The sequence below is a fragment of the Streptomyces sp. WG7 genome (assembly GCF_049975785.1).
Classification (GTDB): domain Bacteria; phylum Actinomycetota; class Actinomycetes; order Streptomycetales; family Streptomycetaceae; genus Streptomyces.
On record NZ_JBNGGE010000001.1, the window covers coordinates 1 to 455,108 of the forward strand.

The 455,108-nt window shown below is 72.0% G+C and carries 399 protein-coding genes, 4 tRNA genes, 8 pseudogenes and 2 riboswitches (1 of these 413 running past the window's edge); of the genes and pseudogenes, 201 read left to right on the top strand and 210 right to left on the bottom strand.

Translation table 11 applies throughout. The annotated features are described in order from the left end of the window. Window positions 1–402: 402 nt before the first annotated feature. Entirely contained in the window at window positions 403–1,410 is a 1,008-nt protein-coding gene (locus ACP4J0_RS00005; protein ID WP_426596497.1) for a stage II sporulation protein M, read from the bottom strand. A 126-nt stretch (window positions 1,411–1,536) separates the two neighbouring features. Here ACP4J0_RS00005 and ACP4J0_RS00010 point away from each other — a divergent pair, with 126 nt between their 5' ends. Then, a complete protein-coding gene (locus ACP4J0_RS00010; protein WP_426596498.1) occupies window positions 1,537–2,499 on the top strand; it encodes an RDD family protein in 963 nt (320 codons plus the stop codon). A 27-nt stretch (window positions 2,500–2,526) separates the two neighbouring features. On the opposite strand, the gene ACP4J0_RS00015 is transcribed toward ACP4J0_RS00010, so the two are convergent. The 8 genes from ACP4J0_RS00015 to ACP4J0_RS00050 all read right to left on the bottom strand — a co-directional run bounded on the left by ACP4J0_RS00015 (window position 2,527) and on the right by ACP4J0_RS00050 (window position 11,262). Then, the gene (locus tag ACP4J0_RS00015) at window positions 2,527–3,141 is read right to left on the bottom strand and encodes a hypothetical protein (RefSeq protein WP_426596499.1); all 615 of its coding nucleotides are present in this window, start codon (window positions 3,139–3,141) and stop codon (window positions 2,527–2,529) included. Between the two features lie 159 nt (window positions 3,142–3,300). Then, complete coding sequence (ahcY, locus tag ACP4J0_RS00020; RefSeq protein ID WP_426596500.1) at window positions 3,301–4,758, bottom strand: adenosylhomocysteinase; 1,458 nt, start codon at window positions 4,756–4,758, stop codon at window positions 3,301–3,303. A gap of 339 nt (window positions 4,759–5,097) precedes the next feature. Continuing rightward, window positions 5,098–6,078 carry a cation diffusion facilitator family transporter gene (locus tag ACP4J0_RS00025; RefSeq protein WP_426596501.1) on the bottom strand — a complete coding sequence of 327 codons (981 nt, stop codon included), beginning with the start codon at window positions 6,076–6,078 and terminating at the stop codon, window positions 5,098–5,100. A 177-nt stretch (window positions 6,079–6,255) separates the two neighbouring features. Then, entirely contained in the window at window positions 6,256–7,407 is a 1,152-nt protein-coding gene (manA, locus tag ACP4J0_RS00030; protein WP_426596502.1) for a mannose-6-phosphate isomerase, class I, read from the bottom strand. 116 nt (window positions 7,408–7,523) lie between these two features. After that, complete coding sequence (locus ACP4J0_RS00035) at window positions 7,524–8,651, bottom strand: SIS domain-containing protein (protein WP_426596503.1); 1,128 nt, start codon at window positions 8,649–8,651, stop codon at window positions 7,524–7,526. A gap of 122 nt (window positions 8,652–8,773) precedes the next feature. Further along, the gene (locus ACP4J0_RS00040; RefSeq protein WP_007450268.1) at window positions 8,774–8,944 is read right to left on the bottom strand and encodes a Trm112 family protein; all 171 of its coding nucleotides are present in this window, start codon (window positions 8,942–8,944) and stop codon (window positions 8,774–8,776) included. Window positions 8,945–9,118: 174 nt separating this feature from the next. Beyond that, window positions 9,119–10,483 carry a phosphomannomutase/phosphoglucomutase gene (locus tag ACP4J0_RS00045; protein WP_426596504.1) on the bottom strand — a complete coding sequence of 455 codons (1,365 nt, stop codon included), beginning with the start codon at window positions 10,481–10,483 and terminating at the stop codon, window positions 9,119–9,121. Window positions 10,484–10,839: 356 nt separating this feature from the next. Then, window positions 10,840–11,262 carry a DUF3499 domain-containing protein gene (locus ACP4J0_RS00050; RefSeq protein ID WP_426521416.1) on the bottom strand — a complete coding sequence of 141 codons (423 nt, stop codon included), beginning with the start codon at window positions 11,260–11,262 and terminating at the stop codon, window positions 10,840–10,842. Between the two features lie 294 nt (window positions 11,263–11,556). On the opposite strand from ACP4J0_RS00050, the gene ACP4J0_RS00055 reads away from it, so the two are divergent. Continuing rightward, window positions 11,557–12,018: a metallopeptidase family protein gene (locus ACP4J0_RS00055; protein WP_426596896.1), complete on the top strand. Its 462-nt coding sequence runs from the start codon at window positions 11,557–11,559 to the stop codon at window positions 12,016–12,018. Between the two features lie 241 nt (window positions 12,019–12,259). Here the strand turns inward: ACP4J0_RS00055 and ACP4J0_RS00060 are convergent, their stop codons facing one another. The 3 genes from ACP4J0_RS00060 to ACP4J0_RS00070 all read right to left on the bottom strand — a co-directional run bounded on the left by ACP4J0_RS00060 (window position 12,260) and on the right by ACP4J0_RS00070 (window position 17,937). Beyond that, a complete protein-coding gene (locus ACP4J0_RS00060) occupies window positions 12,260–13,729 on the bottom strand; it encodes a DUF5719 family protein (RefSeq protein WP_426596505.1) in 1,470 nt (489 codons plus the stop codon). After that, on the bottom strand, window positions 13,726–17,493 hold the full coding sequence (locus ACP4J0_RS00065) for a glycosyltransferase (protein ID WP_426596506.1): 3,768 nt from the start codon (window positions 17,491–17,493) through the stop codon (window positions 13,726–13,728). Before ACP4J0_RS00065 ends, ACP4J0_RS00060 begins: the two co-directional genes overlap by 4 nt. Before the next feature lie 180 nt (window positions 17,494–17,673). After that, window positions 17,674–17,937, bottom strand: a complete 264-nt coding sequence (locus ACP4J0_RS00070; RefSeq protein ID WP_006134669.1) for a WhiB family transcriptional regulator — start codon at window positions 17,935–17,937, stop codon at window positions 17,674–17,676. Window positions 17,938–18,631: 694 nt separating this feature from the next. Between ACP4J0_RS00070 and ACP4J0_RS00075 the strand changes: the two genes are divergently transcribed. The 4 genes from ACP4J0_RS00075 (at window position 18,632) to ACP4J0_RS00090 (ending at window position 22,656) form a co-directional block, all read left to right on the top strand. Then, window positions 18,632–19,189 carry a cysteine dioxygenase gene (locus ACP4J0_RS00075; RefSeq protein ID WP_426596507.1) on the top strand — a complete coding sequence of 186 codons (558 nt, stop codon included), beginning with the start codon at window positions 18,632–18,634 and terminating at the stop codon, window positions 19,187–19,189. 33 nt (window positions 19,190–19,222) lie between these two features. Then, window positions 19,223–20,206 carry a 2-phospho-L-lactate transferase gene (gene cofD / locus ACP4J0_RS00080; protein WP_426596508.1) on the top strand — a complete coding sequence of 328 codons (984 nt, stop codon included), beginning with the start codon at window positions 19,223–19,225 and terminating at the stop codon, window positions 20,204–20,206. After that, window positions 20,203–21,534: a coenzyme F420-0:L-glutamate ligase gene (locus ACP4J0_RS00085; protein WP_426596509.1), complete on the top strand. Its 1,332-nt coding sequence runs from the start codon at window positions 20,203–20,205 to the stop codon at window positions 21,532–21,534. The genes cofD and ACP4J0_RS00085 overlap by 4 nt, the downstream gene beginning before the upstream one ends. Window positions 21,535–21,651: 117 nt before the next feature. Then, window positions 21,652–22,656: a DNA-3-methyladenine glycosylase family protein gene (locus ACP4J0_RS00090; RefSeq protein ID WP_426596510.1), complete on the top strand. Its 1,005-nt coding sequence runs from the start codon at window positions 21,652–21,654 to the stop codon at window positions 22,654–22,656. Between the two features lie 262 nt (window positions 22,657–22,918). On the opposite strand, the gene ACP4J0_RS00095 is transcribed toward ACP4J0_RS00090, so the two are convergent. Together ACP4J0_RS00095 and ACP4J0_RS00100 are read right to left on the bottom strand one after the other, a co-directional pair. Further along, on the bottom strand, window positions 22,919–24,001 hold the full coding sequence (locus ACP4J0_RS00095; protein ID WP_426596511.1) for a sugar phosphate nucleotidyltransferase: 1,083 nt from the start codon (window positions 23,999–24,001) through the stop codon (window positions 22,919–22,921). A gap of 104 nt (window positions 24,002–24,105) precedes the next feature. Beyond that, entirely contained in the window at window positions 24,106–25,530 is a 1,425-nt protein-coding gene (locus ACP4J0_RS00100; RefSeq protein WP_426596512.1) for a peptidoglycan recognition protein family protein, read from the bottom strand. A 139-nt stretch (window positions 25,531–25,669) separates the two neighbouring features. Between ACP4J0_RS00100 and ACP4J0_RS00105 the strand changes: the two genes are divergently transcribed. The 6 genes from ACP4J0_RS00105 (at window position 25,670) to ACP4J0_RS00130 (ending at window position 35,764) form a co-directional block, all read left to right on the top strand. Further along, complete coding sequence (locus ACP4J0_RS00105; protein WP_426596513.1) at window positions 25,670–26,434, top strand: TIGR03089 family protein; 765 nt, start codon at window positions 25,670–25,672, stop codon at window positions 26,432–26,434. Window positions 26,435–26,766: 332 nt separating this feature from the next. Then, window positions 26,767–28,002, top strand: a complete 1,236-nt coding sequence (locus tag ACP4J0_RS00110) for an LCP family protein (protein WP_426596514.1) — start codon at window positions 26,767–26,769, stop codon at window positions 28,000–28,002. Between the two features lie 269 nt (window positions 28,003–28,271). After that, complete coding sequence (locus ACP4J0_RS00115) at window positions 28,272–30,107, top strand: LCP family protein (protein WP_426596515.1); 1,836 nt, start codon at window positions 28,272–28,274, stop codon at window positions 30,105–30,107. A gap of 242 nt (window positions 30,108–30,349) precedes the next feature. Beyond that, on the top strand, window positions 30,350–32,104 hold the full coding sequence (locus ACP4J0_RS00120) for an LCP family protein (RefSeq protein ID WP_426596516.1): 1,755 nt from the start codon (window positions 30,350–30,352) through the stop codon (window positions 32,102–32,104). Between the two features lie 205 nt (window positions 32,105–32,309). Beyond that, on the top strand, window positions 32,310–34,061 hold the full coding sequence (locus ACP4J0_RS00125; RefSeq protein WP_426596517.1) for an LCP family protein: 1,752 nt from the start codon (window positions 32,310–32,312) through the stop codon (window positions 34,059–34,061). A 77-nt stretch (window positions 34,062–34,138) separates the two neighbouring features. After that, a complete protein-coding gene (locus tag ACP4J0_RS00130) occupies window positions 34,139–35,764 on the top strand; it encodes an LCP family protein (RefSeq protein WP_426596518.1) in 1,626 nt (541 codons plus the stop codon). A gap of 29 nt (window positions 35,765–35,793) precedes the next feature. Here ACP4J0_RS00130 and ACP4J0_RS00135 read toward each other — a convergent pair whose 3' ends face one another. Further along, a complete protein-coding gene (locus ACP4J0_RS00135; RefSeq protein ID WP_426596519.1) occupies window positions 35,794–36,840 on the bottom strand; it encodes a glycosyltransferase family 2 protein in 1,047 nt (348 codons plus the stop codon). A gap of 144 nt (window positions 36,841–36,984) precedes the next feature. On the opposite strand from ACP4J0_RS00135, the gene ACP4J0_RS00140 reads away from it, so the two are divergent. Continuing rightward, a complete protein-coding gene (locus ACP4J0_RS00140; protein ID WP_426596520.1) occupies window positions 36,985–38,490 on the top strand; it encodes an LCP family protein in 1,506 nt (501 codons plus the stop codon). Window positions 38,491–38,503: 13 nt separating this feature from the next. On the opposite strand, the gene ACP4J0_RS00145 is transcribed toward ACP4J0_RS00140, so the two are convergent. Beyond that, a complete protein-coding gene (locus ACP4J0_RS00145; protein WP_426596521.1) occupies window positions 38,504–39,796 on the bottom strand; it encodes an LCP family protein in 1,293 nt (430 codons plus the stop codon). 117 nt (window positions 39,797–39,913) lie between these two features. Here ACP4J0_RS00145 and ACP4J0_RS00150 point away from each other — a divergent pair, with 117 nt between their 5' ends. Further along, window positions 39,914–40,480: an acyl-CoA thioesterase gene (locus tag ACP4J0_RS00150; RefSeq protein ID WP_426596522.1), complete on the top strand. Its 567-nt coding sequence runs from the start codon at window positions 39,914–39,916 to the stop codon at window positions 40,478–40,480. A 25-nt stretch (window positions 40,481–40,505) separates the two neighbouring features. Here the strand turns inward: ACP4J0_RS00150 and ACP4J0_RS00155 are convergent, their stop codons facing one another. Next, window positions 40,506–40,964, bottom strand: a complete 459-nt coding sequence (locus ACP4J0_RS00155) for an ATP-binding protein (protein WP_426596523.1) — start codon at window positions 40,962–40,964, stop codon at window positions 40,506–40,508. A 224-nt stretch (window positions 40,965–41,188) separates the two neighbouring features. Here ACP4J0_RS00155 and ACP4J0_RS00160 point away from each other — a divergent pair, with 224 nt between their 5' ends. Both ACP4J0_RS00160 and ACP4J0_RS00165 read left to right on the top strand, forming a co-directional pair. After that, the gene (locus ACP4J0_RS00160) at window positions 41,189–42,043 is read left to right on the top strand and encodes a helix-turn-helix domain-containing protein (protein WP_426596524.1); all 855 of its coding nucleotides are present in this window, start codon (window positions 41,189–41,191) and stop codon (window positions 42,041–42,043) included. Window positions 42,044–42,054: 11 nt separating this feature from the next. After that, window positions 42,055–42,258: a DUF397 domain-containing protein gene (locus tag ACP4J0_RS00165; RefSeq protein ID WP_426596525.1), complete on the top strand. Its 204-nt coding sequence runs from the start codon at window positions 42,055–42,057 to the stop codon at window positions 42,256–42,258. 286 nt (window positions 42,259–42,544) lie between these two features. Here the strand turns inward: ACP4J0_RS00165 and ACP4J0_RS00170 are convergent, their stop codons facing one another. Next, window positions 42,545–43,702, bottom strand: a complete 1,158-nt coding sequence (locus tag ACP4J0_RS00170; protein WP_426521386.1) for an acyl-CoA dehydrogenase — start codon at window positions 43,700–43,702, stop codon at window positions 42,545–42,547. Window positions 43,703–43,890: 188 nt separating this feature from the next. Between ACP4J0_RS00170 and ACP4J0_RS00175 the strand changes: the two genes are divergently transcribed. Further along, on the top strand, window positions 43,891–45,234 hold the full coding sequence (locus ACP4J0_RS00175; RefSeq protein WP_426596526.1) for a UDP-glucose dehydrogenase family protein: 1,344 nt from the start codon (window positions 43,891–43,893) through the stop codon (window positions 45,232–45,234). Between the two features lie 112 nt (window positions 45,235–45,346). Here the strand turns inward: ACP4J0_RS00175 and ACP4J0_RS00180 are convergent, their stop codons facing one another. Continuing rightward, window positions 45,347–45,853: a CGNR zinc finger domain-containing protein gene (locus ACP4J0_RS00180; protein WP_426596527.1), complete on the bottom strand. Its 507-nt coding sequence runs from the start codon at window positions 45,851–45,853 to the stop codon at window positions 45,347–45,349. Window positions 45,854–45,950: 97 nt separating this feature from the next. Here ACP4J0_RS00180 and ACP4J0_RS00185 point away from each other — a divergent pair, with 97 nt between their 5' ends. Together ACP4J0_RS00185 and ACP4J0_RS00190 are read left to right on the top strand one after the other, a co-directional pair. Then, entirely contained in the window at window positions 45,951–46,322 is a 372-nt protein-coding gene (locus ACP4J0_RS00185; protein ID WP_426596528.1) for a VOC family protein, read from the top strand. Between the two features lie 35 nt (window positions 46,323–46,357). Next, the gene (locus ACP4J0_RS00190) at window positions 46,358–46,750 is read left to right on the top strand and encodes a VOC family protein (RefSeq protein ID WP_426556119.1); all 393 of its coding nucleotides are present in this window, start codon (window positions 46,358–46,360) and stop codon (window positions 46,748–46,750) included. A gap of 87 nt (window positions 46,751–46,837) precedes the next feature. Here ACP4J0_RS00190 and ACP4J0_RS00195 read toward each other — a convergent pair whose 3' ends face one another. The 5 genes and pseudogenes from ACP4J0_RS00195 to ACP4J0_RS00215 all read right to left on the bottom strand — a co-directional run bounded on the left by ACP4J0_RS00195 (window position 46,838) and on the right by ACP4J0_RS00215 (window position 51,196). Then, entirely contained in the window at window positions 46,838–47,968 is a 1,131-nt protein-coding gene (locus tag ACP4J0_RS00195; protein WP_426596529.1) for a dipeptidase, read from the bottom strand. A 90-nt stretch (window positions 47,969–48,058) separates the two neighbouring features. Beyond that, window positions 48,059–48,193, bottom strand: a pseudogene (locus tag ACP4J0_RS00200) (MerR family transcriptional regulator); the annotation flags it as partial. 106 nt (window positions 48,194–48,299) lie between these two features. Beyond that, window positions 48,300–49,514, bottom strand: a complete 1,215-nt coding sequence (locus tag ACP4J0_RS00205; RefSeq protein WP_426596530.1) for a dipeptidase — start codon at window positions 49,512–49,514, stop codon at window positions 48,300–48,302. Between the two features lie 6 nt (window positions 49,515–49,520). Beyond that, the gene (gene purE / locus ACP4J0_RS00210) at window positions 49,521–50,060 is read right to left on the bottom strand and encodes a 5-(carboxyamino)imidazole ribonucleotide mutase (RefSeq protein WP_426521372.1); all 540 of its coding nucleotides are present in this window, start codon (window positions 50,058–50,060) and stop codon (window positions 49,521–49,523) included. After that, window positions 50,057–51,196, bottom strand: a complete 1,140-nt coding sequence (locus ACP4J0_RS00215) for a 5-(carboxyamino)imidazole ribonucleotide synthase (RefSeq protein WP_426596531.1) — start codon at window positions 51,194–51,196, stop codon at window positions 50,057–50,059. The genes purE and ACP4J0_RS00215 overlap by 4 nt, the downstream gene beginning before the upstream one ends. 166 nt (window positions 51,197–51,362) lie before the next feature. On the opposite strand from ACP4J0_RS00215, the gene ACP4J0_RS00220 reads away from it, so the two are divergent. Beyond that, entirely contained in the window at window positions 51,363–51,935 is a 573-nt protein-coding gene (locus ACP4J0_RS00220; RefSeq protein ID WP_426596532.1) for a GtrA family protein, read from the top strand. A 41-nt stretch (window positions 51,936–51,976) separates the two neighbouring features. Here ACP4J0_RS00220 and draK read toward each other — a convergent pair whose 3' ends face one another. Both draK and ACP4J0_RS00230 read right to left on the bottom strand, forming a co-directional pair. Continuing rightward, window positions 51,977–53,251 carry a two-component system sensor histidine kinase DraK gene (draK, locus tag ACP4J0_RS00225; RefSeq protein WP_426596533.1) on the bottom strand — a complete coding sequence of 425 codons (1,275 nt, stop codon included), beginning with the start codon at window positions 53,249–53,251 and terminating at the stop codon, window positions 51,977–51,979. Between the two features lie 190 nt (window positions 53,252–53,441). Continuing rightward, window positions 53,442–54,119 (bottom strand): response regulator transcription factor, encoded by a 678-nt coding sequence (locus tag ACP4J0_RS00230; protein WP_345596614.1) that lies wholly within the window; start codon window positions 54,117–54,119, stop codon window positions 53,442–53,444. Between the two features lie 530 nt (window positions 54,120–54,649). Between ACP4J0_RS00230 and ACP4J0_RS00235 the strand changes: the two genes are divergently transcribed. Continuing rightward, window positions 54,650–56,146: an MFS transporter gene (locus tag ACP4J0_RS00235; protein ID WP_426596534.1), complete on the top strand. Its 1,497-nt coding sequence runs from the start codon at window positions 54,650–54,652 to the stop codon at window positions 56,144–56,146. A gap of 462 nt (window positions 56,147–56,608) precedes the next feature. On the opposite strand, the gene ACP4J0_RS00240 is transcribed toward ACP4J0_RS00235, so the two are convergent. Next, a complete protein-coding gene (locus ACP4J0_RS00240) occupies window positions 56,609–57,235 on the bottom strand; it encodes an ATP-binding protein (RefSeq protein WP_426596535.1) in 627 nt (208 codons plus the stop codon). Window positions 57,236–57,417: 182 nt separating this feature from the next. Then, window positions 57,418–57,795 carry an STAS domain-containing protein gene (locus tag ACP4J0_RS00245; protein ID WP_426596536.1) on the bottom strand — a complete coding sequence of 126 codons (378 nt, stop codon included), beginning with the start codon at window positions 57,793–57,795 and terminating at the stop codon, window positions 57,418–57,420. Between the two features lie 239 nt (window positions 57,796–58,034). On the opposite strand from ACP4J0_RS00245, the gene ACP4J0_RS00250 reads away from it, so the two are divergent. Continuing rightward, window positions 58,035–58,961: an RNA polymerase sigma factor SigF gene (locus ACP4J0_RS00250; RefSeq protein WP_426596537.1), complete on the top strand. Its 927-nt coding sequence runs from the start codon at window positions 58,035–58,037 to the stop codon at window positions 58,959–58,961. 115 nt (window positions 58,962–59,076) lie between these two features. Here the strand turns inward: ACP4J0_RS00250 and ACP4J0_RS00255 are convergent, their stop codons facing one another. The 5 genes from ACP4J0_RS00255 to hutU are packed head-to-tail and all read right to left on the bottom strand — an operon-like array spanning window position 59,077 to window position 64,887. Further along, window positions 59,077–59,400 (bottom strand): hypothetical protein, encoded by a 324-nt coding sequence (locus ACP4J0_RS00255; RefSeq protein WP_426596538.1) that lies wholly within the window; start codon window positions 59,398–59,400, stop codon window positions 59,077–59,079. A gap of 30 nt (window positions 59,401–59,430) precedes the next feature. After that, window positions 59,431–60,606: an imidazolonepropionase gene (gene hutI, locus ACP4J0_RS00260; RefSeq protein ID WP_426596539.1), complete on the bottom strand. Its 1,176-nt coding sequence runs from the start codon at window positions 60,604–60,606 to the stop codon at window positions 59,431–59,433. 38 nt (window positions 60,607–60,644) lie between these two features. Beyond that, on the bottom strand, window positions 60,645–61,994 hold the full coding sequence (locus ACP4J0_RS00265) for a formimidoylglutamate deiminase (RefSeq protein WP_426596540.1): 1,350 nt from the start codon (window positions 61,992–61,994) through the stop codon (window positions 60,645–60,647). Continuing rightward, on the bottom strand, window positions 61,991–63,208 hold the full coding sequence (locus ACP4J0_RS00270) for an allantoate amidohydrolase (protein WP_426596541.1): 1,218 nt from the start codon (window positions 63,206–63,208) through the stop codon (window positions 61,991–61,993). Before ACP4J0_RS00270 ends, ACP4J0_RS00265 begins: the two co-directional genes overlap by 4 nt. Next, window positions 63,205–64,887 (bottom strand): urocanate hydratase, encoded by a 1,683-nt coding sequence (hutU, locus tag ACP4J0_RS00275; RefSeq protein ID WP_426596542.1) that lies wholly within the window; start codon window positions 64,885–64,887, stop codon window positions 63,205–63,207. Before hutU ends, ACP4J0_RS00270 begins: the two co-directional genes overlap by 4 nt. Window positions 64,888–65,210: 323 nt before the next feature. On the opposite strand from hutU, the gene ACP4J0_RS00280 reads away from it, so the two are divergent. Next, window positions 65,211–66,560 carry a diaminopimelate decarboxylase gene (locus ACP4J0_RS00280; protein ID WP_426596897.1) on the top strand — a complete coding sequence of 450 codons (1,350 nt, stop codon included), beginning with the start codon at window positions 65,211–65,213 and terminating at the stop codon, window positions 66,558–66,560. A gap of 268 nt (window positions 66,561–66,828) precedes the next feature. On the opposite strand, the gene ACP4J0_RS00285 is transcribed toward ACP4J0_RS00280, so the two are convergent. Continuing rightward, window positions 66,829–67,413, bottom strand: coding sequence for a hypothetical protein (locus tag ACP4J0_RS00285; RefSeq protein ID WP_426596543.1), 585 nt, complete (start codon window positions 67,411–67,413; stop codon window positions 66,829–66,831). A gap of 120 nt (window positions 67,414–67,533) precedes the next feature. Then, window positions 67,534–68,385 carry a MurR/RpiR family transcriptional regulator gene (locus ACP4J0_RS00290; RefSeq protein WP_426596544.1) on the bottom strand — a complete coding sequence of 284 codons (852 nt, stop codon included), beginning with the start codon at window positions 68,383–68,385 and terminating at the stop codon, window positions 67,534–67,536. A gap of 164 nt (window positions 68,386–68,549) precedes the next feature. Here ACP4J0_RS00290 and ACP4J0_RS00295 point away from each other — a divergent pair, with 164 nt between their 5' ends. Continuing rightward, window positions 68,550–68,981 carry a hypothetical protein gene (locus tag ACP4J0_RS00295; RefSeq protein WP_426596545.1) on the top strand — a complete coding sequence of 144 codons (432 nt, stop codon included), beginning with the start codon at window positions 68,550–68,552 and terminating at the stop codon, window positions 68,979–68,981. Between the two features lie 577 nt (window positions 68,982–69,558). Here the strand turns inward: ACP4J0_RS00295 and ACP4J0_RS00300 are convergent. Then, window positions 69,559–70,938 (bottom strand): cystathionine beta-synthase, encoded by a 1,380-nt coding sequence (locus tag ACP4J0_RS00300; RefSeq protein ID WP_426596546.1) that lies wholly within the window; start codon window positions 70,936–70,938, stop codon window positions 69,559–69,561. Between the two features lie 168 nt (window positions 70,939–71,106). On the opposite strand from ACP4J0_RS00300, the gene ACP4J0_RS00305 reads away from it, so the two are divergent. The 3 genes from ACP4J0_RS00305 (at window position 71,107) to ACP4J0_RS00315 (ending at window position 74,710) form a co-directional block, all read left to right on the top strand. Next, window positions 71,107–72,129 (top strand): SGNH/GDSL hydrolase family protein, encoded by a 1,023-nt coding sequence (locus ACP4J0_RS00305; protein ID WP_426596547.1) that lies wholly within the window; start codon window positions 71,107–71,109, stop codon window positions 72,127–72,129. 250 nt (window positions 72,130–72,379) lie between these two features. Further along, window positions 72,380–73,600 carry an acetyl-CoA C-acetyltransferase gene (locus ACP4J0_RS00310; RefSeq protein WP_426596548.1) on the top strand — a complete coding sequence of 407 codons (1,221 nt, stop codon included), beginning with the start codon at window positions 72,380–72,382 and terminating at the stop codon, window positions 73,598–73,600. Between the two features lie 309 nt (window positions 73,601–73,909). Beyond that, the gene (locus tag ACP4J0_RS00315) at window positions 73,910–74,710 is read left to right on the top strand and encodes a hypothetical protein (RefSeq protein WP_426596549.1); all 801 of its coding nucleotides are present in this window, start codon (window positions 73,910–73,912) and stop codon (window positions 74,708–74,710) included. A 27-nt stretch (window positions 74,711–74,737) separates the two neighbouring features. Here the strand turns inward: ACP4J0_RS00315 and ACP4J0_RS00320 are convergent, their stop codons facing one another. Next, entirely contained in the window at window positions 74,738–75,049 is a 312-nt protein-coding gene (locus tag ACP4J0_RS00320) for a hypothetical protein (RefSeq protein ID WP_426596550.1), read from the bottom strand. Between the two features lie 103 nt (window positions 75,050–75,152). On the opposite strand from ACP4J0_RS00320, the gene ACP4J0_RS00325 reads away from it, so the two are divergent. Beyond that, window positions 75,153–75,383: a DUF4287 domain-containing protein gene (locus ACP4J0_RS00325; protein ID WP_426596551.1), complete on the top strand. Its 231-nt coding sequence runs from the start codon at window positions 75,153–75,155 to the stop codon at window positions 75,381–75,383. Between the two features lie 103 nt (window positions 75,384–75,486). On the opposite strand, the gene ACP4J0_RS00330 is transcribed toward ACP4J0_RS00325, so the two are convergent. From ACP4J0_RS00330 to ACP4J0_RS00380, 11 genes are all read right to left on the bottom strand, one after another. Then, complete coding sequence (locus ACP4J0_RS00330; protein WP_426596552.1) at window positions 75,487–76,398, bottom strand: Bax inhibitor-1/YccA family protein; 912 nt, start codon at window positions 76,396–76,398, stop codon at window positions 75,487–75,489. 168 nt (window positions 76,399–76,566) lie between these two features. After that, window positions 76,567–77,742: a 4-hydroxybenzoate 3-monooxygenase gene (locus ACP4J0_RS00335; protein WP_426596553.1), complete on the bottom strand. Its 1,176-nt coding sequence runs from the start codon at window positions 77,740–77,742 to the stop codon at window positions 76,567–76,569. A 432-nt stretch (window positions 77,743–78,174) separates the two neighbouring features. Further along, window positions 78,175–79,521: an ammonium transporter gene (locus ACP4J0_RS00340; protein WP_426596898.1), complete on the bottom strand. Its 1,347-nt coding sequence runs from the start codon at window positions 79,519–79,521 to the stop codon at window positions 78,175–78,177. A 122-nt stretch (window positions 79,522–79,643) separates the two neighbouring features. Further along, window positions 79,644–80,585, bottom strand: coding sequence for an urease accessory protein UreD (locus ACP4J0_RS00345; RefSeq protein ID WP_426596554.1), 942 nt, complete (start codon window positions 80,583–80,585; stop codon window positions 79,644–79,646). A gap of 1 nt (window position 80,586) precedes the next feature. Next, entirely contained in the window at window positions 80,587–81,207 is a 621-nt protein-coding gene (gene ureG / locus ACP4J0_RS00350) for an urease accessory protein UreG (protein WP_426596555.1), read from the bottom strand. 52 nt (window positions 81,208–81,259) lie between these two features. Beyond that, a complete protein-coding gene (locus ACP4J0_RS00355) occupies window positions 81,260–82,051 on the bottom strand; it encodes an urease accessory protein UreF (protein ID WP_426596556.1) in 792 nt (263 codons plus the stop codon). A 7-nt stretch (window positions 82,052–82,058) separates the two neighbouring features. After that, window positions 82,059–83,783 (bottom strand): urease subunit alpha, encoded by a 1,725-nt coding sequence (ureC, locus tag ACP4J0_RS00360; protein WP_426596557.1) that lies wholly within the window; start codon window positions 83,781–83,783, stop codon window positions 82,059–82,061. 1 nt (window position 83,784) lies between these two features. Then, window positions 83,785–84,264, bottom strand: a complete 480-nt coding sequence (locus ACP4J0_RS00365) for an urease subunit beta (RefSeq protein ID WP_426596558.1) — start codon at window positions 84,262–84,264, stop codon at window positions 83,785–83,787. Further along, window positions 84,261–85,253, bottom strand: a complete 993-nt coding sequence (locus ACP4J0_RS00370; protein ID WP_426596559.1) for a sirohydrochlorin chelatase — start codon at window positions 85,251–85,253, stop codon at window positions 84,261–84,263. Before ACP4J0_RS00370 ends, ACP4J0_RS00365 begins: the two co-directional genes overlap by 4 nt. 93 nt (window positions 85,254–85,346) lie before the next feature. Further along, window positions 85,347–85,652: an urease subunit gamma gene (locus tag ACP4J0_RS00375; RefSeq protein ID WP_426596560.1), complete on the bottom strand. Its 306-nt coding sequence runs from the start codon at window positions 85,650–85,652 to the stop codon at window positions 85,347–85,349. Window positions 85,653–85,713: 61 nt separating this feature from the next. Next, on the bottom strand, window positions 85,714–86,688 hold the full coding sequence (locus ACP4J0_RS00380; protein ID WP_426596561.1) for an urea transporter: 975 nt from the start codon (window positions 86,686–86,688) through the stop codon (window positions 85,714–85,716). A gap of 122 nt (window positions 86,689–86,810) precedes the next feature. On the opposite strand from ACP4J0_RS00380, the gene crcB reads away from it, so the two are divergent. From crcB to ACP4J0_RS00395, 3 genes are all read left to right on the top strand, one after another. Beyond that, on the top strand, window positions 86,811–87,302 hold the full coding sequence (gene crcB, locus ACP4J0_RS00385) for a fluoride efflux transporter CrcB (RefSeq protein ID WP_426596562.1): 492 nt from the start codon (window positions 86,811–86,813) through the stop codon (window positions 87,300–87,302). Next, window positions 87,302–87,676: a fluoride efflux transporter FluC gene (locus tag ACP4J0_RS00390; RefSeq protein WP_426596563.1), complete on the top strand. Its 375-nt coding sequence runs from the start codon at window positions 87,302–87,304 to the stop codon at window positions 87,674–87,676. Before crcB ends, ACP4J0_RS00390 begins: the two co-directional genes overlap by 1 nt. Window positions 87,677–87,753: 77 nt before the next feature. Then, window positions 87,754–89,766, top strand: a complete 2,013-nt coding sequence (locus tag ACP4J0_RS00395) for an FUSC family protein (RefSeq protein ID WP_426596564.1) — start codon at window positions 87,754–87,756, stop codon at window positions 89,764–89,766. 125 nt (window positions 89,767–89,891) lie between these two features. On the opposite strand, the gene ACP4J0_RS00400 is transcribed toward ACP4J0_RS00395, so the two are convergent. After that, a tRNA-Leu gene (locus ACP4J0_RS00400) sits at window positions 89,892–89,975 on the bottom strand. 509 nt (window positions 89,976–90,484) lie between these two features. Here ACP4J0_RS00400 and ACP4J0_RS00405 point away from each other — a divergent pair. Next, window positions 90,485–91,282 (top strand): ABC transporter ATP-binding protein, encoded by a 798-nt coding sequence (locus ACP4J0_RS00405; protein WP_426596565.1) that lies wholly within the window; start codon window positions 90,485–90,487, stop codon window positions 91,280–91,282. Between the two features lie 132 nt (window positions 91,283–91,414). Next, window positions 91,415–93,943, top strand: a complete 2,529-nt coding sequence (locus ACP4J0_RS00410; protein WP_426596566.1) for an ABC transporter permease — start codon at window positions 91,415–91,417, stop codon at window positions 93,941–93,943. Window positions 93,944–94,012: 69 nt separating this feature from the next. On the opposite strand, the gene ACP4J0_RS00415 is transcribed toward ACP4J0_RS00410, so the two are convergent. From ACP4J0_RS00415 to ACP4J0_RS00480, 14 genes are all read right to left on the bottom strand, one after another. Further along, a complete protein-coding gene (locus ACP4J0_RS00415; protein WP_426596567.1) occupies window positions 94,013–95,314 on the bottom strand; it encodes a class I SAM-dependent methyltransferase in 1,302 nt (433 codons plus the stop codon). A 302-nt stretch (window positions 95,315–95,616) separates the two neighbouring features. After that, on the bottom strand, window positions 95,617–97,035 hold the full coding sequence (locus tag ACP4J0_RS00420; protein WP_426596568.1) for an NAD(P)/FAD-dependent oxidoreductase: 1,419 nt from the start codon (window positions 97,033–97,035) through the stop codon (window positions 95,617–95,619). A gap of 419 nt (window positions 97,036–97,454) precedes the next feature. Further along, window positions 97,455–98,396 (bottom strand): exopolyphosphatase, encoded by a 942-nt coding sequence (locus tag ACP4J0_RS00425; protein ID WP_426596569.1) that lies wholly within the window; start codon window positions 98,394–98,396, stop codon window positions 97,455–97,457. Further along, the gene (locus ACP4J0_RS00430; protein WP_426596570.1) at window positions 98,393–98,935 is read right to left on the bottom strand and encodes a DUF501 domain-containing protein; all 543 of its coding nucleotides are present in this window, start codon (window positions 98,933–98,935) and stop codon (window positions 98,393–98,395) included. The genes ACP4J0_RS00425 and ACP4J0_RS00430 overlap by 4 nt, the downstream gene beginning before the upstream one ends. 49 nt (window positions 98,936–98,984) lie before the next feature. Continuing rightward, complete coding sequence (locus ACP4J0_RS00435; RefSeq protein WP_426596571.1) at window positions 98,985–99,467, bottom strand: FtsB family cell division protein; 483 nt, start codon at window positions 99,465–99,467, stop codon at window positions 98,985–98,987. A 97-nt stretch (window positions 99,468–99,564) separates the two neighbouring features. After that, window positions 99,565–100,845, bottom strand: coding sequence for a phosphopyruvate hydratase (gene eno, locus ACP4J0_RS00440; RefSeq protein WP_426521279.1), 1,281 nt, complete (start codon window positions 100,843–100,845; stop codon window positions 99,565–99,567). A 376-nt stretch (window positions 100,846–101,221) separates the two neighbouring features. Further along, complete coding sequence (locus ACP4J0_RS00445) at window positions 101,222–101,965, bottom strand: transglycosylase family protein (RefSeq protein ID WP_426596572.1); 744 nt, start codon at window positions 101,963–101,965, stop codon at window positions 101,222–101,224. A 3-nt stretch (window positions 101,966–101,968) separates the two neighbouring features. After that, window positions 101,969–102,135, bottom strand: a riboswitch (cyclic di-AMP (ydaO/yuaA leader). 183 nt (window positions 102,136–102,318) lie between these two features. Further along, complete coding sequence (locus ACP4J0_RS00450; protein WP_426596573.1) at window positions 102,319–103,392, bottom strand: transglycosylase family protein; 1,074 nt, start codon at window positions 103,390–103,392, stop codon at window positions 102,319–102,321. Window positions 103,393–103,537: 145 nt separating this feature from the next. Beyond that, on the bottom strand, window positions 103,538–104,938 hold the full coding sequence (locus ACP4J0_RS00455; RefSeq protein WP_426596574.1) for a cytochrome P450 family protein: 1,401 nt from the start codon (window positions 104,936–104,938) through the stop codon (window positions 103,538–103,540). Between the two features lie 83 nt (window positions 104,939–105,021). Next, window positions 105,022–106,017: a nucleoside triphosphate pyrophosphohydrolase gene (locus tag ACP4J0_RS00460; protein WP_426596575.1), complete on the bottom strand. Its 996-nt coding sequence runs from the start codon at window positions 106,015–106,017 to the stop codon at window positions 105,022–105,024. A gap of 140 nt (window positions 106,018–106,157) precedes the next feature. Further along, the gene (locus ACP4J0_RS00465) at window positions 106,158–106,805 is read right to left on the bottom strand and encodes a SurA N-terminal domain-containing protein (RefSeq protein WP_426596576.1); all 648 of its coding nucleotides are present in this window, start codon (window positions 106,803–106,805) and stop codon (window positions 106,158–106,160) included. A gap of 198 nt (window positions 106,806–107,003) precedes the next feature. Next, entirely contained in the window at window positions 107,004–108,494 is a 1,491-nt protein-coding gene (pkaE, locus tag ACP4J0_RS00470) for a serine/threonine protein kinase PkaE (protein ID WP_426596899.1), read from the bottom strand. A 38-nt stretch (window positions 108,495–108,532) separates the two neighbouring features. Further along, window positions 108,533–109,261, bottom strand: a complete 729-nt coding sequence (locus ACP4J0_RS00475) for a hypothetical protein (protein WP_426596577.1) — start codon at window positions 109,259–109,261, stop codon at window positions 108,533–108,535. A gap of 135 nt (window positions 109,262–109,396) precedes the next feature. Beyond that, window positions 109,397–111,832 carry an N-6 DNA methylase gene (locus tag ACP4J0_RS00480; protein WP_426596578.1) on the bottom strand — a complete coding sequence of 812 codons (2,436 nt, stop codon included), beginning with the start codon at window positions 111,830–111,832 and terminating at the stop codon, window positions 109,397–109,399. 191 nt (window positions 111,833–112,023) lie between these two features. On the opposite strand from ACP4J0_RS00480, the gene ACP4J0_RS00485 reads away from it, so the two are divergent. Further along, entirely contained in the window at window positions 112,024–112,524 is a 501-nt protein-coding gene (locus ACP4J0_RS00485; RefSeq protein ID WP_426596579.1) for a hypothetical protein, read from the top strand. A gap of 250 nt (window positions 112,525–112,774) precedes the next feature. On the opposite strand, the gene ACP4J0_RS00490 is transcribed toward ACP4J0_RS00485, so the two are convergent. Further along, window positions 112,775–113,518 (bottom strand): N-acetyltransferase, encoded by a 744-nt coding sequence (locus ACP4J0_RS00490; RefSeq protein WP_426596580.1) that lies wholly within the window; start codon window positions 113,516–113,518, stop codon window positions 112,775–112,777. Window positions 113,519–113,694: 176 nt separating this feature from the next. On the opposite strand from ACP4J0_RS00490, the pseudogene ACP4J0_RS00495 reads away from it, so the two are divergent. Further along, window positions 113,695–114,326: pseudogene (locus tag ACP4J0_RS00495) on the top strand (GNAT family N-acetyltransferase). Here the strand turns inward: ACP4J0_RS00495 and ACP4J0_RS00500 are convergent. Then, window positions 114,280–115,062 (bottom strand): HNH endonuclease family protein, encoded by a 783-nt coding sequence (locus ACP4J0_RS00500; protein WP_426596581.1) that lies wholly within the window; start codon window positions 115,060–115,062, stop codon window positions 114,280–114,282. The pseudogene ACP4J0_RS00495 and the gene ACP4J0_RS00500 overlap by 47 nt on opposite strands. Window positions 115,063–115,196: 134 nt before the next feature. On the opposite strand from ACP4J0_RS00500, the gene ACP4J0_RS00505 reads away from it, so the two are divergent. Continuing rightward, a complete protein-coding gene (locus ACP4J0_RS00505) occupies window positions 115,197–115,394 on the top strand; it encodes an antitoxin (protein WP_426596582.1) in 198 nt (65 codons plus the stop codon). A gap of 93 nt (window positions 115,395–115,487) precedes the next feature. Here ACP4J0_RS00505 and mfd read toward each other — a convergent pair whose 3' ends face one another. The 6 genes from mfd to ACP4J0_RS00535 all read right to left on the bottom strand — a co-directional run bounded on the left by mfd (window position 115,488) and on the right by ACP4J0_RS00535 (window position 128,315). Beyond that, the gene (mfd, locus tag ACP4J0_RS00510) at window positions 115,488–119,021 is read right to left on the bottom strand and encodes a transcription-repair coupling factor (RefSeq protein ID WP_426596583.1); all 3,534 of its coding nucleotides are present in this window, start codon (window positions 119,019–119,021) and stop codon (window positions 115,488–115,490) included. A gap of 457 nt (window positions 119,022–119,478) precedes the next feature. After that, window positions 119,479–122,046: an ABC transporter permease gene (locus ACP4J0_RS00515; protein ID WP_426596584.1), complete on the bottom strand. Its 2,568-nt coding sequence runs from the start codon at window positions 122,044–122,046 to the stop codon at window positions 119,479–119,481. After that, entirely contained in the window at window positions 122,043–122,831 is a 789-nt protein-coding gene (locus ACP4J0_RS00520; RefSeq protein WP_426596585.1) for an ABC transporter ATP-binding protein, read from the bottom strand. The genes ACP4J0_RS00515 and ACP4J0_RS00520 overlap by 4 nt, the downstream gene beginning before the upstream one ends. A 658-nt stretch (window positions 122,832–123,489) precedes the next feature. Further along, complete coding sequence (locus ACP4J0_RS00525) at window positions 123,490–124,380, bottom strand: cellulose-binding protein (RefSeq protein ID WP_426596586.1); 891 nt, start codon at window positions 124,378–124,380, stop codon at window positions 123,490–123,492. Window positions 124,381–124,546: 166 nt separating this feature from the next. Further along, window positions 124,547–127,282, bottom strand: coding sequence for an SUKH-4 family immunity protein (locus ACP4J0_RS00530; protein WP_426596587.1), 2,736 nt, complete (start codon window positions 127,280–127,282; stop codon window positions 124,547–124,549). A gap of 7 nt (window positions 127,283–127,289) precedes the next feature. Beyond that, entirely contained in the window at window positions 127,290–128,315 is a 1,026-nt protein-coding gene (locus ACP4J0_RS00535) for an SMI1/KNR4 family protein (protein ID WP_426596900.1), read from the bottom strand. A gap of 309 nt (window positions 128,316–128,624) precedes the next feature. Between ACP4J0_RS00535 and ACP4J0_RS00540 the strand changes: the two genes are divergently transcribed. Both ACP4J0_RS00540 and ACP4J0_RS00545 read left to right on the top strand, forming a co-directional pair. Next, window positions 128,625–129,170, top strand: coding sequence for a YwqJ-related putative deaminase (locus tag ACP4J0_RS00540; protein ID WP_426596588.1), 546 nt, complete (start codon window positions 128,625–128,627; stop codon window positions 129,168–129,170). A 178-nt stretch (window positions 129,171–129,348) separates the two neighbouring features. Then, the gene (locus ACP4J0_RS00545) at window positions 129,349–129,843 is read left to right on the top strand and encodes an SUKH-3 domain-containing protein (protein ID WP_426596589.1); all 495 of its coding nucleotides are present in this window, start codon (window positions 129,349–129,351) and stop codon (window positions 129,841–129,843) included. A gap of 18 nt (window positions 129,844–129,861) precedes the next feature. Here ACP4J0_RS00545 and ACP4J0_RS00550 read toward each other — a convergent pair whose 3' ends face one another. Beyond that, window positions 129,862–131,187, bottom strand: a complete 1,326-nt coding sequence (locus ACP4J0_RS00550; protein WP_426596590.1) for a histidine kinase — start codon at window positions 131,185–131,187, stop codon at window positions 129,862–129,864. Window positions 131,188–131,322: 135 nt separating this feature from the next. Between ACP4J0_RS00550 and ACP4J0_RS00555 the strand changes: the two genes are divergently transcribed. From ACP4J0_RS00555 to ACP4J0_RS00585, 7 genes are all read left to right on the top strand, one after another. Beyond that, on the top strand, window positions 131,323–132,186 hold the full coding sequence (locus ACP4J0_RS00555; protein ID WP_426596591.1) for a hypothetical protein: 864 nt from the start codon (window positions 131,323–131,325) through the stop codon (window positions 132,184–132,186). 14 nt (window positions 132,187–132,200) lie between these two features. Next, window positions 132,201–132,275: transfer RNA gene (locus ACP4J0_RS00560), tRNA-Gln, on the top strand. A 110-nt stretch (window positions 132,276–132,385) separates the two neighbouring features. Then, a complete protein-coding gene (gene glmU, locus ACP4J0_RS00565) occupies window positions 132,386–133,834 on the top strand; it encodes a bifunctional UDP-N-acetylglucosamine diphosphorylase/glucosamine-1-phosphate N-acetyltransferase GlmU (protein ID WP_426596592.1) in 1,449 nt (482 codons plus the stop codon). Window positions 133,835–133,966: 132 nt separating this feature from the next. Further along, a complete protein-coding gene (locus ACP4J0_RS00570; RefSeq protein ID WP_426521235.1) occupies window positions 133,967–134,941 on the top strand; it encodes a ribose-phosphate diphosphokinase in 975 nt (324 codons plus the stop codon). A gap of 207 nt (window positions 134,942–135,148) precedes the next feature. Next, a complete protein-coding gene (locus ACP4J0_RS00575) occupies window positions 135,149–135,736 on the top strand; it encodes a 50S ribosomal protein L25/general stress protein Ctc (protein WP_426596593.1) in 588 nt (195 codons plus the stop codon). 100 nt (window positions 135,737–135,836) lie between these two features. Then, a complete protein-coding gene (pth, locus tag ACP4J0_RS00580) occupies window positions 135,837–136,433 on the top strand; it encodes an aminoacyl-tRNA hydrolase (RefSeq protein WP_426596594.1) in 597 nt (198 codons plus the stop codon). 95 nt (window positions 136,434–136,528) lie between these two features. Next, window positions 136,529–137,059 (top strand): hypothetical protein, encoded by a 531-nt coding sequence (locus ACP4J0_RS00585; protein ID WP_426596595.1) that lies wholly within the window; start codon window positions 136,529–136,531, stop codon window positions 137,057–137,059. A gap of 82 nt (window positions 137,060–137,141) precedes the next feature. Here ACP4J0_RS00585 and ppc read toward each other — a convergent pair whose 3' ends face one another. Then, the gene (gene ppc / locus ACP4J0_RS00590; protein WP_426596596.1) at window positions 137,142–139,877 is read right to left on the bottom strand and encodes a phosphoenolpyruvate carboxylase; all 2,736 of its coding nucleotides are present in this window, start codon (window positions 139,875–139,877) and stop codon (window positions 137,142–137,144) included. A 312-nt stretch (window positions 139,878–140,189) separates the two neighbouring features. On the opposite strand from ppc, the gene ACP4J0_RS00595 reads away from it, so the two are divergent. Genes ACP4J0_RS00595 through ACP4J0_RS00605 form a run of 3 tightly spaced genes read left to right on the top strand, consistent with a single transcriptional unit; the run spans window position 140,190 to window position 143,107 of the window. Further along, window positions 140,190–141,203 carry an acyl-CoA desaturase gene (locus ACP4J0_RS00595; protein ID WP_426596597.1) on the top strand — a complete coding sequence of 338 codons (1,014 nt, stop codon included), beginning with the start codon at window positions 140,190–140,192 and terminating at the stop codon, window positions 141,201–141,203. After that, entirely contained in the window at window positions 141,200–141,877 is a 678-nt protein-coding gene (locus ACP4J0_RS00600) for a TetR/AcrR family transcriptional regulator (RefSeq protein ID WP_310872965.1), read from the top strand. The genes ACP4J0_RS00595 and ACP4J0_RS00600 overlap by 4 nt, the downstream gene beginning before the upstream one ends. A 54-nt stretch (window positions 141,878–141,931) precedes the next feature. Then, window positions 141,932–143,107 carry a CaiB/BaiF CoA transferase family protein gene (locus tag ACP4J0_RS00605; RefSeq protein ID WP_426596598.1) on the top strand — a complete coding sequence of 392 codons (1,176 nt, stop codon included), beginning with the start codon at window positions 141,932–141,934 and terminating at the stop codon, window positions 143,105–143,107. 54 nt (window positions 143,108–143,161) lie between these two features. Here the strand turns inward: ACP4J0_RS00605 and ACP4J0_RS00610 are convergent, their stop codons facing one another. Then, window positions 143,162–143,983 carry a trans-aconitate 2-methyltransferase gene (locus tag ACP4J0_RS00610; protein ID WP_426596599.1) on the bottom strand — a complete coding sequence of 274 codons (822 nt, stop codon included), beginning with the start codon at window positions 143,981–143,983 and terminating at the stop codon, window positions 143,162–143,164. 119 nt (window positions 143,984–144,102) lie between these two features. Between ACP4J0_RS00610 and tamR the strand changes: the two genes are divergently transcribed. Next, a complete protein-coding gene (tamR, locus tag ACP4J0_RS00615; RefSeq protein ID WP_426596600.1) occupies window positions 144,103–144,600 on the top strand; it encodes a MarR family transcriptional regulator TamR in 498 nt (165 codons plus the stop codon). 141 nt (window positions 144,601–144,741) lie between these two features. Here tamR and ACP4J0_RS00620 read toward each other — a convergent pair whose 3' ends face one another. Next, window positions 144,742–145,515: a LuxR C-terminal-related transcriptional regulator gene (locus ACP4J0_RS00620; protein ID WP_426596601.1), complete on the bottom strand. Its 774-nt coding sequence runs from the start codon at window positions 145,513–145,515 to the stop codon at window positions 144,742–144,744. 304 nt (window positions 145,516–145,819) lie between these two features. On the opposite strand from ACP4J0_RS00620, the gene ACP4J0_RS00625 reads away from it, so the two are divergent. Both ACP4J0_RS00625 and ACP4J0_RS00630 read left to right on the top strand, forming a co-directional pair. Then, window positions 145,820–146,275, top strand: coding sequence for a GNAT family N-acetyltransferase (locus ACP4J0_RS00625; RefSeq protein WP_426596602.1), 456 nt, complete (start codon window positions 145,820–145,822; stop codon window positions 146,273–146,275). Between the two features lie 259 nt (window positions 146,276–146,534). Beyond that, window positions 146,535–147,062: a DinB family protein gene (locus ACP4J0_RS00630; RefSeq protein ID WP_426596603.1), complete on the top strand. Its 528-nt coding sequence runs from the start codon at window positions 146,535–146,537 to the stop codon at window positions 147,060–147,062. An 87-nt stretch (window positions 147,063–147,149) separates the two neighbouring features. Here the strand turns inward: ACP4J0_RS00630 and galK are convergent, their stop codons facing one another. From galK to galT, 3 genes are read right to left on the bottom strand one after another with little or no spacing between them, the layout of a single operon-like run. Beyond that, complete coding sequence (galK, locus tag ACP4J0_RS00635) at window positions 147,150–148,325, bottom strand: galactokinase (RefSeq protein ID WP_426596604.1); 1,176 nt, start codon at window positions 148,323–148,325, stop codon at window positions 147,150–147,152. Window positions 148,326–148,358: 33 nt separating this feature from the next. Continuing rightward, entirely contained in the window at window positions 148,359–149,321 is a 963-nt protein-coding gene (gene galE / locus ACP4J0_RS00640; protein WP_426596605.1) for a UDP-glucose 4-epimerase GalE, read from the bottom strand. Continuing rightward, window positions 149,318–150,379 carry a galactose-1-phosphate uridylyltransferase gene (gene galT, locus ACP4J0_RS00645; protein WP_426596606.1) on the bottom strand — a complete coding sequence of 354 codons (1,062 nt, stop codon included), beginning with the start codon at window positions 150,377–150,379 and terminating at the stop codon, window positions 149,318–149,320. The genes galE and galT overlap by 4 nt, the downstream gene beginning before the upstream one ends. A gap of 184 nt (window positions 150,380–150,563) precedes the next feature. Between galT and ACP4J0_RS00650 the strand changes: the two genes are divergently transcribed. Then, on the top strand, window positions 150,564–152,243 hold the full coding sequence (locus tag ACP4J0_RS00650; protein WP_426596607.1) for a sodium:solute symporter family protein: 1,680 nt from the start codon (window positions 150,564–150,566) through the stop codon (window positions 152,241–152,243). Window positions 152,244–152,264: 21 nt separating this feature from the next. Then, the gene (locus ACP4J0_RS00655) at window positions 152,265–152,573 is read left to right on the top strand and encodes a hypothetical protein (protein WP_426596608.1); all 309 of its coding nucleotides are present in this window, start codon (window positions 152,265–152,267) and stop codon (window positions 152,571–152,573) included. A 378-nt stretch (window positions 152,574–152,951) separates the two neighbouring features. On the opposite strand, the gene ACP4J0_RS00660 is transcribed toward ACP4J0_RS00655, so the two are convergent. The 4 genes from ACP4J0_RS00660 to ACP4J0_RS00675 all read right to left on the bottom strand — a co-directional run bounded on the left by ACP4J0_RS00660 (window position 152,952) and on the right by ACP4J0_RS00675 (window position 159,816). Next, window positions 152,952–153,626 carry a helix-turn-helix transcriptional regulator gene (locus ACP4J0_RS00660; protein ID WP_426596609.1) on the bottom strand — a complete coding sequence of 225 codons (675 nt, stop codon included), beginning with the start codon at window positions 153,624–153,626 and terminating at the stop codon, window positions 152,952–152,954. Between the two features lie 251 nt (window positions 153,627–153,877). Continuing rightward, a complete protein-coding gene (locus ACP4J0_RS00665; protein ID WP_426596610.1) occupies window positions 153,878–155,803 on the bottom strand; it encodes a PQQ-binding-like beta-propeller repeat protein in 1,926 nt (641 codons plus the stop codon). Window positions 155,804–155,927: 124 nt separating this feature from the next. Next, entirely contained in the window at window positions 155,928–157,733 is a 1,806-nt protein-coding gene (locus ACP4J0_RS00670; protein ID WP_426596611.1) for a PQQ-binding-like beta-propeller repeat protein, read from the bottom strand. A gap of 268 nt (window positions 157,734–158,001) precedes the next feature. Continuing rightward, window positions 158,002–159,816, bottom strand: coding sequence for an ABC-F family ATP-binding cassette domain-containing protein (locus ACP4J0_RS00675; protein WP_426596612.1), 1,815 nt, complete (start codon window positions 159,814–159,816; stop codon window positions 158,002–158,004). Between the two features lie 155 nt (window positions 159,817–159,971). Here ACP4J0_RS00675 and ACP4J0_RS00680 point away from each other — a divergent pair, with 155 nt between their 5' ends. After that, window positions 159,972–160,568 (top strand): Uma2 family endonuclease, encoded by a 597-nt coding sequence (locus ACP4J0_RS00680; RefSeq protein WP_426596901.1) that lies wholly within the window; start codon window positions 159,972–159,974, stop codon window positions 160,566–160,568. 10 nt (window positions 160,569–160,578) lie between these two features. On the opposite strand, the gene ACP4J0_RS00685 is transcribed toward ACP4J0_RS00680, so the two are convergent. The 6 genes from ACP4J0_RS00685 to rsmI form a co-directional block, all read right to left on the bottom strand. After that, the gene (locus ACP4J0_RS00685) at window positions 160,579–161,475 is read right to left on the bottom strand and encodes a 4-(cytidine 5'-diphospho)-2-C-methyl-D-erythritol kinase (protein ID WP_426596613.1); all 897 of its coding nucleotides are present in this window, start codon (window positions 161,473–161,475) and stop codon (window positions 160,579–160,581) included. A 7-nt stretch (window positions 161,476–161,482) separates the two neighbouring features. Next, a complete protein-coding gene (gene rsmA / locus ACP4J0_RS00690) occupies window positions 161,483–162,358 on the bottom strand; it encodes a 16S rRNA (adenine(1518)-N(6)/adenine(1519)-N(6))-dimethyltransferase RsmA (RefSeq protein WP_426596614.1) in 876 nt (291 codons plus the stop codon). A 290-nt stretch (window positions 162,359–162,648) separates the two neighbouring features. Further along, window positions 162,649–163,995, bottom strand: coding sequence for a ubiquitin-like domain-containing protein (locus ACP4J0_RS00695; RefSeq protein WP_426596615.1), 1,347 nt, complete (start codon window positions 163,993–163,995; stop codon window positions 162,649–162,651). A gap of 98 nt (window positions 163,996–164,093) precedes the next feature. After that, window positions 164,094–165,017 carry a TatD family hydrolase gene (locus tag ACP4J0_RS00700; protein ID WP_426596616.1) on the bottom strand — a complete coding sequence of 308 codons (924 nt, stop codon included), beginning with the start codon at window positions 165,015–165,017 and terminating at the stop codon, window positions 164,094–164,096. 40 nt (window positions 165,018–165,057) lie between these two features. Next, window positions 165,058–165,507: a hypothetical protein gene (locus tag ACP4J0_RS00705; protein ID WP_426596902.1), complete on the bottom strand. Its 450-nt coding sequence runs from the start codon at window positions 165,505–165,507 to the stop codon at window positions 165,058–165,060. A 285-nt stretch (window positions 165,508–165,792) separates the two neighbouring features. Beyond that, window positions 165,793–166,641 (bottom strand): 16S rRNA (cytidine(1402)-2'-O)-methyltransferase, encoded by an 849-nt coding sequence (rsmI, locus tag ACP4J0_RS00710; RefSeq protein ID WP_426596617.1) that lies wholly within the window; start codon window positions 166,639–166,641, stop codon window positions 165,793–165,795. A gap of 161 nt (window positions 166,642–166,802) precedes the next feature. Here rsmI and ACP4J0_RS00715 point away from each other — a divergent pair, with 161 nt between their 5' ends. Further along, window positions 166,803–168,548: a dolichyl-phosphate-mannose--protein mannosyltransferase gene (locus ACP4J0_RS00715; protein WP_426596618.1), complete on the top strand. Its 1,746-nt coding sequence runs from the start codon at window positions 166,803–166,805 to the stop codon at window positions 168,546–168,548. Window positions 168,549–168,683: 135 nt separating this feature from the next. On the opposite strand, the gene ACP4J0_RS00720 is transcribed toward ACP4J0_RS00715, so the two are convergent. Next, window positions 168,684–169,025 (bottom strand): hypothetical protein, encoded by a 342-nt coding sequence (locus ACP4J0_RS00720; RefSeq protein ID WP_426596619.1) that lies wholly within the window; start codon window positions 169,023–169,025, stop codon window positions 168,684–168,686. Between the two features lie 329 nt (window positions 169,026–169,354). Here ACP4J0_RS00720 and ACP4J0_RS00725 point away from each other — a divergent pair, with 329 nt between their 5' ends. Together ACP4J0_RS00725 and ACP4J0_RS00730 are read left to right on the top strand one after the other, a co-directional pair. Then, window positions 169,355–170,974, top strand: coding sequence for a penicillin-binding transpeptidase domain-containing protein (locus tag ACP4J0_RS00725; RefSeq protein WP_426596620.1), 1,620 nt, complete (start codon window positions 169,355–169,357; stop codon window positions 170,972–170,974). Window positions 170,975–171,094: 120 nt separating this feature from the next. After that, window positions 171,095–172,765 carry a penicillin-binding transpeptidase domain-containing protein gene (locus ACP4J0_RS00730; protein ID WP_426596621.1) on the top strand — a complete coding sequence of 557 codons (1,671 nt, stop codon included), beginning with the start codon at window positions 171,095–171,097 and terminating at the stop codon, window positions 172,763–172,765. A gap of 30 nt (window positions 172,766–172,795) precedes the next feature. On the opposite strand, the gene ACP4J0_RS00735 is transcribed toward ACP4J0_RS00730, so the two are convergent. Beyond that, on the bottom strand, window positions 172,796–173,173 hold the full coding sequence (locus ACP4J0_RS00735; RefSeq protein WP_426596622.1) for an SsgA family sporulation/cell division regulator: 378 nt from the start codon (window positions 173,171–173,173) through the stop codon (window positions 172,796–172,798). A 252-nt stretch (window positions 173,174–173,425) separates the two neighbouring features. Between ACP4J0_RS00735 and ACP4J0_RS00740 the strand changes: the two genes are divergently transcribed. Beyond that, the gene (locus tag ACP4J0_RS00740; protein ID WP_426596903.1) at window positions 173,426–174,616 is read left to right on the top strand and encodes a serine hydrolase domain-containing protein; all 1,191 of its coding nucleotides are present in this window, start codon (window positions 173,426–173,428) and stop codon (window positions 174,614–174,616) included. A gap of 201 nt (window positions 174,617–174,817) precedes the next feature. Here the strand turns inward: ACP4J0_RS00740 and ACP4J0_RS00745 are convergent, their stop codons facing one another. From ACP4J0_RS00745 to ACP4J0_RS00765, 5 genes and pseudogenes are all read right to left on the bottom strand, one after another. Next, window positions 174,818–175,093 carry a DUF1876 domain-containing protein gene (locus ACP4J0_RS00745; RefSeq protein WP_426596623.1) on the bottom strand — a complete coding sequence of 92 codons (276 nt, stop codon included), beginning with the start codon at window positions 175,091–175,093 and terminating at the stop codon, window positions 174,818–174,820. A 610-nt stretch (window positions 175,094–175,703) separates the two neighbouring features. Further along, window positions 175,704–175,805: pseudogene (locus ACP4J0_RS00750) on the bottom strand (EamA family transporter); the annotation flags it as partial. Window positions 175,806–175,809: 4 nt separating this feature from the next. Continuing rightward, window positions 175,810–176,322 (bottom strand): YbaK/EbsC family protein, encoded by a 513-nt coding sequence (locus ACP4J0_RS00755; RefSeq protein ID WP_426596624.1) that lies wholly within the window; start codon window positions 176,320–176,322, stop codon window positions 175,810–175,812. A 137-nt stretch (window positions 176,323–176,459) separates the two neighbouring features. Beyond that, window positions 176,460–178,712: an MMPL family transporter gene (locus tag ACP4J0_RS00760; RefSeq protein ID WP_426596625.1), complete on the bottom strand. Its 2,253-nt coding sequence runs from the start codon at window positions 178,710–178,712 to the stop codon at window positions 176,460–176,462. Window positions 178,713–178,836: 124 nt separating this feature from the next. Continuing rightward, complete coding sequence (locus ACP4J0_RS00765; protein ID WP_426596626.1) at window positions 178,837–179,448, bottom strand: TetR/AcrR family transcriptional regulator; 612 nt, start codon at window positions 179,446–179,448, stop codon at window positions 178,837–178,839. A gap of 166 nt (window positions 179,449–179,614) precedes the next feature. Here ACP4J0_RS00765 and ACP4J0_RS00770 point away from each other — a divergent pair, with 166 nt between their 5' ends. Continuing rightward, window positions 179,615–183,055: a S41 family peptidase gene (locus ACP4J0_RS00770; protein WP_426596627.1), complete on the top strand. Its 3,441-nt coding sequence runs from the start codon at window positions 179,615–179,617 to the stop codon at window positions 183,053–183,055. 51 nt (window positions 183,056–183,106) lie between these two features. Here the strand turns inward: ACP4J0_RS00770 and ACP4J0_RS00775 are convergent, their stop codons facing one another. The 3 genes from ACP4J0_RS00775 to ACP4J0_RS00785 all read right to left on the bottom strand — a co-directional run bounded on the left by ACP4J0_RS00775 (window position 183,107) and on the right by ACP4J0_RS00785 (window position 185,930). Next, window positions 183,107–183,322: a hypothetical protein gene (locus tag ACP4J0_RS00775; protein WP_426596628.1), complete on the bottom strand. Its 216-nt coding sequence runs from the start codon at window positions 183,320–183,322 to the stop codon at window positions 183,107–183,109. A gap of 86 nt (window positions 183,323–183,408) precedes the next feature. Continuing rightward, window positions 183,409–184,350 carry an SDR family oxidoreductase gene (locus tag ACP4J0_RS00780; protein WP_426596629.1) on the bottom strand — a complete coding sequence of 314 codons (942 nt, stop codon included), beginning with the start codon at window positions 184,348–184,350 and terminating at the stop codon, window positions 183,409–183,411. Continuing rightward, entirely contained in the window at window positions 184,347–185,930 is a 1,584-nt protein-coding gene (locus ACP4J0_RS00785) for a flavin-containing monooxygenase (RefSeq protein WP_426596630.1), read from the bottom strand. The genes ACP4J0_RS00780 and ACP4J0_RS00785 overlap by 4 nt, the downstream gene beginning before the upstream one ends. A gap of 133 nt (window positions 185,931–186,063) precedes the next feature. Between ACP4J0_RS00785 and ACP4J0_RS00790 the strand changes: the two genes are divergently transcribed. Continuing rightward, window positions 186,064–186,741, top strand: a complete 678-nt coding sequence (locus ACP4J0_RS00790; RefSeq protein WP_426596631.1) for a MerR family transcriptional regulator — start codon at window positions 186,064–186,066, stop codon at window positions 186,739–186,741. On the opposite strand, the gene ACP4J0_RS00795 is transcribed toward ACP4J0_RS00790, so the two are convergent. Continuing rightward, window positions 186,729–187,532, bottom strand: a complete 804-nt coding sequence (locus tag ACP4J0_RS00795) for an exodeoxyribonuclease III (RefSeq protein WP_426596632.1) — start codon at window positions 187,530–187,532, stop codon at window positions 186,729–186,731. The genes ACP4J0_RS00790 and ACP4J0_RS00795 overlap by 13 nt on opposite strands. Window positions 187,533–187,583: 51 nt before the next feature. After that, entirely contained in the window at window positions 187,584–187,868 is a 285-nt protein-coding gene (locus ACP4J0_RS00800; RefSeq protein ID WP_426596633.1) for a GntR family transcriptional regulator, read from the bottom strand. A 158-nt stretch (window positions 187,869–188,026) separates the two neighbouring features. Here ACP4J0_RS00800 and ACP4J0_RS00805 point away from each other — a divergent pair, with 158 nt between their 5' ends. The 5 genes from ACP4J0_RS00805 (at window position 188,027) to ACP4J0_RS00825 (ending at window position 189,989) form a co-directional block, all read left to right on the top strand. Beyond that, on the top strand, window positions 188,027–188,353 hold the full coding sequence (locus ACP4J0_RS00805) for a hypothetical protein (protein ID WP_426596634.1): 327 nt from the start codon (window positions 188,027–188,029) through the stop codon (window positions 188,351–188,353). Continuing rightward, complete coding sequence (locus tag ACP4J0_RS00810; protein WP_426596635.1) at window positions 188,353–188,550, top strand: hypothetical protein; 198 nt, start codon at window positions 188,353–188,355, stop codon at window positions 188,548–188,550. The genes ACP4J0_RS00805 and ACP4J0_RS00810 overlap by 1 nt, the downstream gene beginning before the upstream one ends. Continuing rightward, window positions 188,547–188,735, top strand: a complete 189-nt coding sequence (locus ACP4J0_RS00815; RefSeq protein WP_426596636.1) for a hypothetical protein — start codon at window positions 188,547–188,549, stop codon at window positions 188,733–188,735. The genes ACP4J0_RS00810 and ACP4J0_RS00815 overlap by 4 nt, the downstream gene beginning before the upstream one ends. A 71-nt stretch (window positions 188,736–188,806) precedes the next feature. Then, window positions 188,807–189,292, top strand: coding sequence for a GNAT family N-acetyltransferase (locus ACP4J0_RS00820; RefSeq protein WP_426596637.1), 486 nt, complete (start codon window positions 188,807–188,809; stop codon window positions 189,290–189,292). A 91-nt stretch (window positions 189,293–189,383) separates the two neighbouring features. Continuing rightward, the gene (locus tag ACP4J0_RS00825; RefSeq protein ID WP_426596638.1) at window positions 189,384–189,989 is read left to right on the top strand and encodes a DUF6461 domain-containing protein; all 606 of its coding nucleotides are present in this window, start codon (window positions 189,384–189,386) and stop codon (window positions 189,987–189,989) included. Between the two features lie 100 nt (window positions 189,990–190,089). Here the strand turns inward: ACP4J0_RS00825 and ACP4J0_RS00830 are convergent, their stop codons facing one another. After that, window positions 190,090–190,338, bottom strand: coding sequence for a hypothetical protein (locus tag ACP4J0_RS00830; RefSeq protein WP_426596639.1), 249 nt, complete (start codon window positions 190,336–190,338; stop codon window positions 190,090–190,092). Window positions 190,339–190,364: 26 nt separating this feature from the next. Continuing rightward, a complete protein-coding gene (locus tag ACP4J0_RS00835) occupies window positions 190,365–191,540 on the bottom strand; it encodes an FAD-dependent oxidoreductase (protein WP_426596640.1) in 1,176 nt (391 codons plus the stop codon). Window positions 191,541–191,632: 92 nt separating this feature from the next. Between ACP4J0_RS00835 and ACP4J0_RS00840 the strand changes: the two genes are divergently transcribed. Beyond that, complete coding sequence (locus ACP4J0_RS00840) at window positions 191,633–192,271, top strand: TetR/AcrR family transcriptional regulator (RefSeq protein WP_426596641.1); 639 nt, start codon at window positions 191,633–191,635, stop codon at window positions 192,269–192,271. A gap of 171 nt (window positions 192,272–192,442) precedes the next feature. Further along, window positions 192,443–192,667 carry a hypothetical protein gene (locus tag ACP4J0_RS00845; RefSeq protein ID WP_426596642.1) on the top strand — a complete coding sequence of 75 codons (225 nt, stop codon included), beginning with the start codon at window positions 192,443–192,445 and terminating at the stop codon, window positions 192,665–192,667. Window positions 192,668–192,774: 107 nt separating this feature from the next. On the opposite strand, the gene ACP4J0_RS00850 is transcribed toward ACP4J0_RS00845, so the two are convergent. From ACP4J0_RS00850 to galU, 7 genes are all read right to left on the bottom strand, one after another. Then, window positions 192,775–192,848: transfer RNA gene (locus ACP4J0_RS00850), tRNA-Ala, on the bottom strand. A 95-nt stretch (window positions 192,849–192,943) separates the two neighbouring features. After that, window positions 192,944–194,263, bottom strand: a complete 1,320-nt coding sequence (glpR, locus tag ACP4J0_RS00855; protein WP_426596643.1) for a gephyrin-like molybdotransferase receptor GlpR — start codon at window positions 194,261–194,263, stop codon at window positions 192,944–192,946. A gap of 170 nt (window positions 194,264–194,433) precedes the next feature. After that, entirely contained in the window at window positions 194,434–195,039 is a 606-nt protein-coding gene (locus tag ACP4J0_RS00860; RefSeq protein ID WP_426521144.1) for a GNAT family N-acetyltransferase, read from the bottom strand. 26 nt (window positions 195,040–195,065) lie between these two features. Beyond that, the gene (locus tag ACP4J0_RS00865; RefSeq protein ID WP_426596904.1) at window positions 195,066–195,554 is read right to left on the bottom strand and encodes a MogA/MoaB family molybdenum cofactor biosynthesis protein; all 489 of its coding nucleotides are present in this window, start codon (window positions 195,552–195,554) and stop codon (window positions 195,066–195,068) included. Window positions 195,555–195,646: 92 nt separating this feature from the next. Continuing rightward, entirely contained in the window at window positions 195,647–196,168 is a 522-nt protein-coding gene (moaC, locus tag ACP4J0_RS00870) for a cyclic pyranopterin monophosphate synthase MoaC (protein WP_426596644.1), read from the bottom strand. Between the two features lie 85 nt (window positions 196,169–196,253). Continuing rightward, window positions 196,254–197,603, bottom strand: coding sequence for a gephyrin-like molybdotransferase Glp (glp, locus tag ACP4J0_RS00875; RefSeq protein WP_426596645.1), 1,350 nt, complete (start codon window positions 197,601–197,603; stop codon window positions 196,254–196,256). A gap of 5 nt (window positions 197,604–197,608) precedes the next feature. After that, window positions 197,609–198,511: a UTP--glucose-1-phosphate uridylyltransferase GalU gene (galU, locus tag ACP4J0_RS00880; protein ID WP_398133575.1), complete on the bottom strand. Its 903-nt coding sequence runs from the start codon at window positions 198,509–198,511 to the stop codon at window positions 197,609–197,611. A gap of 93 nt (window positions 198,512–198,604) precedes the next feature. Between galU and ACP4J0_RS00885 the strand changes: the two genes are divergently transcribed. After that, entirely contained in the window at window positions 198,605–199,219 is a 615-nt protein-coding gene (locus ACP4J0_RS00885; protein WP_426596646.1) for a 5-formyltetrahydrofolate cyclo-ligase, read from the top strand. 117 nt (window positions 199,220–199,336) lie between these two features. Here ACP4J0_RS00885 and ACP4J0_RS00890 read toward each other — a convergent pair whose 3' ends face one another. Next, window positions 199,337–202,147, bottom strand: a complete 2,811-nt coding sequence (locus ACP4J0_RS00890) for a penicillin acylase family protein (RefSeq protein ID WP_426596647.1) — start codon at window positions 202,145–202,147, stop codon at window positions 199,337–199,339. A 288-nt stretch (window positions 202,148–202,435) separates the two neighbouring features. Between ACP4J0_RS00890 and ACP4J0_RS00895 the strand changes: the two genes are divergently transcribed. The 6 genes from ACP4J0_RS00895 (at window position 202,436) to mscL (ending at window position 208,337) form a co-directional block, all read left to right on the top strand. After that, on the top strand, window positions 202,436–203,989 hold the full coding sequence (locus ACP4J0_RS00895; RefSeq protein WP_426596905.1) for a potassium/proton antiporter: 1,554 nt from the start codon (window positions 202,436–202,438) through the stop codon (window positions 203,987–203,989). Between the two features lie 276 nt (window positions 203,990–204,265). Beyond that, window positions 204,266–205,582, top strand: coding sequence for an MFS transporter (locus tag ACP4J0_RS00900; protein ID WP_426596648.1), 1,317 nt, complete (start codon window positions 204,266–204,268; stop codon window positions 205,580–205,582). 67 nt (window positions 205,583–205,649) lie between these two features. After that, window positions 205,650–205,988 (top strand): FmdB family zinc ribbon protein, encoded by a 339-nt coding sequence (locus ACP4J0_RS00905; RefSeq protein ID WP_426596649.1) that lies wholly within the window; start codon window positions 205,650–205,652, stop codon window positions 205,986–205,988. A 115-nt stretch (window positions 205,989–206,103) separates the two neighbouring features. Continuing rightward, window positions 206,104–206,946 carry an S-methyl-5'-thioadenosine phosphorylase gene (locus ACP4J0_RS00910; protein WP_426596650.1) on the top strand — a complete coding sequence of 281 codons (843 nt, stop codon included), beginning with the start codon at window positions 206,104–206,106 and terminating at the stop codon, window positions 206,944–206,946. 224 nt (window positions 206,947–207,170) lie between these two features. Beyond that, window positions 207,171–207,719, top strand: a complete 549-nt coding sequence (locus tag ACP4J0_RS00915) for a hypothetical protein (protein WP_426596651.1) — start codon at window positions 207,171–207,173, stop codon at window positions 207,717–207,719. A 147-nt stretch (window positions 207,720–207,866) separates the two neighbouring features. Next, entirely contained in the window at window positions 207,867–208,337 is a 471-nt protein-coding gene (mscL, locus tag ACP4J0_RS00920) for a large conductance mechanosensitive channel protein MscL (protein WP_426596652.1), read from the top strand. 88 nt (window positions 208,338–208,425) lie between these two features. Here the strand turns inward: mscL and ACP4J0_RS00925 are convergent, their stop codons facing one another. Next, the gene (locus ACP4J0_RS00925; RefSeq protein ID WP_426596653.1) at window positions 208,426–208,602 is read right to left on the bottom strand and encodes a hypothetical protein; all 177 of its coding nucleotides are present in this window, start codon (window positions 208,600–208,602) and stop codon (window positions 208,426–208,428) included. 273 nt (window positions 208,603–208,875) lie between these two features. Between ACP4J0_RS00925 and ACP4J0_RS00930 the strand changes: the two genes are divergently transcribed. From ACP4J0_RS00930 to ACP4J0_RS00940, 3 genes are all read left to right on the top strand, one after another. After that, entirely contained in the window at window positions 208,876–209,919 is a 1,044-nt protein-coding gene (locus ACP4J0_RS00930) for a P1 family peptidase (protein ID WP_426596654.1), read from the top strand. 264 nt (window positions 209,920–210,183) lie between these two features. After that, window positions 210,184–211,410 carry a L,D-transpeptidase gene (locus tag ACP4J0_RS00935; protein ID WP_426596655.1) on the top strand — a complete coding sequence of 409 codons (1,227 nt, stop codon included), beginning with the start codon at window positions 210,184–210,186 and terminating at the stop codon, window positions 211,408–211,410. Between the two features lie 177 nt (window positions 211,411–211,587). After that, window positions 211,588–212,334 carry a DUF6227 family protein gene (locus ACP4J0_RS00940; protein ID WP_426596656.1) on the top strand — a complete coding sequence of 249 codons (747 nt, stop codon included), beginning with the start codon at window positions 211,588–211,590 and terminating at the stop codon, window positions 212,332–212,334. Window positions 212,335–212,429: 95 nt separating this feature from the next. Here the strand turns inward: ACP4J0_RS00940 and ACP4J0_RS00945 are convergent, their stop codons facing one another. The 4 genes from ACP4J0_RS00945 to ACP4J0_RS00960 form a co-directional block, all read right to left on the bottom strand. Further along, window positions 212,430–214,604 carry a PTS fructose transporter subunit IIABC gene (locus tag ACP4J0_RS00945; protein ID WP_426596657.1) on the bottom strand — a complete coding sequence of 725 codons (2,175 nt, stop codon included), beginning with the start codon at window positions 214,602–214,604 and terminating at the stop codon, window positions 212,430–212,432. A gap of 271 nt (window positions 214,605–214,875) precedes the next feature. Further along, window positions 214,876–215,823: a 1-phosphofructokinase gene (gene pfkB, locus ACP4J0_RS00950; RefSeq protein ID WP_426596658.1), complete on the bottom strand. Its 948-nt coding sequence runs from the start codon at window positions 215,821–215,823 to the stop codon at window positions 214,876–214,878. Continuing rightward, complete coding sequence (locus ACP4J0_RS00955; RefSeq protein ID WP_426596659.1) at window positions 215,820–216,581, bottom strand: DeoR/GlpR family DNA-binding transcription regulator; 762 nt, start codon at window positions 216,579–216,581, stop codon at window positions 215,820–215,822. The genes pfkB and ACP4J0_RS00955 overlap by 4 nt, the downstream gene beginning before the upstream one ends. A gap of 385 nt (window positions 216,582–216,966) precedes the next feature. Beyond that, a complete protein-coding gene (locus ACP4J0_RS00960; RefSeq protein ID WP_426596660.1) occupies window positions 216,967–218,484 on the bottom strand; it encodes an MFS transporter in 1,518 nt (505 codons plus the stop codon). Window positions 218,485–218,546: 62 nt separating this feature from the next. On the opposite strand from ACP4J0_RS00960, the gene ACP4J0_RS00965 reads away from it, so the two are divergent. Continuing rightward, complete coding sequence (locus tag ACP4J0_RS00965) at window positions 218,547–219,527, top strand: helix-turn-helix transcriptional regulator (protein ID WP_426596661.1); 981 nt, start codon at window positions 218,547–218,549, stop codon at window positions 219,525–219,527. Window positions 219,528–219,740: 213 nt separating this feature from the next. Here ACP4J0_RS00965 and ACP4J0_RS00970 read toward each other — a convergent pair whose 3' ends face one another. Continuing rightward, complete coding sequence (locus tag ACP4J0_RS00970; protein ID WP_426596662.1) at window positions 219,741–220,421, bottom strand: TetR/AcrR family transcriptional regulator; 681 nt, start codon at window positions 220,419–220,421, stop codon at window positions 219,741–219,743. A gap of 489 nt (window positions 220,422–220,910) precedes the next feature. Next, window positions 220,911–221,909, bottom strand: a complete 999-nt coding sequence (locus ACP4J0_RS00975; protein ID WP_426525766.1) for a sigma-70 family RNA polymerase sigma factor — start codon at window positions 221,907–221,909, stop codon at window positions 220,911–220,913. Between the two features lie 235 nt (window positions 221,910–222,144). Here ACP4J0_RS00975 and ACP4J0_RS00980 point away from each other — a divergent pair. Then, window positions 222,145–222,701, top strand: a pseudogene (locus ACP4J0_RS00980) (N-acetyltransferase family protein); the annotation flags it as partial. Window positions 222,702–222,884: 183 nt separating this feature from the next. Here the strand turns inward: ACP4J0_RS00980 and ACP4J0_RS00985 are convergent. Next, window positions 222,885–223,670, bottom strand: a complete 786-nt coding sequence (locus ACP4J0_RS00985; RefSeq protein WP_426596663.1) for a dioxygenase — start codon at window positions 223,668–223,670, stop codon at window positions 222,885–222,887. A 98-nt stretch (window positions 223,671–223,768) separates the two neighbouring features. Here ACP4J0_RS00985 and ACP4J0_RS00990 point away from each other — a divergent pair, with 98 nt between their 5' ends. Next, complete coding sequence (locus tag ACP4J0_RS00990) at window positions 223,769–224,284, top strand: MarR family winged helix-turn-helix transcriptional regulator (RefSeq protein ID WP_426596664.1); 516 nt, start codon at window positions 223,769–223,771, stop codon at window positions 224,282–224,284. A 133-nt stretch (window positions 224,285–224,417) separates the two neighbouring features. On the opposite strand, the gene ACP4J0_RS00995 is transcribed toward ACP4J0_RS00990, so the two are convergent. Together ACP4J0_RS00995 and ACP4J0_RS01000 are read right to left on the bottom strand one after the other, a co-directional pair. After that, window positions 224,418–225,977: an MFS transporter gene (locus ACP4J0_RS00995; RefSeq protein WP_426596665.1), complete on the bottom strand. Its 1,560-nt coding sequence runs from the start codon at window positions 225,975–225,977 to the stop codon at window positions 224,418–224,420. Window positions 225,978–226,243: 266 nt separating this feature from the next. Next, complete coding sequence (locus ACP4J0_RS01000) at window positions 226,244–226,897, bottom strand: TetR/AcrR family transcriptional regulator (protein ID WP_426596666.1); 654 nt, start codon at window positions 226,895–226,897, stop codon at window positions 226,244–226,246. Window positions 226,898–227,190: 293 nt separating this feature from the next. On the opposite strand from ACP4J0_RS01000, the gene ACP4J0_RS01005 reads away from it, so the two are divergent. Both ACP4J0_RS01005 and ACP4J0_RS01010 read left to right on the top strand, forming a co-directional pair. Next, window positions 227,191–228,489 (top strand): M6 family metalloprotease domain-containing protein, encoded by a 1,299-nt coding sequence (locus ACP4J0_RS01005; protein WP_426596667.1) that lies wholly within the window; start codon window positions 227,191–227,193, stop codon window positions 228,487–228,489. Between the two features lie 264 nt (window positions 228,490–228,753). Then, entirely contained in the window at window positions 228,754–230,346 is a 1,593-nt protein-coding gene (locus ACP4J0_RS01010) for an IclR family transcriptional regulator domain-containing protein (protein ID WP_426596668.1), read from the top strand. A gap of 95 nt (window positions 230,347–230,441) precedes the next feature. On the opposite strand, the gene ACP4J0_RS01015 is transcribed toward ACP4J0_RS01010, so the two are convergent. After that, on the bottom strand, window positions 230,442–231,920 hold the full coding sequence (locus ACP4J0_RS01015; RefSeq protein WP_426596669.1) for an esterase/lipase family protein: 1,479 nt from the start codon (window positions 231,918–231,920) through the stop codon (window positions 230,442–230,444). A gap of 20 nt (window positions 231,921–231,940) precedes the next feature. On the opposite strand from ACP4J0_RS01015, the gene ACP4J0_RS01020 reads away from it, so the two are divergent. From ACP4J0_RS01020 to ACP4J0_RS01045, 6 genes are all read left to right on the top strand, one after another. Beyond that, entirely contained in the window at window positions 231,941–234,100 is a 2,160-nt protein-coding gene (locus ACP4J0_RS01020) for a hypothetical protein (RefSeq protein ID WP_426596670.1), read from the top strand. Beyond that, window positions 234,087–236,447, top strand: a complete 2,361-nt coding sequence (locus ACP4J0_RS01025) for a hypothetical protein (RefSeq protein WP_426596671.1) — start codon at window positions 234,087–234,089, stop codon at window positions 236,445–236,447. Before ACP4J0_RS01020 ends, ACP4J0_RS01025 begins: the two co-directional genes overlap by 14 nt. Window positions 236,448–236,736: 289 nt before the next feature. Next, complete coding sequence (locus tag ACP4J0_RS01030) at window positions 236,737–237,423, top strand: RES family NAD+ phosphorylase (protein ID WP_426596672.1); 687 nt, start codon at window positions 236,737–236,739, stop codon at window positions 237,421–237,423. A gap of 261 nt (window positions 237,424–237,684) precedes the next feature. Next, window positions 237,685–237,876, top strand: coding sequence for a hypothetical protein (locus ACP4J0_RS01035; RefSeq protein WP_426596673.1), 192 nt, complete (start codon window positions 237,685–237,687; stop codon window positions 237,874–237,876). Window positions 237,877–238,098: 222 nt separating this feature from the next. Further along, the gene (locus ACP4J0_RS01040; RefSeq protein WP_426596674.1) at window positions 238,099–238,500 is read left to right on the top strand and encodes an XRE family transcriptional regulator; all 402 of its coding nucleotides are present in this window, start codon (window positions 238,099–238,101) and stop codon (window positions 238,498–238,500) included. Between the two features lie 553 nt (window positions 238,501–239,053). Beyond that, a tRNA-Arg gene (locus tag ACP4J0_RS01045) sits at window positions 239,054–239,126 on the top strand. A gap of 47 nt (window positions 239,127–239,173) precedes the next feature. Here the strand turns inward: ACP4J0_RS01045 and ACP4J0_RS01050 are convergent. Both ACP4J0_RS01050 and ACP4J0_RS01055 read right to left on the bottom strand, forming a co-directional pair. Further along, a complete protein-coding gene (locus ACP4J0_RS01050; RefSeq protein WP_426596675.1) occupies window positions 239,174–240,790 on the bottom strand; it encodes a site-specific integrase in 1,617 nt (538 codons plus the stop codon). Continuing rightward, window positions 240,787–241,473: a helix-turn-helix domain-containing protein gene (locus tag ACP4J0_RS01055; RefSeq protein ID WP_426596676.1), complete on the bottom strand. Its 687-nt coding sequence runs from the start codon at window positions 241,471–241,473 to the stop codon at window positions 240,787–240,789. Before ACP4J0_RS01055 ends, ACP4J0_RS01050 begins: the two co-directional genes overlap by 4 nt. A 96-nt stretch (window positions 241,474–241,569) precedes the next feature. Here ACP4J0_RS01055 and ACP4J0_RS01060 point away from each other — a divergent pair, with 96 nt between their 5' ends. The 5 genes from ACP4J0_RS01060 (at window position 241,570) to ACP4J0_RS01080 (ending at window position 246,926) form a co-directional block, all read left to right on the top strand. Next, window positions 241,570–241,809, top strand: a complete 240-nt coding sequence (locus ACP4J0_RS01060; protein WP_386905781.1) for a hypothetical protein — start codon at window positions 241,570–241,572, stop codon at window positions 241,807–241,809. Between the two features lie 422 nt (window positions 241,810–242,231). After that, a complete protein-coding gene (locus ACP4J0_RS01065; protein ID WP_426596677.1) occupies window positions 242,232–243,374 on the top strand; it encodes a DUF3631 domain-containing protein in 1,143 nt (380 codons plus the stop codon). Between the two features lie 191 nt (window positions 243,375–243,565). Further along, window positions 243,566–244,450 (top strand): DUF2637 domain-containing protein, encoded by an 885-nt coding sequence (locus ACP4J0_RS01070; protein WP_426596678.1) that lies wholly within the window; start codon window positions 243,566–243,568, stop codon window positions 244,448–244,450. A 131-nt stretch (window positions 244,451–244,581) separates the two neighbouring features. Further along, window positions 244,582–245,226, top strand: a complete 645-nt coding sequence (gene mobC / locus ACP4J0_RS01075) for a plasmid mobilization relaxosome protein MobC (protein ID WP_426596679.1) — start codon at window positions 244,582–244,584, stop codon at window positions 245,224–245,226. Continuing rightward, window positions 245,223–246,926 carry a relaxase/mobilization nuclease domain-containing protein gene (locus ACP4J0_RS01080; RefSeq protein ID WP_426596680.1) on the top strand — a complete coding sequence of 568 codons (1,704 nt, stop codon included), beginning with the start codon at window positions 245,223–245,225 and terminating at the stop codon, window positions 246,924–246,926. The genes mobC and ACP4J0_RS01080 overlap by 4 nt, the downstream gene beginning before the upstream one ends. A 32-nt stretch (window positions 246,927–246,958) precedes the next feature. On the opposite strand, the gene ACP4J0_RS01085 is transcribed toward ACP4J0_RS01080, so the two are convergent. Together ACP4J0_RS01085 and ACP4J0_RS01090 are read right to left on the bottom strand one after the other, a co-directional pair. Continuing rightward, window positions 246,959–247,504 carry a flavoprotein gene (locus ACP4J0_RS01085; RefSeq protein ID WP_386905791.1) on the bottom strand — a complete coding sequence of 182 codons (546 nt, stop codon included), beginning with the start codon at window positions 247,502–247,504 and terminating at the stop codon, window positions 246,959–246,961. Further along, window positions 247,501–248,772: a helix-turn-helix domain-containing protein gene (locus ACP4J0_RS01090; protein WP_426596681.1), complete on the bottom strand. Its 1,272-nt coding sequence runs from the start codon at window positions 248,770–248,772 to the stop codon at window positions 247,501–247,503. The genes ACP4J0_RS01085 and ACP4J0_RS01090 overlap by 4 nt, the downstream gene beginning before the upstream one ends. A 175-nt stretch (window positions 248,773–248,947) precedes the next feature. On the opposite strand from ACP4J0_RS01090, the gene ACP4J0_RS01095 reads away from it, so the two are divergent. The 11 genes from ACP4J0_RS01095 to ACP4J0_RS01145 all read left to right on the top strand — a co-directional run bounded on the left by ACP4J0_RS01095 (window position 248,948) and on the right by ACP4J0_RS01145 (window position 261,131). Beyond that, the gene (locus tag ACP4J0_RS01095) at window positions 248,948–249,385 is read left to right on the top strand and encodes an ATP-binding protein (protein WP_426596682.1); all 438 of its coding nucleotides are present in this window, start codon (window positions 248,948–248,950) and stop codon (window positions 249,383–249,385) included. 2 nt (window positions 249,386–249,387) lie between these two features. Further along, a complete protein-coding gene (locus ACP4J0_RS01100) occupies window positions 249,388–250,707 on the top strand; it encodes a UDP-N-acetylglucosamine 1-carboxyvinyltransferase (protein ID WP_426596683.1) in 1,320 nt (439 codons plus the stop codon). Further along, a complete protein-coding gene (locus tag ACP4J0_RS01105) occupies window positions 250,704–251,942 on the top strand; it encodes a metallophosphoesterase (RefSeq protein ID WP_426596684.1) in 1,239 nt (412 codons plus the stop codon). The genes ACP4J0_RS01100 and ACP4J0_RS01105 overlap by 4 nt, the downstream gene beginning before the upstream one ends. Then, window positions 251,939–252,478: a dCTP deaminase gene (gene dcd, locus ACP4J0_RS01110; RefSeq protein ID WP_426596685.1), complete on the top strand. Its 540-nt coding sequence runs from the start codon at window positions 251,939–251,941 to the stop codon at window positions 252,476–252,478. The genes ACP4J0_RS01105 and dcd overlap by 4 nt, the downstream gene beginning before the upstream one ends. Continuing rightward, entirely contained in the window at window positions 252,475–253,011 is a 537-nt protein-coding gene (locus ACP4J0_RS01115) for a dCTP deaminase (RefSeq protein WP_426596686.1), read from the top strand. Before dcd ends, ACP4J0_RS01115 begins: the two co-directional genes overlap by 4 nt. Window positions 253,012–253,034: 23 nt before the next feature. Continuing rightward, window positions 253,035–254,123, top strand: coding sequence for a glycosyltransferase family 4 protein (locus ACP4J0_RS01120; protein ID WP_426596906.1), 1,089 nt, complete (start codon window positions 253,035–253,037; stop codon window positions 254,121–254,123). Between the two features lie 94 nt (window positions 254,124–254,217). Continuing rightward, window positions 254,218–255,261 carry a serine hydrolase domain-containing protein gene (locus ACP4J0_RS01125; protein WP_426596687.1) on the top strand — a complete coding sequence of 348 codons (1,044 nt, stop codon included), beginning with the start codon at window positions 254,218–254,220 and terminating at the stop codon, window positions 255,259–255,261. 311 nt (window positions 255,262–255,572) lie between these two features. Then, complete coding sequence (locus tag ACP4J0_RS01130) at window positions 255,573–257,795, top strand: ATP-binding protein (RefSeq protein WP_426596688.1); 2,223 nt, start codon at window positions 255,573–255,575, stop codon at window positions 257,793–257,795. Between the two features lie 76 nt (window positions 257,796–257,871). After that, complete coding sequence (locus tag ACP4J0_RS01135; RefSeq protein WP_426596689.1) at window positions 257,872–258,522, top strand: response regulator; 651 nt, start codon at window positions 257,872–257,874, stop codon at window positions 258,520–258,522. Then, window positions 258,519–259,634, top strand: coding sequence for a ComEC/Rec2 family competence protein (locus tag ACP4J0_RS01140; RefSeq protein WP_426596690.1), 1,116 nt, complete (start codon window positions 258,519–258,521; stop codon window positions 259,632–259,634). Before ACP4J0_RS01135 ends, ACP4J0_RS01140 begins: the two co-directional genes overlap by 4 nt. A gap of 153 nt (window positions 259,635–259,787) precedes the next feature. Beyond that, on the top strand, window positions 259,788–261,131 hold the full coding sequence (locus ACP4J0_RS01145; RefSeq protein WP_426596691.1) for a hypothetical protein: 1,344 nt from the start codon (window positions 259,788–259,790) through the stop codon (window positions 261,129–261,131). 87 nt (window positions 261,132–261,218) lie between these two features. Here ACP4J0_RS01145 and ACP4J0_RS01150 read toward each other — a convergent pair. Then, window positions 261,219–261,326 (bottom strand): annotated as a pseudogene (locus tag ACP4J0_RS01150) (IS5/IS1182 family transposase); the annotation flags it as partial. A gap of 272 nt (window positions 261,327–261,598) precedes the next feature. On the opposite strand from ACP4J0_RS01150, the gene ACP4J0_RS01155 reads away from it, so the two are divergent. The 4 genes from ACP4J0_RS01155 to ACP4J0_RS01170 all read left to right on the top strand — a co-directional run bounded on the left by ACP4J0_RS01155 (window position 261,599) and on the right by ACP4J0_RS01170 (window position 269,510). Further along, a complete protein-coding gene (locus ACP4J0_RS01155) occupies window positions 261,599–265,240 on the top strand; it encodes an AAA domain-containing protein (RefSeq protein ID WP_426596692.1) in 3,642 nt (1,213 codons plus the stop codon). Continuing rightward, window positions 265,237–266,892: a hypothetical protein gene (locus tag ACP4J0_RS01160; RefSeq protein WP_426596693.1), complete on the top strand. Its 1,656-nt coding sequence runs from the start codon at window positions 265,237–265,239 to the stop codon at window positions 266,890–266,892. The genes ACP4J0_RS01155 and ACP4J0_RS01160 overlap by 4 nt, the downstream gene beginning before the upstream one ends. Before the next feature lie 800 nt (window positions 266,893–267,692). Further along, window positions 267,693–268,763: a Gfo/Idh/MocA family protein gene (locus ACP4J0_RS01165; protein WP_426596694.1), complete on the top strand. Its 1,071-nt coding sequence runs from the start codon at window positions 267,693–267,695 to the stop codon at window positions 268,761–268,763. A gap of 186 nt (window positions 268,764–268,949) precedes the next feature. After that, a complete protein-coding gene (locus ACP4J0_RS01170) occupies window positions 268,950–269,510 on the top strand; it encodes a hypothetical protein (RefSeq protein ID WP_426596695.1) in 561 nt (186 codons plus the stop codon). On the opposite strand, the gene ACP4J0_RS01175 is transcribed toward ACP4J0_RS01170, so the two are convergent. The 3 genes and pseudogenes from ACP4J0_RS01175 to ACP4J0_RS01185 form a co-directional block, all read right to left on the bottom strand. After that, entirely contained in the window at window positions 269,464–270,786 is a 1,323-nt protein-coding gene (locus ACP4J0_RS01175) for an MFS transporter (RefSeq protein WP_426596696.1), read from the bottom strand. The genes ACP4J0_RS01170 and ACP4J0_RS01175 overlap by 47 nt on opposite strands. Window positions 270,787–270,895: 109 nt before the next feature. Then, a complete protein-coding gene (locus ACP4J0_RS01180; protein WP_426596697.1) occupies window positions 270,896–271,993 on the bottom strand; it encodes an LLM class flavin-dependent oxidoreductase in 1,098 nt (365 codons plus the stop codon). A 103-nt stretch (window positions 271,994–272,096) separates the two neighbouring features. Continuing rightward, window positions 272,097–272,865, bottom strand: a pseudogene (locus ACP4J0_RS01185) (MBL fold metallo-hydrolase). 86 nt (window positions 272,866–272,951) lie between these two features. On the opposite strand from ACP4J0_RS01185, the gene ACP4J0_RS01190 reads away from it, so the two are divergent. The 8 genes from ACP4J0_RS01190 to ACP4J0_RS01225 all read left to right on the top strand — a co-directional run bounded on the left by ACP4J0_RS01190 (window position 272,952) and on the right by ACP4J0_RS01225 (window position 281,046). After that, complete coding sequence (locus tag ACP4J0_RS01190; protein ID WP_426596698.1) at window positions 272,952–273,566, top strand: CGNR zinc finger domain-containing protein; 615 nt, start codon at window positions 272,952–272,954, stop codon at window positions 273,564–273,566. 143 nt (window positions 273,567–273,709) lie between these two features. Next, entirely contained in the window at window positions 273,710–274,315 is a 606-nt protein-coding gene (locus tag ACP4J0_RS01195; RefSeq protein ID WP_383287527.1) for an MBL fold metallo-hydrolase, read from the top strand. Window positions 274,316–274,794: 479 nt separating this feature from the next. Next, on the top strand, window positions 274,795–275,403 hold the full coding sequence (locus ACP4J0_RS01200; protein ID WP_426596699.1) for a hypothetical protein: 609 nt from the start codon (window positions 274,795–274,797) through the stop codon (window positions 275,401–275,403). Between the two features lie 677 nt (window positions 275,404–276,080). Beyond that, window positions 276,081–276,743, top strand: coding sequence for an urease subunit gamma (locus tag ACP4J0_RS01205; protein ID WP_426596700.1), 663 nt, complete (start codon window positions 276,081–276,083; stop codon window positions 276,741–276,743). After that, window positions 276,727–278,565 carry an urease subunit alpha gene (locus ACP4J0_RS01210; protein ID WP_426596701.1) on the top strand — a complete coding sequence of 613 codons (1,839 nt, stop codon included), beginning with the start codon at window positions 276,727–276,729 and terminating at the stop codon, window positions 278,563–278,565. The genes ACP4J0_RS01205 and ACP4J0_RS01210 overlap by 17 nt, the downstream gene beginning before the upstream one ends. Window positions 278,566–278,641: 76 nt before the next feature. Then, window positions 278,642–279,316, top strand: a complete 675-nt coding sequence (locus ACP4J0_RS01215) for an urease accessory protein UreF (protein ID WP_426596702.1) — start codon at window positions 278,642–278,644, stop codon at window positions 279,314–279,316. Window positions 279,317–279,439: 123 nt separating this feature from the next. Next, complete coding sequence (ureG, locus tag ACP4J0_RS01220) at window positions 279,440–280,141, top strand: urease accessory protein UreG (protein ID WP_426596703.1); 702 nt, start codon at window positions 279,440–279,442, stop codon at window positions 280,139–280,141. Then, window positions 280,138–281,046 carry an urease accessory protein UreD gene (locus ACP4J0_RS01225; RefSeq protein WP_426596704.1) on the top strand — a complete coding sequence of 303 codons (909 nt, stop codon included), beginning with the start codon at window positions 280,138–280,140 and terminating at the stop codon, window positions 281,044–281,046. Before ureG (ACP4J0_RS01220) ends, ACP4J0_RS01225 begins: the two co-directional genes overlap by 4 nt. Before the next feature lie 69 nt (window positions 281,047–281,115). Here the strand turns inward: ACP4J0_RS01225 and ACP4J0_RS01230 are convergent, their stop codons facing one another. Both ACP4J0_RS01230 and ACP4J0_RS01235 read right to left on the bottom strand, forming a co-directional pair. After that, the gene (locus tag ACP4J0_RS01230) at window positions 281,116–281,664 is read right to left on the bottom strand and encodes a GIY-YIG nuclease family protein (protein ID WP_426596705.1); all 549 of its coding nucleotides are present in this window, start codon (window positions 281,662–281,664) and stop codon (window positions 281,116–281,118) included. Between the two features lie 228 nt (window positions 281,665–281,892). Then, complete coding sequence (locus tag ACP4J0_RS01235; RefSeq protein WP_426596706.1) at window positions 281,893–282,759, bottom strand: AraC family transcriptional regulator; 867 nt, start codon at window positions 282,757–282,759, stop codon at window positions 281,893–281,895. A 514-nt stretch (window positions 282,760–283,273) separates the two neighbouring features. On the opposite strand from ACP4J0_RS01235, the gene ACP4J0_RS01240 reads away from it, so the two are divergent. Both ACP4J0_RS01240 and ACP4J0_RS01245 read left to right on the top strand, forming a co-directional pair. Next, window positions 283,274–283,477, top strand: a complete 204-nt coding sequence (locus tag ACP4J0_RS01240; RefSeq protein WP_030039020.1) for a cold-shock protein — start codon at window positions 283,274–283,276, stop codon at window positions 283,475–283,477. 478 nt (window positions 283,478–283,955) lie between these two features. Then, window positions 283,956–284,360: a CBS domain-containing protein gene (locus ACP4J0_RS01245; RefSeq protein WP_426596707.1), complete on the top strand. Its 405-nt coding sequence runs from the start codon at window positions 283,956–283,958 to the stop codon at window positions 284,358–284,360. A 55-nt stretch (window positions 284,361–284,415) separates the two neighbouring features. Here the strand turns inward: ACP4J0_RS01245 and ACP4J0_RS01250 are convergent, their stop codons facing one another. The 4 genes from ACP4J0_RS01250 to ACP4J0_RS01265 form a co-directional block, all read right to left on the bottom strand. Further along, window positions 284,416–284,775, bottom strand: a complete 360-nt coding sequence (locus tag ACP4J0_RS01250; protein ID WP_426520353.1) for a hypothetical protein — start codon at window positions 284,773–284,775, stop codon at window positions 284,416–284,418. Between the two features lie 122 nt (window positions 284,776–284,897). Beyond that, window positions 284,898–285,236 (bottom strand): MerR family transcriptional regulator, encoded by a 339-nt coding sequence (locus ACP4J0_RS01255; RefSeq protein ID WP_426596708.1) that lies wholly within the window; start codon window positions 285,234–285,236, stop codon window positions 284,898–284,900. A 569-nt stretch (window positions 285,237–285,805) separates the two neighbouring features. Next, on the bottom strand, window positions 285,806–286,354 hold the full coding sequence (locus ACP4J0_RS01260) for a YceI family protein (RefSeq protein WP_426596709.1): 549 nt from the start codon (window positions 286,352–286,354) through the stop codon (window positions 285,806–285,808). Between the two features lie 59 nt (window positions 286,355–286,413). Continuing rightward, window positions 286,414–286,887 carry a carboxymuconolactone decarboxylase family protein gene (locus ACP4J0_RS01265; RefSeq protein ID WP_426596710.1) on the bottom strand — a complete coding sequence of 158 codons (474 nt, stop codon included), beginning with the start codon at window positions 286,885–286,887 and terminating at the stop codon, window positions 286,414–286,416. A 185-nt stretch (window positions 286,888–287,072) separates the two neighbouring features. Here ACP4J0_RS01265 and sigJ point away from each other — a divergent pair, with 185 nt between their 5' ends. Beyond that, the gene (sigJ, locus tag ACP4J0_RS01270) at window positions 287,073–288,017 is read left to right on the top strand and encodes an RNA polymerase sigma factor SigJ (protein WP_426596711.1); all 945 of its coding nucleotides are present in this window, start codon (window positions 287,073–287,075) and stop codon (window positions 288,015–288,017) included. 4 nt (window positions 288,018–288,021) lie between these two features. Here the strand turns inward: sigJ and ACP4J0_RS01275 are convergent, their stop codons facing one another. Next, window positions 288,022–288,666 (bottom strand): TetR family transcriptional regulator, encoded by a 645-nt coding sequence (locus tag ACP4J0_RS01275; protein WP_426596712.1) that lies wholly within the window; start codon window positions 288,664–288,666, stop codon window positions 288,022–288,024. A 69-nt stretch (window positions 288,667–288,735) separates the two neighbouring features. Here ACP4J0_RS01275 and ACP4J0_RS01280 point away from each other — a divergent pair. The 4 genes and pseudogenes from ACP4J0_RS01280 to ACP4J0_RS01295 form a co-directional block, all read left to right on the top strand. After that, window positions 288,736–289,368, top strand: a pseudogene (locus ACP4J0_RS01280) (alpha/beta hydrolase); the annotation flags it as partial. Window positions 289,369–289,506: 138 nt separating this feature from the next. Continuing rightward, a pseudogene (locus ACP4J0_RS01285) lies at window positions 289,507–290,424 on the top strand (virginiamycin B lyase family protein); the annotation flags it as partial. Next, a complete protein-coding gene (locus ACP4J0_RS01290; RefSeq protein ID WP_426596713.1) occupies window positions 290,421–291,083 on the top strand; it encodes a CatB-related O-acetyltransferase in 663 nt (220 codons plus the stop codon). The pseudogene ACP4J0_RS01285 and the gene ACP4J0_RS01290, both read left to right, overlap by 4 nt. After that, a complete protein-coding gene (locus ACP4J0_RS01295) occupies window positions 291,080–291,820 on the top strand; it encodes a DUF5701 family protein (protein ID WP_426596714.1) in 741 nt (246 codons plus the stop codon). Before ACP4J0_RS01290 ends, ACP4J0_RS01295 begins: the two co-directional genes overlap by 4 nt. 29 nt (window positions 291,821–291,849) lie before the next feature. Here the strand turns inward: ACP4J0_RS01295 and ACP4J0_RS01300 are convergent, their stop codons facing one another. Both ACP4J0_RS01300 and ACP4J0_RS01305 read right to left on the bottom strand, forming a co-directional pair. Beyond that, window positions 291,850–292,935, bottom strand: a complete 1,086-nt coding sequence (locus ACP4J0_RS01300; protein WP_426596715.1) for a PP2C family protein-serine/threonine phosphatase — start codon at window positions 292,933–292,935, stop codon at window positions 291,850–291,852. 209 nt (window positions 292,936–293,144) lie between these two features. Beyond that, window positions 293,145–294,368: an MFS transporter gene (locus ACP4J0_RS01305; protein WP_426596716.1), complete on the bottom strand. Its 1,224-nt coding sequence runs from the start codon at window positions 294,366–294,368 to the stop codon at window positions 293,145–293,147. 90 nt (window positions 294,369–294,458) lie between these two features. Between ACP4J0_RS01305 and ACP4J0_RS01310 the strand changes: the two genes are divergently transcribed. From ACP4J0_RS01310 to ACP4J0_RS01320, 3 genes are all read left to right on the top strand, one after another. After that, entirely contained in the window at window positions 294,459–295,430 is a 972-nt protein-coding gene (locus ACP4J0_RS01310; RefSeq protein WP_426596717.1) for an ArsR family transcriptional regulator, read from the top strand. A 258-nt stretch (window positions 295,431–295,688) separates the two neighbouring features. Beyond that, window positions 295,689–296,213, top strand: coding sequence for a glutathione peroxidase (locus tag ACP4J0_RS01315; RefSeq protein ID WP_426596718.1), 525 nt, complete (start codon window positions 295,689–295,691; stop codon window positions 296,211–296,213). Window positions 296,214–296,313: 100 nt separating this feature from the next. Further along, window positions 296,314–297,174: a MerR family transcriptional regulator gene (locus tag ACP4J0_RS01320; protein ID WP_426596719.1), complete on the top strand. Its 861-nt coding sequence runs from the start codon at window positions 296,314–296,316 to the stop codon at window positions 297,172–297,174. 116 nt (window positions 297,175–297,290) lie between these two features. Here the strand turns inward: ACP4J0_RS01320 and ACP4J0_RS01325 are convergent, their stop codons facing one another. From ACP4J0_RS01325 to ACP4J0_RS01335, 3 genes are all read right to left on the bottom strand, one after another. Beyond that, window positions 297,291–297,482 carry a DUF397 domain-containing protein gene (locus ACP4J0_RS01325; protein ID WP_398133892.1) on the bottom strand — a complete coding sequence of 64 codons (192 nt, stop codon included), beginning with the start codon at window positions 297,480–297,482 and terminating at the stop codon, window positions 297,291–297,293. Window positions 297,483–297,692: 210 nt separating this feature from the next. Then, on the bottom strand, window positions 297,693–298,550 hold the full coding sequence (locus ACP4J0_RS01330) for a helix-turn-helix domain-containing protein (protein WP_426596720.1): 858 nt from the start codon (window positions 298,548–298,550) through the stop codon (window positions 297,693–297,695). A gap of 291 nt (window positions 298,551–298,841) precedes the next feature. Further along, window positions 298,842–299,600, bottom strand: a complete 759-nt coding sequence (locus ACP4J0_RS01335; RefSeq protein ID WP_426596721.1) for a GOLPH3/VPS74 family protein — start codon at window positions 299,598–299,600, stop codon at window positions 298,842–298,844. A gap of 194 nt (window positions 299,601–299,794) precedes the next feature. Here ACP4J0_RS01335 and ACP4J0_RS01340 point away from each other — a divergent pair, with 194 nt between their 5' ends. The 3 genes from ACP4J0_RS01340 (at window position 299,795) to ACP4J0_RS01350 (ending at window position 306,194) form a co-directional block, all read left to right on the top strand. Further along, window positions 299,795–302,221, top strand: a complete 2,427-nt coding sequence (locus ACP4J0_RS01340) for a D-alanyl-D-alanine carboxypeptidase (RefSeq protein ID WP_426596722.1) — start codon at window positions 299,795–299,797, stop codon at window positions 302,219–302,221. 240 nt (window positions 302,222–302,461) lie between these two features. Then, a complete protein-coding gene (locus tag ACP4J0_RS01345; protein WP_426596723.1) occupies window positions 302,462–304,393 on the top strand; it encodes an MFS transporter in 1,932 nt (643 codons plus the stop codon). A gap of 217 nt (window positions 304,394–304,610) precedes the next feature. Beyond that, complete coding sequence (locus ACP4J0_RS01350) at window positions 304,611–306,194, top strand: sodium:solute symporter family protein (RefSeq protein ID WP_426596724.1); 1,584 nt, start codon at window positions 304,611–304,613, stop codon at window positions 306,192–306,194. 131 nt (window positions 306,195–306,325) lie between these two features. On the opposite strand, the gene ACP4J0_RS01355 is transcribed toward ACP4J0_RS01350, so the two are convergent. From ACP4J0_RS01355 to ACP4J0_RS01365, 3 genes are all read right to left on the bottom strand, one after another. Further along, window positions 306,326–306,736: a VOC family protein gene (locus tag ACP4J0_RS01355; protein WP_426596725.1), complete on the bottom strand. Its 411-nt coding sequence runs from the start codon at window positions 306,734–306,736 to the stop codon at window positions 306,326–306,328. Between the two features lie 647 nt (window positions 306,737–307,383). After that, window positions 307,384–308,499: an ADP-ribosylglycohydrolase family protein gene (locus ACP4J0_RS01360; RefSeq protein ID WP_426596726.1), complete on the bottom strand. Its 1,116-nt coding sequence runs from the start codon at window positions 308,497–308,499 to the stop codon at window positions 307,384–307,386. Between the two features lie 93 nt (window positions 308,500–308,592). Beyond that, window positions 308,593–309,489: a LysR family transcriptional regulator gene (locus ACP4J0_RS01365; protein WP_426596727.1), complete on the bottom strand. Its 897-nt coding sequence runs from the start codon at window positions 309,487–309,489 to the stop codon at window positions 308,593–308,595. A 119-nt stretch (window positions 309,490–309,608) separates the two neighbouring features. On the opposite strand from ACP4J0_RS01365, the gene ACP4J0_RS01370 reads away from it, so the two are divergent. Together ACP4J0_RS01370 and ACP4J0_RS01375 are read left to right on the top strand one after the other, a co-directional pair. Further along, window positions 309,609–309,977: a DoxX family protein gene (locus ACP4J0_RS01370; RefSeq protein WP_426596728.1), complete on the top strand. Its 369-nt coding sequence runs from the start codon at window positions 309,609–309,611 to the stop codon at window positions 309,975–309,977. Between the two features lie 484 nt (window positions 309,978–310,461). Next, entirely contained in the window at window positions 310,462–310,695 is a 234-nt protein-coding gene (locus ACP4J0_RS01375; RefSeq protein WP_426596729.1) for a DUF397 domain-containing protein, read from the top strand. Here ACP4J0_RS01375 and ACP4J0_RS01380 read toward each other — a convergent pair. Next, window positions 310,658–311,683: a hypothetical protein gene (locus ACP4J0_RS01380; protein WP_426596730.1), complete on the bottom strand. Its 1,026-nt coding sequence runs from the start codon at window positions 311,681–311,683 to the stop codon at window positions 310,658–310,660. The genes ACP4J0_RS01375 and ACP4J0_RS01380 overlap by 38 nt on opposite strands. Before the next feature lie 160 nt (window positions 311,684–311,843). Between ACP4J0_RS01380 and ACP4J0_RS01385 the strand changes: the two genes are divergently transcribed. Further along, a complete protein-coding gene (locus tag ACP4J0_RS01385) occupies window positions 311,844–312,350 on the top strand; it encodes a DUF2165 domain-containing protein (protein WP_426596731.1) in 507 nt (168 codons plus the stop codon). Here ACP4J0_RS01385 and ACP4J0_RS01390 read toward each other — a convergent pair. Both ACP4J0_RS01390 and ACP4J0_RS01395 read right to left on the bottom strand, forming a co-directional pair. Then, on the bottom strand, window positions 312,334–312,897 hold the full coding sequence (locus ACP4J0_RS01390; RefSeq protein ID WP_426596732.1) for a hypothetical protein: 564 nt from the start codon (window positions 312,895–312,897) through the stop codon (window positions 312,334–312,336). The two genes, ACP4J0_RS01385 and ACP4J0_RS01390, sit on opposite strands and share 17 nt — an antisense overlap. Window positions 312,898–312,990: 93 nt before the next feature. Then, window positions 312,991–315,639 (bottom strand): bifunctional FO biosynthesis protein CofGH, encoded by a 2,649-nt coding sequence (locus ACP4J0_RS01395; protein WP_426596733.1) that lies wholly within the window; start codon window positions 315,637–315,639, stop codon window positions 312,991–312,993. A gap of 239 nt (window positions 315,640–315,878) precedes the next feature. Between ACP4J0_RS01395 and ACP4J0_RS01400 the strand changes: the two genes are divergently transcribed. After that, a complete protein-coding gene (locus tag ACP4J0_RS01400) occupies window positions 315,879–317,402 on the top strand; it encodes a CehA/McbA family metallohydrolase (protein ID WP_426596907.1) in 1,524 nt (507 codons plus the stop codon). On the opposite strand, the gene ACP4J0_RS01405 is transcribed toward ACP4J0_RS01400, so the two are convergent. Continuing rightward, a complete protein-coding gene (locus ACP4J0_RS01405) occupies window positions 317,374–318,204 on the bottom strand; it encodes an endonuclease/exonuclease/phosphatase family protein (RefSeq protein WP_426596734.1) in 831 nt (276 codons plus the stop codon). The two genes, ACP4J0_RS01400 and ACP4J0_RS01405, sit on opposite strands and share 29 nt — an antisense overlap. A 99-nt stretch (window positions 318,205–318,303) precedes the next feature. Between ACP4J0_RS01405 and ACP4J0_RS01410 the strand changes: the two genes are divergently transcribed. The 3 genes from ACP4J0_RS01410 to ACP4J0_RS01420 all read left to right on the top strand — a co-directional run bounded on the left by ACP4J0_RS01410 (window position 318,304) and on the right by ACP4J0_RS01420 (window position 322,356). Then, on the top strand, window positions 318,304–318,720 hold the full coding sequence (locus ACP4J0_RS01410) for a nitroreductase/quinone reductase family protein (RefSeq protein WP_426596735.1): 417 nt from the start codon (window positions 318,304–318,306) through the stop codon (window positions 318,718–318,720). A 102-nt stretch (window positions 318,721–318,822) separates the two neighbouring features. Then, window positions 318,823–321,795, top strand: a complete 2,973-nt coding sequence (locus ACP4J0_RS01415) for an AfsR/SARP family transcriptional regulator (RefSeq protein WP_426596736.1) — start codon at window positions 318,823–318,825, stop codon at window positions 321,793–321,795. A 336-nt stretch (window positions 321,796–322,131) separates the two neighbouring features. Beyond that, entirely contained in the window at window positions 322,132–322,356 is a 225-nt protein-coding gene (locus ACP4J0_RS01420) for a hypothetical protein (RefSeq protein ID WP_426596737.1), read from the top strand. A 158-nt stretch (window positions 322,357–322,514) separates the two neighbouring features. On the opposite strand, the gene ACP4J0_RS01425 is transcribed toward ACP4J0_RS01420, so the two are convergent. Both ACP4J0_RS01425 and ACP4J0_RS01430 read right to left on the bottom strand, forming a co-directional pair. Then, entirely contained in the window at window positions 322,515–324,974 is a 2,460-nt protein-coding gene (locus tag ACP4J0_RS01425) for a PQQ-binding-like beta-propeller repeat protein (protein ID WP_426596738.1), read from the bottom strand. Between the two features lie 242 nt (window positions 324,975–325,216). Continuing rightward, entirely contained in the window at window positions 325,217–326,068 is an 852-nt protein-coding gene (locus ACP4J0_RS01430; protein ID WP_426596739.1) for a VOC family protein, read from the bottom strand. A 134-nt stretch (window positions 326,069–326,202) separates the two neighbouring features. On the opposite strand from ACP4J0_RS01430, the gene ACP4J0_RS01435 reads away from it, so the two are divergent. Next, window positions 326,203–326,838 (top strand): TetR family transcriptional regulator, encoded by a 636-nt coding sequence (locus ACP4J0_RS01435; RefSeq protein ID WP_426596908.1) that lies wholly within the window; start codon window positions 326,203–326,205, stop codon window positions 326,836–326,838. Between the two features lie 114 nt (window positions 326,839–326,952). Here ACP4J0_RS01435 and ACP4J0_RS01440 read toward each other — a convergent pair whose 3' ends face one another. Then, window positions 326,953–327,180: a hypothetical protein gene (locus ACP4J0_RS01440; protein ID WP_426596740.1), complete on the bottom strand. Its 228-nt coding sequence runs from the start codon at window positions 327,178–327,180 to the stop codon at window positions 326,953–326,955. Between the two features lie 283 nt (window positions 327,181–327,463). Here ACP4J0_RS01440 and ACP4J0_RS01445 point away from each other — a divergent pair, with 283 nt between their 5' ends. Next, on the top strand, window positions 327,464–327,889 hold the full coding sequence (locus ACP4J0_RS01445; RefSeq protein ID WP_426596741.1) for a pyridoxamine 5'-phosphate oxidase family protein: 426 nt from the start codon (window positions 327,464–327,466) through the stop codon (window positions 327,887–327,889). 115 nt (window positions 327,890–328,004) lie between these two features. Continuing rightward, window positions 328,005–328,673 (top strand): pyridoxine/pyridoxamine 5'-phosphate oxidase, encoded by a 669-nt coding sequence (locus tag ACP4J0_RS01450; protein WP_426596742.1) that lies wholly within the window; start codon window positions 328,005–328,007, stop codon window positions 328,671–328,673. A 7-nt stretch (window positions 328,674–328,680) separates the two neighbouring features. Here the strand turns inward: ACP4J0_RS01450 and ACP4J0_RS01455 are convergent, their stop codons facing one another. The 3 genes from ACP4J0_RS01455 to ACP4J0_RS01465 all read right to left on the bottom strand — a co-directional run bounded on the left by ACP4J0_RS01455 (window position 328,681) and on the right by ACP4J0_RS01465 (window position 331,587). Continuing rightward, a complete protein-coding gene (locus tag ACP4J0_RS01455; protein WP_426596743.1) occupies window positions 328,681–329,295 on the bottom strand; it encodes a GNAT family N-acetyltransferase in 615 nt (204 codons plus the stop codon). Between the two features lie 69 nt (window positions 329,296–329,364). Further along, window positions 329,365–330,249 carry a hypothetical protein gene (locus tag ACP4J0_RS01460; RefSeq protein ID WP_426596744.1) on the bottom strand — a complete coding sequence of 295 codons (885 nt, stop codon included), beginning with the start codon at window positions 330,247–330,249 and terminating at the stop codon, window positions 329,365–329,367. 21 nt (window positions 330,250–330,270) lie between these two features. Further along, window positions 330,271–331,587 carry an MFS transporter gene (locus ACP4J0_RS01465; protein WP_426596745.1) on the bottom strand — a complete coding sequence of 439 codons (1,317 nt, stop codon included), beginning with the start codon at window positions 331,585–331,587 and terminating at the stop codon, window positions 330,271–330,273. Between the two features lie 71 nt (window positions 331,588–331,658). On the opposite strand from ACP4J0_RS01465, the gene ACP4J0_RS01470 reads away from it, so the two are divergent. Then, a complete protein-coding gene (locus ACP4J0_RS01470) occupies window positions 331,659–332,738 on the top strand; it encodes a GlxA family transcriptional regulator (RefSeq protein ID WP_426596746.1) in 1,080 nt (359 codons plus the stop codon). Between the two features lie 371 nt (window positions 332,739–333,109). On the opposite strand, the gene ACP4J0_RS01475 is transcribed toward ACP4J0_RS01470, so the two are convergent. The 3 genes from ACP4J0_RS01475 to ACP4J0_RS01485 form a co-directional block, all read right to left on the bottom strand. Further along, window positions 333,110–333,586, bottom strand: coding sequence for an ATP-binding protein (locus ACP4J0_RS01475; RefSeq protein ID WP_426596909.1), 477 nt, complete (start codon window positions 333,584–333,586; stop codon window positions 333,110–333,112). A gap of 518 nt (window positions 333,587–334,104) precedes the next feature. Next, window positions 334,105–334,617, bottom strand: a complete 513-nt coding sequence (locus tag ACP4J0_RS01480; RefSeq protein ID WP_426596747.1) for an EF-hand domain-containing protein — start codon at window positions 334,615–334,617, stop codon at window positions 334,105–334,107. 86 nt (window positions 334,618–334,703) lie between these two features. Then, a complete protein-coding gene (locus tag ACP4J0_RS01485; RefSeq protein ID WP_426596910.1) occupies window positions 334,704–335,084 on the bottom strand; it encodes an STAS domain-containing protein in 381 nt (126 codons plus the stop codon). Window positions 335,085–335,482: 398 nt separating this feature from the next. On the opposite strand from ACP4J0_RS01485, the gene ACP4J0_RS01490 reads away from it, so the two are divergent. Then, complete coding sequence (locus tag ACP4J0_RS01490) at window positions 335,483–336,073, top strand: sigma-70 family RNA polymerase sigma factor (protein ID WP_426596748.1); 591 nt, start codon at window positions 335,483–335,485, stop codon at window positions 336,071–336,073. Window positions 336,074–336,192: 119 nt separating this feature from the next. Then, the gene (locus ACP4J0_RS01495) at window positions 336,193–337,731 is read left to right on the top strand and encodes a maleylpyruvate isomerase N-terminal domain-containing protein (protein WP_426596911.1); all 1,539 of its coding nucleotides are present in this window, start codon (window positions 336,193–336,195) and stop codon (window positions 337,729–337,731) included. Between the two features lie 222 nt (window positions 337,732–337,953). Here the strand turns inward: ACP4J0_RS01495 and purU are convergent, their stop codons facing one another. Together purU and ACP4J0_RS01505 are read right to left on the bottom strand one after the other, a co-directional pair. After that, window positions 337,954–338,847 carry a formyltetrahydrofolate deformylase gene (purU, locus tag ACP4J0_RS01500; protein WP_426596749.1) on the bottom strand — a complete coding sequence of 298 codons (894 nt, stop codon included), beginning with the start codon at window positions 338,845–338,847 and terminating at the stop codon, window positions 337,954–337,956. A 95-nt stretch (window positions 338,848–338,942) separates the two neighbouring features. Then, on the bottom strand, window positions 338,943–339,443 hold the full coding sequence (locus tag ACP4J0_RS01505) for an SCO4402 family protein (protein ID WP_426596750.1): 501 nt from the start codon (window positions 339,441–339,443) through the stop codon (window positions 338,943–338,945). A 117-nt stretch (window positions 339,444–339,560) separates the two neighbouring features. Between ACP4J0_RS01505 and ACP4J0_RS01510 the strand changes: the two genes are divergently transcribed. Beyond that, window positions 339,561–340,880, top strand: a complete 1,320-nt coding sequence (locus tag ACP4J0_RS01510; RefSeq protein WP_426596751.1) for an ABC transporter substrate-binding protein — start codon at window positions 339,561–339,563, stop codon at window positions 340,878–340,880. 92 nt (window positions 340,881–340,972) lie between these two features. Here ACP4J0_RS01510 and ACP4J0_RS01515 read toward each other — a convergent pair whose 3' ends face one another. Both ACP4J0_RS01515 and ACP4J0_RS01520 read right to left on the bottom strand, forming a co-directional pair. Continuing rightward, on the bottom strand, window positions 340,973–342,778 hold the full coding sequence (locus tag ACP4J0_RS01515) for a hypothetical protein (RefSeq protein WP_426596752.1): 1,806 nt from the start codon (window positions 342,776–342,778) through the stop codon (window positions 340,973–340,975). A gap of 201 nt (window positions 342,779–342,979) precedes the next feature. After that, the gene (locus ACP4J0_RS01520) at window positions 342,980–344,365 is read right to left on the bottom strand and encodes a transcriptional regulator (RefSeq protein ID WP_426596753.1); all 1,386 of its coding nucleotides are present in this window, start codon (window positions 344,363–344,365) and stop codon (window positions 342,980–342,982) included. 290 nt (window positions 344,366–344,655) lie between these two features. Between ACP4J0_RS01520 and ACP4J0_RS01525 the strand changes: the two genes are divergently transcribed. From ACP4J0_RS01525 to ACP4J0_RS01535, 3 genes are all read left to right on the top strand, one after another. Then, the gene (locus tag ACP4J0_RS01525; RefSeq protein WP_426596754.1) at window positions 344,656–345,309 is read left to right on the top strand and encodes a bifunctional DNA primase/polymerase; all 654 of its coding nucleotides are present in this window, start codon (window positions 344,656–344,658) and stop codon (window positions 345,307–345,309) included. Between the two features lie 219 nt (window positions 345,310–345,528). Further along, entirely contained in the window at window positions 345,529–346,305 is a 777-nt protein-coding gene (locus ACP4J0_RS01530; protein ID WP_426596755.1) for an ABC transporter ATP-binding protein, read from the top strand. Beyond that, a complete protein-coding gene (locus ACP4J0_RS01535; RefSeq protein ID WP_426596756.1) occupies window positions 346,302–347,972 on the top strand; it encodes a transporter in 1,671 nt (556 codons plus the stop codon). The genes ACP4J0_RS01530 and ACP4J0_RS01535 overlap by 4 nt, the downstream gene beginning before the upstream one ends. A 327-nt stretch (window positions 347,973–348,299) precedes the next feature. On the opposite strand, the gene ACP4J0_RS01540 is transcribed toward ACP4J0_RS01535, so the two are convergent. Both ACP4J0_RS01540 and ACP4J0_RS01545 read right to left on the bottom strand, forming a co-directional pair. Next, window positions 348,300–349,196 carry an alpha/beta fold hydrolase gene (locus tag ACP4J0_RS01540; RefSeq protein WP_426596757.1) on the bottom strand — a complete coding sequence of 299 codons (897 nt, stop codon included), beginning with the start codon at window positions 349,194–349,196 and terminating at the stop codon, window positions 348,300–348,302. A gap of 592 nt (window positions 349,197–349,788) precedes the next feature. After that, on the bottom strand, window positions 349,789–350,481 hold the full coding sequence (locus ACP4J0_RS01545; RefSeq protein ID WP_279565498.1) for a metal-dependent transcriptional regulator: 693 nt from the start codon (window positions 350,479–350,481) through the stop codon (window positions 349,789–349,791). 209 nt (window positions 350,482–350,690) lie between these two features. On the opposite strand from ACP4J0_RS01545, the gene ACP4J0_RS01550 reads away from it, so the two are divergent. Next, window positions 350,691–351,446: an SIS domain-containing protein gene (locus ACP4J0_RS01550; protein ID WP_426596758.1), complete on the top strand. Its 756-nt coding sequence runs from the start codon at window positions 350,691–350,693 to the stop codon at window positions 351,444–351,446. Window positions 351,447–351,559: 113 nt separating this feature from the next. Here ACP4J0_RS01550 and ACP4J0_RS01555 read toward each other — a convergent pair whose 3' ends face one another. Continuing rightward, entirely contained in the window at window positions 351,560–352,963 is a 1,404-nt protein-coding gene (locus ACP4J0_RS01555; protein WP_426596759.1) for a PAS domain-containing protein, read from the bottom strand. Between the two features lie 524 nt (window positions 352,964–353,487). Beyond that, window positions 353,488–354,588: a citrate synthase 2 gene (locus ACP4J0_RS01560; RefSeq protein ID WP_426596760.1), complete on the bottom strand. Its 1,101-nt coding sequence runs from the start codon at window positions 354,586–354,588 to the stop codon at window positions 353,488–353,490. A gap of 253 nt (window positions 354,589–354,841) precedes the next feature. Here ACP4J0_RS01560 and pdxH point away from each other — a divergent pair, with 253 nt between their 5' ends. Then, window positions 354,842–355,519, top strand: coding sequence for a pyridoxamine 5'-phosphate oxidase (gene pdxH / locus ACP4J0_RS01565; RefSeq protein ID WP_426596761.1), 678 nt, complete (start codon window positions 354,842–354,844; stop codon window positions 355,517–355,519). Between the two features lie 91 nt (window positions 355,520–355,610). Here pdxH and ACP4J0_RS01570 read toward each other — a convergent pair whose 3' ends face one another. Beyond that, window positions 355,611–356,594, bottom strand: a complete 984-nt coding sequence (locus ACP4J0_RS01570; protein ID WP_426596762.1) for an EamA family transporter — start codon at window positions 356,592–356,594, stop codon at window positions 355,611–355,613. Window positions 356,595–356,969: 375 nt separating this feature from the next. On the opposite strand from ACP4J0_RS01570, the gene ACP4J0_RS01575 reads away from it, so the two are divergent. Together ACP4J0_RS01575 and ACP4J0_RS01580 are read left to right on the top strand one after the other, a co-directional pair. After that, window positions 356,970–357,422 (top strand): NUDIX hydrolase, encoded by a 453-nt coding sequence (locus tag ACP4J0_RS01575; RefSeq protein WP_426596763.1) that lies wholly within the window; start codon window positions 356,970–356,972, stop codon window positions 357,420–357,422. 89 nt (window positions 357,423–357,511) lie between these two features. Then, on the top strand, window positions 357,512–358,126 hold the full coding sequence (locus tag ACP4J0_RS01580) for a dihydrofolate reductase family protein (RefSeq protein WP_426596764.1): 615 nt from the start codon (window positions 357,512–357,514) through the stop codon (window positions 358,124–358,126). Window positions 358,127–358,201: 75 nt separating this feature from the next. On the opposite strand, the gene ACP4J0_RS01585 is transcribed toward ACP4J0_RS01580, so the two are convergent. From ACP4J0_RS01585 to ACP4J0_RS01595, 3 genes are all read right to left on the bottom strand, one after another. Beyond that, entirely contained in the window at window positions 358,202–358,681 is a 480-nt protein-coding gene (locus ACP4J0_RS01585) for a DinB family protein (RefSeq protein WP_426596912.1), read from the bottom strand. A 182-nt stretch (window positions 358,682–358,863) separates the two neighbouring features. Then, on the bottom strand, window positions 358,864–359,298 hold the full coding sequence (locus ACP4J0_RS01590) for a hypothetical protein (RefSeq protein ID WP_426596765.1): 435 nt from the start codon (window positions 359,296–359,298) through the stop codon (window positions 358,864–358,866). A 38-nt stretch (window positions 359,299–359,336) separates the two neighbouring features. After that, complete coding sequence (locus ACP4J0_RS01595; RefSeq protein WP_426596766.1) at window positions 359,337–359,603, bottom strand: GntR family transcriptional regulator; 267 nt, start codon at window positions 359,601–359,603, stop codon at window positions 359,337–359,339. 156 nt (window positions 359,604–359,759) lie between these two features. Between ACP4J0_RS01595 and ACP4J0_RS01600 the strand changes: the two genes are divergently transcribed. Both ACP4J0_RS01600 and ACP4J0_RS01605 read left to right on the top strand, forming a co-directional pair. Further along, window positions 359,760–360,008: a hypothetical protein gene (locus tag ACP4J0_RS01600; RefSeq protein ID WP_426596767.1), complete on the top strand. Its 249-nt coding sequence runs from the start codon at window positions 359,760–359,762 to the stop codon at window positions 360,006–360,008. Further along, complete coding sequence (locus tag ACP4J0_RS01605; RefSeq protein WP_426596768.1) at window positions 360,005–360,289, top strand: hypothetical protein; 285 nt, start codon at window positions 360,005–360,007, stop codon at window positions 360,287–360,289. Before ACP4J0_RS01600 ends, ACP4J0_RS01605 begins: the two co-directional genes overlap by 4 nt. A 122-nt stretch (window positions 360,290–360,411) precedes the next feature. On the opposite strand, the gene ACP4J0_RS01610 is transcribed toward ACP4J0_RS01605, so the two are convergent. From ACP4J0_RS01610 to ACP4J0_RS01620, 3 genes are all read right to left on the bottom strand, one after another. Next, window positions 360,412–362,013, bottom strand: coding sequence for a carboxylesterase/lipase family protein (locus ACP4J0_RS01610; protein ID WP_426596769.1), 1,602 nt, complete (start codon window positions 362,011–362,013; stop codon window positions 360,412–360,414). A gap of 95 nt (window positions 362,014–362,108) precedes the next feature. Next, window positions 362,109–362,249: a hypothetical protein gene (locus tag ACP4J0_RS01615; protein WP_426596770.1), complete on the bottom strand. Its 141-nt coding sequence runs from the start codon at window positions 362,247–362,249 to the stop codon at window positions 362,109–362,111. A gap of 56 nt (window positions 362,250–362,305) precedes the next feature. After that, entirely contained in the window at window positions 362,306–363,121 is an 816-nt protein-coding gene (locus tag ACP4J0_RS01620; RefSeq protein ID WP_426596771.1) for a class I SAM-dependent methyltransferase, read from the bottom strand. Between the two features lie 55 nt (window positions 363,122–363,176). Between ACP4J0_RS01620 and ACP4J0_RS01625 the strand changes: the two genes are divergently transcribed. The 3 genes from ACP4J0_RS01625 to ACP4J0_RS01635 all read left to right on the top strand — a co-directional run bounded on the left by ACP4J0_RS01625 (window position 363,177) and on the right by ACP4J0_RS01635 (window position 364,627). Next, window positions 363,177–363,896: a GntR family transcriptional regulator gene (locus tag ACP4J0_RS01625; protein ID WP_426596772.1), complete on the top strand. Its 720-nt coding sequence runs from the start codon at window positions 363,177–363,179 to the stop codon at window positions 363,894–363,896. Between the two features lie 189 nt (window positions 363,897–364,085). Next, window positions 364,086–364,337 carry a hypothetical protein gene (locus tag ACP4J0_RS01630; RefSeq protein ID WP_426596773.1) on the top strand — a complete coding sequence of 84 codons (252 nt, stop codon included), beginning with the start codon at window positions 364,086–364,088 and terminating at the stop codon, window positions 364,335–364,337. Then, on the top strand, window positions 364,334–364,627 hold the full coding sequence (locus ACP4J0_RS01635) for a hypothetical protein (protein WP_426596774.1): 294 nt from the start codon (window positions 364,334–364,336) through the stop codon (window positions 364,625–364,627). The genes ACP4J0_RS01630 and ACP4J0_RS01635 overlap by 4 nt, the downstream gene beginning before the upstream one ends. A 183-nt stretch (window positions 364,628–364,810) precedes the next feature. On the opposite strand, the gene ACP4J0_RS01640 is transcribed toward ACP4J0_RS01635, so the two are convergent. Then, window positions 364,811–367,702 carry an FAD-linked oxidase C-terminal domain-containing protein gene (locus tag ACP4J0_RS01640; RefSeq protein WP_426596775.1) on the bottom strand — a complete coding sequence of 964 codons (2,892 nt, stop codon included), beginning with the start codon at window positions 367,700–367,702 and terminating at the stop codon, window positions 364,811–364,813. A gap of 111 nt (window positions 367,703–367,813) precedes the next feature. Here ACP4J0_RS01640 and serC point away from each other — a divergent pair, with 111 nt between their 5' ends. Next, complete coding sequence (serC, locus tag ACP4J0_RS01645) at window positions 367,814–368,932, top strand: phosphoserine transaminase (RefSeq protein WP_426596776.1); 1,119 nt, start codon at window positions 367,814–367,816, stop codon at window positions 368,930–368,932. A 148-nt stretch (window positions 368,933–369,080) separates the two neighbouring features. Here serC and ACP4J0_RS01650 read toward each other — a convergent pair whose 3' ends face one another. Together ACP4J0_RS01650 and ACP4J0_RS01655 are read right to left on the bottom strand one after the other, a co-directional pair. Then, entirely contained in the window at window positions 369,081–369,908 is an 828-nt protein-coding gene (locus ACP4J0_RS01650; RefSeq protein ID WP_426596777.1) for an ABC transporter permease, read from the bottom strand. Continuing rightward, window positions 369,905–370,876, bottom strand: coding sequence for an ATP-binding cassette domain-containing protein (locus tag ACP4J0_RS01655; RefSeq protein WP_426596778.1), 972 nt, complete (start codon window positions 370,874–370,876; stop codon window positions 369,905–369,907). Before ACP4J0_RS01655 ends, ACP4J0_RS01650 begins: the two co-directional genes overlap by 4 nt. A gap of 113 nt (window positions 370,877–370,989) precedes the next feature. Here ACP4J0_RS01655 and ACP4J0_RS01660 point away from each other — a divergent pair, with 113 nt between their 5' ends. Further along, window positions 370,990–371,787: a TetR/AcrR family transcriptional regulator gene (locus ACP4J0_RS01660; protein ID WP_426596779.1), complete on the top strand. Its 798-nt coding sequence runs from the start codon at window positions 370,990–370,992 to the stop codon at window positions 371,785–371,787. On the opposite strand, the gene ACP4J0_RS01665 is transcribed toward ACP4J0_RS01660, so the two are convergent. Further along, the gene (locus tag ACP4J0_RS01665) at window positions 371,761–372,753 is read right to left on the bottom strand and encodes a WD40 repeat domain-containing protein (RefSeq protein WP_426596780.1); all 993 of its coding nucleotides are present in this window, start codon (window positions 372,751–372,753) and stop codon (window positions 371,761–371,763) included. The two genes, ACP4J0_RS01660 and ACP4J0_RS01665, sit on opposite strands and share 27 nt — an antisense overlap. Window positions 372,754–372,853: 100 nt before the next feature. Here ACP4J0_RS01665 and ACP4J0_RS01670 point away from each other — a divergent pair, with 100 nt between their 5' ends. Together ACP4J0_RS01670 and ACP4J0_RS01675 are read left to right on the top strand one after the other, a co-directional pair. Then, window positions 372,854–373,534 carry a GDSL-type esterase/lipase family protein gene (locus ACP4J0_RS01670; RefSeq protein WP_426596781.1) on the top strand — a complete coding sequence of 227 codons (681 nt, stop codon included), beginning with the start codon at window positions 372,854–372,856 and terminating at the stop codon, window positions 373,532–373,534. A 260-nt stretch (window positions 373,535–373,794) separates the two neighbouring features. Further along, a complete protein-coding gene (locus ACP4J0_RS01675) occupies window positions 373,795–374,787 on the top strand; it encodes an aldo/keto reductase (RefSeq protein ID WP_426596782.1) in 993 nt (330 codons plus the stop codon). A 132-nt stretch (window positions 374,788–374,919) separates the two neighbouring features. Here ACP4J0_RS01675 and thpR read toward each other — a convergent pair whose 3' ends face one another. Then, the gene (thpR, locus tag ACP4J0_RS01680) at window positions 374,920–375,516 is read right to left on the bottom strand and encodes an RNA 2',3'-cyclic phosphodiesterase (protein ID WP_426596783.1); all 597 of its coding nucleotides are present in this window, start codon (window positions 375,514–375,516) and stop codon (window positions 374,920–374,922) included. A 115-nt stretch (window positions 375,517–375,631) separates the two neighbouring features. Here thpR and ACP4J0_RS01685 point away from each other — a divergent pair, with 115 nt between their 5' ends. Then, window positions 375,632–376,219 carry a Uma2 family endonuclease gene (locus ACP4J0_RS01685; protein ID WP_426596784.1) on the top strand — a complete coding sequence of 196 codons (588 nt, stop codon included), beginning with the start codon at window positions 375,632–375,634 and terminating at the stop codon, window positions 376,217–376,219. Between the two features lie 12 nt (window positions 376,220–376,231). Here ACP4J0_RS01685 and ACP4J0_RS01690 read toward each other — a convergent pair whose 3' ends face one another. Both ACP4J0_RS01690 and ACP4J0_RS01695 read right to left on the bottom strand, forming a co-directional pair. After that, window positions 376,232–377,602, bottom strand: a complete 1,371-nt coding sequence (locus ACP4J0_RS01690) for an MFS transporter (protein ID WP_426596785.1) — start codon at window positions 377,600–377,602, stop codon at window positions 376,232–376,234. Between the two features lie 27 nt (window positions 377,603–377,629). Further along, the gene (locus tag ACP4J0_RS01695; RefSeq protein WP_381386255.1) at window positions 377,630–378,067 is read right to left on the bottom strand and encodes a MarR family winged helix-turn-helix transcriptional regulator; all 438 of its coding nucleotides are present in this window, start codon (window positions 378,065–378,067) and stop codon (window positions 377,630–377,632) included. A gap of 150 nt (window positions 378,068–378,217) precedes the next feature. On the opposite strand from ACP4J0_RS01695, the gene ACP4J0_RS01700 reads away from it, so the two are divergent. Beyond that, on the top strand, window positions 378,218–378,406 hold the full coding sequence (locus ACP4J0_RS01700) for a ribbon-helix-helix protein, CopG family (protein ID WP_426596913.1): 189 nt from the start codon (window positions 378,218–378,220) through the stop codon (window positions 378,404–378,406). A gap of 30 nt (window positions 378,407–378,436) precedes the next feature. Here the strand turns inward: ACP4J0_RS01700 and ACP4J0_RS01705 are convergent, their stop codons facing one another. Further along, complete coding sequence (locus ACP4J0_RS01705) at window positions 378,437–379,894, bottom strand: NCS2 family permease (RefSeq protein ID WP_426596786.1); 1,458 nt, start codon at window positions 379,892–379,894, stop codon at window positions 378,437–378,439. Window positions 379,895–380,073: 179 nt separating this feature from the next. On the opposite strand from ACP4J0_RS01705, the gene ACP4J0_RS01710 reads away from it, so the two are divergent. From ACP4J0_RS01710 to ACP4J0_RS01720, 3 genes are all read left to right on the top strand, one after another. Beyond that, the gene (locus ACP4J0_RS01710; protein WP_426596787.1) at window positions 380,074–380,331 is read left to right on the top strand and encodes a DUF2530 domain-containing protein; all 258 of its coding nucleotides are present in this window, start codon (window positions 380,074–380,076) and stop codon (window positions 380,329–380,331) included. 134 nt (window positions 380,332–380,465) lie between these two features. Beyond that, window positions 380,466–380,987 carry a GNAT family N-acetyltransferase gene (locus ACP4J0_RS01715; protein WP_426596914.1) on the top strand — a complete coding sequence of 174 codons (522 nt, stop codon included), beginning with the start codon at window positions 380,466–380,468 and terminating at the stop codon, window positions 380,985–380,987. 99 nt (window positions 380,988–381,086) lie between these two features. Next, window positions 381,087–383,480 (top strand): HAD-IC family P-type ATPase, encoded by a 2,394-nt coding sequence (locus ACP4J0_RS01720; protein WP_426596788.1) that lies wholly within the window; start codon window positions 381,087–381,089, stop codon window positions 383,478–383,480. Window positions 383,481–383,724: 244 nt separating this feature from the next. On the opposite strand, the gene ACP4J0_RS01725 is transcribed toward ACP4J0_RS01720, so the two are convergent. The 3 genes from ACP4J0_RS01725 to ACP4J0_RS01735 form a co-directional block, all read right to left on the bottom strand. Next, window positions 383,725–384,060, bottom strand: a complete 336-nt coding sequence (locus tag ACP4J0_RS01725) for a CPCC family cysteine-rich protein (protein WP_426596789.1) — start codon at window positions 384,058–384,060, stop codon at window positions 383,725–383,727. Between the two features lie 48 nt (window positions 384,061–384,108). Continuing rightward, complete coding sequence (locus tag ACP4J0_RS01730) at window positions 384,109–387,228, bottom strand: sacsin N-terminal ATP-binding-like domain-containing protein (RefSeq protein WP_426596790.1); 3,120 nt, start codon at window positions 387,226–387,228, stop codon at window positions 384,109–384,111. Window positions 387,229–387,435: 207 nt separating this feature from the next. Beyond that, window positions 387,436–388,362: a DUF3027 domain-containing protein gene (locus ACP4J0_RS01735; RefSeq protein WP_426596791.1), complete on the bottom strand. Its 927-nt coding sequence runs from the start codon at window positions 388,360–388,362 to the stop codon at window positions 387,436–387,438. A 333-nt stretch (window positions 388,363–388,695) separates the two neighbouring features. Here ACP4J0_RS01735 and ACP4J0_RS01740 point away from each other — a divergent pair, with 333 nt between their 5' ends. The 4 genes from ACP4J0_RS01740 (at window position 388,696) to ACP4J0_RS01755 (ending at window position 392,626) form a co-directional block, all read left to right on the top strand. After that, window positions 388,696–390,099 carry an MFS transporter gene (locus ACP4J0_RS01740; protein ID WP_426596792.1) on the top strand — a complete coding sequence of 468 codons (1,404 nt, stop codon included), beginning with the start codon at window positions 388,696–388,698 and terminating at the stop codon, window positions 390,097–390,099. 466 nt (window positions 390,100–390,565) lie between these two features. Beyond that, window positions 390,566–391,054 carry a DUF2771 domain-containing protein gene (locus ACP4J0_RS01745; RefSeq protein WP_426596793.1) on the top strand — a complete coding sequence of 163 codons (489 nt, stop codon included), beginning with the start codon at window positions 390,566–390,568 and terminating at the stop codon, window positions 391,052–391,054. 11 nt (window positions 391,055–391,065) lie between these two features. Beyond that, the gene (locus tag ACP4J0_RS01750; RefSeq protein ID WP_426596794.1) at window positions 391,066–391,773 is read left to right on the top strand and encodes a futalosine hydrolase; all 708 of its coding nucleotides are present in this window, start codon (window positions 391,066–391,068) and stop codon (window positions 391,771–391,773) included. Further along, the gene (locus ACP4J0_RS01755; RefSeq protein WP_426596795.1) at window positions 391,763–392,626 is read left to right on the top strand and encodes a 1,4-dihydroxy-6-naphthoate synthase; all 864 of its coding nucleotides are present in this window, start codon (window positions 391,763–391,765) and stop codon (window positions 392,624–392,626) included. The genes ACP4J0_RS01750 and ACP4J0_RS01755 overlap by 11 nt, the downstream gene beginning before the upstream one ends. A 16-nt stretch (window positions 392,627–392,642) precedes the next feature. On the opposite strand, the gene ACP4J0_RS01760 is transcribed toward ACP4J0_RS01755, so the two are convergent. Then, window positions 392,643–393,026: a cold-shock protein gene (locus ACP4J0_RS01760; protein ID WP_426596796.1), complete on the bottom strand. Its 384-nt coding sequence runs from the start codon at window positions 393,024–393,026 to the stop codon at window positions 392,643–392,645. A gap of 162 nt (window positions 393,027–393,188) precedes the next feature. On the opposite strand from ACP4J0_RS01760, the gene ACP4J0_RS01765 reads away from it, so the two are divergent. Then, window positions 393,189–393,473 carry a hypothetical protein gene (locus tag ACP4J0_RS01765; RefSeq protein WP_426596797.1) on the top strand — a complete coding sequence of 95 codons (285 nt, stop codon included), beginning with the start codon at window positions 393,189–393,191 and terminating at the stop codon, window positions 393,471–393,473. Here ACP4J0_RS01765 and ACP4J0_RS01770 read toward each other — a convergent pair. Both ACP4J0_RS01770 and ACP4J0_RS01775 read right to left on the bottom strand, forming a co-directional pair. Then, the gene (locus ACP4J0_RS01770) at window positions 393,416–394,084 is read right to left on the bottom strand and encodes an HAD family hydrolase (protein ID WP_426596798.1); all 669 of its coding nucleotides are present in this window, start codon (window positions 394,082–394,084) and stop codon (window positions 393,416–393,418) included. The two genes, ACP4J0_RS01765 and ACP4J0_RS01770, sit on opposite strands and share 58 nt — an antisense overlap. Before the next feature lie 165 nt (window positions 394,085–394,249). Further along, the gene (locus ACP4J0_RS01775) at window positions 394,250–395,389 is read right to left on the bottom strand and encodes a hypothetical protein (RefSeq protein WP_426596799.1); all 1,140 of its coding nucleotides are present in this window, start codon (window positions 395,387–395,389) and stop codon (window positions 394,250–394,252) included. A 131-nt stretch (window positions 395,390–395,520) separates the two neighbouring features. Between ACP4J0_RS01775 and ACP4J0_RS01780 the strand changes: the two genes are divergently transcribed. The 3 genes from ACP4J0_RS01780 to ACP4J0_RS01790 all read left to right on the top strand — a co-directional run bounded on the left by ACP4J0_RS01780 (window position 395,521) and on the right by ACP4J0_RS01790 (window position 400,767). Beyond that, on the top strand, window positions 395,521–398,184 hold the full coding sequence (locus ACP4J0_RS01780; protein WP_426596800.1) for a helicase C-terminal domain-containing protein: 2,664 nt from the start codon (window positions 395,521–395,523) through the stop codon (window positions 398,182–398,184). Between the two features lie 612 nt (window positions 398,185–398,796). Further along, window positions 398,797–399,030 (top strand): hypothetical protein, encoded by a 234-nt coding sequence (locus ACP4J0_RS01785; protein WP_426596801.1) that lies wholly within the window; start codon window positions 398,797–398,799, stop codon window positions 399,028–399,030. A gap of 93 nt (window positions 399,031–399,123) precedes the next feature. Continuing rightward, window positions 399,124–400,767, top strand: a complete 1,644-nt coding sequence (locus ACP4J0_RS01790) for a DNA repair helicase XPB (RefSeq protein ID WP_426596802.1) — start codon at window positions 399,124–399,126, stop codon at window positions 400,765–400,767. 44 nt (window positions 400,768–400,811) lie between these two features. Here ACP4J0_RS01790 and ACP4J0_RS01795 read toward each other — a convergent pair whose 3' ends face one another. Both ACP4J0_RS01795 and ACP4J0_RS01800 read right to left on the bottom strand, forming a co-directional pair. After that, a complete protein-coding gene (locus ACP4J0_RS01795) occupies window positions 400,812–401,201 on the bottom strand; it encodes a hypothetical protein (RefSeq protein WP_426596803.1) in 390 nt (129 codons plus the stop codon). Window positions 401,202–401,362: 161 nt separating this feature from the next. Beyond that, window positions 401,363–401,548: a hypothetical protein gene (locus tag ACP4J0_RS01800; RefSeq protein WP_426596804.1), complete on the bottom strand. Its 186-nt coding sequence runs from the start codon at window positions 401,546–401,548 to the stop codon at window positions 401,363–401,365. A 277-nt stretch (window positions 401,549–401,825) separates the two neighbouring features. Between ACP4J0_RS01800 and ACP4J0_RS01805 the strand changes: the two genes are divergently transcribed. Next, the gene (locus ACP4J0_RS01805) at window positions 401,826–403,982 is read left to right on the top strand and encodes a HelD family protein (protein WP_426596805.1); all 2,157 of its coding nucleotides are present in this window, start codon (window positions 401,826–401,828) and stop codon (window positions 403,980–403,982) included. A gap of 205 nt (window positions 403,983–404,187) precedes the next feature. Here the strand turns inward: ACP4J0_RS01805 and ACP4J0_RS01810 are convergent, their stop codons facing one another. Both ACP4J0_RS01810 and ACP4J0_RS01815 read right to left on the bottom strand, forming a co-directional pair. Further along, complete coding sequence (locus tag ACP4J0_RS01810) at window positions 404,188–404,877, bottom strand: copper homeostasis protein CutC (RefSeq protein WP_426596806.1); 690 nt, start codon at window positions 404,875–404,877, stop codon at window positions 404,188–404,190. A gap of 94 nt (window positions 404,878–404,971) precedes the next feature. Further along, window positions 404,972–405,655: a maleylpyruvate isomerase family mycothiol-dependent enzyme gene (locus ACP4J0_RS01815; protein WP_426596807.1), complete on the bottom strand. Its 684-nt coding sequence runs from the start codon at window positions 405,653–405,655 to the stop codon at window positions 404,972–404,974. A 216-nt stretch (window positions 405,656–405,871) separates the two neighbouring features. Between ACP4J0_RS01815 and ACP4J0_RS01820 the strand changes: the two genes are divergently transcribed. Together ACP4J0_RS01820 and ACP4J0_RS01825 are read left to right on the top strand one after the other, a co-directional pair. Then, on the top strand, window positions 405,872–406,534 hold the full coding sequence (locus ACP4J0_RS01820) for an HD domain-containing protein (RefSeq protein WP_426596808.1): 663 nt from the start codon (window positions 405,872–405,874) through the stop codon (window positions 406,532–406,534). A 10-nt stretch (window positions 406,535–406,544) separates the two neighbouring features. After that, complete coding sequence (locus ACP4J0_RS01825) at window positions 406,545–407,621, top strand: GNAT family N-acetyltransferase (RefSeq protein WP_426596809.1); 1,077 nt, start codon at window positions 406,545–406,547, stop codon at window positions 407,619–407,621. Window positions 407,622–407,803: 182 nt separating this feature from the next. Here ACP4J0_RS01825 and ACP4J0_RS01830 read toward each other — a convergent pair whose 3' ends face one another. Both ACP4J0_RS01830 and ACP4J0_RS01835 read right to left on the bottom strand, forming a co-directional pair. Next, a complete protein-coding gene (locus ACP4J0_RS01830; RefSeq protein WP_426596810.1) occupies window positions 407,804–408,076 on the bottom strand; it encodes a DUF4031 domain-containing protein in 273 nt (90 codons plus the stop codon). A gap of 10 nt (window positions 408,077–408,086) precedes the next feature. Then, window positions 408,087–408,470 carry a hypothetical protein gene (locus ACP4J0_RS01835; protein WP_426596811.1) on the bottom strand — a complete coding sequence of 128 codons (384 nt, stop codon included), beginning with the start codon at window positions 408,468–408,470 and terminating at the stop codon, window positions 408,087–408,089. A 55-nt stretch (window positions 408,471–408,525) separates the two neighbouring features. On the opposite strand from ACP4J0_RS01835, the gene ACP4J0_RS01840 reads away from it, so the two are divergent. The 4 genes from ACP4J0_RS01840 to ACP4J0_RS01855 are packed head-to-tail and all read left to right on the top strand — an operon-like array spanning window position 408,526 to window position 412,616. Next, on the top strand, window positions 408,526–409,440 hold the full coding sequence (locus tag ACP4J0_RS01840) for a MurR/RpiR family transcriptional regulator (protein ID WP_426596812.1): 915 nt from the start codon (window positions 408,526–408,528) through the stop codon (window positions 409,438–409,440). A 52-nt stretch (window positions 409,441–409,492) separates the two neighbouring features. Then, complete coding sequence (gene murQ, locus ACP4J0_RS01845) at window positions 409,493–410,428, top strand: N-acetylmuramic acid 6-phosphate etherase (RefSeq protein WP_426596813.1); 936 nt, start codon at window positions 409,493–409,495, stop codon at window positions 410,426–410,428. A 15-nt stretch (window positions 410,429–410,443) separates the two neighbouring features. Further along, the gene (locus tag ACP4J0_RS01850; protein WP_426596814.1) at window positions 410,444–412,096 is read left to right on the top strand and encodes a PTS transporter subunit EIIC; all 1,653 of its coding nucleotides are present in this window, start codon (window positions 410,444–410,446) and stop codon (window positions 412,094–412,096) included. Next, window positions 412,044–412,616, top strand: a complete 573-nt coding sequence (locus ACP4J0_RS01855) for a hypothetical protein (RefSeq protein WP_426596815.1) — start codon at window positions 412,044–412,046, stop codon at window positions 412,614–412,616. The genes ACP4J0_RS01850 and ACP4J0_RS01855 overlap by 53 nt, the downstream gene beginning before the upstream one ends. 19 nt (window positions 412,617–412,635) lie before the next feature. Here ACP4J0_RS01855 and ACP4J0_RS01860 read toward each other — a convergent pair whose 3' ends face one another. Further along, window positions 412,636–413,229, bottom strand: coding sequence for a dihydrofolate reductase family protein (locus ACP4J0_RS01860; RefSeq protein ID WP_426596816.1), 594 nt, complete (start codon window positions 413,227–413,229; stop codon window positions 412,636–412,638). A gap of 82 nt (window positions 413,230–413,311) precedes the next feature. On the opposite strand from ACP4J0_RS01860, the gene ACP4J0_RS01865 reads away from it, so the two are divergent. After that, complete coding sequence (locus ACP4J0_RS01865) at window positions 413,312–413,896, top strand: TetR/AcrR family transcriptional regulator (protein ID WP_426596817.1); 585 nt, start codon at window positions 413,312–413,314, stop codon at window positions 413,894–413,896. A 12-nt stretch (window positions 413,897–413,908) separates the two neighbouring features. Here ACP4J0_RS01865 and ACP4J0_RS01870 read toward each other — a convergent pair whose 3' ends face one another. Further along, window positions 413,909–414,658, bottom strand: coding sequence for an SDR family NAD(P)-dependent oxidoreductase (locus ACP4J0_RS01870; RefSeq protein WP_426596818.1), 750 nt, complete (start codon window positions 414,656–414,658; stop codon window positions 413,909–413,911). A gap of 96 nt (window positions 414,659–414,754) precedes the next feature. Here ACP4J0_RS01870 and ACP4J0_RS01875 point away from each other — a divergent pair, with 96 nt between their 5' ends. Then, window positions 414,755–415,363, top strand: a complete 609-nt coding sequence (locus ACP4J0_RS01875; RefSeq protein WP_426596819.1) for a TetR/AcrR family transcriptional regulator — start codon at window positions 414,755–414,757, stop codon at window positions 415,361–415,363. A gap of 20 nt (window positions 415,364–415,383) precedes the next feature. Here ACP4J0_RS01875 and ACP4J0_RS01880 read toward each other — a convergent pair whose 3' ends face one another. Beyond that, window positions 415,384–415,773 carry a hypothetical protein gene (locus ACP4J0_RS01880; protein WP_426596820.1) on the bottom strand — a complete coding sequence of 130 codons (390 nt, stop codon included), beginning with the start codon at window positions 415,771–415,773 and terminating at the stop codon, window positions 415,384–415,386. Window positions 415,774–415,890: 117 nt separating this feature from the next. Between ACP4J0_RS01880 and ACP4J0_RS01885 the strand changes: the two genes are divergently transcribed. The 5 genes from ACP4J0_RS01885 to ACP4J0_RS01905 all read left to right on the top strand — a co-directional run bounded on the left by ACP4J0_RS01885 (window position 415,891) and on the right by ACP4J0_RS01905 (window position 419,428). Beyond that, window positions 415,891–416,730 carry a helix-turn-helix domain-containing protein gene (locus tag ACP4J0_RS01885; protein ID WP_426596821.1) on the top strand — a complete coding sequence of 280 codons (840 nt, stop codon included), beginning with the start codon at window positions 415,891–415,893 and terminating at the stop codon, window positions 416,728–416,730. Next, window positions 416,714–416,989: a DUF397 domain-containing protein gene (locus ACP4J0_RS01890; RefSeq protein ID WP_426596822.1), complete on the top strand. Its 276-nt coding sequence runs from the start codon at window positions 416,714–416,716 to the stop codon at window positions 416,987–416,989. The genes ACP4J0_RS01885 and ACP4J0_RS01890 overlap by 17 nt, the downstream gene beginning before the upstream one ends. 207 nt (window positions 416,990–417,196) lie before the next feature. Beyond that, complete coding sequence (locus ACP4J0_RS01895) at window positions 417,197–417,886, top strand: hypothetical protein (RefSeq protein ID WP_426596823.1); 690 nt, start codon at window positions 417,197–417,199, stop codon at window positions 417,884–417,886. 91 nt (window positions 417,887–417,977) lie between these two features. Then, window positions 417,978–418,511 (top strand): SigE family RNA polymerase sigma factor, encoded by a 534-nt coding sequence (locus ACP4J0_RS01900; protein WP_426596824.1) that lies wholly within the window; start codon window positions 417,978–417,980, stop codon window positions 418,509–418,511. Next, window positions 418,508–419,428, top strand: a complete 921-nt coding sequence (locus ACP4J0_RS01905) for a hypothetical protein (RefSeq protein ID WP_426596825.1) — start codon at window positions 418,508–418,510, stop codon at window positions 419,426–419,428. The genes ACP4J0_RS01900 and ACP4J0_RS01905 overlap by 4 nt, the downstream gene beginning before the upstream one ends. A gap of 73 nt (window positions 419,429–419,501) precedes the next feature. Here ACP4J0_RS01905 and ACP4J0_RS01910 read toward each other — a convergent pair whose 3' ends face one another. The 5 genes from ACP4J0_RS01910 to thrC all read right to left on the bottom strand — a co-directional run bounded on the left by ACP4J0_RS01910 (window position 419,502) and on the right by thrC (window position 425,161). Further along, entirely contained in the window at window positions 419,502–420,632 is a 1,131-nt protein-coding gene (locus ACP4J0_RS01910; protein WP_426596826.1) for an NADH:flavin oxidoreductase, read from the bottom strand. Window positions 420,633–420,978: 346 nt separating this feature from the next. After that, window positions 420,979–422,604, bottom strand: coding sequence for a chaperonin GroEL (gene groL / locus ACP4J0_RS01915; protein WP_356359560.1), 1,626 nt, complete (start codon window positions 422,602–422,604; stop codon window positions 420,979–420,981). A gap of 370 nt (window positions 422,605–422,974) precedes the next feature. Next, the gene (locus ACP4J0_RS01920) at window positions 422,975–423,178 is read right to left on the bottom strand and encodes a cold-shock protein (RefSeq protein ID WP_004929928.1); all 204 of its coding nucleotides are present in this window, start codon (window positions 423,176–423,178) and stop codon (window positions 422,975–422,977) included. A gap of 406 nt (window positions 423,179–423,584) precedes the next feature. Further along, window positions 423,585–423,860 (bottom strand): MoaD/ThiS family protein, encoded by a 276-nt coding sequence (locus tag ACP4J0_RS01925; protein ID WP_426596827.1) that lies wholly within the window; start codon window positions 423,858–423,860, stop codon window positions 423,585–423,587. Next, a complete protein-coding gene (thrC, locus tag ACP4J0_RS01930) occupies window positions 423,857–425,161 on the bottom strand; it encodes a threonine synthase (protein WP_426596828.1) in 1,305 nt (434 codons plus the stop codon). Before thrC ends, ACP4J0_RS01925 begins: the two co-directional genes overlap by 4 nt. Before the next feature lie 17 nt (window positions 425,162–425,178). Next, a riboswitch (SAM riboswitch) is annotated at window positions 425,179–425,326 on the bottom strand. A gap of 171 nt (window positions 425,327–425,497) precedes the next feature. Between thrC and ACP4J0_RS01935 the strand changes: the two genes are divergently transcribed. After that, window positions 425,498–426,442 carry a glucosyl-3-phosphoglycerate synthase gene (locus ACP4J0_RS01935; protein ID WP_426596829.1) on the top strand — a complete coding sequence of 315 codons (945 nt, stop codon included), beginning with the start codon at window positions 425,498–425,500 and terminating at the stop codon, window positions 426,440–426,442. A gap of 77 nt (window positions 426,443–426,519) precedes the next feature. On the opposite strand, the gene ACP4J0_RS01940 is transcribed toward ACP4J0_RS01935, so the two are convergent. Further along, window positions 426,520–427,212 carry a hypothetical protein gene (locus ACP4J0_RS01940; protein WP_426596830.1) on the bottom strand — a complete coding sequence of 231 codons (693 nt, stop codon included), beginning with the start codon at window positions 427,210–427,212 and terminating at the stop codon, window positions 426,520–426,522. Between the two features lie 144 nt (window positions 427,213–427,356). Between ACP4J0_RS01940 and ACP4J0_RS01945 the strand changes: the two genes are divergently transcribed. Further along, a complete protein-coding gene (locus ACP4J0_RS01945; RefSeq protein WP_426596831.1) occupies window positions 427,357–428,760 on the top strand; it encodes an alpha,alpha-trehalose-phosphate synthase (UDP-forming) in 1,404 nt (467 codons plus the stop codon). Between the two features lie 123 nt (window positions 428,761–428,883). Here ACP4J0_RS01945 and otsB read toward each other — a convergent pair whose 3' ends face one another. The 3 genes from otsB to ACP4J0_RS01960 all read right to left on the bottom strand — a co-directional run bounded on the left by otsB (window position 428,884) and on the right by ACP4J0_RS01960 (window position 431,539). Then, window positions 428,884–429,750: a trehalose-phosphatase gene (otsB, locus tag ACP4J0_RS01950; RefSeq protein WP_426596832.1), complete on the bottom strand. Its 867-nt coding sequence runs from the start codon at window positions 429,748–429,750 to the stop codon at window positions 428,884–428,886. 256 nt (window positions 429,751–430,006) lie between these two features. Beyond that, window positions 430,007–430,231 (bottom strand): DUF3263 domain-containing protein, encoded by a 225-nt coding sequence (locus tag ACP4J0_RS01955; protein WP_426520588.1) that lies wholly within the window; start codon window positions 430,229–430,231, stop codon window positions 430,007–430,009. A 90-nt stretch (window positions 430,232–430,321) separates the two neighbouring features. Then, the gene (locus tag ACP4J0_RS01960) at window positions 430,322–431,539 is read right to left on the bottom strand and encodes an ABC transporter substrate-binding protein (RefSeq protein ID WP_426596915.1); all 1,218 of its coding nucleotides are present in this window, start codon (window positions 431,537–431,539) and stop codon (window positions 430,322–430,324) included. A gap of 233 nt (window positions 431,540–431,772) precedes the next feature. Here ACP4J0_RS01960 and ACP4J0_RS01965 point away from each other — a divergent pair, with 233 nt between their 5' ends. The 3 genes from ACP4J0_RS01965 (at window position 431,773) to ACP4J0_RS01975 (ending at window position 435,101) form a co-directional block, all read left to right on the top strand. Continuing rightward, the gene (locus ACP4J0_RS01965) at window positions 431,773–432,825 is read left to right on the top strand and encodes an ROK family protein (protein WP_426596916.1); all 1,053 of its coding nucleotides are present in this window, start codon (window positions 431,773–431,775) and stop codon (window positions 432,823–432,825) included. After that, a complete protein-coding gene (gene nagA, locus ACP4J0_RS01970) occupies window positions 432,825–433,970 on the top strand; it encodes an N-acetylglucosamine-6-phosphate deacetylase (protein WP_426596833.1) in 1,146 nt (381 codons plus the stop codon). Before ACP4J0_RS01965 ends, nagA begins: the two co-directional genes overlap by 1 nt. Before the next feature lie 198 nt (window positions 433,971–434,168). Further along, entirely contained in the window at window positions 434,169–435,101 is a 933-nt protein-coding gene (locus ACP4J0_RS01975) for a 1-phosphofructokinase family hexose kinase (protein WP_426596917.1), read from the top strand. A gap of 25 nt (window positions 435,102–435,126) precedes the next feature. Here the strand turns inward: ACP4J0_RS01975 and ACP4J0_RS01980 are convergent, their stop codons facing one another. Beyond that, a complete protein-coding gene (locus ACP4J0_RS01980) occupies window positions 435,127–436,107 on the bottom strand; it encodes a carbohydrate-binding protein (protein WP_426596834.1) in 981 nt (326 codons plus the stop codon). Window positions 436,108–436,225: 118 nt separating this feature from the next. Next, window positions 436,226–437,890 carry a diguanylate cyclase CdgB gene (gene cdgB / locus ACP4J0_RS01985; protein WP_426596835.1) on the bottom strand — a complete coding sequence of 555 codons (1,665 nt, stop codon included), beginning with the start codon at window positions 437,888–437,890 and terminating at the stop codon, window positions 436,226–436,228. A 325-nt stretch (window positions 437,891–438,215) separates the two neighbouring features. On the opposite strand from cdgB, the gene ACP4J0_RS01990 reads away from it, so the two are divergent. After that, complete coding sequence (locus ACP4J0_RS01990; RefSeq protein ID WP_426596836.1) at window positions 438,216–438,806, top strand: flavin reductase family protein; 591 nt, start codon at window positions 438,216–438,218, stop codon at window positions 438,804–438,806. A gap of 48 nt (window positions 438,807–438,854) precedes the next feature. Then, window positions 438,855–439,325 (top strand): GNAT family N-acetyltransferase, encoded by a 471-nt coding sequence (locus ACP4J0_RS01995; protein WP_426596837.1) that lies wholly within the window; start codon window positions 438,855–438,857, stop codon window positions 439,323–439,325. Between the two features lie 322 nt (window positions 439,326–439,647). Here the strand turns inward: ACP4J0_RS01995 and arfB are convergent, their stop codons facing one another. Continuing rightward, a complete protein-coding gene (gene arfB / locus ACP4J0_RS02000; protein WP_426520600.1) occupies window positions 439,648–440,085 on the bottom strand; it encodes an alternative ribosome rescue aminoacyl-tRNA hydrolase ArfB in 438 nt (145 codons plus the stop codon). Window positions 440,086–440,243: 158 nt separating this feature from the next. On the opposite strand from arfB, the gene ACP4J0_RS02005 reads away from it, so the two are divergent. Then, the gene (locus tag ACP4J0_RS02005; RefSeq protein WP_007450822.1) at window positions 440,244–440,819 is read left to right on the top strand and encodes a TerD family protein; all 576 of its coding nucleotides are present in this window, start codon (window positions 440,244–440,246) and stop codon (window positions 440,817–440,819) included. 211 nt (window positions 440,820–441,030) lie between these two features. After that, on the top strand, window positions 441,031–442,434 hold the full coding sequence (locus ACP4J0_RS02010; protein WP_426596838.1) for a M1 family metallopeptidase: 1,404 nt from the start codon (window positions 441,031–441,033) through the stop codon (window positions 442,432–442,434). 40 nt (window positions 442,435–442,474) lie between these two features. Here the strand turns inward: ACP4J0_RS02010 and ACP4J0_RS02015 are convergent, their stop codons facing one another. Continuing rightward, a complete protein-coding gene (locus tag ACP4J0_RS02015; RefSeq protein WP_426596839.1) occupies window positions 442,475–444,232 on the bottom strand; it encodes a protein kinase domain-containing protein in 1,758 nt (585 codons plus the stop codon). Between the two features lie 159 nt (window positions 444,233–444,391). Between ACP4J0_RS02015 and ACP4J0_RS02020 the strand changes: the two genes are divergently transcribed. Next, window positions 444,392–444,892 (top strand): hypothetical protein, encoded by a 501-nt coding sequence (locus tag ACP4J0_RS02020; protein ID WP_426596840.1) that lies wholly within the window; start codon window positions 444,392–444,394, stop codon window positions 444,890–444,892. Between the two features lie 279 nt (window positions 444,893–445,171). Here ACP4J0_RS02020 and ACP4J0_RS02025 read toward each other — a convergent pair whose 3' ends face one another. Further along, window positions 445,172–445,873 (bottom strand): pentapeptide repeat-containing protein, encoded by a 702-nt coding sequence (locus ACP4J0_RS02025; protein WP_426596841.1) that lies wholly within the window; start codon window positions 445,871–445,873, stop codon window positions 445,172–445,174. A gap of 152 nt (window positions 445,874–446,025) precedes the next feature. Here ACP4J0_RS02025 and ACP4J0_RS02030 point away from each other — a divergent pair, with 152 nt between their 5' ends. From ACP4J0_RS02030 to ACP4J0_RS02040, 3 genes are all read left to right on the top strand, one after another. Next, window positions 446,026–447,204, top strand: a complete 1,179-nt coding sequence (locus ACP4J0_RS02030) for an NAD(P)-binding protein (protein ID WP_426596842.1) — start codon at window positions 446,026–446,028, stop codon at window positions 447,202–447,204. A gap of 183 nt (window positions 447,205–447,387) precedes the next feature. After that, window positions 447,388–448,893 (top strand): MFS transporter, encoded by a 1,506-nt coding sequence (locus tag ACP4J0_RS02035; RefSeq protein WP_426596843.1) that lies wholly within the window; start codon window positions 447,388–447,390, stop codon window positions 448,891–448,893. 160 nt (window positions 448,894–449,053) lie between these two features. Beyond that, on the top strand, window positions 449,054–449,935 hold the full coding sequence (locus ACP4J0_RS02040; protein WP_426596844.1) for an aminoglycoside phosphotransferase family protein: 882 nt from the start codon (window positions 449,054–449,056) through the stop codon (window positions 449,933–449,935). A gap of 106 nt (window positions 449,936–450,041) precedes the next feature. Here the strand turns inward: ACP4J0_RS02040 and ACP4J0_RS02045 are convergent, their stop codons facing one another. Continuing rightward, the gene (locus ACP4J0_RS02045) at window positions 450,042–453,434 is read right to left on the bottom strand and encodes an AAA family ATPase (RefSeq protein ID WP_426596845.1); all 3,393 of its coding nucleotides are present in this window, start codon (window positions 453,432–453,434) and stop codon (window positions 450,042–450,044) included. 387 nt (window positions 453,435–453,821) lie between these two features. On the opposite strand from ACP4J0_RS02045, the gene ACP4J0_RS02050 reads away from it, so the two are divergent. Both ACP4J0_RS02050 and ACP4J0_RS02055 read left to right on the top strand, forming a co-directional pair. After that, window positions 453,822–454,505, top strand: coding sequence for a helix-turn-helix transcriptional regulator (locus ACP4J0_RS02050; RefSeq protein WP_426596846.1), 684 nt, complete (start codon window positions 453,822–453,824; stop codon window positions 454,503–454,505). 183 nt (window positions 454,506–454,688) lie between these two features. Next, on the top strand, window positions 454,689–455,108 hold the 5' portion of the coding sequence (locus tag ACP4J0_RS02055; protein WP_426596847.1) for a DUF4255 domain-containing protein. Its footprint extends 258 nt past the window's final position; 420 of the gene's 678 nt are visible here — the first part of the coding sequence; it begins with the start codon at window positions 454,689–454,691; the stop codon falls past the right edge of the window.

The window sequence follows — 455,108 nt, forward strand, 5'->3', positions numbered from 1 at the left end:
TTCTCAAGGAACGGACGCTTCCTTTGTACTCACCCGAGAGACTCTCTCAGGCTTTCCTCCGGGCGCTTCCCTTCGGTCTTGCGTTTCCGACTCTATCAGATCCTTTTCCGATCCGATTTCCTCGGTGCTTTCCAGGTTCCCGCTTTCGCGTTTCCCTTTCCGGCGGTTCCGACTTTATCAGAACTTCCGAGCCGGTCTGACCGGCCGTTCATTTCCGATTCATCGGGAGAGTGCTTCGTCGAATTCATTGATTCGGCAGGAAGCAGATAGACACTCACTGTCGCCTTCTGGGGTGACCCCATCTCCAGGCAACTGTTTGAATCTACCTCCCCGCTCGCTCCGTGTCAACGGCTCTTGCGGGAACGAAGAGGACACTAGCAGCTCACCGGGGGTTCATGCACATCAGGCGGCCGTCGGCACGGTGGCGCTGCGTTCGGGCGCCTCGACGTCGCCCGTGTCACCGGCGCGGACCGCGCGGCCGCCCAGGACGTAGACGTAGGCGAGGAAGGCCAGCTCTGCGACGACTCCGATGGTGATGCGTGCCCAGGTGGGCAGGCCGGACGGGGTGACGAAGCCTTCGATGGCGCCGGACAGGAACAGGACCAGGGCGAGGCCGATCGCCATGCCGATGGCGGCGCGGCCCTCCTCGGCGAGGGCGACGCGCCGGGGGCGCGGGCCGGGGTCGATGAGGGTCCAGCCGAGACGCAGGCCGGTGCCCGCGGCCACGAAGACCGCGGTCAGTTCGAGCAGGCCGTGGGGCAGGACGAGGCCGAGGAACGTGTCGAGGCGGCCGGCCGAGGACATCAGGCCGAAGCCGATGCCGAGGTTGAGCATGTTCTGGAACAGGATCCAGATGACGGGCAGGCCCAGGAAGACGCCCAGGATCAGGCAGAGCGCGGCGGCCCAGGCGTTGTTCGTCCAGACCTGTGCGGCGAAGGAGGCCGCGGGGTGGCTCGAGTAGTACGTCTCGTACTGGCCGCCGGGGCGGGTCATCTCCCGCAGTTCGCTGGGCGCCGCGATGGTGGCCTGCACCGCCGGGTGGGTGCCGATCCACCAGCCGAGGAGCGCTGCGACAGCGGTCGACAGAAGTGCCGTGGGGACCCACCAGTGGCGTGCCCGGTAGACGGCGGCGGGGAACTGCTGGGTCAGGAAGCGGGTGACGTCGCGCCAGGAAGCTCGGCGGGTCCCTGTCACCGCACTGCGCGCGCGTGCCACCAGTTGGCTGAGCCGTCCGGTCAGCTGCGGGTCGGGCGCGCTGGACTGGATCAGGGAGAGGTGGGTGGCCGTGCGCTGGTAGAGGGCGACGAGCTCGTCGGTCTCGGCGCCGGTCAGCCGGCGCCGGCGTCGGAGCAGGGCGTCGAGGCGGTCCCACTCCGCCCGGTGGGCGGAGACGAAGACGTCGAGGTCCATCGGTGTGCCTGCTCCTCGGCTATCGTCGGCGGCTCGTCGTGGATCAGCTTGTCGTACTGCGGCGCGGTGTGTCCTCAGCTTGGCAGACTGGCGGGGACGGGGGCAGTCAGGGGAAGGGCGGCAGGCATGAGCGAGCTGGTGACGGGCGAGGCGGTGGCGCTGGAGTTGCGCCCCGCGAGGCTGCCCAGCAGGGGGCTGGCCGTCCTGCTCGACCTGGTGGTGGCCGTGACCGTCTATGTGGCGGTGACCATCGTTCTGGTGGCCTCCACCGCCTCCCTGGACATGGCGGCGCAGACAGCGATATCGATCGCGGCTTTCGTCCTGGTACTCGTGGGCGGGCCGATCGCGGTGGAGACGCTCAGCCACGGGCGGTCGCTCGGGAAGATGGCGTGCGGTCTGCGGGTGGTGCGGGACGACGGCGGGCCGATCCGGTTCCGGCACTCGCTGGTGCGGGGTCTGATCGGGGTGATCGAGATCCTCATGACGTTCGGTGTCGTCGCCTGTATCGCCTCGCTCGTGTCGGCGCGGGGGCGGCGGCTCGGTGATGTGTTCGCGGGGACTCTGGTCGTGCGGGAGCGGGTGCCGGTCTCACCGGCGGGCTTCATGCCGCCGCCTCCGCCCTGGCTGGCGGGGCGGTTCTCGGGGCTTGATCTGTCCGCCGTGCCCGATGATCTGTGGCTTGCCGTCCGCCAGTACCTGGCCCGGATGGGGCAGCTTGATCCCCGGGTCGGCTGGGCCATGGCGGAACGGCTCGCCTCCGACGTGGCGGCTCGTACGGGTGCTCCGGTGCCGCAGGAGGTTCCGCCGGCGGCGTACCTGGCGGCGGTGCTGCAGGAACGGCAGGCTCGGGAGGCCCGGCGGGCGTTCGGGGGCGGGTCCGCGGGTGGGGCGCCCGCGGTGACGGCGCCCACGGCTCCTCCGTCCTCACCTCCTCCGTCCTCGGCTTCTCCGGTGGTGTCGCCTGCGCTGCCGCAGGGGATGCCACCCGCAGTGCCGCAGAACGCGCCTTCGCCAGGGGCCCGGCCCGAGGTGTCGCGGGACGCTCCGCCTGATGCCCGTCCCGGTACCGGGTTCGTACCGCCGGCGTAGACGGGGCGGGCTGCGCCCCGACGTCGCTCAGGGGAACACGGACGGTGGTGACTCCAGGTCCTCCAGCTCGATGCCGGGGGCCGCGAGTACGACGTCGCCGGCGATGTGCACGGCGTGCTGCTCGCCGGTGTCCAGGGCTGTGACCTGGTATTCGTCCACGGTCAGAGGGCCGTTGTCAGTGGCGTGTGCTTCTCTGTCGAGCAAGGCCCAGGACTGGTCCACGGTGCGGGGGGCGAGGACCGGGTCGGTGAGGGCGACGAGGCGTACGCGGGTGGCCGGTCCGGAGGGGGTGAGGCGCAGGAGACGGGTGACGGCGACGAGGAAGGCCGGGGAGGTGCCGGTGAAGGCGTGGGCGCGCGCATTGCCTTCGGTGGCGTGGACTCCGGTGGGGTCGGTACGGACCCAGGTGACGCCGTCGATGGCCGCGCCCCGTACCTGCCAGCTCGCGGCGTGGAGTTCGAGGCGGATGGGGCGGCCGAGTTCGTCGAGGGCGAGGTCGACGGAGCCCTGGTGGTCTCCGGTGGGTGTGGTCAGCCGGGAGACGTAGCGCCAGCCGGAGGGGCCGGGGGCGCACTGGAAGTGTTCTTCTGCGAGGGGGGTGTGGTCGTGCGGATCGTGGAGCGAATACCGGCCGCGGGGCATGGGGGTCCTGGGTGATGACGGGCTGCTGGTCCGGCCGCTGAGGCGCCGACGGGGCAGGCCCCCGGCACGGGGGTGCGGGGGCCTGTCCCGGAGGAGCCGGCAGCAGGCGGGGGGCGTCTGTGAACGGACGCGCCCCCGCCGGCTGCGACGCGGGCTTGCTCAGTAGCGGTAGTGGTCCGCCTTGTACGGGCCCTCGACCTTGACGCCGATGTAGTCGGCCTGCTCCTGGCGGAGCGTGGTCAGCTTGACGCCGAGGGCGTCGAGGTGGAGGCGGGCGACCTTCTCGTCGAGGTGCTTGGGCAGCACGTAGACGTCGGTCGGGTACTCGTCGGGCTTGGTGAACAGCTCGATCTGGGCCAGGGTCTGGTCCGCGAAGGAGTTGGACATCACGAACGACGGGTGACCGGTCGCGTTGCCCAGGTTCAGCAGGCGGCCCTCGGACAGCACGATGAGGACCTTGCCGTCGGGGAAGGTCCAGGTGTGGACCTGGGGCTTGACCTCGTCCTTGACGATGCCGGGGATCTTCGCGAGGCCGGCCATGTCGATCTCGTTGTCGAAGTGGCCGATGTTGCCGATGATCGCCTGGTGCTTCATCTTGGCCATGTCCGAGGCCATGATGATGTCCTTGTTGCCGGTCGTGGTGACGAAGATGTCGGCCTTGTCGACGACCTCGTCCAGCGTCGTGACCTGGTAGCCGTCCATCGCCGCCTGCAGCGCGCAGATCGGGTCGATCTCGGTGACGATCACGCGGGCGCCCTGGCCGCGCAGGGACTCCGCGCAGCCCTTGCCCACGTCGCCGTAGCCGCAGACGACCGCGGTCTTGCCGCCGATGAGGACGTCCGTGGCGCGGTTGATGCCGTCGATCAGGGAGTGGCGGCAGCCGTACTTGTTGTCGAACTTCGACTTCGTCACCGCGTCGTTCACGTTGATCGCCGGGAACAGCAGGGTGCCGTCGCGGTGCATCTCGTACAGGCGGTGGACGCCCGTCGTGGTCTCCTCGGTCACGCCGCGGATCTCGGACGCCAGCTGGGTCCACTTCTGCGGGCTCTCGCTCACCGTGCGGGTGAGGAGTTCCAGGATGACGCGGTGCTCGTCGGACTCGGCGGTGTCGACCGAGGGGACCTTGCCGTCCTTCTCGTACTCGACGCCCTTGTGGACGAGGAGGGTGGCGTCACCGCCGTCGTCCAGGATCATGTTCGGGCCGCCGGTGGGGGTGTTCGGCCAGGTCAGGGCCTGCTCCGTGCACCACCAGTACTCCTCGAGGGTCTCGCCCTTCCAGGCGAAGACCGGGACGCCCTGCGGGTTGTCGGGCGTGCCGTTCGGGCCGACGGCGATGGCGGCGGCCGCGTGGTCCTGGGTGGAGAAGATGTTGCAGGAGGCCCAGCGGACCTCGGCGCCGAGGGCGACGAGGGTCTCGATGAGCACGGCGGTCTGCACGGTCATGTGCAGGGAGCCGGTGACGCGGGCGCCGGCGAGGGGCTGGGCCTCGGCGTACTCCTTGCGGATCGCCATGAGGCCGGGCATCTCGTGCTCGGCGAGGGTGATCTCCTTGCGGCCGAACGCGGCCAGGGAGAGGTCGGCGACCTTGAAGTCCTGCCGGTTGTCGACAGTCGTCATTACGGGCTGCTCCTCGGGTTGGGTCGAGGTGGGTACGGCTGACCTGCGCGGCGGCGGACACAGGGGTGCCCCGAAGAGGACACAGGCATGCCCGCGTGCGCGCAGCGCAGTCCGTCGGAGGCCCTCTCTCCCTCGGCCGGTCCGTCCTGGACCGCCCGACCGCCATCAGCAGCGACGTCTGGCTCCGTCCCAAGCTACACCGCGGGTGCCCGCCGTCCCCAGTCCGCCTCCGAACACTTCCGGACGTTCACGAGGCGTGACGGGTTCCGCCGGGGTCCGGAAACCGGCGGGGCCCGCCGAGTGGATCGGCGGGCCCCGTGGGTGCGGGTGGTGCGGGCGTCAGTGGGCGGCGGGCGGTGCGGCCGGGCCGCCGGGGGTCGCCTCGCGGTCCGGGCCCTTGGTCGCCTCGGACTCGCTGTAGATGTCCGGTTCCAGGTAGATGACGCGGGCGATCGGGACGGCCTCGCGGATACGGGCCTCGGCGGCGTCGATCGCGGAGGCGATCTCGGTGGCCGTGCCGTCGTGGCGGACGGCGATCTTGGCGGCGACGAGCAGTTCCTCGGGGCCCAGGTGGAGCGTGCGCATGTGGATGACACCGGTGACCGTGTCGCCGGCGACGATCGCGGACTCGATCTGCTGGACCGACTCGACGCCCGCGGCCTCGCCGAGCAGCAGGGACTTGGTCTCCACGGCCAGGACCAGTGCGATCAGGATGAGCAGCACGCCGATGCACAGGGTGCCGACGCCGTCCCAGACTCCGTCGCCGGTGAGCAGGGCCATGCCGACACCGCCGAGGGCGAGGATCAGGCCGACGAGGGCGCCGAGGTCCTCGAGGAGGACGACCGGCAGTTCGGGGGCCTTGGCGTGGCGGACGAACTCCTTCCAGGACTTCTTCCCGCGCAGGACGTTGGATTCCTTGATGGCGGTCCGGAAGGAGAAGGTCTCGGCGATGATCGCGAAGACCAGGACGCCCACCGGCCAGTACCAGTGCTCGATGTCGTGCGGGTGCTTGATCTTCTCGTAGCCCTCGTAGAGGGCGAACATGCCGCCGACCGAGAAGAGCACGATGGAGACGAGGAAGGCGTAGATGTAGCGCTCGCGGCCGTAGCCGAACGGGTGCTGGGGGGTGGCCTCGCGCTGGGCGCGCTTGCCGCCGAGGAGCAGCAGGCCCTGGTTGCCGGAGTCGGCGAGGGAGTGCACGGACTCGGCGAGCATCGATGACGATCCGCTGAAGACGAACGCCACGAATTTCGCTACCGCGATCGAGAGGTTGGCGAGCAGTGCCGCCACGATCGCCTTGGTTCCGCCTGACGCGCTCATGTGTCGCGTTGTCCCTTCGCCTTCGGCTGCGTCCGTACGCCGGTGGGGGCTCGGCCGGTCGTCGGCTTCGCCCCTCCTGCGCGGTGCGCCATTGTTGCAGCCCGTGCGGGCCTCGATGTGCCGGATGCCCCGTCGTACGCCCGTCAGGCCTGTTTCAGGGGCGTGTCCGTGCCCGTGTCACACGCGCACGGTGGCGCGGAAGAGCGTGCCGGACCCGGATGCTCCGGCCTTTTCCCCGGCGGGGACGAAGACGGACCGGCCGGGGGCCAGTTCGTGTTCGCCCACCCACACGGTGCCGGCCGTGCAGAGCAGGATCTGCGGGGTGGGCAGGGTGAGTTCGTGGCTGCCGCCGCCCTCGGGGAGGACGTACCGGGAGAGCCGGAACTCGTCGATGGGGGTGTCGTAGACCTCTTCGCCGTCGGGGGAGGCCTCCGGGCGGAGGATGCCGGGGTCGCCGGCCTGGAAGCGGACGATGCGCAGCAGTTCGGGGACGTCGACGTGCTTGGGGGTGAGGCCGCAGCGCAGGACGTTGTCGGAGTTGGCCATGATCTCGACGCCGAGGCCGTCGAGGTAGGCGTGCGGGATGCCGGCGCCGAGGTACAGGGCCTCGCCGGGCTGGAGCCGGACGTGGTTGAGGAGCATGGCGGCGAGGACGCCGGGGTCGCCCGGGTAGTGGTGGGCGATGTCGGCGTAGGGGGCGTAGGCGCCGCCGAGGCGGTCGCAGGCGGCCGCGGCCTCGGTGACCGTGCGGGACATGTCCTCGGGGTCGGCGGTGAGGATCGCGGTGAGGACCTCGCGCAGGGCGGCGTCCTCGGGGTGCGCGCGCAGCAGGTCGGCGTAGGGCTTGAGGGAGGCGACGCCCAGGCCGTCGAACAGGTCGGCCGTCTCGGCGGGGGCGCGGAAGCCGCACAGGCCGTCGAACTCGGTGAGGGCGCAGATCAGTTCGGGCTTGTGGTTGGCGTCCTTGTAGTTGCGGTGCGGGGCGTCCAGGGGGACTCCGCGGCGCTCCTCGTCCTCGTAGCCCGCCCTGGCCTGGGTCAGGTCGGGGTGGACCTGGAGGGAGAGCGGGGCGCCGGCGGCGAGGAGTTTGAGGAGGAAGGGCAGCCGGGGGCCGAACCTGGCCACGGAGGCGGCGCCCAGTTCCTTCTCGGGGTCGGCGTCGACGACGTCGGCGAGGGTCCCCCGGTCGGTGCGGGAGGGGGCGCCGGGGTGGGCGCCCATCCACATCTCCGCCTGCGGTTCGCCGGTCGGCTCGGTCCCGAGCAGGGTCGGGATCGCGGTGGTGGAGCCCCAGGCGTAGGGGCGGACGGTGTTGTCGAGGCGGTCCATGGGCTCTCTCTGCCGGTGCGTGCGCGGTGCGTGTCCTCGTACGTGGCGCTGGTGCGGGGCGCTGGTACGTGGAGATGGTGCGTGGCGCTGGTACGTACGAGATGGTGCGTACGGGATCAGGCGTCCGAGGCGATCGCCAGGTAAACGGCGGCGAAATCCGTGATGGCGATCAGCTCGGCGAGGGTCTCCAGTTCGCCGCCCGCTTCCGGTTCCAGTTCGCTGATCGGCGTGTCGTGGCCGAGGGCCAGGTCACGGGCGGTGGGAGCGGCGGTGAGGCCGCCGCTGGGGCGGTCGCGGAGGAGCACCACGCGCGCGTGGAGGGCGGGTGCCTCCTCGACGCGGTCGCGGAAGAAGTCGTCGGGGTCGGCGCCGGCGGCGAGCCGGCCGGCGAGCAGGGCGCTGTGCGCGCCGAGCGCCTCGGGCAGTTCGGCGACGACGGCCGGGGTGCCGGCCAGTTCGGCGAGCGCGGCGGCGAAGCGGCGGCCCGCGGGTCCGGCCGAGGTGCCCTCGGTCCAGATGACGGGGAGTGAGTCGGCGACCTCGGCCGCCAAGGTCTTGGCGGGGTTGCTGTACGTCACGATGGCCGGCCCGCAGCGCTCGGCGATGCGGTCGAGGCGGTCGGCGACCTTCTCGATGGCGTCGGGCGGCGCGTCGAGCAGGGCGGTGCGGTCCAGCAGTGCGAGGAGCGGGGTGAGCAGCGCCCACAGGACGCCGGGGGCGGCACCGGCGAGGGGCTCGTCGTGGTCGTAGGGGGCGGTCGCCATCGGGATGAACAGGCCGTGGGATCCGTTCACCGATTCGCTGAGCGGGGACCGGGCGGGGGCGACGGCGACGACGGTGCAGCCCCGGCGGTAGGCCTGCTCGGCGAGCAGGGCGAGGCCGGGCTCGGTGCCGTCGGGGGTGGCGATCAGCAGGAGGTCCACGGAACCGGCCCAGCCGGGCAGTTCCCAGCGCAGGGCGCCCGCGGCGGGGGCGACGCCGGTGGGGGCGAGGCGGGTGACGGGGCTGCCGGCGCCGGCGAGGGTGCCGAGGAGGTCGGCGGTGTGGGTCGCGGCGGCGCCGGGGCCGGCGATCAGGACGGCGCGGGGCCGGCCGTCCGGCTTGAGGTTGCCGACGCCGGCCTCGGCGGCGTGCCGGGCGGCGGTGCGTACGCGGGCACCGGCCTCGGCGGCGCCGCGGAGCAGGCCGCGGCGGTCGGCCTCGGTGAGACGTTCCGGGGCGTCGAGGAGCGATTCGTCGAGCATGGCGGCAGTCTCCGATCGCCGGGTGCGTTCGTTCGGGTGCGCGGGTTCCCCCGGCCGTGGGCCGGCCGTCGGTTACTCGGGGCGGGGCCTCGTCGGCTCACGGGGCGGCGGGCCCTCTTCGGTTACTCGGGGCGGCGGGCCTCGTCGACGAGGAGGACCGGGATGCCGTCGCGCACCGGGTAGGCCAGGCCGCAGTCCTGGCCGGTGCAGATCAGCTCCGCGTCCTGCTCCTTGAGGGGGGCGTGGCAGGCGGGGCAGGCGAGGATCTCCAGGAGGCCGGCTTCGAGCGGCATGGGGGTTCCCTTCGGGGGAGGTTCGGCTTGTGCGGATGTGCTGGTCAGGGTACCGCCGGGGAGGGCCGGGTGTAGGGGCGCCGCCCCTACGACCCCGACAGGGACTTCCCCCTGGGCCCCGGTCTGCGTCCGCCCACCGCCCGACTCGGCCGGCTGTGGGCGCGGGCCGGCCCCTCAGGCCCTGATGATCGCCAGCGCCTCGTCCCGCACCTTCGTCATCGTGGCCTCGTCGCGTGCCTCGGCGTTCAGGCGCAGCAGCGGCTCGGTGTTGGAGGGGCGGACGTTGAACCACCAGTCGGCCGCCGTGACGGTGAGGCCGTCCAGGTCGTCCAGGGTGACGTCGTCACGGCCCTCGTACGCGGTCCTGATCGCGGCGAGGCGGGCGGCCTGGTCGGCGACGGTGGAGTTGATCTCGCCGGAGCCGGTGTAGCGGTCGTACTGGGCGACCAGGGCGGACAGGGGACCCTCCTGTCCGCCGAGGGCGGCGAGGACGTGGAGGGCGGCCAGCATGCCGGTGTCGGCGTTCCAGAAGTCGCGGAAGTAGTAGTGCGCGGAGTGCTCGCCGCCGAAGATGGCGCCGGTCCTGGCCATCTCGGCCTTGATGAAGGAGTGGCCCACGCGCGTGCGTTCCGGGGTGCCGCCGTTCTCCCGCACGACCTCCGGCACGGACCAGGAGGTGATCAGGTTGTGGATGACCGTGCCCTTGCCGCCGTTGCGGGCGAGTTCGCGGGCGGCCACGAGGGCGGTCACCGCGGACGGGGAGACCGGGTCGCCGTTCCGGTCGACGACGAAGCAGCGGTCGGCGTCGCCGTCGAAGGCGAGGCCGAGGTCCGCGCCCTCCTCGCGGACGCGCTTCTGCAGGTCCACGAGGTTGGCGGGGTCGAGCGGGTTGGCCTCGTGGTTGGGGAAGGTGCCGTCCAGTTCGAAGTACATCGGCACGAGGTCGAGGGGCAGGCCGGCGAAGACCGAGGGGACGGTGTGGCCGCCCATGCCGTTGCCGGCGTCGACGACGACCTTCAGGGGCCTGATGGCGGTGAGGTCGACGAGGGAGCGCAGGTGGGCCGCGTAGTCGGCGAGGGTGTCGCGGCGGGTGACCGTGCCCGGGCGGGTAGCAGGCTCCGGTGCTCCGGACGCGCTCCAGCGCTCCACCAGGGCGCGGATCTCCGCGAGGCCCGTGTCCTGGCCGACGGGGGCGGCGCCCGCCCGGCACAGCTTGATGCCGTTGTACTGGGCCGGGTTGTGCGAGGCCGTGAACATGGCGCCCGGCAGGTCCAGCGCGCCGGACGCGTAGTACAGCTGGTCGGTGGAGCACAGGCCGATCTCGGTGACGTCGGCGCCGCGGGCCGCCGCCCCGCGCGCGAAGGCGCCGGACAGTCCCGGCGACGAGGGGCGCATGTCGTGGCCGACCACGATGGCGCTCGCGCCGGTCAGCTCGACGAAGGCCGCGCCGAACAGCTCGGCCAGCGACTCGTCCCACTGGTCCGGGACCACACCGCGTACGTCGTACGCCTTCACGATCTGCGACAGATCAGCAGCCACGGCCAACCTTCCTGAAAGTCCTGTAGGAGCCCACAAACTACCCGCAACCGCCGGGCGGGCGCCGGGTGGTTCCCCAAGGCCGGAGCGGAGGTCGGGGCAGGGCCGGAGCGGTTACGGAGCGAGTGGGGGCACGGTGGGGGGCGACGTCGGCGCGAGGTCGGGGCAGCGTCCAGCCGAGGACCGGCGACAGGAAGCGAGTCCGGCGCCGGCCGCCGCGACGAAGTGGCCGATGGTGGCGGCCTGCCCGGAGAGGTTCATCCGGAGAGGTTCATGACGTAGGCGAGGGCGAGCACGGGCGGCCTCCCCGGGTTCCGCCGTGCGAAAGCGGAAGGGGAGCGGGAGCGGGGTTGGCGCGCTCAGTTGTCCGGCGAGCGCAGCACGCGCAGGTGGCCGCGGCGCGCGACCTCCATCGGGTCCGCCGTCCGGGGACCGCCGCCGGCCTCGGCCGCGCGCTCCTGGGGGCGGGCCGCCTCGCGCACCGCGTTGGCGAGCGCTTCCAGGTCGTCGCCGCTGGGGCGGGCCGGGGCGGAGCCGTCGAGGAGGCGGACGACCTCCCAGCCGCGCGGGGCGGTGAGGCGCTCGGAGTGCTCGGCGCACAGGTCGTAGCAGTGGGGTTCGGCGTAGGTGGCGAGCGGGCCGAGGACCGCGGTCGAGTCGGCGTAGACGTACGTCAGCGTCGCGACGGCGGGACGGCCGCAGGCGGTGCGCGAACAGCGACGTACAGGGCTCACGATGTTGGACGGTACCGCACTCTTGAGCGGGCCGCGAAGACTATCCACCAGGTCACACCACCGTGTCGTGATCTGGAACGCCCCGCGGAGCCCTCCGGAGACGCCTCGTTGACCTGCGAGGACACCGGATTTCGGGATACCGGACGGTTCGGGGAGTGGTCACGATCCGATACAAACGGCGACATTTGCTGTGAGTTCGGCGGTCGCAGAGAGATATGAAATTGAGCCCAACTTTGGCTGGAACGGTCATCCGGCGACATCCGGCGCAGGGGGCCCGGGCGTGGTGCGGTGTGCGTGTACGGTCCGGCGCGCGGCCCCGGCGGGGACTACCCTTCAGCAGTGATGGACAACCCCGTGACGCCCCGTGATGCCGGCCGCCCAGGGCCCCGCCGTCGTGATCGCCACGGTCGGGGCATGCGCGGACCGATCGCTCCCCCGCAGGTTCCGCTCGCCGCGAGCCGCGGCGAGGTGTTCGCGGACCTGGTGCAGGATTCCGTGGAGCGCCTGGAGCGGCGGTGGCCGCAGCTCGCCGACATCGATTTCCTCGTCCTCGACGTGCCGCGGCTGGACAAGGCCGCCGGGCCCGGGGACGTGTGGAACGACGAGGCGGTTCCGCTCGGCGGGACGGTGCCCTCGCGGGACGGGCGGCGGGGACGCGTGATCGTGTACCGGCGGCCGGTCGAGATCCGGACGAAGGGGCGGGACGAGCGGGCGGCGCTCGTGCACGACATCGTCGTCGAGCAGGTGGCGGAGTTGTTGGGGCTGACGCCGGAGACCGTGGACCCCGGGTACGGGGAGGACTGAGAGGGCCGGGGCCGCGCGCGGTGGACCCGGGCCGACTGCGCGCCGCGTCGGTGCTGAGGCTTGGCGCGAGCCCCCGCGTGGCCGCGAGCCCCCGCGTGGCGGGGCGCCTCCCCCACCCCCGGCTCCGCTCGGCGGGAGGGGGCCCCGCCGCCCACCCGCGCCGTGCCCACCCGCGCCGTGCCCACCCGTGCCGCCCACGGGGACGCCGCACGGCACGGCTGCCTCCGCAGTACGGGCACGGCTACCTCTGCAGTACCGACAAGTCGTCGTCCGCGTTCGGTACCGAGACCGTTCCCCGGTCGTCGGGGAGGGTCTGCACGGTGAAGGACGCCACGTCGTCGTCCTGCCCGGTCAGGGTCCGGGACGCGTGGACGGGACCGCCCGAGAGCGTCTCGACCGTCAGCGCGTAGGTGCCCTTGAGGCCGGCGGGGACCGGTGCCTCGACGTCCTGGGTCGTGCCGCCCTTGATCGTGTACGTCCTGGTCGCCGTCGTACCGCCCTCGGTGCCCGCCGACGCCGTGACCTTGACCTTCGCGGCCTTCTCGGGGGCGGTCAGGGACAGTGTCGTGCTCTTGGCGCGGTTGTCCGCGGCCGTCGCGCGCGCGCCGACCGGGTCGGAGGCCGGGATGAACGCCGACTCCTGCTCGCCGCCCTTGCCCCGTACGACCCGGAGCGCCGCCACGACCGGAACGGAACGGCCGGTCGGCGTCAGCACCAGCGATCCGGCCTCGCCGCGCGTGACCTCGCCGAGGTCGACGCCCGTCGTCGTGCCCGCCTTGACGCGCACCGTCTCGTGCCCGGCGGGCGTGATCGGCCCGGACGGCGAGGCGAGCCGCACCTTCAGGTCGGCGTCGGTGCCGCCGGGCGTGAACAGCACCAGGCGTACGGCTGTGGCGTCCTTGGGGATGCCCGGCAGTACGAGGGCGCTCGCCGGGTCCGCGGACGCGGCCAGCCAGTCGCCGCCGGTCTTGTCGTCCAGGGCCTGCACCGCGGCCCCGACCCGCCCGCTGCGCACGCCGACGTGCACGGTGAGGTCGGTCTGCTCCACGTCGCTGAGCGTCGACAGCAGCAGCGACTCACTGCCGTGCGGCGGCACGGTGATGCCCTCGCCCACCGTGGACTTCACGGCTCCGTCCTCGCCGTAGAGCTCGATGTCGACGACGGCCGCCGAGTCGTCGGGGTTCGTCAGGTGCACGTAGTCGGTCCGGCCGGTCGCCGTGCTGGCGCCCGGGAACCAGAACTCGGTGTCCGGGGCGGTGCAGTTGACGCCCTGCAGCCCCCGGCCCGTCCCGGCGGCGACCTCCGTGGTCTGCTGGACGGTCCAGCCGGGCGCGTGACTCCCCTCGGCGGTGCCGACGAGCGCGGTCCCGTCGGCGCCGGAGATCCGGCCGGTGACCGGCGTGCCGGGCTCCTTCGGCTGCACGACGGGCTTCCCGGGCTTCTTCGCGTCCTTGGCGGTCCCGGCCTCGAGAACGGCCCCGCCCTTGTCGGCGGTGCCCTTCGTGACGGGCGTGAAGGACGTGTACGACGTCTCCGCGAGGTCGGACGTGCTGGGCGCCGGGCACAGCAGGCTGGTGCGCTCCACGGGCAGCCGGGCGGCCGGCTCGGCGGTGTCCGGGCCGGTGGCGGCCGGTGTGGTGACCGCCGCGAATCCGGTGATCGCGGCGAGCGCGGTCGCGCCGGCGAACAGGGACAGGGTGGTGCGCTTCACTGCTGGCTCCCGTCGGGACGCTCAGTGCCCGTGCCGTGGGGGTGGTGGGGCTGGGAAGGGTCGTAGGGCGTGTCGTATCCGCCCTGGCCGTACGCCTGGCCGTACGTCTGGTCATAGGCGGGGTCGTAGGCGGGGTCGTACGTGCCGGCCCCGGACGGACCGGGCGGGTTGCCGTAGCCGTACGGGTCGTACTGACCCGCCTCGTACGGATCGGCCTGGCCGCCCTGGTAGGTGTCGCCCTGGTACGGCTGCTGCCCGTACGCACCGGGGTCGTACGGGCGGCCGTCCTGGTACTGCTCGCCGCCGTACGTGCCGTAGGAGTCGTTCTCCGTGCCCGCGTACCCGGCCGAGTCCCATGCGCCGTACGCCGGTTGCTGCGGAACGGTCACGGGTGTCTGCGGGGGCGGGTCGGTCTCGCCCGTGCCGGGCGTGGCCTCGGTCACCGGCTCGGAGCCGGCCGCGGCCTCGGCCTCGGCCTCCGCCTGGGCGCGCAGTCGCCGGGCCCGGCGGCCGTCGCCCTCCATCGCCTCGGCGGGGACGAGCGGTTCGTCCGGCAGGTCGTCGTCGACGTCGCGGCGCCTGCCGGGCAGGGCGAGGACGACCAGGACGACACCGAGGAGGCCCTGGGCCCACAGCCACGCGGTGTGGGTGAACGGGGCGTCGTAGGTGATGTCCAGCTTTCCGCCGGAGGCGGGGAGTTCGAAGCCCTGGGCCCAGCCGTCGACCGTGGTGCGGGTGAGCGGCTTGCCGTCCAGCGTGGCCGTCCAGCCCTCGGCGGCGGTGTCGGCGAGGCGCAGCACCCGGCCCTCGGAGCCGGCCGGGATCTCGGTGTGGACCTCGACGGGTCCGGCCGCGACGGGCTGCGGCTCACCGGAGCCGGCCCCGGAGTCGGCACCGGACACGATGGTCGCGCGCGCGACCTCCTGGTCCACCCGCCACAGTCCGCTGCCGTCCTGCTGGCTCAGCCGGCTCAGGCCGGGCGTCGCGTCCAGGACGCGGCTGACCTCGCGGGGCGCGTCGTGCACGAGGACGTAGCGCACGGCGAAGCCGCCGAGCTGGTCGGCCTGGTCGGCGCCGGAGCCGGCCACGAGATTGGCGACGATCTTGTCGAGCCCGCTGTTCCCGGCGTCCGTGGTGGCGAGTTCGCCGTCGCCGAGGCGGACTCCGGAGCCGCGGACCAGCATGTAACGCACCTGTGCGGCGGAGTCGCTGTCCAGGACGAGGGTGCGGGCCTGGTCGCGGGTGCGGCTCTCCTCTGCGACGAACGCGGGCACCTGTACGGGGTCGCGCCGCTCCAGGGGGCCGTCGGCGCCCCCGATCATCCAGCCGGTGGCGGCGATCAGCGGGCCGACGGCCGAGGCGAGGGCGATCAGGGCGGCGACCGGCTGGCGCCAGCCGAAGCTCTGCTCGGCGACGCGCGAGCGTGCCCCGTCGGCGCCGAGGGTCGCTGCGGACAGCAGGGCGATGCCGTAGACGAGGGTGGCGGGTCCGGCCCAGGCGGAGCGGTTGGAGAGCACCGCGAAGACCAGGGCGACCAGGGCGACGGCCCAGGCCGTGCGGATGCCCAACTGCCGCTCGGAGCGCAGCAGGGCGGCCAGCGCGGCCAGCACGATGCCGATGAGGACCAGTCCGCCGACCGTGCCGGGGCCGCCGGGGCTCGCCCCGAGCAGGTCGAGGGCGGAGGCGGCCGAAGCGCCGTACTCCAGTCCCGCCTCGTCGAGGAAGCCGAACGGGAGCAGCGTCAGCGACCAGGGTGCGAGCAGCAGCAGGGGGGTGCCGAGCTGGGCGAGGAAACGCAGTCCGTACGCCGTGATGTCGCCCCTGCGCAGGGCCAGGACGCCGATGCCGAGGAGCAGCGCGACGGGCCACACGACGGGGGTGAAGGCGGTGGTGATCGTCAGCAGCAGCGCGTACGCCCAGGTGGCGCGCCAGCTGCCGCGGGTGCCGGACGAACCCGTCAGGCCGGCCGCCGAGGCGCCCGCCCGCGCGATGAGCGGGAGCAGCACGGCGAGGACGGCGGTGCCGATGCGGCCGCCGGCGAGCGCGCCGGTGGCGGCGGGCAGGAAGGCATAGGCGACCGCCGCCCACGCGCGCAGCAGCCGGGAGGTGACGAGCGGGCGGGAGGCGAAGTACGCGGTGACGCCGGCCAGGGGCACCGAGCAGACCAGCAGCAGGGTGACGGCCAGCCCGGTGGAGCCCAGCAGCAGGGAGGCGAGCGTGGCGACGAGCGCGAGGTAGGGCGGTGCGGAGGCGGTGCCGCCAATGCCCACCGTGTGCCAGGCGTCCGTGTACCGCGACCACAGCTCGCCGGCGCCGGCCGGCGCGGGCAGCAGCGCGCCGCCCGCCAGGGCTCCGCCGCCGAGGAGGGCGCGGCAGGCGGCCAGGGAGACGAACAGCAGGACGAGGAAGAGCACCGGGCCGGGCTTGCGGGCGACGCGCTTGAGCCGGGCGAACTGCTCGATCTCCAGGAAGTCGGCGTCGTCGCCGCCGGGTCCGGACTCGATGGCGCCGCCGTGCCGTCCGGCGCCGGGGGCCGTCTCGGCGTCGGAGTCGCGGACGAGGTTGCCCGCGACCTGTTCGACGGTGACGCGGACGGTCGCGCCGGGCGGCGGGAACAGGGCGCGCAGTTCGTCCTTCTCGACCTGCGGCCGGCCGCGTTCACGCCGTCCGGCGATGATGCGCTCGGGGCGCAGCAGGACGCCCAGCAGGCCGCGGATCTCGTCGAGGGCCTGCCCGGGGACCTTGCCGACGAGGTAGGCGAGGGTCCGCAGCAGGGTGCCGAGGACGAGGCGCAGCAGCACCCAGGGCAGGGCGGCGGTGCGGACGTTGACGAGGAGGGTGTGGACGGCGCCGGCCTTGTCCACCTTGTGCGGGGAGGCGGTGGTGCGGCCCGCGCAGTCGACGGCGCGGCGTTCGCGCGAGGCCGCCTCGGCGTGGCGTACGACCGCCTCGGGGGCGACGAGGACGCGGAGTCCGGCGGCGTGCGCGCGCCAGCACAGGTCGACGTCGTCGCGCATCAGGGGCAGCCGGCGGTCGAACCCGCCGAGCCGCTCGAAGACGTCACGCCGGATCAGCATCCCGGCGGTGGACACCGACAGGACGGGCCGGACGTGGTCGTGCTGGCCCTGGTCCTGTTCGCGGCGGTCCAGGCCGGTCCAGCGGCGGCCGGAGTTGGCGATGGAGACGCCGACCTCCAGCAGTTGCCGGCGGTCGTACCAGCCGCGGAGCTTGGGGCCGACGACGGCGACGTCGTCGCGGCCGAGTTCGTACTCGTTGTCCACGACGCGCAGCAGCTGGGCCAGGGCGTCGGGTTCGGGGGCGCAGTCGTCGTGCAGCAGCCACAGCCACTGCACCGGCTCTCCGTGAGGGAGTTCCGGCAGGTCGTAGGTGTCGTCGCGCCAGGTGCGGGTGACGGGGTCCCAGCCGCTGGGCCGCCTCAGGTACGGCAGGTCCTCCGGGGTGAGCACGGGGGCGCTGCGGGCGGCCTCCTCGACGGCCTGGCCGAAGCCGGTGCGCCGGGCGAGGTGGAGCACGCGGTCGTCACCGAGGGCCTCGGTGACCAGCCGGGCGGAGTCGTCGGCGCTGCCGGTGTCGGCGGCCACGGCGTACTGGACGGGGCGCTCCTGGCCGAGCAGCCCGGCGAGGGCGTCGGGCAGCCAGCGGGCTCCGTCGTGGGCGACGAGGACCGCGGTCACCACGTGGCGCGGGAACTCAGGTGTGGCAGCGAGGTCTTGCTGGGCTGCCGTGTGGCTGTGCACGGACATCGAGGTACGGGCCCCGGTTCGGTGGACTGCGGTGGACGCCCGTGCCTGTTGCGGGTGGCGGGGCGTCTCGGACGAGCGCCCACACTATCGGCTGGCCAGGACGACGCCCCGCCGCCTGTGGACAACCCGCCCGCGAGGGGCCGTTCCTGCCGTTCCCGCCGGTTTTGTGCGCGTGGCGGGTCAGACGGCGGCCTTCTTCAGGCGGCGGCGCTCCCGCTCGGACAGGCCGCCCCAGATGCCGAAGCGCTCGTCGTGGGCAAGGGCGTACTCGAGGCACTCGGAGCGGACCTCGCAGGCGAGGCAGACCTTCTTGGCCTCCCGGGTGGAGCCGCCCTTCTCAGGGAAGAAGGACTCGGGGTCGGTCTGGGCGCACAGTGCGCGCTCCTGCCAGCCGAGTTCCTCGTCCGCGTCGTCGACCAGCAGTTGCTGCACCAGCTCGGTCATGTGCGCCCCTCGTCTGTCTTTCGCGTCCCCGTGATCCAGCCGTTACCGTTTCCGGCTGAACGACACGAGTGAAATTACAAGTGTGCTGCTCCGGGCGAGTCAAGCCGAGATCTGCTATTGGGCCCCTTATTCACTCTGCGGAACCAAGGCCAAGCGGAAAGTGTTCAAATCGTCCTAAACCTCGACGTACCGACGAGACCCACCGGGACACCCGGCCCGCGCGGCGCCCGCACCAGGAAGGACGCCCCCGCGTTCGATCCCGTTCCGATACACGCGCCGAAGCGAGGCCGATCACATTCGGATCACAGGATCGCAACGGGGGTTGCGCGCCGGGCTTGTGCGCCATGTGTCCCGGAAGCCGCCTGAGCAAACCTTTCACCTGCGAGATGAACCGGATGAGGTGAAACATGTCCCACATATCGGGCAACGAGTTGACAGTGCCGGTGTGGACCGCTGTCCTTGTGGGCATGCTCGCGAACTTGGCGCTCACCTCGACCCGCACCGCCGGGTCCCACGGTGCTGCCCGCGCTCGCCGTAGCTGTTGTTGCTGTTCCAGCTGTTGAGCAAGCCACGCTCCGGCTGTCCCGGGTCCACGCGACCCGACTCTCCCCCTCCGCCCCACCAGGGCGTCTTCGCTTCTCGTCTCGCTTCTCACCACTCCCCCGCACTCATCTGCCGAGGACCCACCGCACCCATGAACAGCGACAGCGACCTCCAGATCGCCGGCGACATCCTCGAAGTCCCCCACCTCCTGCAGGCACCGCGCGAGCACCCGGCCACCGTCGCCGAGTTCGTCGGCCTGGCCCGCTCCATCGCCGCCGACCGGTCCGAGTGGGAGCACCTCGTCCGGTACGACGCGACGACACGCTGGTACCACCGGCTGCGCACCGGTCCCGGCTACGAGGTCTGGCTGCTGTCCTGGGTGCCCGGCCAGGGCAGCGGACGCCATGACCACGGCCCCTCCTCCGGGGTGCTGACCGTCCTGGACGGCACCCTGACCGAGCGCACGGAGCGCGCCACGCGCGAGTTGCGGGCGGGGGCCCAGCGGGTGTTCGCGCCGGGCTACGTCCACGAGGTGGTCAACGACGCGCTGGAGCCGGCGGTCAGCCTGCACGTCTACTACCCGGGCCTGACGGACATGCCGATGCGCTCCGCGCACTCCGCGCACTCCGCGCGGTGCTCGGCCGCGGGTGCCGGTACCGGCGCGGGTGCCGGTGCGGGTGCCGGTGCCGGTGCCGTGACGACTGCCTGACGCACTGTCGTCCCCGCCTGCAAGACTGGGGCCATGCGCATTGTGGTTCTGGCAGGCGGCATCGGTGGTGCCCGGTTCCTGCGTGGTCTGAAGCAGGCCGCGCCCGACGCGGACATCACGGTCATCGGCAACACCGGGGACGACATCCACCTCTTCGGGCTGAAGGTCTGCCCGGACCTCGACACGGTGATGTACACGCTCGGCGGCGGCATCAACGAGGAGCAGGGCTGGGGGCGGGCCGACGAGACCTTCCATCTCAAGGAGGAGCTCGCGGCGTACGGGGCCGGGCCGGAGTGGTTCGGGCTCGGCGACCGGGACTTCGCCACGCACATCGTGCGGACGCAGATGATGGCCGCCGGATATCCGCTCAGCGCGGTGACGCAGGCGCTGTGCGACCGCTGGAAGCCCGGCGTGCGCCTCATCCCGATGAGCGACGACCGCGTGGAGACGCACGTCGCCGTCACGCTGCCCGACAGCGGCTCCGCCGACGGGTCCGGGGAGCGCAAGGCGGTCCACTTCCAGGAGTACTGGGTACGGCTGCGGGCCTCGGTCCCCGCCGAGGCGGTCGTGGCGGTCGGCGCCGAGCAGGCGAAGCCGGCGCCCGGAGTCCTGGAGGCCATCGCGGAGGCGGACGTGATCCTCTTCCCGCCCTCCAATCCGGTCGTCTCGGTCGGCACGATCCTCGCCGTGCCCGGCATCCGGGAGGCGATCGCCGACGCCGGGGTGCCCGTGGTGGGCCTGTCCCCGATCGTCGGGGACGCGCCCGTGCGCGGGATGGCCGACAAGGTGCTCGCGGCGGTCGGCGTGGAGTCCACGGCGGCCGCGGTCGCTGAGCACTACGGCTCGGGGCTGCTCGACGGCTGGCTGGTCGACACGGTCGACGCGGAGTGCGTCACGCGCGTGAAGGCGGCCGGCATCCTCTGCCGCGCCGTTCCGCTGATGATGACCGACCTCGACGCGGCGGCCCGGATGGCCCGGGAGGCGCTGACGCTGGCGGAGGAGGTGGCGCAGGCGTGAGCGACGGCGTGCGTGACGGGGTTCCCGGTCACCGGGGAGGCTACCGGGTGTGGGCCGTCCCGGGCCTGCCGGAGACGCAGCCGGGCGACGACCTGGCCAAGCTGATCGCGGCGGCCGAGCCCGGGCTGGCCGACGGGGACGTGCTGCTCGTCACGTCCAAGATCGTCTCCAAGGCGGAGGGACGTGTCGTACGGGCCGCCGACCGGGAGGCCGCGATCGACGCGGAGACCGTACGGGTGGTGGCCCGGCGCGGCGCGCTGCGCATCGTCGAGAACCGCCAGGGCCTGGTCATGGCGGCGGCCGGAGTCGACGCCTCCAACACACCGTCCGGGACGGTGCTGCTGCTCCCCGAGGACCCGGACGCCTCCGCGCGCCGCATCCGCGACGGGCTGCGCGACGCGCTCGGCGTCGACGTCGGCGTGGTCGTCACCGACACGTTCGGGCGGCCCTGGCGTGCCGGGCTCACGGACGTGGCGATCGGTGCCGCCGGTGTGCGGGTCCTCGACGACCTGCGCGGGGGCACGGACGCCCACGGCAATCCGCTCGGCGCCACCGTCGTCGCCACCGCCGACGAGCTCGCCGCCGCCGGCGACCTGGTCAAGGGCAAGGCCGCGGGGCTGCCCGTCGCCGTCGTACGCGGGCTCCCGCAGGTGGTCGCCGAGGACGACGGCGAGGGCGCGCGGGTGATGGTGCGCGGCGCGCGCGACGACATGTTCCGGCTGGGCACGTCGGAGGCGGTACGGCTGGCGGTCACCCAGCGCCGTACGGTACGGGCCTTCACGGACGAGCCGGTCGACCCCGGTGCCGTGCGCCGCGCGGTGGCCGCGGCGGTGACGGCGCCCGCCCCGCACCACACGACGCCGTGGCGGTTCGTGCTGCTGGAGTCTGCGGGCTCCCGCACCCGGCTGCTGGACGCGATGCGGGACGCCTGGATCGCGGACCTGCGGCGGGACGGCAAGAGCGAGGAATCGATCGCCAAGCGGATCCGGCGCGGCGACGTGCTGCGGAACGCGCCGTACCTCGTCGTCCCCTGCCTGGTCATGGACGGCTCGCACACCTACGGGGACGCGCGGCGCGACGGGGCCGAGCGGGAGATGTTCGTGGTCGCCACCGGCGCGGGCGTGCAGAACCTGCTCGTCGCGCTCGCCGGGGAGCGGCTGGGTTCGGCGTGGGTGTCCTCGACGATGTTCTGCCGGGACGTCGTACGGGACGTGCTGGGGCTGCCGGGTGACTGGGACCCGATGGGGGCGGTCGCGGTCGGTCATCCCGCCGAGGAGCCGCGGGCGCGGCCGGAGCGGGACGCGGGGGCCTTCATCGAGGTGCGGTGAGCTGTCGGGCCGAGCGCCTACCCTCGTAGGGACTTGTCTTTTCCCCCGTCTCTTTCCCTCGTCTCTTTCCCTCGTCTCTTTCCCTCGTCTCTTTCCTTCGTCCCAAGGACCTCACCCGTGGCAGGACGTTTCGCCCCCCGGCCCGCGCGTGCTTCGGCGCGCGGCGGGGAGGCCGTCGTGCCCGCGGCCGGTGTGCCCCGGCAGGCACTCGCGCCGGCGAAGGTACGGGTGTGGGCGCCGGACGGGCCGCACGAGCTGGGGCTGGTGCTCGGTCCGCTGCGGCGCGGGCCCGGCGATCCGACGTTCCGGACGATGCCGGACGGCTCGGTGTGGCGGGCCAGCCGGACGCCCGCCGGGCCGGGCACGCTGCGGGTCACCGCGCGCGGCGGTGAGGTGCGGGGCGAGGCCTGGGGGCCGGGTGCGGAGTGGCTGCTGGAGCAGCTGCCGCGGATGCTGGGCGCCGACGACGACCCGTCCGCGTTCGTGCCGCGGCACCGGCTGCTGGCGCTGACGCGGCATCGGCGGCCGGGGCTGCGGCTGACGCGGACCGGGCTGGTGCTGGAGTCGCTGATTCCGTCGATCCTGGAGCAGAAGGTCACGACGCTGGAGGCGTACCAGGCGTGGCGGCTGCTCGTACGGAGGTACGGGGAACCGGCGCCGGGGCCCGCGCCCGGGCGGATGTGTGTCATGCCGTCGGCGCGGACGTGGGCGCTGATCCCGTCCTGGGAGTGGCACAGGGCCGGGGTGGACGACAAGCGGGCGTCGACGGTCCTGCGGGCCGTACGGGTCGCCGCGCGGCTGGAGGAGGCGGCCGGGATGGAGCCGGCGGCGGCGCGGCAGCGGCTGGAGGCCGTGTCCGGGATCGGGCCGTGGACGTCCACGGAGACCGTGCAGCGCAGTCACGGGGCGCCGGACGCGGTGACGGTGGGGGATCTGCACCTGCCGGGGATCGTGGGGTTCGCGCTGGCCGGGGACCGGGACGCGGACGACTCCGTGATGCTGCGCCTGCTGGAGCCGTATGCCGGGCAGCGGCACCGGGCGGCCCGGTTGGTGTTGCTGAGCGGGCGGGTGCCGGAGCGGCGGGCGCCGCGGATGGCTCCGCGGGGGATCGAGAGGCTTTGACGCCGGCCGGCCGGCCCGGTGCCTGTCGGCTGCCCGGTGTGTGCACCGGCTGCCCGGTGCGTGCGGACCGACCCGGTGCGTGTGTGTGGGCTGCCCGGTGCGTGCGGGAGGACGGTTGGGGCCGGGAGGACGGTTGGGGGCGGGGTGCGCGGCCCGGCGTCGTGCCGCACCTGGTGCCGCCCGGCCGTTCGGGCACGGGAGGAGGAACGACTGTCCGCAGCCCGGGCGGCGGGGCGCCGCCCGCGGCTGAGGTGGCCGGCGGCTACGCGTCGGACGAGAAGCGCAGGGACGCCGGGGGGATGTGGGCGTCGCACCAGATGCGGGCCCCGGAGCGCAGTTCGTTGTCGGCGCCGATGACGGCACCGTCGCCGATGACCGTGTCGCTGAGTATCGACCGGGTGCCCACACGGGCGCGGGTGCCGATGAGGCTGTCGGTGATGACGGCGCCCGGTTCTATGACGGCGCCGGGCAGGATGGTGCTGCCGAAGACACGCGCGCCCTCCGCCACGAAGGCGCCCTCGCCGACCACCGTGCCGCCGGCCAGCTTGGCGTCGGGCGCGACCCGTGCCGTGGGCAGGACGAGGCGGTCGCCGCAGCGGCCCGGTACCGCCGGGGACGGGGCGCGGCCCATGACCAGGTCCGCCGAGCCGCGTACGAAGGCCGCCGGGGTGCCCAGGTCCAGCCAGTACGTGGAGTCGACCATGCCCTGGAGGTGCGCTCCGGTGGCCAGCAGGTCCGGGAAGGTCTCGCGTTCGACCGAGACCGGGCGGCCCGCCGGGATCGTGTCGATGACCGAGCGGCGGAAGACGTACGCCCCCGCGTTGATCTGGTCAGTGACGATCTCCTCGGGTGTCTGGGGCTTCTCCAGGAAGGCGAGCACCCGGCCCGTGCCGTCCGTGGGGACCAGGCCGTACGCCCTCGGGTCGGTCACCTTCGTCAGGTGCAGGGAGACGTCCGCGCCCGTCGCCCCGTGCGTGCGGACCAGGGCGCCGATGTCCAGGCCCGTCAGGATGTCGCCGTTGAAGACGAGGACCGGGTCGTCGGGGCCCGAGTGCAGCCGGGACGCCACGTTGCGTATCGCGCCGCCCGTGCCGAGCGGCTCCTCCTCCGTGACGTACTCCAGGTGGAGGCCCAGGGCCGAGCCGTCGCCGAAGTACGGTTCGAAGACCTCCGCCAGATAGCTCGTCGCGAGCACGATGTGCTCGACGCCCGCCGCTTTCGCCCGCGCCAGCTGATGCGTGAGGAACGGCACCCCCGCCGCCCTGACCATCGGTTTCGGGGTGTGCACCGTGAGCGGACGCAGCCGCGTGCCCTTGCCGCCGACCAGGAGGATCGCTTCTGTCACCTGTCGTCTCTGCTTCCTGCCGGGACCGGCCGAGCTTTCTTTCGGCCGGCCAGTGTATGCAGACCGTTCCATGGCGCCTTCGATGGCCGTGCGGTGTTCCGCCCTCAGCGGCCCTGGTACTTGGCCGCCGTCGAGCGGGTCGTGCCGAGCTTGTCGTAGAGCTTCTTGCCGGGGCAGCTCGTGGCGAAGCCGTCGCGATGACCGGAGATGACGTTGAGTCGTACGTTCTTGCCCTTTCCGTAGAGATTGCCACCACCGGACTTCAGGTATGTCTTTCCGCGCGGATTCATGCCGTACAGACCGAGCTTCCACGCGGTGAGCCGGGCGACCGCCTTCACGGCGGCGGACGACGGCTTCTTGGAGGTGTACGTGCCGAGGACGGCGATGCCCATGCTGTTGGAGTTGAACCCCAGGGTGTGGGCGCCCAGTACCGCCTTGGACACGCCTCCGGCCCGTCCCTCGTAGATCTTTCCGCACTTGTCGACGAGGAAGTTGTAGCCGACGTCGCGCCAGCCCATGCTGTTGACGTGGTAGCGGTAGATACTGCGAATGACTGACGGCGCCTGCTTGCAGGTGTAGTTGTTGCCCGTGGCCGAGTGGTGCACGAAGGCCGCCTTGACCTTCTTCGTGTACACGAACTTCCGCTCGCGCAGCTTCTCGTCGGCGCCCCAGCCGCGGCGCGTGGTGATGCCCGGGCGGGGGCCGACGTACGGCTTGGTCTTCTGCTGCGCCGTCAGCGCGCCGGTGCCGCCCTGGGCGAGGAGCGCGGCCTCGGTCCCGGCGCGGTCCAGGGCCGGGATCTCGGTGGCGCCGAGCGGGGCGAGGTCCGTGTTGACGGCGGATGCGGCGACGGCTTCCGCGGACTCGTCGGCCATGGACGTCGTGGCGGTGGTGGCGGTGGTGCGGGGGCCCTCCTCCGGGTCCGGGGCCGCCGCGGGCGGGGCGCCCTCGCCGGGGTCGACGAGTTCGAGGCGCATGCCCGTGGGGAGGGGGGAGGCGGCGGTCTGGACGGCCCCGGTGGCCTCCGTGGTCCTGGGGGCCTGGGAGGTGCTCGACGCTCTCACCCGTACTTCCACACCGTCGGACTCGCCCACCCACAGCGGGGCGGTGGCGCCGCGGACGCGGTCCGACGCGCTTTCGGGGGTGCCGGGGTCGGCGGCATGGTCCGCGTTGTGGGTCTCCAGTTCCTGCCAGCCGGACCAGGTGCCGGTGGCGGTGGCGCGGGTCCGGACCTGGACGTGGCCGTGCAGTTCGGTGTCCGGGTCGTCCCAGACGACACCGACCAGCGAGAAGTGGCGTACGTCGCGGCGGGGCACGCCCTGTTCGACGGCGCCGGGGGTGCGGTTGTGGGTGAGGGGGGCGAGGGGCAGCGACTGGGTGCTGCCGGGGACGTACGCCTCGGGCCGCACCGTTCTGCCGGTCGTGGGCTCGGCCGCGGAGGTGGCTGCCGCCGCCGCGGGCGGGGCGAGAGGGAGGGCCAGGGCGGCCGCGCACGTGACACCGATCGAGGAAGCAAGGAATCCACGCATGCCCCCGATCGTGGACATCACCGTACAAATCTGTCCATCCGTGATCTGACGGGCTGTAGGGCGTTTTCGTCCGATCCGGTGGCCGCGCGGTACGCCGTACGCTCGGTGCACGCCCGTGGGCCCGCGTACGCTTGCGCGGGTGAACGCGACCGACCGCACCCCTGCCGACCTGCTGAGTTCCGCGCTCGCCGCGGACCCGGGACGCCCCCTGGTGACCTTCTACGACGACGCCACCGGCGAACGCGTCGAACTGTCCGTGGCCACCTTCGCCAATTGGGTGGCCAAGACCGCGAATCTGCTCCAGGACGAACTGTCCGTCGAACCCGGCGACCGGGTCGCTCTGCTGCTGCCCGCGCACTGGCAGACGGCGGTGTGGCTGCTGGCGTGCGCGTCGGTGGGTGTCGTCGCCGACGTGGCGGGTGATCCGGCGGCGGCCGACGTGGTGGTGAGCGGGCCGGAGCCGGAGATGCTGGAGGCGGCGCGGGCGTGCTCGGGGGCGCGGGTCGCGCTGGCGCTGCGGCCGCTCGGGGGGCGGTTCGTGCCGCGTCCGCCGGAGGGCTTCGCCGACTACGCGGTGGAGGCGCCGGGGCAGGGTGACCGGTTCGTGCCGTACGTGCCGGTGGACCCGGAGGCACCCGCGCTGATCGTGGCCGGGCGGGAGTTCAGCGGGGCGGAGGTCGTGGAGCGGGCCCGGGCCCAGGCGTCGGGGCTGGGCCTCACGGGGCCGGGTGCGCGGATCCTGTCGGGGTTGCCGTACGACACGTGGGAGGGGCTGAGCGCGGGGCTGTACGCGCCGTTGGCCAGTGGGGGGTCGGTGGTGTTGTGCCGGCATCTGGAGCAGGCGGAGGCGGGGGCCGTGGACCGGCGGATCGAGGCGGAGAGGGTGTCGGCCACGGCTCGTTGACCGCCCGTCCCGGAAGCCGACCGTTCCGCCCCGGAAGCCGACCGCTGCGTCCCGGAAGCCGGCCGTTCCGTCCCTGAAGCCGACCCCTGCGCCCCTGAAGCCGGCCGTTCCGTCCCTGAAGCCGGCCCCTGCGCCCCTGAAGCCGGCCGTTCCGTCCCTGAAGCCGGCCCCTGCGCCCCTGAAGCCGACCCCTGCGTCCCTGTAGCCCGGAAACCGACCACTCCGCCCCTGAGTCGACCCTTCCGTCCCCCGAAGCCGACCGCTCGCCGCGGCCGGCCCTGCGCACCCCCGTTCGGGTCAGTCCCGCTCCGCCCCCTGCGCCCGCTCGGGGCATGGTCGTAGGAGCGCACGTGTGCGGGACGGAGGGAGACGTGAGCGGTGACGACGCGGGCACGCCCCTCGGTGGGCCCGGAACCGGCGCGGGGGCTTCCGCGACCGGGGGCGGGCTGAGGCGGCGGCGTCGGAGGCGGCGGCTGGGGTGTGCGGGGATCGCCGTCGCCGTGCTGGCCGTGGCTGCCCTGGGCGTCGGGTGGACGGTGTACACCAGGCTGGACGGCAACATCACGGCGGACGAGGCGGCGGCGGCCGAGCTCGCCCGGTACGAGGAGGAGCGGCCCACCGCACTGGTCCGCGGCGCGCGGAACGTACTGGTGATCGGGTCCGACTCGCGGTCCGGTGACGGCAACGCGCGCTACGGGCGGGACTCCGGGACCGCGCGGTCGGACACCATGATCCTGCTGCATCTGGCCGCGGACCGGGACAGTGCCACCGCCGTCTCCCTCCCCCGCGACCTGATGGTGGACGTGCCCGGCTGCCGCCGGCCCGACGGGTCACGCACCGAGCCGGTGTTCGCGCAGTTCAACTACGCCTTCGAGGCGGGTGGTTCGGCGTGCACGATCCGCACGCTGGAGAAGCTGACCGGCATCCGGATCGACCACCACGTCGTCGTCGACTTCCAGGGCTTCGAGGAGATGGTCGACGCGCTCGACGGCGTCGAGGTGTGCCTGCGCGAACCGGTCGACGACAAGGACGCCGAGCTGAAGCTGCCCGCGGGCCGGGTGACGCTCGACGGGGAGCAGGCGCTCGGCTACGTCCGCGCCCGCAAGTCGCTCGGAGACGGCAGCGACACCGACCGGATGGACCGGCAGCAGCGGTTCCTGGGGGCGCTCGTCAACAAGGTGCGGAGCGATGACGTACTGCTGAATCCGGTGAAGCTGTACCCCGTCCTGGATGCGGCCACGTCGTCCCTCACGACCGATCCGGACCTGGCGAGTCTGCGTGGTCTGTACGACCTCGTGCGCGGACTGGGCGGCATTCCCACCGAGCGCGTGCAATTCCTGACCGTCCCCAGGGAGTCCTACGCCGGCGACCCCAATCGCGACCAACTCGTGGAGCCCGACGCCGGGAAGCTCTTCACCCGCCTGCGGACGGACGAACCCGTGGCGGTCGCCGCGACCGCCGGGCGGGATACGGCGACCGGTTCCGGAAACCCCCGTGATCCCGGCCCCGGAGATTCTCCGGCGCCGACGTTCAGCGGGAACACCGCCGCGAAGGACATCTGCGGGTAAAACGCGTTCCGGACGGCGCTGGGCGTACAAGTCATGTGCGGGGCGGGCGCGTCGGAGGGGTCACTTCTCCAATGAATGCGCCGTATTGCCCAGTTGTAAGTTCGATTAAATGCATCACTTTTGTCGCCCTGTACCGAACAGGGCGGTTAGTGTGAGCGATCCGGTGTGCCCGGCCACGAGGCTCTGCCCGCGGCCGGGCGCCGAATGAGCTGGACCGGGCGCCGGGAGGGGAAGGCGCCGCGTGGCACCGACGGAGGACTCGGACAACCGTGGACGCGCAAGGCCGTGGGCGGGCGGACGGCATCGACCCCGCAGACCAATGGGTACTCAATCCGGAGACCGGCGAATACGAATTGCGACTGACCCCTTCCGCACCGCAATCGTCGGTCCCGCGGCCCCGGGGTGCCGCATCCGGCGGAACCCGCGATTCCCGTGGTTCCCGCGATTCCCGTGGCTCCCGTGATTCACCTGGTTCCCGTGATTCACGTGAGCCCGGCGGATCCGGCCCGCCCGGCGGATCGCGCGACCGCGGCGCACAGGCTTCGGCGACCCCCGGCCATGAGGTTCCCCCTCCCCGCAGGCGCCGTGCGGCACCCGAGGAGCCGCCACCCGGGCGGCGCGGGCGACGGCGGCCGGCGCAGAAGAAGTCGAAGGGCAAGAAGGTCCTGCTGTGGACCGGCGGCATCATGGCGTTCGTCGTCCTCGCCGCCGGCACGGCCGGCTACCTCTACCTGCAGCACCTCAACGGCAACATCAAGTCCGTCGCCGACGACGGCGCGAGCACCGGTGGCTTCCAGAAGGACAAGGCGATCAACATCCTGCTGATCGGCACCGACAAGCGCACCGGCGCCGGCAACGAGGGGTACGGCGACACGGGCAGCGCCGGCCACGCCGACACCACGATCCTCCTGCACGTGTCGAAGGACCGCTCCAACGCCACCGCCCTCAGCATCCCCCGCGACCTGATAGTCGACATCCCCGACTGCCCGACCACGCAGGAGGACGGGACGACGAAGGTCATCCAGGGCTCCACCGGCGTCCGTTTCAACAACAGCCTCGGCCAGGACGGCCGTACGCCCAGCTGCACCATGCGGACCGTCACCGAGCTGACCGGGATCACGGCCGACAACTTCATGGTGGCCGACTTCAACGCGGTCAAGACGCTCACGACGGCGGTCGAAGGCGTCGAGGTGTGCCTGGCGAAGGACATCAACGACCCCGACTCGCACCTGGATCTGCCCAAGGGCAAGCACACGATCGAGGGCGAGGACGCGCTGGCCTTCGTACGCACCCGGCACTCCGTGGGCTTCGGCGGCGACCTGAGCCGCATCGAGATCCAGCAGCAGTTCCTCAGCGCGCTGATGCGCAAGCTCAAGTCCAACGACACGCTCACCAGCCCGTCGAAGATGCTGAACCTGGCCGAGGCCGCGACCGAGGCACTCACCGTCGACTCCAAGCTGGACGACATCAGCAAGCTGAAGGACCTCGGGCTGGAGCTGGGCAAGCTCAACACCAAGAACCTGACCTTCGCCACGGTGCCGGTGAGGGACAACCCGGCCGAGAAGATCCCGGTGACCGTCGTCCTCCAGGACGGGCCCGCCCAGCAGGTCTTCGACATGATCAAGAACGACGTCTCCTTCACCGAGGTCAAGCAGAAGGAGAAGCAGCAGCAGCAGAAGGAGGCCGCTGCCGTCGCCGCCCGCCTCAAGGGCGAGAAGTCCGACCCCTCCGAGGTCCGCGTCCGCGTCCTCAACGGCGGCGCCGCCAGCGGCAGCGCCCAGCGGGAGCTTCAGTACCTCCAGACCGAGGCCGGCGTCACCAAGTCCGAGAACGGGGGCAACGCCCCCGCGGACATCGCCAGGACCACCCTCGAATACGCCCCCGACCAGGCCGACCAGGCCCGCGCCCTCGCCGAGATCCTCGGCCTGTCCGGCGCCGCCATGAAACCCGGCGAGAGCGTCACCAACGCCCAGGGCCTGCCCACCATGACCCTCACCCTCGGCAAGGACTTCAAGGGCGCCGGAGTCAAACTCAACGCCACCTCCGGGAAGGCGCCCAAGGAGGTTCAGAAGTCCACGGCCGACAAGGTCGAGTGCGCGAAGTGACCTGACGGGCCCCGCGCGCGTCTGACAGTACGACCGTCCGTCGGTGCGGCCGCCCATCAGTGCGGCCGCACATCGGTACGCCCGTCCAGTGGTGCGGCCGTCCAGTGGTGCGGCCGGTCACTGCCGGGACGGGAGCAACCCGTGGGGACGGCCGTACAGCCAACGAGGGGCCCCGTACGTCCAACTGGGCGAACAGGTCGTGCGCAGGGGCACGTCGGCGGGCCCGAGGGTGGGAGAGGGACATGACGCAGAGCAGTGTGCACGGGGAGGGAACACGACCGGGCGCCGCCGTCCGGCACGCCCGGGGCGGCAGGGGCGGCAGGGAAGGCAGCAGGGGCGCTCCGGACGGCGGCGGCACGGGCACGGGCGGACAGGACGGCCCCGGGGGCGGGGACGGCGGGCGGTCCGGACGGCGGCGCGCCGGACGCCGGCACCGCGCACTCCGGTGGTCCGCGACGACCCTCGCGGTTCTGATACTCGGCACGGCCGGCGCCGGATACCTCTACTACGAGCACCTGAACGGCAACATCGAGAAGGGCGAGCGCAGCAGCGGCGACTCCAAGGCGCACCGGGCCGAGCCGAACGCGGCCGGACAGACCCCCCTGAACATCCTGCTGATCGGCTCCGACAGCCGCGCCTCCGACGCGAACGTGGCGCTGGGCGGCGGCAAGGACACGCGCGACAACCCGCCGCTGGGCGACGTGCAGATGCTCATCCACCTGGCCGCGGACCGCAAGAGCGCCGCGGTGGTCAGCATCCCGCGCGACACCCGGGTCGACATCCCCGAGTGCACCGACCCGGACAGCGGCGAGAAGTACCCGGCGGCCAACACGATCATCAACGAGTCGCTGGGCCGCGGCGGCGCCGGCTGCACCCTGGCCACCTGGGAGAACCTCACCGGGGTCTACATCGACCACTGGATGACGATCGACTTCGCGGGCGTGGTGTCGATGGCGGACGCCGTCGGCGGGGTCGAGGTCTGCGTGAACCAGAACGTGTGGGACCGTCCGCTGCCCCGCGTGCCCGGCGGCTCGGGCCTGAAGATGACGGCCGGCCCGCACAAGGTGCAGGGCGAACAGGCCCTCCAGTGGCTGCGCACCCGGCATGCCTGGGGCAGTGACGTGCTGCGGGCCCAGGCTCAGCACATGTACATGAACTCCATGATCCGCACCCTGAAGGGGCAGAACGTCTTCACCGACACGGGCAGGCTGATGGACCTGGCCGAGGCGGCCACGAAGTCCCTGACGGTCTCCGAGGAGATCGGCACGGTCAAGAAGCTCTACGACCTGGGCATGCAGCTCAAGACGGTGCCGACGGACCGCATCACCATGACGACGATACCCACCGTCCAGGACCCCCGGAACGCGAACCACCTGCTCCAGGCGGGCGCCGACGCGGAGAAGATGTGGGCGATGCTCCGCGACGACGTGTCCTTCGACGACAAGGGCGCCAAGGACTCCGCCTCCGGTGAGGACGCAGGAAAGGACGCAGGAAAGGACGCCGGGGAGAACGCCGGAAAGGGCACGGGCGAGGAGACCGGAAAGGACACCGGCCGAAAGCCTTCCGGGGACTCCCCCGCCGCCGACTCCGAGATCGGCGTCCTCGTCCAGAACGCCACCCGCTCCGCAACCCTCGGCCCGGTCGGTGGCCGGGCGGGCGCGCTCGCCCAGGCGCTGGTGGAGAAGGGTTTCGACAAGGCGACGAAGGACGCCTCGGCCGCGCTCTCCGAGGAAAGGACCCTAGTCCGCTACCCGAACGCCGAGCTGGCGGGCGACGCCCGGCGCGTCGCCGAGGTGCTGGGAATTCCGGCGAGTGCGGTGCGGAAGTCGGCGGACGTGTCCGGGATCACGCTCGTCGTGGGAGCGGACTGGCGCTCGGGCACGTCCTACCCGAAGCAGAAGACGCCCGAGGCCGGAGACCTGCCGGACAACAGCGACGCCCTCAACGGCTCGGACACCGGTAAGTGCATGGATGTGTACAAGCCCTACCGATGGTAGGAACTCATGAAAATAGGAGGGATTGCCCTGTTGTAGGGGCATCGAATTTGTCACCAGTGTCGTTCGACGCTGAACTGGGCCGATAGTGTGAGCGCTCCAGTGCCCCCGCCGCGAGGTCCGCCCTGGCGTCGTGCACTTGATGACCCTTTACCGTGCGCCTTCCGGGGAAGGTGCCGCGTGGCCCCCGCCGGAGGAATGGGAGACCGTGGACGCGCAAGGACGTGGGCGGGCAGACAACGTCGATCCCGCAGACCAGTGGGTACTGAATCCGCGCACCGGTGAATACGAACTGCGACTGTCCCCTTCCGCACCGCAGTCGGCTGTCCCGGGCCCCCGCCGGTCCGCCCCCCGCGCCGCCGGCGCCACGGACGCCTCCGCCGCCGACGGCGGCACCGCCGGCCGGGCACGTCGTACGGCCGCGCCCGGCCGCGAGGTCCCGCCCCAGCGACGGCGCCGTCCCACGCCCGAGGAGCCGGTGCCCGGCCGGCGCGGGCGGCGGCCGGAGAAGAAGAAGTCGAAGGGCAAGAAGGTCCTGCTGTGGGCCGGCGGCAGCACGGCGTTCATCGTCCTGGCGGCCGCTGCCGGCGGCTACGCCTACCTCAAGCACCTCGAGGGGAACGTCTCGACCACGGACGTCGGCAACGCCGGCAGCAGCAGCTTCAAGAAGGACGAGGCCTTCAACATCCTCGTCATCGGCACCGACAAGCGCACCGGCGCCGGCAACGAGGGCTACGGCGACGCGGGCAGCGTCGGGCACGCCGACACCACGATCCTCCTGCACGTGGCCAAGGACCGCTCCAACGCCACCGCGCTCAGCATTCCCCGGGACCTGATCGTCGACATCCCCGACTGCGAGACCACGCAGGAGGACGGAACGAAGACGGTCGTCCCCGGGGAACAGGACGTCCGCTTCAACAAGAGCCTCGGCGAGGGCGGCCGGAACGCGGGCTGCACCATGCGCACGGTGAAGGAAGCGACCGGTATCCAGCCGGACCACTTCATGATGGCCGACTTCAACGCGGTCAAGACGCTGACCACCGCGGTCGACGGGGTCGAGGTCTGCGTGGAGAAGGCCGTCGACGACAAGAAGTCCAAACTCAAGCTGCCCGCGGGCAAGTCCGTGGTCGAGGGCGAGGACGCACTCGCCTTCGTCCGCACCCGGCACGCCTTCGGCAACGAGGGCGACCTGGACCGCATCAAGGTGCAGCAGCAGTTCCTGGGCTCGCTCATGCGGAAGATGTCCTCCAGCGACACCCTGACCAGCCCCACCAAGCTGGTGAAGCTGGCCGAGGCCGCCACCAAGGCCCTGACCGTGGACGAGCCCATCGGCAACGTGGGCACGCTCAAGGACATCGCCCTGGAACTGAAGAAGGTGCCGACGAAGAACATCACGTTCCTCACGGTGCCGGTGAAGGACAATCCCGCCGAGAAGATCAAGGCGACGGTCGTCCCCCTGGAGACGGAGGCGCCCCAGGTCTTCGACATGATCAAGAACGACATCTCCTTCACCGAGGTCAAGCAGCAGGAGAAGAAGGAGGCCGCGGCCGTCGCCGCCCGCCTCCAGGGCGAGAAGTCCGACCCCTCCGAGGTCCGCGTCCGCGTCCTCAACGGCGGCGCCCCCAGCGGCAGCGCGGGCAAGGAGCTGACCTACCTCCAGACCGAGGCCGGCGTCACCAAGTCCGAGAACGCCGGGAACGCCCCCGCGGACATCGCCAGGACCACCCTCGAATACGCCCCCGACCAGGCCGACCAGGCCCGCGCCCTCGCCGAGATCCTCGGCCTGTCCGGCGCCGCCATGAAACCCGGCGAGAGCGTCACCAACGCCCAGGGCCTGCCCACCATGACCCTCACCCTCGGCAAGGACTTCAAGGGCGCCGGAGTCAAGCTCAACGCCAAATCGATCAAGACGCCGGAGCTGGACAAGTCCACGGCGGACCAGGTGCAGTGCGCCAGTTGACCTGACGGGCCTGTCGTACGTCTCACAGGCAGGCGACGGGCCCGCGCCGTGGCGCGGGGGTGGGGAGGGACGCGGACGTGACGCGGAGCAGTGTGCAGGGGGAGGACACGCGGCAGGGCGCATCGGACGCCCCCGAGCGTGCGGAGGCCGCCGTCGGCGGCGCGGAGGGCACCGGTGACGGCGACGGCGGTGCCGAAGCCGGCAGACGCCGGCCCCGCAGGGGACGCCGGGTGCTGCGCTGGACCGCGGTGACACTCGCCGTGCTCCTGGCGGGCACGGCCGGTGCCGGATACCTCTACTACGAGCGCCTCAACGACAACATCAAGAAGGACGCCCTGAACCTGGGCGACAACAAGGTCGCCGCGCCGACGCCGAACGCGGCCGGGCAGACCCCGCTGAACATCCTCGTCATCGGCTCGGACGCCCGGGACAGCGAGGAGAACCAGCAACTGGGCGGCGCCCGCGAGACGTTCGGCGCCACGCCGCTGGCGGACGTGCAGATGCTGGTGCACCTGTCCGCCGACCGCAGCAACATGTCGGTCGTCAGCATGCCCCGCGACACCCTCGTGAAGATCCCCAAGTGCACCGACCCGGACGACGGGAAGGTCTACCCGGCGAGCGAGGGCCGGACGATGACCAACCAGAGCCTCGGGCACGGCGGCCCCGGCTGCACGGTCGCCACCTGGCAGGAGCTCACCGGCATCCACATCGACCACTTCGTGATGGTCGACTTCGCGGGCGTGGTGTCGATGGCGGACGCCGTCGGCGGCGTCCCGGTCTGTGTGGACGCCAACATCCACTCGCGCGACAGCCAGGGCCACGGCTCCGGCCTGAAGCTGGAGAAGGGGACGCACCCGGTCAAGGGCGAGCAGGCCCTGCAGTGGCTGCGCACCCGCTACGGCTTCGACGACGGCAGCGACCTGGCGCGGGCCGAGGCCCAGCACATGTACCTGAACTCGATGGTCCGGACGCTGCGCGAGAACGCGACCCTGAGCAGCCCGAACAAGCTGCGCAGGCTGGCCGAGGAGGCCACCGGGGCGCTCACGGTCGACCCGGGCCTCGACACCGTCAAGAAGCTGTACGACCTCAGCAACGAGCTGCGCAAGGTGAAGCCGGAGCGCATCACCATGACCACGATGCCCAACCGGTACGTGGGCGCCCGCGTGGAACCGACCGAGGACGCGGAGCGGTTGTTCCGGCTGGTGCGGGAGGACATCGCGCTGGACGGCAAGGACGAGAAGAAGAAGCCGGCCGACAAGAAGCCGGAGGTCCCGGACGACCCGGCCGCCGCCGACGGCGAGATAGCGGTCCAGGTCCGCAACGGCACCCGCACCGACCGGCTCGGCGCGGCCCGCGGACGCGCGGACACGGTCGCCGGGCTGCTGGTGGAGCAGGGCTTCACGAAGGCGGTCACCGACCCCTCGGTGCTGCCCAGCGAGGACCTCACGGTCGTCCGCTACCCGAGCACCGACCTGGAGGGCGACGCGCGGCGTGTGGCCGAATCGCTGGGGATCCCGGCGAGTTCGGTGCGGCGGTCGACCGACGTCTCGGGGGTCACGCTGATCGTCGGCGCCGACTGGCGCGAGGGCACGGCGTACCAGGCGCCCGCGGCGGACGACAAGGCCCCGGAGTCGGCCGAGGCCCTCAACGGCGCGGACGACGGCGCCTGCATGCACGTGAACCCTGCGTTCACCTGGTCCTGAGCGGCGTCACCGGGTTCCGGCGGCGTCCGTCACCGGGTCCCGGCGGCGTCCGTGTCGGGCCGCACGGCCGGGCGCCGGGAGGCGATGACCCGCTTGGCCAGCGACCGCGGGCTGGTCAGGAAGCCCCAGCCCCACGACATGTGCATGGTCGCCAGCGCCACCGGGATCTGCGCCCGCGCCTTCAGCCCGAGCCCCTTCCCGGCCGGCAGGGACCCGGCGACGATGGCCGCCAGGTAACCACCGGGTACGACGAAGCCCCACGGGGTCAGCACCGCACCCACCACGACACCGGCGGCGATGGCGCACACGGCGGTCGGCGGGGCGAGGTAGCGCAGGTTGATGGAGCCGGAGTGGTAGCGGGCGACGACGTGCCGCCAGCGGCCGTAGTCCTTGTACTGCTTGGCCAGCGCCCGCACGGACGGGCGGGGCCGGTAGGAGACCCGCAGCTCGGGCGAGAACCAGATCAGACCGCCGGCCTCGCGGATTCGGAAGTTCAGCTCCCAGTCCTGGGCGCGGATGAACTCCTCGTTGTACCCGCCCTGCTGCTCCAGCGCCTCGCGGCGGAAGACACCCAGGTACACCGTCTCGGCCGGGGCGGCCTCGCCGCCCGTGTGGAAGGCTGCGTTGCCCACGCCGATCTTCGACGTCATCGCGGCGGCGACGGCGTCCTCCCACGCGTTCTCGCCCTCGGCGTGCATGATCCCGCCGACGTTCTGCGCGCCGGTCTCCTCGAGGAGCCGTACGGCCGTGGCGATGTAGTTCGGCGAGAGCATGCCGTGGCCGTCGACGCGGACGACGACCGGATGGCGGGAGGCCTTGATCGCGGCGTTCAGCGCGGCGGGCGTGCGGCCGGTGGGGTTCGGCACGGTGTGCACGCGCGGATCCTCGGCGACGAGCTCGGCGGCGATCTCGTCCGTACGGTCCGCGGAGGGACCGAGGGCGATCACGACCTCCATCTCGCCGGCGTACTCCTGGGCGAGGATGGCGCGGACGGAGCCGCGCAGATGCCGTTCCTCGTTGAGGACGGGCATGATCACGGAAACGGCGGGCGGCCGCACGTCGGACTTGGCGTTCATCGGTGCTCACGTTACCGCGAACGGGGGACACGGGCGCGCGCCGCGGGGGTCACAGCCCCGGGCAGCAGATCGTATGGGCCTACGGTGCTCACGGATCGCACGTCCGGCCGCACGGCCCCGTCCTCGCGGAGGTGTCCTTTGCCCATGCCGCCCCGCTCCCCCCGGGTCCCGGCCTCGTCCCCCCGGGGCGGCCCGCCGCCGCAGCACGGCGGCTCCGGTTCGTCCCGGCGCCCTCCCGGTCCCCCCGTACGGCGGAGAAGGCCGCGCTGGGCCCTGCGGGCGGTGACGGCACTGTCGGTGGTGGTGCTCGCCTCCGCGGGGATCGGGCACGCGGTGCTCGCCGGCCTGGACGCGGACATCTCGCGGGTCGACGCCTTCAAGGACATGAAGAACCGGCCCCGGGCCGGTGACGGCATGAACATCCTGCTGGTCGGCACCGACGGCCGCGACCGGATCAGCGAGCGGGAGCGGCAGGAGTACCGTCTCGGCGGCGCCCCCTGCCACTGCACCGACACGATCATGATCGTGCACATCTCGGAGGACCGGGAACGCGCCAGCGTGGTCAGTCTGCCGCGCGACTCGTACGCCGAGACGCCCGACCACACCGACCGCACCACCGGCGAGCATCACGAGGGGCACCCCCTCAAGCTGAACGCGGCCTACGCCGAGGGGGGTCCGCAGCTGACCGTCCGCACCGTCGAGAACATGACCCGCGTGAAGATCGACCACTATCTGGAGGTCGACTTCACCAGCTTCATGAAGACGGTGGACGTCCTGGGCGGTGTGCGGATCTGCACGGCCCAGCCGCTGAGGGACAGCTACACCGGGCTCGACCTGCCGGCCGGCACGCACCGGCTGATGGGCGGGCAGGCGCTTCAGTACGTCCGCGCACGCCACCTCGACGGGGCCTCGGACCTGAGCCGGATGAAGCGCCAGCAGCGCTTCCTGGCCGCCCTGATCGACCGGGCGACCTCCTCGGGGCTGCTGCTGAACCCGCTCAGGTTCCGCGACGTCATCCAGGCGGTGCTCGGCTCGGTACGGGCGGACAAGGGGTTCGGCACCGACGAGCTGCTGACGCTCGGGCGGGCGATGCGGAACTTCTCGCCGTCGTCGTCCGAGTTCACCACCGTGCCCGTCGCCGAGACGGGCCACGACGTCAAGGGCATCGGCTCGACCCTGAAGTGGGACCCCGTGGAGTCCGAGCGGATCTTCGACGCCCTGCGCGAGGACCGGCGCCTGGCCGCGCCGAAGCCGAGGCCCGAGGGTCCGGCGCCGGTGCGGGTCCCGGTGGACCCGGAGCAGGTCCGGGTCCAGGTGGAGAACGGCACGCGTACGCCGGGGCTCGGCAAGCGGGTGGACGACGCGCTGGCCGCGGCCGGGTTCCGCACCACCCGGGCCCCCAGGAACGCCACCGGTCACGCGGCCGGGCGGACCGTCGTCGTCTTCGACCCCCGCTGGGACCTCTCGGCGAAGTCCCTGGCCGCCGCCCTGCCCGGCAGCGAGCTGCGGCCGGTCGAGGGTCAGGGCCCGACGCTGAAGGTGATCGCGGGCGCCGGCTTCGAGGGGGTCGTGGAGGTGAAGCCGGCCGACCCGCCGCAGGAGACGGGCACGGTGGTGCGCGGCGACGAGGTGGCCTGCGGGAAGCGGTGACCCGTCGCGGGTCTCAGTTGCCGGAGACGGTGACCTTCTCGTCGTTCTTCAGCTGCTCCACCAGCTTCTTCACCTTGGCGTCGTCCCACTTGAGGTTGGACCCGACGCTGCCCGAGACCGGCATGTTCATCGACGTGCCGTCGCCGCCGCTGACGCTCTTCATCGCCCAGAACATGCCGGCCAGGTCGAACAGGCCCATGTCCTTGTCGACGATGAGGGAGTCCAGGCCCGCGCCCATGGTCGGGTACAGCGCGAACGGGTTGAGGACGGTCGACGGCGTGGCCACCTGGCTCGCCAGCGCCGACAGGAACTTCTGCTGGTTCTTCGTCCGGTCCAGGTCGGAGCCGGCCAGCGCGTACCGGGTGCGGACGAAGGCCAGGGCGTCCTCACCGTTCAGGGTCTGCTTGCCCTTCTTGAGGTCGGCGCCGGACTTCGGGTCCTTGATGTCCTGCGGGATGTCCATCTCTACGCCGCCGACCGCGTCCACGATGTTCGCGAAGCCGGCGAAGCCGATCTCCACGTAGTGGTCCAGGCGCAGACCGGTGTTGTGCTCGATGGTGCGCACCAGCAGCTCGGGGCCGTCCTCCGCGTACGCGGCGTTCAGCTTCACGTGCCGGCCCGTGGCCTCGTACTTCTTGCCGGACTCGGAGCCGACGAAGCTCGGGATCTCCACGTCCGAGTCGCGGGGCAGCGAGATGAGCGTCGACCCGTTGTCCCCGGTGTGCAGGATCATCATCGAGTCGGTGCGCTTGCCCTCGGCGGAGCCGGTGTGCAGGTCCTTCTTCTGCTCGTCGGTCATGCCCTCGCGGCTGTCGGAGCCGACGATCAGGTAGTTCGTGCCCTCGCCGGCCTCCGGCCGCTCGATGACCTTGGACAGGTCGACCTCGCGGTTGAGCTTGGAGTCGGCCCAGAAGTAGGTGCCGACGGTGGTCACGACCAGCGCGGTCACCACCGTGATCGCGGTCCACTTGATCCGGCGGCGCCAGTCCGGCGCGGGCCGGCCCGCGCCGGGGCCACCGGGGCCGGAGCCGGGGCCCCGTCCGCCGGGGCTGCCGTAGACCTGGCCGGTGTTGTAGCCGCTGTCGTACGCGTTCTGCCCCGCATGGCCCTGACCGTCGGCGTACGACGGCTGCTGCGGGACCCCGGCGCCGTACGGCGGTGCCGCCGGGCCCGGTCCGGGCGGCGGCGCCTGGCCGCGGCGGACCTGTCGCATCACGCGGGCGCTCTCGGGCCGCGCGCTCGCGCTGCCGCGTCCGTAGCCGCCGCCTCGGTTGTCGCCGGTCCGTCCCTCGGGCCAATCAGTCATGCGCACCAGTGTGCAGGTCCGCACCACGGCCCATAAGGGCCGTCGGAAAATAAGGTCGGCGCTGTTGCGAAGCTGACACAAATCACTGGGATGTCGCCCCGGCATAAGGTAGAGGCCATGACAGACCAGGCAGAACAGGCCTCGACCTCGCAGTCGGCGACTCCGGAGATCCCGGGCAAGCCGACCTCGGCCTCCCGCACCACCCTCAGCCACATCATGACCCACAGCGACACCAACCTCCTGGGCACGGTGCACGGCGGAGTGATCATGAAGCTCGTCGACGACGCGGCGGGCGCCGTGGCCGGGCGGCATTCCGGCGGCCCCGCCGTCACCGCGTCCATGGACGAGATGGCGTTCCTCGAGCCGGTCCGCGTGGGCGACCTCGTCCATGTGAAGGCCCAGGTCAACTGGACCGGCCGCAGTTCCATGGAGGTCGGCGTCCGGGTTCTGGCCGAACGCTGGAACGAGTCCGCCCCGGCCACCCAGGTCGGTTCGGCGTACCTGGTCTTCGCGGCGGTCGACGCGGACGGCAAGCCGCGCGCGGTCCCGCCGGTCCTCCCGGAGACCGGGAAGGACAAGCGCCGCTACCAGGAGGCCCAGATCCGCCGCACCCACCGCCTGGCCCGCCGCCGCGCGATCATGGAGCTGCGGGAACGCCGGGTGGCGGAGGGGTACGAGGACTGACCGTCCGGGGGCGGGCGGGCGGGGGTCAGGGACCCCCCACCTCGAACCAGAGCAGCTTCCCGGCCCCGCGTCCGAGCGGGCCGCCGTCACCGAGCGACCACCCGCCCCACGAGTGCGCGTACTCCCGCATGAGGTGCAGCCCCCGTCCACCGCCCGCACCGGGCGGGGCGGGAGCGGTGTGCTCTGGCGCCCCGCCCGGCGGTTCGGCGAAGGCCGCGGGGATGTGCGGGTGGCTGTCCCACACGCCGACCCGCAACCGCCCGTCGGCCAGCGCGGTCAGCCGCAGCGAGCAGGGTCCGCGGGTGTGCCGGTAGGCGTTGGTGACCAGCTCGGACGTCAACAACTCGACGTCGCCCACCAGTTCATGCCTGCCGTGCCCGTCGAGGGCGGCCCGTACGGTCATACGTGCGACGCGTGCGGCTCTCGGGTCGTACGGCAGGCGGAGGGCGTACACCCAGGTGTCGGGCAGGGATACGGTGCCCATGGAGGGGCCTCCTGGAGAGAGGGGATTCGGCTTTGCCCAACGGCCGGGCCGTGCGGTGGCTGTGCCCGAGAGGTGCGCTTCCGGCTTACCGGGACGGGAGTGGGGCGGTACGGGCACTACCGTAGAGCCACTTGGAAGATTCATCTCCCATATTGGAGAGATGTACCTGCACTTACCTCGTGTGAGTGACGAGTGCGCCGCGCAGCGGCCTGAGGAGAGGTCTCTTGCCACCCGTAAGCAACCCCACTCTGCGTCAGCGGCGCCTCGGCGCTGAACTGCGCAAACTGCGTGAACGCGCCGGTTTCACGGTCACGCAGGCCGCCGCGCACCTGGGCGTCAACCAGGGGCGCGTCAGCATGATCGAGACCGGACGCAGTCCACTCAGCGCCGACCGCGTCCGGGCGATGGCCTCTGCCTACGACTGTGCCGACGACGATTTGACCACCGCCCTGGCCGCGATGACCGGGCGCCGGACTCGTGGCTGGTGGGAGGAGTACCGCGACCACGTTCCGGTCGCTCTGGTCGACCTGGCCGAGCTGGAGCACCACGCCCCCGGGCTTCGTGTGGCACTTCTGATCCACATCCCGGCGCTGCTCCAGACCACCGACCACGCCCGCTCCCTCTTCCGCGCGGTGGTTCCACCGATGCGTCAGTACGAGATCGAGCACCGCCTCACGCACCGCATGAAACGGCAAGGCATCCTGCACCGGGCGGAGCCGCCCCCGTACTCAGCGGTCATTCACGAAGCGGCACTCCGTATGAACTTCGGCGGGCCGGTCGTCGCCCGTGGTCAGCTCGAGCACCTGCTGGAGATGAGCGAACTTCCTCATGTCACCGTCCGGGTGATCCCCTTCGGCACGGACCACTTCCCGACCACCGGCCAGTCCTTCGACTACATCGAGGGCTCCGTCCCTCAGCTCGACACGGTCCAATTGGACTCGCATCACGGCGCCTGTGAATTTCTCGATGCCGAGGCGCAGTTGAGCAAGTACCGCGCCGTACTGGACCGCATGGAGTCCTGCGCGCTGGACCCTGCCAGGACGCGCGACTTCATCCACCACCGCATCCAGGACCTGTGAAGGAACCCACCATGCAAAACCACAACTGGCGGAAGTCCACCTACAGCGGCGACGGCTCGAACTGTGTCGAGATAGCCACCACGCCGACCACGGTCCTGGTCCGCGACTCCAAGAACCCGGGCGGCCCCCGGCTCGCTCTCCTGCCTGCCACGTGGGCGGGCTTCGCCTCGTACGCGGCGCACCCCCGGAGGCCCGCACCCTCCCGAAAAGCGTGAACGATCGCCGGACATCGTCCTCCAAGCGCTCATACGAGCGCCCCAAGGACACCGACGGCCAATCGTCCACACGACGGGACCCCGGTCATGCACGAGGCCCCGGCGGAACACCCCGCCGCGGACTCCCCTGCGCCGACGCCCGGGCCGCGGCACGGGAGCGTCCGGCTGAGCTACGGCTGACCGCCGGGCACGGGACCGTAGGGTCAGCGACGCGCTTCCGCAGCCATGCGGTCGGCGCCGGCGGTGTCCCCGGAGGGGCAGGGCCGGCGCCCGTGTCACATGGGCCCTACGGCAGGTTGCGCGCCATCACGATGCGCTGGACCTGGTTCGTACCCTCGTAGATCTGCGTGATCTTCGCGTCGCGCATCATGCGCTCCACCGGGTAGTCGCGGGTGTAGCCGTAGCCGCCGAGGAGCTGGACCGCGTCCGTGGTGACCTCCATCGCGACGTCGGAGGCGAAGCACTTCGCCGCCGCGCCCTGGAAGGTGAGGTCGCTGTCGCCGCGCTCGGACTTGGCCGCGGCGGCGTACGTCAGCTGGCGGGCGGCCTCGATCTTCATGGCCATGTCGGCGAGCATGAACTGGATGCCCTGGAAGTCGGCGATGGGCTTGCCGAACTGCTTGCGCTCCTGGACGTAGCCCTTGGCGTAGTCGAGGGCGCCCTGGGCGATGCCGAGGGCCTGGGCGGCGATGGTGATGCGGGTGTGGTCCAGCGTCTTCATCGCCGTGGCGAAGCCGGTGCCCTCCTCGCCGATCATGCGGTCGGCGGGGATGCGGACGTTGTCGAGGTAGACCTCGCGGGTCGGGGAGCCCTTGATGCCGAGCTTCTTCTCCGGGGCGCCGAAGGAGACGCCCTCGTCGGACTTCTCGACGACGAAGGCGGAGATGCCCTTGGAGCGCTTGGTGGGGTCGGTGACGGCCATCACCGTGTAGAACTCCGACTCGCCCGCGTTGGTGATCCAGCGCTTGACGCCGTTCAGGATCCAGTGGTCGCCGTCGCGGACCGCCCTGGTCTTCATGCCGGCCGCGTCGGAGCCCGCGTCGGGCTCGGAGAGGCAGTAGGAGAACATGCCGTCGCCCTTGGCGAGCGGGGTCATGTACTTCTTCTTCAGCGCCTCGGAGCCGGAGAGGATCACCGGCAGGGAGCCGAGCTTGTTCACGGCCGGGATGAGGGAGGAGCTGGCGCAGACGCGGGCGACCTCCTCGATGACGATCACCGTGGCGAGGGCGTCGGCGCCCGCGCCGCCGTACTCCTCGGGGACGTGCACCGCGTGCAGGTCGTTCGCGGTCAGCGCGTCGAGGGCCTCCCGCGGGAAGCGGGCCTCCTCGTCCACTGCGGCGGCGTGCGGCGCGATCTTCGCCTCGGCCAGGGAGCGGACGGCGTCCCGGAGCATGTCGTGCTCCTCCAGCGGGCGGTACAGGTCGAAGTCAGCCGATCCGGCCAAGGTCTCTCACGCTCCCAAACACTGTGGTGCTGACGCTAACTACCGTTAAGTAACTCCGAATTTTATGCTCCATCCACGGTGGTGGATAGGTGAGCTTGACGACAGCGGGAAACCTGCCCGTCGAGGTGCTTTCCCATGCCCCGGATATGCTCGGGCGCGCACGCCTGCCGTACACCTCTGGAGCACCCATGGCCCTCAAGATCACCGTGATCGGTACCGGCTATCTCGGCGCGACCCATGCGGCGGCCATGGCCGAGCTCGGTTTCGAGGTACTGGGCCTGGACGTGGTGCCCGAGAAGATCGAGATGCTCCAGCGGGGGCGGGTCCCGATGTACGAGCCGGGGCTCGAGGAGCTGTTGCGGGGGCACGTCGCGGGGATCGAGGGGTCCAGCGGGCGTCTGCGCTTCACCACCGACTTCGCCGAGGTCGCCGCCTTCGGCGACGTGCACTTCCTGTGCGTGAACACGCCGCAGAAGCACGGCGAGTACGCCTGTGACATGTCGTACGTCGACTCCGCGCTGGCCTCACTGGCGCCGCACCTGACCGGCCCCGCGCTCGTGGTCGGCAAGTCGACCGTGCCCGTGGGCTCCGCCGACCGGCTGGCCCGCTACCTCGCCGAGCACGCCCCGGCCGGTGCCGACGCCGAACTGGCCTGGAACCCGGAGTTCCTGCGCGAGGGCTTCGCCGTCAAGGACACGCTGCACCCCGACCGGATCGTGGTCGGCGTGCGCAGCGAGCGGGCCGAGAAGCTGCTGCGCGAGGTGTACGCGACGCCGGTGGAGGAGGGGACGCCGTTCGTCGTCACCGACTTCCCGACGGCGGAGCTGGTGAAGACCTCCGCGAACTCCTTCCTCGCCACCAAGATCTCCTTCATCAACGCGATGGCGGAGGTGTGCGAGGCCGCGGACGGCGACGTCGCCAAGCTGGCCGAGGCGATCGGGTACGACGACCGGATCGGGAAGAAGTTCCTGCGGGCCGGGATCGGGTTCGGCGGCGGCTGTCTGCCGAAGGACATCCGGGCGTTCATGGCGCGCGCCGGTGAGCTGGGCGCCGACCAGGCGCTGACCTTCCTGCGCGAGATCGACTCGATCAACATGCGCCAGCGCGGGCAGATGGTGGAGCTGACCCGGCAGGCGCTGGGCGGCGGCCCGTTCCTGGGCAAGCGGGTCGCGGTGCTCGGCGCCAGCTTCAAGCCCGACTCGGACGACGTACGGGACTCGCCCGCGCTGAACGTCGCCGGGCAGGTCCACCTCCAGGGCGCCCAGGTGACGGTGTACGACCCCAAGGGCATGGAGAACGCCCGGCGGCTGTTCCCGACGCTCGGGTACGCCGACTCCGCGCTGGAGGCGGTGCGGGGTGCCGACGTCGTCCTGCACCTGACGGAGTGGCGGGAGTTCCGCGAGCTGGACCCGGAGGCGCTGGGCGAGGCCGTGACCGCCCGGGTGATCCTCGACGGGCGCAACGCCCTGGACCCCCAGGTCTGGCGGAAGGCCGGCTGGACGTACCGGGCGATGGGCCGGCCGACCGCGTAGCCCGTGTCCGACGGACGGTGACGCCGGTTCGGCCGAGGCTCAGTCGGCCGGACCGGCGTCCGTCGTATTCTGCACCGCGGTGCGGCGCGCCGGCCGGCGAATCCCGCGCGGGTCACGCTCCCTTGGCGCGGTACCGCCGCATCTTGGCGCGGGCGCCGCACACCTGCATGGAGCACCAGCGGCCGCGTCCGGCCGGGCTGCGGTCGTAGTAGGCCCAGTGGCAGTCGGCGGCCTCGCACGCCTTCATCCGGGTCCAGGTGCCCGCGACCAGTGCCTCGGCGACGGCGGCGGCGACGCGGGCGGGCAGGGAGCCGTCCCGGGCCGGGACGAGGGCGGCGGAGCCGTCGGCCGTGTCGACCGTCACCACCAGCGGGGCCCCGGCCAGCAGCTCGCCCAGCGGGGTCACCGCGCGGTGCGGTGGGTGGCCGGCGTGGGCGAGCAGGGTGGCGCGCAGGGACTCGCGCAGGTCGCGTGCCCCGGGTACGTCATCCTCCGTCAGGCCGAAGGGCGCCCGCCCCTCCGGCGTGTCCAGCGTGTCGGCGCCCGTTTCGATGTCCAGCGTGTTCACCAGGGACCGGACCAGCTCCAGCCCTCCCGGCGCGGGCGATCTCTCACTCATGCTTGCGACGTTACCGCCAATGGGGCAGCATGCAGTAACCGTTACCGGTTACCCGCGCCTTGCGGGTAACCGCGACCGTGGACCCAAGGAGGAAGTCATGGCTGTCGCCGAACTGGGCGTCGTCGTCCTGGACTGTCCCGATCCCCGCGCACTGGCCCGCTTCTACGCCGACGTGCTCGGCGGCACCGTCGAGGACAAGAGCGACGACCAGTACGAGTGGGTCGACCTGAACCTGCCCGGCGGGCGGACGCTGGCCTTCCAGGGCTCCCCCGGGTACGTACCGCCGAAGTGGCCCGGGCCGGACGGAGCGCAGCAGTTCCACCTCGACCTCGACGTGAAGGACCTGGACGCGGCGGAGAAGGCCGTGCTGGAGCTGGGCGCGCGGCCGCTGGACGCGGAGGACCGGGCCCGGTCCTTCCGGGTTTACGCGGACCCGGCCGGGCACCCGTTCTGCCTCTGCGCCTGCTGAGCAAGGACCGGACCGCCAACACCGGAGGTTCCCCCATGGCACCCGTGGCACGTTTCCGATCCGTCGTCGTCGACTGTCCGGAGCCCCGCGAGCTGGCCCGCTTCTACGCGCGGGTCGGCGGCGGCACCCCCGAGGAGCAGGACCCCGACTGGGTGGTGCTCCAGGTGCCCGGCGGGCCGCGGCTGGCCTTCCAGCGCGCACCCGGCCTGACCCCGCCGGAGTGGCCGCGCGCCGATCGGAACGCGCAGCAGTTCCACCTGGACTTCGACGGCGGGGCGACGTGGGAGGAGATGGACGCGGCGCACGAGAAGGTGCTCGCGCTGGGTGCCCGCCCGCTGGACCTGGAGGACCGGGAGAAGAAGGACTTCATGGTGTACGCCGACCCGGCGGGGCATCCGTTCTGCCTGTGCCGGATCGAACACGCGTGACGGCCCGCTCGTAACGGCCCGCTCGTTACGGCCCGCCCGCAACGGCCCGCCCGCAACGGCCCGCCCGTAACGGCCCGCTCGTTACGGCTAGCCGTCGAGCTCGGCGATCGTCGCCGTCGACGGCTCCCGGCGCAGCGCCGCCGCCCGCGCGGTGAAGGCCGCCCCCCGCAGGACGCGCTGGACGTTGCCCCAGGTCAGCAGGGCCACGTCCGACTCGTCCCAGCCGCGTCGCAGCAGCTCGGCGATGAGTCTCGGATAGCAGGAGGCGTCGCCGAGTTCCAGCGGGTGGGCGGTGCCGGTGTCGTAGGTGCCGGACAGGCCGACGCTCTGCGGGCCGGCCACCGTGCGGACGTGGTCGAGGTGGTCGGCGACGTCCCGGACGGTCGGGCCGGTCTGCTCGGCGGTCAGCGGCACCATGCACAGGCCTCCGGCCTCGCCCAGCTCGACGAGCAGGTCGTCGGGGAGGTTGACGGGGTGCGGGCGCAGGGCGCGGGCGGCGGAGCGGGTGCACAGCACCGGCGCCTTGGAGACGGCGAAGGTACGGCGGATGGTCTCGGCACAGGCACCGGAGAGGTCGGCGACGACACCGAGCCGGTTCATCTCGCGGACGACCTCCTCGCCGAACCGGGTCAGGCCCGCCTCGCTCGCCCAGGTCGCCCCGGTCAGCGTCAGCACGCGCAGACCGAGGGCGTATAGCGAACGCAGGATGCCGAGGCAGTCGCCGATCGCGGCGGCGCCGGCGGGGCCGGGCAGCACGGCGACCCGGCCGCAGTTGCGGGCGTCTATGGCCTGCCCCGCGTCGTACGCCAGCCGAAGCCCGTCCGGGTGGGAGCGCACGACCGTCTCGACCAGGTCCAGCTGCTCCAGGGTCGCGCCCACCGCCCGGTCGCCGTCGATGGCCTCGGGCAGGTGCAGCGACCAGAACAGCGCGCCCACCCTGCCCTCGCGCAGCCGCGGCAGATCGGTGTCGACGACGCTCTCGCCGAGCTCCAGGTCGTACCAGGGCAGGTGCTTGAGCCTGCGGGACAGACCGCTGTAGCCGTCGGCGACGGGATGGGCGGCCAGTACGGCGTGGGCCCGGGCCAGCGGCTCGTCCTCGGGGTCGGAGACGGGCGCGTAGGGCTCCGGCGGGAACGCCACCGCGGCAGGCGGCACGGACAGGTCGTCGAGTCCGCCGGCATCGGTGCGGGTGTGCAGGTCGTCCTGGAGGTCTGCCATGGCGGGCTCCGTACGGTCGTCGTGCGTTACGGTCACCGTCGCACGGAGCGGAAACGGCTTCCTGGTGGGTGGGGCGTTCGGAGTAGACGGTCAGCCCCGGGCCGCGTCGATCACCTCGTCCAGGGTGTCCCGGGAACGGAGCAGGTCGGCGATGGTCCGGTCGATGCGGGCGCGTTCGGCGGTGAGGTCGGCGACCAGCTTCGGCGTGGCGACGGCCGACGGGCCGCTGAACCCGGTGCGGGACCGGTACCTGATGTACGTGGGCGGGGCGACCGGATACACCGACTACCCCGCCCTCGAAGCCTCCGGAACGGAGACGGCTTGAGACGGCTCAGCCGTCCAGGTCCTCCAGCGTGGCGTTGGACGGGGCCCGCGTCGCCCGGAGTCCCCGGGCCACGTCCTCGGCGGCGCCCAGCACCCGGACCGCGTTCTTCCAGGTGAGCTTGGCCAGGTCGGCCCGGGACCAGCCGCGGTCGAGCAGTTCGGCGATCAGGTTCGGGTAGCCGGCGACGTCGCCGAGACCGTCCGGGGTGAAGGGCGTGCCGTCGTAGTCGCCGCCGATGCCGAGGTGGTCGACGCCCGCGACCTCGCGCATGTGGTCGAGGTGGTCGGCGACCGTGGAGACGGTGGCGACCGGGCGCGGGACACGCTCCTCGAAGGCGGCGTGGACCTTCATCGCCTCGGGGCTGGAGTCGAGGTGGTGGAAGCCGTGCGCGCGCATGTTCTCGTCGGCCTCGGCCGTCCAGTCCACGGCCGCCTGGAGCACGAACTTCGGCACGAACGTCACCATCGCCACGCCGCCGTTGGCGGGCAGGCGTTCCAGCACGTCGTCGGGGATGTTGCGCGGGTGGTCGCACACGGCCCGCGCGGAGGAGTGCGAGAAGATCACCGGCGCGGTGGAGGTGTCCAGCGCGTCCCGCATCGTCGTCGCGGCGACGTGCGAGAGGTCGACCAGCATGCCCTCGCGGTTCATCTCCCGCACGACCTCGCGGCCGAAGGCCGACAGGCCGCCCACGCCGGGCTCGTCGGTCGCCGAGTCCGCCCACGCCACGTTGTCGTTGTGGGTGAGGGTCAGGTAGCGCACGCCGAGCGCGTACAGCGCGCGGAGCGTGGCGAGCGAGTTGTCGATGGAGTGGCCGCCCTCGGCGCCCATCAGCGAGGCGACGCGGCCCTCGGCACGCGCGGCCTCCATGTCGGCTGCGGTCAGCGCGGCCCGCAGCTCGCCCGGGTGGCGGTCGATGAGCTGCCGTACGCAGTCGATCTGCTCCAGCGTCGCCGTGACCGCGCCGGGCAGGTCCGAGCGGACGTACACCGACCAGTACTGCGCGCCGACGCCGCCGGCCCGCAGCCGGGCGAGGTCGGTGTGCAGGTGGGCGGACTGGTCGGCGGCGATGTCACGGGCGTCGAGGTCGTAGCGGACCTGCTCGCGCAGCGCCCAGGGCAGGTCGTTGTGGCCGTCGACGACGGGGAACTCGCGCAGCAGCTCACGGGCGCGGTCCAGTGCGGCTGACGAATCCGGTGAAGCCGGTGAGTCGGTAGAGGTCATGGGCCTCTACTTCCCGAATCCGAAGGCCGCCGACCCCTCGACCTTGGTGCGCAGCCGCTTGCCCTTCTCGGTGGCCTGGTCGTTGAGGTCCTGCTGGAACTCGCGCATGCGGGCCAGCAGCTCCTCGTCGTGGGCGGCGAGCATCCGCGCGGCCAGCAGTCCGGCGTTGCGGGCGCCGCCGACGGAGACGGTGGCGACGGGCACACCGGCCGGCATCTGCACGATGGACAGGAGGCTGTCCATGCCGTCGAGGTACTTCAGCGGCACCGGCACGCCGATGACGGGCAGCGGGGTGACGGAGGCGAGCATGCCGGGCAGGTGGGCGGCGCCCCCGGCACCGGCGATGATCGCCTTCAGTCCGCGGCCGGCGGCCTGCTCGCCGTACGCGATCATCTCGTGCGGCATGCGGTGCGCGGAGACGACGTCGACCTCGTAGGCGATCTCGAACTCGTCGAGTGCCTTGGCGGCGGCCTCCATGACGGGCCAGTCGGAGTCCGACCCCATGACGATGCCCACGACCGGACTGACCGGGCTGGCCTGGCTCATTCGGTGATCGTCCCTCTCAGGTAGCCGGCAGCGTGACGGGCGCGCTCCAGCACGTCGTCCAGGTCGTCGCCGTAGGTGTTGACGTGCCCGACCTTGCGGCCGGGCTTCACGTCCTTGCCGTACATGTGGATCTTGAGCTGGGGGTCGCGGGCCATGCAGTGCAGGTACGCGGAGTACATGTCCGGGTAGTCGCCGCCGAGGACGTTGACCATGACCGTCCACGGGGCGCGCGGGCGCGGGTCGCCGAGGGGGAGGTCGAGGACGGCGCGGACGTGGTTGGCGAACTGCGAGGTGATCGCGCCGTCCATCGTCCAGTGGCCGGAGTTGTGCGGTCGCATCGCCAGTTCGTTGACGAGGATGCGGCCGTCGCGGGTCTGGAACAGCTCGACGGCGAGGTGCCCGACGACGTCCAGTTCCTTGGCGATGCTCAGCGCCATCTCCTCGGCCCGCAGGGCGAGGTCCTCGTCGAGGTCGGGGGCGGGCGCGATCACCGTGTCGCAGACGCCCTTGACCTGCTGCGACTCGACGACGGGGTAGGCCACCGCCTGGCCGTGCGGGGAGCGGACCACGTTGGCGGCGAGTTCGCGGACGAAGTCCACCTTCTCCTCCGCCAGCACGGGGACCCCGGCCCGGAAGGGCTCGGCGGCCTCCTCCGCGGAGTCCACGACCCACACGCCCTTGCCGTCGTACCCGCCGCGGACCGTCTTGAGGACGACCGGGAAGCCGTCGCCCTCGGCGGCGAAGGCGGCCACGTCGGCCGGATCGCGCACGATCCGGTGCCGCGGGCAGGGCACGCCGATCGCGTCGAGCTTCGCGCGCATCACGCCCTTGTCCTGGGCGTGCACGAGCGCGTCGGGCCCGGGGCGCACGGGGATGCCGTCCGCCTCCAGGGCCCTGAGGTGCTCGGTCGGCACGTGCTCGTGATCGAAAGTGATCACGTCACAGCCGCGCGCGAACTCGCGCAACGTGTCCAGGTCGCGATAGTCGCCGACGACGACTTCGTTCACGACCTGCGCCGCAGAGTCCTGAGGAGTGTCACTGAGAAGCTTGAACCTGATGCCCAGCGGGATGCCCGACTCGTGTGTCATACGAGCGAGCTGGCCACCGCCGACCATGCCGACTACCGGGAACGTCACACCCCTAGCGTATCGGCCGCGCGGGGCCCACCTGTTTACCGGCCGTTTCCCGGGGGCCGGGGCCCCCTTTCCCGTCGCCCCGGCATCCGTCCGCAGGAAGATCGCGCGTCCGGGTGGTTAGCATGAACGGATTGACGCCAACCGATGGACGGGGGCCTGCACAACCATGGGACATGGTTCCTCGGGTGCTCATACGGCTCCCCCGACGCCCCCGGCGACCCGCGGCGCGGTGCGGGAGCGGATCGAACGGCTGGTCCGTGAGGTCGTGAAGTTCGGCGCGGTGGGCGGCGCGGGGGTTCTCGTCAACCTCCTCGCCTTCAACCTGATACGGCACGTCACCGACCTCCACGTGGTGCGGGCCAGCATCCTCGCGACCGTCGTCGCGATCGTCTTCAACTACCTGGGCTTCCGCTACTTCACGTACCGGGACCGCGACAAGAGCCGCCGGACCCGCGAGATGTCGCTGTTCCTGCTGTTCAGCGCGGTCGGGCTGGTGATCGAGAACGGCGTGCTCTACACGGCGACGTACGGCTTCGGCTGGGACAGCCCGCTGCAGAGCAACATCTTCAAGTTCCTCGGCATCGGCATCGGCACGCTGTTCCGCTTCTGGTCGTACCGCAGCTGGGTCTTCCGCGCACTGCCGGACCATGAGCCGGTGACGCGGACGGAGACCTCCCTGGAGCACGAGCAGCCCACGGCGGTACGCACCTCGGACGGCACCCCCGCGGCACACCGCTGACCGCGGCAGCGGCCGGGACCGGGGCCTGGCTGCCTGCCCTCCTAGCGCACCGTCTCCCCTGAGTCACCGGACGACTTCTTCGACGGCTGCGTGCGCGACAGGAACAGGCCGAACACCGGGGGGCGGCCCTGGAGGAGCTCCAGCCGGCCGCCGTCGGCCTCGGCGAGGTCGCGGGCGACGGCCAGGCCGATGCCCGTGGAGTTCCGCCCGCTGATCGCGCGCTCGAAGATCCGCGCCCCCAGGTCGCCCGGGACGCCGACCCCCTCGTCGGTGACCTCGACCACCGCCTGGTTGCCGGTCACCCGGGTCCGCAGGGCCACCGTGCCGCCGCCGTGCATCAGGGAGTTCTCGATCAGCGCGGCCAGCACCTGCGCCACGGCGCCCGGGGTGCCCACGGCCGTCAGATGCCGCTTGCCGGAGCTGACGATCGCCCGCCCCTCGCTGCGGTAGGCGGGGCGCCACTCGTCGATCTGCTGCTGGATGACGTCGTCCAGCTCGAAGGTGACGGCGGAGCCGCTGCGCGGGTCCCGGGAGTTCGTCAGCAGCCGGTCCACGACGTCCGTCAACCGCTCCACTTGCGACAACGCGATCGTCGCCTCCTCCTTCACCGTCTCCGGGTCGTCGGTGAGGGTGATCTCCTCCAGCCGCATCGACAGCGCGGTCAGCGGCGTGCGCAGCTGGTGGGAGGCGTCGGCGGCCAGCCGGCGCTCGGCGGTGAGCATCCGGGCGATGCGCTCGGCGGAGGAGTCCAGCACGTCCGCGACGCGGTCCAGCTCGGGGACGCCGTAGCGCTTGTGGCGGGGGCGCGGGTCGCCGGAGCCGAGGCGTTCGGCGGTCTCCGCGAGGTCGGTGAGCGGGGAGGCGAGGCGGTTGGCCTGCCGGATCGCCAGCAGCACCGCGGCGACCACCGCGAGCAGCGCCACCAGTCCGATGATCAGCAGGGTCCGGCCGACCTCACGGGTCACCGAGGAACTCGGCTCCTCGACGAGGACCGTCTCGCCCTCCTCGCCGGTGGCCTTGCCGCGGATGACCTCACCGGTCGGCCGGCTGCCGACCTCGATGACCGGCTTGCCGGGGATCCGGATCTCCGCGTACCGGGCGTCCCGGACCTGCTCCCGCAGGAACTTGGCGTCGACCGATCCGGTGCCGAGCAGCCGGCTGTCCACGATGCTGGCCAGCCGCACCGCCTCCAGGTCGACCCGCTCCTGGGCGGAGCTGCTGATCGTCCGGGTCTCGACGATCACGAGGGAGACGCCGAAAACGGCGATCACGACGAGCACCACGGCGAGCGTGGACTGGATCAGTCGGCGGCGCATGTCCTCTTACCCGGGCGGACCCTGAGATCTTCTCGGCGGTTCGGTTCTTCGCGGCGGCTCAGTCGTACGCGGCGGTTCGGTTCTTGGCGCGGTTCTGTTTTTGGCGGCGGTTCGGTTCTTGGCAGCGGTCCGGTCCTTGGCGGCGGTCCGGTCCTTGGCGGCGGTCCGGTTCCCGTGTGCGGGCGCCGGCTCAGTTCTTCTCGAAACGGAAGCCCACGCCGCGCACGGTGGCGATGTAGCGGGGGTTCGCCGCGTCGTCCCCCAGCTTCTTGCGGAGCCAGGAGATGTGCATGTCGAGGGTCTTGGTCGACGACCACCAGGTGGTGTCCCAGACCTCGCGCATCAGCTGGTCGCGGGTGACGACCCGGCCGGCGTCGCGCACCAGCACCCGCAGCAGGTCGAACTCCTTGGCGGTGAGCTGGAGCTCCTCCTCGCCCATCCAGGCCCGGTGGGACTCGACGTCGATGCGCACGCCGTGCGTCGCGGGCGGCTGCGGGGGCTCGACGGAGCCCCGCCGCAGCAGGGCGCGGACCCGGGCGAGCAGCTCGGCGAGACGGAAGGGCTTGGTGACGTAGTCGTCGGCGCCCGCGTCCAGACCGACCACGGTGTCCACCTCGTCGGCGCGCGCGGTCAGGATCAGGATCGGCACGGCGTGGCCCTCGGACCGCAGCCGGCGGGCGACCTCCAGCCCGTCCATGCCCGGCAGGCCCAGGTCCAGCACGACCAGGTCGATGCCGCCCTGCAGGCCGGCGTCGAGCGCGGTGGGGCCGTCCTCACGCACCTCGACCTCGTACCCTTCCCGGCGCAGTGCGCGGGCCAGCGGCTCCGAGATGGACGCGTCGTCCTCGGCGAGCAGTACACGGGTCATGAGCTGATGGTAGTCCGCTCGGAGCAGCGCCCGGGGGGTGATCGGCCCGAGGGCCTCCCGCCCACGGACAAGCCGGACACCCGGCGCGGGACCGGCCCGGCCGACCCCCGGTACGAACCTGCGGCCATGGGGTGCCATCCTGTAACAGACCTTCGAAAGATCGTTCGCGGTTCCGTTATCACCTGTGATCCGCGTCTCAAGTCCTTCCATACCGGGCGGTGTCCTGCCGTATGGTGAATCAGCGCCTGTAGCACTCAGAGGACCTTTGGCGACAGTTCGACGCTGAAGGTCTCTTTTGTGTGCGGGCCGGCCCCCACGGCCGGCCTTGAAAGGAATGACCTGTGGCCGGGCCTCAACGCGCGCAACGACGTGCGCGCAGGCGTGGATCCCGGTGGCCGCCGTCCACTGCTCCGTGACCCGGAGCGGAATCCCTCAGGCGTGGGGTGGACGGGTGAAGGCCGCCGGTGCCGGCCGCCCCCCACCGGGCGCGCATCGCCTCATGAGCGCGTCCCGAAAAGCAAGGATCGACCATGGCGTCCAGCCTGACGAAGGACTCGGTCTCTCCGGGCACCCCCGGATCCGAGAAGACCTTCTTCGGCCACCCCCGCGGACTGGCCACTCTCTTCATGACCGAGATGTGGGAGCGTTTCTCCTACTACGGCATGAGGGCTCTGCTCCCGCTGTACCTGGTGGCCCCCGGCGGTCTCGGCATGAACGCCGGCACCGCGACCGCGATCTACTCGGTGTACCTCTCGCTGGTGTACCTGCTCACGATGCCGGGCGGCTGGTTCGGCGACCGTGTCTGGGGTCCCCGCAAGACCGTCGCCGTCGCCGGTGGCGTGATCATGCTCGGCCACCTCACGCTGGCGCTGCCGACCTCCGGCACCTTCTTCGCGGGTCTCGGCCTGGTCGCCATCGGCTCGGGTCTGCTGAAGGCCAACATCTCCACGATGGTCGGCCAGCTCTACAGCGGCCCCGACGATCCGCGCCGCGACGGTGGCTTCACCGTCTTCTACATGGGCATCAACCTCGGTGCCTTCGCCGCGCCGCTGATCATCGGCACCATCGGTGAGAACGTCAACTGGCACCTGGGCTTCGCGCTGGCCGCGGTCGGCATGGGCCTGGGCGTGATCCAGTTCCTGCTCGGCAGCCGCCACCTGGCGCCGCACTCCAGCGTGACCCCGAAGCCCCTGTCGGCCGCGGAGAAGACCTCCACCCTGCGCAAGGCCGCGTTCTGGGCCGCCCTCGCCGTCGTCTTCTACGCGATCGTCGGCTTCTCCGGCGTCTACACCCTGAACTGGATCCTGGTCCCGCTGACCCTGCTCGGCGTGATCATCCCGGTGCTCGTGCTGACCCGCATCAAGCGGGACAAGGACCTGGACCGTGCCGAGCAGTCGAAGATGTCCGCGTACATCTGGTTCTTCGTCGCCGCGGCCGTCTTCTGGATGATCTACGACCAGGGCGGTTCGACCCTGGCGATCTTCGCCGACTCCTCGACCGACACCAGCGTCCTCGGCTGGGAGTTCCCGGTCTCCTGGTTCCAGTCGGTCAACCCGGTCATCATCATGGCCCTGGCCCCGGTCTTCGCCACGGTGTGGCTGGCGCTCGCCCGCCGCGGCAAGGAGCCGAGCACGATCGTGAAGTTCTCGTTCGGCCTGGTCCTGGTCGGCGCGTCCTTCTTCCTCTTCCTGGCCCCGCTGGCCATCGCGGACGGCGGCCACAAGGCGGCCGCGCTGTGGCTGGTGGCGATCTACTTCGTCCAGACCTGCGGTGAGCTGATGCTCTCCCCGGTCGGCCTGTCGGTCACCACGAAGATGGCGCCCGTGAAGTACGCCTCGCAGATGATGGGCGTCTGGTTCCTGGCCGTCACCGCCGGTGACGCCACGACCGGCCTGCTCTCCATCGCCGGCGTCGACCTGAACAAGACCGGCATCGTGGCCGCGGAAGCCACGCTCGCCGTGGTCGCCGGTGTCGCGGTGTGGATGTACCGCAAGCGCGTCAAGGAACTCATGGGCGACGTCCGCTGAGACCGGCCCGGCCTGGCGGTTCCTGCCTGCGGAGGGTCATCGCATCCCGGTGGATGCGGTGGCCCTCCGGGCGTTTTCGGGGGCGTCCGAGTGCCGTGGACCAAGAAGGCGGACTCGCGAGGGAGCGGGGACGCAGTGCCCGCTGGGTGACGAGGCGGAGCCCCGTTCCCTGCTGGGTGAGCGGGCGGAGCCCGGGAGCAAGGGGTACGGGGGACCCAGTGCCCGGCGGAGCCCAGGAGCAAGAGGTGCAGGAGACGCAGTCCCCCGCCCAGGGTCTCTGGGCGCAGCCCAGGAGCAAGAGGTACAGGAGACGCGGTGCCCCACCAAGGGGATCCGGGCGGAGCCCAGGAGTCCGGGGTCTGGGGCGGAGCCCCAGGGGCGCCCACCCCTCGGCCGACCGAGACGGGTGGGTGGGTGGGAAAGACCCGGAAGAGCGCCGCAGGCCACGCCGCAGGCCACCGCCTACGCCGGCGCCCCCAGCTCGGCCCACACCCGCTTGCCCGCGACCCCCGGCGTACGCACCACACCCCAGTCCAGGCACAGCCGCTGCACGATGAACATGCCGTGCCCGCCGGGGCGTCCGGCGCGGTGCGGGGTGCGCGGCGACGGCTGCCCCGTACCCCGGTCGGAGACCTCCAGCCGGATCACCTTCTTCTCACAGGTGATCCACAGCTCGTCCGGCCCCTCGGCATGCAGACAGGCGTTGGTGACCAGCTCGGACACCACGAGCAGTACGTCCTCGGCGGCGGCCCGCTGGTCCGCGGTGGCCGAGGGCAGCCAGCGCCACGCGTACAGCGCCTGGCGGGTGAAGTCACGAGCGAGCGGAACCACCCCGCTCTGGCCGTCGAAGCTCAGCTTGCGGACCTGTCGCCCTCCGGCTCCGCCACCGGCGGGCGCGGACCCGGACGACGTCGCGTCCGCGGCCGCGGACGGCTCCGGGGGCACGGACTGCCCGATCACGGCAGCCTGCCCCGCGGGCACGCCCCCCTCGGACTCCCCGGTCCCGGGCACGCCCCCCTCGGACGCCCCGGAAGCGCCGCTGGGCTCCGGACCACGGTCGCCCGGCGAGTAGGGCCGGGTGGTGCTCATCAGCGCTTCACCTCACCGATTCACCAGTTCACGTTTCAAAGTCGTACACAGTCGCTCCAGGGGGTCTCCTGCCCGACCGGGACGCCCGGACACCCCTGTATTCGGCATGAAACACAGGACGGGGCGAAAACGCCTGCCCCAGGGAGCGCAGGGGACCCGTCGCCGGCCGGACAAGAGCCGGCTCAGTCGGACGCGCCGGACAGGGCGGCCTCGAGCGTGTCGTGGAGGGTGAAGACCGCTTCGGCCCCCGTGATCTCGAACACGCGAGCCACCACTGGCCGCATGGCCACCAGATGCACACCGCCCCCCGCGGCCTCCGCCTTCAACCGCGCGCCGAGCAGGACGTTGAGTCCCGTGGAGTCGCAGAACTCCAGACGCGAACAGTCGACGACGAGCCGGTTGAATCCCTTGGCGAGACAGTCCTCCAGTGGCTCCCGCAACAGATCGGCGGTGTGGTGATCCAACTCACCCGCCGGTGTCACGACGGCACTGGGGCCCTCTTCCCGCACCTCCACCAGTAGCCGGCCCGACTGGGCACTGCCGACCGTCCCGCGGTCCATGCCGTTTCTCTCTCCCGAGGTCGTGACTGCTTGCTGACGCCCTCGAACACTACGCCTTCCCGCCGCACTCCGACACCCGACAACCGCACACAAACGGACATACCCGCACAGAACACACTTGCGGTGGGCTCGGTAAACCCGGTAGGGCTAGTAGGACACGTAAACCGACACGGCCGGCTTTGGAGGCGCCGCACACCGCAGTGCACGCAATTGGCTTCGGCAGCCGTATGCCGAGAACGATGGAGGACATCATGTCACCCCGGCTCGACGGATCGCGTACCCAAGAAGCGACGTCGACACTCCCTCCGGAACATCTGGATCCCATCGAGCACCATGACGCGGCCGTCGACCACGACGGCACACTCGCCGGGCTTCCGGACATCCCCGCTTACGACGAGGTCGCTCCGGCGGACGCCCGGGTCCTGTCCAAGACCCTCTTCGAGCGGCTGGAGTCGCTGGAGGAAGGCACCCACGAGTACGCGTACGTACGCAACACGCTCGTCGAGCTCAACCTCGCCCTGGTCAAGTTCGCCGCCTCCCGTTTCCGCTCCCGCAGCGAGCCGATGGAGGACATCATCCAGGTCGGCACGATCGGCCTGATCAAGGCGATCGACCGCTTCGAGACGTCCCGCGGCGTGGAGTTCCCCACGTTCGCGATGCCGACCATCATCGGCGAGATCAAGCGCTTCTTCCGCGACACCTCGTGGTCCGTGCGCGTCCCGCGCCGCCTCCAGGAGCTGCGGCTCGACCTGGCCAAGGCCGGCGACGAGCTCGCGCAGCGGCTGGACCGCGCCCCGACGGTGAGCGAACTGGCCGAGCACCTCGGCCTGTCCAAGGACGAGGTCGTCGAGGGCATGGCGGCGTCCAACGCCTACACCGCCTCCTCGCTGGACGCCCAGCCGGAGGAGGACGACGCGGAGGGCGCGCTGGCCGACCGCATCGGCTACGAGGACCACGGGCTCGAGGGCATCGAGTACGTCGAGTCGCTGAAGCCGCTGATCGCCGAACTCCCCTCCCGGGACCGGAAGATCCTCTCGCTCCGCTTCGTCGCGGGGATGACCCAGTCGGAGATCGGCGAGGAACTGGGCATCTCCCAGATGCACGTCTCGCGCCTGCTGTCGCGGACCCTCGTACGGCTGCGCAAGGGACTCACGGTCGAGGAGTAGTCCTCAAGTACTCACCGTGTGACGTGCTCACCGCGTGACGTGCTCACCGCGTGACGCTTGTCCTCCAGGGGGCGGTCCGGAGCCGGGCCGCCCCCCTTCGGGCTGCCGCGGCCCTTCACAGGGAGTTGGCGATCAGCGCCGCCATCGGCAGCAGCGGGGCCAGCCCGCACAGGAGCCAGAAGGTGCGCGGCGCGAGGGAGGTCCGGCGGCGCAACGGCGCGTTGACCAGCCACCAGATCATCGCGAAGAGCGCCACCACAGGGACGACGATCACCAGCCAGAGCGCCATGCCGTCGTTCTCCGTCGGCTCGCGCACGGTCCAGCCCAGTTCCGCCAGCGGCCAGTTGACCATCAGGTACCACACGAGCCAGAACGGCACGACGCCCGGAATCCCGAGCAGGACGTTCACCAGGAACGGCGTCCACCAGTACTTGGCCATCCGTCCCCCGCTCCCCGGTTCACACGCTGGTCACACCCTACGCACGCCCCGCCGCCACACGCCCGCGACCAGCGGCACACCGGGCCGGTAGGCCAGGTGGACGTGGCTCGGGGCGTCGAGGAGGGTCAGGTCGGCGTACGCGCCCGGGGTCAGGCGGCCGATGTCGTCGCGGCGCAGGGCCGCCGCGCCGCCCGCTGTGGCCGCCCGGACCGCCTCGTCGGGCGTCATCCCCATGTCCCGTACGGCGAGCGCGATGCAGAAGGGCACGGAGGACGTGAAGGACGAGCCGGGATTGCAGTCGGTGGACAGGGCGACCGTGGCGCCGGCGTCGATCAGGCGCCGGGCGTCCGGCCACTGGGCGCGGGTGGAGAACTCGGCGCCGGGGAGCAGGGTGGCGACCGTGCGGCTGTTCGCGAGGGCGTCGACGTCGGCGTCGGTGAGGTGGGTGCAGTGGTCGGCGCTGGCGGCGTCGAGTTCGACCGCGAGCTGTACGCCGGGGCCGTAGGAGAGCTGGTTGGCGTGGATGCGGGGGTGCAGGCCCTTGGCCCGGCCGGCGGTGAGGATCGCGCGGGCCTGGTCGCCGTCGAAGGCGCCCTTCTCGCAGAACACGTCGATCCAGCGGGCGTGCGGGGCGCAGGCGTCGAGCATCTCGCCGGTGACGAGGGCGACGTAGGCGGCGGGGTCGTCGGCGAGTTCGGGGGCGACGATGTGGGCGCCGAGGAAGGTGACCTCGTCGGTGTGGCGGGCGGCGACGCGCAGGGCGCGGGACTCGTCGGCGGTGGTCAGGCCGTAGCCGGACTTCGTCTCGAAGGTCGTGGTGCCCTGGCGCAGGGCCTCCGCGAGGTAACGGGTGAGGCCCGCCTCCAGTTCTTCGTCGCTCGCGGCGCGGGTGGCGGCGACGGTGGTGCGGATGCCGCCGGCGCTGTAGGGGCGGCCGGACATGCGGGCGTTGAACTCCTCGGTGCGGTCGCCCGCGAAGAGGAGGTGGGAGTGGGAGTCGACGAAGCCGGGGAGGACCGCCCGGCCGCCGGCGTCGACCCGATTGTCAGTGGCGGGTGCTTTGCTTGATTCACCGGTCCACGCGACGCGGTCGCCGTCGATGACGACGGCCGCGTCCCGGACCAGTCCGAGGGGGGAGTTGTCGCCGAGGGAGGGGTCGTTGGTGACGAGTGCGGCGATGTTGGTGATGACGGTGCTGCTGCTCATGGGGTCCGTGACGTCCTCGTGGGGGCGGGGGCGGTTGGTCATGCGCGGAGGGCTTCGACGGCCCGTGCGAGGGCGTCGGGCACATCGGGTACGAGGGTGTGCGCCCCGTCGCGTACGACGTGCCGTCCGCCCACGATCGTGTGCCGTACGTCCGCTGCCGTCGCGGCGAATACGGCTGTCTCGGCGCCGAGTCCGGGCAGCGGCCCCGCCGTCCTGACCGAGTCGAGGGCGACCGTGGTGAGGTCGGCGCGGGCGCCGGTCTCGATGGTTCCGGCGTCGTCCCAGCCGAGGGCGGCGTGGCCGTCGGCGGTGGCGGCGCGCAGCAGGGCGGCGGCGGTCCAGTGGCCGCGGGTGCGGGTGCGCAGGCGCTCGTTCAGCTCCATGGCGCGCGCCTCTTCCAGCAGGTCGACGACGGCGTGACTGTCGGAGCCCAGACAGAGCGGGGAGCCCGCCCGCTGGAGGGCGGCGGCGGGGCCGATGCCGTCGGCGAGGTCGCGTTCGGTGGTGGGGCACATGCAGGTGCCGGTGCCGCTGCCGCCGAGCAGGGCGATGTCCTCGTCGGTGAGGTGGGTGTTGTGGACGCCGGTGGTGCGGGGGCCGAGCACGCCGTGGTCGGCGAGGAGCCGGGTGGGGGTGCGGCCGTGGGCGTCGTGGCAGGCGTCGTTCTCGGCGGTCTGCTCGGACAGGTGCACGTGCAGCGGGGCCCGCCGCTCCTCGGCCCAGCGTGCCACGGTCGCCAACTGGTCGGCGGGCACGGCCCGTACGGAGTGGATCGCCGCCCCGATCCGTGCGTGATCCCGTTCCTTGAGAACTGAACAGCGTTCGGCCCAGGCATCCGCCGTTCCGTCGGAAAAGCGGAGCTGGTGGGTGTCCGGGGGCGCGCCGAAGCCGGAGGACAGGTAGCAGGTGTCGAGGAGGGTGATGCGGATGCCGGCGTCGGCGGCGGCCTCGATCAGGGCCTCGCCCATGGCGTTCGGGTCGGCGTAGGGGGTGCCGCCGGGGGCGTGGTGGACGTAGTGGAACTCGCCGACGGTGGTGATGCCGGCGAGGGCCATCTCGGCGTACACCGCGCGGGCCAGGTGGAGGTACGTCTCGGGGGTCAGCCGGTCGGCGACGGAGTACATGACCTCGCGCCAGGTCCAGAAGGTGCCGGAGCCGACCTGGACGGTGCCGCGCAGGGCGCGGTGGAAGGCGTGGCTGTGCGCGTTGGCGAGGCCGGGGAGGGTCAGTCCGCGCAGGGGCTCGGCGCCGGCGGGCGGGGCGGGGGTGTCCCGGTGGACGGCGGTGATGCGGCCGTCCCGCACGTCGACGGCGACGGCCGGCTCGACGTGGGTGCCGAGCCAGGCGTGCTCCAGCCAGTACGTCCGGGTCCGCTCGGTGGGGGTCACGTGCAGGCCAGCCCTTCCAGTACGTCGGCGAGTGCGCTCACCCCGGCCACGCAGTCGTCCTCGGCGGCGTACTCGGCCGGGGAGTGCGAGACGCCGGTGGGGTTGCGCACGAACAGCATGGCGGTCGGGATGCGGTCGGAGAGGATCCCGGCGTCGTGTCCGGCACCGGTGCCGAGTACGGGCACCTTGAGATCCGTGTCGTTGCCGAGGATGCGGGCGAGCTCGTCGCGCAGGGCGTGGTCGAACTCGACGACGGGGGTGAAGGACTCGCGTACGACGTCGAGGTCGACGCCGTGGGTGGCGGCGTACTCGCGGGCGGCCTGCTCCACCCCGCCGACCACGGTGTCCAGGCTCGCCTGGTCGGCGGCGCGGGAGTCGAGCCAGCCGCGGACGAGGGAGGGGACGGCGTTGACGCCGTTGGGCTCGACGGTGATCTTGCCGAAGGTGGCGACGGCGCCGGCGAGTTCGGCCTCGCGGCGGGCGGCGAGCACGGTCTCGGCGTAGGACAGCATGGGGTCGTTCCGGTCGGCGAGCCGGGTGGTGCCGGCGTGGTTGGCCTCGCCCCGGAAGTCGAACCGCCAGCGTCCGTGCGGCCAGATGGCGGACGCGATACCGATGCGGTCGCCGGACAGGTCCAGGGCGCGGCCCTGTTCGACGTGGAGTTCGACGAAGGCGCCGATGCGGGCGAGCCGCTCGGGGTCGGGGCCGATGGCGTCCGGGTCGTATCCGGCGCTCTCCATGGCCTGCGGGAGCGTGATGCCGTCGCCGTCGGTGAGGCGGTGGGCCTGCTCGGCGGTGAGGGCGCCCGCGGTGAGCCGGGAGCCGACGCAGGCGAGGCCGAAGCGGGCGCCCTCCTCGTCGCCGAAGTTGACGATGCCGAGGGGTCTGGTGAGGTGCGCTCCCCTCCTGCGCAGTTCGTCGAGGGCGGCGAAGGCGGAGACGACGCCGAGGGGCCCGTCGAAGGCGCCGCCGTCGGGCACGGAGTCCAGGTGGGAGCCGGTGACGACGGCGTCGCCGGCGGCGGGGTCGCCGAGCCAGGCCCACTGGTTGCCGTTGCGGTCGGTCTCATGGGCCAGCCCGCGTGCTTCGGCCTGCTCCCGGAACCAGGCCCGGCAGTCGGCGTCGGCGCCGGTCCAGGCGTGCCGGCGGTAGCCGCCGGTGGCGGAGCTGCGTCCGACCGGCAGCAGCTCCGCCCACATGCTGTGGAAGGTCACGCGTCGTCACCCTCGCGCGTCGTGTCGCCCTCGCGCATCGGCACCCGCACGTCCCGTTCGGCCGCCACGGACTCCGCGATGCCGTACCCGGCGTCGACGTGCCGGATGACGCCCATGCCGGGGTCGTTGGTGAGGACGCGGCGGATCTTCTCGCCGGCGAGCGCGGTGCCGTCGGCGACGGTGACCTGCCCGGCGTGGATGGAGCGGCCCATGCCGACGCCGCCGCCGTGGTGCAGGGAGACCCAGGAGGCGCCGGAGGCCACGTTGACCATGGCGTTGAGCAGCGGCCAGTCGGCGATGGCGTCGGAGCCGTCGAGCATGGCCTCGGTCTCGCGGTACGGGGAGGCGACGGAGCCGCAGTCGAGGTGGTCGCGGCCGATGACGACCGGCGCGGCCAGCTCGCCGCTCGCGACCATGTCGTTGAACCGCTCACCGGCCTTGTCGCGCTCGCCGTAGCCGAGCCAGCAGATCCGGGCGGGCAGGCCCTGGAAGTGGACGCGCTCACCGGCCATCTTGATCCAGCGGGCGAGGGACTCGTTCTCGGGGAAGAGGTCGAGGATCGCCTTGTCGGTCTTGGCGATGTCGGCGGGGTCGCCGGACAGGGCGGCCCAGCGGAAGGGGCCCTTGCCCTCGCAGAAGAGCGGACGGATGTACGCCGGTACGAAGCCGGGGAAGGCGAAGGCCCGGTCGTATCCGGCGAGCTGGGCCTCGCCGCGGATGGAGTTGCCGTAGTCGAAGACCTCGGCGCCGGCGTCCTGGAAGCCGACCATGGCCTCGACGTGCCGGGCCATGGACTCGCGGGCGCGGGTGGTGAAGCCGGCCGGGTCCTTGGCGGCGGCGTCGGCCATGTCCTCGAAGGCGATCCCGGTGGGCAGGTAGGCCAGGGGGTCGTGGGCCGAGGTCTGGTCGGTGACCATGTCGATGGGGGCGCCCATGGCGAGCAGCTGCGGGACCAGCTCGGCGGCGTTGCCGAGGACGCCGATGGACAGCGGCTCGCGCCGGTCGCGGGCCTCGGTGGCGATCTGGAGGGCGTGGTCGACGGAGTCGGCCTTCACGTCGAGGTAGCGGTGCTCGATGCGGCGGTCGATGGCGCGCGGATCGCAGTCGATGCAGAGGGCGACGCCGTCGTTCATGGTGACGGCGAGGGGCTGGGCGCCGCCCATGCCGCCGAGGCCGGCGGTGAGGGTGATGGTCCCGGCCAGCGTGCCGCCGAACTTCTTCGCGGCGACGGCGGCGAAGGTCTCGTAGGTGCCCTGGAGGATGCCCTGGGTGCCGATGTAGATCCAGGAGCCGGCCGTCATCTGCCCGTACATGGTCAGGCCGAGGGCCTCCAGGCGGCGGAACTCCTCCCAGTTGGCCCAGTCGCCGACCAGGTTGGAGTTGGCGATGAGGACGCGCGGGGCCCACTCGTGGGTCTGCATGACGCCGACCGGGCGGCCCGACTGGACGAGCATCGTCTCGTCCTGCTTGAGGGTCCGCAGCGTCCGCACCATCGCGTCGAAGGAGCGCCAGTCACGGGCCGCCTTGCCGGTGCCGCCGTAGACCACGAGCTTGTCGGGGTGCTCGGCGACCTCGGGGTCGAGGTTGTTCTGCAGCATCCGCAGGGCGGCCTCCTGCTGCCAGCCCAGGGCGCTCGGCTGCGTACCGCGTGGCGCTCGGACAGGACGGGGTCCGGACATGTCTGCCTCCTGGTGGCTTGCTCCCGGCGGATTGCTCCCGGCGGTTTGTTGCTGCGGATATTCATATCCTCACCTCATGAATAGAACTAGTCAATACGTCCGTGTCGCGGCACGGACGCGTCGCGGGTGTTTGGCTGGATGTGCGGGGCAGGCATCGGGGCGGGCCGGCAGGCGACGAGGACGAGGACGAGGACACGGAGGATCGCGTGAGCGACGGCACAAGCACGCCGACGGGAACGGGCACGGGGACGGGGACGGGGACGGGGACGGGGACGGGGACGGGGACGGGGACGGGGACGGGGACGAACGGTGATCCGGGCGTCATCGACGCGGCGCGGGCCGCGCGGCGGGACCGGGCGGTACGGGCGGCCGTGGAACAGGGGCTGCTCGGACCCGACGCTCCGATCGTCGGGCTGCTGGACGTCGCCGGGATACGGGAGTCGGCGGCGGCCCTGCGGGCGGCGTTCGAGGCGGTGACGGCGCCCGGGACGCCCGTGCTGCACGCCTTCGCGGTCAAGGCGACCCCGCTGGTCCCGGTCCTGCGGCTGCTGCACGAGGAGGGCATCGGCGCGGAGGTCGCGAGCCCGGGTGAGCTGGCGCTGGCACGGGCGGCGGGGGTGCCGCCGGAGCGGACGGTGCTGGACTCGCCCGCCAAGACGCCGGGCGAGCTGCGGGAGGCACTGGCGCTGGGCATCGCCGTCAACGCGGACAACCCGCAGGAGCTGGCCCGCCTCGACGGTCTGATGACCGAGGGGGCGAGCCGCTCTCCGCTCGGCATCCGGGTCAACCCCCAGGTCGGCGGGGGTTCCATCGAGGCGCTGTCGACGGCGACGGCGACGTCGAAGTTCGGGGTGGCGCTGCGCGACGAGGGGGCGCGCGAGTGGGTGGTGCGGGCGTATCTGGACCGGCCGTGGCTGACCCGGCTGCACGCGCACACCGGGTCACAGGGCATCCCGCTGCCCCTGATGGCCGAGGGCGTGGCCGCGACGTACGGGCTCGCCGAGGAGATCAACGAGCGGGCCGGGCGCCGGCAGGTGGACACCCTCGACATCGGCGGCGGGCTGCCGGTGAACTTCGCGTCGGACGAGACGACACCGACGTACGCCGAGTACGCGCGCGTGCTGCGCGAGGCGGTGCCGGGACTGTTCGACGGGCGGTACGGGCTGGTCACCGAGTTCGGGCGGTCGCTGCTGGCCAAGCACGGCACCGTGGTGGCGCGCGTGGAGTACGCCAAGAGCGCCGGGGGGCGGCCGGTCGCGGTGACGCACGCGGGCGTGCAGGTCGCGACGCGGACGGTGTACGCGCCGGGGGCGTGGCCGCTGCGGATCGCCGCGTACGACGGGAAGGGGCTGCCGAAGGAGGGGCCGGACGTGGTGCAGGACGTGGCGGGGCCGGCGTGCTTCGCGGGAGACCTGCTGGCCGTGGGGCGCGCGCTGCCGCTGCTGGAACAGGGGGACCATGCGGCGGCACTGGACACGGGGGCGTACTACTTCGCGCACCACTACGCGTACAACTCGCTCGCGCGGCCCGGGGTCTACGGGTTCGCGGTGGACGGTCCCGAGGGGATTTCCTTCGCGACCGTGCGGGAGCCCCAGGCGATCGAGGAGATCGTGGCCGAGGCGGGAGGAGCGCACGCCGACGCGCTGACGTCGGCGCCGTGGGGGGCTCGGTAGCGCCAGATCCGTCGGGGGCTCGGCAGTCCCAGATCCGCCGGAAGGCTCGGCAGTCCCAGATCCACCGGGGGGCTCGGTGGCCTTCAGTCCCCTCACGGCCGGTCCCACGCGACCGGTCCCACGCGGCCGGTCCCACGCGGCCGGTCCCACGCGGCCGGTCCGACGCGGCCGGTCCCTCACGGCCGGTCGCGGCCACCGGGCGGGGCCGCACGAGGTCGCAGCGACGCGCCCCTGACGGCGCGCCGCCCCGGCGGCCCCGGTCAACGGATCAGGCCGGCACCGCCGTCTTGCGCCGTGCGCCGCCCGGGGCCGCGTCGCCCGCCGCGATGCCGGTGCTCCGGTAGGCGCGGACGGCCTTGCCCGCCGGACGGCCGGCGTTGCGGGCGAGCCAGTCGACGCGGACCCACAGGAGGGCGTCCTCGGCCTGTTCGCGCCGGCCGATCCAGGCGGACTTGAGCCACAGGCCGGCGCCGCATCCCGCCATGAGCAGTCCGGCGGCCGCGGGGACGGCGAAGGCGCTGCCCAGGGCGGCGAGGAAGGCGAGGAGCAGCCACCAGCGGTGGCCCCGGCGCCAGTTGCGCACGGTCACCGCGCGGTCCTGGAGCACGTCGTGCTTGCCCGCGCGGACGGCCGGGCCGGCCAGCGCGGTGTACCGCCTTCGGCGCACGGACGCGACGACGGCCGTCGCGACGATGAACAGCGCGGCACCGGCCAGGACGCCGATGCGGCGTCCGGTCAGTCCCGGCACCAGCGCCCCGATGCCCGCCGCGAGTACGCCCAGCCACCACAGTGGCGCCGCCCCCGCCCGTACGACGACGGCGACCCGAGCCAGCCCCTGTCCTCCGCGCGCCACGTCCGGCCTCCTGTTCCGTTCTGCTTCCCGCAGTGCGTCCGATGGGTGTGCGGCGAGGCAGGTTAACGGGAAAAGGTGAGACGAGTCTGAGAACGAGCCCGCCGGGGCCGGCGCGCCACGTCAGTCCACGAAGAGCCCCCGCGCCGCCGCCTTCGTGTCGAATTCCTCCAGCCGGGCCTGGGCGTCCGGCAGGTCGTCGCACATGGCCTCCAGCAGCACCCGGCCGAGCAGCATCGGCGCGCAGGCGGTGTCGAAGGCGAGGCCGGTGCCGACGGCGGCGGGCAGCAGCAGGTCGGAGACCTTGGCGACCGGCGCGAAGGCGGAGTCGGCGACGGTCACCACCGTGAGTCCCGCCTCCTTGGCGTGGGTGAGGGTGTCGACGACCTCGCGCGGGTGCCGGGGCAGGGCGAAGCAGAGCAGGGCCGTCGCACCGGCCCGGACGGCGGCGTCGATGCGGTCGTGGAGCATCGTGCCGCCCTCGCCCAGGAACCGGACGTCCGGGTGGACCTTGGCGGCGAAGTAGGCGAAGCCGTGCGCCTGGGCCGCCGCCGCCCGCAGCCCGAGGACCGGCAGGGGCCGGCTGGCCGCGAGGGTCCGGCCCGCCTCCCGCACCGGCCCGGGGTCGGCCAGCGCCTCCGCCAGATGGCGCAGGTTCTCGATCTCGGCCTCCACGGCTTGCTGGTACTCGTTGCAGGACCCGGTGTCCGCCGCCGGTTCCGCGGGGGCGACCTCGCGCAGGTGCCGGCGCAGCGCCGGGTAGCCGTCGAAGCCGAGGGCGACGGCGAAGCGGGTCACGGACGGCTGGCTGACCCCGGCCAGCTCGGCCAGCTCCACGCTGGACAGGAAGGGCACGTCCGCGGCGCGCCGCACCATGCTGTGCGCGATGCGCCGCTGGGTCGGCGTCAGCCGGTGCCCCTCGAAGAGCGCCTGCAGCCGCGCGGCCGGACCGTCGGTCCCGGTGCTCCCGCTCATGATGTGTGCTCCCCCTCGCTCGCTATTCACCGTCCCCGGTTTATGCATACCGTTATACAGCGGGGCGGCGGCGCACACGACGCCCGCCGGTCGTGTGCGCCGCCGCCCGGAAACGGGGGCTAACCCCAGCGCCGCCGGCGCCCCGGCTGCCTACCGTGGGAGGCATGACGGAGACGAACGGGCAGGACACCGACCTCAAGAAGGAACTCGACGCCACGCTGCAGACCCGCAGGGAGCTCGGCAAGGAGTACGAGTCCGCGCTGATCGACTCGTTCCTGGAGAAGGTCGACCAGCGCATCGACGGCACGGTCGAGCGCCGGGTGCGCCGGCTGCTCGCCGAGCAGCAGATGGCCGCGGCGCGGGACAGCCGGTCGCCGAAGCCCACGGACTCCTTCGGCGAGCGCTTCGGCTTCGGCATCGTCTCGTTGGTCCTCGCGGTGCCGCTGTCCGGGATCGGCGGCGGCGTCGCCGGCCTCTCCGGACTGCTGGTGGCCTGGGCCGGCATCGTCGGGGTGAACGTCGTCCAGGCCGCCCGGACCAGCCCCGCTCTCTTCGGACGGCGCCGACGCACCAGCGAGGACGCCTGGGAGGACTGAGCCGGGGCGGCACGGGGGGGGCGGAGTACGTCGCGCCGACCGGGGGAAGACTGCGCGGGGACCGCCGCACCCCCATCACTGGGGGGCGGGACGACGGCGGTCCCCGCGGGGGGACGCGCGCGGTGCCGGGCCTCACGGCCGGGGCGGCGCGTCCGTGGCGTCCATGGAGGTCCGGGAGCCGCTCCGGAAGGTCCTTGGCGCCGTTCGGTGCCGGCCAGGACGGGGAGCCGCTCCCGCCCTGCCGACAACCGCTACTCTGCCGGGCCCGTGTTAAGCGTGTGCTGCGCGAACGTGTCGCGCGCGTACCACTTCCGCGAAGTCCGCGAAGATCACCGGGCGCCTCGGATCAGGCCGGACGACCGCGAGTCCACCCGGCGTTCACCGCGGCTTCCCGCGACCTGCCGCGCCCCCGCCGGCCTCCCTCCGCCCCCTCGGCTCCCCTCCGCCCGCTCGGCTCCCCTCGGGCCCTCTCGACTCCCTCGGCTCGCTCGGCCCGCTCGACTCCCCGGCTCCCCGGCTCCCCGGCTCCCCCGGCCTCCCTCGGCCCTCTCGCCTCACCGGCTCTCCCGGCCTCCCGTTACTTGGCGAGGAAGGACAGCAGGTCCTGACGGCTCACCACACCGGTCGGCTTGCCCTCGACGAGGACGATCGCCGCGTCCGCAGTGCCGAGCACCGACATCAGGTCGGCGACCGGTTCGCCGGAGCCGACCTGCGGCAGCGGGGCCGACATGTGCTTCTCCAGCGGGTCCTCCAGCAAGGCGCGCTTGGCGAACAGCGCGTCCAGCAGCTCGCGTTCCACGACCGAGCCGACGACCTCGGCGGCCATCACGTCCGGGTGGCCGGCGCCGGGCTTCACGATCGGCATCTGCGAGACGCCGTACTCGCGGAGCACCTCGATGGCCTGGCCGACCGTCTCGTCCGGGTGCATGTGGACGAGGGAGGGGATGGAGCCGCCCTCCTTGTGGTTCAGGACGTCGGCGACGCGCGCGCTGGAACCGGCGTCCTCCAGGAAGCCGTAATCGGCCATCCACTCGTCGTTGAAGATCTTGCTGAGGTAGCCGCGCCCGCTGTCCGGGAGGAGCACGACGACCACGTCGTCCTCGCCGAGCCGCTCGGCGACGCGCAGCGCCGCGACGACGGCCATGCCGCAGGAGCCGCCCACCAGCAGCCCCTCCTCCTTGGCGAGGCGGCGGGTCATCTGGAAGGAGTCCTTGTCGGAGACGGCGACGATCTCGTCGGCGACGTCCCGGTCGTACGCCGTCGGCCAGAAGTCCTCACCGACGCCCTCGACGAGGTAGGGGCGCCCGGAGCCGCCGGAGTACACCGAGCCCTCGGGGTCGGCGCCGACCACCGCGACCGCGCCGTCGCTGACCTCCTTCAGGTACCGGCCGGTGCCGGAGATGGTGCCTCCGGTGCCCACGCCGGCGACGAAGTGGGTGATCTTCCCCTCCGTCTGCTCCCACAGCTCGGGGCCGGTCGAGTGGTAGTGGGAGAGCGGGTTGTGCGGGTTGGAGTACTGGTCCGGCTTCCAGGCGCCCGGCGTCTCGCGGACCAGCCGGTCGGAGACGTTGTAGTAGGAGTCCGGGTGCTCGGGGTCGACCGCCGTCGGGCACACGACCACCTCGGCGCCGTACGCGCGCAGTACGTTGATCTTGTCGGTGGAGACCTTGTCAGGGCAGACGAAGATGCACTTGTAGCCCTTCTGCTGGGCCACGATCGCCAGGCCCACGCCCGTGTTGCCGCTGGTGGGCTCGACGATGGTGCCGCCCGGCTGCAGGGCTCCGCTCTGCTCGGCGGCCTCGATCATGCGCAGGGCGATGCGGTCCTTCACCGAGCCGCCCGGGTTGAAGTACTCCACCTTGGCCAGGACGGTCGCCCTGATGCCCTTGGTCACGCTGTTGAGCCGCACCAGCGGGGTGTTGCCGACGAGGCTGATCATCGAGTCGTGGAAATGCACCGTGGTCTCCGGATGCTGCAAAAGGTGTGGTCGTTATCGGTCCGGCCAGCCTATGGCCTGCCGGCCCGCCCGTGCCCCGTGACGGTCGTTCACTCCCCGTTGAGATTGGGCGACCGTCCGTACGGGGCAAGCACTGGGTGTACGGGTTGGAGGAGGTGGCGGCGACGTATGACGAGTATGTCGAGGGCGAGGGTGGCCCGGCGGATCGCGGCCGGCGCGGCGTACGGCGGCGGCGGCATCGGGCTGGCCGGTGCGGCCGCGGTCGGGGTGCTGCTGGCGGAGGTGCAGCTGGCCAGGCGCCGGGTGGGCGTCGGCACACCCGACCGGGTGCCGAACGCGGAGGGGCTGTACGGCGACACCCTGCCGGCGGGCGGCGAGCCGCCGCTGCGGCTGATGATGCTGGGCGACTCCACGGCCGCCGGGCAGGGCGTGCACCGGGCCGGGCAGACGCCGGGTGCGCTGCTGGCGTCGGGACTCGCGGCGGTGGCGGAGCGGCCGGTGCGGCTGGGGTCGGTCGCGGCGCCGGGGGCGTGTTCGGACGACCTGGACCGGCAGGTGGCGCTGGTGCTCGCGGACCCCGGCCCGGCGCCCGACATCTGCGTGATCATGATCGGCGCGAACGACGTCACCCACCGGATGCCGCCGACCCGCTCGGTCCGGCACCTGTCGGGGGCGGTACGGCGGCTGCGTACGGCCGGCGCGGAGGTGGTCGTCGGCACCTGCCCGGACCTGGGGACCATCGAGCGGGTGCGGCAGCCGCTGCGCTGGGTGGCCCGGCGGGCCTCGCGGCAGCTGGCGGCGGCGCAGACGATCGGCGCCGTGGAGCAGGGCGGGCGCACCGTGTCGCTGGGGGACCTGCTGGGCCCGGAGTTCGCGCAGAACCCGCGGGAGCTGTTCGGCCCCGACAACTACCACCCCTCCGCCGAGGGGTACGCCACGGCCGCGATGGCGGTACTGCCGTCGGTGTGCGCCGCGCTCGGCCTGTGGCCGGCCGACGAGGAGCGTCCCGACGCGCTGCGCCGCGAGGGCTATCTGCCGGTGGCCCGGGCGGCGGCCGAGGCCGCGTCGGAGGCGGGCACGGAGGTCGCGGCGGCGATGCCGGCGGGGCCGCGGGGACCTTGGGCGCTGCTCAAGCGCCGTCGGCGGCGGCGGGTGGCGGAGGCGGAACCCGCCAGTCCGTCCGGCGTGTGAGGACGAGGCCGTTCAGTCCGACGGGTGTCCCGGGGGCGCAGCCCCCGGGTACGCCCGCCATCGGTTCCCGCAGCGGGCCAAGCAAGCGCTTAGAAAGTTGCGGTCCATGTCACACCCCCGCACCCGTGACCCAGCCCATACGGCCGGGTAACTTCCCAACCAGCCCCGCCCGCCGACCCGTCGCCCGACCGCCACCCCCGCACGAGGCGCTGCGCGCCGTCCCTCGTACCGACTCGCCACTGGAGCCGTGATGCCCGAAGCCGTGATCGTCTCAGCCACCCGCTCCCCCATCGGCCGCGCCTTCAAGGGCTCCCTGAAGGACCTGCGCCCCGACGACCTGGCCGCCACGATCATCCAGGCCGCCCTCGCCAAGGTCCCGGAGCTGGACCCCCGGGACATCGACGACCTGATGCTCGGCTGCGGTCTGCCCGGCGGCGAGCAGGGCAACAACCTCGGCCGGATCGTCGCCGTCGAGATGGGCATGGACCACCTGCCCGGCTGCACCGTCACCCGGTACTGCTCCTCGTCCCTGCAGACCTCCCGCATGGCCCTGCACGCGATCAAGGCCGGCGAGGGCGACGTCTTCGTCTCGGCCGGCGTCGAGATGGTCTCCCGGTTCGCCAAGGGCAACTCCGACAGCCTGCCGGACACGCACAACCCGATCTTCGCCGAGGCCGAGGCCCGTACCGCCGAGGTCGCCCAGCAGGAGGGCACCACCTGGCACGACCCGCGCGAGGACGGGCTGGTCCCGGACCCGTACATCGCGATGGGCCAGACCGCCGAGAACCTGGCCCGCGCCAAGGGCATCACCCGGCAGGACATGGACGAGTTCGGCGTCCGCTCGCAGAACCTCGCCGAGGAGGCCATCAAGAACGGCTTCTGGGAGCGCGAGATCACCCCGGTCACGCTGCCCGACGGCACGGTCGTCGCCAAGGACGACGGCCCGCGCGCCGGGGTCACCCTGGAGGGCGTGGCGGACCTCAAGCCCGTCTTCCGCCCCGACGGCCTGGTCACCGCCGGCAACTGCTGCCCGCTCAACGACGGTGCCGCCGCCCTCGTAATCATGAGCGACACCAAGGCCCGCGAGCTGGGCCTGACCCCGCTCGCCCGCATCGTCTCCACCGGCGTCTCCGGCCTCTCCCCCGAGATCATGGGCCTGGGCCCGGTCGAGGCGAGCAAGCAGGCCCTGTCCCGCGCCGGGCTGACCATCGGCGACATCGACCTGGTCGAGATCAACGAGGCGTTCGCCGCGCAGGTCATCCCCTCCTACCGCGACCTCGGCATCCCGCTGGAGAAGCTGAACGTCAACGGCGGCGCCATCGCCGTCGGCCACCCCTTCGGCATGACCGGCGCCCGCATCACCGGCACGCTGATCAACTCCCTCCAGTGGCACGACAAGCAGTTCGGCCTGGAGACCATGTGCGTCGGCGGCGGCCAGGGCATGGCCATGGTCATCGAGCGCCTGAGCTGACCGTCCCACGGCTCCGGACGACCGCCCGAGGCACTGAGGGACTGTCGGTAGCGCCCGGAGGACCCACCGTGACACCACGACCCGGAACCCGGTACGCCCAGGGTTCCGGGTCGTCTTGTGACCCAATCTCCCCCAGGATGTGACCTACCTCTCCAGACCCTTGATTTACGCAGGTCAGACCAGCCACACCCGCACCCCTCGGACCCAAAGCCCTGTCCGCTTCGTGACGTTACGCACTGACAGACGGTTAGTCCTCCCTTCAAGCTGATGTAGGAAGTCGGGGGTCGACTTTGAACCGGGAGTACGTCAGTGAGCGCCATGCCGATCGCCCTGCTGCTCACCACGGCCGCCACCGGCGCCGTGGGCGTCGCCGTCCTGCGCGCCGTGCTCGTGCTGCGCCGCCAGGTCGCGGCGTTGCGCACCGAGCTGGCCGAGAGCCGCGCCGCCACCACGCGGGGCCGCGTGCCCGCCGCCCGCGCCACCGCCGACGCCGATGAGATACGCGCCGCCGTCGCGGAGGCGCTCGCCGAGGAGCGCGAGCGGGAGCTCGCCGAGGCGCGGGCGTTCTGGGCCGCCCAGGACTCCCGGGACGCCTCCGACGCGCCTCTGCTGCTCGGCCTGGCCGACAGCGAGCTGTTCCTGCCCCGCCAGACCGACTTCGTGGGCATGGAGCCCCTGGCCGAGCCGGGTGCGGACGGCGAGGAGGCCGCCCCGCAGGACGCGGGCCCGCGGGAGTCCGCCGAGCTGGCCGCCGCCCGCCGCCGGCACCCCTCGCACCCGGACTTCGTGCCGAACCCGTCGCCGGCCGTGGGCGACCACGAGCGCACCGTCGCCACCCTCGAGGAGCTGGCCGAGTCGAGCGTGGCGCTGGCGGACGTACGTCCGGGCCCGCTGGGCACGCTCGACGTGTACGTCTTCGCCGACGGCACCACCCTGTGCATGACCCCGGGGCACCGCGAGACCGCGGAGCGCCTGGCCGCCGCGCTGGGCGCGGGCAGGACGCCGTACCTGCTCGGCGGCTCGGGGATCTCCGGCGCCTACACGCTGACCTTCGCCTGCGGCGAGGAGAACGTGTACATCCTGGCGGACCGCGTCATCGCGTCCCTCTAGCCGCTCCGGGGCGTCAGACCCCGGCCGTCAGACCCCGGCCCGCTTGCGGGCCTCCTCCACCAGTCCCACCGCTTCTTCCACCTGGCCCTCGTCCCGCAGGATGAGGGCCAGGTCGTGCGCGGCGACGGCGATCTGGTCGGCGGCGGCGAACATCCCCGCGTCCGGCATCAGACGGGGCTCCGTGTCCGGTTCCTCCGCGCGCTGGGCGCGCCGGGCCAGCTCCCTGGCCAGCTCCAGCGCCTCGGCGGCGGCCCCGCGTTGCAGTCTGCTCTGCGGGGCGGCCCGCAACCGGTCGGCGAAGTCGTCCACGGCACGGGTCAAAGGCGTCGTATCAACCACGGCGTGAGCGTACGCGCCCCCACGGGACTGTTGCCAACGGGCGAACGCTCAGGCACGGTGACCTGAAGGACCGGCTTACATCCCCTTTCGCCCGGAGGCGCCGATGTCCCAAGTCTTCTCCGAGGAGACCCATCGCAACATGCTCGCCCGGATCCCGCACTGCACCGGTCGTGAGATCTCCGACTGGCTGCGCGCCGTCGAGGACGGCCCCTCCCTCTTCCGCTTCGAGGAGAAGGTCAGCTGGCTCCGTCACGAACACGACCTCGCGTACGGCCACGCGAAGGCGATCATCCACGAGTACGACCTGAGAAGGGCCGCGCGCAAGCTGCTCTGAGCGCTTCTGAGGGCGTGCGACGCCGCGACGAACGACGAAGGGCCCCGGGCTTCAAGCCCGGGGCCCTTCGTGACCAGCCTCTACCAGTCGTCGCTGGTCGTTGCTAGTCGTTGCTGTTCAAGATGGCGATCAGCCGCAGGAACTCCAGGTACAGCCACACCAGTGTCAGCGTGAGACCGAAGGCGGCGAGCCAGGCCTCCTCGCGCGGGGCGCCGTAGGCCAGGCCGTCCTCGACCTGCTTGAAGTCCATGGCCAGGAAGCAGGCGCCGAGGATGATGCCGACGACGCCGAAGACGACACCGAGCGCACCGCTGCGGAAGCCGAGGCCGTCACCGCCGCCGAAGACGGCGAACAGCAGGTTCACCATCATCAGGAAGACGAAGCCGAGCGCGGCCGCCATCACGAAGCCGTAGAAGCGCCGGTTGACGCGGATCCAGCCGGCCTTGTAGGCGATCAGCACACCGGCGAAGACCGCCATCGTGCCGATCACGGCCTGCATGGCCGCGCCGTCGGCGATGCGGTTGTCGACGACGCTGGAGACGACGCCGAGGAAGACACCCTCGAACGCCGCGTAGAGAAGGATCAGCGCCGGCGACGCCTTGCGCTTGAAGGACTGGACGAGCGCCAGGACCATGCCGATCAGCGCGGCACCGATACCGATGCCGTAGGAACGGCCGATGTTGGCGTCGTCCACGGGCAGCAGCGCCCACGCGAGCGCGGCGGTCACCACGAGCACACCGAGCGTGCTCGCCGTGCGGATGACGACGTCGTCCATCGTCATCCGGCCGGTGGTGGCCGGCGCCTGCGGCGGCGCGCCGTGCTGCAGGTCCTGCTGGGCGTACGGGTTCTGCGCGTAGGGGTTGCCGGCGGGCTGGGCGTACGGAGCGCCCTGCGCGTACGGGTTGCCCTGGGTGGCGACGGCGGGGCCCCCGGCCTGCGGCGCGGCGTTGAAGCCCGCGTAGCCGTTGTCGCGGCTGAACCCCCGTCGCGAGAAGACCGGGTTTCTGCTCCTCATTTCACTCCTCCATGGCCACACGACGCAGCCTTGGCTCAAGAGTAATAGAACGGCAAAGGAATGACCCTACTGCTTGGGGAGGATCTTTCCCTCACCCTGCCGCACAACACGCTATGCGTATCGGTGATTCCCCTCACGGGCGGGGTCGGGCACCCGGGTGTGTGCCGCTCACCCGATCGGGAACCCCGTGTAGGCCTCGGCGAGGTCGGTCTCCGCGGCGCGGGAGGAGGCGATCCGCTCCAGGCGGGCCAGCTGGAGCCGTTCCTCGAAGGGGGTGGCGTCCGGGGCGCGGTGCAGGAGGGTCGTCATGTCGTACGAGAAGCGCTCGGCCTGCCAGACGCGGCGCAGGCAGGTCTCGGAGTAGGCGTCGAGGAGTTCGTCGGAGCCGGTCCGCGTGCGGTGGGCCAGCGCCCGGGCGAGGGTGACGACGTCCCCGACGGCGAGGTTGAGGCCCTTGGCGCCGGTGGGCGGCACGATGTGCGCGGCGTCGCCTGCCAGGAAGAGGCGGCCGTACCGCATGGGCTCGTGGACGTAGGAGCGCATGGGCGTGACCGACTTCTGGGTGATCGGGCCCCGGTGCAGGACCCAGTCGTCGTCGGTCTCGAAACGGTGTTCCAGCTCGGTCCAGATCTCCTCGTCGCTCCAGCTCTCGGCATCCGTGTCCGCGGGCACCTGGAGGTAGAGGCGGGAGACGGAGGGGGAGCGCATGGAGAGCAGCGCGAAACCGCGGTCGTGGCGGGCGTAGACCAGCTCGTCGTGCGAGGGGGCGACGTCGGCGAGGATGCCGAGCCAGCCGAAGGGGTACGTCCGTTCGAAGGTGCGGACCGGTCCGGCCGGGACCGCGGCCCGGGCCACTCCCCAGAAGCCGTCGCAGCCGACGACGTAGTCGCACTCCAGGACGTCCTCGACGCCCTCGTGCCGGAAGCGGACCCTCGGGTGGTCGGTCCCGGCCCCCTCCACGGCCAGCGCCTCGGCCTCGAACAGCAGCGGGCCGCCGTTCTCGAGCTGGAGGGCGATGAGGTCCTTGCAGACCTCGGTCTGGGCGTAGACCATGACCGACCTGCCGCCGGTGAGCGCGGGGAAGTCGACGCGGTGGCGCCGCTTGGCGAACCGGAGCTCGATCCCGTCGTGGCGCAGCCCCTCGCGGTCCATCCGCTCCCCGGCCCCGGCCGCGCGCAGGACGTCCACGGTGCCCTGCTCCAGGATTCCGGCGCGCTGCCGCCGCTCGACGTAGGCGCGGTCGCGGCTCTCCAGGACGACCGAGTCGATCCCGGCGTCGTGGAGCAGCCGGGCGAGGAGGAGTCCGGCGGGGCCGGCCCCGATGATGCCGACGGTGGTGCGCATCGGTCGTTCCCTTCGATTGGCGTCGTTGCCGTCACGGTGGGGGTGAGCACCTCCCACCGCGCCCACCGCACCACTCTGTTCGCGTGGTGAAATTTCTTTCACTCACGCTCGCCGAAGTTTCGGCCCCCCGCGCGCCGCTGTCAACGGGTGCGCGGGGTGTCCTCGGGATCGCGTGACGGCCCGACGGCTCCGCGGGCGGGCCCGCGGCGGGCCCCGGAGCGGTTCCCGAGACGGTCCCGGGGCCGGGTAGCGGGGACGGACGGTCTCCAGGGCAGGCCCGCGGCCGCATCCGGGGCGGGCACCGGAGGCCGGGGCGCGGCGAGTCCCGGGCAGGCCCGCGGCCGCATCCGGGGCGGGCCCGCCGCAGGCCGGGGCGCGGCGAGTCCCGGGCAGACCCGCGGCCGCATCCGGGGCGGGCCCGCCGCAGGCGGCTCAGCCCTCCCGGTGGTCCCGCAGGAGCCGCTGGATCTCGGCCAGCCTCTCCCGGTCGGTGCCCCGGCCGCCGCTCGCGAGGGCGTCGAGACGTTCGGCGGTGCGGAAGTCGTACGCGCGTTCCTCTTCCTCCCCCGGTACGGCGTCGTACGTCTCCTTGTCGGCGAAGCCGACGACGACGTCCACGGCCTTGGCGAGGATCCAGGTCAGGACGAAGGAGAACGCGGCGACGGCGAGGATCGCGACGATCTGCTTCCAGAGCAGGGAGCCGCCGCCCCCGTAGAAGAGGCCCTTCTTGCCGCTGACGTCGGCCGTGGCGAACAGGCCGACCATGATCAGGCCGACGAGGCCGCCCGCGCCGTGCACCCCGACCACGTCGAGGGTGTCGTCGACGTTCAGCCGGTACTTCAGGGTGATGGCGTACGCGCAGACGGCCCCGGCGACGAGTCCGGTCACCAGCGCTCCGGTGGGGTCGATCTCGCCGCACGCCGGGGTGATGGCCACCATGCCGGCCACCGCCGCCGAGCCCACGCCCATCATGGTGACCCGCCGGGTGCGCCAGTACTCCACCAGCGGCCAGGTGACCATCGCGCCGGCCGCGCCGAGCTGGGTGTTGATGAAGGCCGTGGCGGCGGTGCCGGTGTCGCGGACGGCCGACCCGGCGTTGAAGGCGAGCCAGCCGAACCAGAGCAGGGCCACGCCGATCATGACCAGGGGGATGTTGTTGGGCCGCGGCTCCTTGCGCCGGAAGTCCGCCGGGCCCCTGATGACCAGGGCGGCGGCCAGCCCGGCGATGCCCGAGTTGAGCTCCACCGGCAGGCCGCCGGCGAAGTCCAGTGCGCCCAGGTGGCTGGTGATCCAGCCGTTCTCCGTGTCGAAGACCCAGTGCGCGATCGGCACGTACACGATCAGCAGCCACAGCGCCGAGAAGACCAGCCACCCCCGCATCCTGACCCGGCCGGCGATGGAACCGCTGATCAGCGCCACCGTGACGATGGCGAAGCCCATCTGGAAGGTGGCGTACACGTAGGTCGGGATGGACCCGGTCAGGGTGTTCGGCTCGATGCCGCGCAGGAAGGCGTGGTCGAGGTTGCCGATGAGGCCGGCGCCGCCGGCGTCCGGGCCGAAGGCGAGCGAGTATCCGACGACGTACCAGAGGATGGTCACGAAGCACAGCGAGGCGAAGCTCATCTTGAGCATCACGAGGATGTGCTTGGTGCGGACCATGCCGCCGTAGAAGAAGGCGAGGGCGGGGGTCATCAGCAGCACCATGGCCGCCGCCGCCAGCATCCAGGCGGTGTCACCGGAGTCGTAGGCGGGCGGCATGGGGGCGGGCGCGGTGATCACGGGCATGGCCTCCTGGACGCGGGGACGGGGGGCGTGGCGGGGGACGGGGCGGGGGACGGGGACGGGGCGGGGGACGGGGACGGGGGCGGGGACGGGGGCGGGAACGAGGCGAGGCGGTCGGACTACGCTTTGCGCAGGTCAGGTGCGGGGTGGCCGGTGAGCAGCCGGCGTACGGCGTCCCACGCGGCCCGGACGGCGCCGGTGACCCGGGGCTCCTCGTGGCCGAGGACGCGCACCCAGGCCCCGCAGTCGTCCGGGAGGACGCTCGCCCCGTGCAGCACCTCATGGCCCGTCAGGGACTCGTGCAGGGCGTCGGCGATCTCCGCGGCGGGGCACCGGCCGCTCACCACGAACAGGGACGCGACGTGGTCGTGCCCGGCGAAGACACCCGGGCCGTCCACCCCGCCGCGGCGCCCGGGGACGAGCCGCAGCGTGTCCACCGCCAGCAGGGTGCCGTCGGGCCGGCGGATCTCCAGGTCGCCGGTGAGGACGGTGTAGGCGTGGCGCTCGCCGCGGGCGAGCCGGCCCGCGGTGACCGTCTCGCCGTAGACGGCCGTGGCGTCCTCGTCGACGGTGAGCCGGACGCTCTGGTGGAACCGCGCGCCCCGGAAGGGGATGAGCGGGTCGGGCAGGTACTCGACGTAGGCGCCCTCGGCGGCGGTCAGGCGGACCAGCTGCGTCGCGTAGTCCTGCTCCATCCGGTAGACCTTGGTGGCCGCCTGCGTGGTGAGGAGCACCTGGGTGCCCGGACCGCAGCGCAGGTCCTGGCGGTAGCGGTCGGCCTGGGCGATGCCGCCGCCCGTGGCCATCACGTACACGCACGCCATGCCGGGCAGCGCCGGGTCGACGTAAAGCGGGCGCATGATCTCCAGGGGCGACTTCTGGTACCGCTCGACCAGCTCGGTGCGCTCCCCCCGGCGGGCGAACCCGAGGTCGAGGATGCCGACCTTGGCCGGCGAGCCCGGGCCGAGCGTCTCGGGCGCGCCCGAGAACGCCGACAGCTCCGGTGGGAGCCGGACGGGCTCGTAGTACTCCGGCGCGAGCCGGTCGCGGACGGCCGGCATGTCAGGTCAGGACCTTGCGCCGGGACTCGAGGAAGGCGAGGACCTCGTCGACGCCCTTGCCGGTCAGGCAGTCGGTGAGCACCACGGGTCCGTCGCCGCGCACCCGGTGGGCGTCGGACTCCATGACGTCGATGTCGGTCCGCACGTACCGGGCGATGTCGATCTTGTTGATGACCAGCAGGTCGGAGTCGGTGATGCCCGGCCCCCGCTTGCGCGGCATCTTCTCCCCCTCGGCGGTGTCCAGGACGAAGACGAACACGTCGGCCAGGGCCGGGCTGAAGGTGAGCGTCAGGTTGTCGCCGCCGCTCTCGTAGAGGAGGACGTCGACGTCGGGGCAGCGGTCCAGCATCTCCGCGCCCGCCGCCAGGTTCATCGTCGGGTCGTCGCGGACGGCGGTGTGCGGGCAGGCGCCCGTCTCGACGCCCACCACGCGGTCGCCGTCCAGCACTCCGTCGAGCGTGCGGCGGATGTGCTGGGCGTCCTCCTGGGTGTAGATGTCGTTGGTGATCACGGCGGGCCGGTGGCCCTGCTTGATCAGCATCGGGACGAGGGCCTCGATGAGAGCGGTCTTCCCCGATCCGACGGGTCCGCCGATCCCCACGCGCAGTACGTTGTCTCGCACCTGTCCTTCTCTCTTCCTCTTCGGCTGCCGGCCGTTCGCGGCCGGCGGGTGGTCAGCTGGCGAACAGCCGGGCCTCCGCCCGCTCGTGACGGCCCGACATGACGTCCACGGCGAAGGTGGTCGCCCCGAGGTCGTCGAGGCCGCGGGCCAGCGCCTCGCGGGTGGTCTCCTCGATCACCGGGGCGGTCCGCCGCAGCAGGCCCTGGGCCAGCCGGTGATCGGTCAGCCTCAGCCGCAGCGCCGCTCCGGCGAAACTGGCGCAGAACGCGAACAGGTCGGCGGCGACGGCCTGCCGCACGGGCACTCCGGTCGCCGCGTACACGACCCCCGCGGCGACGGCCTGGGTCCCCGGAGCCCGACGGTCCGCGACCGTGCGGTGGTACCGGGCGATGCCGGCCGCGCCGAAGACCTCGGCGGCGAGGTCCAGCAGCTGGCGCCCGGTACGGGTCGCCGCCTGCCGCATCTCGCGGCCCAGCTTCGTCGCGTGCAGCCGGCGGTCCGTCGCGGCCACCGTGTCCCAGTCGTCCGCCGCGGCGGCCCGGTGGGCCAGGGCGAGCGCGGTCGCGTCGGACGGGCCGACGCCGTGCCTGAGGACGTCGTGGAGCAGCGCGGCGAGGGAGTCGTAGCCGACCGCCCGCTGCTGGAGGAAGCCCTCCAGGCCGTGGGACAGGGTGTAGAACCCGCTGGGGAACGCCGAGTCGGTCAGCTGGAGGCTGACGAGCAGGTGCCGCAGGTCGTGCGCCGGGGCCGGCTCCGGGGCGCCGGCGGCCGGCGTTCCCGAAGCCGTCGCCCCGGGGGTGGCCGGCGCGGCCCCGTCCGGTTCCGTCGTCTCGTCGCGGTACATGGGCGGGTCAGGTCAGGAAGAACAGCTGGTTGAGGGGCAGCTTCTGGGCCGGTTCGATGGTGACGACCTCGCCGTCCACCGTGACCCGGTACGTCTCCGGGTCCACCTCGATCTCGGGCAGGACGTCGTTGCGGACCATGTTGTGCTTGCCGATCGTGCGGGTCTTGAGCACCGGCAGCACCCGCCGCCGCAGACCGAGCTTCTCCGGCACCCCGGCCGCGATGCCGGCCTGGGACATGAAGGTGACGTGCGTCGACTGCATGGCCCGCCCGAACTGGCCGAAGGACGGCCGGTAGTAGACGGGCTGCGGGGTGGGCAGCGAGGCGTTCGGATCGCCCATCTGCGCCCAGGAGACGATGCCGCCCTTGATGACCATCTTGGGCTTGGCCCCGAAGGAGTGCATGGGCCACAGGACGATGTCCGCCAGCTTGCCGGCCTCCAGCGATCCCACGTAGTCCGATACGCCGCTGGCGATGGCCGGGTTGATGGTGGCTTTGGCCAGGTGGCGCAGGACGCGCTGGTTGTCGTTGCGTTCGGAGTCCTCGGGCAGCGGACCGAAGGCCTCCTTGCACACGTGCGCGATCTGGAAGGCGCGGGTGACGGACTCGCCGATCCGGCCCATGGCCTGGGAGTCGGACGAGATCATGCTGATGACGCCCCGGTCGTGCAGGACCGTCTCGGCGGCGATGGTCTCCGCCCGTACCCGGCTGTCGGCGAAGGACACGTCCTCGGGGATGTCGTGGCTGAGGTGGTGGCACACCATCACCATGTCCAGCAGCTCGTCCACGGAGTTCTTGGTGTACGGCAGCGTCGGGTTGGTGGAGGACGGCAGGACGTTCGGCTCGCCGGTGACCCGCAGGATGTCGGGGGCGTGGCCGCCGCCCGCGCCCTCGCTGTGGAAGGTGTGGATCGTGCGGCCGTCGATCGCGGACCGGGTGTCCTCGAAGAAGCCGCCCTCGTTGAGGGTGTCGGTGTGGATGGCGACCTGGACGTCGTGCCGGTCGGCGACGGCCAGCGCGTTGTCGATGACGGCGGGGGTGGCGCCCCAGTCCTCGTGGACCTTGAGCGCGGCGGCGCCCGCCTCGATCTGCTCGTCCAGCGCGGCGGGGAGGCTGCCGTTGCCCTTGGCCATGATGCCGATGTTGACCGGCAGGTCCTCGGCCGCCTCCAGCATGCGGGCCATGTTGTAGGGGCCGGGCGTGCAGGTCGTGCCGTTGGTGCCGTCCGTCGGCCCGGTGCCGCCGCCGAAGAGGGTGGTGATGCCGTTGCTGAGCGCCTGCTGGCACTGCTGGGGCGAGATGAAGTGCACGTGCGAGTCCAGCGCCCCGGCGGTGGCGATCAGGTGTTCGCCGGCGATGACCTCCGTGCCGGTGCCGACGACGAGCCGGGGGTCGACGGCGTCCTGCGTCTGCGGGTTGCCGGACTTGCCGATGCCCGCGATGAACCCGTCCTTGACGCCGATGTCGCACTTGACCACGCCGATCACCGGGTCCATGACCACGACGTTGGTGATGACGAGGTCGAGGGCGCCCTGCGCGGCGGTGGCCTGCGGGTCCGAGGCCATGCCGTCGCGCATGGTCTTGCCGCCGCCGTAGACCACCTCGTCCCCGTAGGAGCCCTCGCGGACGTCCTTCTCGACCTCGACGACGAGGTTGGTGTCGGCCAGCCGGAACCGGTCGCCCACCGTGGGACCGAACAGGTCGGCGTACTGCTTGCGGGAGAGGGTCGGCATGTCAGTGGGATCCCTTCTTCTTGGACTTCTTGGCCCCGCCCTTGCCCGGACCGTCCTTGCCCGGCCCGTCCTTGCCCGGACCGCCCTCCTGCTCCGCGTCGGCATCGCCGCCCGCTCCCCGGAACCCGCGCTGCAGCGCCCGGCTGACGGCCTCCACCCGGGCCGGGTGCGACTTGACGCTGCCGTTGAGGAGACCGCTGAAGCCGGTGAGGCGCCCGGTGCCCGCGTACGAGCACAGCTCGACCTCGCGGGTGCCGCCGGGCTCGAAGCGGACGGCGGTGCCGGCGGCGATGTTGAGATGCATGCCGAGCGTGGCGTTGCGGTCGAACTCGAGGGCGGAGTTCGCCTCAAAGAAGTGGTAGTCGGAGCCGACCTGGATCGCCCGGTCGCCGGTGTTGCGGACCGTCACCTTGAGGGTCCGCCGGCCGGCGTTGATCTCGATCGGGTCGTCGCCGTACTGGTATCGAGGGGGAAGTGTCATCGAAGGCTCCTGCTGGATGGGAGGACGTGCGGGTCCGCGCCGCGGCGCGGGACGGAGTCGGTGCGGCGGGCTCCCTGGGGAGCGGCGGCGGCCGGCCCGGGGCCGGCGGCCCGAAGGGTGCGGGGCGAGCCGTGGGCACCCTGCCCGTCCTGGGACTGGACGGGGGCGGGGCCGCCCGGGGCGTGAGCGGGTACACGGCCACCCGGACCATGGCTGTACTCGCCCGGCCTCTGACCGCGGCCGCCGCCCGGACCCTGGGCGGGACCGCCCAGACCGTGAGCGGGTACACGACCACTCGGACCATGGCTGTACTCGCCCGGCCCCTGGCTGTGGCCGCCCGGGCCATGGCTGTGACCCCCCGGACCGTGGCTGTGGGAGTGCCCGTGGGCGTCGGCCGCGGTGAGGCTCCGGGACAGGCCGTCGTCGCCGTGCCGGTCGCGTAGGTGCCAGGCCTCGGCGACGCGCGCGCCGAGTACGCCCGCCACCGCGGACGCCGCGAGGAGGGGCCCGCCCGGCTCGCAGTGTTCGGGGTCCGGCACCGGCGGGGCCGCCCAGGCGGCCGGGAGCAGGACGACGCGCTCCGCGCCGAGCGCACGGCAGCGCCGTACGCCTTCGGCCGGGTCCGGGTCGCCCCCGGTGAGGGCAACCTCGACCGTGCGATGCCGCCCGTACTGCCGCACCAGACGGGCGATCCGGAAGAGGTCCGCGTCGACGAAGGGGTCCCCGGACGGAGCGGTGACCAGGAGTGCGCTGGTCTCCGGCACCCGCGTGGCCGCCGCCCGGAGCCAGCCGGTCAGGTGCTCCGTGGTGCCGAAGGGCTCGGCCAGCACGGTCCCGGCGCGTTCCTCCGCGGACAGGCCCAGCAGGGTGCGGGCGGCGTCGGCGACCAGTTCCGGATCGCGGCCCAGGGTCATCGGCACCACGCAGACCGGTTCGCCGCGGGCGCGCACCGCGCGGACGCGCCGGAACAGTTCGCGGCCGCCGGTCACGCAGGACACCCGGGGATCCAGCAGACCGCGTACGGCACGCCCTCCGTCGCTCTCGTGACCGCAGACGGCGACCACCTCGCCCCGGCGCACGGGTCAGCCGCCGACCGGGTCGTGGCAGGAGACGAGCTTGTTGCCGTCGTCGAAGGTCGCCTCCACCTGGAGCAGCGGCAGCATCTCCCGCACGCCCTCCATGGTCTGGTCCTCGCCGACCACCTGCCGGCCCAGTTCCATGCAGTCGGCGACGCTCTTGCCGTCCCTGGCGGCTTCGAGGATGGCCTCGGTGATGAGTGCCACCGACTCGCTGTAGTTGAGCTTCAGGCCGCGGTCGCGGCGTTTGCGGGCCAGGTCCGCCACGACGTACACGAGCAGCTTGTCGATCTCTCGGGGGGCCAGGTTCATGGGGACTGCCTTCCTCGGTCACGTGTACGCGTGACGCGGTCGCGGGCGGGCCGGGGGTTTCTCAGGAGTCGTCGGCGCGCACGGTGATGCGTGACAGGACGGGCACGGCCGCCAGCAGTGCCCAGGTGGTGATGTTGAACGGCCAGGTGAAGGTGTGGCTGCCGAAGTCGTCGAACAGCACCGACAGCGAGGCCGTCAGACCGGTGCTGGCGGCGGCGGCCAGCACCGTGTAGGCGTGGTTCCACCCAGTGGGGCGCAGCAGGACGACGCCGAACGCGAGGCTCGTCAGGACCGCGTTGTAGCCGTAGATCCCCTCGCCGATCAGTACGGCCGGTGCGCCGAGCGCCCACGCGGTGAGGATGCCGACGGCGCTGCCCAGCACGGTGAACAGCCCCACCCTCCACCCGGCCAGGAACAGACCCGCCAGCATGATCAGGCCGACGTACCAGGTCTCGACGAAGAAGATCTGGGAGATGTTCGAGAAGAAGCCCTGCCACAGGTCCGTCCAGCCGACGTCGGGGCTCCTGGGAGTGGCCTGGGTGACCGCGGACTCGGGGGTTCCGTGCCAGACGCGCTCGAAGGAGGGGGCGCCCAGGACCATCACCAGGGAGACCAGGCAGAACGGCCCGGTGAAAGGTTTCAGCCCGAAGGGACGCAGCAGGGTGCCGAGAGCGGCGGTCACCAGCGTGCACATCACGGCCGCGCTCACGGCCATGACGTACGTCGAGGGGTGGTGGCCGAGGTACACCAGCATGGCGATGCCGCCCAGCACGCCGCAGTAGGTCATCAGTCCCTGGGCCAGGGAGTCGTGCGGCACGGCGAGCAGCCGCGCGGTCAGCGTGGCGGCCACCGCTCCGACGGTGGCGAAGAGGCCGGTCTCCCAGCCCGCCACCCAGAGGGCGACGAGGATCACCAGCGAAGTCCACACGCTCGCCTGGAAGTCCACCTGGCCCACGCCGCGCAGCGCGCCGAGCGCCGTCCCCTTCCACGAGTGCGACGGCGCGCCGGGGCCGCGCACGGGTGGCTGAGCGGCCACGCTGCCTCCTTCGCGGCGAGGCCTCTGACGGGCCGTCGGCTGGGTGCGGGGCTGTCGTCGTTCGGTGCGGAGCTGCTTGATCGATCGCCAGCTAAGGTGACGATATGCACCTTATTGGCGATATGCACCTTCATCGTCACCCGGATCACACGGGCGGTTCACAGGGGCCCGTGGTCGCCGCGGTGGCGGTCGGTGGAGCGGTGGGCGCCCTCCTGCGCTACGCGGCCTCCCGCCTGTGGCCCAACGGCAGCGACGCCGCACTGCTGTGGCGGACCGGCGAGGCCGCCTTCCCCTGGACGACCCTGCTGATCAACGTGGTCGGGTGCTTCCTGATGGGCGTACTCACCGTCGCGCTCAAGGAGCGGTTCACCCGCGCGCCCCGCCTGCTGAACCCCCTGCTCGGCACCGGCGTCCTCGGCGGCTTCACCACGTTCTCCTCCTACACCGACGACACCCGGCGGCTGTTCGAGAACGACCAGCCGGGCGCCGCCGTGGGCAACCTCCTGCTGACGGTGGCGGGGGCCCTGGCCGCGGTGGTCCTGGGAGTGCTTCTGGCCCGCCTGCTGCTGACGCGCCCCCGGGGCGCGCGGACTGAACGGGGCGGTGGGGCCTGATGGGTGAGTGGCTGCTGGTCCTGGCGGGCGGAGCGGTCGGCGCGCCGGTCCGTTATCTGATCGGCACGGCGGCCCGCGAGCACCTGCGGTCCGCCTTCCACTGGGGCACGTTCCTCGCCAACATGGCCGCGGCGCTGCTCCTGGGCTTCCTCGTCGAGGCGGGCACCGAGGGAGCGCTCGGCGATTCCGGACAGGCCCTGCTGTCCACGGGCTTCTGCGGTGCCCTCTCCACCTGGTCGACGTTCTCCAACGAGGTCCACTCCATGGCCGCCGCCCGGCACATCGCCGGCGCCGCCGGCTACGTGTTCGTGACGGTCGCCCTCGGTCTCGGGTTGTCGTTCGCGGGCATGGCGGTCGCCCAGGCCCTGTGGTGATCACGGCCGTCACCCGGACGGCGCACGGGTGGCGGACCGGACCGCCCCGCCTCGACCGAGGGCGCGCGGCACGGTCGATGGCGGCCTTCGGGCTCTCCTTCGGCGCGGTCACGGCGGTCGCCGGGGTCCACAACGGAATCTTCGCCGCGATGGGCTGCTACGCCGACGCCTACGGCACCCGCGACCCCTACCCCCGGCGGGGCCCGCTGCTCGCCAGTCTTTCGGCGGCCCTCGTCGTGGCCTTCGCCGCGGGGTCCGCGGTCGCGGGCGACGTGTGGGCGATGACGGCGGTGCTCTCCGCCGTCGCCGTCGTCGCCACCCTGTTCGTCCGCACCCTGCATCTGAGCGGGCCGGGCAGCTACTTCGTCATCCTGGTCGCCGCCCTGGCGGCCTTCCTGCCGCCGGCGGACCTCGCGGACACGGCGGTCCGGGCCGGCTTCCTCGCCCTGGGGGCTGCCCTGTCCTGGGTCTCCGCCATGTCGGGCCGGCTGTCCCGGCCGTACGGGCCCGAGGAGCGGGCGGTGTCGGCCGCCTTCCGGTCGGTCGCGGCGTTCGCGGACGCGCAGGCCGGGGCCAGGGCCAAGGCCCGGTCCGGGGCCAAGGCCAAGGCCCGGTCCGGGGCGGGGAGCCCGCCGGACGACCTCGCCGCCGCCGGGCGGGGCGCCTATGTGGCCGTGCACGGAGCATGGGCGGCGCTCGACGACGCCCGAGGAGGCGGACGGGCAGCACCCGCACCACGGCGGTTGCTGCTCTACGCCCTCATGACCAGGCTGGAATCCCTGCTCGACACGGTGCAGAACAGGGCAGAACGGGGCGGTACTCCGGTACCCGCCGACCGGGTCGCGTGGCTCCGCGCCACGGCCGCGGAGATCGCGGCGGGCCGGGTGCCGGGGCCCTGTCCCGACGGACCCGAAAGACACGACGGACCCGACGGACCCGAAAGACACGACAGGCACGACGGACTTGAAAGACACGACAGGCACGACAGGCACGACGGACCCGTCGGGGCGGGCGCCGGGGCGGCCCCGTCCGGCCCCCGCGGCCGGGAGACGCCCCCGGGGCTCATGGAGACCGCGCGGGAACTCTGGCCCGTACCGCTCCCGCCGCGCAAGAGCGTGGGCGCGGAGCTGCGCCGTCTGCTGTCCCGCTCCTCCCCCGCCCTCACGGTCGCGCTCCGGGTCGGGCTCGCCGTCGCGGTGGGCACCGTACTGGGCTCCGTACTTCCGCTCCTGCACCCGGCGTGGGTGGCCGTGGGCGCGGCGGCCGCCCTCCAGGGCGGGCCGGGCCGGCAGCCCGCGCAGCGCGCGCAGGCGCGGCTCGTCGGGACCGTGGCCGGGGTGGCGGTCACGGCTCTCGTCTTCCACTCCTACCAGCCGGGTACGTGGGTGACCGTCGCCGTGGCCACCGTCGCGCACGCGATCTCGCGCGGTGTGCCCCCGGGCGCCCTCTTCGTACGCACCCTGCTGAACACGCCGGTCGCGTTGCTGCTGGTCGCCGCCGCTTCCCCGACCGGCCTGGGCACGCTCGCCGCCTTCCGGCTCCTCGACCTGACCCTCGGCCTCGCGCTCGGCGTGGCCGCCGCCCTGCTGGTGCGCGGTGTGCCACGGCGCAGGGTGTGCGCGGCGGTGGCGAACGCCGTGTCGGCGGCGGGGGCCGCCGTACAGGAACGCCTGCGCACCGGAACGGTCCGGGCCGCCGCCGCGGGGGCCTCCTGGCAGCGGATGGCGGAACTGTGGGACATGCATGCCGCGGTGCCCGCCGAGGAGATCCGCACGACCGGCACGGCGGACCGGCTGTGGCCGGCCGTCCTGGCGGTGCGCCGCCTGCTGTCCTGGACCGTGCTCGGCGGCTCCGTGCCACCCGCCCCCGACGACGGCGCCCGGGCCGGGAGCTACGTGGACGCCCTGGCCCGGGCGGCACGCACGGGCCTGCCCGGCTCGCCCGGCCTCCGGGCGGCCCTCCCCGGGCCGACGCGGGCGCCGGCGCCGGCCCACGATCCGGAACTGCACCGGAGGCTGACCGCCCTGGGAGACGCGCTGCTACGTCCCGCTCCCACGACTCCGGCCGACAAAGGCACCGGCGGGGGATGAGCGGACCACGCCTCGCCGGCCGTCGGACACGTGGCCGGTCTTCTCGTACTCCGTGTCCCTCGCCGTGAAAAGGGCACGGTGTCGCCCGGCCCGCCCGGGCCGGGCGACACCGGCCGCGAGGAGAGTGCCCGGAGCCGGACTTGAACCGGCACGCCCGCGAAGGGGCAGCGAGGTTTAAGCTCGCCGTGTCTGCATTCCACCATCCGGGCAGGCCATGGGCTCCGCTTCGAGTGCCCCGAGCCTATCGGGACGGGCCCCTCGCACAGCGGGCGGGCGGAGCGATGTTGTCTTATTTTATTGGCGCCTGAGGGGTCATCAGCTCCGGGTCGGTGCCTTCCACACGTGCCAACACCCTTGCGTGCGGCGATCGGCCACGCATACGGAATGACGGAATTTCACCGTCTCTACAAGGGCGTCCGCCCCGTTCTCGCGCCCGGGCCGTCACGGCGGCGCCGTCAGGAGCCTCGCGGGCGGGCATGTCAGGGACGCCAGGACGTCGCGGGCGGGCACCTCAGAGGCGTCGCGGGCGGACATGTCAGGGGCGTCACGGGCGGGCACGTCAGGGGCGTCCGTCATCCCCAGGTATGACGCCGGCTCCCCGGGTCCGACCGAAGTCCCCCATCGGAACCGGAACAGCGGCTGACTACACGGCGCCTCCCGTCCGGAAGGATGGAGAACGTCCCCGCACACACGCCGTACCGACAGGAGCGCCCTTCCCGTGACCACCGCACCCTCCCCCAGCCTCCGGCCGGGGGAACCCTCAGCCGACCGGTCCACCACCGTGGCCGCACGTGCCACGGAGCTTTCCAAGATCTACGGCCAGGGCGAGACCCAGGTGGTCGCCCTGGACCGGGTCTCCGTCGACTTCCGGCAGGCCGAGTTCACCGCGATCATGGGCCCCTCCGGCTCCGGCAAGTCCACACTGATGCACTGCGTCGCCGGGCTGGACACCTTCTCCTCGGGCTCGGTGCGCATCGGCGACACCGAACTGGGCTCGCTGAAGGACAAGCAGCTGACCAAGCTGCGCCGGGACAAGATCGGTTTCATCTTCCAGGCGTTCAACCTGCTGCCGACGCTGAGCGCGCTGGAGAACATCACCCTTCCGATGGACATCGCGGGCCGCAAGCCGGACAAGCAGTGGCTGGACTCCGTGATCGGGATGATCGGGCTGTCCGACCGGCTCGGCCACCGTCCCTCCCAGCTCTCCGGCGGCCAGCAGCAGCGCGTGGCCGTGGCCCGGGCGCTGGCCTCCCGTCCGGAGATCATCTTCGGTGACGAGCCGACCGGGAACCTGGACTCCCGCTCGGGCGCCGAGGTGCTGGGCTTCCTGCGCAACTCGGTGCGGGAGCTGGGGCAGACCGTGGTGATGGTGACGCACGACCCGGTGGCCGCCGCCTACGCGGACCGGGTGGTCTTCCTCGCGGACGGACGCATCGTCGACGAGGTGTACGGGCCGACGGCCGACTCGGTGCTGGACCGCATGAAGCAGTTCGACGCCAAGGGCCGCACCAGCTGACCCGTCGTCGACCGACCCGTCGCCGGCCGGCCCGACCCCACCCCTGACGCGTACGTACCTCCGTGCGCACGTACCTCCGTACGTCCGTGACGCCGTACGTCCGTGACTCCGTACCTCCGACAGAGAAGACCCATGTTCCGTACCGCCCTGCGCAACGTTCTCGCGCACAAGGCCAGGCTGTTGATGACCGTACTCGCCGTGATGCTCGGCGTGGCGTTCGTGTCGGGCACCCTGGTCTTCACCAACACCATCACCGACGCCCTGCAGAACAGCTCCGCCAAGGGCTTCGACCAGGTCGACGTCGCCGTGACGACCGAGTACCAGGACGCGGAGGGCGACAAGGTCGGCGAGGCCCCCGAGCTGACCGAGGCCCTCCTCGACGACAGTGCGAAGGTGCCCGGGGCGGCCTCCGCCATCGGCGTGGTGACCGGCTTCACCGCCGTCGCCGACAAGGACGGCGACCTGATCGGCGACGGCTGGAGCACGCAGGGCGGCAACTACTGGGGGGAGAAGGACCCCCGGTACCCGCTGGTCGACGGGCGCGCCCCGAAGGGCGAGGGCGAGATCATCATCGACTCCAAAACCGCCGAGCGCACCGGCTACGGCGTCGGCGACACCGTGCGGATGTCCATCGACGGCCCGGTGCTGACCCCGAAGGTCACCGGCGTCTTCACCACCGACGACGGCAACGTCGCGGCCGGCGGCACCCTCACCCTGTTCGACACCGCGACCGCGCAGAAGGTCTTCGGCAAGACGGGCACGTACGACGAGATCGCCGTCAAGGCGAAGGCCGGTGTCACGCAGGCCGCGCTGAAGGCGCAGCTCGACGCGGCGCTGCCGAAGGACCTCGTCGAGACCACCACCGGTGAGAAGCTGGCCGACGACCAGGCGGAGATGATCGCCTCGTCGATGAGCGGCATGAAGCAGGGTCTGCTGGTCTTCGCCGGCATCGCGCTGTTCGTCGGCACGTTCATCATCGCCAACACCTTCACGATGCTGGTCGCCCAGCGCACCAAGGAGCTGGCGCTGATGCGTGCGGTCGGCGCCTCCCGCCGGCAGGTCACGCGGTCGGTGCTGATCGAGGCGTTCGTGGTCGGCGTCGTCGCCGCGGTGACCGGCCTGCTCGCGGGCATCGGCATCGGGGCCGGGATGCGCTCCCTGATGGGTTCGCTGGGCGCGGTCGTGCCCGACGGACCGCTGGTCGTCTCCCCCAACACGGTCGTCGCGGCCCTCGCGGTCGGTGTCCTGGTCACCATGCTGGCGGCGTGGCTGCCCGGTCGCCGGGCGGCGAAGATCCCGCCGGTCGCGGCGATGAGCAGCGTGCACGCCACGGCCACGACGAAGTCGCTGGTGCTGCGCAACACGCTGGGCGCGCTGTTCTCGGCCGCCGGCGTCGCGGTCGTCCTCGCGGCGACGACGATGGAGGGCTCCGACGGGCAGGCCCCGATGGGCATGGGCGCGGTGCTGCTGATCATCGGCGTGTTCATCCTGACGCCGCTGCTGTCCCGTCCGCTGATCGCCGCCGCCGCGCCGGTGCTGCGCGTGTTCGGCGTCTCGGGCAAGCTCGCCCGGCAGAACTCGGTGCGCAACCCGCGCCGCACCGCCGCCACCGCCTCCGCGCTGATGATCGGCCTCACCCTGATCACCGGCATGACGGTGATGGCGGGCAGCCTGCAGAAGTCGATCGACAAGATGGCGGCGGCGGCGATCGAGGCCGACTACGTGGTCTCCATGGCCAACGGCAACTACCTCAGCCCCGACGTCGCCGAGAAGCTGCGCGAGGCCGACGGGGTCACCGCCATCAGCCCCCTGCGCAACGCGGAGTCCCGCATCGGCGGGCAGACCGAGTACCTCACCGGCGTCGACGGCTCCACGATCGGCGAGCTGGCCGACGTGAAGGTCGAGCAGGGCGCCTTCCGGATCGGCGGCACCGACGTCGTCGTGGACACCGACACCGCCGAGGACCACGGCTGGAAGGCCGGCTCCGCCCTCACCGTCGCCTACGAGGACGGCAAGAAGCAGCAGCTGAGGATCGCCGGGGTCTACGAGGGCAACGACATGATCCGCGGCATCATGGTCGACCTCGCCAACGTCGCCCCGCACCAGTCGGACCCGGTCGACATGCAGGTGATGGTGAAGATGTCCGACGGGGCCTCCGCTGCCTCGAAGGACAGCCTGGTGAAGGCGCTCGACACCAACCCGGCGATCCAGGTCCAGGACAAGCAGGACATCTCCAACGAGGTCGCGAAGATGTTCACGCTGATGCTGAACATGCTCTACGGCCTGCTGGCCATGGCGGTGATCGTGGCCGTCCTCGGTGTCATCAACACTCTGGCCATGTCGGTCTTCGAACGCTCCCAGGAGATCGGCATGCTGCGGGCGATCGGCCTGGACCGCAAGGGCATCAAGCGGATGGTCCGCCTGGAGTCCCTGGTGATCTCCCTCTTCGGCGGTGTGCTCGGCATCGGTCTCGGCGTGTTCTTCGGCTGGGCGGCCGGACAGCTGATGGGCACGACGATCCCGACGTACGAACTGGTCCTGCCCTGGGCCCGGATGGGTGTCTTCCTTCTGCTGGCCGCCGCCGTGGGCGTCCTGGCGGCGCTGTGGCCGGCCCGCAGGGCGGCGCGCCTGAACATGCTCCAGGCCATCAAGGCGGAGTAGCCGGTACGCACGAGGAGGGCCCCGTTCCCGGGTGGGAGCGGGGCCCTCTCGCGTGCGACGGGCGCGGGATCAGTTCCAGGTGCGGGCGCGCAGCGGCATCCCGGAGCCGCCCGGCTCGGGGGTCTTCACGGCGAGGACCTGGTTGACGCCGATGCGGTTGCGCTCGAAGGCGAGCGCGGAGGCGGCCATGTACAGCTGCCAGACGCGGGCCCGGCCGGGGCTGACGAGCCGGGTGGCCGCCGCCCAGCCGGACTCCAGGTTGGCCACCCAGCGGCGCAGGGTGAGCGCGTAGTGCTCACGGATCGACTCCACGTCGCGCACCTCGAACCCGGCGCGTTCCAGCTGGGTGATGGTGCTGCCGACCGGGGCCAGTTCACCGTCGGGGAAGACGTATGCGTCGATGAACTCGTCCACGGTGTAGGCGGACTCGTCGCGCTGGGGCCGCCGGGCGATCTGGTGGTTCAGCAGCCGCCCGCCGGGCGCCAGGAGCTTGAACAGGTCGACGGCGTACTCCAGATAGCGCTCGGCGCCGACGTGCTCGGCCATACCGATGGAGGAGATGGCGTCGTACGGCCCGTCGGCGACGTCCCGGTAGTCCTGGACGCGGATCTCCACCCGGTCGGTGAGCCCCTCGTCGGCGACCCGCTTGCGGGCGTAGGCGGCCTGCTCCTGGGAGAGGGTGACGCCGACGACGCTCACGCCGTGCTCGCGGGCCGCGTGGATCGCCATGGAGCCCCAGCCGCAGCCCACGTCGAGCAGGCGCCGGCCGGGGCTCAGGCCGAGCTTGCGGCTGACCAGTTCGAGCTTGTCGCGCTGGGCGTCCTCCAGGGTGCCGCCCTCGGCCTCGGGGGCCTGCCAGTAGGCGCAGGAGTAGACCATGGAGGGGCCGAGGACGAGCTCGTAGAAGTCGTTGCCGACGTCGTAGTGGTGGCTGACGGCCCGCCTGTCGCTGCGCTTGGTGTGCAGGTGGCGGCGGGCCCGGCGGACCTCCTCCGGTGGCGGGGCGGGCGGCAGCGGCGGCCCGGCGAGCCGGACCAGACCGCGCACGGCCGCCCGGACCTCCGGGTCGCGGAGCGCCTCGACGACACCGCGGGCGTCGTCACCGCGCTCCCAGACGAGACCTGCGAGCAGCCCGAGAGCGGCGTAGAGGTCACCGTCGATGTCGAGGTCGCCCGCCACCCAGGCGCGGACCAGGCCCAGTTCACCCGGTTTGAACAGCAGGCGGCGCAGGGCCCTGCGGTTGCGGACGACGAGGGTCGGCGTGCCCGGCGGACCCGCCTGCGAACCGTCCCAGGCACGGATGCGCACCGGGAGTGGTGTTCCCAGCAACTGTTCGAAGAGGTTCTGCAGCCGCAGCGCGGCGTCAGCCATGGCATACCTCCGTGACGAGCGATCCCGGAATGTCCAACACCACGTAAACACCTGGGAGCCCGCCGTACAGTCCCCGGCGCGCGTGACGACCGAGCAAAACACCTGTGCACACCACGAGATTTTCGCCCGGTCGGCACAGCACGAAGGGGCCGCCCGCACCACGGATGGCGGGCGACCCCTTCGAGGGCACTACGGGTACTACGGGTACTACGGGTACTGCCGGTACTACGGGAACTGCGGGTGCTGCAAGGTCTTGCCGGTACTGCACGCCCCGCTGGTACGCGGGTACGGACGGCCGGAGGTCAGGAGGCCTTGGCCTTCTCCTCGGTCTTCTCCGACTTCGCGGCCTGCTCGCCCTTGTCGGCGGCCTTCGGCGCGGCGGCCGGCGCCGGCTTGGCGGCCTCGTAGAACTCCTCGCGCGGGGTCTCCATCGCGCCGAGGGAGACGACCTCGCGCTTGAGGAACATGCCGAGCGTCCAGTCCGCGAAGACGCGGATCTTGCGGTTCCAGGTCGGCATCGCGAGACCGTGGTAGCCGCGGTGCATGTACCAGGCGAGACGTCCCTTGAGCTTGATCTTCATCTTGCCCATGACGATCATCGCCACGCCCTTGTGCAGGCCGAGGCCCGCCACCGCGCCCTTGTTGGCGTGGCTGTACTCCTTCTGCGGGAAGCCCCGCATGCCGGAGACGACGTTGTCGCCGAGGACCTTGGCCTGGCGCAGCGCGTGCTGGGCGTTCGGCGGGCACCAGGCGTTCTCGTTGCCCGCCTTGCGGCCGACGAGGTCGGGCACCTGGGCGTTGTCGCCCGCGGCCCAGATGTAGTCGGTGCCGGTGACCTGGAGGGTCGGCTGGCAGTCGACGTGACCGCGGGGGCCGAGCGGGAGACCGAAGCGGGAGAGCGCCGGGTTCGGCTTGACGCCGGCCGTCCACACGATGGTGTTGGAGTCGACCTCCAGGCCGTTCTTCAGCACCACGTGGCCGTCGACGCAGGAGTCCATGGAGGTGGACAGGTAGACCTCGACGCCGCGACCCTCGAGGTGCTCCTTGCCGTACTGGCCGAGCTTGGGGCCGACCTCGGGAAGGATCTTGTCGGCGGCGTCCACGAGGACGAAACGCATGTCCTCGCGGGAGACGTTCCGGTAGTACTTGGCCGCGTCGCGGGCCATGTCCTCGACTTCACCGATGGTCTCCGCACCGGCGAAACCGCCGCCGATGAAGACGAAGGTGAGCGCCTTGCGGCGGATCTCCTCGTCGGTGGTGGAGTCGGCCTTGTCGAGCTGCTCCAGTACGTGGTTGCGCAGGCCGATGGACTCCTCGATGCCCTTCATGCCGATGCCCTGTTCGGCGAGGCCGGGGATCGGGAAGGTGCGGGAGACCGCGCCCATGGCGATGACCAGGTAGTCGAACGGCAGCTCGTACGCCTCGCCCACCAGAGGGGCGATGCGCGCGACCTTGCGGTCCTGGTCGATGGTGGTGACCCGGCCGGTGAGAACCTCCGCCTTCGGAAGCACGCGCCGCAGGGGGACGACGACGTGCCGCGGGGAGATGTTGCCGGCGGCGGCTTCGGGGAGGAAGGGCTGGTAGGTCATGTACGACCGCGGGTCGACGACGGTGACGGTCGCCTCGCCGTAACGCATCTTCTTCTGGATGCGTCGAGCTGCGTACAGGCCTACGTACCCACCGCCTACTACGAGGATCCTGGGACGCTCCGTGGTGCTCATGCCATCGAGTATCCACCCGCCCGAGGGGGGTGGTTCGTGCGCCCCTTCACAAGCTTCGGTGAAGGCTGTGCTACTATCCGCCGCCCACGTGACGGAGATCATGGCGGGGGAAGGAACCAGCGTGTAGTGCGCTCCGTTGTCAATGCCGCGTGAGCTGCTTCTCCGCACCTCCGAGGGCAGTGGACCACCATCCCGCGGCATCCTTCTGGACCCCTTGCGGAACACCGCCCTGAACGCGTTCAAAGGGCTGTTGAACCCCCAAAAGGGTCAACCGGCGCGCTTATGTCGTCCGGCAGGACCAAATTCCTTGTGAAGAACTTCACGAAGTTTCCCGACAGGATGTCACCGAGGGGCCCCGGAGGGCCCCTCGGAACGCGCTCAGCCGTCGCCCGTCCCGCTCGGACCACGACCGCGGACACCTACGCCACCGACCACGCGATCCCGTCGAGAATGTCGTGCTCGCTCACGACGACCTCCTCCGCACCCGTCCGCTCCATGATCGACAGCAGTACGAGAGCGCCCGCTCCGATCACGTCCACGCGGCCGGGGTGCATGGAGGGGACGGCCGCGCGCTCGGCGTGCGTGGAGCGCAGCAGCCAGTCGGTGATCTCCCGGACGCGCGCGCGGGAGACCCGGGAGTGGTGGATGGCGGCCGAGTCGTACTCGGGCAGCTCCTGGGCGATCGCGGAGACGGTCGTCACCGAACCGGCCAGCCCCACCAGCGTGCGCGCCTCGCGCAGCGGCACCGTCTCCCCGGCGAGGTCCAGGGCGGCTTCGATGTCGGCCCGCATCGCCGCGACCTGCTCGGCGGTGGGCGGGTCGGTCACGGCCCCGTCGCGCACCAGGTGCCGCTCGGTCATCCGCACGCAGCCGACGTCCACGGAGCGGGCCGCGCGCACGTGGTCGTCGCCGACGACGAACTCGGTCGAGCCGCCGCCGATGTCGACGACCAGGTAGGGCTTTTCGAGGTGGTCGCGGCCCGCCAGCTCCTTGGTCGCGCCGGTGAAGGAGAACTCGGCCTCCTGGTCGCCCGAGATGACCTCCGGCTCCACGCCGAGGATGTCCAGCACCCCGTGCACGAAGTCGTCCCGGTTCTCCGCGTCCCGGGAGGCCGAGGTCGCCACGAAGCGCAGCCGCTCCGCGCCGTGCGCCTTGATGATCCCGGCGTACTCGCGGCAGGCGGCGAAGGTCCGCTCCAGCGCCTCGGGGGCCAGCCGCCCGGTGCGGTCGACGCCCTGGCCGAGCCGCACGATGGTCATGCGGCGGTCCAGGTCGGTCAGCTCACCGGTCCCGGGGTCGGCGTCGGCGACCAGCAGCCGGATGGAGTTCGTACCGCAGTCGACGGCGGCTACACGGGTCACTTGCCGTCCTCCTCGTCCGTGAGAGCCGGAAGGGACACGCACGGCCCCTTGCGCCACCACTCGGGCAGCATCGCGATCGCCTCGTCGCCCAGCGGGTTGACGCCGGGACCGGCCGCCAGCGAGTGGGCGACCAGCACGTGCAGGCACTTGACCCGGTCCGGCATGCCGCCCGCGCTCGGGAAGCCGGTCAGCTCCTCGATCTCGTCGCGGCGCCGGATGTAGTCCTCGTGCGCGGCCCGGTAGGCGTCGGCCAGCTCCGGGTCGGTGGCGAGGCGCTCGGTCATCTCCTTCATCACGCCGTTCGCCTCCAGCGTGCCGATGGCGGAGGCCGCCTTCGGGCACGTCAGGTAGTACAGCGTGGGGAAGGGAGTGCCGTCGGGCAGCCGCGGCGCCGTCTCCACGACGTCCGGCTGGCCGCAGGGGCAGCGGTGCGCGATGGCGCGCAGGCCGCGCGGGGGTCGTCCGAGCTGCTGCTTGAAGGCCTCGACGTCCGCGTCGGTGGGCTCGGTGCGCGGGGTGGTCGGCGGGGGAGTCTGCATGGCTGTCTTCTGCTGGTCTTCCTGTTGAGTCACTGCCGGCGCTGTCGGTTCACTGCCGGCGGGCGGCGGTGTCGGCCTTGTCGACCCCGTCCCATACGTTCCGGTACCAGGGGCGGTCGGCGGCACCGGCCTCGGCGCGGGCCTTCCTGGCCGCGTCCGGGTCGACGACGACGAACCCGGTCTCCCCCGGCATCACGTAGTGCAGCCGCAGCCGGATCTGCTGCTCGGCGTAGGCGTCGTCCTGCCAGCGTGCCTTGAGGTCGCGCAGTTCCTCGACCCGGTCCCGGGTCTCCTGCTGCTCCCGCCGCAGATCGGCGATCTCGGCACGCTGGGCGACGTACTGCCGTATCGGATAGGCGAGCGCCACGACGAGCGAGCAGAGCACCATCGCGAGCAGCGCGGCCCGGCCGGTCAGCCGGGAGCGGCGGGCCTGGCGCTTGGTCTGCGAGCGGTAGACCCGGGCCGCGGTCTGCTCCCCGATGATCCGGATCCTGGTCGCGGTGGAGAAACGGTCCCGGTCCTTCACGGCCATCCTGGTCTCCGCCTCCCGTGCACACGCGTACGTCCCCGCACACGGTACGGGACCGGGTACGGGGACGTACGTACGACGCTGCCTCTCGGGGCCGCGGTCAGCCCTTGAAGCGCGGGAACGCGCTGCGGCCGGCGTACACCGCGGCGTCGTCGAGGATCTCCTCGATGCGCAGCAGCTGGTTGTACTTGGCGACGCGCTCGGAGCGGGCCGGGGCGCCGGTCTTGATCTGGCCGCAGTTGGTGGCGACGGCCAGGTCGGCGATGGTGACGTCCTCGGTCTCGCCGGAACGGTGGGACATCATGCACTTGAAGCCGTTGCGCTGGGCCAGCTCGACGGCGTCCAGGGTCTCGGTCAGCGAACCGATCTGGTTGACCTTGACCAGCAGGGCGTTGGCGGCGCTCTCCTCGATGCCGCGGGCCAGGCGCTCCGGGTTGGTGACGAACAGGTCGTCGCCGACGATCTGGACCTTGTCGCCGAGCTTGCCGGTGAGGATCTTCCAGCCGTCCCAGTCGTCCTCGAACAGCGGGTCCTCGATGGAGACCAGCGGGTACGCCTCGACCAGCTCGGCGTAGTACTCGGTCATCTCGGCGGCCGTGCGCTCCTTGCCCTCGAAGGTGTAGGAGCCGTCCTTGTAGAACTCGGACGCGGCGACGTCGAGCGCGAGGGCGATCTGCTCGCCGGGGGTGTAGCCGGCTTCCTTGATGGCCTCGAGGATGAGGTCGAGGGCCTCGCGGTTGGAGCCGAGGTTCGGGGCGAAGCCGCCCTCGTCGCCGAGGCCGGTGGCCAGGCCCTTGCTCTTCAGGACCTTCTTCAGGGTGTGGTAGACCTCGGCGCCCCAGCGCAGGGCCTCGGAGAAGGACTCCGCGCCGATCGGGGCGATCATGAACTCCTGGATGTCCACGTTGGAGTCGGCGTGCGAGCCGCCGTTCAGGATGTTCATCATCGGCACCGGCAGCAGGTGCGCGTTGGGGCCGCCCAGGTAGCGGAAGAGCGGCAGGTCGCTGGCCTCGGAGGCGGCGTGGGCGACGGCGAGCGAGACGCCGAGGATGGCGTTGGCGCCGAGCGAGCCCTTGTTGTCGGTGGCGTCCAGGTCGAACATCGCCTGGTCGATCAGGCGCTGCTCGGTGGCGTCGTAGCCGACGAGCTCCGGGCCGATCTGCTCGATGACGGCCAGGACGGCCTTCTCGACGCCCTTGCCCAGGTAACGGTTGGAGTCGCCGTCACGGAGTTCGATGGCCTCGAAGGCGCCGGTGGAGGCGCCGGACGGAACGGCGGCACGACCCGTGCTGCCGTCGTCGAGGCCGACCTCGACCTCGACCGTGGGGTTGCCTCGGGAGTCCAGGATTTCCCGGGCTACGACGACGTCGATGGACGGCACGAGCATCTCCTTCTTCAATGTGACGCTTCGGTGTGACGCGCGGGTCCACAGGACCGCAGCGGCTCTGCGGGACCGAGCCTAACCGGCTCCGGGCGATCGGCCAGCCGATGGCCCACCCGCTGGACAGAACCGAGAGTAAATTGTTTCCGAACGGAACAAAGACGTTTCCGCAAACCCGGCCGGATTCGGGGGCGGGAACGGAGCCGGGATCAGGGCGGGAACGGAGCCGGGATCAGGGCGGGAACGGGGTGCGGGATCAGGGCGGGAACGGGGTGCGGGGTCAGGGTGGAACGGGGTGCGGGGTCAGGGCATGAAAATCCCGCTCCGGCGCGTACGGGGGAACACGCGCCGGAGCGGGAGCAAGGGGAGCTGCTGCCTACTTCAGGTGCAGCTGCTGGCCCGGGTAGATCAGGTCGGCGTCGTCGACGATGTCGTCGTTCAGCTTGAACAGCTCGGCCCAGCCGCCCTCGACGTCGTGCTCCTCGGCGATCGAGCTGAGGGTGTCGCCCGTGACCACCTTGTACTCGCCGTCGCCCTTCTCGACCTTCTTGCCGGTCGGGGTGGTGACGGTCTTCTCGGCGGCCGGACGCTCGGCGGAGCGGGAGGCCTTCTGCTCGGCGGAGCGGTCGGCGCCGGAGCCGCTGCCCTGGCTCTGCGCGCTCTCGGAGCTGCCGGAGTCCTGGGAGGAGCCGGAGCCCTGGGAGGAGCCGCTGTCCTGGCTCTCACCGGAGCCGCCGCCGGTGTACGCGGCGTTCGACAGGCCGGTGCCGCAGACCGGCCAGGCGCCCTTGCCCTGGCCCGCGAGCACCTTCTCGGCGATCTCGATCTGCTGCGCCTTGCTGGCCTGGTCCGCGGTCGCGGCGTACTGCGTGCCGCCGTAGCCGGCCCAGGTGGAGGCGGAGAACTGCAGGCCGCCGTAGTAGCCGTTGCCGGTGTTGATGGACCAGTTGCCGCCGGACTCGCACTGGGCGACGGCGTCCCACTCGGACGCGGTGGCGGCGGAGGCGTTGCCGGCCGCCATCAGCGGGGCGGCGACGGCGGCACCGGTGACACCGGCGACGGCGATGACACGGGTGGCCTTGGACGGACGGCGGTGCTTGCCCTTGCCGGAAAACAGCATGGTTGATCCCCTCACCGACGCCTGCGAGGTGAGCTGTCGGGTTCGGGCCGGTTGAGTTGCCCGGCCGGGTTCCTCGCGGAACTCGGCTCCACCCCTAGCCGCTCCGGTTCAACTGCCCGGTGCGGCACTTACCTTGGGTCCCCCGCTCCTGCCTTCGGCGCTTGACGCGACGACTGTTCCCGGACGGCCGCTGGCAGGATTCGGCGTTGCGGCAGCCGGGGCCCGCGATGACGGGCGGTCATGACCGTAGTCACGCGCTCCGCGGATTTACAAAGACGATCACGGCTTCTGAGACCTATCTCTCACGAGATCCAAAACGGACATACGATCTCTAACCGTGACGCGAACTCCCCCTACTTTTCGCCCGATTCGCCCGTGACCGTGAGCGTCTGACCGGGCAGGATGTGGTCGGGGTCGGCGCCGACGACCTCCTTGTTGCCGGCGTAGAGCGAACGCCAGCCGCCGTCCAGCTCAAGAGAGTCGGCGATGCCCCAGAGGCTGTCGCCGGAACGCACGGTGTACGAGCCGTCCACGGCCTGGCGCGCGTCACCCTCACCGCGCGAGGCGTGCCGCCCCGACGACTCGCCCGTACGACCGTCCACCGCCCCCTCGTCGGCACTGCCGCCCCGGTGCCGGCCCGCGCCGGACTCCTCCGTGTCGGTGAGGGCCGAAGAGCCGTCATTCCGCCCCGGCTTGTCCGATTCGCCGGCTTCCTGGGAGGGCGTGGGTGAAGCGCCGGTGTTCTGCGGTTCGCCGCTCTCCGTGGACCCGGAGCCGGGGGACGTGTCGGACTTGGTCGAATCGTCCCCGCTGTCCGACGAAGGGTCAGCGGAGGGCGAGGAGGGCGAGGAAGGGGACGCGGGAGAGGAAGGAGCCGAAGGGGACGCCTCGGACGTGGGATCCGCCGGCTCCGTCGAACCGGACGAGCCGGACGAGCCGGTCGAGCCGGACGCACCGGAGAGTCCGGGAAGGCCCGACGGCTCTTTCGAGGTGTCCGATCCCTCCGACGAGCCGTCACCCGCCGTACCCGAGCCACCGCCGGCGGACGCCGAGCCGTCGCCCAGGCCCGCGAGCAGACCGCACGTCGGCCAGGCGGCGATGCCCTGGTCCGCGTGTATCTTCTCGGCGACTCTCACCTGCTGGGAGCGACTGGCCTGGTCGGCGCTGGGCGCGTACTCCAGGCCGCCGTACTGCTCCCAGGCGTCCTGGGACAGCTGCAGGCCGCCGTAGTACCCGTTGCCACTGTTCTGGCTCCAGGCGCCGCCGGTCTCGCACTCGGCGACCCGGTCCCAGCTCGCCCCGTCGGCCGCGTGGGCGCCGGTGGCGCCGAGGAGCGGGATCGCGATGGCGGAGCCGGTCACTCCGGCGGCGACGACCAGGGCGGGAGCCTGGCGGGGGCGGCGGTGACGACCGTTCCCGGAGAGCATGCGACGACCTTTCACGAGACAACGGGGACCGCGCGACGGGTGGTGCTCGGGGCGCCACGCTGATTCGTGAACGTATAGGCAGATGATCGCTTGTCACAAGTTCATGCCGCGCAGATCACGTGAAGATCACAGAGTTGAGCGCGTGTCACCTTTGCGTCGACGGCGGGCCGTCGTCGGCCGACGACGACGCGACCGGCGTGAACGAGACGGGCAAGGTGCGCAAACCGCGCATGATGAGTCCGCCGCGCCAGCGCAGTTCGGCCGGGTCGGCGGCGAGGCGCAGGTCCGGGAGGCGGGTGAGGAGCGTGCCGATCGCGGTCTGCCCCTCCAGCCGGGCGAGCGGGGCGCCGAGGCAGTAGTGGATGCCGTGGCCGTACCCGAGGTGCTGGCTGTCCCGGCGGGAGAGGTCCAGGGTGTCCGGGTCCGCGAACCGCTGCGGGTCCCGGTCGGCGGCGGCGAGGACGACGAGGACGGGGTCGCCGGCCGCGATCTCCTGCCCGCCGATGGTGAGCGGCCGGGTGGCGAAGCGCCAGGTGGCCAGCTCCACGGGACCGTCGTACCGCAGGAGTTCCTCGACGCCCGTCTCCAGCAGGCCGCGCTCGCCCGCGGCGAGGGACGTCTGCAGGCGGGCCCGCTGTTCGGGGTGGGTGAGCAGGGCGTGCACTCCGTTGCCCACCAGGTTGACGGTGGTCTCGAAACCGGCGAAGAGCAGGATGAAGGCCATCGCCGCGGCCTCGTTCTCGGTGAGGTGCTCGCCGTGGTCGGAGGCGCGGATGAGCCCGGAGATGAGGTCCTCGCCGGGGCCGGGTTCGGCCGGCAGGGCCGCGCGCTTGCGGTGGATGAGGTCGGCGAGATAGCCCCGCATCTTCTTCACCGACCGGGCGACCCCGCCCCGTGGCCCGCCGCCGTGACGGATCATCATGCCCGCCCACTCCCGGAAGTCGTCCTGGTCCTCGCGGGGTACGCCGAGCAGGTCGCAGATGGCGTAGATGGGCAGCGGGAAGGCGAACTCGTGGATCAGGTCGGCGGAACCCGTGCCGGCGAACCGGTCGATGAGGTCGTCGGCGAGCTCCTGCACCCGGGGTGCGAACTCGGCGACCCTGCGGGGCGTGAACGCCTTGCTGACCAGCCGCCGCAGCCGGGTGTGGTCCGGCGGGTCGATGTTCAGCAGATGGGTCATGAGCTCGGCTTTCCGCTCCCCCGGAATGCCGGTCTTGCCCTTGGCGTGCGCGGGCTCGTCGTGGTGCGCCGGGTTCTTGGACAGCCGCGGGTCGGCGAGGGCCTGCTTGGCGTCGGCGTACCGGGTGACCAGCCAGGCCTCCACTCCGCTGGGCAGCCGGGTGCGGTGCACGGGGGCGTGCTCGCGCAGCCAGGCGTAGGCGGGGTAGGGGTCGCTGGCGAACTCCCAGGTGAAGAGCTCGGGGGTGGGGCCGTCGGGCGCGGGGTCGCCCGACGTGGGGCCGTCGGGCGTGGAGTGGCCCGGCGTGGGGCGGTCGGGCGTGGGATGGCCCGGCGTGGGGCGGTCGGGTGTGGGGTGGTCGGTCACCCCTTGACCGTATCCGGGGGGCCGGAGGTGTTCCGGGCGCCGGTGTGCCTTCGGCCGCGGGCCCTGGATACTCGCCCTCGGTCTCAGTCCCCGGCGGCCTCCGCCACCCGGATCGCGTCCCGGTACGCCCGTGCCGCCGCTCTCAGGGCCGCCTCGGGGTCCGTGCCGCCGGCCTCGGCGCGTGCGGCCAGGGCGAGGAGTTCGTAGCCGATGCCCTCGCCGGTGGGGAGGGGGACCGGGAGGCCCGCGGTGCGGACGCGGGAGGCGAGCTTGGCCGCGAGGGCGAGGCCGGGCTGACCGAGCGGGACGCCCTCGGTGACCGAGGTGCGCTGCTTCTCGGCCGCCTTGGTGCGCAGCCAGTGCTCCCTGACCTCCTCGGGGGTGGAGGCCGTCTCGTCGCCGAAGACGTGCGGGTGGCGGTGGATCAGTTTGGCGACGATGGTGCCGGCCACGTCGTCGATGGAGAACGGGGCGTCGGGGTCGTCCTCGGCGATGCGGGCGTGGAAGACGACCTGGAGGAGTACGTCGCCCAGTTCCTCGCGGAGTTCCTCGCGGTCGCCGTCCTCGATCGCCTCGACGAGTTCGTACGCCTCCTCGATGGCGTACTTGGCCAGGCCCTTGTGGGTGCGTTCGGACGACCAGGGGCATTCGAGGCGGATGCGGTCCATGACCTGGACGAGGTCGAGCAGGCGCGCACCCGGAAGGTCGTAGGAGGCGGGGAGCAGCTCGAGGTCCGGCATGCGGACGCGGCCCGATCCGGCGAGGCGGGCCAGTCCGTCGGTGAGGGCGGGGTCGCCCTCACCGGTCGCCACGACCACCACCGTGCGACCGCCGGCGCAGGCGGCGACCAGTTCCTCGGCGGTCGGGGCCGCCTCGTCGACCCGTATGCCCGCCTCGCGCAGGTACGGCAGCTGCGGGTGCGTCGCGTCGGCGCACAGCACGCGGTCGGCGGTGCGCAGGGCCTGCCAGGCGGGCCAGGAGAGCAGGCCGGGGGCGACGCGATGGCTGGTGGTGAGGAGGACGACGCGGCCCGGGTCGGGGGAGGTGCCGGGGGTGGTGTCGGCGGCGGTTGCGTTCACCCTCAGAACGTAACGCACGCGGCCGACAGCCCCATGAGTTGTCCACAGGGCCGTTGTCCACAGGGCCGTCGTCCGCAGTTTCCACAGCCTGGCCGGTGGCCCGCAGGGCCCGTGCCGTCCCGGCAGGGCCCGCAGGGCCGTTATGCCGTCTGCCGCGTCTGCGCCGCCGTGATCTCCCGCACCCACGGCACCTCGGTGTCGACGCGGCTGCTCTTCTGGACGTCCCAGGCGCCGTAGCGCGGGTTGAGGTCGACGTCGAGCTTCTTGGACGCCTCGGACAGGGCCTGCCAGAACTCGGGCCGACTGGTGTCGGTCCCGAGGCTCTCGGCGAGCTTCTGCGCCTCCAGCTGGATGCGCAGGTTGTCGTCGAGACGGCCGGGGGCGACGCCGTACTGCTGCAGCCAGGCGGTCTCCAGCTGCTTGGCACCGCCGGCCTGCTCCTCGAGGCCGCCGCGCATCTGCTGGACGTCCTTGCGTGTGACGGTCACGCCCGCGTCCTGGGCGGCGCGGTGCAGGACCTGGTCGAGGACCATGCTGTGCAGGGTGTCGCGGGCGAGGCCGCCGGTGCGTGCGAGGACCTGCTCATACTGGGCGTCGTCCGGGACGGCGGCCCGCTGGGCCTCGCGCACCTCGTCGACGCGGTTCTCCAGCTGGGCGACGGTGATCCGCTGGTCGCCGACGACGGCCGCCGCGCCCTGATGCGCGTCGTTGCCGCAGGCGGTGAGCAGGGGCGCTGCGGCGGCGATCGCCGTGGTGAGGAGGAGCGCGGTGCGACGACGGCGGTGCAAGGAAACCTCCCGTTGGAGATTGCAACAACAGGTACGGCGCACGGCGCTTCCCACCAGGGGTGGTGATCGGGCGACGGGCGGGCGCACAAAGTCTTGCGGTGATCGATGGTAGGCAGTGGCCGGGCTCCGGCCAACCCATTCGACCAACGATTCACGAGGACTTCGGGCACCGCCGCGCCGTCCCCGGGGTGGCGGTCGTCAGCCGCGTACCTGGCCGAGCCACTGGAGGGTGCGCCGGATCTCGGCCGCGAGCGGGTGGCCGGGTCCGTGGACGCGCTCCACGTCGTGCAGCAGCCGGGCCAGCGTCTCGTGGGCGGCGGCGCGGTCGCCGAGGGCGAGGAGCAGGTGGCCGATGCGGCGGCGGACGTCGTGGGCGAGGTCGGGGTCACCGGCGACGTACTGGTTCTCGTAGTACGGCAGCAGCGCCCGGTACTCGGCGAGGGCCGCCGCCGGTTCGCCGAGCTGCTCCAGGCACTGGGCGGCGTCGTGGCGGTGGCGCAGGGACTGCGGGTCGGACTGGCCGGCCTCGGCGGCGCGTTCGTCGGCGAGGCGGCGCAGTTCGGGCAGGGCGCGCCGGTACTGGCCGTCGTCCATGAGGGTGGCCGCGTACTGCTTGCGCAGGGTGCGCACGACCGGGGAGCGTTCGCCGTGCTGTTCGGCGGCGGCGGGCAGGATCGCGCCGAGGATGTCGACGGCCTGGGTGATGCGGCCCTCGCCGAGGAGGCGTTTGACGTCGTCGACGGCGCGGGCGACGTCCGGTTTCCCGGCTTCGGCGGCGGGCGGCACGGGGGCCGGCCGGGGCGCGGGGGTGCGCGCACGGTCCGGCCAGGGGGCGTGCGGGCGTACGAAGGGGCGGGTGGGGTCGAGGGGACCGCCGGTGGGCATGCCGCGCGCGGGCAGCAGCAGCGCCAGGTGCTCGTAGACCTCCTGGGCGGAGGCGGGCCGGTGCTGCGGGTCCTTGGCGAGCAGGCGCAGGACCAGGGCTTCGAGCGCCTCGGGGACCTCGGGGCGGATGCGGCGCACGGGCAGCGGCGGTTCGTACAGGTGCCGGTGGAGGACACCGAGGGCGGTGGAGCCGGCGAACGGGACATCGCCGCTGAGCAGTTCGTGCATGAGTACGCCGAGGGCGTACAGGTCGGTGTACGGGCCGACCGCGCCGCCCATGGCCTGCTCGGGCGCCATGTAGGCGGGCGAGCCGATGGGGGTGCCGGTGTGGGTGAGGCGGGTGGTGTCGGCGTCCATGACGGAGGCGACGCCGAGGTCGAGGACGGTGACGGTGCCGTCCTGCTTCACCATCACGTTGCGCGGCTTGAGGTCGCGGTGGACGATCGGCACGGCGTGCACCGCGCTGAGGACGGCGCACAGCTGGGCCGCGACGGCGACCGCCCACTGCCAGGGGTACGGGTCGTGCTCGGCGAGGTGGTCGGAGAGGTCCGCGCCGTCGACGAACTGCATGACGAGGAACAGCTCCTCGCCCTCGCTGCCCGCGTCGTGCACCGTGACCAGGCCGGGGTGGTCGACCTGTGCGGTCACCCGGCACTCGCGCACGAACCGGCGGCGCAGTTCGTCGGCCTCCTGGCCGGCCACCTTGTCGGGGCGCAGAAGCTTCACCGCGACGCGCCGGTCGAGCCGCCGGTCGTACGCCGTCCAGACCTGGCCCATGCCGCCCTGCCCGATGAGCGTGGACAGCTCGTACCGGTCGGCGACGACCCGCCCCGTCGCCACGGTCACCGTCCGCCCTGGCTGTCGCCGTTGCCGTCGTGCTTGCGCAGGTAGTCGCTGAGCTCGTCGAGCTCGGCGCGGACCTGGTCGATGCGGGCCGGGGTGGGGGCGGGGGGCTGGGGCGGCGGGGTGGGAGCGGGGTGCTGGGGCGGCGGGGCGGGAGCGGGGTGCTGGGGCACGGACGTCTGGGTCACCTGAGCCTCGGGCATCGGCGCGTGGGGCATCGGCGCGTGAGGCATCGGCGTATGGGGCATCGGCGTATGGGGTGCTGGGAACCCGGGGTGCGCGGGGCGGTTGGCCGGGGGCTGCGGTACGAGCGTGGGCGCGTACGGTCCCGCGGGGTGCGTCTGGCCGTAGGGCGCGGCGAACGGGTGACGCGGCGGCGCGTAGCCGCTGAACTGCCGTGGTGCGGCGTGCAGGCGTATGTCGACGACGAGGAAGTACGCGCTGGCCGCCGCTCCGATCAGCAGGAGGGCGACCATGGCGACGTCCGTGCGGGGGTCGCTCTCCGGCAGCTCACCGACCACGGCGAGGCAGCCGATGGACACCGGCAGGCTCAGCCAGGCCACGGCCCAGTCGAGCCCGCGGCCGCGCAGCACGGCGATCCGGAACAGCGGGACGCAGGCGAGCAGACCGCACGTCAGAAAACCGGCGGCGGCGAACAGCACGCGCAGGGTGATGACGGTGGCCGCGCCGCGTGACGGCGGCGGCCCGGCGGCGCTGTTGCCGTACATGACTGCTCCTGGACGATGGTGCCTACGTGCCGAACGGACGAACGGGCCGTTCAGTGTGAAAGTCCGAGCGTATAGGCCGGGACCGACAGTGGTCCCCGGTTGTACCGAACCGTTGCCGTACCGATCACCGCGAGGTCACCGACCGGGTGCCACCGTGCCGTCCGTGAGCCCGTCGTACATCCCGCGTACGAGCTGCTCGCCGAGGCGGCCCGCGAGCCTGAGCGCCCGTTCGAACTCGTCGAGGGCGCGGAAGCGGGCGCCGTAGCGGTGCTGGGCGTCCAGCGGGAGCCGGGGAAGCTGGAGGCGGCGGACGTCGAGGCGGGTGGCGGTGGAGGCGTAGCTGCTGGCCTGCCGGTTGTTGGCGGTGCCGCGCAGGAACCCGGCGAGGAACCAGGGTTCGAGCGCGGCGGGGTCGGGACGCAGGAGGACGAGGTTGCGGCCCAGGACGGCACCGGCGGTGTCGTCGTCGACCACACGCGTGACGGAGCCGCCGCCGAGGACCGGGACGACGACGTCGCCGGGTTCGGTCAGTACGGCCTCCTCCTCGCTCTCGGGGAGGGTGCCGGAGGGGCCGGTGCCGGCGAGCACGTCGTGGTCGGTGAGTACCGGCACGCGCGCGTGGCCGCCGTTTCCGCCGGTGCGCAGGAGCAGAGCGCCGCCGCGGGCGAGTTCACCGACGGTGGTGAGCGGCCAGCGGGGCACGGGCTGCGCGGTGTCGGCGGCCTCGGGCCGGAGGCCGGCGGCCGCGGGGGTGAGGTCGGGGGCGGCGGGGGTGACGTCGGGGGCCGCGGGGGTGAGGTCGGTGGTCAGGCGCAGGGTCTCGCCGAGGCGCTCCCGTACGTCCGCGAGCCGTCCGGCACCGTCGGTGGCCGTGGGGGGCGGCAGGTGGCGGGCGGGGGCGAGGTCGACATCGTCGTCGAGGAGCTCGATGACGGGCAGGGAGCGGGCCAGGCCGGGCCGGTCGCCGAGGCTGCCGTCCCGGTCGAAGTCCCGCCAGGCGTCGAGCACGGCACTCCGCACGGCCTGCCAGTCCGGTCCGCCGCGCCCCTCTCCGGTGAACCGTCCCACGTCGGCGAGGAGCACCTCGGGCTGCGCGGACGCCTTCTCCGGCCTGCGCAGCACCCACAGGTGGAGCGGGATGTTGTACGGCGGGGCCGCGCCGACGGGCAACGCGACCACGGCTCGCAGCGCGCCCCGGCGCAGCAGATCGGCGCGGATGCGGCGGCCGGAGCGGCGGGAGGCGGCGGCGGGCGGCATGAGGAGGACGGCCGTGCCGCCGTCCCTCAGGCGGGCGAGCGCGTGCTGCACCCAGGCCAGCTCGGACTCGGTGCGGGCCGGGAAGCCGTACTCCCAGCGGGCGTCGTAGGCGAGTTCGTCGTGGCCCCAGTTGCGTTCGTTGAACGGCGGGTGGCAGAGGACCGCGTCGGCGCGCAGCTCGGGGAAGCCGTCCGCGCGCAGGGTGTCGCCGACGGCGCCGCGCACGGTGGCCCGCGTGTTCAGGGCGAGCCGGAGTCCGGTGAGCGCGGCGAGGTCGGGGGCGCTGTCCTGGGCGTACAGCCGCTGATCGGTCTGCTCGGGGCGGGGGGCGGGGCCGTGGGGCGCGGCGGCGCGCAGGAGGGCGCCGGTTCCGCAGGCGGGGTCGAGGACGGTGCGGGCGGGGCCGGCGAGGTCCGCCATGAGGCGGGCGAGGTCGGTGGGGGTGAGCGTGTACTGGCGGGGGTTGGCGTCGAGGTGCCGGCCGAGCAGGAACTCGAAGGCCTGCCGGGCCCCGAGCTCGGCGGCCAGTTCGGCGGTGCCGCGGAGGAGGGGCGCGGAGACGAGGACGGCGGGGCCTGTGGGGGTCTGGAGGACGGGGGCGGGGGCCAGGGCCGGGGTCGGGGCCGAGGCGTGGGCCTGTGCGGGAGCGGGGGCCGGGGCGGGAGCGGGGGCCGGGGCGGGAGCGGAGGCCGGGGCGGCAGCGGGGGTGTGAATCGTCGGTGAGGTGTTCACAGAGTCCGGCGCCTTCACGGAGTGTTCCGTGTGAACCGGGGTGACCGCATGGTCCCCGGTGGACGTATTCACGGCGCTCGACGCCGACGCCGACGCCAGCACCGACATCGACGCCCCCGCCCTCGCGGGGGAACCGGCGGCAGCGCTCGGCGCGCTCCCACCGCGACCGCCACGCCCCCGGCGCGCCACGCCGAAGCGCGGCGCCAGTACCCCGTCCAGCGCCTCGGGGAGCATCGCGGCGAGCCGTTCGTCGGAACCGGCGCTCAGCTCCAGCCAGAGCGTGGGGCGGTCGTGGATCAGCAGCAGGACGCACCCGGCGTGCGTGAGCGCGGTGCCCGGGCCTTCGGGATGGCCGACGAGTTGCTGCCAGACCCGCTCCCGCAAGGGGACCTCGGCGAGTTTGCCGTGCTCGCGCAGCCAGCCCTCCACCTCGGCGAGGGCGAAGGAGGGACTGGTCTCGGTGCCCCCGACCGGCTTGGGGAAGTCGGCGTGCCGACGGCGCCAGTTGCTGACGGCCGCGCGGCCGACGCCGGCGAGCCGCGCGATTCCGGCGGCGGTCACTTCTGTCGCGTTGTCCTGCACCCGCACGGCCCCCTCGTCGATGGTGTGACGCCGAGCATACCGACGCAAGCGAGTTCACATCGATTCACGCACGTGTACTCCCAAGACGTTGTGAACTTGGTTGACTCGGTTCACAAGCTCTGGTCTTATTGACACCGCGAACGAGCAATCGCCGGGAGGTGGCGGTTGCCGCATGGGGAGGGAACAGAGTCATGGGCATGAAGACCAAGGTCGCGCTGGGTGCTGTCGTGGGTCTCGTCGTCATCGGCGCGGTGTCGGCGAACTCCGGTGACGGGAGCGGCGACGGCAAGAGTGACAGCCGGACCTCCGCGAGCTCGGGTGAGAAGTCCGGTGGTGCCGCGTCGGGCGGCACGGGCGGCACGAGCGGCAAGTCCGACGCGAAGCCCGCCGAGGACAAGGCCGTCGAGAAGGCCTCCCAGGCCGAGCAGTTCAAGGCGTTCGTGCAGAAGAACGGGACGGCGGCGGAGAAGGACGCCGTCTCCCACGTCACCAAGGTGCAGGGCGCCGACGAGCAGAACGACATCCTCGATGCCGCCGACGTCTACACCGACTTCACCGGCGGCATCATGGGCGAGGCCACCGGTCCCGCCAAACTCATCGCCTCCGCGTTCGCCGACTGGAAGCAGAGCGAGAACGGCCTCGTCACGATCTACGATGCCGAAGGCGAGCTGCTCGGCAACGGCAACTTCTGACGCCGGCGCCCCGTCCGCGAGCGTTCACGGCACTCGCACGTCACGGCACTCCACGTCACAGCACTCGCACGTCACGGCTCACGCCTCATCGCGGCGTGCACACGCCACCGCTCGCGGTTCACGGTTCCCGACTCACCGCTCGCAGCTCAGCTCACTTCAGCTCACTTCAGCTCAGCTCAGCTCACGGCTCACCGAACCACCACTGGAAATCCTGGGGCGCCACGCACATCGACCCGCTGCCGTGCTCGGCTCAGAGTGCGTGCCGCATCCACACGTTGGGCTCGACGTACACCGCGTACCCGCGCTCCGGTTCGCAGCGCACCGGCACCAGGGCGCCGGGGACCTCGATGTCCCCGGCGGTGTCGAAGGGCAGTCCCGTCCACTGACGCCACTCGTCCAGCGAGCCGGAGACGGTCATGGAGGCCGGGGCCACCGAGTCGAGGGTGGCACCGGCACGGGCGTGGACGCGCAGCCACGGGTCGTGGGGCAGGCCGTCGGGGCGCAGGCGGCGGGCGTACTCCTCGATGGGGGTGTGTGGTTCGAGGTGCTTGGCGCTGGGGCGGACGGGGGCGACGACCTCGCGGAAACCGCGGGCGCGGGCGTTGTCGCGCATCGCGGCGAGCATCCGGCCGGACAGGCCGAGCCCCTGGGCGTGCGGGGCGACGGTGACGGAGACGGCGCTGACGGTGTCGGGGCGGACATCGCGGCGCAGGTCGCTGAAGGCCCAGACGAGCACCTCGCCCCAGCCACGCGCGGGCAGCGTGCCGCGTCCCTCCCTGTGCAGGGCGAACGGCACACTGTGGCTGTGCGCGACGACCTCGCCGTGCTCGTCCTCGGCGAACTGCACGTACTCCGGCAGTTCGACGGCGATGCGCGGGTAGTGGGCGTTGCCCGAGAGGTCCTCGACGGCGAACGCGGGCCAGCTGTCGGCCATTTCCCGGACCCGGTCCGTCATCTCCGGGCGTTCGGCGAGGCTCGATACCTTCAACTCCATGGCGCCACGGTAGGCAGGGATGCCGAGGCGGGGAAACGGGTTTTGCCCAGCGCCTCACCCACGGGTCATGGTCGGCGGCGCCGCCTCTCGTCCCGGACGCTTGCCGTCGGGGCGGCGCAGGCCGACGCCCCCGCCTTCGGCGTCCGCCACGGGCAACGCCGGTGCGAGGACGGGACATGGACGCTCTGGGTTTCCGTCTCGCCGAGGACGCCGACCTTGCCGCTGTCGTGCGCCTGCGCGACGACGCTGCCCGCTGGATGCCCGCCCAGGGTGTCGCTGGTCAGTGGAGTCCTGGCGAACTGACCGGGGACCACTTCCGCCGGATCACGCGGCACGGCGAGGTATGGATCGCGGAGGCCGCCGATCGCGTGGTCGGGGCCTGGGAACTGTGGTGGGAGGACGAGGAGGCATGGGGGCCGCAACCGCCGACGGCCGGCCATGTGCACCGTCTGATGGTGGACCACGGCAGTGTCCCGCCCGGGACGGGACGGCAGCTTCCGCGCCGCGCGGAGCGCCGCGTGGCCGAGGCGGGGCAGGGCGGGGCGGGGCAGGGCGGGGCGGGGCAGGGCGGACGTGGGTACGTCTGGACTGCCTGACCGGCAACACACGCCTGACCGCGTACTACCTCGACGCCGGCTACCGGGTTGCCGGACGCAAGGACGGCAAGCCGCAGCCGGGCGGGGTGCCCAAGTCGTTCACGCTTCCCGAGAAGCCGATCCGGGGCGAAGAGGCGCAGGGGGCCGGCGGGCGGCCGGTCTCCGTCAGCCGCCGCACTGCCGCAGCATCGCCTGCCGGTCCGGTGCGGTGACCGCCAGTTCGTACTTGGCGGCGACCTGGGCGAAGCGGACGGCGTACGCGCACCGGATCGGCTTGGCGGGCGGCAGCCAGGAGGCCGGTCCGGAGTCGCTTTTGGCGGAGTTGGCGCGGCCCTGGACGGGGAGCAGGTTGAGCGGGTCGTTCGCCAGTTGTTCGCGCTTGCTCTGCGGCCACCGCGAGGAGCCCATCTGCCAGCTGTACGACAGCGGCACGACGTGGTCGATCTGGACCTCGCTCGCCTCCTGCTTGCGCCACTCGATGGTCGTGCCGGTGTACGGATCGTCCAGCGTCATGGCGACGACCACGCAGTCGGAGCCGGAGCGGAAGCGCAGCTTCTGGCCGTCGCGTCTCAGCAGGTCGTTCCGCGTGTCGCAGCCGTTGCGGGCGAGCGGCACGCCGTCGGCCGAGTCCATCCAGGCGTAGCCGAACTCGTCACGGTCGTATCCGGTCCTGGGTCCGCGCCCCTTGGTCTTCAGGCCGTCGATGAGCTTCCGGGCCGTTGCCTCGTCGGTGTCGCCCGTGACCGGGCCGAGGCCGGGTTCGGTTCCGTCCGGGTTGCTCAGCGGGCTGACGGCCTGCCCTGCCGCCCGCCCCTCGGCCGGCGCCTCGGCACCGCTGCCCGCGGACGGGTCCCCGTCGTCCTGAGCTCCCTCGCATCCGGTGACCAGGGCCAGAGCGAGGGCCGCACCCGCGGCCCATCCGGTACGGATCCTGCTGTGCCGCCTCATGCGCGTCCTCCCCTTGCCGTTATGCCGTACCACCGTAGCGACGGAGAGGTCCAGACCATAGTGGGCTTTATTGGGCATGCCGGGCATATCTGCCGTACCGTCGAAAGTGAGTCACGCCTCGGAAGGAGCTCTGCATGGGCATCCTCGACAAGATGAAGAACATGGCCGGCAAGGACAAGGACAGGTCAAGAAAGGTGTCCGACGCCGCCGAACGCCAGGTCAACCAGAGGACCGGCGGCAAGTACGAGAAGCAGGTCGACGCCGCACAGCAGCGGGCCGAGGGCAAGCTCGGCTTCGGGCGCGGGCGGGGCGGCCACCGGCCGGAACGGTAGTAGGGCGCGACAGCGCGCCCACACCCCGAACACATCGGAAGCCGTCCACGGGCCTGGCCCCGTGGACGGCTTCCAGGCCTTCACGGCGGGCGGCTACGACCCCAGGATCGAGGTCAGGAACTCCCCCACCCAGCCGAGCAGTTCCCGCCCGACCAGCGGCTTTCCGCCCACCTTCGCGGTCTTCGGGCGCGGCACGAGGACCTGGTGGGCGCCCGCCTTGATGACGCTTCCGGGATAGAGCCGCTTGAGCCTCAGTTCCTGGGACTCGCGCAACTCCACGGGCGCGAAACGGATGTTGTTGCCTTGGAGCACGATCTCACCGACGGCGCACGCCCGCGCGAGCATCCGCAGGCCCGCAACCAGCAGCAGGTTTTCCACCGGTTCCGGCAACTTGCCGTAGCGGTCGACGAGTTCCTCGCGTACGGCCTTGATGTCCTCCTCGCTGTTGGCGGAGGCGATGGACCGGTACGCCTGGAGCCGCAGCCGCTCGCCGGGGGCGTAGTCGTGCGGGACGTGCGCGTCGACGGGCAACTCGATCTTGACCTCGAGCGGCTGCTCCTCCTCCACGCCGCCCTCCAGGGAGGCCCGGTAGTCCGCGACCGCCTCGCCGACCATCCGCACGTACAGGTCGAAGCCGACACCCGCGATGTGGCCGGACTGCTCGCCGCCCAGCAGGTTGCCCGCGCCGCGGATCTCCAGGTCCTTCATCGCCACGTACATGCCCGCGCCCATCTCGGTGTGCTGGGCGATGGTGGCGAGCCGCTCGTGCGCGGTCTCCGTCAGCGGCTTCTCCGGCGGGTAGAGGAAGTACGCGTACCCGCGCTCCCGTCCTCGGCCGACCCGGCCGCGCAGCTGGTGGAGCTGGCTGAGACCGAAGTTGTCGCCGCGCTCGACGATGAGGGTGTTGGCGTTGGAGATGTCGATGCCGGACTCGACGATGGTCGTGGAGACCAGCACGTCGAACTTCTTCTCCCAGAAGTCGACGACGACCTGTTCGAGGGCCTGCTCCGACATCTGGCCGTGCGCGGTGGCGATCCGCGCCTCGGGGACGATCTCCCGGAGCTTGGCCGCCGCGCGGTCGATGGACTCGACGCGGTTGTGGATGTAGAAGACCTGACCCTCGCGCAGCAGCTCGCGGCGGATGGCGGCGCCGATCTGCTTGTGCTCGTAGGGGCCGACGAAGGTCAGCACCGGGTGGCGCTCCTCCGGCGGGGTGGTGATCGTGGACATCTCGCGGATGCCGGTGACCGCCATCTCCAGGGTGCGCGGGATGGGGGTGGCGGACATGGTCAGGACGTCGACGTTGGCGCGGAGCTTCTTCAGCTGCTCCTTGTGCTCGACGCCGAAGCGCTGCTCCTCGTCGACGATGACCAGGCCCAGGTCCTTGAACTTCGTCTCGGAGGAGAACAGGCGGTGGGTGCCGATGACGATGTCCACCGAGCCCTCGCGCAGACCCTCCAGCGTCGCCTTCGACTCGGTGTCGGACTGGAAGCGGGACAGCGCCCGCACGTTCACCGGGAACTGGGCGTACCGCTCGCCGAACGTCCCGAAGTGCTGCTGCACCAGCAGGGTCGTCGGCACGAGAACGGCCACCTGCTTGCCGTCCTGGACGGCCTTGAAAGCGGCGCGGACCGCGATCTCGGTCTTGCCGTAGCCGACGTCGCCGCAGATGAGGCGGTCCATGGGGACGGTCTTCTCCATGTCCTCCTTGACCTCGGCGATGGTGGTGAGCTGGTCCGGGGTCTCCGCGTACGGGAAGGCGTCCTCCAGCTCGCGCTGCCAGGGGGTGTCCGCGCCGAACGCGTGACCGGGCGCCGCCATCCGCGCGCTGTACAGCTTGATCAGGTCGGCGGCGATCTCCTTGACCGCCTTCTTCGCGCGGGCCTTGGTCTTGGTCCAGTCGGCGCCGCCCAGGCGGTGCAGGGTGGGGGCCTCCCCGCCGACGTACTTGGTGATCTGCTCCAGCTGGTCGGTGGGGATGTAGAGCCGGTCGCCGGGCTGGCCGCGCTTGGCGGGGGCGTACTCCACGACCAGGTACTCGCGGGTGGCGCCCTGCACGGTGCGCTGAACCATCTCGATGTAGCGGCCCACGCCGTGCTGCTCGTGGACGATGTAGTCGCCCGCCTCCAGGGTGAGCGGGTCGATGGTCTTGCGGCGCCGGGCCGGCATCCGGGCGCCCTCGCGGCCGGCGGCCTTCTGCCCGGTCAGGTCGGTCTCGGTGAGCACGGCCAGCTTGAGGGCCTGGTCGACGAAGCCGTGGTCGACGGAGCCGCAGGAGACGTGCACGACGGAGGGGCTGAGGGTGCCGAGGTCGTTGTCCAGGCGGGCCGCGATGCCCTCGCCGCCGAGGACCTCGACGGTGCGGGCGGCCGGTCCGTGGCCCTCGGTGACGTAGACCGTGCGCCAGCCGTCGGCGAGCCAGCCCTTGGTGTCGGCCAGCGCCTTGGCGGTGTCGCCGCGGTAGCTCTCCGGGGCGTGCATGCCGAGCTTGAGCGTGTCGGCGTCGTCCAGCGCGTCGTCGGCGGCGAACGGCGAAACCGACCACCACATCATGTCCAGCTCACGGGCCCGCTCCCGGACGTCCGCAATGGACCACAGGGAGGCCGCGTCCACGTCGATCGGCGCCTCGCCGCCGCCCGCGGTGGCGGCCCAGGACGCCTGGAGGAACTCCTGGCTCGTGGCCACGAGGTCGGCGGCCCGGGTGCGCACCCGCTCGGGGTCGCAGACCAGGGCCATGGCGCCCTTGGGCAGTACGTCCAGCAGGAGTTCCATGTCGTCGACGAGGACGGGTGCCAGGGACTCCATGCCCTCCACCGCGATGCCCTCGGCGATCTTGCCGAGCAGTTCGCCCAGCTCGGGGTGGTCCTCGGCGAGGACCCGTGCCCGCTCCCGTACGTCCTCGGTGAGGAGCAGCTCGCGGCAGGGCGGGGCCCACACGCCGTGCTCGGCGACCTCCAGGGAGCGCTGGTCGGCGACCTTGAAGTAGCGGATCTCCTCGACGTCGTCGCCCCAGAACTCGACGCGGAGGGGGTGCTCCTCGGTGGGCGGGAAGACGTCCAGGATGCCGCCGCGCACCGCGAACTCGCCGCGCTTCTCCACCAGCTCCACACGCGCGTACGCGGCGGCTGCCAGGGCTTCGACGACCTCGTTCAGGTCGGCGCTCTGCCCGGTGCGCAGCGCCACCGGCTCCAGGTCGCCGAGGCCCTTGACCTGGGGCTGGAGCACGGAGCGTACGGGTGCGACGACGACGGAGACCGGGCCGGTCTCGGGGTCGTCGGGGCGGGGGTGGGCCAGGCGCCGCAGGACGGCGAGGCGGCGGCCGACGGTGTCGCTGCGGGGGCTGAGCCGTTCGTGCGGAAGGGTCTCCCAGGAGGGGTACTCCACGACGCCCTCCGGGGGCAGCAGGGAGCGCAGAGCGGCGGCCAGGTCCTCCGCCTCGCGTCCCGTCGCGGTCACCGCCAGCACGGGGCGGCCGGTCTCGCGGGCCAGCGCGGCGACCGAGAAGACCCGGGCGGCGGGCGGGCCGACCAGGTCGACGTGCATGCGGTTGCCGTCTGCGGCCGCCGTGATCGCTTCCGCGAGGGCGGTGTCCTTGACGACGGCGTCGAGCAGACCGTGCAGACTCATTGAGTGGGCGCTTCCGTCCTGGGGTGCCGGGGTGGACAACACGAGTAGCCCGACGCGGTGAGGGCCGGGGGTGTCCAGCGTACGACGCTGCGCTCGTCGGCGTCGGGGCTGTGGATGACGTCCGTTGCCAGGTTGACCGGCATGGCGGGGGCCCCACGAAGGGCTCCGCCCTCCCTGGCCCCTGGCCGTTGTCCCCTGGCCCCTGGTTCCCTGCCTCCCTCTGTCTCCTTGGCCCCTGGCTCCTGTCTCCCCCTGTCCCCGTGGCCTGCGCACGGCCCCCTGCCCGGAGAGGTCACCCCCCGACACGGCCGGCCGGAGGACAGCCCGTCGAAGGCGGCCGGAGGGGGCAGCCCGTCGAAGGGCCGGAGGCAGCGACGAGCCCGGTGCCGGACGCCCTCCAGGACGTTCCGGCACCGGGCACTCCCCCACGACCCCCGTGCGTGGTGGCCGTCGGTCGCTACTCCGTCGCGATCGCGTTCAGGACGTTCATGCGGCCCGCACGGAACGCCGGCACCAGGGCGGCGAACAGGCCCACGAAGGCCGAGCCGATGAAGACGCCGATGATCGTCGGCCAGGGGATGTCGAGGACGTTCAGTCCCTCCAGCGCGAGCAGCTTCTGCGCCGTGGCGCCCCAGCCCATGCCCAGCCCCAGGCCCAGCAGGGCACCGAAGAGGGCGATGACGACGGACTCCATCCGGATCATCCGGCGCAGCTGGCGGCGGGAGAGGCCGATCGCCCGCATCAGGCCGATCTCGCGGGTCCGCTCGACCACCGACAGGGCCAGGGTGTTCACCACACCGAGGATCGCGACGATGATCGCCAGGGCGAGCAGGCCGTAGACCATGTTCAGCAGCTGGCCGACCTGGTCCTTCAGCTCCTGCTTGTAGTCGGTCTGGTCGGCCACCTGGTACTGCGGGTAGGCGTCCAGGGACTTCTTCAGCGCCGCGTAGGCCTGGTCCGCCTGGCCCTCCTCGGCCTTGGCGAGCATCATCATGTTCGGCGGGATGTTCTCGGCCGGCAGGTACTTCCGCATCGTCTCGATGCTGACGTACCGCGCGCCCTGGTCGATGGCGACGTCGTCGCTGGTGATCGCGGCGACCTTGAGCTTCGCGGTCTCGCCGCCCTTGAAGGCCACGGAGATCGTGTCGCCGACGTGCACCCCGTGCTTCTCGGCGTAGTCCGAGCCGACCGACATGGCGTCGGTGCCGTAGGCGGCGGAGAGCTCGCCCTCCGTCGTCGTGCGGCGCACGTCCTCGGCGTAGGTCGGGTCGGCGGCCGTGACCCCGTCGTCGTCGGTCTTGCCGTCGGGCGAGGTCAGCGTGGCGTCGAGCACCTTGTAGCGGGTGACGTGCTCCAGGCCGGGCGTGTCCTGCATCGCCTTCTCGGCCTGCGGCACGATCCGCTGGTTGCCCTGGACGATGAAGTCCGCGCCGACCGTCTTGTCCAGCTCACCCGTGGCCGAGGCGACCATGGAGGAGCCGACGACGGAGAGGCAGGCCACCAGCGCGAGGCCGATCATCAGGGCGGCACCCGTGGCGCCGGTGCGGCGCGGGTTGCGCAGGGCGTTGCGCTCGGCCAGCCGTCCCACCGGACCGAAGGCCCGCAGCAGGACCGCGCTGATCACCCGCACCACGAAGCCGGCCAGCAGCGGGCCGACGACGACGAAACCGATGAGGGTCAGCACGATGCCCGCGCCGAGCATCAGCGCACCGTCGCTCGCCTTGTCGGCGGCGGCGGCCGTGAGCAGGGCGGCGGCACCGGCGCCGGTGAGCACCAGGCCGATCAGACCGCGTATCCGGCCGGCCTTGCCGTCGGCCGGCGTACCGGCGTCGCGCAGGGCTGCCATCGGGGAGATCTTGCCGGCGCGACGGGCCGGGAGGTAGGCGGCCAGGACGGTGACCACGACACCGAGGACCAGGCCCACCACGGGGGTCGCCGTCTTGATGGTCAGGTCGTCGGTGGACAGGTTCATGCCCGCCGCCGACATCAGCTTCATCAGGCCGACGGCTATTCCGACACCGGCCGCGACGCCGAGGACGGAACCGACGATGCCGAGGAGCAGCGCCTCGACCAGCACCGAGCGGTTGACCTGCCGGCGGGAGGAGCCGATGGCCCGCATCAGGCCGATCTCGCGGGTGCGCTGGGCGACCAGCATCGAGAAGGTGTTGATGATCAGGAAGATGCCGACCAGGAACGCGATCCCGGCGAAGCCGAGCATGGCGTACTTGATGACGTCCATGAACTCGCCGACGTCCGCACGGCCTTCGTCGGACGCCTCCTTGGCCGTCTGGACCTTGTAGGCGCCGCCGTCCAGGGCCTCGGAGACGTTCTGCTTGAGCTGAGCGTCGGTGACGCCGGACGCCGCGGTGACGTTGAACTGGCTGAAGCGGTCCTCGCCGCCGAGCAGTTGGCGCTGGGCGGTGGGGGTGTCGAAGTAGACGACCGCGGCACCGGGGTTGGTGACGGTGAAGGAGGCGATGCCGACGATCTTCGCCTTGAAGTCGCCGGTCTGCGCGATGGTGCGCAGCTCGTCGCCGATCTTCAGGTCGTGCTTGTCGGCGGTGTCGGAGTCGACCATCGTCTCGGTCGGGCCGCGCGGCGCGTGCCCCGAGGTGATCTCCATGGACCGCAGGTCGTTCTTGGTCCAGTTCCCGGCGAACGTCGGGGCACCGCTGGTGGCGCCCACGTTGTCGTTGTCGGCGTCGACGACGGTCACGTTCATCGAGACGACCGCGCCCTCGACCGATGCCACGCCGTCGGCCGAGCGGATCTGCTCCAGCGTGGACGCCGGCAGCGACTCGGGCACCCCGTTCTGCGGCGTGTCCTCGGCCTCGGCGTCCTTCGGGGCGACCGTCACGTCCGACGAGGTGACCGCGAAGAGCTTGTCGAAGGTGGTGTTCATGGTGTCCGTGAACACCAGGGTGCCGCACACGAACGCGACCGACAGCAGCACCGCCACCGCCGAGAGCGCCATGCGGCCCTTGTGCGCGAGGAAGTTGCGCATCGAGGTCTTGACGACGGTCATGACGTGCGCCCCCGGGCGTCGAAGTCCTTCATGCGGTCGAGGACGGCGTCCGCGGTCGGCTTGTACATCTCGTCGACGATCCGGCCGTCGGCGAGGTACAGCACCCGGTCCGCGTAGCTGGCGGCCACCGGGTCGTGGGTGACCATCACGATGGTCTGGCCCAGCTCGTCCACCGACCGGCGCAGGAAGCCCAGGACCTCGGCGCCGGCGCGCGAGTCTAGGTTTCCGGTCGGCTCGTCACCGAAGATGATCTCGGGCCGGGCGGCCAGCGCCCGCGCCACCGCGACACGCTGCTGCTGACCACCGGAGAGCTGCGTCGGCCGGTGCTTGAGCCGCCCGGCGAGCCCCACGGTCTCCACCACGCGGTCCAGCCACGCCCGGTCGTACTTGCGCCCGGCGATGTCCATGGGCAGCGTGATGTTCTCGATCGCGTTCAGCGTCGGGAGCAGGTTGAACGCCTGGAAGATGAACCCGATCCGGTCCCGGCGCAGTTGCGTGAGCTTCTTGTCCTTCAGACCGGTGATCTCGGTGTCGTCGAGGTAGATCTGCCCGCCGGTGACGGTGTCCAGACCGGCCAGGCAGTGCATCAGCGTGGACTTGCCGGACCCCGACGGCCCCATGATCGCGGTGAACTGACCACGGGCTATGTCCACGTCCACGTGGTCGAGGGCGACCACCCGGGTCTCACCCGATCCGTACGCCTTCACGACCTGCCGCGCCCGCGCGGCAACGGCCGTACGCCCTCCGGTGCTCCCGTGCGTGGGAATACTCACGGCCGATGTCATGTCAAGTCTCCTATGTCGGTCATCAGATGAGCCGCCGGTGCCGGCGGCGGGCGCTGGTCGGTACTGGTGAACGCGGTGCTGCGACCCGTCCCGGTGTACGGGCCGCCGTGCGTGTGCCGTGCTGCTACATCGAAGAGTCTGGCCGGACCGGAGAGCGACCGCCCTGGTGTTCAGCGCACTCTTTCCCTGGGGAAAACCCCACCCCCACGGGTCCGGTTCGCCGCCCCCCGGCGACGTAGGACCAGGTTAAGGACACCACCGGGCCCCTCTCGTCCTCCGACGGTACGAGCCGTCCCCAGGCCGTAGTACGGAGGTACCCCTAGGGGCAGTACACCCTTCGGCGGAACCCACCTCAGGGTCGTCCTCCTTCCCGAGGCGCATCGAGCATCCGCCCTCCCCCGACGTCAGGGGCAAGCCCAAGACCCAACCCCTGGGCTTCACCTGAGGCCGCCCGGGCACGCCGCCGAGGCCGGCCGGCGCAAGGCGCAGGCCGGCCTCGGCACCACGAGACCTTGACGGGCTGGACCCCGACGGGGCGGCACACCGGGACGAGTGACGGCGCGGCACACCGGGACGAATGACGGCGCGGCACACCGGTTCTGGCGACGGCGCGGTACACCGAGGCGAGTGAAGTGGCCGGGCAAGCGGGCCCGAGGCGTCACTCCACCGCCCGGCCCGTCAGCGAACGGAGATTGCTGCGTACGGAGGCCACATGGGCCTGGAGTTCGTCCCACCGCGCCCCGTGCTCACGCAGCACCCGCTCCGTCTCGCGGGCGATCCGTTCCTGACACAGCCGGGCCTCGGCGACCACCTCGGCCGCCCGGGCCCGGGCCTCCTCCTGCCGCCTCCCGGCCGCCTCCCCGGCATCGGCCAGGGCCTGCCGAGCCTCGTACAGATCCTGCTCGGCGCGCGCCAACAGCTCCGCGTGGTACGCGTCCAGGGCGCGCGCCCGCTCGTCCTCCGCCCGCTCCTCCCCGGCCCACCTCTGCGCGTGCTCCCTGCTCTGCTCGGCCAGCATCCCGGTGGTGCGCCTCCGCATCTCGCGCAGCACGCACAGCGCCTCTCCGCGCCCCTCCCGCACCTCGCGCCGCGCCGCGATCCGCGTCTCGTCGGCCTCCGCACGCGCCGCGAGCAGCCGCCGCCGGGCCCGTTCGTCGGCCTCGGCGCGTACGGCTTCGGCGTGCGCCTGAGCTGCCGCACGCACACCGGACGCGTGCGCCCGCGCATCCTCCACCAGGCGTTCCGCCGCGCTCCGCGCCCCCTCCCGTACCGCCTCGGCCTCCTCCTGACCGAGCCGGAAGAGACGCCTCGCGCGCTCCCCGAGCGTCTCGTAGCTCTGCGACTCCAGCCGTGCGACGACATCCAGGAGGTCCTCCAGCTCCTCCTCCATCTCCCGGGCGAGCACGGTGAGCCGGGCGGCCCGCTCCCAGGCCGCGTCCCGCTCCTCGAAGAGCGCCGCGGCACACTCCTCCACCTGCTCGGGCCGGTAGCCGCGCTCACGCCCGCGTACGGTCACGAAGCCGTGGGGAGACGCCGATGCGCCGCTCATGCTCAACACCCCTGTGATGCACTGCCGCACTAAATGGACTTAACCGACTTTATGGATCGGAAGTAAAGCCTCATAATGCGACACACCGCACAGAAACGGGCGGGGCCCGGTCGCCTCACAGGTCGACCGGGCCCCGCCCGCCGGGTACGTCAGCGGCGCCGCCGCGTCACAGCAGCCCGTCCCACATCTGCTCGAGCAGCACCGACCACCAGCTCTCCGGCGACCCGAGCGCCGCCGGGTCCAGCGCGGCCAGCTGAGCCTGGAAGTCCACCGTCCAGCGGCCCGCCTGCTCCTGGTTCAGACCGAACCTGAGCCGCCACATCCGGCCCAGCAGCGCCAGGGAACGCGCGAACTCCGGCAGCCCCGTGTTCACGAACTGCGGCGGCACCGGCGCACCACCCGGCCCCGCCTCCACCGGCACCGCCACGATGGCCGCCGTGCCGTACTGCACACAGATCGCCCGGCCGAAGTCACTGCCCACGACCAGGTACGAACCCGCGTCCGACGCCGGCTGCACCCCGCGCTCCGCCGCCAGCTCCGCCAGCGTCGGCACCGGACGCCCCGGCTGGGCCTGCGCCCAGAAGAACGGGCCCATGTCCATCGGCAGACCCGCCGCCACCAGCGTGTGCGCCACGATCGGCGGCACCCCCTGCCGGGACACCGCGGCCTGCTCGAACCGGAAGACACCCGGACCGAACGCGCCGCCCAGTTCCTGCCCGATGGCCTCCGGCGGGATCGGCGGCGCCGGCTGCACCTGCGGCAGCGGAGCACGCACCGGCGCCGGACGGGCCGGCCCGTCGGCCACCTGATGCAACTCGCCCTGGTGCGCCAGCAACTGCCGCATGCCCTGCTGCCGGCTCGCGTGATCCGCGCCGTACGGCGCGATGGATGTGATCCGCGCCTGCGGCCACTGCTCCCGGATCATCCGCGCACAGTAGGCACCCGGCAGCTCGCACGACTCCAGCTCCGTGTGCAGCTCCAGCACCTGGTCCGGCGGCACGTTCATGCCCCGCAGCTCGTGGAAGATCTGCCACTCGGGGTGCGGCGTACCCGGCGCCGAACGCCGGATCAGCTGCTGCTCGGAACCGTCCTGGGCGCGGTAGCGCAGCACGGCCTGGTAGCCGGGGCCGACGGTCGGCAGACCGGCCGGCTGCTGCTGCTGCTGCGGATAGCCGTACGCCGGCGGCGCACCGGGCACCGGCCCGCCGGGCGGCGGCACGGCACCGGGCGGCATGGGCTGTCCGGCGCCCGGGGCACCGGGGACACCCGGTCCACCGGGGACGCCAGGAGCACCCGGCGGAGGCGGAGGCGCACCGGGGCCGCCCACCGCAGGCCCGGCCAGCACGGTCTGCGCATGGTGCACGGCACCGCCCGCACCGCCCGAGGAACCCCGCGGGCCGGGCCCGCCGGGAACGCCGGGGGCGCCGGGAGGGGCAGGCGGAGGCGGCGTACCCGGACCACCGGACGCGCCCGGGACGCCGGGCGCGCCAGGAGGAGCGGGCGGAGCGGGCGGCTGAGGCCCACCGCCACCCGTCCGGCCCGGGTCGGCCAGCATCGTGGCGGCATGGTGCATCCCACCGGGAGGCGTACCACCGGGAGGCATCCCACCCGCGGGCGTCCCACCAGGCGCGCCCGGCGGGGGCGGCGTGGCCGGACCACCGCCCGGGCCCTCGGGGCCGAGCGACGACACCAGCTGCGTCGGCACGTAACCACCCGCCGGTGCGGCCGGCGCCGACGGGGGAGGCGTACTCCCCGGCCCTGCACCCGGCACACCCGGGGCCCCCGGCGGAGGCGGCGTGGTCGAACCACCGCCACGGCGCGGCGGAGGCGTCGCCTTGCGGGTCGCGGCGTCGGCGATGTCCCCGGCCGGCGGCGCGAGCGGCTGGGCCGGCGTGGCCGACGCACCCGGGCCGGCCGACGCACCTGGGCCGGCCGACGCACCCGGACCAGCGGGCTGCTGCGGAGCGTGCGGCGCCGACGGCGCGGACGCGGCCGGCGCGTTCGAGTCGTCGATCGCCGGCGCGAGCGCCGTCGGCGGAAGCCCACTGCCGCCCGACATCAGCGCCGTCTTCGCGTCCGGCGCCGCCGCGGGCGGCGGCGCGTCGTCGTCGGCACCGCTCAGCGGCGGCGCGAACACGGTCTGGGGCAGCGGTACGGAACGGTCCTCACCGGCGTCCGCGTTGGTGTCCGTCCCCGCCCAGGGCGTCGCCCCGGCAGGCGCACCCGGCGCACCGGACGCACCCGTCCCGGAGCCACCGGCACCACTCGCCCCGGCAGCCGGCCACGCGGCACCGCTCCCCTGCGCGTCCACCGAAGCCGCAGGGGCCGGAGGGACCGCAGGAGCCACAGGAGCCACAGGAGCTGACGGCACCCCACCCTGCGTCTCAGGAAGCGCACCACCCCCAGCCCCGGCCCCGGACCCAGCCCCGGCACCACCACCACCACCACCACCACCACCGGTGTCACCACCACCACCGGTGTCACCGACACCACCCCCGCCGCCCTGCTCCCCCCGCCGACGGTCCGGAATACCCAGCTTGTCCGCCGCCTCCTGCAACCACTCCGGCGGAGTCAGCAAGAACGACGTCTGATTCAGATCCACCCGCGCCGCAGGTGCCGCCACCGGCTCCGCGGCCTCCTCCGGACGGCCGTACTCCTCCTCGTACCGGCGGATCACCTCACCCACCGGCAACCCCGGCCACAGCGTCGCCTCACCGCTGTCCCGCGCGATCACCAGCCGGTGCACGCCCCCGTCCGAACGCGGCCCGTCCGCACGGTCCTCGGCCCACACCACGAACCCGAGCTCGAACTCCCGCACCCGCACCTCACGGTGCTGGTACGCCGGCAGCTCGCCGTTGACCCACTCCTCCGCGCGCTCCTGCGCCTGCGCGAACGTCACCATCGCCAGCTCACTCCCCTACCGACGCCGACGCCACGGGCACCGCACGCGCGAACCCACCGTCCACCATCAGGTTCGCCACCGTCTCCAACTCCGGCGGGGACCCCGCCAGCCGCGACAGAAACGCGTCGAAATCCTCACCGCACGGCAGCAGCAACCGCTCCACCCGATCCGCCGGCGGCACCGAGGGGTCCACGTCCCGCACATCGTCGTAGGCGCAGAACCACACCGAACCGATCCGCTCCCCCTTGACCTTCACCGCGAGCAGACCGCCCTGCACGAACGCGACGCCCAGATAGTCCTTGGTCAGGTGATCCCGCAGACACTTGTTGACATAGACCAGGTCATTGACCGCCGCCTCCTCACGCACCGTGAAGAACGGCTGGTCCACCAGCAGACCCAGCTCCGCGTCCAGCGCCGTACCCACCGGCGCACAGCCACCCGCCGCCTTCAGGAACGACCGGTACGCACCCGGCAGCCGGTACCCGAGGTCCTCCTCGACCCCCTGCACCATCTGCTCCGACACCGCCACACCCGACTTCGGCAGACCGAAATGCGCCGGACGCGTCTCCTGCAACGGCCGCGTCCCCCGCTTGCCCTGGTCCACCGCCGCCGTCGCCAGCCCACCGTGATGCCGCAGCAGCGCCTTCACCTCGACCGGCACCAACTCCATCCGCCGCGACCCGGCCACGTGATGCCACGTCCAGCCGTGCGGCGTCGCCACCGCCGGCACCGTGTCCCACAGCTCGTGCCCCGACGCCGACAACGCCGCGTTCGCCGACACGTAGTCCGTCAGCCGCAACTCGTCGACCCCGAACCCCTCCGGCGGATCCGCGATCTCCGCGACCGCACGGGCGTACGGCGAGAAGACGGGATAACCACCCTCGTCCACCCGTACCCCTCGCGGGTGACGCGCCGCCCGCACCGGATCCGGAAAATGCACGACCTGCCCGGCGTAGGCCGCGTTCGGCGGCGCGGCGTGTCCCCCGGCCTGGCGGCCGGGAGGTGCCCCCAGCCCGAGCCGACCTGTCGTCATGGCGGTTGCCCCCTGCGGCGTCTGTCTGATCAGTCTGCACTGATTGTCTGCACTGTCCGGACTGATTGCCTGCACTGTCCGGTCACCGCACGCGATCGCGGTGCCGACAGCCTATGCGGTACGGCAAGACCGGTCACCGGCACCGGACCCCGCACCCGGCCACCACCCCTCCGCTTCCGTGACCAGCCGTCACCCTGCCGTGACGCAACGCCCACACCCGGGCGTGTCACCCCGCCCCAGCTTCCACAGCCGCCCCGGGATTTGGCACTCTGTGACCTTCGGGGGGATGCTCAGGAGGGGAAGATGATCATGAGTGCGACACAGGCAGGGCCCCACACCGGGCGGTCCGACGACCCCCGCGGAGCCGACCCCCGCGGCGGCGACCCCCGCATCGGCTGGAGCGCCACCGAAACCCTCCACGCCCCCACCCTCCAGCACCGCCGCGACGGCATCCTCCCCACCGTCGCCGCCGCACTCTCCGTCCGCGGCACCACCCTCACCGGCACCGCCACCCGCGCCGACACACCCCCCGCCCTGCACCACCTCGTACAGGACTTCCTCGACACCCTCACCAGCGGCCAACGAGACCGCTACACCGGCCGCTGCGCCGAAACCATCCTCATCTCACGCCACCTCGCCACCGCCGACGCCGCCCGCAGCAAACGCGCGTCACGCAAACCCATGACCAACGGCGAAGCCCGCAAAGCACTCAAACACGCCAAACTCACCACCCGCCGCATCCGCGAGGACGGCGACCCCCTCCACGGCGGCTTCGCCACACCCTGCCGCGCCTGCACCGCCCTCACCGCCCACTTCGGCGTCCGCATCGTCGACCCCACGACGAACGACGACTGACACCGGCCACCGGCCACCGGCCACCACCCCCGAAGCCGAACCCGAAGCCGAACCCGAACCCGACACCAACGCCGACACCCCCCACCCCCACACCGCACGGCACCACCAAGCGACCGAGCCGACCGAGCCGACCGAGCCGACCGAGCCGACCAAGCCGACCAAAACGAACCAAGGGCAGATGCACGCCGACCGCACCTCCACCACCCGCTTCCCCGTCCCCGTCGACGCCGCCCTCCGCGACGCCGGCTGGCAACCCGGACGCTGGGACATCAAACAGGCCGAAATCTGGGCCGACACCCTGCGCGGACACACCTCACCCGCAGGACACCGACACACCGTCTTCCCCGCCGCAGTAGAAGCCTGGGCCGAATTCGGCAGCCTCCACATCACCCCCACCGGCCCCGGCCGCCAAATCGCCCCCGCCACCCTCCACCTCGACCCCCTCCACGGCCTCCACATGGCCCGCACCCTCGGCGACCTCGGCCGCGCCCTCGGCACCCAGACCTGCCCCCTCGGCACCGAAACCGACAGCCACGCCCTCATCGCCATCGACACCGAAGGCCGCGTCTACGCCCTCGACCACACCGGCGACTGGTACCTCGGCCCCACCATCGACCAAGCCCTCGCCACCCTCGTCGCAGGCACCCAGCCCACCCGCCTCACCACCGGCTGACCGACCCCACCGACACGGCTACGAAGCCGGAATCACCGCCGACACCCGGAAACCCCCCGCATCCGTCGGCCCCGACACGAACACACCCCCCAGAGCAACCACCCGCTCCTTCATCCCCACCAACCCATTGCCCCCCGACGGCAACCGCGCCGACGACGCCTGCGACACCTCCGGCGGCGGCTCGTTCTCCACCTGCATCGCGATCTCCGACACCCGGTGCGCCAACCGCACATACGTCTTCGCACCCGCCGCATGCTTGTGCACGTTCGTCAACGCCTCCTGCACCACCCGGAACGCCGTCGACTCCACCTCCACCGCATACGACCGCCCCTCCCCCTCCACCGACAGATCCACGACCATCCCGGCCGCCTCCGACTGCCCGATCAACTCGTCCAGCTCGGACAGCCACGGCCCGTCCACCGACGACTCCCCACCCTCCGCGGCCCGCGAAGCCGCCACCGCCGCGGCCACCCCCACCGCCGCCAACGGCGGCGACGCCGACGCCCGCTCGGCACCCCCACCACCCCCACCACTGCGCAGCACCCCGAGCATCTCCCGCAACTCCGTCAACGCCTGCCGCCCCATGTCCCCCACCAGCGCCGCGTTCTTCACCGCCTTCTCCGGATCCTTCCGCGCCACCGCCTGCAACGCCGCCGCGTGCACCACCATCAGACTCACCCGATGCGCCACCACGTCGTGCATCTCCCGCGCGATCCGCGTCCGCTCCTCACCCCGCGCCCACTCCGCACGCTCCTCCGCACGCTCCGCCAGCAACTGCAGCTCCCGCTCCAGACTGTCCGCCCGCTCCCGCAGACTCTCCATCAACCGCCGCCGCTGCCCCACGTACAGCCCCAGCAGCAACGGCGGCGCGGTCGCCCCCAGCGACATCGTGATCGACGCGAACGGCAGGAACCAGTCCCCGAACTGCAAGTCCTCGCGCGCCGCGTCCTGCCCCAGCCGGACGAACGTCACGATCAACGTCCCCAGCAACGACATCCCGGCCAGCGCACCGATGATCCGCCGCGGCAACTCCGACGCCGCCAGTGTGTACAGGCCGACGATGCCCATCAGAAGGCCCATCTGCGCCGGCGTGATGGCGATCGCCACCAACACCACCGCGATCGGCCACTTCCGCCGCACCACCAGCACCGAACCGGCCAGCAACCCGAAGACGACCCCCGCCGCCCACGGAATCCCGGCATCCCGCGCGAACGGAAACCCCTCCGCCGCGCACTCCAACGCGGACACGACACCGAGGCTCACATCGAGCACCGCACCGCGCCGCCTGTCCCACCACCAAGGCCCTCCCCGGGCCGGTACGTGGTCTTCCCCCGTCGTGGTCATGCCCTCCAGCCTACGGGCGGCGGGCGGCACATTTCCGGCGACTTTCGACAAGCGATACGACGCGATACCCCTCGAACTGGTGAACCACGCGGCGTTCACCTCCGGTAGCGGGGATTCCGGCCGGACGGTATGCCCATGACTCACTCACAGAACAAGTACGCGGACTTCGAGGGACTGCGGGAGCGGGCGGTGGCGCTGCGGCGCGAGGGCCTGAGCCGCCGCCAGATCCGCGACCGGCTCCACGTCGACAACAACGACATCCTCAACCGGCTCCTGGAGGGCGAGCCGCCCCCGGAATGGACGAAGCGCCCGAACGCGAAGGACGACCTGCGGGAGAGGGCAAGGGAGCTACGGCTCCAAGGGTGGACGTACGACCGGATCCAGGTGGAGCTGGGGTGCAGCAAGAGCTCGATCTCGCTCTGGGTGCGGGACTTGCCGAAACCGGAGCGACGTAAACGGACACGTAAGGAAGCTTCGGCGATCGCAAAACGCGGCTGGGAGGCGACGCTGCGTCTTCGAGAAGAGGAACGTCAGCGAACCAGGCAGGTAGCAGCTCAGGAGATCGCACAGATGACCGACCGCGAGCTGTTCCTGGTGGGCGTGGGTCTCTACTGGGCCGAAGGCTCCAAGAGCAAGCCGTACCGGCGACAGGAGCGGGTTACCTTTGTCAACAGCGACCCAGACATGATCACGCTCTTCCTAGCCTGGCTGCGCCTGCTCCGCGTTGAGCCGGAGCGCCTCAAGTTCGCCGTGCACATCCACGAGACCGCCGACGTGACAGGCGCCGAGCAGTTCTGGACAGACCATGTGGGCATTGAACGAACAGCGCTTCTCAAGACGACGCTGAAGAAGCACAACCCCAGCACGAACCGCAAGAACACTGACGAGACCTACTACGGCTGCCTCCGCGTCGATGTCCGTGCAGGAGCCGATTTGTACCGTCGCATCGAAGGCTGGTGGTCTGGCATGGTGGTGGAGGCCAAGCGGCGAACCGCGTAGGCTGCACCCGGTAATCCCCCGTGGTGTAATCGGCAACACACGTCGCTTTGGACGATGTATTTCAGGTTCGAGTCCTGGCGGGGGAGCCATGCTCGGTTCGGGCCCTGACCGCATAGTCAGGGCCCGCACTCATGTCCCCCACAAACCACCCCGGTATCCTGCGGATGTCCACCCCCACCCCTCAGCCGAAGGGCATCCCGTGAGCGCCATTCGCCCGGCAGCCGTCGTCGTTCTCGCAGCGGGTGAGGGCACCCGTATGAAGTCGGCCACACCCAAGGTCCTGCACGAGCTGTGCGGCCGGTCCCTCGTGGGGCACGTGCTCGCCGCCGCCGGTGAACTGGACCCGGAGAACCTGGTCGTCGTCGTCGGGCATGCCCGCGAGAAGGTCACCGCGCACCTCGCCGAGGTCGCCCCCGACGTACGTACCGCCGTGCAGGAGCAGCAGAACGGCACCGGGCACGCGGTGCGGATGGGGCTGGAGGCGCTGGGCGGTGCCGTGGACGGCACGGTGGTGGTCGTCTGCGGTGACACTCCGCTGCTCACCGGTGGGACGCTGCAGGCGCTCGCCGCCACGCACTCGGCCGACGGGAACGCGGTGACGGTGCTGACGGCGGAGGTGCCGGACGCGACGGGGTACGGCCGGATCGTGCGGGACGGGGCTTCCGGTGCGGTGACCGCGATCGTGGAGCACAAGGACGCGTCGGAGTCGCAGCGGGCGATCCGTGAGATCAACTCGGGTGTGTTCGCCTTCGACGGGCGGTTGCTCGCGGACGCGCTGGGGAAGGTGCGGACGGACAACAGCCAGGGTGAGGAGTACCTGACGGACGTCCTCGGCATTCTGCGTGAGGCGGGGCACCGGGTGGGTGCGTCGGTGGCCGGTGACCACCGGGAGATCGCGGGGATCAACAACCGGGTGCAGCTCGCCGAGGCCCGTCGGATTCTCAACGACCGGTTGCTGACCGGTGCCATGCTGGCCGGTGTGACGGTGGTGGATCCGGCGACGACGTGGGTCGATGTGACGGTGACCTTCGGGCAGGACGTGGTCGTGCACCCGGGTACGCAGTTGCTGGGCTCGACGCACCTGTCCGAGGGGTGCGAGGTGGGGCCGAACTCGCGTCTCACCGACACGCGGGTGGGTGCCGGCGCGCGCGTCGACAACACGGTGGCGCTCGGTGCCGAGGTCGGTCCGCAGGCGACTGTGGGTCCGTACGCGTATCTGCGTCCGGGTACTCGTCTGGGGCTGAAGGCGAAGATCGGTGCGTACGTCGAGACGAAGAACGCGTCGATCGGTGAGGGGACGAAGGTCCCGCACCTCTCCTATGTGGGTGACGCGACGATCGGTGAGTACACGAACATCGGTGCCGCGAGCGTGTTCGTGAACTACGACGGGCAGGACAAGCACCACACCACGATCGGTTCGCATTGCCGTACGGGTTCGGACAACATGTTTGTGGCTCCTGTCACGGTGGGGGACGGTGCTTACACGGCTGCGGGGTCGGTGATCACGAAGGATGTGCCGCCCGGTTCGCTGGCCGTGGCCCGGGGCCAGCAGCGGAATATCGAGGGTTGGGTGGCTCGGAAGCGTCCGGGGAGCGCGGCGGCGAAGGCGGCCGAGGCGGTGTCCCGGGAGGCCGGCGGCGAAGGCTGACCGGAAACCGGCGCGTCGAACACGGCGTACCGTGATAAGTGCACATCCGCACCCCACCAGCTGAGACGCCTCCCGCACCCAGCCGGAAGAGCCTGTGACGCTCAGCTGCGAAACCTCTGAGGAGAAAGTGCTGTGACCGGGATCAAGACGACCGGCGAGAAGAAGATGATGTTCTTCTCCGGCCGCGCCCACCCCGAGCTTGCCGAGGAGGTCGCCCAGCAGTTGGGTGTCGGGGTCGTCCCGACGAAGGCCTTCGATTTCGCGAACGGCGAGATCTATGTGCGGTATCAGGAGTCGGCACGTGGTGCGGACTGCTTTCTGATCCAGAGCCACACGGCTCCGATCAACAAGTGGATCATGGAGCAGTTGATCATGATCGATGCTCTGAAGCGTGCGTCGGCGCGCTCCATCACGGTCATCGTGCCGTTCTACGGTTACGCGCGGCAGGACAAGAAGCACCGGGGGCGTGAACCGATTTCGGCGCGTCTGATCGCCGATCTGATGAAGACGGCGGGTGCTGACCGGATTCTGACCGTGGATCTGCACACGGATCAGATTCAGGGCTTCTTCGACGGTCCTGTCGATCATCTGTTCGCGCTGCCGCTGCTCGCGGACTACGTGGGTGCGAAGGTGGACCGGTCGAAGCTGACGGTGGTGTCTCCGGACGCGGGCCGGGTGCGGGTGGCGGACCGGTGGTGCGACCGGTTGGGTGCGCCGCTGGCGATCGTGCACAAGCGGCGTGACAAGGACGTGGCGAACCAGGTGACGGTGCACGAGGTCGTCGGTTCGGTGGAGGGCCGGATCTGCGTTCTGGTGGACGACATGATCGACACGGGTGGCACGATCTGTGCGGCGGCGGACGCGTTGTTCGCGCATGGTGCGGAGGACGTCATCGTGACGGCGACGCACGGTGTGCTGTCGGGTCCGGCGGCGGACCGGCTGAAGAACTCGAAGGTGAGTGAGTTCGTGTTCACGAACACGCTGCCGACGCCGAACGAGCTGGAGCTGGACAAGATCACGGTGCTGTCGATCGCGCCGACGATCGCGCGTGCGGTGCGTGAGGTGTTCGAGGACGGTTCGGTGACGAGCCTGTTCGACGAGCAGTGAGCGTCGCGCAGTAACCGTTCTGCAAGATCGCCCCGCAGAGATCGTTTTGGGTACGGCCTTCCTCTCCGAGTAGACTGCTGAAGTTGCTCGGCGAGGGAGGCCGTACCCGTTTTCGCGGGTGTGGCGGTCCGTAATCGACGCGCTCTTCGTAGCAGGCCGTTCGTGGCCGGGTGACCACGTCCGTTCTGCTTTCCACGAGGAGTGATCATGGCTGAGGTAAAGCTCACCGCCGAGACCCGTACCGAGTTCGGCAAGGGTGCCGCGCGTCGTATCCGTCGTGACAACAAGGTTCCGGGTGTTCTGTACGGCCACGGTTCGGACCCGATCCACCTGACCCTGCCGGGCCACGAGCTGCTGCTCGCGCTGCGTACCTCCAACGTGCTGATCGCGCTGGACATCGACGGCAAGACCAACGAGCTGGCGATCCCGAAGTCGGTCCAGCGTGACCCGATCAAGGGCTTCCTGGAGCACGTGGACCTGCAGCTGGTGACGCGCGGCGAGACCGTGTCGGTCGAGATCCCGGTGCAGGCCGAGGGCGAGCTGGCCCCGGGTGGCTTCCTGCTGGAGTACGTCCTGGACGCGCTGCCGGTCGAGGCCGAGGCCACGCACATCCCGCAGCAGGTCACCGTGTCGGTGGCGGGTCTGGAGGCCGGTGCCTCGATCCTCGCCAAGGACATCGCGCTGCCGTCCGGTGTGAAGCTGGACGTCGACGGTGACACCGTGGTCCTGCAGGTGCTGTCGGCGCAGGCCGAGGAGGCCCCCGCCGAGGGTGGCGACGAGGCCGCCGAGGCCTGATCCTCCACGGTCAACGATGGGTCGGCCGCTGCTCCCGTGCGGGGCAGCGGCCGACGCGTATGCAGGTGACGGGTCCGATGGATACGAAGGAGACACGGACGTGACGACGGACGCGGGTGCGCCCTGGCTGGTGGCCGGTCTCGGCAACCCGGGCCCCGAGTACGCCGCGAACCGGCACAACGTCGGTTTCATGGTGGCGGATCTGCTGGCGGAGCGGATCGGGGCGCGGTTCAAGCGGCACGGCAAAGCGCAGGCGCAGGTGGTCGAGGGGCGGATCGGGCCGCCCGGGCCGGCCGGCCGGCGGGTGGTCCTGGCGAAGCCGATGTCGTTCATGAACGTGTCGGGCGGGCCGGTGACGGCGCTGCGGGACTTCTACAAGGTGCCGGTTTCGAACATCGTGGCGGTGCACGACGAGCTGGACATCGACTACGGCGTGCTGCGGCTGAAGCTGGGCGGCGGGGACAACGGGCACAACGGGCTGAAGTCGATCACGAAGGCGCTGGGCGCCGACTACCACCGGGTGCGGTTCGGGATCGGCCGGCCGCCGGGGCGGATGCAGGTGGCGGACTTCGTGCTGCGGGACTTCTCGTCGACGGAGCGCAAGGAGCTGGACTACTTCGTGGACCGGGCGGCGGACGCGGTCGAGGCGCTGGTGATCGAGGGGCTGGAGCGGGCGCAGAGCACGTACAACTCCTGACGCGCGTCGTCCGCCGCTGTACAACTCCCGACTTGTCCGTCGATGGTGCGCGGGTGAGTTGACCGGGCGCGCAGGTATGGCCAATGATCCCGGCCATGCCTGCCTCAGCCGCTGCCCCTGCCGCTGTCCCTGCCGCCGCCGTCGTCGCCGCCCGTTCCCGTCGGGCCTCGCGTGCCGTGCTGCGGTTCGGCCGGGTCGCGGCGATGGGGACGGTCACCGCGCTGATCCTGATCGCGGGGGTGTGGGCGTCCTGGGGTACGGCGCAGCACGTGCTGCTGACCAAGGGCCGGGAGCGGGGCACGGTCGAGGTGACGCGGTGCGGCGGGGGTTCGTGCAGTGGGCCGTACGCGCCGGTGTCGGCGGGGTCGCAGGCGCGGGAGCGGGTCGTCATCGAGGATTCGGTCGCCGTGGCGGAGGGTCGGACGTACTCGGTGGTGATGAAGCCCGGCGGTGACGACGTGGTGCGTTCGGGCCCGGCCGGCGTGCTGTACGCGTGGGTGCCGTTGGGTGGTGCGCTGCTGCTGGCGTCGGTGATGGTGGCGGGCGGTCTGCGTCGTACGCGGGCGGCGTGGGTGATGGCCGGGTCGGGTGTGGGGCTGCTGACGGCGGCGTTCTTCGCGGTGTGAGTCTCCGGCGCACACAGACGTGACGGTGCCCCCGTGCTCGAGGTGGAGCGCGGGGGCACCGTCGTGTGTGCGGGGGTGCGGGTCAGCCGGTGTTGCGCAGGCCCGCGGCGACGCCGTTGACGGTGAGGAGCAGGGCGCGGGCGAGGAGCGGGTCGGCTTCCTCGCCTGCTGCGGCGGCTTCGCGCTGGCGGCCGAGGAGGGCGACCTGGAGGTAGGAGATGGGGTCGAGGTAGGCGTCGCGGATGGTGAACGTCTGCTTGAGGACCGGGTCGGCGTCCAGCAGTTCGTCCTCGCCGGTGACGCGCAGGACCTCGGCGACGGTGAGCTCGTGCTCGGCCTTGATCCGGTCGAAGACGTGCTTGAGCTCGTCGGGGACGAGGGTGTCGACGTAGTGCTGGGCGATGCGCAGGTCGGTCTTGGCGAGGGTCATCTCGACGTTGGAGATGAAGTTGCGGAAGAAGTGCCACTGCTGGTGCATCTCGTCGAGGACGGTGTCCAGTCCGGCCTCGCGCAGGGCCTTGAGGCCGGAGCCGACGCCGTACCAGCCGGGGACGATCTGCCGGGACTGGGTCCAGCCGAACACCCAGGGGATGGCGCGCAGTCCGTCGAGGGAGACGCCCGAGCCGGGGCGGCGGGAGGGCCGCGAGCCCAGGTGCAGGTCGGCGAGCTGGTCGACCGGTGTGGAGGCCAGGAAGTACGTCGGCAGGTCGGGGTCCTCGACCAGCTCGCGGTAGGCGGTGTGGGCGGCGTCGGAGACGGCGTCCATGGCGGCGTCCCAGCGGGCGAGGGCCTCGTCGGACTGGCGGGGTGCGGTGTGCAGGGCGGAGGCCTGGAGGGTGGCGGCGACCGTCAGTTCCAGGTTTTCCCTGGCCAGGGCGGGGATGAGGTACTTGTCGGAGATGACCTCGCCCTGTTCGGTGACCTTGATCTCGCCCTCCAGGGTGCCCCAGGGCTGGGCGAGGATGGCGTCGTGGGTGGGGCCGCCGCCGCGGCCGACGGTGCCGCCGCGGCCGTGGAAGAGGCGCAGGCGTACGCCGTAGCGGTGGGCGACGTCGCGCAGGCGGCGCTGGGCGCGGTGGATCTCCCACTGGCTGGTGGTGATGCCGCCGAACTTGGAGGAGTCGGAGTAGCCGAGCATGACCTCCTGGACGTCGCCGCGCAGGGCGACGAGGCGCCGGTAGGAGGGGTCGGCGAGGAGGTCCTCGAGGATGGTGTCGGCGGCCTTGAGCTCGTCGGTGGTCTCCAGGAGCGGCACGATGCCGATCTTGGCCCAGCCGGCGTGCAGGTCGATGAGGCCGGCCTCGCGGGCGAGCACCGCCGCGGCGAAGACGTCGTCGGCGCCCTGGCACATGGAGATGATGTAGGACTCGATGACCTCGGGGCCGAAGACCTCCAGGGCGCGCTTGACGGTCTGGAAGACGCCGAGGGTCTTCTCGCCGGCGGCGTCGACGGGCGCGGGGGTGGGTGCCAGGGGCCTGCGCGACCTCAGTTCCTTGGCGAGGAGCTTGGTGCGGTACTCGCGGGGCATGTCGGCGTAGCGCCAGGATTCCTCGCCGAGCCGGTCGAAGAGCTGGCCGAGGGCGTGGTGGTGTGCGTCGGCGTGTTCGCGGACGTCCATGGTGGCGAGCTGGAGGCCGAAGGCGGCGAGGGTGCGGATGGTGCGGGCGAGGCGGCCGTCGGCGAAGAGGCTGCCGCGGTGTTCGCGCAGGGAGGTCTGGACGAGTCGCAGGTCGTCGAGGAGCTGTGCGGTGCCGAGGTAGTCGCGGCCGGGCTGGTGGGGGGTGCCCTTGGCGAGGCGCTCCTTGGTGTTCTCCAGCTTCTGCCGGATACAGGTGGCCTTGAGCCGGTAGGGCTCTTCGGCGTTGAGGCGCTTGTAGCGGGGGCTGATCTCGGGGAGCAGTTCCAGGTCGGTCTGGAGGGAGGTCAGGAGTTCCTCGGTGGCGCCGGCGTAGCGGATGGAGTTGGAGAGGAAGCCGCGCAGTTCGTCGATCATCTCCAGGGCGTCGTTGATGCCGTGTTCGTGCTGGAGGATGAGGACGTCCCAGGTGACCTGGGGGGTGACGTTGGGGTTGCCGTCGCGGTCGCCGCCGATCCAGGTGCCGAAGGTGAGGGGGCGGGTGTCGTCGGGGAGCTTGACGCCGGCGCGCTCCAGTTCGGCGGTCAGGTCCTCGAGGACGTCGCCGACGGCGCCGGCGTGGAGTTCGTCCAGGTAGTAGATGGCGTTGCGGGCCTCGTCGGCGGGTTCGGGGCGGACGACGCGGAGTTCGTCGGTCTGCCACACGAGGTCGATGTTCTCGGCGAGGCGGGTGTCGAGGCGGCGCCGGTCGGACTCGTTGACCGGGGTGTCCAGGAGGGCGGCGATGCGGCGCAGCTTGTTGAGGACGGAGCGGCGGGCGGCCTCGGTGGGGTGTGCGGTGAAGACGGGCCGGACGTTGAGGTTGCGGACGGTGTCGCGCAGGTGCTCGGGGTCGGCGTCCTTCAGGCGGTCGGCCGTTCGGGCGAGCAGTCCGCCTTCGGCGGCGCGCTTGGCGCCGAGTTCGCGGCCGCGGTGGACCTGTTCGGTGACGTTGGCGAGGTGGAAGTAGGTGGAGAAGGCGCGGACCAGCTTGGCCGCGGTCTGCAGTTCGGTGCCGCGCAGCAGTTCGGCGGCGGCCTCGCCGTCCTCTCGGGTGAGTCGGCGTACCTTCTCGACGAGTTCCAGCAGTTCGGGGCCTTCCTGCCGGACGAGGGTCTCTCCGAGGAGGTCACCCAGCCGGCGGATGTCGGCGCGCAGCTCGCTGCCGGTCGTCGTGGTGGTCTGGTCGTCGGCACTGCTCACAGGTGCGGCTCCTTGCAGTGTTGAAGCTCGTCTGGGAGGGAACCCGGACGGCCGTCTCGCGCGGCGGGTGCCGCTTACCGGGCCGGACGTCCGGGAAGAAATCAGAGCGGACCGCGCTGTCCGACCGAGTCCAGGATAGGTGTCGGCCGGGACGCGCAGGGTTTCGGGCTCTTGCCGCGGCGTGACGCGCTGCCATACTTACGTCGCCGTAGGTTACGGAACCGTAGGAATACGGTGCGTGGTTTCCGGAACCCGGCACCGGACAGAGCCCCACGACCCCCGACCCCACCCTCGATCCCACAGGGGACGCGCATGACCACGAGTTCCGATGTGATCCCAGACGCTCCGCAGCCGCCTTCCGACGGCACGTCCGCGCCCTCCGCCACGCTGGGTGGTGAGCGGAAGCGGTCCCTGGAGCAGATCACGCTGCTGCTGTTCATCATCGTTCCGTTCCTCGCGCTGGTGGCGGCGGTGCCGCTGGCGTGGGGGTGGGGCGTGAGCTGGCTGGACGTGGGCCTGTTGGTCTTCTTCTACTTCCTGGGCTGCCACGGCATCACCATCGGCTTCCACCGCCACTTCACCCATGGTTCCTTCAAGGCGAAGCGGCCGCTGAAGATCGCGCTTGCGATCGCGGGTTCGATGGCGGTGGAGGGGCCGCTGGTCCGCTGGGTGGCCGATCACCGCAAGCATCACAAGTTCTCCGACGACGAGGGTGATCCGCATTCGCCGTGGCGGTACGGCGAGACGGTGCCGGCGCTGATGAAGGGCCTGTGGTGGGCCCATATCGCATGGATGTTCGACGAGGAGCAGACCCCGCAGGACAAGTACGCGCCGGATCTGATCAAGGATCCGGTGCTCCGTGCGATCTCGCGCCAGTTCATCTGGTGGACGGCGCTGTCCCTGGCTCTGCCGGCGCTGATCGGCGGGCTGGTGACGATGTCCTGGTGGGGGGCGTTCACCGGCTTCTTCTGGGGTTCACTCGTCCGGGTGGCGTTGCTGCACCATGTCACGTGGTCGATCAACTCGATCTGTCATGCGGTCGGCAAGCGGCCGTTCAAGTCGCGGGACCGTTCGGGGAACGTGTGGTGGCTGGCGGTGCTGTCCTGCGGCGAGTCCTGGCACAACCTGCACCACGCCGACCCGACGTCGGCGCGGCACGGTGTGATGCGCGGGCAGCTGGACTCGTCCGCCCGGCTGATCCGCTGGTTCGAGCGGTTCGGGTGGGCGTACGACGTGCGGTGGCCGTCACGCTCGCGTATCGATTCCCGCCGCAACACGGACCAAGGTTCCTCCCGCCGCCGGAAGGAAACCGTCGAGGCGGCATGATGGTCGGCGTGGCGACCGACTCCAGCAGCACCCCGAGCAATGAGAAGCCCCGGCGCGCGCGTCGCACCCGGATGACCGGTGCCGAGCGGCGCCAGCAGCTGCTGGAGATCGGTCGCACGCTGTTCGCGGCGAAGGGTTTCGAGGGCACGTCGGTGGAGGAGATCGCGGCGAAGGCCGGGGTGTCCAAGCCGGTGGTGTACGAGCATTTCGGTGGCAAGGAGGGGCTGTACGCGGTGGTGGTGGACCGTGAGATGCGGCGGCTGCTGGACATGGTGACCAGTTCCCTGACCGCCGGGCATCCGCGTGAGCTGTGCGAGCAGGCGGCTTTCGCCCTGCTGGACTACATCGAGGAGTACACGGACGGTTTCCGCATCCTGGTCCGTGATTCGCCCATCCCGCAGTCGACGGGTTCCTTCGCCTCGCTCATCTCGGACATCGCCACCCAGGTGGAGGACATCCTGGGCCGCGAGTTCAAGAACCGCGGTTTCGACGCCAAGCTGGCCCCGCTGTACGCGCAGGCGCTGGTCGGCATGGTGGCGCTGACGGGGCAGTGGTGGCTGGACGTGCGCAAGCCGAAGAAGGCGGAGGTGGCGGCGCACCTGGTGAACCTGGCGTGGCACGGGCTGGACGGCCTGGAGCCGAAGCCTCGGCTGATAGGGCACCGCAAGAGCTAGAGCGTGTCGGCCCGCGGCGTGCCGCCGGGGGGTGGAGAGGACGGAACCCAGCACATGCAGCCGTTGCGCGGAATCACCGTCGTCTCCCTCGAACAGGCGATCGCCGCTCCCTATGCGAGCCGGCAGCTCGCCGACCTCGGCGCGCGGGTGATCAAGGTGGAGCGTCCCGGGACGGGGGACTTCGCCCGGTCCTACGACACCCGGGTGCGGGGTCTGAGTTCGCACTTCGTGTGGGCCAACCGCAACAAAGAGTCCCTCACCCTGGACTTCAAGGACCCGCGCGGCATGGAGGTGCTGCGCCGTCTGATCGCGGACGCCGACGTCTTCCTCCAGAACCTGGCGCCGGGGGCGGCGGCCCGGGCCGGGCTGGGGGCTGAGGAGCTGCGGGCCCGGCACCCGGAGCTGATCGTGTGCGACATCTCCGGTTACGGCGCCCCGGGCCCGTACGAGGGCCGCAAGGCGTACGACCTGATGGTGCAGTCCGAGTCGGGGCTGCTGTCCGTCACGGGCACGCCGGACGACATGGCCAAGGTGGGGATCTCCGTGTCGGACATCGCCGCCGGGATGTACGCGTACAGTTCGGTCCTCGGTGCGCTGCTGGAGCGCGGGCGGACGGGGCGGGGCACGCATCTGGACGTGTCGATGCTGGAGGCCACCGTGGAGTGGATGGGCTTCCCCCTGTACTACGCCTTCGACGGTGCCGGGCCGCCGCCCCGGGCGGGCGCCGCGCACGCGACGATCCACCCGTACGGGCCGTTCACGGCGGGGGACGGTGACGTGGTCATGATGGCGGTGCAGAACGAGCGCGAGTGGCGTGGTTTCTGCGCGGGGTTCCTGGGCCGCCCGGAGCTGGCCGGTCATCCGCACTACGCCACCAACGCGGACCGCCACACGCACCGGGAGGCGCTGGGCGGGCTGGTCGCGGCGCGGTTCGCGGAGCTGACCGGTGCGGAGGCGATCGCGCTGCTCAGCGCGGTGCCGGTCGCCAACGCCCGGGTGAACACGCTCGCCGAGGTGTGGGACCACCCTCAGCTGGCCGCGCGCGGACGCGTGCACCGGGTGCCGACGCCGGCCGGTCCGGTCCCGGCGATGGCACCGCCCGGCCCGACCGGGGACGCGCCCCGTATGGAGGCGGTGCCGGCGCTGGGCGAGCACACCCGCGCCGTACTCGGCGAGCTGGGCCTGTCCGAGGACGCCATCGACGCGCTCGTCGCGGAGGGCGTGGCGTGAGCGGCGGCGTGCGGGCCCGGGGCGTGCCGCTTCTCATGTGACCGGCTGTGGCGGTCAGGGGTTGTGCGGCTTCCGGGCGACGGCGAAGACGCGGCGGAAGGGGAACGGTGTGCCGTGCGCGCCGGCCGGGTAGGCGGCGCGCAGGGCGGTCCGGTACTCCTCGACGAACGCGTCGCGGGCCTCCGGGTCGTCGTCGAGTGCGGTGAGCACGGGACGCAGCCCCGTCCCCTTCACCCAGTCGAGCACGGCGTCCTCGCCGGGCAGCAGGTGGACGTACGTCGTCTCCCACACGTCGGCGGTGCAGCCGGCGGCGGTGAGGCGGGCGAGGTAGGCCTCGGGGGTGAGGACGGCGTCGTCGTGGCCCAGGACGCCGGCGAGGCGGTCCCGCCAGCGCGGGGAGTGGGCGAGGTCGCGCATCAGGCGGTGGCTGGGGGCGTCGAAGTTGCCGGGTACCTGGAAGGCGAGGATGCCGCCGGGGGCGAGGCGGTCGATCCAGTCGGGGAAGCGCTCGACGTGGCCGGGGACCCACTGGAGGGTGGCGTTGCTGATGACGAGGTCGCAGGGCTCGTCGGAGGTCCAGGTGCGGGCGTCGGCGGGGGCGAAGTCGAGGTGGCCGCCGCCGGACGTGGGGCCGGCGTGCTCCCGGGCCCGTTCGAGCATCTGGGGTGAGCTGTCGTAGCCGGTGATGCGGGCGGTGGGCCAGCGGTCGGCGAGCAGGACGGTGACGTTGCCGGGGCCGCAGCCGAGGTCGGCGATGCGGGGCGGGTCACCGGGCAGTTCCGGGACGCGGGCGAGGAGGTCGGTGAAGGGGCGGGCGCGGTGGCCGGCGTGGCGCAGGTACTGGGCGGGGTCCCAGAGGGGGGCGGTGGCGGGCATGGGGCCTCCAGGGGCGGGCCGTGCGGGGCGGGTACCCAGCGTCACCCGCACGATAAATCGACGTCAAGACTGTTGACGTCAAGAGACTTCACATCGACACAACCACTACACTGATCGTCATGGAGGACGAGGTCGATCGGCTGGTCGCAGCGTGGCGCCGGGAGCGCCCGGACCTCGACGTGGAACCGCTCGAGGTGCTGAGCCGGGTCAGCCGGCTCGCCCGGCACCTGGACCGCGCACGCCGCCTGGCCTTCTCCGAACACCACCTGGAGCCCTGGGAGTTCGACGTCCTGACGGCACTGCGCCGCGCGGGTACGCCGTACCAGCTCTCGCCGGGGCAGCTCCTCACCCAGACCCTGGTCACCTCGGGCACGATGACCAACCGTATCGACCGCCTGGCCAAGAAGGGCCTGGTGGAACGCCTGCCCGATCCCAGTGACCGGCGCGGCGTCCTGGTCCGGCTCACGGACGAGGGCCGGGACCGCGCCGACCAGTCGCTGGCGGGCCTGCTCGCCCAGGAGCGCGCGATCCTGGGCGAACTCTCCCGCGCCCAGCGCGGCGAACTGGCGGCACTGCTGCGCCGGCTGACCGCCCCGTTCGACAACATCCCCGGTTGAGGGCTTCCCGGGCAGACCGTGCCGCGGACGCGGCGTCCGGCACGCACATCAGCCGCCCTGTCGTCGGTCGCCGACGGTCCGCGCCGACGCCCCTCCTCCGCCTGGTGTCCGCACGCACCAGGCCCCGCTTGCCTGCGTTGATCAGGCGCTGTTGCTCTCCTGGGACCCGATCTGCCCGGGAGGCCCCAGCTCGGCGGGCCCCACCCCGGCCCGCCGGGCCAGCGCCACGGCGGCGAGGGTGGAGTGGACGCCCAGCTTGCCCAGCACGTTCTGCATGTGTGTGCGCACGGTGTGCGGGGACAGGTACAGCCGCTCCGCGACGGCCTTGCGTCCGAGCCCGGCGACCATGCAGCGCAGCACCTCCCGCTCCCGCGGGGTCAGCGACTCCACCAGCCGCTCGCTCTCGGTGCGGTGCTTGCGGGCGGCGGTCAGTTCGCGCAGGACGCCGGTGAGCAGGGCGGGCGGCAGGTGCGTCTCGTCGCGCAGGACGCCCCGTATGACGTTGAGCAGCCGCGACAGGGAGCAGTCCTTGGCCACCCATCCGGAGGCGCCGGCCCCCAGCGCGAGGGCCGCCCGCCGGGGGTCGTCCTTCTCGGCGAGGACCACGATCCGTACGCTCGGCTGCCCCGATCGCACCCCGGCGACCAGGGAGATCCCGTCCACCAGCCCGTCCTCGTTGCCGTCCCGCACGGGTACGGCCGGGCGCACGCCGGGTACCTGGCCCCCCAGGTCGGCGTCGACGAGCAGCACGTCGAACCGCCGCCCGTCGGACGCGGCCCGCTCCAGGCAGCGCAGCGCGGCCGGGCCGCTGCCGGCCGCGGAGACGTCGACGTCCGGCTCGGCGGCCAGGGCGGCGGCGAGCGACTCGGCGAAGATGCGGTGATCATCGACGACCAGGACTCGGATACGAACCACGAAACCCCCTCCCCCACGCTCCTCGAGGAGCAGGGGATACCCATCGTCTGTCCGTCCTCGGAAAACGACACCGGCACGGGTACGGCGCCCGAAGCCCCGTATCCGGCTGTGCACTCGGTACTCCGGGACGGGTCGCCGCAGCCGCACGGCCGCCGCCGTGCAGTGACCGCCACCCCGCCCCGGGCGCCGTACCCGGCTGTCTCGCCCCCTGAACGGCACCGGCCCCCACCGGTGCTGCTCATCAGAGTACGGGCGGGGGCCGGGAGCGGAAGGCTATTTGCAGAACTGACAGCCCGGCGCGTTTATGGTGAGCCGCATGTTTCGTCTTGTGACAGAAGTAGACAAGGCACGGCGCAATCTGCTGCGCACCCGCCTGCGGGAGACGAACACGGCGGCCTCGGCCATCCTGCGCTCCCTGCGCGGAACCCCTCACGAACGCGAATTCCCGCTGCACGTCTGGGTGCTGGACGAGGCGGGCGGCCTGGCGGGCGGCCTGGTCGGCCACACCTGGGCGAGCTGGCTCCACGTGACGTACCTGTGGGTGGACGACCGGTGCCGGGGGGCGGGCCTGGGCTCGGCCCTGCTGACGGAGGCGGAGCGAGGTGCCCGCGAGGAACGGGGCTGCACGGCGGCCCGCGTGGAGACCTGGGACTTCCAGGCTCCGGACTTCTACCGCGGGCACGGCTACGAGGTGGTGTGCGTGATCCCGGACTACCCGCCGGGGATCACGGAGTACACGCTGACCAAGCGGCTGGGGTGAGGCGGCCGGAGGCAACGGAGCCGGTCGTCACTCGGGCTCCGGCCCCGTGTCCTTCGCGCTGGAGCGGGCGGTCCGGTGGTGCCGATCGTCCAGGTGCCGAGGTCGGTGGCGAAGGCAGCTCGTTCCCCGTACGGACGGTACGGCCGGTTCTCGTACCCGGGGCGGCCGCCGGACCGGCCAGGCCCCGTGAGCGCCGCCGCCTCTCGTCGCCGGCGAAGGCGGTCGTGGGGGGCGCCGTCGCTGCTGGCATGGTGTGGTCATGGATACGACACCGGACGGGCGGCCGATACCGCCTCCGCATGCCGGCGAGCGCGTCATGCTGGAAGCGTGGCTCGACTTCCACCGTGCGACTCTCGCCTCGAAGTGTTCCGGCCTGAAGGACGAGCAGGTGAGGCTCGCCGCGGCGTCACCGTCGTCGATGACGCTGCTCGGCCTCGTGCAGCACATGGCCGAGGTGGAGCGCAACTGGTTCCAACGTGTTTTCGCGGGTCAGGACGTGCCGCCGGTCTTCGGGGAGGGCGGCCTCGACGGTTTCGCCCTTCGGCCGGACCGAGGGCTCGACGAGGCGACGGCCGCCTGGCGGGCGGAGGTCGCCCGAGGCCGTGAGCTGATCGCCGGCGCGTCGCTCGACGCCTCCGGCCACCTGCCCGAGCAGGAAGCGGGACACGTCGGTGACCAGGGGGTCTCGCTGCGCTGGATCATGGTGCACATGATCGAGGAGTACGCGCGTCACAACGGTCACGCCGACCTCATCCGCGAGGGGATCGACGGCGTCACCGGCGCCTGAGACAGGCTCGCCGCACGGCCGGCACGGCCACGCCGGCGACGGACTGCCCTCGGCCGGGACCGGTGAGGGCAGTCCGGGTCTCCGGCGTCAGACGATCCGCCGCGCCCCCGCCGAAGGCACCGCCTCGAACACGCGAGGAGCCTTGTGGCCCGCCGTCGCGAAGGCCTCCTCCACCGCCTTCGTGATGGCGTCCACGTCGGCCGTCTCCGCCAGGACGATCGCCGAGCCGCCGAAGCCTCCGCCGGTCATGCGGGCGCCCAGGGCGCCGGCGGCGAGGGCGGTGTCGACGACCAGGTCGAGCTCCGGGCAGGAGATGCGGAAGTCGTCGCGCAGGGAGGTGTGGCCCTCGACCAGGACGGGCCCGATGGCACGGGTGTCGCCGGACTCCAGCAGCGACACCACCCGCTCGACGCGTTCGTCCTCCGTGACGACGTGCCTCACCAGGCGGCTCACCTCCTCGTCGTCGGCCAGCCGCTCCAGTGCCGCGTCGAGCTCCTCGTAGGCCACGTCGCGCAGCGCGTTCACGCCGAGCAGCGCGGCGCCCTTCTCGCAGCCGGCGCGGCGCTTGCCGTACTCGCCCTCGCTGTGGGAGTGCTTGACCTGCGTGTCGACGACGAGGAGGCGCATGCCCTCGGCGTCGAGGTCGAAGGGGATCTGGCGCTGGGAGAGGTCGCGGGTGTCGAGGAACAGGGCGTGGCCCGCTTCGCAGCAGGCGGAGGCGGTCTGGTCCATGATGCCGACGGGGGCGCCGACGTAGACGTTCTCGGCGCGCTGGCACAGGCGGGCCAGCTGCCAGCCGCGCAGGCCGAGGGAGTGCAGGTCGTTCAGGGCGAGGGCGACGACGATCTCCAGGGCCGCCGAGGAGGAGAGGCCCGCGCCGGACGGGACCGTCGAGGCGAGGTGGATGTCGGCACCGGTCAGCTCGTGGCCGGCCTCGCGCAGCGCCCAGACGACGCCCGAGGGGTACGCGGTCCAGGACCTGTCCGACTCGGGGGTCAGGTCGGCGACGCGCAGCTCGACGGGGGCGGCGCCGATGTCCGCCGAGTGCAGGCGCAGGATGCCGTCGTCGCGCCGGGAGACCGCCGCGAGGGCGGTGTGCGGCAGGGCGAACGGCATGACGAAGCCGTCGTTGTAGTCGGTGTGCTCGCCGATGAGGTTGACCCGGCCCGGCGCCGCCCACACCCCCTCGGGGTCCGCCCCGTACAGCTCCCGGAACCGCTCGCCGACAGCTCCTGCGCCGTCCCCTGCGACAGCCTCGCCCATGCCCTGACCCCTCGCTCTTTCCGTCCGTACGGTCTACTTCGCGCGCTGCTGCGCGAACTCCCACGCGTCCGCCACGATCCCCGCGAGGTCCGCGCGGGACGGGTTCCAGCCCAGTTTCTCGCGGGCGGTGTCCGCCGACGCCACCAGGACCGCCGGGTCGCCGCCCCGGCGGGGGGCCACGACCTCGGGGATCGGGTGGCCCGTCACCCGGCGGACGGTCTCGACGACCTCGCGGACGGAGAAGCCGTTGCCGTTGCCCAGGTTGCAGATGAGGTGCTCGCCGGGGGCGGCCGCGTCCAGGGCCAGCAGGTGGGCGTCGGCCAGGTCGGCGACGTGGATGTAGTCGCGGACGCAGGTACCGTCCGGCGTCGGGTAGTCGTCGCCGAAGACGGAGATCGCCTCGCGCCTGCCCTGTGCCACCTGGAGGACCAGCGGGATGAGGTGGGACTCGGGGTCGTGGCGCTCGCCGTACTGGCCGTAGGCGCCCGCGACGTTGAAGTAGCGCAGCGAGACCGCGCCCAGGCCGTGGGCCGCCGCCTCGCCGGTGATCATGTGGTCGACGGCGAGCTTGGAGGCGCCGTAGGGGTTGGTGGGCTTCGTCGGCGCGGTCTCGACGATCGGGACCTCGTCGGGCTCGCCGTACGTGGCGGCCGTGGAGGAGAAGACGAGGCGGCCGACGCCGGCCGTGCGCATGGCCTCCAGCAGGGCCATGGTGCCGCCGACGTTGTTGTCCCAGTACTTCTCGGGCTTCACGACCGACTCGCCGACCTGGGAGAAGGCGGCGAAGTGCAGGACGCCGTCGTACGACGGGTCCAGCCACTTGGCGGCGTCGCGGATGTCGCCCTCGACGAAGGAGGCGCCCGCCGGGACGCCCTCCCTGAAGCCGGTCGAGAGGTTGTCGAGGACGACGACCTCGTGGCCGGCCTCCAGCAGATGCTGGGCGACCACGCTGCCGACGTATCCGGCCCCGCCCGTCACCAGGTACTTCCCGCTCATGAACTCGCTACCTCTCGCAGTCGCTCGGCCGCGCGCTCCGGGGGCACGTCGTTGATGAACACGTTCATGCCGGACTCGGAGCCCGCGAGGAACTTCAGCTTGCCCGATGTCCGGCGGATGGTGAAAAGCTCGAGGTGCAGCGCGAAGTCGTCCCGCGTCACGCCCTCGAAGTCCTCCAGCTGCCCGAACGGGGCCTGGTGCCAGGCCGCGATGTACGGCGTCGGAGGCTCACCGGTGCCGAAGATCCGGTCGAAGCGCCTCAAGAGTTCCAGATAGACCTGGGGGAACTCCGTGCGGGTCGCCTCGTCGAGCCCGAGCAGGTCGGGCACCCGGCGCTTGGGGTAGAGGTGCACCTCGTACGGCCAGTGCGCGGCGTACGGCACGAAGGCGGCCCAGTGCTCGCTCTCCAGGACGACCCGCTCACCGGCCAGCTCCTCCGCCAGGACGGCGTCGAACAGGTTCTCCCCGCCCGTCGCCTCCTTGTGCGCGGCGAGTGAGCGGAGCATCAGGGCGGTGCGGGGGGTGGTGAAGGGGTAGGCGTAGATCTGCCCGTGCGGGTGGCCCAGCGTCACGCCGATCTCGGCGCCCCGGTTCTCGAAGCAGAACACCTGCTCGACGGAGGGCAGGTGCGAGAGCTCCGCCGTGCGGTCCGTCCAGGCGTCCAGCACCAAGCGGGCCTGCTCGTCGCTCAGGTCGGCGAAGGAGGCGTTGTGGTCGGAGGTGAAGCAGACGACCTCGCAGCGGCCGGAGTCGCCGGCCAGCGAGGGGAAGCGGTTCTCGAAGACCACCACGTCGTAGGACGAGTCCGGGATCTCGCTCAGCCGCTCGCCCTGCGAGGGGCACAGGGGGCATTCGTCGGCCGGCGGGTGGTAGGTGCGGCCCTGGCGGTGCGAGGCGATGGCGACCGAGTCGCCGAGCAGCGGGTCGCGGCGGACCTCGGAGGTGGTGACGGTCCGCTCCAGCGGGCGGCGGTCCACGGCGTCCCGCACGGTGTCGTCGCGCAGGTCGTAGTGGACGAGCTCGCGACCGTCGGCCAGCCGGGTCGAGGTCTTCTTCACTGCCGGACTCCTCTACACCTGCATCCGCACACAATCATCCAACACAATCAAACATAACACATCACAACTCACCAGCCATGCCGATCATCACAATCAAACAAAGAACATCACCAGAAGTGTTCAATTACTGAACGCGGAGGCGTAGGTTCCGCTGGGATCAGTTCGCGCAACGAAGCGAGTTCGCATGCATACCCCCACATACCTAGCCGCGGAGCTTCGACTCCCCACCAACTGGCTCGACTACTCGATCCTCGGGATCTACTTCGTCGTCGTGCTCGGCATCGGCTTCGCCGCCCGGCGTTCGGTCAAGACCAGCCTGGACTTCTTCCTGTCCGGCCGCTCGCTGCCCGCCTGGGTCACCGGCCTCGCGTTCGTCGCGGCCAACCTGGGCGCCACCGAGATCCTCGGCATGGCCGCCAACAGCGCCCAGTACGGCGTCTACACGACCCACTGGTACTGGATCGGCGCCATCCCGGCGATGGTCTTCCTCGGCCTGGTGATGATGCCGTTCTACTACGGCTCGAAGGTCCGCTCGGTCCCGGAGTTCCTCCTCCTCCGCTTCGACAAGGCGTCACACCTGCTGAGCTCGGCCCTGTTCGCGGTCGCCGCCATCCTGATCGCCGGCGTGAACCTCTACGCCCTCGCGATCGTCGTCGAGGCCCTCCTCGGCTGGCCCCAGTGGGTCGCCATCGTGGTCGCCGGCTTCTTCGTCCTGGCGTACATCACCCTGGGCGGCCTGTCCTCGGCGATCTACAACGAGGTCCTCCAGTTCTTCGTGATCCTGGCCGGCCTCATCCCGATCACCGTCCTGGGCCTGAAGAAGGTCGGCGGCTGGGACGGCCTGTCCGACTCCCTCACCCAGACGCGCGGGGCCGACTTCATGACCTCGTGGGGCGGCACGGGCATCGGCAGCGACAACCCGCTGGGCGCCAACTGGCTGACCATCGTGCTCGGCCTCGGCTTCGTCCTCTCCTTCGGCTACTGGACGACGAACTTCGCCGAGGTGCAGCGCGCCCTGTCGGCGAAGAACCTGTCGGCGGCCCAGCGCACGCCGCTGATCGCCGCCTTCCCGAAGATCTTCATCGTCTTCGTGGTGATGATCCCGGGCCTGGTCGCCGCGGTCCTCGTCCCGAAGATCGGCACGCCCGGCTCGGACCTCCAGTACAACGACGCGATCCCGTACCTGATGCAGCAACTGCTGCCCAACGGCGTCCTCGGCATCGCGGTGACCGGCCTGCTGGCCGCCTTCATGGCGGGCATGGCGGCGAACATCTCCTCCTTCAACACGGTCTTCACCACCGACATCTGGGCGAAGTACGTCGTGAAGGACCGCGAGGACGACTACTACGTCCGCTTCGGCCGCCTGATCACGGTCATCGGCGTGCTGGCCTCGATCGGCACGGCCTTCCTGGCGTCGTCGTTCTCGAACATCATGAGCTACCTCCAGACGCTGTTCTCCTTCTTCAACGTGCCGATGTTCGTGGTCTTCATCATCGGCATGTTCTGGAAGCGGGCGTCCATGAAGTCCGGCTTCTGGGGCCTGATCGCGGGCACCACCGCGGCGATGGTGAACTACTTCGTCATCTACAAGCAGGGCATCATCGACATCCCCTCCGACCAGGGCGCCAACTTCGTCTCCGCGATCGCGGGCTTCGTCGCCGGCGCCGTGGTCATGGTCGCCGTGTCCCTGTTCACCGCGCCGAAGCCGGTCGCCGAGCTGCAGGGCCTGGTCTACGGCACCACCTCCCCCGGCATGTCCGAGGCGCCCGCCAAGGGCGACGACGCGTGGTACCGCAAGCCGGCGCTGCTGGGCTGGGGGGCGGTCGTCCTGGCCGCCGCCTGCTACATCCCGTTCTCGTTCTGATCGCGGAAGGACTGAGAGAGCATGTCTGATTCCTATTCCGAGAAGAACGTCCACGACGAGGTCTCCGAGCTGGAGACCAAGTCCGTCACGGCCGCGCGGCTGTTCGACATCCGGCGGATCATCGGCGGGCTGTTCGTCGTCTACGGCGTCATCGTGACGATCGCGGGCCTCGTGGCGTCCGACGACGACATCGACAAGGCGCAGGGGGTGAACATCAACCTCTGGACCGGGCTGGGGATGCTGGTGCTGGGACTGTTCTTCCTGGCATGGCTGAAGCTGCGTCCCACGGCCCCGCCGCCGCCCTCCGCCGAGGAGGGGCCGGCGGAGTGACGCGGGTCCCGTGACCGGCGCCGGGGATGTCGGGTGGGGCCGGCGGGATACCGCCGGCCCCACCCCACACCCTTGGCGGGACGGCGCACCCCGCGCGGCCGGACAGCCGCGTACGGCGGGAAGGGGCCGTGTCGGGGGTGTCCGCCCGCAGCGGTCGGCGCGTCAACGCCCCACCCCTCTTCAAGTGACCGATTCCGCGCCGCTCCGAGGACGGACACCCCCCGGCGCGGCCCCGCCGCCCACACAACCGACCGCGCTACGCGCACCCCCACCGGACCCGCACAGGCCGCCGCAGGCACCCCACCCGCTCAACCGCCGCAGGCACCCCACCCGGAGGCGCCCCAAACCCGCTCAACCGCCGGAGGTGCCCCCACCCGCTCAACCGCCGGAGGCACCCGCCCGGTCCAGCAGCCCCGTCCGCGCGGCCAGTGCCGCCGCCTCCAGGCGGGAGCCCACACCGAGCTTCATCAGCACGCGCTGGACGTGCGTACGCGCCGTGGACGGGGCGATCCCCATACCCGCCGCGATCAGGCGCGTGTCGTCCCCCTCGGCGACCCTGACCAGGACCTCCACCTCCCGGGGCGTCAGCATCTGCAGCAGCCGCTGCCCCTCGTCGTCGGGCTGGGCCGCCGGATTCAGCAGCTCACCGAAGGCGCCCTGCAACAGCGACGGCGCCACCGCCGCCTCCCCGGCCCGCGCCTTCATGATCGACCGCTCGACGCCCTCGATCCGCTCGTCGTGCCGGACGTACCCCGAGGCGCCCGCCGCGAACGCCGCCGCGATCCCGCGAGGGTTCGGTACCGGTCCCAGGACCAGCACCGCCACCTGCGGACGCTCCCGCTTGATCCGCACCACCGGATCGAACATCCCCGGCTCGGCCGGTGTCGCCGTTCCCAGCAGGCACACCTCCGGCGCCCGGCTGATCACCAGCTCCGCCGCACCCGCGGCCGGCGCCGCCGCGGCGAGCACCCGGTGCCCCCGCAGCTTCAGCGCCGAGGCCAGCGCCTCGGCGAGCAATCGGTGATCGTCGACCACCATGAGCCGTACTCCCATAGAGCAACCCCCCAGTCACCCAGACCCCCGGCACGGCCTGCGAAGGCCCGCTGCTCCCCGCCCGCGGTCCCGCCCCGACCCCGCCCTCCATGCCCCCGGAAGCTACACGCTAGTCCGACGTCGCGCTGCCCCTACCGGTGATAACTGCCCCGGATCGCCGAAATCCCCCGCAATACGGCCCCGTCCCTGAACAGGAACGGGGCCGCGGGGGTCCGTCGGAGCGCCGAGCGGACTCGGCGGACTCGGCTTTCTCAGCCGCTGGTGCCGAACGCGATCACCAGGTACTCCTTGTCGTCGGGGCTGGTGGGCTCACTGGCGTACACCTCCGCCATGTACAGGTGCCCCTGCGAGTAGATGATCTCGGAGTACTCCGGCGACATGCTGGTCTCCACGTCCCGCACCGCTTCGGTCGCCGGGTTCTCCAGCAGCTTGGTCTGCTTGAACGTGCCCCCGTCGATGCTCACGATCTGGCCGCCCTTGTCGTACGGGGGGCGCTTGTACGCGATCACGTTGGCGCCGTCCATGCGCAGCGGGATGATGGTGTGGTCGACGCCGGCGTCGGCGCGCTGCCCGGTCTGCTTCCCGGTGGCCAGGTCGAAGGCGACGACCTCGTTGGTCTGGCTGTACGACTCGCCGCCGCCGCTCTCGTGCTCCTCCGTCGGGATGTAGAGCCGGTCGTTGCCGACCGCGAGGCCCGAGCAGTGCTCGACCTCCGTGATGCCGTCGCACTCGGCCGCGAACTGATCGCCCGGCGCCAGGATGCGGGCGCGCAGCTTGCCGGTCTTGTTGTCGATGGAGAAGAAGTCCGAGATGCCGCTGCCGTCGCCGGCGGACTTGCCGACGTCGGCGGCGACGACCAGCGGGTTCGTCGACACGATGCTCGCGTACTCGATGCCCTTGGCCATCGGGTACTCGGAGATCACCTTCCCGCTCTTCGGGGCGATGGTCTGGATCTTCAGCTCCTGGGCGTCGTACGTGCCGCACCTGCGCACCGCGACCAGCTTCTCGCCGCCGCCGTAGCCCGCGTCCTGGCAGGTGTCGGCCGTCTTCGGGGACCACAGGACGTTGCCCTTGGCGATGTCCCAGGCGACGCCGCCGTCATTGCTGCCGGCGGCGACGGTGCCTCCGCTGATGGTGACGTTGTTGAAGGAGATCGGCCGGTCACCGGCGGTCTTCGTCCACAGCGTCCGCCCCGCGTCCAGGTCGATCAGCGCGACCTGGGAGCAGCCGTGCGAGGGCTCCGCCTTGGTCGGCATGGCGGGCTGGTGGACGATGACCGTCTTGTTGTCGTCGGTGACGTGCCGGCTGGCCGTGCAGACGGGGCCGCCGAGCTTGATCGTCCACTTCTTGCTGCCCTTGTCGGGGTCGTAGCCGACGATCTCGGCGATGCCGCTCTTGGCGTACACCTTGTCGGTGAGCCACGAGCCGGAGACGTCGACGCTGTCGTCCTCCTTGCTCACCGCGGGCGCGGGGACCTGGAAGAGCACCTTGGAGGCGGGGTCGGCGGGCACCTTCTCCTCCCCCTCGGAGGACGTGCCGCCCTCGCCGCCCTTCTCGTCCGTGCCGCCCTTGCCGCCGTTGCCGCCGCTGGAGCTCGCGGTGTCGTTCTTGTCGTCGTCCTTGCCGGCGGAGCCCGCGTACCAGACACCGCCGCCGATGATCAGCGCGATCGCGACGACGGCCGACACGATGATCGCCATCTGCGCGTTGATCTTCCGGCCGCCGCCCGGCGCGCCGGCCTGAGCCTGCATCGGCACGGTCGCCTGCGGGTAGCCGTAGCCGGGCTGCCCCGGGTGACCGGGCTGCCCCGGCTGGCCGTACGGCGGCGTCGGCTGCCCGTAGGACGGCGTCGGCTGCCCGTAGGGCCCGGGCTGCTGCGGCTGCGGCTGCCCGTACGGGCCGGGCTGCTGGCCGGGATAGCCGTACCCGGGCTGGGGCTGCGGCGGGGCCTGCGGATATCCGTACCCCGGCTGCGGCGACCCCGTCGGCGGGGTCGGTGGCACCGCGGGCGCCTGCGGCGGCGTCTGCGGGTAGCCGTAGCCCGGCGCGGGGGGCCCGCCGGGGTTCGGCGCCCCGCCCGCGGGCGGGGCCGGCGGCTGCGGCGGTTCGTTCTGCGGCGGGCCGAACCCTCCCCCCTGCGGGGGCTGGTGGGACGGCGGGGGCGGCGGCTGGGTCATGACGTGAGTACCTCGGGGAACGGGGACGGCGGGGACGGCCGGGCGGACCCGCCGGAGCGGACGGAGCGGACGGAGCGCACCGGACGGGCGGAGCCGGCGAAGCTGAAGGAGCGGGCGAAGAAGGTCACTTGCCGAAGGCGAGCATCAACTTCTCCTTCGATTCGTCGTTTCCGGTCAGGCGGGTGGTGGAGATGTAGAACCGCCCGTCGACCCAGTCGATGTCCTTGGAGTAGAAGTCGCCCTCGATGTCCGCCACGCCCTGCGGGTTCTGCATCAGCTTGGCCGGCGTGTGGCTGCTGCCGCCGGTCGCGATCGACACGATCTGGCCGCCCGCGTCGTAGGAGGGCTGCACGTAGGCGATGAGCTGGTCGCCCTCGGTCTTCATCGGAATCATCGTCTCGTCCGCGGGGGACTTCGCGCGCCACTTCTCCTTGCCGGAGGCGAGGTCGATCGCGACGATCTCGTTGGCGCCTCCGGTCGCCTCGGTCGGCAGGTAGAGCGTGCCCGCGGCGACGACGACGCCCGCACAGCCCTGGAGGTCGCGGTCGAGGATGGCCCAGCCGCACTCGGGGGCGAAGTCCTCGTCGACGCCGACCTGTTGGAGGACCGTGCCCTTGGCGGTGAAGGTGGAGATGTTCCAGACCTTCTTGTCCTCGTTGGTGGCGTAGACGACGAGCGGGTCGACGGAGTAGGTGCGCTCGACCCGCCAGCCCTTCCCGTACTTGTAGGTCCACAGGACCTTGCCGGTCTTCGGGTCGAGGCCCTGTACCTCGTCGTGCTCGTTGTTGCCGCCGGCGCCGCAGGAGGCGACCTGGACGATCGTCTTCGGTCCGGTCGCGAAGCCGGCGGGGAAGCAGGCGTCGCCGTACCGCTTCTTGTCGTAGAGCTTCTTGCCGCTGGTGACGTCGTAGGCGGAGCCGGACTGGGAGCGGCCGACCATCAGGATGTTGCCGCTGACGTTCAGCTCGACGGAGAGGGTGGTGTCGAAGAGTTCGCCGTCCTCGACCTCCCCCTTCCAGCCCTTCGCTCCGGTGGCGAGGTCGATCTCCTGCATCTGGTTGCACTTGGCGCGGTCGCTGGAGCCGCTCATGTGGACGACGACGATCTTGTCGGCGGCCGTCTTCTCCGGGGTGACGGCGCAGATCTTCTCCGGGAAGGTGATCGGCTCCCAGGAGGGCTTGCCGTCACCGACGTTGTACGCGACGAGCTGCTTGTACGCCGCCTTCACCACGGTCTTGTCGGTGATCCACATGCCGGGGGCGTCGGCGCCGGAACCGGGGGCGTCGGGCGCCTCCTTGTACCAGAGCACCTTGGACTCGCCGGCCTGGCGGCCCTCGTTGAGGTCCTCGGGGTCCTCGCCGCCGTCGCCCCGGCCGTCACCGGGGTCGACCGGGGCGTCGCCGGAGCCGGAGGGCTTGGGGTCGTCGCTCTTGCCGGCGACGGGCTTCTTGTCCTTGTCGCCGCCGCTGTTCGCGGTGACCGCCCACACGCCGCCGCCGATGACGAGCAGGGCCGCGACGGCGGCGCCCACGGCGAGGGCGGGCTTGCCCTTGAAGGGGTTGCGGGACCCGGAGCCGCCGGGCGGCGGGGTGCCGGGGGCGCCCGGGAACTGCGGCTGCGGATAGCCGTAACCGGGCTGCCCGCCGTACGGGCCCGGCTGCTGCGGCTGGGCGTACGGCCCTGAGCCGTACGGGCCGGGCTGCGCGTACGGCCCCGGCTGACCGGGCTGTCCCGGCTGCGGCTGCTGCGGGTAGCCGTACCCCGGCTGCGGCGGCGCCTGCTGCGGGTAGCCGTACCCCGGCTGCGGCGGCGGACCGGACGGCGGGCCCTGCGGGGGCGGCGGGGCCGGTGCCCCGAAGCCTCCCGGCGGTGGATCCTGCGGTGCTCCGAAGCCACCCGGCTGCGGCGGCTGGTTGGGCGGCTGGCTCATCAGCGCGTTCCCCCTTATAGCTACTGATTTCTAGCCACGATCCGAGGTACGCGCCGGCCCCCGGAGTCGTCGAACGGCAATCACTCAGACAGTTCTCGGACGGCCTTTCTATCACCCGGTCCGGACGGCACACCGGGCCGCGCCCTCCCCTGTACCCAAGGGAGGACCGGCCCGTGATGCCTCTGTTACGCGTTGGCGGGCCCGGGGGGATCCCCCCGGAAAGCACAGCACGCCCCCTTCACGCGTCGCGCGCCCCGCCTGCGAAGGGTCAGGCGTCCTCCGCCAGTTCCAGCCAACGCATCTCCAGCTCCTCGCGCTGACCGGCCAGTTCGCGCAGCTCGGTGTCCAGTTCGGCCACCTTCGCGAAGTCGGTGGCGTTCTCGGCGATCCGCGCGTGCAGCTTGGCCTCCTTCTCGGAGACCTTGTCCAGCTGCCGTTCGATCTTCTGTAGTTCCTTCTTGGCGGCACGCACGTCGGCGGCGCTCTTCTCGGGCACCTCCGCGGCCGGCTTCGCCGCCGGGGCCGGGGCGTTGGCCGCGGCGGCCTCCTCCATCCGCTTCCGCCGCTCCAGGTACTCGTCGATGCCGCGCGGCAGCATCCGCAGGGCGCCGTCGCCGAGGAGGGCGAAGACCCGGTCGGTGGTGCGCTCGACGAAGAACCGGTCGTGGGAGATGACGATCATCGACCCGGGCCAGCCGTCGAGCACGTCCTCCAGCTGGGTCAGGGTCTCGATGTCGAGGTCGTTGGTGGGCTCGTCGAGGAAGAGGACGTTGGGCTCGTCCATGAGGAGGCGGAGCAACTGGAGCCGCCGCCGCTCACCGCCGGACAGGTCACCGACCGGCGTCCACTGCTTCTCCTTGCCGAAGCCGAACGTCTCGCACAGCTGCCCGGCGGTCATCTCGCGGCCCTTGCCGAGGTCGACGCGCTCACGGACGCGCTGCACGGCCTCCAGCACCCGCCAGGTGGGGTCGAGCTCGGCGACCTCCTGGGACAGGTAGGCCAGCTTGACGGTCCTGCCGACCTTGACGTGCCCGCCCGCGGGCTGCTGTTCGCCGTCGCTGAACGCGGCGTTCGCGAGGTCCCGCAGCAGGGAGGTCTTGCCGGCGCCGTTGACGCCGACGAGGCCGATGCGGTCGCCGGGGCCGAGCTGCCAGGTGACGTGCTTGAGCAGCACCTTGGGACCGGCCTGGACGGTCACGTCCTCCAGGTCGAACACGGTCTTGCCGAGCCGGGACGACGCGAACTTCATCAGCTCGCTGCTGTCCCGGGGCGGCGGCACGTCCGCGATCAGCTCGTTGGCGGCCTCGACGCGGAAGCGCGGCTTGGAGGTGCGGGCGGGGGCGCCGCGCCGCAGCCAGGCCAGTTCCTTGCGGACGAGGTTCTGCCGCTTGGTCTCCTCGGTGGCGGCGATGCGCTCGCGCTCCGCACGGGCGAAGACGTAGTCGGAGTAGCCGCCCTCGTACTCGAAGACGTCGCCGCGCTGCACGTCCCACATGCGGGTGCAGACCTGGTCGAGGAACCACCGGTCGTGGGTCACGCACACGAGGGCGGAGCGCCGCTCGCGCAGGTGCTGGGCGAGCCAGGCGATGCCCTCGACGTCGAGGTGGTTGGTGGGCTCGTCGAGGACGATCAGGTCCTGCTCGTCGATGAGCAGCTTGGCGAGCGCGATCCGGCGCCGCTCACCACCGGAGAGCGGCCCGATGACGGTGTCCAGGCCCTGCGGGAAGCCCGGCATGTCGAGCCCGCCGAACAGCCCCGTCAGTACGTCCCTGATCTTGGCGTTGCCCGCCCACTCGTGGTCGGCGAGGTCGCCGATGACCTCGTGACGGACGGTGGCGGCGGGGTCGAGGGAGTCGTGCTGGGTGAGGACGCCGAGGCGCAGCCCGCCGGAGTGGGTGACGCGACCGGTGTCGGGCTCCTCCAGCTTGGCCAGCATCCGGATCATGGTCGTCTTGCCGTCACCGTTACGGCCGACGACACCGACGCGGTCCCCCTCGGAGACGCCGAGGGACACGCCGTCGAGAAGCGCCCGGGTGCCGTACACCTTGCTGACGTTCTCGACATTGACCAGATTGACGGCCATTTCTCTCCTGACTGGGGGATCGATCAGCTTTCAAGCGTAGGCCCTTCGGGGGGTGGGGCGGCGCGGACGGGGGTCGTCACTCTTTGTGGTGACGTGTGTCGTGTCCCCGGTTACCTTGGAGGGCAGGCAGCAGGATCCCGTCCATGGGAGGAACCATGACCGCCGAGTCCGTTGAGCACCGCCACCTTCGCTGGCCGATGCCGCCGACGGACGGCTACACCGTGGACGATCTGTTCACGCTGCCCGATCTCCCGCGACACACCGAGTTGATCGACGGGAGCCTCGTTTTCGTGAGTCCGCAGCGCCGTTTCCACTATCCAGTGATCAACATGCTGTTCAACGGGCTTCGAAGCTCGCTGCCCCCGGGATTCAGCGTCGAGCAGGAGATGACCGTTCTCCTCGACGACCGCAATGGCCCCGAGCCCGATGTCAGCGTGGTGCGAGCCGACGCGGTCACCGGGCTGGACCAGACCAGTTTTCGGGCCACGGACGTCCTCCTCGCCGTCGAGGTCGTGTCCCCGGAGTCCGAGTCCCGCGACCGCACGACGAAGCCTCTGAAGTACGCGGCAGCCGGTATCCCCCACTTCTGGCGCGTGGAGAAGGGCGGCACGGACGGCAGCCCGGTCGTCCACGTCCACGAACTCGACTTGAGGACCAAGGCGTACGCGCACATGGGCTTGCATCGCGACCGGATCAAGGTCGACAAGCCGTATGCCATCGACATCGATCTGGGCGGAATCAGCCAGCCCTGACCCCAGCCCCTCAGACCACCGTCGCCCCCGCCACGGCTCCCACCGCCGTGCGCACGTCGCGGCACGTCCCCGACGCCCGCAGCACCCCGGCGATGTCGGACGCCGACTTGGCGTCGGCGGCGAGGAACGCCGTCGTCGGCCCCGACCCCGACACCAGCGCCGCCAGCGCGCCCGCCGCCCGGCCCGCCGCGAGGGCGTCGGACAGTTCGGGGAAGAGGGAGAGCGCGGCGGGCTGGAGGTCGTTGGTGACGGCGACGGCGAGCGCGGCGGGGTCGCCCTTGGCGAGGGCGTCGAGGACGGGCTGCGCGGCGACCGGCTCGGGAATGTCGAGTCCCTCCCCCAGCCGGTCGAACTCGCGGAAGACGGCCGGGGTGGACAGTCCGCGCGTGGCCAGCGCGAACACCCAGTGGAAGTCGCCGCCGACCTCCAGCTCCGTCAGCTTCTCGCCCCGCCCGGTGCCGAGCGCGGCCCCGCCGACCAGGCTGAACGGCACGTCGCTGCCCAGCTCGGCGCAGATCTCGAGCAGCTCGGCGCGCGAGGCGCCCGTGCCCCACAGGGCGTCGCAGGCGACCAGCGCGCCCGCGCAGTCCGCGCTGCCGCCCGCCATGCCGCCGGCGACGGGGATGTCCTTGGCGATGTGCAGGTGGACGTCGGGCTCGCGGCCGTAGCGCTCGGCGAGGGCGAGTGCGGCGCGGGCGGCGAGGTTGGTCCGGTCGAGGGGGACCTGGTCGGCGTCCGGGCCCTCGCAGGTGACGCGGAGTCCGCCGTCGGCCGGGGTCGCGGTGATCTCGTCGTAGAGGGAGACGGCGAGGAAGACGTTGGCCAGGTCGTGGAAGCCGTCGGGGCGGGCGGCGCCGACCGCGAGCTGGACGTTGACCTTGGCGGGGACGCGGACCGTCACGCTCACTTGCTCGTCACTCCTCGGGTTCGGCGGTACGACGCTCGGCGATACGCGCGAACTCTTCCACGGTCAGCGCCTCTCCGCGCGCCTGGGGCGACACGCCCGCGGCGACGAGGGCGGCCTCGGCGGCGGCGGCCGAGCCGGCCCACCCGGCGAGTGCGGCCCGCAGGGTCTTGCGGCGCTGGGCGAACGCGGCGTCGACGACGGCGAAGACCTCGCGCCTGGACGCGGTGGTCTTCAGCGGCTCGGCCCGCCGGACGAGTGACACGAGGCCGCTGTCGACGTTGGGCGCGGGCCAGAAGACGTTGCGGCCGATGGAACCGGCCCGCTTGACCTCGGCGTACCAGTTGGCCTTCACGGACGGCACGCCGTACACCTTGTTGCCGGGTCCGGCGGCGAGCCGGTCGGCGACCTCGGCCTGCACCATCACGAGGGTGCGCTCGATGGTCGGGAAGGTGTCGAGCATGTGCAGGAGGACGGGCACGGCCACGTTGTACGGCAGGTTGGCGACCAGCGCGGTCGGGGCGGGGCCCGGCAGCTCGGTCACGTGCATCGCGTCGGAGTGGACCAGCGCGAAACGGCCGGCGCGCTCCGGCATCCGGGCGGCGACGGTGGCGGGGAGGGCGCCGGCGAGTACGTCGTCGATCTCGACGGCGGTGACCCGGTCGGCGGCCTCCAGCAGGGCCAGGGTGAGCGAGCCGAGACCCGGTCCCACCTCGACCACCACGTCGTCGGGGCGTACGTCGGCGGTGCGGACGATACGGCGGACCGTGTTCGCGTCGATGACGAAGTTCTGGCCGCGCTGCTTGGTGGGGCGTACGCCGAGGGCTGCCGCGAGTTCGCGGACGTCGGCGGGACCCAGGAGGGCGTCGGGGGTGGGGCTGCTCACCCCGCAAGGGTAGCCGGGGGCGCGGAGGCGCCGAGGAGCGCGGAGGCGTCGGGGCCGGCGGGGGGTGCCGGGGCGTCACGGCGGGGGCCGGGGTGACGCCGCGGGGGGGTGCCGGGGCGTCGCCGCCGGGGGGAGTGCCGCGGTGCCGCCGCGGAGGGGCGCGGTGTCGCCGCGGGGGGGGGCGCGGTGTCGCCGTGGGGGGCGCGGTGCCGCCGTGGGGGGCGCGGTGCCGCCGTGGGGGGCGCGGTGCCGCCGTGGGGGGTGGGGTGCCGCCGTGGGGGCACCGCCGGTCACTCCCGCAGCCGTGCCCCGCAGTGCGGCCAGGAGTCGGCGCCCCCGCGTACGTACAGCTTCTTCGCGCGGTACGTCTGCTCCTCGGCCGGCGCGTCCTCCGGCCGCCCCTCGCCGCCGAGGCTGTGCCAGGTGTGGGTGTCGAACTGGTAGAGGCCCCCGTACGTCCCCGAGGGGTCGACGGCGTCCGGGCGCCCGCCCGACTCGCACGCGGCCAGGTCCTCCCAGTTCAGGTGGTCGGCGCCCCGCACGGACTTCGGCCGGGCGCGCGTGCCGACCAGCACGATCTGCGTCCTCGGTTCACGCACCACCTCGGTGCGCAGCCGGCGCGGCTTGCCCCGGACGCCGTTGACGGTGCGCAGCGCGTACGTGGTCCGCCGCAGCCCGGGCAGGCCCGCCTGCTGGACGACCTCGGTGCCCCGGTAGAGGGAGGAGTCCTCGACCCTGCGCACGGCGAACGGGATCGGGTCCTCGCGGACCTCCTCGGAGCCGGTGATCCGCAGCACCGTGACGGTCTGCCCGTCGCGGGGGAAGCCGGTCGCCGGGACGGACGTGGTGTCCTGGCCGCGCAGGGTGACCCCGGCCTCCTCGACGGCCTCGCGCACGGTCGCCGCGTTGGTGCGGATGGTGCGGGCCCGGCCGTCCGCCATGACGGTCACCACCCGCTCGGTCCGCACGTTCAGGGTGAGGCCCTCCCGTCCGATGCGCCGGGAGCCCTCGGTGGACAGGTACGCGCCCTCCGTGCGCACGCCGAGCCGCCTCAGCGCCCCCTCCACCGTCTCCGCGGTCGTCCACACCTGGCGCCGGCGCCCGTCGAGGGTGAGCAGGACGGGCCGCCCGTAGTGCACGGCGACCTCCTCGCCGCTGGTCAGCGGGGTGGCAGGCGCGGGCACGATCACGTCGTGGGTGCCCACCTCGACGCCCTCCTCCGCGAGCAGCTCGGTCACGTCGTCGGCGAAGGTGTGCAGCGTGCGGGGTGTGCCGTCGACGGTCAGCTCGACGGCCTTGTCCTTGGCGACGAAGGCGGTGGTGCCGCCCGCGAGGAACGCCAGGACCAGCGCGCGCGGCAGCAGTCGGCGCAGGGAGCCGTCCCCGCGCCCGGCGTACCGCTCCCGGCGTCGGCGCGCGGCCCGCCCCTCGCCGGGTGCGGGAGCCGGGGCGGGGGTCGGCGCGGGAGCCGGGGCCCGCGCGGCGCCCTGCCGGGGCCGCGGGGGCCCGGTCACCTCGCGGGCGGGCCGGTAGCCGCCGTCGCCGTACGCCGGGGTCGGCGCGCTGTGCACGTCGTACGGTGCGTGCGACGCGCCGATCTGGTGGGTCTCGAAGGCCGAGAACTGCGTTCTGCTCACACCGACACGCTCCAGGGTCCGGCTCGGGCCCCCAGAACCTAGCGGAGCGGTCGTCACTATCCAAAGCGGAGCGACTACGCTGCGTGGCGAGTCGCCGCTCAGTAACCGAAGGCGCGGGCGGTGTTCGCCGCCAGGGCGGTCGCCAGCGTGTCCTCGTCGACGCCCCGCACGCCGGCCATGGCGCGCACCGTGACCGGGATCAGGTAGGGCGCGTTGGGCCGCCCCCGGTAGGGCACCGGTGTCAGGAACGGCGCGTCGGTCTCCACGAGGACCAGCTCCAGCGGGGCCACGGCGAGGGCGTCGCGCAGGTTCTGGGCGTTCTTGAAGGTGACGTTGCCGGCGAAGGACATGTAGTACCCGGCGCGGGCGCAGATCTCGGCCATCTCCGCGTCGCCGGAGTAACAGTGGAAGACGGTGCGCTCGGGGGCGCCCTCCTCCTTGAGGACGCGCAGGACGTCGGCGTGGGCGTCGCGGTCGTGGATGACCAGGGCCTTGCCGTGCCGCTTGGCGATCTCGATGTGGGCGCGGAAGGACCTCTCCTGGGCCTCCTTGCCCTCCGGGCCGGTGCGGAAGTAGTCGAGGCCCGTCTCGCCGACGCCCTTGACCTGGGGCAGCGCGGCCAGCCGGTCGATCTCGGCCAGCGCCTCGTCGAGCGCCGCGTCCCCTCCGGCCCCGCGCGCCCCTTGCCTCGACCGCCCTCCCCCAGCCCCAGGGGGCTGGGAGGTGCCCCCAGGGTCGCCGTGCACGATGCGGGGCGCCTCGTTGGGGTGCAGGGCGACGGTGGCGTGGACGGCGTCGTGCGCCGCCGCCGTCTCGGCCGCCCAGCGGGAGCCCGCGAGGTCGCAGCCGACCTGGACGACCGTGGTGACACCGGCCGACGCGGCCTTGGCGAGGCCTTCCTCCACCGTGCCCGACTGCATGTCGAGGTGGGTGTGGGAGTCGGCGACCGGCACCCGGAGGGGTTCGGGGAGCGGAGGCGCGTCGTTCTTGTCGGACCGGCCCGAGGCGGCGTTCGAAGGCATACCCCGATCCTACGAAAGGCCCCGCGCGCCCCGGCGGGGGTCAGCTCGCCCGGCGGTGGTGGAGGTGGAGGGCGTGCAGGACGTCGCCGAGGTGCCAGTGCGGCCGGTGCCGACGCTCCGCCGAGGGCCCCGAGGGCCCCGTGGGTCCCGTGGCCCCCGGAACCACCGGTACCTCCAGCGGCCCGGCCGGCGGCACCCGGTGCTGCTGTCCGGCCCCGGTGCCGCGCGCCGAGGCGACCCGCCCCGGCCGCATGATCCGCACGACGTGGTTGTCGCAGCCGGCGCAGGTCGGCCGGGTCAGCGGGGAGGGCACGACACGGCCGTCCACGACGTAGAGCACGAACTCCTGACCGGCGCCGTCCTTGTGGTGCTCGATCTCGAAGGCCTGCTCCCAGCCGTTGCCGCAGCGCATGCAGGCGAAAGAGTACGACTCGTGGACGACGGCGGTGGCGCCGGCGCGCAGTCCGGTCCGTGCCGCGCTCTCACTCATGCTCATCCCGGCTCCTTCGGTTCGCTGGCCGTTCCTTCTGCTCCTTCCTCCAGTGGACTCCTCCACCAGCGGGAACGCACCAGATCTGCCGAGTGTTTGAGCCGATTTGGGGTGCCCTTGACGCAAAGGGCGGTGAGGTCAGGAACGAGTCAAGCGTGGCCGGATCGGGCCCCTGCCCCGGTCCCTGACCCGGCCCCTGTCAGGCTCCGTCCAGGTCCTGACCAGGCTCCGTCCAGGTCCCGGCCAAGCCCCGGTCAGGTCCCGACGAGTTCCGACGAGCCCCGGTCAGCCCCCCGCGTTCTTCGCCGCCACCACCGCGTCGAACACCTCCCGCTTGGGCACGCCCACCTGCGCGGCCACTGCGGCGATCGCCTCCTTGCGCCGCTCCCCGGCCTCCTCGCGCACCCGCACCCTGCGCACCAGTTCCTCGGCGCCGACCTCCTCGGGCCCGGTGTCCGGCGCACCCTCGACGACGACGGTGATCTCGCCGCGTACGCCCTCGGCGGCCCACTCGGCGAGTTCCCCGAGGGGGCCGCGCCTGACCTCCTCGTACGTCTTGGTCAGTTCCCGGCAGACGGCGGCCCGCCGGTCGCTGCCGAAGACCTCGGCCATGGCGGCGAGGGTGTCGTCGAGGCGGTGCGGGGCCTCGAAGTAGACGAGGGTCCGGCGCTCGCCGGCGACCTCGCGCAGCCGGGAGAGCCGCTCGCCGGCCTTGCGCGGCAGGAAGCCCTCGAAGCAGAACCGGTCGACCGGCAGCCCGGACAGGGCGAGCGCGGTGAGCACGGCGGACGGGCCGGGCACGGCGGTGACCCGGACGTCTCGCTCGACGGCCGCGGCGACCAGCCGGTAGCCGGGGTCGGACACCGACGGCATCCCGGCGTCGGTCACCAGCAGCACCCGCGCGCCGCCCGCCAGCTCCTCGACGAGCTCGGGCGTGCGGGCGGACTCGTTGCCCTCGAAGTACGACACGACACGCCCCTTGGGGGTGACGCCGAGCGCCTGGGTGAGCCGGCGCAGCCGCCGGGTGTCCTCGGCCGCGACGACGTCGGCGCCGGCCAGTTCCTCGGCGAGCCGCGGCGGGGCGTCCCGGACGTCGCCGATGGGGGTGCCAGCCAGTACAAGGGTTCCAGTCACACCCCCATCCTCCCAGGAGCGGACGGGCATCCTCCAAGGCGAGGAGGGACGCCCTTCCGGCGGCGGACGGACTCCCTCCCGGTGGCGGACGAACGGGGACGCGTCCGACCGGTCCGGGGCATGCGCGGGACGTGCACAGCACGGTTCCCTACGATGGCGCGGTGACCAGTACCGCGTCCTCCACGGACACCCGGCAGGACCAGGCCCCGCCCGACCGGCGGCCCGCCTGGCAGCAGCGGCTGCGCCGCTTCGGCTACACGGCACCGTCCGCGGCCGACGACGTCCGCGACCGGCTGGTGCCGCCGTACACCCGGCCCGGTCCGCGCATGTGGGTCTTCCTCGGCCTGTCGAAGCCGCTCGCCGACCGGATCGTGCGCTGGTCGGCCTGGGGCGGACCGCTGCTGGTGGCACTGCTGGCGGGTGTGCTGCGGTTCTGGAACCTGGGCAGCCCGAAGGCGGTGATATTCGACGAGACGTACTACGCCAAGGACGCCTGGGCGCTGATCCACCGCGGTTTCGAGGTCAACTGGGACAAGAACGCCAACGACCTGATCCTGAACTCCGGCGGCGACGTGCCGATCCCGACGGACGCGGCGTACGTCGTGCATCCGCCGGTCGGCAAGTACGTCATCGGGCTGGGCGAGCTGCTGTTCGGGTTCGACCCGTTCGGCTGGCGGTTCATGACGGCGCTGCTCGGCACGCTGTCGGTGCTGCTGCTGTGCCGGATCGGGCGCCGGCTGTTCCGCTCCACGTTCCTGGGGTGCCTGGCGGGCGCGCTGATGGCGGTGGACGGGCTGCACTTCGTGATGAGCCGCACCGCGCTGCTGGACAGCGTGCTGATGTTCTTCGTGCTGGCGGCCTTCGGCTGCCTGGTCGCCGACCGCGACTGGGCCCGCCGCAGACTCGCCGCCGCGCTGCCGGTGGACGCCGACGGCCGGGTCCGGCCGGACGCGCACCTCGCCGAGACGTTCCGGTTCGGGTGGCGTCCGTGGCGGCTGGCGGCGGGGCTGATGCTGGGCCTGGCCGCGGCCACCAAGTGGAACGGCCTGTACATCATGGCGGCCTTCTGCGTGATGGCCGTGCTGTGGGACGTCGGCACCCGCCGGGTCGCGGGCGCCCACCGGCCGCGGCTGGCGGTGCTGCGGTACGACCTGGGCTGGGCGTTCCTGTCGACGGTGCCGGTCGCGCTCGTCACGTACGTCCTGTCCTGGCTGGGCTGGATCCTCTCCCCCGCCGACGGAACCGGCGGCTACTACCGCGACTGGGCGGCGAACGACGGCAAGGACAGCGCCTGGTCCTGGCTCTTCCCTGACTGGTGGCGCAGCCTGTGGCACTACGAGTCGCAGGTCCTCGAGTTCCACACCCACCTCACCTCGCCGCACACCTACCAGTCGAACCCGTGGAGCTGGATCGTCCTGGGCCGTCCGGTCTCCTACTTCTACGAGTCGCCGGCGGCCGGTTCGGACGGCTGCCCGGCCGACGCGGGCGGGAAGTGCGCCCGCGAGGTGCTGGCGCTCGGCACGCCAGCGCTGTGGTGGGTGGGCGTCTTCGCCCTGCTGTACGTGCTGTGGCGCTGGGCCTTCCGCCGCGACTGGCGCGCGGGCGCCGTCGCCTGCGGCATCGTGGCCGGCTATCTGCCCTGGTTCTTCTACCAGGAGCGCACGATCTTCCTCTTCTACGCCGTCGTCTTCCTGCCGTTCCTGTGCCTGGCGGTGGCGATGCTGCTGGGGGCGATCGTGGGCCGGCCGGGCTGCGGCGACGCCCGGCGGGTCGCGGGGGCGACGGGCGCGGGCGTGCTGGTGCTGCTGATCGCCTGGAACTTCATCTACTTCTGGCCGCTGTACACGGGGACGGCGATCCCGATGGAGGACTGGCGGTCACGGATGTGGCTCGATACGTGGGTCTAGCCGGTCAGATGCCCCCGACAGCGCGGCGAACGGCGCTGCGCGGTCGGCGTCGGACCCGGTACCCGGTAGCCCCACCGCTACCGCAACCGGCATCCCCTGCCGGGCCGACACGACCCGCCAAGGGGTGGCCGGCTGTCACAGGACCTTGTACGTCAGCTCGTACAGAGACAGGGACAGTGCGCCGATCGCCTGCTTCCGTTCTCCGAGGCCCACCTCGGAGGGGATGATCTTCGCCCCTCCGACGAAGGCGGCCTGGCCGGTCGCCTCGTTCACTTCGTGCAGAAGAATGTCGATCGGCGCCTGGTTGACGAACGGAACGAACCGCTCGTCGAACTCGAACACATCCCCTTTGCGCAGCCTTATTTTCTCGAATACACCGCCGTCACCTCTGCTGATGACGATCTCGTCCGCACCGTCCGGGTCCTGGACTCTTTGCGCTTCCAGGAACAAGAGCTTGGCGAAAGCCGCGTCTGCCATTTCGTCCTCCGCACCCTTGTGCCGTGCAGTCTTACAACCCAGACATAGCACGCGCATTCGGGCAGCGCATGCCGTGAGGTTCGCCCGGCCGGGGAGGTGGGCGACCCGGCGGGACGGAGGCCGGCACGGACGCCGGTACGGCTCGGGGGCCCCGCCCCTGCCGTGCGCCGTTGCCGTACGCCGTTCGCCGTACGCCGTTCGCCACGCTAACGATTGCGTCACCCCCGCACCTCCCGCCCCGTGCCCCGCATACAGTTTCGGAGGCGACCACGTTTTCTGAACGCGTTCAGAAAACGTCACAAAAGGCACCCACGGGAGGGAAAGGCGCGATGCGCAAGGGGGTGAAGGCCGCCGTCATAGGCGGCGTGTTCGCCGTGATGGTGGGCGGGGCCGGGTACGGCACCTACAACGTGGTGTCGGCACTGGACGGCGGCTCCGGAACGTCGGCCAAGAGCGGGCCGCCGAGCGGCGACGAGGTCGAGGAGACGGCGGAGAAGTTCTTCACGGCCTGGGAGAAGGGCGACGCGACGGAGGCGGCGTCCCACACGAACAACTCCGCGGTCGCCGGGACGATGCTGACGTCCTACGGCGAGGAAGCGCACATCACGGACGTCGAGATCACGCCCGGCACGGCGACCGGCACCGCCGTGCCGTTCACCGTGACGGCGAAGGTGTCGTACGAGGGCGTGTCCAAGCCGCTGACGTACAAGAGCGAGCTGACGGTGGTACGCGGCGAGACCAGCGGACGCGCGCTGGTCGACTGGCGGCCGTCCGTCGTCCACCCGGACCTGAAGGACAGCGACACCCTGGTCACCGGGGAGTCGACGACCCCGCAGATCCAGGCGGTCGGCCGCGACGGCGCCGTGCTGACCAAGGAGAAGTACCCCTCCCTCGGCCCGGTCCTCGCCACGCTCCGGGAGAAGTACGGCGACAAGGCGGGCGGCACCCCCGGCGTGGAGCTGGTGGTCCGGCACGGGAACGGCGGCGGGCCGGACACCCCGCTGCTGACCCTGACCGAGGGAAAGCCCGGCAAGCTGGAGACGACGCTCAGCGCGAGCGTGCAGGCGGCGGCCGAGAAGGCGGTGAAGCGCTACGGCGAGTCGTCCGTGGTGGCCGTCGAGCCGAGCACCGGCGAGGTGCTGGCCGTGGCGAACAACCGCGCGGACGGCTTCAACGCGGCCTTCCAGGGGAAGGTCGCCCCCGGCTCCACCATGAAGATCATCACCGCGGCGATGCTCATCGACAACGGCGTGACCTCGATGAACGACCCGGCACCCTGCCCGGACACGGCGATCTGGCAGGGCCAGACCTTCAAGAACCTCACCGGTATGGAGCCCAACGAGGGCGCCACCCTCGCCAACACCTTCATGCGGTCCTGCAACACGGGCTTCATCAAGCTCATCGACGAGAAGCCGCTCACCGACGCCTCGCTGACGACGGAGGCCGAGGAGCGCTTCGGGCTGGGGCGCGACGACTGGCAGACCGGCATCGTCTCCTTCGACGGCGAGGTCCCCGCCGTGAGCGGCCCGGACCGCGCGGCGAACGCCATCGGCCAGGGCCAGGTCCAGATGAACCCGCTGAACATGGCGTCCGTGACGGCGACCGCCATCACCGGCGAGTTCCGCCAGCCCTACCTGGTCTCGCCCGACCTGGACGGCCGGAAGCTCGCCACCGCCAAGGGCCTGCCGCAGAGCACCGCCGCCCAGCTCAAGCAGATGATGCGGCTCACCGCGACCCAGGGCACCGGCGCCGAGGCCATGTCCGGGCTCGGCGGCGGCGACATCGGCGCCAAGACCGGATCGGCCGAGGTCGACGGGCAGACCACGTCCAACAGCTGGTTCACCGGCTTCCGGGGCGACATCGCGGCGGCGGCCATGACCGAGGAGGGCGGCCACGGCGGCGACGCGGCCGGCCCGATCGTGGCGGACGTGTTGCGCGCGGGAGGCTGAATCCGGTCGGCCGGGCCGGTCGGAAGACCCTAGGGTGGTCGCCGTCGTTGGAAAGCGTGAAGCAACGAGGGCACCGCCGGCCCCGTCGACAACGGGCAGCGCGCGGAGGAACAGGACGCAGTGGGCAGCAGAAGGGCCGCCGGCGAGCGGCGGAAGACGAAACCCGCCGTGATCGGCAGTGTGGCCGCCGTGGTCGTGGCCGGCGCCGGATTCGGCGCCTACGCGGTGTACGGCGGCGCCGGTGCCGAGGACACCGCGCGGACGACGTCCGCGGCGGCCGGGAAGAAGGTGAAGTCGGGCCCCCTCACGGCGGCCGAGGTCACCTCGACGGCCCAGCGGTTCCTCACCGCTTGGCAGCAGGGCGACGTCGCCGGGGCGGCCGCCGCGACCGACGACGCCGAGGCCGCGAAGGCGCTGCTCACCGGCTACACCAAGGACGCCCGCGCCAAGGACGTCACGCTCACCCCGGGCACCCCGGCCGGGCAGAAGGTCCCGTTCTCCGTGAAGGCCACCGTCGCCCACGGGCAGACGGCCGAGCCGCTGGCGTACGACAGCGCGCTGACCGTCGTCCGCCGGGCCGGAGACGGCGAGCCGCGCGTCGACTGGCACGCCTCCGTCGTCCATCCGGAGCTGAAGGACGGCGACACGCTGGTCACCGGGGAGGCCGGGACCCCGCCGGTCAAGGCGCTGGACCGGGACGGCGCGGAGATCACCGCCGCGAAGTACCCGTCGCTCGGCACCGTGCTGGACGGCCTGCGCGAGAAGTACGGCAAGAAGGCCGGCGGCACCCCCGGCATCGAACTGCGCGCGGTCCGGGGGAAGGAGTCGAAGGCGGCCAAGGCCTCGGACAAGACGCTGCTGGAGCTGAGCGAGGGCACACCCGGCACCGTGAAGACGACCCTGGACCCCGCCCTGCAGGCCGCCGCCGAGAAGCAGGTGGCCGGCAAGGCACGGGCGTCGGTGGTCCTGCTGCGCGCCTCCACCGGTGAGATCCTCGCGGTCGCCAACGGCGGCCACGGCTTCAACACCGCCTTCCAGGGCTCGCTGGCCCCCGGGTCCACGATGAAGGTCATCACCGCCTCGATGCTGATCGAGAAGAACCTGGCGTCGATGGACAAGCAGCACCCCTGCCCGAAGTACTTCGGCTACGGCGGCTGGAAGTTCCAGAACGACGACGAGTTCGAGATCAAGAACGGCACGTTCAAGGCGAGCTTCGCCCGCTCCTGCAACACGGCCTTCATCAGCCAGGCCCCAAAGCTGGAGAACGACGACCTGACCAGGCAGGCGAAGGAGGTGTTCGGCCTGTCGATGAACAACTGGTCCGTCGGCGTGCCCACCTTCGACGGCTCGGTGCCGGTGCAGAGCGCGGCCCCGATGGCCGCCTCCCTCATCGGCCAGGGCGGGGTGCGGATGAACCCGCTGAACATGGCGTCCGTGTCGGCGACCGTGAAGTCGGGCCGCTTCCACCAGCCCTACCTGGTCGCCCGGTCGGTCGACGGCCGCGAGTTCGCCACCGCCTCCCGCACGATGTCCGCGTCCACTCTGGCGCAGCTGCGCGAGCTGATGTCCTACACGGCGGCGTACGGCACCGCGGCGGAGGCGATGGCCGGCGTGAGCGGTGACACGGGGGCGAAGACCGGCTCGGCGGAGGTCGACGGCCAGGAGCAGCCCAACGGCTGGTTCACCGCATACCGGGGCGACCTGGCGGCGGCGGGCGTCGTCCAGCAGGGCGGCCACGGCAGCGAGTCCGCGGGACCGATCGTCGCGGCGCTGCTGAAGAGCGCCGGCTGACGCGCGGCGCCCGCAGGCACGGCCGGTGGCTCAGTGGGCCACCGGCTGTGCCACCGCCGTGTAGGTCCGGCGCAGGAACCGGATGAGCGCCTTCATCTCGAACTGGACCACCGAGCAGCCCTGCGGGGTGTGGAACTCGACGACGACCTGCACCCGCCCGCACGGCCACACCCGCACCTCGCCGGTTCCGGCGGGCGCGCGCAGGCCCTGTTCCAGCAGGGCCCGGGAGAAGGCCCACTCGCGGAAGCCGGGACCGCGGCCCGGGGCGGGCAGCCCGACGCGGACGGTCCGCGGGTCGCGGTCCGGGTCGTAGCGCAGCACGACGGGTATGGCACCGGCGCCGTCCTCGTCCGGGAGGTCCGCGTCCGTCAGGATGTGGGCTCGTGCGTACTGTTCGACTACGGACATCGGATCGCCCCTTACGCTCACCACGTCTGCGAAAGCTGTGCGCCCACCCCGTACGCCACCTACTCCAATGTCCCATATTTCCCGGGTCACGCCCTTCGGGCCGCACACCACATGTGAGATCAGTCCCTCACTTCCCCCTTGGAATCGCGGGCGGCCGGTGACGGTTGCACCGACTGTCGCAGGCGGTCGGAAGGGACGTGGCAAGTGGACGTGAACACGGGCGTGGACGCGGGCGTGGACGTGGACGCGGGCGTGGATGTGCACGGCGCGGTGGCCGAGGGTTTCGGGCCGGTCAGGGACGCGTTCGCACGGAACTTCGCGGCGCTCGGGGACCGGGGCGCGGCGGTCGTCGTCTACCGGGACGGGCGCAAGGTCGTCGACCTGTGGGGCGGCACCAGGGACGTCGACGGGACCGAGCCGTGGCGCCGGGGCACCGCCCAGGTCGTGCGCTCGGCGACCAAGGGCGTCGCCGCCGCCGTACCGCTGCTGCTGCACCAGCGCGGGGAGCTGGACCTGGACGCGCCGGTGGGCGAGTACTGGCCGCGGTTCAAGGCGCACGGCAAGGAGCGGGTGCTGGTCAGGCACGTGCTGAACCACCGGGCCGGGCTGCCGGTCCTCGACCGTCCGCTCACCCCGGACCAGGCCCTCGACCCACTCCGGGGCCCGGAGGCCGTCGCCGCGCAGGCACCCGTCTGGGAACCGGGCACGGACCACGGCTATCACGCGCTGACGTACGGCTGGCTGCTCGACGAACTGGTCCGCAGGGCGACGGGCGGGCGGAGCACCGGTGAGTGGATCGCGGACGAGATCGCCCGGCCGCTGGGGCTGGACCTGTGGCTGGGGCTGCCGCCCGCGGAGGAGGCGGCGGGCCGGGCCGGACGGGTCGGGCGCCTCGAGGACCCCGAGCCGTCGGGGAACGGCCCCCGCCTGCGCCCCAAGCGCGCGGTCACCGACGCCTACGCCGACCCCGGCTCCCTCACCCGCCGGGCCTTCGCCGCGATCACGCCGTTCCCCGACCAGAACGACCCGGCGTACCGGGCAGCGGCCCTCCCGGCGACCAACGGCATCGCGACGGCCGACGGGCTGGCCCGCTTCTACGCGGCGCTGATCGGCGAGGTCGACGACGGGGTGACACGGCACCCTCGTCTTTTCGACCCGGTGACGACGGAACGGGCCCGCGCCGAGGAGTCGGCCGGCCCGGACCGGGTCCTCGTCGTGGGCACCCGTTTCGGCCTCGGCTACATGCTGCACGGCAGCGCGTCCCCGTTCCTGTCCCCCGGCTCCTTCGGCCACCCGGGGCGCGGCGGCGCCCTCGGCTTCGCCGACCCGGAGTCGGGCGTCGCCTTCGGCTATGTCACCAACGGCTTCCGCAGGACCGTGACGGCGGACCCGCGGGCACAGGCACTGGTACGGGCGGTACGGGCGTCACTCGACGCGGGCTAGGGCTGGGCCGGACCTGCCCGACCGCGTGCGCGTCGCCGCCCGGTGGGCGGCTGTGCGGCGCCCCGTCGTGCTTCCGGCGGGCCGGCCCCTGCACCTCGTACGGGGAATCGCTCGGGTCAGGGGCCGGTGCGGGCCGGAGTGCGTGCCCGGCGTCGCGGGGCAGGCGGGACCGGTCGACCAGGCCCGGGGCCGCGCGGCGGCTCACACGTGGATCGGGTGGGAGACCCTCCCCGACGCCGCGTCGATGTCGTCGTGCGCCTTGGTGAGCAGCTGCATCGCGAGCTCGTTCAAGGCCCGCGCCCCCGCCACTTCCTCGCCGACCCTCGGCTGGTTGGCGTCGACGCGGTGACGGGTGGCGTGGCCGTGCGCGCGGACCTCGCCGCCGTCGGGGAGCCGCACCATCGCGACCGCCCGTGTGTGCTGGTCGTCCTCCATGAACTCCAGCTCGACGTGCCATCCCACTGCGGTGTGCATCATGACGATCACCTCCGGAAGACCTCTTTCCAGGGTGCGCCTCACAGCCGCCGTACGCACTATCCCGGTCATCCCGGCCATCCCGGTCATCCCGGCCGCCCCCAGCCGTCCGGCCGTCCCCGGCCGACCCGGCCGTCCGGTCGTCCGGTGCGGAGCATCAGGGCGATCCCGACGACGACGAGGCCCGCCGCCGCGATCCGGGTACATCACGTGCACAGGTGGTCCCCGGTCAACTGCGGGCCTGACCTGCGGGTCTCGACTCGGTCTGCGATTTTCCCGGCGCCCCCCCTTGACACGGATCCCATGACGAGGAAACTGGTCAATACACCAGAAAACCGGAGAATCGCACCGCCGGTGGAGACGTTCATCGGCAAGAGATTCTCGCCGGCTCTGGCCAGGCCCCCGAAGCCCCTCGCTACCGGAGCCTCAGCGACGACTGAGGTAGATGGCAACGGTGAGACTCCGGGGACTGTTTTTGCCGTGAGGAGTAGATCTGGCCCCGGGGCTTCCAGCCCCGGGGCCAGATCTCTTACGGCTACGGATGCAGCGAGTAGGCAGTCGGCACAGCCACGCCTGCAGCAGTACGGCGTAGCCTCGCAGGCAGTAACTCCGTGGCCAACTGCGCGAAGCCGGTGAGCTTGTCCGTGATCCGGTGGGCGATGGCGTTCCAGCCGGCGTGCGTCACCGCGGCGAGGAGGACGGCGGCGGTGACCAGGGGGTCACTCGGAGCGCTCGCGCACGTCCACGAGGGTGGCGCCGGCGGTGGCGACGAGTTCCTTGGGCTCCATCGGGAAGACGGCGTACGGGGTGCCGGCGGCGGCCCAGACGACCTCGTGGGCGAGGAGGGACCGGTCGGCGAGCACCCGGGTCCTGCTCCGGTGCCCGAAGGGCGGCACGCCGCCGATGGCGTATCCGGTGGTCTCCCGCACGACGTCGGCCCTGGCCCGCGTGACCTTATGAGCGCCGAGTTCCTCCCGGACCCGCTCCAGGTCGACCCGGGAGGCGCCGTCCATGAGGACCAGGACCGGCACGCCGTCCGCGGCGAAGATGAGCGACTTGCAGATCTGGCTCAGCTCGCAGCCGATCGCGGCGGCGGCCTCGGCCGCGGTGCGCGTGGCCTCCGGGAAGCGCCGGGCCCGTCCGGCCAGTTCACCGAGGCCGAGTCCGCGCAGGGCCTCGGCGAAACGGGGGTGGGCGGCGGGGGTCGCGGAGGCGTCGTCGGTCGTCGTCATGGACGGCACCGTAACGGCACGTGCACCCGGCGGGCGACCGGGTTGCGGTGTCCCCGCGCGACAGGAAGCCGGTGAGGGCAGCCCCGTCCCCACGGAGCCCTCACCGGCTGGTCTGTCGTCCTGTCAGAGGCGGCGCGTCAGGTGCGTACCAGCTCCCTGTCCTCGTCGGGGCCGCCCTTGCCGTCCCCGGCCGTGCGCAGGCCCTCGCCCTCGACGTCCACGTTGGGCAGCGCGCGGTCCAGCCACTTAGGCAGCCACCAGGCCTTCTTGCCGAGCAGGGCGAGGACCGCCGGAACGATGGCCATGCGGACGACGAACGCGTCGAAGAAGACGGCGATCGCCAGGCCGAAGCCGATCATCTTGACCATCGACTCGCTGGAGCCGATGAAGCCCGCGAAGACCGCCATCATGATGACCGCCGCGGCCGTGACGACCCTCGCCCCGTGCCTGAAGCCGGTGACGACCGCCTGGTCGGGCGTCTCGCCGTGGACGTAGGCCTCCCGCATACGGGTGACCAGGAAGACCTCGTAGTCCATCGCCAGGCCGAAGACCACGCCGACCATGAAGATCGGCATCATCGACATGACCGGACCGGTCTCCTCGACGCCCATCAGGCCGGACAGCCAGCCCCACTGGAAGACCGCGACGACCGCGCCGAGGGCCGCCATGACGGAGAGCAGGAAGCCGAGGGCCGCCTTCAGCGGGACCAGGATCGAGCGGAAGACCACGATCAGCAGGAGGAAGGCCAGGCCGACGACCAGGACCAGGTACGGCAGCAGCGCGTCGTTCAGCTTCTCGCTGACGTCGATGTTCATCGCCGTCGAGCCGGTCACCAGGGTCTCCGCGCCGGTGTCCGCCTCGATGCCGGCGCCCGCGTCGCGGATGGCGTGCACCAGGTCCTCGGTCTCGACGGAGGACGGCTTGGAGTCCGGGACCACGGTGATCGTCGCGGTGTCGCCGCTCTTGTTGGGAGCGGGCGGGGTGACCGCCATGACGCCGTCGAGGCCCTTGATCTCGTCGGAGACGTCGGTGAACACCTGGTCGGGAGCGTCGCTGCCCTTCGCGTCGACGACGACCATCAGCGGACCGTTGAAGCCCGGCCCGAAGCCCTCCGACAGGAGGTCGTACGCCCGGCGCTGGGTCGTCGACGTCGGCTGGGAGCCGTCGTCGGGCAGACCCAGTTCCAGGGAGGCCGCGGGGAGCGCGGCGGCTCCGAGGCCGATGACGCCCAGGAGGAGGACGGCCAGCGGACGGCGGACGACGAAGCGCGCCCAGCGGGTGCCCAGGTTGTCCTTCGGCTGCTTCGCCGGCTCCTCCGCGCCCTCGCGCTCGCTCTTGTCGGAACCCTTGCGGGCGCCTCCCAGGAGCCTGCCCTTCGCGCCGTTCGGCTTGACCCTGCGGCCGGCGTAACCGAGCAGCGCGGGAACCATCGTCAGGGCGATCACCACCGCGATGGCGACGGTGCCGGCCGCCGCGATGCCCATCTTGGTCAGCATCGGGATGTTGACGACGGCGAGGCCGACCAGGGCGATGACGACGGTGAGGCCGGCGAAGACGACCGCCGAGCCCGCCGTGCCGACCGCGCGGCCCGCGGCCTCCTCGCGCTCACGTCCCTCGGCGAGTTCGGCGCGGTAGCGGGAGACGATGAACAGGGCGTAGTCGATGCCGACCGCGAGGCCGATCATCATCGCCAGGATGGAGGTGGTGGAGCCCAGTTCGAGTGCGCTGGCGAGGGCCGTGATCGAGGCGACGCCGATACCGACGCCGATCAGCGCCGTGAGGAGGGGCAGGCCGGCCGCGACCAGCGAGCCGAAGGTGATGACGAGGACGACGGCGGCGACCGCGATGCCGATGATCTCCGTGGTACCGGTGTGCGGGACGGCCTGCAGCGCGTCACCGCCGATCTCGACGGTCAGCCCGGCGTCGCGCGCCTGCTGGGCGGCGTCCTCCAGGGCGTCCTTGGTGGTGTCCTCCAGCTCCATGCCGGAGACGTCGTACTTCACGGACGCGTAGGCGATCGTGCCGTCCTTGCTGACGGCGTTGCCCGTGTACGGGTCGGCGACCGAGGCGACCTCGGTGCCGTCGGCCAGGTCGGAGACCGCCTTCTCGACGGTCGCCTTGTTGTCGGCGTCCGTCATCTTCTCGCCGGACGGCGCCTTGAAGACGACGCGCGCGGTCGCCCCGTCGGCGCTGGTGCCGGGGAAGCGCTCCTCCAGCAGGTCGAAGGCCTTCTGGGCCTCGGTGCCGGGGATGGAGAAGGAGGTGGTGCCGGCGGTCGGGGCACTGGCGGCGCCGACGCCCGCGAGCGTCAGCAGCGCCACCCATATCAGGGCGACGAAGTGCCGTCGGCGGAAGGCGAGCCGGCCGAGTTTGTAGAGGAACGTGGCCACGAGGGCGTACTCCCGGTCAGGTCGTGGATCTTCAGGGCAGGTGTGATCGGCCCGACGACGTGAGCGGTGACGTCAGGTGGGGCTCAGGGCGGGGCTCAGATGGGGGTTCTGCTGAGGGGACGTGTCAGGGGGTGGGGGTGGTGGCGGGGACGCCGAGTGCGGGGAGGATCACGGCGTCGATGTAGGAGGTGAGGAAGGCCCGGGTCGGCGGCTGGTCGTCGAGCAGCGTGCGGGTGGCGAACCCGCCGACCAGCATGTGCACGAGGAAGTCCAGCGCCGGACAGTCCGCTCTGACCTCACCCCGGTCGACGGCGCGTTGCAGCAGGCGCTGGAACTCCGCCATCTCCGGTCCGACGAGTTGGTCCCGGAACGCCTGACGCAGGTCGGGGTTCTGGTGGAGCGCCATGGCCACGCCCCGCATCAGCGCGGAGTTCTGTGCCATGGTGCAGTCGTCCTCGTGGGCCATCAGGGCGTGCAGGTCGCCACGGAGGGAGCCGGTGTCGATCTCGCCGATCTTCCCCGGCTTGTTGTGCCGGATGGCCTGGACGACCAGGTCCGGCTTGCCGCCCCACTGGCGGTAGAGCGTCGCCTTGCTGGACCGGGTGCGGGCCGCCACGGCGTCCATGGTGAGGGCGTCGTAGCCGACTTCCCGGAGGAGGTCGAGCACGGCCTCGTACAGCTCGGCCTCGCGCTCGGGAGTGATCCGACTGCGGCGCGCGGTGGTGACCTCGGTCATCTCGCTCGCTCCTCTCGTCCGCTCCGTCTGAACGACACCGTTTCGTACACGGTGAATGTACCCGACGCCCTAACGAAACGAAACGGTTTCGTTCGTGGTCTGGGTCACGGTTGTCGGTTACTCATAAGTGTGGGCCGAGTTGCCGGGGCCCCGCCCCCGGCAAAACATGGGGCAGGTGAGTTATCTGCGCCTTCCGCACCTCAGCGGCGACCACCTGTGCTTCGTGGCCGAGGACGACCTCTGGCTCGCCGACCTCGACGGCCCGGGCCGTGCCTGGCGGCTCACCGTCGACCGCACCAAGACCGGCCACCCGCGCTTCTCGCCCGACGGCCGCCACATCGCGTACACCAGCTGGCGCAGCCTGGTGCCGGAGGTCCACCTCGTGCCGGTGGACGGCGGCCCCGGACGGCAGCTCACCCACTGGGGCGGCACGGACACCCGGGTCTGCGGCTGGTCGCCCCCCGATCCCGACGGCACCACCGCCGTCCTCGCCGTCGCCTCGCACGGCGAGCCCTTCTCCCACCTCACCTGGGCCTACAAGATCACCCCCGACGGCGACCCCGGCCGCAAACTGCCCTGGGGCCCGGTCACCGACATCCAGGCCGCCGACCTCGACGGGGAACGCCGGACCCTGCTCCTCACGGGCACCCCACCGCACGAACCGGCCGCCTGGAAGCGCTACCGGGGCGGCGCCACGGGCCGGCTCTGGCTGCACGGGCAACGGCTCCTGCCCGGCCTCGGGGGCCATCTGCACTCCCCCATGTTCGTGGGCGGCCGGATCGCCTTCCTCTCCGACCACGAGGGCGTCGGCAACCTCTACTCGTGCGCCCACGACGGCTCCGACCTGCGCCGCCACACCGACCACGACGCCTGCTACGCCCGGCACGCCGCGAGCGACGGCGACCGCGTGGTGTACCAGTGCGCGGGCGACCTGTGGATCGTCGAGGACCTGTCGCCCGGTTCGGTGCCGCGCCGGCTCGACGTACGGCTGAGCGGGCCGCGCGCCGGACGGCGTACGTACCAGGTGCCCGCCGCCCAGCACGTGGGCGGCGTCTCCGTGGACGAGACGGGCCGGGCGAGCGCCGTCGTCGTACGCGGCAGCCTGTACTGGCTCACCCACCGCGACGGACCGGCCCGCACCCTCGCCGACACGCCAGGGGTACGGGTGCGGCTGCCGGAGATGCTCGGGGCCGGCGGGCGGATCGCGTACGTGACGGACGCGGAGGGCGAGGACACGATCGAGATCGCCCACCTGCCACGGGCGACCGGGGGCCGCGCGCCCTGGCGGCCGGACTCCGGGGACCTGGGCCGGGTCCTGGAGCTGGTCTCGGACCCGGCGGGCGAGCGCCTCGCCATCGCCTCGCACGACGGCCGGCTGCTGCTGCTCGACGTCTCCCACCAGACGGATGTGGCGGGGGTGACGGATGTGGCCGAGGCGACGGACGTGACCGAGGCGACGGACGTGACCGAGGCGACGGACGTGGCCGAGGCGACGGACGTGGCCGAAGCGGCGGACGTGACCACTGAGGGAGAAGGAGCCGGCGCCGAGCCCCCCGCCGGCGGCACCGGTGGCCGCGCCACCGAGCTGATCCGGTCCGTCAACGGTCCCGTCAGCGACCTCGCCTTCTCCCCGGACGGGGCCTGGCTCACCTGGTCCCACCCCGGCATCGGGCGCTCGCTGCGGCAGATCAAGATGGCCCGCATCGACGGGAGGAACGGGCAGGAGGGCCAGGGCCCACTCGTCGTCGACGTCACCGACGGACGCTTCGAGGACGAGAACCCGGTCTTCACCCGGGACGGCCGCTACCTCGCCTTCCTGTCCTGGCGCGGCTTCGACCCGGTGTACGACGTGCACACCGGCGACCTGTCCTTCCCGCTCGGCTGCCGCCCCTACCTGGTGCCGCTGTCCTCCGCGACCCCCTCCCCCTTCGCCCTGAACCCGGAGGGCCGCCCCGCCGCCGGGGGCCTGGACCCGCTGGAGGACGAGACCGGCGAGGGCGGCACGGTGACCGTCGAGGTCGAGGGGCTGGAGTCCCGGGTGACCCCGTTCCCGGTCACCGCGTCGAAGTACTCGGCGCTGTGCCCGGTCGCGGGCGGCGGCCTGGTCTGGCTGCGCTGGCCGATCTCGGGCGCGCTCGGCGAGACCTTCGCCAATCCGGCGGACCCGAGCGAGCGGCCCACCCTGGAGCACTTCGACCTGGCCAAGGCGAAGAAGTCCGAACTCGTCGACCACCTGGACCGGTTCCGGGTCAGCGGCGACGGCACCCGCCTGGTCCTGCTCGACGAGGGCGACCTGCGCGCGGTGCCCGCCACCGAGGTCGGCGACGGCGACTCGACCACCTGGATCGACCTGCGCCGCATCCTGCACGAGGTCGACCCGGCCGCCGAGTGGCGCCAGGCGTACGACGAGGCCGGCCGCCTGGTCCGCGCCCACTTCTGGGACCCCGGCATGTGCGGCGTCGACTGGGACGCGGTGCTGGACCAGTACCGGCCGCTGCTCGAACGGGTCGCCTCCCCGGACGAGTTCGCCGACCTGCTCCGCGAGGTGCTCGGCGAACTGGGCACCTCGCACGCCTACGTCGTCGCCGCCCGGCGCAACGAGGGCCCGGCGCACTACCAGCGCTGGCAGGGCCTGCTCGGCGCCAACTTCGCGTGCCGGGACGGCCACTGGGTGGTCAGGCGCATCCTGCCCGGCGACTCCTCCGACTCCAGGGCCCGCTCGCCGCTGGCCGGCACGGGCATCCGCGAGGGGGCCGTACTGACCCATGTCGACGGCCGCCCGGTGGATCCGGTCACGGGCCCGTACCCGCTGCTGGCGGGCGCGGGCGGTACGACGGTGGAACTGACCTTCGCACCGGGCGAGGGCGGCACGGGACCGGCCCGCCGGGTCGCCGTCGTACCGCTCGTCGACGAACGGCCGCTGCGCTACCAGGACTGGGTGGCCAAACGCCGCGAAGTGGTACGGGAGTTGAGCGGCGGGCGGTGCGGCTACCTGCACATCCCCGACATGGGCGGCTCCGGCTGGGCGCAGTTCAACCGCGACCTGCGCATGGAGGTGTCCCGGCCCGCGCTGATCGTGGACGTGCGCGGCAACGCGGGCGGACACATCAGCGAACTCGTCATCGAGAAACTGACCCGCACCATCCTGGGCTGGGACCTGACACGCGACGCGCAGCCGGTGTCGTACACCTCCAACGCCCCGCGCGGGCCGGTCGTGGCGGTCGCGGACGAGGCGACGTCCTCCGACGGCGACATGATCACGGCCGCGTTCAAGCTGCTGCGGCTCGGCCCGGTGGTCGGGCAGCGCACCTGGGGCGGCGTGGTCGGCATGACCGGCCGGCACCGCCTCGGCGACGGCACGGTGATCACGGTGCCGATGAACGCGGCCTGGTTCGACGCGTACGGCTGGTCCGTGGAGAACTACGGCGTCGACCCCGACGTCGAGGCGCTGCGCACCCCGTTGGACTGGGCCGAGGGCCGGTACCCGGTGCTGGACGAGGCGGTCCGGCTGGCGCTGGAGCTGCTGGAGACCAACCCGCCCGCCACGCCGCCGGGTTACGACGACGTACCGGACCGGTCCCGCCCACCGCTGCCGCCCCGGGCATGAGGAAGGGCGCCCCCCGTGCGACGGGGGGCGCCCCTTCAACTCACCGGCGCGTCAGGCGTCGTAGCTCTCCTCGAAGCGCTCGTCCGCGTCGCGGCGGCGCGAGGACGGGTCGCGCTCCTCCCCGCCCCGGCGACGCGAGGGGTCCATCTCGTCCTCGCCCTGACGGCGGTCGCGGTTCTGGAACTGCTCCCTGGCCTGGTCGGCCCGCTGCTTGCCCTGCTGCTGCATGCGCTCGGCCTTGTCCTGGAACTGGTCCTTCATACCCATGTGGGTTCACTCCTGTGATGTTCGGGCCCGGCCGGATCGGCCTGGCCCGATCAGATTCACATGGGCCGTGACCGTGCGCATGTCGATCACTTACGGACGGTAACCGCACGGTTGGGGCGCTGTTCGTCGGCCGCTCCGCCCGCACCGACCAGGCCCGTGCGTACGCCGTTCAGCCGGTCCCCGAGGCGCCGCATCTCGCGCTGCCCGACGGTGCCGATGACGGCCGGCAGGTAGCCGCGCACGCCCTGCATGCCGCGCAGCCACCACTGCCCGTAGACGTGGGCGGAGCGGCGCTCGATGCCCTCCACGAGCCGGTCGGCCGCCGGGCCCAGCGGGTAGGTCTTGTTGGCCGGCCAGGGCAGCCGCTGCCGCAGTTCGCGCATGACGTCGTCCTGGTCGGCGCCGCGCACCATGTCGGTGTCGGTCCACGACAGATAGCCGACGCCGACCTTCACGCCCCGGTGGCCGACCTCGGCGCGCAGGCTGTGCGCGTACGCCTCGACACCGGACTTGGAGGCGCAGTAGGCGCTCATCATCGGCGCGGGCGTGATGGCGGCGAGGGACGCCACCTGGAGCAGGTAGCCGCGGCTCTCCAGCAGCGCCGGCAGGAAGGCGCGGGCGGTGACCGCCGACCCGATCAGGTTGACCTCGATCACGCGCCGCCAGGCGTCCGGGTCGGAGTCGGTGAAGGGCCCGCCGGTGGCGACGCCCGCGTTGGCGACGACGATGTCGATCCTGCCGAACCGTTCCTTGGCCTCGCGGGCGACTTGGGCCATCGCCTCGTGGTCGGTGACGTCGGCGTGCCAGTGCCCGCTCTCGCTGTGCAGCCGTGCGGAGACCTGCTTGAGCGCGTCCGGCTCCAGACCGACCAGCGCGACCTTCACCCCGCGCGCGGACAGCTTGCGGGCCAGCAGTTCCCCGACGCCGCGCGCGGCTCCGGTGACGACGGCGACCCGCCCTTCCAGGCTCGCCCTGCCGCTTCCCCTCCTGCTTTCCCTGCCGCTTCCCCGGCTGCTTCCCCTGCTCATGCGCTCTCCTCGGCGGGTACGGCACGCTCGGCGCGTGCGGCGGACAGACAGGTGGCGGCGGGGGCCCGCGTGGCCGCACTCCCGTCCGCCTCGGCGACGGCCGGGCGCAGCACCTCGTACTCCGCGAGGTCCACGCGCCGGGTCGCGCGCCGGAAGTCGGCGGTCGTGCCGGGCCAGACGGTGGTGTTGCGGCCGCTCGCGTCCAGGTACCAGCTGGTGCAGCCGCCGGTGTTCCACACCGTGCGCTTCATGCGCTCCTGCACCCGCTGGTTCCAGGTGCGCACGGCGGCGGGGCGGGCGTCGAGGGCGACCCGGCCGCCGAGGACGTCGATCTGGCGCAGGTAGTCGGCCAGGTAGTTCAGCTGGGACTCGATCATCAGGATCATCGACGAGTTCCCGAGGCCGGTGTTGGGCCCGATGACCGTCATGAAGTTGGGGAAGCCGGCCGCCGAGGCGCCGCGCAGGGCCTCCATGCCGCCCTTCCAGGTCTCGGCGAGGGTGCGCCCGTCCGCGCCCACGACGCGCTCGGCGATGGGCATGTCGGTGACGTGGAAGCCGGTGCCGAAGACGATCGCGTCGGCCTCGGCCTCGGTGCCGTCGGCGGCGACGAGGGTCGAACCGCGCACCTCGCTCAGCCCGCTCGCGACCACGTCCACATTCGGCCGGGCGAGCGCCGGGTAGTACTCGCTCGACAGCAGGATCCGCTTGCAGCCGATGCGGTAGTCGGGGGTGAGCCTGGCGCGCAGGGCCGGGTCCTTGATGGCGGCGGCCATGTTGCGCTTGGCGATCCGCTCGACGAAGCCCAGCTCGTTCGGGTGCTTGGTGAACGCCTGCACCTGGAGCTCCCGGATGCCCCACAGCAGTCCGCGGCGCAGTCTGGTCGTGACGGGCAGCGCCCGGTGCAGGGCGCGCTCGGCGCCGCTGATCGCCCGGTCCATGCGGGGCATCACCCAGGCCGGGGTGCGCTGGAAGAGCGTGAGGCGGCCGACCCGGGGCTGGACGGCCGGCACGATCTGGATGGCGGAGGCGCCGGTGCCGATCACGGCGACGCGCTTGCCGGTGAGGTCATAGCCGTGGTCCCAGCGGGCCGAGTGGAAGACCTTGCCGGGGAAGGTGTCCAGCCCCGGGATGTCCGGGACCTTCGGATCGGACAGCGGCCCGGTCGCGGAGACGACGACGTCGGCGGTCAGCCGGCCGCTCGCGGTCTCGATCTCCCACCGCACCCGCTCGCCGTCCCACACCATTCGCCTCACCTCCGAGCCGAAGCGGATGTGGGGGCGCAGCCGGAAGGTGTCGGTCACGTGCTCCAGGTAGGCGCGGATGTGCTCCTGCCCGGAGAAGGTGCGGGGCCACTCGGGGTTGGGCGCGAAGGAGAAGGAGTACAGGTGGGACGGGACGTCGCAGGCGCACCCGGGGTAGCTGTTGTCCCGCCAGGTCCCGCCGACGCTGTCGGACCTCTCCAGGACGACGAAGTCGGTGATCCCCTCGCGGCGCAGCCGCACCGCGGCCCCCAGCCCGCCGAAGCCGGACCCGACCACCGCCACCCGTACGTGTTCTCGAACCTGCTCGTGCTCGGCCATCCCGAAGCCTCCACGCATCGCCTGGAACTCCGCCAGTGAACACTGGCGCAATGGGGAGAGTAGAGCAGCTCCGTACTCATGGGTAGGGGTCGGACGGAGGAAAGTTACCGCCGGTACGACTTATGGTCGGGGCGTGACCGAGAAGCGTGAATACCGCATGGAGGACCTGGCCCGGCTGGCCGGCATCACGGTGCGCACCCTGCGCTTCTACCGCGAACGCAAACTGATCCCGCCGCCCCGCCGCGAGGGCCGCATCGCCTGGTACGACGACCACCACCTGGCCCGCCTGCGCACCATCACGGCACTGCTGGAGCGCGGCCACACCCTGAACGGCATCGCGGAACTCGCCGACGCCTTCGACCACGGACGCGACGTCGGCGACCTGCTCGGCCTCGGCGAACCCACCGAGGAGACCCCGGTCCGCCTCACCCCCGAGGAACTCGCCGCCCGCTTCGAGGGCGAGGTCACCCCGGAGAACCTCGCCGCCGCGATGGACCTCGGCTACGTCGGCACCGACGGCGACGAACTCGTCCACATCAGCCACCGCCTGCTGGAGGTCTCCTCCGCCCTGGTCCGCGAGGGCATCCCGCTCGGCGAGGTCCTCCAGGCCGGCGCCCGCGTCCGCGAACACGCCGACGCCCTCGCCGACCTCTTCATCGACCTGATCCTGCGTCACGCCCCCGAGCGGGAACTCCACCGCCTGCGCCCGCTCGCCCGCAGCGTGGTGGAGGCGGAGCTGTCCCTGGCGATGGACCGGCGGATCCGGAAGCGGGACGGACCAGCGGACGGACCAGGGGCTCAGCGGTCGTAGACCACCGTGACCGGCGCGTGGTCGGACCAGCGCTCGGCATGCGTGGCGGCGCGCTCGACGTGCCCCTTGACGGCCTTGGCGGCCAGGCCCGGGGTGGCGGCGTGCAGGTCGATCCGCCATCCACTGTCATTGTCGAAGGCCCGCCCCCGGTACGACCACCACGAGTACGGCCCCTCGACGTCCGGGTGCAGGGCGCGCACGACGTCGACGTAGCCGCCCTCGGCGGGGTCGAGGACCCGGCTCAGCCACTCCCGTTCCTCCGGGAGGAAGCCAGAGCTCTTCTTGTTCGCGCGCCAGTTCTTCAGATCGGCTTCGCGGTGCGCGATGTTCCAGTCGCCGCAGACGACGACCTCGCGCCCGTCGGCGGCGGCGCGCTCGCGCAGCTCCTTGAGGTAGCCGAGGAACTCGCCCATGAAGCGGACCTTCTCGTCCTGGCGCTCGGTGCCGACCTCGCCGGAGGGCAGGTAGAGGGAGGCGACCGTCACACCGGGCAGGTCGGCCTCGACGTACCGGCCACTGGTGTCGAACTCCGCCGAGCCGAAACCGACCTGGACACGGTCGGGCTCGCGGCGGCTGTAGAGGGAGACTCCGGCGCGGCCCTTGGCGGCGGCGGGGGCGTGCGTGACGTGCCAGCCGTCGGGCGTGCGGACGTGTTCGGGCAGCTGCTGGGGCTCGGCCCGTACCTCCTGGAGGCACAGCACGTCGGCGGAGGTGTCGGCGAGCCACTCCACGAAGCCCTTCTTCGCGGCGGCACGCAGACCGTTTACGTTGACACTGGTCACGGTGAGCACCAAGGCACGATACCTGCCACCGGACCGGGTCCCGCCCTGGCGGAGGCCGGGTCAGGGGGTGGGAGGCGTGTCGCCCTCGTCGGCTGTCGTCAGCCCTGCGGGCAGCTCGGGTACGACGTAGGACCCCTTGCCCGACACCGTGTAGATCAGGCCACGCTCGCGGAGTTCCCTCATGGCTCGGCGCACGGTCATGTGCGCGATGCCGTATTCCTCGGCGAGCCGCAGGGACGCCGGGATCATGCGATCAGGCGCGTACTCACCACTGCGAATCCTGGACTCGATCAGGTCGGCGAGCTGCGCGTAGAGCGGGCGGCCGGACTTGGGGTCAAGGGGCATACCTCGAACGTATGTAGACGCACCAGGCTCCGCATCACTAGCTCTAGCTACAGCTAGATGCATCAAGCTATGTCACGCTACTCTTACGGCGACGAAAACCCCCGCGACGCGGCGAACGTCCGGGGGCACGGCCGCCAGCTACACAGGAGCTGACAACAGTGAGCATTATCCACGCGTTCCTTCTTCGGGCGCTGAACCTGCTGCTGCCCGGTACCGGACGACGACGGGCGAACGCCCGAACCGTCACCCCGTACACCGACGACGCCCGTACCGCCGCAGCCCGACTCCCGCTCCCCCGCTCCCCGTACGGCATGGACACCCCTCTCGACGGCGCGGCGGCAGCCCTCGTACGCCCCTACGTCACCGCCTGCGAGCACACGCGCGAACGTGCACGCCGGCGCCGCCGCCGACTCACTCTCGTCATCGCCGCCGACTTCGACCTCGACCTGGACCGGCACGTGGTCGGCGCGAAGAGGGCCGCCTGATGCGCACGTCGTCCGAGCGCACCGGGCTCGGCACCGCACGGTCCGCCGAGTGCGCCCTCGCCCAGCGCCCCGCGTACGCGGTTCTGCACGCGCAGTGCCGTCAGACGAAGGACGTACCGCTGCCGCACGCCATGGGGCTGCTGCTGATGCCCCGCTGCTGCTGCCCCTGCCACCAGTCCGAGGGAGGCGAGGCGTGAACGCCGGAACCCCGCCCGAACCGGGCAAGTCCCGCCTGACGATCAGCACCTACCGCGTCACCCGCGAGGGACGCGAGAGCGGCCGGACCAAGGAACGCGCCTACGCCGGCGGCGGCGACCCCGACTGGATCCCGGACTCACTGACGTGGCCGCCCTGCCGCTGCCCTCTCTGCCGGAGACGGTGAGCGGCGGGCACGGTACCGGCACACTGGACGATGCCCCACTCCCGATAGCGCATCTATATACGGTAGGAAGCATGAACATACGCCGGGTCCCCTTCGACCACCCCGACGCCGTGAAGCTCAACGACGAGGTCCAGGCCGAGTACGACGCCCGCTACGGCGACGGCGGCGACGCCACGCACCTGGACCCCTCGGACTTCGCGCCGCCGAACGGCCTGTACCTGATCGCGTACGACGAGAACGACGTCCCGGTCGCCTCCGGCGGCTGGCGCAGCCAGGACACCAACGACGAGGGCAATCTCGACGGGGACGCCGAGCTCAAGCGGATGTTCGTGATCGAGCAGGTGCGCGGCCGCGGGCTGGCCCGCCGCATCCTGGCCGCCCTGGAGGAGGACGCCCGCCTGGCCGGCCGGACCCGGATGGTCCTGGAGACCGGCACCAAGCAGCCGGAGGCCGTGGCCCTGTACACCTCCAGCGGCTACGAGCCGTGCGAGAAGTTCGGCTACTACCGCTTCCACGAGGAGAGCCTCTGCTACGCGAAGCCCCTTCAGCTGCCGTAGACAGACAGAGGCCACTGACAGCAGCCGCGCCGGTCCACGGCATGCCCGCGAGGCCCCTCCGGTGTCAGTGACACCGGCGAGGATGGGCGGCATGACGAAGACCGGAGCGGACTACGCGTGGTTCGAAGACGACTTTCCCGACCTTGCCGAGGCGTACTGCTTCACCCTGGTGCGGGGCCTCTCACCTGCTGAGGTGGTGTCCCGGCTCGAGGGGCGACCGGAAGCGCCCGTCCAGGGCATAGCCGCAGTCGTCGACGCCGCCTTCGCCCAGTACGACCTGGAGGAGGGCGACCGTCAGCTGATCGCCATGACGACGGTGGGGCCCTGGACGCTGCTGATCGAGCCCAACGGGTACGTCGGAGTCACCGAGGACCGGGCCCTGCCGGCCTCGGCGGGGGCGAGCTGGGTCTCCCACTTCGTCAACGTCAACGCCGTCGGCACGTTCCTCTGGGCGGAGGACCAGGTCCTGCGACTCTGTTTCGACCCCGTGTTCCCGGAGGACCGATGGGGCACCGCACCCGACGAGCTGCTGGACGTCATGGTGCGGATCGGCTTCCACCTCGAGGACGAGTCTCCGGAAACGGATCTGTCCTCACCCGCGGCGTTCGCTCTGGCCGAGCACCTGACCGGCGTGGCCATCACTCCGGCGCTGCTCCAGGACACGACCTTCGTCTGCGCCACTGTCCGGGTCCGATGACCTCGCGCACACGGTGCGGCGGAAGACCGGTGGCACGTCTTACGGACAAGGCGATGCCGTCGCAGCGCCGGCAGCCACAGGGCCGGTGCTCGGACGCCGGTCACCGTGCCGAACGCCTCCGCTGCAGCAACCAGGTACCCCCTGTCACCGTCGCCGTCACCAATAAGCCCACTATCAGCGACTTCCTGAACTCCTCCGCCTTGCTGCCGTCGTCCGCGACAACCACCGACAGCGCCGTGATGACGACCGTGATCACCAGCCCGATGGCCAGGTTCTTCCTCACCCGCGATTTCAGCAACTGCTCCTCCTTCTCGATGGGTGTGGCGCGCCGCGTCGTCCGCGCCGCCACACCGGGTTGTCGGGCCCGCGGACCGTCTAGCGCGTGGTGGTCTGTGCTCCGCCCACGGCGGACAGGGAAGGCGGCTCGTAGTCGTACAGGTATCCCTGCGCCCGTTCGAAGAACGGGAGGAGTACGCGCATCTTCGCCGCGTTGACCTGTCGCTTCACGGCGCCGGGCCGCTTGCTCTCACGGGCGTTGTGCCCGTGCTTGAGCAGCCTGTCAATGCGCGGGCGGCGCACCTCGTCGTAGGCCTTGAGTGCCGCTGGGACGGTCGGGGCGCCGCTCAGCGCCACCGCGAGCTCCAGTGCGTCCTCGATGCACATCGAGGCGCCGTGCCCGACGCCGACGGGGTGGGCGGCGTCGCCGACCAGGACCATGCGCCCGCTGTGCCACTTCTGGACCGGGTCGCAGACGTTCAGGCAGCCGGAGGCGGCTACCGATGTCGTGGCCGCGAGGAGGGCCCTCGGCGTCGCCTCCGGAAACAGCTCGGTGACGCGCCGGAGCCATTGCGCGTCGTCGAGGCCTCGCAGGTCGGGCTTGACCGGATCCCCGATCTGCGCCGTCCACCACTGGGTTTGTTCGTCGATGCTGGTGTACACGAACGCACCGTTGCGCGTGTAGGTGAGGCTCCAGACGCCGGGCTCGACACCCGTCATGGCGGAGATTCCGGCGACCCCGTAGAGCCCCGCGTACTCCGCGCGCGGCGCGGACGAGTCGATCAGCCCGCGCACGGTCGACCAGATCCCGTCGGCCCCCACGAGCAGCTCCGCGGCCTCGCGCCGGCCGGAGGCGAATTCGGCCACCACGCTGTCCGCCGACTCCGTCGCACCCACCATGCGTTCGCCGGTGACGATCTGCGCGCCCGCGTCGAGCGCCGCGCGCCGCAGGACTGCCACGAGCCGCCCGCGCTGGAGCGAGATGCTGCGCATCGGGTCGGCATCGCGCCGAAGGCGCGGCACGTCGCCCAAGAGGTGGCCGCCCCCCGTATAGAACCGCATCCGGTCGATGGGGAATCCGACCTCCTGTACGTCGCGCAGGCAGCCCAGCTTCTCCAGTGCGCGCAGGCCGTTGACCGCCAGGCTGAAGTGGGCGCCGACGTCCTCGACCGGAACGTCGTACGCCTCGTAGACGGTCACGTCGTGACCGATCTGCCGCAGTGCGAGGGCGATGGCGGGGCCGGCTATGCCGCCACCGATGACGATCGTCCGCACGATGCCTCCCTGAATCGAGTTTCACTGAATAGTGATTCGGTGAAAGTGTGTTCCGATACGCTGGCGTCTGTCAACAGTCGATGGAGGACGACATGCCTCAGGCGAGTACCGCCAGTCGAAAAGTCCGGGCGGCCCAGACCCGTGCCGCGCTGCTGGACGCGGCGCGGAGGCTGTTCAACGATCGCGGCTACCTCAATACGAAGATCACCGACATCACCGCCGCGGCCGGACGTTCGACCGGCTCGTTCTACGAGCACTTCGCCGGCAAGGACGAGCTGCTCCAGGCGCTCCTCGCCGAGATGGAGGGTGCGATCGACGAGCGCATGGTCGGCCTGGAGCACCCCCGCGATCACGACCTGACCGACCGCGACCAGCTGCGCGACCACATCGGTGTCGCGTGGACGGTGATGCGGCAGAACCGCCCGGTCACGCTCGCGCTGTTCCAGGCGATGGTGGCCGACGACCCCGGCACGGGCCGGGTCTGGCGCGACCTGCGCGAGCAGACAGAAACCATTCGGGAGCATCTGGATTACCTGGTCGAGCGCGGACACCGGCTGCCCGGCGACCCCGAGTTCATCGCGGTGGCGATGGGCGCGATGCTCGTCACCCTCAACTACGCCGTGCTCACGCCCCCCGGCGGCGAAGACGACCAGCGCGTCGTCGACACCCTCACGGATCTGCTGCTGCACGGGCTGGCCGGACCGGCGCCACGACCAGCGGACGAACCCTGAAGGACCAGGTGCGCGTCGGTCCCGCGCCGGCCGAGGACGAGGCTTCGCCGGCGCGGTCAGGCTCGGCACCGCGGCCTCGCGCGTTCCGCGTCGCGCAGTTGTGCTTCGCCGGTGGGTGAGTGAAGTCAGTCTTCCGTGAGGAACCCGGCGGGACGACCGCCGGCCCAGGAGGTGGAGGAGCCCTTCGCAGCCCTCCCGCGCACCGAACTGGGCGTACCCACTGGTGACTTCGAAGACCAGGACGCGGTCACCGCCCTGTACGACCGCTTCCACCGGGCGTGGAGCCGCCTGGCGAGGATCCTCGACCCGGTCCGCATGAGCGGCGCAGGCGTCCGCCCCGGACCGAGGGCTGACCCGCCGCGCGAAAGGCGTCGCCCCGGCGGGCAGATGGACTGACTCGCGTACCAACCACGCCTGAAACGGCGAAATCCCGACCCGACGGTGACCGTCTGATCGGGATCTCGCAAACTGTCCCCGGGCTGACCCGCGAACAACTCTGTGCGTGGACCTGTGGGGATTTGAACCCCAGACCCCCTCGATGCGAACGAGGTGCGCTACCAGACTGCGCCACAGGCCCTTGCAACGAGTGAAACTTTAGCACCCCGACCGGCCTGCTCAAAAATCGCTTCCGTGGACCGGCGAGGAGGCGGCCCCGGTGAGGGCCGCCGGGGGCTATTCGTTGGCCGCGCGGGGGCGGTCCCCGTCCTCGTACTGGTCGAAGAGCGGTGTCCGGCCCCGTTCCCGGGCCCGGCGGGCGGACGCGGCGCGGCGGGCGTCGCTGCGGACGGGCGTCTCCGGCCGGTCCTCGGTGTGGGCGGCCGGGCGTTCCGGTCCCGGCGTCCCGGGGTCGGCCTCCGCTTCCTCCTCGTCGGCGACGGCGCTGGAGCGTGCCGAGCTCCACGCGTCCGGTGCCGCGAGGTCCACGTCGGACGTGGCGCGGGGGGCGACCGGCGCGGTCACGTAGGTGGGCAGGGGCACCGGCACCGGGTCCCAGCTGTCGCCCTGCGGCCGCCGCTGCCGTTCGCGCTGCTGGTCGACCCACTCGGCGTGGTCGGTCTGCTCCACCAGCGCACGCCGGTCCGCGGCGAGCGCCGACAGGCCGGCGTCGGGTTCCGCCTCGGGTCCGTCGTCCGGCTCCTCGGCGTCCGGCTCGCCCACCGTGTCGGCGGGGTCGGCGGGCGTGCGCCGGCGCGGCCTGCGGTCGCCGTCGCGCAGTCGCTGCGCGGCGGCCTCGGCCTGGCGGCGGTCCATCTGGAAGGCGAACCGGTGGCGTTCCTGCGAGCGCAGATAGGCGATGTAGGCGCTGAGCAGCACGGCGGGCACTCCTGGCGCCCACAGGAAGGCGAGCCCTCCGACCGCCGCGACGACCGAGCCGAGCGTGAAGGCCAGGAACAGCACCACGGTCGTGCGCCGGCGGCGCGCGAGCACCTTGGTCCGCCGGGCGCGGGCCGCCGCCGCCGGTGAGACGGGTGCGCGCCGGGCCCGCGGCACGCGGTTGCGCGCCGCCGCACCGGAGTCGGGAGACCGCCCGGAGTCGGGGGACCGCCCGGAGTCGGGAGACCGCCCGGAGTCGGGGGACCGCCCGGAGTCGGCGGCCTGTCCGGAGTCGGGAAGCTGTCCGGGTCTGGCGCCGTTCGGGCGTCCGCCCGTCTCCTGGGGTGCCGGTTCGGGCCGCTCCGCGGGCTGCTGCGGCGCGTCGGGCCGGGTGTGCCGTCGGGTTCTGGCCACGGCGAAGGCCCGGACGTCCACCGAGTCGGTGACGGCGTCCGGGGCGTCGGCGTCGGGCTCCGCCTCCTCGGCGGAGCGCGACCGCAGGTCCTTGGCGTACCGGCGCTCCATGCCCGCCCGTCCGGACAGCAGCCGGATGGCGGTACTGAAGCGTTCCGTCGGACGGGCCTCGTTCAGCTCGTCCTGCCTACGGAGCCACATCGGCACCAAGTAGGCGGCCCAGGCCCCGACGATGACTGCGTAGATGAGGCCGCTGCTGCTCACGCCTCACACGGTAGAGGGGTTTGCGTGGGGCCATCCGCCAATTGAGCCGGTGTGTCGCACGATCTGGCTGATATTTCTGACTTTTTTTGCGACCGATGCGATCAGCCGACTGTCAGGGTGCGAAATTATCCGTTCCGGATGGTCACGGCCCGACCATTTCGAACGTTTATTCAATTCCCGGAGTTGGGGGTACTCCGGTCCCGTGACCGGCGCCAGCGCCGCAGCAGCCCCTCCGGGACCTCTTCCGCGGTGAGCGCGAAGACGAGATGGTCGCGCCAGGCTCCGTCGATGTGGAGATAACGCGGCCGGAGCCCCTCCTCGCGGAATCCGAGTTTTTCCACGACCCGGCGGCTGGGCGCGTTCTCGGGGCGAATGCAGACCTCGACGCGATGCAGACCGACGGTGCGGAAACAGTGGTCCACCACCATCGCCACGGCCGTCGGCATCACCCCGCGGCCCGCCACCGCCTCGTCCACCCAGTAGCCGACGTGCCCGGAGCACATCGAGCCCCAGGTGATGCCGGCCACCGTCAACTGCCCGACCAGCCGCCCCTGGTGCTCGATGACGAACGGCAGCATCCGGCCCGCGTTCGCCTCCGACCTGAGGTGCCGCACCATCTGGCGGTAGGTCGGCCGGTGCGCCAGCGGGCCGCCGGGCGCGGGCGGCGGAATGGTCGCCTCCCACGGTCGCAGCCAGTCGCGGTTGCGCCGGTTGACCTCGCGCCAGGCCCGCTGGTCGCGCAGCTTTATCGGCCTGAGGACGATGTCGCCGTCCACCAGCTCCACGGGCCAGGCTGGGCTGTTCAGCTCGCACCCCCACCACTGGCGGGTCGGGGATGGTCACCGCCGCGGAGCTGGTCCACGGCGTGCGTCAGCAGCGGCTCCAGCACGGCGAGGCCGTCCTTCACGCCGCCGGAGGATCCCGGCAGGTTGACGATCAGCGTGCCGCCCGCCACGCCGGCCAGACCCCGGGAGAGCACCGCGGTCGGCACCTTGTCCCGGCCGTGGGCCCGGACGGCCTCCGCGATGCCCGGGACCTCGTAGTCGATCACCGCCCGTGTCGCCTCGGGGGTGCGGTCGGTGGGCGAGACGCCGGTGCCGCCGGTGGTGACGATCACGTCGTAGCCCGCTTCGGCACCTGCCCGCAGGGCGGCCTCGACGGGATCGCCGTCGGGCACGACCAGGGGGCCGTCGACGGCGAAGCCGAAGCGGCGCAGGCCCTCGGCGACCAGGGGGCCGCCCTTGTCCTCGTAGACCCCGGCGGCGGCCCGGTTGGAGGCGGTGACCACCAGGGCGCCGTACGGCGCGCGAAGGGCCTCCCCGGCCTGTGCGCCCGGCGCGCCCGGTGCGTCTGTCGCGCCCGGTGCGTCCGGTGCACCCGGTGTCACGACCGGCTCCAGTCGCCCGACTTGCCGCCCGTCTTCTCCTCCACACGCACGTCCGTGATGACCGCTCCCTTGTCGACCGCCTTGACCATGTCGACCACGGTGAGCGCGGCGACGGAGACCGCGGTGAGCGCCTCCATCTCGACGCCCGTGCGATCCGTCGTGCGCACCGTGGCGGTGATCTCCACGGCGTCGTCCGCGACCGACAGGTCCAGTTTCACACCGGAGACCGACAACGGATGACACAACGGGATCAGATCCGGGGTGCGTTTGGCGCCCATGATGCCCGCGATGCGCGCGGTGGCGAGGGCGTCGCCCTTGGGGACCCCCTCGCCGCGCAGCAGCTCGACCACACGGGGCGCGACGAGGACGCGTCCGCTCGCGCGCGCGGTGCGCGCGGTCACGTCCTTGCCGGACACGTCGACCATGCGGGCGGCGCCCGCCTCGTCGATGTGCGTCAGCCGGTCCTGCGGGTCGTGCCTGTCCCGGCCGCTGGGCGGGGACGTCTCCTGCGTACTCATGCTCGTGTGGGCTCCCGGTCCGGGCCCGGCGCGGTGCGGCGCGCGGGCCTGCTGTGCGCGACACGGTACCGCCAACCAGGAGGGGTCAGCCGAGCAGGACCACCTCGACCTGGGCGCCGGGCTCGACGGACTCGGTGTCCTCGGGGACGACGATCAGCGCGTCGGCCTGCGCGAGGGCGGCCACTAGGTGGGAGCCGGAGCCGCCGACCGGGGTGACCGTGCCGTCGGAGTACGCACCGCGCAGGAACTGCCGGCGCCCCTTCGGCGAGGTCAGCGCCTTGTCCGCGGCCAGGGACGCGGTGGTCGTCGGGCGGTGGACGTCGGTGAGGCCCATGAGGGTGCGGATCGCGGGGCGGACGAACAGCTCGAAGGAGACGTACGACGACACCGGGTTGCCGGGCAGGGCGAGGAGCGGGGTGTGGTCGGGGCCGATGGAGCCGAAGCCCTGGGGCTTGCCGGGCTGCATGGCGAGCTTGCGGAAGTCCACGCCGCCGCCGGGCTCGTCCTCGTCGGCCACGTGCGCCAGCGCCTCCTTGACCACGTCGTACGCTCCGACGCTCACCCCGCCGGTGGTGACCATCAGGTCGGCGCGGACCAGCTGGTCCTCGATCGTGGACCGCAGGGTCTCGGCGTCGTCGGCGACGGCGCCCACGCGGTAGGCGATGGCGCCGGCGTCGCGGGCGGCGGCGGTGAGGGCGAAGCTGTTGGAGTCGTAGATCTGACCGTGCGCCAGCTCCTCGTCGGGCTGGACGAGTTCGCTGCCGGTGGAGAGCACCACCACGCGCGGGCGCGGGCGTACGCGGACCCTGCCCCGGCCGATCGCGGCGAGCAGGGCGATCTGCGGCGGGCCGAGGACCGTGCCGGCCGCCAGGGCGCGGTCGCCCGACCGGACGTCGCTGCCCTCCGCGCGGACGTGCGCGCGTGCCCCGGCCGGGCGGTACACGTACACCTGGCCCTCCGCCCCCTCGGGCGCCAGGCTGCGGGCCCGCATTCCGGACACCGGGCCCTCGCCGAGCCCGCCGTCGGTCCACTCGACGGGGACGACGGTCTCCGCGCCGGGCGGGAGCGGGGCGCCCGTCATGATGCGGGCGGCCTGACCCGGGCCGACGGACGGCGGGTCGGCCCGGCCCGCGGCGACGTCTCCGACGACCTCGAGGACGGCGGGGAACTCCTCGCTCGCGCCCGCGACATCGGCGACCCGCACCGCGTACCCGTCCATGGAGCTGTTGTCGAACGGCGGCAGGGACAACGGCACCGTGATGTCGTCGACCAGGACGCAGCCCTGGGCGTCGAGCAGGTTCAGCTCGATGGGTTCCAGGGGCCGGACGGTGGTGAGGATGTCGTCCAGGTGGTCCTGCACCGACCACAGCCGGTCGGGACCGAGGTCCGCGGCGGCGTGGTCGTGGCCGGTGTCACGGTGCGCGGCGCTGCTCAACGTCCTTACATCTCCTCGGCTACGTAACTGCGAAGCCAGGTCCGGAAGTCCGGGCCCAGGTCCTCACGTTCGCACGCGAGCCGGACGATGGCACGCAAATAGTCGCCGCGGTCACCGGTGTCATAGCGGCGGCCCTTGAAGACGACGCCGTGCACCGGACCGCCGACCGTCTCGTCCTCGGCGAGCTGCTGGAGGGCGTCGGTCAGCTGGATCTCGCCGCCGCGGCCCGGCTCGGTCTTGCGGAGTATGTCGAAGATGTGCGGGTCGAGGACGTAGCGGCCGATGATGGCGTAGTTGGAGGGGGCGTCGGCCGGGTCGGGCTTCTCGACGAGCCCGCCGACCTTGACGACGTCGCCGTCCTCGGTCGCCTCCACGGCCGCGCAGCCGTAGAGGTGGATCTGCTCGGGCGCCACCTCCATGAGGGCGATGACGCTGCCGCCGTACTGCTCCTGGACCTCGACCATGCGCTGCAGCAGCGGGTCGCGCGGATCGATCAGGTCGTCGCCGAGCAGGACCGCGAAGGGCTCGTCGCCGACGTGCGGCGCGGCGCACAGCACGGCGTGTCCGAGGCCCTTGGGGTCGCCCTGGCGGACGTAGTGGATCATGGCCAGGTCGCTGGACTCCTGGACCTTGGCCAGCCGGCTCGCGTCCCCCTTCTTCTGGAGGGCGGACTCCAGTTCGTAGTTGCGGTCGAAGTGGTCCTCCAGGGGGCGCTTGTTGCGCCCGGTGACCATGAGGACGTCGCCGAGGCCCGCGGTCACGGCCTCTTCGACCACGTACTGGATCGCCGGCTTGTCGACGACCGGCAGCATCTCCTTGGGAGTGGCTTTGGTGGCCGGCAGGAACCGGGTACCAAGCCCGGCCGCGGGGATGACAGCCTTGCTGATCCTGGGGTGGGACTGAGTCATGCGCGCCACCATATCCGGTGCCAATGGGGAGAATCTGTGATCCCGGATCATCGGCGCTCATATGAGCACACTAGAGCGGTACGGGAGCGACCCTTGAGTCACATCGGACCTGCGGCCGGACCTGACAAGCGGACGTTGCGTCGGGAGGTCCTCGCGGCGAGGAAGCGGTTGACGGCGGACGACGTGCGGGAAGCGGCGGATGCGCTGGCCGGACGGGCGCTCGCGATGCCGGAGGTCGCGCGGGCGCACGCCGTGGCGGCATACGTCTCCGTGGGCGCCGAGCCGGGCACCCTCGCGCTGCTGGACGCGCTGTGCGCGCGGGGCGTGCGCGTCCTGCTGCCGGCTCTGCTGCCGGACAACGACCTGGACTGGGGCGAGTACGCCGGGGAGGGCTCCCTGGTGCGCGTGCGGCACGGCGGGCGGATGGCCCTGTCCGAGCCCGCCGGTGAGCGCCTGGGGCCGGACGCGGTGACGGACGCCGACGTGGTGCTGCTGCCGGGCCTGGCCGTCGACGGGCGCGGCATGCGGCTGGGGCGCGGCGGCGGATCGTACGACCGGGTGCTCGCCCGTCTGGAGCGGGCGGGCGCGCGTCCCGCGCTGCTGGTGCTGCTGTACGGCTCCGAGGTCGTCGCGCACGTCCCCGAAGAGCCGCACGACCGGCCGGTGGACGCGGTGGTCACGCCGTCGGGAGTGCGCAGGTTCACGTGAAACGGCTCTTCACACGCGCGTGGGAAGCGGCCCTCCACACGCGTGTGAAGAAGTGAGAGCGGCCCCCTACGCGCTACGCGCGCGTGGAGGGCCGCTCTCAGTTCGGATCAGCCGCGGCTACGGCTTCAGCACCAGCGTGTCGCTCGTGCTCTCGTCGACCGCCTTCTTCGAGAAGGCCCAGGGCAGCAGCTCTCCGTCGGCCCACTTGTCCGTCTGGTCGGTGTAGTGGGCGCTGTAGGCGTGGCCGGAGGCGCCGGTGAGGTTGATCCACCGCGACTTGTCGAGGTCGCCGAGGTTGACCACCATCCGCATGGACGGCACCCACACCACCCCGTAGCCGCCGGCCGCGTTCCAGCCGGCCGCGTTGACCGCCGCCTCGCCGCCGCTGAGCTTCCACGGGCCGCGGTTGAGGGCGTACTTCAGGAAGCCGGGGCCCTCGGTGCCCAGGGTCTGGTTCTTCAGGAACAGGCGGTGCAGCCGGCCCCAGTTCCAGGTGTCGATGTCCTTGCCGAGCTTGGCGGTCAGCTCCCAGCGGGCGTCGACCATGGCGCGCTTGAACAGGTCGTCACGGTTGTCGGCGGCCTTGCGGGTGCCGGAGGCGGGCGTCTTCCACCAGTCGCTCTTGGGGTCGTCCATCAGGGTGCGGACGACCTCGAACCAGCGGTCGCCGCCGTCCGGCTGCGCCTGGCCGGCGTCGCGCTGGCCGCACTCGCGGACCTTGTTCGTCTCGTCCGCGGGGCCGGTGGTGTTGACCGGGTCGACCCACAGGCACTGTCCCTCGACCCGCAGCTCCTTGGGCAGCTTGTTGCCGAAGGCGAGCTTGAGGACGTTGCGCCAGACGGCGTTGAAGTAGGCGGCGGCCGCCGAGTCGGCGTCCTGGGTGTAGTCCCAGCCCTCCAGCAGCTTCTGCGCCTCGCGGACGTCCTTGTCCTCGACGTCGATCTTCAGCAGCTGGGGCACGAGCAGCTTGGCCATCTCGCTGCTGTTGTCCAGCTGCATCTGGCGCATGTCGTCCGTGGAGATCTTCCCGCCGTCCTTGATCTTCTGCTCGATCAGGGAGGTGATCCGCTGGCTGCGGGTGCCGTAGCCCCAGTCCGTGGTCAGCGTGTACGGGTAGTCGTCCTCGTCGATGACGGCCTGGTTGGCGGTCACGATGTACCCGCGCTCCGGGTCGTACTCGTACGGCAGCTCGTCCGGGTCGATGTACTCGCCGCTCCAGCGGTAGTCGGAGTCCCAGCCCGGCGCCGGCACCGAGCCGTCGTGGCCCTCGGCGCGCACCGGGACCCTGCCGGGCAGCGTGTAGCCGATGTGCTCGCTGTCGGCGTAGACCAGGTTCTGCGAGGGCACGTCGAAGAGGGCGGCGGCCTCGCGGAACTCGTCCCAGTTCTTCGCCCGGTCCATCGCGAAGACGGCGTCCATGGTGGTGCCCGCCTCCAGCGCGGTCCAGCGCAGCGCGACGCCGTAGCCGTCGCCGCGGTCGGGGGCGGCGGTGTCGACGGTGGCCTTCTTGCCGGTCTTCACCAGCTCGTCGTCGCGGTCGGAGAGCAGGGGCCCGTTGTTGGTCTCCCGGACGACGATCTTCTTCGAGTCGCCGCCGGCGACCTTGATGGTCTCCTCGCGCGTCTTGAAGGGGACCACCTTGCCGTCGTACTGGTAGCCCGCGCCGGTGATCTTCTCCAGGTAGAGGTCGGTGACGTCGGCGCCGGAGTTGGTCAGGCCCCAGGCGATCTCCTGGTTGTGGCCGATTATCACGCCGGGCATGCCCGCGAAGGTGTAACCGGCGACGTCGTACTGGCACTTCGCGGAGACGGTGCGGCAGTGCAGGCCCATCTGGTACCAGACCGACGGCAGGGACGGCGACAGGTGCGGGTCGTTGGCCAGCAGCGGCTTGCCGGTGATGGTGTGCTCGCCGGAGACGACCCAGGAGTTGGAGCCGATGCCGTTGCCGTTCACGCCGACGGCGGTGGGCAGGTCGTCCAGGGCGTCCTGGAGGCTCGCCATCTGGCTCTGCAGGGCGTTGCCGGAACCGGAACCCGTACCGGAACCGGAACCGGACCCCGTGCCGGAACCGGTGCCGGTCCCCGTGCCGGTGTCACTGCCCGTGCCGGATCCGGACGAGGAGTCGTCGCCGGACGTGCCGCCGCCGTCGAACGTCTCGGTGACCTCGTCGTACTGGCCCTCCTGGACGATCGCCTTGTTCCGGTCGTACGGGTACGCCGGGTACAGGTCGGCGATCTGCTTGGGGCCGAGGCGGCTGGTCATCAGGGCGCGGTCGACCTCGTCCTGCATGTTGCCGCGCAGGTCCCAGGCCATCGCCTTCAGCCAGGCGACCGAGTCGACCGGGGTCCACTCCTGCGGCTTGTAGTCGTTGGTGAACCCGAGGGCGGCGTACTCCAGGGAGATGTCCTTGCCCTCCTTGCCCTGGAGGTAGGCGTTGACTCCCTTGGCGTAGGCCTGGAGGTACTTCTTCGTGGAGTCCGACAGCTTCTCGTCGTACTCCTTCTGCGCCACCCGGTGCCAGCCCATGGTGCGCAGGAACTCGTCGTTGTCGACCTGGCCCTTGCCGAACATCTCCGACAGGCGGCCCGAGGTCATGTGCCGGCGTACGTCCATCTCGTAGAACCGGTCCTGCGCCTGGACGAATCCCTGCGCCATGAACAGGTCCTCGTCGGTGGAGGCGTAGATCTGCGGGATGCCGTAGCCGTCGCGCTTGACGTCGACCGGCCCCGACAGGCCCTCCAGCGTGATGGAGCCCTTGGTCTGCGGAAAGGACGCCCGGACGGTGCTGATGGACCAGTACGCCCCGTAGACGAGGCCGCCGATGACGGCCAGGACCAGCACGAGGACGAGCAGGCGCGCTTTGCGCCCCTTCTTCCTGCCGGACTTGCCGGGCTGCTGACCCGTAGAGGCGGTGTTGGTGGGGGGCATCGCTGTCCTTGCTGTCCTAACACGAGCGGCAGGGGCGGGCTGTGCTTTGTACTGAACGCTGGAGCAACTGTAGGCGCAGGGCCCACTCCCCCTTGACGCGGAGTCGGGTAGCGGCGCGCACGAGCGTTCGATCTTGCCAAGGAGAGCGTCAAGAAAGCGTCAAGAGTTAGGTAAGGTAACGAAGTAGTTGTCCGCAGAGCACTGCGGTCCGGTGTGCCATGGGGGTGCGCTCCCGTGCGCCGTGCGAACGGGTTCGTCCGCACCGTGGTCCGTGCGGTGACCCGTGCGGTGATCCGTGCCGTGCGCCAGGGAAGGGAACGGCCGCTGACTGTCCACCACCTCAACCAGCTCCTGCTCGTCTGCTCGCTCGTCCTGCTCATCGCCGTGGCGGCGGTCCGGATCTCCTCGCGCAGCGGGCTCCCCAGCCTGCTCGTCTACCTGGCCATCGGCGTCGCCATGGGCCAGGACGGCATCGGCGACATCCACTTCGACAACGCCGAACTGGTCCAGGTCATCGGGTACGCGGCCCTGGTCGTGATCCTGGCCGAAGGCGGTCTCGGAACGAAGTGGAAGGAAGCGAAACCAGCCCTGCCGGCCGCCTCCGCGCTGGCACTGGCCGGAGTCGCGGTGAGCGTCGGCGTGACCGCGGCGGGCGCGCACTACCTGACCGGGCTGGAGTGGCGGCAGGCACTGATCGTCGGAGCGGTGGTCTCCTCCACGGACGCGGCGGCCGTCTTCTCGGTGCTGCGCAGGATCCCGCTGCCCTCGCGCATAACGGGCATCCTGGAGGCCGAGTCGGGCTTCAACGACGCTCCGGTGGTCATCCTCGTGGTCGCCTTCTCCACGGCCGGCCCGATCGAGCACTGGTACGTGCTGCTCGGCGAGATCGCCCTGGAACTGGCCATCGGCGCGGCCATCGGAATCGCGGTCGGCTGGCTGGGGTCGTGGGGACTGCGGCACGTGGCCCTGCCCGCCTCCGGCCTCTACCCCATCGCCGTCATGTCGATCGCCGTCGCGGCCTACGCGGCCGGTGCCATGGTCCACGGCAGCGGCTTCCTCGCCGTCTACCTCGCCTCGATGGTCATGGGCAACGCCCGGCTGCCGCACTGGCCCGCCACCCGCGGGTTCGCCGACGGGCTCGGCTGGCTCGCCCAGATCGGCATGTTCGTCCTGCTCGGCCTGCTGGTCACCCCGCACGAACTGGGCGACGACATCCTGCCCGCCCTGGTCATCGGCCTGGTGCTCACCATGGTCGCGCGTCCGCTGAGCGTCGTGCTGTGCCTGGTGCCCTTCCGGGTGCCGTGGCAGGAGCAGACCCTCATGTCCTGGGCCGGGCTGCGCGGCGCGGTGCCCATCATCCTGGCGACGATCCCCATGGTGGAGGGCGTCGCGGGCAGCCGCCGGATCTTCAACATCGTCTTCGTCCTGGTCGTCGTCTACACCCTGATCCAGGGCCCGACACTGCCCTGGCTGGCCCGCAGGCTGCGCCTGGGCAAGGGCGACGAGGCCGCCGACCTCGGCATCGAGTCGGCGCCCCTGGAGCGGCTGCGCGGACACCTGCTGTCCGTGACGGTTCCCGAGGGCTCGAAGATGCACGGCGTCGAGGTCAGCGAGCTGCGGCTGCCGACCGGGGCCGCCGTCACGCTGATCGTCCGCGACGGGACGTCGTTCGTTCCGCTGCCGACGACGGGGCTGCGGCGCGGGGACGAACTCCTCGTGGTCGCCACCGACCCCGTCCGGGACGCCGCCGAGGCGCGGCTGCGCGCGGTCGGCCACGGCGGCAAGCTGGCCGGCTGGCTGGGCACGGGCGATACGGGCAACGCGGGCGGGCATCGCGGGTGACCCCGGTGACCGCGCGTGGGGTGGGCGTGGGGTGCGCGAAGGTGCGCGCTTTCACAGGTTGCGCCCGTCTTGATCCCTGTACGATGAACGCGGCACCTGATCGAACCAACTCTGCCTGACGCAGAGCTGGCGCGACCGTATGGCGGCCGGCACGCCCCCTCCCCGACCGGGCCCCGGCATCTACCGCAGTCCGCGCAAGAGGACAGCTCTCGGCGCTCCCGCACGGCGACAGCCGTACGGCGGACCGCGCTACCAGGCGGCAGAAAGGCACGGGCCGTGGCATCCACGGTCACCCCGTCGAAGAAGTCGCCGGAGGGGAAGCGGCACACCGCACCCGACTCCGCCCGCCCCGGATACGGACAGCTGCTGCGCACCCGCGGTGCCTGGACGTTCCTGCTCCCCGGCTTCGCCGCACGCCAGCCGTTCGCCATGCTGACGCTCTCCATCGTGCTGCTCGTGCAGCACACCACCGGCTCCTACGGCGTCGCGGGCGCCGTCGCGGCCGTCACCGGCGTCGCCATGGCCCTTTTCGCCCCCTACAGCGGCCGGCTCGCCGACCGCTACGGGCAGCGCGCCGTCCTGCTCCCCGGCGTGCTCGTCCACACGGCGTCCGGTCTGACCCTGACCGTCCTCGCCCTCGCGGACGCACCCCTGTGGGCGCTGTTCGCGGCGGCCGTGCCCACCGGCGCCTCGGTGCCGCAGGTGGGGCCCATGGTGCGGGCCCGCTGGGGCGTGAAGCTCAAGGACTCCCCGCTGCTGACCACGGCGGCCGCCTTCGAGTCCGTCACGGACGAGCTGACCTTCGTCCTCGGGCCGCTGGTGGCGACCGCCCTGTGCACGGCCGTGGACCCGGCCGCGGGCCTGGTCACGGAGGCGGCGCTCACCCTGGTGGGCGGTCTGCTGTTCGCCGCGCAGAAGAGCACCCAGCCGGCGGTCGGTCGCACCGACGACGGCCACGCGCGCGTGGAGCACGTTCCGGCGCTGCGCGTCCCCGGGGTGCGGGTCCTGATCGTGGTCTTCCTGGGCATCGGTTCCGTCTTCGGCGGCATGCAGGTCTCGCTGGCCGCGTTCACCGAGTCGATCGGCGAGCCGGGGCTGAACGGCGTCCTGTACGGCATCTTCGCCGCGGGCAACATGCTCTCCGGCCTGGCCTGCGGTGCCATCGCCTGGAAGGTGGCCCCGCAGCGGCGCCTCCTGGTCGGCTACGCCGCCCTCGCGCTGACCGCGTCCGGCCTGTGGGCCGCGCACTCGGTGGTCGTACTGGCGGGCCTCGGCCTGCTCGTCGGCATGTGCATCGCGCCCGCCATCGTCACCGGCTACACACTGGTCGAGGACCTCGTCCCGGCCGGCGCCCGCACCGAGGCCTTCACCTGGCTGACCGGCTCCGTGGCACTCGGCCAGGCGGCGGCCGTGACCGTCTCCGGACAGCTGGAGGACCGGCTCTGGGACGGCGCCGGGTTCCTGGTGCCGATGGGCGGCACGGTGCTCGCCCTGGCGACACTGGTGGCACTGCGCTCGCGCCTGGTACCCCACCCCCAGGGGCGTACGGTCGCACGTGGCGTCGGTCACCGCGAGCACGCCGCAGTGGACTGATCCCGGGGAATGCGTCACTATGGACCGTCGTTAGCACTCATCGAGTGAGAGTGCCAGGAGGAAGACAGTGCCGACGTACCAGTACCAGTGCACCGAATGCGGCGAGGGCCTCGAGGCGGTGCAGAAGTTCACCGACGACGCACTCACGGAGTGCCCGAGCTGCCAGGGCCGCCTGAAGAAGGTGTTCTCTGCGGTCGGCATCGTCTTCAAGGGCTCCGGCTTCTACCGCAACGACAGCCGCGGCAGCTCGTCCAGCAGCTCACCGGCGAAGTCGGCGTCCTCGTCCTCCTCGTCGACCTCCTCCTCGACGTCTTCTTCCTCTTCGTCGTCCTCGGACTCGGGTTCGGGTTCGTCGTCTTCGTCGTCGAGCTCCGGCAGCACCGCGTCGAGCACCACCGCCGCGTAGGGCCCGCCGGCCCCGTAAGGCTTCGTGGCCGCGGCCACGTAAGGCTTGTCACAGGACCCTGTCGTCGTCCGACGACGGGGTCCTCGGTGTTTGGCGGGGCGACTAGGGTGCGGGCATGGCGAACAAGGCGAATGCCGAGATCGGTGTGATCGGCGGCTCCGGTTTCTACTCGTTCCTCGACGACGTGACCGAGGTCCAGGTGGACACCCCGTACGGGCCGCCCAGCGACTCCCTGTTCCTCGGCGAGGTCGCCGGCCGGCGGGTCGCCTTCCTCCCCCGGCACGGACGCGGCCACCATCTGCCGCCGCACCGGATCAACTACCGGGCCAACCTGTGGGCGCTGCGCTCGGTCGGCGTACGCCAGGTCCTCGGCCCGTGCGCGGTCGGCGGGCTGCGCCCCGAGTACGGGCCGGGCACCCTGCTGGTGCCGGACCAGTTCGTCGACCGTACGAAGTCCCGGCCGTCGACGTACTTCGACGGGATGCCGATGCCCGACGGCACGGTGCCCAACGTGGTGCACGTGTCGCTGGCCGACCCGTACTGCCCCACCGGACGGGCCGCCGCGCTGAAGGCGGCCCGGGGCCGCGACTGGGAGCCGGTGGACGGCGGCACCCTGGTCGTGGTCGAGGGGCCGCGTTTCGGGACCCGCGCGGAGTCCTTGTGGCACCGGGCGCAGGGCTGGTCGGTGGTGGGCATGACCGGCCACCCGGAGGCGGCGCTCGCCCGTGAACTGGAGCTCTGCTACACCTCGCTGACTCTCGTCACCGACCTCGACGCCGGCGCGGAGAGCGGCGAGGGCGTCTCGCACGAGGAGGTCCTGCGGGTGTTCGCGGCGAACGTGGACCGGCTGCGGGGCGTCCTGTTCGACGCGGTGGCGGCGCTGCCGGCGGCCGGGGGACGGGGCTGCCCGTGCGGGGCGGCGCTGGGCGGGATGGACCCGGGGATCGCACTGCCGTAAGGCCGACGGGTGGGACGGCGGGCGGGCCGGCGGATGAGGCTGCGGGCCGGCGGGCGGTGCTGCGGGCCGGCGGGCGGGGGCGGGTGTGCCGGAACCTCTCGTTCGGGTGGGTGGGTTTTCCACAACCGGCCGGTGGTGCACGGGCCCCGGCGGGCGACGGCGAGAAGCCTCATCGTGGGAGCGCAGGCCGATCCCTCGTCTCCTCGTCACAGGTGGTGGTCACCTTGTCCCGTTCCGCCGTTCCCTCCCCGCTTCCGCCCGGCACCGAAGCACCGCCCGCGTGCGAGGTACCGCACTTCGCCCCGGTGCGGGTGCGCGGCGCGCACCGGCAGCTCCACCGGCTCGTACGCCACCGGCGGCGCGCCGTGGCCGCCGGGCTCGCCGTCACCGCGGCGGCGCTGGTGGCGGCGGGCCCGCAACCGGGAGCCGGCGCCTCGGACACCCGGCAGACCCGCGGTCATCCGGCGACCGAGCCGGTACGCGAGCGGCACGGCACGAGCACACGGCCGGTGGCGGCGCCGGTGCGGATCGCCGACGCGGCCACGGTGCGGCTGCTCAGCCCCGGCGACCGGGTCGACATCGTCGCGGCCGGGGACGGCGGCACGGGCGACGCCTCCGTGATCGCGCGCGGAGTGCGGGTGACGAAGGTACCGGAGCCGGTGGACGGGACCACCGCGGACGGGGCGCTGGTCGTGGTCTCCGTGCCGCGCGCCACCGCGCACCGGCTGGCCGGCGCGGGTGCCACGGCGCGGCTGGCGGTGACACTGTGCTGAGTACCGCCCTCATGCGCCGGCCGGCGTCAAGTCGCTCGATCGAGGGGTCCGATTGGACAGGACGGCCCAGCGCTGACGTAGGTTGCGGAGCGTTTTGTTCCACACCCTGTTCGTGCGAGACCCGTGCAGACGAGGAGAGCCCCCGAGGTGAGCGAGAAGAACGAGCCGAGCGTCTGGCAGGGCTTCAAGGCCTTCCTGATGCGCGGAAACGTCATCGACCTGGCGGTGGCGGTGGTCATCGGCGCCGCCTTCACCAACATCGTCAACTCGGTGGTGAAGGGTGTCATCAACCCCCTGATCGGAGCGTTCGGCACCAAGAGCCTGGACAGCTACAGCTCCTGCCTCAAGGGCCCGTGCACCGGTACCGGCGACGGTGCGACGGGCGTGCGCATCCTCTGGGGCTCGGTGCTGGGAGCCACCCTCACGTTCCTGATCACCGCGGCCGTCGTCTACTTCCTGATGGTCCTGCCCATGGCGAAGTACCTGGCCCGGCAGGAGGCCCGCCGCAAGGCGAAGGAGAGCACGCAGGAGATCGTCGAGGTCTCCGAGCTGGAGGTGCTCAAGGAGATCCGGGACGCGCTGGTCGCGCAGCGCGGTTCGGGCCACGACCGCCCGTAGGACCGCCCGTAGGACCGTTCGCGGGACCGTCCGTCGGCCGCTCGGCGGCAGCGGCAGCGGCTCGGTGGCGGGCGGGTGCCCGCGCGGCTCACAGGTGGTGGGGCGGCTTCTCGTCGAGGAAGCGCTTCAGGTCGGCCGCGCCGTCGCCCTCGGGCCGCTCGCCCCAGCCGCGGTCGGTGTCGTCCGAGGTCTGCTGGTCCAGGGGGTCGTCGAAGACCAGCGCGGGCCTGGGTACGCGGGGCTCGGGTTCGGGCGCGGTGCTCATGGTTCCAGGGTACGGCCCGCCCCCTGGGCGGCGGCCCTCCTGCCCGGCTCACCCCCGGTGCCGGGCCCCCGGTGCCGGGCCCCCGGTGCCGGGCCACCGGACCCACCGCCCTCGGTGACCTGACGGTGCTCGTGGTGGTACGCGCTGTCAGCCGGCCGTGGCCTCCGGGCTGACGCCGACCACATGCCGGAGCTCGCCGGAGCGCGCCCGACCTGACCCCGCGCCCCTGCTTGCCGCCGTCGAAGGCGCCGGTGCCTGGACGAGACTGGCGGCATGACAGTTGACGCATTGACGGACGTGGCCGGACTCCTGGTGGGGCACGCGACGCGCACCGGCGACGGGTGGCTCACGGGCACGACGGTGGTGCTGGCGCCGGAGGGCGGGGCGGTCGCCGCCGTGGACGTGCGGGGCGGTGGCCCCGGCACCAAGGAGACCGACGCGCTCGATCCGCGCAACCTGGTGCAGAAGGTCCAGGCGGTGGTGCTGACCGGCGGCAGCGCGTACGGGCTCGACGCGGCCTCGGGGGTGATGGCCTGGCTGGAGGAGCGGGGGCGCGGGGTGCGCGTCGGCCCGGACCCCGCGCACGTGGTGCCGGTGGTGCCCGCGGCCTGCGTCTTCGACCTGGGGCGCGGGGGCGACTTCCGGGCCAGGCCGGACGCGGCCACCGGACGGGCGGCGGCCGAGGCGGCCCACGCGAGCGCGCCGGGCGCGGAGGTGGCCGAGGGGTGCGTCGGGGCGGGTACGGGAGCCGTGGTCGGCACCCTGAAGGGCGGGGTCGGCACCGCGAGCACCGTGCTGGACTCGGGCGTCACGGTGGCGGCGCTGGTGGTGGCCAACGCGGCGGGGTCGGTGATGGACCCGGAAACGGGGGTGCTGTACGGGGAGTTGTTCCGGGGCGGGCGGGTGGAGTACCCGGCGCCGGGGGTCCACGAGGCCGCGGGGCGGCGTCTCGCCGAGGTCGCGGCGAGGAACGCGCCGCCACCGCTGAACACCACGCTCGCCGTGGTCGCCACGGACGCGGACCTGTCCAAGGCGCAGGCGCAGAAGCTGGCCGGCACGGCGCACGACGGCATCGCGCGGGCGGTACGGCCGGTGCACCTGCTCAGCGACGGGGACACGGTGTTCACCCTGGCGACCGGGGAGCGCGCGCTCGACGCGGACCAGCCGCTCGCGCTGAACGAGGTGCTGGCGGCCGGCGCTGACGTGGTGACGCGCGCGATCGTGCGCGCCGTCCGGGCCGCCGGGCCGGTGGACGGGCCGGGCGGGGCGTGGCCGACGTACGAGGAGCTGTACGGACGGCCGTCCGGGGCCGGCTGACCGGGCCTCGGGCCTCGGACTCAGACCTCGGGCCTCGGGCCTCGGGGCTCAGGGCTCAGGGCTCAGGGCTCAGGGCTCAGGGTCTGAGCGGATGAAGATTCCGAGCAGGCGAGCGTCTCGAGGAAGTGGGAGCCGTGAGCAGGTGATTGTCCTGGTTCTGTCACGTGTCGGCGTTCCGGGCCGCCGATGGGAACCCCGTCGGCCGTCGACCGCCTCTACAGGTCTGAAGCGAACACCGCACAACACCTGAACCTGGAGCAGCCCGTGACAACGCCGAACATATCCAAGCGGCGCGTACTGGGGGCCTGTGCCGCCCTGGTGGTCGGCACCCTCACCCTCACCGCCTGCGGCGGAAGCGCCAGCGCCGACGCCGAGAAGGACGTCAAGGGCGGCGACACGGGCTCCGTCAAAACCTCGGTCGCGAAGGTCGTGATCTCGGCGAAGGACGGATCGACGAGCGCCTCGATCAACACGACCGGTGTGAAGGTCAGCGACGGCCGGCTGACCGACGTGAAGATGACCGTGGCGGAGACGGGCGCGGCCGTACCGGGCGCGGTCTCCGCCGACGGCGGCAGCTGGAAGCCGAAGGAGCAGCTGGAGCGGGGCACCAAGTACCGGATCCACGCGACCGCCCAGGACGCCGACGGACGCACGTCCGCCGCCGACTCGGTGTTCACCACGGTCTCCGCGGCCAACAGCTTCATCGGCACCTACACCCCGGACGGCGGCACCACGGTGGGGGTGGGGATGCCGGTGTCGTTCACGTTCGACAAGGCGATCAGCGACAAGAAGACCGTGCAGTCGCACATCTCGGTCACCTCCAACAGCGGGCAGAAGGTGGTCGGGCACTGGTTCGGCGACCAGCGGCTCGACTTCCGGCCCGAGGAGTACTGGAAGGCCGGCTCGAAGGTCACCATGAAGATCGACCTGGACGGGGTGGAGGGCGCGAACGGCATCCACGGCGTGCAGAAGAAGACCGTCACCTTCACCGTGGGCCGCGCCCAGGTCTCCACGGTGGACGCGAACACCCAGACCATGACGGTCGTGCGCGACGGCAAGACGCTCAAGTCGGTCCCCATCTCGGCGGGCAGCGCCGAGAACCCGACGTACAACGGGCAGATGGTGATCTCGGAGAAGTCCCTGGAGACCCACATGGACGGCTCGACGGTCGGGTTCGGCGGCGAGTACGACATCCCGGACGTGCCGCACGCGATGCGGCTGAGCCGGTCCGGCACCTTCATCCACGGCAACTACTGGTACAACAAGGGCAATCCGCCCTTCGGTGCGCAGGGCACCAGTCACGGTTGCGTCGGGCTGCGGGACGTCCAGGGCGGGCAGGGCGCCACCGACGGCAAGTGGTTCTACGAGAACTCGCTCGTCGGGGACCTCGTGGTCGTCAAGAACTCCCCGGACGGCACGATCGCGCCGGACAACGGGCTCAACGGCTGGAACATGGCGTGGAGCGAGTGGGTCGCCGGGAGCGCCGTCTGAGCGTCCGGCCATCCTGCTGAGCAGCGGTTTTTGACGGTTCGTCGGGTCGCGCGGGAACTTTTCGCGCGGCCCGCGCGTTTTTCGTGCGTACGTTTTCTCGGTTCCCGGACATGATGTCCGACCGAGGGGCTACGGTATGCACCCACAAGGTGACATGCAGCAACGCCGGGAGAAACCTTGAGCGTTCCGTACGAGACGGCAGCGTACGAACCACCCGAGTCGCCCGAGTCTCCGGAGGAGCACCTCATGCGACTGCTCGGTCGCGCACTGAACTCGTTCGAGCTGCCCGACGAGACGATACGACGACTGGACTGCGCGCTGGCGCACGACGGTTCCCTGCACTCCGCGCACCACAGCGCGGGGCTGCACCGCGAGACGTACCGGCACACCTGGCTGCTCGCCGACGGATCGGCGCTCACGCTCTGGGAGCTCGTCCACAACACCGCCCCGGGCAGTGAACCGCAGCACGAGGTGTACGTCGACGAGGAGGAGCTGCGCACCGCCACCGCCCGGCTGGCCCTGCCGCCGGACACCCCCGACTTCGAACTGCCCGTGCAGGTGCAGCTGTCCCCGGTCCCCGCACCGCGGCACGCCTACGTCCCCGACGCGTCGGCGGACCACGCCCGCCGGCTGCTGCGCCGCGCGGAGAACCCGGACCGGCCCGGCGCCGACCTCGCCGCCCTGCTGACGACGGCGTCCGCGCACCAGATCACCCAGGCCTTCGGCGGCCCCGGCCCCGCGGGCCGCGCCCGGATCGGCTTCTCGCTCTACGAGCACGCGTTCCTGCTGCGTGACGGCGCGGAGGTCTCCCTCTGGGAGGTCGAGCACACGGCCACACCGGACGGGCGGCACATGTGCGAGGTGTACGAGAGTGAGGACACCGCCCGCCGCGCGATGGAGCGGCGCGCGGCACAGGTCTCCTAGCCGCTTCCCGGGAGGACGGCCAGAGGGACAAGTCAGAGGGACTGCCGGGAGGACGGTACGAACGTCTGCGGCGGGCCGTCGACGAAGGCGGTTCCTTACGCGGCCACCGGCTGCTTCGCCCCCGGTGCCGAGGCCGACGGGTCCGCGCCGCCGGCCCCCTGGGCCGCCTCTCCGGGCGCCGGCTTGCGCAGCCCCTTGAGGAGGATCACCAGAGCCGTGGTGACGCAGACGCCGGCCGCGATGGCGACCAGGTAGAGCAGCGGGTTGCCGATCAGCGGGACCACGAAGACGCCGCCGTGCGGGGCGCGCAGCGTGGCGCCGAAGGCCATCGACAGGGCGCCGGTGACCGCGCCGCCCACCATCGAGGACGGGATGACCCGCAGCGGGTCGGCCGCGCCGAACGGGATCGCGCCCTCGGAGATGAAGGAGGCGCCCAGTACCCAGGCCGCCTTGCCGTTCTCGCGCTCGGCGGCGTTGAAGAGCCTGCTCCGCACGGTCGTCGCCAGGGCCATCGCCAGCGGCGGGACCATGCCGGCGGCCATGACCGCAGCCATGATCTTCATCGCCGAGTCGCTGGGGTCGGAGACCGCGATGCCGGCGGTGGCGAAGGCGTACGCGACCTTGTTGACGGGGCCGCCGAGGTCGAAGCACATCATCAGGCCGAGCAGGGCACCGAGCAGGACCGCGTTGGCACCGGACAGGTCGCTCAGCCAGTCGGTCATCGCCTTCTGCGCGGACGCGATGGGCTTGCCGATCACCACGAACATCAGGAACCCGACGATCGCCGAGGAGATCAGCGGGATCACCACCACGGGCATGATGCCGCGCAGCGCAGCCGGAATGCGTATCCGCTGGATCGCCATCACCACGGCGCCGGAGATCAGACCGGCCGCCAGGCCGCCGAGGAACCCGGCGTTGATGGTGAGCGCGATCGAGCCGCCGACGAACCCGGGGACCAGGCCCGGCCGGTCGGCCATGCCGTAGGCGATGTAACCGGCCAGCACCGGGACCAGGAAGGCGAACGCAACGCCGCCGATCTGGAACAGCAGCGCCGCCCAGCTGTCCGCCTGGGACCACACGAAGTGGTCCATCACCGACGGCGCCTTGTTGATCTCGTAGCCGCCGATGGCGAAGCCCAGGGCGATGAGCAGGCCGCCCGCGGCGACGAACGGGACCATGTAACTGACGCCGGACATCAGCCAGACGCGCAGCTTCGTCCCGTACCCCTCGCCTGACGCACCACCGCGCTCGACGGGCGTCGCACCGGCCGCACCGGCCGAGCCGGCCGCCGTGACCTCGCCACGGGCCGCCTTCCCCCGAACCTCGCCGATCAGTTCGCCGGGCCGGTTGATGGCCGCCTTGACGCCGGTGTCGACGGTGGGCTTCCCGGCGAAGCGGTCCTTGTCGCGTACGGGCACGTCGTGGGCGAAGATCACGCCGTCCGCCGCCTCGATCACCGCCGGGTCCAGCCGGGTGAAACCGGCCGAGCCCTGCGTCTCGACGACCACCTCGACGCCCGACTCACGGCCCGCGTTCTCCAGCGACTCGGCCGCCATGTAGGTGTGCGCGATACCGGTGGGGCAGGAGGTGACGGCGACGATGCGGAAGGGGCGCTCGGACGGCTTGGACGGTCCGGACGGCTTGGACGGTCCGGACGGTCCGGGCTCTTCCGTCTTGCCGGTGCTGACCGTGGCGGCCTCGGCGGAGGCCGCCGCCGAGACCGCCACGGAGTCCTCATCGGCTCCGGAGCCGCCTTCCGAGCCGCCATCCGATGCACCGTCCGAGGCGCCTTCCGAGCCGCCTTCCGAGCCGCCTTCGGAACCGCTCGGTTCCTCCCCGCGGATCAGCGCCGCGGCGGCCGTCGCCTCGCCCACCGACCGCAGCGCGGCGGTGAACTCGGCGTTCATCAGCTGCCGGGCCAGTGCGGACAGGATCGTGAGGTGGGCGTCGTCGGCGCCCGCCGGAGCGGCGATCAGGAAGATCAGGTCGGCCGGGCCGTCCGCCGCCCCGAAGTCGATGCCGTCCGCGCTGCGCCCGAAGGCGAGCGTCGGCTCGGTGACGTGCTCGCTGCGGCAGTGCGGGATGCCGATACCGCCGTCTAGGCCGGTCGGCATCTGCGCCTCGCGGGCGGCCACGTCGGCGAGGAAGCCCTCCAGGTCGGTCACCCGGCCCCGGGCCACCATCCGCTCGGCGAGGGCGCGCGCCGCCGCTTCCTTGGTGTCGGCGGACAGGTCGAGGTCGACCAGATCCGCGGTGATCATGTCGCTCATCGCGGGCTCCTTAGCTCGCGTATCGCCCGGAACGCGGGGTGGGCGGGGGCGGGGAGGGGGACGGGGGCACTGCGGTGGGGTCCGGGGACGGCTCCGGGAAGGGAGCCGGAGACCGAACCGGGCAAAGGACCAGGGACCGAACCGGGCAAAGGACCGGGGACAGAGCCGGGGATGGGGCCGGGGATGGGGTCCGGAAGGAAGCCGGAGACCGGGCCGGGAAGAAGGCGGGGCAGCGGGCCGGGGAAAGGACCGGGAAGGGCGCGGTGGAGGGTCATGACGCCGGCTCCTTCAGTACGCGGTCCACCGGCACCTCCGCCGTGACCGTCACCGCGCCCGGGTCCAGGTCGGCCGGCGTCGGCATCACGCTGCCGGGCAGCTGGACGGCGGCGGCGCCGTGCGCGACGGCGGCGGCGAGGGCGCCCGGCCCCGCGCCCCCGGCGACGAGGAACCCGGCGAGGGAGGAGTCACCGGCGCCGACGTTGCTGCGTACGGCGTCCACGTGGGCGCTGCCGAACCAGGTGCCCTCGTCGGCCACGAGCAGCTGCCCGTCGGCACCCAGGCTGGCGAGCACGGACCGGGCGCCCAGCTCCCGCAGTTCCTCGGCGGCCTTCACGGCGTCGCCGACGGTGGCCAGGGGACGCCCGACGGCCTCCGCGAGCTCCTCGGCGTTCGGCTTGACCACGTCGGGCCCCTCACGCAGCGCCTGGAGCAGCGCCGGTCCGGAGGTGTCCAGGGCGATGCGGACACCGGCCGCGTGCGCCCGGGCGACCAGTGCCGCGTACCAGGAGGGGGCGAGTCCGCGGGGCAGGCTGCCGCAGCAGGCGATCCAGTCCGCGCCGGGCGACTGGCGCCGTACGGTCTCCAGGAGCAGTTCCTGCTCGGCCGCCGACAGTTCGGGACCCGGCGCGTTGATCTTCGTCAGGATGCCGTCGGCCTCGGCGAGCGCGATGTTGGAGCGGGTGGCGCCGGCGATCGGCACCGGTGCGACCTCGATGCCCTGTGCGTCGAGCAGGTCGGCGACGAGTGCGCCCGGCGCGCCGCCGAGCGGCAGCACGGCGACGGTGCGCCGGCCGGCCGCCGTCACCGCGCGCGAGACGTTCACGCCCTTGCCGCCCGGGTCCACGCGCTCGCCCGTGGCGCGGACGACCTCACCTCGGTCGAGGGAGGGAACCTCGTAGGTCCGGTCCAGGGACGGGTTGGGGGTGACGGTGAGGATCATGCGCGTACTACTTCCGTGCCGGCGCGCTCGATGGCGGCGGCGTCTTCGGGGCTCATCCCGCTGTCGGTGATCAGCAGGTCCACGTCGCTCAGGGTGCCGAAGCGGGCGAAGTGCTCCTGGCCGTGCTTGGAGGAGTCGGCGAGCAGCACCACGCGCCGGGCGGCGGCGACGGCGGCCCGCTTGACGGCGGCCTCGGCGAGGTCGGGGGTGGTCAGACCGTGCTCCACGGAGAAGCCGTTGGCCGCCACCAGCAGCACGTCGGCGCGGATCTCGCCGTACGCGCGCAGCGCCCAGGCGTCCACGGCAGCGCGTGTACGGTGCCGCACGCGCCCTCCGACCAGGTGGAGCTGGATGCCGGGGTGGTCGGCGAGGCGGGCCGCGATGGGCAGGCTGTGGGTGACGACGGTCAGCGAGGACTCCGGCGGGAGCGCGGCGGCCATGCGGGCCACTGTGGAACCGGCGTCGAGGATCATCGTGCCCTCGGCCGGCAGTTCCGCCAGGGCCGCCTTGGCGATCCGGTCCTTCTCGTCGGCCGCCGTGGACTCGCGCTCGGCGAGGTCGGGTTCGAAGCCGAGCCGGTCGGCGGGGATCGCGCCACCGTGCACCCGGCGGAGCAGACCGGCTCGGTCGAGCGCCTTGAGGTCGCGGCGGATGGTCTCCGCCGTCACCTGGAACTCCTCCGCCAGCGACATCACGTCCACCCGGCCGCCGTCCCGGGCGAGCCGGAGGATCTCCTGCTGCCGCTCCGGTGCGTACATGCCCGTTCGCCTCCGACCTGTGCCCGAACCTGTGGTTTCAGGCGGAGACTACGCCCGGTTTTCCGGAATGTAAACAAGAAACCAGAAGCAGTCGGACTCACTCAGACATGAACGGGCATCACGGCTCGGTCTTGCCGGACCGGACGCGAAGAGGGGCGGGCCCGGCACCGAAGTACCGGCCCCGCCCCTCCCCACTCCCCACTCCCCACTCCCCACTCCGTACTCCGTACTCCGCCCCGACTCCCCGTCTCCCCGCCTGTCTGTCTGCCTGCCCGTCTGCCCGTCTCCCCGCCTGTCTGTCTGCCCGTCTGCCCGCTCCCGGAGCGGAGTGGAGAGGGTGGAGAGGAGAGGGTGGAGAGGGTGGAGTGGAGTGGAGCGCGGCGGGTCAGACCAGCGCGGGCTCCTTCCCCTCCGCCCCCTCGGCCTCCTGGGCGCCTTCCACGTGCTGCGCCGGCCGCTTGGGCAGTGCGAACATCAGCAGGAAGATGACGGCCAGCACGGCTGCCACCCAGCCCAGCGCGTTCTGGAAGCCGTCCGCGTACTCCGGGCCGATGCGGGACGGGGCCGGATGGTCGCCCATCGTGCCGAAGAAGACGACGGAGACCAGGCCGAGCCCCAGCGCGTTGCCCATCTGCTGCACGGTGTTGATGAGTCCGGACGCCGCCCCGGCGTGCTCGCGCGGCACCTGGGACAGCACGGCGTCCGTCAGCGGCGCGACGATCAGCCCCATGCCGAGGCCCATCACGACGAGCGGCAACGCCATCTGCCAGGACGTGATGCCGAGTCCGTACCGCTCGGACTCCCAGATGTAGAGCAGTACTCCGGCCGCCATCACCAGCGCGCCCGCCTGGAGCACCTTGCGTCCGAAGCGCGGGACCAGCTTCTGCACCGACACGCCGGCCGCCACGGAGACGGCGATCGAGAACGGCACGCCGGTCAGCCCGGCCCGCAGCGGGGTCCAGCCGAGTCCGTCCTGCATGTACAGCGTCCACACCAGGAAGAAGATGCCCAGCGCCACCCCGAAGACGGTCTGCACGGCGATGCCCGCCGCGAAGCTCTTCACCCTGAACAGCGACAGCTCGACCAGCGGCGAGCCGTCCCGCACGCTCTTCCGCCTCTCGTACGCCACCAGCACCGCGAGGACCACGAACGCGCCGGCCATCGACAGGTACCCCCACAGCGGCCAGTCCAGCTCGCGGCCCCGGGTCAGCGGGTAGACGAGCATGAGCAGACCGAGGGTGACCAGGGCGACCCCGACCAGGTCCAGCTTGAGGGCGCGCGGCGCCTTGGACTCGGTGATGAAGCGGCTGCCGAGGACGAGTCCCGCGATGCCGACCGGCAGGTTGATGAGGAAGATGGGCCGCCACTCCAGCCCGAACAGGTTCCACTCGGTGAGCAGGGCGCCGAGCAGCGGACCGGAGACGGCCCCCAGTCCGACGATCGCGCCGAACAGTCCGAACACCTTGCCGCGTTCGTGCGCCGGGAAGGTGGCGTGCACGATCGACAGCACCTGCGGCACCATCAGCGCCGCCATGGCGCCCTGGAGGATGCGGGAGGCGACGAGCATCTCCGGGTTCACGGCGAGGCCGCACAGCGCGGACGCGACGGTGAAGCCGCCTATGCCGATGAGGAAGACCCGCTTGCGGCCGTGGATGTCGCCGAGCCGCCCGCCGGTGATCAGACCGGCGGCGAAGGCGAGCGCGTAACCGGCGGTGATCCACTGGATCTGGCTGAAGGAGGCGCCCTCGTCCTGCCGGATCGACGGGATCGCGATGTTGACGATGGTGACGTCGACGAGGTCCATGAAGGCCGCGGTCATCACGATCGCGAGGGCGAACCAGCGACGCCGGTCGCCCTCGACGGGCTGGGCGGGCGCGGGCCCCGGGGTGTGCGTTGAGGTCATGGGAGGAAACTATGGGCCCAGTAGGACGGATCACGTCCTACATGTGCGGCATCCTCGGATCCATGACGACGGACACTCCGGCCCGGCTGCTGACGCTCCTCTCCCTGCTCCAGACGCCCCGCGAATGGCCCGGCGGCGAGCTCGCCGACCGGCTCGGGGTCTCCCGCCGCACGGTCCGGCGGGACATCGACCGGCTGCGCGAGCTGGGCTACCCGGTGCAGGCGACCATGGGAGCCGACGGCGGCTACCGGCTGGTGGCCGGCAAGGCCATGCCGCCGCTCGTCCTCGACGACGAGGAGGCGGTGGCCATCGCGGTGGGGCTGCGCGCCGGCGCCGGTCACGCGGTGGAGGGTGTGGACGAGGCGTCGGTGCGGGCGCTGGCCAAACTGGAGCAGGTGCTGCCGGGCCGCCTCCGCCACCGCGTCGCCACACTCCAGGCCGCGACGACACCGCTGACCAGCGGGGACGGACCGAGCATCGCGCCCGAGACGCTGACCGTGATGGCCTCGACGGTGGCCGGACGGGAACGGCTGCGGTTCGCCTACCGCGCGGGGGACGGCACCGGGTCGCGGCGCGTGACCGAGCCGTACCGGCTGGTGTCGACGGGACGCCGCTGGTACCTGGTCGCCTACGACCTCGACCGGGACGACTGGCGGACCTTCCGCGTCGACCGGGTCAGCGAACCCCTGGCCACGGGTGCGCGGTTCACCCCGCGGGAGTTGCCGACCGGGAGCGCGGCGGAGTACCTGCGGCGCTCGATGCAGCGGCGCGGGGACTCGTACGAGATCGTGGTCGCCTTCGACGCGCCGCCCCAGGCCGTCGCGGCACGGCTCCCGCAGTGGCTCGGGGCGCCGGAGGCGGCGGACGGCGGTGCCTCGTGCGTCCTGCGGGCGACCGTGTCCGACTCGGTGGAGTGGATGGCGGTACGGCTCGCGATGCTGGGGGTGGACTTCCGGGTACGGGAGCCGGCGGAACTGGTGGAGTGCGTACGGGCGTTGGGGACGAGGCTGGTGAGGGCGGCAGGGGACGAAAGGACCGGATGACGGAGGGGGAACGGCACCACCGGTACCACCCACCGGCACCACCGGTACCACCCACCGGCACCACCGCCGCGCACCCCGCCGCCGTCCCGCCCCGCGCCACCCCGCCTCTGCCTCACCCCGCGCCGTCCCGCCACGCCCACGGCCCCTGCTGCTCTGCCGTGCCCCTGCCGTGCCCCTGCCCTGCCCTTCCACCGCGTGCCGCCCACACTCCCCCTACCGCGTGGGACAGCACTCCCACGCGATCCCCCGGAGCACCGCGAGATTCCGCAGCGCCAACTCCACGGGACTCGGCGCCGCATCGGAGGAGACCGCCCAGCGCTCCACCGCCACCCGCAACGCCGCCCCCGCCGCAGCGGCCCCGAAGTGCAGTTCGGGCGATGCCCGCAGCCGCGCGGCAACGTTGTCGTCCCCCCGGGCGATCCGCGTGGCCAGCACCTCCGCAAGCCCCCGTTCCGTCGCCTGGCAGACCTCCGCCCACACCTTGCGCAGCGCCGGACTGCTCTCGGCCAGGCGGACGAGGGTGCGGGCCCATTCCCAGGACAGCGCCGAGACCCCGGCGCCCGGTGTCAGCGTGTGCCGCACGGCGTGTTCCAGGGCCTCGGCCGGGGACAGCCCGGCCGGGGCATCGCGCACCGCCTGCGCCCAGCGCTCGGCACCCAGGGCGTAGAGCGGGGCGACGGCCTCTTCCTTCGTCGCGAAGTAGCGGTAGAAGGTGCGCGGGGCGACGCCGGCCGCCCTGGCGATGTCCTCGGCCCGGGTGGCCCTCAGGCCCTGGCCGGCGAAGAGGCGGGCCGCCGCACGGGCGATCTCCATCCGGGTCTCGGCCTTGCGCCGTTCGGTCAGGGAGACCGGCCCCGGGCCGGGGGCGGGAAATGCGGGGATGGTGCTGCTCACTTCGGCAGATTATGCCGCTGTGGCAGAATCTGCCATTCGGCGGGTCACCCCGGGGTTCAGGTTCGGGGTGCCCCGCCTCCCGCGTCTGTTCCGGCCTGCGGCCGGCCCGCGCCTTCCCGACAGAAGGGAGCCGGGCCCGGCGCCCCGGGGGGAGAGGCGCCGAGCCCGGCTCGGGGAGGTCCCGGCGCCGGGGGGAGTGCGTCGGGACGTGGTCCAAAGGGGCGGACAAGCACGTTCGGGACCGGTGGTCCCGGGCCCGGACGGCTGGGGACCGGTGGGCCCGGAGTTCTTGTTCCCGGCCACAGCCGGTTGAAGCAGCGTTACACAGCCATGTTTGCGCGGGGTTCGGTCACCGGCGTACGCCCCACGGGGAGCTTCACGCCCCGCGCATCACGCCTCCACACATCGCGCCTCCGCGTCTCCGCGTCCCGCCGCAGGTTCCGATGCCCCTGCCGCATGCCGCATGCCGCCTGCCACCTCACGACCGCTTTACGCCGCCGCCTCGAAACCGGTGTCACGGGCCAGCTTCTTCAGCTCCAGCAGCGCGTGCTTCTCGATCTGCCGGATGCGCTCACGCGTGAGGCCGTGCTCCTTGCCGACCTCGGTCAGCGTACGCTCGCGGCCGTCGTCGATGCCGTACCGCATCTTGATGATGGAGGCCGTGCGCGGGTCGAGGCGGCCGATGAGGTCGTCGAGCTCCTCGCTGCGCAGCAGCGTCATCACCGACTGCTCGGGCGACACGGCGGACGTGTCCTCCAGCAGGTCGCCGAACTGGGTCTCGCCCTCGTCGTCCACCGACATGTTCAGCGAGACGGGGTCGCGGGCCCAGTCGAGTACGTCGGTGACACGCTCCGGCGTGGAACCGAGCTCGGCGGCGATCTCGGCGGGCTCCGGCTCACGGCCGTGCTCGCGGTTGAACTCACGCTGCACACGCCGGATCCGGCCCAGCTCCTCCACCAGGTGGACGGGCAGCCGGATGGTGCGCGACTGGTCGGCGATGGAGCGGGTGATGGCCTGACGGATCCACCACGTGGCGTACGTCGAGAACTTGAAGCCCTTGCGGTAGTCGAACTTCTCGACCGCGCGGACCAGGCCGGCGTTGCCCTCCTGGATCAGGTCGAGGAGCGGCAGACCGCTGCGCGGGTAGCGACGGGCGACCGCGACGACCAGACGGAGGTTGGAACGGATGAAGACGTCCTTCGCCCGCTCGCTCTCCTCGATCAGGGCCTGGAGCTCCTCCCGGGTGGCGTCCGCCCCGGTCTCCTCGTAGCCTTCGAGTACCTGCCGCGCGAACACACCCGCCTCGATGGTCTGGGACAGCTCGACCTCCTTGGCGGCGTCGAGCAGCGGGGTCCGTGCGATCTCGTCGAGGTACATGCCGACCAGATCGCGGTCGGCGAGCTCGCCGCCGGCTGCGCGGACGCTGGTTGCCGCGTCGGAGGTCCCGCCGGTGGCGGACTTACGACGGGCGACGGCACGGGTTGCCATGCGTGCTCCCTTGCGATGGTGGTTCAGCGGGTGGTCCGGGTGGTCCTGCGGGTGCTCGGCACCATGTGTGGGTCGTCTCCGGTCTCGGATCTCGTCGTGTCCGGTCCCTCTCGGGACTCTCCTCGGGTGCCCTGCATCCGATGGAAACAACGACTGGAATCCGGACAGAATTCCCAACCCGCCCCCCGATTTTTCTGATCATGCAGTACCCTGTGCCGCCACACGAGGGGGAGCGATGCCGTCGGCACGCGCAGAGGTCCAGGTCAGACCGGGAATCGAGGGCGACCTCAAGGCCCTCACCGACCTCTGCAACCACTACGTACGTGAGACGCCCATCACGTTCGACACCGTGCCCTTCACCCCGGAGGAGCGCCGCCCTTGGCTGCCCTCCCACCCTGAAGACGGCCCGCACCGGCCGAGGGTTGCCGCGGACGCGGACTCACAGGAGATTCTGGGCTACGCCGCATCCAGCCCTCATCGCGCGAAGCCCGTGTACGGGAACTCGGCGGCGACCACCGTCCACGACACCCGTCGCCCCGCTCGCCGTCGCCCCGCTCGCCGACGCCCCGCTCGCCGGCTGCCGGGGCGTCGGCACGCTGCTCCGCACGGCCCTCTCGAGGCCCTGACGGCCGAGGACCCGCACCGCGCGTACGCGGGCATCACCCAGCCGGACGATGCCTCCACCCGCCCGCGCGAGCGCTTCGGCTTCCGGTACGTCGGCACGGCACATACCGCGAGGTGGGCCGCAAGTTCGGCCGGTACCGGGACGTGGCCTGGTACGAGAAGCCGCTCCAGGTACGCCGTCCGGACGGCGCACCCGAGGGCCTGGTTGCGCTGTCCGGACAGCGCAACCAGGCCCTCGCGCATTCCCCTCCGGCGGCTCGCGCGCGTTCCGCCCCGGTAGCCCTGCCGCCCTGTCGCCCTGTCCCCCGCGCGTCTCGCCCCGACAGCCCCCGCGCCGCCGCACCCCGGCGGTCAGCCGAACTGCACCGACCGCTTGGCCAGCCCCATCCAGAACCCGTCGATCACGGACTTGCGCAGGTCCAGCTCGCCGGCCGCGTCCGCCGCCCCCATCGTCACGAACAGCGGGGCGAAGTGCTCCGTGCGCGGGTGGGCGAGCAGGCCCGCCGGGGACTTGCGGGCGAAGTCGAGCAGCCCGTCCACGTCACCGGCCTCCAGCGCGCGCCGCCCCCAGTCGTCGAACTCCGCGGACCAGGAGGGGACGCCGGCCTGGCGCAGCGCGGCGAGGTTGTGGGTGAAGAAGCCGGAGCCGATGATCAGCACGCCCTCGTCACGCAGCGGCGCGAGCCTGCGGCCGATCCCCATGAGCCGTGCCGGGTCGAGGGTTGGCATGGAGACCTGGAGGACCGGTATGTCGGCACCGGGGTACATCTCGACGAGCGGTACGTACGCGCCGTGGTCGAGTCCGCGGTCGGGGACGTCCTGCACGGGCGTACCGGGGGCGCGCAGCAGCTTGCGTACGGACTCGGCGAGCGCGGGGGCGCCGGGGGCCTCGTAGCGCACCTGGTAGTAGTGCTCCGGGAAGCCCCAGAAGTCGTAGACCAGGGGGACGGTCCGGGTGGCGCCGAGGGCGAGCGGGGCCTCCTCCCAGTGGGCGGAGACGACGAGGACGGCCTTTGGGCGCGGGAGGGCGGCGGCCCACGCGGCGAGTTCGCCGGGCCAGACGGGGTCGTCGGCGAGCGGCGGGGCACCGTGGCTGAGGTAGAGGGCGGGCATGCGCCCCCGAGTGACTGCGGACATGAGCACGACTCCCAGTACTTGAACTCTCAACATCTCCCTTCCGCGAATCTACGCCCACTTTGTTTAAAGTTCAAGAAGTGGTTCCGTACGATGGATACATGAATACGGCACCCACCCCGGCCCCCGACGACGAGCCCCGCTGGCTCACCGCGGAGGAACAGCGCGTCTGGCGCTCCTACATCGTGGCCGCCACCCTCCTCGAGGACCACCTCGACCGGCAGCTCCAGCGCGACGCGGGCATGCCGCACGTCTACTACGGCCTGCTGGTCAAACTCGCCGAGTCACCGCGCCGACGGCTGCGGATGACCGAGCTGGCCCGGTACGCGAAGATCACGCGTTCCCGGCTCTCGCACGCGGTCGCCCGCCTGGAGAAGAACGGCTGGGTACGCCGGGAGGACTGCCCCTCCGACAAGCGGGGTCAGTTCGCCATCCTCACGGACGAGGGGTACGAGGTGCTGCGCCGGACCGCGCCGGGCCATGTGAACGCCGTACGCCAGGCCGTCTTCGACCGGCTCAGCCCCGAACAGCAGGAGTCCCTCGGCGAGATCATGCGGATCGTCGCCGAGGGACTTCAGCCGAGCGAAGCGGGTGCGGACCTGCCCTGGCTGCGCTGAGCACGCGGCCGGGGCAGCCGGGGCAGGTCCGTGGGAGCCGTGCGCGAGGGGCGTCCCCTCCCCCCGAGCACGGATGGAACAGAGAAACCCGAGGAGGCAGAACCCGAGAGGGTGAAAGCGTCCGGTGTCGTCGTCAGTGGGCGATGACCGGCACCGGCAGCTCGTCCTCGGCCGCGTCACCCGAACCGGAACCCGCCCCCGTGACGGCGGTGCCGCCCGGACGGCCCGCGTTGACGAAGGTCAGGGCGATCACGGCCGCCGCGACCAGGATGCCGACGGCGAACCAGATGGCGCTGGCGTAACCCTCCACCTGACCCTCCAGATGGACCAGCTGCTGCTGGGAGCGGGAGGCCGCGCCGCCGATGTGGTCGGCGACGTAGGACGTGGTGGCCGAGGCGGCGATGGTGTTCAGCAGCGCCGTACCGATCGCGCCGCCCACCTGCTGCGAGGTGTTGACCATCGCGGAGGCGACACCGGAGTCCCGGGGCTCCACGCCCATGGTGGCCAGGGACATGGCCGGCATGAACGCCGTACCCATGCCGAGGCCGAGCAGGAGCATGCCGGGCAGCAGCACGGCGGTGTAGGAGGTGTCGATGGCCAGCTGGGTCAGCAGCAGCATGCCGAGGGCGGCGACCAGGAAGCCGGGGCCCATCAGCAGCCGGGGCGCGACCCGGGTCATCAGACGGGTGCCGATCTGCGTGGAGCCCGTGATCATGCCCGCGATCATCGGCAGGAAGGCGAAGCCGGTCTTCACCGGCGAGTAGTCCTTCACGATCTGCAGGTAGTAGGTCAGGAAGAGGAACAGGCCGAACATCGCGATGATCGCCAGGCCCAGCGAGAGGTAGATCCCGCCCCGGTTCCGCTCCGTGATCACGCGCAGCGGCAGCAGCGGGGCCTTGACCTTCGACTCGACGAGCACGAAGGCGAGGAGCAGCACGGCGGAACCGACGAACATGCCGACCGTCACCGCGTCGCTCCAGCCCTCCGACTCGGCACGGGTGAAGCCGTAGACGAGGGCGACGAGGCCGAGGGTGGACAGGATGACGCCGGGGATGTCGAGCGGCGAGCGGTTGCGGCCGCCCTGCGGCTCACGGATGACGAGGTACGCGCCGGCCGCGGCGACGACCGCGAACGGGATGTTGACGAAGAACGTCCAGCGCCAGTTCAGGTACTCGGTGAGGAAACCGCCGAGGATCAGACCCACGGCGCCGCCGCCACCGGCGATCGCCCCGTAGATGCCGAAGGCCTTGGCGCGCTCCTTGGCGTCCGTGAACATCACGGCGAGCAGGGAGAGCGCGGCGGGCGCGAGCAGCGCGCCGAAGACGCCCTGGAGGGCGCGGGAGCCGAACATCATCGCCTCGTTGGTGGCCGCGCCGCCGAGCGCCGAGGCGACGGCGAAGCCGGCCAGGCCCACGACGAAGGTGCGCTTGCGGCCCCACAGGTCGGCTATCCGGCCACCGAACAGCAGCAGACCGCCGAAGGCGAGGGCGTAGGCCGTGACGACCCACTGCCGGTTGCCGTCGGAGATGCCGAGGTCCTGCTGGGCGGAGGGCAGGGCGATGTTCACGATGGTGGCGTCGAGGACGACCATCAGCTGGGCGAGCGCGATGAAGACGAGCGCTTTCCAGCGTCCGGCGTCAGGGACGCCGGGGGCGCCGGCAGCGCCGGGAGCCTTGACGGCTGCTTCAGACATGGGGGTACCCACTTCGGGACTTCGTGACGGAAAAAGGTGAGTAAAGGGACGACTCGCCTACGGGCGACGGCCACCGGGCCATGGGCCACCGGAGCCGCCGTCCGCTGTTCAGACGGTCAGGCGTCGTGTCGGAGGGTCGGGGTCACAGAACTACTGGGTCACTACGGATCACAGAACTACTGGCCACTACTGATCACGGAGCTGCTGGTCACTACTGATCACGGAACTACTGGTCACTACTGGTCGCGGAACTGCTGGTCACAGAACTACTGGTCGCAGGGCCGGCGCAGGTCCTCCAGGCTCACGGCCGCACCCGGCAGGGTCGAGCGGGCGGGAGCCCGCAGCCCGTCCAGGAACAGCTGCAGATGGCGGTGGACGAACCGGTCGGCGCTCAGGCACCCCGTACCGGCCGGGGGCCGGCTCAGCTGGGCCGCGGCGATCATCAGATCGCTCACGCCCACGTCGGTACGGAGCTGACCGGCCGCCTTCGCCCGGTCCATGACCTCGGCGACGAGCCGCTCGACCCGTTCGCGCGCTGCTTCGAGGTCGGGGTGGTGCTGGTCGAACGTGCTGGAGACCATGGGGCACAGGGCACTGATCCGCTCGTCGGCGGAGACGTGCACGAAGCGCTCCAGCGCCTCGAAGGCGTCGCCGGTCTCCGCGAGAGCGAGCTCGGCCGCCCGTGCCGTACGGCCCATGACCGAGCAGACGACCTCGCGGACGAGGGCGTCGCGGTCGGGGAAGTTGCGGTACACCGTGGCGTTGCCGACGCCGGCCCGGCGGGCGACGTCGTCGAGCGGCACATCGGGGCCGTGCTCGACGAACATCTCCCGGGCGGCGGCGACGATCCGCTCCCGATTGCGCAGGGCGTCGGCGCGGGGCCGGGCCGCCTTGTGCTGTTCGGGGGGCGCGGTCTGCACGGCGTACTCCTCGGACGACTGGGTTGGCGATCCGGGGAGGAAGTCCCCGCTTCGCTCGGACACAGGGCTAAACGGGGAAACGATCCCCGGCTATTTCCCGCACCCGCAGACATTCACCGTGACCTGCATCACACCCGCTCCCCTCCTGCCCGTCCGCGTCGTCCCCCGGTCGGCGGCTACCGGCGGGAAACCCACGATCGGCCTTTCCAGCGCGCGTCCGCCCACCCCTCGGCACAGGGTGATCGCAAGGGTGCAGCCGGTGTCCGGTGGCTGCCGTGGTCCGGGAGGTCTGCATGCAGCCGCAGTCGCAGGCGCAGCCGCCGAGCCGCCGGATACGCCCGCGCCGGCTGGCCGCGATCGCGACCGTCACCGTCGTGACCTTCGCGGTCAGCACCTCGGCGGGCACCGGCCGGCTCACGCCCAGCACCACGGCGTCGGGCCCCGGCCCGGCCGCCCTCTCCCGCTCCTCCGCACACGGCCCCTGCCTGATCAGCGGCGGCCCCGAGATCCAGATGTCCGAGGGCGTCCCGACCTCCGCCGGCTACGCCCGCTCCACCGGCACCGTCCGCGCCCTGACCCTGATGATCGACTTCTCGGACGCGCCCGGCGAGGGCAAGGCGCTCGACCGTTACGCCGAGTTCTTCCCGAAGACCGAGGAGTGGTTCCGCACCAGCTCCTACGGCCGCCTCGACTACCGTCCCGAAATCCCGATCCCCGACTGGCTGCGCATGCCGAAGCCGTTCGCCGAGTACGGCATAGAGCGCGGCGCCCCCTTCGACCCCGGCTACCGGAGCCTGGTCCAGGACCTGGTGGCGGCGGCCGACGCGAAGGTGGACTTCCGGTCGTACGACCTCATGAACGTGCTGGTCACACCGAACGCGGGCCCCTCCGCCCTGGACACGGTCCTGTCCGTCACCTTCGCCGGCAACACCGAGGCCCCGGTCGCCGACGGCGTCCCGGTGGCCAACGCGTCCTTCGTCTACTCCCGCCAGGACGACGGCTCCGGCTCCTACGACGAGACCGGCTACCGCGTCCTCCCCCACGAGAACGGCCACGTCTTCGGACTGCCGGACCTCTACACCCAGGAGGGCGGAGGGGCCGTCGGCCACTGGGACATCATGAGCGAGGACTGGGGCGCCAACAACGACCTCATCGGCTGGCACAAGTGGAAGCTGGGCTGGCTGGACCACTCCCAGGTGCACTGCGCGTCGGCGCCCGGGACGACGGAGTACACACTGACACCGCTGGCCCGCAAGGGCGGCGACAAACTGGTGGTCGTCCCCCTGGACGGCACGTCCGGCTACGCGGTCGAACTGCGCACGCGCGAGGGCAACGACGAGGTGGTGTGCCGGCCGGGCGTACTGGTCTACCGGATCGACGCGGACGTGGACACGGGAATGGGCCCGGTGACCGTGTTCGACTCCCGCCGGGACAGCGGCGGCTGCACCCGCAGCCCGAACATCCACGCCGAACTCTCGGACGCCGCCTTCACACCCGGCGAGACCTTCAAGGACCCGCGCCGGGGCATCACGATCGCGGTGTCGGGCGCGGACCTGAAGGGGGACCACCAGGTACGGGTCACCCGCAGGTGACCGCATGACGACCGGACCGGCAGCCGACGGGACCGCCGCACCGCCCGACCGGCCGTCCGCCCTCCTGCTCGCCCGGGATTACGGTAGGCCTGCCGCGACCGCCGTACCGGAGAGCCGATGCCCGCCAACCCCACGAACGACGCCGCCCACGCAGGGGCCGCCGCCACACCGGGCACCGGTACGCCCCACACCCCCGGTACACGGAAGGCGGTCCCACCGGCCGAGGCAGTGGCACCGGCCGAAACGGTGACACGTAGCGAAGCCATGGCACCGGCCGAAACGGTGACACGTAGCGAACCCGTGGCACCGTCCGAGGCCGTGACCCCGCTACTGCGCGGAATCGCCGTACTGCGGCGGCTGACCGAGGCGGACGGCGGCACCCTCAGCCTCAGCGGCCTGGAGAAGGCCACCGGACTGGCCCGCTCCACGATCGACCGCATCACAGCGACCCTCGCCCGCATGGGCTACGTCCGCCTGGACGGCCGCGACGTGACCCTCGCCCCCCACCTGACGGAACTGGGCAACGCCTACCTCGCCGCCCTCCGCCTCCCCGCCCTCCTCGCCTCCCGTGCCGACGCCCTGGCCGACGAGCTGGACGAGTCGGTCTCCCTGGCGGTCGGCGACCGCGACGGCATCCGATTCATCCACCAGGCCACCCGCCGACGCGCCATGTCCCTGAGCTTCCGCATCGGCGACCTCCTCCCCGCCGAACGCACCGCGCCGGGCCCGCTGTTCGCCACGGAGTGGACACCGGCCGACTGGCGCCACTGGCACGACCGCCGGGCGGCAGACCCCGAGGACCGCACCTTCCCCGCCGTACCCCCACGCGACCACACCACCCAGGCCCGGGACGAGGACTTCGAAGACCGCACGGCAGCCGCGGCGACCGACGGCTACTCCCTCGACGACCAGCTGATCGAACCGGGTCTGGTCGCGGTCTCGGCCCCCGTACGGGACCCGGGCACCGGCCGGATCGCGTGCGTGGCGAGCGTGGTGAGCCACACCAGCCGCCACACGGCCGAGGACCTGCGAACGACCCTCCTCCCCCGCCTCCACTCAACGGTGCGGTCGATGGAGAACGACCTGCGCACCGCCCCACCACCGGAGCCGGGCACCCCCCGCTCCGGCCTCGCCACCTGGACGGCCGCGTCGAAGCACGAACTGGGCCGGGACTTCGTCGAATCCCTGGCCCGCGGCCTGACCGTACTGACCGCCTTCGGCGAGGACCACCCGGCACTGACCCTCACGGACGTCGCGAAGGCGACGGGCCTCGCCCGGGCAACGGCACGCCGGGCCCTGATCACCCACGAGCACGCGGGCCTGGTGGCGGCCACCCCCGACCGGACCTTCACCCTCACCCCCCGAGTCCTCTCCCTCGGCTTCCCGCCCCTCTCCCGCACCTCCCTCCCCCAGATCGCCCAGCCCCACCTGACCGCCCTCGCCGACCGCGTCCACGAGTCGGCCTCGCTGGCCGTCCTGTCCGACTCGGGCGAGGAGATCCAGTACACGGCCCGGGCTTCCACCAGCCGCGTGATGAGCGCCCGCATCAGCGTCGGCACCCGCCTCCCGGCCCACGCGACCGCACTGGGCCGCGTCCTGCTCTCCCTCCCGGAGACACGCTCGCAGGGCTACGCCCTGGTCGACGAGGAACTGGAGGCCGGCCTGCGCTCCATCGCGGTCCCGGTACACGACCGCACGGGCCGCGTGGTGGCCGCGGTGAACGTCGCGATGCACGCCGCCCGCCGCACCGCAGCGGCCTGCGTGACGGACGTCCTCCCGCTCCTGGGGAAGACGGCAAGCCACATCGAGGCGGACCTACGAGTCGCGGGCCGCTTCCGCCCGATCCCCCTGACCTGACAAACCGACGCCCCCCACCCACCCCACCCGCCACACTGTCGGCGGTGGCACAACCACGCCACCACCGGTCTTCGCGCTCGACTGAGCGTGGGCTTCTATCCCACTTCCCGCATGGCGCCCGGCTCACTGGCCAGTACCAGTTGGGTGATGACGTGGCCGTCAATGGTGCGGACCGCGACACGGTACAAGCCTGGAACGCCGACGGTGGCCCTGGCCCTGATATGGCCGTCGCCCCAGTTCAATTTGAGGACCTGCGTGTTCCGGCCCGCGACGTCGGCCATTTCGCACCGGAGCCCTGCCAAGGAACCCACACCGCCGAGCGTGATGTTCCAAGGAGTTCCCACTTCCACCAGATCGGGGACGTCCAGCCCGCAGCCGGGCGCGCCCTGGGGCGGGCCGAGGTGTTCGTCGTCCCGCAGTATCTCCGCGACAGCCTTGAGCGCGACGCGATCGGAGGCAACGGCTCCATGCTGCAGCGGAAGTGGTGTGACAGCGGGTCCTACAGCCGCGGAATCCTTGTAGACGGTTCCGTCGCCTTTGACGTCATAAAACCTCAGGCTGCCACGCTGGTCGCGAATGAAGTCGCCACTGCTGTGCTGGCGAACACCATGGTGATGCGGGTGGGCGACGCCGTCACGGATGGTGAGACTCTGCATGGTGGCCTGGTTGGTGCCGGCCACGGCCCAGTGCCCGGGCAGGCTGACGTGGACTTGCTTCGCGTGGAAGGTATCCGCCGCCTGTGCGAGTTCGGCGTTACCGCCGATGCTTGTCACGTCGTCAGGGGTGAGGCGACGGACGTTGTTTCCCTCGATGAGGCAGGCGTACTGCGGCAGGAGGTCATGAAGGCCGGGCATCGTTGCTGAGATGGACTGCAGTTGCCGGTGCGGGAGCGGGACTGGGGCGCCGCGGCCGGTGCTGAGGATCGCGGTCGCCTTCACCGCGCCGTAGAAGGGCGTGCCAAGGGTGAGGACGGCGCGGGTGTCGTCGGCCAGGTCACTGTCGTACGCGGCGTCAAGGGCCGCCCTGGCAACTAGACCCCCCATGGAGTGGGCCACGAAGACGAGGCGTGCCGGCCGCTCGTCGACACGGCTGCGCCGGGCCTCGTCATGTGCGGAATGGAGGCGCCAGGTGGTCAGGTGGCGGCGGGCGGCCTCGGCCAAGAGGCGGCCGTTCACGGCGACGGGCAGGCGCCAGTCGTAGGCGAACTCCAGGATCGCGGCAGGATCGGCGACGCAGTCGCGGACAGTGCTGATCAGGTTGGTATAAGGCTCGAATCCCTGGAGGTACGGAGTCCAGGACGAGTGGCGCATCAGCTGAGTCGCCTCGACCCGGGTGGTCTTGCCTTCCAGTTCCTCCGGAGTCAGGCGCAGCGGCTCGAGCCCTCCGGGGCGGGTCCAAGCCCTCAGGAGCCATGACACACCGGACAGGCCCCAGATGGTCTTCCGGGCGACGGTGTCGTAGAGCTCACTACCCATGATGCCCGGGACGATGACGACAGCGTCCTGGGTAATGTCAGCAGTCACAGCCGCTGCGCCGGCGGAGGACTTCGCGGATTCTGACCCGTGGCGATGCATGGCTGTGAACAATAGAGAACATGCGGGGGGAGCACGGGGAGTTTGGCTTAGTCGAGCAAACCAACCCGTCAAGGGGTGCGGAGGGCGCGGCGCCGGCCGCCGGCTCACTGGTCATCGTGACAGTGGAGGACGAGGACCCCGAGTTCACCAAGGCCATCGAGGAACAGCTGTCGATCGTGACCGCATGGTGGGAACCCGGGCCGGCCCCGGGGGGAGGGTTCGTACAGACCGTCCTGCGCGCGCCGGAAGAACGTCACGACGTGGAGCGCTTCCTGTACACCTCCGGCATCCGGGAGGCGGCGGAAGACGAGCCGCTGGTCCTGTACATCACGTCACACGGCGCCGTCGGGACGTCCACCAGGCACTTCTTGCTCCTGCCAAGCACTGATACCGATCGGCTGCTGGCGACGGGCATGCCGACGAACGAGGTCGTCATCGCCGCTCTCGACTCGCGAGCCCGTCATGTACTGGTGATCGTCAACGCTTGTGAGGCGGAAGGCATCGACGCGGAGCTGAGGGCCCTGGCCCGTGACCTCGCCCGGCCCGGGACGCCGGGGAGGACGCTGAACGTGGTGGCGACGACAGCGACCCGTTCCCCGGTACTGGGCCGCGAGTTCGCCGTCGTCCTGCGCAGGGCCTTCGAGTGGCTTCAGGAAGCGGCCGGGATCGCCCGTCCGCACTTGTCGATCTCCGAGTTCATCCAGGCCCTGGAGCAGGCCACGGAGCGGCTCAACGAAGAACGGGGCCTCTCACTCGCGGGTCCTCGAACGGTCCTCCAGGGCAAGCTCGGCGCCCCGATCCCCACTCTGCCCAACCCCGGCTACCGACCCAAGCCACAGGTGGTCACCCGAGCCCGGGAGGAGGTCGCGGCCACGCCCGAGGAACTGGAGTACTGGCTGGACCGTGCCAGCGGCCGGTCCAGCAGCGACGATCCCGGCTGGTACTTCTCCGGCCGCCAGGAACTCAACCGCGAACTGACGAGCTTCGTCACCGGTCCTGCCAGCGTCCTCATCGTGACGGGCACCGCCGCAAGCGGGAAATCCGCGGTACTGGCCCGGGCGGTGACCCTCAGCGATTCCGCCTTCCGAGCGTCCCCCCGCTACGCGGAGGCAGTGAGCAGGGCACCGGCGGACAGCGTTCCGGACGAGGGATCCATCCACGTAGCGGTGTCCGCCCGGAACCGCCGACCGCTGAGTCTGATCGAAGCCATCGGTAGCCGACTGGGCTGTGAGCAGGACCGCTCCCAACCTGCGACAGATGCCCTGCGCCAATGGCAAGAAGGACTGCGCACGTTCTTCACGACTTCCCGGGAAGACACGGTCACGGTGGTCGTCGATGGCCTCGACGAATCCCCGGACGCTGTCGCCTGCGTCCGAGATGTTCTCGCGCCTCTCGCTGCCTACGCCGGTGAGCCTGACACCGCGAGCAGGATCTCCATTCCTGCGCAGGCCGCCGGCACTCCGGCGTCCGTAAGGCCCCCCGCTCACCGGGGTCTGCGCCTGGTGATCGGAGTCCGCAGTTCCAGCCCAGGCACCCCGGAAGCGGCCGCCGCCACCGGCGTGCGAGGGCTGTTGCGGGAACTCCTGGACGTCTTTCCCGCAGCGCGGGTGGTGCGTACGGATGGCGAGGGAACGCAGGCAGACATCGCCGCTTACGTCGCCGCCCTGTTGGCCGGGGCGGCTTGGTGCGACGACCCGACTGTGGTCACCTCGGCAGCGGAGCGCGTGGCGCGTCACGTGGGCCGGTCCTTCCTCGACGCGCGCTTGGCCTCCGAACAACTTCGCCGCGCCGACGGAGCCACGCTGCTCAGCGACCCGCGCTGGCTCTCACAGCTTGACCGGGGCACGGCGGGCCTGTTCGAGCAGGACCTCGACCAGGTCACCGATGAGGGACTGAACAGGGAGGAGGCACTCGCGCTGCTACGCGCCACCGCGTTCGGACTGGGCCGGGGGATTCCCTGGGCCCAGGTGTGGCCGGCCGTGGCCTCCGAGCTGCTGCAGGCCCGCCTCGCTCACGCCGACGACAAGATCCGGCGGCTCCTGGGAAGCCGGCTCGCTGGGTACCTCACGCACGACATCGAGGACGACCACATCGTGTATCGGCCCGCGCACGAGCAACTCGGAGTCATGCTGCGCCGGTGGCCCGAGGAGACGAGGAGGGCCTTGGATGAATTCGGATGACCGGCAGAGGGACCTCCGTGCCGCCGAGCAGCAGGCGCATGCGCGCATCGCGGCCGCACTGGCGCGTCTGGTCAGTCCTGATGCGGTGAGTGTTCCCCACCCCTATCTGAGCCGCTATTTGGCTCACCATGCCGCGCTCGGTGGGGCACTGGACGACAGCCACGTGCCACCCGGTCTGCTGCCGTGGGCCATCGGCGACGGGGTCCGGGGACTTCTCAGCCTCCCGCACGCGCTTCACGCGGACCGTGCGTGGCTCACCGCATGGGCTGCTGTCGAGCCCTACGTCCAGGACGCGGATCTCGCCTCCCGGTGCACCAGTCTGCATCTCGCCTACACGGCGTTGCGGTTTCCCGGTGTTCCTCGTCAGCGTCTCCCCCGGGAGGCCGCGGAATTCGCCGGCTCCCGACTGAGTGTCCTGTGGTCACAATGGACACCCCCGTCCAATGTGCTCGCGACGCTCAGCCGTCGCAGTCTGTCGCTGGCCACGGCCGAAGGACCTGGCGGCGCCGAACTGCTGGCCGTGGGCAATGAGGCGGGCAGCATCGAGCTGATCGACCCGGTTACCGGCGCACCCGTCGGGGACCGGATTCCCGCACACGACGGCGACGTACGGTGCCTGTTCTTCGCGGCGTACTCCTCCGGCGGTGGAGCGCTCGTCTCGGGCAGCACCGACGGCACGGTCCGTGTCTGGGACACGACCCGGGGAACGCTGCTCGACCACAGGACGTTCGGGGAGCGCACCTGGACCTCTGCCGTCACCGGATACCACGACGACGCGGGGACATTGACCGTCGCAGCGATCAACGGGGACGGCGCGGTGAAACTCTGGCGCGATCACTCGGAGGAACACCACCTGGCCACCCTGCGCCCTCACCCGTTGGAACGAGCCGCATTCGCGCTGACCCTGGCTGTCGGCCCCGGGGGACGGCAGCTGCTGGTCGGTGTCGGCCACACACTGAGCGTCTGGGACGGCGCAGACCATCGATTACTGCGCGAGTACCCCGTCGGCGCTCCCGTCAGGTCCCTGACCGACACCACAGTGCCCGGCTGGGTCGCCACCGGTCACAGTGATGGCTCCATCACGCTGTGGGACACCACCTCAGGGGCCCGGGCCACCTTCCCGGGGGAGGGAGAGCCTGTCACCGCCCTGGTGGCGCTCCACGTCGACGGCCTGGACCTACTCGCCGCAGCAGGCTCAGGATCAACGATCGACCTGTGGGACATGGGCGCCAGAAGGCGGACCGGTCGGCTCACCGGGCACACGGACACAGTGACCGCCCTGCGCTCGTTCTCGGCCGACGGTACCGACCGGCTCGCCTCCACGGCCCGGGACAACACCGTTCGGCTGTGGGACACAGGGGCCATTCACCGTGCGATTCGGGGCAGCGCCACAACCCCCGCCGTCGTAGCTGCGGCGATCACTGCGGACTCCGTTGCCGGACCGCAACTGGCGGTCAGTTACGCCACCTCACAGGCCCGGGTCTGGAACACTCTCAGCGGGTCGAGCACCGGCACGTTCGACGACGACTCGCAGCGTCCCTCCTCCGCCCTCTCCTGGGCACAGGGGGACCAAGGCCGGCATCTGCTCCTCTGGTCGGCTTCCGACCACAGCATCCGTTCCTGGGACCCGGTGCCCGGCACCGCTGTCGGCCCCCCTCTCCGGGGACACTCCCGGCCGATACGGGCCCTTGCCTCAACAGTGGCCTGCGGTGGCCGACGGGTGGTCATCAGCAGCGACGACTTCACAGTCCGGCTGTGGGACCTGGACGGAGGACGATCGCTCCAGCTGTGGCGACATCCCTACACAGTCCGAACGGTGGCCGCGGCGTCCGACGGAGTCGGCGCAGACTGGTTCGCTTCTGGTAGCGCTGACGGGGCCGTGCGCTTGTGGGACACCACAGACACGGCGCCCAGGCACGTTTTCTACTGTTCGCAGGGAATCATCAACGCCGTGGCCATCAACGCGGGCCCCTCCCCGTCGCCCCCTTTCCTTGCCAGTGGTGGAGATGACGGCACCGTGCGCCTGTGGGACCTTTCCGCCCTCGAGCCCATCGGCGAGCCCCTCCACGGGCACACGGATGCCGTCGAGGCCATCACCACCTGGACGACAACATCCGATGTCCCTCGTCCCTTCGTCGCCAGTTCCTCCCGGGACGGCACGATCCGGTTCTGGGAAGTGGCGACCACATCGCGCTGCATTCTGCAGTTGGCCACGGGAAGCCCTGTGCACACGCTGTCCGCGTATCCCTCTGGTGAATCCACCAACACGGTCGTCCTCGCCATGGCGGGAGAGGCCGGGGTCGCCGTTCTCGAGGTGGAATTGGAAGACCCGTCACCTACGGGTTAGGCCGTGCGCCCCCTTGATCCTTCGTGCGCCCCTCATGGGATCGGCGGGATCAGTCGCTCTCGCCCTCCCGGCAGCAGAAAATGATCGTTCGGCCGCGTTCAGACGCTTGTGCGTCCGTGGCGCGTGCCCGACACCCGTCACAACGCTGAGCGAGAGGCGGATGCCTTGAAGATGGAGCCCGGCTCTCCGCACGCAGTCGAGCACGCCTGCTCTTGCCTCACGTGCGGTGAGCGACCAGCCAGACCTGAGGACAACAGGCGCGAGTTCGGACCCGAGTGAGGAGCGGCCCATGAGCGAGTGCACACCGTTGGAGGTGCGTCTCATACCGGCACCGGAGCGCGGGGTGTGGCGCCTGGGAAAGGCCAAGAACCCACGCAAGTACAACAAGATCAGCCGGGAGGACGACAGCCGCTCGGGGGGCAACCGGTGGAGCCTGGTCAGCTACGGCACTCTGTACTGCGCCTCTGACCTCGACGGGTGCTTCGCCGAGGCGCTGGCGCCCTTCCGTGTGGATCCCGAACTGCGTGAGTTCATCGGCGACGACTGGGACGAGCCCTACTTCATGAGCCCCGGCAACCTTCCCCAGGACTGGCGCACCCGGCACACACTGGTGCGCTTACAGCCGGCCAAGGAAGCACGGTTCTTAGACGTCGACGACGAGCAGACGCTGCGCACGTTGTCGAGGGAGCTCAAGGACGAGTTGGCCCAGTTCGACATCACCGACCTGACCGCCGAACACGTTCAAGGCACGAACCGCAGGGTGACGCGCCAGATCGCCGCCTGGGCGATCGCACAACGCGACTCGCACCAGAGCCGGCTGATCCACGGGATCGCCTACCGCTCCCGCTTCGGGATGCGCCAGTGCTGGGCCATCTTCAGCGATGTCGACCTGGAAGAGGCGGAGAGGCAGCCCATCTGGCCAGAGACTGAGGGGCTGCGCAGAGTCGCTGAAGAGTACGGACTCACCATCCGCTGACGCTGCGGCTCACACTCCCCGTCCCCCACTCGCATCCACCTTCAAACCTCCAACACTCTCGTAGCCCGAACGGAGGAAAATCCCCGACCCGTACCTGACCCCTCAGACAACCAGAGCCAGAAAAGGCCCACGTCAGCGCCCCAACCACAGCTCAGCAACGAGGTCTTGATGAATGATCAGGCCGCAGAAGTTAGCGCAAAAGCGGTGGAGTTAGAGGTGGATTCTGGGTAGCCTTAACACATGAACTATTGCGGAGGGACCATGAACACAGTCGTCCACCAGTTACAAACAGCATCCATCGCCACGTCTGCGACCGCGCTGATATCTCGTGACGGCGCCCCGCAGGCCGGCCAGCCGAGCAACAGGCATCGCGACAAGCTGCTGCACAGCCTGCGCCCCCTCAGTCAGCCCAGCACCGGATCCGTCTCCGAGACCGGCATGCAGCGATGCTGACCACGGACGTTTAACGCCGTCATGAGCCGCAGAGGTCACGCTTCCCCGCGGATCCACTCATCAGAAGCGTCACATCAGCCAGCGGCGCCGAGCCCGCATCCGCACTCCATCGGACGTGTGGCAGGCCGAGTTGCCCGCAATCAAGTCCTGCGCCCGTTGCCTGACACGCGACCAGCCGGCCATCGGCCGAGCGGGCAGTCAGTCCACGAGGGAGGAAGTGTCATGGCCACCACAGCCAACAATCCTGCAGCCGCCAAGAGTGCCGCAAGCGCCGAGCGAGCCCACGTCACCACGGTACGCATGTCCATCGCGGACATCGCTCGTTTCCTGCAGGACAACCTCGGCCAGCGCCTGACCGCTCGGATCACCAACATCAACGATCCGCGACAGGTCGGCAAGTGGGCTTCGGGCGATTCAGCACCACGCCAGGAGGCCGAAGAGCGTCTTCGCGCGGCCCTGCAGGTGCTCCAACTCATCCAGGACGCCGAGAGCCTCTACACAGCACGTGCCTGGATGATCGGGATGAACCCCCAGCTCGAGGACGAAGCCCCTCTTACGGTGATCGCCGACGGGCGCTTCAAAGACGTCATGGTCGCGGCACGTGCTTACGTTGACGGCGGCTGACCACCTGCAGTTGGACACGCATGGCAGCGCGAAATCCTGTGCCGCTCCGCGCACGAGGCCGTGGGGCGGCACAGCCGCGCGTCGGCAAGAAAGCACAGCTCCTCGGCGCCGCCCGGCCGATCATCAGCTCCCAGAAGCTCCGGCCAAGGCGCTCGCGCAGCGTCCGCGTCCAGCAGCTCGACGAGACGCAGCCAGGCTACCGGCCCGGGAGTACGCCGCGAAAAGCCGACGGCGATCAAGCCGACACCCGTGACGACCTCGGCTCCACGTCGGCGACGGAACGGACGACCCGGGCCTCCGCTCCGCGCGACCCGAGACGAACACTAACCATCCCCGCACAGAAAACCGCAGGTCACACCCTTCGCAACACCCCACCCCCGTACTACACTCCTCCGCTCCGCCCCGATCCGCTACGCTGTTCACGTCAGCGGTCAGGTCGTGCAGGATGTCCGCCCGTCGCGAGCACCAGCGCACCCCCACTGACCAGCGGGCTTGTACGCCTCGGCTGAAGATCCACTCGCTGGGTGTTCTCCGCGGTTTTTCACAGGCCCCGGCCTTCGTAGCTCAGGGGATAGAGCACCGCTCTCCTAAAGCGGGTGTCGCAGGTTCGAATCCTGCCGGGGGCACAACGCGTTACCGCTCTGACCTGGGGTTTCTCCCCCAGGGAGGGGTCTTATTCGGCCTCGGACGTCTCGTCCGGGGCCGTCTGCGTGAGCGGTGCGTGAGCGGACGGGGAGTTGATCTCCCGCATGTCGCCCGACGGATCAGCATGATCCGGCACGGACTCTTCCGCCTTACGGGCCCGTGGCACGAGCCTGGCTGCGGCCTCGGCGATCGCGAGATCCGCCTCGGGGAGCAGGCTCGTGTACGTGTCCGCCGTGATAGTGATCGAAGAGTGGCCGAGCATCTCCTGGATGTCCTTCAGGTCGGCCCCGGCCGCGTGGGCCAGCGTCGCGGCACCGTGACGGAGGTCGTGGAGCCGGACCGGCGGGAGGTCGATCTCCTCGTACAGCTCGATGAACCGCCGGGTGACGTTGGCGGGGTGGAGCGTCTCGCCGTTCTCCTTGGTGAAGACGCGGCCGGTCTCCACCCAGGCGCTGCCCCATTCCGTGCGGTCCTTGTCCTGCTGGGCGCGGTGCCGTTTGAGGGCCTGGACCGTGTCGGAGTCGAGCGCGATGGTGCGTGCGCCGGCGTCGGTCTTGGGGTCGTCCTCGTACACCTCCCAGCCGTCTACGACGAGTTGCTTGGCGACGGTGATGAGACCGGCGTCCAGGTTGGTGTCGGTCCACTTCTGCCCGCACGCCTCGCCCCGTCGCAGCCCGCGGAAAGCGATCAGGTGGAACAGGGCGTACAGGCGGTCCTCCGCGGCGTGGTCGAGGAAGAGGCCGGTGTACTCCGGCGTCCAGACCATGACGGGTGAGGGCTTCTCGCCGGTGCGCTTCCAGTGGAGGATTCGCTCCTCGGTCCACACCAGTGCCTTGGGCCGCTTGCCCGCCTCCAAGTCGACGTGGGCCGCCGGGTTGAAGGTGATGAGCTGCTGGGCGATCGCGGCGTTCAGCGCGGCCCGCAGGGTGGAGCGGACGCGCTGGCGGGTAGCCGGGCCCACGATGCGACGGTAGGGCTCCATCTCCTCGATGGCCGCCTTCATCGCCTTACGGCGGGCACGGTGCTCCTGGCCCTTCCAGGGAATCTGGGCCAGATTCTCGAACGCCTTACGCCGTTCGGCGTTGCCTTCGGCGATCTCGACGTTGGCCTCGGCGATGGCCTCGAACATCTCCGAGAGGTGGGTGACCCGGAGGCGGTCGAGCCGCAGCTGCCCGATGCGCGGTTTCAGGTGGACCCTGATGTTGCTCTCGTCGCGGCTGATGGCGCTCTGCCGCCCCTTCTTGCCGGCCAGCCACGTGTCCAGCCATTCACCGACGGTGAGACGGCTGGTCAGGTCCAGGCCGTGGCTGAGGCGCCTGCGGGTCGCCTCGATGTCCGGCAGCGGCGCCTTTTCCACGGCCACCTTCTCCAGCAACTCGGCGATCTGGGCCAGGCCCTCGGCGTCGCCGGCTTCGGCGAGGCCGAGCAAGGCGCGGACGTGGTCGAGGTCGGCTTGGGCGGCCTTGAGGCTGTCGTAGCCGGCGCGGCTGAAGGAGCGGCGGGTGCCGTCCTCGCGGGGCGGGAGCTCCTGGCGTATGGAGTACGAGCCGTGCTTGCGGCTGGAGAGCTTGGGGCACTTCTTGCCGAGCGGCTTGCCGGTGTGGGGGTCGCGGCAGTAGCAGCGGCGGTGCGTGGAGCCCTTCAAAGGCGTTCCTCCGGGATGGTGTCGGTATCGGGTTCGGATGGGTCGACGTCGCCCAGCGCGGGTGGCAGATCCGGTGGGGTGGCCCCCTCCTCGCGTAGGTCGCGGCGAAGGTGACGGAGCCTGTACTTGGCAGAGACGGCCTGGTCGGCGTACTTGACCCGCTGGCGCTCGGCCTCTTCCTTCTCGGCGCGGCTGGTGGCTGCCTTGGTCGCGAACCGTGCCCGTTCTTCCTCTTCGAGCGCGGCGATAGCGGTCCGGACGAGGCTGGCGTGCAGTTCGAAGTCGGGGACCAGGCCCACGTCGTAGCCAGGCACGTCCTCCTCACCGGTGAAGCGGCGCAGAGCCTCCCAGGTGGGCACGAGGTGCTGGAACGGCAGTTCTTGGGTCTTCTCGACGTAGCCGACCGGGAAGATCAGGCAGACCGGGTACGTGTCCAGTGCCGCCGCCAGGACCATTACGTCCACCAACGGCAGGTTGGCCCGGCGCCCGGACTCCATGTTCGCGATCACGTTGCGCGGGATGGGATGCCCGAGCTCCTCGCACCGCTCCGCCAGCTCCTGCGCGCTCCATCCCATCTCCTTCCTTCTGCGCCGCACCTCGCCGGCCACGTTGGCCTTGATCCGATCCACCCACTCGGGGACGTCGTCCTCGTCACTTCCATCATCGAAACCGTGCTGTGTCATGAAGACACATTAACTTCGCCATCCTGGTTTGTAGACGCCTGGAGCCGGATGTGATGACCACGTTCGCCGAGGGCTGCATGGAAAGGGGCGCACTATATGCGCGAAGAAACGATGGCCGGACGGCCGAAGGACTCGAAAGGGATGAGCCGAGAGGAGATGCTCGCCCTCCCCGTGGCGGTTGACCTGGACACGAGCAACCGGGCGCTGGGACTCGGCCGGAGCAAGGGGTACGAGCTGGCGAAGCGGGGCGCCTACCCGTGCAAGGTGCTACGGCTGGGCAACGCCTATCGGGTGGTGACCGCAGACCTGTTGGAGCTGCTAGGTCTGGCGGCGTGAAGTCACGGGAGCGTAGCAGACGGTTCTGCGCTGAGCTGACACAGAAACGCTGGACTGTTGCCGGGGGCGGACGTACTGTCCGTGTTCCCTCGGGGAACGAAGCGGGTGTCCCGTCTCGGGACACAACGGGTGTCCCGTCTCGGGACACAGCGAGCCTCCGGCGCGGCAACGCCGGAGGCTCGGGAATCCCCGTCGCACGAATCCAACGAACGATCCGCGCCGCTGGGCCTGCATGCCCGGCGCCGCAGAAGAGGAACCGCCCAGTGCAACCTGAGAACCCCGCGCACTATTCCGCACCCGTGACCGCCGCCTGGCCGCAGGTCGCCGTTCCCGGCCGACCTGGTGACCAGACAGCCGGAGCCGCCGCACCCGTCGAGGACGCACCGGATGCCGCTTCGGCCGATCGGCCTACCAAGGAGGAAGTGCCACAGCCCGAAACGACCGTCGGATCGGCGCTACTGGACGAACTGCGTGCGCAGGTAGCGAAGTTCGTGATCCTGCCCTCACAGGAGGCGTTGGACGCGGTCACGTTGTGGGTGGCAGCCAGCCACGTGCAACCCGCTCTGCAGCACGCGCCCCGTCTGGCGATCGTCGGGCCGGCGAAACGGTGCGGCAAGTCCCGCCTCCTGGATGTGATCACCGAGACGGTGCACGAGCCGCTGATCACCGTGAACACCAGTCCGGCAGTAGTCTTCCGCGCCATCGGTGACGACCCGCCCACGCTGCTGGTGGACGAAGCCGACACGATCTTCGGCAGCATCAAGGCCGCAGAGAAGAACGAGGAACTGCGCGGTCTGCTCAACGCCGGCCATCAGCGCAACCGGCCCGCCCTGCGGATCTCCGGCCCCGAACACAAACCGCAGGCATTCCCCACCTTCGCCATGGCCGCGCTCGCCGGAATCGGTGACCTGCCGGACACGGTCATGGACCGGGCGGTGGTGATCCGCATGCAGCGCCGCAAGAACGGGGAGCGGGTGGAACAGTTCCGCTCCCGCCGGGACATCCCCGCACTGCACGACCTGCGCGACCGGCTTGCCGCCTGGCTGCGTCCTCTGATGGACACCGCGGCAGACCTGGTACCGCACATGCCGGTCGAGGACCGGGCGGCGGACACCTGGGAGCCGCTGGTGATCGTCGCGGAACTGGCCGATGGCACGTGGCCCGAGCAGGCGCGCGCCGCCTGCGTGGCCATGTGTGCGGCCGAGGCGGGCAAGGACGAGGAGTCGAACCTGAAGACTCGCCTGCTGCAGGACATCCGCCGTGCCTTCGCACGCTGCGGAGACCCCGACATCATGCGCACCCGCGACCTGCTGGACGAACTCCTCAAGGACCAGGAGGCTCCCTGGGCGGAGTACGGCACGGCCGGCCTGGGCCCACGCCACCTGGGGATCCTGCTGAAGGACTTCGACATCAAGGCGGCCACCCACCGCTTCGAGGGCGGCCGGCAGGCCAAGGGCTTCGCCCGCCTGCGCTTCGCCGACAGTTGGGCCCGCTACTGCCCCGAGGAGCCGACCCCCAAGGGCGGCGACGAGAGCGCCGCTTCCCGTCCGGGCCTGCACCCGTAAAGACTCGTCGCACTCGTCGCGTCGCAGGTCAGCCCCGCGACGAGTGTCGTTGCCGTGACGAGTCCACTCGTATCACGGCAGCCTTCCGTACCTGCCTGACCAGGCATGCGACGAGTGCGACGAGACCCCGCCCCCTCCCAGCAGCCTCAGCCCGTGCCCATCGCACCCTCTCCCCGCCTGGAGTCCCCCGCTTGCCTTCACGCACCCTCCCGACGCCCGTGCCGGTCCTGACCGCGGCGATCCGCCTCGGAGTCGCCCTGGTCGGCACCATCGGCTTCGCCCTCTCCTACGACGCCCTGCGGCAGATGGCCGTCGCCATCCACGTCCGCGGGCTGCTCACGTACGCCTTCCCGCTGGTGATCGACGGCTTCATCGCCATAGGCGTTGCCGCCCTGCTGATCCTGCGCACCGCGCCGTGGCGCTCCCGGCTGTACGTCTGGGCGCTCGTCGGCCTCGCCACCGTCACCAGCATCTGGGCCAACGCCCTGCATGCCGTCCGCCTCAACCAGGAGGCCCGTACCGCTGCGCTCCACCTGGACGACGTCACCGTCGGTGCCCTTTCCGCCATCGCCCCACTCGCTCTGGCCGGCGCCGTCCATCTCGACCTCGTCATCCGCCGCCACCCCAGCCACGCCCAGGAGGCCACCGCCCCAACGAGCCACAAGATGTCCGACCACAGCCACAACCACACCGGTGGCCCCGAGCAGCCTGCATCCGCCGAAGTCCGCACCGGCTTGCCGGAGCAGGCAGAGAGCGTGCCCGACGTGGCCGAGCACACGGATTCGGTGGCCAAGATGGCCGACGTGCCGCAGCCCCGGAAGCTGTTCGCCAATGCAGAAGGCGACGGCGAGAACGGCGCCACCTTCGACGAACTCCTCGTCGTCGCTCGCACCGCACCACTGGGACGCGGAGACCGCGCTTCGCGCCGCAACATAGAGGCGGCCATCCGATCCGCTGGACACCGCATCGGCAAGGACCGCCTGACCCAGATCAAGGACCAAGTCCAGGCCGAACTCGACCAGGCCGCCCGTCAGCGGCAGACCGAGCCCGACAAGACACCGGCCCGTCCCCTCTAGGGACACCGTCGCCGCGCGCTCATCACCTCGCGTTCGACTCCCTCCCGCGTGTCCCCATGCAGCCCAGCACGGGGACAAGCAGGGGGCGACCAGCTATCCACCCCCCTCAACGCCGCACGGAGAACCTCTCGATGTACGACCCGGACCGCGAACTCCCCACCAGCCAGTACGGCGCAACCCCCGCCGTCACCCAGCCAGCAAGGTATGCCGTTGGACCGTCCAAGGGCCGGTCCAACGCGAACACCTCCGCCCCGGGGGTGACGAAGGAGCTCGGGCGCCAGGGGGCACCCGAGGAGGAGCAGCGCGCCGAGGCCGAGGCCGTCGTCCTGCCGCGCGCGGCCGAAGCCGCCGCCCTGCACCGCATCGCCCGTCGCCGCAAGCGCAAAGACACCCAGCGCAAGGAACGCGTCGACGTGCGGTACAGCGTGGAAGAGAAGAGCGCCATCCTCGCCAAGGCTCGATCGCTCAACATCGCCGGCGCCCACTACGTCGGCGCCGTCGTCATGGCCCACATACACGGCGACCTCGCCCTCCCGGGCCAGCGCACCCCGCTGGACGACTACATCGATGAGCTGACCGCCCTGCGCCAGCAGGTTGCCAAGATCGGCAGCAACGCCAACCAGATCGCCCGGAAGCTCAACTCCGGCGGCCATCCACACCCTGGGGATACCACCACCCTCGCCCAGACCGAACGCACCCTGGGCGCGGTCCGCACTGCCATCAGCGAGATCGCCGCAGCTACGAACCAGACCGTCACCAACAAGGCCGCCCGGTGATCGCCAAGATCAGCAGCGGCAAGGACACGGCTGGCCTGATCCGCTACCTGTTCGACACCAAGAAGGCCAAAGACCACACCGACCCCCACCTCGTCACCTCCTGGGACGGCTTCGCCCCCGACCCCGGCCGCGCGGACGACTTCACCGCCACAAGGAAGCTCCTCGTGGCCGACCTCGACCTGCGCGTCAAGCAAGCACGCCGGCTCGGCCGAGCACCCGAGCGGCACGTCTGGCACTGCTCCCTCCGCGCCGCCACAACCGACCGCCACCTCAGCGACGAGGAGTGGGCCGACATCGCCCACCGCGTTGTGGCGGCCACCGGCATCGCGCCACAAGGCGACCCGGACGGCTGCCGCTGGGTCGCCGTCCGTCACGCACCCGACCACATCCACATCGCCGCCACCAAGGTCCGCGGCGACCTGCGCACCGCACGCCACTGGAACGACTACCTCACCGCCGACCGCGAACTCGCAGCGATCGAGAAGGAGTACGGACTCCACCAGGTCGTGCGCGGTGACCGCACCGCCGCCAAGCGGCCCACCCGGGCCGAGCAGGAGAAGGCCCACCGCCGAGGCCGGCAGAAGACCTCACGCGAACGGCTGCGCACCACCGTCCGTCAACTGGTGTCCGTCGCCACCAGCCCCGAAGAGTTCTTCCACCTGCTCGCCGACGTCGACGACGTGCGCGTCGACGTCCAGCGCTTTCCCTCCGGGGACGTACGCGGCTACAAGGTCGCCGTGGAAGGCGACACCAACGCCGCAGGAGAGCCGGTCTGGTTCTCCGGCTCCGCACTCGCTCCCGACCTGTCCTTCCCCAAGATCGCGGAACGTCTCACCGGCATCACCGCCCCATCAGTCAACGAAGCGGGCGGCCGACGCAGGCCGAACCCGTGGCACCAGGCCACCGCAGCGGCCGAACGCATCCCCCACCACCTCGACCAGAGCGACGACACGGCCGCCCAGGCACACATCGCGGCCTTCGCCGAGGCACTCGACGCCCTGCCACTGCTCGCCCCCAGCCACCTGCGAGCACAGCTTCTGCAGGCCGCCGCCGCCTTCGAACGCGCCTCCCGCTCCCGCATCCAGGCCGACCAGGATCAGGCACGCGCCCTGCGCAGCGCGGTACGCGCGCTGCGTACCGCACCGGTCGCCGGCGACGCGAGCGGGCTGGCGACGTTCCTCGACGTCGCTGTCCTGGTCGTCATCGCCGCAGCCCACTGGCTCCGGGCCCGTCGGCACGACCAACAGGTCGTCGCCGCCCAACAGGCTCTGACCTACCTCCGGGTGGCCTACGAGCACGCCGCAGCTCAACCACTGGCCGCCCTGGCTCAGCACAAGCTACCCACCCACACCGTGGAACGCCATGCCCAGCACATACGAGCCGTCCTGCCCGACTACGCCGAGCAGATCTTCGGCGACGCCGCCTGGCCTGCACTGGCCGCCACTCTCACCCATGCCGAGACGGCCGGCCACGACACCCGCCAGCTCCTCCGGCACGCCGCCGACCAACGCACACTGGACGGTGCACGCTCCACCGCCAGGACCCTCACGTGGCGCATCCAACGCCTTTCCCAAAGGCACGCGCCCAGCGAGCGAGCCCGTGCGGCGCTGGCCCGAAGCGCAGCACCGCGCTCTGCTGCTCCCGTCCAGACGGCAACGGCCACTGCGGTCCCACCATCGCCACAGTTGCGGCGGCGATAACGACGGCCCTGAGCATCGAGGACCGTGCCGTCCTACCTCATTTCGGGTGCCAGCAGTTCCAGGGCTTCCTCCCATCGGAAACGATCCGCCGCGCCGCCGGCCTTCGGCCGATGTGGTTCGCAGGAGCCGATCAGGACACCCATCGCCCGCAGCCGGTCCAGGCTCTGCTGGTAGGCGGGGTGGGCGGCCTGAGCGGAGTTCAGGTAGGGCAGTGCCACGGTCGGGATGCCCATGCCGTACGCCTCGCACAGGATGCCCAGGGCAAGGGTGTCGGAAATCCCTGCGGCCCATTTGTTGATCGTGTTGAAGGAGACGGGGGCGACCGCGATGGCATCCGCAGGCGGTAGCGGGCGGGGGTCCCCCGGCGAACGCCAGGCTGAGCGGATCGGGTACCCGGTCTGTGCCTCGACCGCCGTCGTGTCGATGAAGCCGAGGCCCTGCGGTGTCGCGATGACACCGACGTCCCAATTCGCCTCCTGGGCGGCCGTGATCAGCTTGCCGACATCAGGGGCAACACCCGCCGCGCAGACGACGACATACAAAAAGGGCTTCTTGTCCGGGACGGTCGGTTCGGTCACGCGGGGACTCCCAGTTGGCGGCTGAAGCGGTGCAGTTCCGGCAGGGTACGACGGCGGTCCCGGGCGGCCATGTCGGCGACCAGGTTACGGACGTCGGGACGGCGGATGTCCTGGGCGGCGCAGGTCTCGGCGATGCGCAGAGCCTGGTAGCCGTCGGCGAGGCGGCCCTGCTGGCTGTAGGCGCGAGCCGCCTCCACCCACAGAGCGGCGCGCCGCTCGGGGACCGGGATGTGCCGGCGCATGAGGGGGCGGGCAGCTTGGAGGGCGAGGCCGGCGTCGCCGAACGCCACCAGGGCGCTGAGTTCGTGAAGGGCGACGTTGGTCGGGCTGAAGGTGACCCATGCGTCGGACCGGTCCAAGGTGACGTACCGGGAGACTTCCTTGGCCTCGGTGAGGAATTCCTTCGTGGCCGCGCGGTCACCGCGACTGCTGGCCGCGGTCACACCGCGCAGGAGCAGCAGTCCGACGGCGGCGAGGTACTTCGGTGAACGCCGGTCGTAGGAGCCGGTGAGCTGGTCGGCGGTGTGCCGGACCAGAGTGACGGCCTCGGTGGCGTGCTTCTCGCGGACCAGGACATGGGCCTGGACACGGACGCTGGAGGCGAGGACCACCGGGTCGCCTGAACGTTCGGCTTCTGCCATCGCCCGGCCGACGGCGAGCCATGCATTGCCCTGGTCGTGCTGTTTGAGCAGCAGACTCGTCGTCGTCTGGTACGCCGTGGCCAGGAGCCGGGACACCATGTCCCTGTCCGTCGCATCGCCGGCGGCCATCCGCAGGTCGGCGATCAGGCTCGGGAGGCAACGCTCCAGCTCTGTGTAGTGGCAGGTGTGGAAAAGCCTGAGTGCTGATCCGACGCGTTCGTACAGGACAGCCGTGTCCTGTGGGCCATCGGCGCCCGCAGGGCCGGGCCCGGGCAGGAGGGCCTGGACGAGGGCGGTGTGCGAGGTCGTAGAGCCGGCCGGGGCCGCGAGCGCTGCGATGCTCGCGGCGAGGAAGGTGCGGCGGTGCATGTCGTCAGCTTCTTGATCGGTGGTGGGGAGGTTCTGAGCGGGGGCGAGTCCCAACTCGTCGGGCGGGATGCCAAGTTCCTGCGCGACGGCGCGTAGTACGCGAATGTCCTCCGTGCCGCGACCGCTCTCCAGACGGCTCACCTTGGACTGGTGATACCCGAGCGCTGCGGCCACACCGCGCTGTGAACGCCGCTGTAACACCCGCGCCCGACGGATCCGTTCTCCGATCCGTCTCGCTTCCCCATGCGCGTCGGCCATCTGCCACGGCTCCTTCCACCGTCGCTGATCCTGCCTGCCCGATCGAGCATAGGTCAGCCGTAGTTGGCGGTGATGCAGCTCCTGCATAAGTCATGCAGCGCCCACGCCAGGGCTCACCACTCACGGCGACGGGCTGGTTGCTTGGTGTGGCCACACCTACACCGGGAGGCCGTGCATGGAAGCGCACCAGTTCACTTTCTCCGTCCCCGCAACGCCCGCCGCAGCGTCCACCGCCCGCCATCGGGCCGTGTACGCGATAGCGCTTTGGGACGAGGGGCTGGGCACGGAGGTGGTGCGCACCGCCGAACTCGTGATCAGCGAGCTTGTCACCAACGCGGTGCAGTACGCCGGCACCCGCTCAGTCTCGCTCACGGTCCGCCTCGACGTGGACGTCCTGCGGATCGAGGTCTGCGACGCGAGCCCGGTGCTGCCCCAGCCGGGTCTGCCGGATGCGGACAGCGAGGGCGGTCGGGGCCTGTTCCTCGTCGCCGCTCTCAGCGACCGGTACCACGCCGAGCCGATGGAAAACGGCAAGCGGTGCTGGGCCGAGATCGACCTGACCACCAGACCCAACCAGGAAATCGCCCATCCTCTCCCTCTGCAAAGGAGTTGACGATGTCGACCAGCCCCGCCTCCGGCGTGGCCGCCGAGGTGATCGCCGTACACCCTGGGCCGCCACTCGCCGGCACCGTGAGCGTCGACGGCTCCAAGAACGCCGCTCTGCCACTCTTGGCCGCCGCGGCTGCCCTCGGGCGCCTGGTTCGGCTGAGCAACGTCCCGGACAGTACAGACGTCCAGATCATGCTCGCTCTGCTGCAACAGGCGGGCTGGCATGTCGCGCAGCCCGCCGGCGAACCGACCACGTATGTGATCCTGCCGACGGAGACATCTCGGAGGTTGCCCGATCTGGCGCAGGCGGCCCACATCCGCGCCTCGTACTACCTCGTCCCCGCCCTGATCGCGCGTTACGGCCAGGCGCGGCTGCCCTGGCCGGGCGGCTGCCGAATCGGTGCGCGCGGGATGGAACTGCACTTCAAGGTGTACGAGGCGTTCGGCGACCGGAGCCAGCAGGACCACTCCTCCTACTGCGTCGAGGCCGTCGCCCCTCGCACTGGCACCGTCTCCATCGCGCTGCCCTTCCGCTCTCGCGGTGCGACCGTGGCAGCGACACTGCGCGCTCTCACGACCGGCCGGCCCTTACGGCTGGGGCAGCCCAACCTTTCGCCGGAAGTCCTGAGCGTGCTCGGCGCCCTCAGTTCGGTGGGCTGGGAGACGCGCGCCGGCGAGCATATGCTCACTCTCTCACCGCCCGCCTCGCCGCCGACTGCCCCCGCCAACTGGACAGTGCCCGGAGACAAGGTCGAGGCAGCCACGCTGGCCTGCGCGATCGCCGCGACGCGCGGTATCGCCCGCATCGACGGCGTGCAGGCCAAGGACGTAGGCCCGTTCGTGGCCGCCCTTCATCAGCTCGGCATCCCCGCAGACGAGCAGCCGGGCGGTCTCACCGTCCGCGCCCAGGAGACAGCCCCCACTGGCCGTTCCCTGCGAGCCATCGCCTCCCTGAGTCCCGCCGGCCTGGACGCCGACTTCGAACCACCGCTCATGGCACTCGCCCTGGGACTCCCCGGCACCCATCTGTTCGCCGACGCCATCAACCCCGGCCGCCACGGCAACCTGCTGGCCCAGCTGGCCCGCCTGGGCGCCGAGATCGAGGAAATCTCCTCCACCGAATGCCGCCTGACCGGGCCTCAACAGCTGACGGGCTCGGGTGTCGAAGCCACCGACATCCGCACCGGGTCAGCCCTCATTGTCGCCGGCCTCACCGCCCGCGGCGTCACCACCATCGGTGGCCTCGACCAACTGCGCCGCGGCCACGCCGACCTGTCCGGCAAGCTGCGCACCCTGGGCGCCGACATCTGCGAGGTCACCCCATGACCACCAACGGACGGAACCTGCGTCAGATCGTTGCCACGACCGACGTCCACTCCGCCTTCGACTACGCCGCACCGTTCCTGACCCACCTCCACGCGCTGCGGCCGACCTCGCTCATCGTGGACTGCGGTGACTTCTTCGAAGGCAGCGGGTATTACCGCCTCGCTCGCGGCGCCATCGAGCGGGAGATCCTGCTCAGGCTGTACGACGTGCTGGCCCCCGGCAACCACGGCTGGCCCCACCACTTCGAACCCGGCCTTCACCGGCGCACCGTCTGCGCCAACGCCGTCGATGCCCACACCGGCGACGCTCTGTTCCGCCGCCTGTACATCGCCGCCATCGATGGACGGCGCGTCGGCGTAACAGCTGTGATCGGTCGGCGAGCCTTCCACTCCGTCCCGGCCGCCCAGCGAGCCGGCCACTGCGTCACCGATCCCGTCCAGGCCCTACGCGAGCTGATGCTCGCCCACCACCACGAGGTGGACAGCTGGGTCCTGCTCAGCCACTCCGGCTTCGACGCCGACCGGAAACTCGCGGCAACCTGTCCCTCCCTCGACGTGGTCTTTGCCGGGCACTGCCACAGCGATCAGTACGGGCCGGTCCGCGTCGGTGGCACCCTGGTCGTCAAGGGCCGGGAACTCGCCAACGGCTATGCGATCGCCACGCCCGCGGGCACGGGATGGGGTGCGGGCACCACCTCCTTCCCGGATCAGGTCCCGAGCGTCGTTCCCACGGAGCTTGCGCGCCTGCACTCGCAGATTCAGGACGTCAAGCAGCAACTGGCCGACGTCCTCGGCCCGATCAGACCGGCCTACCGCCACCAGTCTCTGGACCGACGCAGCCTGCTCGTGGACCTCACCGCACGCCTGCGTACGGCACTCGGGGCAGACGCGGTCATCCTCAACGAGACGGCACTACGCTCCGTACCACTCGGCGACACCCTCACCCTGGGCGACCTGCTCTCCATCGAGCCGTTCGCCAACCAGCTGGTACACGCCCACGTGCCGGAGCCGGCACGCAACGACCTCCCTCGCCTGCTGGCACATCTGAGCACCCAGACCGGCCCGCTCGTCACCGCCCCCGATTCCTTGCCGGACGCCGTCACCACCATGCTGACCACCGACTACCTCGCCGACACCTACCTCGGCGAGCGCACGCACGAGGCCGGCCTGCGGCTGGACCAGGCCGTCCAGCACGTCCTCACCGCTCCCGACACCACGGAAGGAGGCAGGTCGTGATCCTCACCGGCCCGGAGATCACTGCTGCCGCTCACGACGGCCGCCTCCGCATCACCCCGTTCGCCGCCGATCAGGTCAACCCCAACAGCTACAACGTGCGTCTGGGCCCCACGCTGATCACGTACACGAGCACGGTCCTGGACGCCCACCGGCCCAATCCCACCCGCGAAACCGCCATCGGCTCGGACGGGCATGTCCTCCAGCCGGGCGAGCTCTACCTCGGCCACACCCTCGAAGAGATCGGCTCCGACACCTTCGTGCCGCTGCTGTTCGGCCGCTCCTCCGTCGGACGCCTCGGCCTGTTCGTCGAGATCACCGCCCCCATCGGCGACATCGGTTTCCATGGCCAGTGGACGCTCATGCTCACCCCGATCCGACCGCTGCGCGTGTACTCAGGCATGAGGATCGGGCAGATCATGTTCTTCCTCTCCAGCGGCGCCGTCGACCTCTACCGCGGCAAGTACCAGGCCGCCGCAGGACCGCAGCCTTCCGCTTACTGGCGAGACCTCGCCCGACTCCGGGCGGTGGCATCGTGATCCTCACCGGCCCAGCCATCGCCGCCGCCGTCCGATCCGGCGAGATCACCATCGACCCGTACGAGCCCAGCCGCGTCTCCTCCAACGCCTACGACTGGCGGCTCGGCGACACCATCCGCCTCTGCGACGGCGAACTCGACGCCGCAACCCCCACCGCCTACACCGAGCAGCCCATCCCCGACACCGGCCTCGTTCTGTGCCCTGACCTGCTCTACCTCGGCATCACGCTGGAGCGGACCGGTTCAGAGACGTACGCCCAGCTGCTGAACGGCGACCGCACCACCGGCTCCCTGGGCATCTGGGTTCACGTGTCGGCTCCGCTCGGACACCAGGGCCATGCGATCCGTTGGACGCTGGAGATCCGCGCCGCCCGACCGGTGCGCGTGTATCCGGGCATGACCTTCGGCAAGCTCGTCTTTCTCACCACCTTCGGCGCCCCGGCCAGCTACCAGCAGCAGGACGCCAAGTACGCGTCGACGGACGGCATCGACATTTCGCGCCTCTACGAGGAGATCGACGGAGGAGCACAGTGAACGCTCAGTCGGTCGCCGGCCCGATGGCCGCCGCCTTCCTGGATCTCCCCGTCGGAAGCCCCGGCGGCAGCGTCGAACTCTTCCTCGACCTCTACACCGGCGAGCGACCCCTCATTCCCGCCCGCGCCTTCATGCTCGCACCACCCGGAACCCACCATCGGGTCCCGACCGGGCTCGATTTGCTGCCAGTCGCCAGCAAGTGCCTCGAAGGCTCCGCGTTCGCTCGCTACGTACAAGCACTGCGCAGGGCCCTCGCTGACGCAGTCGAGCCAGCGCAGATCGGCGTCCTCCACTTGCAGCACCTCGCGTTCGGCGCCACCCCAGCGCTCATTCGCGCCCTGCCCACACACCCCCGGATCGCCCTCGTCCACGGCACGGACCTACTCTTCGCCGAAACGCACCGAGACCAGCTCCATGTACTGCGCGAGACAGCCAGGACCGCCGACGCCATCGTGGTCCCCACTCACGCGATGGCCGACCACCTCCTCAAGCTCGCCCCGCAGATCGAACGCCGCAAGATCAACCACATTCCCTGGGGCATCCCCGACCACCTGCTCACCGACCCGCCCGCCCGGCCTGCGCGCACTTCCACCAGCCATCTACGGCTTCTGTACGCAGGCCGCCTGACCGCCGAAAAGGGCGCCGAGGCCCTGATCAAGAGCCTGGCCCCCGTGCCCGGTGTCGAGCTGAGCGTCGCCGCGCCCAGGGCCCAGTTCCACGCATTGGCCCCGCTGCTGCAACGAGCCGGCGTACGAGTCCGCTACCTCGGCTGGCTCCGCCGCCCACAGCTGTGGAAAGCCTTCACCGAACACGACGTGCTGGTCGTGCCGTCCACCACCCTGGAAGCCATGGGACTGGTCGCGCTGGAAGCCCAAGCGTGCGGACTCCCCGTCCTCTACCAGCCCGTACCCGGCCTCAGTGAAGCGCTCGCCGCCTCCGGCATGGCCACCGACTTCACGCACTGCGCCGCGCTCGCGCGCGACCTCGACCGGCTGAGAAAGACTCGCGGGCTGTTGACCGCCCTGCGACAGGCGGGCTATGCAAACGCGGCGCGCCATCCTCTCTCGGCGACCGCACGATGCCTGACCGACCTCGGTCGACAGCTCAGTTGAACCGACCACCTGACGACCCGACACGTCACTACCCGAACCGCTCCGCGAACGTCACTACGCTGACCGACGGGATACCCCGGCGAAGAGGGAGACCATGACGTACGACCGCGACCGCATCGAAGCCCTGCTCGACGAGGGGGTCCGCGACAAGGTGTACCCGGGCGCTGTGTGGGCCTTCGGCGACGCCACCGGCACCCTCGCCCAGGGCACCACCGGCGTCCTCGACCCCGACGAGCCGGACGTGCCGATGCGCATCGACACCGTCTTCGACGCCGCCAGCCTCACCAAGATCCTGGCTGTCTGGTCGTCCATCGGCGCTCTGTGGGAGGACGGCACCCTCGTTCTCGACCAGCCGCTCGGCACCTTCTGGCAGGAGGTCACCGGGCACCCGCTCGGAGCCGTCACCGCCCAGCAGCTGCTGACGCACACCGCCGGCGTCCCACTGCGGGCGCAGCTGAAGAACCTCTACGGCACCGACCCCTACGAGATCCGCCGAGGCGTCCTCCAAGAACAACTTCATCGGACGCCCGGAGAAGCCGTCGAGTACACCGACCGGGCTGCCCTCATCCTGGGCTACCTCGCCGAACACCTCTCCGGCCAGCCCTTGGACCAACTGGCCACCACCCGCACCTGGCTCCCACTGGGCATGGCCTCCACCCGCTTCGGCGCCCTGCCCGCCAACCTCGCCGCGCGCTGCGCGCCCACTGAACTCGACCAGGACACCGACACCCACCTCAAGGGAGTCGCCCACGACTTCTCGGCCCGCCTCCTGGACGGTGTCTGCGGCATCGCCGGCGTCTTCACCGTCCTCGACGACCTCGCCGCCTTCCTCCGGTACATGCTCGCCCCTGCCGCTTCCCGGTTCCGGGCTGGTTTCGGAAGCGAGTGGATCGGCAGCTCCCTGACAATCCTGACAGGACAGCTCCAGCCTGCTCGTGGCCTGTTCTGGCACCCCGCTCCCGGGACCACCGCCGACGAGGACGCCTGGGTCCACTACGGCTTCACCGGAACAGGCATGTGGATCTCCCCGGCCCAGGACCGCTGGGCCGTGCTCCTGACCAACAAGCTCTACTACACCCGCGACCGCGCGCCGCTGACCGACATCCGCAACACTTTCCGAGGACTAGCCTTCGCGTAGCTTTGAGGCTGGCAGCCGCGCTAGCGAGGCCCGGCCCGTGGTCCGCTGGCGGACCACGGGAACGCGGCGTCCACGGCTCTGTACCGAACCGCGGGACGTCATTGGCATGCTCCTGCGGGCTTCCCACTCCGGAGCGTGCGGGGACGGCTCGGTGGCCACCCGGCACTTACGGCGCTGGTGAGGCCAAAGCGGCATCAAGGGATGCATCGTCGGCTCACTGCTCGTACGCCATCAACTCCTGCTCGCCCGGATACCATGCGGGCAAGGGGTGGTGGACTGGCCCCAGCATCGTTTATACCGGGGAGGCTCGCTTGATCGACCATCGACTCCGCTTCGCCCCAGAGATCCTTGCCCGTCTCGGAGAAGAGCTGGTTCCGCACCCTGATTTGGGGATCATGGAGCTGGTCCGCAATGCCTACGATGCTGACGCGGAACTGTGCACGATCAAGCTGAGTGGCGCTTCCAAAGCTGGCGGCACGCTGACCGTTTCCGACGATGGCGACGGGATGACGGAGGCAGAACTAGCGTCAGGCTTCCTGCTGATCGGCAAGTCCGGCAAGGCATCATCCACACACTCCCGCCTCCGGAGGCGCAAGGTTGGCGAGAAGGGGCTCGGTCGACTCGCCGCGCTACGGCTCGGTACCACGATGACGGTGACCACGCGATCCCGGACCGAGCCCGGTATCGAGCATGTCCTGAGCATTGACTGGGATCGAATCGACGCCGCACAGGCTGTCGAGGATGTGCCCCTGCGGATAGAGACCCGGGAATTTGACCCGGCAGCCTCCGACGGTCCGGCCGAATGGCGACAGGGAACCACAGTCGCTGTCACGGGTCTCCGGCACAGCATCTCCCCGCATGCGGCGGAGCAACTGGCACGATCGCTGCTGCTACTCAGCGGGCCGTTCGCTGACAGCACGGCCTTTCAAGTGGAGTGCGACGCACCGGAGTTCGCGGAGCTCTCACGGTTGGTGAACTCCAAACTGCTGCGGCACTTTGAATATCGGCTCGTAGCGGAACTTGACGGCGACGGGCAGGCATCGGCGACGCTGTATAACTGGCGTGACGAACCGGAATTCACGGGTGGTCACACGGAAGTGGGTCATCGCCAGGGAACCCGTCGCAAGAAGAAGAACCCGACTCCGCCGATGGCTTTCGACGCACCTGCGGCGACCCTCGAGCTCTGGATGTTCAACCTCAATCCTTCGGCAACCAAGAAGGAGGTCAGGCTGGCTGAGCAGCCAACGCGGGAGATCCGCGACTGGCTTCGACAGGTCGGCGGGGTTCATCTCTACCACCGGAAGCTGCGGGTACAGCCCTATGGCGACAAGGGAAATGACTGGCTGAACATCAACCTTCGCCGCGCCGGCAACCCCGAGTTGCGGCCGTCCACGGCTACTGCGCTGGGCCGACTTCTTGTTGCCGACGAGAACGACGTGCTGCGCCCTAAGACCGACCGAAGCGGCTTTGTCGAGACGTTCCAGTTCAGCCAGCTGCAGGAGTTCGCCAAGTGCGCCATGGACTGGGCCGCTGACCAGCGTCTCGGTAAGCGTGAGCAGGCCCGGGTGGGAGCTGCGACCAAAGCCCATGACGAGGCGGAGGAAGCCGGAGCCCGTTTCCAGCAGATCCTCGCCGCCATAGCACCTCCCGATGAGGGGATGCTTCCCATCGGTGCTCCCAGCGACCAGGCCACTTTGCAGTCACTCGCCGACAGCGCGACCCGTGTCGTCGACATCCAGAAGCAGGAGATCGAAGCCCTTCGCGAGGACCTGCTGCTTTACCGGTCTCTGGCCACGGTCGGGACAAGTACTGCGGTCTTCGCTCATGAAGCACTTCGTCCGGCTGCAAGGATCGGTAGTGAGCTGAAGACCCTGCGGCGCAGGATCGAACCACGTGTGAGCGCTGAGGTGTACCAGGAGTCGTTCAAGAGCCCCATCGAGTCCTCTATCGACAGTGCGAAGACCCTGGAGACCTTCGCCCGGCTCCCGCTCAGCCTGCTGGAGAAGGGCAAGCGCGAGGTCGGGGATATCGACATCGATGCCACCTGTCGTTCGGTGGTGAAGCTGTTCGAGGGCTACCTCGATGAGCGGAACATCAAGGTCCTCTTCGATCTGCAGGCCGGGAACGCGATGGTCCGCACCACAACGGCCGACATCGAGTCCGTCCTGTCCAACCTGCTGGCCAACGCCGCCCATGCGTTCACCCGTACAGATGTCCCGATGGGACCCGAGCGCATCATCCGCATCCAGACTCGACTAGTGGCCCGGGAGGACGCGACTGGCCATAACGTTGTGCTCTGCGTTGACGACTCGGGGCCCGGCATCGTCGGCATCGCGCTGAAGTCGATCTGGTTGCCTGGCAAGACGACCTTTGACAACGGCACTGGGCTCGGCCTCACCATTGTCCGCGACATCGTCGGGGACCTGAAGGGGCGACAGGAGGCACGCAGGAAGGGGGAGTTGGGCGGAGCGCGTATCCTGGTGCAACTGCCGGCTCAGACGGGTGCGGTCGCTGGCGTTGGGCAGTTCGACTGATGGGGGCTGTAAGGGAGTGCTAACGCTATCCAGGGGGGCCTCGGTCGTTATCGCTGACGACGACCGAGGAGACGCAATGGCGGTGGAGAACCGGCTCAAGGACGCCGGGTACCAGACCACCATCATCACCGAGTTCGATCCGGACTCGGATGCGGACGCCTTCCTGGCGTCCCTGATCGGGCAGTACGACGCCTTCATCTGCGACCACGTACTGAGCGGTCATGGCCGGGTCGGCTTTACTGGGGCCGAAGTAGTCAGCAAGGCCAACCTGCAGACCTCTGCCCCGCTGCCGGCCGTGTTGATCAGTAGCCATATCAACACTGCTCAACAGGGCTCGATCAGCCGCTGGCGTATGGGCATCCCCCAAGTGGTCGGGAAGTCTGATCTCGACGAGGAGATCTTGCCGGCCATGGCCTGCGCGGTTGCTGAGTTGAACGGAGACTTCGCCCGCGAACGCCGCGCCTTCCCGACCCCGATCGAGGTACTCGGAGTCGAGCCCAAGGGGGAGGTACGTCGGGCCCGGGTTGTTGTCGTCGGGTGGGACATCAAGCTTCCGATCTGGATGCCGTTGGATCCGATCGTGGAGGCAACCGGCCTACGACCCGAGAGCCTGGTCGGACAGTGGTTGGAGGCTGAGGTCAACTGCTACGCACAGAAGCCCGAGGATCTCTACTACCGCAATATCGTGCTGTCGCCCGATCAGCCGAGCGAGTGGATGTCCGCGTGAGTGACAATCCCACCGTCGGTGGTCACGTACCGGGCAACGGCACTGACTCTCTCGGCATCACCATCCTCGATGTGGGGCACGGCAACTCGGCAGTGGTCCATGACGGAGCCCTGTGCGCGGTCATCGACGCCGGGCGTTCAAGCACGGTTCCGCAGGCGGAGCTGGAGCGTCGGAAAGTCACAAGGATGGTCCACTTGGTGCTCTCCCACGGAGATGAGGACCACATCGGCGGATCGCCTGCTCTCCTGCTCGATGACGCGTTCACCATCGGCACCGTCTGGATCAATCCGGACTGGCGCAAGGACACAGAGATCTGGAAGCGCCTACAGATGGCCGTCAAGATGCGCAAGCGTCGGGGCGGGTTGGACGGTCAGCAGATGATCACCACTGAGACAGGCCAAGTGCTTCGCTGCGGGCGGGCCAGGCTTGAGGTGCTGCACCCAGACTTCACCATGGTGATCGGCGGCAGTGCGAGTCAGCCGTCCCAGCACGGCCCCTTGACCAGCAATTCAACGTCCGTGGTGATCCGAGTCCACCTGGACGAGCAGCCGGTCGCCCTGCTCGCGGCTGACGTCGATGCTGCCGGGCTGGCGCACATCGTGGGTTCCAAGCAGGAATTGTCGGCACCGGTCCTGGTCTTCCCGCATCACGGCGGCCTGCCCGGGAGCAGCCGTGCGCCACGAGAGTTCGCCAGAACGCTCACGCAGCTGGTCTCACCGGATCTTGTGATCTTCTCCATCGGTGGAGGGCTTCGGCCCCGAAACCCCCACGAGGAGATTCTGGCCGGCGTCCGGGAGGCTGCCCCCGAGGCGCATGTCGCCTGCACGCAGCTGTCCGCTCAGTGCCACGACAGGGACCAGCGGGTTACGGGTCACCACCTGGCCGAGCGGCCCGCTGCCGGTCGGGACGGCGGGCGCTGTTGCGCTGGAACAATCTCTGTCACCGCGGACGCCGGTGAGTTGTCCTTCGACCCGCCGTTGAAGAATCATCGTGATTTCGTGACTATGTCGGTGGACTCGGCGCAGTGTCGCGTCATGCTGCCGCTGCCGCGCCAACGTTCCGCCGTACGCGCGGTGACGCGGCCCAGGTCTTCAAAGGCACCCAAGACGTAGGGTCCTCATCAGGCCGGTAGCAGCAGGAGGACCGATCGGCTGTCGCCATCCTTCATCCTGCTGCAGAATGCTGTTGACCTTGGAGCGTTGAAGCACACTGATTCCCGGAACTTCACCTCCTGGATCACGAGGAGGGGGAGCGCTGTGGGAGCCGTGCCGTACGACACCTACGCCCGTCAGCTCGGGCTGCTGGCTGCCGAGGCGTCGCGTGGCCGCTGGGAGCGGATCGCCGACGACGTCCATGCGGCGCTCAACGGCCAGGCCGCGTCGATGTTGCGGACGCTCGTGCCCAGGCAGGTCCGACGGGATACTGGGTCCTTCTTCACCACCGGTGCGGTTCGCGAAGCTTTCGAGCAGTTGTTGCTGCCGATCGGTATCCAGCCGGACACGCGGACGTACTGGGATCCTACTTGCGGCGCCGGTGACCTACTGCTCGCCGCCGCCGCCCGACTGCCTCTAGCAGCAACGCCTGCCAGAACCCTAACCGACTGGAGCAGGCGACTGCGCGGCCACGACCTACAGGAGCCGTACGTCTCGGCGGCCCGGATGCGGCTGGTTCTCGCTCTGTTGGAGCGGCACCGGCAGGCCGGAAGTGATGCTCCGATCGCACCAGACCGAGTAGCCGGGGCGTTTCCGCTGCTCCAAGTGGGAAACGGTTTGCAGGAGCTGCAAACCCGTGGAACCTCGGCGCGGTTCCGCGGCCACATCCTGCTCAACCCGCCCTACGTTATGGCCGAAGTAGCTCCCTCGTGCCGTTGGTCCTCCGGCAGCACCTCCCTGGCGGCGACGTTCACCGCCGCGGCAGCAGCGGCGCTGCGCGGCGGTGGCAGGCTCACGGCGGTCCTGCCCGATGTGCTGCGCAGCGGAAGTAGGTACCGTGCGTGGCGCGAGGAGCTAGCCGGACTGCTCACAGTGGAGCAGATCAAGCCGCACGGCATGTTCGACATTCACACCGATGTGGACGTCTTCCTGCTCTCCGCCGTACGACGCCACCGGGGGCATTCGGGGGAAGTCTCCTGGTGGCCGGAGCCGCAGGCAGCCACAGGGCGGACACTGGAGGATCTCTTCGACATCCGGGTCGGGCCCGTCGTCGACAACCGTGACCCTCGAACAGGGCCGCAGGTCCCTTACCTCACCGCCCGGGATCTTCCCGCTGAGGGTGAGATGGGTCTACCTGAACGTGTCCGGAACTTTCCCAAGCGGCTGATCGCGCCTCCCTTCGTCGTCATGCGTCGTACCTCACGCCCCGGTCAGGGCAGTAAGGGCGGGAGCAGAGGGGCAGGGGTGCTCGTGGTCGGCGACAAGCCCGTGGCCGTGGACAACCATCTGATCGTGGCCAGCCCCAAGTCCGCAGGTATCGATCGCTGCCGGGAACTGCTCAAGGTTCTGGAACAACCCGAGACAGCGAAGTGGTTGGACGAGCGCATCCGTTGCCGGCATCTCACCGTCACCGCCATCCGGGCGTTGCCATGGGGCCCCGAGGACGAGCCGAGATGACCGAGCTCCGCCGCACCTGGTCCCGCACAGATAGCCAGCTTAGTGAACCCTTCTCGGTAACGTCTCGCGACGGTTCGTGATCTTCGTTCAGGTGGTTGGCTCGTGTTCAAGTCGGAGCAGGACGAGGGCGATGCGGGTGATCGCGACGGGGTCGAGGCTGCCGCGGCGCAGAGCCTGGGAGGTGACCTTGAGGAGGATCACACCCCGCACACGAAGAAGCCCCTGCTCATTGCATCCGCACATGAACCCACCGCCCGCTGAGGCTTCAGACAGTCAGCACAGCAGGCGGCAGGCAGCGCCGAGAGCAGTACAAGCACGCCAGGTCGATACCAAGACTGACAAGAGCGCATATTCGGAACCGACCACAGCGGTGAGCGAGCGTGAGTACGATCACATTTCACCCGTGCGGCCGAGTCGCGCCGTCGCGGTGTCTACTCACCCGCTCCCCAGCTCGTGAAGGTGGATGCATGACAACTCCCACCGTCGGGACGTTACTTCTACGGAACAGGTACGAAATCACCGGAGGTCCACATCCAGGTGATGGCGAATCCCAGGTCTGGGAGGCGTTCAGCGACGGCTACACGTACCTGCTCAAGACATGGACGTACGAGGGCGAGCAACCTGACCGGGTGCAACGCGCTCTGTGGGACCAGGAACTGCGCACCCTGTACAAGGTCGCGAGCAGCCCGAGATCGGACGACGCACTGGTCGTACTCAAGGACGCCGGCCTCGACCGGGACCACCAGTGCTTCGTCATGGTCCTGGAGGCACCGGGCTACAAGCGCGTCGCCGACGCGTTGCAGCACCGCGCCCGCTACCCATGGCTCTCGAACCGCGGGACTGCCGCACGCGAACAGCTGTGGAGCGGTTTACGGCGCGTCGCTACTGGGCTGAACCTCCTGCACGAGCGACAGGTCCTGCACCGGGGCGTGGACCTCGACTCTCTCTTCTTCGACGAGGACCTCGGTGCTGAATCCCTTCGGCTCGGCGGATTTGAATGGTCCGTCAAACTAGGCCGTCCGGTGGGGACCCAGCCTCCTGACGGCTGGCCGGTCCCACCGGAGCGCACTGCCGGAGGCATGACTGCCTGGCGTCAGGACGACGACTGGTTCGCCTTCGGCATTCTCTGCGCGCGGTTGCTCCTCGACCTTGAACGCTTCACCAACAATCCCCCGCCCGAGCGTCACGCACGGGTACTCAAAACCATCGACACCGCCAAGCACGAGCTGACTGAGGCCGAACGCAAGCTGCTGCTTGACCTTGTCGCCGAAGACCCGCTAGAGCGCCTGACCGCGCCGTACGACATCATCGGCCGGATCCAGGACATCACGCGGGCCCTGGCGAACCCCCTGCGGACCCAGCAGGAGGACGCTCAATACGTCCTAGCCCTAGATCTGCGGCGGCCGGAGTTCATCGATCACCTGATGGACAGCGGGCTGCGTGACCACCTGCGCCTCGACACCATGGGGACCTTTGTCCCCGGTGATCCGATCCACCGCAAGGAGGCATGCGAGTTCGTCCGCCAGGACCTGCAGAAGCCCCTTCTATACGCCGTCCCTAACCGGCCATACTTCATCCTCGTTGGCGGCAGGCTCAGCCTGAAGATCACAGCGCACCGGGGGAAGGACGGCACGTCCAGTTGGCAGGTCGCGGACTGCCGGTCCGCCCAGCCACTGCTCTACAGCGAGGGCGACGACAGCTTCCGCGAACTCCCACCTGGCCGCGTGTTCGCCTACGCAAGGGACGAGGTGGCCCGCGACCGTACGATCGCGCAGAACGCCACAACGTGGGAGCTCGCACTACCGAAAATCGACCGCAGTGCGCAGGTCTCACGCGAGCTCAGCCGCTTCCACGAGTTCGTCCGCGTGAGCAACCAGATCGAACTACTCCTCCTCGACTCACAGATCTTCCCGTACGAAGTCGTCCGCGACCCGTGGCTGAAGGACGGCGTGGAGTGGGCCGTCGTCAAGGAGCGCGCACGCCCCGAAGGATACGAAGTCTTCGAGCCGTTCCGCGTGGACTTGATCGATTTCCTGCAAAAGGAGGTAAGGGGCAGCGATCGCAAGGTCATCCTGTCGGGAGCCCGCGACGGAGCCCGCCTGAAGCTCCCGCCCCGGGACCCCCAGTCCGACGACGACGGCAACGTATGGCAGGTCGACGCCATGGACCAGGCGACCGAGTGCATCACACTCAGCCGCCCGGGCCTGAGCAAAGGTCGGGTGAAGCTGGAGAAGGAGGGATTCCTCCGCAGCGCCGGCATGCCTGGGCAGATCAGTCTGTTCCGGCGTCGTAAGAAGGCCATCGACGCCCTCGACCAGCACGGGTACCTCCTGCGCTCGCTGGCCACCCCGAGCCATGTCCGCATGGACACAGGCGCCTCCGAGCTTCCCGTCGAACTCGACCACGAACGGGTCGACGAGCCCAAACGGGCCAGCATCGAGGACATCCTCCGGGTACGGCCCATCTACACGCTACAAGGGCCCCCCGGCACGGGCAAGACCACCCTCGTCGCCTGGCTGCTGCGCGAGATCGTTACGGAGGATCCCGTCGTCCAGGTGCTGGTCACGGCCCAGGCCCACGGAGCCGTCGACGTACTCAGGTCGAAGGTGGGTGAGGCGTTCCAGGGCGTACCCGAAGATGAAAGGCCGCTGCAAATCCGGCTGCGGGGTCCGCACAAAGCCGGGACCACCCTGCCGGAGGACGGTGTTGAGGGCGTGGCCAGGCAGGTGCTCCAGCGCAGCATCTTCCAGCTTGAAGCCATGAGTTCGCCCAGCGAGGTGCAGCTCGCCTGGCTGGAGGACGCGAAGGCCATGGTCAGTGAGATCAATATGATGCAGGAGCAGGGGGATCTTGGCCCCCGTTCGTCGGACTTCGTCGAGCTGGTCAAACGCGGCGCGAACCTCACGTACTGCACCACCAGCGCCGGTGACCTGGTCGCCCTCGCCGCTGGTCAGGCGTTCGACTGGTCGATCGTCGAGGAGGCGGGCAAGGCGCACGCGTTCGACCTCGCGCTGCCACTGCAGGCAGGTCATCGCTGGCTGCTGATCGGTGACCACAAGCAGCTGGATCCCTACCGGTACGAGGACTACCACAAAGGAATCGACAAGCTGGACCCGGTGGCGCACACCCTTGGCCGCCTCAAAATCCGGGCGTCCGGCATGCTCGATCAGGAATGGCTCGACTCGTGGGAGCGCCGCAGCCAGGGAGACCGGGACGAGTTTCGCGAGTACGCCAAGGAATGGCTGAAAACCTTCCACCGTCTGTACGAGTACTGCGCCGTGGCCACGGGTGCGGACCGCCTTGTCACTGACACTGAGGCGAAGGGGGCATCCGCGGGGCAGTTGATCGGCCAGCATCGCATGCACCCGGACATCGGCCAGTTGATCTCCGAGGCGTACTACCAGGGGCGACTGATGAACCGCACCCTGAACAAGGAAGGCGAACCAGTCGAGCGAGTGCGTCACGGTTTCCGCACCCCGAGCGGTATCCGTGACTGTGCCCTGGTCTGGCTCGACGTGCCGTGGTGCCGCAACGATGCCGCTACTCATGAGGTTGGTCCGAACAGCGGCCAGTCGAAGTACACCAATCCGGCAGAGGCTCGCGCGCTTGCCAACTTCCTCCGGGCCCTGGGACCGGACGGCGGGTGTCAGGGCAAGCTCGCGGTGTTGGCTCCATACTCCCGGCAGGTGAGCCTGCTCAGCCGGCAGTTGCGGGATACTCCCCTGCCTGCCGGGCTACAAGTCCAGCTCGGCCTCAAAGCCGAAGCGATCGACGGCAACCGGTTCCCCGCCCACACCGTCGACTCCTTCCAGGGCAACCAGGCGGACGTCGTCGCCATCAGCCTGGTCCGCAACAACGAGAAGGAGATTGGCCACGGCCTGGGGTTCCTCGACGACCCAGGCCGGATGAACGTGCTCCTCTCGCGGGCGGAGCGCCTGCTGATCCTCGTCGGGTCCTGGGACTTCTTCCTCCACCAAGTGCAGGCAGTACGTCTCGAGGACGAGTCCCAGCCCCTGTGGTCCTTCAAGAAGATCATCACCCTGCTCGACGAATGGTTCCTGGACGGCAGGGCTGTACGTATCCCGGCTGATCTCAGGGAGCACTCGTGATCGTCCTCGTACCTGTGAGCATGTTCAGCGTCAACTTCAGTGTGGCCCGGGGCCGCCCATACAGCCGTCTGGAGCGGCGGGTTCTGGAGGAGATTGCCGCACGGGCCGGTGTCGCCCCCCACCAGGGCGCGACCCTCACCTCGCTGTGCGAGACTTTCCGGGTCCACGAACGGCTGATGGTGGAAGCTGTAGTGACCCTGGTCGGTGCAGGATGGGTCGCCGTCACCAGCGGCCGGGAGGCTACTTTCGTACTCACCGACGAAGGGCAGCAGGCGTGCTCGTCCGGGAAGGATCCGGCATCGGTCGTCGTGGCTCCGGCCGCGCCCTGCACGCTGGTCTTCGATCGCACGGCAGGTCAGCTAGCTAGGCGTGGTGAAGTGCTGACCGTCTCGAAGCAGGAGGCGCGACCGGATCTCAACCCGTCTACTCCCTTGCGTATCGTGCGCAACGCGCTGGACGAGTCCCAGATCCAGAAGCTACTGCCCCGAGCCAGCGGCGAGTGGGTGCGTAGCATCGGACGGCCCAGGCTCGTGACGGTCGATCGCTACCTCCCCGTGCGCGTCGACCTCGCCGACCGGGCCATCACGGGGCTCCCCCGGGGCTGGCACCAAGCTCTGTCGGCCGAGATCCTGGGGGTGGCACAGACCAAGCAGGAGGAACTGGAGGCAGCCCCGAACCTCCAGCCGACGCCGCAGACCGTCGGGAAGGAACCACCCCTGGTACCGGCTGCGCCGCCCGCCACTGGCCAAACGCGCCGCCCGACACCCCTAAGCCTCACGGGGCGGAGGTCCCCGGCCTCCGCGGTCGGGGCCCCAGCGCTCCCCCAGACAGACGTCTCTTTCCCCTGGTTGGACGAAGCCGATCCGTTCGGGAACGGCGGTGACGATTTCACGGAACAATCGATCGAAGCAGCCTTGTTCTCGGAGGTGTCCGGTGAGGAGTCCCACCAACTCCTGATCACCGAAGCACTGGCCACAGCGGCGAACCACGTCCTGATCGCCTCGCCCACGGTGAATGTGGAGAGCCTGTCGAAGCTCGGCGGCGCGATCCAGGCTGCGGTGTCGCGCGGGGTGCGCGTGGATGTCCTCTACGGCGACACAGACGAGGGAACCACCCCGCAGGACATCGTCAACCTACTGAACCGGATCGGCTACCACGCTGCGCAACGTCTGGGCCGAGATCTCGTGAGACCAGCCAAGGAGCCAACAGGTAGCGGTGCTGGCCTCCTGATCTTCGATGGGAAGGACGGTCCCCTCGAAGCGGTCATCGGTGACTACGCGTGGGCCGGGTCGCCGGGCTCGAAGCAGGCACGCTCGGTCCACGTGGGCGGAACCGAGTTCATGGCCCTGGTGGCACGGGCCGCCGCAGGTCTGTGGATGTGGAGCGGTGATCCAGATTCCGCCGACCGCTGGCGGCGCGTGGCAGACCGCTGCCAAGACAACACCGCCGTCTCCGCGGCTCGGGGAGACCGTTTGAAGGGTCAGGTCCTCGCCGAGCTGATCGTGGACGACGAGCACGCCCAGGTCCCGCAGAGCCCCGAAGACAGTGCCCTGCGGATTGGTGGCGCGTGTCGGCACGAGAACGGGTCTGCAGTGGGTATCCGCGGCATCTCGGCAGTGATCCGCCGGCCGGAAACCTTGGCCACGCCATAAGAGTGGTCTCCCGCGTCGCCATCACGGCGGCGCGGGAGCCTCCTCTGCGGATGCCTCGAGAGTCTCGCCTACCTGGCCAGCCGCTACATCGACGCTCGCTAGCCCTGCGGCCGTCCGCTACAGCGAGCGGCATCTCCTCGCCCCAGGCAGCCGACGGATCTCAGCCCAGTCCTCCACCTGACTCACCCTCCCCTCCTGGCCCTCGATGAAGGTCAAGATCATCAGAAGATCGCGAGGTGAGTCACCGTTCGTCCGCCGATCCTTGGTTAGTTTCGACAGGCGGCGGCTGAACCAGGATTCGAGCGACGCCGAGAAGTTTTCACCCGTCGCTGAGAAAACTTGGTACCGAAGGGTCGGGCGTCTCGCCCGCCTGAGTGAGCCAGTCTGGCCTCGTTCTCGACGACACTCGTGCTGCACCTTGCCTCAGGCTGCTGGCTTCGTGCGTGCGCGATGCGTGAGCGGACCGTCCAGCACGGGCCGTCATAAGCAGGGTCGAGCACTCAGCGGTCGTGACGCTGACCAGGAGAAAAAGTGCCAGATAGCAGCGTCGAGCACCCCCCGGCAAGGATCCAATCCCACTCCTAAAGCGGGTGTCGCAGGTTCGAATCCTGCCGGGGGCACAAGAGAGAAGGGCCAGCTCAGGAGGGGGTTTCCTCCCGGGCCGGCCCTTCGTCGTGTCCGGGATGTGCGCCTGGGTCGGTGCCTCCACCTGCTGCGTTCTCACGGTGGGAAATCAGCTGTGAAGGAGCGGTAGTTCGGAAGAGGATGTCTGTATGCGGGTAGGAGTGGTAGGGCTCAGGATGGGGCTTCACCTGGCGGACTGGAGCCGCAGGGTGGGCATGGAGGTCGTGGCGGCATGTGACCGCGATCCCGAACGCCGTGCCGTGGCGGGGGCGCAGTTGCCCGGCGCGGTGCTGGTGGAACGGTGGCAGGAGCTGCTGGAGCACCGTCTTGACGGGGTCGTCCTGGCCAACGACTTCGACGAGCACGCGCCGTTGGCCATCGCGTTCCTGGACCGTGGGGTGCACGTGCTGTCCGAGTCGGCGGCGTGCGTGGACGCTGCGGAGGGGGAGCGGCTCATCGCGGCGGCGGACAGGTCGTCCGCGACCTATTCCTTCGCCGAGAACTACGTGGCCCATCCGCACGTCCGTCTCATCCGGCAGGCGATCGAGGCCGGGGAGCTGGGCCGGATCAGCCTGATCGAAGCGGACTATCTGCACGGCATGTCCCCGGCCGAGGTCGCGGGCCTGATCGGCGATCCGGCGCACTGGCGCGGGCGCATCGCTCCCACGGCGTACTGCACGCACGCCCTCTCGCCGGTGCTGGCCCTCACGGACGCCTGGCCGGTGGAAGTGTCGGCGTTCCCGGCGGACGAGGCGGACCCACGCGCCGCGGTCGTCATGGCGGTCCGGTTGTCCAGCGGGGCGCTGGCCCTCACCCGGCACGGGTTCCTCCAGGGCGAGCCCGACAGTCACTGGAGCTGGATCTCCGTACGCGGTACCAAGGCGCTGGCCGAGTCCGTCCGGGCCGCCGGCGAACGGGCCTGGTCGGTCCGTGTCAGAACGGAGGGCTGGGCGGCCCCGGAGGGCCACACACGCGAGGAGGAACGCACCCCTCCGCCCTTCACCCTCGCCGGGGAACCTGTGGCACGCGGGGCCGAGGGCACCGTACGAGTACTGCGCGCCTTCCGGGCCACGATGGAGCACGGAGAGCCACCGCTGGTACCGGTACGACCCGCCGTGGCCGCGTCACTGGTCGGTGTGGCCGGCGCGGAGTCACTGGCCAACGGTTCCCGCCCGGTCCCGGTACCCGTGATGACGGCCGGCCCACACGGAACCACGGGCCAGGCAGATCCTGACATCCACCGCTGACATCAACGACACCGGACGGGAAGGCACGCCAGCGTCTCCGTCCGGCCGTCCGTCGCACCAGTCACCGCCAGCAGCCTCAGCGCACCTGGTCAGAGGCCCTTCCGTCCGTCGGACGGGAGGGCCTTCGCACTCGCAGCACATATATGGCACACACGGGCTGCGGGCAGAGGTGGGGAGCTGTGCGCTATGCCCGCGAAGGACGGACTGGCCCGGCGCCGGCACGGGAAGCTGGTGGACCGGCTTGAGACGTTGATGCGGGCCGGCCTGAAGCCGCAGTACGAGGGTTACTACGGTCAGCTGATCCTGGGCCGCGACGATCTCACGGAGATGGGTGAGCTCAAGGATGTCCGGCGAGCCGCTCGGGAGGCCGGAGGACGTCTCGGCTGGAAGGTGACCACCCAGCTCGTCGACGGCAGGCTCTGCGTGCTGGACCAACGGGAGGTTCCGGAGGAGATCGAGCGGCTGGCCGGCCATGCGGCCGCCGACGCCATCGACCGGGCCCGGGACGGCGCTATCTCGGACGCCCATGTCTTCCACGTGCGGAACCTGCCCTTGTTGCAGGGGCAACGTGTCTCTGTCCTCGTTGCCTCCCTGCCCCCAGGCCCGTGTGGGGGGCGGGCGCCACGGCGAGGAGCCTTCGTGCGTCTGGCGTTTCAGTCGCTGCGGAGTGACTGGGGGGCTGACGGTCGGCGCTGGTCTGTCAGCGTTCCGAGGACGGTGTACGGGGCGGGGTTTTCTGGGCGGTGACGATGACTGCGGGGAGGAGGGCGAGGGCGAAGGCGGCGCCGGTGAGGGCGAGGAAGGGGTAGCTGGCCGCTGCGACGACGATCCCGGAGGTCATGCCGCCGGTGGCGCCGGCAATGGCGATGGCGACGTCGACCATGCCTTGGGTCTTGGCTCGCGTGGCCAGGGGGACGGCGTTCGTGATGATGGTGGTGCCACTGACGAGGCCGAAGTTCCATCCGATGCCGAGCAGGATGAGAGCGACGGTGAGCAGGAGGACGGAGTCGGCCGGCGCGGCGGCGGCGAGGATGCCGGCAGCCAACAGGGTCAGTCCGGAGGCGGCGGCCGTCACGGTGGGGCCGTAGCGGTCGGTGAGTGCTCCGGTCAGGGGTGAGGGCAGGTACATCGCGCCGACGTGGAGGGCTATGACGAGGCCGGAGGCGGCGGTGCCGTGGCCGTGGTCGTGCATGTGCACGGGGGTCATCGTCATGATCGCGACCATGACGAGCTGGCTGAGGACCATCACCACTACCCCCAGCGGCAGGCCGGGGCGGCGGTGTGTGGCGGGCTGCTGGACGTGGGGCGCCGGTCCTGTGCCGGTGCGCTCCGGTCCCTCCGGCTCGGCGGGGAGGGTGCGGGCGAGCATGAGGGGGTCGGGACGCAGCCAGATCAGGAGCGTCAGTGCGGCCAGGGCGAACGCCGCGCTGGAGACGAGGAACAGGCCGCTCAGCGGGGGCAGTGCAAGGGCGGTGGCGAGGTGTCCGGCGGGGTCGGTCAGGTTGGGGCCGACGACGCCGCCCAGCGTGGTGGCGACCAGGACGGTGGACAGGGCGCGGGCGCGGTGACGCGGGGCGGCGAGGTCGGCTCCGGCGTAGCGGGCCTGGAGATTGGCGGCGGTTCCAGCGCCGTAGAGGAAGAGGGAGATGAACAGCAGGGCGGGGTTGTCGAGGGCGGCGGCGACGACGACTCCGGCACCGCCGAGAGCGCCTGCGAGGTAGCCGGCGGCCAGGCCGGGGCGGCGCCCGCGGGTCTGCGAGACGCGGCCGATCGTGACGGCGGCGAGGGCGGAGCCTGCGGTGAGCAGGGCGCTGGGCAGCCCGGCCAGAGTGGTGGAGTGGAGCATGTCCTGAGCCAGCAGGGCGGCGACGGTGACGCCGGCCGCGAGTCCTACGCCGCTGAGGATCTGGGACGCCAGCAGGATGACCAGGATGCGCTTTTGCGTCTCGGGGAGCGAAGGGCCGGGAGTGGCCGGTGGGGCGTCTGCCGACACGCTGGGTGGCGTAGTCGCGGTGTGGGGCATGGTGTCTCCGTTACAAGCCCAATGGTTGTGGGCGGGCGTGGTGTTGGGGTGCCTTACGTGGTCCTGTCCGGCTGCGAGCCAGGTGGCCCGTGCGAGCTGCCCGGGGCCGTCAGCGAGCGGACACGGGGACCGGTGTGCTCGGCAGGGTGTAGGCGTCGGCGATCAGTTCGGTCGAGCGCAGGAGCGCCTGAGGGGTGTGGCCCACACTGGCGATCATGATTTCGTCGGGCCGAGCGGCCTCGTGCAGGCGGTCGAGGTGCACGGTGACCCGGTCGGGCGTGCCGTGCAGGACGGTGTTGGTCCAGCGGTCGAGAACCAGCTGCTCCGAGGCGGTGTAGGGGTAGGAAGCCGCCTCGTCGGCCGTGGGCACGAGGTAGGACTTGCCGTGGAGCATGCGCATCATGCTGTGGGCGTAGCTGCGTGTCTGGCGCAGGGCCTCGTGCTCGTCGTCGGCGGCCATGACGGCGAAGCTGGCCAGTGCGTACGGCTCGGTGAGGACGGCCGAGGGGGTGAACCGGTCGCGGTAGAGCCGGAGCGCACCGGCGACGTGATCGGGAGAGAAGTGCGCGGCGAAGGCGAAGGGCAGGCCCAGGCGGGCGGCGAGCTGGGCGGAGTATCCGGAGGATCCCAGCAGCCAGACCGAGGGGCGGCCGGTCGTCTGCGGAAGACCGTTCTCCTTGTCCTGTCCCGGTCCGGGCACGGCGTAGACGCGCTCGCGGTAGGGGTGCTCTTCGGGGAAGTCGTCGTCGAGGAAGCGCAGCAGCTCGACGACCTGTTGCGGGAAGTCGTCGTCGGAGCGGCCTCGTCGCAGGGCGGCGGCGGTGGCCTGGTTGGTGCCCGGGGCGCGGCCCAGACCGAGGTCGATCCGGTCCGGAGCGAGGGCCTGGAGCAGGCCGTACTGCTCGGCGACGATCAGTGGGGGGTGGTTGGGCAGCATCACTCCGCCCGCCCCGAGCCGCAGCCGCGTGGTGTGGGCGGTCAGCCGGGCCAGCAGGACGGCGGGGCTGGAGGACGAGACGCCGGGCATGGAGTGGTGTTCGGTCACCCAGTAGCGGGTGAAACCGCGCCTCTCGGCGAGTTCGGCCAGTGCGATGCTGCCGGACAGGGCGTCGGCGGCGCTGACGCCGCGGCCGGCCAGGGCGGTGTCGAGGACGGACAGCGGCGCGGGAGCGGAGCCGCGCGCCGTGCCCCTGATCGGGTCGTTCACGGGGATTCCTTCTGCGGTGCGTCGGCCTGGCGCGAGTGGCCGGGCCGGCGAAAGGACCGCCGCGGTGCGCGCGTGATGCACCGCGGGGCCAGGGCGTTCGGTGTCAGGCCAGTTCGACGCGGTCGATCAGTCCGGCGGTGGTGAAGGCGTCCACGAGCTGCTCGCGGCCCTCGGTGAAGTGGGCCCAGCTGTCGAAGTGGACCGGCACGATCCGGCGGGCGCCCAGGATGCGGGCGGCCTCGGCGGCCTGAGCGCTGTCGAGCGTGAGCAGCGCGCGGTCCAGGACAGGAGTGCGGACCGCGCCGGCGAACAGTACGGCGGTGTCCACCGGGCCCGACCGGTCGGCGATCTCACGGACCAGGGAGAGCTGGGCGTTGTCGCCGCTGACGTAGACGGTGGGCAGGCCGTCACCGCTCAGGACGAAACCGACGACCTCGCCGACAACGGGTTCGAGGTCCGCGCGTGCCCCGGGCCCGTGCAGGGCCGGGACGCCGGTGACGGTGACCGTGCCGCCACCGGGGCGGTCGAGCTCGATGGACTCCCAGTCCTTCAAAGGGCGTGCGGTGCCGCCCAGCCGGCCCGCGCCACTGGGCGTGGTCAGAGTCAGGGGGACATCGGTGAGCAGGGCCCGGCCCGAGGCGTCGAGGTTGTCGTCGTGCTCGTCGTGCGACAGCAGCACCACATCGATACGGCCCAGATCAGCGGGCGTGGCGGAGGCGGGCGCGGTCTTGGCCAGGCCGGAGGGGTAGGTGCCGGGGGGCGTCGAAGGTCGGGTCGGTCAGGAACCGCAGCCCGCCGTACTCGATGAGGGCGGTCGGACCGCCGAAGACACGGATGGGGACCTGCTCGCTGGACGTGCCGGTTGCTGCCATGACGAAATCACCTCACGGATAGATTGGCTTACATCCGTGACCATAGGCGTTTGTCACGGATAGAAGCAAGCTGTAGCGTGAGGTATGTGAGTGAGACCGATACCGCCACCGTTGATGCAGTCGGCCCGGGGCTGCCCCCGGCACCGGGCGCTGAGCAATACCCCGCCCTCGACCTGGCCAACAGCGCCATCGCCCTGCCGGGCGGCCAGTTCCTCGATGCGCTGGGCACGCCCTCCGGCGCCAACCAGTGGCTGGTGGACCACAACCTGGCCCCCGCGGACGCCGGCATGCAGGAGATCTGCGCGGCACGTCTGCGCTCCCTGCGCGAGCAGGTACGCGCCCTGCTCGCCGCCCAGGTCGGCGGGCATCCGGCTCCCGCCACCGCGCTGGCGGCCGTCAACGACGCCCTCACGCGAGTGCCCACCGCCTCCCCGCTCGGCTGGGACTCGGTCCGCGGCATGCACCGCACCGCCCCGCACCCCATCGACCAGATCGTCGACCAGGCCCTCGGCATCCTCGCCGCCGACGCCGCCGACCTGCTCACCGGACCCGACGCCGAACGGCTGACGGCCTGCCCCTCCACCCCCTGCAACCGCTACCTGCTCCGCGCGGGACGCCGCCACTGGTGCTCGGTGCGCTGCGGCGACCGCGCCCGCGCCGCCCGCGCCTACGCCCGCCGCACGCAGACCACCACCGACTGAGTCGAGCCACCCCCGCCCCGCCGCCGGTTCACCGGACCCGCGCCGGGGCGCGGTTTCGCACGCCCTCAAGCCCCCGGCATGGACGGCCCAACTCGCCCTCCATCCGGTCGTTCCCCACGATCAACGAAGGACCATCGCCTCTCATGACGGCCACATTCACCCTGCTGACCACCGGTTACGACAGCCTCGACGCACGCAACGCGGACCGCGACGGCCGCGAGAAGCCGTGGCACGTCGCCTCGACCGTCTGCCTCCTGCGCGACGGCGACACGATCGTCGTCGTCGACCCCGGCATGGTCGAGGACCGCAAACTCATCCTGGACCCGCTCGCCGCCGCCGGCGTAAGCCCCGAACAGGTGACCGACGTGGTCTTCAGCCACCACCACCCAGACCACACCCTCAACGCCGCCCTGTTCCCCAACGCGCGCGCCCACGACGTCTGGGCCGCCTACCACAACCACCTCTGGTACGACCGTCCCGCCGACGGGTACCAGCTCTCCCCCTCGATCCGCCTGATGGAAACGCCTGGCCACACTCCCCAGGACATCTCCACCGTCGCGGAAACCGCCGAAGGGACCGTCGTCCTTACCCACGCCTGGTGGAGCGTCCACGGCCCCGCCGAAGATCCCACCTCCGACGACCACGAGGGCCTGCGCGCCTCCCGCCGCAAGATCCTCGCCCTCAAGCCCGCCCTGATCGTCCCCGGCCACGGAGACCCCTTCGTCCCCGACGAGAGCACCCCCGTCTGAACCACGGAAGCCGGCCCCGGACCGGCCGGCTTCAATCCGCCGTCGCCTTCCGGTGCTTGCTCGCGGCGCCTGCTGGTGCCCTTCGTGATCATCTCGGTCGGCCGGCCCTCGCGGTTGCACGGCACGCCGGGCCAACCGGTCGGCGAGCGGGCCGGGTTCGCCTCTACAGCCGCCCGGCCGTCGGCCGCACGCCTGACAGCTCGGGGTGATGGGTGACGAACCCACGATGCGGCCGAGGACGGACGCGGGTGCGGCTCAAGGCGATGCCTCCGGCGGGGGCGCTCAGGCTCCGGGATTGGGTAGCTGGCGGGATAGGGCGGAGCGCAAGATCCGGAAACGTCTTCGGAAAGCAACGAGCGCTAACTGCGGCTACCGAAGCTGTCAGCGCCGGCGTCTACAGTCCGAACATGTTTCCGCAGCCAGTTGAGGGGGCCGCCGGCCCTCACGACGCGGGGTACCTCCCTCGCGTGGAGATGTGCATGCACCCGGTCGACGACGCCATCACCGAGCCCGTCGCCAAGCTGGGTGGCGACCCCGTATGGCTGGAGGAGCCCTGCTGGCCCCTGAACCCCCGCACAGGTGAGCCGCTCGACTTCATCGGGCAGATCCCGGTCCCCGTCGAGCCCGACGACGAGCTCCGCATGGCGTACTTGTTCCTGTCGTACGAGGACTACGAGACCGGCGGCATGGACCCTGAGGACGGAGAGTCCGTGCTGCTCATCCAGCCCGGCGGGCGGATACCCGGGTTCGCCACCGTCGGACCAGCCGGGACCAGGGGGCGATCACTCTTCGCGTTCGACGCCGAGGACGAGCAGGTACCGGTGGAGTTCCGGATCGAAATGCGGCCGGTCCCGGAGGAGCAGGAGCGGTACCTGGAGAAGGATGGGTGCTTCGATGTGGACAACTACATCGGAGGAAGAGCGGACCACCGGATGTGGGCCGGCGTCGAGGCACCGTGGCGGTTCTTCTTCGCCTTGGTCTGCACCGGCGACACCGGGCCGTACTTCCTCAACTTCGGACACGGCGCCGGGTTTGCCTACCTCAGCCCTGATGGTCTGGAAGGGCGCTTCGGTTGGGACGCAGCCTAGTACCGGCGGCGCATCATCTCAGGGCACACTGACGCTCAACGACAGTCCGCGACCGTGCCAGATTCGTGCCAGATCGAGCGTGACCGCGTCGAACACGATGTCGTGACCGGCCGGTTCGCGCGGCGCGTGAGGCTCCGGCAGCGGCTCGGTGTGGAGGACGTCGTCGAGGCGGGTGAGTTCGGCGCGGGCGGCGCGGATGCCACCACATCATTTCGGTGAGGGACAGCAGCGGGTCGGCGCAGCGGGCGGCGAGCACCAGGACCGCGAGCACCTCGGCCGCGCCGATGCCCCCGCCGAGGGCGAGGTACGCGCCGAGTGCGAGCAGCGCGGTGAACACCGCCTGCACGGTGACCGCGAGACCCAGTACACCTGGCAGCGCGGCGATGGCGGAGTGACGCGAGGCGCGGTGCAGTTCCCTCAGGGAGTCGTACTCACGGAAGCCGCCGGAGTCTCTCCACCCTGCACGCGGGCGTCGCGCCCCACATGCGCCCTATGCCCCCGGTTCACTCCATCAGGGCCGACCGGTCCGTTTCGCCGCCCCTGGGTTCTCCCCTCTCCCAGGATCGGTCTGCGGCAGGTACGACGGGCGGCATCTTCGGTATCTGCCTTCCGCTTCGTGGTGCTTGCCGCACGGGTGAAGTGACGGAAACAGGAGAAAACAGGAGAGGGGGAGCCGCATGCACCTGACTCCGCATGAGCAGGAGCGTCTGTTGATCCACGTGGCGGCCGATGTCGCCCAGCGGCGGCGTGAGCGCGGTCTGCTGTTGAACTATCCCGAGGTCATGGCGTTGTTGACCGCGCATGTCTTCGAGGAGGCGCGGGCCGGGGCGACGGTCGACGCGGTGATGGAGTCCGGGCGCCATGTGCTGCAGCGCAGCGAGGTGATGGACGGCGTGCCGGAGATGGTCGACAACGTCCAGGTCGAGGCGACGTTCCCGGACGGCACGAAGCTGGTGACCATCAGCGATCCGTTCGACGAGGCGTCCACCAAGGTGGACGTCCATCCCGGCAAGCCGGAACTGCTGCCGGACGAGGACGAACACCGGGTGGCCTTCAACGACGGGGCGACGCCCGTGCCGCTGGTCGTGCGCAATCCCAAGGACCGCCCGGTCCAGGTGGGTTCCCACTTCCACTTCGCCGAGGCCAACGAGGGACTCAAGTTCCGCCGTGAGGCGGCCCACGGAATGCGGCTGCACATCCCGTCCGGCACCTCCGAACGGTTCGAGCCCGGTGACAAGCGCACCGTGATGCTGGTGCCGATCGCCGGCGAGCGGATCGTCCACGGGCTCCAGGCCGACAAGAGCGAAGAGGAGAAGCACCTCGATGCCGAGCAAGGCTGAGAAGGACAAGCCCTGGGATCCGCTGCTGCGTTCCCGCTACGCCGACCTGTACGGTCCGACCGCCGGCGACCGGGTACGGCTCGCCGACACCAATCTCGTCCTGCGCATCGACGCGGACTGGTGCGGTGGCCCGGGGCGCAGCGGCGACGAGATGGTCTTCGGCGGCGGCAAGGTGATCCGTGAGTCGATGGGCCAGTCGCACATCCCGCGTGACGACCCCCGCGAGCCGGTGGACACCGTGATCACCGGTGCGCTGATCCTGGACCACTGGGGGGTGGTCAAGGCCGATGTCGGGCTGCGCGACGGCCGCATCCGGGCCATCGGCAAGGCGTACAACCCGGAGACCATGACGCCCCGCCCCAATGACGATCCGCGTGCCTCGGACTTCGTCGTGGGCCCCGAGACGGAGGTGATCTCCGGCAAGGGCCGCATCCTGACCGCGGGCGGCGTCGACACCCACGTGCACTTCCTCTGCCCGAACCAGATCCACGAGGCGGTGGCGTCGGGCGTGACGACACTGATCGGCGGCGGCACCGGCCCGGCCGAGGGCAGCACGGCCACCACCGTGACGCCGGGCAAGTGGCACATCCAGCGGACCTTCGAAGCGCTGGACTCCTTCCCGGTGAACATCGGCCTGCTCGCCAAGGGCAGCACCGTCTCGAAGAAGGCGCTGCACGACCAGGTCGCGGCCGGCGCCCTCGGCTTGAAGATCCACGAGGACTGGGGCGCCACCCCGGCGGTGATCGACGCCGCGCTGACCGTGTGCGACGAGACCGGTGTGCAGGTCGCACTGCACGCCGACTCGCTGAACGAGGCCGGCTTCGTGCAGAGCACCTTCGCCGCGACCAAGGAGGACCGCAAGTCCAAGAAGGCCAAGTACCGCAGCCTGCACATCTTCCACATCGAGGGCGCCGGCGGCGGCCACGCCCCCGACATGATCAGCCTCGCCGGCAAGCCCAACGTGCTGCCCGCGTCGACGAACCCGACCCGGCCCTTCACGGTCAACACCGTCAAGGAGCACGTCGACATGATGATCGTGTGCCATCACCTCAATCCGGAGGTCGAGGCGGACATGGCGTTCGCCGACTCCCGGATCCGGCCGTCCACCATGGCAGCCGAGGACCTGCTGCACGACATGGGCGCCATCTCGATGATGTCCTCCGACGCCCAGGCCATGGGCCGCATCGGCGAGATGATCATGCGGACCTGGCAGACCGCGCACGTCATGAAGTCCCGCTACGGCCACCTGCGCGAGGACGACGCGCACGCGGACAACTTCCGTGCCCGCCGCTACGTCGCCAAGTACACGATCAACCCGGCCATCACCCACGGCATCGACCATGAGGTCGGCTCCGTCGAGACCGGCAAACTCGCCGACCTGGTGCTGTGGGAGCCGAAGTTCTTCGGCGTCAAGCCGCACATGGTCATCAAGGGCGGCCAGATCTCCTACGCCCAGATCGGCGACGCCAACGCCTCCATCCCCACCCCCCAGCCCTACCTCCCGCGTCCCGTCTGGGGCTTCCAGGGCCGCGCCCCGGCGTCGAACTCCTTCAACTTCGTGGCCGAGGCCGCCCTCGACGGCGAACTCTCCCGGACCGGGCTGCTCAAGCCCCTGCGCGCGATCCGCTCCACGCGGGGGGTCACCAAGGCCGACATGGTCCACAACAACGGCGTTCCGAAGATCGACATCGACCCCGACACCTTCGACGTCACCATCGGCGGCGCCACCACCTCCGACGTCCGCACCACGGTCGACGGGCAGGAAGTCGGACGGAACTACGCCACCGAGCTGCCCCTGGCGCAGCGGTACTTCCTGTTCTGACCGTCTCGGCCGGGTCGTGGCGCGCGCCCGCACGGCCGACCCGGCACCTCCTCACGAAAGGCGGTCCCGCCGCCCCATGAGCCGCACTGCCCTGCTCGTCCTGGCCGACGGCCGCTTCCCCGCCGGCGGGCACGCCCATTCCGGCGGGATGGAGGCCGCCGTCGCCTCCGGCCGGGTCCACGACACCGCGAGCCTGGAGGCGTTCTGCCGGGGCCGGCTGCACACCGCCGGACTGGTCGCGGCCGGCCTCGCCGCGGCCGCCGCCGACGGCTACGACGCCCTCGCCCTGGACGAAGCCGCCGACACCCGCACCCCCGTACCGGCGTTGCGCCGCACCGCACGCCGCCTGGGCCGTCAACTGATGCGCGCGGCGCGGGCCACCTGGCCCAGCGCCGACCTGGACCACCTCGCCCGGCACCGGCCCCAGGGCGCCCACCAGCCGGTCGTGCTCGGTGTCACCGCCCGCGCCGCCCGGCTCACTCCACTCGACGCCGCCCAGGCCGCCGCCTACGAGAGCGTGGGCGGTCCGGCGACCGCCGCGGTGCGTCTGCTGAGCCTCGACCCGTTCGACGCCACCGGCGTCCTGGCACGGCTCGCCGACGAACTCGACTCCGTCGCCGAGGCCGCGACCGACGCGGCGCGGCGGACGGCGACGGAGGGGGTGGCCGCCCTGCCCGCCGCCTCGGCTCCCCTGCTGGACATCACCGGTGAACAGCACGCCGCCTGGACCGTCCGGCTCTTCGCCTCCTGACCGGCCTGACCCGCCCTGACCGCCCTGACCGGCCTGACCCACGACCGGCCACAACCGGCCCTGACCGGCCCCGACCGGCCTGACCGGCCCCTGCCCCGCCCTGACCCTTGCCTGGAGCATCCTGTGCATCTCGACCACCCCGTGACCATGCCGCACCGCCACACCCACAGCGGCGCCGAACCGCTGCTCGCCGACGGCAGCCGCCGCGCCCTGCGCATCGGCTTCGGCGGGCCCGTCGGCTCGGGCAAGACCGCGACCGTGGCCGCACTGTGCCGCACCCTGCGCGACCGGCTCTCCATCGCCGTGGTCACCAACGACATCTACACGCAGGAGGACGCCGCCTTCCTCCGCCGCGAGGCCGTACTGCCGCCCGAGCGGATCACCGCCGTGGAGACGGGAGCCTGCCCGCACACCGCCATCCGCGACGACATCTCCGCCAACCTGGAAGCGGTCGAGCACCTCGAGCAGACCCTGCACCCGCTCGACCTGATCCTCATCGAGTCCGGCGGGGACAACCTCACCGCCACCTTCTCCCGCGGACTCGTCGACACCCAGGTCTTCGTCATCGACGTGGCCAGCGGCGACGACATCCCCCGCAAGGGCGGCCCCGGCATCACCACCGCCGACCTCCTCGTCGTCAACAAGACCGATCTCGCCCCCTACGTCGGCGTCGACCTGGACACCATGAGGGCCGACACCCGCAAGCAGCGCAAGGACCTGCCGTACGCCTTCACCAGCCTCACCGGCACCGACGGCGTCCGACCGGTCGCCGACTGGGTCACCGGCTGCCTCGCCGCCTGGCACACCGCCGGAACCACCCGGTGAGCGCCACCACCGTGCGGACGGCGACCGTGGTCCCGGCGCCGGCCGGCGAACCCCTCGAATCCGACGGTGCGCCACACCGCCGGCGCTTCGCCGGTCCCGCCCCGGCGCACCCGTCCGGAGTCGCCGCCACCGCCCGAATCCGGGCCGCCCACAACGGCCGCACCACGACGGTCCCCCTCCTGCACAACGACGGCCCCTTCCACCTGCGCCGACTACGGGCCCGCGGAGACCAGGCGCGCGTCTGCGTACTCGGCGCGATGAGCGCGCCGCTCGGCGGAGACCGGCTCGCCCTCGACATCACCGCCGGGACATGCGCCCGGCTGGAGGTGACCGGCGCAGCCGCGACCATCGCCCTGCGCGGTCCCACCACCGCCCCGGCCACCTACGACCTGCGGTTCAGGGTGGGCGACCACGCGACCCTGCACTGGCTGCCCGAGCCCCTGATCAGTACCCGGGACAGCACCCTGCACCAGACGTTCGCCGTCGACCTCGCCCCCACCTCCCACCTGCTCATGCGAGAAGAACAGCTCCTGGGCCGCTCGGGCGAACCGCCGGGCCACCTCACCACCCGCCTGACCGTCCGCCGCGGCGGACGACCGCTCCTCGACCAGCACACCGCCTACGGCGGCCCGGCACCGGCATGGGACGGCCCCGCCGTCCTCGGAAGCCACCACGCCACCGGACAGCTCCTCCTGGTCGACCCGAAGCTGGACACGCCCCGGGAACCGCACGTCATCGGCGACGACCCGGCAGAGGGACACGCGGTACTGACCCCCCTCGCCGACCCCCAGGCCCTCCTCGCCACCGCCGTCGCCCCGACACCGGCCCAACTGCGCCACCTCCTGGACACCGCCCTCGCATACGTCTACGGGACGCCTAGACCAGAGGCCGAAGGCCGGCAGTAGCTCCACGGACGACGTGACGCCGCATACAGGGACGACGCATACGGGGACGACGCATACGGGGACGCGTACCTACGCGGCCGGCCGGGGCCCGGCACTCGCGTAGTACCGAGCCCGCGCCTCCCTCACCGCGTCGAGCGCGGCGCCCTCCCCCGCACCGTCGACGTTGAGCGGCGGCCCCAGCTCGGAGATCAACTCCCCCTCGACCGACAGCGGATCGGGGTGCTCGACCCACGTGACGGCAAGGTGTTCGCGCATCCATTCGGTGAGACGCTCCTCGTCCTCCGGGACGAGGACCACCCGGTCCGTCCACACCGTCCGGTAGCCCTCGGTGGGCATGAGCAGCCCCGCGAGCGTCCGTCGCAGCGTCGAACTACCGGAACGCCTCAGGTGGTTCGACGTGATACGGCTCCGCAGCCGAGTGGCCTTGCCGAGGTACAGCAGCCGACGCTCGGGGTCCGCGGAGTTCACCGGCCCGGAGAACGACGGGAGGACACTCGGCGGCGCCCACCAGGCGTACAGCCCCGTGCTCCTCGGCAGCGCGACCGCCGCCTCGGACAATGAGCGCGGTGAGGTGAACAGGGCTTCGATGGTCCGTCGCACGGCCGTCTGCTCCGACATGACCGCAGGATAGAGGCACAGGCCAAGGCGCCGCCCGAGTCCTCCGGGTCCGCTCCGCCGAGGTGATGCGTTCTCGTCCGCGTGGGTCGAGCGGTGCTCACGAGTTCGCGAGGGCCGGCCCGGGAGGGTCTCCTCCCGGGCCGGCGCTCGCCGGGTGCTTCGGGCAGTCTTCTCCGGCCGCCCGGAGCCCTCGGTCACGGGCTCACCCCGACAGGGGCGTCGCCGTGTTCACCCCTGGTCCCGCTCCACCGGGAGCCACAGCTCGGCGTCGGCTTCGGCGCCGTCCGGGGACAGGCGGGTGCGCAGGATCTCGGGGCCGGGGCGGCTGCGGTACGGGTTGGACGGGAACCACTGGGTGAACACGTCCCGCCACAGTTCCTGGATGGCCTGTGGCGCCGGCCCGGAGGTGGTGAAGACCGCCCAGGTGCCGGCCGGGACGGACAGCGCCGTGGTGCCCTCCGGGGCGGCCGCTGACGTGATCACCCCGTGGTAGTAGTCGAGTTCGGTGCCTTCGGCGCGGCTCGGGTCGAGGTCGTCGCAGGCCGCGACGATGCCCTGCGGCTCCTGGTCCGAGAGTTCCGCCAGGACTTCCAGCGTCTGCGGGCTGATCCCGCGGACGAAGTCGACGATCGCCCGGTTCGGTCCCGTGTGCACCAGTGGAACCCGGGCCTTGAGGCCGACGACGCTGAAGTCCGGCCTGTCCACTACGCGGTAGCGCATGCTGCTGTTCCCTTCGACGGTGAGGCGGAAGGCCAACCGGGGTTGGGAGACGAGCGCGGCGCCGGTGCGCCGGGCCTCGCCCGGGCCGATGCCGTGCATGGCACGGAACGCCCGGGCGAACGCCTCGCCCGAGCCGTATCCGTAGCGCACCGCGACCTCCAGCAGGGACTCACGCCCCGCGAGCACCTCGGCACCCGCGACGGTGAGCCGACGACGCCGTACGTACTCCGACAGCGGCATGCCCGCGAGCGCGGAGAACATCCGGCGCAGGTGGTATTCCGAGGTGGCCGCGATGCGCGCCGCCTCGGTCACGTCGACCTGCTGGTCGAGGCGGTGCTCGATGTACTCCAGGGTCTGGTTGAGGCGCTCCAGCACTCCCGGTCTCCTTCCTCTTCGTGCTCACCACGCTAGGGAGGAGTCCCTTCCCCCGACCCGACATCCTGTGCCCGATCCGATCGGCCGCGCCGGTCGCCTCTCCGTCCCGTGTCACGGGTGGCAACGCGGAGTGAGGCACACCGCTGAAAAGGCACAGTGCGCATTTCGCGTACGGGGAAGCACGGGGAAGCAGGGGAAGCACGGGGATTTACGGAACCAGCAGGGTCTGGACCGCATCATATCTGTACCCGTGAGGGGAGGGTTTGACGGAACGTGCGGACAGTTTCCTTGCAGCCTCGAACAGAGCGGAATTAGTCACCGCACACAGGCCGCCATGACGTGCTACTGTCGATACAAGTTGCAGTTGTGGTTCCCACATTCCATGTTCTTCCCAGACGGCCTCTGTGTCACTGGAAGTGCTTTTGGCGCCGGTCTTTCCGGGCGGGGTGATCATCGCGGCGACGCGGCGTCCGTGCAGTGCGGATGCCGATCACTGCCCCGAAGGAGACAAGACATGGCTACTGGCACCGTGAAGTGGTTCAACGCTGAAAAGGGATTCGGCTTCATCGAGCAGGACGGTGGCGGCGCCGACGTGTTCGCCCACTACTCGAACATCGCCGCCCAGGGCTTCCGTGAGCTGCTCGAAGGTCAGAAGGTGAGCTTCGACATCGCTCAGGGCCAGAAGGGTCCGACGGCCGAGAACATCGTCCTCGCCTGACTCAGACCCGCACTTCGCAGCTGGGGCCCGCATCCTTCGGGGTGCGGGCCCCAGCTGCATCCGGTTTCCCGCGGTGTTCGCACCTGCGGGAGACTGCGGGACGACTGCGTAATGACGACGGGACGACTGCGGGTAATTCTCACGACTGATGGGAATTTTCAGGAGTGCGGCACGGATTCCCGTTCGGCGGCACGGATTCCGTTCGGAGATTCCCCGCCGATGCATTCCGTCGCGACCTGAGCCGCAGCGCACGGTCGCTTCGCATTCCGTTCGGCCTGTTCCCTGCAATTCCCCGTTCTCGTTCTCCATGCCGCTCCTGCCGCGGAATTCCTTGCTACGTGCCGTATCGAGGAATGTTCCGCGAACGGCCGTTCCGCCCGCGCCTCGAACGACGGCGCCGGCAGCGTCGCACCAGGAGGAACGGCAACCGGTAACCGTCCTGATCAGGAAGCTCACCCATCTCCGCAGGAGGCACCTCTTGACGCTGGTCCAGACGCATCCCCGCTCAGCGAGCACCCGCCCCGCGCACAGGACGGTCGCCGATGCCATGGACGCCGCCGGGCCCCAGGTCTGGGACGACATGACCGTCGAGGTGGCGCTGTCCGTCATGGCCGCCGCCCGCACGGGTCACCTCGTCGTCTGCGACGAGGACGGCCGGTACTCCGGTCTGGTCACCCGGGCCCGGCTCGCCGCCGTGCGGGACGGCGCCGGATACACGGACCGGGTCCGTCTGCGCGACATCGCCGACGGCGGCGGGCCCTTCGCCTCGCCGCTGACCACGCTGGCCGAGGCCGAGCACGCGATGCGGCACCGCCGGCTCGGGGCGCTGCCCGTGGTCGACGAACACGGCAACGCCCTGGGCGTCCTCGCGCTCTCCCGCTGAGCCGCCTCACCGCCGTCGGCCCCGGCCCCCTTCGCACGAGCCGGACAGCGGCGGGTCAGTGGTCGGAGTAGCTGAAGTCACCCACGGTCCAGGCGCTGACGTCCTCGATCGCGACGCGGTACATCCCGCCCGTCTCCGGGATTCCCACCGTGCCCTGCAGGATCCGGGCGACGTGGAAGTGCAGGTGCGTGGGTGGTCCGGCCCTCTTCACGGAGGTGTCGAAGACGGCGGCGAACTCGCCCAGGCTGGCGGAGTCCGTCAGCACTTCCGCCACCCGCTGCCTCCACACGGCTTCGGGAGCCAGGCGACCGGTGATGACAGCACCACCGGTGACCACGGTCAGGGACATCTGACTGCTCTGCCCGGACTCCACAAGGGCGACAATGTCAACGATCAGCTCGTCAGGCTTCGGCATGAGACCGGATTCTATGCGCCCGCCCGTCCGGCCGGCGCTCCCCCAGGGGGATCCCCCCGGGACCGTCCCGGTCTGCGGTCACCGCCGGCACCCGTCTCCCCGGCCTGGCGTCCACGTACAAGTCAGGCACCCGCCTGGTGACCGGACCCGACGCCACCGCGTCGCAGTTCGTCGTTGATGCGCTTGGCCTCTTCGAGCTGGTCCTCCAGGATGATGATGCGGCACGCGGCCTCGATGGAGGTGCCCTGGTCGACCATCTCGCGGGCCCGGGCGGCGATACGCAGCTGGTAGCGGGAGTAGCGGCGGTGGCCGCCCTCGGAGCGCAGGGGCGTGATCAGCCGGGCTTCACCGAGCGCCCGCAGGAAGGCGGGCGTGGTGCCGAGCATCTCCGCCGCCCGCCCCATGGTGTACGCGGGGTAGTCGTCGTCGTCGATTCGGTCGAGCGGTGTGTCTGCGGTCATCTGCACCTCTGATTACGGAACGCGTCGAGGGGCCTTGGTGCCGTACGGCACCAAGGCCCCGAGGGATTTGTAACACCACCGACCGGCTAATGCGATGCCGGCCTTCTGTTTCCGCACCGGCCCCCGACGGGGGGCGGAGAGTGCGGGGATCGCGGATGCGTGACCGTGTGACCACCTTCCGTTCCGGGGCCTGCGGTACCCGGGCGGACCGTTCTCGCCCGGGCGATCCTGATGGCGTACGCCTCCTTCTCTCTTCCTGCTGCTGAACCTCTTGGTACTGCTGGTACTGCTGGTACTGCGGAACTGCGTACTGCCGGCGGCCCTGACAAGGCCACCCGCCCGGCGGTCAGCGAGGGGACCCCGGTACCTGCTCCGGCCCCGCCACTCCACCGCCGTGCACAACCTCTGTCCTGCATGCGGGCAGTTCGTGTCTGCCACGCCTCACTGACTTCCTGGCTACAACAGACACGTTAAACCCATCCCTGCCGCATGTCTACAGCAGCCATGACAGATTTCGGTCCGTACGAGTGACAGCTTGTACGCCGGTACCGTCCCCGGACCCGCCTGGGTCAGGGCTGTCGCCGGATCGCGCTGAGGTCGAACTCCAGCACCACCTTGGGGCTGACCAGGGCACCGGTCGCGGCGTTCCAGTTCACGCCCCAGTCGTTGCGGTCGATGGTGGCGCCGCCCTTGAGGGCGACCCGGAGGTTGCCCTGGGGATCGCTGCCGTCGCCGGTCACCTCGACGTCCACGGTGACCGGGGCGGTCACGCCGCGGATGTCCAGGTCGCCGGTGACCTTGTAGTGGGTCTGGCCGACCTGTTCCACCTCGGTCGAGGCGAAGGTGATGGCCGGGTGGTGTTCGGCGGCGAGGAACTTGCCGCGCAGCATGTCGTCGCGCTGCGGGTTGCCGGTCCGGATGCTCTCCGCCCGGATCACGAGCCGTGCGCCGGACCTCGACGGGTGATCGCCGTCCAGTCGCGCACCGCCCTCGAACTCGTCGAACCGTCCGCGCACCCTGGTGGCCAGCGTGTGCCGGGCGACGAACCCGATGCGGGTGCGGGCGGTGTCGAGGACGTAGTCGCCGGTCAGGTCACTGAGGCTGGTGGTGGCTGTCACGCTCGGTCCCTCCTGGCTTCGCGCGCCGGTTCGGGGCGTAGGGGGTACGGGTCCGCCGGTCACGCGAACTGGCCGGGCCGGTAGTCGCCCGCGGGCCGCTGGGCGATGACGTTCAGGCGGTTGAGGGCGTTGATCAGGGCGATGACCGACACCAGGGCGGCGAGCTGGTCCTCGTCGTAGTGCTTGGCCGCGTTCGCCCAGACCTCGTCGGGGACGCCGCCGGCGGCGTCGGCGACGCGGGTGCCCTGCTCGGCCAGCTCCAGGGCGGCGCGCTCGGCGTCGGTGTACACCGTGGCCTCCCGCCATACGGCCACCAGGTTGACGCGCTGCGGGGTCTCCCCGGCGTGCACGGCGTCCTTGGTGTGCATGTCGACGCAGAAGCCGCAGCCGTTGATCTGGCTGACGCGGAGCAGCACCAGTTCCCGTGTCGCCGGCGGCAGCGCCGAGTCCGCGAGCGCCCTGCCCGCCGAGACGATGTGCTTCAGGAACGTGGCCGAGCCCGGGTGGGCGAAGAAGTCGAGACGGGCGGTCATGGTGATCTCCCTTTTTGCCGCGTAGCCGTTTCACCCCGTGGCGACGGGGTGTGCGGGACCGTGCCGGTCCTGGCAGTACGACGAGGCAGCCCCGCGGAATGTGAGGTGACGCCCCCGCCTCACATTCCGGAGGGCTGTCTCGTCGTACTGGTGACGGCGGACGCGGCCAAAGGAGCGGCAACACCATGAAGACCCAGTCGGAGCCAGGAGACGGACCGCTCGATCCGGGCCTGGGCGCGGTCATGAGCGAGCGGCGCCGGCTGATGAATCTCGCGTACCGGCTGCTCGGCTCGCTGACCGACGCCGAGGACGTCGTGCAGGAGACGTACACCCGCTGGTACGCCATGTCCCCGGAGCAGCAGAAGGCCGTCGAAGCCCCCGGCGGCTGGCTGACGAAGGTCGCGAGCCGCATCTGCCTCGACCAGCTCGGCTCGGCCCGGGCCCGGCGCGAGCGCTACGTGGGCGAGTGGGTCCCGGAGCCGCTGCCGGACGCCGCGGAGTGGGCCGACGGTCGGCCCGGCGGCAGGGCCGCCGACCCCGCCGACCACGTCACGCTCGACGAGTCGATCACCATGGCCTTCCTCGTCGTGCTCGACTCGATGACCCCCGCCGAACGTGTCGCGTTCGTCCTGCACGACGTGTTCCGCTACCCCTTCACCGAAGTGGCGGAGATCGTCGGCCGTACGCCGGCGGCCTGCCGACAGCTGGCCACCTCGGCCCGCCGCCGCCTGCGCGCGTCGCGGGCTCCGGCGACTCCGGCGACTCCGGCCGCCCAGCGCGCCCGTGTCGTCCGGGACTTCCGGCAGGCCTGGGACGCCAAGGACATCGACGCCCTCATCGGCCTCCTCGACCCCGGGGTGTCGGCGATCAGCGACGGCGGCGGCCGCGTCAGGGCGGCGCTCGCCCCGGTCGAAGGCGGTGAACGGGTCGCGCACTACCTCGTCGAGCTCGCCGAGCGGGCGCCCGGCCTGGTGCTTCTGGAGCGTACGGTCAACGGCCGGCCCGGTCTGGTGCTGCGGCTGGAGGATGCCACCGTGGCGGTGATGTCGTTCGACGTCAGCGGTGACCGGATCACCCGCATCTGGGGGGTGCGGAACCCCGAGAAGCTCCGGCCCTGGACCGGGTTCTAGCCGGCTAGGACCGCCCGTAGTCCGCGAGGGCCGGTGTCAGCAGGTCGAAGGCGCGCGGTGCCTCCCGTGCCAGGACCTCCGCGATCTCCGGATTGGTGTGCCCGGCCAGCGTCAGTTCCTGGATGCGGGTGAACAGGACGCGGTGGACTCCGCCCAGCAGGGCCGCGGCCGTGCGGGGCGTGATGTCGTCGGGCGGGGTGGCCGTCGATTCGGCCAGGACCGCGGCCAGCGCGTCCTCCCGCCGGTCGTGGAGGCCGCGCAGGCAGGCGGTGAGGGTGGGGCTGTCGGCGATCATGCGGGTGAAGGCCGGGCCGGCGAAGCCCGCGACGGGGTCCTGGGCCTCCACGGCCGCCAGGAAGGCGCCGCGCAGGGCCGTCAGCGGGGTCTCGCCCGGCTCGCGCGCGGCGACCGTGCCGGCCAGGGCGGCGACGAACTCGTCCTGGTGGTCGAGGGCCAGGTCCTCCTTGTGCGGGAAGTAGTTCGTCACCGTCTTCTTGGCGACCCGGGCGGCGTCGGCGATCTCGGCGATGGTCGTGCGCTCGAAGCCCCGCTCGATGAAGAGCCTGGTCGCCCGGTCGGAGATCAGCTGCCGTGTCTCGCGCTTCTTGGTCTCACGGAGGCCCAGCGCCGCCGGTGTGTTCGGATCCATGAGGGAATCTTACCTCCGTTGTATTTTTATGTTGACAGTCAGAGTAGCTCGTGCGTAAAGTTACTCCCGATGAATGAATTAATCGAGGGGAACGGCACCGGCGACGGCGCCGTCATCTACGTACACGGGGGCGGGTTCGCCCACACCGCGCCGGAGGCCGAGCGAGTCCTCGCCCGCCGGCTGTCGCGGGCCACCGGCCGTCCCGTACTGCGGGTGGACTACCGGCTGGCGCCCGCCCATCCGTACCCGGCGGCCCTGGAGGACGTCCTCGCCGGCTGGCGGAGTGTGCTGGCGCGGGGGGTTCCGGCCGAGCGCGTGGCGTTCTTCGGCGAGTCGGCCGGGGGGACGCTCGTCCTGTCCGCCCTGCTGGAGATCGAGCGGACCGGCGGGCCCCGGCCCGGCGCCGCGGTCGTCGTCTCGCCCGTCACCGACCTGGCACTCACCAGCGCCTCCCTGACGGCCAACGACGGCAAGGACGTCATCGACCGGACCGTCCTCACGTCCGTCTGCGCCCAGTACCTCGCGGGCGCGGACCCCCAGGAGGCGCCGCAGTCACCGCTGTACGGCGATCTGCGCGGACTGCCGCCGCTGCTCGTCGCGGCCGGCGGGGACGAGGTGCTGCTGGACGACGCCCGCCGGTTCGCGCGGGCCGCGGAGGCCGCCGGGGTGAGCGTGCGCCTGCGCGTCCACGAGGGCATGAAGCACGCCTTCCACCTCTCCGAGGAGGACGGGGCCGCGCTGTTCGAGGAGGCCGGACAGCTGCTCGCCGACCTCGCCGACCTCGGCGACGGAGCCGACACCAGCACCAGCACCACGGGTACCGGCACCGGGGCCGGTCCCGTACGGGAGTTCAGCGTCGGCGACCCGGACGCCGGCCCCTACGCCCTCGCCGAAGGGCCGGACGGCGCCCTCTGGTTCACGCTCGTCCACCGGGGCGCCGTGGCCCGCCGGGATCCGGGCGACGGGAGCGTCACCGTCCACCCGGTCGGTGCCGGGCCGACGGTGATCGCGCCGGGCCCGGACGGGGCGATGTGGTTCACCGAGTACCAGGCGCACCGCATCGGCCGGATCGCCCCCGACGGCTCCTACTCCTCCTTCGCGCCCCTGACCGCCGAGGGCGGGCCGTTCGGGATCACCGCCGGCCCGGACGGTGCCATGTGGTTCACGCTCTCGGCGGCCGACCGCGTCGGCCGCGTCACCATGGACGGCGTCGTCACCGAGTTCCCGGCGCCGGGTGCCTTCCCGTCCGCGATCACCGTCGGCCCGGACGGGGCCCTGTGGTGCACCCTCAACCAGCAGAACGCCGTCGGCCGGATCGCCACGGACGGCCACGGCACCGTCCACCCCCTGCCGACCGGGGGCGCGGCTCCGGTGGGTATCGCCGCGGGGCCCGACGGGGCGATACCGACCGGGGGCGCGGCTCCGGTGGGTATCGCCGCGGGGCCCGACGGGGCGCTGTGGTTCACCGAGATCGGGGCCGGGCGGATCGGCCGGATCACCGTGGACGGCGAGATCACCGAGTACCCGCTGCCCGACCCCGCGGCCCGGCCGCACGCGGTCACGGCCGGCCCCGACGGCGCGCTGTGGTTCACCGAGTGGGGCAGCGGGCGGGTCGGCCGGATCACCGTCGACGGCCGCGTCACCTCGTACGCGCTCTCCCGCCCCGACAGCGAACCGCACGGCATCTCCCAGCACGGCGGCGCCCTGTGGTGCGCCCTGGAAACCGGCTCCCTGGCCAGAATCGAGGTCCCCGCATGACCGGCCCCGGTGCGATTCCCGACCCCGGCGTCCTCCACCCGCTCGCCCAGCATCCGCGGGTCGTCCTCCTCAAGCCGCTCGTCACCGACGAACGCATCCAGGTCGGCGACTTCACCTACTACGACGATCCCGACGACGCCACCGCCTTCGAGACCCGCAACGTGCTCTACGCCTACGGTCCGGAGAAGCTGGTCATCGGCAAGTACTGCGCGATCGCCTCCGGCACCCGCTTCCTGATGGCCGGCGCGGAGCACCCGACCATGGGCGTGTCGACGTTCCCGTTCACCATGTTCGGCGGCGCCTGGGCCGAGGCCACCCTCGACCTCGTCACCGGCATGCCCAGCCGTGGCGACACGGTCGTCGGCAACGACGTGTGGTTCGGCTACGGCGCCACCGTCATGCCCGGCGTGCGCATCGGGGACGGGGCGATCGTCGCCGCGGGCTCGGTGGTCACCGGGGACGTTCCGCCGTACACGATCGTCGGCGGCAATCCGGCCCGGCCCATCCGCGCCCGGTACGACGCCGAGGACATCGCGCGGCTCCAGCGGGCCGCGTGGTGGGACTGGCCGGTCGAGCTGGTCACCCGCCACGCCCGGACGATCATGTCGGGCAGCCCGGCCGACATCGAGACCATCGCCACGAAGGAGAACCTCGCTTGACCGACCGGACGCACCTCCCCGCCTCCAGCACGCCCGCCTCCAACACCCCCGCCCCCAGCGCCCCCTCCTCCAGCACCCCCGCCTTCGACGCCGCCGCCGAGTTCGACCGGCAGGTCCGCACGCTCACCGCGCTCGGCTACCCGGCGTTCTCCGGGCGCACTCCGGAGCAGTTCGCCGAGCTGGTGGCGCCGCTGCGCGCCGAGGCCGTGGCCCACACCGGTGACCCGGGCCAGGAGCACGACCCCGCCGGCACGGGCCGGGTGCCCTTCGTCCTGGTCGTCACCCGCGCACTCGCCCCCATCGAGCAGGCCATGCCGCTGACCACCCTGCACGGCGGCCGGCTGCCCGGGTTCGTCGACCGGACCTTCGAGCCCGGCTCCCTGGAGCGGTTCGTCGCCACCGAGGAGGCCGCGCCGCCCGGCCGGGACGGTGTCCACCTGCTGTTCGACGTCGAGCGCGGGGAGGAGTTCTGCGGAGTCGTCCCCCACGACGCGATGGCCGCCGTCGCCGGGCGGGGCCGAAGCCTGCTCACCATCGAGGAGGGCATCGCGCTGATGACGCACACGCCGCAGATCCTGGTCAAGAACAAGTGCTTCTCGCTGGGCGGTTCACGCTGCGGTGACCGCCGGGTCCCGGCGATCTGGATCAGCCAGAAGGCCCCGAAACTCGGCTGGTGCTGGGAGGGCAACCCGCACACCTGGCTCGGGATGGCGTCCGCCGGGGCGCGCCGCGCCTGAGCCGGGCCGGGGGCCGTCCTTTCGGGCCGTCACGGGCGGGCCGCTCCTGCTCCGTCGTGGTCCTGGTACCGCAGCAGCAGCATCGCCGCGTCGTCGTGGTGCGGCCCCGCCGCGTGCCGTACCAGGTCCTCGCGGAGGGCGTCCAGGGCGCGGTGGACGTCGGGGTCCTTCAGGAGGTGGGCGCGTTCGGCGAGCGGGTAGAAGCCGCCCTCCTCGTCCCGGGCCTCCGTGACGCCGTCGGTGTAGAGGAGCAGCTGGTCGCCGGGGGTGAAGGGCACCGGGTACGGCTCCGGGCCGGGGCCGCCGTGTGCGGCCAGCCCCAGCGGGAGGGCGTAGGCCGGCGGCTCCGGGAAGTCGGCTGTGCCGTCGCGGTGGACGACCATCGGGGCCGGGTGGCCGTAGTTGAGGAGGACGACCCGGTGGTCGTGGCCGATCTCGGCGAGGATCGCGGTCACGAACTTCTCGTCCTCCAGCTCGCGGGCGACGCTGCGTTCGAGCCGCTCGCCGAGCCCGACCAGGTCCTTCTCGTCGTAGGCCGCCTCCCGGAAGGCGCCGAGGACCCTGGCCGCGGTCTCCACCGCGGCCAGGCCCTTGCCCTGCACGTCGCCCACGATCACCCGGACGCCGTGCGGGGAGGCCACCACCTCGTACAGGTCCCCGCCGATCCGTGCCTCGGCGAGCGCCGAGGTGTACGAGACGGCCGCGTGCAGCGGGCCCGCGGTCAGTGGCACCGGGCGCAGCAGAACCCGCTGGGCCGCTTCCGCGATCGACCGCACGCTGGCCAGCTCCGCCTCCCGGCGCGTACGCATCACGGCCGCCGCGATGCCGACGCCGGTCACCCCGGTCACGGAGGCCATGGCGGTGTAGCCGCGGGGGCGGTCGAAGAGCCCGTTGTACAGGCCGAGGCTGACGCAGAGCAGCAGCGCGACCAGTCCGATCACGGCCGTGCGCCGCCAGCCGCCGACCAGACCGGCGAACGCAGGGCCCAGCGACACCAGGGGCAGGAGCCCCACCCCCGGGCCGGCCGTGACGTCCACGACGGCGACCACGGCCATGGCCGCCACAGGCATCCAGGACAGCGCCCTGGAACTGGCCGGCGGCTTCTTCACGGTCATGACTACTCCGGTGTCGCAGCGCTCAGGAGTCGCCTTCTCCCTGTTCTCAGGCGCCCCTCCCAGTCTCTTAGACTATGCAAGGGTTTGCTCGCGCAGGTGTTCCGGAGCAGTCCTTAACCCAATCGAGGCCGAGAGTGCGGTGCGGTGCGGTCCGGTCCGCCGCAGTCCGGACCGGTCCGGCCCGGTCCGGCCCGGTCCGGTCCGCGGGATCACGCCGCTCCTGCCACCCGCCTCGGCAGCAGGCCTCCATCGGCCGCGTCCCGTCGGCTCGCCGCCGTCAGCGTGAGTGTCACCGCGAGCGATGCGGCCGCCATCACGGTCATCGCCGTCGCCGGGGAGCTGAACTGGGCCACCGTGCCCGCCAGGACGGCGGCGACCCCCTGCATCGTGAGCATCCCGGCGGAGTGCAGCCCGAGGGCGTGTCCGGACAGTTCGCCGGGGGTCAGGGCGACCAGGCGCTCCTGCTGCACCAGGCTCGCGCCGAAGCCGACGGAGGCCAGGCCGACCAGTACGGCCGTCAGCGGCAGCGGCGGGCGCAGGAAGAGGACGAGGTAGGGGGCGGCCAGCAGCACCAGCAGCGGCACGCCGAGGCGCGGGCGCAGCCCGGCCGGCAGCAGGCGGCCGATCGCCACGTCCCCGGCCAGCATGCCCAGCGCGGCGCAGGCGAACAGCGTGCCCGCGGCGCGGGGGTCGTAGGAGACGTACAGCGATTCGCAGCCGACGACGAGGCCGTTGGGGATCCACAGCGCGAGGTAGACGTGCCGTCGCGGTGCGGAGGACCACAGCCGGGCGTTGGTGCGCCAGGTGGCGGCCACGGAGGGGCGGCCGGTGACGCGTGGCGGGCGGCGGGTCAGCCGGAGGGCGAGGCCGGCCGCGGTGCCGTACAGGACGGCCGCGAGCAGCAGGCACAGCCGCGGTGACAGCAGGGTCACCAGGACGCCGCCGGCCGCGTATCCGGCGATCTGCATGACGCCGCTCATCATGTTGAAGAGCGAACGCCCCGTCAGGTACCCGTTCTCGCCGCCCTTGGAGAGGATCTCGTTCAGCAGGCCCCAGCGGACTCCGCCGCCGAGCGAGGCGATCAGTCCCTCGGCGAGGACGATGGCGAACATCGCCCAGACCGGCAGGCCGGGCAGCGCGAGGGCCGCGGTGGCGGCGGCGAAGGCGAGCGAGAGGCCCGCCAGCGTCGCGCGCGGGGCCAGCCGGTCGGCGCCGGAGAGGAAGAACGTGGCGCCCAGCACCTGTGCCAGCGAGGGGCCGAACATGCTCACCGCGGACAGCAGCGGCGAGTCGGTCGCCCGGAACACCAGTGTGCCGAGCGCCAGTCCGCTCACCGTCTGGGCGGCGATGCCGGCCGAGGAGGAGAGGAAGAGAGGGCTGAACTCCGGGGTGCGGAAGAGGTCCGCGTAGCTTTTGCGGCTCGTGTCTGGCATGCGGGGAGTCTGCGGCGGCACGGAGAGCCGCCGTTATCGTTTCGCGCGGACGCGAAAGGTGGCGGGGAAGAGCCGAGGGGGTGGGGCGGTATGGGGTGGTGGCAGCTCAGCGCCGACACGCTCGCCCGCAGCCGTTTCGTCCTCTCGCCGCTCGCCGAGACCTTCGCCTGTCTGAAGCTGCTGCACGCCGACGTGGCCGGGCATCCGGGCGAGCGGGCCTGGCTGGACGCCCACCTGCCCGCCTACCGGCGTCGGCTGGCGGGCGATCCGGTGACCGCGCTGCTCGTCCGCTCGGGGATCGGCCGGGAGTGGATCGCCGACTTCCTCACCCCCGCCCCGCGCGAGGGCGAGACCTTCGAGGAGGGCGTCGCCAGGGTACGGGCGGCCCGGCCCGGCGAGGCCAGGGCGGATCTCCGCGTCTCCCTCGCCGGGACGCTCCCCGCCGCACTGGACCGCGACGACCTGCCCGAACGCGCCGCCGCGCTGCTGGAGTACGTCTGGGACGAGGCCGTACGGCCGGACTGGGACCGGCGTCGCCGTGTCCTGGAGGCCGATGTCGTCGCGCGGATCGCGCAGGTGAGCCGGGGAGGCTGGGCGGCCGCGCTGGACACCCTGCGGCCGGGCACGCGCTGGCTCGGTGACAGCCGGCTCCAGATCAACCTGAACGCGTATCCGCCGCGCGAGCTCTCCGGGGCGGAGCTGGTCCTCGTACCGATCACCCCGCAGCGGCACGGCTGGGTGTCGTGGGAGGAGGCGGAGCGGTACGCGGTGGTCTATCCGTGCGCCGGTGTCCTCGCGGACGGCGGCGCACGGGCCGTGCCCGCCGCCCTGGGCGCGCTGCTCGGGCCGGCCCGGGCGGGCGTGCTGGTGCTGCTCGGCTCCCCGATGAGCACCAGTCAGCTGGTCGGGGTGACCGGGCAGGGCCTCGGTTCGGTCGGACGGCATCTGCGGGTGCTGCTGGACGCGGGGCTGGTGGAGCGGCGGCGGGCGGGCCGGTCGGTGCTGTACTCGCGGACGGCGGCCGGGGAGGTGCTCGTCGAGGCGGGCGAACGAGGGGGATGACACGGCCGGGAGAGGACGCGGCCGGGAGGGAATGCTGCCGGAGCAGGTAGGCAGGACGCGGCCGGAGCGGGTGGGCGGGACGCGGGCCGGAGCGGGCAGCCGGGACGCGGGCAGGCGGGACGCGGGCCGGAGCGGGCAGCCGGGACGCGGGCAGGCGGGACGCGGGCCGGAGCGGGCAGCCGGGCCGCGGGCAGGCGGGACGCGGGCCGGAGCGGGCAGCCGGGCCGGAGCGGGTAGGCGCGGGGCTAGCATCCGTTCATGACGACCTCCGAAAAGAACGCGCAGCACCACGACGGCCTCCCCCTCGACGTCGAGATCGGCGCCCTTCAGGGCGGGTCCGCCGACCTCGCCCAGTACGCGGGCCGGGTCGTACTGGTGGTCAACGTGGCTTCCAAGTGCGGGCTCACCCCGCAGTACGCCGGTCTGGAGCGGCTGCACGAGCGGTACGCGGAGCGGGGCTTCACCGTGCTCGGCGTGCCCTGCAACCAGTTCATGGGCCAGGAGCCGGGCAGCGCCGACGAGATCGCCGAGTTCTGCTCGGCGACGTACGGCGTCACCTTCCCGATGACCGAGAAGGCGGAGGTCAACGGGGAGGGCCGGCATCCGCTGTACGACCGGCTGACCGGCTTCGCCGATGCCGGCGGGCACAGCGGGGACATCCGCTGGAACTTCGAGAAGTTCCTGATCGGGCGGGACGGCAAGGTCGCCGCGAGGTTCTCGCCGCAGACCGAGCCGGAGTCGGCCGAGGTCGTGGCGGCCGTGGAGGAACGGCTGGCGGGCTGATCGGACGGGTCCGGGCCGGCTGGTTGACCTTGCCCCTGGGGCAGGCACGAGCGTCGTCGTCGCCGGGCGGAAGGGCCGCCCGGTGACGGAGGATGACGACGTGGACGATGCACGCGACGACGAGTTGCTGGCCATCGGGGCGTTCGCCGCGCGGGCCCGGCTGTCGGCCAAGGCACTCAGGCTGTACGACCGTATGGGCCTGCTGGTGCCCGACCATGTGGACGAGGCCACCGGTTACCGCTACTACCGCACCCGCCAGACCGAACGCGCCCGGCTCGTGGCCCTGCTGCGCCAGCTGGACATGCCGCTCGCGAAGGTCGCGGAGGTGGTACGGGCGGACGGGCCCGGCGCCGCCGGTCTGCTCGACGCCTACTGGGCGGGAGTGGAGGCCCGGGTGGCCGGGCAGCGGACGCTCGCCGAGTACCTCCGTGGACGTCTTTCGGGGAGGAGCTCCGAGGTGTACGGAAAGTTCGTGGTCGAGACGGTGGACGTGCCCGGGCAGGTGGTGGTCAGCGAGACCCGGCACACGCTGGCGGACGAGCTGCCGGCGTGGATCGGTGCCTCGCTGACCCGGCTGGAGGAGGCGGCCCGGGGCTGCGGGGGTGTGACGGCGGCGCCGTTCGTCGTGTACCACGCCGAGGTGTCGATGGAGAGTGACGGCCCGGCGGAGTCGTGCGTGCCGGTCACCGACGAGGCGGCGGCCCGGACGTGGTGCGAGGAGCGGGGGCGGGCCTGGCAGACGCGGGTGCGGGTGGAGCCGGCCCGGCGGCTGGCCCGCACCCGGATCACCAAGGCGCAGGTGGCCCATCCGCAGATCCTGGCCGCCTTCGAGGCGGTGGAGGAGTGGATCGCCGCTCAGGGCCTGACGGTGGCGGGGCCGTGCCGTGAGGTGTACTTCGCCGACTGGGACGCGGCGGGCCCCGAGGACCCGGTGTGTGACATCGCCTTCCCCGTGCGCTGAGGCGGGGGCGAGGCCGGGTGACGGAAGGTCAGGACTGAACAGAGCCCTCTCGGCAAGGTCGGCGAGCTGGTCGAGAGGGCTCCGTCGGCGGTGCCGGCGGACGGCGCGCGGAGTCGTTACTTCTTGACCGAGGTCACGAAGGCGTTCCACGCGTCGGCGGGGAACGCCAGGACCGGGCCCTCGGTGACCTTCGAGTCGCGGACGGCGAGTGCCGCCACGAGCGGTGACCGGACCTCGACGCACGCACCGTTTCCTCCGGAGTAGGAGGACTTGGTCCATGATTCCGTGGCGCCCTGAAGAATTGCCATGTCTGCTCCGATGGCGAGTTGCTGAGTACTGTCGCCGCGCCGCGCGCCCACTGGGCCGCGGCGCGGTTTACGCCAATGACACGTGATCTTTGGCGTGATCGACGCTACTCGCTGACCTCGCCGATCGGAGCAGCCATTCACCCGACCGGATGGCATATCCGGACGACACTTCCAGTACCGCCCACCGGGGTGTAGCATCCCGCCGCCATGTCAGCGGGCGTACTCCTTGGCCACGTCCTCGATGAGTTGCCGCGACTGTTCCACGTTCAGTGCCTGGGCCCGCAGGTGCTCGTACATGACCGTGTACTTCTGCACGTCCTGCGCCTTCTCCAGGTACAGGTCGCTGGTCACGCCCTCGATGTACACGACGCTGGAGTCGGCCGCGTCGGCGAACTCCAGGATCGAGTACTGACCGTTGATACCGGGGTGCGCCCCGACGTCGAACGGCAGCACCTGCACGGTGATGTGCGGCAGCTGCGACATCTCGGCGACGTGCTCCAACTGCTCGCGCATCACCTGCTTGCCGCCCACCACCCGGCGCAGGCTGGCCTCGTCGAGGACAACCCACAGCCGCAGCGGGTTGTTGTCGGCGCAGATGCGTTCCTGGCGCCGTATGCGGACCTGGACCCGTTTCTCGATGTCCGCGACCGACGTCTCGGGCAGGGCGCCCTGGATGAGCGCCTCGGCGTACGGCCGGGTCTGCAACAGGCCGGTGATGATCTGGGGTTCGTACGTCCGCAGCGACTCCGCGTCGGTCTCCAGACCGATGTAGACGCTGTACGGGATGTCCCCGAACGCGTGCCACCAGCCCTGCTGGCGCGAGTCCTTCGCCATCTGCATCAGCGAATCGACGACCCGCTGGTCCTCGACCTCGTACACCCCGCACAGGTCGCGGACGTCGCGCTGGCTGATACTGCGCCGGCCGTTCTCCAGGCGGCTGATCTTCGACTGCGAGACCAGCAGCCGCTCCGCCACCTCCTCGGCCGTCATGCCCTTGAGCTCACGGAGCCGGCGCAGCTCCTGGCCCAGCCGGCGCCGCCTGACGGTGGGATTGACATTGGACGCCACGGGACGTGCACCTCCGGCTGCGTGACTCATGACTGCCACTTTGCGTATCTGCTGCTGAGCAGACTGCCACCAAGGTGCTTTCTACCGCTGGGAAACGGTCTATATGCGCCGCGTACACGCCAGTTCGGGGTGCCACCCGCACACATGGCCGCGCGGGGCGGCGGGAGCCTTCCGTCGTCCGGGCTCGCCGGACGTACGGTCGGCCCCGCCACCCCGCGCGAACCCGCGGCTCCCGTGACCGGGTCCAGGGGACTGGTGGTGCGGCGGTGCGTTACTGCGGTGCGTTGCGGCTCAGTGGGCGACCGCACGCGCCATGGATCCGTGGCGCGGTTGCGCCGGAACACCGCGGGCGGGTTCCGGGGCGGGCCTGGCCCCCGGTCCCGCGGCCTGGCGGCCGGCCGGGGCCGGGCTGCGGCGTGGCTGGGCCGCAACGCCGTTCTGGACGTCCATCACCGCGTGCGCCACCAGTCCGCCCATGGGGTCGTGCCTGATGAGGTCCCGCAGGCGGGACCGTGACGAGCGTCCTTCGTTGCCCGGGTAGAGGTGCTTGCCGAGACCGACCGCGTGGGCCAGCGCGGCGAGCGCCGCGGTCCGCGGGTCCGGCGGTACGCCGGTGCGGATCGCCGAGTCCAGCCGGGCCTTGATCTCCCTGCTGATCGCCGTGTCCGTCGCCTGATAGCGAGTCGTCGGCAGCACCCCGCACATCTGGCCCTCCACGGCATGCACCATGCCGCATCGCTCCAGATGCGAGAGGTAGGTCTGGCGCAGCCCCAGGCGGGGCCCGCCGATCCAGTTGACCGCCCGTACCGGAGCGCCACGCCTTCGCAGCAACTCCAACGCGCAGTCCAGTGTTGGATCTCCTGTCGGCCGTGGTGCCACCACGGCGATACGATCCCCGTCTGGGGCTATCCGTCCGGCCAGCGCCAGCTCCACCAGCTGTGCTCCGGCCAGACCGAGGTCGAGCGACTGCGGCTGTGCGGTGGTACCCGTGGTCGGGTCCAACGCCAGCAGCAGAAGCTCCTCCGGAAGTGTTCTGCGGCTCCTGCCCATCCATGCCTCCCCGCGTGGATGACAGACAGGGTGACCCCTCTCACATTGGTCTGTCGAGGGTGCGTGACCGCTTCGTAGTGGAACCAGTAGGTATGTCGTTCTCGTCTACCGCGTGGGTTCTACCCGTACACAGGACACTGGTACATGGTTCGGTAGCGCACACAGAACGTGCGCGGCGCGTGGAGGAGGCATCGGTGGCGGGCGAGTCCCCCGACAGGTCGAAGCAGTGCGAGTCGTCGGAAGAACCGACGTCGGGGAGCGTGGGCCCGGTTCCCGAAGCCAGGACCGAGGCGAGCGAGACGCGTGATCCGCGGCTGGCGGTGGCACGGGAGGACGCGAAGTCCTCGGCGTCCTCGGCGTCCACGGGGTCCGCCGGGTCCCGTGGGAGCGTCGATACGGCGACCCGGGTGCTCTCGGTCCGCGAGACGGAGGCGGAGGCGGCCGCCGGCCCGGAGAGCCCCGCCGAGGACGAGGCAGAGACCGAGGCCGAGGACGAGGCCGCCGGCCGGGTGAACTCCGCCGAGGACGCTGCCGCCGAGCCCGCCGCTCCGACCGACGGCCGGCTGCGGGACGCGGTAGCCGCCTGGGTGTCGACCGCGGACGAGCGGGCCGCCGTGAACGAGCGGCTCGGGGACGCGAGGGACGCGGAGGACTCGGAGGACGCGGAGGACTCGGTGGAGGCCGAGGCGAGCGCCGAGGACGCGGGGGCCGCGGAGGAGAGCCGGCGGGACTCGGAAGCGCCCAAGGACGGGCGCGGCGCCACGGCCACGGACGCCGGCACGGCTTCCGGGGCGGACACGGGCGCGCCCGACGCGCCCGCGGACGCCGAGCAGCCCGCCGACGGCGGGACCGACGGCCGCGCCGACAGGCCGCAGGACACGGAGAAGCGCGCGGACGGTGCTGCCCCCGCCGAGGGCGGGCCGGGCCGCTCCGAGGACGACGGCGACGACGACTCCGACAGCGACGCCGACGAGCAGCCCGTCGATCAGCCCACCGCCGTCTTCAAGGCCCCGCGGCCCTCCGCGCCCGCCGTCGACCAGCCGACGACCATGCTGAAGCTGGGCGACGCCGCACCCGCGCCCAAGAAGACCGCACCCGCGAAGACCGGTGGGAGCGCCGAGACCGACTCCGAGCGCACCAGCAAGTTCGTCGCCCTCCGGAACCCGGACGACCCGGCGACGCGCAAGCCCCCGCAGCCCCCGTCCAAGGCGTCGAAGGCATCCGAGGCGTCCGAGGCCTCCAAGGCCGCCCCCAAGGCGCCGCAGGCGCCCCGTACCGGCGCCACCGCCGCCGTACCGCAGGTCGGGCCCGAGCTGACCAGGCAGCAGCCGATGCCGCCGAAGCCGCCGCTGGATCTGCTGGCGGAGCTGACGAACACCCCGCCGCCCCCGGAGACCCCGCTGCGGACGACGGTGCGCCGGGTCAAGATCTGGACTCCGCTGGTCGTCCTGCTGGTGATCGTCCTCGGTGTCGTGCAGTCCATGCGTGCGCTGCCGACGCCGACCCTCGACCTCACGGCGCAGGACAGCTTCACCTTCGAGGGCGGCAAGCCCGAGATCCCGTGGCCGTCCAGCGGGCAGGCCGCGCTCGACGTGCAGGGCATCGGCACGTTCGGTTCGTCCGGCGAGCAGAAGCCGGTGCCGATCGCGAGTGTCGCCAAGGTCATGACCGCGTACGTCGTGCTGCGCGACCACCCGCTGGGCAGCGGCGCCGAGGGGCCGAAGATCCCGATCGACCAGGCCGCCGAGGACCAGTCGGACGCGGGAGACGAGTCGACCGTCCAGGTCTACGCGGGCGACTCGATCTCCGAGCGCGAGGCGCTGGAGGCCATCCTGATCGCGTCCGCGAACAACGTGGCGCGGCTGCTCGCCCGCTGGGACGCGGGGTCCGAGGAGGCGTTCGTGGCGAAGATGAACGCCGCCGCGAAGGACCTCGGCATGACGAACACGACGTACACCGACCCGTCGGGGCTGAACGACACGACGGTGAGCACGGCCGTGGACCAGGTGAAGCTGGCCAAGGAGGCGATGAAGTCGCCCGCGTTCCGCGAGGTCGCCGCGAAGATGTCGTACGACGACTACAAGGGCGAGAACCACCCCAACTGGAACCAGCTGGTGGGCTCCAACAACGTCGTCGGCATCAAGACCGGCACCACCACCTCCGCGCTCGGCAACCTCGTCTTCGCGGCGAAGAAGGAGATCGGCGGCGAGACCCGGACCATCGTCGGTGCCGTGGTGCGCCAGCCGGCCGGCGGCAAGGACAACACCATCCTCGGTGCCGCGCTGGCCTCCAGCGACAAGCTGATCCGGGCCGCGCAGGACACGCTGGAGTCGTCGACGATCCTGAAGAAGGGGTCCGTCGTCGGGTACGTCGACGACGGTCTCGGCGGCCGGACGCCGGTCGTCGCCACGAACGACGTCAAGGCGGTCGGCTGGTCCGGGCTGACCGTGAAGCTGACGTTCACGGCGGACGAGGTGCCGCACACGGCCGCGGCCGGCACGAAGGTCGGCACGCTCACGGTGGGCGACGGCGGAGCCGCCGGCGCGGTGCAGGTGCCGGTCGCCCTGCAGGAGGACCTCGTAGAGCCCGCCCTCATGGACAAGCTGACCCGCCTGGGCTGACGCCCGGCCCACCCGGCCCTTCCGGGCCGGACCGGCCCTCCCGTCCCCGCGGCCCCCCGGCCGCGGGGACGTTCGCGTCCCGGAGGGTCGTGGAAGGTCCGGAAGGGGCCCGGAGGGCCGCCGAGGGGAGGAAGCCACGGTGCGGGGGTGCGTGCTAGCGTCACGAAACGGGGCAGGTCGCCGGTCGCGGGAACGGGACTCGGCCGTAAGCAGAAGACGGGACACGGGGAGTGCCTTCAGGTGGCCACTACGGAGCCGACACGCGCCGACGACGCCGATCCGGGCTCGGGAGCCGGCCCGCGACCACACGTACCCGCTCCCCGCAAGGACGACGGGAAGAGCGGCAGCGCCGCTCACGGCCCGGTGGACGGCGGCCGTGAGCCGGACCGTACCGGCCCGGAGCGCGCCGAATCCGCCAGTGCGGGACCGGAGGAGCCGTCCGCGATGAAGGCCGCCTTCCTGGCCCTGCGCGAGCGCATGCTGCGCCATCCCGTGCTGTCCGTGACCGCCCTGGCCGGGGTGCTCCACATCGCCTGGTTCTTCACGTTCGCGAACAGCGGTGGCGATCTCGCGGCGCAGGACGCGTGGGCGGAGTTCGTCGGCCGGCATCCGGACTCGGCGTACAACCTCGCCTGGTACGGCGGCATGCACCCGGTGTCGTACAGCGTGGTCTCGCCGTATCTGATGTCGGCGCTCGGCGTGCGGACGACGATGATGATCGCGGGGACGCTGTCGGCCGGGCTGCTGACGATGATCCTGATCCGCAGCCGGGTGGTCCGCAACCCGCTGTGGGCGTCGCTGGCGGGCCTGTTCGGGCTGCTGGGCAACGCGGCGTCGGGGCGGGTGACGTTCGGGCTGGGCATGATGTTCGGGCTGGGCGCGGTCGCCGCGGTGTTCTGCTGGCCGTACCGCTGGCGGTACGAGCGCTGGGCCAAGGGGCTGTGCGCGGCGCCGCTGGCCGCGTTGGCCACCATGTCCTCGCCGGTCGCGGGCCTGTTCGTGGGCCTGGTGGCGGTGGCCCTGTTCCTGCAGAAGCGCCGCCCGGGCGCCTGGTCGCTGGGTCTCGCCCCGGCGGCGGTGGTCGCGCTGTCGGCGGTGCTGTTCCCCTTCTCCGGCACGCAGCCGATGGGCTTCGGCTCGGCGGTCCTGCCGATCGTGTACGCGGGCCTGGTGTACGCGTTCGTGCCGCGCACCTGGACGACCGTACGGATCACGTCGGCGGTCTACGGCCTGTCCGTGCTGCTGGTGTGGCTGATCAGCTCGCAGATCGGGTCCAACATCACGCGCCTCGCGATGCTCTTCGCCGGGGTGGCGCTGGTGGCGGCGCTGCCGTTCACGGTGCCGAGGACGCGCAAGTGGTACGCGCTCGTCGTCTCCTTCGTCGGCTTCGTCGGCTGGATCGGTTTCAAGTCGGCCGACGACATCGTCCACACCCAGCCGACCGCCTCCTGGGCGCGGGAGCTGGCGCCGCTCGTCAACGAGTTGCAGGAGGTCGGCGCGGAGAAGGGCCGGGTGGAGGCGGTACCCGCGCGCTCCCACCGGGAGGCTTCGGCGCTCGCGCCCTACGTGAACCTGGCCCGCGGCTGGACCCGCCAGGCCGACATGGAGCGCAACCCGCTCTTCTACGACGACACGCTCAACTCGGCGAACTACCACGAGTGGCTGAAGCGCTGGGCCGTGCACTACGTGGTGCTGCCCAAGGGTGAACCGGACGGCGACGGCGGCAAACGCGAGCGGGAGCTGCTGCAGCGGGGGCTGCCGTATCTGAAGCAGGTGTGGGGGGACGCCAACTGGCAGCTGTTCGAGGTGATCGACCCGACGCCGCTGGCGGAGCCCCACGCGGTCGTCCAGCGGGCCGAGCAGGACGAGTGGACGATCGACGTGAAGCAGCCCGGCCGCATCCTGGTCCGGATGCCGTACTCGCCGTGGCTGAGCCTCGTCGACGCCGAGGGCAAGAAGCTGGAACCGCCGCAGGAGACGGAGGCCTCCGAGAACAGGCCGGAGGGCACGCCGAAGACGTACGACAACGTCAACGGCTGCCTGACGGAGACCGAGGAGACCGCCGAGGGCGACACGTGGACGACGCTGATCGCCCCCGAGGCGGGCACGTACCGGCTGGCGTCGCCGTACGGGCTGAAGCGCGGCACACCCTGCCCGGACGAGCTGAAGTAGACGGCCTCGGGACACCTGCCGAGATGTTCATGTAGGTGAACCAAGGTCAGTAAGTCGAACATTTTTACTTCCTCTTGACCTTCCCCTTCCTTGTCGTGCCCTCGTCGACGCAACCACGATGAGCGGGCACTTCGCGGCCTGCCTCGCCCCTACCCCGCTCGTGCGAAGTGCCAGCCAGCTGAGCGGAGTTCACAAGGCGGACCCCGGAAGGGGGCACATGAACGGTCTCGACTGGTCCGTGCTCATCGGCTACTTCGCCGTCATGGTGGCGATCGGCGTCTGGTCGCACAAACGCGTCGACGACGTCAGCGACTTCTTCACGGCCGGCGGCAAGATGCCCTGGTGGCTCTCCGGCATCTCGCACCACATGTCGGGCTACAGCGCGGTGATGTTCACCGGGTACGCGGGCATCGCCTACACCTACGGCGTCACGTCCTTCGTGACCTGGTCCTTCCCCATCGCGCTCGGCATCGCCATCGGCTCCAAGCTGTTCGCGCCGCGCATCAACCGGCTGCGCTCACGGCTGCACGTGGCCTCTCCCCTGGAGTACCTGAAGAACCGGTACAACCTGCCCACCCAGCAGGCCCTGGCCTGGTCCGGCATGCTGCTGAAGATCGTGGACGTGGCCGCGAAGTGGGCCGCCATCGCCACGCTGCTGTCGGTGTTCACCGGTATCTCGCTGAACCAGGGCATTCTGATCACGGGTGTCGTCACGGGCATCTACTGCACGATCGGCGGTCTGTGGGCGGACGCGCTGACCGAGCTGGGGCAGTTCATCATCCAGCTGCTGGCCGGTATCGCCATGTTCGTCACGGTGGTCGTGGAACTCGGCGACCACGGCGGTTTCTTCGGCGTCTGGGACGAGCCCGAGCTGCAGGGCCACGGCGATCCCCTGGTCGGCCCGTACGGCACGGTGTTCCTGCTCGCCTATCTGTTCATCAAGCTCTTCGAGTACAACGGCGGCATGCTCAACCAGGCCCAGCGTTACATGGCCACGCCCAACGCCCGCGAGGCCGAGCGGTCGGCGCGGCTGTCGGCGGTGCTGTGGCTGGTCTGGCCGCTGGTGCTGTTCTTCCCGATGTGGATGTCGCCGCTGCTGGTGGAGTCGCAGAAGCCGGACGGTTCCGACTCCTACGCCCTGATGACCGAGCAGCTGCTGCCGCACGGCCTGCTGGGGCTGGTCGTGGTCGGTTTCTTCTCGCACACCATGGCCATGTGTTCCTCGGACGCCAACGCCATCGCGGCCGTGTTCACCCGTGACGTGGCGCCGGTGCTCTCGGTGCGGGCGCGCTCGTGGGGCCGGCGGTCCGGGCTGCTGGCGGCGCGGCTGACGACGGTGGTCTTCCTCGCCCTGTCGATGGCGGTGGCGACGCAGGTCGACTCGCCGACGTTCAAGGACATCATCACCGTCGTCATCAAGTGGGTGGCCGGACTGATGGGTCCGATCGCGATCCCGATGATGCTCGGCCTGCTCCGGCCCTTCCGCCGCTCGGGCCCGACGGCGGCGCTCACCAGCTGGGCGATGGGCCTGCTCGCGTTCTGGCTGGTCAACTACCCGATCAACTGGAACGTGGAGGGCGGGGTGCCGCTGGAGTACCAGGTGTCGATCCCGCTGGCCGTGTCGCTGGTCCTGTACGTCGTGATCGGCTTCCTGAAGCCGGAGGACACCCCGGAACGGCTCGCGATCATCGAGCGGGTCAACACGGACGGCGACGACGACGCCTACGGCGCGGCGGCCGCGGTTCCGGCGCCTGCGGGCGGCGCGGACGACGCGGTGGGGCGGAGCCGGGTGGGTGACTAGTCGGTGACCGGTCGGTGACCAGGGCCGGGGCCTGTCCTGGCCGGGTGTGAGCGGCCGGTGCCCCGGCGGTCGGGCGCCGGCCGTCGGGGCACCGGTCGTCGGGGCACCGGTCGTCGGGGCACCGGTCGGGATCAGCGCAGTTCCTGGATGCGGATCTGGTTGCCGGCGGGGTCGCGGAAGGCGCAGTCGCGGACTCCGTACGGTTGCTCGGTCGGTTCCTGGACGATCTCGGCGTTCTGGGCGCTCACCCTTTCGAAGACGCCGTCGAGGTCCTTGGTGGCCAGGAGGAGCCAGCCGTAGGTGCCCTTGGCCATCATCTCGCTGATGGTGCGGCGCTCGGTGTCGGTGATGCCGGGGTCGACGGCGGGCGGCGCGAGGAGGAGGGAGGTGCCGGGCTGGTCGGCGGGGCCGACCGTGATCCAGCGCATCTTGCCGTTCCCGACGTCCTTGCGCACCTCGAAACCGAGGGCGTCGCGGTAGAAGGCCACGGCCGCGTCCGGGTCGTCGTGCGGGAGGACGCTCGTGTGAATGGTGATGTCCATGGCCGTCAGGCTAGCGGCGGCCCGGTGACCGGGGCTTCTCGGAATCCGACCGGTTTCCGGCGGTCTTCCGACCGGGTTTCCGACCCGTCCCCTCGACCCGCTCCCCCAGCCCGCTCCACCGACCCGCCCCCTCGACCCGTCCCCCCCGGCCTGCTCCACCGGCCCGCTCCTCCGACCCGCTCCCCCGACCCGCTCCCCCGACCTGCTCCATCGACCCGCTCCCCCAGCCCGCTCCTCCGACCCGCCCCCTCGACCCGCTCCATCGACCCGCTCCCCCAGCCCGCTCCACCGGCCCGTCCCCCCGGCCTGCTCCACCGACCCGCCCTCTCGACCCGCCCCCTCGACCCGCTCCACCGGCCCGCTCCTCCGACCCGCTCCCCCGACCCGCTCCCCCAGCCCGCTCCCCCGACCTGCTCCATCGACCCGCTCCCCCAGCCCGCTCCACCGGCCCGTCCCCCGGCCTGCTCCACCGACCCGCCCTCTCGACCCGCCCCCTCGACCCGCTCCACCGACCCGCCCTCTCGACCCGCCCCCCGACCCACTCCCCCAGCCCGCTCCCCCAGCCCGCCCCCTCGTCCCACTCCCCCGATCCGTCCCCCCGGCCTGTTGCCGGGCGTGTCGCCGGGCCTGTTGCCGGGCGTGGGCGGCTACGCCCGCGGGTATCGGGCCAGCCAGCCCGGGGACGAGCCCGCTGGGCCGTGCAGGGCGGGGCCCTGGGTCATTTCCATGGCGAAGTCGTCGGCCAGTTCCAGGATGGTCGGGCGGCCCTCCAGTTCGGCCAGCCAGGCCGGGGGGAGCGCGGTCTCGCCGTGCAGGGCGCCGAGCAGTCCGCCGGTCAGTGCCCCGGTCGCGGCGGAGGGCCCGCCGTGGTTGACGGCGAGTCGCAGCCCGTGCCGTACGTCCTCGCCGACGAGGGCGCAGTACACGGCGGCGGCCACCAGGCCCTCCGCCGTCCCCTCGCCGATCAGCTCGGTCACGCGCCCCGGCGTGGGCAGCCCTTGCCGTACCGCGCCCAGCGCGTGCTGCAGGGCGTCCGCCACGACCTGGTGCCCCGGGCGGACGGCGAGCAGACCGAGGCCTCGTTGCACCGCACCGTCCAGGCTCTCCCCTCGCGCCAGCCCGTGCACGATCACGGCGTACGCGCCCGCCGACAGGTAGCCGGTGGGGTGGCCGTGGGTCTGCGCCGCGCACTCCACGGCGAGCTGGGCGACCAGTTGCGGCTCCCAGCCGACCAGGAGCCCGAACGGCGCCGACCTGGCCGCGGCCTCGGGCCCGCGTTCGCCGGGGTTCTTCGGGGCGTCCGGCGTTCCCATCGTGTCGTCGCCGAGCCCGAGCAGCAGCGCGCGGGTCGCGCTCCGGCGGGCGTACAGCCACTCCTCGCGGGCCAGCCAGCCGTCCTCCTCGCGCCGCAGGTCGGGCCCCCAGTCGCGCTGGGTGGCGGCCCAGCGCCGGTACGCCCGGTGCAGGTCGGTCGGCGGGTGCCAGGCGCCGGTGTCCCGCCGTACCTGCGCGCGGATCAGCCCGTCCACGGAGAACAGCGTGAGTTGCGTGAGGTGGGTGACGGCACCGCGCCGGCCGTAGGCGGAGGCGAGGTCGGCCAGGCCCTCCGGGCCGTGTGCCGCGCGGATGCCGTCGAGATCCAGCCCGGCGACGGGCGCGCCGAGGGCGTCCCCGAGGGCCGCTCCGAGCAGCGTCCCGCGTACCCGGCTGCGGAAGTCCTGCTGCTCGGCACGCCCCCAGACGGCACCGGCTGTCGCGCCCATCTGGACCTCCGTTCGGCACTGTCCGTACGTACGACGTGCAGCACTGTATTCGAACGGGGCGGCCGGTTCAGGGGTGGAACGGTGTGGATACGTTCACGTGGCGGTGTGCGTCTCCCGGCAGCAGCGGACGAAGTCCTGGACGACGGGGTTGGCGTCGTCCACGGGGGCCCACGCGACACCGACCCGGCTGGGGCTCACGCCGGTGACGGGACGGTAGACGACTCCGGGGCGGGTGTAGAAGCGGGCCGCGGACCGGGGGGCGAGGGCGACGCCGTATCCGTTGGCGATCGCGCTGAGCCAGTCGTCCGGCTGCTCGGTGACCGCGCCGACGTGTACCGGGTGGCCGTCGCGCTCGTCCGCGGCCAGCCAGTACTCGCGCCACCGGCCCGTCTCGGCCGGGGCGGCGACGAAGGGCTCGTCCCACAGGTCGTGGAAGGGGATCGTGTCCCGGGCGGCCAAGGGGTGGGCTTCGGGCAGCGCGACCCAGCGGGGTTCGCCGAACAGGTCCGTCACCCGCAGCGCGTCCTGGCCGGGGAACGGCAGTCGTACCAGGGCGACGTCGACGTCCGAGTCCGCCAGTCCGGCGGTCGGGTCCGACCAGGCGGCCTGCCGCATCTCGGCCCTCCAGCCGGGCCGGCGCCGGGCGAACTCCGCGACGATCGGCTGGGTCGCCTCGTTGGCGGCACTGGCGATGAATCCGACCCGCAGGACGCGGGCCGCACGATTCGCCGCGGTTCTCGTCTCGCGCCGTGCAGCCTCCCACCCGTCCAGCAGGGCCGGGACCCGTTGCGCCAGCGCCCGCCCCGGCTCGGTGAGGGTCATGCCGGTCCTCGACCGCGTGAACAGCTCCGCCCCGAGCCCGGCCTCCAGCTGCCGGATCTGCTTGGTCAGCGCGGGCTGGGAGACGAACAGCCGCTCGGCGGCCCGGGTCAGGCTCCCTTCCTCCGCCACGGCGGCGAAGTACCGCAGCAACCGCGTGTCGACATCCATGCCGCCAGGTTATGGGCGCGGGCATTGGACGTCGCGGCGGGCCACGGCGAGGCTTGACGGCAGGGAAGCGGCCCGGGTCGTACCGGGCTCACGAGGGAGCCGGCCGGAAGGAGAGGCACGTGTTCACGGCCTACGTGATCGTCACCGTCGTCGCCGTCGCGGCGAACGCCGGGATCGCCGTCGCGGACCTGGCGCGGGCCCGGTTCGTCCTCGCCAACTCCGCCGAGGTGGGCGTCCCCCCGTCGTGGATTCCGGGGCTCGCCGTGCTCAAGGCCGCCGGAGCCGCCGGGCTTCTCATCGGCCTCCTGGGCGTCCGGCCGCTCGGCGTCGCCGCCGCGGTCGGTCTCGTCCTCTTCTTCGTCGGCGCCGTGGCCGCGCACGTTCGCACGCGGGTCTGGCACAACATCGCGTTCCCCATCGGCTACCTGGGCGTGAACGCAGCCGCGCTCCTCCTGGCCGCGGGGGCACTGTCTTGCCGGAAAGCGTGAACTTTTTGGGCCTTGCGTACTCGGGGAGCTCATTTGAGCGACTGAAGGACGATTCGGTTCGAAAGTTCACGTGATGGGGGGGGAGGGGTGGGCCTACGCGGCCCTGTGCCTCGCCGCCCGGACCTCACGGCAGTCGCGGCAGTGGCCCGGTCGCGGGGCGCGGAAGGCTCGGTCGCAGTCGTCGCAGGTCTGGAGGGGGTCGGGGCGGGCGGCGGGGGCCGAAGGCCTCGGCACGGGCAGGACCGGGGGAAGACCGTCGGTGAGTCGGCGCTCCAGAAAGGCCGCCGGGTGGCGGATCGGTTCCTGGGGCAGGCAGGTCGTCAGGGCCCGTTCCACGGCGTCCGCGGGGACGCCGCGCTCCAGCCAGACGGTGCCACGGACGGCGCGAGACGACGAACGTCCCGTTCGGTGGAATGATCCGGGCACAGGCGCTCTCACCTCGCGAGTCGCGGGACTTCATCGAGAAGGTACGGGGAGAACAGGCATGACCTCTGCGCTGGAATGGTTCAAGAGCAGCTACAGCGGCAGCGACGAGCCCGACTGCGTCGAGATCGCCACAGCCTCCTCCGACGCCACTGTCCACGTCCGCGACTCCAAGAACAGGTCGGGCGCCCGACTGGCGTTCACGGACGCCTCGTGGGCCGAGTTCGTGGCGTTCACGGGACAGTCGGCCCAGCGGGTCAGCCACTCGCCTGGGCCTGCCACGCGCGGTCGGTGACGATCCGCATCAACTCCTCGACGTACGCCGGGTAGTTCTCCTGCTCCTCGACCGGCCCGTACTCCATCTCGATGACGACGTTCCCGACGCGCGCCCAGGAGACGACGTGGTCCCCAGCGTCGCCGGGAGCCAGCATGTAGTCGTCCTCGACGGTGTGGACGGTCGTGCGGCTCTCGTCACCGAACCTCGGCATCGAGATGGCCCGCCTCGCGGGCTTCTGCGAGGCGGCCTCGGCGAGGGCGGCCTTGTAACCCTCGGACGCCATCCAGGTCTCCCGGCAGGCGTGTACCTCGAACTCGACGTCCAGGAACCGGGGAACGGCCTGCTGGTAGCTGTACTTGGCTCTGCCCTCATGGCAGTTGCCCCCGTCCGCGGCCTGCCGCCCACCGATCTCCGACCAGTCCGGAGGCATGTCCTCCAGGGCCGGCAGGACCTGCCCGGTCTCCGCCGGGGTCAACGCGCGCGCGGGCGGCGCCTTCCCGACCGCCGCGTCCACCGCGTCCACCCCGTCCGCCGTGCCGGGGGAGTCCTCGGTGGTGACCACCTGCACCCCGCCGTACACGATCAGCGTGACCGCCACGACGAGCGCCACCGCCAGCGCCACCAACCCGCCCGTCGTGGACGGTTTGTTGATCGTCACCGGTCCCAGTGAGATCTGGGACCGCGAGACCCGCCCACCCGTGATCACCACGCTGCCCGCCGTCTCCGTCGCCGGCGGGTACAGATGCATGGTCAGCGCGTACCTCAGCCCGGCATCCGCCTCGACCGCGTCCCGGAGGACCGCCTCCGCGTCACCGCGCGCCTCCGCGGCATCGGGATCGGCCTCCAGCCCCGCCAACGCCCGCCGGCCGCGTTCGGAGGCACCCAAACGCTCCCGGACGACCTGTACGACCTCCGCGCCCGTCCGCTCGCCGACCCCGGTCGCCACACCCGTCACCGTCGCCGCCAGCAGCCCGATGGCGGCAGCGGCAAGCTCAGCAGTCTCCACCCCAACCCCCGTGTCCCCATGGCATCAGGAACCATGGTGTTCCCGCTGCGGCGCAGGAGGACACCCTTCCGCAAGCCCGATCGCCGGCGGACCGCTTCAGCATGATCACGATCTCCGAACCCGGCACTCGGGGCCCGCCGCGCCTGGAAACATCCCTCCCATGTCCAACACCCCACGCACTCTTCCCCTCGCGGCCACCGTGCTGACCGCGATCCTCGCCCTCTACATCACCCTCGTCGCCTTCGGGAACATCACCGATTTCGGCACCAACCGGGACTTCGTACGTCATGTCCTCGCGATGGACACGACCTTCAAGGACGACGACCTGATGTGGCGGGCGATCACCAGCAAGGGCGTTCAGGACGCCGCCTACGTCGCGATCATCGTGTGGGAGACGGTGGCCGCACTGGTGCTGATCTACGCGACCTGGCTGTGGATACGCCGCGACCACGCGCCCGCACGGCGCATGACCACCTACGGCACGCTCATGCTGATGCTGCTCTTCGGGGCGGGGTTCATCGGCATCGGCGGGGAGTGGTTCGCGATGTGGCAGTCGGCTGACTGGAACGGGCTGGAAGCGGCGACCCGGGTCTTCCTGCTCAGCGGGGTCGTGCTGATCGTCGCGCACCTGCCGTTCGGACAGGAGGACGCTAGCCGACGACCGTGACCTTCGTGCCGGTCGTCGCGAACGCCCAGACCGCCGAGCCGTCGGCCTTCTGCAACCGTATGCCGCCCGTCTTCGCACCGGAGGCGGGCGGAGGCGGCGAGGAGCCGTCGACGGCGTTGGAGAAGGCGACCGAGACGCCGTCCTCCTGGGCGAAGTAGACGATCTGCTCGATCCGCACACCGTCCGAGCCGGTCGTGGCCCCCTTGCTGCGGGTGCCGACCGTGTAGGTGCCCGGGTCGGGGCTGACCGTGCCCGGCCACACCGTGAACGTCCGCCGCGCGGCGTCGCTCGCGTCGACCAGCCAGACCCGCTTCTGGTCGAGCGAGTACACGATGCGGCGTCCGGTGCCGGAGCCGTCCGGTACCCGGGCCGGCGCGGTCTGCTTCGGCGTCGGCCGCGCGTCCGCCGACACCGAAGGGCTCGGCTTGGCGACCGAGGCGGTGGGGTGGGGGCCCTGGTCCGCCTGTACGGCCAGGACGGTCACCGCCGCGATCGCCCCCACGGTCAGGCCGGAGATCCAGGCCCACGAGGGAAGTCGGGCTGGCACGGGCACGCATCTCCTCAGCTACGAGAACCCCGACACACCGGGGGCCCGATCATCGTACTGCGGGCGGCCCGTGCCCCTGCCGCTGCCCGGGATTCAGTCCAGCACCGGCAGCAGCTCCGGCAGGTGGCCGTCCGACGCCGTCGCCGCCAGCTGCCGCTCCCGCGGCACCTCGCCGTACAGCGTCGTCCGGGGCTTCGCCGGGCGGCCCGCCGCGTCCGCGACCGCGATCAGGTCCTTGACCGACTTGTACGAGCCGTACGACGAGCCCGCCATGCGGGAGATCGTCTCCTCCATCAGCGTGCCGCCGAGGTCGTTGGCGCCGGAGCGGAGCATCTCCGCCGCACCCTCCGTGCCCAGTTTCACCCAGCTCGTCTGGATGTTGGGGATGTGCGGGTGGAGGAGGAGGCGGGCCATCGCCGTGACCGCGCGGTTGTCGCGCATGGAGGGACCCGGCCGCGCGATGCCCGCCAGGTACACCGGCGCGTTGGTGTGGATGAAGGGGAGCGTCACGAACTCCGTGAAACCGCCCGTGCGCTGCTGGATGCCGGCGAGGGTGCGCAGGTGGCCCAGCCAGTGGCGGGGCTGGTCGACGTGGCCGTACATCATGGTGGAGGAGGAGCGGATGCCCAGCTCGTGCGCGGTCTCGACGACCTCGATCCACGTCGCCGTCGGCAGCTTGCCCTTGGTCAGGATCCAGCGGACCTCGTCGTCGAGGATCTCCGCCGCCGTGCCCGGGATCGAGTCCAGGCCCGCCTCCTTCGCCGCGCTCAGCCACTCGCGGACGGACATCCCGGTGCGGGTCGCGCCGTTGACCACCTCCATGGGCGAGAAGGCGTGCACGTGCATGCCGGGGACGCGTTCCTTGACGGCCTTCGCGATGTCGAAGTACGCCGTGCCCGGCAGGTCCGGGTGGATGCCGCCCTGCATGCAGACCTCGACCGCGCCCACGTCCCAGGCCTGCTGCGCGCGGTCGGCGACCTGCTCCAGGGACAGCGTGTACGCGTCGGCGTCCGTGCGGCGCTGGGCGAAGGCGCAGAAGCGGCAGCCGGTGTAGCAGACGTTGGTGAAGTTGATGTTCCGGGTGACGATGTACGTGACGTCGTCGCCCGAGACGGACTTCCGCACGTCGTCGGCCACCTCGCACAGGGCGTCCAGCGCCGGGCCGTCGGCGTGCAGCAGGGCGAGGGCCTCGTCGTCCGTGAGCTTCGTCGGGTCGTCGGCCGCCGTGGCCAGGGCGGCGCGTACGTCGGTGTCGATGCGCTCCGGGGCCATGCCGGGGGCGGCGGCCTCGCGCAGGGCGCCCCAGTCGCCGTACACCTCGTCGAAGTCGTCGCGGCGGTCCGACGTACGGCCCTCGGTGTCGATGGTCGCGTGCAGGTCGGTACGGCCGGTCGCGGTGAACGCCTCGTCCGGCTCCTGCCACGGGTGGCCCTCGACCGTCGCGTCCTCGCGGGCCAGCCCCGTCGCCGGGTCGGCGAGGGCCGCGACGTGCGGGCGCAGGCGCGGGTCCAGCCAGGGTTCGCCGCGCCGCACGAACTCCGGGTACACGCAGAGACGTTCACGCAGTTCGAAGCCGGCCGTGCGGGACTTGGCGGCGAGTTCGTCGATCTGCGGCCAGGGGCGCTCGGGGTTGACGTGGTCGATGGTGAGCGGGGAGACCCCGCCCCAGTCGTCGATGCCGGCGCCGATCAGGCGCTCGTACTCCGAGTCCACCAGGTTGGGCGGGGCCTGGAGGCAGGCGGACGGGCCCATGATGAGGCGGGCGACGGCCACCGTGGCGACCAGCTCGTCCAGTTCCGCGTCCGGCATGCCGCGCATCGCGGTGTCCGGCTTGGCGCGGAAGTTCTGGATGATCAGTTCCTGGATGCCGTGGTAGGCGCGGGAGACCTTGCGGAGGGCGAACAGCGACTCGGCGCGCTCCTCGTAGGTCTCGCCGATGCCGATGAGGACACCGGAGGTGAAGGGGACCGAGGAGCGGCCGGCGTCCTCCAGGACGCGCAGGCGTACGGCCGGTTCCTTGTCCGGGGAGCCGTGGTGGGGGCCGCCGGGCTCGGACCACAGGCGGGTCGCGGTGGTCTCCAGCATCATGCCCATGGAAGGGGCGACGGGCTTGAGCCGCTGGAAGTCCGTCCAGGTCATGACGCCGGGGTTGAGGTGCGGGAGGAGGCCCGTCTCCTCCAGGATGCGGATCGAGACGGCGCGGACGTAGGCGATCGTGTCGTCGTAGCCGTGCGCGTCGAGCCACTCGCGCGCCTCCGGCCAGCGGTCCTCGGGCTTGTCGCCGAGGGTGATCAGCGCTTCCTTGCAGCCGAGGGCGGCGCCGCGCCGGGCGATGTCGAGGACCTCGTCGGGGGACATGAACATCCCGTGGCCCTCGCGGCGCAGCTTGCCGGGGACGGTGACGAAGGTGCAGTAGTGGCACTTGTCCCGGCACAGCCGGGTCAGCGGGATGAAGACGCTCTTCGAGTAGGTGATGACGCCGGGGCGCCCGGCGGCCTCCAGGCCCGCGTCCCGGACCCGGGCGGCGGACGCGGTGAGCGCGTCGAGGTGCTCGCCGCGGGCCTGGAGCAGCACCGCGGCCTCGGACACGTCGAGGGCGACGCCGTCCCGCGCGCGTTTGAGGGCGCGGCGCAGGGAGTTCTCGGTCGGGCCGGCCGGGCCGGTGCGGCCGGTGTGGCCGGTGTGGCCGGTGTGGCCGGTCGGGCCGGAGGAGCCGGTTCCGGGGGTCTCGGAAGTCGTCATCCTTCGAGCATACGAGCGGGGTGATCAATAGGGTGGGGCCCGTCGCACCGGCCCGCCTCGCGGCCCCGGTCGCCACCGCGCGGTCTGCCGCTCCCCCACCGCGCGGTTTCTCGCTCTCAATCCGCCGACCCCCTTTTCTTGCACGGGAGTTCACGGCTCAATACGAGGGTTGCACGTACCACCCCTGCACCACCGATGTCATGTCACTGACGACGCAGACGACACATGGGAGCAGCAGCATGTGCGAGGACGACCACGCCGGGATCGGCAGACGCGCGGTGTTCGTGACGGGAGCCGCCGCGGCGCTTACGTTGGGAAGCGTGAGCTTCGCCTCGGCGGCACCCCGGGAGCAGCGCAAGAGGACGGTGCGCGGCACCCTGCCCGTCGGCTCGCCCGATTTCGTGTACATCCCCGTCGAGGTCCCGGCGGGTGTCCGGGAGATCCACGTCGCCTACACCTACGAGCGCCCCGCCGTCCCGGCCGGCACCGCGGGCAACGCCCTCGACATCGGCCTCTTCGACGACCGCGGCACCGACCTCGGGGGCCGGGGTTTCAGGGGCTGGTCGGGCGGGGCGCGCACGGAGTTCTTCGTACGCGCGGACGACGCGACCCCCGGCTACATCCCCGGGCCGGTGCGGGCGGGCGTGTGGCACATCGCGCTCGGCCCGTACACGGTGGCTCCGCAGGGACTGCCGTACGAGATCACGGTCACGCTGACGTACGGGGAGCAGGGCGAGACCGTACGGCCGGTGTATCCGCCCGAGCGCGCCAAGGGGCGGGGCCGTGCCTGGTACCGGGGCGACTGCCACCTGCACTCCGTGTACTCCGACGGCCGCTACACCCTCGCCGAGATCGCGGCGCTCGCGCGCGCGGCCGGCCTGGACTTCATCAACTCCTCCGAGCACAACACGCACGCGGCGCACGCGCACTGGGCGCCGGAGGCCGGGGACGACCTGCTGATCATGCTCGGCGAGGAGGTGACGACCCGCAACGGCCACGTCGTCGCCCTCGGCACCGACCCCGGCACCTTCGTCGACTGGCGCTACCGGGCCCGCGACAACCGCTTCGGCCGTTTCGCCCGGCAGATCCGCCGCGCCGGCGGCCTGGTCGTCCCGGCCCACCCGCACGCCACCTGCATCGGCTGCAACTGGAAGTTCGGGTTCGGGGAGGCGGACGCGGTCGAGGTGTGGAACGGGGCCTACACGCCCGACGACGAGGTGGCGCTGGCCGACTGGGACGGCATGCTGGTCGCCGCCGTGCGGGACGGGCGCGGCGGACGGGGCGGCGGGGACTGGATCCCGGCGATGGGCAGCAGCGACTCCCACCGCTCCCCGGACCCGATCGGGCGCCCGCAGACCGTCGTCCTCGCCGACGACCTGACGCGGGAGGCGATCCAGGAGGGCATCCGGGCCGGGCGGTCGTACGTCGCCGAGTCGGCGAAGGTGTCGCTGGCCTTCACCGCGTCCGGCGGCCGGGGCGAGCACGCCGGCATCGGCGAGCGGCTGCGCGTGGACGACGACACCCCGGTCACCGTCCGCCTGGAGGTGACGGGCGCCCCGCGCTGCACGGTCCGGTTCGTCACGGACCAGGGCGTGCTGTTCACCAGCGCCCCGCTGCCCGTGTCCGGTTCGGACGTCGTGGAGTGGAGGACGACCGCTTCGTACGCGGCGTACGTGCGGGCGGAACTGCGCCACGAGGCGGCGGCGGGACCGCTGCCGGGGGCACTGGCGGCGTTCACCAACCCGATTTTCCTGGGGCGTTAGCCTCCCCGCCGTGCGCGACCAGGTCCGCGACGACCGCCGCGTGGTCGGAGGGCCACACGCCGTCCACGGGGCCGTCGCCCGCCCGCCTCGCGGCACGTACGCGGCCGAGGCCGCCCGGACCGGGAGGGCCCACGTGGACGTAGTCGATCCGGGCGCCCGGCACCGGCCCGTCGGGGATGTACGGGTTGGCCCCGTCCCAGGTGGCGGACGGGGCCGCCGGGTCGGCGTACTCCCAGGCGTCCTGGAGCCGTCCCGCACGCAGGAGGCGTACCTCCGGCGACTGGGGAATGGCGTTGAAGTCCCCGGTGACGACGGGCGGGAAGGCGGTGCCGCGGCGGTGTCCGGCGACGAAGTCCGCCAGGGCGGCGGCCTGTTCGCGGCGCACCGCCGAGGCGTGGCCGCCCGAGTTCAGGTGGGCGGTGAAGAACGGGACCTGGTGGCCGGGCGCGTCCAGGCGGGCGTAGAGCGCGAGGCGTCCGTCGTCGATCTCCTCGGGGGCGGGCAGTCGTAGCGCGGCCCGCTCCACGACGGGCCAGCGGCTGAGTACCGCGGTGCCGATACCGACCGTGTCGTCCCCGATCCGCCGCTGCCACCGCTCGGGGGCCTCGGAGGCGGACCAGGCGCAGTGCAGGCCGAGTTCGCCGGCCAGCCACTCGGCGAGGTTCGCGCCGTCGTCGGCGGCCCACACCTCCTGGAGGCCGACGACGTCCGGCCGCAGCTCCCGCAGTACGGAGAGGATCGCCTTCTGACGGTCGGCCCACGGCCCGAACCGCCACCACAGATTCCAGGTCACGACCCGCACACCGCACCACCCGTCTCTTGACCCTGTCCTCACTTTCCCCCTGAGGTTTTCCGTGGAACATGGAGGCACACGAGACGGGAGCGTGAACGAACGATGTCGATGTCGTCCAACGCCGGAAGACCGCCGTTCGCCGAGCGGAAGTACCGGGCGGTCACAGCCGTCCAGCGCCGCCTCAACGCCGTCCTGCGCCGCCTGCCCACCCAGACCCTGCTGGAGACCACCGGCCGCGTCTCCGGCCTGCCCCGCCGCACGCCGGTGGGCGGCCGCCTGGTGGGAGACTCCTTCTGGCTGGTGTCGGAGTTCGGTGAGCGGTCCCAGTACGTCCGCAACATCCGGACCGATCCGCGGGTACGGGTACGGGTCCGGGGCCGCTGGCACACGGGAACGGCGCACCCCCTGCCCGACGACGACCCGGTCGCCCGCCTGCGGCGCCTCCCCCGGTTCAACAGCCTCGCGGTGCGGGCCATGGGGGTGGGCAAGGGGCTGCTGACGGTGCGGGTGGACCTGGAGAGGTGAGGAGCCAGGTGAGGGACCTGTGATCGGTGTCTCCCACGGCTGACGAGGTCGGCATGAACAAGGCAAACTGACGTAGTTGCTCAGGATGTCTAGGGGGACTGCATGGACGGTGTACCGCTCGTACCGGAGCAACGGCGTCCCGGATCCCCGGTGGAACCGGACGGGACGCCGGCGCTGCGCTTCGGCGTGCTCGGACCCGTACGCGCCTGGCGCGGCGACGAGCCGCTGGCCACCGGCTCCCCGCAGCAGCGCGCCCTGCTGGCCGCCCTGCTGCTCCGCGAGGGACGCACGGCCACGGCGGCCGAACTGATCGACGCCCTGTGGGGCGAGGAACCGCCGTCGCAGGCGCTCGCGGCGGTACGGACGTACGCGTCCCGGCTGCGGAAGGTCCTGGACCCCGGGGTCCTGGTGAGCGAGTCCGGCGGATACGCCGTGCGGGGCCTGGACGACGGGGCGCTGGACCTCGCGGCGGTCCAGGACCTGGCCGCCGATGCCGAGAAGGCACGCGGCGCCGGGGACCTGTGCCACGCCCGCGACCTGCTGCGCCGGGCGCTGGCACGGTGGGACGGCGAGGTACTGGCCGGCGTCCCCGGCCCCTACGCTCAGGCCCAGCGCGTCCGCCTGGAGGAGTGGCGGCTCCAACTCCTCGAAAGCCGCATCGACATGGACCTGGAGCAGGGCTGCCACGCGGAGACCGTCTCGGAACTGACGGCGCTCACCGCGGCGCACCCCCTCCGGGAACGCCTGCGGGAACTGCTGATGCTGGCCCTGTACCGCAGCGGACGCCAGGCGGAGGCCCTCGCCGTCTACGCGGACACCCGGCGCCTGCTCGCCGACGAACTCGGCGTCGACCCGCGCCCCGGCCTCCAGGAACTCCAGCAGCGCATCCTCCGGGCCGACCCGGGCCTGGCCGAGCCGTCGGCGCCGGCCGCGGAGACAGCGGCAGCCCCGGTGCGGCCTGCCCAACTGCCCGCCACCGTGCCGGACTTCACCGGGCGCGCGTCCTTCGTCCGCGAGCTGAGCGACGAACTGTCCGCCGCCTCCCGGGACGGCGCCACGGGCCGCGTGATGGCGGTCTCCGCACTCGCGGGCATCGGCGGCGTCGGCAAGACGACCCTCGCGGTGCACGTCGCCCACCAGGCGCGGGCCGCCTTCCCGGACGGGCAGCTGTACGTCGACCTCCAGGGCGCGGGCGCGCGGGCGGCGGAACCCGAGACGGTACTGGGCTCCTTCCTCCGCGCCCTGGGCACACCCGACTCGGCCATCCCCGACTCCCTGGAGGAGCGGGCCGCCCTGTACCGCTCGGTCCTGGACGGCCGCCGCGTTCTCGTCCTCCTCGACAACGCCCGGGACGCCGCCCAGGTACGCCCGCTGCTGCCCGGCACGGAGGGCAGCGCCGCACTGGTGACGGCACGGGTGCGGATGGTGGACCTCGCCGGGGCGCACCTGGTCGACCTGGACGTGATGTCCCCGGAGGAGGCGCTGGCGCTCTTCACGAAGATCGTGGGCGAGGAGCGGGTGGCCTCGGAGCGGGAAGCGGCGCTGGACGTGGTCGGGGCGTGCGGTTTCCTGCCCCTGGCGATCCGCATCGCGGCGTCCCGCCTCGCGGCCCGCCGCACGTGGACCGTGTCGGTCCTCGCCGCGAAACTGGCGGACGAACGGCGCCGGCTGGACGAGCTGCAGGCCGGGGACCTGGCCGTCAAGGCCACCTTCGAGCTGGGCTACGGCCAGCTGGAACGGGCTCAGGCCCGCGCCTTCCGCCTGCTCGGACTGGCCGACGGACCGGACATCTCCCTCGCGGCGGCAGCGGCGGTGCTGGACCTTCCCGCGCAGGACACGGAGGACCTGCTGGAGTCCCTGGTGGACACGTCGCTGCTCGAATCGGCGGCGCCGGGCCGGTACCGGTTCCACGACCTGGTGCGGCTCTACGCGCGTGCGTGCGCGGAGCGGGACGAGCATCCGCCGAGCGAGCGGGGGGCCGCGCTGTCGCGGCTGCTGGACTTCTACCTGGCCACGGCCGCGGGGGTCTACGCGATCGAACGGCCGGGCGACCGGCTGGTGGACGGCCTGGAGGCGACCGAGTACCCCGGGCTGACGTTCACCGAAGGCTCGGCGGCACTGGACTGGCTGTACACGGAGGCGGCGTCCCTGCTGGCGTGCGTGCGGCAGACGGCTGCCTCGGACCGGCTGCGGCGGGGCGTCGACCTCCTCTGGGCCGCCAAGGACCTCACCGAGTCCGGTGCCAACTCCCACCAGTACGAGACGACGGCCAGGAGCATGTGCGAAGCGACGCGCACGGCGGGCGACCCGCGGGCCGAGGGACGGGCGCGGACGGTGCTCACCGACGTCCTCCTGGTGACCGGCCGCATCCCGCAGGCGGAGGAGGAGTCACGGCTGGCGATGCGGCTCGCGGAGTCCGTCCAGGACGCCGTCGCGGTGAGCTGGGTCGCCAACAGCCAGGGGCTCATCTGCCTGCACCAGGGACGGCACGGGGACAGCAAACCGTTCTTCGAGCGGGCCATCGACGGCTTCCGGGCCCTGTGCAACCGGCCCCCGGAGGCGACGGCCCTGTGCAACCTCTCGCGCGCGCACCTGGGAGTCGGCGACGTCACGCAGGCCGTCGACTTCGCACGGCGGGGGCTGGACGCGCACGCCGAGTTCGGCAGGACCGTCCGCCTAGCCAACAGCCACTACGCGCTGGGCATCGCCCTCAACCGGGCCGGCCGGCACACGGAGGCGCTCGGACACTTCTCCGAGGCCCTGACGATCTTCACCGCGCACCGGCAGCGGCTGTGGGAGGGAACGACGAACTTCCGCGTCGCCGAGGTGCACTTCGCGGCCGGGCGGCCCGCCCAGGCGGCCCAGCACGCCGAACAGGCCCTCGCCCTCGGCTGCATCGGCGGTGACCGGATGCAGGGCAACGTGCTGACCCTGCTGGGCCGCGCCCTGTCCCGCCTGGGAGAGACGGACCGGGCCAGGGCCTGCTGGAGCAAGGCCCTCCGGCTCTACGAGCAGGAAGGCGCCGACGAGGCGAACGAGGCACGGGCCCTGCTCTCCCCCGCGTCGGCCGCCTGAACGGCGCCCGGGAAAGGCCTGCACAGGGCCCGGCACGGACGCACAGGGCCCGGGCACGGGCTTGCACAGCACCCGGGCACGGGCTGCACAGCACCCGGGCACAGGCTGCACAGGGCCCGGGCAAGGGCCTGAACCGCGCCCGGGGAACGGGGCGTTCAGTATTCGTTTATCGCCCCACGACATGCTCGTACCCGTCACACCGTCGCGTCGGGGGGCAGGCGGTCTGACCAGGAGACCCACCGGTTATGGTGCGGCTCCACACGCCCGTCCGGCGAGCCACGGGGGAGTCCCGGGCGGGCGTTCGTCACATGCCATCACAGCGGAGGGACCAAGCCCATGAGCGAGAACCAGAAGGACACGGAAGCGACGGCCACGGGCGAGGCGTCCACCGACGACACCATCAGGACGCTCGGGGAAAACCCCATGCCCGCGCCGCCGAAGGACGGGGTCGCCGCCACGGGGGAGAACCCGATGCCCAGCGGCCCGGCCGAGGCCGCGGTCAGGACGATGGCGGAGAACCCCATGCCGGCGCCGCCCGCCCTGGACCTGGACGGCAAGTAGACCTTCTGACCACACGGGATCGGCCGCGGCGGCGCGGAGGGGAGCCGCCGCGGCCGCCGTGTGTCCGCGATCAGCTCCGTACGGCGTGAGGACCGGCCCGATCCTCCCGGCGGGGACCCTGGAGACCAGGGCCCCGGGCGGGACGGACGCGCCGGTCCTCACGTCGTACGGGCCGTACCCGTGCCCTTCTCCGCGTCCAGGGCGTAGACGCAGCGGTCCTTGCTGCACGCGTACACGATGCCGTCCCGCACCACCGGGGAGCCGGTGATCTCGCCGCCGGTGGCCAGCTTCCAGCGGAGGCGGCCGTCGTCGGCCTTCAGGGTGTAGAGCAGGTGGTCGGTCGAACCGAAGTGGATGCGGCCCTCGGCGACCGCGGGGGCGCCCACGATCTCGCCGCCCGCCTGGAAGCGCCACTTGGGCGTCCCCGTGACCGCGTCCAGCGTGTACAGGCCCTTGCCGCTGCCCACGTGGACGTGGCCGGCGGCCACCAGGACCGGGTCGGTCGAGGAACGGGCCTCCGTGGCGATCCGCCAGCGGTCGCGGCCGTCGGTGGCGTCGAGGGCGTAGACCGTGCCGAGGTAGTCGACGAGGTAGACGCCGCCGCCGGTCACCGCGGGGCCGGGGACGAAGGCGGGCGGGGCGAGGAAGACCGCCGGGGCCTCGAAGTGCCAGCGGACGTGGCCGGTGGTGACCTCCAGGGCGAGGACCCTGGTGCCGGCCGAGACGTAGACGTAACCGTCGGGGGCGTGCGCGACACGGACCGGCACCCCGCCGCAGGAAGCGGCGTCGCCGATCGGGTACGACCAGCGCTCGTCACCGGTACGGGCGTCCAGCGCGCGCAGCCGGGCGTCCTGCCAGACGTACACCGTGCCGTCGTGGAGCGCGGCGCCCGCCTCCGGGGACTCGAAGTCCGTCTGGGCGCCGGTGATCTCCCACAGCTTCTGGCCGCCCGAGGACTCGTAGGCCTGGACGCCGCCGCCTCGGGTGGCGGTGACGACCGTCCCCCGGTCGGCCTGGAGGGAGTACACCCAGGCGTCGGTCTGCACGCGCCACAGGTCGGCGCCCCCGCGGGCGTCCAGGGCGAAGAGGGTGGGGCCGTCGGAGGCGTGGATACGGCCGTCCGCGACCGCCATCGACCAGGCGACGTCCCGGGTCTTGAAGCGGCGGCGCCCGGTGGCCACGTCCAGGGCGTGCACCTCGAACGAGGTGACGTAGACGAGGTCCCCGGCGACGGACGGCGTGCCCCAGACGTCGTTGGACATGCGGAAACGCCACGGGCGCCAGCCCGCCGGCGACGCCTCGGGAGGTGCGGCGGGCACGGGCGGGGCCGTCGTCGGCAGGGCGGGGCCGGCGCCGTTGACGCCCGGGCGCGGACGGGACCAGGACGCGGCGAGCGCGGCCTCCGGCGGGGGTGCCGCGACGGCCGCGGAACGCATGTCGGCGACGCGCGGGCCGGGGCCGATGGGCACCGAGGCCCCGGCCAGCCGGACCGGACCGGCGTCGGGGGCGCCGACGGGCGCGGGCACCGGTGGCGCGTGGACGGGCGGCGCCGGTACGACGGGATCGTGCGAGGGCGGGGGCGGGAGCGGAGGAGCGGGCACCGCGGGGCGGGCACCGGCCGGGCCGGCACCGCCACTGCCGCCCATGCCGCTTCCGCCCATGCCACCGCCGCCCACGCCACCGCCGCGACCGCCGGCCGTCGTGGCGAGCTTGGCCGCGGGACGGCCGCCGCGGCGGCTCTCGATCAGGCCCACCGCCCGCTCGGGCAGCCAGGCCGACGCCGTACCGCTGTCGTCGGAGCCGGAGCCGAACAGGTGCGGGGCGAGCTGCGACTGGAGGTCGGCGGGGTTGGGGCGGCCGGTCGCCTCCATCTGCATGCAGGACTCGATCAGCGGACGCAGCTCGTCCGGGAGGCCTTCGAGGTCGGGGCCCTCGCGCAGCAGCATGAAGACCGTCTCGACCGGGTTGGCGCCGTGGAACGGCGGGTGCCCGGTGGCGGCGAAGACCAGCATGGAGCCGAGCGAGAACACGTCGCTCGCGCCGGTGACGCTGCGGGAGTCCTTCGCCTGCTCCGGGGACATGTAGGCGGGGGTGCCGACAGCGACGTTCGTCATCGTCAGACGGGTGTTCGAAACGCCGGACGCGATGCCGAAGTCGATCACCCGGGGGCCGTCCTCGACGACGAGGACGTTGGAGGGCTTCAGGTCGCGGTGGACGAGTCCGGCGCCGTGGATCGACTGCAGCGCCTCCGCCACGCCCGCCGCCAGCCAGCGCACCGCCTGGGCCGGCAGCGGCCCGCACTCGTTCACTATCTCCTCGAGGGAGGGCGCGGGAACGTACGCCGTGGCCAGCCACGGGACCGCGGCACGCGGGTCGGCGTCGACCACCGCCGCCGTGTAGAAGCCGGAGACCGCGCGGGCCGCCTCCACCTCGCGGGTGAAGCGGACGCGGAACAGCTGGTCCTCCGCCAGCTCCGTCCGGACCGTCTTGATCGCCACCCGCCGGCCGGACGCCGAACGCGCGAGATAGACCAGCCCCATGCCGCCGGCACCGAGCCGCCCCAGCACCTCGAACGGCCCGATCCGCCGCGGATCGTGCTGCGTCAGCTGATCCACCACTTGCCTGCCACCTCCCCGTACGAGCCGCGCCACCCACATATGTACGCGACCGAAGTGCAGCGTCTCACCACCGCACCTCCGTGGCGCCACGCACCCCGATTCTTCCTGTCCGAGTCGCTGCTGGCGAACCTGAGGACAATCAGGGTGTCCAGCCTGATCCCGGGCAAAAGGGTAGAGGGTGGCGGGTGGAAGGCGGCGGGTGGAGAGTGGAGGGGGAGCTTCGAGCACCGCCCGCGGACCGTTCAGCGTTGCAGCAGCGCGAACGAGGCCCCCTGGCCGTCCGAGACGACGGCCACCCTCCCGTACGACGTCTCGAACGGCGGCACCCGCACCCGCCCGCCGAGCCGGGCCACCGCACCGAGCGCGGCCTCGCAGTCCTCGACCTGGAAGTGGACGAGGAAATGCGGCGGCATCTCGGCCGGGAACACGTCGGAGACCGGGGCGCGCCCGAAGTCGGGGGAGGCGTCCGGGCCGAAGAGAGCCTCGTGGAAGAGGTCGCCGTAGAAGGCGTTGGCGGCCTCCGTGTTCCGGGTGTACAGCTCGGCCCAGGCGAAGGCACCCGGCTCGTGCCGGCGTCCGAAGCCGGGGTGGCGGCCCGGCTGCCAGAGGGCGAAGACGGCACCGTCGGGGTCGGCGGCGAGCGCGGCGGTGCCCAGGTCACCGACCGGGTGGGGCGGCGTGACGACCTGGCCGCCGCCCGCCCGGATCCGCTCGGCCAGTGCCGCGGCGTCCGGGGTGTGGAAGTACACGGACCACACGGTGGGCATCCGCCCGTCCGTCTTGCGGGTCAGCGCGGCGACGGGAACACCGCCCAGCCGCGCCCATACGGCCCCTCCTTCCGCTGCCTCTTGCACCGCCTCTCGCGGCGCCTCTCGCGGCGCCTCTCGCGGCGCCTCTCGCGCTGCCTCTCGTTCCTCTTCCGCTTCCTCGAAGGTCCAGCCGAAGAGACCGCCGTAGAAGCGCTTGCCGGCCGCTACGTCGGAGAGTTGGGCGTCCACCCAGCAGGGGGCGCCCTCCGGGTACGCGGAGGGAGGTGAGGGTGACGCGGACGGGTCGCTGGATGTCCGCTTCTCGGATGCCCCGTTTTCGGCCATGCCGCCAAAGTAACCGCGCCGCCCGCACCGCGCAGACCAGGCACACCAGCCTCTTTCCGCACGCGCACCCCATTTGCAGTCGGCCGAATCGCGCTCGGATCACCCGTCGGTAAGCTGACGGCATGACAGGACAAGTGCGTACCGTTGACGGCCGCGTGGCCGGTCGACGTGGGCAGGCGACCCGGCAGAAACTGCTCGACTGCCTCAGCGACATGCTCAGCTCCTCCCCCTATCGCGATGTCAAAGTCATCGATGTCGCCCGCAAGGCAGGCACGTCGCCCGCGACCTTCTACCAGTACTTCCCGGACGTCGAGGGCGCCGTCCTGGAGATCGCCGAGCGCATGGCCGCCGAGAGTTCCGGGCTGGCCGAGCTGACGGCGGGACGCTCGTGGGTCGGCAAGGCCGGCTGGCAGACGGCGCAGGAACTCGTCGACGGATTCATGGAGTTCTGGCGGAAGAACGACGCGATCCTGCGCGTCGTCGATCTGGGCGCGGCCGAGGGCGACAAGCGGTTCTCCAAGATCCGCATGCGGATCCTGAACTCGGTCAACTCCTCCCTCGCCGACTCGGTCGCCGAACTGCAGGCCAAGGGCAAGGTCGACAAGGACGTGAACCCCGCGGCGATCGCCGGTTCCCTGGTCGTGATGCTCGCGGCCGCCGCCTCGCACCAGAAGGGTTTCTCCTCCTGGGGCGTCAAGCAGGCCGAACTCAAGCCGCACCTGGCCCTGTTGATGTACCTGGGCATCACCGGCAAGAAGCCCACCAAGTAGCACACCGCCCAGCAGCCGAACCTGTCATCCCCGCGGCCCCGCGCCCCGCGTGACGTCGGCAGCGGCCGGTCACGCACCACGTGCTCCACGTGCTCCATCACGCCTCAACAGGCCTCACCAGGCCGTATCACGCTTCATCACCAGCGCCGACGTCAGCCGCCGCGCCCGCACCACCTCGCTGACCGCCCGCTCGAACTCGGCGACCGTGTCCCGGCCCTCCTGCCGCATCGACACGATGACCAGCGCCTCGACGTTCAGCGCCTCTGCATTCCAGGCCTCGGCATTCCACGTCTCGGCGGCCACCCCCTCGACGTCCAGCGCCTCCATGTCCAGCGCCTCCATGTCCAGCGCCTCGATGCCCAGCTCCCGCGATGGACGGGCCCGCCACCGCCCGGCAGCCACCGGCCGCCCCCGCCCGCTCCGGCTCGCGCAGCCGCCGGTGCCCGTGCAGACTGGCGTCCTGGGGCTGCCGCGCACGGTCCGCCGTGCCGCCGTCCACCCCACGGCCGGCATCGGCGCGCGTTTCGTCGGTGCGGCGCCCGGCATCCGCCGAACGGGGAACAGCGGGCTGCCCGACCGGTGTTGTGTCCCACATCGACGCCCGTACCCGCTGGAGGAGACCGGAATGGCCCTGACCCGCGAAGAGCGTGAGAAGTTCCTGGCCGAGCCCCACATCGCCGCGCTCGCGGTCGACGCGGGAGCGGGCCGCGCCCCGCTGACCCTGCCGATCTGGTACCAGTACGAACCGGGCGGCGAAGCGTGGATCATGACCGGCCTCGACAGCCGCAAGAATGAACTGATCAAGGCGGCGGGCCGGTTCTCCCTGATGGTCGACCGGCTGGAGCCCACCATCCGTTACGTGTCGGTGGAGGGGCCGGTCGTCGAGACGGCCCCCGCCACCGAGGAGCGTCTGCGGGAGATGGCGGCCCGCTATCTGCCGGCCGAGAAGGTCGACGGTTACGTCGACTTCGCCTCCGCGAACCACGGCGAGCAGGTCGTCGTCCGGATGCGGCCCGAACGCTGGGTCTCCTCCGACCTCGGCTCCCTGTGAAACCCTGCCGCCCGTGACCCCGGGGACCCCGTACACCCCGCTCTCCCGTGCCCCGGCACCCCGGCACCCCGGCACCCCGGCACCCCGGCACCCCGGCACCCGTGACAATCGGGGCATGGGAACCGACCTTCACGAGCTGCTGAGGTCACTGCGGGTGTGGGATCCCGCGGTCACCGACCTGCCGCCCTTCGACCCGGCCACCGCGCCCGGCGATCCCCTGACCCTGTTCACGCGGTGGTTCGCCGACGCGGTGGCGGCCGGTCAGACCGAGCCGCACACGATGTCGCTGGCGACGTCGGACGCGGCGGGCCTGCCGGACGTCCGCATCGTGATGCTGCACGGTGCGGACGCGGACGGCTGGTCCTTCGCCACGCACGCCGACAGCCGCAAGGGCCGCCACCTCGCCGCCCGCCCGTATGCCGCCCTCGTCTTCTACTGGCCGGCGCTGGGCCGCCAGGTGCGCCTGCGCGGCCCGGTCGCCGTCGCACCGGCCGAGGAGGCGCAGGCCGACCTGCACGCGCGGTCGACCGGCGCGCTGGCCGCCGCCCTCACCGGCCGGCAGAGCGCGGACCTGCACTCGCCGGACGAACTGGCCCGGGCGTCGGAGGCCGCCTGGGAACGGGCCGGACGGGAGCCGACGGCTCCCGTCCCGTCGTGGACGCTGTACCGGCTGCTCCCCGACGAGGTGGAGTTCTTCCAGGGGGACGCCCGCCGCCGCCACGTACGGCTGGCCTACCGGCGGACGGAGGACGGCGGCTGGAGCACACGGTCGCTGTGGCCGTGAGCGGCGCTCACCGCCCGTCGCCGGGCCCCGCCGGCTCCTCGTCCGTCGCCAGCCGCGCGTGCAGGTGCACGTCCCGGAACGCGTCCTGCCGGCCGGCCTCGAACATCGCGCCGCGCAGCGTGCCCTCGCAGGCGTAGCCGCAGCGCTCGGCCGTCCGGCAGGACGCGTGGTGGCCCACCGCGTGGCCCAGTTCCAGGCGGTGCAGGCCGAGTTCCGCGAAGGCCCAGCGCGTGGCGAGGAGCAGGGCCCGGGTGGCGACCCCCTGGCCGCGAGCCTCCGGGAGCACCCAGTAGCCGACCCGTGCCAGCTTCAGCGGCCGGTTGATGTCCCCGACACCGATGTGGCCCAGCGTCGTGCCGCTCTGCGCGTCCGTGACCCGGAACGACACGGATGTGCCCTCCGCGGCCTCCCGTGCCCGCGCCCGCAGCGCCTCACGGGCACCGCCGAGGTCCGTCCACAGCTTCAGCGGGGTGTTCCAGCGCTGGAACTCGGGGTCGAGGTGACCGCGCAGCCACGTCTGCGCGTCGTCCTCGGAGCCGGCGTCCCAGGGCCGGAGGTGGAGGGCGTGTCCGCGCGGTTCGGTGTGCGCGGGGGCGAGGGTGTGCATGCGTGTCTGAGCCATCGGGCCATTCAATCCGACCGGCGTGGTGGACGGGGGCGGAGCGGCAGGGGCGGAGCGGCGGGGGCGGGCTCATGCGAGGGTGAGGATCCTCAGCTCCCCGGCGTCCGGGTCACCGAGCAGCACGAACAGCTCCGGCTCCTGCTCGGTGCCGCCGATCGTCCAGTCCATCTCCTGCCCGCAGTCGCCGTTCAGCCGGACGAGGACCCCGTCGCGATACCGGCCGGCCTCGCCCGCCCGCTCGACGGCCCAGGTGCCGGTGCCGTCGCACGCCGTGACGCCGTCGAAGTCCTCGGAGACCGGTATCCGGCCGGCTTCGGCCGCACCGTCCGGACGCAGCGTCAGCACGGCCCCGTCGGCGCCGTGCCACGACCCGGCGAGCTGCCCGGCGGAGAGCACCGGGGGCGTGTAGGAGTCGATCAGGACGAAGCCGCACGCGCCGGTCAGGACGAGCAGCCCCGCGCCGGCACCCGCCGAGCGCAGCCAGATACCCCGCTCCCACGCACGTCCGCGCAGGTACGCCAGCCCGAGAACCGGCAGGACCCCGCCGCCGGCGCACCACAGGGCCGCCTCGACGAGCGGCGCCCCCCACAGCGCGCCGGCCGCCACCGCCCCGGCCGTGCCGACCAGTACGGACGCCGACAGATGCCAGACCCACTCGGGTCCCCGGCAGTGCCGCGGCCGCAGGCGGGCCAGGGCGGCGGCCGGCATGACCTGCAGCGTGGCGTGCAGCAGGCCGAGGCACGGCACGATCACCGGCGCGGTCACCAGCAGGCAGGCCACGCCCAGGGCACCCCCGTACGCGCCGTGGTCGTCCGCGCTCGTCGCGACGATCCACCACCACAGCCCGACCGCCGGAAACTGCGCCGCGCACAGCGCCGCCGCCTGACTCCACTCACCGTTCGACCAGGTCGGGCGCCTGCGCCCGCTTCGCTCCCCCGCCGTCGCCCACCCCATGCGCGGCAGCCTACGGCCCGGTCACGACAGGGCGGCCGCCGGAGCCGCCGGCCGCCGGATCACCAGTGCCATCAGCGCCGCCGCCGCGCACAGGGCGCCGGACGCGACCCAGACCACGTCGTACGACCCGAAGTGGTCGCGGGCGACGCCGCCGAGGAAGGCGACGAGGGCGGCGCCGATCTGGTGGGAGGCGAGGACCCAGCCGAAGACGATCGCGCTGTCGTCGCCGTAGTGCTCGCGGCACAGGGCGAGGGTGGGCGGGACGGTGGCGACCCAGTCGAGGCCGTAGAAGACGATGAAGAAGACCATCGGCGGGTGGATGCTGGGCGCGAGCAGCATGGGGAGGAAGAGGAGGGAGACGCCGCGCAGGGCGTAGTAGACGGCGAGCAGGCGGCGCGGTTCGAAGCGGTCGGTGAACCAGCCGGAGGCGACCGTGCCGACCACGTCGAACACGCCGATCACGGCGAGCATCGAGGCGGCGGCCGTCAGCGGCATGCCGTGGTCGTGGGCGGCGGGCACGAAGTGGGTCTGGATCAGGCCGTTGGTCGAGGCGCCGCAGATCGCGAAGGTGCCGGCGAGCAGCCAGAACGGGCCGGTGCGCACGGCGGAGAAGAGGACCGTCAGCGCGCGGCGGGCGGCACCGGGCACGGGGGCGGGCTTGGGAACGAACTCCGCGGCGCCGTACGGCTTCTGGCCCACGTCCGCCGGGTGGTCGTGGAGGAGCAGCCAGACGAAGGGGACGACGGCGAGGGCGGCCAGGGCGACGGTGACGGCCGCGGGGCGCCAGTCGTACGTCTCCACGATCCAGGACAGCAGCGGCAGGAAGACCAGTTGTCCGGAGGCCGCGGCGGCGGTGAGCACGCCGGTGACCAGGCCGCGCCGCTCGGTGAACCAGCGGTTGGTGACGGTGGCGGCGAAGGCCAGCGCCATCGAGCCGGAGCCGAGACCGACGAGCAGGCCCCAGCAGAGGATCAGTTGCCAGGCGGAGTCCATCCACACCGTCAGGCCCGAGCCGAGGGAGATCACGACCAGGGCGACCGCGACCACGCGGCGGATGCCGAAGCGGTCCATCAGCGCCGCCGCGAAGGGGGCCGTCAGTCCGTAGAGCGCGAGGTTGACGGAGACGGCGGCGCCGACCGTGCCGCGCGACCAGCCGAATTCCTCGTGGAGCGGGTCGACGAGGATGCCCGGCAGGGAGCGGAAGGCGGCGGCGCCGATGATCGTCACGAAGGTGACGGCGGCGACCCACCAGGCGCGGTGCACCCGGGTGCGGCGGCGCGGGAGGACGGGCTCCGGCTGGGGCACGGGTGCTGGGGCGGCATCGGTGGTCCGGGTCATACCAAGGAGCTTCCGGTTGGGGACCCGTCCGATCGAGTGGCCCGAAGGACACGGTTCGCTAGGATCGGGCCATGGCGTCCGACCGCACGTACCGCCCGACCCGGCCGCTCCCGCAGAACGCGCAGCACCCGCCGCACCCGCAGAACCCGCTACGCCCGCCGCACCGGCCGCACCGCGTCGTCGTCCTCGCCCTCGACGGCCTGCTCCCCTTCGAACTGGGCATCCCGCAGCGGATCTTCGGGCGCGCCCGGGACGAACACGCGTGCCCGCTGTACGAGGTCGTCACCTGCTCGGTCCGCCCGCCGGGCCCGGTCGACACCGACGCGGATTTCGCGATCCTGGTCGAGAACGGCCCCGAGGCCCTGGCCACCGCCGACACGGTCGTCGTCCCGACCTCCTACGAACTGGGTCCGGTCCACGAGGAGGGCGTGCTGACCGAGGAGCTGGCGGCCGCGCTCGCGCTCGTCCGGCCGGGCACCCGGCTCGTCGCGATCTGCACGGGCGGGTACGTCCTGGCCGCCGCCGGGTACCTCGACGGCCGGCCGGCGACCACGCACTGGGCCTCCGCCGAGCACTTCCAGCGGCTGTTCCCGAAGGTGCGGGTGGACGCGGACGTGCTGTTCGTCGACGACGGCGACGTGCTCACCTCGGCCGGGGTCGCGGCCGGGATCGACCTGTGCGTGCACATCGTGCGCCGGGACCACGGCACCGCCGTCGCCAACGACGTGGCCCGTCGCACCGTCGTGCCGCCCCACCGCGACGGCGGGCAGGCGCAGTACATCGAGCGGCCGGTGCCCGATCCGCGGCAGTCCTCCACGGCCAACGCCCGCGCCTGGGCGCTCGGCCGCCTCCAGGACCCCATCCAGCTGCGGGACATGGCCGCCCAGGAGTCGATGTCCGTACGCACCTTCACCCGCCGCTTCCGCGAGGAGGTCGGCGTCAGCCCGGGCCAGTGGCTCACCGGGCAGCGTGTCGAACGGGCCCGGCACCTGCTGGAGTCCACCGCCCTGTCCGTCGACCGGGTGGCCCGCGACGCGGGCTTCGGCACGGCCCAGTCGATGCGGCAGCACCTGCAGGCGACGCTCGGGGTCACCCCGACCGCATACCGGCGAACCTTCCGGGCCGAGTTGTCCACAACCTGTGGACAGTGAGCGGACGCTCCAGCGCTCTCTCCCGGACTCGTCGGAACGGCGGCGCGGTGCTGTCCGCCCCGAGCATGGCACCGCGCGCCGCCACCCGACTCCGGCGCTCCCGCCCGGCTCCCGTCGCCCCCCGGGGGAACCGCCGCCGAATCACGACCCACACTCGTCGAGGGCTCCGTCACCGAACCCTCGTCGTCCCCTCGCGGCGAATCGTTGCCTCCAAGCGTGAGGAAGCGGTCACGATCCGTCAACCAGTCGAGGGGGATTCATCACTTACGTCCCCTTCGCGCGGGACGCGCACGGAAGCACGTCCGGCGCACGGCCGCACCGGCCCCGGAGAAAGGGGGGCCTCATTGCACCCGGCGCATCCCGCGCCGTCGCTACACCACTTCGTACGCGAACCCGTCGCACGCCACCGTGCCGCCGCCGCTCCCGCAGGCCGGGGCGGCGTCCTCGCGGTCGCCGCAGCGGTCGAGTTCGCACCAGATGCGTTTGCCGGTGCCTTCCCGGCTCCAGCCCCAGCGGTCGGCGAGGCCGTCGACCAGGGCCAGGCCCCGGCCGCCCGTCGCCTCACCGTTCACGCAGCGGGGCACCGGTGCCAGGTCGCTGGTGTCGTCCACCTCGAGGCGGACCGTGGCCTCCTCGGTCTCCTCGGTCACCGTTCCCGGCAGCACCAGCCGCAGCACGGCCGAACGGCCGGTGTGCACGACGGCGTTGGTGACGAGTTCGGAGACGAGCAGGACCAGCGTCTCGGCGAGTGGCTCATCCGCCTGTATCCCGGCCCCTGCGAGCCGTGAGCGCGCCCACCGCCTCGCACGCCCCACTTCCGAGGGGTCGGGCCGGACCTCCAGTTGCACTTGAAGCACCTGCACCGCTCACACCATCCGAACCGGCGGACACAAAGGCTCGCGCCTCATGAGGGCCACGATCGTAGCCATTCTCTGCATGGCCAGAACAACGGCCGGGTCACGGGTCACAGAACGTGAATCCCTTGCGACACAGCATGGTTGACGTACAGTCACGCCAACAAGCGCTTCGGGCATATTCCAGCGCGAAGGAGTACCGGTGCGGCATACTGTGCGACGCTCGTTCCGGGAAGCCGGACCGGTGGCGGCCGAACGCCGTTCCACCCTGCGGGGCAAGGCGCACACCGCCGGTTCCGGAGCCGCCCCAGGGGCAACTCCGGCACGGCCGGCGCTCAGGACCACTCGCATCCCACACAAGGTACCGGAGTGTGGCACCGACTCCGGGCCGTGACGGGTCACGCGGCGGACACAACCCGGTATCAACGCTCCGTGACGCTCCTCTGCCACGATCCGCGACATCCGTCACGCCGCCGGCGCCCGCGGGGCCGGCCCGTCGCCTTCGGGGCGCGTTACTCGGGCACGGTGAAGTAGCGGGCGAACGCCGAGACGATCTCCGCCTCCCCCACCTTGCCGTCGCCGTCCGTGTCGAGCGCGGCGGCGACCGACCGGGCGGTGTCCCCGGGCACGCCGAGCACGGTGAGCACGCGTGCGGCGTCCTCGACGGTGGCGGCTCCGTCGCCGTCGGTGTCGGCGACGTCCAGGGCCGCGTGCAGGAAGGGGCGCGCGATCTCGGCGAACCGGTCCGGGGTGTCGCGCAGCCGCTTGACCGCCGCGGTGACGAACTCCTCGCGGGTGATGCGCTGGTCGCCGTCCCGGTCGGCGATGCCCGCCATGCCCTGCCAGAGCGCTTCCGCACCGCCGTACAGGGCCTGCCCCTTGTCGGAGCGGGCGGTGGTGCCGAACTCGGCGAGCAGCGCCTTGGCCGCTTCACTGAAGTCCGCGCGGTCGATGTAGCCGTTGCCGTCCTGGTCGAAGGTGGCGAACCTCGCGGCGATCCTGCGCTCGTACTCGCTGTTGACCATTGTTTCCTCCGGCCGCCTCACGTCGTGTCGGTGCTCTGCGCCTCTCGCTCGGAGCGTACGACGCGGGGTGCGGCCGCGGGCGGCATCTACGCGGAGAGCGAGCGCGGCCCGTCGCCGGTCGCCGAGGCGAGATCGGGGTGGACGTCGAAGAGCCGGCGCACCCCGAGCGCGCCGAGGACACGGTTGACGTGGGAGCCGTCGACGGCGCCCTGGGCCGGCAGTATCAGCCGCAGCCGGCCCTGGCAGGAGCGGATGAGCCGGCGGGAGGCGATGAGCACGCCGACCCCGCTGGAGTCGCAGAAGAGGACCTCGGAAAGATCCAGGACAAGACTGTGCCGCCCCTCGGCCACCTCGTCGTGCACGCGCTGCCGCAGCACCGGTGACGTCACCAGGTCCAGTTCGCCCGACACCTGGAGCACGGCCCACTGGCCCCGCTCGCCGCCGGTCACTTTGAACGTCACCACCATGCCCTTCATTCGTCGGAACGTCCGGAATCACCCGAAACGGAAGCCGTGCTTACGCTTCCTGGGCGCGCGCCTGCCCACCGGCCGTTCCCGCAAACACCCGGCCGGAAACAGTGCTCGGTCAGAAGAGGCTTGTTTCAGACGGTTTCGATCCTGTTCGTTCGAAAGTAATCGAATCCGGTCGCACGGTAGAGGGTAGGGGAGGCGGACCGGCGCGTTTACCACCTGGGGGCCGTCGGGGGCGTGCATTGACATAAAGGGGCGTGCGGTGTCGGACCCGCCGACTACATTCGGGAACACGGTGGCCGAAGCCTGGTGACCGGTGCGGGCGGGACGACCATGGAACGACCACGAAACGACCATGGAACGACCAGGAGACCGAGCAGGGGGTGAAGGGCCGGATGGCGAGAAGCGACGTACCACTGAGGTGGGACCGCAAGATGCAGCAGCGGCTCGCGCGCGGCGAGGCCGCCGCCCTGGGGGAGTTCTACGACCGGTTCGCCTCACTCGTGCACGGCCTCGCGCACCGTGTGCTCGGTGACGAGCGGGCCGCCGACCACCTCACACGCGACGTCTTCGCGTACGTCTGGGAGCATCCGGACGTCTACGACCCCCGGCAGGGCCCGCTGCGCACGTGGGTGGCCGCGCTGACCCACCGCCTGGCCGTGCAGCGGCTGCGCGCCACCGAGACGGCCGCGCTCGCCCGCGGCGGTCCCGGCACCGCCGAGGAGCTGGAGAGCAGGGTGCGCCACGCCTCGGTCGCCGCCCGCGCCGACTACATCGTCCAGTCCATGCCGGCCCCGCTGCGCGCCGCCCTGGAACTGGCCTACTTCCAGCGCCGCGACTACCGCCAGACCGCCGCCGACCTGGGCGTCACGGAGGACGAAGCCCGCCGCCGCCTCCGCCTGGGCCTCCAGCTCCTGTCCACCGCCCGGGAAGCCGCCTCCCCGGACACACCCGGGACCCCGCCGGGATACGGGGGTGCGGCATGAAGGAGGCGCGCGACGAGACCGGGGGCCAGGGCCGTGACCCGGGCGGCCCACATGACCCCAGGCCGCCGAGTGACCCCGGTGAACCGGCGGCCCTCGGTGGCCTTGAGGGAGTCGGCGGAATCGGTGGAGTCGGTGGACCCGATGGGTCCGGTGGGTCCGGTGGTCCCGGCGGACCGGGTGGGCCTGGTGAGCCTGGCGGACCCGATGGGTCCGGCGGACCGGGCGGGCCTGGCGGACCCGGTGAGCCCGGCGGACCCGACGGGCCAGACGGGCCAGACGGGACCAGCGAGGTCGTTAGGCCCGGTGAGCCCGGCGGCCCCGGTGAGCCCAGCGGAACCACTGCGCCCGGCGGACTCGGTGAGCCCAGGGGACTCGGTGAGCCCAGGGGGCTCGGTGGGCCTTGCGGGCCCAGCGGGCCCAGCGGACCCAGCGGGCCCGCGTCCTTCGGCGGAGGGGAAGGGGGCGGGGCCGCGCCCCGTATACCGCTCCCCCGGGTGTCCGTCGAGGACGGTGGGCGGGCCCTGCCCGATGTGGTGCCGGGTGGGCCGGTCGCGTTGGAGCACCAGGTGCTGACGTCGCTGCTCGGGGCGTGGGCGCTGGCCGCCTGCTCGGCGGAGGAGGCGGCGTCCGTCGAGGAGCATCTCGATGAGTGCGACGCCTGCGCCGACGAGGCACTGCGGCTGCGCGAGGCCGTCGCTCTGCTGCAGCGGCCGGAGAGCCTCGATCTGGACCCCGCCCTGCGCAACCGCGTCCTGGACGGCTGCCTGGAGCGGCGCCCGCCGAAAATCCCGGTACCCGAGTGGGCCAGACCGTACGACGCCGAGGTCGCGCGGCTGGACGCCCTGCTCCAGGACATCGGCGACGCCGAGTGGCACGCCCCGGTCCGGCTGCGCTGGTTCGAGGCCGACGGCGCCACCAGCCGCCGTACCACCGTCGCCGGGGTCATCTCGCACCTGCTGACCGTCGACGGGCTGGTCGCGGTCGCCCTGGGCCTCGCCGACCCGCTGGACGACATCACCGCGCCCACCTCCGCCCCGGCCGACCGTACGGAGGCGTACTGGCGGGCCTCGCACGCCCCGCCCACCCGCGCGATGCGGGCACCGTGGCGCGAGCAGAGCCACGGGATCGTCCGGACGGTGTCGTTCACCGGTGACGCGGGCCGGATGCCGGTCTCGTACGGCGACTTCGAGCTGCCGCTGCACGACGCGATGCTGGACCGGGCATTCGAGTGCTGGGTGCACGCCGAGGACATCGCCGACGCGGTGGACTACCCGTACGAGCCGCCCTCCGGGCGTCATCTGAACCGCATGATCGACCTCGCTGCCCGGATGCTGCCGGCCGTCCTGGCTGCCCGCCGCCGGGACGGGCTGGCCGCGCCCGCGACCCGGCCGCACCTGGTCACGGCGGGCGAGCCGGGTCGCAGCCTGCGGCTGGAGATCGAGGGCTCGGGCGGCGGCGAGTGGCTCATCCCGCTCGACTCCCCCGGCGCGGTGGGCTCCGCCGAGCACGAGGTGGCGCATGTCGCCCTGGACGGCGTGGAGTTCTGCCGGCTGGCCGCGGGCCACGTGCCTCCGGCGGAGGCAGCGGCGGGTCAGGTGGGCGACCGGGACGCGATCAGGGACGTGCTGTTCGCGGCGGCGAGCATGAGCCGGATGTAGGGGCGCAGGGTGGCCGGTCGCGGCATCGACGGCGGCTGCGGGGTGCGCGGGGGCCGGTCGCGCAGTCCCCGGCACCTCCGGGGACGCGTTCGCCGCACGCCCTCAAGGGGCGCGGGGAACTGCGCGACCAGCCACCCACCACCCGCAGCCGCCCGCCGGACAGAACCCCCCGAGCTCCCCCGCAGAGCCCCCGCGGAGCCCCCGCAGAGCGTGCGCGGAGCCCTACGCGAAGACCACCGTCCGCCGCCCGTTCAGCAGAATCCGCCGCTCGGCGTGCCACTTCACGGCCCGCGCCAGCGCCTGGCACTCCACGTCCCGCCCGACGGCGACCAGCTGGTCCGGCGTGACGTCGTGGCCGACCCGCTCGACCTCCTGCTCGATGATCGGCCCCTCGTCGAGGTCGGCCGTCACGTAGTGCGCGGTCGCGCCGATCAGCTTCACGCCCCGCGCGTGCGCCTGGTGGTACGGCTTCGCGCCCTTGAAGCTCGGCAGGAAGGAGTGGTGGATGTTGATGATCCGGCCGCTGAGCTGCTTGCACAGGTCGTCCGAGAGGACCTGCATGTAGCGGGCCAGCACGACGAGTTCGACGTTCTCCTCGCGCACGATCTCCAGGACCCGCGCCTCGGCCTGGGGCTTGGTGTCCTTCGTCACGGGGATGTGGTGGAAGGGGATGCCGTACGACCCCACGAGCTCGGCGAAGTCCGTGTGGTTGGACACCACGGCCGCGATCTCCACCGGCAGCGCGCCGGTCCGGGCCCGGAAGAGCAGGTCGTTCAGGCAGTGCCCGAACCTGCTGACCATGAGGACGATGCGCATCTTCTCGTCGGCCCGGTTGATCTGCCAGTCCATGTGGAAGGCGTCACCGATGGCCGTGAAGCTGGCGCGCAGCTTGTCCACCGTCACCGGGGCGTCGCCCGAGAAGTGGACACGCATGAAGAACAGTCCCGTGTCGTGGTCGCCGAACTGCTGGCTGTCCTCGATGTTGCAGCCGGTCATGAACAGGTAGCTCGACACGGCGTGCACGATGCCCTGCTTGTCGGGGCAGGACAGGGTGAGGACGTACTGGTCGGCGGGGGCGGCGGCCTGGGGGACGGCCGCGGAGGACTGCTCATTCATGCAGGACAGGGTCCCATATCCGGGCTCCCGGCCCGAGTGCCGTCCCGCCAGGCGGACCCGGGACGACGTCGTCGGACGGACCCGGGACGACGTCGTCAGGCGGAGCGGGTCAGCAGCCGCAGCAGATCGAGCGAGCGGGGCTCCGCCTCCGGGTCCTCGCCGTCACCGGTGGCCAGCCGCACATGCGCGTCCCGCGCCGCCCGTACCGCCTCCGGCCAGTCCGGGTGGTCGAGGTACGCGTTCACCGGCGCGTCCGGGCCCACCTGGTGCATGATGCGCAGTACCCGCAGTACGGCGCTGTCGACGAGCGCCGCCTCCTGCGAGTCGCGGAAGACCGTGCCCACGTACTTCTCGGCGGACCAGTGGTCCAGCCAGGTGTCCTCCACCAGCCGGTACACCGCGTCGGTGACGTCTCCGTAGCCGTCCACACCGGCCAGCCAGACGTTCCGCTGGAAGGCGGGGGCGGAGAGCATGTGCAGCGCGGAGCGCACCTGGCTGCGCCAGCGCCACCACGGCATGTCGTTGAGTGGCATACCGCCCATGGTGGAGGAGCGACGGCCGCGACGAGAGGAGTTCTCCGAATCTTGCACGGTCATCGATCGTACGTTCCCCTTCACCCGCACCTCACCGGCCCCCGCAATTCACCCCGGCGTCACCACACGTTGACCGCAGGTCACTTCCAGGTTAGCCGTGTGACGGAATCGTGCGGGTACATGACCGGAAGGCGACGCACGCGCAGCAGCTTCCTCCGCGGCCTCCGCGGCCGCTCCCGGGCCGCCCGCACCGGCGCGCTGTCGGCGGGTGCACTGGTGGCGGCGTGTACGTCGCTCACCACCGGCTGCGGGCTCGTCCCCGGTACCACGGGGGGTTCCGGGGACGACTCGATCACCGTCATGACCTGGGCGCCGCAGGACACGGGCGCGACCAACAAACCCGGCATGCCCGCCTTCGCGCAGGCCTACGCCCGCTGGATCAACGACCAGGGCGGCCTCGGCGGCCGCACGCTGAACGTCCTGACCTGCAACGACCACAACGACAGCGTGACCGCCGCGAAGTGCGCCCGCCGCGCCGTCAAGGAGGACGCGGTCGCCGTCGTCGGCTCCTACAGCCAGCACGCCGACGCCTTCCTGCCCGTACTGGAGGGCGCCGGCATCCCGTACATCGGCGGCTACGGCCTCACCAACCTGGAGTTCACCAGCCCGCTGTCCTACCCGGTCAACGGCGGTCAGCCCGCGCTGCTGGCCGGTCTCGGCAGCGCGCTCGCCGACTCCTGCGGGCCGGTCACGCTCGTCCGCCCCGACACCATCGTGGGTGACCAGCTGCCCACGCTGCTCGACTCGGGACTGACCTCGGGCGGCCACGGCCGGGCCCACGACCAGCGGGCGGCGGAGGACGCGACCGAGTACGACGGCCAGTCCGAGCGCGCGCTGGAACGGACGACCACCGACCCGGCGGAGCCGGGGTGCGTGGTGCCCGTCCTCGGCGACCGCACCGGCACCTTCATGGACTCCTTCCGGCGGGCCCGCGAGGACTACCCCGACGTGCGGACCGCGACCGTGCTCGGCAGCGTCGACCAGTCCACGGTCAACGCGAGCGGCGGCGCGTCGGGGCCCTACGAGGGGGCCTACGTCACCGGCTGGTACCCGGCGGTGAGCGATCCGGCCTGGGACGGGATGAAGAAGGTGATCAAGGAGGAGGCGTTCGGTGACAACCGCGTCGACGCGGCCGACGCCGGGGTGCAGACCACCTGGATCGCGTACACCGTCCTCAAGGAGGTCGTCGAGGCGCTCGGCGACGGCGAGGTCAGCGCCCACACCGTCACCCGCGCCCTCGACGACGGACTGGAGGTCGGCACGGGCGGGCTCACGCCGCCGCTCCAGTGGAGGTTCCAGGGCAAGCTGGCCTCGGTCGGCTTCCCCCGCCTGGTCAACACGGAGGTCACCCTGCAGGTCGTCCGGCAGGGCCGCCTGGTCTCGGCCCGCGAGGGCGCCCTGGACACCACCCGCACCCTGCGGAACACCGACGTGACCTGAGCGAGCCGCCGGCCCGAGGGCGCCCGACGGCGCGTTGACCGGGCAGAGGCCGCCCGCCGGCGCCTTGCGCGGGCCGAGGCGACCCGGCCGGGTCACAGCTGGGTCGGCTGGCGCTGTGTCAGGCCGTACTGCTTGGCGATGGCGTTCCAGAGCCGGGCGGCCGTGGCCTTCTCCTTGCTCGCCGTGCCGCTCGCCCGGTTGCCGGCCTGGGTCTCGCTGGTCGTGCGGGCCTTGCCCTTCTTGCAGCCCTTCTTGCCGGCCGTCTGGTCGGCCCAGGCCGCGTAGTGGTTGTCGGCCGACGCCGAGGCCTGCCACGCCTTGGTGAGGGCGGTGGTCAGCTCGGCGTGCTGCGGCAGCTTGTCCACGGACAGCTGGGAGAGGCTGGTGACCAGCCCGGTGCGCTGCTTGGCGGCCTCGCGCAGGTCCTTGGCCGCCTGGGGCAGGTTGTCGCAGGACTTCACGTCGGCGACGGCGTTGATCACCGTGGTCCGGCCGGTGCCGCTGTGGGCCAGCAGCTTGTCCAGCTCGACGGCCTGCTGCCGGACCGGATCGACGGACGGCGACGCGGAGGCCGACGCGGACGCGGACTCGGACACCGGAGCCGTGGCGGACACGGTCTGGTTGCCGCCCTTGTCCTCCTCGCCACCGCCGCCGGCCATCATCGCGCCGGCGCCGACCCCGACGACGGCGATACCGACGCCCACCGCCGCGAACAGCGGCAGGCGCGAACCGGTCCGCCCGCCACCGCGGCCGCCCCGGCCGCCGCCGTCGTCGTACCCGCGCCGCCTGCCGCCGCCCGGGCCCTGCGGGGCGTACGTGGAGGGGGCGCCGGGGCGCGGGGGCTGCGGCTCGTCGAAGCGGGGCATCTGCTGGGTGGACGAGGCCGGACCGTCGGCGCCCGGGGCGCCGCGGAAGAGGCTGTCGAACTCGGCGGGCGGCTGCCGCCCCTCCTCACCGCCGGGCGCGGCACCGAACGGGGCCGGGGCGGGGCCACCGGGCACGGGCGCGATGTACTGCGTGGCCTCGGCGTCGGGGCCGGGAACGGGCGCGGCGGGTGAGGCGGGGGCGGCGGGCTGGTGCCCGGCCCCGGGCTGCCCGGGGTACTGCGGGGCCCGGCCGAGGAACTGCGTCGACTCCGCCTGCGTCGGCGCGGGTCTCTCCGGAGGCAGCGCTCCCGGCGCCACGGGGGGTATGTACTGCGTCGCGCCCTCGTCCGCGGGCATCCCCACGGGGGGCACGGGGGGTATGTACTGCGTCACGCCCTCGTCCACGGGCATCCCGACCGGCGGCAGGTACTGGGTGGCGCCCTCGTCCACGGGCGGAAGAGGCGCGGACGGCTGGGGCGCGTGCGAGTGGGACCCGTGCGGGTGGGACGCGTGTGCGTGGGACGCGTGCGGCTGAGGCGCCTGCGGGTGGGACGCGTGCGGTTGAGGCACGTCCGGCCGGCCGTGCTGCGGGTACGGCGGCTGGGAGCCGTAGGGGTGGTGGCCGTCGGCCGCCGGTCCGCCGTACGCCGGGGCCTGCGCGCCCTCCGGCGGCAGGGGACCCGGTCCGGCCTGGGGCGGCAGGGCGCCGGGCGCCTGAGCCGGGCCGCTCTGCGCCGGCCAGGCGTGCGGAGCGGGCGGCTGGGCGGTCTGAGGGGATCCCCAGGGCTGGGCGCCGGGCGACGCGGGCCAGCCCTGGTCCGGGGGCGGGCTCTGCTGCTGCCCGGGACCCCACGGCTGGTCCCAGGCCTGTCCGCCGGGCGGCGCCGAGGTGGGCACGGGGCGTCCTGCCTGCGGGCCGGCGAGTCCGCCCGCCGGCCCCGGCAGCACGGGCTCGCCACCGTCCGAGGGCAGCACGATGCCTTCGTGCGCTTGCCGCGCCGAGGGCTCCTCGCCCTGTCCACTCTGCGTCACCGGGACTCCTACGAATGGGGGACCTTCGGAATCGTCGGCTCACGCTACCGGGTCCCCGCAGCCCACTGCCACGCAGCACCGGGCGACAGCTCCTTCCCCGCGACCGCAGTAACAAAACCGGGCCGCGGCACGCTGTTTACGGCATTTCCCGCTCACCACGCCGGTTCTTCCCGCCCGTTCCGCGTCCGCGGGCCCGTTCTTTCACGCGGCGACCTGCAGGTCGAGCCGTGCCCCGAACTCCCTTACCACCGTTTCCTCCCGGTACGGTTCCAGCCGGGCCTGGAAGTCGTCCAGATACTCGGCGCCCCGGTTCGAGCGCAGCGTCTCGAGGAGTTCCACGGCCTTCGTCGCGGTGTTGCAGGCCTGCTCGATCTCGCGCTGCTGCACCTGCGCGGTGGCGAGCAGCACATGCCCGATGGCCCGCCTGCGCGCCCGCGACTCGGGGTGTCCGTCCAGGGACTGCCGCGCGTACCGGGCCGCCGCGTCGGCCTGCCCGAGGTCCCGGTGGCAGTGCGCCAACTCGTCGGCGAGATAGGCCTCGTCGAAGTGCGCGATCCACACCGGGTCGTCCCCGGAGTCCGGATCGGCCGTCTCCATCGCGCCGACCGCCCGGCCGGCCGCCTCATGGGCCGCCCGCACATCGCCGAGCAGCGCGTGGCCGCGGGCCTCGGCCGCGTGGAACATCGCCTCCGCTCGCGGTGTCACCCGTCCGCGCGCGCCCTCCTGAGCCGCGCGCGCCAACTGGGCGATCTCGCGCGGGTTCCCGAGCTGCGCGGCCAGGTGGCTCATGGACGCGGCGAGGACGTACCCGCCGTACCCGCGGTCCCCGGCCGCCTGTGCCAGCCGCAGCGACTGGATGTAGTACCGCTGGGCGAGGCCCGGTTGCCCGGTGTCGACGGCCATGTATCCGGCCAGTTCGGTCAGTCGGGCGACCGTGGCGAACAGGTCCCGGCCGACCGCCTCCCGGTAGGAACCCGACAGCAGCCCGGACACGACGCTGTTCAGGTAGTGCACGACCACCGGGCGCACGTGCCCGCTGCCGTACTGGTGGTCCAGGTCCACCAGCGCCTGCGTCGTCGCCCGCACCGCCGCCACGTCGGACTGGCCCACCCGCGGCCCGGCCGAGCGCGAGACCTGCGGGTCGGGGGCGGAAATCAGCCAGTCGCGGCTGGGTTCGACGAGCGCGGACGCGGCGACGGAGGAGCCCGACAGGAAGTCCCGGCGTCCCACGTCACTGCGCCACAGCTCGCAGACCTGCTCGATGGCCCCCAGTACCGTCGGCGAGAACTGGAGGCCGACGCCCGACGCGAGGTTCTTGCCGTTGGCCATGCCGATCTCGTCGATCGTGACCGTGCGGCCGAGCTTGCGTCCGAGCGCCTCGGCGATGATCGCCGGTGCCCGGCCGCGCGGTTGCTGTCCGCGCAGCCAGCGGGCCACCGACGTCTTGTCGTACCGCAGGTCGAGACCGTGCTCGACCCCACAGATGTTGACCCGGCGGGCGAGGCCCGCGTTCGAGCAGCCCGCTTCCTGAATGAGCGCCTGCAGCCGTTCGTTCGGCTGCCGCGCGACGAGAGGCCTTGCGGCCATGGCGTACCCCCATGCGGTCTCATGCGGTTCGATGCGGTCCCGGCGGACGAGAAGGTCCGGCCGTGAAGATCAATGCCCCGTCGATGTGCCGACAATGCGAGACTTGCGAAGTTTGCGAGGATTGCCGGGGTGTTGGTCGGTGCGCCCCCAGACGTGGCTACCCAGCTCCGCGGCGAATCCTCCTGCGCGCCCCCGCACATGCACCCATGCGCCCCGGATGCGGAATCGATGCTCCTCCCCGCGCGCGCAACCCCCCGTAACCCCCGGTGAGCGCGGGAGTTGAGTTCCACGTGGAAGAGACCATCCCCGGCACCGAAGCCGCTCAGATCCCCCAGCAGCGCGGTATGTCGCTGCTGGAGACCGCCGTACGCTATGCCGAGGAACGCCACTGGGACGTGTTTCCCGGCACCTGGCTGGAGGCCGGTGACGGGGTGCAGCGCTGCTCGTGCGCGGACCCGGCGTGCGCCGCCCCGGGCGCGCACCCGGCGCGCGAGGACTGGGTGACGCAGGCGACGGGCAGTGCGACCGTCGCCCGCCGGATGTGGCAGAAGCAGCCGACCGCGTCGATCCTGCTCCCCACCGGCCGTACGTTCGACGCCGTCGACGTGCCCGAGACGGCGGGGTTCCTGGCGCTGGCCCGGATGGAGCGGATGGAGCTGACGCTCGGGCCGGTGACGCTGACGCCGGACCGGCGGATGCGGTTCTTCGTCCTGCCGGGGGCCGCGGTGAAGATGCCGGATCTGGTGCGGCGGTTGGGGTGGTCGCCGTCGTCCCTCGACCTGGCCGCGCTGGGGGAAGGCACGTATGTGGCCGCGCCGCCCACCCGTTACGGGACGCGGGGGGCCGTGCAGTGGGTGTGCCGCCCCACGGCGGCGAATCGGTGGCTGCCGGACGTGGAGGAGTTGATCTCGGCGTTGGCGTACGCGTGCGGCAGGGATCGTTAGGACCGGCTTGCCGTCTGCCGGGCCGCCGTCTCGTCTGCCGGGCCGCCATCTCGTCTGCCGGGCCGCCTTGCCGTCTACCGGGCCGCCGTCTCGTCTGCCGGGCCGCTGTCCGGCCGGCGGCCGCGGGTCCGCCGTGGTTGATCGCGCGGTGGATCGCGCGGTTCCCCGCGCCCCTCGCGTGCGCTTTCCCCCGTAGGGTCGAATCCGACGGAGGGAGACGTGGTGAGCGCGAACGCCGTGCGTGTGCAAGGGCTCTGGAAGCGGTTCGGGCAGCAGGTCGCCGTGGGCGGCATCGACCTCGAGCTGCCCGCGGGAAAGTTCATCGGCCTCGTCGGGCCGAACGGGGCCGGGAAGACCACCACCCTGTCCATGGTGACCGGGCTGCTCCGGCCGGACCAGGGGTCGGTCGAGGTCGTCGGGCACGACGTGTGGCGCGATCCGGCCGAGGTGAAGGCCAGGATCGGGGTGCTGCCCGAGGGGCTGCGGCTGTTCGAGCGGCTGTCGGGGCGGGAACTGCTCGCCTACACGGGGCGGTTGCGGGGGCTTCCGGGGGCGGAGGTCGACAAGCGGGCCACGCAGCTGCTCGACGTGCTCGACCTGTCCGGGGCCCAGCACAAGCTGGTCGTCGACTACTCGACCGGCATGCGGAAGAAGACCGGGCTGGCGGCCGCACTGCTGCACAACCCGGAAGTGCTGTTCCTGGACGAGCCGTTCGAGGGCGTGGACCCCGTCTCCGCGCAGACGATCCGGGGCGTGCTGGAGCGCTACACCGCCTCGGGGGCCACCGTCGTCTTCTCCTCGCACGTCATGGAGCTGGTGGAGTCGCTGTGCGACTGGGTGGCCGTCATGGCCGCCGGCCGCATCCGCGCCACCGGCACCCTGGCCGAGGTGCGCGGCGAGGCGGCCTCGTTGCAGCAGGCGTTCCTCGAACTCGTCGGTGCCGGGGGCCGGGACACGGGCTCCGACCTGGACTGGCTGGGCGGCGGGTCCCGATGAGCGCGCAGGCCGCACCCTTCGGCTCCGGCACTCCGGGCACGCCCGGCACGCCGGACGCGTCCGCCACGTCCGCCACGTCCGCCGCGCCCCTCACATCCGTCTTCGTGCGGCTGAAGCTGTCCCTGCTGCGCAACGGCCTGCGGCAGTCCGGCGGACGGCGGGCCGCCTACGTCGCCTCGGCCGTCGTCGTGCTGCTCTTCGCCGCGCTCCAGCTGATCGGCCTGGTCGCGCTGCGCGGACACGCGCACGTGGACTCCCTCGTCGTCCTGCTGGCGGCGGTGCTGGGCCTCGGCTGGGCGGTGATGCCGCTGTTCTTCCCGGGTGGGGACGAGACCCTCGACCCCACCCGGCTGGTGATGCTGCCGCTGCGGCCCCGCCCGCTGGTCCGGGCCCTGCTCACGGCCTCGCTGGTGGGCATCGGGCCGCTGTTCACGCTGTGCATGTTCGCCGGTTCCGTGGTCGCGGTCGCGCACGGCGGGGCGGCGTACGCCGTCGGCGTCGTCGGCGCGATCCTCGCGCTGCTGGTGTGCGTGACGCTCGCGCGGGCCGTCGCCGCCGCCAACGTACGGCTGCTGACCAGCCGCAAGGGCCGCGACCTGGCGGTACTGAGCGGACTGGTCGTCGCGGTCGGCGCGCAGCTCGTCAACTTCGGCGCGCAGCGGCTGGGCTCGTCGGGGCTGGAGCAGCTCGACCCGGCGGCCGGCGTGCTGCGCTGGGTGCCGCCCGCGTCGGCGATCGGCGCGATGGACGCGGCGAGCGAGGGCTCGTACGGTGTCGCGTTCGGCCAGCTGGCGGTGACCGCGGCGGCCCTCGTCCTGCTGCTGTGGGTGTGGGAGCGGCATCTGACGCGGCTGATGACCACGCCGGACGGATCGACGCTGCGGAGCGACACGCGCCCGGTGCGCGAGCGCGGCTCGTCGGGACTCGCCCGGCTGCTGCCCGCGGGCCGCACGGGTACGACGATGGAACGCACCCTGCGCTACGTGTGGCGCGACCCGAAGACCAAGGCGGCGTGGGTGACGTCGCTGGCCATCGGCCTGATCGTGCCGGTGTTCAACGCCTGGCAGGGCACCGGCTCGGTGTACTTCGCGTGCTTCGCCGCCGGGATGCTCGGCATCCAGATGTACAACCAGTTCGGGCAGGACACGTCCGCGTTCTGGATGGTCGCGATGACGATCTCGTCGACGCGGGACGCGTACGTCGAGCTGCGGGCCCGTGCGCTGGCCCTGCTGCTGATCACCCTGCCGTACGCCACCCTCGTCACGGTCCTGACCACGGCGATCCTCAACGACTGGCGGACGCTGCCCGAGGCCCTGGGCCTGTCCTTCGCCCTGCTGGGCGCGATGCTGGCGACCGGCGCGTGGACCTCGGCGCGCTTCCCGTACTCCATCCCGCAGGAGGGGTACAAGAACGTCGCCCCCGGTCAGGTCGGACTGGCCTGGATCTCGATCGTCGGCGGCATGGCCGGCGCGGCCCTGCTGTGCGCTCCCGTGATCGCGCTGACGCTCTGGCTGAACCTCAGCGGGGGCGGCGACGCGTCGAGCCTGCTGCTGCTGCCGGTGGGCGCGGCGTACGGCGCGGCGCTGACGCTGCTCGGCCTGCGGCTGGCCGCACCCCGCACGGCGGGGCGGCTGCCGGAGATCCTCACGGCGGTCAGCAAGGGGTGACGGGCCGCCGGGGAGGGCCTGCGGCGGCCGACGGCCGACGGCCGACGGCAAGGGACCGGCGGCCGGCAGCAAGGGACCGGCCGCCGAAGAGCCGGCGGCAGCCGGTGAAGCGGCACCGGCCACCTGGGAGAACCGGCGGTGACCGGCAAAGGCGACCCGGCCGCCAAGGAGGGCCGTCGGCGACCGGCGAGGGGGCCGGCGGTGGCCTGCAAAGAGGACCCGGCCGCCAAGGAGAACCGACGACAACCGGCAAAGGCGACCCGGCCGCCAAGGAGGGCCGACGGCAACCGGCAAAGGCGACCCGGCCGCCGGGGAGGCCGCCCGTGGTCAGCTCTCCCGGAGGCTGTCCAGGAAGGGCTCGATGGCCGCCCGCCACGCCTCCGGCTGGTCGTAGTGGACGAGGTGGCCGGCGTCGCCGACCTCCGCGTACTGGCCGTGCGGCAGCACACGGACCATCTCCTGGGCCTCGGCGCGGCCCAGCTCGCCGTCGAGGCCGCGGACGACCAGGGTCGGGCAGCGGACCTGGGCCAGCTCCTCCCAGTGGGCGTCGTAGATCCAGGTCTCGCGGGACCGGAGCATCTGCTCCGGCTCGAAGACGGGCCGCCAGCCGTCCGCGGACTCGGCCATCACCTCGGCGTAGAAATCGCCCCGGGCCGGATTCGGGCGCTCCACCCACGGGTCGTCCTCGCCGAACCACTTGCGTACGTCGGCGAGCGTGGCGAAGGGGACCGGCCAGGCGCGGAACCACTCGGTCCAGGTGTGCTGCGAGGCGGCGCCGAGCGCGGAGGCCCGCATGTCGCAGATGATCAGGCCGCGGACCAGGTCAGGGCGTTTGGCGGCGAGCTGCCAGGCGGTCAGCGCGCCCATGGCGTGGCCGATCAGGACGGCCGGGCCGAGGCCGAGCTGTTCCAGGGCGGCCTCGACGTCCTCGATGTAGGCCTCCCGGGTGTAGGACGCCCGCGGGGGCTTGTCGCTGCGGCCGTGGCCGCGCTGGTCGAGGGCGACGGCCCGGTGGCGGGCGGAGAGCCAGCGGGCCGTGGGGGCCCAGTGCGAGGCGCGGCCCATCAGGCCGTGCAGTAACAGCACGCCCGGGAGGTCGCCGGCCTTGCCGTGCGTCCCGGCCCGTGTCCCGTCATGCGTCCGGTCGTTTTTGGGAGGGTCGCCGAACTCCCAGGCCGCGAGGCGTACGCCGCCCGCGCCGGTCACGTCGATGCGCCGCGCCATAGGTTGGCACCCCCAAGCTCCGCTCGGACCGCTCGCCCCTCACGGGTCGGCCGGTCCTGTGAACCGTGTCCTGCCTGCCGTACCTGCCGTACCTCGTCGTTCCTGCCGCCGTGCCCGCCGCCGGGTCAACGGCCCTTCGACGTCCGCAGAGTATCGAATACTCATTCGAAACTGCTGTCTCGGCGGGCAACACCCCTCATTCGAGTGACACCCTTCAGGGATTGATCGCCGTCGCCGGGGGGAGATCTTCATCGGGAGGCGGACCGCTCGGGGAAAACGGTCCGAGGGGATTGACCCTGAGAGCTCGGGGCTCCGGGTCAGCACAGGGGAGGACAGGCCCCGGCGCCACACGGCGCCGGGGCCCTCTCGATCTCTCCGGCAACGCCCTCCCCCTCTCCGACCGGCGACATCGCTGTCACGCCACCGCGGCCAAGCGGCCAAGAGCCCCTTACGTCATATGCCTCACGCCACAGCCTTGCACGCGAAGCGTCCGGACGCTGCTGTTCGGCTCACTGAACCCGGAATCGGCGCGATCGCGCGGTGCCGCGCGGTCCCCCGGGTGACGGGACGCCGCCGGTCCCCCGACCGCCGCTCAGCGCTTGGCGACGAACACGTGGGAGGCGACGTCCGACTCCAGCTCGGCCGCCTCGCCGCCGCTGCCCACGAGCACACCGCCCGCCGACTCCGTCACGCTCACCACCGAGCCGGGCTGCACACCCGCCCGGCGCAGCGTGTACATCAGCTGCGCGTCCGTCTGGATCGGCTCGCCGATGCGGCGCACGACGACCGTCTTGCCCTCGAGACCCGGGTCCAGGTCGGCGAGCGACACCATGCCCTCGTCCAGGAACGGATCGGCGCCGTCCGTCTCACCCAGCTCCTCCAGGCCCGGGATCGGGTTGCCGTACGGCGACTCAGTCGGGTGCCGCAGCAGCTCCAGCACGCGGCGCTCGACGGCCTCGCTCATCACGTGCTCCCAGCGGCACGCCTCGGCGTGCACCTGCTCCCACTCCAGCCCGATCACGTCGACGAGCAGGCACTCCGCGAGCCGGTGCTTGCGCATCACGCGGGTGGCCAGCCGACGGCCCTCCTCCGTCAGCTCCAGATGCCGGTCGGCCGCCACGGACACCAGTCCGTCGCGCTCCATCCGCGCCACCGTCTGGCTGACCGTCGGACCGCTCTGATCGAGCCGTTCGGCGATCCGGGCGCGCATCGGGACCACACCTTCCTCCTCCAGCTCGAGGATGGTGCGGAGATACATCTCCGTGGTGTCGATCAGTCCGGACATACGTGCCCCTTGATGAGATTGCCGGAGGCTACGGCCCACCGGCGCGTGCGCTGGCCCTGTGTTCAATTCTGACGCATACCACCGACAACCGTGCCTCGCCGCGAAAACCCGGGCCCGTGCGGCCCACCCCGCCGTATTGACACCGCACTGGTCCAGACCGCACGGTGATCCGCGACGCAGCCACAGCCGCCACACCGAAGGGGCCCCGCATGAGCGACCGCAAGCCGGCCGGCCAGTTCATCGACGCGGCGATCGACCTCCTGCGACGCGTCCGCGACGAGGAGGCCGACACCATCGAGGCGGCCGGCACACTGCTCGCCGACACCGTGCGGAACGGCGGCCGGCTCTTCGCCTTCGGCGCCGGTCACTCCTCCCTCGCCGCCCAGGACGTCGTCTACCGCGCCGGCGGACTCGCCCTGATGAACCTGCTCGCCGTGCCCGGCGTCGTCGGCGTCGACGTGATGCCGGCCACGCTCGGCTCCGCGCTGGAACGCGTGGACGGTCTCGCGAGCGCCGTACTCGACTCCTCGCCGCTCCGCGAGGGCGACGCGCTGGTGATCATCTCCCTCTCCGGGCGCAACGCCCTGCCCGTGGAAATGGCCGTGAACGCCCGCGCGCTCGGCGTGCGGGTCATCGGTGTGACCTCGGTGGCGTACGCCTCCGAGACCAGGTCGCGGCACGCCTCCGGCACCTTCCTCAAGGACCACTGCGACATCGTGCTGGACTCCAAGATCGCCGTCGGCGACGCGGAACTCACCCTCGACACCGTCCCGGCGCCCTTCGCCCCCGCCTCCACGGTCGTCACCAGCGCCCTCCTCCAGGCCGTGATGGCCACGGCGGCCGCCGCCCTCGCCGACCGCGGCATCGAACCGCCGCTGCTGCGCTCGGGCAACGTGGACGGCGGCCACGAATGGAACGGGCGGGTCATGGAGCAGTACGGGGACCGGATCTTCTACCGCCACTGAGACCGGGGCGGGCGGACGCGATCGCCACCACTGGGACCGGGGGCGGACGCGATCGCCACCACTGGGACGGGGGGGGCGGACGCGATCGCCCGGCACCGCCCGCCGGCGCCCCGCTACCGCTTCTCGACCGCGCCGGCCAGATCCAGGGCCGTCGCGATCCGGACCGCCACGTCCTCGGCGTACATCGCGTCGGACCTCTCGAACGCGCTCCGCCCCGAGCCCCGCAGGAACGTCACGACGCCCAGCGTCCGGCCCCGGCTGCGCAGCACGGCGCACAGGCCGTGCACCGTGTCCGCCGGCCACTGCCTAGCCGCGGCCCACTCACGCACCCGCTCCGCCGGCAGCTCCCGGACACCGGCACTGGCCCGCACCGAACCCGCCCGCTCCACGCACTGCACCGCCGGATGCCCCTCGCCGTAGCGCACCGGCATCCCGGCCGTCCCGGCCGGCAGGCTCGGCCCCGGCGCGCCGGACGGCGTGGCCGCGACCCGCACCAGCCGGACCGGCTCCGCCGCGTCGGTGTCGGCCACCGCCCCGCCCATGACCCGGTCGATCAGGGCGTGGTCGGCGAACCCGGCGAGCGCGAAGTCGAGGTGGACGACCGCCGCCTCCGCCGGGTCCTCGCACTCGGCCGCCGCCCGCGCCGCGCGGTGCAGCTGGTTGGCCCGAAACCGCAGCAGCGACGCCTCCTGCTCACCCTGCTTCGACTCCGTGACGTCCTGGAACAGCCAGCCGACGCCCAACGGCACCGGCTCCTCCGCGAGCGGCGACGCCAGCCGCACGAACCCGCTGCGCCAGCACCGGCGCCGCTCCCCCTCCGGGGACCGCACGCTCACCCACACCTCGGCGGGCGCGGGCGGCGCGCCCTCCGCCAGCACATGCGTCAGCGCGTTCTCCAGCTCCTCCACGCCCTGGGCGAGCAGATCGCCGAGCGGGCGGCCCAGTACGGACGTGCGCCCGGTACCCAGCGCCCGCGCCGCGTGGGCGTTCACGACGGCGGGACGCAGATCCACGTCCACCAGCACGACGCCCCAGCTCGCGTCCTCGAGCAGGGCCTCGCTCAGCGCGATGGACCGCTCCAGGTCGATCTGCGCGTGCACCTCGCTGAACGCGCAGTACACCCCCGCGGGCCGGCCGTCGGGACCGCGTACGGCAGCGGACTGGGTGCGCACCAGCACCCGCCCGCCGTCCTTGGTCAGCAGCGCGAACTCGTGCACCTGCCGTCCCGGGGCCCGCATCACGGACAGCAGCCGCTCCTCGACCTCCCCGGCGTCCGCCCTGCGCACGGCCCATCCGGCGAAGCCCTGCCGCCCGACGGCCTCGGCCGCGGTCCAGCCGAGGATCCGCTCCGCCTCGCGGTTCCAGTGCGTGACGACACCGTCCGCGTCGAACGCGCACAGCGCGGCGTCCATCCCGTCGAGCAGCGCGGCCAACAGGTCCGCGCCGTCCCGCTCGGGCTGTGCCGGCTCGTCCGGTCCCAGCTCGTCGGTGGTCCCTCTACGCCGGGAAGCACTCACCTGGACCCCCTGCAGGCTGCGTCCGCCGCACCGTACGCCGGTTCGCTCACTGGCCATCACTGGCCTTCATTCAACTCGAACGTGATGCAGCACACATCTAGTTCCCGCAAGATTGCGGAAATCGTTGTGCTGCGGAAACTCGGCATACGCCCCCGTCATGAGGGGTGCGAGGCCAGCCGCGGAACGGCAGGTGACCAGCGAAGAAGCGTTCATGGGAGACAGGCCGCGAAGCGACTCGGAAAACCGCGGAAAAAACCGATTGATCGGTGGCCGAACGGTTCCTAGGGTGTGCAGTACACGAGAAGGGAGGTGGTTCGGCAGATGTATGAGAACCGGACGCGTGAGGTGGCTGCGGGCTAGCGGCCCGTCACCACACGGAGTGCGGTGCCGGACCAGCGCGTGACAGACGCGTGCAGCCGGCCCAATCCCCAGCAGTCACCCGACCCGCGAGTCGCCGGTACGTCCGGTCGGCTCCTCTCCGGAGGAACCAGACTCGCGGGTCGTCTGCGTGTACGGGGTCGGCGTCAGCTCGCGATGGCGTCGTAGCCCTCGATCTCGCGCGGGTCGCGGGAGCCGGGGCCGACGTAGCGGGCGGAGGGGCGGACCAGGCGGCCGGTGCGCTTCTGTTCCAGGATGTGCGCGGACCAGCCGGCCGTGCGGGCGCAGGTGAACATCGAGGTGAACATGTGCGCCGGGACCTCGGCGAAGTCCAGCATGATGGCCGCCCAGAACTCGACGTTGGTGGCCAGGACCCGGTCGGGGCGGCGGGCGTGGAGCTCGGCCAGGGCGGCCTTCTCCAGGGCCTCGGCGACCTCGAAGCGGGGGGCGCCCAGTTCGCGGGCGGTGCGGCGCAGGACGCGGGCGCGGGGGTCCTCGGCGCGGTAGACGCGGTGGCCGAAGCCCATGAGGCGCTCGCCCGCGTCGAGGGTCTTCTTGACGTAGGCCTCGGCGTCCCCGGTGCGTTCGATCTCCTCGATCATGTGCAGGACGCGGGAGGGGGCGCCGCCGTGCAGCGGGCCGGACATGGCGCCGACGGCTCCGGAGAGGGCGGCGGCCACGTCGGCGCCGGTGGAGGCGATGACGCGGGCGGTGAAGGTGGAGGCGTTCATGCCGTGCTCGGCGGCGGAGGTCCAGTAGGCGTCGACGGCGGCGACGTGCTTGGGATCGGGCTCGCCGCGCCAGCGGATCATGAAGCGTTCGACGACGGACCGGGCCTTGTCGATCTCGCGCTGCGGGACCATGGGCAGGCCCTGGCCGCGGGCGGACTGGGCGACGTAGGACAGGGCCATGACGGCGGCGCGGGCGAGGTCGGCGCGGGCCTGTTCGGCGTCGATGTCGAGGAGCGGTTTGAGGCCCCAGACCGGTGCGAGCATGGCGAGGGCGGACTGGACGTCGACGCGGATGTCGCCGGAGTGGACGGGGATCGGGAAGGGTTCGGCGGGCGGCAGGCCGGGGTTGAAGGCGCCGTCGACGAGCAGGCCCCAGACGTTGCCGAAGGAGACGTGCCCGACGAGGTCCTCGATGTCGACGCCGCGGTAGCGGAGGGCGCCGCCTTCCTTGTCGGGTTCGGCGATCTCCGTCTCGAACGCGACGACTCCTTCGAGCCCGGGTACGAAGTCGGACATCAGGCGGCTCCTCGTGATCGTATGTGTGGCGACCGGCCCGTCTCGGATCACCGGGTCCTGCGGATCCACGGTCGTACGACGACTCGCGGTCCTGGTCTGCGGTCACCCCTGTGATGCCCCGTCCGGCCGGGGGTCATCCAACCGGGACGGGACCAGCACGATATCTCCGAGTGCCACCTTTGGGGAGGGGTCGCGGCACTGAGTGCCACATGGTGACGAAGGACGCAGTGGAGGGCGCGGTGGATGCGGCAGGATGGCCGGTGTGACCGACCGCGATGCCGTCCCCTTCGATCTCGCCTCGATGCGCAAGCAGTACCGGGCCGAGGGGCTTTCCGAGTCCGAGCTGGCCGCCACGCCCGTGGAGCAGTTCGCGCGCTGGTTCAAGCAGGCCGCGACGGAGGGCGGGCTGTTCGAGCCGAACGCCATGGTCGTCTCCACGGCGGACGCCGAGGGCCGGCCCAGTTCCCGCACGGTGCTGCTGAAGCACTTCGACGAGCAGGGGTTCGTCTTCTACACCAACTACGACTCCCGCAAGGGGCGCGAGCTGGACGAGAACCCGCACGCCTCGCTGCTGTTCCCGTGGCATCCGATGGCCCGGCAGGTCATCGTGACGGGGACGGCGCGGCGCACCGGGCGGGACGAGACCGCCGGGTACTTCCGGACGAGGCCGCACGGCTCGCAGCTGGGCGCGTGGGCCAGCGCCCAGTCCTCGGTGGTGGCGGGCCGGGACGCCCTGGACGCCGCGTACGCCGAGCTGGCGGCGCGCTATCCGGAGGGCGAGCGGGTGCCGGTGCCGCCGCACTGGGGCGGGTTCCGGGTGGTGCCGGACGCGGTGGAGTTCTGGCAGGGGCGGGAGAACCGGCTGCACGACCGGCTGCGGTACGTGGCGGAGGCGGACGGGAAGTGGCGGGTGGAGCGGCTCAGTCCGTGACGCGCCGCCGCTGGAAACGCCCCACCCGTACGCCGTGCGGTGGCCGTCGAGGAGTGTGTTCACGCTCCGCCCGGTCGGGCGGTCGGCGGGATCACCGTACGTCGGCCTCCGGCCCCGGAAGCTCACGCTTCCCCCTGCTCCCCCGTCCCACCTGGGTCCGCACCGCTCCCATGCTGGCCGCGATGACCAGGGCGATGGCGGCGGACTGGGTGGCGGACAGAGCCTGGTCGAGGACGAGGAATCCGGCCGCCGCGGCGATGGCGGGCTCCAGGCTCATGAGGATGGCGAAGGTGGGTGCGGGCAGCCGGCGCAGGGCGAGGAGTTCGAGGGTGTAGGGCAGCACGGAGGAGAGCAGGGCGACCCCGGCGCCCAGCGCGAGCGTGGACGGTTCGATGAGCTTGCCGCCCGACTCGGCGATGCCCAGCGGCAGGAACAGCACCGCCCCGACCGCCATCGCGAGGGCCAGCCCGTCGGCCTGAGGGAAGCGGCGGCCCGTACGTGCGCTGAAGACGATGTACGCCGCCCACATCACGCCCGCCCCCAGCGCGAAGGCGGCACCGGCCGGGTCGAGGCTGTCGAAGCCTCCGCCGCCGAGGAGGAAGACGCCGGCGAGGGCGAGCGCGGCCCAGACCAGGTTGATCGCGCGGCGGGAGGCGAAGACGGACAGGGCGAGCGGGCCGAGCACCTCCAGGGTGACGGCGGGGCCGAGGGGGATGCGGTCGACGGCCTGGTAGAAGAGGCCGTTCATGCCGGCCATGGCGATACCGAAGACGACGACCGTGCCCCAGTCGGCCCGGGAGTGGCCGCGCAGCCGGGGCCTGCAGACGAGCAGCAGGACGACGGCGGCCACGGCCAGCCGCAGGGTCACCACGCCGAGCGCACCGGCCCGGGGCATGAGGCTCACCGCCAGTGCGGCGCCGAACTGCACGGAGAGGCCACCGGCGAGGACCAGGCCGACCGGCCCCAGGGTGCCGCGGCCGCTCGGGGCGCCCGTCGGGGCGGACGGGGACCCCGGGCCCTCCCCGGATGCGGCGGCGGCCGGGGTGGACGGGGTGGCGGCGCTGGGGGTGGTCACGGGGCCTTCCTGGGGGCTTGGCACGGGAACGGGACTCCTGCCGGGCGTCGGGCGGCGCACTGCACCTGCACTGCGCCTGCACTGCACCGACCGCTCCAGGGTAATGACCTCCGGACAGGACCGTGCAATGTTTACGCACCTGACGATGGGTCCCTCGCCCCGCCCGGGTCAACCCCGTCCGGCATCCGGACCGGACGCCGCCCTGTCCTCCGGGCCGGTGACGCCGGGCCGGGCACCGCCGCCGTCGGCGAGGCCGGGGCGGGGCGGGACGCGAGCGGGTGCGGGGGACGGCCGGTCGGCCGGGCGCCGCGGCGGGTACCGTCCCCTTGGCTGATGCCGCTGCCCGCCGCCCCACCACCACACTCCCGAGGTCCCGTGCGACGACTCCTTGCCCGTCTCTGGCGGCTCCTGCGCCCCTTCCAGAGCCGCGTCATGTGGTTCCTGAACGCCAAGTTCGTCGTCGGCGTGACCGGCGTCGTGCGCGACGACGAGGGGCGCGTCCTGCTGCTGAAGCACCGGATGTGGCCGCCGGGCCGCCAGTGGGGTCTGCCGAGCGGCTTCGCGCACAAGGGCGAGGACTTCCGGCAGACCGTGGTCCGCGAGGTCAGGGAGGAAACGAACCTCGACGTGGAGGCGGGCCGCCTGGTCATGCTGAACAGCGGCTTCCGCACCCGCTTCGAAGTGGCCTACGAGGCCCGTCTGCTGGGCGGTGAGCTGCGCATCGACCCGTTCGAGATCCTGGAGGCCCGCTGGTGCCGCCCGGACGAACTCCCCGAGGGCGTCCAGCCGGTGTGCCATCCGCTGATACGGGGCGAGACGGTGCCCTGAACCGCCCACGCGGACGGTGTCGAGAACGCGGTCTCCCGATCGACGTGAGGGTGAAGGCAGCACACCCCACGACCTCGGGAGCACCCCTCATGACCGTGACCGCGGACCTGGCCATCACCCTCGACGGCTACGTCGCCGGCCCGAACGTCACCCTCGACAACCCGGGCGGCGACGGCGCCGAACCGGTCTTCGACTGGATCCACACCCTGGCGAGCTGGCGGGAGCGCCAGGGCATGTCCGGCGGGGTGGAGAACCGCGACTCGGAGCTGATTCGCGAGTGGTTCGACGCCACCGGAGCCGTGGTCATGGGCCGGATGATGTACGACACGGGCGAGGAGTTCTGGGGCGACAACCCGCCGTTCCGCACCCCGGTCTTCGTCCTCACCCACCGGCCCCGCCCCACCCTGGTGAAGGAGGGCGGCACCACCTTCACCTTCGTCACCGACGGCATCCACAGTGCCCTGGACCAGGCGAAGGCCGCCGCCGGGGACCGGAACGTCGACATCGCGGGCGGGGCGAGCACGGTGCGGCAGTACCTCGGAGCCGGGCTCATCGACGAACTCCAGCTGCACGTGGTGCCCGTGCTCCTCGGCGACGGGCTGCGCCTCTTCGAGGGGCCGGGCGCGGTGCGGCACGGCCTCGAACAGCTCAGGGTCGTCGAGACGCCCCTGGCCACCCACCTGAAGTACCGCTTTCCGAAGTGACCCGTCCGGACCGGCCGGGCGACTTCCAGTAGCCGTACGACAGCCGAACGACAGCGTACGGCCGGACGCCGCCGGTCAGCCCATGCTTTTGGCACCGTCCAGGGACTCGCGGATGATGTCGGCATGGCCGGCGTGCTGGGCGGTCTCGGCGACGATGTGCATCAGCACCCGGCGGGCCGACCACTGCCTGTCGGCCTCGAACCACGGGGCCTTCGGCAACGGCTGCGTGGCCCCCAGGTCGGGCAGCGTGGCGACCAGTTCGTCGGTCCGGCGGGCCGCCTCGGCGTAGTCGGCCAGGACGCCGGCCAGCGTCTCACCGGGCAGCAACCGAAACTCGTCGGCCCGCTGGGCCCAGTCGGCCTCGGTCATGGCCGTGAAGTCTCCCATCGCCGACGGGCCGTTCACGATGAAGTCCGCCCAGCTCCGCTCGACCGAGGACACGTGCTTGATCAAGCCGCCCAGGCAGAGCTCACTCGCGGTGGTCCGGAGTCCGGCCTGCTCGTCGGTGAGGTCACGGGTGGTGAAGCGCAGGAAGTGCCGTTGGTGGGCCAGCATCTCCAGCAGGTCGGCGCGCTCACCGGTGACGGCCGGGGCCTCGGCCGGGTCGCCGGTGGTCAGGTCGCCGGTGGTCAGGTCGCGGGTGGTCGACTCGTCGAGAGTGGTCACGGTCTCCGCCTTCCGGTGTTCTGCTCCGTCGGTCGAGACCACGCTATGAGTCATATAGGTCCGATCGCGTCCTAAATCAGCCATAGCGGCGAGGACGGAGGCGCCTGGAGGGCGATCCCACCGCCGCCCATCAGCAGGGCTATCCCGGCATCGTCCTGGGTGAGGTACTGGCACCGGCCGACCCCCGTCCCGTCCCCCGCCCCGTACGCGACCTCGATACTCCCGCCCTTCACACTCCCCATCGAGCCGAAGGCCAGGCCGGGGTGACCGTCCCCGTCGAAGTCGGCGGCGCCCTCAGGCGCGGGCCGCCCCGACGCGGGCGCGGCGGTGCCGTGGACCGGGGTGCGGCACGCGTACGGCGCGGCGATGTCGGCCGGCTCGCTGGTCGCGGTCACCACACCCACGGCGACCGCCAGCACGACGACAGCCGCCCCACCGCCGATCAGCGGGGGTCGCTTGCCGATGCGTCGCTGTGGCGCTTCCGATCGATCGTCCGAACCGGCCATACGGACGATCACGCTCCGGCCGCGCCACGCGGTTCCGATCAGGCACCCGGGCCAGGGCCCTCGCCATCCGCCGCCGTCCGCTCCGCGACGAAGGAGCCGAGGCCGGGCTCCGTGTAAGTCAGCCCCTCCTCGCGCAGCGCCCGCAGGACCTTGTGCGCCGTCGCGTTGGCGATCCCGAACTCCGCGGTGAGCTGTACGACGGAAGGCACGCGTGTACGCGGCGGGTAGGTGCCGTCGGCGATGCGGCCGCGCACCACCTCGGCGACCTGACGCCAGCGGGGGATGTCGGGAACGAACTCGATCACCGATTCAGCATGAGCATTCTTGGCGCGATAGGCGATACGTAGAATCCCTAGCATGCCTAGAATGCCTCGTGTCACGTGCAGAGCTGTCAGACCCCCGCGACGGGTGGAGCCGTCCGGGGGCACGGCCACCAGCTGTACCTGATCGGAGCTGATGACATGACCGACCTTATCGGCCGCCTCGTCGCACGACTGATGCCCGAATCCCGTGGCACCCACCACCGCACCAGCCGCCCGCGTCCGGCGGCCCGCACCGCACCGCCCCATCCGGACTCCACCGGCGTCGACCCCCTCCCCTCCCACCGCAGCCCCTACAGCCTGCCCACCACCCTCGACGGCACCGAGACCGTGGCCGTACGCCCGTACCTCCTCGCGGGCGCGCCGTACGAACTGGAGGTGGCGGCATGACCCGACCACCCGAGCCGCGTCTGCTGCCCTGGACCGGCCCCGAGGGCAAGCCCTGTTACCTGATCACCGACAACGACGGCGGGCCCGTGTCACGGCTGGCCGACGCCACCGAGTCCACCCGGCTCGGCATGGGCGCCGAACTCCTCGGTCACGCCCGGGCCCTCCTCCCGGACACCCCGCACGGCGAGCTCCGCTTCCTCGCCGAGCGCCTCACCGAAGCCCTCGCGGACGCACTGCGGGTGGCCGAGAGCCGAGGACGGAGGCTGCGCGGGCTCAACTGAGCGGGCCGAGGACACTCGGGCCGTTCTGTCCTCCGTTTCTGGGGACCGCCCCAACCCCGGGGCGGCAGCCCTTGCAGGACGGGCACAGATCGAGGGCGTCCCGGACCTCCGTGCGGCCGGGGTCAGCCCAGGGACTTCCAGAAGTCGTACTGGTGGTCCTTCGCGAAGTCGACCGGGCGGATGCCGCCCGGTCCCGACGCGAGCGAGCGTGCGTTCAGCGCGGACGGGGTGGTCGCCTTCCAAGGGGCCTCACCCCTGCGGGCGAAGTCGGACCAGATACGGATCATCGCGTCGGACAGGGCTCGCTGGGGCTCGGTGAGCGAGTCGAACTCGGTGAGCTCGAAGAGGTAGGGCAGCTCGAAGGTGTGCGCGGCGCCCATCGGGAAGGAGGGCTTGGCGTACGTTTCGGCATCGGCGTACCAGGGTGTCTCCCGGTCGGCGAACTCGTAGATGTAGGTGCGGACAGCGCGGGCGAGCGCGCGGCCGGTGTCGACGGTGTACCGGGCCTGGTCGGCGTCGGTGAGGACCGCCGACAGGGCAAGGGCCGGGCTGCCGTCGTACGCGGAGACGGGGTACCGGGCGGCGACGGCGGCGGCCTTCTCCGGGCCGAAGTCCTCCTCCAGGCGGGCGCGGTAGTCGGCCTCGTCGAGGGTGGCTTCCGGGTCCCGGGTCGCGTACCTCTTGGCCAGCTCCGCCCCGTACACCATCGCGCGGCCCTCTTCGCGGTTGATTCCCTGCAGCACGGGCACCTTGTTGAACCTGCCGGTGGTGATGGCCTCCTGGGGAGTGCGCGGCAGCAGCTCGCCGCCGTAGACCGGCCCGTACGGGTAGGGGGTCTGTCCGAAGTCGTACACCAGGTGCCGGGGGTCCGCCGTGCGCCAGTCGGACGTCCCGCCGCTCTCCGTGATCCTTTCCTCGATCGCCTCGGCGGCATCCTCGCCCTGGCCCAGCGCGTCGGCGCGCTCGCGCGTCGCGCCGGCGCGCAGGCACGCACCGCTCTGCAGGACGACCCGGTCGAAGAGGCCGGCCGAGGACGGGGCGACCAGATGCGCGCACGTGCTGGTGGCACCGGCGGACTCGCCGAAGAGCGTCACGTTCTCCGGGTCTCCGCCGAAGGCGGCGGCGTTGCGTTCCACCCAGCGCAGTGCCGCCTGCTGGTCGAGGAAGCCGTAGTTGCCGGACTCGCCCCGGCGTTCCAGGTCCGGATGGGCCAGGTAACCGAGTGCGCCGAGGCGGTAGTTGACCGTCACCACGATCACGTCGCCCTGGGCGGCCAGTCTCCGGGCGCCGTGCATGGCACCCGCGCCGTCGGTGTGGTCGCCACCGTGCAGGTAGACCATCACGGCCCGCGGCCTGTCGGACGCGGCACGCGGCGTGGTGACGTCGAGGAAGAGGCAGTCCTCGGTGGAGGACGCGGGCCCGGCCGGCGGGACGGCCCCGGTCTGGGGGCAGGCGGCACCCGGTTCGGTGGCGTCCCGCACCCCGTGCCAGCGTCTCGCGGGCGCCGGGGGTGCCCAGCGGCGTTCGCCGGTGGGCGGGGCGGCGTAGGGGATGCCCTGGAACGTGCGTACCGCGCCGGCGGCCGTCCCGCGCACCGGGCCCTTGTCGGTGCGTACGACGACCCGGTCGCCGTGTCCTGCCGCCGCGGCGGCGGTGCCCGCCGCGGCCACGGTGCCCGCGGTCAGAGCGAGGGCGATGACTGTGTGCGCTGTCCTCTTCAACATGGGGCAGACACTAGGAAGTTGCGGATCTCGACAGCAGCCGGGCAGCCACCGCCCACGGGGTGGTGCCGGCACCACCCCGGAGCGTCCCGCGGGCCCTACCGGGCGACCCCTCCGCCGCCCATCAGAAGGCCCAGCCCCTCGGTGTCGTCGAAGGTCTCCCCGGACAGCCGGGTGACGCCCCCGGTGTCCGGGGAGACGAGGACCGTGTTCTCGTCCTGCGGTTCCTCACCGGGCACGCCCGGCGTGCCGTGGCCGGCGGTCGATCGGCACCCCGCCGAGTGGCCCGCCTTCCTCACTCCTGCCGACGCCCCACCGCCAGCAGATGCGAACTCGCGGCCAGCAACTCCGGGTACGGCTCGGCCATACGGGCGGCGGTGAGGACGGACTCGAACAGGCTCGACTCGCGGAACGACTGGCCGGTGTTCCGCTCCGCCGCCGCCAGCAGCGACCAGGCAGGTCCCTCGATCCCGAAGACGTCCGCGCCGACGAAGCCTGCCGCCGCCACCTCGTCGCGCAGCTGCTCCCCGCTGTGGAAGTAGGCCGTGGTGAACGCCTTCTTCCCGTCATGGATCCGGGTGGCGAGGATCTTGCCGATGCTCTCCCTCATCGACTCCTTGTGCAGGTGCGCGTACGCGGCATGCTCGAAGAGGGACGCGTACCGGTTGATGCCGGCGACCGCCAGCAGACCGCCGGGCTTGAGCACACGGCGGGCCTCTGCCAGTGCACGGTCCCGGTCCGCCCGTTCCGGCAGGTGATAAAGGGGTCCCAGCATGAGCACGACGTCGTAGGAACCGGTGCCGGCCGTGAGGCTTCTGGCATCACCGAGTTCGACACTCGCGCCCGTGACCCTGGCCTGTTCCACGTGCCGGGGAATGGGATCGACCAGGTGAACGGCGTACCCGTCTGCAACGAGCCAGCGCGCGTGTGTACCGGGCCCGCCGCCGACATCGAGTACCCGAGCCCTCGGGGAGGGGAGGTACCGGCGCAGCAACTCCTGCGTACGTACCATCTCCAGACGCCCGTCGGCGGTGGTGACCAACCGGGCCGCCTCGTCGACGGTCTCGCTGTAGAACCTCACGATCTCCGGCGTCACCTCAAGGCTCGTCATCCGTGCATTCTGGTGTCGAACCGGTGGACCAGTCCAGTGATCGGGAAAGAGTGTCATGCCGCTACTGAAGTACGAGCAGATCGCCGCTGATCTGCGCACCCGGATCGCGAACGGTGAGTTCGGGCCGGGTGACCTGCTGCCATCAGGCCGTGACCTGGCCGAACAGTGGGGCGTATCGCGGGCCACCGTGGTCAAGGCGTACGACATCCTGCGCCACGACGGTCTCGTCGTCGCACGCCAGGGCTCCGGCTTTCTTGTCACGGAGACTCCTGTCGCCCGGCCCGCCGGTGGACGTCGGGCGGGTTCCAGTCGGCTGTCGGGCGGAACACCGTACCGCCGCCTCGGCGCACCGGACCGTGCAGTCCCGCCTGCTCACGTCGCCGATGCCTTGGGACTGGCGCACGGCGAGGAGGCCTTGCGTCGGGTCCGGCTCATGCTCCTCGACGACGGCTCGCCGCACAGTCTGGTGACCGCGTGGTTTCCGGCCTCGGTGGCGGACGCCGCGCCACGCCTGTCCGCGAGGGGGCCGATCGCCGAGGGCACGACACATTACGTCCGCCGCGAGACGGGCCGTGCCCCCGTGGAGGGCCACGACGTGACCACCGTGCGCCTGGCCACGGACGAAGAGGCGCACCTCCTGGAAGTGGAACAGCCGACCGCAGTCGCCGTCGTCCTGCACACGGCGTTCGACCAAGGGCACCGCGCATTGGTGTGCGAGGAGGGCGTCACGCCCTCCCACGTCTTCGAGCAGACCGACAACTACCCGATGCGGTAAGGGAACTGACGTTCCGCTTGACTGGACCGGTCCACCGGTCCAGTCTGTGTTGCTGTGCCCACATGGACAGCGCTCCGTCGCGCTGCCTCGGCCGCCCCTGCCACGCACGCCGACACGGCAAGACCCCGGCGGCCGTCCGACCGGCCCCGGGGCGTGGCCACCAGCTGACTCCTGATCGGAGCTGATGACATGACCGACCCTATCGGCCGCCTCGCCACCTGGGTGAGCCTCCTGCTCAGCCCCCGAGGCACTCACCGCCGCACCAGCCCACGCCCAGGGGCCTGCCCCGCACCGCACCGTCCGGCCGCCGCCGACGTGGTCCCCCTCCCTTCCCACCGCAGCCCCTACGGTCTCCCCTCCGTCCTCGACGGAACCGAGACAGCGGCTGTACGCCCGTACGTCCCCGCAGGCGCGCCGTACGAACTGGAGGCGGCGGCATGACCCAGTCACCCGAGCCCCGCCTGCTCCCCTGGTCCGGCCCCGAGGGCAAGCCCTGTTACCTGATCACCGACGACGACGGCGGCCCCGTCTCCCGCCTGGCCGACACCACCGAGTCCACCCAGCTCGGGATGGGCCTCCAACTCCTGGCCCACGCCCGCTGTCTCCTCCCGGACGCGCCGCACGGCGAACTCCGCTACCTCGCCGAGCGACTGGCGGAGTGCCTCGCCGACGTCCTACGGGTGGCCGAGAGCCGCGGCCGACGGCTGGACGCCTTCGACTCGGCGAACTGAGACACAAGCGGACGGCGGCCCCGGAACTCTCCTTCGGGGCCGTCCCGCCCCAGCCGACGGTGAGGCCGGGGCTATCGGACCCGCCGGTTCCGCTACTCAGATGAGCGCGAAAAGTACATCAACCCGACTTTGTTCACGCTTTCTTCGACCTCCCCCGACGCAGGGACTGCCGCCACCCGCCCGTCACTCCCCCTCCAACGCCTCCGCCAGCACCTCCGCCAGATGCCGTCCCCGCACCCCCGCCAGCTGCTCCAGCTGCGTCCGGCACGAGAAGCCGTCCGCCAGGACCACCGCCCCGTCCGGCGCCTCGCGCACCGCCGGGAGCAGCTGGTCCTCGGCGCAGGCGGCCGACACCTCGTAGTGGCCGTCCTCGAAACCGAAGTTGCCCGCGAGGCCGCAGCAGCCGCCGCTCAGCTCGCCGGTCAGGCCGGCCGCCTCGCGCAGGCGGCGGTCGGCCGTGTCGCCCAGGACCGCGTGCTGGTGGCAGTGGGTCTGGCCGGTGACCGGGCGGTCCACGGCGGGCGGAGTCCAGTCGGGGGCGTGACGTTCCAGGGCCTCCGCGAAGGTCAGGACGCGGGCCGCGAGCCGGGCGGCCCGCGGGTCGTCGTGCAGCAGCTCCGGCAGGTCCGTGCGCAACGCGGCGGCGCAGCTCGGTTCCAGCACGACGACCGGCGCGGACGTCTCCAGCACCGGGGCCATCAGGTCCAGGGTGCGGCGCATCACCGCGCGGGCGCGGTCCAGTTGGCCCGTCGACACGTACGTCAGTCCGCAGCACACCCGGCCCCGGCGGGCGGTCAGCAGCGCCAGAACCGACTTCGACGTGCCGTCCCCGATCACCGCACGCCCCCGCAGCAGCGTCGGCGGCAGCACCACCCGCAGCCCCGCGGCCTCCAGCACCCGTACGGCCGCCCGGCCCACGGACGGGGACAGGTGCTCGGTGAAGGTGTCGGGCCAGAGGACCACCAGCCCGCCCCCACCAGTTGCCCCCTGACGCCTCCGCCACCACCGGCTGAACGTCTCCCCCGCCAGCCGCGGCACCTCCCGCTCCCCCGCGATACCACCCAACCGTTTCGCCACCGCCGCCAACGGCCGCACGGCGGCCAGCGCGTTGACGACCGGCGCCACCCGCGCCCGCGCCGCCCAGCGCAGCCACACCGGCAGCCACCCCATCGCGTAGTGGGCGGCGGGGCGGCGGCGGCCCGCGTAGTGGTGGTGCAGGAACTCCGCCTTGTACGTGGCCATGTCCACCTCGACCGGGCAGTCGGAGCGGCAGCCCTTGCAGGACAGGCACAGGTCGAGGGCGTCGCGGACCTCCGTGGAGCGCCAGCCGTCCGTCACCAGCTCACCGGCGAGCATCTCGTGCAGCAGGTGTGCGCGGCCCCGCGTGGAGTGCTCCTCCTCCCCCGTCGCCCGGAACGACGGGCACATCACGCCCGAGCCGGCCACCGACGTCGTACGGCACTTGGCGACGCCGACGCAGCGGCGTACCGCCGCCGAGAAGTCGCCCCCGTCGGCGGGGTAGCCGAACTCCACGTCCACCGGCTCGCGCGGCAGGACGGCGAAGCGGAGGTTCGCGTCGAGCGGGGCCGGTCGGACCAGCATCCCCGGGTTGAGGAGGTCGTCCGGGTCCCAGACGGCCTTCGCCCGCTCGAAGAGGGCGACCGTCTCCTCGCCGTACATCCTCGGCAGCAGCTCCGCCCGCGCCTGCCCGTCCCCGTGCTCCCCGGAGAGCGAGCCGCCGTGCGCCACGACGAGGTCCGCCAGTTCCTCGGAGAAGCGGCGGAAGCGGACGACGCCGGCCGCCGTCAGCAGGTCGAAGTCGATGCGTACGTGGATGCAGCCGTCACCGAAGTGGCCGTACGGCGTGCCGCGCAGGCCGTGGGCGGCGAGCAGGCTCCGGAAGTCCCGCAGATAGTCGCCCAGCCGGGCCGGCGGCACCGCGCAGTCCTCCCACCCGGGCCACGCCTCCGCACCTCCCCCGGACCCCGTCCGGGAGGCGCCCACAGGCACCCGCGTCGCCGTACCGCTCGCATCCTCCCGGATCCGCCACAGCGCCCGCTGCCCGGCCGGGTCGGTCACCACCAGGGCGTCCACGACGTCCGCCGCCCGGACCACCGCCTCCGCCCGCGCGCGTGCGTCCGCCTCCGTCTCCCCGCCCGTCTCCACGAACAGCCACGCCCCGCCCCGGGGCAGCCCGGCCGCGGCCGTCGGCGGCACCAGGTCCACCGCCATGCCCTCCACCGTCAGCGGCCCGAGCGGCAGCAGCCCGGCCGCCGCCCGGGCCGCCCCGGACTCGTCGGCGTATCCGAGCACCGCCAGCGCCCGCGCGCGCGGCGCCTCGACCAGCCGGACCACCGCCTCGGTCAGCACGCCCAGCGTGCCCTCCGAACCGCAGAAGGAACGGGCCACGTCCGCGCCGTTCTCCGGCAGCAGCGCGTCCAGCGCGTAGCCGGAGATACGGCGGGGCAGGTCGGGGAAACCGGTGCGCAGCCGCGCCAGGTCGCCGTCGACCAGCTCGCGCAGGCCCTCCGGTGCCCCGGCCCAGTCCCGCCCGAGCCGCAGCCGCCGGCCGCGCGCGGTGAGCACCGTCAGCTCGCGCACGCTGTCCGCCGTCGTGCCCCACGCCACCGAGTGGGAGCCGCACGAGTTGTTGCCGATCATTCCGCCGAGCGTGCACCGGCTGTGGGTGGACGGGTCGGGGCCGAAGCGCAGGCCGTGCGGGGCGGCGGCCCGCTGGAGGCGGTCGAGGACCAGACCTGGCTGGACGACGGCCGTGCGCGCCTCCGGGTCGAGCGAGACCAGCCGGTTCATGTGCCGGGTGAAGTCCAGGACGATGCCCGTGCCGGTCGCCTGCCCCGCGATCGACGTCCCCCCGCCCCGCGCCACCACCGGCACGCCCCGCGCCCGGCACACCTCCAGCACGGCCGCCACGTCGTCGGCGTCCACCGGCGCCACCACCCCGAGCGGGACCCGGCGGTAGTTGGACGCGTCCATGGTGGTCAGTGCCCGGGACGTGGTGTCGAATCCGACCTCGCCGCGTACGGCGCCGCGCAGTGCTGCCTCCAGATCGGTCATGTCCTCCAGCATGAGCGCTTGTGGCTTGGCACAGGTCCGCACGGCGGAGATCTCGTCTCATCGGACGGACATGTCTCCGTCCGGTTTGGCCGAGGGGATACGCTCCCGCACGTGGCTGAGATCCAGATTCCTGCTGACATCAAGCCCGCGGACGGTCGATTCGGCGCGGGTCCCTCCAAGGTGCGGGTGGAGGCGCTGGACGCCCTGGCCGCCACCGGTACGTCCCTCCTCGGCACCTCCCACCGCCAGGCCCCCGTCAAGAACCTGGTCGGCAAGGTCCGTGAGGGCATCTCCGAGCTGTTCCGGCTCCCCGACGGCTACGAGGTGGTCCTCGGCAACGGCGGCTCCACCGCGTTCTGGGACGTCGCGACCCACGGCCTGATCGAGAACAAGTCGCAGCACCTGAGCTTCGGCGAGTTCTCCTCCAAGTTCGCCAAGGCCGCCAAGCTCGCCCCGTGGCTGGCCGAGCCGACGGTCGTCTCCTCCGACCCGGGCACGCACCCCGAGGCGCGGGCCGAGGCCGGCGTGGACGTGTACGCGTTCACCCACAACGAGACCTCGACCGGTGTCGCCATGCCCGTCAAGCGCGTGGCCGGGGCCGACGAGGGCTCCCTCGTCCTGGTCGACGCGACGTCCGGCGCGGGCGGCCTGCCCGTGGACATCGCCGAGACCGACGTCTACTACTTCGCCCCGCAGAAGTCCTTCGCCTCCGACGGCGGCCTGTGGATCGGCGTCTTCTCCCCGGCCGCGATCGAGCGCGCCGAGCGGATCCACGCGAGCGGCCGGCACGTCCCGGAGTTCTTCTCGCTGCCGACGGCGATCGACAACTCCCGCAAGAACCAGACGTACAACACCCCGGCCCTCGCCACCCTGTTCCTGCTGAACGAGCAGCTGGAGTGGATGAACGGCCAGGGCGGCCTGGACTTCACCACCGGCCGCACCAAGGACTCCTCGTCCCGCCTGTACGCCTGGGCGGAGGAGGCCAAGTACGCCACCCCGTTCGTCTCGGACCCGGCCAAGCGCTCCCAGGTCATCGGCACCATCGACTTCTCCGACGACATCGACGCCGCCGCCGTCGCCAAGGTGCTGCGCGCCAACGGCGTCGTCGACACCGAGCCGTACCGCAAGCTCGGCCGCAACCAGCTGCGCGTCGCGATGTTCCCGGCGATCGACCCGGCGGACGTCGAGGCGCTGACCAAGTGCGTCGACTACGTGATCGAGAAGCTCTGACCACCACTGCCGCCATACGGCTGGTACGACGATGAGGGGCACCCGGCGCATGCCGGGCGCCCCTCATCGCTCTTCGGCTCCTACCGGCTGAGCCGCTCCACCGGCTGAGCCGCTCCACCGACTGAGCCGCTCCACCGACTGAGTCGCTCTACCGGCTGAGCCGCTGGAAGCGCCGCACCGACAGCGGCAGGAAGATCGCCGTCAGCACCACCGGCCACACCCCGGCCATCAGCAGCGCGTGCTGTTCGACCCACGAGTCGCCGCCGCCCACCGGCGTGCCGAACAGCTCGCGGGCCGCGGCCGCCGTGGACGAGATGGGGTTCCAGGCGGCCACCCAGCCCAGCCAGTCCGGCATGAGCTGCGGGGCGACGAAGATGCTGGAGATCATCGTCAGCGGGAACGCCACCGCGAACAGACCGCCCGCCGCCTCCGGGTTGGGGACCAGCAGCCCCAGCCACACCCCGACCCAGATCAGCGCGAACCGGAGCCACAGCAGCAGCCCGAACGCGGCCAGGAAGTTCCAGCCCCCGTCCGGCCGCCAGCCCATGGCGAGCGCCGTCAGTACCAGGATCGTGAGCTCGGCGCAGGCGACGACCAGGTCGGTCACACCGCGCCCCGCCACCACCGCGGAGGAGGACATCGGCATGGAGCGGAACCGGTCGATGACGCCCTTGGTGGCGTCGTGGACGACGACGGTCGCGGTGTTGATGAAGCCGAACGCCATGGTCATCACGAACATGCCCGGCATCAGGAAGTCCTTGTAGTCCCCGCCGCCCGGCACGGTCATCGCGCTGCCGAAGACGTAGCCGTAGAGGAGGACGGACAGGATCGGGAAACCGAGCTGCCAGACGATGTTGACGGGCTGGCGCTTGTAGTGGGTCAGGCCGCGGCGGACGATGTTGCCGCAGTCGGCGACCGCCCAGTACAGCCGCCCGCGGTCACGCGTGCCTCCCGTGGTCAGGTCGAGGGCGCTCATGCCGCCGCCTCCTGCTTCTCCGCACTCGTACGGTGTCCGGTCAGGCGCAGGAACACGTCGTCGAGGCTCGGCCTGCGCAGCCCGATGTCCTCCACCCGGACGCCCTCGTCCTGGAGGGTGCGCGCCACCTCGGTGAGCGCGGCCACCCGGTCGGTGACCGGAGCGTGCACCCGCAGCGTCTCCTCGTCGGCCTCGGGTTCGCCGTCGCAGACGCGGGCGACCACCTTCACCACCCTCGGTATCTCGGCCCGCTCGGCGACCTGGACCTCGACGCGGTCGCCGCCGACCCGGTCCTTCAGCCCGTCCGGGGTGTCGTCGGCGATGGACCTGCCCCGGTCGATGACGGTGATGCGCGAGGCGAGCTTGTCGGCCTCCTCCAGGTACTGCGTGGTCAGCAGTACGGTCGTGCCGCTCGCCACCAGCGCCCGCACCGAGTCCCAGACCTCGCCGCGGCTGCGGGGGTCCAGGCCCGTCGTCGGCTCGTCCAGGAACAGGACGGCCGGGGCGAGGATCATCGACGCGGCGAGGTCGAGGCGGCGCCGCATGCCGCCGCTGTACTTGCCGACACCCCGGTCGGCGGCGTCGGTCAGGTCGAACTGCTCCAGCAGCTCCACGGCGCGGGCCCGGGCCCGCCGGCCGCCCAGGTGGAACAGGCGCCCGAACATCTCCAGGTTCTGCCGGCCGGTGAGCACCTCGTCCACGGCCGCGTACTGCCCGGTGAGGCCGATCCGCGCCCGCACCCCGCGCGCCTGCCGCCCGACGTCGAGGCCGGCCACCACCGCCCGTCCCCCGTCCAGCCGGACCAGCGTGGACAGGATGCGCACGGCCGTGGTCTTGCCGGCGCCGTTCGGCCCCAGCAGGCCGTGCACGGTGCCCTCGCGGACGGCCAGGTCGAAGCCGTCGAGGGCGCGTTTCCCGCCGTACCGCTTCTCCAGGCCCTCGGCCCGCACCGCGTACGCGTCGCTCATGGGTCCCCCTCTCTCTCCCTCACTGAGTACACCGTACTCGATTACGGGTACACCGTACCCAGTTCGGCGCGTACACCGTACCCAATTTTCTGCCGCGGATTTAAACTGACCGCATGGCAAGCGGCACGGAGAGCAGCGGCAGCGGCGACATCGGCCGCACCCTCGACCTGTTGTGGGACACCGGCAAGCGACCCAGCCGGGGACCCAAACCGGGTCTGACGCTGGAGCGGATCGTCGAGACCGCCGTCGAGGTCGCGGACCGGGACGGACTGGGCGCGGTCTCGATGCGCCGGATCGCCACCGAGCTGGGCACCGGGACCATGTCCCTGTACCGCTACGTCCCCGGCAAGGGCGAGCTGATCGACCTGATGCTGGACCGCGTGCAGCGCCCGTCCGAGAACCCCGGCGACCTCGGCGGCCTCGGCGACGGCGACTGGCGCACCGCGCTGGAGGAGCTCGGCCGCGCCACCCTCGCCCTCTACCGCCGCCACACCTGGCTGCTGGAGGTCAACCAGTCCCGCCCGATCCTCGGCCCGAGCGCCCTGGACGGCTTGGAGAAGGTACTCACCCGGATCAAACCGATGGGCCTGACCGACCCCGAGCTGGTGTCGGCGATCATCATGATCGACGGGTACGTCGTCGGCGCCGCCCGCACGCAGGTGCACGGGGAGGAGGCCGAGCGAAGTTCCGGACTGACGGACGCACAGTTCTGGCAGGCCCAGGAACCGGCGCTGGAGAAGGCCATGGCCAGCGGCCGCTACCCGGTCCTGGCCTCCCTCTCCGATGACACCTTCGGCACCGGCTTCGACCACTTCGAGTTCGGGCTGCAGCGCATCCTGGACGGGCTGGAGGTACTGGTGGCCGCGCGGCGCGCGGCGTCCGGCTCAGCGGCGGCGGAAGAGCCGTCGTAGCCCGAAGAACGCGGCGCCGCACGCGACGACCAGCCCGACCGTCCCGATCTTGAGGGTGTCCCCGCCGGACCCGCCGGACCCGTCATCCCCTCCGGAGCCCCCACCGGAGGCGCCGGAACCCGCCCCGCCCGACCCGCCGCCGCCCCCGGGCGCGTCCTGGGCCTTCACGGGGCTGCTCTCGCCCTCCATCCCGAGCAGCAGCTTCTCGCCGTCGGGCGTGTAGGTGACGGACTCGCCCTGCCCGAGCGGCACGCTGATCCGCCCCTTGCGCTGGATCCGCCCGCCGTTCCAGTCGTACCAGATGCCCCCGAGGTAGCCGCGCACGGCGAGCCGCTCGCCGTCCGGGGAGAAGGCGGCGTCGGTGGCCCACAGCTCGACGGGGGCGGCACGCCGGAAGACGTTGGTGCCGGACGCGGACAGCTTCGCCGGCCCCTCGTACAGGTGCCCGCCGTCCTCCTTCTTGTCGATGACGTAGACCCGCCCGGTCTTCGGGTGGACGACCATCGACTCCGCGTCACGGGCGCCGTCCGCGTACTTCACGACGTACTGCGTCGCCTTGACCGTCTGGTCCTTGAGCTCCTTCGGCTCGGGCAGCTCGTAGATCCACACGTGCGGCCAGGTGCCGCCGAGGTTGTCGCCGATGTCACCGACGAAGATCCGGTTGCCGGGCCCGATCGAGATCGCCTCGACGTCGCGGGGCGTGCCGACGCCGGAGAGCGCGACACGGGCGACGGTCTCGCCGGTGGAGCCGTCCACGGCGTAGAGGTACGGCCCGGTGTCCTGGTCGTTGTGCGTCCAGTAGATGCCGGGGTGCAGGCGGGAGGCGGCGAGGCCGCTGGACTCGGTGATGCGCGGGTCCTTGATCGTGAAGCCGTCGCTCCCGTCGTCCCCGTCGGCGGCGGAGGCGGGCGCGGCGAACGCGCCCACGAGAAGGGCCGAGGCGAGGAGGGCGAAAGATCGGCGCATGCGCCAAGCCTGCCATCCCGCACGGGCGTTCACCGCAACGGTCACCCAGCGTGGTCGGGCTCACATCGCGCCGGCCCGGCCCATCGTCCATGATGAGCGGATGCTCAGGTTCATGTTTGTCGGTGACTCCATGACGATCGGGAGCGCGGGCGAACACACGTGGCGCTACCGGATGTGGCAGCACCTGCGCGACTCCTACGGCCGCCCCTTCACCTTCGTCGGCCCCCGCGAGACACTCCACGACCAGTCGGCGGACGCCCCCACCTCGTACGCCTACGCCGACCCCGACTTCCCCCGCGCCCACCTGGCCGGCTGGGGCGAGGGCTGGCACCACATGACCCCGCTGATAGGCGAGACGGTACGCGCCTGCCGCGCGGACGTGCTCCTGGTCTCCCTGGGCCTGATCGACCTCGGCTTCTACACGAACGCGGAACAGACCAACGACAACGTCCGGGCCTTCGTGGCCGAGGCACGGTCGGCCAACCCGCGCGTGCGCATGGCCGTGATGCCGGTGATCCCGAACATCCGGGTGGAGGCCGACGAGACCTTCGCCGAGCAGGTCGCCCGCTTCAACGAGCTCCTCGTGAAGACGACCGCCGACCTCGACGAACCGCGCTCCTCACTGCTCCTCGTCCCGCCGCCGGTGTCGTACGACTTCCACACGGACACGTACGACGGCACGCATCCCAACGAGAGCGGCGAACACCGGATCGCGGAGGCGTTCGCGGAGGCGATGGACGAGGAGTGGGGGCTGGGCGGGCCCTACTCCGCCGCGTCGTAGACCGCCCGGATCGCCCGGATCGCCCGGACCGCCCAGATCGCCCGGACCGCCCGGGCCAGGCGGCCGGTACAGGGCCGCACACCGTCTCCCAGGGCACGACGGCCGACGACTACGGCCCCGAGAAGCTCGCCTACTCCGCCCCCGAGGTCCCCCTCTGTCTCATCGCCGGCCGCACCAGGGCAGGTGTCACCTCTTCCCCCGCGACCGACCGAACCAACCCGCTTGCCTGGAGCGCACTCCAAGCCGTTGGCTTGGGGACCATGAAGTACACGCAGCTGGGACGCACAGGACTCAAGGTCAGCCGGCTCGTCCTCGGGACGATGAACTTCGGTCCGCAGACCGACGAGGCCGACAGCCACGCGATCATGGACGCGGCGCTCGACGCCAACATCAACTTCTTCGACACCGCCAACGTGTACGGATGGGGCGAGAACAAGGGCCGCACCGAGGAGATCATCGGCAACTGGTTCGCCAAGGGCGGCGACCGGCGGGACAAGACCGTCATCGCCACCAAGGTGTACGGCAACATGGGCGCCGACGGCGAGGCCTGGCCCAACCACGACAAGCTCTCCGCCGTGAACATCCGGCGCGCGGTCGACGCCAGCCTCAAGCGGCTCCGGACCGACCACATCGACCTGTACCAGTTCCACCACATCGACCGCGCCACCGGATTCGACGAGATCTGGCAGGCCGTCGACACGCTGGTCCAGCAGGGCAAGGTCCTCTACGCCGGGTCCTCGAACTTCCCCGGCTACAAGATCGCCCAGGCCAACGAGACCGCCGCCCGGCGCGGCGGCACCATCGGCCTGGTCAGCGAGCAGTGCCTGTACAACCTGGCCGAGCGCCGCGCCGAGATGGAGGTCATCCCGGCCGCGCAGGACTACGGCCTCGGTGTCATCCCCTGGTCGCCGCTGCACGGCGGACTGCTCGGCGGCGTGATCAGGAAGGAGGTCCAGGGCGGGCGCCGCGCCTCCGGCCGGGCAGCCGACGCCCTGGCCGACCCCGCGAAGCGGGCGCAGATCCAGGCCTACGAGGACCTGCTCGACAAGCACGGCGTCGAGCCCGGCGAGGCCGCCCTGGCCTGGCTGCTGACCCGGCCCGGCGTGACGGGTCCGATCGTGGGTCCGCGCACGGCCGAGCAGCTCGCGTCGGCGCTGCGGGCCGTGGAGCTGGAGCTGCCGGAGGAGCTGCTGACCGGGCTGGACGAGATCTTCCCGGGGCCGGGCCCGTCGCCGGAGGCGTTCGCCTGGTGACGGCGTGAACGGGGCGGCGGCCGCCTCACGGCTGCTCAGCCGAGCGCCGCCGCCACCGCCACCACGAGCATCATCAGTACGAGTACACCGGCCATGATCCGGTTACGGGTCTTCGGGTCCACGCCCCCGAGCCTAACCGGAGGCGCCGAGCGGCCAACGGCCGACCGTCTCGTAACGGGGCTGCTCGCCCGGCACGCCGGACCTCGGCAGGTTGCTGCGCACCAGCTCCAGGTCCGTGACGGTCCAGGCCGGGCTGGTGAAGCCGGCCAGGGCCTCGACGTACGGCCGCACGTCGTACGCCGTCCGGCCGCGGGCCACCGTCAGATGGGGCTTGTAGCGCCGGTGCTCGCCCATCTCGACGCCCGCCCTGCGCCCCGCCGACTCCGCGCGGTCGGCCAGCAGCCGCAGGCGGGTGAGGTCCCCCTCCGCGCCCGCCCACAGTGCCCGTCCATGCCCGAAGTGGCCGCCCCCGCGCAAGGCCAGCCCGAAGGGCTCGGTGCGGTGGGCGGCCCGCTCCAGGCGGGCCGACAGGTCCGGTACGAGGTCGTCGTCGACTTCCCCGTAGAAGGCGAGGGTGAAGTGCCAATCAGCGGCTCCGCCGCGGTGCCAGCCGGCACGGCCGGTCCAGCGCAGGCCGTCCGCGCCGGGCAGCCTCCGCAGCGCGGCCACCTCGGCGGCGAGGGCGGCGGTGACGTCGTCCGGGGGCAGTACGGCGGCGAACAGTCTCATGGCGGCCAGTCTCCCTGGAGAACACGTGTACGTCCGCGCGTGTCCTGGTCACCGTGCGTATCGTTGTACCGCGCGGCTGCACTCGCGTCGGGGGCAGCCGGGGAGGAGCGCCACGATGACCGTCCTTGACGACAGGATCGAGATGGCCGAAGAGAGCACCGAGCTGACTCTGGACGTCATGTTCGAGTGGCTCGAGAAGATGCCCGTCCCCGAGGGATACAAGACCGAGATCGTCGGGGGTCACATCTTCATGACGCCACAGCGGGACACCCACTGGGACCTCATCCTGGACATCGTCGAGCAACTGCGGACCAAGTATCCGCGCAAGCGCGTGAAGTCCGACGTACGTATGGACTACCCCGGGTATCTCAACGGCTTCGCCTCCGATGTCGTGGCGCTGGCCGAAGGGGCCCGGAAGGACGACAAGGGCCGCTGGAGCCCCGAGGACGTCGAGTTCGTCGCCGAGGTCATCTCCCGGAGCACGGCCGGCAACGACCACGGCCCCAAGAAGGACGCCTATGCCGCCGCCGACGTCCCGGTGTATCTGATCGTGGACCCGTATGCCAGGGAATGGCATCTGCACACCCTGCCGCGGGACGGCAAGTACCACGCCGCCGTCAGCTTCGGCTTCGGCGAGGACATCGACCTGACCGGCACCGTCGTCGGCCTCACCCTCAAGACCGACGACTTCCCCCGCGACTGACCCGGGGACCGGCTACGCCGCCGGCGCCAGCTCCTCCCGCCGCTCCCGCGGCACGAAGCGGACCTTGGGGTGCCCCCGGTGCCAGCCGACCGACAGCCGCAGGTTGCCGACGCGGGCCAGGACCAGGCCGATGACGATCGCGGCCGTGGCGGCCACGGCGCCGCCCGCGGCGAAGCCGATCCGGGCGCCGTAGGTGTCCGTGACCCAGCCGACGATCGGGGCGCCGACCGGGGAGCCGCCGAGGAAGACCATCATGTACAGGGCCATGACGCGGCCCCGCATGGCCGGGTCGGTGGACATCTGGATGCTGGTGTTGGCGGTGACGTTGACCGTCATGCTGCAGACGCCTATCGGGACCATCAGCAGCGCGAACAGCCACAGCTCGGGTGCCGCCGCCGCCACGATCTCCAGCGTGCCGAAGGCGAGGGCCGCCGCGATCAGCACGCGCAGCCGCGCCGTGCCGCGCCGGGCGGCGAGCAGGGCGCCGGCGACCGAGCCGACGGCCATGAGGGTGTTGAAGAGGCTGTAGGCGCCGGCGCCCGCGTCGAAGACGTCGTCGGCGAAGGCGGACAGGAAGACCGGGAAGTTGAAGCCGAAGGTGCCGATGAACCCGACCAGGGTGATCGTCCAGATCAGCTCGGGGCGTCCGGCGACGTAGTGCAGGCCCTCGCGCAGCTGGCCCTTGCCGCGCGGGGCGCGCTCGACGGCGTGCAGGTCGCGGGAGCGCATCAGCAGCAGGCAGGTGAGCGGCGCGACGAAGGACAGGCCGTTGGCGAGGAACGCCCAGCCGGTGCCCACGCCGGTGATCATCAGTCCGGCGACGGCGGGGCCGACCAGGCGGGCGGACTGGAAGTTGGCCGAGTTGAGGCTGACCGCGTTCTGCAGCTGGTCCCGGCCGACCAGCTCGGCGACGAAGGACTGGCGGGCGGGGTTGTCGACGACGGTGGCCAGGCCCATCGCGAAGGCGGCGACGTAGACGTGCCAGACCTGGACGTGGCCGGTCAGGGTGAGGACGGCGAGGAAGAGCGCGGTGACGGCCATCGCGGACTGGGTGACCAGCAGCGTGGGCCGCTTGCGCAGGCGGTCGACGAGGACGCCGCCGTAGAGGCCGAAGAGCAGCATCGGCAGGAACTGCAGGGCCGTGGTGATGCCGACGGCGGCCGAGGAGCCGGTGAGGCTGAGCACCAGCCAGTCCTGGGCGATGCGCTGCATCCACGTGCCGATGTTGGAGACGACCTGGCCCAGGAAGAACAGGCGGTAGTTCCTGACCTTCAGGGAGGCGAACATCGAGGTCTTGCGAGTCTTGCGAGGGGCGTCGGGAGCGGTCGGGTCGTCGTGGCCGTCAGGTGCGGGGGCGGAAGCTGCTCCGGGTCCCGTACTCAAAAGGGTTCGCCTCCTCGCGATTGCTGCTTACCGGTGTGCGAGCTTCTCCAGCACGGGGGCGGCGGCGCGCAGTTTCGCCCACTCGTCCTCGTCGAGTCCCTCGACCAGCGTGGCCAGGAACGCGTTCCGCTTGCGGCGGCTCTCCTCGAGCATGACCACCGCCTGCTCGGTCTGCGTCACGACCTTCTGGCGCCGGTCCTCGGGATGTGGCTCCAGTCGGACCAGTCCCTTCGCCTCCAGGAGCGCCACGATGCGGGTCATCGACGGCGGCTGGACGTGTTCCTTGCGGGCGAGCTCGCCCGGGGTCGCGCTGCCGCAGTTGGACAGGGTGCCCAGCACCGACATCTCGGTGGGGCTCAGTGACTCGTCGACCCTCTGGTGCTTGAGCCGACGGGACAGCCGCATCACGGCGGAGCGCAGGGAGTTCACGGCGGCGGCGTCGTCGCCATGGTTGAGGTCCGGCATGTTCCTTAGCGTAACTCATTAGTCTCGCGAAATACCACCGCTCACCCGCCCGCGTGCCCGTGACGCCCGCCACTGAAACCCGAAGTTCACCCGTACGAGTGAGCAATTTCCGGAAAACGGAGCATCGTCCGGCCGGTGGGGGTGACCCTCGTGCCCATGGGGACCACTGTGCTCAGCCTGCGGATGGACGGGGAGCTGCTCGACCGGCTCCGGCACCACGCGGCGAAAAGAGGAATGAGCGTCCAGGACTATGTCGTCCGGACGCTCATCCGTGATGACTTCGACGAGCGGTTCCAGTCCGCCGTGGAGGAGACGGAGCGCTTCTACGGGGTCACCTGAGCCCCACCGGTCAGGCGCCGGTCACGCCGGTCAGGTGAGCCCCAGGGCCGGCATGAGGTAGTAGAAGGCGAAGACCGCGGACACCACGTACATGGTGACCGGGACCTCCCGGCCCCGCCCGACCGCCAGGCGCAGCACCGAGAAGGTGATGAAGCCCATGCCGATGCCATTGGTGATCGAGTAGCTGAACGGCATCATCAGCATCGTCACGAAGGCCGGGATCGCGATCGTGAAGTCGCTCCAGTCGATCTCCCTGATCGAGCCGGCCAGGATCAGGAAGCCGACCGCGACCAGCGCCGGGGTGGCCGCCTGGGAGGGCACCATCGTGGCGACCGGCGTGAGGAACAGGGCCACGGCGAACAGCGCGCCGCTGACGATGTTCGCGAAGCCGGTGCGCGCGCCCTCGCCGACGCCGGCCGTGGACTCCACGAAGCAGGTCGTGGCCGAGGCGGAGCTGGCACCGCCCGCGGCGACCGCGATGCCGTCGACGAACAGGACCTTGTTGATGCCCGGCATCTGGCCCTCACCGTCGGTCAGCTTCGCCTCGTCGCTGACGGCCATGATCGTGCCCATCGCGTCGAAGAAGCACGACAGCAGGACGGTGAACACGAACAGCACGCCGGTCAGGACGCCGACCTTCTCGAACCCGCCGAACAGGCTGACCTCGCCGACCAGGCCGAAGTCGGGGGTGGCGACGGGGTTGCCAGGCCACTCCGGGGTGGTCAGACCCCAGGACGGGATGTCGGCGACCGCGTTGATGACCATCGCGACGACGGTCATCACCACGATGGAGATCAGGATCGCGCCGGGGGTCTTGCGGACGATCAGCGCCAGGGTGAGCAGCACCCCGAGGGCGAAGACCAGCACCGGCCAGCCCAGCAGATGACCGCCGGTACCCAACTGGAGCGGGACGGTGGTCTGGGCGGCGTCCGGCATCCGGGTGATGAACCCGGAGTCGACGAGGCCGATCAGCATGATGAACAGGCCGATGCCGATGGCGATGGCCTTGCGCAGGCCGTAGGGCACGGCGTTCATCACGCGCTCGCGCAGGCCGGTGGCGACCAGCAGCATCACGACGAAGCCGGCCAGCACCACCATGCCCATGGCGTCCGGCCAGGACATCCGCGGGGCGAGCTGGAGGGCGACGACGGAGTTCACGCCGAGGCCTGCGGCGAGCGCGATCGGGACGTTGCCGATGACGCCCATCAGGAGCGTGGTGAACGCCGCCGTCAGGGCGGTCGCGGTGACCAGCTGGCCGTTGTCGAGCTGGTTGCCGTACATGTCCTTCGCGCTGCCCAGGATGATCGGGTTCAGCACGACGATGTAGGCCATCGCGAAGAAGGTGGCGAAGCCGCCGCGGATCTCGCGGGGCAGCGTGCTGCCGCGCTCGGAGATCTTGAAGTAGCGGTCGAGGCCGTTCTGCGGGGGCCGCCGGTCTTCCGGCGACTCGGGGGACGGGGGGACCTTGGCGGAGGCCGAGGTGGACATGCGGGACCTCATCACCAACAGGTTCCCCCACGGCCTTATTGGTGCTTCCTACGAATGAAAATGGTCAGAGACAAACGGATTCAGTATGAACGTATGAGCCACAGGATGCTATCTCCGCGCGTAGACCCGGGGTGGCGCCGTGCTGTCACCCCACCGGCGCCCTCTCGTAAGCTGTACGCATGACGAAGTGGACACCCACGCACGAGGCGCCGGAGCCCCTGGAGGGCCCCGTGGTCGCGACCATCGTCGGCGGCACCGTCCTCTGGTTCGTCCTCTTCCTCGTGCAGCTGCCCTTCTACGGCTGGTTCGACGACCGCGGGCACGCCTGGTGGGTATGGACCTGCCTGGCCGGCGCCGGGCTCGGACTGATCGGCATCTGGTACGTGCGGGGGCGCGACGCCGCGCTGAAGCGGGCGGCGTCGCGCGACGGCGCCTGACGCCCGTGACCGAGCACGGGCCGACCTCCCCGCCCGGGCCGGCGCCGACCTCCCCGCCCGGGCCGCACGCGCCGACCTCCCCGCCCGGGCCGCACGGGCCGACCGCCCCACCCGAGCTGCCTGAGCCGACCGTCCTGCCCGGGCAGCCCCGGCTGCAACGGCTGCGGCCCGGCCACGCGCCCGCCCTGCTCGCCTTCGAGCGGGAGAACCGGGCCTGGTTCGCCGCCTCCGTACCCGACCGGGGCGACGACTTCTTCGCCCGTTTCGACGAGCGGCTGGGCGCACTGCTGGCCGAGCAGGAGGCCGGGGTCTGCCACTTCCACGTGCTGACCGGTGCCGGCGGCGAGGTACTCGGCCGGGTCAACCTCGTGGACGTGGAACACGGCGTCGCCGATCTCGGCTACCGGATCGCCGAACATGCCGCCGGGCGGGGCCTGGCCACCCGCGCCGTGCGGGAGGTCTGCGCCCTCGCCGCGCGCGACTACGGACTGACCGCGCTGCGGGCCGCCGCCACACTCGAGAACGCCGCCTCACGGGCCGTACTGGCCCGCACCGGGTTCGTCCGCACCGGCGAGACGCGGCTCGACGGGCGCCCCGGGCTGACGTTCCGGCGCGAGCTCGGGGACCTCTGCCGTCCCGCGGTACACGCCCCGTAGTACTACGGCATCACTCGCCGGACCGCCCCGTCCTCCCGTGGTCGGAACTTCCGCCCATTCGGGGGGTGAAGCCCCAAAACCGCACGTACCGTCGAACGCATGACGCATCTCGACGCGGACGACCGGCCCGGTTCCGCGCTCCCCGTGCACGCCCCGACCCCGGCGACCGGCCTGACGGCAGCCGGGGTCGCCGAACGGGTGGCGCGCGGCCAGGTCAACGACGTGCCCGTGCGCAGCAGCCGGTCCCTCACCGACATCGTCCGCGCCAACGTCCTCACCCGGTTCAACGCGATCATCGGCGTGCTCTGGGTGATCATGCTGGGCGTCGCGCCGATCCAGGACAGCCTGTTCGGCTTCGTGATCCTCGCCAACACCGGCATCGGCATCGTCCAGGAGTGGCGGGCGAAGAAGACCCTAGACTCCCTGGCCCTGATCGGCGAGGCCCGGCCGACCGTGCGCAGGGACGGGACGGCCGCCGAGGTCAGCACGTCGGAGATCGTGCTGGACGACGTCATCGAGATCGGCCCCGGGGACAAGGCCGTCGTCGACGGGGTGTGCGTCGAGGCGGACGGGCTGGAGATCGACGAGTCGCTGCTGACCGGCGAGGCCGACCCGGTCGTCAAGCAGCCGGGGGACCAGGTCATGTCCGGCAGCTTCGTGGTGGCGGGCGGCGGGGCGTTCCAGGCGACCAAGGTCGGGCGCGAGGCGTACGCCGCGCAGCTCGCCGAGGAGGCCTCCCGCTTCACCCTGGTCCAGTCCGAGCTGCGGTCCGGCATCTCCACGATCCTGAAGTACGTCACGTGGATGATGGTCCCGACCGCGATCGGCCTGATCCTCAGCCAGCTGCTCGCCAAGGACGACGAGCTGGACGACTCGATCGCGCGGACCGTCGGCGGCATCGTGCCCATGGTCCCGGAGGGCCTGGTCCTGCTGACCTCCGTCGCCTTCGCGATCGGCGTGATCCGGCTCGGCCGCAAGCAGTGCCTCGTCCAGGAGCTGCCCGCCATCGAGGGCCTGGCCCGCGTCGACACCGTCTGCCTGGACAAGACCGGCACCCTCACCGAGGGCGGCATGGACGTCACCGGGCTGCGCGTCCTCGACGGCGCCGACGAGGAGCACGTCCGCACGGTGCTCGGCGCCCTCGGCGAGTCCGACCCGCGCCCGAACGCCTCCCTCCAGGCCGTCGTCACGGCGTATCCGGCCCCGGACGACTGGCGCTGCACCGAGTCGCTGCCCTTCTCCTCCGCCCGCAAGTACAGCGGCGCCGCCTTCAGCGAGGGCGACGGCGCCTCCAGTACGTGGCTGCTGGGCGCGCCCGACGTGCTGCTGGCGGAGAACGACCCCGCCCTCGCCGAGACCGGGCGGCTCAACGAGCAGGGCCTGCGGGTGCTGCTGCTGGCCCGCGCCCACCGTGACCTGGACGACCCGGGGGTGGCCGAGGGCGTCACGCCCGCCGCCCTGGTCGTCCTGGAACAGCGGCTGCGCCCGGACGCGGCCGACACCCTGCGCTACTTCGCCGACCAGGACGTCAGCGCCAAGGTCATCTCCGGTGACAACGCGGTGTCGGTCGGCGCGGTGGCCGCCAAGCTGGGGCTGTCCGGCACGGTGGTCGACGCGCGCCGGCTGCCCGCCGGCCGGGAGGAGATGGCCGGGGCGCTCGACGACGGCACGGTCTTCGGCCGGGTCACCCCGCAGCAGAAGCGGGACATGGTCGGTGCCCTCCAGTCGCGCGGGCACACGGTCGCGATGACCGGTGACGGCGTGAACGACGTGCTGGCGCTCAAGGACGCCGACATCGGCGTGGCGATGGGCTCGGGCTCGGAGGCCACCCGGGCGGTCGCGCAGATCGTGCTGCTGAACAACAGCTTCGCCACGCTGCCGTCGGTGGTGGCCGAGGGCCGCCGGGTCATCGGCAACATCACCCGGGTCGCGACCCTGTTCCTGGTGAAGACCGTGTACTCGGTGCTGCTGGCGATCCTGGTGGTCTGCTCCCAGGTCGAGTACCCGTTCCTGCCCCGGCACCTGACCCTGCTCTCCACGCTCACGATCGGCGTGCCCGCCTTCTTCCTGGCCCTCGCGCCGAACAAGGAGCGGGCCAGGCCCCACTTCGTACGGCGTGTGATGCGGTACGCGATCCCCGGCGGGGTGCTGGCCGGGGCGGCGACCTTCACGACGTACCTCGTCGCCCGGCAGCACTACTCCGGTCCGGGGGCGCTGGACGCGGAGACGAGCGCGGCGACGCTGACGCTGTTCCTGATCTCCATGTGGGTGCTGGCGATCATCGCCCGCCCGTACACCTGGTGGCGCGTGGGGCTGGTGGCGGCGATGGGTGCGGGCTTCCTGGTGGTGCTGGCGGTGCCGTGGCTCCAGGACTTCTTCGCGCTGAAGCTGGTGGGCGTGACCATGCCGTGGGCGGCGGTCGGCATCGCGGTGGCGGCGGCGGCCGTCCTGGAGTTCGCGTGGAGGTGGGTCGACCGCCGCGTACCGGCCTAGCCGGGCCGGACCGCCGGGCGGCCGCGTACCGGCTAGCCGGGCCGGACCGCCGGGCGGCCGCGTACCGGCTAGCCGGGCCGGACCGCCGGGCCGCTCCGGCCCGGGGGGGCCACCACCCTGCCCGGAAACCGTGAACACTTCGGCCCTCACTGTCCTCGTGCCGCTCATCTGAGCGCATCGAGGACGATTCGGCCGCCGCGTACTCACGCCGGCGAGTACGCGGCGAGCGTTGCCGGACGCCTCTCTACGCAGCGCCCCCCTCTTCACCCAGGTCCGGGATCTGGCGTCGTGCTTCCGACAGCCACAGACCTTCGCCGCCGCGCGTCATGGACTCGTCGCCCGTCTCGGCCACGTCCTCAAGGTAGTCCAGCCGGGCCTGGGTCAGGCTCAGCGAGCCGTTTGGCCCGCCTCGGACCATGTGGGCGTCCGCGTCGTCCTGGCCGTCGTCCTCCCAGCCGCACTCCGGACAGATCTCGAAGTCGGCCCGCGCCGCCAGGGTCCGCTGGAAGCAGCAGGGGCAGGCGACAAGGCCGCTCGCAGGGTCGTCCGAGGGGCCGGGGGCCGGATCCACAGAGGTCATGGCCGACATCGTTCCGTTCTCACGGGTGGTCCACAAGAAGCGCCCCGGCTAGTCGAACCAGCGGTCCCGGGCCAGTTCGTCCGTGCGGGACTCGTCCTCCAGCAGGGCGGCGACCTCGAAGCGGCGCGGCCACTGACCGGCCGCCCACGCGAGCCCGGCGGCGACGCCCTCCAGGGTCGCCGCGTGCAGCACGCCGTCGCCCGTCAGCCGCCAGTCGATCTCCACACCGTCGACGACCAGCTCCTCGTGCTCCACGTACGACGCGGGGGTCCGCGCCCCGAGCAGCGCCCGCACCGGCTCCGGTACGTCGTGCTCGGCACCCTCGGAGTCCACCTCGCCGGTGACGGACTTGCTCAGCCGCCGCACCTGGAACAGTTCCGCCAGCTCGGCGGCCCGGGCCGGCCGTACGGGCAGCAGCGGCACGCCCGACGTGAAGGGCAGCAGGTCCGGCGAGTCCACGACCACGGCGTCGGCGGCGTCCACCACCTCCACCCGGCCGTCGACGACGGCCCGTACCTCGTCCGGCAGGGTGACCTGGTCCGGGTCCAGCTCGGCCAGCGCCCCGTACAGGGCGTGCAGTTGGGCGGCCGTGACCGGACGGTCGGGGTCGGCGAGGCGGTCCAGCAGCTCGGCCGCGCCGCCGGGCTCGGCGAGGAGGGCCGCGACGGACGTCCGTACGCCCAGCGCCCGCAGCACCTGCTCGTCCTCGAAACCGGCGGCGTCGGCCTCGTCGTACAGGCCCCGCAGCAGCGGGTCGCCGCCCGCCGCGCGCAGCCCCGCCGGGCGGCGCCCGCCGAGCACCGGGTGCCCGCGCAGCCACCACGCGGTGTACGGCCGCACGATCTCGTGGGTGCCGTCGGGCAGGAGGACCCGCACGGGCAGGACCAGCGCGTCGCGCAGCGGCGGCTGCGACAGCAGGGCGAGCGCCTGCGGCCACCGGTCGTCGTCCACCAGGTCCAGGTCGCGCACGGCGACGATCTCGGTGGCGACCGGCGGTACGGGGCTGTCCGGGAAGCGGTCGAGGACGTCCTCGCTCCACACGTCCACGGCATCCAGCAGGCCCGCGTCGTCCGGCTCGGCGAAGTCGCCCTCGCGGGGCTCCAGTTCGTCGGGGTCGAGGACGACGTCGGTGGCGCGGACCAGGGCGAAGGTGACGAGCACGCCGCAGGCGGCCAGGGGCTCCGGCCCCCACTTGCGCGCCAGTTCCGCGTCCACGGTGGCGAGTTCGTCCTCGCGCATGACCTGGGCGAACGGGCCGCCGGGGAAGACGAGTTCGCCCGCCGGGGAGAGTTCGCCGTCCTCGTCGGGCAGGGCGAGCGCGCCGAGCCAGGGCTCGTCGCCGGGGTCGAGTCCGGCGTCGCGGACCAGGCCGAGGACGGTGTCGGCCAGTTCGTCGGCGTCGAGGACGTCCTCCTCCCAGTTCGTGCCGCCCTCGTCGTCCAGGGACGCGGCGACGGCGGCCCGGACCTGCGGGGTGGTGAGCACGGCACGCGGGGTGGCCGGCAACGCGCCCAGCTTCTCCAGGAGCCCGTGGGCGGCGTCCGGGTGGGCGACCTTCAGGCCGAGCCGGGTGAGGACCTCCGGGTCGAGGGAGGCGGCGTCCGCGGAGGGCAGCAGCACCTGCCGGGGTCCGATGGTCGTACGGCCGTCCGCGAGGGGCACGGGCAGTCCGGACAGCCGGTCGGGATCGACCCCGGCGAGGCTGTCGTAGAGCCGCCGCCACCAGCCGGGGTCCTTCTCCAGGCCGGCCAGCCGGTCGATCGCGTCGGTCAGCGGCACCCGGGCCACGCCCAGCGTGCGCAGCTCCGCCCGGCGTTCGAGTCCGGCGGGCAGCAGGGTCGGCAGCACCTCGGCGAGGACCCGCACGGTGTCGGTGCCCGCGCCCTCGACGACCTCGGCGTCGCGGGGCCGCAGGGACACCGGCAGGTCGGGGTCGTCCTCGCGCGGTGCGGCGGGCGGCAGGAAGGCGGTGCGCGGCAGCCGTGCGAGGATCGCCTGCCGCAGCGCGCCGTCCAGCTCGCCCTTGCCCAGCGGGCCGGGTACGAGGTCGATGAGGCCGGCGGCGACCGGGCTCCAGTCGGCGAGCAGCCCCGCGTAGGCGTCCGCCGCCCGCTCCGTCAGGAAGTCGGTCAGCGGGCCGCCGGCCGCGTGCCGGCGGGTGGAGTCCAGCGGGAACGACGCGATGAGCAGCGCGGGCACGCCGAGCGGCTCGTCACTGGGCGTGGGCGCGTGGACGACGGGGGTGGTGCGGGGCCGGGCGGGAGAGCCGTCGGCGTCCACGGGCACCGCCCACGTCACCGACCAGTGGGGGCGCAGCCGCTCCTCCACCGGCCGGTCGGCGAGGAGGTCGGGAGTGAGGGGTCCGTGCGCGGCGGCGGTACGCCAGCGGGTGACGCCCTCGCGGGAGTCCTCCACGACGGTCAGGGCGTCCTCGGTACGGCGGGAGAGCGTGCGCACGTCGTCCGCGACCTCGACCACGACCTCCCGCAGCCCCGGCAGGGCGAGGAGCAGGGCGTCGTCCACGGCGCGCAGGAGGCGCTCGGCGAGGTCGGCGGCGGCCGTGTCGCGCAGCGGCAGGATGACGGCCGTGTCGTACGGGTCGGGGGCGGTGCCCTCGGCGGGGAACGGCAGCCGCAGCAGCGGGACGTGCCCGTCGCGCCGCCGGATCTCGTTCCCCAGGCCGGGACTGTGCCGTGCGGTGTCGGCGGCCAGGTCACGGGCCTCGGCCAGGGACCAGCGCACACCGCCGTGCCGGCCGACGACGGCGGGCTCGTCGGTGACGGCCAGGACGGCGGCGAAACCGACTCCGAACCGGCCGACGGTGCCCTCGCCGCCCTCCCGCTTGGCGGAGGCGCGCAGTGTGGACAGCGACTCGACACCGGCCGCGTCCAGCGGGGCGCCGGTGTTGGCGGCGACGAGGACACCGTCGCGCAGGGTGAGACGCAGCCGGCCGGGCACGCCGGCCCGTGCGGCGGCGTCGGCGGCGTTCTGCGCGAGCTCGACGACCAGCCGGTCGCGGTAGCCGCCGAGGACGAGGTCCTCCTCCGCGTTGGCGTCCTCACGGAACCGGGCCGGGCTCGTCGCCCAGGCGTCCAGCACCCCGCGCCGCAGACGTGCCGTACCGAACGGATCGGCGCCCTCGGCGGCAGGCCGCACGTACATGCTCACGGTGACTCTCCTCATCGACGGACCACGAAGGTACCGCTCCGACCCGCGTCGGGCAGAACGCCGGCCGCGGCGGCCGGGCCGCCCGACCGGTGAGCACTCGGCCCGTCCGGCGACCGGGGAACGAGGCCGTCAGGGCCGGCGGGGGTCCGGGGCGCGGCCCCGGGGGCGCGAGCCACGACGCGCCCGCACCACCGTCACCGGCGCGCCCTACGAGTGCCCGAGCTCCGCGGCCGCCTCGTCCTCGGCCACCGGAACCGACCCGGAGTCCGGCGCGGGCCGCAACGGGAACGGGTCGACCCGCGTCTCGTCGATCACCGGCGGAGCCGGCTGCGGCGGCTTCGGCATCACCGCGGCCTCCGAGTGCCCGCCGCACCCGTAGGCCAGCGACACCACCCGGCCGTCCGCCGGGGAGAACTCGTTGGCGCACACCCCGAAGGCCTGCCCCAGCGAGCCGCCGATACGCGCCAGGAAGCCGCAGCTCACACAGGACGCGGGGGCCGCCTGGGCCATCGCGGTCTTCGGGCCGTAGCCCTCCTCCCAGCGGTCCGCGGCGACGTGCAGGCCGTACCGGGAGAGCACCCGCGTACGGCGCAGGCCCAGCTCCTCGGCGACCGCGGAGATCGTGCCGCGGGCCGGGACGACCGACAGCTCGGCGGGCGGTCCGGCCGTGACCTCGGCGTCCTCGGCCTCCACGAGGTCGGCCATCTCGTGGGAGACGGCGGAGTTCGGCGGCGGCTCGTCCTCGCCGGTCCAGCCCGGCTCCAGCCGCAGGTCCTCCGCGTCGGTGGGCAGCAGGTCGCCGGGGCCCATGTCACCGGGGCGCAGCCGCTCGCTCCACGGCACCCACTCCGGGGCGAGCAGCGCGTCCGGGCCGGGCAGCAGCACCGCCTCGTCCACCGTGACGATCTTGGCGCGGGAGGCGCGGGCCACGGTGACGGCCCAGCGCCAGCCCCGGTACCCGAGCTCCTTGCAGGCGAAGTAGTGCGTGACGACCCGGTCGCCCTCCGACACCAGCCCGGCGTGCTCGCCGACGACGCCGGGTGCGGCGGCCTCCTCGGCTGCCGCGCGGGCGAGGTCGATGGCCTCGGCGCACAGACGGTCAGGGGTGCGGCTTCGCGTTGTCGCTGCGCTCACAGGTATCGCTTCTCTCCATACGCCGTCTCACGAGTGCGCCGCTGCCTGCGAGGGGCGGACGGAGCGGACCTGTGGACCGCGTCGACGTCCGCGCCCGATCGCGCTCGGGCACACCTACGTCATCCATTCTGCGGGATGCCCGTAAGGCGCGCGGCCGAGAACGTTCGCCACGGCGCGCTAGGCACGCTACCTGCTCAGGTGCGCTGGGCCTACACCGACGGGAGTTTCGGCGGGGTACGAACCCGGCGTTCCCCGGTGGTGTCACCCGACTCGTTCACCGCCATCCGTGCCGTACAGACGCTATAGCCCCCGCTCTCGGGGCACTATGACGGGGTGGCAGCCGCACGGACGGAGTTCAAGGGCGGGAGCCGGGGGCGCGGCCCCGGCTCCCGGTTCCGAGCGCTCGGCCGCGCGCTGCGGCTGCCGGTGACCACAACGGTGCGCGGCATCCGCCGGGCGACGCACGCGCACGGTGCCGGCGAGTCCGGTCTCGGCAAGCTGATCGAGCTGCACGGGGTGAACGGCGCCGGCGACGTCATGATCACCGTCGCGCTCGCCTCCACCGTCTTCTTCTCCGTCCCCACCGACGAGGCGCGCGGCCGGGTCGCGCTCTACCTCGCCATCACCATGGCCCCGTTCACGCTTCTCGCGCCGGTGATCGGTCCGCTCCTGGACCGCCTGCCGCACGGCCGGCGCGCGGCGATGGCGGCGGCGATGGGCGCCCGGGCGCTGCTCGCGCTGGTGCTGTCCGGTGCGGTCGTCAGCGGCAGCATCGGGCTGTACCCGGCCGCGCTCGGCGTGCTGGTCGCCTCGAAGGCGTACGGCGTGGTCAGAAGCGCGGTGGTGCCCCGGCTGCTGCCGCCCCGTTTCTCCCTGGTGAAGGCGAACTCGCGGGTCACGCTGTGCGGGCTGCTCGCCACCGGGGCCGCCGCGCCGATCGCGGCGGGGCTCCAGCAGATCGGGCCGCGCTGGCCCCTGTACGGCGCCTTCGTGATCTTCGTCGTGGGCACCGTCCTGTCGTTCACGCTGCCGCCGAAGGTGGACTCGGCGCGCGGTGAGGACCGGGCGCTGCTCGCGGCCGACGAACACCATCTGCACGGACCGCTGCACGGTCCGCTGCGCGGGCCGGACAAGCGCCCCGGGCTGCGCACGGTCGGCCCGGCGGTGACGCACGCGCTGGCCGCCAACGCCGGCATCCGCTGCCTGACCGGATTCCTGATCTTCTTCCTGGCCTTCCTGCTGCGCGTGCATCCGCTGTCCGGGCAGAGCGCGGCCGTGTCGCTGGGGATCGTGGGCGTCGCGGCCGGTGCGGGCAACGCGCTGGGCACCGCGGTCGGGGCCTGGCTGCGGTCACGGGCGCCGGAGATGATCATCGTGACGGTGGTCGCGGTCGTGCTGGGCACGGCGGTCACGGCCGCGGTGTTCTTCAGCACCGTCCTGGTGGCGTGTCTGGCCGCGGTCGCGGGGTTCGCGCAGGCGCTGGCCAAGCTGTCCCTGGACGCGCTGATCCAGCGGGACGTGCCCGAACAGGTCCGCACCTCGGCGTTCGCGCGCTCGGAGACGCTGCTCCAGGTCTCCTGGGTGCTCGGCGGGGCGGTCGGCATCGTCCTGCCGCTGAACGGCACGCTGGGCCTGTCGGTGGCCGCCGCGATCGTCGCCGCCGGCTGGCTGACGACCGTACGGGGCCTGATCGACTCGGCCCGGCGCGGGGGCCCGGCACGCCCGCGGGTGGCGTGACCGCGTCGGCGCGACCCGCGGGGGCGTGAACGCGGGCGGCGTGACCACGGGTGTCACCACGGGCGGCGGGACCGGATGAGGCGACCGCGGGTGGCGCGACCACAGGCGGCGCGACCCCAGGCGGCGCGACCCGCAGGTGGCATGACCGCAGGCAGCGCCACCACGGGCAGCGCGACCCAGGCGCCGCCACCGCAGATGAGGCGACCACGGGCAGCGCGACCCAGACGGCGCCACCACGGATGAGGCGACCACGGGCAGCGCGACCCAGACGGCGCCACCACGGATGAGGCGACCACAAGCGGCGCGACCCGCGGGCGGCGTGGCCCAGGCGCCGCCATCACGGGCGGCGGCCGGGTGGCGCGGCCGTGGGTGAGGCGACCGCGGGGTGGGCGACCGTGGGTGGCGTGATCACGCCACGCCGTACCCAGGTGGGGGGCGGACCGGGGGCGCCATATAGCCTTCGCCCATGACCACGTTGCAATCCGCTGTGCGACGCCGCCGCGCCGTCGCCGCCGCCGGCGCCGTATCCGCCGGACTGCTCCTGCTGTCCGCCTGTGACCAGCCGACGCCCATGGCCACGGTCACGGTCGGCAGTGACTCGGTCAGCTCCGAGGCCACCTGCGGTGGCGAGGACAAGGTCCTGGAGACCGCCGAGATCCAGAAGTGCCTGCAGGACGACGACGTCGAGTCCATCGCCGTCGACCCCGACGAGACCGTGCGCTTCGGCGTCGACCCGGACCTCGCGGACAAGCGCTGGACGATCCTGATGAACGGTCAGCAGCTGGTCGACGACACGGACAACACCTACCGCACGGTGCCGGGCAGCGTGTTCTTCAACGCCCAGTACGGTGCCCAGGGCGACTCGACGCTGGTCACCATCAAGGCCGGCGACGGCAAGGACGACAGCGAGGCGGCCACCGGTCTGTGGTCCTTCAAGCTGAAGAAGGACGACTGACCACGTCCCCCGTGCGCGTCCTCGTGGCCACCGCGGTCCCCGTCGAACGGGACGCGGTGGCCCGGGCGTTCCCCCGGCCGGGCACGGAGGTGCCGCTGCCCGGGGCGCGGCTCCACCGGCTCCCGGGCGGCCCGGACCTGCTGGCCGCCGGTGTCGGCCCCGCCCTCGCCGCCGCCTCCACCGCCGCCGCCCTGACCGCGGCGACCCTCGACGGCGCCCCGTACGGCCTGGTCGTCTCGGCCGGCATCGGCGGCGGCTTCGCCCCGGACGCGCCCGTCGGCTCGCTCGTCGTCGCCGACGAGATCACCGCGGCCGACCTGGGCGCCGAGACGGCCGACGGTTTCCTGCCGGTCACCGACCTCGGTTTCGGCGCCGTCACCCACCACCCGCCCGCCGGGCTCGTCCGCGCGGTCGCCGCCGCGACCGGGGCCCGCCCCGGCACCGTCCTGACCGGCTCCACCGTCACCGGCACCGCCGGACGCGCCGCGCTGCTGCGCGCCCGCCACCCGCGCGCGCTGGCCGAGGCCATGGAGGGCTTCGGCGTCGCCGAGGCCGCCGCCGCGCACGGGGTGCCCGTGCTGGAGCTGCGCGCGGTCTCCAACCCGGTCGGCCCGCGCGACCGCGCCGCCTGGCGCATCGGCGACGCGCTCACGGCCCTGACGGACGCCTTCGGGAAGCTCGCACCCGTCCTCACGAGTTGGAACCCACATGACGACTGAGCCCTCGCAGACCGAGCCCCTGCGGATCGCGTACTCCCCCTGCCCCAACGACACCTTCGTCTTCGACGCCCTGGCCCACGGCCGTGTCCCCGGCGCCCCCGCCCTCGACGTGACGTTCGCGGACATCGACATCACCAACGGCATGGCCGAGCGTGGCGAGTTCGACGTGCTGAAGGTGTCGTACGCCGTACTGCCGTACGTCCTCGGCGAGTACGCCCTGCTCCCCTGCGGCGGCGCGCTGGGCCGGGGCTGCGGGCCGCTGGTGCTGACCCGGGAGGCCGACGCCGACCTGCGCGGGCGCACCGTCGCGGTGCCGAGCGAGACCTCGACGGCCTACCTGCTGTTCCGCCTCTGGGCCGCGGACACCGTGCCCGGCGGGGTCGGCGAGATCGTCGTCATGCCGTTCCACGAGATCATGCCGGCCGTGCGCGACGGGAAGGTCGACGCGGGGCTCGTGATCCACGAGGCGCGCTTCACGTACCAGAACTACGGGCTGCACAAGCTCGCCGACATGGGCGAGCACTGGGAGCGGACCACCGGGCTGCCGATCCCGCTCGGCGCGATCATCGCCAAGCGGTCGCTGGGCGCCGAGACGCTGACCCGCCTCGCCGACTCGGTCGTCGCGTCCGTACGCGCGGCCTGGGACGACCCGGAGGTGTCCCGGCCGTACGTCATGGAGCACGCCCAGGAGATGGACCCGGCCGTCGCCGACCAGCACATCGGGCTGTACGTCAACGAGTTCACGGCCGGGCTCGGCGAGGACGGCTACGCGGCGGTCCGTGGCCTGCTGACCCGCGCGGCGGCCGAGGGACTGGTACCGGCCCTCGGCCCGGACGCGCTGGCTTTTCCGTAGCGGGTGAGGCGCGGGGTCAGACGTCCAGCTGGTCGGCGACCGCGCGGAGCAGGCCGGCGATCTTCTTGCCGGCGGCCTTCTCGGGGTAGCGGCCCCGCTCCAGCATCGGGGTGATGTTCTCCAGGAGGGTGGTCAGGTCCTGGACGATGGAGGCCAGTTCGTCCGGCTTCTTGCGCTGCGCGGCCGCCACCGACGGGGCCGGCTCCAGCAGGGTCAGGGACAGGGCCTGGTCACCGCGCTGCCCGGCGACGACGCCGAACTCCACGCGCTGGCCCGGCTTCAGCGCCTCGACTCCGGCGGGAAGGACCGAGGAATGGACGAAGACGTCACCGCCGTCGTCGCGGGAGAGAAAGCCGAAGCCCTTCTCGCTGTTGAACCACTTGACCTTGCCGGTAGGCACGTCTGTCCTCGTCCTCGTACTCGTCGGAAAACTGCTCGGAAACGGCTCTTGATAGCACTTGGGCGGGTCGTCCGGACCCGCCGGTACCAAGGCTAATGGTCTTCAGGCCGGTGACAAGACGTCCCCCGGTCGTTCTCCAGGCCTGGGAACTACCCTGGTCGGGTGCGTGACAAAACCCAAACGAATTCCGCCGCGCCCGGTGACCGACTGATCCGTGCCGGTGCGATCGTCTTCTTCATCGGTACCGTGGCCACTCTGGTCACGGTGGCCCCGCTGTTCCTGGGGACGACGCCCTTTCCCACCTACATGTTCGTTCTGAGCATGCTGATGGGAGTGGGCTTCCTGATCGCCGGTGCGGGGGTGTTCCAGTCGATCGCGGCGGGCCGGCGTCAGGCCCGCGCCGCGTCGAGCCCCTCGGCGTCGCCGTCGCCCTCACCGTCGCGGTAGGCCGCGAGCCACTCCGGGAACTCCGTCAGGTCGCCGAGGACGACGTCGGCGCCGGCCGCGCGCAGCTCCCCGGCGCTGCACGGCCCGCTGGCCACCGCCACCGCGAGGGCACCGGCGGCGCGGGCGCCGCGTACGTCGCCGATGTGGTCGCCGACGTACACGTCCGCGCCGTGCTCGCGCAGCGCCACGGCCTTCTGCTCGGCCCACAGGTCGCCGATCACCGCGTCCGGCCCGATGCCGAGGTGCGCCAGGTGCAGCTTGGCGTTCGGCTCGTACTTGGCGGTGACGACGATCGCCCGTCCGCCGGCCTCGCGCACGGCGTCGACGGCCTCCCGGGCGCCGGGCAGCGCGGGCGTGGCGGCGACGGCGTACGCCGGGTACATCTCCCGGTAGAGGTCGGCGGTGGCGGCGATCTCCTCGGCCGGGAACCAGTGGGCCAGCTCCTCCTCCAGCGGCGGGCCGAGGCGCGTGACGGCCAGGTCGGCGTCGACGAACGTCCCCGTCCGCTCGGTCAGCGCCAGGTAGCAGGCGCGGATGCCGGGGCGCGAGTCGATCAGCGTCATGTCGAGGTCGAAGCCGACGGTGGGCGCGGGACGGGTCGTGGAGGCCATGGCCCCCATTGTGCCGGGAGGGCCGACGGAGCCGGCCGGGGCGGGTCGGATCCCGGCCGGGCGTCGGGCCGGCCGGGCATCGGGCCGGCCGGGCATCGGGCCGGCCGGGCATCGGGCCGGCCGGGCGTCGGGCCCGGTCGGGTACCTGTCCTCGGCCGGGGCGGGTCAGGCCCGCGGGCCGCGGGAGCGCCGGAGGAGGTACAGGGCCGTGGCGACGGCGGCGGCGCGCAGGACCCAGGGCCAGGTGTCGGCGACGGCGTCGCTCATGTGGCCCTCGGCGACCGGGTCGCCCCAGCGGCCCTCCGTACGGCCCCACAGCCAGACGACGCCGGCGGCGGCGACCGTGCCGGGCAGGCCCAGTACCGCCCACTTCACCTGGGCCGGGGTCAGGCGGCGGGAGAGGTAGACGATCCCCCAGCCGAGGCCCATCGGGATGAGGCTGCCGACGACCGCGCCGGCGACCAGCAGGACGGCGGCGAGCAGCAGCAGCGGGTTGTTCCAGCCGCCCTCGGGCCACAGCCGGGGCAGGCGGCGGCGCGGTGCCCCGCCCGCCTTCCCGGCGACCGGCTCCGCGGCCTCCTCCACTGCCTCGGCTTCCGTCCTCCCGGCCGTCCCGTTGTTCTTCGCCGGCCCGCCCGTCTCGTCCTCGTTCCTCGGCGGGGGCCTGAGCAGCTCCGGGATCTCCACACCGCCGACGAAACCCGGCACGCTGTCGCCGCCGCCCCCGAACGGGCCGTTGTCCGTCCGCCACCAGTCCGGCCGCGTGGCGCTGCCGTCCCCCAGCTCGTGCGCGCCCGCCCGGTGCGGCGGGAGGGCGGCCGGCGCGGGCTCGGACTCGGACTCGGGCGTGGCGGGGCGAGGGCGGGGGCGCGGTACGGCGCGCCGCAGCCCCTTGAGCCGCTCCGCCATCCGCGGCTCGCCCTCCTGCTTCCGTGTCCCGCCGTCCGCCTTCCGCGACCCGCCGTCCTCCTTCCGCGGCTCGCCCTCCGGCTGCGCGGGCACGGAGGCGGACCGCGGCACCGACGGCCGCGGGGCACCACCGGCACCACCGGCACCGGTCACACCGCTAGCGCCGCCCACACCGCCCGCCGCGTCGACGATGTCGTCCGGGCTGCCGAGCCGGTCCAGGATGCGGCGCACGGCGGCGGGGTTGTCCACGGTGGTCCTGGCACGGTGCCGGTCGATCTCGTTGCGCAGCTCGGAGACCAGCCGCATGCGCGTGGCCGACGGCAGCTGCCGTTGCTGGGCCACGTCGCCGACGCGGCTCAGATACTCGTAGACGACCTGGTCGCTCTCGATCCCCACGGAGCCCTCCGGGGCGGTGTGTTGTGGTACGCCGTCGGACGAAGGTACCGAATCCCCCCGGGCGCGGAGGACGCGCACCGCACCGCCGCACACGCACCCCGCCGTCACACCCACCCGCTAACGTGGGCCGGATGAGCACCGAGGAGAAGTCCGCGGCCCCCCGGTCCCTCGCGGAGGCGCTCCGCGCCAGGGACGACGTCTCGCTGGCCGCCCTCCTGCGCAGCCGTCCCGACCTCATCACCCCCGTGCCCACGGACCTCACGCAGCTCGCCACCCGCGCCGGCACCCGCGCGTCGGTCGTACGGGCGCTGGAGCGGCTGGACCGGTTCGCGCTGCAGACGGCGGAGGCGCTGGCCGTGGCGGCGGACCCGGCGTCCTACGCCGAGCTGCTCCGTCTGATGGCCGGGGACGAGGGCGATCCGGCGGTCGCCGCGGCCCTCCCCCATGCCCTCGCCGTACTGCGCGAACAGGCCCTGGTGTGGGGGGCCGACGACCGGCTGCGGCTGGTGCGCACCGCACGCGAGCTGCTCGCGCCGTCCCCGCAGCACCCCTCCCCGACGGGGCTCGGCCCCACCGTGCGGGAGGCCACGGCGGGGATGTCACCGGGCCGGATCCAGGAGGTCCTCGCCACCGTCGGCCTGCCCTCGACCCACGACTCCGTGTCCGCCGTGTCCGCGCTCGGCGCCCTGTTCGCCGACCGGCCGCGGATGGCGGTGCTCCTCGCCGGCCTGCCCGAGGAGTCCCGGGAGGTGCTGGACCGGCTGGTGTGGGGCCCGCCCTACGGCCAGGTCACCCACGATCCCGCGCCGCACCTGCGCCGGCTGCTGGAGCGCGGCCTGCTGCTGCCGACCGCGCCGGGCACGGTCGTCCTGCCCCGCGAGGTCGCCCTGCACCTGCGCGGGGGCCGGGCGCACCGCACGCCCGAGCCGGTGCCGCCGCCGGTGGAGGCCGCCGCCACGCACCGTCCACAGGTGGTGGACGCCACCGCCGCCGGGCAGGCCCTGGCGGCGCTGGCGACCGTCGAGGAACTGCTCAAGGAGTGGGACGAGGGCGGTCCGGCGGTGCTGCGGGCCGGCGGGCTGAGCGTGCGCGACCTGAAGCGGACGGCCGTCGCCCTGGACGTGCCCGAACCGGTCGCCGCGTTCTGGGTCGAACTGGCCTACGCGGCCGGACTCATCGCCTCCGACGGAGAGGCCGACGAGCGGTACGCGGTGACCCCGGCGTACGACGAGTGGCGGGAGCTGCCCCCCGCGGAACGCTGGGCGCGGCTCGCCGGGACGTGGCTGACGTCCACCCGCACGCCGGGTGTGGTCGGGGGGCGGGACGCGAAGGACCGTACGCTCTCGGCGCTGGGCCCCAACCTGGACCGTTCGGCGGCGCCGGAGGTACGGCACCGGGTGCTGGCCCTGCTGGCGGGGCTGCCCGAGGGTGCCTCGCCCACCGAGGAGTCGGTGCTGGCCCGGCTGCGCTGGGAGCGCCCGCTGCGCGGCCCGCGACGGGACGGGCGGGACGGCCAGGACGACGACCTGCGCACCCGGCTGGCCCGCTGGACGCTGTCCGAGGCCGAGCTGCTGGGCGTCACCGGGCGCGGCGCGCTGGCGGCGCCGGGACGGGCACTGACCGGGGCGCCCGAGCCGTCCCGCCCGGCGCAGGCACCCGAGGCACCCGGGACGCCCGAGCCGCCCCAGGGCCCCGGCGACCGGCTCCCCGTCCACCACCGCACGCCGTCCACGCCCGCTCCCCGGCCCCCCGCCGAGCAGGCCACCGCCACCGCGAGGGCCGCCCGGCTGCTCGCGCCGCTGCTGCCCGAACCGCTGGACCACGTGCTGCTCCAGGCCGACCTGACGGCGGTGGCGCCGGGGCCCCTGGAGCCCGAGCTGGCCGGCCTGCTGGGGATGCTCGCGGACGTGGAGTCCAAGGGCGGGGCGACCGTCTACCGGTTCACGCCGGGTTCGGTGCGCCGCGCACTGGACTCCGGGCAGACGGCCGCGGACCTGCACGCGTTCCTCGCCCGGCACTCCCGTACGCCGGTGCCGCAGCCGCTCACCTACCTGATCGACGACGTGGCCCGGCGGCACGGACGGCTGCGGGTGGGCGCGGCCTCGGCGTACGTGCGCTGCGACGACGACGCGACGCTGGACGAGATCCTCGCCGACAAGCGGGCCGCCGGCCTCGGCCTGCGCCGCCTCGCGCCGACCGTGCTGGCCGCGCAGGCCGACCCGGCGGCGCTGCTGGAGGGGCTGCGCGCGATGGGGTTCGCGCCGGCCGCCGAGTCCGCCGCGGGCGACGTGCTGATCGCCCGCGCCGACGCCCACCGCACGCCGCCGCGGACGGCACCGGAGCCGGTCCCGGACGGTCCGCCGGTCCCCGACGACACGCTCCTGGCGGCGGCGATCCGCGCCGTCCGGGCCGGCGACCTGGCCGCCACGGCCCCGCGCAAGCCGGGCCCCGGTAGCGGGACGGGCTCCGGTAGCGGGACGGGATCCGGTAGCGGGACGGGTTCCGGAGGCGGGGCGGGTTCCGGCGGGGCGGGCGACACCCCGGCCGCGGGCGGCGAGCTGCCCCGTACCTCCGCCGCCGAGACCCTCGCCACCGTGCAGGCGGCGGTCATGACCGGCGAGGCGCTGTGGATCGGCTACGTGAACGCCGAGGGCGCCGCCAGCCAGCGCGTCATCGCCCCGATCCGGGTCGAGGGGGGCTTCGTGACGGCGTACGACCACACGGCGGACGAGGTGCTCACCTATCCGCTGCACCGGATCACCGGCGTGGCCGAACTCGCCGACGACACCACGTGACGCGACGGGTGGCGTGGTCTGCGGTGACATGACCCCCCGGGTTTTACGCGCGCCCGGCCGTGATTCCGCTCGGATGCGCACTTTCGGGCGTACGCGGTGACTCATGCACGCCACGCCGGGTGATTCGCACCTGAGAGGGAGCTTTTTTCATATTCCGCATCGGTTCGCGGACGGTCGGGCAGCCACCGGGTGCCCTGCAAACCAACCGAAAGGGAGAACCCGATGCGTACCGCTGTTCGCCGCGTCGCCACCGTCCTGACCTCCACCGCCGCCCTCGTCGCGGCGTTCGCCGCCGAGGCCGCCGCGGTCGGCATCGACCTCGGCGGAGGCCTGACCCTCTGACCGTCCTCTGATCCCTCGCTGATCCCCCCGATCAGCGTCCCCGTCGGCGGGCCGGGTCCCCAGCCCCCCTGGGCCCGGCCCGCCTCCGCCCGCTCCGGGCTCCCCCCCCCATCGTCTCCTCCCCCCATCGCCCCCCTCCCCTGATCACGGCCTCCACCCCTGATCACGGCCCTCTGATCCACAGCCCCTCTCTTCTGATCCACGGCCCTCCTCTCCTGGTCCACGGGCCCTCCTCTCCTGATCACTCCCCCTGAAAGGCCGGACACCCCCATGCGTTCCGAGCTTCCCGATCACGACCGCTCCGCCACCCGCTCCGCCGCCCGCAACGCCGTCGCCGTCTCCGTCGCCGCACTGATCACCGCCGCGGCGCTGTTCGGCGCGCTCGCTCCCAAGGCCGCCGCGCTGCCGCTGCCCCTGCCCCCGCCGGTCAGCGGCGTCCAGTCCCTGGTCACGGAGGGGATCGCCCTGGAGGGCCCACTGATCAACAACCTCACTCTCCGGTAGCCCGGCTGCCCGGGCGGCCCGATCAGGCACACTGGACGTTTGGCCGATCCGTCCAGTCGCTGTCGGCCGTACGCGCGCGAAAGGGTGCCGCCCGTGAATGGTCCGCTGATCGTCCAGTCCGACAAGACCCTGCTCCTCGAGGTCGACCACGAGCAGGCCGGCGCCTGCCGCCGGGCCATCGCGCCGTTCGCCGAGCTGGAGCGGGCGCCGGAGCACATCCACACCTACCGGGTGACCCCGCTCGGCCTGTGGAACGCGCGGGCCGCGGGCCACGACGCCGAGCAGGTCGTGGACGCGCTCGTCGAGTACAGCCGCTACCCGGTGCCGCACGCGCTGCTCGTCGACATCGCCGAGACGATGGACCGCTACGGCCGCCTCACCCTCTCCAAGCACCCGGCGCACGGTCTGGTCCTGACGACCACCGACCGCCCGGTGCTGGAGGAGGTGCTGAAGTCGAAGCGGATCGCGCCGCTGGTCGGCAATCGCATCGACCCCGACACGGTGGCCGTGCACCCCTCCGAGCGCGGGCAGATCAAGCAGACGCTGCTGAAGCTGGGCTGGCCCGCCGAGGACCTCGCCGGGTACGTCGACGGCGAGGCGCACCCCATCGAGCTGGCCGAGGACGGCTGGGCGCTGAGGCCCTACCAGAAGCAGGCGGTGGAGAACTTCTGGCACGGCGGCAGCGGTGTCGTCGTGCTCCCCTGCGGCGCCGGGAAGACGCTGGTCGGGGCCGGTTCGATGGCGCAGGCCAAGTCGACGACCCTGATCCTCGTGACGAACACCGTCTCCGCCCGGCAGTGGAAGCACGAGCTGTTGAAGCGGACCTCCCTGACGGAGGACGAGATCGGCGAGTACAGCGGGACGAAGAAGGAGATCCGTCCCGTCACCATCGCCACGTACCAGGTGCTGACGACGAAGCGAAAGGGTGTCTACCCGCACCTGGAGCTGTTCGACTCCCGGGACTGGGGGCTGGTCGTCTACGACGAGGTGCACCTGCTGCCGGCGCCGGTCTTCAAGTTCACCGCCGACCTCCAGGCGCGGCGGCGGCTCGGCCTGACCGCGACCCTGGTCCGCGAGGACGGCCGTGAGTCGGACGTGTTCTCCCTCATCGGGCCGAAGCGTTTCGACGCCCCGTGGAAGGAGATCGAGGCGCAGGGCTACATCGCGCCCGCCGACTGCGTGGAGGTCCGGGTCAACCTCACCGACTCCGAGCGCCTCGCGTACGCCACCGCCGAGACGGAGGAGAAGTACCGCTTCTGCGCGACGACCGCGACGAAGCGGAAGGTGACCGAGGCGATCGTGCGGCGCTTCGCCGGGCAGCAGATCCTCGTCATCGGCCAGTACATCGACCAGCTCGACGAACTGGGCGAGCACCTGGGCGCGCCGGTCATCAAGGGCGAGACGTCCAACGCCCAGCGGGAGAAGCTCTTCGAGTCCTTCCGCCAGGGCGAGATCAGCGTCCTCGTCGTGTCGAAGGTCGCGAACTTCTCCATCGACCTGCCGGAGGCGACCGTCGCCATCCAGGTGTCGGGCACGTTCGGGTCCCGGCAGGAGGAGGCCCAGCGGCTCGGCCGGGTCCTGCGCCCCAAGGCCGACGGCCACCAGGCGCACTTCTACTCGGTCGTCGCCCGCGACACCCTCGACCAGGACTTCGCCGCCCACCGCCAGCGCTTCCTGGCGGAGCAGGGTTACGCGTACCGGATCGTGGACGCGGACGAGCTGCTGGCGGAGAGCTGAGCGGACACCCCGGCCGGGTCAGGCCCGGCCCCGGGGAGGGACGGTCAGGCCCCGGGGAGGGTGAACACCAGGATCAGGACGAACACCGGCGGCAGCAGCGACAGCGCGGCCATCCAGATCCGCAGGGCGGACCAGCGCCGGGTCCAGGGCAGCGCCCAGGCGGTGACCCAGGCTCCGTGGGTGAGGAAGGCGCCGAAGAACAGGGTCCCGTAGATCAGCGTCAGCGAGGTCGTCAGCGCCCGCGAGCAGTCGGTGCCGCAGCTGTCGGTCGCCATGACCGACAGCAGGCCGAGGAACGCGGCCGCCGGTACCAGAACCGTCAGGAGCACGGTGGCGACGGTCGGCGCGATCCACGCCGTGCGGTCCCGCTGCTCCCGTGGGTCCCGCCAGGCGGCCGGGTACGGCGGCCATGCCGTGGGGTGCTGTGGGTTCATGCGGCCAGTCAAGCCGCGCGGGCGTGCCCCGCGCACCGGCGTGCGTACTCAGACCGGCACGCGTGCGTACTCAGTCCGCGCGGCGGCGGACGCGGCGTCACCGGCGAGCGACGCGGACGCCACCGGCGGGCAGCGCGGCGTCACCGGCGGGCAGCGCGGCGTCACCGGCGGCGGACGCCGGCCTCCTCGCCGTACTCGCCGAGGACGACCACGTCGAAGGCGGCGCCCGCGAACACCCTGACGGCGCGCAGGGCGTCACCGAGCCGGTGCCGGTGGCTGCCGGCCACGGGCGTGGCACCGGACGCGCGGCCCGGAGCCGGAAGGGGGGAGATGGTTACTGCGCTCATGTCTCCATGGTGCGACCGCGGCCCCCGTACCGGCATCGGTCTGCGGGGCCAACCCCCGCCCCCGTTCCGTACTCCTCCGGACGGACGCCGCCCCCTCAGGTGGGAGGGCCCCGACCCCTAGGGGACGTAAAACCATTTGGCCCGCGCGGCCCCCGCTCCCTAGAATCTCCGCTCTTGCCCGCCTCCCCACGGGAGTGCCGCCGTCCGGACGGAAACCGGTCGGCCCACCGCGCGCAGCCCGCGCCCACCGCACCGCAGGTCACCCGGAGGCACCCCCTTGTCCACGCCCGACCACGACGACCCTCTGTCCAAAGAGCGCTCCCACCTCGCCGCGTCCCGTTCCGCCCTGCGTGCCATGCGCGAGGACGTCGAGTCCCTGGACATCACCGACGTCACCGCGAACTGGGTCAACGCCGCCGTGCTGGAGAGCCAGATCGAGGAGCGCATCAAGGCGCTCGCCGACCTGAGCGGGACCCCGCTGTTCTTCGGCCGGCTCGACTACCTGCACGCCCCGGGGGCGGAGCAGGCGGAGGGCGGGGAGGGGGAGCGCCCGCGGCCGGAGGCCGCTTATCGGACACTGCACGTCGGACGCCGGCACGTGCACGACGCGGACGGCGACCCGATGGTGATCGACTGGCGGGCGCCGGTCTCGCAGCCGTTCTACCAGGCGTCGAAGAAGAACCCGATGGACGTCGCCCTGCGCCGCCGCTTCGGCTACACCGGCGGCGAGCTCACGGCGTACGAGGACGAGCACCTGTCCGACCCCGACGAGGCCGCGACCACCAGCAAGCTGCTCCAGCAGGAGATCGAGCGGCCCCGCGTCGGCCCGATGCGGGACATCGTGGCGACCATCCAGCCCGAGCAGGACGAGATCGTGCGCGCCGGGCTGGCCGGATCGGTCTGCGTGCAGGGCGGCCCCGGCACCGGGAAGACCGCCGTCGGCCTGCACCGGGTCGCCTACCTCCTCTACGCCCACCGCGAGCGCCTCGCCCGCACCGGCACCCTCGTCATCGGGCCGAACAAGTCCTTCCTGCACTACATCGAGCAGGTGCTCCCGGCCCTGGGTGAGCTGACGGTCCGGCAGGCCACCGTCGACGACCTGGTGGCGCACGTCGAGGTGCGCGGCACGGACGAGGCGGCGACAGCGGTGGTCAAGGGCGACGCGCGGATGGCGGAGGTGCTGCGCAGGGCCCTCTACTCGCACGTCACCCTGCCCACCGAGGGCGTCGTCGTGGTGCGCGGCTCGCGCCGCTGGCGGGTGGCGGCGTACGAGCTGGAGGAGATCGTCCGCGAGCTGCTCGCCCGCGACATCCGCTACGGCGCCGCCCGCGAGGCCCTCCCGCAGCGCATCGCGCACGCCGTGCTGGTGCAGATGGAGCGGGCGGGCGAGGCGCCGGACGACCGGGTGCAGAACGCGGTGGCGCGCGACGCCGCCGTGAAGGCGGTGGTGAAGACCGTCTGGCCGCAGGTCGAGCCCGCGAAGCTCGTGCTGCGGCTCCTCTCGGACGCGGACTTCCTCGCCGAGCACTCCGAGGGCGTCCTCACCGAGGAGGAGCGGAAGGCGGTGCTGTGGGCGAAGCCGGCCCGTTCCGTGAGGTCCGCCAAGTGGTCGCCCGCCGACGCCGTGCTGATCGACGAGGCCACCGACCTGATCGAGCGCACCCACTCCCTCGGACACGTGGTCCTGGACGAGGCGCAGGACCTCTCCCCGATGCAGTACCGCGCGGTGGGCCGGCGCTGCACCACCGGTTCGGCGACCGTGCTGGGCGACCTGGCGCAGGGCACCACGCCGTGGGCGACCCGGAGCTGGGGCGAGGCGCTGGCGCACCTGGGCAAGGGCGACGCCGTGGTCGAGGAGCTGACCGCCGGTTTCCGCGTGCCGACGGACGTCATCGCGTACGCCTCCCGGCTGCTGCCGCACATCGCGCCGGGCCTGACGCCGGTGGCGTCGATCCGTGAGAACCCGGGCTTCTTCGACATCCGGGCGACCGCGGACGGGAAGGCGGAGGGGATCGCGGACGGGAAGGCGGACGGGACCGCGGAAGGGACGGCGGCCGGGATCGCGGAAGGGACGGCGGCCGGGATCGCGGAAGTACTGTCCGCCTGCCGTGAGCTGCTGGAACGCGAGGGCTCGGTCGGCCTGATCGCCGCCGACGCGCGGGTGCCGCGGCTGGCGGAGGCTCTCGAGGCGGCGGGGATCGGCTTCGTCGGGCCGGGCGAGGAGACGACCCACGCCACTCGCCTGACCCTGGTGCCGGCCTCGCTGGCCAAGGGCCTGGAGTACGACTACGTGGTCCTGGACGAGCCGCAGGCCGTGGTCGACGGCGAACCGGACGAGCGGACGGGGCTGCGACGGCTGTACGTGGCGCTGACCCGGGCGGTGTCGGGGCTGATCGTGACGCACGGGGCGGGGCTGCCGCCGCAGCTGGCCTGACCGCGGGCGGTCGCGCCTCCCCGCGTGCGAACGGCCCGGGAGGCGCCCCGTTCGCGCCGGGCGGCGCCGTCCTGCCCCGCGCGCGGCACCGCGGGCAGCTGCTCACCCCACAAGCGGCACCGCAGGCAACCGCTCACCCCACAAGCGGCACCGCAGGCAACCGCTCACCCCACAAGCGGCACCGCAGGCAGCCGCTCGACGGCGCTCAGCGCCCGAGTACCTCGCGCCACTCCGCGACCGCCTGTGCCGACACCGGCCCGTCCCACCCGGAGGGCCTCGCCGCGCCGCCGATGTGGAAGCCGTCGATTCCGGCGTCCAGCAGCCCCGGCACATGGTCCAGCCGCAGGCCGCCCCCGACCAGCAGCTGCTGCTCGTACCCCGGCTCCCCGCGCCGCCGGGCCTCGGCGAGCAGTACGGTCAGCCCGTCGTCCACCCCGCCGGCCGCCCCGGCCGTCAGATAGGTGTCCAGGCCCGGGAAGTCCGCGAGCTGTTTGCGCAGGGCGTCCCGGTTCGCGGCGCGGTCGATCGCGCGGTGGAACGTCCACCGGCATCCCTCCAGCACCCCGGCGACCCGCTCCACCGCACCGAGGTCCACGTCGCCGTCCGCGTCGAGGAACCCCAGCACGAACTGCGTGGCCCCGGCCTCCCGCATCTCCCCGGCGACCCGTGCCAGCCGCTCGACGTCCCCGGCGGCGAACCCGTCCGCGAGCCGCAGCATGACCCGTACGTCGATGTCGACGGCGGCGCGGATCGCGGCGACGGTCGCGGTCGACGGGGTGAGTCCGTCGGCCGCCATGTCGGTGACCAGTTCGAGGCGATCGGCGCCTCCGGCCTGGGCGGCGACCGCGTCCTCGACGTCGAGGGCGATCACCTCCAGGACTGCACGCTTGCTCATGGGACCCCATTCGTCGGCCTGCTACAGGTCTAGTCCAATCCAAGACTACGCCCAGACGACCGGCCGGGGCTCCCCCTCGTTCCGGGCGGGCCGCTCAGCCGCCGAAGAGGTTCAGCTCCGCCGCCGTCACCCCGGCCAGTTCGTACCCGGCCGTGCCGTCCACGGGCCGGCCCGCGTACAGCCGTACGAGCGTGGCGGCGTCCCCGATGAACCGCCCCGGCGGCCGCTCACCGCTCACCTCGCCCAGCTTCAGCGGCTCGTCCACGTCGTCGAGGTCGGCGTGCAGCGGCACGTGGCCGCGGTCGCGGGTGACCGCGGCCAGCAGCGCGAGCGCGTCCGGCAGCCCGCGCCCCGCGTACGCCCCCGGCTCGCCGAGGGCCACCCGGACATCACCCGCGTGCACCCACTCGCCCAGCGCGAGGCCGTCCAGGGCACCACCCGCACGGACGATCACCGGACCGGCCTCGGTCATGCCGCGCTCCAGCTCGTCCACGACCCGGGCGTTCGTCCAGTCGGCGCGTTCGGCGATGTCGCGGTCGTTCGACTCGGGCGAGAAGACGCCGTCCTCGAAGCGGTTCTCCACCACCCGCGTCAGCGCACTGGAGCAGTGCGCCAGCACGTCCCGCACGGTCCAGCCCGGACACGCGGCCACCGGCAGCGCGAAGTCCCCGTCCGCCCGGGACCGCAGCAGCGGCACCAGCTCGTCGCGTTCGGTGGCCAGCAGCCGCCCGGGCAGCTCGGGGTCGCGTACGTCGTGCACATCCGCAGGAGTCGTCATGGACCCCACGTTAGGGGCGGCCCCGCCCCTGCGGTCGGCGTTCCGGCAGGCTCAGCACGCCCCAGCGGACTCCTGCGGGCTCCCGCAGCCGAGGAGGGGTCATCGGCCTGGGACCGCCTTCCGCACGCCGCGCTCCCCCGCCGCCCCCGACACGGGTCCCGCTGCCCGAGGGAGCTCAGGGGCACCGGACCGGCGCGCACCGGTGACAATGGCCGCATGGCCGACCTCGACGCCCTGCGTTCCCGCTGGCTGCGCGCCCTCCTCCCGGCACGTGACGGCGCCTGTCACCCGGATCCGTACCGGTACGCCGACGAGTTGCTGCGCCGGTGGTCCGAGCCGCAGCGGCGGTACCACACGCTCGCGCACCTGACCGCGGTCCTGGACCACGTCGACGTACTGGAGGAGTACGCCGACGACCCGGACGTGGTGCGGCTGGCCGCGTGGTTCCACGACGCGGTGTACCTGCCCGACCGGTCCACCAACGAGGAGCGCTCGGCCCGCCTCGCCGAGCGCGCGCTGCCCGAGGCCGGGGTCCCGGCGGGGAAGACCGCCGAGGTGGCCCGGCTGGTCCGCCTCACCGTCACCCACGCCCCGGCCGACGACGACCGGGACGGGCAGGTGCTGTGCGACGCGGACCTAGCGGTCCTCGCCTCGCCGCCCTCGGCGTACGCCGCGTACACGGCGGCCGTCCGCGAGGAGTACCACTTCGTGCCGAACGACGCCTTCCGCGAGGGCCGCGCCGCGGTGCTGCGCCAACTCCTCGGCCTGCCACGCCTGTTCCACACCCCGCACGGGCGCCGGGAGTGGGAGGCCACCGCCCGCTACAACCTCACCGGCGAGCTGGAAATGCTGTCGCCGGGCGATGCCCCGGCCCCGTAGCCTGCCCGGCATGCGGAGCATGGGCGGGGAACAGGTGGAAGAGGCCGTCGCGGGCGCCGTCGCGCTGCTGCGGACGGCGGCCGGCCGGGACTGGGAGACGGTGCGGGCCGGGCGCCTGGAGTGGAGCTGCCGGTACACGGCGGAGCACGTCGCGAGCGACCTCATCGCCTACGCGGGCCAGCTCGCCGGACGCGCCACCGAGGCGTACGTCCCCTTCGAGATCACCCTGGACGAGGGCACCGGCAACGAGGACGTGCTCCAGGTGATCGAGACGACCGGCGCGCTGCTCGCCGCGACCGTCCGCACCACGCCGCGCGAGGTCCGCGCCTTCCACCCGTACCCCTTCCGCAGCGCGAACCGCGAGGGTTTCGCCGCGATGGGCATCACCGAGGTCCTCGCGCACACGCACGACATCGCCGAGGGCCTCGGCCTCACCTACGAGCCGCCCGCCGGGCTGTGCGCGGACGTCCTCGCCCGGATCTTCCCGCACGTCCGGCCGGGTACCGACCCCTGGCGCACCCTGCTGTGGGCCACCGGCCGCGGCGAACTGCCCGGACGCGCCCCGGTCACCGAGTGGCGCTGGCGCAACAACCTGCTGGTCCCGGCCGAGCGCCTCACCCTCCAGGGCGTCACCCCGGCCGCCGCCACCGACCTGGCCGCGGGCGGCGACGGGGGCTTCGACTGGGTCGGGGGCGGCCCCTACCAGGGCACCCGGGACGCGGCCGGAATGCTGCTGAAGGCGTACGAGGCGGGCGCGCACCGGCCGGAGTGGGGCGTGTTCGCGCTCGTGCGCCGCCAGGACGGCCGCGCGGTCGGCGGCATGGGCTTCCACGGCCCGCCCGACGAGGACGGCCGGGTGGAGATCGGCTACGACCTCGCCGAGGCCGCCCGCGGCCACGGCTACGCCACCGAGGGCCTGCGGGCGCTGTCCGCGTGGGCGCTGGCCCGCGAGGAGGTGACGTCCGTGTTCGCGACGACCGAGCCCGCCAACCTCGCCTCCCAGGCCGTGATCGTCCGCGCCGGTTTCACCCGGGTCGCCGGTGACGAGGAGCAACTCGCCTACGAGCTACGGGGCCCGCAGGGCTAGGGGGTGTCGTTTGGATCAGGTCGGCTCCAGGCAACGGTGCCTTGCGATCGACCCGAGCGGGGTCTGGTGCGTGCAGCTGCAAGGCGGAGGAGGGCGACAGGGCGGAGCCCTGGCAACCGACGACAACGCCGCAGATGTGCGTGCCAGACCCCGCGACCCCGGCAAGATCCAAACGACACCCCCTAGCGCGGCCGAGCGGAGCCCTTGCGTCGCCGCAGCCCCGCCCCGTGCAGCAGCCGCACCACCTCGCGGCTGCTGACCTCCAGCGCACCGGCGGACACGGCGTCGGCGTACCGCTGGGCGGGGAGGTCGTAGTGGTCGCGTTCGAAGGCGCGGCGCGGCACGCCCAGGGTCTCGGCGAACGCGTGCAGTTCGGCGTAGGAGACGTCGCTGACCAGGTGCGACCACATGCGGCCGTGGCCCGGCCAGGCCGGCGGGTCGATGTAGACGGTCACCGGGCCGTCCTCACGAGGAGCGGGTGCCGCCGACGGCACCGCCCAGCGAGCCGACCGCCGCGACCTTCACGCCCGCCTTGCCGCACACCCAGTGCGGGTCGGGACCGAGTTCGGGTTCGACGTCCAGCGCGTGCGGGTCGCCGGAGCCGCACACCGGGCACAGCGGCCAGCGGCCGTACCGCTCCAGCAGGGCGTCCTGCACGTCCTGCGCGACCAGTCCGGCCACGAACTCCGCGCCCTCCGGCCACTGCTCGACCCACCAGCGCCGCTGCACGACGGACTCCTCGACCAGCGAGACGACGTCCGGCTCGGCGACCTGGCCCGTCACCAGGTCGGCGAGCACGAGGGCGCGCGCGGCGTGCAGCGCCTGCTCCAGGGGGCTGATGGGGTCCATGCACCCATTGTGCGCACTCTTGACCCCCGCACCGAAACGAAAATATCTTTCATGAGTGACCGATGAAGTGAAGGAAACTTTCGCCTCTCCTCCCGCACCCGCCGCCCTGGTGGCCAAGGTGCGCACGCTGGCACCGTCGATGACCCGCTCCATGCAGCGGGTCGCCGAGGCCGTCGCGGGCGACCCCGCGGGCTGCGCGGCGCTCACGGTCACCGGGCTCGCCGAGCTCACCGGCACCAGCGAGGCGACCGTCGTGCGCACCGCCCGGCTGCTCGGCTACCCCGGCTACCGCGACCTGCGCCTCGCGCTCGCCGGGCTCGCCGCCCAGCAGCAGTCCGGCCGCTCGCCCGCCATCACGACCGACATCGCGGTCGACGACCCGATCGCCGACGTCGTCGCCAAGCTGGCCTACGACGAGCAGCAGACCCTCGCCGACACCGCCGCCGGACTGGACACCGTCCAGCTCGGCGCGGCCGTCGCCGCGCTCGCCGCCGCCCGCCGCACCGACGTGTACGGCATCGGCGCCTCCGGCCTGGTCGCGCAGGACCTCACGCAGAAGCTCCTGCGGATAGGGCTGATAGCCCACGCCCCGAGCGACCCGCACCTCGCCGTCACCAACGCGGTGCAGCTGCGCGCCGGGGACGTCGCCCTCGCGATCACGCACTCCGGGTCGACCGGCGACGTCATCGAACCGCTGCGGGCCGCCTTCGAACGCGGGGCGACGACCATCGCCATCACCGGCCGTCCCGACAGTCCCGTCACGCAGTACGCCGACCACGTGCTGACCACGTCCACGTCGCGGGAGAGCGAGCTGCGGCCGGCGGCGATGTCGTCGCGGACCAGTCAGCTGCTGGTGGTGGACTGCCTGTTCGTGGGGGTGGCGCAGCGGACGTACGAGTCGGCGGCGCCGGCTCTCGCCGCGTCCTACGAGGCGCTGGCGCACCGGCACGGGCATCGCGGGAGACCGTAGGTCCCCGCGGCACCGGGTAAGTACGGACACCGAAGTTGAAAAGAGCGGCTTCATGACTGCAACCCCCCACCACCCCGACCTCCGTTCCCAGTTGGAGACGCTGACCACCGAGGCGTTCCGGCCGGAGCTCGCGGAGATCGACCGGATGCCCACCCTCGACATCGCGCGGGTGATGAACGGCGAGGACACCGCCGTGCCCGCCGCCGTCGCCGAGCGGCTGCCCGAGATCGCCGCCGCGATCGACGCCGTCGCCGCCCGGATGGCGCGCGGCGGACGGCTGGTCTACGCGGGCGCCGGTACGGCCGGCCGGCTCGGCGTGCTGGACGCCTCCGAGTGCCCGCCCACCTTCAACACCGCCCCCGGACAGGTCGTCGGCCTCATCGCGGGCGGCCCGGACGCCATGGTCACCTCCGTCGAGGGCGCCGAGGACTCGGCCGAGCTGGCCCGCGCCGACCTGGACGCCCTCGCCCTCACCCCGGACGACGCGGTGGTCGGCGTGTCCGCCTCCGGCCGCACCCCGTACGCCGTCGGCGCCGTCGAGCACGCCCGCGCGCTCGGCGCCCTGACCATCGGTCTCGCCTGCAACCGGGGCAGCGCCCTGGCCGCCGCCGCCGAGCACGGCATCGAGGTCGTCACCGGGCCCGAGCTGATCACCGGCTCCACCCGTCTCAAGGCCGGTACGGCGCAGAAGCTGGTCCTGAACATGCTGTCGACGATCACGATGATCCGCCTCGGCAAGACGTACGGGAACCTGATGGTGGACGTCCGCGCCTCCAACGAGAAGCTGCGCGCCCGCTCGCGCCGTATCGTCGCGCTCGCCACCGGCGCCGCCGACGACGACGTCGAGCGCGCCCTGACCGCCACCGACGGCGAGGTCAAGCACGCGATCCTGGCCCTGCTGGCCGACGTGGACGGCCCGACGGCCGCCCGCCTTCTGGAGGACTCCGGCGGCCACCTGCGCGCCGCGCTGGCGGCGGCGAAGGGCTGACCGCACGCTCGGGGAGTGCACAAGGACCCCCACAAGGACCACCGCAAGGACCCCGCCGCCACGGCCGCCGCCCTGCTCCCCTTGGTCGGCGGCCCCGCGAACGTCACCTCCGTCGCCCACTGCATGACCCGCCTCCGCGTGGGCCTGGCCGACCGCTCCCGGGTCCGGGACGCGGCGCTGCGGGCGCTGCCCGGCGTGCTCGGGGTGGTCGAGGACGGCGACTCGTACCAGGTGGTACTGGGCCCGGGGGTGGTCGGCCGGGTGACGGAGGCGTTCGAGGCGCTGCTGACGGCCGGTGACGGCGGCACGACCACCGCGGGCGCGGGCCCGGCGGACGCCCCCGCCGGCACCACCGGTGCCCCGACCGACCCGGCGGACACCCCGACCGGCACCACGGACACTCCCACCGACCCGGCGGACGCCCTCGTCGGCTCGCCGGACGCCCCCACCGGCACCACGGACACTCCCACCGGCACCGCCGACGCCCTCGCCCGGCGCGGCGCCGAGCTGAAGGCGCGGCAGAGGCAGCGCAACGCGACCCCGCTGAGGACGGCCCTGCGCCGCGTCGCGAACATTTTCGTCCCCCTCATCCCCGCCCTGATCGGCTGCGGGATCGTCGCGGGCATCGCCGGTCTGCTGACGAACCTGCGCTGGCTCCCCGGCATCACGCCCGCCCTGGCCGCCCTCTCCTCCGCCTTCATGGCGCTGATCGCGGTGTTCGTCGGCCACAACACGGCGAAGGAGTTCGGCGGCACGCCCGTGCTGGGCGGCGCGATCGCGGCCGTCGTCGTCTACCCGGGCGTGGCGGAGGTGACGGCGTTCGGCGCCGTGCTCGCCCCCGGCCAGGGCGGCGTCCTCGGCGCACTGGCGGCCGCGATGCTCGGCACCCGCGTCGAGAAGTGGTGCCGCGCCCGCCTCCCCGGCACCCTGGACGTCCTGCTCACCCCGACCCTGACCGTGCTGGTCTCCGGCCTGGTCACCCTCTACGTCCTCATGTACGCGGCCGGCGAGGTCGCCACCGCCATCGGCACGGCCGCGAACTGGCTCCTGACGACGACGGGCGCCCTGGCCGGCCTGGTCCTCGGCGGTCTCTTCCTCCCCCTGGTGATGCTGGGCCTGCACCAGGCCCTCATCCCCATCCACACCACGCTCATCGAGCAGCAGGGCCACACCGTCCTGCTCCCCATCCTCGCGATGGCGGGCGCGGGCCAGGTCGGCGCGGCGGCGGCCGTCTACGTCCGCCTGCGCCACGACACCACCCTCCGTACGACGATCAGATCGGCGCTCCCGGCCGGCCTGCTCGGCGTCGGCGAGCCCCTGATCTACGGCGTCTCCCTCCCCCTCGGCCGTCCCTTCCTCACCGCCTGCGTGGGCGGGGCGGCGGGCGGCGCCTTCGTCGGCCTGTTCGCGATGCTCGGCACCGACGTGGGGGCGACGGCGATCGGCCCGTCGGGCTGGGCGCTGTTCCCGCTCCTCGCGGGCGGCGGCGGCTGGGCGGTGACGGCGGGGGTGTACGGCGGCGGGCTGCTCACCGGGTATCTGGTCGGCTTCGCGGCGACGTACTTCTTCGGTCTGCCCGAGGGCACCGCCCGCACCGTGTGCGACTCTGGGAAACATGAACCACGCCCAGCTGACCGCCCTGGGCCGCGCCCTGCGTCTCCTCGGTGAGCACGGCGAGGCCCTGACCACCGACACGCCGGACGCCAAGCTGCACGAGGTCCGCGCGGACCTGAAGCGCGCACTGGACCAGCTGGAGGAGAGCGTCACGACGACGGCCCCCAGCACCCGCTGTCCCGAGCACCCGAACGGCCCGGTCGACAAGGCCGCCCCCGACCTGTGCCTCCTGTGCGAGACCCGCCGCCGCACCGCCCGCCGCACCGAGTACAACGGCGGCCCGCTCCCCGCCCGGACCGCCGGCGAGCCGGTCCAGTCCCGGTACGGGGTGCGCGGCGACCGGCCGCAGCCCCAGCAGCGCTGGCTGCCCGAGCTGTGGAACGGGCAGGCGTGGCAGCTGTGCGGCACCCCGCGCCGCGACCGCCGCGAGGCCGAGCTGTACATCGCGGCCCAGCTGCGCGCACCCCGCGCGGCCATGGCGTACCGCCTCGTCCACGAGTTCACGGACTACGAGGTGCTGCGGGTGTGGGGGACGCCGGTACGGGTGGACATCGAGCCGATGGGCGGGATCTGAACCCTGCCGGATGTGTCCCCTACCGGCGGGTGAAGCGGGTGAGCGTGACGCCGTTGGTGAAGGCGGTGCGCTCGGCGGCGTCGAACAGCGTGGGGTCGAAGACGCCGTCGACCAGCGGGACACCGGCGCCGGCGATCACCGGGTAGCTCTTGATCAGCAGTTCGTCGATCTCGGGCAGCAGGGCACCCGCGAGCTTTCCGCCGCCGCACAGCCAGATGTCCAGGCCGGTGTCCTCCGCCTTGAGCTCGCGGACGAGCCCGAGCGGGTCGCTCGGCACGACGGTGACGGCGGGGTCTGCCTCGTCGGGCTTCAGGGTGCTCGACACCACGTACTGGCGCAGGTGCGCGTACGGGCTGGGGAACCCCTCGTCGAGACCGGGGCGGTAGCTGCCGAGTCCCATCAGGACGGTGTCGAAGTTCCGGTTGGGCACGTCCGTGAGACCGACGGCGGCGCGGTAGGCGGTCGGCACGGTCTCGGGGTAGAGCGGGTTGGTCCAGGCCGAGTAGGCGGCGGCCTGCCGTTCGTCGCCGATCGGGAAGAAGTCGAACTCGCCGCCGGGTCCGGCGATACGGCCGTCGAGGGTGACGGCGACGTAGTACACGAGCTTGCGCAAGAAGAGCCCCTCACGTAGTACTCTGTTCGAAGTGGTTTGAACGTAGTACTACACATGGAGTGGTGTCAATGAGGTTGTACTCATGGTGAGAAGGAACGACCAGCGCCGCGCCGCCCTCGTCGACGCCGCCATCGAGGTCCTGGCCGAGCAGGGAGCCCGGGGCCTGACCTTCCGGGCGGTGGACACGGAGGCCGCGGTTCCGGGCGGCACCGCGTCCAACTACTTCGCCAACCGCGACGACCTGCTCACCCAGGCCGGCGCCCGCGTCTACGAGCGCCTCCACCCCGACGAGGCCACGATCGCCCGCCAGCGGTCAGCCGGCCGCGACCGGGACACGTACGTCCAGCTCATGCGCGAACTCGTCGACCGCATCGCCTCGTTCCGCACCGGCTACCTCGCCCTGCTGGAACTCCGCCTGGAGGCCACCCGGCGCCCGGAGCTGCGCGCGATCCTGACCGAACGCATCCGCGCCGACGTCGCCGCCAACGTCTCCTACCACGAGGCGTCCGGCCTCCCCGGCGACGCCATGGCCGTCAAACTCCTCTACCTCGCCCTGAACTGGCTGATCGTCGAGCAGCTCACCCTGCCGGACGTCTTCACCCCGGCCGAGCGCGACGAGTTGGTGGCGGCGGCGGTCGAACGCATCGTGGCACCGGACCGGGACTGACGGCCCGCCAGGTCAGATCTGGTTCTCGCCGCCGTCGACGTACCAGTTGGCCCCGAGGACGAAGCTGCTCTGCCCGGAGGCGAGGAAGGCCACCACCGCGGCGACCTCCTCGGGGCGCCCCATCCGCCCGATCGCGGTGTCCGTGGCGAGCTTCGCCCGGACGGCGGACGCGTTCTCCTCGCCGAAGAGGTTCGTGATGCCCGGGGTGTCGACCGGGCCCGGAGAGACGGCGTTGACCCGGATGCCGCGGCCCTTGAGTTCGTTGGCCCAGCCCCGCGCGAAGGACCGGACGGCGGCCTTGGAGGCGGCGTACAGACTGAATGCCTCCGTACCGTTGTCACCGGCGGTGGAGGCGTTCAGTATCACCGACGCACCGTCGTTGAGCAGCGGCAGCGCCTTCTGCACGGTGAAGATCGTGCCCCGCACGTTGACGCCGAAGGTCTGGTCGATCTGCTCCTCGGTGATCTGCTCCAGCGGCGCGAGTGAGGCAGTCGCCGCGTTGGCGAAGACGACGTCCAGCCCCCGGCCCCGGGCACGGACCGCGTCGTAGAGCCGGTCCAGGTCGGCCAGGTCCGTGACGTCCCCGGCGACCGCCGTGACCTTCGCCGGGCCAATGGCATCCACGGCCGCGTCCAGTTCGGCCTTGCGCCGGCCGGTGATGAACACGTGCGCCCCCTCGGCCGCCAGCCGCACCGCGGTGGCGAAGCCGATTCCGGTGCCGCCGCCGGTGATGACGGCGGTCTTGCCTTCCAGCTGTCCCATGACGACTGCCCTCCACAAGGGTTTAGTACCGATCGGTACTGAAAGCGACCGTAGCACATCTGCACCGACCGGTACCGAAGGCGTAGACTGGTGCGCATGGAGACGCGACAGAAGGGGCCGATCGGCCGCCCGAGGGGCTTCGACGCCGACGAGGCCCTCGAACAGGCGATGCGGGTCTTCTGGAAGCAGGGCTACGAGGGCGCCAGCCTCACCGACCTGACCAGCGCCATGGGCATCACCCGCACCAGCATGTACGCGGCCTTCGGCAACAAGGAGGACCTGTTCCGCAAAGCCCTGGAACGCTACGCGGAGGGCCCCGCCGCCTACGTGGCCCGCGCCCTGCGGGAGCCGACCGCTCGCGAGGTGGCCACCGCGTTCCTGACCGGCGCCGTGCGGACCTCCACACGCCCCGGCTGCCCGCCCGGGTGCCTGGGAGTCCAGGCCTCCCTCGCCGCCGGCGACACGGGGCTCCCCGTCCGGGACATGCTCGCCGCCTGGCGCAACGAGGGCGTCTCCCACCTCCGCGACCGGTTCCGGCAGGCCCTCGACGACGGCGACCTGCCCCTGGGCACCGACCCCGAGGACCTCGCCCGCTACCTCATGACCGTCGCCAACGGCATCGCGGTCCAGGCCGCCGGGGGCGCCGGCCGGGAAGACCTCCAGCGGGTGGCCGACATGACCCTGCGGGGCTGGCCACCCGCCTGACGGCAACGCGGGAGCGCCTCCTAGGGCCGCACACTCTCACGATTCGTCCTGCTCAGCCGTGCCCTCAGCACCTCCTCCGGCTGCGCCACCGCCACCGACGCCCGGGGGCAGTCCCACGCCCGGCCCCCGGCGACCGGCCGCAACCGCACGTCGCCGCCGGCGTGTCCCACCACCTCCCCCACGCGCCCGTCCCGCGCGTCCACGGCATGCGTCCCGACCGCCGGCCGCTCACCCCGCACCACCGACGCCAGCCGCTCGGCGACCCGGACGTTGCACCGCCCCAGGTCCACCAGGGCGAACGGCTCGTCGCTCGCGCCGGTCACCGGATCGACACACAGGGACGGCAGCACGACCCCGACGCCCACGAGGGCCTGCCGCAAGGACTCGACGACTTCTTCGGTCGACCGCACCCTTCCTCACCTCCACGCTGAGTTTCCGAATCAGCACACAGCGTGTCTGCCCCGCCTCTAACCTGGCCATACAGGGCGCCCCAACAACCCCTCCTGTGCGACCGGAGTTTCACTGCCATGCCTGGACCGAAAGACCTCGACCCGTCGTCGTCCCCCCGCGCCCTGCTGGGCGCCGAACTGCGCCACGCCCGCGAGAAGGCCGGGCTGAGCCAGGAGGACCTGGGCGGACGGCTGTTCGTCAGCGGCTCGTTCATCGGGCAACTGGAGTCCGGTACGCGGAGGATGCAGCCGGAGTACGCACGGCTGCTGGACAACGTCCTCGGGACGGAGGACTTCTTCCGGCGCAACTGCGCGGCTTCGGCGAAGTCGAAGTATCCGGAACATTTTGCGGAGGCGGCGGAAGCTGAAGCACAGGCCACGACCATTAGGGAGTACGCGCCGTTGCTGATCCCGGGCCTGCTGCAAACGCCCGCGTATGCAAGGGCGGTTTGCCGTGCGTACCAACCCACGGCACCGAACGAGGTGATCGAGGAGCTGGTGGCGGCCCGGATGGAACGGACCCGTCTCCTCGCCGATCCAACAGTGCCTCAGTTGTGGGTCGTACTGGACGAAGCCGCGCTGCGGCGGGTGACCGGAGGCCGCGAGGTGATGGCCGAGGCGCTCGACCGCGTCATCGACCTGATCCGCAGGAGTCGGATCATCATGCAGGTACTGCCGTTCGATGCGGGAGCGCATGCGTCGATGGAAGGCGCCATCAAACTGATGGACTTCGAGGATGCGCCACCGTTGGTGTACTTCGAGGGTGTCGGCACCGGGCGACTGGAAGACGAACCCGCCGTCGTGCGGTACCAGCGTCACACGTACAGCCTCCTGTCAGCCTGTTCGCTGTCACCGGAGAACTCCCTGGCTATGGTCGAGGCGATGGCGCAGGATTACGCACATGAGGACCATTCCTGAGCACCAGCTGGACTGGTACAAGTCCAGTTACAGCGGGGGCAGCGGCGGCAACTGCCTGGAGGTCGCCCGCTGGCGCAAGTCGACCTACAGCGGCGGCAGCGGCGACAACTGCCTCGAAGTCGCGCTCGACAGCACGGCCGCCGTCCCGGTCCGCGACTCCAAGAACCCCCACGGCCCGGAACTCCTGTTCCGGGCCGACGCCTGGGCGGCGTTCGTCGGGAGTCTCAGGCGGCCGGCACTCGTCGACGAGCACTTCTAGGCGGGCCATCTGAAAGGCACGCCCGGAGACTGCCCGGCCCCACCCTGGGACACCGCGAGACCCCCCCCGCCAGAGCCGGAACACGCGATCGCCCACACGCGTACGCGGAGATCTGGCGCCGCGTGCAACCTCCGGGCCGGCAACGGGAGTAGGAGTGGATGGAGAGGCGCCCTCCGGTCCATCGACCCCACTTCCCGTAGGAGCAACGTGTCCAGCAGCATCAAGAAGCTCGCGGTCGCCGTCGGCGCGGTCGCCATCGTGGTCAGTACACCGGTAGCCGGTGCCTGGGCGGCCGACGGCTGGTCCGGTGACGCGTCCGGCAAGGAGCTGCGGACGCAGTCAGCCGTGCAGGGGGAGCAGCACCCGACTCGCCACACGCAGGACGGGGAACAGCGGAGCGTGACCCGTTCCGCCGGCTCCGGGATCATCGACGGCAAGGAGTGGTCGGTGACCCTGCAGTTCTATCCGGAGATTCCGGAGGGCTTCCCCTCCGAAGACCGGACCTCCGGCTTCGGTGGCTCCCGGCCCGTGGATCCCTCGCTGCTCTGCCAGCGGGTGTTCATCGGCGGGGTCCAGGTCGATCACCAGGCGGGACCGTGGGCGGGCTGCACCGTCGTGGACGGCCGGGACGACTTCGTCGAAGGCGCCGGGCTGCACGGCCTGACCGGCAAGGGCACGTACGGGACCCGGATCTTCGTCGGCAACCCCGCTCCGGGTACGGCCACGGCCCGGTTGACTCTCGACGGCGGTACGGTCCGTACCGCCGAGGTCGTGACGCTGCCGGGGACCTCGTACCGCGCTTTCGCCCTGCCCATCGCCGACGGGGAGACCATCGCGTCCGTCGACACCTTCGACCGACGGGGAAACCGGCTGACCCACGAGACGTACTGGGACTGACCCGCCGGCCCCCGGTCCCCGGGTGCCGCCCGCACCCGGGGACCGGACCGTACCTCCTGCCCGCCCACACACCCGCAGGGACAGACCCTTCGTGCACATCGGACCGGCCCTCACCGCCGAAGACGATTTCACGGCGTTCGCCTCGGCCTACTGGAGCCGCCTGGTCAGGACCGCCTACATGCTGACCGGGGATTTCCACGAGGCGGAAGATCTGGTGCAAACGACCCTGATCAAGGTGTACGCGCGGTGGGACCGGGTGCGGCGGGAGGACGCCGGCGCCTATGTACGGCGCGCGCTGGTGAACAACAACCGCAGCCGCCACCGCCGCAGACGGGTCGTCCACCTGCTCACCCCTCTGCTTCCGGACCGTCCGCAGCGGTCCGGCGAGGCCGAACGTCTGGAGGAGCGCAACGTGCTGATGGAGGCCCTGGCCGAACTGCCCGAACGGCAACGTGCTGTGGTCGTCCTCCGTTATTGGGAGGACCTCGGGGAGGACGAGGTGGCACGGACCCTCGGGTGCACGCCCGGCACGGTCAAGAGCCAGGCTTCCCGCGCTCTCGCCAAGCTGCGGGCGCACCCCGCGCTGACATCGCACGACCGCGCGGATCTCGGAGGTGCCGCATGACCGCCTCCCGCACACCCGGCGGGCGACCGGATGCCTCGGGTGCCTCGGGCGGTTCGGACGCCTCCGTGCCGGACCGGCTCGGCCCACCGCACGCTGCCGATTCCGCACAGGATGTGCGGCATGCGCTGGCCCGGGCGGCCGGGCGGAAGACGCCCGGACCAGCACCTGTGCAGGCCATCCTGGACGGTGCCCGTGCCCGGAGGTCGCGCCGCACCACCGTGAACGCGGCGGCCGGGGTACTGGTGGCCGCGGTCACGGCAGCCGTCGTCCTGCCGCTTCTGTCCGGCCCGCCGCAGGACGCCGGCCCGCGCATCGCGGCCTCGCCCCCCTCCGGCTCACCGGTTCCCGACGCGCTGGAGGCCGGAGAACGCAGCCGGGTGGTCCGCTCCGGCAGCATCGACGGCGAGGAGTGGTCGGTGACGCTGACGTTCTACCCGGACGCACCGGTCGGCCATCCCTCCGCTGACGCCGGCACCGGCGACGAGGCCGACCGCGACGCCGACGGGGGCTCCGACGGGGGCTCCGGCTTCGGTGGCGGTTCCCGGCCGGAGGGCCTCTCGCTGCTCTGTCAGCGGGTGTTCATCGGCGGGGTCCAGGTCGATCACCAGGCGGGACCGTGGGCGGGCTGCGCCGTCGTGGACGGCCGGGACGACTTCGTCGAAGGCGCCGGGCTGCACGGTCTGTCCGGCAAGGGCACGTCCGGGATCCGGATCTTCGTCGGCAACCCCGCTCCGGGTACGGCCACGGCCCGGTTGACTCTCGACGGCGGTACGGTCCGTACCGCCGAGGTCGTGACGCTGCCGGGGACCTCATACCGCGCTTTCGCCCTGCCCGTCGCCGACGGGGAGACCATCGCGTCCGTCGACACCTTCGACGGACAGGGCGACCGGCTGACCCACGAGACGTACTGGGACTGAAGCCGTCGGCTGACGGCTGCGCACCACGGGTAACGCCGCGGTGCGCGACCGGATCAGGCCAGGGCGGGCCGGGTCAGCTGAGGGTCTTCAGCGACTCCGCGTCGAACGGCGCCAGTTCGTCGAAGCGGCCGGCCAGCACCTTACGGGCCCACTGCGGGTCCTGGAGCAGCGCGCGGCCGATGGCGACCATGTCGAACTCGTCGCGCTCGAACCGGTCCAGGAGGTTGTCGAGGCTGCCGAGCGCCGCGCCCGCGCCCTGGAAGGAGTCGGTGAACTCGCCCTCCAGGCCGACCGAGCCGACCGTGATGACGGTCTTGCCGGTGAGCTTCTTGGTCCAGCCGGCGAGGTTGAGGTCGGAGTCGTCGAACTCGGGCTGCCAGTAGCGGCGCGTGGAGGCGTGGAAGGCGTCGACGCCGGCCGAGGCGAGCGGGGTGAGGATGGCCTCCAGTTCCTCGGGGGTCTCGGCGAGGCGGGCGTCGTAGGCGTCCTGCTTCCACTGCGAGTAGCGGAAGATCACCGGGAAGTCGGGCGAGACCTTCTCGCGTACGGCGGCCACGATCTCGGTGGCGAAACGGGTGCGGGAGACCGGGTCGCCGCCGTAGGCGTCGGTGCGGCGGTTGGTGCCCGCCCACAGGAACTGGTCGACGAGGTAGCCGTGCGCGCCGTGGATCTCCACGCCGTCGAAGCCGATGCGCTCGGCGTCGGCCGCGGCCTCGGCGAAGGCGCCGATGACGTCGTCCACGTCGCGCTGGGTCATTGCCTTGCCGGTGACCTCGTCCTCGCCGATCCGCAGGCCGGAGGGGCCGACGGCGGGGGCGTCGGGGAAGGGCTGCTCGCCCTGCTTGCGGACCATGCCGATGTGCCACAGCTGCGGCACGATCGTGCCGCCTGCCGCGTGCACCGCGTCGGCGACCTTCGCCCAGCCGGCCAGCTGCTCCTCGCCGTGGAAACGCGGCACGCGGTCGCTCAGCCCGGCCGACTCGTGGCCGACGTAGGTACCCTCGGTGACGATCAGACCGACACCGGCGGCGGCGCGGCGGGAGTAGTACGAGAGCACGTCCTCGCCGGGGACGCCGCCCGGCGAGAACATCCGGGTCATCGGGGCCATCGCGATGCGGTTGGGCACGGTCAGGCCGTTGATGGCCGTCGGACGGGCGAGGATCTGAGCGGCGCGCGAGGCGGCGTCGGAGGCGGTGACGGTCACGTGGGGGCTCCTCTGGAGGTACCGGTCGGTATGTGCATGCGCATGCACCTGCCGGTGACAACAACGGGCCCGCCCGTCCCGCTCATTCCGACCCCCCGCCATCAGTGGCGCAGGTCACAGCCGCACTCCCAACCGCAGTCGCGGTCGCATTCGCGGTCGCAGTCGCGGTCGCGGTCCGGCGAGGCTGCGGGCCGGCGCCCGGCGACCGGGAGCGGCGCCATGACGATCCCCTGCGCGCCGATGACCAGGACCTGCGGGAAAGGCCGGTGACACGCCCGAGGGCGGCACCCCCTGTCGGGGAGTGCCGCCCTCGGAACCGTAGGACGGTCGATCGACCAGAGGCCGATCAGAAGTCCATGTCACCGCCCGGCATGCCGCCCGGAGCACCGGCCGCGGCGGCCTTCTCCGGCTTGTCGGCGATGACGGCCTCGGTGGTGAGGAACAGCGCGGCGATGGAGGCGGCGTTCTGCAGGGCAGAGCGGGTCACCTTCGCCGGGTCGATGATGCCCTCGGCGATCATGTCGACGTACTCGCCGGTCGCGGCGTTCAGGCCGTGGCCGACGGTCAGGTTGCGGACCTTCTCCACGACGACGCCGCCCTCGAGACCACCGTTGACGGCGATCTGCTTCAGCGGGGCCTCCAGGGCGAGCTTCACGGCGTTGGCGCCGGTCGCCTCGTCACCCGAGAGCTCCAGCTTCTCGAAGACCTGGGAGGCCTGGAGCAGGGCCACGCCACCACCGGCGACGATGCCCTCCTCGACGGCCGCCTTCGCGTTGCGAACGGCGTCCTCGATGCGGTGCTTGCGCTCCTTGAGCTCGACCTCGGTGGCGGCACCGGCCTTGATGACGGCCACGCCGCCGGCCAGCTTCGCCAGGCGCTCCTGGAGCTTCTCGCGGTCGTAGTCCGAGTCGCTGTTCTCGATCTCGGCGCGGATCTGGTTGACCCGGCCCTGGACCTGGTCGGCGGAGCCGGCGCCGTCCACGATCGTGGTCTCGTCCTTGGTGATGACGACCTTGCGCGCGCTGCCCAGCAGGTCGAGCGTGGCGTTCTCGAGCTTGAGGCCGACCTCCTCGGAGATGACCTCGCCGCCCGTGAGGATGGCGATGTCGCCGAGCATGGCCTTGCGGCGGTCGCCGAAGCCCGGGGCCTTGACGGCGACGGACTTGAAGGTGCCGCGGATCTTGTTGACGACCAGGGTCGACAGGGCCTCGCCCTCGACGTCCTCGGCGATGATCAGCAGCGGCTTGCCCGACTGCATGACCTTCTCCAGGAGCGGCAGCAGGTCCTTGACGTTGCCGATCTTGGAGTTGGCGATCAGGATGTACGGGTCGTCGAGCGACGCCTCCATACGCTCCATGTCGGTGGCGAAGTACGCCGAGATGTAGCCCTTGTCGAAGCGCATACCCTCGGTGAGCTCGAGCTCCAGACCGAAGGTCTGGGACTCCTCGACGGTGATGACGCCTTCCTTGCCGACCTTGTCCATGGCCTCGGCGATGAGCTCGCCGATCTGGGTGTCGGCGGCGGAGATGGAGGCCGTGGAGGCGATCTGCTCCTTGGTCTCGACGTCCTTCGCCTGCTCCAGCAGGGCGGCGGAGACGGCCTCGACGGCCTTCTCGATGCCGCGCTTCAGGGCCATCGGGTTGGCGCCGGCCGCGACGTTGCGCAGGCCTTCCTTGACCAGGGCCTGGGCGAGAACGGTCGCGGTGGTCGTACCGTCACCGGCGACGTCGTCCGTCTTCTTGGCGACTTCCTTGACCAGCTCGGCGCCGATCTTCTCGTACGGGTCCTCGAGCTCGATCTCCTTGGCGATGGACACACCATCGTTGGTGATCGTGGGGGCGCCCCACTTCTTCTCGAGGACGACGTTGCGGCCCTTGGGGCCGAGCGTCACCTTGACGGCGTCCGCGAGCTGGTTCATGCCGCGCTCGAGGCCGCGCCGCGCCTCCTCGTCGAACGCGATGATCTTGGCCATGTGAAGTGGTCCCTCCAGGACTGGGGGTGATTCCTTCGGACCGCGCCCGCGCCCGCGACGGACGGCTCGCGTGCCGTGTGGTTCCTTCCCCACCCGGCCTGCGGGCCTCACCGACCCGGTCCTTCGTTGTCACTCTCACCTTCAGAGTGCTAACGCAATGATTAGCACTCGCCCCTGTCGAGTGCAAGCGCCTCTCGGGGATCGACACCCGGTCTCGGCCGACCGCGAACAAGGATCCGGGCGGGTCCGGGGAGACGCCGGGCCAGGTCCGGGCCAGGTCCTGAGCGGATCCGGGGCAGGCCGAAGGGCCCGTACCCCGGGGGGTACGGGCCCTTCGGATGAAGGCCAAATGCTGCGGTGGCCGCGCGTCTCAGGCGCTGAGGCGAACCATGTCGGCCTGCGGGCCCTTCTGACCCTGCGAGATCTCGAACTCGACCCGCTGGCCTTCTTCGAGGGTGCGGTAGCCGTCCATCTGAATCGCGCTGTAGTGGACGAAAACATCCGCACCACCGTCGACCGCGATGAAGCCGTACCCCTTCTCCGCGTTGAACCACTTGACGGTGCCCTGAGCCATGCCTAACTCCCCTATTACTGGCCCTTGCACAGATCCGCACTTCGCGGACCCGGGTCAGACCTCACCCCCCACGACTGGGGGCGTGCGCCGGAACGCGTCGACCGCGGCTGAATGTATCTGTCCAACTGCCCTCTGCAACAGGTCAATTGGACGAGAAATCTGGACGCACCCGGTCCGGAATGTGGCGAGAATTCGCCTGATTACGGGGCAAGTCGGGGCAGGCAAAGGGAACAAAAGCCGCGAAAGACGCCCACACTTTGGCTACATCTTGTCGGGCGTGCGGCAGAAATGAAGAGTTCCCGATCTTGTGATCGGGAGCGCGTTCCCCAACTCTACCGCGCTCAATCACATGGAATTGCCCCCTCCGCTTCTCTTACGGAGAGGGCAGTTCGCACTACGACGCGTATCAGCCGCCGGCGACCGCGGGAATGATGGAGACGCCCGCGCCGTCGGGGGTGGCGGTCTCCAGACCCTGCTCGAAACGGACGTCGTCGTCGTTGACGTAGACGTTGACGAACCGGCGCAGCTTGCCCTGGTCGTCCAGGACGCGGGCGGCGATGCCGGTGTGGTTCTTCTCCAGGTCGGCGATGACCTCACCGAGGTTCGCGCCCTCGGCGCTGACCTCCGCCTTGCCGCCGGTGTAGGTGCGCAGGATGGTCGGGATGCGAACGGTCACGCTCATGCGAGGCCAGCCTCTCGGAAGGAGTCCAGGTTCGGGCGGATGGTGGCGGTGAGGCCGGTGCCGGCCACCGCGTCGAGGGTCTTCAGGCCGTCGCCGGTGTTGAGGACGACGGTGGTGAGCGACGGGTCCAGGACGCCGTTCTCGATCAGCTTCCTGGTGACGCCGACCGTCACCCCGCCCGCCGTCTCCGCGAAGATCCCCTCGGTGCGCGCGAGCAGCTTGATGGCGTCGACGACCTGCTCGTCGGTCACGTCCTCCACGGCGCCGCCGGTGCGGCGGGCGATGTCGAGGACGTAGGGCCCGTCGGCCGGGTTGCCGATGGCCAGCGACTTGGCGATGGTGTCCGGCTTCTGCGGGCGTACGACGTCGTGGCCGGCCTTGTACGCGGTGGACACCGGCGAGCAGCCCTCGGCCTGGGCGCCGAAGATCTTGTAGGGCCTGTCCTCGACCAGCCCGAGCCTGATCAGCTCCTGGAGACCCTTGTCGATCTTCGTGAGCTGGGAGCCGGACGCGATGGGGACGACGATCTGGTCGGGCAGCCGCCAGCCGAGCTGCTCGCAGATCTCGTACGCCAGCGTCTTGGAGCCCTCCGCGTAGTACGGGCGCAGGTTGACGTTGACGAAGCCCCAGCCCTCGCCGGCCGGGTCGCCGATCAGCTCGGAGCAGAAGCGGTTCACGTCGTCGTAGTTGCCCTCGATGCCGACGAGCTCACCGCCGTAGACGGCGGCCATGACGACCTTGCCCTGCTCCAGGTCGTGCGGGATGAACACGCAGGAGCGGAAGCCGGCGCGGGCCGCGGCGGCGCCGACGGCACCCGCGAGGTTGCCGGTGGAGGAGCAGGAGAGCGTGGTGAAGCCGAAGGCGCGGGCGGCCTCGATGGCCTGGGCGACGACGCGGTCCTTGAAGGAGTGCGTCGGGTTGCCGGAGTCGTCCTTGACGTACAGGCCGCCGGTGACGCCCAGCTCGCGGGCCAGGTTGTCGGCCTTGACCAGCTTGGTCCAGCCCGGGTTGATGTTCGGCTTGGTCGCCACATCGGCGGGGACGGGCAGCAGCGGGGCGTAGCGCCAGATGTTGGCGGGGCCCGCCTCGATCCGCTTGCGCAGTTCCTCGGTGTCGTAGGCCGAGAAGTCGTAGGCGATCTCCAGCGGGCCGAAACACTCCTCGCAGGCGAAGACCGGGCCGAGCGGCACGCGGTGGCCGCACTCGCGGCAGGAGAGGGCGTCGGCGGGGCCCAGATCGACGGATCCGGCGGGAACGGCAGCGGCGGGGGTGGTGGTGCTTTCGGCGGTCTGCACAGCCATGGAGGCGAGGCCCTTTCTCCTCATCTTCCTCACGACGCATCTCGCCGTGAGACGGATTTGGCACCTTCCCTAGTCGGGAGCCTCGCCACGTCTGCGTGACAAGAACCGACTGGAGGGTTGCCGGGGCTTCAACGGGCCGTATCCCTCTGCCCCTCTGGATGAGCGGTATTCGGTTGTTGTGCGGTGGTGCGGTTGTTGCGCGGTGGTGCCGCGCGGGCCCCCCGGCATGCGGTGGGCCTTCGCGTTGTTCAAGACTGTAACCGAAGGCCAGGGCGGTTGAGACAGTCGTCCGCACCGCGAGATGGATCACAACGGATCACGAAGGAGCCACCGGACGTGCTGGAAGAAGTCGAGCGCTGGCTGAGCACACGCTCCTGGTCCCTGGCGGACCGGCCGGTCCAGCAGCTCCTGACCGCCAAGCACGCCACGGGCCAGTCGGTCAGCGTGGTGCTCCCCGCCCTCGACGAGGAGGCGACGGTCGGCGACATCGTCACGGTGATCCGCCGGGACCTGATGGGGCGCGTCCCGCTCGTCGACGAGATCGTGGTCGTGGACTCCGGGTCGAGCGACCGCACGTCGGAGGTGGCCGCGGCGGCGGGCGCGCGCGTCGTGCACCGCGACGCGATACTCCCCCGTCTCCCGGCCGTACCCGGCAAGGGCGAGGTCCTGTGGCGCTCACTGCTGGTCACCGGCGGTGACATCGTCTGCTTCGTCGACGCCGACCTGCGCGAGTTCTCCGCCGACTTCGTCTCCGGGATCGTGGGGCCGCTGCTCACCGACCCGGACGTGCACCTCGTCAAGGCCATGTACGACCGCCCGCTGGGCACCGCGGCCGGTCAGGGCGGCCGGGTCACGGAACTGATGGCCCGCCCGCTGCTCAACATGCACTGGCCGCGGCTGGCCGGTTTCGTGCAGCCGCTCGGCGGCGAGTACGCGGCCCGCCGCTCCCTCCTCGAACAGCTTCCCTTCCCCGTCGGCTACGGGGTCGAGCTGGGCATGCTGGTCGACGCCCTGCACCTGGTGGGCCTGGACGCCCTCGCGCAGGTCGACGTCGGCGTGCGCAGGCACCGGCACCAGGACGGCCAGGCGCTGGGCCGCATGTCCGCCGCGATCTACCGCACCGCCCAGCTCCGGCTGGCCCGCGGCCACCTGGTCCGGCCGTCCCTCACCCAGTTCGAACGCGGCGCCGACGGCTTCGAGCCGCGCACGTACTCCGTGGACACGGAGGAGCGGCCGCCGATGACGGAGATCGCGGAGTACGCGGCCCGGCGGGTGGCCTGACTCGCCGGGCCGCGGTCCTTGGTCCTCGGCCCCCGGTACGGGGTGGCCTGCCTCCCGGTCCCGGTCCCGGGGCCGCGTCAGCCGGAAACGCCGTCCGACCAGCGCCAGGTGCCGCCGGAGTCACGTGCGCAGGTCAGGTACTCGCCGCCGCGTCCGTGGGTGCTCAGGCCGCGGTGCTTCTTGGCGCAGAACTGGCCGTCGGCATAGCAGTTGCCCGCGGGGCTGGTGAGTTCGCAGGCGCCGGTACCACCGCCGGTACCACCGCCGCTGCCGCCGCCCGTGCTGCCGCCGGTGGCGGTGCCGCCCGTGCCGGTGTCCTTCGGCTTCGCCGATTCGGGGGCGGGAGTCGGCTTCGGGCGCAGCGAACGCCCGGCGCAGTCCCGGCCGTCGCGGGGGACGGTGAAGATCACGCCGTCGGGGCCGCTGGTCTGCTCGCAGACCTTCTCGCCGGTGCCCCAGGAGGAGGCCTGCCCTCCGGTGCCCTGGAGCCGGACGGTGTAGGCGATGTCCGCCTTCTTGGCGGAGATGACGGCCGCCCCGACGCTGCGGCCGGTGAAGTCCGGCAGCGTGGCGGGGGTGGGTGCCGGGGTCGGGGAGGCGGTGCTGGGGGACGCCTCGGGTGTGGGGCTGCTGTCCGGGGTCGCGGCGGCCGTCGCGGGCCGTGCGTCCGTCTCGTCGCCGGCGCCCTCGTCGCCGCAGCCGGTCAGCGCCAGTGCGCAGGCCCCGACCAGCGCCGCGGCGCGCGCGAATCCGCGCTTGCGTATGGGCATGCGGCCCACCCCCCAGAAAGTTGAAATGTGCACCGCACATCCTTGTTCTTTTCACACCAACCTCACAAGGTGCGTGACGCGATCGATGCCGAGGGGGCATCCGGCCACGTTTGAGGCCCCCGGGGCCGGGCTAGGTTGAGGCGTATGGCTTCAAGCTTCGGTGCTGCTCAGGTGCTGGTCGCCTCCAACCGGGGGCCCGTCTCGTACGAGGTAGGGGAGGACGGTTCGCTGCACGCCAAGCGCGGCGGTGGCGGGCTGGTCTCCGGGCTGTCGGCCATCGGGCCGGACGCGGGGGCGCTGTGGGTGTGCTCCGCGCTCGGCGACGGCGACCGCGAGGCGGTGCGGCGCGGGGTCGGCGAGGACGGCGTACGGATGCTGGACGTACCGGCCGACGTGCACGCGGACGCGTACAACGGGATCGCCAACAGCGTGCTGTGGTTCGTGCACCACATGCTCTACCAGACGCCCCTGGAGCCGGTCTTCGACGCGGAGTTCCGGCGGCAGTGGGCCTCCTACGAGGCGTACAACCGGGCCTTCGCCGAGGCGCTGGCCGAGGAGGCCGCCGAGGGCGCGGTCGCGATCGTGCAGGACTACCACCTGACGCTGGTGCCCGGGATGCTGCGCGAGCTCCGGCCGGACCTGCGCATCGGCCACTTCTCGCACACGCCGTGGGCGCCGGTCGACTACTTCCGGCTGCTGCCGGACGACATCGCCGAGCAGGTGCTGCGCGGCATGCTCGGCGCCGACCGGCTCGGGTTCCTCACCCGGCGCTGGGCCGACGCGTTCACCGCGTGCTGCGACGCCCTGGTGGGCGGGACCGGCGGCACGGAGACCGGCGTGCACGGGCTCGGGGCGGACGCGGAGTTCCTGCGGCAGCGCTCGCACGAGGCCGACGTGGACGAGCGGATGGCGGCGCTGCGGGCGGAGATCGGGGAGGGCCCGGACGGGACCGCGCGGAAGACGATCGTGCGGGTGGACCGGACCGAGCTGTCGAAGAACATCGTGCGGGGGCTGCTGGCGTACCGGGAGCTGCTGGCGGGCCGGCCTCAGTGGCGGGAGCGGGTCGTGCACGTCGCGTTCGCGTATCCGTCGCGGCAGGACCTCGCCGTGTACCGGGACTACACCGCCGAGGTGCGGCGGGTGGCGGACTCGGTCAACGCGGAGTTCGGGACGGCGGGGTGGACGCCGGTCGTGCTGCACGTGGAGGACGACTTCGCGCGGTCGCTGGCGGCGTACCGGCTGGCGGACGTGGCGCTGGTCAACCCCGTCCGGGACGGCATGAACCTCGTCGCGAAGGAGGTGCCGGTCGTCTCCGACGAGGGGTGCGTGCTGGTGCTGTCGCGGGAGGCGGGGGCGTACGAGGAGCTGGGTGAGGACGCGGTGGTGGTGAATCCGTACGACGTGTCGGGGACGGCCCAGGCGCTGCACGAGGCGTTGTCGGTGGGGCCCGGGGAGCGGGCGGAGCGGTCGAAGCGGCTGGCCGCGGCGGGTACGGCGCTGCCTCCGGCGCGGTGGTTCCTGGAGCAGTTGGAGGCTCTGAGGTCCTGACGGCCGGAGACCGGCGCCGGGCGGGCTGGGGCGGATGACCGGCGCCGGGGGTGGGGCGGGGCGCGAGGCCGGGACCCTGCCGGGTGCCGCCGCGCCCACCCCGGGCGGCACGACCGCCCGCGGTCAGGTGGCGTCCGCCAGGGCGCGGACGAGTGCCACCACTCCCGTCGGGCCGTCGACCACCACGTCCGCCCGTGCGCGCAGGTCCGGGACCTCGTCGCTGCCGCTGCACACCAGGAGGCCGGGGGTGCCCTCCGCGCGGAGGGCGTCGACCGCCGCGAAGGCGGGGAGGTCGCCCAGGTCGTCGCCGGCGTAGAGGACGGCGCCCGTGTCGAGCTCCCGGACGTACGCCCGCAGGGCGGCGCCCTTGTCCATGCCGGGTGGGCGCAGTTCCAGGACCATGCGGCCCGGCTCGACGATCAGGCCGTGGCGGGCGGCCAGGTCGGTGAGGGGGGCGCGCAGGGCGTCGAAGGCGGCCCGGGGGTCGGGGGCGCGGCGGGTGTGGACGGCGACCGCGTGGCCCTTCTCCTCGACCCAGGTGCCCTCCCCCGCGCCGGACCGCTCCAGCAGGCCGGGCAGTTCCGCGCGGACGGCGGCGACGCCGGGGTGCGGGTCGGGGGCGGTGAGGGTGCCGGTGGCGGCGTCCCAGCGTTCGGCGCCGTAGTGGCCGAGGACGACGAGGTGGTCGAGGCCGGGGACGCCCGCGAAGCCTCCGTGGTGGACGGCGACCTCGGCGGGGCGGCCGGTGATCACCGCGACGGCGGCGACCTTCGGGGCGAGGGTCGCGAGCGCCGGTACGGCGTCCGGGTGGGCGCGGGCCCGGTCGGGGTCGGCGACGATCGGGGCGAGCGTGCCGTCGAAGTCGAACGCGACCACCGCGCGGCCGGGACGGGCGAGAAGGGCGTCGAGCCCTTCGCGTCCGGCCTCCGTCGCGGGCGTCGGCAGGTGGTCCGGGGAGTCGTCACGGGTGGAGTCCTGGTGGCTGCCCATACCGCGAACCTATCCCGTCGGCGCGGGGGCACGCATGGCTCGTACGGCGACAGTCCGGCGGACGCCGACGGCCCGGCGGACGCCGACGGCCCGGCGAAGGTCGACGGCCCGGCGAAGGTCGGCGGCCGGCCCGCCATCGCGGCACGGTGCCGGGACGACGCCTGGAGGAGCCGGAGGAGCCGGAGGAGCCGGAGGCAGGCGTACCGGGCGGAGCCTTGCCCTCCGGTCCGTCCGGTACCGTCCGGTCCGGTCGCCGTCACCGCTCCGAGCGCCGTGCCTCCCGTATCCGGCGCAGCCGGTTGACCGTCACCGGGTCGGCCGCCAGGGCGCGGGGGTCGTCCAGGAGGGCGTTGAGGAGCTGGTAGTAGCGGACGGGGGCCAGGCCCAGTTCCTCGCGGATGGCGCGCTCCTTCGCGCCGGGGCCGGGGAAACCGCGGCGTTCCAGCGCGAGGATGTTCCGCTCCCTCTGTCCCAGGTCCATGTACGGCACCGTAACGTCCGCCACCGACAGCGGCCCCCGCGCTCCTGCCCCGCTGCCCGTTGCTCAGCCGCTCCGTTGCTCCGCCGCTCCCTACTCCGCGCTGCCCGCCCGCATCGCCGTCGCCTGGATCTGGTCGAGCACCTGCTCGGTGCTGCCGCCGGGGGCGACCGCCTGGCCGATGCGCTTCTTGATGTCCGCGCTGACCGAGGCCCAGGAGGTCTTGCCGACCGGGTAGAGCTCGGAGAGCAGCAGCTCGTTCAGGAAGGGCTGGAGGTCCTTGTCCTCCGCCGCGGTGCTCATGACCTGGGACGCGGAGGTGGTCACCGGCAGCAGGTCGTACTGGCGGGAGAAGGTGAGGACGTTCTCGTCGCTGTAGACGAAGTCGAGGAAGTCGCCGATCTCCTCCTGGTGGCCGTTCTTCTTGAAGGCGGTCATCCAGTCGGTGACACCGAGCGTGTTCCTGCTGGCGCCGTCGATGCCGGGGGTCGGCACCATGCCGTACTTCACGCCCTTGCCGGACGCCGTCTTCATCAGCGTGGGGTGTCCGTTGAGCATGCCGACGTCGCCGTTCGCGAAGGCGGCGAAGGCGTCGGCCCGGTTGAGCTTGCCGGGGGCGACCGGGCCGGTGAGGCCCTTGCCGACCAGTTCTTCCTTGAGCCAGGTGAAGGTGGTGACGTTCTGCGGCGAGTCGATGGAGTAGGTGCCGACGTCGTCGGTGTAGCCGCCCCCGCCGCTGAGCAGCCACTGCACCGTCTCGGCCGGCGCCTCCTCGGGGCCCAGCGGCAGGGCGTACGGGAACTTCACGCCCTCCTTCTTGAGCTCCTCGGCCGCTTTCGCGAGGTCGTCCCAGGACTTGGGCGGGGTGACGCCGGCCTTGTCGAAGAGGGTCTTGTTGTAGAAGAGCACGCGGGTGGAGGCCGCGAAGGGCAGGCCGTACTGCACCCCGTTGACCTGGCCGGCGCCGGCGAGCTGCGAGACGTAGTTGGCCTGGACCGGGATGGAGAGCAGGTCGTCGGCCCGGTAGAGCAGGTCCTTGTCCGCGTAGTCGGAGTAGGCGCCGATCTGCGCCATGTCGGGGGCCTTGCCGGCCTCGACCATCTCGCGGACCTCGCGGTCCACGTCGTTCCAGGAGTACACGGTGACGTCCACGTGCACGTCGGGGTGCTTGGCCTCGTAGGCCTTGGCCAGCTCGTCCCAGTAGTTCTGCGAGCTGTTGGCCTTGCTGTCGCCGTAGTCGGCGGCCACCAGCTTCAGCGTCACCTCGCCGGAGTCTCCGGTGAGCCCGCAGCCGCCGAGGACCGCTGCCATGCCCAGTGCGGACACCACCGCGATCGTTCCTGTCCTACGCCGCTGCACCCTGATTCCCCAACCCTGCCGACGACTTGTGTCGTTCGCTGCTTTGCTTACGCGTTCGCTAGTTCGCTTGTTCGTTTAACGGATTAAGGTCTACACCACGGCAGTGGACTAGACCTCTCCCGGGTCAACGGGCCACACTGTCCCCCGTGAGACATGTCATCGCCCTCGACGTGGGCGGCACCGGGATGAAGGCCGCCCTGGCCGGGCCGGGGGGCGAGCTGCTGCATCAGGCACGCCGGGCCACCGGCCGCGACCGCGGGCCCGACGCGGTCGTCGCGGGCATCCTGGACTTCGCCGCCGAACTGCGCGCCTACGGCGCCGACCGGTTCGGCGAGCCCGCCCGCGCCGCCGGCGTGGCCGTCCCCGGCATCATCGACGAGGCCAACGGCACCGCCGTGTACGCGGCCAACCTCGGCTGGCGCGACGTCCCCCTGCGGGCGCTGCTCGGCGACCGGCTCGGCTCCGTCCCGGTCGCCCTCGGCCACGACGTGCGCACCGGCGGGCTCGCCGAAGGGCGGGTCGGGGCCGGTCAGGGGGCCGACCGGTTCCTGTTCGTGCCGCTGGGCACCGGCATCGCGGGCGCCATCGGCATCGACGGCCGGGTGGAGTCGGGCGCCCACGGCTTCGCGGGCGAGATCGGCCACATCGTCGTACGTCCCGGCGGGACGCCGTGCCCGTGCGGGCAGCGCGGCTGCCTGGAGCGGTTCGCGTCCGCGTCGGCGGTCGGCCAGGCGTGGGCCGAGGCCTGCGGCGACCCGGACGCGGACGCCGCCGGCTGCGCCCGGGCCGTGGCGTCGGGGGACGCGCGGGCCGCCGCCGTGTGGCAGGACGCGGTGGACACGCTCGCCGACGGACTGGTCACCGCGCTCACTCTGCTGGACCCGCGCGTCCTGATCATCGGTGGCGGCCTCGCCGAGGCGGGGGAAACCTTGTTCACACCGCTGCGGGACGCCGTCCGGCGGCGGGTCACCTTCCAGAAGCTTCCGGAGATCGTCCCCGCGGCGCTGGGGGACACCGCCGGCTGCCTGGGTGCCGGGCTCATGGCCTGGGACCTGCTCGACGCCGGCCGCACCGGCACCGGCCCAACCAGCACCGGCACCGGCCCGATCGGCACCGGCACCGGCACCGGCACCGATCGGAGCACCGATGGGACCGGCACCGAACCGCTCGGCACGGAACCGCTCAGCACCACTTCTTCCGCTTCCACGACCGTGACTCCCCCGGAGGTAACCACCTGATGGCCCCAAGCAAGGTTCTCGCCGGTGCCCGGGTGGTACTGCCCACCGGGACCGTGGACGACGGCCGCGTGATCGTCGACGGCACGCGGATCGCGGACACGGCGCCCCCTCAGGCCGAGGTCCTCGACCTGTCGGGCCACTGGGTGGTCCCCGGCTTCGTCGACATCCACAACCACGGGGGCGGCGGCGCCTCCTTCACCGGCGGCACCGCCGAGGACGTCCTCAAGGGCGTCGAGACCCACCGCCTGCACGGCACCACCACGGTGGTCGCCTCCGCCGTCACCGGCGACCTGGACTTCCTGGCCCGGCAGGCCGGGCTGCTCGCCGAGCTGGCCCAGCAGGGCGACGTCGCCGGCATCCACTTCGAGGGGCCGTTCATCTCCCCGTGCCGCAAGGGCGCGCACGACGAGCAGCTGCTGCGCGACCCCGATCCGGCCGAGGTCCGCAAGCTCGTCGACGCCGCGCACGGCCACGCGAAGATGCTGACGCTCGCCACCGAGCTGCCGGGCGGTCTGGACTCCGTACGGCTGCTCGCGGAGCACGGTGTGATCGCTGCCATCGGGCACACGGACGCGACGTACGAGCAGACGCTCCAGGCGATCGACGCGGGCGCGACGGTCGCCACGCATCTCTTCAACGCGATGCCGCCGCTCGGCCACCGCGCCCCCGGCCCGATCACGGCACTGCTGGAGGACGAGCGGGTCACCGTCGAGCTGATCAACGACGGCACCCATCTGCACCCGGCCGCGCTCCAGCTCGCGTTCCACCACGCGGGCGCCGCCCGGGTCGCCTTCATCACCGACGCGATGGACGCGGCCGGCTTCGGCGACGGCCGCTACCTGCTCGGTCCGATGGAGGTCGAGGTCGCGGACGGCGTGGCCCGGCTGGTGGAGGGCGGCTCGATCGCGGGCTCGACGCTCACCCTGGACCGCGCCTTCAAGCGGGCGGTGACGGTGGACGGGCTGGCCGTGGAGGCCGTCGTCGCGGCGATCTCCGCCAACCCGGCCCGGCTGCTGGGCCTGGACGACCGGATCGGCTCCCTGGAGCCCGGCAAGGACGCCGACCTGGTGGTCCTGGACGCCGCGTTCGACCTGGTGGGCGTCATGCGCCGGGGCGAATGGGTGGTCGATCCCCGACTGGGCTGATCCGTCCCCGGGTCCGCTCCCGGGCCGGCCGCGGTGGCCGGGCCGGGGGTGGACCGGGGGGTGGGCCGACCGCCGCCCTTTTGGCATGATCGTGTCCACGGAAGGCCGCCCCTGCGCGGGCGGCTGCCAGGCGATCGGGGGAGGTCGGCACAGGTGACGCAGGCGACACGGGCGACACGGGCGACACGGGCGACACGGGTGATCCTCACCGTCACGCTGAACACCGCTCTCGACATCACCTACCGTGTCCCGCGCCTCAGGCCCCACGCCTCCCACCGGGTCACCGAGGTGACGGAGCGGCCCGGCGGCAAGGGGCTGAACGTGGCCCGGGTGCTGGCGGCCCTCGGGCACGAGGTGACGGTCACCGGCTTCGCGGGCGGCGTCACCGGTGACACCGTGCGCGAGGGGCTCACCGGCGTGCCCGGGGTGACCGACGCGCTCGTGCCGGTCGCGGGGGCGACCCGGCGCACCGTCGCCGTCGTGGACGAGCGCACCGGCGACACCACCCAGCTCAACGAGCCCGGACCGGCCGTCGCACCCGCCGAGTGGAACGCCTTCCAGGACGTCTACGAGGACCTGCTCGCCGGTGCCTGCGCGGTGGCCCTGTGCGGGAGCCTGCCGCCGGGCGTTCCGGTGGGCGCCTACGCCGGGCTGGTGCGCACGGCGCGCGCCGCGGGCGTGCCGGTGCTGCTGGACACCGGCGGGGAGCCGCTGCGCCGGGGGCTCGCCGCCCGCCCGGACCTGATCAAACCGAACGCCGAGGAGCTGGCCGAGCTGACCGGCTCGCACGAACCGCTGCGGGCCACGCAGGACGCCCGGCGCCGCGGTGCCCGCTCGGTGGTCGCCTCACTGGGCGCCGAGGGGCTGCTCGCGGTGACCCCGGAGGGCCGCTGGCGCGCCGCCCCGCCCGCCCACGTGCACGGCAATCCGACGGGAGCGGGCGACTCGGCGGTGGCGGGACTGCTCTCCGGCCTGGTCGAGAACCTGCCCTGGCCGGACCGCCTGGCCCGCGCGGTCGCCCTGTCCACGGCGACGGTGCTGGCACCGGTGGCGGGCGAGTTCGACCGGGCGGCGTACGAGGACCTGCTCGGACGCGGGGTCGCGGTGACGGCGGAGGCCGACGCGGCGTGACGCCCCGGCCCGCGGCGCCCTACCCCTACTCCTTGACCTGGCCCTTCTTCAGGGAGAACTGGTCCAGCAGCACGTTGCACTTGTCGCCGTCGGCGCAGGAGAGCGAGATGGTGTTGGTGCCCTTGTTCAGGGTGGGCCAGGCGTAGGTGGTGGTCCAGCCCTTGGCGAAGTCGCCGTCCTTGGCGCCGGTGAAGTTGCCCATGTTCAGCTTGCTGCCGAACTCCTTGCCGTTGACCGTCAAGGTCATCGACTGGTCCTCGCCGGCCGCGCTGTACCCGGTGAACAGGGTGTAGAGGCCGTCCTCGGGGATGCCGTCCACGGTCCAGGTGACCGAGGCACCGGGCTGGTTGAGGTTGGCCACATAGACGCCGCCGTCCGACCGGGCGCCCTCGATCTCCGAGGCGGTGGCCACGCCGGGCGACAGCCGCAGCGCCTTCGCGTCGACCGCCGGGAGCTCCGCCTCTTCCTCGGCACCCTTGCTGGCCGAAGGGCTCGGGTCGGTGGTCTGGGACTGGGTCGGGGTGGGGTCGCCCGCGGCCTCGTTGCCGCCCTTCTCGTCGTCCGAGCCGCTGCTGGCCATGGCCACGGCGATACCGACGACCACCGCGGCGACCACCGCGACCGCGCCGATCAGCAGGCCCTTGGTGTTGGGGCCGCGCCGTCCGCCGCCCCCGCCGTGCCCGGAGTGCTGCGGGGCGTTGGGAGCACCGCCGCCGGGGAAGGTCTCCGGCGCGGCGTAGTGCGCGTTGGGCCTGCCGTGGCCCTGCGGCTGGCCGTAGGCGCCCTGCTGCTGCGGGGCGGCCTGGCCGTAGGCGCCGGCCGGCCCGGCCTGGCCCTGCGGTGCCCCGTACTGCCGTGTGCCGACGGGACGCACCCGGTTGACGGAGTTCGGGTAGCCGTAGCCACCGGACGGCGGCTGGGCTCCGTTGGCCTGCCCGTCGGCGTAGAGGTAGCCGAAGGGGTCGTCGTCCTCGGGCGTGCTCGCGCCGTTGTTGCCGGGCGTCATCCCTAGGTCTCCTAACCAGATGCGGTGCGTGTGCGGTACGGGTGTGAGACAGCGAGCCTACCCGCTCCCACTGACCCGAACGGGTGACTCATACCGCATCAACGCGCTGACCTGGTGATCATCCGGCTCGGCGGTGCTGTTTGGGACGAGATCGTTTCTCGACGTACATCCGTTCGTCGGCGGACTTCAGCACTTCGTCCGCCGTCATGCCGCAGTGGGCCCACCCGATGCCGAAGCTGGCGCCCACGCGGACGGCCCGTCCCTCGGCCCGGATCGGCTGGATGATCTCGTTGCGCAGGCGTACGGCGAGGTCCTGGGCGTCGGCCTGGCCGAGCCCGTTGGCGAGGATCACGAACTCGTCACCGCCGAGCCGGGCCACCGTGTCGCCGTCGCGCACGCCGTCGCTGAGCCGGCGGGCGACCTCGATGAGCACGGCGTCGCCGGCGTTGTGCCCGAACCGGTCGTTGATCGACTTGAAGCCGTCCAGGTCGCAGAAGAGGACCGCGAGGCCCTTGGTGCCGTCGTCCCGGCCGTCCTCGGGGGCGACGGCGTGCACGTGGTGGTCGTAGGCGCCGTACGGCTCGGCGGCCGCCCCGAAGTCGAAGGTGTGGCCGCCGGAGTCGAACACGGCGGAGTCCCCGTAGGCGGCGTCCATGGCGTCCACGACGCCCGCGTGGGACGACTGCGGGCGCCGGCACAGCCGGGCGGCGAGACGGGAGCGCAGCTCGGCGGAGTTCGGCAGGCCGGTGAGGGAGTCGTGGGAGGCGCGGTGGGCGAGCTGGAGCTCGCGGCGCTTGCGCTCCTCTATGTCCTCGACGTGGCTGAGCAGGAAACGCGGCCCGTCGGCGGCGTCGGCGACGACGCTGTTGCGCAGGGAGACCCACACGTAGGTGCCGTCGCGGCGGCCCAGGCGCAGCTCGGCGCGGCCGCCCTCGGCGGAGGTGCGCAGCAGGGTGCCGATGTCCTCGGGGTGGACGAGGTCGGAGAAGGCGTAGCGGCGCATCGCGGAGGCGGGGCGGCCGAGCAGGCGGCACAGGGCGTCGTTGGTGCGCAGGATGCGGCCGTGCTGGTCGCCGCCCATCTCGGCGATGGCCATGCCGGAGGGGGCGTACTCGAAGGCCTGGCGGAAGCTTTCCTCACTGGCCCTGAGCGCCTGCTGGTCGCGTTCCAGGCGGACCAGGGCGCGCTGCATGTTGGAGCGGAGCCGGGCGTTGCTGATCGCGATGGCGGCCTGGAACGCGTACATCTGCAGGGCCTCGCGGCCCCAGGCGCCGGGGCGGCGGCCGTTGCGCGGCCGGTCCACGGACAGGACGCCGACCAGCTCGCCGCTGTTGCCGCCGCCCTGCGGGCCGGGCGCGTACATCGGGGCGAAGAGCCGGTCCGAGGGGTGCCACTCGTCCTCGAAGCGGGGCGCGGGCCCGTCGGTGTACCACTGGGGGACGTCGTCGTCGTCGAGGATCCAGCCCTCGGTGTGGGGTATGAAGATCAGGTCGCCCCACTGCTCGCCCATGGCCAGGCGGCGGTCCCAGGAGTCGCGCGAGCCGACCCGGCCGGTGATCAGTGCCTCGGCGGCCTGGTTCCCCGCGAAGGCCGCCACGACGAGGTCGCCGTCGGGGCGGACCAGGTTGACGCACGCCAGTTCGTACCCGAGGGCGTGGACGACGCCGTCGGCGACGGTCTGCAGGGTGTCGGCCAGACTGCGGGCCGTGTTCATGTCGGCCATGGCCTGGTGCAGCTGACGCAGGGACGCAAGACGGACGTAGGGCTCCGACTCGGTCTCCATGCTCGCCCTCCCCCCGAGACCTCGCAGTGCATCAAGGGTTCTCTTCGGCGCCTTTACTGATGGTGCCCTTGCAGGTTCCCCGCCACTGAATCACAGCGCGCTGCCCACTCGGTACACAGGGTCAACAATTACCGCTCCTTGTGACTCAAGTCACAGCGAAAGATGAACAATTGAGTGGTGTTTCTGCGGTTTCCCGGTGCGTTTACCGAACGCAAAGTTTGTAGGTATGCGCACAGCTCGTTCTGTGGTCCTAGGTCCCGGTTCGGGCCCCGGTTCGGTCCAGGGGCCGATGCGGGGCCGGCGGCCCGGCGATTAGCGTGACGGCGTGCCGAACTCTCCGTCCCTCACGCCCCCCGCGTTCCCGTTGCCGTCGCCCGCCCCCGGGCATGCTGAGGGGGTGAGCAACGAGGAGTTCCGTGCCGCCATGTCCCGGCTGGCCTCGGGCGTGGTCCTGGTGACCGCGCAGGAGCCGCCGCTCGACCCCGACGACCCGCAGGCCCCGCGCGGCGAGGACGTCGGGATGACGGCCACGGCGTTCATGTCCGTGTCCCTGGACCCGCCGCTGGTCCTGGTCAGCCTGCGCGAGGGCTCCCGCATGGACGACCTGCTCGCCGAGCAGCCCCTGTGGGCGGTCTCCGTCCTGTCCGAGAGCCAGCGGCACGTCGCGGGCCGCTTCGCGATGAAGGGCCGCGTCAGCGACCGGCTCCTCTTCGCGGACCTCCCCTGCCTGCGGGGCGAGCAGTCCGGGGCCCTCCTGGTGGGCGGGGCGCTGGCGACCCTGGAGTGCCGCACCGAGCAGCGGGTGCCGGCCGGGGACCACACCCTGGTGATCGGCCGCGTGCTGACCGCCGGTCTGCCGAGCCCCGACGGAGGACCGCTGGCGTACTTCAAGGGGCGGTACCGGCAGCTGGGCTGAGCCGTAATCGGCTCGCCCGCCCTCACACCGCGTGCCTAGGGTGCGGGCATGACGCCCAGCACCACGCTCCGCCTCGAAGAGATCACTCGCGCGAACTTCGAAGCCGCGGTCGGCATCCGGGTCCGCCCCGACCAGGAGGCCGCCGTCGAACCGGTGGTGACGTCCCTCGCCGAGGCCTACCTCCACCCGGGGGTGGCCTGGCCCCGCCTGATCGTCGACGGCGACCGCCCCGTCGGCTTCCTCATGGCCTTCTTCGACATCGACTGGTACGAGGACGGCAGCGTGCTGCGTTCCGGGCTGTGGCGGCTGAACATCGCGGCCGGCGAGCAGGGCCGGGGCTACGGCCGCTTCGCCGTGGAGTCGGTGGCGCGGGAGGTCCGCCGGCGCGGCGGCAAGGAGTGCTGGGTGACGTGGCATCCGGGCCCGGACGGCCCCGGGGGCTTCTACCTGGGCCTGGGCTTCCGTCCCGACGGGGAGACGAGCGAGGGCCAGACGGTGGGCGTGCTGGAGGTGGACTGACCGGTCCCGGCACCTCGGGCCGGGCCTGGCTCTTCGGACTGGCCCCGGCTCTTCGGGCCGGTCCCGGCGTCTCAGGCCGGTCCCGGCGTCTCGGGTCGGCCCCGGCTCCTCGGGCCGGTCGGGGCTCTTCAGGCCGGTCCCGGCGTCTCGGGTCGGCCCCGGCTCCTCGGGCCGGTCGGGGCTCTTCAGGCCGGTCGGGTCCCTTCGGGCCGGACCCGGCGCCTCGGCCCCGGCTCTTCGGGCCCGGCGCCTCGGGCCCGGCGCCTCGGGCCCGGCGCCTCGGGCCGGTTCCGGCTCTTCGAGCCGGCTCCCGGTCCTCCGGCTAGTCCCAGTTCTTCGGGGAGCGGCCCCGCTTGGTCTCCGAGCGCTGCTTCTTCTCCCGCAGCCGGCGTTCGTTGATGCCGCGCGGTATGCGGGTGGGCCTGCGGGGCCTGGGCGGGGGCGCGGTGGCCTCGGCGAGCAGCGCCGCGAGGCGCACCGCGGCGGTCTCGCGGTTGCGCCACTGCGAGCGGTGCTCGGAGGCGCGGACGGTGACGACCCCGTCGGCCAGGCGCCCGGCCAGCCGCTCCAGCGCCCGCCGCTTCCACACCTCGGGCAGGGACTCGGTCCTCGCCAGGTCGAAGCGGAGCTCCACCGCCGTGTCCGTGGTGTTGACGTGCTGCCCACCGGGCCCCGAGGAGCGCGAGAAACGCCAGACGAGCTCGGCCTCGGGCAGGGAGACGGAGCCGCGGATGACATGGGGACCGGACATGCCGTCCATGTTCCCGTCCCCGGGCGGCCCGCGTCACCCCAATATCCTCGGCCCCGGCCTCGGTAAAGAAAGTAAAGAGAGCAGGAACCTTGTGGACCCCTCTCGTCGTTCATGGGGATAGCTGTAGCTTTCTTGCCGTAAGTAAACGAAGGAAGGGACTCCCAACAATGGCTGTAAGCCTGTCCAAGGGTGGCAACGTCTCGCTCACCAAGGAGGCTCCGGGCCTGACCGAAGTCACCGTGGGCCTCGGCTGGGACGTCCGTACCACCACCGGCACCGACTTCGACCTCGACGCCTCCGCGATCGCGGTCAACACGCAGGGCAAGGTCTACTCCGACGCCCACTTCGTCTTCTTCAACAACAAGCAGACGCCGGACAACACGATCGTCCACACCGGTGACAACCGCACCGGCGAGGGCGCCGGCGACGACGAGGCGATCAACGTCAACCTGGCCGGCCTGCCGGCCGACATCGAGAAGATCGTCTTCCCGGTCTCGATCTACGACGCCGAGAACCGTTCGCAGAACTTCGGCCAGGTGCGCAACGCCTACATCCGCATCCTCAACCAGGCCGGCGGCGCCGAGATCGCCCGCTACGACCTGTCCGAGGACGCGGCCACCGAGACCGCGATGGTCTTCGGCGAGCTGTACCGCAACGGCGCCGAGTGGAAGTTCCGCGCCGTCGGCCAGGGCTACGCCTCCGGCCTGGTGGGCATCGCCCAGGACTTCGGCGTGAACGTCTGACGGTCGGTCCGCGACAGCGAACCGCCGACGTGAGGCCCCGGCACCGCCGGGGCCTCACGCATGTCTGCGGCCCCGACAGCCGGTCCCCACAGGCGGTCCCACCAAGCGTCCCCACAGGCGTCCCAAGGCGTTCCAACGGGGCATCCCAACGGGCGTTCCAACGGGGCATCCCAACGGGCGTTTCACGTGAAACGCCTCATAGGATCACGACGTGCGCACCCCCCGTCTGCTCGTTGCCGCCGCCACCGTCACCCTCCTCGCGGCGTGCAGCGGCGGCGGCGGAGTCGACGGCACTCCCGGCGGCTCGGGCGTGCGCGACCCGTACTTCCCGAAGGCAGGCAACGGCGGCTACGACGTCAGCCACTACGACCTGACCCTGGCCTACGACCCCGACGCCGAGCACCTCACCGGGACCACGACGGTCACCGCCCGCGCCACCCAGGAGCTGTCCGCCTTCAACCTCGACCTCAAGGGCCTGGACGTCGAGGAGGTCACCGTCGAGGGCCGGGAGGCGCGCTTCAACCGGGCCGGCCAGGAGCTGACCGTCCGCCCGGCGGACGAGCTGGACGACGGGGAGACGTTCCGCGTGACCGTCCGCTACTCCGGCGACCCGGTGACGGTGACCGACCCCGACGGCTCCGAGGAGGGCTGGCTGCCCACCGCCGACGGCGCGGTCGGGCTGGGCGAGCCGACGGGCTCGATGGCCTGGTTCCCCGGCAACCACCACCCCTCCGACAAGGCCACGTACGACCTCGCGGTGACCGTGCCGAAGGGGCTCGGGGCCGTTTCCAACGGCGAGTTGACGGGCGAGACCACCCGCGACGGCCGCACGACGTTCACCTGGCGCACCGCCGAGCCGATGTCGAGCCACGTCGTCACGGTCGCCGTCGGGGACTGGGAGACCGACCGGTCCACCACCGACGACGGTCTGGCGGTGTACACGGCCGTCGACCCGGAGCAGGCCGACGCGAGCCGGGCGGTCCTGGGGCGGATTCCCGAGGTCATGGCATGGGCCCAGGAGAACTTCGGCCCGTACCCCTTCTCCTCCACCGGCGCGATCGTCGACCGCGTCGAGGACGCCGGCTACGCCCTGGAGACCCAGAACCGGCCCTACTTCCCCGGCGCCCCCGACACCGTCCTGCTCGTCCACGAACTCGCCCACCAGTGGTACGGGAACTCGGTCAGCCCGAAGACCTGGCGCGACATGTGGCTCAACGAGGGCTTCGCCACCTACGCCGAGTGGCTGTGGGAGGAGGACGAGGGCGGGGACACCGCGCAGGAGACCTTCGACGCCCTCTACGACGGGACCTACTACCCCGACGAGGACGCGAACGACTCGATCTGGGCGTTCCCGCCCGCGGACCCGCCCGGCGCGGAGCACATCTCCGCGAGCCCCGTGTACCAGCGCGGCGCGATGGTCCTGCACAAGATCCGCCGGACGGTGGGCGACGACGCCTTCCTGGCCCTCCTGCGGGGCTGGGCCGCCACCCACCGCCACGGCAACGCGGACACCGGGGACTTCACGGCGTACGTGGAGAAGTCGGCGCCGGACGAGGACTTCTCGGGGATCTGGGACGACTGGCTGTACGGAGACGGCAGGCCGGAGAGGCCGTGAGACCGTGTTCAGCCCTTCCGCGGTCGTCTCCCCCAGCCGCTCAGGCGGTCTGCGCGGCGCGGTTCCGCTGGAGGGACGTGAGCCGGGTGACCAGGGCCATCGCCAGCACGGCGCTCACGACGCCGACACCGTTGGCGGACTGCGAGTTGAGGATGGACTCCCTGGCGCCCTCCACGAGGTCGTTCTCGTTCCAGGCCCTGAAGGAGTCGTTCGCGAACATCGTGAAGTGAGCGAGCCAGAACCACCACCAGGTGTGCAGCAGCCACCGCCCGGCGCCCTTCGGACGGCCGGTCGTCGCCGTCCAGATGTCGTTGGCGATCTGCTTGGGAAGGTAGAAGTTGACGACGGGGATGAACCAGCCGCCCGCCGCCAGACCGGGGCTGTAGCGGATGCGGCCCGGCGCGAGTGCGTCGGCGTTCAGCCACACGTGGCGGAACCAGCACACCCACACGCCCGCCACCCCCAGGATCGCCAGCGCGCTCAGGCTGTCGATCAGGTCGCTCGCGAGCGCCCAGTCGTCGAAGCCCTCGATGACGTGCGGGGACTCCTGGGCGTCGTGACGGCCGAGTTGGGTGAACACCCCCCCGAGGACGGCGCCGCGGGCCATCAGCAGCAGGGCGAACACGCCGAGGAAGGCGTTCAGGACCATGGCCAGGCCCCGGAGCGGGCGCACGGGCCGCCGGGCGAACGGGGTGGGAGAGACCGAGGTGGGGGCGGAGGCCGGCACGGGGGCGGGAGTGGAGTACACCGGAGCCTGCTGGGGGCCCGGCCGGGCACCGAACGGCGTGGGGACCGGGCCCGGGGGCGTCGACAGGCCGTACGCGGTGGGTGGCGGGCCGAAGCCCGCGACCGGCGCCCCGACCGGCAGACGCTTCTCCGGGTCCTCGCTGTCCAGGAGTTGCACGGCGTGCCGGCCCAGCTCCGCCAGTACCTCGCCGGGCAGCCACGCACCGCCCGGCGCGGCGTCCGCGCCCTCCATGTCCTCGATCGACGTCAGCAGCTCGTCCGGCGTGGGACGTTTGTCAGGGTCCTTCACCAGGCAGGCGGCGATCAGGCCGTGCCACGCCTCGGGCGTACCGGACAGGTCCGCCTCCTCGGTCGCGATGCGGAAGAGCAGCGAGTGCATCCCGCCCTCGGCGGTGCCGAAGGGCATCCGGCCCATCGCGGCGTAGGCCAGCACCGCGCCGAGGCAGAAGATGTCGCTGGCGTACGACACCTTCTCCCCGCGCACCTGCTCGGGGGACATGAACCCCGGGGAGCCCACGACGGCCCCCGTCCGGGTGAACCCGTCCGCGGACTGCGTGGACACGTCCAGCGCGCGGGCGATGCCGAAGTCGATGACGCGGGGGCCGTCGATGGTCACCAGGATGTTGGAGGGTTTGAGGTCGCGGTGCACGAGACCGGCGCCGTGGATGGTCTGCAGCGCCCGCACCAGGCCCACCGCCAGCACCCGCAGGGAGGAAGGGGGCAGCGGCCCGTACTGCTGGTCCACGACCTCGGCGAGCGACGGGCCGGCGACGTAGCCGGTGGCGACCCAGGGGGTCGGCGCCTGGGTGTCGGCGTCCAGCACGGGCGCGGTCCACTCGCCGCCGACGCGCTGGGCCGCCCTCACCTCCTGCGCGAAGCGCCGCCGGAAGTCGGGCTGGCGGGCCAGTTCCTCGCGGACGGTCTTGACGGCCACCGTCCGGCCCCGGTCGGAACGCGCCAGGTACACCCGTCCCATGCCGCCCTCGCCGAGCCTGCCGAGCAGTCGGTACGTACCGATCCATTCGGGATCGCCCGGCTCCAACCCGTTCATTCGTGCTCCCTCGTTCCTGGCGACACCGTGCGCCTGAGGATAGAGACACGAGGTATGTGTGTGAAAACCCGGTGCTCCAAAGCCAGTTGCGCCGCCCACCACCATGACTCACGAACGGCATGCCGCAGCCGGTTCCCCGGCCATGACACCATCACCTGCGTGCTCGACATCGGCTACGCCCTCTCCACCCGCTTCCCCGACCCCCCGCAGACGGACTACCGCCGTGCGGACGTCCACGCGCTGCGGCACGACCTGTTCTGCGGGGACGTGTATCTCGCCGACACCAAGGCGGACCGGGAGTTCTCCACGGCCTGGGGATGGGTGCCGGTGCTCGACTTCGCCTGGGCGCTGTGCGACATCGTGGAGCGCGTCGACCGGGACCCGGCGGGCTCCAGGGCCGCCCGGCCGCAGCGGGCGGAGCTGGACTTCACCGAGTCCACCGACCGCCTGCTCTTCGAGCGCCGCTTCGGCTGGGTCGACATCGAGGCGGAGTGGCTGCCGGCGACCGAGCCTCCGCTCTCCTTCTCCCACGCCGAACTGCGCCGGGAGGCCCGGGACTTCCTGCACGACCTGATCGCCGACCTCACCGACATGCACGACGACCTGGCGGACAACCCGGCGATCTGGACCCTCCAGGCCCGCTTCCCACGGGTCTCCTGACCGCCACGGCCCACGGGCCGCCGCCCACAGGCCACAGGCCACAGGCCACAGGCCCACGATGCAACGGGCCCTCGGTCCACAGGCCCACGATGCACGGGCCCTCGATCCACGGGCCCTCGGTCCACAGACCCTCGATCCACGGGCCCGCGGTCCACCACCCCTACCCCGGCGCCAGTACCCCGCGGCCCCCGCTCCGCCGTCTGCCCGGGCGCCGGCACCCGCAGCCCCAGCTCCGCCGCCAGCACCGGGCGCCGGCACCGCACCCCCGGCTCCCGCCGTCTACCCGGGCGCCAGCACCCGCAGCCCCAGCTCCGCCGCCAGCACCGGTGCCAGGTCCAGCAGCTGGGCCGGGCTGATCACCGCGCCCGACAGGCGGTCCACGCCCCGGGCCAGCTCCAGCGGTGCGGCGCCGCGCAGATCGACGTCCGTGAGGGCCGCCGCGCTGAAGTCCGCCCCCTTCAGGGCACAGTCCACGAACTCGACCCGCTCCAGGCGGGCGCCCCCGAAGTCCGGTTCGACCAGGACGCAGCTCTCGAAGACGACGTCCTTGAGCCGGGCCCGGCGCAGATTCAGGTAGTCGATCTTGCCGCCGCGGACCAGCACCCGCTCCAGGACGGCACCGTGCAGCTGGGTGCCGCCCAGACGGGCGTCGACCAGCTCGACGTCGCGCAGGGTCGCCTCGGCGAGCTGCGTACCGACGCCCCGGACGCCCGTGAGGACCGAGTCGAGCAGCCGGGCCCGGGTCAGCGTGGCCTCGTCCAGCGCGCACCCCGTCAGCGCGCAGTCCATGAAGCGGGCGCCCGCGCCGTCCTGCCCGGCGAGGTTCGTCTCCCGGAACTCCAGCGCGTCGTAGTCCCCGTCCGGCTCCAGCTCGTCTCCGTCGTACGGCGCCAGCGGCGGCAGCCGCAGCTCCGGGCGCCGCGCCGCCCGCACCCCCGTCGCGCCCGTACCGCCGCCGCCACCCACCGCTCTCCTCACCATGCCCCCCATGCTGCACCCCACCCCTGACAACCGGTGCTGACCTGCACGAACACCGTCCCTCCCGCCTTCATGTCACATTCGGCGCCGCGCCGGGCGTCGTACTCGCAGACAGGCATCAGCCAGGCGACTGCGACCCGAGGGAGAACCCAGCCATGCAACGCATCACCGTCATCGGCGGCGGTTTCGCCGGACTCACCGCGGCCATCACCGCCGCCGAGGCGGGCGCCGAGGTCACCGTGCACGAGGCCCACCACACACTCGGCGGACGGGCCCGGACCACCGACGGGCCCTACCGGACCAACGACGGCCCGCACGCCCTCTACAACGGCGGCCCGCACTGGGCATGGCTGCGACAGCGCGACCTGATCGGTCCGCTCGCGCCGCTCCCGCCCCTGGAGGCGGCCCGGCTGCGGCTGCGCCACAAGGGCGTGCTGCGCCGCACCCCGCCTCTCGCCATGCTCAAGTTGCTGCGCCGGGGCGTCGGGCCGGCACCCGTCGACACCGACTTCCTGACCTGGGCGGCCGGCATCGCGGGCGAGGAGGGTGCCCGGGCCGCCGCCCACTACTGCGCCGTCGCCCTCTTCCACCACAACCCCGGCTCGCTGTCCGCCGCCTTCGTGCAGGAACGCCTGCGCCGGGCCGCCAAGCTGCCGCCCGAGGCGCACTACCCGCGCGGCGGCTGGTCCGAGGTCGTCGACCGGATGGCCGCCCTGGCCTGGAACCTCGGCGTCCGGGTGGAGACGCTCTCCCGCGTCGACACCGTCCCGACCGACACGCCGGTCGTCGTCGCCACCTCCCTGGACGCCGCCCGCCGCCTGCTGGGCGACCCCGCGCTGACCTGGCCGAGCGGGCGCACCACCCTGGTCGACCTGGCCGTACGGACCCGGCGCGGTGACGCCTTCGCGGTCTCCGACCTGGACGCGCCGGGCTGGCTCGAGCGGTTCACGGCGCAGGACCGCACCCTGGCACCGGCGGGCGAGCAGCTGATCCAGGGGCAGATCCCCATCGCGCCCGACGAGTCGAGGGCCGACGGCACCGCCCGTGCCGAGCAGCTGCTCGATCTCGGATTCCCCGGCTGGCGCGAGCGCGTCACCTGGCGGCGCGAGGCGGTCGCGAACGGCCGTACCGGAGCCGTGGACCTGCCCGGCACCACGTGGCGCGACCGGCCCGCCGTCGACCGCGGCGACGGCGTCTACCTCGCCGGTGACCAGGTCGCCGCGCCGGGCCTGCTGTCGGAGGTCTCCTTCAACAGCGCCCTGACGGCGGTGTCCCTGGCCCTCGGACGGCGGGAGCTCGACGTCGACGGCCCGGGGCTGAAGGCCAGGGGCTGAAGGCCAGGGGCTGAAGTTCACGGGCTGAACCACGGGGCTGAAGCCGCGGGGTTCCTCGCGAGACGGAAACGCCCCCCGGCGGCCGGCCCGGATCCGTGCCCGTCCGGGCGGCGGCGTGACAGCGAGTGACGGCAGCTCACGGAACGGGATGCGGTACGTCCCGATTCATGTTCTTCTGGCCAGATGAGTGGCACCTGGACAGGTGGGCCGGCCGCGCCCGCGGAGGCCGACCCCCGCCGTTGGTGGGCGCTGGTGGTGATCGCCCTGGCCCAGCTGATGGTCGTACTCGACGCGACCATCGTGAACCTCGCGCTGCCCTCCGCGCAGCGCGACCTGGGCATGTCCGACGCCAACCGCCAGTGGGTGATCACCGCCTACACCCTCGCGTTCGGCGGGCTGCTGCTGCTCGGCGGCCGGGTCGCGGACCTGGTCGGACGCAGACGCACCTTCGTCGTCGGGCTGGTCGGCTTCGCCGCCGTCTCCGCGATCGGCGGTGCCGCCACCACCCCGGCGATGCTCTTCGGCGCCCGCGCCCTCCAAGGCGTGTTCGCCGCCGTCCTCGCGCCGTCCGCGCTGTCCCTGCTGGCGACCGCCTTCACCGACCCGAAGGAACGCGGGAAGGCCTTCGGCATCTACGGCACGCTGGCCGGCAGCGGCGCCGCCGTCGGTTTCATCGTCGGCGGCGTGCTCACCGAGTACCTGAACTGGCGCTGGTGCCTGTACGTCAACACCCCCATCGCCGTCGTCGCCGTGATCGGCGCCCTGGTCCTGCTCCGCGACCGGCCCGGCCACACCGGCGCCCGCCTCGACGTCCCCGGCGCGGTCCTCGGCTGCGGCGGCCTGGGCGCCCTCGTGTACGGCTTCAGCGAGGCGCAGCCGCGCGGCTGGACCGACCCGCTGGTACCGGCGCTGCTCGCCGCGGGCGTCGTACTCCTCGCGGTCTTCGTGTGGTGGCAGACCCGTGCCCCGAGCCCCCTGCTGCCGCTGCACGTCATCCGCGACCGCAACCGCGCCGGCTGCTTCCTGACGATGATGCTGGCCGTCATCGGCATGTTCGGGATGTTCCTGTTCATGACCTACTACCTCCAGACCGTCCTCGGCTACTCCCCCGTGCGGACCGGCCTGGCGTTCCTGCCGATGACCGCCACGATCGTCATCGGCTCCACCCAGGTCTCGGCCCGGCTGCTGCGCCGCGTGGGCCCGCGCATGCTGATGGTCCCCGGCATGCTGCTCGCCTCCGGCGGCATGGTGGTCCTCACCCGGATGACCGTGGACTCGGAGTACGTCTCCGACCTCCTGCCCGCGCTGATCCTGATGGGCCTCGGCATGGGCCTGACCTTCATGCCGGTCTTCTCCACCGCCACCGCCGGGGTCGCCCCGCGGGACTCCGGCGTGACCTCGGCGACGGTCAACACCGCGCAGCAGGTGGGCGGCTCGATCGGCACGGCGCTGCTCAACACCGTCGCCACCAGCGCCGGCGCGTCCTACGTCGCCTCCCACCTCACTGACCCGTCGCGGCGGGAGTCGGTCGTCCGGGAGGGCATCGTGCACGGTTACACGGTCGCCATCTGGCTGGCCGCCGGCGTCATGCTGCTGGCGAGCCTCGTCGCGGGCCTGATGGTGACGGCCAAGGCCCCGGAACACGACGCCCCCGCCGACGACCGGCCGGTGCCGGAGCCGGTGGCCTGAGGGGCCCGCACCTCGCAAGACCTGTGCGGGGCCCGCGCGGGAGGCCCACGCGGGAGTCGTGGGTACCGCCTAGGCCACCGGGCACGCCGTTACCGCCGAGGCCGCAAAGGCTCGATATCCGCGTGCCCTCTCCGCCGTGCCCCAGGTAGCGTCGGCCGACATGATCGACGTTCCGGACGCGCTCGCCGCCTCGCAGGCGAAGTACAACGGAGAGGCGGGCCGCGCCTTCATCGACGCGCTGCCCGCGCTGGCGGCCGGCTTCCTGGACCGCTGGGAGCTGCGTCTCGACGGTCCCGCCATGCACGGCTGGGCGGCCCTCGTACTGCCCGTCGTACGCCGCGACGGCACACCGGCCGTGCTGAAGCTCCAGATCCTCGACGCCGAGACCGAGGGCGAGCCCGTCGCCCTGCGGCTGTGGGACGGTGACGGCGCGGTACGGCTGCTCGACCACGACGCGGCCACCGGCACCATGCTCCTGGAGCGCCTGGACGCGGCCCGCATGCTCAGCCACGTCGAGGACTCCCGCGAGGCCGTCCTCGTCATCGCCCGGCTGCTCGCCCACCTCACCAGGGTCCCCGCGCCGCCGGGCGTGCGCCGCCTCGGCGACATCGCGCGGGGCATGCTGGAGCGGACGCCGCGGGTCCTCGAGCGCATCGCGGACCCGCGGGACCGCCGCCTGGTCGCCGACTGCGCCGCCGCCGTGCGCGAGGTCGCCGACGAGCCCGGCGACCGGCTGCTGCACTGGGACATGCACTACGACAACGTCCTCGCCGCGGACCGCGCCCCCTGGCTCGCCATCGACCCCAAGCCCCTGGCCGGCGACCCCGGTTTCGACCTGCTGCCGGCTCTCGACAACCGCTACGACCCGGCAGAGACCCGGTGGCGTTTCAACGCCATGACCGGCGTCCTCGGCCTGGACCGCGAGCGGGCCCGCGCCTGGTCGCTCGGCCGCGTCCTGCAGAACTGCCTGTGGAACGTCGAGGACGGCGACCCGCTGGAGCCCGAGCAGCTGGAGATCGGGCGGCTGCTGCGGACGGCGTGAGCTGTCGGTGACCGGGTTCGCCGCGGGCCCGCCGAACCGGCCCTGCCCGCACGCACCTCCTGACCCTGCGGATCCCCCGTGGTGGTCCGCGGGGCCGAGCCGGTCGTCAGTCCCGCACCGTGGGGTGCGCGTCCCGGAGCCGGCCCCGGCCCAGCGCGCCGGGCAGCTCGGTCCTGCGCCGTATCCGCAGCTTCCGGTAGGCGTTCGTCAGGTGGGTCTCCACGGTGCGGCGGGCCAGGTGCAGCAGCTCGGCGATCTCGGTGTTGGTGCGGCCGTCGGCCGCCAGTTCGGCGATACGGCGCTCGCTGCCGGTCAGTGCCCCGGAGCCGGCCCGGGCGGTCGCCGGGCCCCGGGCGCCGCTCTCACGCAGGGCCTGCCCTGCCATGTCCAGCAGCCGCAGGGCGCCCTTGCGTTCGGCCCGCTCCGCCGCCTCGCGCAGGCAGTCGCGGGCGCGGCCGCGCTCCCCGGCGGCGGTGAGCTGACGGCCCTGGTCGAGCAGTGCCGGGATCAGCTCCATGTCGGTGTCGGCGGGCGCGTCCCGCAGGATGCGCACGGCCTCCTCGGCCAGTTCCAGGCCGCGCCGCCCGCCGGTCGCGGTGCCCAGCACGCGCAGGGCGCGGCCCACCGTGCGCGGGGTGTTCCACACCCGGGCCAGCCGCAGTTCCTCCGTCGCCAGCGCCAGTGCCTCGCGGCCGCCGCCCAGCGCCAGCCGGCACTCCACGATCGCCGTCCGCCACGGGGTGACGACCGGGCTGACCACCTCGCGGGCGGTCTGCCGGCGTCCGCACTCCAGGAAGTCGTGGAGCGCGCCCGCCGGGTCGCCGGCGGCGGCCCGCTGCACGCCCCGCGCGTACAGGAAGCGGTTCAGTTCCCAGCCCTCCGGCGCCCGGCGCAGGTCGAAGGCGTTCGCGAGGCGCGCGGCCTCGTCGTCGCGGCCGGTGTGGACGAGGGCCATCAGGACGTGGGCGTCCCGGTTGGTGGGCCCGGTGCGGGACCGTGCCGGGCCCGCCGCGGCGGCGTCGGCGGCGAGCAGCCGGGCGTGGTCGCCGCGGGCCGCGGCGATGTCGGCACGGGTGTTGAGGAGCGCGTGCTGCATCGGGTGGAGCAGTGCGGGGTGCTGGCCGGCCAGGCCGCGCTCGACGAGCCGGTCCGCCTCGTCGAGTTCGTCGGCCCACTGGGCGACCGCGGCGGCCGTGCCCAGCAGGAAGGGTTCGGCGAGCGGGTCGGTGGGCTGCGCCAGCAGGGCCCGTACCCGGGTCATCGCCTCCTCGGCCGAGATCAGCGCGGCCGTCGCCGCGTACCGCACGAGGAGGGCCTGCCCGGCGGTGCCCAGCAGTTCCGGGGAGTGCTCACCGGTCTCGCACAGCCACCGGTACACCTCCTGCCGGGTCGCCAGGTCCACGTCGGACAGCAGCGCACCGGCGGCCTGCACGGTGCGGGCCAGACCGGGGTGGCCGGACAGCCGGTCCTCCGTGCGGCGCAGCACCTCCATGGCCGTACGGATCTCACCGCGCCCCGCCAGGGCGGTGCCGAGGGCGACGGCCGTACGCACCCGGTTGCGGGGATCGGCCGGCAGGTGCTGGGCCTCCGCGAGGCGCGCGATGGCCGCCGGGGCGTCGGCCGACGCGTACTCCAGGGAGCCCAGTTCGGTCAGCAGCCGCTGGCGCAGGCCGTCCGGCAGCGGCTCGTCCAGGGCCCGGCGCAGATAGCCGACGGCGTCGTCGGGCCGGGCGTCGTGCACGGCGACCGTGACCGCGTCGCGCAGGACGCGCAGCGCCCAGGGCAGGCCGACGGCCGGCGTCCGCAGGAGATGCCGGGCGACCGCCTCGACCCGGTCGCCCCGGCGCACCATGGCCTCCGCCGCCGCCCGGTGCGCCGCCTCCCGGCTGGGCCGGGGCCAGCCGGTGAGCACGGCGTCGCGCAGCAGCGGATGCGCGTAGCGGGGACGGCCGGCGGCGTCGGGGCGCAGCAGGCCCAGCCGGGTCATGGCGGCGAGCCACCCGGCGACCCGCGCGGGGTCGGCGCCGGCCGCCTCGGCGAGCAGGTCGGCCGGGTCACCGGCCCCCGCCTCCGCCGCCGCACGGCCCCGGGCGGCGGGCCGCGCGTACGGGCCGCCCTCCGCGTACAGGCCGTGCTCGGCACCCGGAGCGCCCTGACCGTGCTGCCCCACGGACTCCGCCTCCGCATACAGGCCGTACTCGGCACCCGGAGCGCCCTGACCGGGCTGCCCCACGGACTCCGCCTCCGCATACAGGCCGTACTCGGCACGCGAAGCGCCCTGACCGTGCTGCCCCACGGACTCCGCCTGCGCGTGCTGGCCGCTCTCGGCCCACCCGTACTGGTCGCTCCCCGCGCCCCGCGCGTGCCGTGCGCCCGGGACGTACGGCGTACGCCGCGTGTCCTGGCCGTCCGGAGCAGGCAGCGCGCCCTGGGCGTACGGTCCGGGCAGCGCGCCTTGGGCATACGGCCCGGGCAGCGCGTCCTGGGCATACGGCCCGGTCCACGCGTCCTGCCCGTACGACGCGGTCCGCGCGTCCTCGGGTGCCGCGGCAGCGCGGGGCGGCCGCGCGCCGGGCGATACGCGGGCATGCCAGAGCTCCCCGCGTCCGCTCGGCAGGTCCGCGGGGTCGTCGGCCGGGTCGCCGTCCTCGTCCTGCGGCCACGCCTGTTCCAGTGCCGCGAGGCACCGGGCCACGTCGGCCGTCGCGGGCCCGGCGCTGTTCAGCCACCAGGAGACGGCCGCCGGGTACGTCCCGGGGTACAGCGCGGCGCTGGTGGCGGGCAGGGGCGGAGCGCCTCCGGGCGCGTCGCCGTCCCCCCGCGGGATGCCGCGGAGGTCGTCGAGCAGGGCGTGCAGCAGCAGCGGACTGCCGGCGCCGGCCCGCACGCACTGAGCCGTCCAGCCTGGTCCGGCCGTGGGGAAGACGGCCCGGACCAGGCCGGCCGCCGCGGCGTCGCTGAGCGGGGCGAGGGTGTGGGTGCGCACGAGGGACGGGGAAAGAGCCTGGGTCAGTCCGGCGGGCCGCGGGGCGATGTCGTACTGGCTGCGCTCGGTGACCACCAGCAGTACCGGTAATCGGTCGACGCGCCGGGCCGCCTCGACCAGCCAGCGCCGTGAGGCGTCGTCGGCCAGGTGGACGTCGTCCACGGCCACCAGCAACGGGCCCTCGTCCGCGTACGAGCGCAGCAGCCGCCACAGCCGGGCCGCGCTGCCGCGGTCGTCGCCGCCGGGTGCCAGGTCCGTGAACTCCGGTACCGGGCCGAGGAGCTGGAGGACCGTGGCGAAGGCGACCCCAGTGTCCTCGGGCGAGCAGCGTGCGCTCAGCACCCGCAGGCCGCGGTCCTCGGCGTGCCGGGTGGCGGCCTCCAGTACGGCGGTCCGGCCGGTGCCGGTGGCGCCGCGGACCAGGACGAGACCGCCGGTGCCGGTGCGTGCGCGCTCGGTCTCGGCCGCCAACAGCGTGTGGGCGGCGTCGCGTTCGCGGAGCGGTCCGGTCATCGGTGCCTCCTGTGGTGGATGGTGCTCCCCCGGTCTGTGAGACGTACGAATGCGGGCGCGCGTGGTGTGAAGTGGCCCACGCGTGGCAACGATGTCTCCAGGGCCGGGCTGTGACCGCGGCCGCGGTCGTGGCCGACACCGTGGCTGTGGCGAGGCTCACGGTCGCCCCCGCCCGGCGCCACGGACCCGCGCGCCCTTGCGCGAAACCCTCCTGACCTGCTGAAACGTCTGACCGCGAGCCCGTTCGCGACGGTCGGTGCGCTGGTCTCGTGGTGTGCCTCGTGGTGCTCCACGATTGCGCGGTCCCAGCAGTCACAGAAGTGTGGAACACGCTCATCCGCTACCGGCCCGCGCCGGACGGCGGGCTCGTGAACAGGGGGGAAACGGTTGCTCAACTCACCCCGGGCCACCACCACAACCGCCATCGGTACCGGCACGGCCGTCGGCATCACCGACCGACGCGTCCCGGTGTCGGTGTCCGCTCCGGACCCGATCAGCCGCGAGGGCGCGATCAGCCAGTTGCGCCGGCACCCGGAGATCGACCTGCGCGAGGAGTCCGGCCCCGGCACCGTGGCCCTGCTCATCGAGGACGCCCTCGACGAGACGGCGCTCACCCGACTGCGCCGGATCGTGCGCAGCGAGGGCGCGCGCGCCGTCCTCGTGGTCGGCGCGATCCGCGAGAGTGAACTCCTGGACGTCGTCGAGTGCGGTGTCGGTGCCATCGTCTGGCGCCACGAGGCCACCGCCCACCGGCTGGTGCAGGCGGTGCTCGCCGCGTCCCGCGGCGACGGCGACCTGCCCGCCGACCTGCTCGGCCGGCTCATCAGCCAGGTGGGCACGCTGCACCGGGGCTCGGCGGGACGGCCCGGCGCCCCCTCACTGGGGCTCGCGCCCCGCGAGGTGGACGTCCTGCGCCTGGTCGCCGAGGGTCTCGACACCGGAGAGATCGCGGGCAAGCTGTCCTACTCCGAACGTACCGTCAAGAACGTCATGCACGGACTCACCACGCGGCTCCACCTGCGCAACCGCGCACACGCCGTGGCCTATGCCCTGAGGGAAGGCTACATCTGACCGAAAGGGCATTCGAAGTCGGCCCCTTGGGGCCCTACGGGCAGGGCGGCCTGCCCGGCCGTCGTCCCCGGCGCGCCTGCGGGCGGTACGTCACCCGGGGCACGATCGGGACACGATAGGTGACAGGCGTCGGCCGAGGGCGGGCCGGCGGTACAGAGGTGCGGGCAGGGCGGGAGCACGAGCGTGATCCACGAGGTGGACGAGGTCCTCAAGAGCCTCCTGGGCGGCGGGGCGTTGACGGGCTCGGGCATCGACGTGGCCTTCGAGGCACCCACCCGCGACTGGGCGGCCCGGCGCAACGCGCCCGTGATCAACACCTACTTGTACGACATCCGTGAGGACGTCGGCCGGCGCCACCGCGGCCAGATGGCGGTGCGCGACGAGCGGGACATCGTGGTCCGGCGCCGTCAGCCGCCGCGCTGGTTCCGGCTGTCGTACCTGGTGACGGCCTGGACGAAGACCCCGCAGGACGAACACCGGCTGCTGTCGGCCGTGCTGGCGACCCTGCTGCCCCGCGAGATCCTGGCCCCCGGCGAACTCCCCGGCTCCCTGGGGGCGCTGGGCCTGTCGGTGCCGCTGACCGTGGCCGGCATCCAGACGGAG

Bases quoted from the DNA above. Each gene is read 5' to 3' on its own strand.
- ACP4J0_RS01035 (WP_426596673.1), top strand. From the start codon at position 237,685: ATGAACACAGTCGTCCACCAGTTACAAACAGCATCCATCGCCACGTCT.
- ACP4J0_RS00335 (WP_426596553.1), bottom strand. From the start codon at position 77,742: ATGCGCACCACCGTCGGCATCATCGGGGCCGGCCCCGCCGGACTCCTC.
- ACP4J0_RS00290 (WP_426596544.1), bottom strand. From the start codon at position 68,385: ATGAGCGGGAGCACCGGGACCGACGGTCCGGCCGCGCGGCTGCAGGCG.
- purE (WP_426521372.1), bottom strand. From the start codon at position 50,060: ATGAGCCAGGCCAGCCCGGTCAGTCCGGTCGTGGGCATCGTCATGGGG.
- ACP4J0_RS01175 (WP_426596696.1), bottom strand. From the start codon at position 270,786: ATGCCCCACACCGCGACTACGCCACCCAGCGTGTCGGCAGACGCCCCA.
- ACP4J0_RS01200 (WP_426596699.1), top strand. From the start codon at position 274,795: ATGCACCCGGTCGACGACGCCATCACCGAGCCCGTCGCCAAGCTGGGT.
- ACP4J0_RS00780 (WP_426596629.1), bottom strand. From the start codon at position 184,350: ATGAGCAGGGGAAGCAGCCGGGGAAGCGGCAGGGAAAGCAGGAGGGGA.
- ACP4J0_RS00070 (WP_006134669.1), bottom strand. From the start codon at position 17,937: ATGACCGAGCTGGTGCAGCAACTGCTGGTCGACGACGCGGACGAGGAA.
- ACP4J0_RS01265 (WP_426596710.1), bottom strand. From the start codon at position 286,887: ATGACCGCCCGTCTCGACTTCTTCGCCCACCCGGGCTCGGCCACGTTC.
- ACP4J0_RS02030 (WP_426596842.1), top strand. From the start codon at position 446,026: ATGCAACGCATCACCGTCATCGGCGGCGGTTTCGCCGGACTCACCGCG.
- ACP4J0_RS01825 (WP_426596809.1), top strand. From the start codon at position 406,545: ATGCGGAGCATGGGCGGGGAACAGGTGGAAGAGGCCGTCGCGGGCGCC.
- ACP4J0_RS01585 (WP_426596912.1), bottom strand. From the start codon at position 358,681: ATGCTGGCCCACCAACGGCACTTCCTGCGCTTCACCACCCGTGACCTC.
- ACP4J0_RS02040 (WP_426596844.1), top strand. From the start codon at position 449,054: ATGATCGACGTTCCGGACGCGCTCGCCGCCTCGCAGGCGAAGTACAAC.
- ACP4J0_RS00240 (WP_426596535.1), bottom strand. From the start codon at position 57,235: ATGAGCACCACCCGGCCCTACTCGCCGGGCGACCGTGGTCCGGAGCCC.
- tamR (WP_426596600.1), top strand. From the start codon at position 144,103: ATGGAGGACGAGGTCGATCGGCTGGTCGCAGCGTGGCGCCGGGAGCGC.
- ACP4J0_RS01705 (WP_426596786.1), bottom strand. From the start codon at position 379,894: ATGTCCACCTCGGCCTCCGCCAAGGTCCCCCCGTCCCCCGAGTCGCCG.
- ACP4J0_RS01170 (WP_426596695.1), top strand. From the start codon at position 268,950: ATGCCCGCGAAGGACGGACTGGCCCGGCGCCGGCACGGGAAGCTGGTG.
- ACP4J0_RS01965 (WP_426596916.1), top strand. From the start codon at position 431,773: ATGAAGGCCGCCCTGGCCGGGCCGGGGGGCGAGCTGCTGCATCAGGCA.
- ACP4J0_RS00100 (WP_426596512.1), bottom strand. From the start codon at position 25,530: ATGCGTGGATTCCTTGCTTCCTCGATCGGTGTCACGTGCGCGGCCGCC.
- ACP4J0_RS01655 (WP_426596778.1), bottom strand. From the start codon at position 370,876: ATGAGCGACGCGTACGCGGTGCGGGCCGAGGGCCTGGAGAAGCGGTAC.
- nagA (WP_426596833.1), top strand. From the start codon at position 432,825: ATGGCCCCAAGCAAGGTTCTCGCCGGTGCCCGGGTGGTACTGCCCACC.
- ACP4J0_RS00220 (WP_426596532.1), top strand. From the start codon at position 51,363: ATGGGACATGGTTCCTCGGGTGCTCATACGGCTCCCCCGACGCCCCCG.
- ACP4J0_RS01710 (WP_426596787.1), top strand. From the start codon at position 380,074: ATGACGAAGTGGACACCCACGCACGAGGCGCCGGAGCCCCTGGAGGGC.
- ACP4J0_RS00435 (WP_426596571.1), bottom strand. From the start codon at position 99,467: ATGGCCGTGAAGGACCGGGACCGTTTCTCCACCGCGACCAGGATCCGG.
- ACP4J0_RS01015 (WP_426596669.1), bottom strand. From the start codon at position 231,920: ATGCATCGCCACGGGTCAGAATCCGCGAAGTCCTCCGCCGGCGCAGCG.
- ACP4J0_RS01660 (WP_426596779.1), top strand. From the start codon at position 370,990: ATGGCAAGCGGCACGGAGAGCAGCGGCAGCGGCGACATCGGCCGCACC.
- ACP4J0_RS00025 (WP_426596501.1), bottom strand. From the start codon at position 6,078: ATGAGCGCGTCAGGCGGAACCAAGGCGATCGTGGCGGCACTGCTCGCC.
- ACP4J0_RS01120 (WP_426596906.1), top strand. From the start codon at position 253,035: ATGGCCGCCGCCTTCCTGGATCTCCCCGTCGGAAGCCCCGGCGGCAGC.
- ACP4J0_RS00175 (WP_426596526.1), top strand. From the start codon at position 43,891: ATGGCCCTCAAGATCACCGTGATCGGTACCGGCTATCTCGGCGCGACC.
- ACP4J0_RS00800 (WP_426596633.1), bottom strand. From the start codon at position 187,868: ATGCCCCTTGACCCCAAGTCCGGCCGCCCGCTCTACGCGCAGCTCGCC.
- ACP4J0_RS01560 (WP_426596760.1), bottom strand. From the start codon at position 354,588: ATGTCCGACTTCGTACCCGGGCTCGAAGGAGTCGTCGCGTTCGAGACG.
- ACP4J0_RS01535 (WP_426596756.1), top strand. From the start codon at position 346,302: ATGAGCGCGCAGGCCGCACCCTTCGGCTCCGGCACTCCGGGCACGCCC.
- ACP4J0_RS02015 (WP_426596839.1), bottom strand. From the start codon at position 444,232: ATGAACGGGTTGGAGCCGGGCGATCCCGAATGGATCGGTACGTACCGA.
- ACP4J0_RS00445 (WP_426596572.1), bottom strand. From the start codon at position 101,965: ATGCTGTTTTCCGGCAAGGGCAAGCACCGCCGTCCGTCCAAGGCCACC.
- ACP4J0_RS01055 (WP_426596676.1), bottom strand. From the start codon at position 241,473: ATGACACAGCACGGTTTCGATGATGGAAGTGACGAGGACGACGTCCCC.
- moaC (WP_426596644.1), bottom strand. From the start codon at position 196,168: ATGAGTACGCAGGAGACGTCCCCGCCCAGCGGCCGGGACAGGCACGAC.
- ACP4J0_RS01945 (WP_426596831.1), top strand. From the start codon at position 427,357: ATGGCTTCAAGCTTCGGTGCTGCTCAGGTGCTGGTCGCCTCCAACCGG.
- ACP4J0_RS01780 (WP_426596800.1), top strand. From the start codon at position 395,521: ATGAGCACCGAGGAGAAGTCCGCGGCCCCCCGGTCCCTCGCGGAGGCG.
- ACP4J0_RS00150 (WP_426596522.1), top strand. From the start codon at position 39,914: ATGACAGACCAGGCAGAACAGGCCTCGACCTCGCAGTCGGCGACTCCG.
- ACP4J0_RS01410 (WP_426596735.1), top strand. From the start codon at position 318,304: ATGTCGTCCAACGCCGGAAGACCGCCGTTCGCCGAGCGGAAGTACCGG.
- murQ (WP_426596813.1), top strand. From the start codon at position 409,493: ATGACTGCAACCCCCCACCACCCCGACCTCCGTTCCCAGTTGGAGACG.
- ACP4J0_RS00325 (WP_426596551.1), top strand. From the start codon at position 75,153: ATGTCCCAAGTCTTCTCCGAGGAGACCCATCGCAACATGCTCGCCCGG.
- ACP4J0_RS01490 (WP_426596748.1), top strand. From the start codon at position 335,483: ATGGCGAGAAGCGACGTACCACTGAGGTGGGACCGCAAGATGCAGCAG.
- ACP4J0_RS00410 (WP_426596566.1), top strand. From the start codon at position 91,415: ATGTTCCGTACCGCCCTGCGCAACGTTCTCGCGCACAAGGCCAGGCTG.
- ACP4J0_RS00305 (WP_426596547.1), top strand. From the start codon at position 71,107: ATGACGAGTATGTCGAGGGCGAGGGTGGCCCGGCGGATCGCGGCCGGC.
- ACP4J0_RS01835 (WP_426596811.1), bottom strand. From the start codon at position 408,470: ATGGACCCCATCAGCCCCCTGGAGCAGGCGCTGCACGCCGCGCGCGCC.
- ACP4J0_RS00390 (WP_426596563.1), top strand. From the start codon at position 87,302: ATGGGTGAGTGGCTGCTGGTCCTGGCGGGCGGAGCGGTCGGCGCGCCG.
- ACP4J0_RS00650 (WP_426596607.1), top strand. From the start codon at position 150,564: ATGCATACCCCCACATACCTAGCCGCGGAGCTTCGACTCCCCACCAAC.
- ACP4J0_RS01450 (WP_426596742.1), top strand. From the start codon at position 328,005: ATGGGAACCGACCTTCACGAGCTGCTGAGGTCACTGCGGGTGTGGGAT.
- ACP4J0_RS00205 (WP_426596530.1), bottom strand. From the start codon at position 49,514: ATGACCTCTACCGACTCACCGGCTTCACCGGATTCGTCAGCCGCACTG.
- ACP4J0_RS01485 (WP_426596910.1), bottom strand. From the start codon at position 335,084: ATGGTGGTGACGTTCAAAGTGACCGGCGGCGAGCGGGGCCAGTGGGCC.
- ACP4J0_RS02045 (WP_426596845.1), bottom strand. From the start codon at position 453,434: ATGACCGGACCGCTCCGCGAACGCGACGCCGCCCACACGCTGTTGGCG.
- ACP4J0_RS01020 (WP_426596670.1), top strand. From the start codon at position 231,941: ATGCGGGGGGAGCACGGGGAGTTTGGCTTAGTCGAGCAAACCAACCCG.
- ACP4J0_RS01870 (WP_426596818.1), bottom strand. From the start codon at position 414,658: ATGGGACAGCTGGAAGGCAAGACCGCCGTCATCACCGGCGGCGGCACC.
- ACP4J0_RS01635 (WP_426596774.1), top strand. From the start codon at position 364,334: ATGACCCAGTCACCCGAGCCCCGCCTGCTCCCCTGGTCCGGCCCCGAG.
- cdgB (WP_426596835.1), bottom strand. From the start codon at position 437,890: ATGGAGACCGAGTCGGAGCCCTACGTCCGTCTTGCGTCCCTGCGTCAG.
- ACP4J0_RS00135 (WP_426596519.1), bottom strand. From the start codon at position 36,840: ATGAACGCCAAGTCCGACGTGCGGCCGCCCGCCGTTTCCGTGATCATG.
- hutU (WP_426596542.1), bottom strand. From the start codon at position 64,887: ATGTCCGGACCCCGTCCTGTCCGAGCGCCACGCGGTACGCAGCCGAGC.
- ACP4J0_RS01455 (WP_426596743.1), bottom strand. From the start codon at position 329,295: ATGGCTCAGACACGCATGCACACCCTCGCCCCCGCGCACACCGAACCG.
- ACP4J0_RS00165 (WP_426596525.1), top strand. From the start codon at position 42,055: ATGCAAAACCACAACTGGCGGAAGTCCACCTACAGCGGCGACGGCTCG.
- ACP4J0_RS01510 (WP_426596751.1), top strand. From the start codon at position 339,561: ATGACCGGAAGGCGACGCACGCGCAGCAGCTTCCTCCGCGGCCTCCGC.
- ACP4J0_RS01105 (WP_426596684.1), top strand. From the start codon at position 250,704: ATGACCACCAACGGACGGAACCTGCGTCAGATCGTTGCCACGACCGAC.
- ACP4J0_RS00890 (WP_426596647.1), bottom strand. From the start codon at position 202,147: ATGCCCCCCACCAACACCGCCTCTACGGGTCAGCAGCCCGGCAAGTCC.
- ACP4J0_RS01335 (WP_426596721.1), bottom strand. From the start codon at position 299,600: ATGGGCAGGAGCCGCAGAACACTTCCGGAGGAGCTTCTGCTGCTGGCG.
- ACP4J0_RS01095 (WP_426596682.1), top strand. From the start codon at position 248,948: ATGGAAGCGCACCAGTTCACTTTCTCCGTCCCCGCAACGCCCGCCGCA.
- ACP4J0_RS00655 (WP_426596608.1), top strand. From the start codon at position 152,265: ATGTCTGATTCCTATTCCGAGAAGAACGTCCACGACGAGGTCTCCGAG.
- purU (WP_426596749.1), bottom strand. From the start codon at position 338,847: ATGAATGAGCAGTCCTCCGCGGCCGTCCCCCAGGCCGCCGCCCCCGCC.
- ACP4J0_RS01670 (WP_426596781.1), top strand. From the start codon at position 372,854: ATGCTCAGGTTCATGTTTGTCGGTGACTCCATGACGATCGGGAGCGCG.
- ACP4J0_RS00770 (WP_426596627.1), top strand. From the start codon at position 179,615: ATGGGGCAGGTGAGTTATCTGCGCCTTCCGCACCTCAGCGGCGACCAC.
- ACP4J0_RS01865 (WP_426596817.1), top strand. From the start codon at position 413,312: ATGGTGAGAAGGAACGACCAGCGCCGCGCCGCCCTCGTCGACGCCGCC.
- ACP4J0_RS01770 (WP_426596798.1), bottom strand. From the start codon at position 394,084: ATGGCCTCCACGACCCGTCCCGCGCCCACCGTCGGCTTCGACCTCGAC.
- ACP4J0_RS00670 (WP_426596611.1), bottom strand. From the start codon at position 157,733: ATGAGCCAGCCGCCCAACCAGCCGCCGCAGCCGGGTGGCTTCGGAGCA.
- ACP4J0_RS00675 (WP_426596612.1), bottom strand. From the start codon at position 159,816: ATGGCCGTCAATCTGGTCAATGTCGAGAACGTCAGCAAGGTGTACGGC.
- ACP4J0_RS01875 (WP_426596819.1), top strand. From the start codon at position 414,755: ATGGAGACGCGACAGAAGGGGCCGATCGGCCGCCCGAGGGGCTTCGAC.
- ACP4J0_RS00960 (WP_426596660.1), bottom strand. From the start codon at position 218,484: ATGACCTCAACGCACACCCCGGGGCCCGCGCCCGCCCAGCCCGTCGAG.
- ACP4J0_RS00745 (WP_426596623.1), bottom strand. From the start codon at position 175,093: ATGATGCACACCGCAGTGGGATGGCACGTCGAGCTGGAGTTCATGGAG.
- ACP4J0_RS01420 (WP_426596737.1), top strand. From the start codon at position 322,132: ATGAGCGAGAACCAGAAGGACACGGAAGCGACGGCCACGGGCGAGGCG.
- ACP4J0_RS01755 (WP_426596795.1), top strand. From the start codon at position 391,763: ATGACGACTGAGCCCTCGCAGACCGAGCCCCTGCGGATCGCGTACTCC.
- ACP4J0_RS01010 (WP_426596668.1), top strand. From the start codon at position 228,754: ATGGCACCGGCCGAAACGGTGACACGTAGCGAACCCGTGGCACCGTCC.
- ACP4J0_RS00840 (WP_426596641.1), top strand. From the start codon at position 191,633: ATGCCTCAGGCGAGTACCGCCAGTCGAAAAGTCCGGGCGGCCCAGACC.
- ACP4J0_RS01025 (WP_426596671.1), top strand. From the start codon at position 234,087: ATGAATTCGGATGACCGGCAGAGGGACCTCCGTGCCGCCGAGCAGCAG.
- ACP4J0_RS01810 (WP_426596806.1), bottom strand. From the start codon at position 404,877: ATGAGCAAGCGTGCAGTCCTGGAGGTGATCGCCCTCGACGTCGAGGAC.
- ACP4J0_RS00535 (WP_426596900.1), bottom strand. From the start codon at position 128,315: ATGACGACAGGTCGGCTCGGGCTGGGGGCACCTCCCGGCCGCCAGGCC.
- ahcY (WP_426596500.1), bottom strand. From the start codon at position 4,758: ATGACGACTGTCGACAACCGGCAGGACTTCAAGGTCGCCGACCTCTCC.
- groL (WP_356359560.1), bottom strand. From the start codon at position 422,604: ATGGCCAAGATCATCGCGTTCGACGAGGAGGCGCGGCGCGGCCTCGAG.
- ACP4J0_RS00595 (WP_426596597.1), top strand. From the start codon at position 140,190: ATGACCACGAGTTCCGATGTGATCCCAGACGCTCCGCAGCCGCCTTCC.
- ACP4J0_RS00910 (WP_426596650.1), top strand. From the start codon at position 206,104: ATGGCGAACAAGGCGAATGCCGAGATCGGTGTGATCGGCGGCTCCGGT.
- ACP4J0_RS00065 (WP_426596506.1), bottom strand. From the start codon at position 17,493: ATGTCCGTGCACAGCCACACGGCAGCCCAGCAAGACCTCGCTGCCACA.
- ACP4J0_RS00545 (WP_426596589.1), top strand. From the start codon at position 129,349: ATGCACGCCGACCGCACCTCCACCACCCGCTTCCCCGTCCCCGTCGAC.
- ACP4J0_RS01290 (WP_426596713.1), top strand. From the start codon at position 290,421: ATGACCGGCCCCGGTGCGATTCCCGACCCCGGCGTCCTCCACCCGCTC.
- ACP4J0_RS01315 (WP_426596718.1), top strand. From the start codon at position 295,689: ATGACGACCTCCGAAAAGAACGCGCAGCACCACGACGGCCTCCCCCTC.
- ACP4J0_RS00235 (WP_426596534.1), top strand. From the start codon at position 54,650: ATGGCGTCCAGCCTGACGAAGGACTCGGTCTCTCCGGGCACCCCCGGA.
- ACP4J0_RS01135 (WP_426596689.1), top strand. From the start codon at position 257,872: ATGGCGGTGGAGAACCGGCTCAAGGACGCCGGGTACCAGACCACCATC.
- ACP4J0_RS01590 (WP_426596765.1), bottom strand. From the start codon at position 359,298: ATGGCCGGTTCGGACGATCGATCGGAAGCGCCACAGCGACGCATCGGC.
- manA (WP_426596502.1), bottom strand. From the start codon at position 7,407: ATGGACCGCCTCGACAACACCGTCCGCCCCTACGCCTGGGGCTCCACC.
- ACP4J0_RS01350 (WP_426596724.1), top strand. From the start codon at position 304,611: ATGAACGGTCTCGACTGGTCCGTGCTCATCGGCTACTTCGCCGTCATG.
- ACP4J0_RS00365 (WP_426596558.1), bottom strand. From the start codon at position 84,264: ATGACACTTCCCCCTCGATACCAGTACGGCGACGACCCGATCGAGATC.
- ACP4J0_RS00945 (WP_426596657.1), bottom strand. From the start codon at position 214,604: ATGAGCGACATGATCACCGCGGATCTGGTCGACCTCGACCTGTCCGCC.
- ACP4J0_RS00975 (WP_426525766.1), bottom strand. From the start codon at position 221,909: ATGGCAACCCGTGCCGTCGCCCGTCGTAAGTCCGCCACCGGCGGGACC.
- ACP4J0_RS00345 (WP_426596554.1), bottom strand. From the start codon at position 80,585: ATGCCGGCCGTCCGCGACCGGCTCGCGCCGGAGTACTACGAGCCCGTC.
- ACP4J0_RS00725 (WP_426596620.1), top strand. From the start codon at position 169,355: ATGCGCAAGGGGGTGAAGGCCGCCGTCATAGGCGGCGTGTTCGCCGTG.
- ACP4J0_RS00450 (WP_426596573.1), bottom strand. From the start codon at position 103,392: ATGCTCTCCGGGAACGGTCGTCACCGCCGCCCCCGCCAGGCTCCCGCC.
- ACP4J0_RS01355 (WP_426596725.1), bottom strand. From the start codon at position 306,736: ATGGACATCACCATTCACACGAGCGTCCTCCCGCACGACGACCCGGAC.
- ACP4J0_RS00660 (WP_426596609.1), bottom strand. From the start codon at position 153,626: ATGGGAGTACGGCTCATGGTGGTCGACGATCACCGATTGCTCGCCGAG.
- draK (WP_426596533.1), bottom strand. From the start codon at position 53,251: ATGCGCCGCCGACTGATCCAGTCCACGCTCGCCGTGGTGCTCGTCGTG.
- ACP4J0_RS00630 (WP_426596603.1), top strand. From the start codon at position 146,535: ATGGATACGACACCGGACGGGCGGCCGATACCGCCTCCGCATGCCGGC.
- ACP4J0_RS01415 (WP_426596736.1), top strand. From the start codon at position 318,823: ATGGACGGTGTACCGCTCGTACCGGAGCAACGGCGTCCCGGATCCCCG.
- ACP4J0_RS01100 (WP_426596683.1), top strand. From the start codon at position 249,388: ATGTCGACCAGCCCCGCCTCCGGCGTGGCCGCCGAGGTGATCGCCGTA.
- ACP4J0_RS00120 (WP_426596516.1), top strand. From the start codon at position 30,350: ATGACGCAGAGCAGTGTGCACGGGGAGGGAACACGACCGGGCGCCGCC.
- ACP4J0_RS01800 (WP_426596804.1), bottom strand. From the start codon at position 401,548: ATGAGCGCAGTAACCATCTCCCCCCTTCCGGCTCCGGGCCGCGCGTCC.
- ACP4J0_RS00755 (WP_426596624.1), bottom strand. From the start codon at position 176,322: ATGACGACGACCGACGACGCCTCCGCGACCCCCGCCGCCCACCCCCGT.
- ACP4J0_RS01275 (WP_426596712.1), bottom strand. From the start codon at position 288,666: ATGGATCCGAACACACCGGCGGCGCTGGGCCTCCGTGAGACCAAGAAG.
- ACP4J0_RS00550 (WP_426596590.1), bottom strand. From the start codon at position 131,187: ATGACCACGACGGGGGAAGACCACGTACCGGCCCGGGGAGGGCCTTGG.
- galU (WP_398133575.1), bottom strand. From the start codon at position 198,511: ATGACTCAGTCCCACCCCAGGATCAGCAAGGCTGTCATCCCCGCGGCC.
- ACP4J0_RS00585 (WP_426596595.1), top strand. From the start codon at position 136,529: ATGCCTGCCTCAGCCGCTGCCCCTGCCGCTGTCCCTGCCGCCGCCGTC.
- ACP4J0_RS00680 (WP_426596901.1), top strand. From the start codon at position 159,972: ATGACCGCCGAGTCCGTTGAGCACCGCCACCTTCGCTGGCCGATGCCG.
- ACP4J0_RS00155 (WP_426596523.1), bottom strand. From the start codon at position 40,964: ATGGGCACCGTATCCCTGCCCGACACCTGGGTGTACGCCCTCCGCCTG.
- ACP4J0_RS01980 (WP_426596834.1), bottom strand. From the start codon at position 436,107: ATGACGCCCGGCAACAACGGCGCGAGCACGCCCGAGGACGACGACCCC.
- ACP4J0_RS01925 (WP_426596827.1), bottom strand. From the start codon at position 423,860: ATGAGCGTGACCGTTCGCATCCCGACCATCCTGCGCACCTACACCGGC.
- ACP4J0_RS01375 (WP_426596729.1), top strand. From the start codon at position 310,462: ATGACCTCTGCGCTGGAATGGTTCAAGAGCAGCTACAGCGGCAGCGAC.
- ACP4J0_RS01465 (WP_426596745.1), bottom strand. From the start codon at position 331,587: ATGACCCGGACCACCGATGCCGCCCCAGCACCCGTGCCCCAGCCGGAG.
- ACP4J0_RS01725 (WP_426596789.1), bottom strand. From the start codon at position 384,060: ATGACCTCTGTGGATCCGGCCCCCGGCCCCTCGGACGACCCTGCGAGC.
- ACP4J0_RS00665 (WP_426596610.1), bottom strand. From the start codon at position 155,803: ATGACCCAGCCGCCGCCCCCGCCGTCCCACCAGCCCCCGCAGGGGGGA.
- ACP4J0_RS00075 (WP_426596507.1), top strand. From the start codon at position 18,632: ATGAACAGCGACAGCGACCTCCAGATCGCCGGCGACATCCTCGAAGTC.
- ACP4J0_RS00705 (WP_426596902.1), bottom strand. From the start codon at position 165,507: ATGAGTGAGAGCGCGGCACGGACCGGACTGCGCGCCGGCGCCACCGCC.
- ACP4J0_RS01745 (WP_426596793.1), top strand. From the start codon at position 390,566: ATGACCACGTTGCAATCCGCTGTGCGACGCCGCCGCGCCGTCGCCGCC.
- ACP4J0_RS01400 (WP_426596907.1), top strand. From the start codon at position 315,879: ATGTGCGAGGACGACCACGCCGGGATCGGCAGACGCGCGGTGTTCGTG.
- ACP4J0_RS01460 (WP_426596744.1), bottom strand. From the start codon at position 330,249: ATGGGGTGGGCGACGGCGGGGGAGCGAAGCGGGCGCAGGCGCCCGACC.
- ACP4J0_RS01905 (WP_426596825.1), top strand. From the start codon at position 418,508: ATGACCGCCTCCCGCACACCCGGCGGGCGACCGGATGCCTCGGGTGCC.
- ACP4J0_RS01300 (WP_426596715.1), bottom strand. From the start codon at position 292,935: ATGACCGTGAAGAAGCCGCCGGCCAGTTCCAGGGCGCTGTCCTGGATG.
- ACP4J0_RS00010 (WP_426596498.1), top strand. From the start codon at position 1,537: ATGAGCGAGCTGGTGACGGGCGAGGCGGTGGCGCTGGAGTTGCGCCCC.
- ACP4J0_RS00810 (WP_426596635.1), top strand. From the start codon at position 188,353: ATGCGCACGTCGTCCGAGCGCACCGGGCTCGGCACCGCACGGTCCGCC.
- ACP4J0_RS00145 (WP_426596521.1), bottom strand. From the start codon at position 39,796: ATGACTGATTGGCCCGAGGGACGGACCGGCGACAACCGAGGCGGCGGC.
- ACP4J0_RS01430 (WP_426596739.1), bottom strand. From the start codon at position 326,068: ATGGCCGAAAACGGGGCATCCGAGAAGCGGACATCCAGCGACCCGTCC.
- ACP4J0_RS00700 (WP_426596616.1), bottom strand. From the start codon at position 165,017: ATGCCTTCGAACGCCGCCTCGGGCCGGTCCGACAAGAACGACGCGCCT.
- cofD (WP_426596508.1), top strand. From the start codon at position 19,223: ATGCGCATTGTGGTTCTGGCAGGCGGCATCGGTGGTGCCCGGTTCCTG.
- ACP4J0_RS01625 (WP_426596772.1), top strand. From the start codon at position 363,177: ATGCCGCTACTGAAGTACGAGCAGATCGCCGCTGATCTGCGCACCCGG.
- ACP4J0_RS01210 (WP_426596701.1), top strand. From the start codon at position 276,727: ATGCCGAGCAAGGCTGAGAAGGACAAGCCCTGGGATCCGCTGCTGCGT.
- ACP4J0_RS00500 (WP_426596581.1), bottom strand. From the start codon at position 115,062: ATGAGGCGGCACAGCAGGATCCGTACCGGATGGGCCGCGGGTGCGGCC.
- ACP4J0_RS00925 (WP_426596653.1), bottom strand. From the start codon at position 208,602: ATGAGCACCGCGCCCGAACCCGAGCCCCGCGTACCCAGGCCCGCGCTG.
- ACP4J0_RS01665 (WP_426596780.1), bottom strand. From the start codon at position 372,753: ATGCGCCGATCTTTCGCCCTCCTCGCCTCGGCCCTTCTCGTGGGCGCG.
- ACP4J0_RS00375 (WP_426596560.1), bottom strand. From the start codon at position 85,652: ATGAACCTGGCCCCCCGAGAGATCGACAAGCTGCTCGTGTACGTCGTG.
- ACP4J0_RS01960 (WP_426596915.1), bottom strand. From the start codon at position 431,539: ATGGCAGCGGTCCTCGGCGGCTGCGGGCTCACCGGAGACTCCGGCGAG.
- ACP4J0_RS01885 (WP_426596821.1), top strand. From the start codon at position 415,891: ATGCCTGGACCGAAAGACCTCGACCCGTCGTCGTCCCCCCGCGCCCTG.
- ACP4J0_RS00530 (WP_426596587.1), bottom strand. From the start codon at position 127,282: ATGGTGACGTTCGCGCAGGCGCAGGAGCGCGCGGAGGAGTGGGTCAAC.
- ACP4J0_RS01940 (WP_426596830.1), bottom strand. From the start codon at position 427,212: ATGCCCATACGCAAGCGCGGATTCGCGCGCGCCGCGGCGCTGGTCGGG.
- ACP4J0_RS00255 (WP_426596538.1), bottom strand. From the start codon at position 59,400: ATGGCCAAGTACTGGTGGACGCCGTTCCTGGTGAACGTCCTGCTCGGG.
- ACP4J0_RS01785 (WP_426596801.1), top strand. From the start codon at position 398,797: ATGCGTTCCGAGCTTCCCGATCACGACCGCTCCGCCACCCGCTCCGCC.
- ACP4J0_RS01205 (WP_426596700.1), top strand. From the start codon at position 276,081: ATGCACCTGACTCCGCATGAGCAGGAGCGTCTGTTGATCCACGTGGCG.
- ACP4J0_RS00765 (WP_426596626.1), bottom strand. From the start codon at position 179,448: ATGACCGAGGTCACCACCGCGCGCCGCAGTCGGATCACTCCCGAGCGC.
- ACP4J0_RS01305 (WP_426596716.1), bottom strand. From the start codon at position 294,368: ATGCCAGACACGAGCCGCAAAAGCTACGCGGACCTCTTCCGCACCCCG.
- ACP4J0_RS01365 (WP_426596727.1), bottom strand. From the start codon at position 309,489: ATGGATGTCGACACGCGGTTGCTGCGGTACTTCGCCGCCGTGGCGGAG.
- ACP4J0_RS01325 (WP_398133892.1), bottom strand. From the start codon at position 297,482: ATGGCAATTCTTCAGGGCGCCACGGAATCATGGACCAAGTCCTCCTAC.
- ACP4J0_RS00055 (WP_426596896.1), top strand. From the start codon at position 11,557: ATGGACAACCCCGTGACGCCCCGTGATGCCGGCCGCCCAGGGCCCCGC.
- ACP4J0_RS00555 (WP_426596591.1), top strand. From the start codon at position 131,323: ATGACTCACTCACAGAACAAGTACGCGGACTTCGAGGGACTGCGGGAG.
- ureC (WP_426596557.1), bottom strand. From the start codon at position 83,783: ATGCCGACCCTCTCCCGCAAGCAGTACGCCGACCTGTTCGGTCCCACG.
- ACP4J0_RS00520 (WP_426596585.1), bottom strand. From the start codon at position 122,831: ATGACATCGGCCGTGAGTATTCCCACGCACGGGAGCACCGGAGGGCGT.
- ACP4J0_RS01310 (WP_426596717.1), top strand. From the start codon at position 294,459: ATGGGGTGGTGGCAGCTCAGCGCCGACACGCTCGCCCGCAGCCGTTTC.
- ACP4J0_RS00245 (WP_426596536.1), bottom strand. From the start codon at position 57,795: ATGGACCGCGGGACGGTCGGCAGTGCCCAGTCGGGCCGGCTACTGGTG.
- ACP4J0_RS01795 (WP_426596803.1), bottom strand. From the start codon at position 401,201: ATGAACCCACAGCACCCCACGGCATGGCCGCCGTACCCGGCCGCCTGG.
- otsB (WP_426596832.1), bottom strand. From the start codon at position 429,750: ATGGGCAGCCACCAGGACTCCACCCGTGACGACTCCCCGGACCACCTG.
- ACP4J0_RS01695 (WP_381386255.1), bottom strand. From the start codon at position 378,067: ATGCCGGACCTCAACCATGGCGACGACGCCGCCGCCGTGAACTCCCTG.
- ACP4J0_RS00505 (WP_426596582.1), top strand. From the start codon at position 115,197: ATGGGCATCCTCGACAAGATGAAGAACATGGCCGGCAAGGACAAGGAC.
- ACP4J0_RS01920 (WP_004929928.1), bottom strand. From the start codon at position 423,178: ATGGCTCAGGGCACCGTCAAGTGGTTCAACGCGGAGAAGGGGTACGGC.
- ACP4J0_RS02025 (WP_426596841.1), bottom strand. From the start codon at position 445,873: ATGGTGAGGAGAGCGGTGGGTGGCGGCGGCGGTACGGGCGCGACGGGG.
- ACP4J0_RS00575 (WP_426596593.1), top strand. From the start codon at position 135,149: ATGGCTGAGGTAAAGCTCACCGCCGAGACCCGTACCGAGTTCGGCAAG.
- ACP4J0_RS02005 (WP_007450822.1), top strand. From the start codon at position 440,244: ATGGCTGTAAGCCTGTCCAAGGGTGGCAACGTCTCGCTCACCAAGGAG.
- ACP4J0_RS01820 (WP_426596808.1), top strand. From the start codon at position 405,872: ATGGCCGACCTCGACGCCCTGCGTTCCCGCTGGCTGCGCGCCCTCCTC.
- ACP4J0_RS01720 (WP_426596788.1), top strand. From the start codon at position 381,087: ATGACGCATCTCGACGCGGACGACCGGCCCGGTTCCGCGCTCCCCGTG.
- ACP4J0_RS00475 (WP_426596577.1), bottom strand. From the start codon at position 109,261: ATGTACGGCAACAGCGCCGCCGGGCCGCCGCCGTCACGCGGCGCGGCC.
- ACP4J0_RS01060 (WP_386905781.1), top strand. From the start codon at position 241,570: ATGCGCGAAGAAACGATGGCCGGACGGCCGAAGGACTCGAAAGGGATG.
- ACP4J0_RS00825 (WP_426596638.1), top strand. From the start codon at position 189,384: ATGACGAAGACCGGAGCGGACTACGCGTGGTTCGAAGACGACTTTCCC.
- ACP4J0_RS01030 (WP_426596672.1), top strand. From the start codon at position 236,737: ATGAGCGAGTGCACACCGTTGGAGGTGCGTCTCATACCGGCACCGGAG.
- arfB (WP_426520600.1), bottom strand. From the start codon at position 440,085: ATGGACGGCATGTCCGGTCCCCATGTCATCCGCGGCTCCGTCTCCCTG.
- ACP4J0_RS00525 (WP_426596586.1), bottom strand. From the start codon at position 124,380: ATGAGCGGCGCATCGGCGTCTCCCCACGGCTTCGTGACCGTACGCGGG.
- pfkB (WP_426596658.1), bottom strand. From the start codon at position 215,823: ATGATCCTCACCGTCACCCCCAACCCGTCCCTGGACCGGACCTACGAG.
- ACP4J0_RS00230 (WP_345596614.1), bottom strand. From the start codon at position 54,119: ATGACCCGTGTACTGCTCGCCGAGGACGACGCGTCCATCTCGGAGCCG.
- ACP4J0_RS01470 (WP_426596746.1), top strand. From the start codon at position 331,659: ATGGCGTCCGACCGCACGTACCGCCCGACCCGGCCGCTCCCGCAGAAC.
- ACP4J0_RS01255 (WP_426596708.1), bottom strand. From the start codon at position 285,236: ATGACCGCAGACACACCGCTCGACCGAATCGACGACGACGACTACCCC.
- sigJ (WP_426596711.1), top strand. From the start codon at position 287,073: ATGAAGACCCAGTCGGAGCCAGGAGACGGACCGCTCGATCCGGGCCTG.
- ACP4J0_RS01650 (WP_426596777.1), bottom strand. From the start codon at position 369,908: ATGAGCGCCCTCGACCTGACCACGGGAGGCACGCGTGACCGCGGGCGG.
- ACP4J0_RS01250 (WP_426520353.1), bottom strand. From the start codon at position 284,775: ATGCCGAAGCCTGACGAGCTGATCGTTGACATTGTCGCCCTTGTGGAG.
- ACP4J0_RS00540 (WP_426596588.1), top strand. From the start codon at position 128,625: ATGAGTGCGACACAGGCAGGGCCCCACACCGGGCGGTCCGACGACCCC.
- ACP4J0_RS00490 (WP_426596580.1), bottom strand. From the start codon at position 113,518: ATGGAGTTGAAGGTATCGAGCCTCGCCGAACGCCCGGAGATGACGGAC.
- hutI (WP_426596539.1), bottom strand. From the start codon at position 60,606: ATGAGCAGCAGCACCGTCATCACCAACATCGCCGCACTCGTCACCAAC.
- ACP4J0_RS01240 (WP_030039020.1), top strand. From the start codon at position 283,274: ATGGCTACTGGCACCGTGAAGTGGTTCAACGCTGAAAAGGGATTCGGC.
- ACP4J0_RS01165 (WP_426596694.1), top strand. From the start codon at position 267,693: ATGGGGCTTCACCTGGCGGACTGGAGCCGCAGGGTGGGCATGGAGGTC.
- ACP4J0_RS01195 (WP_383287527.1), top strand. From the start codon at position 273,710: ATGACGGCCACATTCACCCTGCTGACCACCGGTTACGACAGCCTCGAC.
- ACP4J0_RS01520 (WP_426596753.1), bottom strand. From the start codon at position 344,365: ATGGCCGCAAGGCCTCTCGTCGCGCGGCAGCCGAACGAACGGCTGCAG.
- ACP4J0_RS00035 (WP_426596503.1), bottom strand. From the start codon at position 8,651: ATGCTCGACGAATCGCTCCTCGACGCCCCGGAACGTCTCACCGAGGCC.
- ACP4J0_RS00605 (WP_426596598.1), top strand. From the start codon at position 141,932: ATGCAGCCGTTGCGCGGAATCACCGTCGTCTCCCTCGAACAGGCGATC.
- ACP4J0_RS00330 (WP_426596552.1), bottom strand. From the start codon at position 76,398: ATGAGGAGCAGAAACCCGGTCTTCTCGCGACGGGGGTTCAGCCGCGAC.
- ACP4J0_RS01125 (WP_426596687.1), top strand. From the start codon at position 254,218: ATGACGTACGACCGCGACCGCATCGAAGCCCTGCTCGACGAGGGGGTC.
- ACP4J0_RS00395 (WP_426596564.1), top strand. From the start codon at position 87,754: ATGGCGGCCTTCGGGCTCTCCTTCGGCGCGGTCACGGCGGTCGCCGGG.
- thpR (WP_426596783.1), bottom strand. From the start codon at position 375,516: ATGAGACTGTTCGCCGCCGTACTGCCCCCGGACGACGTCACCGCCGCC.
- ACP4J0_RS01640 (WP_426596775.1), bottom strand. From the start codon at position 367,702: ATGACCGATCTGGAGGCAGCACTGCGCGGCGCCGTACGCGGCGAGGTC.
- ACP4J0_RS01620 (WP_426596771.1), bottom strand. From the start codon at position 363,121: ATGACGAGCCTTGAGGTGACGCCGGAGATCGTGAGGTTCTACAGCGAG.
- ACP4J0_RS00965 (WP_426596661.1), top strand. From the start codon at position 218,547: ATGACGACGGACACTCCGGCCCGGCTGCTGACGCTCCTCTCCCTGCTC.
- ACP4J0_RS01630 (WP_426596773.1), top strand. From the start codon at position 364,086: ATGACCGACCCTATCGGCCGCCTCGCCACCTGGGTGAGCCTCCTGCTC.
- ACP4J0_RS01480 (WP_426596747.1), bottom strand. From the start codon at position 334,617: ATGGTCAACAGCGAGTACGAGCGCAGGATCGCCGCGAGGTTCGCCACC.
- ACP4J0_RS00015 (WP_426596499.1), bottom strand. From the start codon at position 3,141: ATGCCCCGCGGCCGGTATTCGCTCCACGATCCGCACGACCACACCCCC.
- ACP4J0_RS00295 (WP_426596545.1), top strand. From the start codon at position 68,550: ATGACGGAGACGAACGGGCAGGACACCGACCTCAAGAAGGAACTCGAC.
- ACP4J0_RS00985 (WP_426596663.1), bottom strand. From the start codon at position 223,670: ATGTCCGCAGTCACTCGGGGGCGCATGCCCGCCCTCTACCTCAGCCAC.
- ACP4J0_RS01005 (WP_426596667.1), top strand. From the start codon at position 227,191: ATGCAGCCGCAGTCGCAGGCGCAGCCGCCGAGCCGCCGGATACGCCCG.
- crcB (WP_426596562.1), top strand. From the start codon at position 86,811: ATGCACCTTCATCGTCACCCGGATCACACGGGCGGTTCACAGGGGCCC.
- ACP4J0_RS01855 (WP_426596815.1), top strand. From the start codon at position 412,044: ATGAACCACGCCCAGCTGACCGCCCTGGGCCGCGCCCTGCGTCTCCTC.
- ACP4J0_RS00775 (WP_426596628.1), bottom strand. From the start codon at position 183,322: ATGGGTATGAAGGACCAGTTCCAGGACAAGGCCGAGCGCATGCAGCAG.
- ACP4J0_RS01385 (WP_426596731.1), top strand. From the start codon at position 311,844: ATGTCCAACACCCCACGCACTCTTCCCCTCGCGGCCACCGTGCTGACC.
- ACP4J0_RS01215 (WP_426596702.1), top strand. From the start codon at position 278,642: ATGAGCCGCACTGCCCTGCTCGTCCTGGCCGACGGCCGCTTCCCCGCC.
- ACP4J0_RS01995 (WP_426596837.1), top strand. From the start codon at position 438,855: ATGACGCCCAGCACCACGCTCCGCCTCGAAGAGATCACTCGCGCGAAC.
- ACP4J0_RS01550 (WP_426596758.1), top strand. From the start codon at position 350,691: ATGAGCGACCGCAAGCCGGCCGGCCAGTTCATCGACGCGGCGATCGAC.
- pdxH (WP_426596761.1), top strand. From the start codon at position 354,842: ATGGCCGGTGTGACCGACCGCGATGCCGTCCCCTTCGATCTCGCCTCG.
- ACP4J0_RS01440 (WP_426596740.1), bottom strand. From the start codon at position 327,180: ATGGAGGCGCTGGACATGGAGGCGCTGGACGTCGAGGGGGTGGCCGCC.
- ACP4J0_RS02035 (WP_426596843.1), top strand. From the start codon at position 447,388: ATGAGTGGCACCTGGACAGGTGGGCCGGCCGCGCCCGCGGAGGCCGAC.
- mfd (WP_426596583.1), bottom strand. From the start codon at position 119,021: ATGAGTCTGCACGGTCTGCTCGACGCCGTCGTCAAGGACACCGCCCTC.
- ACP4J0_RS01040 (WP_426596674.1), top strand. From the start codon at position 238,099: ATGGCCACCACAGCCAACAATCCTGCAGCCGCCAAGAGTGCCGCAAGC.
- ACP4J0_RS00185 (WP_426596528.1), top strand. From the start codon at position 45,951: ATGGCTGTCGCCGAACTGGGCGTCGTCGTCCTGGACTGTCCCGATCCC.
- ACP4J0_RS00610 (WP_426596599.1), bottom strand. From the start codon at position 143,983: ATGCCCGCCACCGCCCCCCTCTGGGACCCCGCCCAGTACCTGCGCCAC.
- ACP4J0_RS00625 (WP_426596602.1), top strand. From the start codon at position 145,820: ATGGTGAGCCGCATGTTTCGTCTTGTGACAGAAGTAGACAAGGCACGG.
- ACP4J0_RS01545 (WP_279565498.1), bottom strand. From the start codon at position 350,481: ATGTCCGGACTGATCGACACCACGGAGATGTATCTCCGCACCATCCTC.
- ACP4J0_RS00195 (WP_426596529.1), bottom strand. From the start codon at position 47,968: ATGGCAGACCTCCAGGACGACCTGCACACCCGCACCGATGCCGGCGGA.
- ACP4J0_RS00190 (WP_426556119.1), top strand. From the start codon at position 46,358: ATGGCACCCGTGGCACGTTTCCGATCCGTCGTCGTCGACTGTCCGGAG.
- ACP4J0_RS01605 (WP_426596768.1), top strand. From the start codon at position 360,005: ATGACCCGACCACCCGAGCCGCGTCTGCTGCCCTGGACCGGCCCCGAG.
- ACP4J0_RS01610 (WP_426596769.1), bottom strand. From the start codon at position 362,013: ATGTTGAAGAGGACAGCGCACACAGTCATCGCCCTCGCTCTGACCGCG.
- ACP4J0_RS01955 (WP_426520588.1), bottom strand. From the start codon at position 430,231: ATGGACCTGGGACAGAGGGAGCGGAACATCCTCGCGCTGGAACGCCGC.
- ACP4J0_RS00820 (WP_426596637.1), top strand. From the start codon at position 188,807: ATGAACATACGCCGGGTCCCCTTCGACCACCCCGACGCCGTGAAGCTC.
- ACP4J0_RS00180 (WP_426596527.1), bottom strand. From the start codon at position 45,853: ATGAGTGAGAGATCGCCCGCGCCGGGAGGGCTGGAGCTGGTCCGGTCC.
- ACP4J0_RS01815 (WP_426596807.1), bottom strand. From the start codon at position 405,655: ATGACGACTCCTGCGGATGTGCACGACGTACGCGACCCCGAGCTGCCC.
- ACP4J0_RS01580 (WP_426596764.1), top strand. From the start codon at position 357,512: ATGACCGTGACCGCGGACCTGGCCATCACCCTCGACGGCTACGTCGCC.
- ACP4J0_RS00995 (WP_426596665.1), bottom strand. From the start codon at position 225,977: ATGTCTGAAGCAGCCGTCAAGGCTCCCGGCGCTGCCGGCGCCCCCGGC.
- mobC (WP_426596679.1), top strand. From the start codon at position 244,582: ATGTACGACCCGGACCGCGAACTCCCCACCAGCCAGTACGGCGCAACC.
- ACP4J0_RS00110 (WP_426596514.1), top strand. From the start codon at position 26,767: ATGGTCGTAGGAGCGCACGTGTGCGGGACGGAGGGAGACGTGAGCGGT.
- thrC (WP_426596828.1), bottom strand. From the start codon at position 425,161: ATGGCTGTGCAGACCGCCGAAAGCACCACCACCCCCGCCGCTGCCGTT.
- ACP4J0_RS01505 (WP_426596750.1), bottom strand. From the start codon at position 339,443: ATGACCGTGCAAGATTCGGAGAACTCCTCTCGTCGCGGCCGTCGCTCC.
- ACP4J0_RS01445 (WP_426596741.1), top strand. From the start codon at position 327,464: ATGGCCCTGACCCGCGAAGAGCGTGAGAAGTTCCTGGCCGAGCCCCAC.
- ACP4J0_RS01230 (WP_426596705.1), bottom strand. From the start codon at position 281,664: ATGTCGGAGCAGACGGCCGTGCGACGGACCATCGAAGCCCTGTTCACC.
- ACP4J0_RS00600 (WP_310872965.1), top strand. From the start codon at position 141,200: ATGATGGTCGGCGTGGCGACCGACTCCAGCAGCACCCCGAGCAATGAG.
- ACP4J0_RS00720 (WP_426596619.1), bottom strand. From the start codon at position 169,025: ATGGCAGACGCGGCTTTCGCCAAGCTCTTGTTCCTGGAAGCGCAAAGA.
- ACP4J0_RS01090 (WP_426596681.1), bottom strand. From the start codon at position 248,772: ATGGCCGACGCGCATGGGGAAGCGAGACGGATCGGAGAACGGATCCGT.
- ACP4J0_RS01685 (WP_426596784.1), top strand. From the start codon at position 375,632: ATGACCGTCCTTGACGACAGGATCGAGATGGCCGAAGAGAGCACCGAG.
- ACP4J0_RS00005 (WP_426596497.1), bottom strand. From the start codon at position 1,410: ATGGACCTCGACGTCTTCGTCTCCGCCCACCGGGCGGAGTGGGACCGC.
- ACP4J0_RS01155 (WP_426596692.1), top strand. From the start codon at position 261,599: ATGACAACTCCCACCGTCGGGACGTTACTTCTACGGAACAGGTACGAA.
- ACP4J0_RS00310 (WP_426596548.1), top strand. From the start codon at position 72,380: ATGCCCGAAGCCGTGATCGTCTCAGCCACCCGCTCCCCCATCGGCCGC.
- ACP4J0_RS01540 (WP_426596757.1), bottom strand. From the start codon at position 349,196: ATGGCGCGGCGCATCGACGTGACCGGCGCGGGCGGCGTACGCCTCGCG.
- ACP4J0_RS00955 (WP_426596659.1), bottom strand. From the start codon at position 216,581: ATGTACGCACCGGAGCGGCAGCAGGAGATCCTCCGGCTCGCCCGGGAC.
- ACP4J0_RS00355 (WP_426596556.1), bottom strand. From the start codon at position 82,051: ATGTACCGCGACGAGACGACGGAACCGGACGGGGCCGCGCCGGCCACC.
- ACP4J0_RS00515 (WP_426596584.1), bottom strand. From the start codon at position 122,046: ATGACCGTCGTCAAGACCTCGATGCGCAACTTCCTCGCGCACAAGGGC.
- ACP4J0_RS00930 (WP_426596654.1), top strand. From the start codon at position 208,876: ATGACAGTTGACGCATTGACGGACGTGGCCGGACTCCTGGTGGGGCAC.
- ACP4J0_RS01600 (WP_426596767.1), top strand. From the start codon at position 359,760: ATGACCGACCTTATCGGCCGCCTCGTCGCACGACTGATGCCCGAATCC.
- ACP4J0_RS01360 (WP_426596726.1), bottom strand. From the start codon at position 308,499: ATGGGCGCGACAGCCGGTGCCGTCTGGGGGCGTGCCGAGCAGCAGGAC.
- galE (WP_426596605.1), bottom strand. From the start codon at position 149,321: ATGAGCGGGAAGTACCTGGTGACGGGCGGGGCCGGATACGTCGGCAGC.
- ACP4J0_RS00735 (WP_426596622.1), bottom strand. From the start codon at position 173,173: ATGTCCGTAGTCGAACAGTACGCACGAGCCCACATCCTGACGGACGCG.
- ACP4J0_RS00420 (WP_426596568.1), bottom strand. From the start codon at position 97,035: ATGAGCACCACGGAGCGTCCCAGGATCCTCGTAGTAGGCGGTGGGTAC.
- ACP4J0_RS00785 (WP_426596630.1), bottom strand. From the start codon at position 185,930: ATGGCCGAGCACGAGCAGGTTCGAGAACACGTACGGGTGGCGGTGGTC.
- ACP4J0_RS00990 (WP_426596664.1), top strand. From the start codon at position 223,769: ATGAATACGGCACCCACCCCGGCCCCCGACGACGAGCCCCGCTGGCTC.
- ACP4J0_RS01395 (WP_426596733.1), bottom strand. From the start codon at position 315,639: ATGACGACTTCCGAGACCCCCGGAACCGGCTCCTCCGGCCCGACCGGC.
- galK (WP_426596604.1), bottom strand. From the start codon at position 148,325: ATGGGCGAGGCTGTCGCAGGGGACGGCGCAGGAGCTGTCGGCGAGCGG.
- ACP4J0_RS00040 (WP_007450268.1), bottom strand. From the start codon at position 8,944: ATGCCGCTCGAAGCCGGCCTCCTGGAGATCCTCGCCTGCCCCGCCTGC.
- ACP4J0_RS01675 (WP_426596782.1), top strand. From the start codon at position 373,795: ATGAAGTACACGCAGCTGGGACGCACAGGACTCAAGGTCAGCCGGCTC.
- ACP4J0_RS01890 (WP_426596822.1), top strand. From the start codon at position 416,714: ATGAGGACCATTCCTGAGCACCAGCTGGACTGGTACAAGTCCAGTTAC.
- ACP4J0_RS00250 (WP_426596537.1), top strand. From the start codon at position 58,035: ATGGAGGACATCATGTCACCCCGGCTCGACGGATCGCGTACCCAAGAA.
- ACP4J0_RS00485 (WP_426596579.1), top strand. From the start codon at position 112,024: ATGGGCATGAAGACCAAGGTCGCGCTGGGTGCTGTCGTGGGTCTCGTC.
- ACP4J0_RS00430 (WP_426596570.1), bottom strand. From the start codon at position 98,935: ATGCAGACTCCCCCGCCGACCACCCCGCGCACCGAGCCCACCGACGCG.
- ACP4J0_RS00140 (WP_426596520.1), top strand. From the start codon at position 36,985: ATGCCGCCCCGCTCCCCCCGGGTCCCGGCCTCGTCCCCCCGGGGCGGC.
- ACP4J0_RS00415 (WP_426596567.1), bottom strand. From the start codon at position 95,314: ATGGCTGACGCCGCGCTGCGGCTGCAGAACCTCTTCGAACAGTTGCTG.